This window comes from Pelagibius sp. Alg239-R121, from assembly GCF_947331435.1.
GTDB lineage: Bacteria > Pseudomonadota > Alphaproteobacteria > Kiloniellales > Kiloniellaceae > Denitrobaculum.
Window position 1 is genome coordinate 692059 of record NZ_CAMZOF010000001.1, and the last position, 461373, is coordinate 1153431.

Below are 461373 nucleotides of genomic sequence, written 5' to 3' on the forward strand. Positions count from 1 at the left end.
GCACGCCGCCACCCACGGTCAGAGGCATAAAACAGGCCTCGGCAGTGCGTGAAACCACATCAAACATCGTGTCGCGTTTTTCGTGACTGGCGGTGATATCGAGGAAACAAAGCTCATCAGCGCCGGCAGTGTCATACACACGAGCCTGTTCGACCGGATCGCCGGCATCCCGCAGTCCTACGAAGTTGACTCCTTTGACAACACGGCCGTCCTTTACATCCAGGCAGGGAATAACGCGCGCTTTCAGCATAGCTGTGTCCCTTAAGCCTTTGTAGAAGCAGAGGTAAGTGCAAGGGCGGCCGCCGGATCGATACGGCCGTCATAGAGCGCGCGTCCGCAGATCACACCCTCGATTCCGCTCTCTTCCACCGCCTGCAGGGCTGCAATGTCGTCGAGCGACGCAACCCCGCCCGAAGCGATGACGGGGATCGAAATTGACTGCGCCAAAGCCGCCGTCGCCGGTACGTTTGCGCCCTGTAGAAGGCCGTCCCGGTCGATATCGGTATAAACGATCGCTGCGACGCCGGCGTCCTCGAAGCTGCGGGCAAGGTCCGTCGCCTGCATTTCGCTGACCTCGGCCCAGCCCTCTACAGCGACCTGACCACCCCTGGCGTCGATCCCAACCACGACCCGGCCAGGAAAATTCCGGCAGGCTTCCTTGACCAAATCCGGATCCTTGACGGCAACAGTCCCCAGAATCACCCGCGTAATTCCGGCGGAAAGCCAGGTTTCGATCGTTTTCAGGTCGCGTATGCCGCCGCCAAGCTGAATCCGGAGATCAACCGCCTCGACAATGGCTGCCACCGTATCGCGATTAACCGGATGGCCTTCGAACGCCCCATTCAGATCGACAACATGGAGCCATTCAAACCCGGCGCCATGAAACTGACGGGCCTGGTCTGCAGGATCCGCGTTAAATACGGTCGCAGAATTCATCTCGCCCTGACGCAGGCGGACGGCGGCTCCATCTTTCAGATCGATAGCCGGAAATACGATCATACTTTCTGAGCTTTCTCTGGTTTCAGCGGCATATGGTCGGCGTCGGGATTGGCCAAACGCTGAAATTCCTGGGATTGAGGTTTTTGAAGGCTAGCGCGTGCTTTCAAGGTCTTTGGTGTAAAAATAGCCAGTGATCCATTTTCCATCGACCCGGGCATACTGCGGATGCTCGCCCCAGCGACTGAAACTGAGTTGGTCGTATATCTGTATCGCCCGCTCCTGGGTTTCGCGCACATCCAGGTTCAAGGTCTTTAGTCCGGTTTCCCGTGCTGCCGCCTCGATCCGTTCGACCATCATGCGTGCCAAACCATGACCTCGTGCCCAGGGAGCCAGGAAAAAGGTGGTCAACTGGCCGCCATGACCCTGCGCCTCATTGTTGCGCGGTGGGCGGACAAGTTGAGCTGAGCCCGCAATGGTCCCGTCAAGGCGGGCAACGAACAGCTGACGCTCAGGCACCAACAGGACGCCCCGCCAGTAGGTCTCCATCACATGCCGAGGTGGGGGCGTCAGCCAACCGAACCCACCACCATCAAGGATTGCGGCTTCGGCTGCATCGCAAAGATCATGCATATCAGGCCCTTCGAAGGCCTCGAGACGATCGACCACAACACTTGGTGGCCGATTTTTTGTCTCCTGGGAATTTGCACCGGACATTGACATCAAGGAGTCCATTTCAAAAAGTTTTCCAACAGCTTCAGACCGGCTGTCTGACTCTTCTCGGGATGAAACTGGGTACCGACCAGATTGTCGCGACCAACAACGGCTGTTACCGCGCCGCCATAGTCTACAGTCGCGAGCACGCGGTCGTGTTCGCTTGGCAGAAGATGATAGCTGTGAACGAAATACACATGGGGATTTTGCCCCATTCCTGCCAGCACAGGATGAGCTTGAGCTGAAATTTCGAGCTGATTCCAGCCCATATGCGGCACCTTGAGTGACGGATCATTCGGCTTCAAGGCCACGACTTCGCCGGAAATCCAGTCGAGCCCGGAACAATCTTCATGCTCGCGCCCAACGGTCGCCATCAGCTGCATACCGACGCAGATGCCCAGAAAAGGCCTGGCAGCACGGATCACGCGCTCCTCGAGCGTCTCGATCATGCCCGGAAGCGCGCCCAATCCCTGACGGCAGTCGGCAAAGGCACCGACACCCGGCAAAACGATCCGGTCTGCCAGACGCACGACCTGCGGGTCGGACGTTACCATGACCCGAGTCGATAGACCGGCATCGTAAGCCGCGCGCTCCAGCGACTTTGCCGCTGAACGGAGATTGCCCGAGCCATAATCGATAAGGGCAACGGTCATGATCGGAAGTCACTCCCAAAGAAAACGCCGTCCGCTCAATTCCTTGAAAAAGACGGCCTGCTATTCAAAATCGTGCAGCCCTGTCGGTGCCCGGGCGCTACCTCGCGCTCGAAAGGCATAAAGGCTAGAGGCTGCCCTTTGTCGACGGAACCGCATCGGCTTTGCGTGGATCGATGGCGATGGCTTCTCGAAGAGCACGCGCCAGTGCCTTGTAGCTCGATTCGACAATATGATGGTTGTTCGTGCCGTAGAGGTTCTCGACATGGAGAGTCAGACCGGCATGTTGAGCAAAGGCCTGGAACCACTCCTTGAAGAGTTCCGTATCCATTTCACCCAGTTTGTCGCGGCTGAAATCAACTTTCCAGATCAGATAGGGGCGATTGGAGGCGTCCAGCGCGACCCGGGTCAGCGTCTCGTCCATGGGAATGAGCGCAGATCCGTAACGCCATATGCCTTTGCGGTCACCCAGGGCCTGCGAGAAAGCCTGGCCCAATGCGATCCCGGTATCCTCAGTCGTGTGATGGAAGTCGATATGCAGATCGCCTTTCGCACGCAGCGTGATATCGATCAGGCTGTGGCGTGAAAGCTGCTCAAGCATATGATCGAGAAATCCGATCCCGGTTTCGACATCATAGATGCCGCTGCCGTCTAGATTGACGGTTGCGGAAATCTGGGTTTCCTGAGTGTTGCGCTCGACGCTCGCTTGGCGCATCGGCCGGTCCTTCCATCGGGTGCTATTGTGACGCGCCACAAGGCGCCGCCTGCGCGCCCGGCCCATTTCAGGGCCATTCAGGAGCAATGTCAGGCGTGAAGCCGCGCTCTTTTATCAGGAAGCCGCCGCCGCCGCCAATAAAGAACGGCCTCAAAAGCTGACAAAAAGCCCTATAAATGCAACGGCAGGCGTTTCGGACCCCTCATGGAACGCCCAATTGACGTATGCAAGAGGGGTTTTCCCGCTTTCAGTCAGTCAGACACGCAATTCTTGCAGCTTCTTCTTGAACGGGCGGCGAAGTTGGACCATTTCTGTTGCCATGTCACAGAGTCAAATTCCTCAATGGCGAGGCACCACTATCCTGTCCGTACGCAAGGGCGACAAAGTGGTCATCGCGGGTGATGGTCAGGTCAGCCTTGGCAACACCGTCATCAAATCCAATGCCCGCAAGCTGCGGCGCCTCGGCAAGGATCAGGTCTTGGCCGGTTTCGCCGGCGCGACCGCGGATGCCTTTACCCTCTTCGAGCGTCTGGAAGCAAAACTGGAGAGCTATCCGGGGCAGCTTACACGGGCCTGCGTCGAATTGGCGAAGGATTGGCGCACCGACCGTTATCTGAGACGGTTGGAAGCCATGATGGCGGTCGCCGATTCCGAAACCTCACTGGTCCTTACCGGTACGGGCGATGTACTGGAACCGGAAGACGGTTTGATCGGCATTGGATCAGGCGGTAATTTCGCCCTCTCCGCGGCGCGCGCACTTATCGACATTGATGGATTGGATGCCGAAACCATCGCGCGGAAATCCATGGCCGTCGCAGCCGACATCTGCATCTATACCAACAACAACATCCTGGTCGAGAGTCTCCCTTCGAAGTGACGCCAGTGTCTAAACGGCACTAACCCTCGAATCCAACCGACGACACTACCTAAATCTAAGGCCCAGCCATAATGAGTAGTTCCACCTCTTCGCACTCCCAAGCCAGCGCCTTCTCTCCGCGCGAGATCGTCTCCGAACTCGACCGTTACATCGTGGGGCAGAACGACGCAAAGCGTGCGGTGGCGATCGCTCTGCGCAATCGCTGGCGGCGCCAGCAGCTGCCCGACGAATTGCGCGAGGAGGTACTTCCCAAGAACATCCTGATGATCGGCCCGACCGGTGTCGGCAAGACCGAAATCGCGCGCCGACTGGCCAAACTGGCCCAGGCGCCGTTTTTGAAGGTGGAGGCTACAAAGTTCACTGAAGTCGGCTATGTGGGCCGCGATGTCGAGCAAATCATCCGCGATCTGGTCGAGGTTTCAATCCATACGACCCGGGAAAAGCTGCGTGCCGAAGTCAAGGCCCAGGCGGAACTGCACGCCGAGGAACGGGTCTTGAATGCCCTGGTTGGTGATAACGCAAGCGCAGACACCCGGGCAAAATTCCGCAAGATGTTGCGTGAAGGCGATCTTGACGACCGAGATATTGAAATCGACGTTGCCGATACCGGCGGCATGCAGCTCCCAACCATGGATATTCCGGGCATGCCGGGTGCAAGCATGGGTATGCTCAACCTCAATGACATCTTCGGCAAGGCCATGGGTGGACGCACCAAAAAACGCCGTATGAAGGTCGCCGAAAGCTACGACGTTTTGATTGCCGAAGAGAGCGACAAGCTGCTGGACGAAGAATCGGTTGTCATGGACGCCGTTACCAATGTTGAGCAGCACGGCATCGTCTTTCTGGACGAGATCGACAAGATCACAGCACGTTCCGAGCGGGCCGGCGCCGATGTCAGCCGGGAGGGCGTACAACGTGATCTACTGCCGCTGATCGAAGGCACCACCGTCGCCACCAAGCACGGCGCGGTAAAAACAGACCACATCCTTTTCGTGGCATCAGGCGCGTTTCATCTTTCGAAGCCCTCGGACATGTTGCCAGAGCTTCAGGGCCGCCTGCCGATCCGTGTCGAGCTGAACCCGCTGACGCGCGATGATTTTAAGCTGATCCTTACGGAGCCCGAAAATAGCCTGATCATCCAGTACAAGGCCTTGATCGGGACCGAGGATGTGACGCTCGAATTCGAAGATAACGCCATCGACGAACTGGCCGATCTGGCAGCCGAGATCAACAGCACGGTCGAAAACATCGGCGCGCGGCGTTTGCACACGGTATTGGAAAAACTACTCGACGAGATTTCCTTTACAGCAACCGACCGGGGCGGTGAAACCATCGTCATCACCGCGGATTATGTCCGCGAGAAGGTCTCGGAGCTGGCCAAAAACGCCGATCTGTCCAAGTTCATTCTTTAAGGTCAGCTGGCTTTTCGCTGAACCGGTGAAAAAACGCGAAGCAGCCTCTACTGATATGCTTGAAGGGCTATTCGGGTCCTAGAGTGTTTGATTACAGAGAGATTGCACTCTAGTCCGTCTCGTTGATAACCGCGAGCAAACGTTCGATTGTATCGATGTCGAAACTGCCGATGTCTTCGGAGAGCCGGTTTGCCAGTTCGGTCGCGCGCGGCGAGAGGCCGGCCGTATCGACTGTCACTCGCGGATGAGAGAGATCTGCGAGGCTTTGGAGCTCCTCCGCATCGTCCCAAATGATGTTCAGATACTGGCAGACCCTGTGCACAAAGCGCCGGTTAGGACGGCTGCGATGGCCATGCTCCACAGCCGAAAGATAGGCTGACGACACGCCAAGCCCGGCAGCCATATCCTTGAGCGTAACGCCGCGTTCAGCGCGCAACGCGCGCAGCTTTTCACCAAACGGCGTCACAAAAAACCTCGATGAAGATTAACCTGATAGCGGTTTATAGGAGATTTTGTTCTCCACGATCAACAGAGTCATCTCCGTTTGGCATCCCTGCGGCGTTTGAGCAACACGTAGAGAGCCCCCGTGCCGCCATGACCCTGCTGGGCATAGTTGAAAGCGACAATGCGCTCACGGTTACCCGCATCATTTAGCCAGTTCGGGACCTGATTCCGCAGAACCCCGCCTGATTCCTTTGCAAGTCCTTTGCCGGTAATCACCAAAACACACCGTAAACCACCTGCCTCTGAACGCTGAATAAAGCGGCCGAGTGCGCTCTGAGCCTGAACCTGGCTCATACCGTGAAGGTCGAGCGTTGCCTCTATCACCATCTTGCCACGCTTAAGACGCTCTGCATTGCGTCGGTCCAGGCCTGCAGAAGATCCATGGGACAGAAGTTCTTCACGCGCATTCGGCTGAGTCGTCGTTTTGCGCGAACGCAAGGGAAGCCGCTGTGCTGTCGGTAGCTGGGGCCGAGGGCGTGGGGAAACCGGTTTTTCCGGCCGTTCAGAGGGCAGGCCCTCTTGTTCACGGCGCATCATCTCAGCGAAAGCGCCAGCGCCATAGTCGCGTCCTTTGAGCGGAACCGTCTCCCGATTAACCTGGCGCCAGAGCTCACGCTCCTCAGGCGAAAGGCCGCCGGACCGCTTCGCTTTTGGTTTCCGCCGATCGTTCATAGTGTTTGATCGTCTCTGGGTTGGGAACTCATATTCCTTGACGGTCTTGACGACAAAATTATGTTTTATGGCAAGAAGTTAGGGGCTGAGCGATGCCATAGCATCGTGCATCAGCCAGAATTGGACCGACAACGCGACGCTGCTCCAGAATTCATAATCTTGTCGCCCGAACATGTCGTATTTTGGGAGGTTTTAGGGGCGTCGACCACTCTCTCCGGGCCTGCAGGCCCGCATTCGAGATTCTCCTACCTAAAATCTCCCAAAACACGATCAAGGCCATCAAGGAATATGAGTCCTCAACCTCGAGTGCAATCTTTCTCGACTGAAACGGCCAAGAAGGTGAATCACCCTCTATCCATCAGACTGTACGCTGCCGCCGAAAGCCTTCACATAACGACTTCAAGCCGCGCTGTCACCATCCTCGATGACGATCACATGCAGTCGGCGCGGGCCATGCGCACCCAATTCGATCTTCTGTTCGATGTCACCGGTCCGCGAGGGTCCGGAAATCATGTTGACCGTCCGCGGCATAACACCGTTACCAAAGACTTTGCGCAGTCTGGCCCAACCTTCTTCATAGGCGCCGACGACCTGCGACGTACGCAAGACCACGATATGGTTTTCCGGCAGAAAATTCAGCGTTGTCGGCCCTTCGGGACCGGAATGCAGCATCAAGGTGCCGGTTTCTGCCACACCGGCGAACGCCCCGGTCACCGAGACCTGGTCCGGCTCGCGCGCCGGACCGCTGGAGGTCTTAAGCAGGCTGTGTCCGTCCCAGGGCAAGTCCAAAAGATCCATTGAAGGGGCAAGGCGGATTTCCTGCGGCAGATTACGCGTCTTCAGGTAGTCCACGACAGCATCCGGTACCTGATTGTCGCTCGAGACACGCTGTACGGTAGCGGAGAGCTCAATCAGCATGGCTTCCATGAGGTCTATTTGGGCTGGATGGGGCAGGCGGGACCGTTCCGGGATCAGACCTGCCTCCGGATCAGACAGTCGCTGTTCACAGGTTTCCAGGTTGGTAGCGTTGGGGCCATTTCGCTTAAGCGATTGTTTCACGGCACCCAGGATCTGTTCGCGCGCCGAGGTCATTTCGTTGTGCTCCTCGTTTTTTGCTGTTTCGCCCAGAGCTGCTGGAAGGTTTTACCTTGAGGGGCCGGCAAATCACGGTATTTGGTCCACCCCCCCGCGAATGGCAGGGATTTGAAACGCCCCCGACGACGACCCAAAATCCCGAGCACACCGATCCCAAGACCCGTCAAGCGCTGGTAAAGTGCTGGCCTGCGGGCCAAAAAAGCCCAGATCCCGAGGCCGCCCCGCACGGATTTCGGTGTCAGATGGCGCTCGAACTCGCGCTCACGCCAATGGCGCATCATCTTGGGAAGAGGAATACGGACCGGGCAGACACTTTCGCAGCGACCACAGAAAGTCGAGGCATTGGGCAGATGTCCGGCCTCCTCCACACCAATCAGATTGGGTGTCAGAACAGAGCCCATTGGACCCGGATAGACCCAGCCATAAGAATGGCCGCCAACGGCATGATACACAGGGCAATGGTTCATGCAGGCGCCACAGCGGATGCAGCGCAACATATCCTGAAACTCGCTGCCCAGCATGGAGGATCGGCCGTTGTCCAGCAGAATGACGTGGTATTCTTCGGGTCCGTCAGGGTCCTCGGGCCGACGAGGGCCGGTTGATAGGGTGGTGTAGGCGGAAAACTCCTGACCTGTCGCCGAGCGGGCGAGCACCCTTAAGATCGTAGAGGCGTCTTCGAGATTTGGAACCACCTTTTCAATGCTTGCGATCACAATGTGAACCCGGGGCAGGGATTGAGTCAGATCACCATTGCCCTCATTGGTGACGATGATAGAGGTTCCGGTTTCGGCAATCAGAAAATTCGCACCCGTAATCCCCACATCCGCATCCAGATACCGCTGCCTCAGAATCTGACGGGCCTCATTGACCAGATCGGTCGGTTCGCTGAGTGAGCGGCCGGCAGGAAGATGCTGATGCTGGGCCCGAAAGTCTGCTTCGACCTGTTCTTTGCTGACATGGACGGCCGGCGCGATGATATGGCTGGGTGGCTCCTTACGCAGCTGGATGATGTACTCACCGAGGTCCGTCTCGACGACCTTTATACCGGCCTGTTCCAGATGATCGTTCAGCGCGATCTCTTCCGAGATCATGGATTTGCCCTTGGTCACCGTCTTGGCGTCCACTCGGCGGCAGATGTCCAGAATCGCTTTGCGGGCATCTTCCGCTGTCGGCGCCCAATGCACGTGACCGCCGGTCTCCTTGACCTTATCCTCGTAGCGTTCGAGGTAGAAATCCAGGTTGGCGAGACTGTGGTTCTTGATATCTCGCGCAGCATCGCGCAGCGCCTCGAACTCCGGCAGGCGGGCGGCGGCGGCGAGACGCTTGCCGGTAAAACCGACCTTCATTTTCGCCATTGCAGCCTGGATGTTCGGGTCGGCGATCGCGCGCCGGGCATTGTCTTTGAAATTGTGCGATGTCGACTGCATTGCGCTCAGTTCCCCCCATCACGCACATCATGATCCGGCGTTATGGAGCCCCCAATCGCAGGCTCGTCCGTCATCCCGGCGAGAACCTCCGCCACGTGGCGAACCTGAATTCCAGAACCATTGCGCTGCAATTTGCCTGCCATATTCATCAGACAGCCCAAGTCGCCCGCTAAAAGCGTCGTTGCACCAGTCGCTTCGATGTTGCCGGTCTTGCTGCTGACCATTGTGTTGGAGATATCAGGGTACTTGACGCAGAAAGTGCCCCCGAAGCCGCAACAGATGTCGGCATCGGAAAGTTCCTCGAGAGAGAGGTCATTGATGCTTGAGAGCAGCTTTCGCGGCTGGTCGCGGACGCCCAGCTCACGCAGACCAGAGCAGGAATCGTGATAGGTCACGGTCTGCGGAAAGGTCGCTTCGACATTGGACAGCTGCATCACGTCCGTCAGGAAGGACACGAGTTCGTAGGTGCGGGAGGACAGGTCTTCAGCCCGTGCCAGCAAGCCCGGCTGCGTTTCGAACAAAGTTGGATAGTGCTTCTTAAGCATCGCAGCGCAGGAGCCGGAGGGTGCCACCACATAATCGAACCCCTTGAATGCTTCGATCACTTGCAGCGCGATGGCCCTGGTATCCGCGCGGTCTCCTGAATTATACGCAGGTTGCCCGCAACAGGTTTGTTGGGCGGGAACTTCTACCCGGCATCCTGCGGCTTCCAGCAACTTAACTGCAGCAAAACCAACGCTCGGCCGGAAGAGATCCACCAGACAGGTTACGAACAGACCGACGCGCGGTTCGGATTTCGACATGCTGTTCAATTCCTTCGAAGCAACTGACGTCTTTCGCAAACGAATCCCAGAGGAATCCGAACGGTGATGATCCCATCCTCGCCCTGAGTTTACGAGGCAAAATCACAAAACTTTAAAGTGGTAATACCACTTTGATTTTGACGATGTCACGGAGTTTTCAGAGGTCGGCAGCATGATGGCATTGAGCAACGATGGGTCCGTGGCAAAATTTCCGATCCGAGACAAACCGGCGGCAGGTGCCGATATTGCTTAATTAGCTTCCCTCGGATCGACGTGCTGCCACGGCCTTTGGCAGCAACAGATAGTAGCTGCCGCGCTGCTTCATGCGTCCTGCTTCCGCCAGGGCCGGCTCACCGGCGCCCCAGAAGAAATCTCCCCTGATAGCGCCTTTAATGGCACTGCCGGTATCCTGGGCTACCATCAAACGCTGCAAGAGCTTTGGATTGGCCCCTGCAGTGCCCGGCCAGGTCGTGTCCAGATAGATCGGCGCGCCAAGAGGCATGAAGGCCGGATCGACTGCAAGACTCCGCCGGGGCGTCAAGGCAACACCCTGCGCACCGATGGGACCATCACCCTCGATCTTCCGAAAGAAGATGTAGCGGGGGTTGCGCTGCATCAGTTCCGTCGCTTTCTCAGGATTGCTGCGCAACCAGTCACGGATCGATTGCATCGAGGCGTTGTCACGGGAAACATGCCCTTCGTCGATCAGCAAGCGGCCGATGGCGACGAAAGGCAGGCCATTCGATCCACTGAACCCAACGCGGACAGAAGAACCGTCAGGCAACTGCACCTTGCCGGATCCTTGAATATGCAGGAAAAAAACGTCGATTGGGTCCTTCGCCCAAAGAAGTTCCAGGTTTGTGCTGTCGATCGCACCGGCGTCGATTTCTGCCCGGGCGTGGTAAGGCACCAAGCGGCCATCGACGACCCGTCCTGCAATCCTCCGGCCCGTCATGTCTTCGTCAAACTTTCGAAGATCAACGGTCACCAAGTCGTCGGGCCGCTTATAAAGCGGTGTGTCGTAGCCGCCGCCCGGGAAAAGCGCCCCCTGAAGCTCCGCTTCGTAGTAGCCGGTGAATAAACCCTGATTTTTGTCGCCAAAGGTCACCTTGAAGGGGACAAAATTGTTCTCGATCAGCGTGCGGAGCGCCGCATCGTCCAGCACCCCATCCGCCCCCGACGCTGAGAGACCGGCAATCTCGCTGCAAGGCAGGCGCCAGTCGGCAATGGTGCCGCCGACGGCGTGACGTCCTACCTTGCGTTCGTCCGGGCTGCGTAGCAAACGCGTGCAGGAACGCCGCAAAGCAGGTAGCGCCTCGGCCATTTTGTCATCGCGCCAGCCCGGCAACTGGTCGTACCCGGTTTTTTCCAGCAGCATTTGAGGCGGTGGCGGCTCAACCGGCGCAGGTTTCTCGGCTTCGCGCGGTTCGCAAGCGTTCAACAGCAGCGCGGCCGCAACCGGGATAAGACAATTAACGGTTGAACGCGATGTCAATGCATTGAAGATTTTGAAACTCGGCACGCAATGGAGACCCGGTTCTTGTCGGGAAAAACGTGGCTGCAAAGAACACACTCCCGGTTCGGAGCCTGATTTGTCTTCGTGATCAGTTCGGGCTGCGTGTTGCCACAAGTGCCCAGTTGGGATCACGGCTGGCGGTATTGCGTGCAAAGGTCCAGATGTCGGTGATCTTAGTAACGTGGTTCGGGTCACCCTCAACGGTTTCGCCATTTTCATCCCGGGTCACATTCACCTGTTCCGAGACAAACTTGATTGTAACGAACGCAGTTCGGCCCTGTAATTCGGCCTCGATGATTTCCGAGCTTTCTATCCCGATCAGAGTGGTTTCAAGACTCTGATTCTGCTCTTCACGGTTTGCGATAGCACCGCTGAAGTCGTTGTAGACATCATTGGCCAGAAGTGGCCGAAGCGCCTCTGTATCGCCCTGAGCGAACGCGCCGATAATCATCTCGAAGGCTGAAGCGGCGCCGCCTGCAAACTGCTTGGGGTCAAAATCCCGATCAGCTTGCTTGATGGCACGGAGTCCGGGTTCAATCGAGCCGGGTTCATCGGATATCTGCTCATCGGATCGATCCCAGGTCTGATCGGTCGCTTCGATATCCGGAACGACGTCTTCGATATCATCTGTCCGGGAACGATCGCCCTGAGACCGATTGGGCAGGTGAACGACCTTATCGTCACCCTGGTCCTGTTTGAAGGGGTCGTATTTCGGTGGTTCCTCGTGTCCGGTTCGTTTTCCCAATGCATTGCGCAGCCGCAACACACAGAATACCGCTATGGCAGCAAGCAGAAGAACGTCGTAAGGGAATCCGTTGCCCATATAATCCAACTACAAGTTCGGCTCTGCGCCTCAAACACGACAAGGCACATCGGAACAAATCACAAGAGGAGTAAACCTTACTAAAAAACCATTTAGCGGTCAGTGGCTATCCACGCCGAACGACGACTGACGCCTCTTGAAAGTCTGAGATTCTTCAGCAAATTCAAAACAGGCGGTCGACGGCGAACTCCAATGCATTGTAAATAGGGAATAGTTAAGGAAAGAGCAAGCATGGCTATCCTATTGCTCGCCGCATTTATCGGCGTACCGCTTCTGGAAATTGCTGTTTTCATCGAAGTTGGTGACCGCCTCGGCCTGTGGAATACACTCGCCGTCGTCATTCTGACGGCTTTTATCGGGACCTGGCTGCTCAGAATTCAGGGACTGGCAACTCTTGCACGGGTGCGTGGACAGATCGATCAAGGTGTCCTGCCCACCAGCGAACTGTTTGACGGACTTTGTCTTTTGTTTGCCGGCGCCTTATTGCTGACGCCTGGATTTGTGACCGATTCAATCGGATTTGCGCTTTTTGTACCTCAGGTGCGCAGCCTTTTACGTCAGTGGCTCGGCAGCCGCCTTGAGTTGTCCATGACTGGTTCCGCCAAGGGCGGCAACATGGGCAGGGAGCGTGCGCAGGGTCCAGGCCCCCACGGCCCACAAAGAAGTGAATGGGGCAGCAGGGAACCAGGCGATGGCGTCATCGATGGAGAATTCACAGATATGACCGATGAAGAACATCCAAAGGACAGCGATTCCGACAAGAACGGTCCGACGCCGCCGACAGGGCATCTGCCACGATGATCCTCGTTCGCCACGGCCAGTCGGAATTCAACGTCATCTTCGGTGCCACCCGGAAAGATCCGGGTATCGTCGATCCCAAACTAACGGAGGAGGGTCATCGCCAAGCCGAGGCCGCCGGCGAAGCTCTTCTAGACAAGGGACTGACCCGAATAATCGTCAGTCCTTACACACGTACACTTCAGACTGCCGATATCATTGCCCGGGTCTTGAACCTGCCCGTTACAATCAACAGCCTCATCCGCGAGCATGCTTTTTTTACATGTGACGTCGGGACGCCGCGTTCGGTGTTGTCGCAGAACTGGCCACATCTTGATTTCACCCACCTGTCGGAATCCTGGTGGCCGGCGGATCCGGAAACCGAGGACGACGTCCGGCTTCGCTGCCGTGAGTTCCATCAGACAATGGCGGAGACTGACGATTGGTCGGAGGTTCTAGTGGTCAGCCACTGGGGCTTTATCCGAGGTTTGACGGGTCACGAAGCCAAGAACGGCGAGGTTTTGAGGTTTGATCCAACAGCGCCAGGTGCCTTGCCACAGGGTCTTTGAGCGGCGTTTCCACGACCGGCTTGCGTTTCCGTTCACCGTCCAGTGAGCACCTTGTTTGCGCTCCAGATACATGCTAGCGAAGCGCCGTCATTTTACAGCGCAATTGTTTTTGCCGGATGCCGGCACGAACTTAAGGTGCCACCAACTATAGGAAGCAGAGGCTGATTCGCGTTTTCACTGATTCAGTGAAAATTCTTGAGCTTCTAGGAGATTGCGGCATGGCCGAACAAGAAAACGAACAACACCCCCTTATTATCAACATGCAATATACGAAGGATCTCTCCTTCGAGAATCCAAATGCACCCGCGGTGTACGGGGAGATTGCCAAGGGCGCACCGGATCTGACCATCGACATCGACGTGCAGCCCTCCCGATTGCAGGATCGGACCTTTGAAGTTGTGCTGAATTTGCAGGCCCGGGCAATGACCGGCGACAAGACCGCATTTCTGGTCGAACTTGACTACGCAGGTATTATTTCTATCGGCGAACACATCACCGCCGCAGAAGACATTCAGTTTCTGGTGATGGTTGACGCCCCGCGTCATCTCTTTCCGTTCGCGCGGCAAATACTCGCCGAAGCGACCCGTAATGGTGGATTTCCACCGCTTGTGATCAATCCAGTGGACTTTGTCAGTCTTTATAAGCAGCGAATGGCCGCTTTTGCAGAAGCTGCCGAACAGTCCGAAGACGCCGGTGAAACCGAGAACGGTGAGACTGATAGCGGTGAGACCAAGTCCGCTGAAGCCTGAACAGGCCTCCGATATCCGGTTTCATTCTGAAGATTCTAGAAGTGACAATCGGTCCTTGAGCCCGAATGCATCGGTCTCTTAATCACGTAGTGACAGGGCCGATCAAGTTTCTGATCATTTTCGTATAGAACGATGATGCTCTAGTGGTGCCAAATAGGTTCTTTCAGTTTTTCCAGCATGGCGTCGTGTGCTTTCAACTCTTCATCGCTTGCACCATGTGTCCGTGCCGGACGCAGGGTCCGCTCCGCTGAAACATGCTCAGACGGTTGCTGCTTGATAGCAGCGTTAAGATCAAATCCGGGTTGTCGACCGCCACTCAGCTCCAAATAAACATCCGCCAGAAGTTCGCAGTCGAGCAACGCCCCATGGAAGGTGCGCGACGAGTTGTCGATTTCGAATCGACGGCAAAGAGCATCCAGATTGACCTGAGCACCGGGAAATCGTTGACGCGCAATGGCAACCGTGTCGATTCCGCGGGAAACATCTATCTTTGGAAGTCCACAGGCATCCAGTTCGGCATTCAGAAACTTCAGATCGAACTGGGCATTATGGATCACGAGCGGATCGTCCCCAATGAAGTCCAGAAAAGCTTGGGCGACTTCGGAAAAAACCGGATGCTCCGCGAGAAACTCGACAGACAGGCCGTGGACTCTTTCGGCTTCTTCAGGCATATCGCGCTCGGGGTTGATGTACACTCTGAAGGTCTCGCCGGTGGGGACGTGGCTATGAAGCTCCAGACATGCGATTTCGACGATGCGGTGGCCGGCAAACGGATCAAGGCCGGTCGTTTCGGTATCGAGGACAATTTCACGCATCGCTATTCCTGTTTTCTCAAACTCGCTTTTTAAAGTTCCCAAGCATAGACCGAACCTGACGCAAAGTGTCGGCTTTTCCAAGTCCCGTACGAATCACGAAATCCGCACGACGGCACTTCTCCCGGTCGGGCATCTGCTGCGCGCGAATCTTCGACAGGCGCTCCAAAGTCATACCGGGCCGGGACATTACGCGGGTGGTTTGAATGAACCGCGGCGCGCTGACAACGGCAATGGCATCGCAAAGATCCTGACCACCGGTTTCAAACAGCAGGGGAATATCCAAAATCACCAGGTCTGTTCTGCGCCGAGCGTGGCACTGCAGAAAATGCAACGTTGCCTGCCGAACTTTAGGGTGAATGATCGCCTCGAGCTGACGCAATGCGGGCGGGTCCGAAAAAACTCGGGCACCGAGTTTTACACGATCTACGGCGCCATCGACGACAACCCCCGGAAAGGCTGCCTCGATCTCAGTCACAGCACCGCCTTTATATCCCAAAAGCCGATGGACCGCGGCATCGGCATCATGCAGCGGCAAACCAAGCCGGCTGAGCATCCGCCCTGCCGTGGTTTTGCCCATCCCGACCGACCCTGTCAGTCCAATAATGGTCATTTTCGGAAATCGACGGGAACGGACCAGTCTGGCTCTCGATCCCCGGATTAGCCTTTTTACGCTCTGTTTCACGGCTCGAGCATAGTTGCGCGCAGGTCCTCGGTCACTTCCGGATTGATACCAAACCAGGCGGAAAAACCCGGCCTGGCCTGATGGAGCAACATACCCAGACCATCAACCGTTTGGTTGCCGCGTTGGCGGGCAGCGGCGAGAAGGGGCGTCTCGAGCGGTGTATAGACAATATCGTTCACTAGTGCCCCAGCTGGAAGACCGTCAAGCTTGAGGTCCAGCGCCGGTTGGCCATGCATTCCCTGGCTGGTGGTGTTGACCAAAAGCGTAACATCCTCGAGCGCATCGACCCTTCGATCCCAGGAAACTACCTCTATCTTGCCGTCAAATCGCCTCGACAACTCTTCAGCTACCTGTTCAGCCCGGTTTTCAGTGCGATTGGTGATCCTGACATCGGCAACACCATCATTTAACAATGCCGCCACAATACCGCGGCCAGCGCCACCAGCGCCCACGACCAGTACCGGACCTGCATCCGGTCGGTAACCTGCGGCGCTGTTCCGCAGGTTTTCCAGAAATCCAAATGCATCGGTGTTTGAACCAGAAATACCATCGTCGCCGAATACCAGCGTGTTTACCGCCCCGACTTTCGCTGCAAAAGGATCGACTTTATCACAGATTCGGAGCGCCGCTTCCTTGTGGGGAACAGTGACATTGACCCCGCGAAATCCAGCAGCTGCCAAACCCTTCACAGCGATTTCAAAGTCCTCCGGGTCAACCGGTAAAGGAAGATAGGCCCCATCAATAGCGTAGCGTTCCAGCCAGAAACCATGCAGCCGTGGTGAACGGCTGTGTCCGACTGGCCAACCAATAACGCCGGCGAGACGTGCTTTTCCTGTGAGACTCATTTCGGAATGACCCCGTGAACGCGCAGAAAATCCAAAAGCGGCAGCAGGGGAAGACCAAGTATCGAAAAATAGTCTCCCCGAATCGAGGCAAAAAGCTGGGCACCGCGTCCTTCGAGCTGATAGGCACCGACGGAGGTCAACACATTGTCTCCGACGGCAGCCAGATAATGTGTGATGAAGTCGTCGCTCAGACTGCGCATGGTCAACCTGGCCACCTCGTTATGATGCCAGATGCGTTCCCCGTCACGCACCACGCAAACCGCGCTTAAAAGCTCGTGCGCTTTGCCGCTGAGCGCTGTCAGGTGCGCCGTCGCATGGGCCAAGTCCTCAGGTTTATCGAACCAGACACCATTGCATTCAAGCATCTGATCGGCACCAATGACCAGAACGCCAGGATGCCGCCGGGAAACCCGTTGAGCCTTAAGTTCTGCCAAGGTTTCTGCAGTTTGAGCCGCGGTGGCACCTTCAGACCGCAGTGCCAGTTTGATCTCATCTTCGTCGACGTTCGCCACTTCGACATCGAACGTCACAGCGGCGTTGGACAAAAGATGACGGCGCGAACGGCTTCCTGAAGCGAGAATCAATTCCGGAACGGTTCCAGGCGAAATGTCTTCCGCCTGTTCCCCGCTGTCATGATGTGAGGCCGTCGTCATAGTTGTAACCGGATTGTAGCTATCGAACGAAGGCTTTGCGTTAACCAGCCAGTTCACAGTGCCGGGCGTAGTGGCTCATGATCTGGGCAGCCGTTTCCTCTATCGAACGGCGCGTAACGTCGATCACCGGCCAGCCGTGACGGCTGCACAGCCTCCGCGCTTCGGTCACCTCGGCACGAACCGATTCAATATCCACATAATCGGTCTCATCTTCACCTTCAGCAATCATGCGTAAGCGATTTCGGCGGACCTGAACCAGACTTTCAGGATCCTTGGTCAAACCAACCACGAGCGGTTTTTTGGTACTAAGCAATTCACTCGGCATTGCACAACCAGGCACGACGGGAACGTTTGCTGCCTTGATACCCCGGTTGGCCAGATAGATGCAGGTTGGTGTTTTGGATGTCCGCGATACCCCGACCAACACGATATCCGCGCCTTCAAGATCAGCGTAAAGCTGACCATCATCATGGGCCAAAGCGTAATCCATGGCCGCAATCCGATCGAAATACTCGGCGTCGAGCGCATGCTGCAAGCCGGGTTGTCCGGACATCTCGACACCGAAATAAGCCGCGAGCGAATGAATGACGGGATCCAATACAGGAATGCAGGGAACACCGATCCGCCGGGCCGCATCAACCAAAGGCTGCCGCAGCTTACCGTTGACCATGGTAAAGAGAACCGGACCGGGATTGGCTTCGATCCCCTGGATGACTCGGTCCATCTGTCCCTGGGTTCGAATTAGGCTCCAGACATGCTCGATGGGTTCGGCGACATCGAACTGTACAAGACAGGCACGGGCAACGGAGTTGATGGTTTCGCCGGTTGCATCGGATACCAGATGCAGATGAATAATCGTCATAAAGCCTTCGATCCCTCGTTCAGGGTAGCGCGCTCCTCTCAATACAGTAGCTTTCGCCCTGCCGCCAGTTTTGACGATCAACCGCGCTCAAGAAGGCAATTGGAAAGCATTTGCCGGGAAACAGGAGAGTGGATCAATTCACTCTAAAATGTGGATAACTCGAGTGAAATCCAATGTGTGAAGAATCCATTATCGCAGGCACGAGAATCCTCCCAATAGCTATCCAAAAGCTTCTTCAAATTTCCACAAGCGGGATAAGCAGGACATCACAGGTGCGTGTGAGAAAGTTATCCACCTAATTCACGTTCTTCCTGCTCTTACCGCTATCCTGGAAAGCCAACGAGTCGCAAAAGTTACGAGTGAAAACAGTCACATCGATAGCGAAAATTTGTCATCTTTAAAGTGGCCGGTGGACAGCTTTTGGATAACCCAACAATCCCCAGGTTTCACCCCACCAACAAACAACTACAATATTTTATTTAAATAAGATTCTTTGTAAGTAGGGTGGGGAAACCCAAAGCCAACCGAAATGGCATACAGCGTGAAATCTGACAAAAAGCTCCTACTTCGTGCCCTCCAGGGCGAGATCCTACCACAGCCCCCAATCTGGCTGATGCGCCAAGCAGGACGCTATCTGCCCGAGTATATGAAGACCCGGGCTCAGGCGAACGGCTTCCTCGATCTATGCTATGCGCCGGATCTTGCTGTTGAAGTTACGTTGCAGCCGATCCGCCGGTATGGTTTTGATGCTTCGATCCTGTTCTCCGACATTTTGGTGGTGCCTCATGCCCTTGGCCAGAAGGTCTGGTTTGAAGAGGGCGTTGGTCCAAAGCTGGAGCCTCTGAAATCAGCTGACGATATCGACCGGTTGGCGCTCGAGCACTTTCACGATCATCTGGCACCGGTTTACGAAACCGTTGGGCGTCTACGCGAAGAATTACCAGCCGAAACCGCGCTTATCGGCTTTGCGGGCGCTCCCTGGACAGTTGCCAGTTATATGCTGGAAGGCGGGTCCAGCAAGGACTTCGCTGCGGCAAAAACCTGGGCTTATGCCAAACCTGAGCTCTTCGCGCGTGTCATTGATCTTTTGGTCGAAGCGACGGCTAGCTACCTAATCCGCCAGGCTGAAGCCGGCGCTGAAGTTCTGCAGATTTTTGATTCCTGGGCCGGTGTTTGGCCCGAGGAAGATCTTCGTCGCTGGTGCCTGGAGCCCTGTAAAAAGATCATTGCGAAGGTAAATGCCGCTCATCCGGACATTCCCATTATTTTGTTCCCAAGGGGTGTTGGATTGGCCTACCGGAATTTTGCTGTCGAAAGTGGTGCCAAGGGCCTTGGGCTGGATACGACGGTTCCCCTGAAGTGGGCACGCGATGAATTGCAGTCAAAGGTGACCGTTCAAGGTAATCTGGATCCAATCATGCTGGTCGCCGGCGGTGATGTGCTTGATCGCGGTGTGGCGCAAATCCTGGAAAATCTCTCAAACGGACCGTTTGTGTTTAACCTTGGCCACGGGATCGTTCCTCAAACGCCACCCAAGCATGTTGAGCGTTTGATGCGGCTGGTACGAGGATAAGGCCAGGTGTCCAGCTGTTGCTGCAAAATGTCGCGATAACTGCAAAGGCCGGGAAAGCACAGGGCGGGGGATGGACAAACCTGAATTGAATGGCCAGCTTACTCGTCATGACAAAAACCGCGATCGTTCTATTCAATCTTGGAGGGCCTGATACCCCAGCAGCGGTTCAGCCCTTTTTGTTCAATCTTTTCAATGATCCAGCGATTATTCGGCTGCCGAATCCCTTTCGCTGGGGTCTGGCAAAGGTGATATCGAAGCGCCGGGCGCCGATCGCGCGCGAAATCTACGAAAATCTCGGCGGTGGTTCTCCTTTGCTACCCAACACCAAAGTTCAGGCGAAGGCACTGGAAGCCGCGCTGATGACAGAGGAACCGGAAAGTGGCGGCGACAAATTCAAGACATTTATCGCCATGCGCTATTGGCATCCCTTCAGCGATGAAGCTGCGCGCGAGGTCAAGGCCTACGATCCGGACCAGATTCTGTTGCTGCCGCTGTATCCGCAGTTCTCCACAACGACAACAGGATCGTCCGTGACGGACTGGAACCGGTCTGCTTCCAAGGCCGGCTTGACCGCCCCGACAAAGACCGTCTGCTGTTATCCGTCGGATCCGGGTTTCGTTTCCGAAGTTATTGCCAGATTGCGTCCGGCCCTGAATAAAGCAAGCGAGGCTGGTAAACCGCGCGTCTTGTTTTCAGCCCACGGCCTGCCGAAAAAGATCGTGGAAGCTGGTGACCCCTATCAGGAACAGGTTGAAGAATCGGCTGCCGCAGTCGTCGACGCCTTAAATGAACCTGAATTGGACTGGGTGATCTGCTATCAAAGCCGGGTTGGTCCTCTGGAATGGATCGGACCTTCGACTGATAGCGAAATCGAGCGAGCAGGTCAGGATAAGGTGCCGCTGGTCGTGGTGCCGATTGCGTTCGTGTCGGAACACTCCGAAACTCTGGTCGAGTTGGACATAGAATACCGTGAACTGGCCGAAAAGCAGGGCGTTCCGGCCTATATACGGGTTCCAACCGTCAATGATGGATCTGCTTTCATCGAAGGTCTGGCGCGCCGGGTCCGTGGGGCGCTCGATGGTACTGCGTCGCTTTGTCCCGGCCGCGAACAGGACCCTTGCCCGACCAGTTGGAACCGGGTTTAACAAAACAGTTTGCTGTTCCGGGGCAGGGGGAAATTTAATGGCAGGTTTTCTGGGCGAAGCCTATGAGTGGGTGAAAGCACTGCACATCATCAGTGTTATCGCCTGGATGGCAGGTATGCTCTATCTGCCAAGGCTTTATGTCTATCACTGTGGTTCCGAAGCGGGCTCCACTCAATCGGAAACCTTCAAGGTAATGGAGCGCCGCCTACTGCGGGCAATTACCAACCCCGCGATGATCTCAAGCTGGCTATTCGGTCTGCTTTTAATGCTGCACCTCGAGGCCTGGCAGGAACCCTGGTTTCACGCGAAACTCACCCTGTTGATTGCCATGCAGATCATTCATGCGGCCTTTGCCCGCTGGCGGCGCCAGTTCGAGAAGGATGAAAACCACCACAGCGAGACTTACTATCGTTGGATGAATGAAATTCCGACGGTCCTTATGATCGGAATCGTGATTTTCGTCGTGGTCAAACCTTTCTAAGTGGCAACCGCGCCCCTTCTCATTCGCTGGAGTCTGCCGCTTAAGGCGTTGTTTCTCATTGGGAGAATAAAAAATGGATAAGGCACGCTGGGGCGTTGTCAGTACCGCCAATATAGGCCTCGAAAAAGTGATTCCGGGTATACAGCGCTCTCGGCTCGGCCGGGTTTCCGCCATTGCCTCCCGCAATCTCGAAAAAGCCAAGGCTGCGGCAGCGGATCTAGGAATCGAGCGGGCCTACGGCTCTTATGAGGAACTGCTGAACGATCCTGAGATCGAATTTATCTATAATCCGCTGCCCAACGACCAGCATGTTGATGTGACCCTTGCCGCCGCGCGTGCAGGCAAACATGTGCTCTGCGAGAAGCCGATCGGTCTGAACGCTGACGACGCAGCGCGTTTGTCGGCACTACCAGACGATATTCGGATGATGGAAGCCTTCATGGTCCGGTTTCATCCACAGTGGCTTCGCTGTCGTGAAATTCTACAATCCGGAAAAATTGGCAAACCAACTGCAATTCAGGTCGCGTTCTCCTATTTTAACAATGATTCGAACAACATACGGAATCATCCTGAAAAAGGGGGTGGGGCGCTCTTGGACATCGGCTGCTATGCCATTGTGGCCGGCCGATTCTTTTTCGAAGCAGAGCCCAAGCGGGTCATCGCGCTCATCGACAGGGATCCCGATTTCGAGACCGACAGGCTTACCTCTGGATTGCTCGATTTCGGAAAGGGGCGTCAACTGGCCTTCACGGTTTCGACCCAGGCGGCGCTGTATCAGCGAGTCCAGATTTTAGGGACCGATGGACGTCTGGAGATCGAAATACCCTTCAACGCCTCTCAGGGAGCCGTGAGCAGGTTATTCCTTTACGATGGATCCGTTTTGGATGGCAGTGATGCGAAGACAGAGGTTGTTCCGGAAGCGGATCAATATGCCGAGCAAGCTGATGCTTTTGTTGAGGCGGTCAAAAAGGGACAGGCTTCGCCCTATGGGCTCGATGACGCCATGACGAACATGCGCATTATTGATGCGCTGTTTCGCTCTGCCGAAAGGGATAGCTGGCAGGAACCCTGAATAGTGCGTGGTGCTTACAGCACTTAACTTTGGTGTTTTTCAGTGATTGCCCGTTATCTCGGAAAATTTATTGTCCATCGGCTTGACTTCACTGGGACCTTCCAGTATCGAAGGCGGAAGTTAGGCCCTGGACATTCGTTCGGGTCGTCCCCAATTCATGAATTAGTAATCGCCCCGCATTAGGCTGACTCTGTTCACGACGACGAACTGCAGCGGCAAGGAGAGACGATCTAAAGTCCCCTCCGGCCGCGCATCGCGCGTATCCCTCCTCATCATTACCGCATATCAGGCTCCACGCCCATGAACCTCCAAGATTTGAAAGCCAAAAGTCCGGCAGACCTGTTGGCTTTTGCCGAAGAACTCGAAATCGAAAACGCGAGCAACCTGCGTAAGCAGGACATGATGTTCGCGATCCTCAAGCAAATGGCCGAAAACGACGTGCCGATCTACGGATCTGGCGTGCTTGAGGTCCTGCAGGACGGTTTCGGGTTTTTACGTGCACCGGAATCCAATTATTTGCCGGGACCTGACGATATTTACGTCAGCCCCAGCCAGGTGCGCCGTTTTGGTCTGCGCACCGGCGATACGGTCGAAGGACAGATCCGTTCACCGAAAGAGGGCGAACGTTATTTCGCACTGCTGAAGGTCAATCAGATCAATTTCGATCCGCCGGAAAATTCCCGTCACCGGATTAACTTCGACAACCTGACGCCACTTTATCCGGATGAAAAGCTGACGCTTGAGCTTGCAGATCCGACCAAAAAGGATATGACGACCCGGATCATCGATCTGGTGACACCACTCGGTAAGGGACAGCGCGCGTTGATTGTTGCGCCGCCTCGGACCGGTAAGACGATGATTCTGCAGAACATCGCGCATGCGATTGCCTCAAATCATCCCGAAGTTTATCTGATCGTTCTCCTCATCGACGAACGTCCCGAGGAAGTCACCGATATGGCGCGTTCGGTGAACGGCGAAGTGGTGAGTTCCACCTTCGACGAACCGGCCAATCGCCATGTTCAAGTCACCGAAATGGTGATTGAAAAGGCCAAACGCCTCGTTGAACATAAAAAAGACGTCGTCATCCTGCTGGATTCCATTACACGCCTTGCCCGGGCCTATAACACCGTTGTTCCCAGTTCAGGCAAGGTCTTGACCGGTGGTGTCGATGCCAATGCTCTGCAGCGGCCCAAACGTTTCTTCGGTGCAGCCCGCAATATCGAGGAGGGCGGCAGCCTGACCATCATCTCTACGGCGCTGATTGATACCGGCAGTCGCATGGACGAGGTCATTTTCGAAGAGTTCAAGGGCACAGGTAACTCGGAAATCGTGCTGGATCGTAAGCTGGCCGATAAGCGGACATTCCCGGCCATCGATATCGGCAAGTCAGGCACCCGTAAGGAAGAATTGCTGGTTGATAAGGGCACGCTCTCCAAAATGTGGGTTCTGCGCCGTATCCTGATGCCGATGGGTGTTACCGACTCAATTGAGTTCCTGGTTGATAAACTGAAGCAGACAAAATCCAACTCGGACTTCTTCGACTCTATGAACCAGTAGGCCGCGGGTTTTTGCCGTTTGCAGAAATGTTTCGGTCCCGGAACGTCATGATGCCAGACTGCCCAAACCTGACCATTGTACGTCTGTACGTATCTCGGTCTGAATTAAAGATTTGGTTAGCAAGACGTTAAAATACCTGCTTAAAATCGAATCTATAGACCAATCGAAATTAGCCGTACGTTGACTTGCGATGTTGAGCGTACGCGAGATCAGAAAAAAGGGACGCTGATAAAAATCTTCAGCGTCCCTTTCTCGTTTGTGAAGCGAAGCCTTTACGGCAGCAAGATGGTCGAACCGGTTGTTTTACGTGCCTCGAGATCCCGATGAGCCTGCGCTGCCTCGGCAAGAGGATAGCGTTGGTTGATCGCAACCTTGACGGCCCCTGACTGCACCACTTCGAATAGCGATTCCGCAGATGCCACCATGTCCTCACGCTTGGCCGTATAGGTCATCAGGTTAGGACGGGTCATGAAGAGAGATCCCTTTTGACTAAGGAGTCCCGGATCTACCGGCGGTACGGGCCCGGAGGCATTCCCAAAGGTCACGAATAGGCCGAGCGGACTGAGCGATGAAATCGAAGCGTCAAAGGTATCCTTGCCCACGGAATCATAGACTACGGGGACGCCGGCACCATCCGTGATTTCGCGCACTCGGGCAGCGATATCTTCTTTGTTGTACAAGATGGTGTGGTGACAGCCGTTTGCTTTAGCCAGGTCTGCTTTTTCCTCTGAACCGACCGTGCCGATCACCGTTGCACCGAGATGATTCAACCACTGACAGGCCATGAGTCCGACCCCGCCCGCGGCGGCGTGGAATAGAACCGTATCGCCAGCTTTAACGTTATAGGTTCTGCGAATCAGATACTCGACGGTCATGCCTTGCAGCATGATGGCTGCCGCCTGTTCGTCGGAGATTCCGTCTGGAACTTTCACCAGGCGATCGACCGGCATGTTCCGTTCATCGGCATAAGCACCCAGCGGCGGGTTTGCATAGGCAACACGATCACCAGGTGCCAACTCGGTGATGCCGGCTCCCAGCGCCTCGACGACCCCGGCTCCCTCCAGTCCAATAACGGAGGGAAGGTTGGGAATAGGGTAAAGGCCTGTCCGATGATAGACGTCTATGTAATTCAAACCAATTGCTGTCTGACGCAGCCGGACTTCGCCTTCTCCCGGTGCAGGGAGTTCAATATCGTCGTAGGACAGTGCTTCGGGTCCACCAGGGGCGTGAATGCGGATTGCCTTTGTCATCTGTCGAGATTCTCCTTGAGGAAACGGATTGAGCGGTCGTTGGCTAAGGTGGCTGCAGCTTCGTCATAGTGTTCACCACCTTGCCGCGCAAAGGCGTGATCCTGACCTTCGTAAACATGAAGTTCGATCTGCGGATGGTCGCTGAGACCGGATCTGATCTTTTCCTGCGCTTCAGGTGGGACGAATTTATCGAGAGATGCCATATGCATGAGCAGTGGTCGGGTTATCGCGCCGGCTTCATCAAGCAGTTCGTCCAGGCCAACGCCATAATAGCTGACGTTGCAGTCGCTATCTGTCCTGCAGGCCATCATATACGCCAGCTTTCCACCGAGACAGTAGCCGATGGAGCCGACTTTGCCGTTGCAATCGGAATGTGCACGCAGATGATTGATGGCTGCGTTTAAGTCCTCGATCCCTTTGTTGGGGTCGAAAAGGCCAAATAGTTCAAAGGCCCGCTTCCATTCGGCCTCGGTCTTGTCCGTGATCTGGATTCCGGGCTCGATGCGCCAGAAAATATCGGGACAGCAGGCCAGGTACCCTAGTCCAGCAAGCCAGTCGCAGACATCACGCATGACCTGATTGACTCCGAAGATCTCTTGCGCGACGACGATTGCAGGAGCGGGTAAAGCGGCAGGTACCGCTAAATATGCTCCAAAACTACCATCTGTACCTTCTATGTTGATATCAGGCATGACTTGTTTGTCCTCCCCATTTCTCGGAAAATTACACTTGGGCGCGTATGCGCCTTACTGGATTCAATATTTTGCAAAGTGATTGATCTCGCCACTGAGGGCGTTGGAACTGGTGGCAAGGATACTTAGAACCCTAATCCAGGGGTCAAGACACCTTCATGCTCAAGCAATGACCGTTTACTGTCGGGGCCCAATCCACCTGAAAAACCGCCCAGTTTACCGCCTCCGCCCAGGACGCGATGGCAGGGAATGATGATGGGGATTGGATTTGACCCACAGGCGCCGCCGACAGCTCGAGCCACTGTATCTGACTTATGTGCCAACTGTCCGTAGGTCATGGTCTGTCCATAGGGAATCTTAGCCATTTCAAACCAGACCCGTTGTTGAAACTTCGTACCTGCCGGCGCCAGCGGCAGCGTGAAATCACGAAGCTGGCCGTCGAAGTATGCCTGGAGCTGCCTGACTGCTTCCTCTAGAAGCCGACGGTTTGGACTATTTGCACCGCTTGGCTGTATGGGAATGGATGTAGGGTCTGATCGGCGCAGCTGGTCATTATCCATCAACCACGTCAAACGGGTGATCGCCTCATCACTCACTCTTAGAAAAAGGTCACCGAAGGGCGAGGCAAGCGTCGTCTCCACTGTGTCCATGGCCGGAGAATCTTGGTCCTGAAGGGTCATATGCCGGTCACTCCTAAAGCGGTGAGAAGCCCTTCTGCGTTGGTAACGGGAAGAGAGCAGCTCTGACCCTGGCAAAGATATACTGCCGGACCACCATCAACCAAGCCTTTGCCATATGCCGGGTGTTTTTCCGGCAATCTGCCGTCGCTTTCAATCACCTGGACAATCGCATTTGGGAGTGACCTGCCACGAAGGCAATCGAGGAAGGTAGTTTCGTCGTCACTTTCCTTGCGTTTGACAATGACGATCTGTTGGGCGGATTGTAAAAATTCGGCGCCGTTCAGGAGCGTTGAAAGCGGGAAAAAATTTCGGCTGAGCTCGCCGGTAAAAGCCATAACCAGCGTTTCTGCACGTTTCCGGTAATGATCGTTACCCGTCAGGTGATAAAGTTGGGTGAGGACGGAAACCATGGTGCCATTGCCTGAGGGTACCGCATTATCATGCGCCGACTTGCTTCGAACGATGAGGTCGCGGGCGTCGTCGGCGGTGAAAAAATAACCACTTTCAGCCTGATCCCAATAGTGCCGGTCGAGGGTCTCACACCAACTCTCGGCCTGTTTCAGGTAGCCGACGCCACCTGTCGCTTGATAGAGGGCAAGGGCGGCCTCGTTGAGGTTGGCATAGTCGTCTAGCGTGGCGGCATGTTTGAGATGGCCGCGACGCCAACTATGATGCAATCGGCCGTCGGGCATCATCCGTTCGCAGATAAAAGAGAAGGCACGTTCGGCTGCTTCGATCCAGTCGTCCTCGTCAAATACTGTGCCCGAACGTGCAAGAGCAGCAATCATTAGGCCGTTCCAGTCAGCCAGCACTTTGTCGTCCCACCCCGGATGAATGCGCTCCTTGCGGCGCTGAAACAAGAGATCGCGTGATTGTTTCAGCGCGGCTTCTTCCATATCGGATAACGGCACCGGGTCGTGGAGGCGGTTTAAGATCGTTTTGCCTTCCCAATTTCCACCCGCCGTGACTTCATAGGCGGCCTTGAATGCAGCTGACTTGCTTTGCAGAACCTCGTCGACCTCGCTTTCGCTCCAGATATAGAACTTTCCTTCTTCGCCTTCGCTGTCGGCATCCAGGGTTGCGGCAAAGGCGTCCACCTTTGTATCGTCATCAGAAGTTTCCTGTGCGAGCATTTCCCGCAGCAGCCAGTCGATCGTCTCCCGAATTCTTTGTTCAAACAATGGGTTACGCGAATCCTGCCAAGCCCAGGTCAGGACATCGAGCATCTGTGCATTATCGTAGAGCATCTTCTCGAAATGTGGGATCAGCCACCGTTCGTCGACGGTGTAGCGGGCAAAACCACCCCCGAGATGATCGTAGATACCGCCTTGCGACATCCTGGTAAGAGCGAGTTCAACGGCCTGTCGAAACTGGTCTTGCCCGGTCCGCTTCCAAGCACGCCAAAAAAGCTTGAGAATTGAGGGCTGCGGGAACTTGGGGGCTTGTCCGATGCCGCCATTCACCGGATCACATTCCCTCACCAATCGTTCGGCCACTTCGGTTATCTGGCCGAGCGATAGGGCATCGCCCTTCAGATTGTCCGAGAGTTTTTGGAGTGCGTTGCCCAGTCCCGCGACGTTTTTCTCAACCTTTTCGGGTTCTTTCGCATAGACCTCGGAAATTCCTCCGAGAATCTGCGGAAAACCTGGTCGGCCATACCGGGGTTCGGGCGGGAAATAGGTACCGCCCCAAAAGGGTTCGCCCTTGGGGGTCAGAAACATGGTGAGTGGCCAGCCGCCATGTTCGCCCAGAAGGGCAAGGGCAGACTGATAGATACTATCCAGATCGGGCCGTTCTTCCCGGTCAACTTTGATGTTGACGAAATGACGGTTCATCAGCGCCGCAATCTCGGGATTTTCGAACGATTCGTGTGCCATGACATGACACCAGTGACAGGCGGCGTAACCGATCGAAAGAAGGATCGGTTTATTGTGCGCCTGCGCCTTTGCCAGAGATTGTTCGTCCCAAGGCTGCCAGTGAACCGGATTGTCGCTGTGCTGCAACAGGTAGGGGCTGGTTTCGTTCGCTAGCCGGTTCGTGGTCATTCGCGTCTCAATCTGTTGGGTTTTCAGGGCGCGGGAATCCGAGTGGATGGCATTCGAGGTGAGGCTTCTGCCGTCCTAGCAATGAACCTGAAGACGACTGTGACTTAACGCTCACCAGCACCTTTCTTCGGGAAAGCACTAACACTATGTCAAGATGGTCATGGAACGGCGCAAAAGCCACAGTAGATTGGTGGAAAGGACCCTATAAATCTATCCTTTGGCGCATATGCCGTCACAACGCCAAGGATATCGGCGAAGTCAGGACAGTTCAGACATAGAGAGTGTGTCAGTGCCTGCTTTTCTTTGACGCCCGGTTCGCTAAGATGCAGCTGAGCGGCAACCCACGTTTGACAGGGAACGCGATACTGTTCCCAGGGCGAATTCATTAGAGGTAAAGCAGGATGAAAATCACGGTTGATGTCGATTGCACGCCTGAAGAAGCGCGGGCATTTCTCGGGTTGCCGGATGTTGCACCCCTGCAGCAGGCAGTGATGGACGATGTTCAGAAACGCATCATGGATAATCTATCGGCCATGGATCCAGAAACCCTTGTTTCGACCTGGATACCGGCGGGAATGCAGGGATTTGAGCAGATGCAGAAAATGTTCTGGTCGCAAATGACCGCCGGCTCAAAGAACAAAGAATAGCGGCGATGTTTGCCAGCAGTGTGGAAATTGACCGTCACGCTAGCCTAGTTGGAACCGATTAATCCGCGGCTGCCTTAAATACTGGGACACTTATTACTGCTTGAGGCGACAGGACATACGATCGGTCAGTCACAACGTCCGTCGCCCGGCTCGCGTGAATTTAGAGCAGCTGCAACGCACAAGTGGGCTGATCTTCACGCTTCCTGGATCACTTGATTATGACAGATACGATCTTCGCACTTTCGTCGGCCGCCGGTGTCGCAGGTGTTGCGGTGTTCAGGATATCTGGTCCTAGCGCAGGCAATGCCCTGGACGCCCTATCCGGCCGGCGGCCACCGCCGCGCCAGGCGAGCTTGATGTCCTTACGGAATCCAAGGGATGACGTTGAGATCGACCGGTCTCTCGTTCTCTGGTTTCCTGAACCCCGCAGCTTTACCGGTGAGGATGTCGTTGAACTCCACGTTCATGGCGGAAGGTCTGTTTTAAGCGGCGTTGTGAAGGCGTTGTCGTCTCTGGATGGATTTCGTGCTGCCGAGGCAGGCGAATTTACGCGCCGTGCGTTTGACAACGATAAACTGGATCTTTCTGAAGTTGAAGGGCTCGCGGATCTGATTGCGTCGGAGACAGAGGCACAGCGAAGCCAAGCTCTGCGTCAGATGGATGGTTCGCTTTCCAATCTAAGTGAGGATTGGAAAGTTCAACTGGTCCGCATTCTTGCGCATATCGAAGCGGTCATTGATTTTCCTGACGAAGATTTACCTGACGCGGTTGTCGTCGAAATTGGCCGGAACCTGGCCGCACTTACGGACGAAATCGGGCGTTATTTGGATGATGCGGGGGTTGGAGAACGCCTTAGAGACGGCTTGACCGCTGTGATTGTTGGGGCGCCCAACGCAGGAAAATCCAGCCTTTTAAATGCTTTGGCTAAGCGAGACGCCGTGATCGTCTCGGAGACGGCTGGGACTACGCGCGATGTGGTGGAGGTGCATCTGGATTTGGAGGGCTACCCCATGACACTGGCGGATACGGCTGGAATTCGTGAATTGGATAATTCTTCCGAGATGGCAGTAGAAGCCGAGGGAATTCGGCGGGCAAAGGCACGGGCAGGTACGGCTGATTTGAAGATCGCGGTTTTTGACCTCACTCGTTGGCCACATCTTGATCCGACCACAATTGGTATGATCGACGCTTCTACCATCGTGGTTCTTAATAAGATCGACGCCTGCGACACATTCGATCTGGAGAGTGGAGGTCTGGCACATACCTTCAACACTTCGAATGTGGTGATCTTGTCTGCGCGCGAAACTTCGGGCATTGCTGGTTTGATTGAACACCTCAAAGAAAAAGCGGCCGAGCTTTTAGAGGGGGCCGGAGAAGCTGCCGTGATTACCCGAAGCCGGCATCGTAGTGCCTTTCAAGACTGTCATGCAGCATTGAAGAGGGCAGGTACGACCGATCTGCAAGACGCAGAACTGGTTGCGGAGGACCTACGCCTGGCCATTCGCGCAATCGGTCGAATTGCCGGCCGAGTCGATGTTGAAGAACTGCTCGATGTCGTCTTTCGGGATTTCTGCATCGGGAAGTAAATATACTTCAAACGTCAGAGAGGTTAAAAACGTTACTTATCAATATGTTAGCGGCGTTTCTCTGATCGCAACTAAGGCGCTCGCCTTCATGTATGTCCACCCAGTTGTTCGCTTTGTCGGTCGTCGCCAGCCATTGAACCAACATCGAAGAAGCTGATTCCCGTCGCTGCTGGTTCTGCGAATATCGATCAGCCTCTAACCCGTTGCGAAGAATTCTCGGCTCAAGAGCATGAGTGCTAGAGCGTTTTGATCGTGTGGTTTCCGCGGGATCGGAAATTGCGATTGGTCTATATGATCCACTAGGAAACCGGGCCAGTCGATTGGTGCCGGATCAGATTGGGTTTGATCATCATGATCCCCGACGGCGTGTGTTTGCTCGGCTTGCGAGGGCAGGGATGCAAGGAACCCGTCTGTCAGCTGAGGCAGTAGAGGTTTCGAATCGTCTTCGGCTTCTGTATCGGTATCGACGTCTTTGGCATCAATGTTAAGGTCGCCGCTTTGCCCCACGTGGCGCCGCACAATCTGAGGTTCGGAAGGTGCTGATCTGATCGCATCCGAAACGATTTCGTCCGACCTGCTTGTTGATTCGAGCAAAACACTGCTGGCAGTACTGAGTGCCCAAGCGTCGACGAGGTCGCTAATTTGGTCGTTCGCCGTAGAGGCGGGTGCTTTTGCAACAAACAACTGCGGTTCACCCCGTGAAGGCGAGTCTTTCAACGATTGTCTTGAATGATGGCCTTTAGGAGGATTGAGCTGGATGACGCCGTCTGCTGGACTTCTATCGACTCCCGGCTCCTCGTCCGGAAGGTGCGTGATATCAGATAAAGTGACTGTCCGCGACTCTTTGTAGGCGGGGGTCTGTGTCGCCAGATCTGCGAAATCAAGCTCAATGTCGACAACTGGAACCGGCTTCCGACGTGGGGTTATCTGGGCAAGATCAACCAGATCCTTCAGTGCTTGGGGCTTAATAACTGTGATTCGGACTGCAGCGGCTGCCGATTTTGGAGCTGGCGCAGTAACCGCGCGCAGGTTTTCAACAGTGTTTGATGGAGTTCCGGCGACATCAGTGGCCTCCGGCAACTGATTCTTCTTGTCGGAACGCGCAGTAAAGGTGCGCTCGGTGTCCGGCAGGTCCGCAATAGCCTGCTCAACTGGGAGAGTGGGAAGTGTCTGAAAGTCGACAACAACAATAGGAGCAGGAGACACCTCCGGTGCCAGGTCTTCAGCCGCTACCACACTGGAATTACCTACGGAATCCAGGATCGGTTGAATTGTGACGGAGGTCGATTTTGGTGCAGGTGTAATTTGTGGGCTCGATATCTCGATTTTCGGTGCTTTTGCGGACTTAGGCTTGAGTTGCGTTAAGCGTGGAGCCGTTTTGACGCTTGATGTAACCAGATGCTGTTTGGCATCCTGGTCTGCGACAGGCAACAAGGCGGTCGTAGGTGTGTCGTTCACGCCGTCAGCATCTGGAATTTGAATAACCGACGCCGTCGAATTCACAATGTGTGATGCAGAGGCAACCGCCTGAGCGGTTTCCAAGTTACTGCGCCGTATCAGGTTCGGTCTGCTGTTGGGCTGAAGGTTTCCGAGGACGCTGACACCTTCATCAAGGCGTTCACTGAGGAGGAGCGAGACGCCAAGGTTGTTAGCAAGCGCCGTATTCTCAGGCTGAATATCTAATCCCGTGTAATACAGTTGTTGTGCTTCGGCGTGCTGACCGAGTTGGTCGAGCAGAATTCCCATGGCGTTGAAGATTGCGGGATCTTCCTTGCCGCTCGAGAGCGCAGCTTCGAGATGGGGCTTCGCTTCTTCAAGTTTCGATTCCCTCAAGTAGAGCTTACCAAGACCGAAATGAGCGTCACCGTTTGCGCTGTCAATCAACAGCGCGAAGCGATAAGCCTCTGAAGCTTCTTTGTGTCGCTTTGCATCCACGTAGGCTTCCGCGAGGATCAGCACGGGTTCAGGGTTTTCCGGCGCGGCTTCTAATGCGCGCTGACAAACCCCAATAGCGATCCGAAGGTTATTGGTCTCTGCCATACGTCGGCAATAGCGCACAAGGCGATCCGGACCTGGTTCAGCTTGAACCAATGCGGCCGTCTTCGATGTGGTGTCCGAAGTGTGAGATACTGTTGAACAGCCCGACACAAAGATTGCCGGAACCAAGATCAGTAGGAATTTTGCCGCAGTGTTGAATTTGCGCAAAGTAATCATCGTCAAACGTCCTGTCCGCCGTTGATTTGCACCGCTTTGCTGGGACTAGTGCGTCCACATGGGCATCGCGATACGAAAGGTCACCTAGAGAATAGGCCTCAGCGCTTAAGAAGTGATTGATATAAAGGGCGAAAACACCTCTTATTTCGGCGAGACCATAACGGAGTAACGAGAGTTTAGCCCTTTCCGACCAGGTGGATGTTCGATCCTTGGTGATATTGGTTCCAAAAAGTGGCTGTTGTTTCACGTGAAACATGCTCAATACCATGGTGAAATTTGAATGCCCGTATCCGAAATGCTCATCGATCTGCACCTTAAAGACACCGCTGAGTGTTTTTTAACTTGTTGAATTTAAGTGTGAAATCCCGACAACAGATTGATTTTTGTGATGTGGTTCAGGGAGGATTGCAGTTGAGCCGATAGATGTTGTCGATTTTCACAGGCCCGGTGCCTTAAATCGAGAAAGAGGGTGTGACTTCGGTCTGGTGATCGTAGCCTTGCTCCCAGGCTTCGCTTTGTGTATGTCCCGAGATGGCGACGCTCCTCAAGTGATGTGCTATTGATGTGATAGCCTTTCGCCTCTCGTATTAACGCAGGAACGCTTGCTGCCGGGGTTTCTTGAACAGCGGTTTTATGGTTCGCTGTGACGTGACACTGGTTCCTATTTGCACTGCAGGTAAGTGCCGGGGTTGCTCGGCAAGCCGTCCATACTGTGTGTTCGCCTCTTAAGTGCGATGCTTATGGGGTCCCTTTAAGGATTGATTCGATGACCAAGTATGATGTCATTGTGGTTGGCGGTGGACACGCCGGTTGTGAAGCCGCGGCCGCGGCTGCGCGAATGGGCGCGCAGACATTGCTTGTCACCCATAAGCTTGAAACGATTGGCGTCATGTCGTGCAACCCAGCTATCGGTGGACTGGGAAAGGGGCACCTTGTCCGCGAAATTGACGCGCTAGATGGCATCATGGGGCGTGCGATTGATCGATCTGGCATACAATTTCGCGTTCTAAACCGCAGTAAGGGGCCTGCAGTTCGGGGGCCTCGGGCGCAGGCCGATCGTCGGCTCTATAGAGAAAATATTCGCTCACTGTTGGAGGCTCAGCAAAATCTCGAACTCAAAGCAGCCGCTGTCGAAGACTTACTGATCAATGACAAAGGTCGGTGTGTTGGTGTCATAACGGCTAAAGGCGAGGAAATTCCATGCACTGCTGTCATATTGACAACCGGCACCTTTCTTCGTGGCTTGATACACCGGGGCGAGACAAAAATTCCTGCCGGCCGGGTAGGGGACGGGCCGGCTGTGGGATTGTCCAAAACGCTGGATCGTGCCGGATTTGCCTTGGGGCGTTTGAAAACCGGTACACCGCCTCGGCTTGATGGTCGAACAATCGACTATACTGGTCTACAGGAGCAGCCAGGCGACAATCCTCCCGAGGCCTTTTCCACGCTGACGACAAATATTGAGCAACAGCAGGTAAACTGCCACATCACCTATACTTCGCCTGCTGGCCACGACCTGATCCGTGCCAATCTTCATCGAGCGCCAATCTATTCCGGCCAGATTGAATCTACAGGCCCACGCTATTGTCCGTCAATCGAAGACAAAGTGGTTCGCTTTGCCGACCGCGAACGGCATCAGATATTTTTGGAACCTGAAGGCCTTGACGATCCCAGCGTTTATCCGAATGGAATTTCGACGTCTTTGCCGACGGAAGTCCAGCTGGACCTCCTAAAGACAATACCAGGTCTCGAGCGTGCAGAAATGTTGCAGCCTGGCTACGCCATAGAATACGACTACATTGATCCGCGAGAATTGCATCGTTCCCTCGAAACGCGGCGCATGCCGGGTCTCTACCTTGCAGGTCAAATCAACGGGACAACAGGTTACGAGGAAGCAGCAGCTCAGGGATTGGTGGCCGGATTGAACGCGGCAAAGCGGGCGGGTGATGGTGCCGGTCTTTCGGTGAGCAGTACGGACTCCAACTCCGAGCATGAAATCAATTTTGATCGGGCCGAGGCTTATATTGGGGTCTTGATTGACGATTTGGTGACAAGAGGTGTGACCGAACCCTACCGGATGTTTACGTCTCGCGCAGAATATCGATTGCGGCTGCGAGCGGACAACGCCGATCAGCGATTGACGGCAATCGGTCAGAACATTGGTTGTGTCGGTGAGGAAAGAGCAGCGGCTTTTGCGGACAAAATGATTCGTTTGGACCTGGCTCGGCGACTGTTGTCTGAGCGAACCGCGACACCAAACCTATTAGGAAAAGAAGGCATCAAGGTGAATAGTGACGGAGTTCGACGCTCGGCGTACGATCTTCTTCGGTACCCTGAGATAAACCTTCAGACTCTTTCCAAGCTTTGGCCTGAGCTTTTAAACGAAATAGATCCAGCAAGTGCGACACAGGTTGAGATCGAAGCCCGATATGCAGGCTACATAGAAAGGCAGGACGCTGACATTCACGCCTTTCGCAGAGATGAGGCCCTGAAGCTTCCTGAAAACCTAGAATATGAGGCTGTGCCGAGCCTTTCTAATGAGGTCATACAGATTCTAATGAAAAGCCGGCCGGCGACATTGGGTGCTGCTGGTCGTTTGCCCGGTGTTACGCCTGCCGCTCTGGTCGCGCTGTTGCGTTACGTTAAGAAAGACCGTGGATCGGGGAGCGCGACGAAGCGACCTTCAATTGATTCTACGGAGAGCAAGATAGATTCCGGAACTTCCGAAGATGCAGCTTGAGCATAACTATGACGGCGAGTCACTGAAGCGCGATATCGACGGTGTTTCACGTGAAACATTAAGTCGGCTTGAATGCTACGCAGAGCTTCTCATCAAGTGGAACAAGTCAATCAATCTGGTAAGTCGCGATAGTCTCCGTGACCTATGGCGTCGGCATTTTCTAGATTCCGCACAACTCTTAGAGTTGCTGCCAAACCAAAAGGGCGGAGATGGTCCAGTCTTGGTTGATTTGGGCAGCGGCGCGGGATTTCCAGGCTTGGTGTTAGCGATCCTCGGCGTAGAGAATGTTCATCTTATTGAATCGGATCAGAGAAAGTCAGTGTTTTTAAGGGAAGTTGCGCGCGCCACTAAATGCCAAGTTGTCGTCCACAATGCAAGAATTGAGGAGGTCGAACCTTTCCCTGCCGATGTGGTCACAGCGCGCGCATTCGCCCCCATGAGTGACCTCCTAAATTACGCTTGGCCTTTCTTATCTCGCCCATCTCCACATGGAGGCAATGGTGGTGATCAAGACTTAGATCACAATGGCCAACTCCTTTTACTAAAGGGGAAAAACGTGGATCAAGAATTGACCGAAGCCGGCAAAAGGTGGAGTATGCGGGTCGAGAGGTTCTCCAGCCGCTCAAGCGTCGATGGTCAAGTCTTGCGGTTGGATGCCCTACCAATAGGGGATTAGACAGGTGCAACCACAACATTTTGATAGCTCGCGTGATGAAACTTCCAGTGATTCCCTGTCTCACGGGCCCAAAGTTTTAGCAATTGCGAACCAGAAGGGCGGAGTTGGAAAAACCACGACTGCCGTCAATCTGGCAACCGCGCTTGCCGCCTGTAAGAAGCGTGTTCTCATTATCGATATGGACCCTCAGGGCAATGCCAGCACCGGTTTGGGCGTTGCACCGGATCGTCGCGCACTGAGTATTTATCATGTCCTTATGGACGGCACACCGATGAAGGACGTGATCATCGATACTGCGGTTCCGGGTATGGCCGTTGTCGCCTCAGGCGTTGATCTTTCTGGTGCCGAACTTGAACTGGTAAATTCGGATCGTCGTGAATACCGCTTGCGTGATGGCTTGGAAGCATTGTTCGGCGCGTATGATTACGTGTTGATCGATTGTCCGCCTGCGCTTGGTCTTTTAACCTTGAACGCCTTTGTCGCCTCGGACGCCGTACTGGTGCCTTTGCAGGCCGAATTCTACGCACTTGAAGGATTGTCTCATCTCCTTCGGACCGTGGAACGTGTGAAGCGCGGCTTGAACCCGAAGTTGGAAATTCAAGGTATTGTGCTGACCATGTTCGATCGCCGCAATAATTTGTGTGACATGGTGGCAGCGGATGTACGAAAACACCTTGGCGATGTTGTGTACGAGACCATGATTCCGCGGAATGTACGTGTGTCAGAGGCGCCATCCCACGGTAAACCTGTGTTGCTCTACGATATGAACTGCGCCGGATCTCAATCCTATATTCGACTGGCCGGTGAAATCCTGCGTCGCGAAAAGACAGCAGGAAGTCCAGGTTCAGAAGTTCCCCATTCTTCCACAATTTCCCGCCCGCAGACGGTTTCTCAGGCGGGCGCGCCTACTTCAGGCGCTGTGACCGCGCCTAAGGTCACTAAAACGCGGCCTGCGCTTCCTGTCGGTAAAGAACTTAAGGAAGATCCTGTGGCTGCGGCTATTGCAGGGAGCAAGAGGTTCGGATCAGCCCTTGCCTCGGGTATGGGCTCGGTGCCGACACAGTCTGTTCCTCGACGTTAGTGTCCGAGGAACCATTGGTTCTACGGTGGCGTTGATGCGAACCGCAGATAAAGTGATAAGTGGACAAGCGTCAAACGCTGTGTGCCGTGAAGAAGAGGGGCGTGCTGTGGGCTGCGGGGAATGAAGTTAGAGGCCCATTGCGAGCGACGAAAGAGGACACTCAGTTGTATAAGCTGGTGTAGTAATCTCTAAGTCGTTGGTTTAGATAAGAAAGAAAAGGCGGAGTTCGTCTCCGGCAACAGGATATGCAAGTTGCGGCGGTGCGCCGCTGTTGACACTTCAACTCATAGGTCGGCCTGTCATGAGCAATCAAGATCCCTCTGAAATGGAAACGCCGGAGGAAAACCAAGAGGAGAGCGAAAAGCGAACGAATCTGGGACGTGGACTGGCGGCCCTTTTCGGCGATGAAAACGAAGACTATGCGTCGCTTGACAAGGTACGTTCGAATAAGGAGGTGCCGATCGAGCACCTGCATCCCAATCGCTTTCAGCCAAGACAGTATTTCGATGATGAGGCGCTTGCCTCGTTGGCGGATTCCATCCGGGAAAACGGTGTGCTGCAGCCTATTGTGGTTCGCCGGCATCCCGAGCGCAGCAGCGAGTATGAAATTATCGCCGGTGAACGGCGTTGGAGGGCGTCGCAGAAGGCCCTGCTGCATGAGGTTCCCGTTGTTATTCGGGAATTTACAGACTCTCAGGCCCTTGAAGTTGCCATCGTCGAGAATGTGCAACGTCAGGATCTTTCACCACTGGAAGAGGCCGAGGGTTACCGCAGACTGATGGATGAATTCAGCCATACTCAAGAAGATCTTGGCCGGGTTGTCGGGAAAAGCCGGAGCCACATCGCCAATACCCTGCGCCTTTTGACTTTACCGGATGCGGTTAAGTCTTATCTCGAACAGGGCGATCTCAGTGCGGGACATGCGCGCGCGCTGATAGGTGCGGACAATCCGGAATCTCTGGCTAAGCGTATCGTTGCCGATGGTTTGAGCGTTCGCGAGACCGAACGTGTGGCGAAACGTGCGAAAACCGGCGAGCAGGAAGAGCCGGCAAGGGTTGCATCCAAAGCACCGGGTCAAGCCAGCGGCATGGGAAGCGGCGAAGCACGTCCCGTTCCTTTCGAAAAAGATGCCGATACCATCGCTCTTGAGCGTGATTTGTCCAATATGTTGGGTCTGGAGGTCGCTATCGAGTTCTACGGTAAAGGCGGATCACTCATGATCCGTTACGAGACCCTTGAACAGCTGGACGACGTTCTTCATCGCTTAAATCAGGTCCCTCCGAACTAAGTCGGTGGGGTCGACAGGCATAAATTCGGAAGTTTAAAGGCCTTAGAGACAAAATTTGAGCGTGATTGAAGCAATTCGGCTCTCATCACGCTCTCTGGCTTCGCCAGATTCTAGCGACGCTGGCGTCGCCTTAGAGGTGAGGCGGCGGAGATCTCAAAAAGAGCCCTCGAACACAGGATTTCTGCCGGCGCGCCGGTCTTTTTGCATTCTCGTTCGGTTTCCAGCAGTCGCGCTGTTGCGCGGGCAAGCTTGTTCTGTGGCCAGGCATTGGCTTGCGCCTTGAACTGCGCTGCTGTTTTCCAGAACAAAGGTGGCCTGAGTTTCTTAGCGGCGTCGTCCATACTGAGGCCTTGCGCCATCAATCCGGAGACAAACTGCAGCTTATGAAAATGGCGTGCCAAAGCGCGCAGTATCGTGACTGCATGGCTGCCTTCCTGGAAACTTCGATTCAGCATCCGTTCAACCATCGCCAGATTGCCCGATGCGACGCTGAAGGCGAGGTCATCCAGGGTCAGGTCTGCAGTATCGCCTACGCACGCCGTTACGTCGTCGAGGTCGATCGTTCCCGCCGTCTGGCCTTTGTAGAGCGCGAGTTTGTCGACTTCCCGGCGCGTAACCTGCCTATCACCGCCCAGGTTTTCGCTAAGGTAGGCGAGGGCGTCGGGCGTGATGCTGTGCCCATAATTGCTCAGACTTGCCTGAATTATACCTGGCAAGGAGCGCCGGTCGTCCCGGTAGCAGGCAATTGCCGCGCCCGCTTTTTCACCTTCAAACAGTTTGCGCAAGCTCGACCTTGCGGGAAGGTCTCCGGCTTCAAGTACGACAAAAGCGTCGCCGGGCAGATTTGCGAAGAAATCTTTTACAACGGCAGTTATGCCGTCTGAGGTTTCGCGGATTCGCACGACTCTGCGCCCGCCCATCATCGAAATCGCCGCAGCCTCGTCATTTAGTCTCGCTGGATCGTCTTTGAGATCGCCTGCGGAGAGATCCGTGACGCGAAAGGGATCTTTCAGGTCATCTACGACTGTTTTTGCCAGGGTTTCAGATCTTTCCCGTACCATACCGTTGTCCTGCCCAAATACGAGGACAGCACGGATTGAGGGCTCTGGCTTAGAGACGAATCTCTCAATTTGTGCGGGGGCTATCTTTACCAAGGGTCAGAATCCACCGTTTTGCTGGCGACGTACGGAAATTGATCACTTGCTGGTTAGGAAAGTCCCAAAGAAGTCAGCCTGTTAAGAGCCCGATGCCTTCACGGAGGCACGGGCAGAAGTGAAATGCGCAGCTAAGCGAATTCTTATATCGTCGGCAATATCCCGAAGCGTGCGACTCCTAGCGTCGGCTTCAGAAATCGTCGAGGCGAATTGTTTCTCGAGAATGTTGTAGCTGCTAACCGACCGGGACCGCCCGGTCGAAACCATCTTCTGATTATCGGAGCGGCGGAGCTGATAGATCGCGACGATAGACAGATCAGCGCGCGTTGCGGTTTCGTCGCTTTCGAAGGCGACTTCCCTGATCGATTCCGTCAGGCGGACCTGCAACTCGTACTTTGGCGCGGTCGGCTGTCCGGCGGGATTCAGGCGATCTCTCAGAAGATTATGCATCTCCTGGCCGGCCCGGTCTGATAAAGGGGCAATCCGGATCGCCGCAAGTTCGTTCAATGTCGAACCGTTTCCGGCCGCATTGACGCTGCCTGACGCAGCAGCGCTGTCCTGGCTGTTGAGCGGTTGAAAGCCACAGCCGGTCAGGGCAAGAGATGCAATCAGCGTCGCCGTCAAGAGGCCGTATTTGCGTTGGTGAAACCGGCCGGATTGCTGAGCGGCAGCTTTTGAAAACCGGGCAGATACGACTGGTAACCCCATATTATACAACAATATTGACCACCCGGTTTTTTACAATAATCAGCTTGCGTACCTGCTTTTCGCCGATCGCCCGCTGCACGCCTGGTTGCTGCAGCGCCGCTTCACGCACCGAGTCGTCCGCTTCGTCGACGACGATATCGATAGTTGCTCTCAGCTTGCCGTTCACCTGGATCGGCAAAGTCACGGTCTCTTCGGCGGTAAGCGTATCATCCGCAAGCGGCCAAGCCTCGTCAACCAACAGGCCCTTATGACCAAGACGCTGCCACAGCTCCTCTGCCAGATGGGGCATCATCGGCCCGAACAGACGAACCAAGACTTCAAACGCTTCCCGCTTTGCCCACAGAGCGTCCGGTTCTTCGCTGCGGGCAGATGTCAGGCTGTTGGTGAGCTCGTAAAGCTTTGCGACGGCCCGGTTAAAACGGAATTGTTCGATCGCATCGGTCACATCGGCAATGGTCTTGTGTGTGGTCCGACGCAAATCACTTGCTTTGTCACCGAAAGCAGTCGGCACCGGACCCCCGATGGCCGGCAGCTTTTCCGTATCTTCACTGATCAGGCGCCACAAACGCTGAACAAAACGCCAGGCTCCCTCTACGCCAGCCTCAGTCCACTCCATATCTCGCTCGGGCGGGCTGTCCGACAGCATGAACCAGCGTGCCGTGTCCGCACCATACGTGCCGATGATTTCAGCCGGATCAATCGTGTTCTTCTTCGACTTACTCATCTTGATAGAGCGGCCGACGGTCACCGGTTTGCCTGACGATGTGATTGGGTTTCCGCCGCCATCGCGCTGCAGATCGGCTGGCGGGAGCCATTCTCCGGATTCGTCCTGATAGGTTTCGTGGCAGACCATGCCCTGTGTGAACAGGCCCGAGAAGGGCTCGTCGAGATTCAGGTAGCCACAACGTTTCAGAGCGCGGGTAAAGAAACGCGAATACAGCAGATGCAGGACGGCATGCTCAACGCCTCCGATGTACTGATCGACAGGCAGCCAGTAATCGACCGCGTCCTTATCCATCGCGTTTTCCGCGCGGGGCGAGCAAAAGCGGGCGAAGTACCAGGAGGATTCCGTAAAGGTATCGAACGTATCGGTTTCGCGCTGGGCTTCCTTGCCACAGGCCGGGCAGGTCGTGTGTTTCCAGGTCGCATGGTGGTCCAATGGATTGCCTGGTTTATCGAAGGACACGTCATCCGGCAGCTGAACCGGTAAATCTGATTCCGGCACCGGAACGATACCACAATCACCGCAGTGAATAACGGGAATAGGGCAGCCCCAATAGCGCTGACGCGATACCCCCCAATCGCGCAGACGGTATTGAATCGTGCCGGTCCCGGCTTGCAGAGATTCCAGTTCCTCGATCACCCGCCGTTTGGCATCGTCGACGGTTAAGTCATTCAGAAAACGAGAGTTTATGATTCTGCCGTCGCCGACGTAGGCCTCATTGCCGATCTCGAAGTCTGCGGCGTCGGCCTGTGGCGGCAGTACGACCGGAACAACTGTCAGGCCGTATTTTCTGGCGAAATCCAGGTCACGCTGATCGTGTCCAGGACAGCCAAAAATCGCACCTGTGCCATATTCCATCAAGACGAAGTTGGCGATAAAAACCGGCAGCTCAATGTCCGGGTCCAATGGGTGACGTACCCTCAAGCCGGTGTCATAGCCGAGCTTTTCCGCTTTTTCTATAGCCTCTTCACTGGTGCCCATGCGGTTGCATTCGGCAACAAAGGCGGCAGCTTGTTCGTCATTCTCACACAGACCGGTGGTCAGGGGATGGTTGGGCGAAAGCGCGCAAAAAGAGGCACCAAACAAGGTGTCGGGGCGCGTTGTGAAAACCTCAATCTCTGCAGTATCGCTGTAGCCGGGCGCGTTGACGAAGGGAAAGCGGACGTGTGCACCTTCGGACCGGCCGATCCAGTTGTGCTGCATGACCCGTACCTTTTCGGGCCAGCGGTCCAGGGTAGACAGGTCATCCAACAGTTCGTCAGCAAATTCCGTGATCTTGAAGACCCACTGCGGCAGCTTTCGTTTTTCCACCAGAGCGTTAGAGCGCCAGCCACGACCATCGATGACCTGCTCATTCGCCAGGACCGTATGGTCGACGGGGTCCCAGTTGACCCAGGATTCCTTGCGATAGACCAGTCCCGCCTTAAGGAAGTCCAAAAACATCTTCTGTTCGTGGCGGTAATAGCCAGGATGACAGGTGGCGATCTCTCTCGACCAATCGAGTGACAGGCCCATGGTCTTGAGCTGATCGCGCATAATGGCGATGTTTTCGTATGTCCAGTCGCCTGGCGGGACCTTTTTCTCGATCGCCGCATTTTCCGCAGGAAGACCAAAAGCGTCCCAGCCCATGGGGTGCAGCACGTTAAAGCCGCGGGCTCGTTTATAGCGGGCGATGACGTCGCCAATGGTGTAGTTGCGGACGTGGCCCATGTGGATGCGCCCAGAGGGATAGGGGAACATCTCGAGGACGTAATATTTGGGTTTTGAACGATCTTCGGTAACGGCAAAACATGCGGCGTCGTTCCAGACGCCTTGCCATTTCGTCTCGGTTTCCTTGGCGTTATAGCGGCTCATCGGTCAATCTGCTGGTTTATCTTAAGTATTCGAAAGGCGGCCGGTGTCGTGGAAAGTATCGGTCTCCGACGAGTAAGTTGTTGTCTCACTGATCCTGTCGGACCAGTTGAGCGAGCAATGGGAGCATATACGCGGATTGTCCCCTCGGACCGAGACTAACCGACAACTTGTCGAGAGACCGGAACCTCCACCGTCGCTACTGGATGGATGCGATACGTAGCTGGCGTGCCCGGGTAAGAATGGCGTTTTCGAGATCGGCTGAGGTTTCGGTGCGCACATCTGCGTCAATCCAGGCGCCGCTGCCATTCTGGACCTGGCGAAACACCGAAGCGCGAATACCATCGGCGCGCAGGTCTCTACCCAGAATGTAGACGTTTACCTTCACGCGCTCAGCCCTGGTTTCGGGCGGCGAATACCAGTCGGTGATGATGACTCCGCCGAATGGATCGGCAGACGATAAGGGCATGAAAGATATGGTGTCCAACGACGCGCGCCAAAGAAAGCTGTTTACGCCGATGCCGCTGCCACCGCCTTGAGCCGGGTTCTGGTCGGAATTGCCGAACAGCTGCAGCCCGTCTCCGCCGAAAACGCTTTCGCGCGACTCATAGGTTCCGCCACCACCACCGGGTTTGCGGCGGGGATAGGTCGTATCCGGATCGGCATATTGGCAAGCTGCGGTGGACAACAGAAAAAGACCTGCCGCAACTGCTGCAAGTATCCGAAAGCCGGAGGACGCTTGAGTTGCCTTGGGCATTGCTTTTCCTTGAGTCCTTCTATGTTTTCGAGCTGGTGAGCGTTAAGAATCGTTTAAACCACGGTGGTCGGGCAAGGTCAAGAAAACCTCGTTCGCATAAAAGCGACGCAAGTCCTGATTATTCGCTCATTCGAGAACACGGCCAGGAGACTTGTGATGAACAGAATTACCCGTGGACAGGCGCAATGTGTCTTAGAAATATCACGGTTAAGTGACTGACTTCACACCAAGTTGATTGATCCTTGAGGCAGCGAGAGATTAACGTGACCGTGAGGGCGGTGACCACTGAAAGTGGTGGCCGAAGATTCGGGTTGCGCCGTGCGGACCAATCCGCATTCACAGTGTTTTCGTGTCGCGGGATGCGATGTCGGCCAACGAGAATTTCAGACCATAGAGTGCGAATTCGCAATATTGCGGTAACTCGATCTAGGGGTAATCTTTTATGAGAAACAGGCTTCTTGGCGGTACTGCGCTCGTCGCGGCCGGCATGCTGGCTGCGCCTGCAGTACAGGCTGAAGATCCCATTCAACTGGGTGTCGGCGGCTTCATGGAGCAGTATTTCGGATACGCTTCATCGGACATCGACGATAGGGATCATTTCGATCAAAAGTCTGATTCGGAAATCATCTTTTCCGGCTCGACGACTTTGGATAACGGAATCCAGTTCGGTGTGAATGTACAGCTCGAAGGCAACACTTCCGGTGATACCATCGACGAATCTTATGCTTTTATCGAAGGTGACTTTGGTCGTGTTCTGTTGGGTTCGGAGAACACAGCAGGCTATCTGATGTCCGTTGCGGCACCGAACGTCGGTATCGGCATCAACACCGGTGACCAGATCGACTGGGTGCCGATTGTAAACGAAGCGAGCTATTTTCGCGGGACCCTGGGTTCAACCTTCGTTGAAAACAACGCGGTCAACGACGTTAACCGGCTGACCTACTTCACGCCGCGCTTCTCCGGTTTGCAGGGCGGTATTTCCTATACGCCTGATGCGGCTGAAGACGACAATACGCAGCCGAGTGAAAATGCAGCGTTCCACGATGGTATCGACGTTGGTTTGAACTTCACTGAGAACTTCGGCGGTTTTGACGTCGCAGCCTATGGCCGTTACGGCATTGCGTCAAATGACGCAACGGGTGGTGACGATCCCACGATCTTCAGCACCGGCCTTGAGTTGGGCTTCGCTGGATTTACAGTGGGCGGTTCCTACGCACAGCAGGAAGATGCCGGCCGGAACGAAGGACAGGCCTTCGACATCGGTGCAGCCTATGGCACCGGGCCGTGGGCTGTGTCGGTCACCTATTTCCAGGGTGAAGCTGATGGCGATACGGCTTCCAACGGTGACGAGGAAATCTCGACCGTGGAAGTGGCTGCAAGCTATGCCTTGGGGCCGGGAATCAAGGTCATCGGTTCAGTAGGGTACAACGAATTCGATGACGATAGCGATGGGACCGACGACAGCAACGACGGTTACTGGGTGGTTTCGGGCATCCAGCTTTCGTTCTAAAGCCTTTGAATCTGGCTTTGCTTTGAACTGGCAAAAACGGTCAACCTCGAAGCAGGGCGTTCAACTTAGGTTTTGTGAATTGGAGGGGCAACTTCGGTTGCCCCTTCCTTTTTTTGTGCAAATTGAACCTGACGACCTGCTTCGGCTCCTTGCCACGCACAGATGGGGGTTTCTTTGCCACACCGCTTGAAGGTTGGATCAAGCGCACCACTATTTGAGGCGTATCCTCGACTTTTCGCCAGCCGCCAGCCGTTAGCTGCAGACCTGGCCGCAAACATTCTGTTGCAATTTCGTCACAGCATTGCGAAAATGTCACTCCACCTTGCGGGTTGGCGTTGACCAATTAACCGTTTCGATTAATCTGCGCTCGTCTTCCGCAGTTGGTGGAGGTCGTTGTTGTGGTTTTGACCCTTAGATTCATTGACTTGTCGTTCAAACTTCAAGTCGGGCCTAGAGATAGGGATCACAACCTCAGCAAGATCAAAAAAACACGTACGTGTACCAAATTGGTAACTCAAATTAGGGGTTAACTTTAATGAAAAAGATCCTTCTTGGAAGCACAGCGCTTGTCGCCGCCGGTATGTTGGCTGCGCCTGCTGTGCAGGCCGAAGATCCCATTCAGTTGGGTGTCGGCGGCTACATGGAGCAGTACTTCGGTTACGGCTCTTCCGACATCGACGATCGCGATCACTTCGACCAGAAGTCCGACTCGGAAATCATCTTCTCCGGTTCGACCACTCTGGACAACGGCATTCAGTTCGGTGTGAACGTTCAGCTCGAAGGTAACACTTCCGGCGACACCATCGATGAATCCTATGCCTTCATCGAAGGCGACTTCGGTCGCGTTCTGCTGGGTTCTGAGAACTCCGCCGGTTACATCATGGGTGTTGCTGCTCCGAACGTAGGTCTCGGCATCAACTCTGGTGACCAGGGCGACTGGGTACCTGCTGATTCCGACGCTGGTCAGTTCCGTGCTGCACTTGGTGCAACCTCGCTTGAAAACGCTGCTGTCAACGACGCAAACCGCGTGACTTACTTCACGCCGCGTTTCTCCGGCCTGCAGGGTGGTATCTCCTACACCCCTGACTCTGGCGAAGACAGCAACGCTCAGCCGAGCGAAAATGCTGCTTACCACAACGGCATCGACCTTGGTGTGAACTTCACCGAGAGCTTTGGCGGCTTTGACGTTGCGGCTTATGGCCGTTACGGCGTAGCAACCAACGACGCTCCTGGTGGTGATGATCCCGAAGTCTTCGGCGCAGGCATCAACGTCGGCTTCGCTGGCTTCACGGTCGGTGGTTCGTACTCGCAGCAGGAAGAAGGCGGCGTGAACGAAGGTCAGTCTTGGGACATTGGCGCGTCTTACGGCACCGGTCCTTGGGGCGTTTCGCTCACCTACTTCAACGGTGAAGCCGAAGGTTCCGCCGCAAGCGGTGACGAAGAACTGCAGACCATTGAAGCCGCTGCCAGCTACGCGCTTGGCCCGGGGATCAAGGTCATCGGTTCCGTTGGCTACAACGACTTTGACGACGACGAGTCCGGCGTTGGCGACGACAGCAACGACGGTTACTGGATCGTTACCGGTATCAAGCTCTCCTTCTAAGAGCTTTTACCGAACAGGTTTAAGGGGAGCGGCTTGCCGCTCCCCTTTTTCTATGGCTTGCCTCAATGATTTTGATGGCGGCCTTTTTTGTGCCGCCATAACCATCCTTGCCGACACAGACTCACCGCGCGGGGGCGTTGCAAACTAGGCCGTTTTCGGCTTGTTTCTGCCTTAAAAGCACCACTTAATGACATCACTCAGGCGGGCGCCTAATTCTCAGTGCGCATGCTTGTTGAAGAGGGTTTGGTTGCTTCTTGCGGATCAGGTCATGGCTTTAAACCTCACTCTTTCAGCTATCGAATAGAAGCTTTGTTTGAGATTGTCGAAAGTGAAGACCATGGGAAATCTTGTCTGGCTGGCGTCGTTCCCCAAATCGGGCAACACTTGGCTTAGACTGTTCGTTGCGAACTACCTGATGAACCCCAAGGAGCCCTTTCCTATCAATAAGGCCCATTTGGTGACCTTCGGCGATATGATGGGCGCGCCTTACGAAAAACTGGCAGGCAAGGCGCTTTCTGAATTGGACGACGCCGCAGTTGATGCCCTTCGGCCGCGGGTACACCGCGCCATGGCGGGACAAAAGGTCGACATTATGCTGGTCAAGACCCACCAGGCGGTAATTCAGCGCGGCGGTGCCTGGACGGTGACACACGACGTCACCAAAGCGTCGATCTACGTCATTCGAAACCCACTCGATGTCGCGGTCTCCTACGCCCATCATTACGGTCGCGAACCCTCTGAGATTATTGAGGCATTGGATAGTCCTTGGCACAAGCTGCCTGGCGACAAGACGGCGCTGGTGACCCAGTACCTTGGCCGCTGGAGCGATCACGTGCAGAGCTGGGTCGACGACCGCGTTTTGTCACCTCTGGTGCTTCGTTACGAAGATATGAAACGGGAACCTCACCGGGAATTCGCCAAGGCTATCCGGCATCTCGGGATGGATGTCGATGAAGAACGGCTCGAGCGTGCGATCCGCTTTAGCTCGTTCGACGAACTTTCGCAGCAGGAAAATGATGTTGGATTTATCGAGCGCTCGAAGAGCGCAGACCGTTTCTTTCGGGGCGGCCGCATTGGCGACGGCTTGACCTGTTTTACTGAGGCTGAAGTTGCACGGGTGGTCGAGAGCCACCGTGACGTTCTGGCGCGTTTCGATTATCTGGATGAGACTGGTCAGATAAAACTATAGTAAAACCAACAGCATAAACCTTGTGAAAAACGGGCAATGTCGCAGGATATTCAGCAAAACCTCTCTGATGTAAGACAACAAATCGCAGCCGCTGCCGATAAGGCAGGACGCCGGGAAGAAGAGATATCTCTTGTGGCTGTCAGTAAAACCCACGCCGCTGAACAGATAGAGGCAGCGTTGGAAGCGGGTCAACGCGTATTCGGGGAAAACCGGGTTCAGGAAGCGCAATCCAAGTTTCCGGCATTAAAAACCAGCTGGCCGGGTCTGGAACTGCACCTTATCGGGCCGCTGCAGACCAACAAAGTCAAGGAGGCGGTTGGACTGTTTGATGTCATTCAGACTCTTGACCGGCCCAAACTCGCTCAGGCTTTGGCTCGTGAAATGCAGCGCAGCGGCAGTCGGCCGGATTGCTTCATCCAGGTTAACACTGGCGAAGAAACGCAGAAGTCGGGTATTGCGCCAGCTGACATCGAGGCTTTCCTCAATCTGACGCGTGACGACCTCGGACTTCCCGTCGTCGGCCTCATGTGTATCCCACCAATCGATGAAAATCCGGCGCTTCATTTCGCGTTCCTCAACGAGCTTGCCCGGAGATCCCGGTTGGCACAGCTTTCGATGGGTATGAGTGCGGACTATGAACAGGCTGTTCGGCTGGGTGCGACTGCAGTGCGTGTCGGTTCGGCGATCTTCGGCAGTCGTCCGGCAGTGTCCCCGTCTTAGGAGCAGAAAACGCCTGAAATTAAGGCGGAGTAACAAGTTATCTCTTCGTAAGATGGCCGTTCACGATCGAATCCCTTGAGCGAAAATTCAATAGCTGATGAGAGGCTCCCAGTCCATATAGATAGAGTGCAATCAGACGGTACCGCCCCTCGGTGCGACGACCACAGCAGCTTCCGAATCTGCCTCTCTCAAAACCTCCAGTAAATCCTGCCTTGCAAGAGCCACACAGCCTTCCGTCGGCTTATAGCCGTCTCGGGCGACATGGAGAAAGATGGCGCTCCCACGACCTGGTTCTATGGGCTCGCTGTTATGCGCCAACACGACAATGACGTCGTAGAGCTGATCATCTCGCCACAATACTTCGTGGTTAGAGCTGTAAGGCAGCACAATTTGTTGATTATAGAGCGGGTCTTCGGGGGCATCGCACCATCCGTCTTTTGGGGTGACTTCGGCTAACGGCAGGCGGGTTTCCACCTTGTCGACCCGATCGGGGCGATACAGCACACGGCACATGCGCCAACGGCCGATTGGTGTGGCGCCATCGCCCTCACGCTTTTGATCTGCCGGGATAAAGTTTGTCCGTCCGACGGCACAGCGGAATGTCCGGTCTCCGAAGCGGGCTTGCAGGCCGAGTTTCGACTCTTCAACGATCAGGTCCATTTAAAAGTTATATCCGACGCTAATGAAAGGTATCAACGCCGTGTTTTAGTGAAGGACGGCTGAGCATCGCTAATCAAATAGCACCGGGTGTCCTGCCCCGCGGTTCTCTTGCCAGATCGTTCGGTGATTGCCCTCCAGCCGATGCCACGTCGGGCAGCGAACCCCGGTTCTTGCTCATTGCCTGATAACGGTCGAGCGCTTGGAGCATTCGGTCAGCAAAACTCGCCTGCAGAGGGGTAACCGGATTAGTAGAACCGCGCGTAGATTTCACTGCTGTGGCAGAGAGTTCGCCGGTAAGTGTCTGGGAATTTGTGGCGCTCAATGCTGCTTCGTTCTCCACGGCGGCCTCTGAGAGATTGGCCGTTGTTGCAACAGAGGCTGTGCCGCGCGCGTTTAAGTAACGGCTAGGATCGATCGGGAAGCTTTTTCGCCGCTCCGTTGCTTCAGTCCGGTTATCCGGACGGGATTGTACATTGGCAACTTCGGTGCGGGATTTCGGCTCGACGGGGCGGGTGGCGGCAGCGATATCAGGTGTGGCGTCATCCACTGCAGCGGGATCTGACATGCCGTTCACATGCGTGGAGGCTGTCGCTGTCTTTATCCGCTCTGCGCTGCTTGTCGCTCCCACCGGACTGGTATTTGGCGCTGCGGCCTGAGTAAGTCCCATATCCTTGAGGAGGGCTTGCAGCGCAGTATTGCTGGCCACCATCTGTGAAACCGCTGCCGGTCCGGCATTTTCCTGTGGGTCAGCCACCGTTTCCTCGGGCAGAGCCTCGGCCGCCGCACTCTGTGTCTGATTGGCAGCTGATTGAATGGCGACAGCCTGTTGCGTTCCTTCGACAGACGGCACCGCCTCGGCAATCGCCGTATCACTGCCGGCTGTGTCCTCCTCGAGAACCATGGCCAGCGCCATTTCTCCCGCGTCCTTACCGGTGGCTTCTTCCAGGACGGCATTGCCGATCGAGGCGGCAAAGCCTAGAGGGCCACCATAAAGGGCGCCGCCCATGATTCTTGCCGGCGCGGAGATTTCATCCCCAGTTAACTCACGATACAGGGTTGAGACGACCGGAATGTGCTGCAGAGGATTGATGATGTCGATGAAATCCCAGAACCCAAAGTCCTCATTGTTTGGATCACGCGCTGCCGGGCCCGACCCTGTGGCAGCAGCTGTGGTACGCCAGCTCGTATCGTAAGCGCGCTCACGATCGTTGGCATACAAGGCAGTCTGAAAGCCATTTCCTGACCGTTGCTCCGGCTTGGGTATTGGTGCTTCTTGGGGGCTTGCCAGGGCAACAGTCGGTGTCTTGCCCGAAGTAGAGGGTTGATTCGTGCGGAATTTCGAAACAATCCGCTTGTCCCAGGCAGTGTATGAAGGATCGGCGCGCTCTACATTCATATCGGTCTCGGTAAAAGGACTCCAGGTCTTCCTGAAGGCGTAATCTGCAAGAACGGGACCAACACCAAACGTTTGATATTACGCCGTCATTTTTGTTAATGCGCGGTCCGCGGCAGAAGCGGCCGGGTAGATTTTGCCGTCTATGGTGCGATTCTCGCCATAGTGTTTGCAGTGCGTCAAATCGGTACGTGATTTGTTTCAAATGAAACTTTCGGCTTCACGAAAGGATGGGCTGGCCGTTCGATGGCGGGTTCGTTCAGGGGAATCTTGTTGCGCCTTGGTTTTTTGCAGTAACGATCAGGCCTATAGTCTCAGCTGGTCTTCGAACATTGGAGGTGTGGTTGGCAGAGCATAACCATGAAGACATCAGCGCCTGGATTCTCGATCAAGGCCTGCGCGGCGCGCCACTCGATGTCATTGTCGCTGGTTTCTGTCAGCGTTTGCGTGCGGCGGGCCACCCCTTGCGCCGCGCCAGCGTCAGTTTGCGGACGCTCCATCCGCAATATGGCGCCCATACCCTGGTATGGAACGCAAAGGACGGTTCGCTTTCGAGGGAAGTCCATGTGCACAGAGAGACAGAGTCGGACGAATTTCTGCGCAGCCCCATCTACCACCTTGTCCATGGGCCGAAAACAGCGATCCGTTGCCGACTGGACGGGCGCCCCCTGGAGGTTGACTTTCCTTTCGTTGCGGATCTCCGGGCGCAGGGATACACCGATTATGCCGCGACCATTGTCCGCTTTGCGGAACAGCAGGATTTCCAATCTATCGAAGGTATTTTCTTCTCCTGCGCAACGGACTTTAAGGACGGGTTCAGCGATGAAGACCTAACCTGGAGCGGGGAACTCTTACCGCTCCTAGCTCTCGCGCTTAAATCAGCGTCGCTGCAGGAGGTGGCCGTCAACATTGCCGAGGCTTATCTGGGTAAGGATGCGGGCCACCAGGTTCTGCGAGGTAAGGTGAACCGCGGGTCGGTCGAGAGCATTGATGCCGTTATTCTTTTTGCGGATCTTCGAGGTTTTACCGCGGCTACGGACGCGCTCCCAAGAGAGATCGTCGTGGAGCGGTTGAACAGATATTTTGATTGTATCGTGCTGCCGGTCGAACAGTATGGCGGGCAGGTTCTAAAATTTCTGGGTGACGGGCTGCTTGCAACCTTTGCATTGGAAGCCGGTCACTCGGTGAAAGACGTCTGCGCTGCGGCGCTGAATGCGGCAGGCATCGCGAGCTCGCAGGTCGCAGCCTTCAATCGTGAGCTCGAGTTGCAGGGTGAGGGGACGATGGCCCTCGACGTTGCACTCCATCTTGGCGATGTCATGTACGGCAACGTGGGTGCGGCTGACCGGCTCGATTTTACAGTGATCGGACCGGCGGTCAATGAGGCAAGCCGGATCGAGGCGCTCTGTGGGCCACTTGATCGGAACCTGCTGATATCGGGAAATTTTGTTGAGGCTATCGGAGATGACGGCGGCAGGTTTGTATCGCTTGGTTTTCATCTGTTGCGCGGTGTCTCGGGGCAGCGCGAAATCTTTGGCGTTTCGGACGGGGCGCGTTCAATGGCTTGATTCGGTTAGGACACTCTAATCTGTTTCACATCCGAAATGATTAGCGAATGGGTCAGACCGTCTTCGAGATCAGAGATAGTGGCCGAAACGGGCGGCTTTGGTTTCCAGGTAGAACTGGTTGTGACCATTGGAGGGGAAGTGATGGGCCACGCGCTCCTCGATGGAAATGCCGCAGCGGGCCAGCGCTGTCACTTTCTGTGGATTGTTAGTCAGCAGCTTGATCCGTTTGAAGCCTAACTGGCGCAGCATTTCTGCCGCAGGAAGGTAGATCCGCTCGTCGGCGTCGAAGCCCAGCTGTTCATTGGCTTCGGCAGTATCTGCGCCCCGGTCCTGGAGCTCATAGGCGCGCAGCTTGTTGATCAGGCCGATCCCTCGGCCTTCCTGCGACAAATAAAGCAGAATACCGGATCCGGCTTCTCCCATGGTCCTGATGGCGCCGCGCAGCTGGTCGCCGCAGTCGCAACGCAGGCTGCCCAGTAGATCACCGGTAAAGCATTCTGAATGCATGCGGGCCAACACAGGTGTGGCAGGGTCGGGATCGCCGATGATCAGGGCGAGGTGTTCAATGCCGCCGTCGTTCGGCCGAAAGGCGACGACCTTTGTATTCTCGGCATGATCCAAAGGGATCTTTGCCGCAGCGACCTTGGTCAAGGCCTGTGCCGCACCGAGGCGGTAATCGGCAATATCCTGGCCTGCTACGGTCAGCAAGTCGCGTTGCGCCGCCCAGTCATTGATAACCTGAACCGGCACCGTCTGGCTGTTCGCTGCCACTGCCGTGGCTGGAGTGCTGGTTCCAATGGCTACCTGCGCAATGACGGCGGCAGGCAAGAGGCGCGCGAGTTTCGCCAGGTCGATGGCGCTTTCGCTCAAGGCAGCGGGCGCCATGGTGACCCGAGGCCGAAGCACTTCAACGTCATATCCCGGCTCGTCGGTCGGGTCGGCAAGCGATTGGATGGCACTGGCTTCGATGGCATCGTTGTCGAGCGACAATGCGAAGACGCCGCCGACGGGGATCAGGGCGCGGGCTTCTTCGAAGCCAATGGCCGCAGCACGGCGGGCGGTTAACAGCAGGCGTGGAGAGGTATCCGTGCCGCTGGCTGATTCGGATGTCAGGGATCGTAGTTGCGCCAGCGACGCATCACAAAGGGTCTCGGCCGATTGGACAAGCGCCGCGAAACCATCACTTGTATAGACAAGCACGCAGGCACCGCGACGCAAATCAGCGACGGCGCGCTCCACGGACTGCAGCGCGTTGGCGGCAAGGATGGTCTTGGTGGCAACCAATTCAGACATCTTCATTCGCTACTCTACGAAGTACACCGACACTTTACGGAGTCACCGGCGTCATGTCACCGTCCGCTGTCCAGGTCAAGAGACAGTTGTTTTTTCGTAATCGATTGTCGATCCACAACTTACGCCTTTAACATGGGTTGAACCCGGTCTTCAGACAAGCGGCGGAACGCTGCGGACTGCGGGATTTAGGCTAACGAACGGCGCGTGACGGGGGGTGTTTGAGATGGGTGAGGGGCAATGACGGCAAAAGTCTTCCTGGATTACGACCAGGCCGGGTTGGATCGGGAAATGAACCTGCGAGGCCGCTGGCCGGAGCATCAGGACTATTTTGATCGTTGGGGACGGGACTCACTGGAAGTTAGAAAGGCCTGCAGATGTCACATTGATCTGTCCTACGGCGAGAGTGAGGGCCAGAAACTTGATCTGTTTCTTCCGGCCGAAGACGAGGAGGGGGCGCGTGGCGATGGCTTTCCTTTGCTTGCCTTCATTCACGGCGGCTATTGGAAGTCACTCGACAAAGGCGATTTCAGCTACTTGGCCCCGGCTTATCTCGAACGTGGGATTGCCTTTGCGTCCTTGAATTACGATCTTTCCCCGACCGTTGATATCGCCGAAATGGTGGGGCAGGTGCAGCGCGGGCTGGCCTGGTTGGTTCAGCATTCCGGCGACTATGGTCTCGATCCCAGCGGACTTTACGTCGCCGGCCATTCCGCAGGCGGTCATTTGGCGGCAATGGCGATGAACCCGGTCTGGACGGCGTCTTTCGGCCTGCCGACGACAATCATCAAGGGCGGTTGCTCGGTTTCCGGTGTCTACGACTTAGCTGCGGTGGCCGCCAGCCTGCAGCAGGACGAGCTTCAGATTTCACCCGAGATCGTGGAAAGTGAGAGCCCGATCCGAACTGTACCTGAACAGGCAGCGCCCCTAATCTGTGCCGTCGGTGCCGAAGAGACCCGGGAATTCATCCGTCAGCAAGGGGTTTACGTCGAGGCCTGGGCGCAAAAAGGATTGTCCTGCAGAGGCCTTAACCTGCCGGGAGATAACCATTTTTCGGCGGCTGACCGGCTCGCTCAAAGAGACCACCCCTTGTATCTGGCGGTCCTCGACATGATTTCTTGAGGTAATACCACTTGAGCCGGTAAGCGGACGACATCAATTAACCCAAATGTGAGAGCGCTAAACAGGCTATACTCACGTTCTTGGTAGCAATTCGATTCTGTAATCCTATGCATTAAATTTCCTGTCTGAATACCGAGAGCTGGTTCACGGGGCACGCAATACGTCGCCTGCTTGAATAGGGCCTCGTGCAATGGTATTTCAGGAAAAAGAACACAGAGGGGCGTCATCAATGGTGGCTGCGGTCGGTAAAAAGATTCTCCTGGTGGATGACGATGATCCACTCCGCCAGTCGTTGGGCGAACAGCTGCGCCTGCACGAAGAGTTCGAGACCATTGAGGTCGATAACGGTGCCGCCGCAATCGACATCACGAAAAACGATCATTTCGATGCAATTCTGCTGGACGTCGGTCTGCCGGACATGGATGGCAGAGAGGTCTGCCGTTTACTACGCCGCAATGGCGTCAAGTCGCCGGTGATCATGCTGACGGCCGCCGAGTCCGATGCGGACACGATCCTTGGATTGGATGCGGGGGCGAACGACTACGTCACCAAGCCGTTCCGCCTTGGTGTCTTGCTGGCACGCCTGCGGGCGCAGCTGCGCCAGCACGAACAAAGCGAAGATGCGGTCTTTACTATCGGTCCCTACACCTTCCGCCCAAGTGCCAAGGTCCTGATCCATGGCGAGACCCAGCGAAAGGTCCGCCTGACCGAGAAGGAAACATCAATCCTGAAGTACCTCTATCGCAACGGCAGCAAAGTCGTTGGACGCGATATCCTGCTAAATGAGGTTTGGGGTTACAACGCGGGCGTGACCACCCATACCCTGGAAACGCATGTTTATCGCCTGCGCCAGAAGATTGAAGCCGATCCGTCGAACGCCGAGATTCTGGTCACCGAGCCTGGCGGTTACCGGCTGGTACCGTGAAGCCATCCATGATCGCCGGTCTTATCTTGTGACCACCGTGAAGACCTCGCGATCGGGGCCGGATTAAGATCCGCCGGTTCCCGTTCACGACACTGTGACTCTCAAGCCAAATTTACCGCGCGAGTCGGCTTTCGCCATAATTTTGCCAGATTTGTCTTGGGATGCGTCTTCCGTTCGCCTAAATAAGATTGAGGGTTGAAAGGAAGACTGTCGAATTGGCCGAAAACTCCGAGTTTTATGTCCGCTTCTGGGGTGTTAGGGGCTCGATCGCCTGTCCCGGCGATAGCCACCGGCGTTACGGCGGCAATACGTCCTGTCTGGAGGTGCGCTGCGGCGATCACGTGCTGATCTTCGATGCCGGCACGGGCTTGCGGCCGTTTGGAGAGAACCTCTGTACCCTGGCACAGCTCGAAGCCGATATCTTTCTGACCCATACGCACCACGACCACATCATCGGCCTGCCGTTTTTCAAACCCAATTTCAACAAGCAGAACCGCATCCGCTACTGGGCGGGCCATCTTCAGCCCGAACATAGCCTGCATGATGTTCTCTGCACCTTCATGACCGCGCCGCTGTTTCCGGTGCCGCCCAAGATTTTCGCGGCAAATGTGACTTTTCACGATTTTTATGCCGGTGACGTTCTGGAGCCTCGCCCCGGTGTGCACATCAAGACCGCACCCTTGAACCATCCGAACGGCGCGACGGGTTATCGGGTGGAATTCGGCGGCAAGTCGATCTGTTATGTCACCGATACGGAACACGTCGATGGCCAGCCCGACCGCAACATCCTGGAGCTGATCGAGGGGGCGGATATCATGATCTATGACTGCACCTACACGGATGAAGAGTTCCCCCGTTTTAAAAACTGGGGCCACTCCACCTGGCAGGAGGGCGCCCGCCTCTGTGATCGCGCCGGTGTGGGCCAGCTGGTTGTCTTTCACCATGACCCGGCTCATAACGATGAATTCATGGATCAGGTCGCGAAAGACGCAGATGAAAGTCGGCCCGGGACCGTCGTGGCTCAGGAAGGCATGGTTCTCCATCCGTGACGTTACAATCGGATTCGGGAAAAGCCTCGGCCCCTTCGGGCGCGATTGGGACGGCCCAGGACGCATCGGCGCGTAAGCCGCTTCCTGGGCGCGTACGCCGCCGGCGCCTCTGGTTCGGGCTGCTGACCCTGTTCAACTTCGCACGACGCGGTTTTTTCATTCCCTATCGCTATGCCGCCAGCCTGCCTGACGCCGGCGAAAGACATACTTATTCGGCGCTTGAGACGCTTTTTGAGAAGCACAGGCCGGCATTTACCGCGTTTCTTGCCTCGATGGCTCCTTTCAAAGCGGATTTCGAGCGGATTGGGCCCGATGCGCCGCCCCAACCGCGCTGGCGGCAATCCTGGTTTCCGCGCCTGGACGCCGCAACCGCCTACAGCCTCGTGCGGAACCTGGCGCCCAAAAGGATCATCGAGGTTGGTTCGGGGCACTCGACGCGCTTTGTCGCCCGGGCGATTGCCGATGCCGGGCTGGATACCCGCGTCACGGCGATCGATCCCGCACCACGCGCGGATCTCGGCAGCTTACCGGTCCACTTGATCAAGAAAACCCTGCACGAAGCGGGTACCGAAGTTTTTGCCGAACTTGAGGACGGCGACTTCCTGATGATCGATTCCAGTCATATTCTGATGCCCGGCAGCGATGTCGACGTGCTGTTTGGGCGCGTCCTGCCGGCGTTGCCTGCGGGTGTGCTGGTACAGATCCACGATGTCTTTCTGCCTGATGACTATCCGGCATCCTGGGATTGGCGCGGATACAACGAACAGCTCGGGGTTATTCCGCTGCTGGGATCGGGCGGCTGGGAGTTGATATTTGCCAGCCATTTCGCAGTGAGCCGGATGGCCCAAGAGGTTGCGTCCTCGGCTGTCGGGGCGCTGGAGCTGCCGAATGAGGCAATCGAGTCCGCCGTTTGGCTGCGCAAAACCTGTCCGGCTATCGACTAAAATCACACTCATCCTCATGACCAAGGACCTACCTTGGTCAAATTCTTACGGTCACGGAAGGTCACGACAAACTGACGCCAAGTGATCAAGTAGTCGTTTATACTTCAATGGTAAGAGTTCAGTTGGCGGCCGCGTGCAGGTACTGGCGGTTATGGAAAAGGCCTTGGCTCAGATATTCTAACTTGGCGCCTTCAGCTAAGGCCACTTCCGGTGACGATATCTCTAGAGTGCGATCGTTCTGAATTGAAACAATCTGGGACGTGAGTCGGCCGCTAACACTATGAAGAAGAGGCTGATTTACGTCTTCACGAATGCAGCGAAAAACGGTCAGACTCTCAACACAATAACAAGCGCGATTGCGGCGAAACGGGCAAGACATTTGGGCATTTTAGATTGGTTACGCAAATCCAGTGAACCGGTGCTGCCGGAACGCGTTAGCCAGGCGATCCGCGATCAGGAAGACGCGACCGAACGTCTGATCGGCTGGGTTCAGCTGACAGTCGTCGTGACCTTCGGCGGGCTCTACTTCGCGGCCCCCAAGGTTTTTTCCGAAGATGTTGATTTCGCACCGGTGCCCTGGGCGCTGGCGATTTACCTTGTTCTGACTGTGATCCGCATCGTCTGGGCGCATAAGACCCGACTGCCGTCCTGGTCGCTGGCCGTTTCAGTCTTTTTCGACATGACCTTGCTGATGGTGCTGATATGGAGCTTCCATCTGCAATACGAGCAGCCCGCGTCTTTTTATCTCAAGGCACCAACGCTGCTGTACGTCTTTATCTTCATTGCTTTGCGCGCGCTGCGTTTTGAGGCACGCTTCGTCCTCCTGGCGGGCATCGCCGCGGCTGCGGGCTGGGGGATTCTTATCCTCTATGTAATCAAGGTTGATCCGGTCGATACCATGATCACTCGGGATTACGTGCAATACATGACCTCCAACTCGATCCTGCTGGGGGCCGAGTTCGATAAGATCATCTCGATCCTGGTGGTCGCCGTGATTCTGGCGGTGGCACTGCGGCGGGGTCGGGCGCTTCTGGTGCGTTCAGTGAGCGAAGGCCTGGCAGCCAAGGAGCTATCCCGCTTTTTTGCCCCTGAAATCGCCGCCAAGATCACGGCTGCCGATCAAGGTGTTGCGGCCGGTACCGGTGAGATGCGGCAGGCGGCTATCGTCAATCTCGACATGCGCGGTTTTACCCGCATGGCCAGCCAGGAAGAACCGTCTGTTGTGATGGGCGTGCTTGCTGAGTACCAGCAACGCATGGTGCCGTTGATCCAGAGACACGGCGGCAGCATCGACAAGTTCATGGGTGACGGCATCATGGCGACCTTTGGTGCCTCAGCACCGTCCGAGACCTTCGCTGCCGATGCAATGCGCGCGTTGGACGACGTTGCGGCTGCCTCGATCCGCTGGCATTCCGAGCGCGAAGCTGCCGGCGAGTATTGCCCGGAAATCAATGGCTCGGTTGCCACCGGACAGATTCTGTTCGGCGCAGTCGGCGACGAGACCCGGCTCGAGTATACGGTGATCGGCGACGCGGTAAATCTCTCTGCAAAGCTGGAGAAATTCAACAAGAAGGCCGGTACACGCCTGATCGCCGATGCCGAAACTTATCATCTGGCATTGGAGCAGGGTTACGTTCCGACGAACGGCGACAAGCGCAGCTTGCCCGCCGCCGAGGTCGACGGTATCTCCCAGCCGCTCGATCTGGTTGTGGTTTCAGACTGAAGGTCTCTGACTGAAAGCCTAGTGCCGAACGCATGGATTTGAGAGCTTCGGACTGCTGCGGCTCAATTTCTACCAGATGGAGAATTCTCAAATAGCAACCAGGGCACTTTTGTGCACCGTTCGAGTCTTGGGCAAAGTTTGTCATTCCGAGCGTCTGATTGCTTATCTCCGAGTAAGAAAAGAGTGAGAATCAACCTAAAGATCATATAGTTGAAATGTAAAATACGTTCTAAGGGAATTCCGTCGAGAACGACCGTGCGCCACAGGTTTGCGGACGAAACAGGTCAAAGATCGTTGCGTCACTCGATAAAACAGGCGCCTATTCAAGCAGCATTATTTGACATGGAAATTAAACTTTAAATTGCTCATAAAGTGTGCTTTTTGCTTAATCTGCGCTGGCCTGAAAACAGATGTTTTTGTTTGTAAGGAATTGATAAACCCGAAGGTTTGGCGACGACAACGATGAGACACGGCGGTCGATGTGCATTTGAGGATTAAAAGACTATGCCCAATGATGACGTGATCAGCGCAGTGATCGAAGACCTGGTTGTCACCGCAGAAGTCGATGACGACGACGACGATGATGACGACCAATCGGAACGAAGAGGGAGCTGGCACCAGATCCAACAGGTTCAGCCCACGGCCAAGCCCAAGGCAAGCTCGACCCTCGGCACCAACCCGCGCAGAAGAGCCGCGATGCAAGTGGCGAAGGGCACGGCGAGGGTTGGCTTGACAGGAGCATCCATCGGCACGGGGGTCGCCACTGGCGCTACTATGGGATGGATGGCTGTCGCCACTGGCGCCACGCTCGCGGCAGGCCCGATTGGCATACTCGTCGCCAGCACGGCACTGACACTGACCTCTTCGGCCATTAATATCCGATCAGCTTACAAGACCCAACAGCATATCCGGGGGCTGGAGAGGATCCAGGCGAACTCGGGTTCGTTTGCCTGTTTTGGGGCCGCAGGTCCGAAACATACGGCCATCGCACACACGATCCTGCCCTATGTCATTGCGAAGAAGAAGAAGAAGGTGGTGCGCAAAAGCGCCAAAGCGATACCGATCATCGGGAGCACGATTGAAGGCGCTCGCTCCGGTATTAAGAGCCTGCACAAGAGAAGAATGGGAACCCGGGGGGTGGACCGGGAGCTTCATGCGGAAACACTGGCCAACCATCACTGCAACTCAGACTGCGGGATGACCGCGGCAATCATCGCGGAGCTCTTTTCTGTGGACATCGCGGACGCCGAAGCCGCCCGCCAATGCTCAATCCCTCAGCTCGCCGCGTTAATCGCAATCAAGTTCAAGTCTGTGTAGTTCCTATTCGAATTCCTGCGGTAATCCTGATGGTATCGATGTTTCTGAGGAGAGTGGCCGTTCTAAATCGAAGCGATCAGGACCGATTGCTCCTTTGATCAATTCTCGTTTGCTGCCGGTCCGTTTCCAGCAAGTTCGGCAGGGATCAAGCCCGGTGGTGAATTGGTTCCAAAGGCCGGAAGAAGGCAGCTCCGCATAGGAGTGCGGCCAGATAGATGACAGCAATGATCATATAGAATCCCTCTGCACCGACGCTATCGATCGTTTGCCCGGCCAGGACCGGCGATATGATTGAAGCGACCGCGTAGACGGCAGCGAAGGCGGCGGTTGCGGCGGTCAGCGCTGCGCCGGAAAAACGATCACCGATCAGCGCGAGCCCCCCGGTATAAAGCCCGAAATTCGCGCCACCCCAAAAGAACATAAGGAGGGCGGTCGGCCAGAAGCCGAAGCGATTACCGAAGAACAGTAGGGCTGTGCTGCCAAGGGACACCAGGCAACATCCCAGAACCGTCTGCCGCCGGCCAAAGTGGTCCAGGGCTATTCCCACTGCGGGCTGACCGACCAGAAGTCCGATATGGAAAATTGTTACGAACATTACGCCTGTTTCGATCGGATAGGACTGATCCAGCGCTATGACGGGGAGCAGGCTGATGACCACGGCATCGATGGCTGACGCCACAAACAGAAAACCAAAGGCAAAGGGAAAGGCAATGACCGCAGGTAGTATTCGCGTGACAGAGGTTGGACGGATGGCGCAGTCGACCGCTGTACGCACGAACCCGAGCGGCAGGATCGCGCAGAGTGTTGCGAAGGCGCAGATCAGCAACAGCAGGAGGGGCGTATCGGGCGTGACCGCCACGACCGCGGGTCCGATGACGAACCCGAACGCGACTGCCGCCGAATAAACACCCATGATGCGTCCGCGCCGGGCCGGCTCCGCAAAGACGTTCAGCGCGGTTTCCGCAACGACAAACAGCATATTCGCGCCGCAACCAAGTAGAAATCGTGCGGCGAAGAGGGCCCAGAAATCGCGGACAATTGCCAGAATCACGAGCGAGCCCGCCATCAAAATCACGCCGGAAAGCGCAGTGAACCCGGCCCCGAACTGCCTGCCTAAAATCGGCACCACGACAACGCCGGACAAAAGCCCGAGACCGGTGGCCGCTGCATTGATACCGTTCCAGACCGCAGGCACGTCCGCGGAAAGCAGGACTCCAAGCAGCGGATAGGTTGTCCCCATTGCCAAGCCATAGATCAGCACGCCCGAGATCAGGGCCGCAATTATCCGTCCGTTCGTCTGAATCTCTTGCATCTTCGCTCGCACGCGGTTTGTGATCACCAGGGTCGAAATTCGGTGAGAGCATCTATAAAAGACAATCCAACTTGTGCTCAAACGACATTCTTTGGTTCAAGCGAAGCTTTTTGTTATACTCAACACATGCGTAAGCTCCCGAATTTGAACGCGATTCGAGCCTTCGACGCTGCCGCCCGGCATGGCAGCTTCGCGCAGGCGGCGGACGAGCTTGGTGTCAGTCATGCCGCCGTCAGCCGTCACGTGCGCAACCTGGAGGCTGAACTGGGCGTCGCCCTGTTCGAGCGGTATGCCCGCCATATTGTTCTGACGGGCGAAGGCAGTTTGTTTGCCCGCACGGCTGCAGATTCGTTGAATGGTCTCGAGATCGGCACCGGGCGGCTTAGACGCGGTGGCGGCCGCGGGACTGTTGTCCTCGATATCGAGTCCGATCTCGCGACCCGATGGCTGATGCCTCTTTTAACCGATGAGACGCTGACCGCGCTTAACATCAATCTCGATGTGCGAATCCGGCCCGATCCGCCACGCAGCGTGCTGGGCGATGCGGATCTCGCCATCACCTGGGGCGCGGCCTCCTGTACCGGTTTTAAGGCGACGCCGTTCCTGGACTTCGAAGCCTTTCCGATTGCGGCGCCCTCGCTGCTGGCCGCTGGTCCCGATCCTGGGGACCGCGCGTTTTTCACATCGCACCGCTTGATCCACGAACGCGGCATCTACTGGTGGCGCCGCTATTTCGACGCCATGGAGTTAAACTTTGATGACGCCGCCGCACATGTGTTTGTCAATCGTGCGCATCTCAGCATCGATGCCGCCGTGCGTGGTTTGGGATTGGCGATTGGGGACAATGTGATTTGCCGCGATCATCTCGCCTCTGGTGCGCTTATCCGGCTTCCCGGCCCCGTTTTGGCGAGCCGCGAGCACTATCATCTCCTGCTTCCCAGCACGGCCGCCCTTTCCGGGCCGGTCCGAAAAGTTGCCGACTGGCTTCTGGAACAGGCACGTTCCTGATTGAGCCGAACAGGAAAGCGAATTACCCTCTAACCAGTTGATCGGAATATGCTCTAAGCAAACGATCGGACCCTTTCTTCATGCCCCGCATTCTTCACCTCACCGATCTGCATCTGCGCCATCACCAGCCGGGCTCGGCGGAACCTGCAATTCGGCTCTCTCGTGCGATGCCTGAGATGCTCGAGCGTCTGGCGCTCAAGCTCCCGGACTTGGACATCGATGTGGTGGTGATCTCTGGCGACTTGCTGGATGTTCCGGACGAGGTGATCGTCAGCGGAAGCCCTGATGGTCGGGCTCACGAAGACTGGCTGGCCGAAGTCGAGCGGGATTTTGGCCTGATTCGGGGGTGGCTCAGCGATACCGGCATAGACTACGTCGTCTGCCCGGGAAATCATGACCATGAACCCCTGTTCCGCCGGATTTTTCCGGAGGCGGCGGATTTCGTCGATGCAGCAGGTATTCGGTTCTTCTGCTTTTGGGATGAACTCGGTTCAGACCGGCAACCGCGCCGGACTGCCGCAAGACGGGTCCTCTTTGAAGACGCGCTTACCTTACCGCAACATAATGTGCCGCAGATCCATGTGCAGCACTATACAATCGATCCACCGACGCTCTCGAACGGCGCGCACTACGAATACCTGGACGCGGCGGAGTTCAAGCGGCGAATAGATGCGTCGGGGCGTGTCAGGGCTGTTCTTTCAGGTCACTATCATCCCGGCATCCTGATACAGGACGGCGCGGTGCTTTACTCGGGCCCGCCCGCCTTCTGTGAGGCGCCGCATAGATTTCGGGTTTACGACCTTGCCGGCGATGGCGGTTTTCTGGTCGAAAATCATAGCGTGACCGATCCAATGAAAGAGAGCGGGAAGACATGATCGAGATATCCTGGATGTTCTTTATTGGCGCATCCCTGGCGGTGATCCTCGCACCCGGGCAGGACATGGTCCTGGTGATGTCTCGGGGGATGAGCCAGGGCGCAGCGGCAGGTATCGCCACGGGCGCAGGTGTTTCCGTCGGTCTGCTTTGCCATACGCTGCTGGCGGCGCTTGGTTTGGGAGCTCTCGTGGCCGCCTCCGAGTTGGCCTACAGCCTGCTCAAGTATGTTGGCGCCGCGTATCTGGTTTACTTGGGACTGCGGATGATTCTCTCGGGCGTGACCCGTCTCAATACACAAAGATCAAGCCAGGCATCGCTCGCCAGACTCTTTTACCAAGGGGCCTTCTCCAATCTTTCCAACCCCAAGATCGCTTTGTTCTATTTCGCTTTTCTTCCTCAGTTTGTGCCGGAGTCGGCGCAAAACCCAACACAGGTGATCTTTCTGCTAGGTGTTACCTTTGCAGTGCTGACTTTCATCATCAAGGTGCCGGTGGGTTACTTCTCGGGAACGCTTTCGAACTGGTTTCGCCGTCACCCAAAGGCCTTGGCCTGGGTCTACCGTTCAAGCGGAGCCGTATTGATCGGTCTCGGTGCACGCCTCGCAATCGAAGAACGCTGACGTTTGGTTCAAACCTGTAACCGTCAGTTGTGTCTTAACAAGGTGTGTTCTTCTCGACTTGAATCAATAGTTCTCGCGGAATTGAGAATCTGGCCCGCGTCACTGTGCGGCATTTGCTCCAAGAAAACGATATTGATCAGTTAAGTCGTTCCAGACGATTTAGGACCGTCTCCTCTCGACGGAACCGCCTGCGACGATCAAAAGTCGAGCCCACCGAAGAAATCTTCTTCGTCATCGCTTTCTACCTCCGGGCGATTCTTCCTATTCAGTATTGCTTGCTGTTTCAGGACAATCAGGTTTGAAAATCTTTTGATGAGCCATGCAGGCCAGGAATCGCCAGGTTTCTCGTCCCCTTTGGCACTATCGCGCGTATGAATGTAGAGCATGAATACATCATTAGGACTCAACCAAAAACAGTTGTCGTCCAACCTCTGTATTCCAAAAGTATCTGCGATCCTGTACCACTCGACAACGACATGGGGACCTTCGATGTGCCCGTGCCAAAGTACATTATCGCGTGGCGTTGTGATGTCGATGTGACAGGCTACTTCGCAATCTCTGCCGTCCGGCAGTTTGAATCCGATCGTACCGTGCTTCTCCGACGAATAAGCGTTGCGGCCCCAGTACTCGATAATCGATTTGCAGATATGAACATTGTAGCGCACGTCGTAGTGCTGCTTGCCAAGACCACCACACATGACTGAACCGAGGGGATTGCTTCGCGTCCCTTTCTCATTTGTTGCCTTGTTGGGACCTGGATTATTTAAAAACATAGCCGCCTGCTCGGCTTGTCGTGCTTTTAACGCAGTGGCCTGAACTTCGGCTTTTGTTACTGTTGGAAAGCGCCCACCTCTACCCATGGTTTACCCTCCTTCCAATTCTCGACGCGTCACGAGGGGCTTTCTGAAATAGTATCCGCTTGTTGGCAGCAATCCAACCTGACAATCTTCAATTTAAGGTAGCGTGACCGGAGCTCCATTGCTTTGCGATTAGCTTTTCCACGGGGTCAGAACGAGGTTAACGCCATTCTTTCCCCGCCGCGTGCGGGATGGTCGCCAAGTGACGTCAGGCCGTCATGGGCTGGCTTCACTTAGTCGACAGAAACGCCAGTCACTTATAGGGATCCGCTGCGTCGCGCAGTCCGTCGCCGAGGAAGTTGAAGGCCAGGATGACGAAAATCACGGGTTGGACCGGCAGCATCAGCCAGGGATAGAGCGCAACGACGTTGATGTTCTGCGCTTCGTTGAGCAGGACGCCCCAGGAGGTGATGGGCGGCCGCAGGCCGAGCCCCAGGAAGGAGAGGGCGGTTTCGCCCAGGATCATGGTTGGGATGGCGAGGGTGGCCGAGGCGATCAGGTGGCTGGCGAAACTGGGCAGCAGATGCCGTCCGATGACCCGTGAGGGGGACGCGCCCATCAGTTGGGCCGCGGTGCAGAAATCCTCCTCTCGCAGGCTGAGCAGCTTGGAGCGCACGGCACGGGCCAATCCGGGCCAGTCCAGCAGGCCGAGGATGACCGAAATCCCGAAAAACACGCCGATCGGGCTCCAACTGACCGGCAGCAAGGCCGAGAGTGTCATGAACAATGGGAGTTCCGGGAAGGACTTGAAAATTTCAATGGCACGCTGGATTACGTTATCCACCCAGCCACCATAATAACCCGCGATTCCGCCTATTATGGTGCCGAGAACAAAACTGATCGCTACACCGATCAGGCCGATGGTCAGAGAGATTCGCGAACCGTAAAAAATCCGGCTGAGCAGATCCCGCCCCAGGCGGTCGGTGCCCCAGAAAAAGGCGGTGCCGTCTTCGGCCGCGCAGACCAGGTGGAAATTGCCCTCGATCAGGCCCCAGAAGCGATAGCTTTCTCCGCCACAGAAGAATCTCAGCTTGTCGACTTTCTCCGGGTTCGGCGTGTATTCGCGCCGCAGGTTCTCCATGTTGAGATTGTAATCGTAGCCGTAGACGAAGGGTCCGACGAACTCGCCTTCATGGAACAGATGGACGGATTGCGGCGGGGCGTGGATGTAGTCGATGTGACGGCTGTTCAGGCTGTAAGGGGCGACGACTTCGCAGATCGCGGCCACAAAATACATCAGAAGCAGCACAATGCCTGAATAGACGGCCAGCCGGTGCCGTTTGAACTTCCACCACATGATTTGCCACTGGGAGGCCAGATAGTAGCGTTCCTGTTCCGGCGTGAGGGCTGAAACGGAGAGAGGGTCAAAGGGCGCGGGATTGACGAAGTGGCCAGAGCTTTCTTGTGGTGAAGCAGCGTCCTGGGTCGAACCGGGGCCTTGAGGAGGCAGGGTCTGATCGGTCATTTCGTGGCACCTCCGCCGAGCCGGATTCGGGGGTCGAGAACCGCGAGTGCGAGATCCGAGAGAAACACGCCGACGACAACGAGGCCGGCCTCAAACATCAGAAAGGATCCTGCGAGGAACATGTCCTGACTCTGCAGTGCGCGGACCAGCATCGGACCCGTGGTCTCCAGACTGAGCACCACCGAGACAAGAACGGCGCCGGAGATAAGTTGCGGCAGGACGTTGCCGATGTCCGCGATAAAGGGGTTGATGGCCATGCGCAGCGGATACTTCAGCAGCACCTTCAGGGGTGAAAGGCCTTTGGCGCGGGCCGTTACCACATACTGCTTCTGCAACTCGTCGAGCAGATTGGCCCGCAAGCGCCGGATCATGGCGGCCGTGCCAGAGGTGCCGATAACGATGACCGGGATCCAAAGATGCTCCAGTACCGACTTCACTTTGTCCCAGGTCCAGGGGTGATCGATGTACTGCGGGTCCATCAGGCCGCCAATCGAAGTTCCGAACCAGAGATTGGCGAAGTAGAGCAATACTAGTGCCAGCAGGAAGTTGGGGGTTGCCAAGCCCAGAAAGCCGACGAAGGTCAGGACATAATCGCCCACACTGTACTGCCGTACCGCCGAATAGATGCCGATTGGAAAGGCGACGGCGTAGGTAAAGAGGATGGTCGAAAGCGCAACGATGAAGGTCAGCCACAGGCGGTCGCCGATCACTTCGTTGACCGGCAGCTGATGCTCGAAGGAAAAACCCAGGTCTCCCTGCAGCAAGCCAAACACCCAAACTGCGTACTGCTCCAGGAACGGCTTGTCCAAGCCGTACTCCCGGCGCAGATACTCGATCTTCTCCTGATCGACGGCTTCGCCCTGGGCCTGCATCTCGGCGATTTCCGTCTCCAGGAAGTCGCCGGGCGGCAGCTGAATGATGACGAAGATGATGAAACTGATCGCCAGCAGTGTCGGGATCATGGTGAGGATGCGTCGGACGGTATAACCCAGCATGATTATGCCCCCCCCGCCGCACTGCGCAGTTCATTGTCGGCCGCCGGCTGGGCCCGAACGAAGTGGCCGCCGCCCAGATCGACCATGTCCATCTCGGTATGGCCGTCGATGGTAAAGGGATAGGGCCAGGTCTCGGGGTTTGACGCCCGGCCTTCCATGAGCGCACTCAGATCGAGCCGGTGCGCCGGATCGGGCTCGGGAACCGCGGAGAGCAAAGCCTGGGTATAGGGATGGGTCGGATTGCGGAACAGCAGCTCTCTGGGCGCCAGCTCGACCAGCCGGCCCCGGCACATGACGGCAATCCGGTCGGCGATGTAATCCACCACGGCGAGGTTGTGGCTGATGAAGATGTAGGTCAGGCCGAGAGAGGCCTGCAGATCCTTCAGCAGGTTTAGAACCTGGGCCTGGATGGAAACGTCGAGCGCCGATACCGGCTCATCGCAGATCAAAAGGTCGGGTTTCAGGGCGAGCGCGCGGGCGATGCCGATGCGCTGGCGCTGGCCGCCCGAAAAGCTGTGGGGGTACCGTTGCAGGTAGCGTACATCGAGGCCGACGACGCGCATCAATTCCTTGACCAGTTCGGCGCGCTCGGACGGATTGGTCATACCGTGGATGATCAGGGGCTCGCTGATCAGCTCGAATACGGTCATGCGCGGGTTCAGGGAGGAAAAGGGGTCCTGAAACACGAACTGGATCCGGGTGCGGAAATCGATCAGGTCCTTTCCCTGGAGGCCGAGCACGTCGGTGCGTTTTCCCCGGTCGTTGAAAGTGATCGCGCCATTGTCCGGCGAGGCCGCCCGCATGATGATCTTGGAGAGCGTGGTCTTGCCGCAACCGCTTTCGCCCACCAGACCCAGGCATTCGCCGCGTTTGACCTCAAAGCTGACATCGTCGACGGCCAGGACTTTGGCTTCTTCGCTGGACGTGAAAAAACCGCCTTTGCGCGTGTTGTAGGTCTTGGTGATGTGGTCGACCTTCAACAACGGCGGTTCGTTGGCGTCTTCCGGCCAGGGCTTCATGCCTTCGCCCAGATTGATGCCGCTGTCATGCGAGATTTCGCGGATCGGCTGGAGGCGCTCGCCCGGCTTCATGTCGAAGCGCGGAACGGCATGCAGCAAGGCCTTGAGATAGGGATGACGCGGATCGCCGTAAATGTCGGCTAGATCGCCACGCTCCATGACCTCGCCGTGATACATCACCACGACCTCGTCTGCGACATTGGCAACCACGCCCAGGTCGTGGGTGATCATCAACACCGACATGTCGAGTTCGCTCTGCAGATCCTTGATCAACTTGAGAATCTGGGCCTGGATTGTGACGTCAAGGGCGGTTGTGGGCTCATCGGCGATCAAGAGTGCCGGACGGCAGACGAGAGCCATCGCGATGACGGCACGCTGCCGCAGGCCGCCGGACAGCTCGAACGGATAGGTATCGTAGGCGCGGACAGGGTTTGGAAAGCCGACCAGCCGCAGGATATCGATGACCATCTCGCGCCCCTGCGTGCCGCTGACCTTCTGGTGAAGGTGCAGGGCCTCGCCGATTTGGTTGCCAACCGTGTGGACGGCTGACAGCGACGTCATGGGTTCCTGGAAAACAATGGAGATCCGGCTGCCGCGGATGTCGCGCATGGCGGCTGAGTTGGGGGCCAGCGCCGCAATATCTGTGACCGCGCCGCCCTGTGCGGGATCGGCGAAGAGAATCTGACCGCCTTCGATATTTGCGGATTTGGGGAGAATTCCCATGATTGCCTGGCTGACGACGGATTTTCCCGAACCTGACTCACCGACGAGTGCGACTGTCGACCCACGGGCAATACGGAAGGAAACCCCGCGCACGGCTTCCAGCTTGCCTTCGGGCAAAGTGAAGGCAATTCTCAGGTTTTCGACACGCAGAAGATCGTCTTGCGATGCCTGGTCTCGGTCACTCAACGCTAAATTCCCCCATTTCCGCTAAAGCGCGATCACTCCTGATTGAGACGATCGAACTCCCGTTCTCCCAGACCGAAATACCCCAAAACCAAATCTGCTGGCGCAGACTATCCGAACTCAACCCTGCCGTCACTTCATGCCCTTGTTATTTCGCGTGAGCCCCTGGCGTTATGCCTCGAATTCTTCTCTGGATTCCGCATCGATATCGATGCCCATCGTTAGTAAGTTACCGGCCGTTGCCGGGTCGATCCCAAGATTTACGGCGCGGGCAGCCTGTGCAGCCTTTGTCGTGATTGCCGTGAAGCCCTCGAGCGAGGATTCGAAAGACATCGAAGTTTTCCGTTCTGCAACGCTGGAAAGTGTGAGTTGCATGAAGCCCCCGCCACCCGTGCCGACACCTTCCTTATGATGATTACGCCGCGTGCCGAAGTAGCGTAGCTTGACCTCGGTCAGCTCCGGCCAAGCCAGATAACGCGAGAAATGGCCGTTGGGAGACTGACTGCTGGCGGGTCTTATCTGCGTCGCGATTCCCTGGTTATCAAGCGATACCTCCAGATACTGACGCTTCAGTGTGCGTAGGGCGAACACGGCAAAGAGGATCGTCAGGGCCCAGAATATCAGAGTCACGAACCAAGGGAGAGGACCTGAGAGAAGCACACCCAGAGTCACAATCAATCCTGCCGCGGCTCTCAAGTAGTCACCGATGACCGATTTAACGGGGTAACGATAGACGGTCACGCCTTGCCTTTCCTCGCCGGCTTCTGCTTTTTCACCCCGTCGGCGACCGGAAGGTTCCGTTCCGGCGCGTCAGCTGCACTGTTCCTTGCGGGGTCTGGCGCCCCATCGTTGTTATCAGCATGTGAAAATGCTTCGGAAGGTGCAAGTAACTTAGTTGCGGGATGCAGACTCAAGAACTCCAGAAGTTTGTCCAAAAAGTCCCAGCTGGCACTATCGTGGACCAAGTGATGGGTCAGGATCCCGGTGGCTTCCAGGCTGCAGTGAGCGCTATCCGTTCGCGCGAAAGCCGCGCGTCGTGCGTGAAGATGATCGCACAGCAGTGCCAGGGCTTCGGTTTCGCCCAGAAAACCGCGCTCGGGCTTCCAGCGTAGCAGATCCGCATGGGTATTGACCTGCAGAAGCCCCGGAGCCGGGAACGTCTGTTTGCGGGCTTTGTAGGTCGAGAGCCCGGTAAAGCCGCCGTCCCGCAGGCGCGGGACCAGTTCCGGCGTAATCCGGTTCCAGGGCGGCACCAAAACCGGCAACATCCTTTCACCGAAGAGAGTCTGTAGGCGATGACGTCCCGCAGTTAGTTGCTCGATGGTTTCTTCGATCGACGCTGCAGCGCTCAATTCAGTCTTCTTTTCGCCTTCAGGCGCGGTGTTTCGATGGGCAATGCCGTGCTGCAAAACGGAGATTTCGGCGGTTTCGGCCCCCGTCCAATCCGCCAGATACTTGGCCAGCGCCGTTTCGCATTGTTCCGGGATGACGGCCAGCGCCAGTCCTGCGGAATGCTTCAGCGAAAGCGCCAGCAGGCGCTCCAGAGCAGCGCTTGGCGCCACGGCGTCATCGTCGCGCCACCAGAAGGTCGCATTCAGGCCGGCCTGCTGCCAGGCCCCCAGTTCCTGCCTGAGACCGTCCCATCCGGTCATAGTGGGCTCCCAGCGGACTGCTTCTGCGCCGCTGCACGGACAAGCGCCGCGCTCCGTTCAGCACCGGAGGTATCGAGGTGATGGAGAAGATCTGCGGGATCACTCGCCAACAAAGCGTCCTCGATGCCGGCGGCCAGGCTCTCGGCGTTCAGGCGGTCTTCCCTAATCACGGTGGCGACGCCGCGCTCGGCCAGCAGTTGAGCCCTGAGCGCCTGTTCGGTCTGTTGCGTGGCTGCAAAGGGAACCAGGACGGCAGGGACGGAGGTCGCCAATATATCCATCACCGTATTGTAGCCGGCCTGGCTGATGGAAAGCCGCGCGTGTGACAGCAGTTCCGTGAAGTCGGGACGGGCGCGTTCGAGAACTACACCCTCGCTACAGTGGCTCTGGAGTCTGTTAAAGGTCTCTTCGGCTAAATTCGGGCCCGCCAGCAGGCGCCAAGGCACGCCCGAGAGCGACGTCATGGGACGTGCCGCCAGTGCGGCTTCGATGAGAGGCGCGGCAACGGCCCCGCCGCCTGCAGAGACAATGACCTCGCCATCATGACGCTGTCGGCTGGGGAGGGCGTTGGGTGCGGCCTCAAGCACGTAACCGGTGTAGCGAATCTTGTCCCGAAAGCTTTCGATGGCGGGGAAAGAGCGTTCGAGCGGCACGAATTCAGGATCGCCGTGCACCAGAACCTGATCGAAGTAGTCTTCGACAGCCTTGATGATCCACTCGGTCTTGCCCGGTTTCTTGTGGGTGGTCAGCACGTCACGTAAGGAACAGATGATCTGCGGTCGTCTGGCTGACGCTTTGGCGGCATCGAGCAGCGGCATCAGTTCGAAGCGCATCTGGCGTCGGCCGAAAGGGAACATTTCAAAGAGCAGAACCCGTGGTTTGTGTTTCGCCAGGAGTTCGAGCAGGATGTCCCGCCGTGCCGCTTTGCCCCGATCGTCAAGTTCGCGTCCCGTCTCGTCCACCAATGTGCTGAAACTCTCATCCAGCGTGCGCAACGGCGGCAGCTGTACGAATTCACAGCCACCGACATCGGTTTCGGGCACCGGAAGTCCGCCAGAGACAAAGACTACCCGCAGTCCGGCCCGGTCCATGGCGCGGGCCAGGATGCAGGCCCGACGCAGGTGCCCGATGCCCAGCAGGTGCTGGACGTAGAACAGGACATCGGCGGCTTCGGTCGGCATGGAGTTACCTGGTTGTCAGCGGGATGTTGAGGCTTTCCACCACTGCCGTACCGTCAGGCGACAGGCGGAAGGCATGGCAGCAGTCGTTCAGAAGCTTGGTTGGCGGCTTTCCGGTCATATCCCAGCCGCTCGCGAGCGAATAGAGTGCGCGGATGATGCCCTTGTGGCTGATGGCGGTGGTCGGCTCCCCTTTCTCGCCCAATTCGCTGAGCAGGGGCTTGAGCCGGATTTGCAGATCGCGCGGACTTTCACCTCCGGGCGGCTGCAGGTCCAGTCCCTTGGCCTCGTTCTGAACCATTTTGTCGCCCAGTTCCCGGCGGAGGTCGGTGAGGCGCCAGCCTTCCCATTGCCCCCAATGCATCTCCCGCAGGCGCTCGTCGATCTGAGCATCCGGATGCTCCAGCAGGGCGGCGGTCTCGCGGGCCCGCAGCAGGGGACTGGTCAGCCAGCGGCTGGCGCGCGCTTCATCTGGCAGGCGCCAACCTGGTATATCCACGCGTGCCGTCTCTGAAAGACCGATGTCGCTTTGCCCCTGAATCCGGCCTTCCGCGTTCCAAGAGGTCACGCCGTGGCGAAGGATGAAGAGCAGGGTCATGGCGCCCTGCCTTCGGTTTGACCGTTTTCATGATCTGAAAGCAGGCTTTCGATCCGCTTTGCGGTGTTTCGGGCGCCGTCGGTGTCCAGCTTGAGGCGGCTTGTGCCGCTCCGGCCGAATTCCGCCGCGATGGCCTGGAGCAGGCTGTCGGCGGTCAGATCCTGTTCTTCGACGAGCGTGAGGGCGTCACGACCGGCAAATAACCTTGCACGCAGGGTCTGCTCGGTCTCAAGGCCGCCTGAATAGGGCACGATGACCCTTGGGCACCCGGCGCGCAGCACCTCCATGACGGTGTTGTAGCCGCCCTGACTGATCGAAAGGCGACAGTTGGGCAGCAGTGACGTGAAATCGGGGCGGGAGCGCTGGACCATCACGTTGTCGCGGGCTTGCGCCTTGAAGGCCTGAAAATCAACTTCCGGCAGGCTATGACCGATGAGGATCCGCCAGCGGCAGTCTTTCAGGTGTGCCAGCGCCGGCGGCAGTCTCTGGCTTGCGGCCAGGGCGGCGGTGACCAGGGCCTCGCTAACCGCGCCGCCGCCGGTCGAGACCAGGATTTCGTCGATCCCGTCGCTGGGATGCGGCGGTTTATCGACCGATTCATCAACAACGTAACCTGTATATACAACCTGGTCGGCAATTTCGTGTAAGGGCGGAAAAGTCTCGTCGAAGGGAATGAGATCGGGGTCGCCGTGGACCAGGGCGAAATCAAACACGCGCTGTATCCAGTCGATCATCTCAGCGATGCGCTCTCGTTTGGGCGGCTCCACCAGGATATCGCGCACCGACGACAGGATCAGGGGTCGGTGTGCCGCGGCGTGGGCGGATTCCAGCAGGGGCCGAAGTTCAAAGCGCATCTGACGGCGTCCGAAGGGGAACATCTCAATCAGCAGCGCCCGCGGCCGCTCCTGCTCAAAGACCGACAGGAGTTGGGCACGGCGTTCGGCTTTGAAGCCATCGTCGGCTTCCTGGCCCTGTTCATCGACCAGGCGGCGAAAATGAATGTCTTCGGCACGCAGAGGCGGCAGCTGGACGAACTTCGCGGAACCGGTGTTCAGCCCAGGCACTGACATGCCGCCGGAAACGAAGGTCACTTTCAGGCCTTGCCGCTCCATGGCCCGGGCAAGGGTTGCGGCGCGTTTTTGATGGCCAATCCCAAGCAGATGCTGGACATAGAAGAGCACATCGGTCCGCTGGGAATCATTCGTCAAACTGTTCTGCACCTGGCTCACAGCCTGATCTCCCCATGAGGCTTTGCCGCAAGTGCACGCTGCAGAATAGCGTCGAGGTCTTGGGAGGCGGCCGTAAGATCGTGCTCCATAGCGGCTTTCTGTGCTGCCGCTGACGCCATGCTTATTCGCCGTTCCGGCTGGTCGAGCAGGATTGCAACTGCCGACGCAATGGCATTCCCGTCTTCAGGTTGGGTCAAGAGACCCGTCACCCCATCCTCGACGATGGCGGGGACGCCGCCTGTTCTGGCCGCAACTACGGGAAGGCCGCTGGCCTGCGCTTCCAGCAATGCCATGCCATAAGCCTCATTGACGGCAGGCCAGACCAGAAGATCACTGGCAGCGTAGATTTCCCGCAGGGCCTCAGGGGGCTGTTCACCCAAGAACCGCAAACGCGCCGGATCGATCGAACCGAATGCCTGCTCGACGTCCTGTTTGGCCGGTCCGTCGCCCACGATTAAGATTTGCCAGGGGTGGTCCTGCAGCCCCGTCAGGGCCTTGCTCAGCAGCCGGTAGGAGGCCAGTTTGTCGCCCCGCCTCATCATTGCGACACTCAGCAGCCAGGGCTGATCCGGGTCCAGCTTGAATGTTGACGACAGCTTCCTTTTGGCCTCTTGGACTTCAGGCGCCTGTAAGCGAAGGCGGCTGATGTCCAGAAAAGGTTTAATGGGTTCCAGTGTTATGCCATCCGGCAGGCAGGCCGCATCGTGGGGATTGACGGTGATGACAGCGGCGCTTTGGGCCAGGGCATCCAGCGTGGCCTGATGTCCCAAGTCCCAGGGGCCGCCTGCACGCTTGTAGGCGACCGAGGCCTCGGCCACAAGATATGGGATATCGAGGCATTTGCAGACTTTGGGGCCGACCCAGTCCGGAGCCTTGTAGTAGAGATGATAGGTGAACCAGGCTTGCGGGCGCTGGCCCTCGGGCCTGGCGTCATAGCGCCGCAGAAGACGCTCGGCGAGGCCTTCGCCCAGCCGTTTCAGGCGGTTTTGGCGTGCGGGGTCGCCCTTGGCATCCCGGCTGCGCAGACGGGAAGCAAGCTCGACCCTATGTCCTGCCTGCTTGAAAGCTTCGAGAAACAGCTGGGCCATATGGCGATCGCCGGACGGCACCGGATGGTCGGGCGGCTTCATGGGTGCGTAGAAGGCGATACGCATTACTTTTGCTCAAAGCGCGATAGTAGGGCGTCGACGCCGCTTTGCATTGCGAATTCGCTTCTGACCCGCTGACAGCCTGCGGTCGCCAGCCTGTGCCTCCTGGCGGGATCAACGATCAAATTCCGAAGCGCCGCCGCCAGATCATCGGGGCTTTCGGGCGGGACCAGCAACCCGGTTTCACCGTCGCGGATCAATTCAGGAATGGCTGACACGGCCGTGGAAACGCAGGCGACCGCCTGGCTTTGAGCTTCCATCAGCACATTTGGCAGGCCGTCGCGGTCACCGTCGCTTCCGATCCGGCTGGCAAGCACGAAAAGATCCGCCTTGCGATAGTTTTCCAGCACGACTTCCTGCGGCTGGGCGCCGAGCCAGTCGATGCGCGTGTCGATACCGAGTTTCCGGCCGAGGGCACGCAGTTTGTCCGTCAGTTTTCCGCCGCCGATATGTACAAGGCGCCACTGCAGTTCCTTGGGCAGCTGTGCCAGGGCCGTCAGAAGGTCATTATAGCCCTTCTTTTCTACCGCCCGCCCCACCGAGAGCAGGATAACCGGATTTTCGGGATCGCTGCCGTCACCTTGCTTTGCGTTGCTGTCGTCATTGTCATTGCCCGCAGAGTCTGGTGTTGACGGATCAGGGGCGTGCGCAGCGTTAGGACCAAAGCGGGTCAGGTCCAGGCCATGATAAACAAGTCCGACCTTGTCGGGATCGGGGGCAAGTTCGGCGAGATGGTCCCGGCCGACCTCGGTGCAAGTCACCAGCCACTCCAAATCCGCCAGTTTCTCGCGCTTTTCCCACTCCGGCGTGGTCCAGATGTCCTTTGCATGAGCGGAAGCCGACCACGGCAAACCAGTCATGACAGCGGCATAGCGGGTGACCGAGGCGGGGGTATGCAGGAAATGGGCGTAAAGCTGCTTGATGCCTGCCGGCAATTCTGCGGCCAGCACGCAGGCCTGACCGAACCGGCGAATCCGATTTGGAGTGCGGTCCCGCAACAGATCGCGCAGGAAAATGCTGCGTGCCTTCCGGTAGCCCGGCAACTTGGCGGCTTTGCGCCAGGCCCGCCAGACGCGTGCGGGCTCGTCGTGCAGATATTCCGGCAGATAGGTGACTTCAGCCGTGATCTCGCGGTGGACCGGGTGAATCGACGTATCCGTCGGATGACGCAGCGAGAAGAAATGCAGGTGAAGGCCGCGTTGCTCCAGAGCCAATAGCTCCTGCGCGATGAACGTTTCCGACAGGCGCGGATAGCCTTTCAGAATGACGGCAATGCTGGGTGTCATGACTCGTGCTTTTGAACCGCGGTCAAGATCTGCCGGGCATGGCGGTCTCTTCGCCGCCGTCTTGAAGCGCTGTAAGGCCGGTCCGGCGCCGGGAGATCCATTGTTTGGTCAGCTTGACCACGTTGCGGCGACCGTCCAGCAGCCCTGGAACGACGGTTTCCGACGGCAGGCGCTGTTGAGGTAAATTGCGCAGGGCCGTCGCCATGGTCGTGGCATCTCTCTCGCCATCATCGCTCAGCATGGTGAGCAGGCCGAGGTCCTGTGCCCGGGACGCGCGGATGAACTGCTCCAGGCGCGGCTCGGTCCTTGGGACGATCAAAGCCCGTTTGTCGAAAGACAGAATTTCGCAAAATGTGTTGTAGCCACCCATGCCGACCACGGCCAAAGCCCGCTTTACGAAGGCTTCCAGTTGGGCATCGAAGGTGATGGCCTCCACATTGTCGAGCCGGTTTACCCGTTCAATGAACTCACTCTGCAGTTCCGACCCCATAAAGGGGCCCAGCACGATCAGGGCAGGATGCGGCAGATCGGGGTCGCTCTCGTAGGCGCGCAGAACCCAGTCGATGATGGCCTCGCCGTCACCGCCGCCGCCGACGGTGACCAGCAGAAAGGGCTCTTTGATCTTTTCCAGTTTGGGCTGTGGCGCGTCCTCCGTGGTGCTGCGCCGGAGATAGCCCGTATAGGTTACCTTGCGGTGAACCGATGGCGGCAGGTCGATGCCTTCCAGCGGGTCGCAGATCTGAGGCAGGCCGTAGATCCAGATATCGTCGTAGTAGTTGCGCAGAGCCGGCTCTACGCCTTTGCGCTCCCATTCCGGCGCCAGAAGATAGGGCTCGTCCATCACGTCGCGCAGGCCCAGCACGCAGGGCGTGCCGCGGGCTTTCAGCATCTCGAGGGTTGCTTTGACCTCGCCGCGCAGGCCCAGTGGCTCCTTGTCGACGATGAAGATGTCCGGATCGTAAACCTTGGCGGTATGTTCGATGATCGAGGACCGGATGGCCAGGGTGTCGCTGATGTCGATGCGCAGGCTCAGGGAGGTGTAATCCCCGTCGCGCAGTTTGATCACGCCCGGAATTCGCACGAAGTCGACACGCGAAGCGAAACCGTAATTCCCGATAATGGGTGAACCGGACAGAATCAGGACCGACAGATGGTCCTCGGCCTTGGCCAGCGTATGGGCGATTTCACGGCACCGCCTCAGATGTCCGAGCCCAAAGCTGTCGTGGCTATAGATTAAAACGCGCGTGTCGCGCTGGCTTTGGGCCATTAAGTGTTCTCTTCATTCCCTTCCGGCCTGGTTTTGCGGCCGGCCCGTCTCACCCGGGCGCGGATGATTGCACAGTATCGCTGTCTCAACCAGTGTGCAGAAGCAAATTTCAGCAATTAGCCGGTTACTGTCTCCAGCAAACCCGGGGCGTAACGTTTGTTCCCGCGGTGTTTACCGTCATTGGGTCATCGTTTATGGTCCAAAATTCTGGAAACCTGAGTCAGAACCGAAAGCAGTCGATCCGGCTTTATGGAACGTAATCTTTTCAAATACGTATGGCGTCATAGCCGCCGTGAGCAGCTTGGCATCCTGCTGTTGGTGTCGATTTCCCTGCCGTTCTATTTTCTGTCGCTCAATCTTCCCAAACAGATCGTCAACGAAGGCATTATCGATGGCTTCGACCTGATCGGAAAATCTGAAACAGAACAGCAAAGAGCGCTGTTCTCGCTCGAATCCCTCGTCGGAAATGAAATCGGGCCTCTGTTCGAAGGCCTGGTGCTTGGGCCCTATGGCTACCTACTGGCCCTTTGCATCGCCTTTCTGGCGCTGGTGATGGTCAATGGCGGCTTTAAGTTTTTCATCAACACTTTCAAGGGTCAGCTCGGCGAACGCATGCTGCGGCGTCTGCGCTTTGAGCTCACCGACCGGGTTTTGCGTTTCCCCATTCCCTTCGTCAAGCGGGTCAAGCAGGCCGAAGTGGCCACCATGATCAAGGATGAAGTGGAGCCGCTGGGCGGTTTCATCGGTGATGCTTTCGTGACGCCCGCGTTTCTGGGCGGCCAGGCGATTACCGCCATGCTGTTCATCATGGTTCAGAATATCTGGCTGGGACTCGTTGCTGCCGGAATCGTGGTGTTTCAGGCGCTCCTGATCCCCAAGCTGCGCAAGCGGATTTTGGATCTGGGGCGGCAGCGGCAGCTGACCGCGCGGAAACTTGCTGGACGAGTCGCGGAAATTGTCGACGGGGCAATAGAGATTCAGGCGCACGACACGACGAATTACGAACGTGCCGACATGACCAAGCGGCTGGGCGAGATTTATCGTATTCGCTTTGAGATCTTTCAGCGCAAGTTCTTCGTCAAGTTCCTGAACAACCTGCTCTCGCAGTTTACGCCCTTCATCTTCTATTCGGCAGGCGGTGTGCTGGTGATCAGCGGCCGTCTCGACGTCGGTGCTCTGGTCGCGGTCATCGCGGCCTATAAGGACCTGCCCGGACCGATTAAGGAGCTGATCGATTGGGATCAGCGCCGGAACGACGTCCAGATCAAGTATGACCAGGTTATCGAGCAATTCCAGCCGCCCATGATTATCGATCCGGAGCTACAGGATCCGGGAGAGGACAGCGGGCCTTCGCTGACCGGTTTGATCGAGGCAAACTCCCTGACTCTGGAAGACGACAACGATACCAAACTGGTCGAGGGCGCCAGCTTCAATTTCGATCTTTCTCACCACATCGCCATTGTCGGACCGAGCGGTAGCGGCAAGGACCATCTGAGCATGATGCTGTCCGGAATGCTGTCGCCCAGTTCGGGCACCATCAAGGTGGGCGGACGGAACCTCCAGGAACTGCCATCGGCGGTGACCGGGCGGCGCCTGTCATATGTCGGTCCCAACACTTACTTTTTCCCGGTTTCGGTACGCGACAACCTGCTTTACGGCCTGAAACACCGCCCCCTGCGCGAACCTGAGTACGACAGCGAGGGACAGGCGAAACAAGCTGCTGATACGGCCGAAGCGTTGCGATCGGGCAACTCGCCGCTGAACTTCGACGCGGATTGGGTGGAATATGCGGCGGCAGGCGCATCGGGACCAGGCGAGATCAGCCGGCACATGATCCAAATCCTGACCGATGTCGGTCTTGAGGAAGACGTTTATCGGCTTGGCCTCAGCGGAACCATTGATGCCGACGCGCATCCCGAAGTCGCGGAAGGAATCTTGACCGCCCGTTCTGCGCTGTCTGATCGTCTGGCGTCGGAAGACGCGGAGGATCTGGTCGTACGCTTCGATCCCGAGGCTTACAACCGGAACGCCACATTGGCGGAAAACCTTCTGTTCGGCACGCCGACAAACCCGATCTACGCTACCGATGTGTTGGCGCAGAGCCCTCTGATGCTGCAGGTCCTGAAGGAGAAGGACCTGACCGGACTTCTTCTCGACATCGGTTACAGCATTGCCAAGACCATGGTCGAAATCTTCGCGGACCTGCCCTCCGGTCATCCCTTCTTCGAGCAGTTCAGCTTTATCGAAGCCGATGATCTACCGGAGTTTACGGCACTGATCGCCCGCGCGGAGAAGACCGGCCGTGGCGAGCTCGGGGAGACGGAAGAGGGCTTGTTGCTGAATCTGCCGTTCAAGTACGTCGAGGAGCGGCATCGCCTTGGGTTGATCGATGGTGATGCGGAGAAGAAACTGATCGCGGGACGTCAGCGTTTTTCCGAACTTCTGATGGAAAAGGATCCGGGTGCGGTTGCCTTTTACCGGCCGGAGTCCTACAACGCGGCCGCTTCGCTGCAGGACAACATTCTATTCGGCAGATTGGCTTACGGACAGGCACAGGCGGCCGAGACCATCGGGCGGGTCATGTCTGAGCTGCTCGATGAACTGGGTCTGCGCGAACGGGTGGTCGAGGCAGGACTGGACTACAACGTCGGTGTTGGGGGCTCTCGTCTTTCTATCGTGCAAAGGCAAAAACTGGGATTTGCCCGCTGCTTGCTGAAGCAGCCGGACATTCTGATCGTCAATGAGGCCGCAGCGGGTATGGACAGTTCGACCCAGACAAAGCTGTTGGAAACCGTGCTGCAGCAGCGCCGGGGCAAGGGCATCGTTTGGACCTTGCAGCATCCCAGGGCCGCGGAGCATTTCGACCATGTGCTGGTCATGCGCGCGGGGCGGATTGCGGAACAGGGAAGCTTTGCTGAACTGACACAGCCCGGTTCAGCGCTCAGCGAGCTGCTCGCGGCGGAGTAAGAGGCACCAATCTGGTCTGGCCCATTGCTTTGGGGCAGGCCTCTGTTTGGCGTAGCAGATGAGTTAAAACCAGGGCGCGAAGTCGTGATTGGTGCAGGGGAACGACAATAACCACCTTAACTGAGGTGGGTGACTCTAGAGCGCGATCGCTCTTGATTGACCATCAAGAGCGTGAATCGCCCTCTAACCTTTTGATGAAGAGGCTGATTCACGTTTGACTTTATACGAAAGTAAAACGATCAGACTCCGGAGCGTGATCGCTCTTGATTGACCGTCAAGAGAGTGTGAAAGCCGCTTAACGATAGGGACAGGAAAATGAGCATCGAGCAGGAAGTCGAAATTCTTCGAAACATTCCGCTTTTCGCAAACGTCGAACCGGCGAAGCTGAAACTCATGGCTTTTGCCAGCGAAAGGATGATGTTCAAACCAGGCCAAGTGCTTTGCAGTCAGGGCGATCCAGGCGACGCGGCCTTTATCCTGATCGATGGACAAGCGAACGTCGAGGTCAATACGCCGGATGGGCCGCTGACGGTCGCAACCATGCAACGTAATGATATTATTGGTGAAATCGCAATTCTCTGCGACGTTCCCCGAACCGCGACCGTCGTCGCCGAGAGTGAATTGGTGACCTTGAAAGTGACCAAGGACCTGTTCTTTCGCATGGTCACCGATTTTCCTGAAATGGGTGTTGAGGTCATGCGGGTATTGGCTCACCGTCTCGAAGCCATGAACGCGCAATTGCTGGCAGCCCGTGCCGGCAACGCTTGAGCAAGAGTAAGAATGAGCCGTTTAGATAGCGTCATCCGCCGGTTGCAGGCGCAGCGTGCCTGCCTCCAATATGGTGTCGAACTTGTACGTGAGCTGTCCGGTCCGGTTTTCGAACTGGGCCTAGGGAATGGACGTACGTACGATCACCTCAGGGAAATTTGTTCCGGATGCGAAATATTCGTGTTTGAACGTAGTGTTGCTGCCCATCCCGATTGTATTCCCGACGATGCCCACCTCTTTCTCGGTGACTTGTCGGAAACCTTGCCGGCGGCGGTTGAACGTTTCCGTGGTCAGGTCCGTCTGATCCATTCGGACATCGGCACGGGAGACCAGGCAAGGAACGCGGAGATTGCCCGTTACATTGCCGGCTTTTTGCCGGATCTCCTCTGTCCTGGCGGCATCATCATCTCGGATCAGGACACGGTTTTTGCCGGTGCGGAGCCCGTTGCACTTCCGGACGACGTCCGCAGCGGCCGCTACTTCATGTACCGGGCAGGACCGACAGGTTAGACGGCAATCCTCGTTCGGGACTGCATCAATCAAGAATTACCACATGTGAACGCGGCCAAAACGCAAGGTTTTGCCGTACGTACGGCTCCGTACGTTTATGGTTAATCGATATCCACCATAATCGGTACGTGATCCGAAGGCTTCTCCCAGGAGCGGCTGTCACGCAGAACAGTCATTGAGGAAATCGAGTCCTCAAGGGGCGGAGTGGCCAATGCATGGTCCAATCGCCACCCGTAGTCCCGCGCGAAGGCTTCTTTGAAACGGTATCCCCACCAGGTGTATAAAGGTTCCGGTAGCGGAACGAAGTGCCGCCCCACATCGATGAAGCTTCCCGCCTTGTGCAGGCGAAGCATATGTTCCGACTCGATAGGAGTATGGCCGACCGATTTTAGTAAGCGCTTGTGATTCCAGACATCCTGCTCAAACGGGGCGACATTCATGTCGCCGACGAGGATTGCCCTGCGCTTAGCCAAACTGTCCTTTTTGGCCCATTTTGCCATCTCGGTTAGAAACTGAAGCTTGTGGGCGAATTTGTCATTTTGTTCTGGATCCGGAACGTTTCCACCCGAGGGAACATAGAAGTTGTGAATCTCGAGGCCGCCGTCGACCGTTACGCTGATATGACGGCAGTCGTCCTTCTTGCACCACACCCGCCTGTCTTCGGCTTCAAAGGGCAGGCGGGACAGGATTGCGACTCCATTGTAGCTCTTTTGTCCATGGACAGAGAGATGCTCGTAACCCATTGACTTTATGGCATCGTACGGGAAGTCGTCGTTCTGAACCTTGGTCTCCTGCAGGCAAACGACCTGAGGCGACTGCTCTTCGGTAATGCGCGCAAGATGGTCCAATCTCTGGCGTAGGGAATTGACGTTCCAGGTGATCAATCGGACGGACATGCTCGCTCCCAGAGTGTTGAGTGACGGGGATTTTGTTACGCTATCGAAACGACCAGCAATATCACGAAGAGACGCTGCTGGATTTAATTCCGGTACCGTAATGATACAACTTGACGTGAGGATCCTTTCCGGAAGGCTAGATCAAACGCCGCTCAATTGGAATCAATTGATTGCGGAACGCCTGTCGAGCCGTTTGCGCCTCCGTATCGCGTACCGGCGCAAAGAAAGGTTTCGTTGTAAGTATCGCGGCAGCGACGCCAAGCAAGACCGGTCCCGGACATCCGGTGTCATAAGTAATCAGCGGGTTAAGGCATTGACAAAATAAAGGAACGCCCGGTCGGGGGGAGAGCCGGGCGTTCCAGTTCTTCGCAGAGATTGGAAAGACGATAGGGGGGAGCTATGTCTTTCCATTCTGGCCGCGTGCCGTACTGGCTGCGGTCTTAGACTAATAGATAGGTCGGATTTCGGAACTTACAATCGGGTTCCGTTATGCATCTTGTGCAAAACCGCCCCGCAAGGGATGCAAGGCAGGAATCCCAAGCCGTTAGTGTCACGAAAAGGATGTCTTTTCCGTCAGTGGCCGCCGAATTCCACGCCAGAGATCACAATTCCGGCAACGTCTCGATCATTGTCTATGCCGACAGAGCCTGCAATGAACCGGCCGCCCGCTTAACGGCGCGTGCCTGAGCGGCCTCGCCGAAAGCTTGGAACAGCTTCACAGAATCCTCATTTTCCATGACCTTGTACTCAGGATGCCATTGGACACCCAGCGCAAAATCGCGTGCGCCGTCTACCTTGATGGATTCCACCGTGTCGTCGTGGGCTCGGGCCTCGATGCTCAGGCCGTCACCCAGGCGGTCGACCGCCTGCCAATGCAGCGAGTTGATCGTGATTTCCCGGGTACCAAGCAGGCTTTCCAGCAGTCCGCCCTCAAGCAGGTGGGCTGGGTGCCGCGGACCATACTGAACATCGGGATCATCGTGCCTGGGTTGGCGATGATCGAACTTCTGGGGCAGCTCGTGGACACGCGCATGCAGCGTGCCGCCGAAGGCCACATTCAGTTCCTGCATGCCGCGGCAGATAGCGAAAAGCGGCAGGCCCTGGCGGATGGCTTCACGGATCATCGGAAGGGTGGTCGCATCGCGCTCAAGATCATGCGGTTCCGCTTCGGGAGTCGCTACGGCACCGTAACGATCCGGATGAACGTTAGAGGGACTGCCGGTCACCAGCAGTCCGTCGAGCCGGGCGACGGCTTGGGGAATATCGATCAGATTGCCCAGCGAAGGCAGCATGACGGGCAGGCCACCGGTTGCCAGAGATATCGCCCGGACATATTTGTCGCCGACGGTGTGAAAGCCTTTACCGTCGTACTCGCGTACACAGGCGGGAACGCCGATCAGAGGAGCATAGGATGATTGAGTCATGTCGGTCAGCTTAGCTGTTCACGCAATGAAGGCAAGGGTTAGGGGAGGGATCAAACAAGCGTGAAGGAGAATTCCTCGACGTCCTCTTGCGAGGTCCGGGCCAGAGGGATACCTAAGAGTTATGGAAGATCTGCAAGCATCCATTCTGACATGGAAAGGTGGCGTCGTCCTGGTGTGGTTCGCCGCCTTTTTCATTGCTGAGCGCTGGAAGCCGGCAGCACGTGAGCAGCCTGAACCGCTGGCGCATGAGGATGCGCGCCCGCTTGGTGCCTGGTCGAGGGTCGGGCGCAACCTGGGCCTCTGGGTCGCCAATGTCGGCTTGTCGCCTCTGGTCGTGGTGCCGCTTACGCTCTGGGCGTCGGAACAGGCCCTGGACTGGCGCCCCCTGTGGTGGTCAGGGCCCGCCGGGTTGCTGCTCGACCTTATGATACTTGATTTTCTGATCTACTGGTGGCATCGCGCCAATCACGAAATCCGGTTTCTTTGGCGGTTTCACGAAATTCACCATCTCGACCGCTTCCTGGATACCTCTTCAGCCTTGCGGTTTCACTTCGGCGAGGTGCTGCTGTCGGCCTGCGCGCGGGCCGCCGTTATTATTCTGCTTGGAATCCCGTTTTTCTCGGTCATTATCTTTGAGATTCTGGTGCTCTTGAGCGCGCTGTTTCACCATTCGAACCTGCGGATCGGCGCAGATACGGAACGCTTGTTGTCACGATTGATCATCACCCCGTCGATCCACTGGGTGCACCATCATGCGGTTCGGCGGGACACGGATTCGAACTACGGCACGATCTTCAGCTTTTGGGATCGTTTGTTCGGTTCCAGCTCCAAGACAGAACGCTGGTCCGACATGCCGATCGGTGTCGAGCGGACCGAAGAGCGTAGGTTCCTTGGACTGTTAATTCGGCCATTTTCAGTCCGGCAAGCTCCGCCTGCTGCGGAAAACCAACTCTAAACTGGCGCGATTTAGCGCCCGCGATTGTCGTTGGCGCCGGGGGTCTCGATCTCCAGATCATCGTATTCGAACACCGAGCTTTCGATCGGAAGATCGTATTCGGCGTTGAAGAGGGAAACCTGTGTTGCGATTCCCTGTGCATCGATCACTTCCCACTTGTGCAGCCGCAAGGGTTTGTCGCTGAAGGTGAGTGTGATGCGGCCGACATCTCCGTTGGAGCTGTCCTGGAGGACCATCGACAGGGTGCCGGCTTCCCGGACGATATCGACGATTTCGATGTCATCCGCCAGTTCGACCTTCTCGCGGATCAGGAACCAAAGCGGGGTTTCCCACAGCGGCAGGAATGTTGCCTGTTTCAGTTCCCGGTCATAGTACAGCAGGGTCAGGCCATTCGCGATCAACAGGGCGGGATGCGGATCGTCGTATTGAAACCGCATTTTTCCAGGCCTCTGGATGTGTACTTCGCCCTCGGCGAAGGATCCGTTTGTTGAGACCTGGATGAAACGGGCGTGGACCGAGGTCAGGCTGTTGAGGTAGCGCTCGATCCGGGCGACGGCGGCGCTGTCGTCCGGTGACAGGGCCGCGACCTGCGCTGGTTCTCCATCGGCCTTGAATTTCCTTGGCCCGGTCCAGTTGATCGCGGGTTTCAGGCCCGGCGGCTGCGCCAAATCGTCCGCTGCTTGGGCGGCCGGTTTTTGCGCCGAATTTAAGGTTGAATTTGATGTCGAATCTTGCGCGGACGCAGTCACCGCAAACGCGGTGCTGCCTGCGGCGGCTGCGATCGCCGAAACCACTGCAGCTCTGATCCAAGTCTTCATTCTTTAATCATCGTGTCCGCCGGCAGTGAGAACTTCACGTTTCCCAACGTGATTAGCCTGGCTTACGACGCCTTCCGCTTCCATCTTTTCAATTATCCGCGCCGCCCGGTTATAGCCGATCTGCAGCTGGCGTTGGATAAAGCTTGTCGAGGCCTTGCGATGTTGGCAGACGATCGCCACTGCCTGATCATAAAGCTCGTCTCCGCTGTTGCCGCCGCCTGGGCCGTCCATGCCGTCGAACGCGGGTTCTTCGTCTTCGGTCACAGACTCGATGTAGGAAGGCTGCCCCTGTCGTTTCAAGCAGGCAACAACATCTTCGACTTCCTGGTCGGTCACCAAAGGCCCGTGAACACGGGCAATCCGGCCGCCCTGGCCCATGTAGAGCATGTCGCCCTGACCCAGCAGCTGTTCGGCGCCCTGCTCACCCAAAATAGTCCGGCTGTCGATCTTGGAGGTCACGTGGAAGCTGATTCGGGTCGGGAAGTTGGCCTTGATGGTACCCGTGATGACGTCGACAGACGGCCGTTGCGTGGCCATGATCAGATGAATACCTGCGGCGCGCGCCATCTGGGCCAGGCGTTGAACGGCGCCTTCGATATCCTTGCCGGCGACCAGCATGAGGTCGGCCATCTCGTCGACCACAACGACGATAAAGGGCAGGGGTTCCGTTTCGAAGGGCTGTTCTTCGTGGATCGGCTGACCTGTGTCGGGGTCGAAACCGGTCTGAACCTTGCGCGTCAGGATCTCGCCTTTTTTCTTCGCCTCTTCCATCTGGGCGTTGTAGCCGTCGATGTTCCGGACGCCGAGGCGCGACATGTTGCGGTAGCGCTCCTCCATCTCCCGGACCGTCCATTTCAGGGCCACAACAGCCTTTTTGGGCTCAGTCACCACAGGGGCAAGGAGGTGCGGAATCCCGTCATAGACGGAAAGCTCAAGCATCTTGGGGTCGATCATGATGAATTTGCACTGATCCGGTGAAAATCGGAACAACAGCGAAAGAATCATCGAATTAACGGCGACCGATTTACCGGAGCCGGTGGTACCCGCGACCAGCAGATGCGGCATGCGTCCGAGATCGGCTATGGTCGGATGCCCGCCGATGTCCTTACCAAGAATCATGGGAAGCTTGCCGCCGGCGCGGTCGAATACATCGGACCCAAGCAGCTCGCGCAAATAGACGGTTTCGCGCAGGGCGTTCGGCAATTCGATGCCGATGACGCTGGACCCGGGTACGACGGCGACGCGCACGGAAATCGCACTCATGGAACGGGCAATATCGTCGGCCAGACCCACGACGCGGCTGGTTTTGGTGCCAGGTGCGGGTTCCAGCTCGTAACGGGTGACCACCGGTCCGGGCCTGACCTTGACGATTTCCCCGCGCACGCCAAAGTCCTGCAGAACCGTCTCCAACATGGCGGCGTTTTTCTTCAGGGCGTCGCGGGTTTGCACGGCGTCCTGAACCGACGGTGGTGTCGACGCGAGCAGTGTAAGCGGCGGAAGCTCGTAATCTCCGTCGGCACCGAAGAGCTTGGGCTGCTGCGCGTCCTGGGCGCGTTTACCCGGTTTGGGGCGCGCTTTGCGCGGTGCGACGAAGTTGAGATCGTCCTCGGTCTCAACCTTAACCTTGGACAAGGGCCTGGTGTCTTCGTCCAGGCTGGGCTCGATCCGCTCTTTACGCTGTGCTTTCCGGCGCGGGGTTTTCGGTCGGCTGACCGCGGTTTCCACTGAATCGTGCGGTTCGTCGGCGCCGTCGCGCCGTCCAAAGTTTTCGGCAAAGCCCGACAGGCTGCGTCGCGCGGCGGCCCATTCATGGCGTTTGAGCCCCAGGGCGTAGAGCAGGGCCGAGGCCCCAAGCAACAGCGCAGGAACGGCCACAATCCAGGCGGCAACGCCGATCAATTGGGAAAGCGTGTCGAGGATGATACTGCCAAGCACACCGCCTAAACCGGCATTTTCAACCAGCCAGCCCTCAGGTTGAGGCAAAACCGCCAGTCCCACTGCGAAGACAATGAGTCCGGCCACCAGCGCGCCGAGGCGCAGCCACCAGTGCGCCAGCGTGTGATCGCGGAACAGACGCCAGGACCAGCCGCCCAAGACGGGCGTCACCATAAAACAGCTCAAACCCAGGATCGGTAACAGGGTTCCCACGAGACTGGCGCCGGGCCAGCCCAGTAAATTGGTGACGGGGCCATCGGTCGCGTGATTGGGCGAGGGATCCATCGGATTAAAGGTCAGCAATGCAGCCAGAGCCGCTAAGGCGATGGCGAGCAGGATCAGGCCCAGCGCTTCAATCAGGCGCCGGCGCATGAAGTCTCCACTGCCTTCAGGCAGAAAGTGTGACCGCTCGTCACGTCCCGACCGGCTGATTGCGCTCTCCCGTGCCGCCATCTTCGACCCTGTCTCCTTTCCTGGGATTTACCGTTCTCGGTTGCTACGTCTTGGCTGAAAGGCTCAAGATCCTAAAGATCTTTCACGAACAGCGATGTGAAGATTCTGTCAATCCGAAGGGTTTACAAGATCTCGACTATCCGGCCAAGGGCGGCTTTTGTGACCTCGGCGTCGAATACCAGTGCGATTCTAATATACTTTTCGCCTGGATTATAACCCTCACTGTCCGCAACAGACATATAGGCGCCAGGAAGCACTTTAATCCCGGCTTCCCGCCACAATTTCTGAGCCGCAGCTTCGCCGTCGCCGACATCCAGCCAGAGAAAGAAGCCGCCGTCCGGGACGCTGAATCCAAAACGATTGCCCAGAACCTGCCGCGCAATTTCAAAATTCCCGCGATAAAAGCTCCGCACCGCCTCGACATGCTCTTCGTCATTCCAGAGCCGGGTTCCCGCCGCCATAACAGGCAGCGGCACGCCCGCACCGCCGACCCGCAGGATTGCATCCAGGCCGTCGATCACCTTCGCATCTCCCGCAGCAAATCCGCAGCGCAGGCCTGCAGCGTTGGAGCGCTTTGAAAGAGAATGAAAAATCAGAAGGTTATCCAAAGATCCGCCGAGCTCTCCAACAATGTCGAGCGCGCCTGGCGGCGGTGAATGTGTATAGATCTCGGCATAGCACTCGTCGAAGGCAACTACGAAGTCGTGCTTGCGGGCCAGCACGAGCAGGTCCTTGAGCTGCCGCCGGCTGGCGGCGGCCCCTTGCGGATTGGAGGGCGAGCAGAGAATACAAAGCGATGTGCGCGCTAAAACCTCTTCCGGCACGGCATGATAATCCGGCAGGAAACCGGTTTCACTCGTGGTGGGCAGGAAAACGGGTTCCGCGCCCGCCGCCACCGCTGCGCCCGCATAGACATGGTAGAAGGGATTGGGGATCAGGACCACGGGCGGGGCTGCGTCCCCGTCTCTCGGAGATTGAGGCACCGTTGCCAGGGTTGCAAAAAACAAACCCTCGCGGGAGCCGGGCAGCGGCAGAATGTGGCGCTGCGGATCGATGAGGCCCGGCGCGACGTCATAGCGCCGTTCGAGCCAGGCGCTGCAGGCCTCCAGGAAGGCCCGGGTGCCGCGCGCCGGCGGATAACGGGACCAGTCGCCGGCGTTGGCGGCGATTTCCTCGGCGACGAAGGCCGGTGGCTGGCCTTTCGGCTCTCCCACGGATAGCGCAAGTGGTATCGAAGCACCAAGCGGTGCAGGCCCTGCCGGGATTCCCTCCAGCAAACGGGTCAAACGGGAGAAGGGATGAAAAGCCTGCAGGTTTTGTCGATCGATCACGCGTGTCGTTCCAGTCTCTCGGGCGAATTTGGATTGCTGACTTTAGAGCGGATGAAGCTTAGTCAGAACCGCCTTGTGGTTACGATCTATCATGACTTTCCTCTCTAAACCTCTCCGTTAGAGCTGATGCTCCGGGTCACTGGACCGTCTGAGGCTGTTCCATGCGACCAGAAGCTGCTCTAAGGATCGCGAGTCTAGCGGCGGAGGAATCCGCCTGGCAAGGAAAGGCTGGCGTATCGCGCCTGTTTCACGCTTGATTTTCCGGTGTTTCCCCCTTTGATTCCCTCTTTGATTCTGGGCGCAGCGTTCAATAGGCCGGTTTTAGGCCGCTTCAAACAGCTCGATCGGATTTCCAGAGGGATCTTCGCAAAGGATCTGGCGTCCCCCCGGTCCGGTGAGGATGTCGTTGCGGAAGGCCACACCCTTGTCACGCAATTCAGAGGTGACCTTATCCAGATTCTCGACCTGAACAACGATCCGAGCCCAGCCGCCGGGTTGCGGCTGTGCGCCGTCGGGCATAGGTTTGCTCGCGGAGGCCTGCGGACCTGCGAGCCAAAGCCGGAGGTCATCCTGCCGCAGAATTGCCATGGCAGGCCCAAACTGCTGGAGAAGCTCAAAACCGAGATGCTCTGTGTAGAACGCGATGGCCTGATCGACGTCGGCGACGATGTAACGAACCTGAGCCATGATTCCCTCCGTGTTGATTGGTGCTGGAGCAGACCCGGGTTAGATGGAACCGCAACTGTCGGCCCGCCGGCCCGGCGAATCTATCCTGATCATACGACAGAGAACGGGTCATCTTTAAGGGGATTGCTGGCCAAAGGGAGGGGGCTGTTAAGCGTGGCGTCAGCAGCCCGCCGTTTTTCACCAAAAGAACCAGCGGAGCGTGGTTACGATGCCGACAAGCATCATGATCGAAAGAAACATCACCACCCCGACAACACAAAAGAACTCAAAGCCAGCCATCGCAGGGTAGCCTTTATCCCGGTCCAGGCGGTGGGCTGGGTCAGACCAACTTTCCTCTGCGCGGGAACGATTGCCTGCCGTCGGACCACTGGCGACATTTGCCGGGTCAGGTTTACCGCCGGTTTCAAAGGATACCAACGCGGATTTTATCATTGTAAGCCCGAACTTTAGGTAGCCTTGTTCCGTCGTCGTGTCGTTCGACCCTACAGGGTGACCGCCGTATTGCGCCTGTAATGCCCCGGCTTTGTCATTTGAGACCAAGCCTTCGAGCTCCTCGACGAGTTCCTTGATGCGCTCTCGATCCATTGGGGAATCATCCGCCTGCTGTCGCTTTGCGACGACCGTGAATTGAAGAAGACCGCACGATAGCTTCATCCCAGGAGGTTGGATCGAGTCAAAAAAAAGGCCCGGCATTCAGCGGCCGGGCCAGGGTGTTGACGGGGGAATCACCGCCAACGCACAATTGCATGCTCACCGCTGTCGGTGAGCGCTTTTTCAGAACGCCTGGGATCCCTGACCGAATTCCGGATAGGCCTCCAGACCAAGTTCGGCTTTATCAAGACCGATTTCCTCTTCCTCGTCGGTCACCCGGATACCCATGGCCGTCTTCAGGGCGAACCAGACGATCAGGCTGGTGAGAAAGACGAAGGCGCCGATTGCGACAATGCCGGTGATCTGCGTGCCGATGTTCGCACTCCCGAAAATGCCAACACAGAGCGTACCCCAGATACCGGCACAGAGATGGACCGGAATGGCGCCGACCACATCGTCGATTTTCAGTCTATCGAGCATGGGAACCGCGATGACCACAATGGCACCACCGACGCCACCGATAATCAGGGCATAGACGTGGTTCTGCAGGTCGGGGCCGGCGGTGATGGAGACGAGACCGGCGAGCGCCCCGTTCAGGGTCATGGTCAGATCCATCTTCTTGTACAGGATCTGGGTCAGGAGCATTGCGGCGACCACGCCTGCGGCGGCGGCCATGGTCGTGTTGACGTAGACAATTGCAATGGCTGCAGCGTCCAGAGCCGAGCCCAGGGCCAGCTGCGAACCGCCGTTAAATCCAAACCAGCCGAGCCACAGGATAAAGGTGCCCAGGGTCGCAAGCGGCAGGTTCGCGCCAGGCAGGGGATTAACCCGTCCGTCCGGGCCGTATTTGCCCCGGCGCGCACCCAGAACCAGCACACCCGCAAGGGCGGCCCAGCCACCAACGGAGTGGACAATGGTGGAACCGGCAAAATCGGAAAAGCCCATTGTCGTCAGCCAGCCCTGGCCCCAGGTCCAGGAAGCCTGGATCGGGTAGATAAAGGCCGCGAGGATGATGGTGAAGATCATGAAGGGCCAGACCTTGATGCGCTCGGCGAGCGTTCCAGACACGATTGAAGCTGTTGTAGCGACGAAGACCATCTGGAAGAACCAGTCGGACATGACCGAATAACCGTTGCTCGTCACCGCGCCGACCAGAGCCTCGGTCGCTTCTTCGGCACCCAGGAGATCCAATTCAGCCTGGCTGGAGTTATAGAGGAAGCCGAAAGAGCCGATAAAGCCATCCGACGGCACATCGACATACATCAGATTGTAGCCGATCAGATAGTAGGCGATGCCCGCGAAGGAATAGAGCGCGATGTTCTTCAGGCAGATTGCAGCGGTGTTTTTAGTGCGGACCAGGCCAGATTCCAGCATGGCGAATCCGGCGGCCATCCACATGACCAGCGCGCCGTGGATCAGGAAGGAAAAGGTGTTGAAGATAAATGCGGTTTCTTCCGAGACGGCAGCCTGCGCCGCGTTGCTCAGGACGAGCGTTGTAGCGGCGGCAAGGCCGGTCAAAACCAGAAATTTGCGCCCTGGAGTTGGGAGTGTGAAGAGTTTCATCGAATAGGCCTCCTAAAGCGCCTCTGCATTGGTTTCGCCGGTTCTGATCCGGACTGTTTGAAGGACATCGAGGACAAAGATCTTGCCGTCGCCGATGCGCCCGGTATTTGCCGACTGTTGAACCGTCTCGACGACCTGTTCGACCCTCTCGTCGTTGACGGCGATATCGACCTTGACCTTGGGCAAAAAATTGATCGCGTATTCCGCGCCTCGGTAGATCTCGGTTTGCCCTTTCTGGCGGCCGTAGCCCTTCACTTCGCTGACCGTAAGCCCCTCGACGCCAATGGCGGTGAGTGCTTGTCGGACGTCGTCGAGTTTGAAGGGTTTGATGATGGCTGAGACCATCTTCATATCAGTGTTCTCCCCGTCGTTTTGCCTGTCTCCCGCGTGGCCCGGAGGCAACGCACAACCCCTGTTATCTCAAGAAGCGTGCCAACTAGAGTGCACTGCACAAAAAGCCTGTGAATCCGGTCGCTTCAGGCCTGTGAGGCCGGACCCCTCTTTGCAGACTCTCTGAATATAAATGCCTAATAATTAGGCATGAATAGGGTAATGATCAATAATTAGGCATTAACGACTCTCGGCCGGCTGACTTTCGGCCCAGAGCCTCGTAGGAGCTACCATTGCGCCGAAGGAGGTTCCTGCGGCCTTTCGTCCATCGCCGCCGCGTTAACGTCCTGCTAAAGTGGGTTCCGCTGCATCCCAAGATGTTACGAGCGCTTCAAGTCATGAAAGAATCTGCAGCCGGATCCGTTTTGGTCTTCGCGTCTCTTGGCCATGCCCTGTTTCATGGGCTTGTGGCGCTGTTCCTGACGCTTGTTCTGGTCCTGGAAGCGATTTGGCAAGGCCCCTCCGACGAATTGCTCGGTCCTTGGACACGCGGTGCCTTCGCCTCGCTGATCGCGCAGCTTGTTTTAACCCGGCGGCGGGTTCTGTCTCTTGTTCTACATTCCGGCGGCCCTGGTGACCCTGGTGTTCTCGGTTGCGCTATTTCTGCCGTCGGGAGCCTGCTCGAGCGTTGCAGCAGCGGGTGTCTGACAGAGAAGCTTTCGTAAGGAGGCTGGCCGAAGGGCGGCGAATATGGGAAAGAAGATTGCAGAGATGACGGAGACAGGTGTGGTGACAGTAAAATCCAGTGACTCCGGGAGGGCTGCTTCCGAGGTCGGTGCCTCCGATGGGACAACACAGCACTTTGAAATTCTGGTCGTTGGCGGCGGCCTGGCCGGGCTTTCCATGAGCGCTGCGCTGGCGAGTGCGGGTATCGCCGTTGCCGTGGTCGATCGTGACGATCCGGAGAACATGATCTCGGTGCCCTACGACGGCCGGTCCTCTGCCCTTGCCCGCGGATCCCAGCAGATGCTGGCTGCGATCGGCGTCTGGCCGCATATGGCCGCAGCCGCCCAGCCGATCCTGGATATCAGGGTGTCGGACGGAAAAATCGGCAGGGCCACATCCAGGCTGTTTCTGCATTATGATCATCAGGATGTCTCCGGCGAACCGCTTGGGTACATTGTCGAGAACCGTGCGACGCGCCTGGCATTTCAGGCTCATCTGCCGACGCTGCCGACGCTCACGCGATTCGCCCCAAACGAACTGTCGGAACTGCAACGCGGCGCAGACGGCATGCCGGGGGCAAACCGGGTTCGGGCTGTTCTCAAGGACGGCCAGGTGCTCACGGCGGAACTGGTGATCGCCGCGGACGGCCGCAATTCGACGCTGCGGCGAGAGGCTGGTATTCGCTCTACCAATTGGGACTATCCCCAATGCGGCATCGTGGGCACGGTACATCACGAACGGCCTCACGAAGGGGTCGCACATGAACATTTTCTGCCGGCCGGGCCCTTTGCGTTGTTGCCCATGACCGACGGCGAAAAGGGCGAATACCGCTCGTCGCTGGTCTGGACCGAATCCCGAGCCTTGACGCCGCACATGCTCGCGCTGGATGAAGCGGCGTTCTGCGCGGAGATGCAACGCCGTTTCGGCGACAGCCTGGGCAGGCTGCGGATGCCGGGCAAGCGCTGGTCCTATCCTCTGTCCCTGATGCATGCGGAACGCTACAGCGACCATCGATTGGCGCTGATCGGCGATGCGGCCCACGCCATTCATCCGATTTCGGGTCAGGGCTTCAATCTCGGCCTCAAGGATGTCGCCGCTCTTTCGGAGTGCATTGTCGACGCCCGCCGGCTGGGACTTGATATCGGCTCGCCGCAGGTGCTGGAACGCTATGAGCGTTGGCGCCGGTTCGACAACATGGCCCTGATCGCCACCACAGATGGGTTGAACCGCCTGTTTTCCAACGACCTGCCGCCGGTCCGGCTGGCGCGTGACCTCGGTCTGGCGGCGGTCAACCGCATGCCGGGCCTAAAACGCTTTTTCATGAGCCATGCCATGGGGCTGGTCGGTGACCTCCCGCGCCTGATCCAGGGGCGGCCCTTGTGATTCCGGCTTTCGGCGAAGACTCGGTGAGGCTGTCCGTTGCAGCGAGATTTTGCCGTTTCCTGACTGTCCTATTGCTTGCTGGCACTGCTTCAGCTGCGAGTGCGATGGCCCAGGAGCAGGGCGATTCGGTGGTTCTGCAGGGCGGCGGGGGCGAGGTCTATATCGGCGGACTGCCGCCTGGATGGGCTGCCGCTGCCCGGGTCGAGGGCATGCCGGTCGATTTCGCCGCCTGGACACCGCGGGGGCAGACCAGCAGCGACTGGAAGGAGATGATTGCCGCGCAGCTCTTTTCAGGACTGGGCGGCCGTGAGCCCGCCGCGTTTCTCGATCGTGTCACGGCCGGTTACGATCAGGCCTGCGATTCCATCTCGACCACGTCGATCAAGCCGGTTCCCGTAAACGGCTTGCCCTCTGCCTTCCGCGCAATCGCCTGCAGCCACAATTCGGCCAGCGGCTTTGGCGAGGTCGTGTTGCTGCGGGTCGTCACCGGCCGCAACGCGCTTTATCTGATGGAGCGGATTTACCGCACCGAACCCTTCGCCCCGGGCACGATCCCCTTCGACAACGGTTTCCTGGCTCAGGGCAAAACGAGCCTTGAGTTGGGGCTTGCCTGTCAGCGAGCGGTCGGCGTTGAACAAACGGCGACCGCCTCGCCCTGCCCGGAAGGCTGGAAACCCGCACTCGATGGCTTGGTTGAAGGGCAGGCAGTCACGGTCTTTCCGGCTGGGGAATAGGGCGTTTCAGCTTCGGCGCGAGAATCCTGGCGTTTTCATTCTGAATTCCGATTGGCCGGTAGTTAGCCACTGATCACGTAAATATCCGGACTTCTTGCAGTCTAGGTTGCGAAGTCATACCGCTGGTTGCTGAGCGCCTACTTCTTGTCGCTCTGGTGTCAATATTCAAAAAATCTATGGTTAATCAGTTGCGTAATCGGAAATTTCCGTTCTATGTTTTTACAAGCATGCGAGGAATGGGGATTTAAATGACAACTTTTGGTATTCGTGCCGCAGGCAGCGGCGGCGCTTCTTCTGTGTTTTCGATTGGCCGTCTCTTCGCCGTTCTGATGGCGGCGTTGTTTATCTCAGGCTGTGCGCAGACCAGGAGCCAGCTTACAACAGAGGGCGCACCAGTTGTTGGATCCGCGCCAAAGGTTTTGATGATGAAAGCAGACGTCGAGATCTCGGTCCTGACGGCTGCGGGCTTGGAAGAACCCAACGCGGAATGGACGGAACAGGCAAAATCTCATCTAGATGGCTCGCTATCGGAAGTTCTCGGAGGAAAGTCGGTCACGATGATTCCCTACGAACCGGTCGGCGGCGTTGGGCCTGAAAGCCTCAATGAAGCGCAAATACTTAAGCTACACGAAGCGGTCGGAGCGTCGGTTCTTCTGCATAAATATGTTCCTGGGTTGGCATTGCCCACAAAGCAGAACAGGTTCGACTGGACGATGGGCGAGGCAATCGCTCCTTTGAGGGCAAAGTATGACGCTGATTACGTCATGTTCCTGTTCCTGCGTGACAGTTTCTCGAGCGCTGGCCGTGTGGCTGCAAATGTTGTTTTTGTGCTCTTGGGCGCTGGCGCTCACGGTGGTCAACAAGTCGGATATGCGTCTCTCGTCGATATGAAGACTGGCAACGTTGTGTGGTTTAACTTCCTGCATAGTACGACAGGAGATCTCCGAAAAGAGGAGGGCTCGCGGCTCGCAATCAGAAACCTGCTCGACGAAGCGCCTCTCTAAGAGATGTTTAGTGTTAGACACTATGTTCTTTTGATGGCTGTTGCCTTCGGGCTTTCGGCCTGCGGTACAACGAAGGGATCGACAGGCCCTGTCACACCCATAGCGCCGGGTGAGCGGCCTGAACTACATACCGACGAGGCTGGCCTGTGGATGCAAGTGGAACAGGCTGAGGCGGAGCTGAAAACATCAGGCCGGGTTGTCTACGATCCCGAATTGAACAAATACGTTGGGGAAATGGTGTGCCGGCTCGCAGCCGAATACTGCCAGGATGTCCGGGTCTATGTGGTCAATGCTGCCGGCTTTAACGCGAGCATGTCGCCGAATGGCGCCATGCATGTCTGGACCGGCCTTCTGTTGAGAGTCGAAAACGAAGCACAGCTCGCAAACGTCTTAGCGCACGAGTTGGCGCACTACCGCCAGCGTCATTCGCTTCAACGGTGGCGTGATATTCGGGCTAAGACTGACGGTCTTGTGTTCTTTCAAATTGCAACGGCGATGGTTGGAGCTGCGCCCATCGGCGCGCTTGCGTCGCTGGCTGCTCTTGACAGCATTTACGGATTTTCGCGAGATCAAGAGCGAGAAGCCGATGATCTGGGGTTCGATAGCCTGACGGCAGCGGGCTACGACCCCAGAGAGGCGCCGCGGGTTTGGGAGTTTATGATTGAGGAGAAAGAAGCTTCTGACGCTCCTAAAAGGACTTTCTTCTTCTCGACACATCCGCAAAGTGAGGAACGGCAAGAAACGCTGGCAAAAAAGGTTGATGAACTCGGGGATTTGACTGACAGCCTCATCCTCGGTGAAGAAAGGTTTCGCGCTCAAACGCTTCGCTTCAGGTCTGCGTGGCTCGCACAAGAGATCAAGGTCGGCGACTTCGGTCGAGGCATTGCGATGGTCGAACGCTTATTGAAGCGTGATCCAGATGCTGGCGAACTCCACTTTGCAAAGGGAGAGCTTCTCCGTCGTCGAGGTGGCGACGGAGATTATGATGATGCCGTGTCGGCCTACGAGCAGGCAATGAAAGCCATCGACTATCCCGCTAGCGTGCATAGATCGCTTGCTCTTGTTCAGTGGTCGCAGGGAAAAGATGCACAAGCCGCGGCAGCATTCCATGATTATCTTGAGAAAAAACCGGACGCCGATGATCGCCTGATTATCGAAAGTTATATAAGCCAGTTGAAATGAGGTTCGACGAGCGATGAAACGCCTTTTTATTCTAATTCCGCTTTTGATGTTTGTAGCAAGCTGCACGCACATCAAGATGATCGATCCCAAGCCTCAGGAAATCGGGAAGGCCTATCAGGTGAACCCGACAAAACAATGGAATGGACTCAATAAATCGAGCTTCCAGACCGTCGCTGAGCAATGGACAAAAGACGGTCCACTTTTGAACGGTATGAACTTTTGGCACGATATTTCAAAGGATGATGCTCTGTATGAAGAGCGCGGGGTCGAATATCCAAAGTTTCGAGAAGACATGCGGGCTACGGAAGTCATGGAGTTCTTTGTCAGTTCTGGAACCAAATCCGGTGCTGTAAACATTGAAGCGTCCAACCTCAGGCCTGCCAAATTTGGCAATGCCGAGGGCTTTCGGTTCGAATATACCTATGCAACCGGCGATGGTCTGAAGATGCGCGGTATGGTGCTTGCTGCAGTCATCGATCAGAAACTTCAGATGATCTCTTACTGGGCGACGGACGCTCATTACTACGAAAAAAATGCCAAAGAGGCTGAAAAGATCTTTGAGACGATTGAGCTGACTTCATCCTGAACCATCAGTTCAAAGTTCTGTGTAGCCTTTAACCTTCTGAGTTTTCTGATTCTTTGAGTGCATTGGTGGCGAGGAGAATAATATTGTCTGTAAAGGCGAATGGTGGATTGGGCAGTTTGAATTACGTGCCCTCTGTTGGCCGGATTATTGCCGTGATGACGGCTGCTTTGTTTATCTCCGGCTGTGTATCGCAACGTGCGCTGGAGGAACCTGAAGCAAAGCTCCATATCCAGAATACGCCGAAGTACGAGAAGAGCGCGGACGGCGGTACTCAGCTGGCTCGTCAGAAAAAGAACGAGGCGATTGATCTTTCGACGAAGGCCATCGTTGTGATGCGGGGTGAATTGCTGGCGCCAAGCGACTTTGAGTACAAGGCCATCAGCATAAACTTCTCCACGCAGGATATAGATTCGCTTAACAGCGGTAGAGACTCGTCGACCGACAGGATTGCATATCTGTCTGCGACCAACAGTTTCTATGCTGTTCTGGTCGAGCCTGGCACCTACCGCTATGCGTGGAATGAGCTGGGCAATCCTGCCTGGATTATTTCGCGCTATTCACCGACAAAACTCATAGAATTCACGGTCGAAGCGGGCGAAGCGCTCTATGTCGGTGACCTAAAAGTCATTCTCCCCGAGGTCAGTGTTTACCGGCAAGATACGCTCTTGGGCGGGAAGGGCGCAAAGATCGCGCCGGGATTCACGGACTACCGTTTCAAAGTCAAGCAAGACGAAAATGCTGCAAGACAGTTCTATGAAGGGCTGGCAATTGACGATAAACCGCCCCTTCAAGTTCGGCCTATGAGCAACAATCCCATGCCCAGGATCCGTCGATACTCAAATCCTAAGTGCAATGGCCTTTGGTACATCGCCTACACAAGCCGTGGCATCTGCTGATAGAGCCGACGTCATCGGCCGCTTTTCATGCAAACCAAATCAATAGTCAGAGAGGAGTGAAATGTGAGGGCTGTTGTTCTTCTCTCGCTCATGGTCCTGGTGCTCGCGAGCTGTACGGCCGATCAGGTCAACAGCACCTATACGCCGCTGGGAAGCGAACCACATTCGATTGGTTCCGCTTACCAGGTCACGCCGGTCGATAGCTGGCAAAAATACTCCTCGACCGCCGATGTCGATTTCCTCGTTCACTGGACGAGCGGAAGGTCCCACAGTGCGAACTTTGCTCTCTTCCATGACTTAAGCGAAGGGGATGCGCTCTTCAGATACACCGATCCGGACTTCCCTCTGTTTCGCGCGGATATGACGCCGGAGGAGGTTGCGACGCTGTTGCGAGAAACTATGAAGCTCCGAGGAATGCTGTCCATTGAAACCGAGAATGTCAGGCCCGCGAAATTTGGAAGCCTTCCGGGTTTTAAGTTTGACACCAACTACGTTCGATCGAACAGCACCCTCGGTCGCGGCAGCGTGCTCGGGACGATCATCAACGGCCGGCTTCAACTCATTTACTTTACGAGCGGTGTAGAGAGCTTCGACGAATATGTCGATGACGCTGAATTCATGATGGAGAGCGTCGTGCTGCAGTGAAGATCTGCAGGAACAGCGACGCGCAAGCATTTCATAGACCCTGCCGAACGTTGGTGTGTTGCCATTAACTTCGTAGTTCCAGGGTTTGCGAGTCTAGGGGAGTTTAGAATGCGAAGATCCATCCTTGTTGTCTTGCTGGCTGTGGCCTTAGGCGGTTGCGGCGTTGATCTTGCCAACTACAAATACGCCGCTCTTGAGACCACGCCTCAAGCCATTGGCTCAACGTTCACGGCAACTCCGGCACCCGGTTGGAAGCGCGTTACGTCAGATCTTGATCAAGACAGTCAGATCAATTGGTCGGCCGGTGAACAAGACAACCGTGTTGGCATAAGATTCTGGTACGACCTCAACGAAGATGACGCATTGTTCAGGCACGTCGATCCGGATTTTCCGCTGTTCCGGCCGGACATGTCGCCAGCTGGCGTTATGGCAATGTTCAAGGAATCTCTGGAATTCAGAAATCTCCGAGAGGTCGAAACCACCAATCTCCGAGCTGCTGCGTTCGGTAATGCAGATGGTTTTCGCTTCGATACCTCCTTTCGTTTGCCAAACGACATTTCGGTCCGCGGCACGGTGCTGGCCGCAATTCTTGGCGATAAGCTCCAGCTGATCTCCTACTCAGCAAGCCCGGAGCTCTTTGAAGAATACCTGGGCGACGCGGATGCCATCATGAACAGCGTCGAACTGCAGTGAAGATGTGCAAGAACAGCATTTGGCTGTAGTAAAAAATTATCGCTGCAGATCAAAGGGATCATGGAGATTGGAAGTCCAATGGTACGTTTAAGTGCCCACACTCGGGAAGATTGTCTCTATCGCACCTGCTGTTTGTTCGGCCGCTTTCTGTTTACTGCACTTGCTGTTGCATTTGTTGCTGGCTGTACGCCGCCAGCGCAGCGCCCCTTGGAGGAGCCACAGGTAAAACTGACTATCCAGAAAGATGCACCAGCCTATAAGAAAAGCAGCGACGGTGGCGCAGAGCAAGTGCGGGCGCAGGAGGATGAGGCTGTCGATCTCTCGAAAAAGACAGTTGTTGTTATGCGCGGGGAACTGCGCGCACCAAGCCGATTCGAGTACAAGGCGATTGGGATCAATTTTACCACTCAGGACGTTAACGCCCTTCGTTGGGACGGGCTTTCCTCGACCAATCTTATCGAATACCGGTCTGAAGCTAACAGCTTTTATGCCTTCGTGGTGGAGCCGGGTACCTATCGTTATGCATGGAACGTTGTCGGCAATCCTGAACGTTGGGGGTCGCGCTACTCCCCAACACAGTTGATCGAGTTTACGGCGAATGCCGGTGAAGCAATCTATGTCGGGGATCTGAAAGTGATCCTGACAGACAAGGATTTCTATCGCGGCGAGGATGGCACGGGCTTTGCGATCCGGTGGTGGGGCATTGTCGATTATCAGTTCGATGTGGAACGGGATGAGAAGGCTGCAGAGGCGTTTTATGCGTCCCTGTCTCTGGAGAATGCACCGCCGCTTCAGTCCAGGATTATGACGATCAACCCCATGCCAAACGTCAAACGCTATACCAGACGGCAGTGTGATGGTTTGTTGGGTTTCGGTGCGTATGGACGCCCGCCATGCATCGTTGCACAAGACGAAGACGACTGGGGAATTAAACCTCCCGGTTGATCAGCTTGTCTTCGAAGGGGAAAACCGAGAGGAGTTCGGCGCCGGCTTCGCCGATCAGGACCTGCTGTTCGAGTTTGACGCCGATGCTGCCGCCTTCCTCGCCCATGTAGCTCTCGACGCAGACGGTCATTCCGGTTTCGAAATGGCCGTCGTAGCCGCCGGTCTCGAAGTCTTCCAGGTAGACGCAGCTGGGGTATTCGTCGCAGAGGCCGACGCCGTGGACCACCACCGAGTAGCGGTTGGGGAGGCAGCTTGCCGGCATTTTCCAGGAGATCTCGGCGAGCTCGCGGAAAGACAGGCCGGGTTTCAGCAGATCCATGTTGTACTGGATCTGTTCCAGTGCCAGGCGATAGAGGCGGCGTTGTTCGTCGTTGGCTTTGCCGCAGATGAAAGAGCGTGAGATATCGGTGCAGTAGCCGAAGGGGCCGACCAGATCCGTATCGAAGGAGACCAGATCGCCGGTCTCGATCACCCTGTCGCTGGATTCCTGGAACCAGGGATTGCAGCGGGTGCCGGTGGCCAGCAGCCGCGTCTCGATCCATTCTCCGTCCATCGCCGCATTGACCTGGTTCATAATGGACCAGAGTTCGTTTTCGGTCATGCCGGGCTTCAGTTCTTCGTACATCCTGGCCATGGCTGCCTCGGTGGTGGCGATCGACGCCCGCATGCAGGAAAGCTCTTCCGCTGACTTGATGCAGCGCGCCAGCTCCAGGATCTCCTGCGCATCGGTCACTTCGATGCCGTGGCTGTTCAACGCCAAAAATCCTTCAGGGTTGCAGATGTCAATGGCCAGACGCTTGTTGCCGCCGCCGTGGCTGGCAACCAGATCGGCGATCTCTGCGGCCCAGGTCTTGGCACGCGCCTGTTTTTGCGGCCCGGCACCGAAGTAGGACCAGCCGATCGCCGGGCGAGTCTCGTCCACCAGTTCCAGGTGGTCTGACAGATGCTCGCAGTTATGGAAATCGAACATCACGACCGGCCCTTCGGTCGCGATGTAGACGTACCGCACCGCATTGTGCATGGTCCAGACGGCCATGTTGCGGCTGTCGGTGGCATAGCGGACGTTCAGCGGATCGAAGAGCACACAGCCGCCGTAATCACGCCGGCGCAACAGCTCTCTCACCCGTTCCAGGCGATAGCTCCGAAGCGCGCCGAAATCCACCGTTCGGCGTGTATTGTCGATCATCTGCCGCGCTCTGGCCTGCGCGTCGACCGACGATGTCCAGGACGTCAGCACACCGCACCTCCCCTATCACTGCCATTACCTTCAGGTGGCCAGTTTGTCGTATTGGCGGCCAACGACTTTTCCGCGATCGTCCGGGGTTTGTATTGCAGCGGCGTGGAAGAGAATTTGTATAGACAACTACGGATGCACCGCCGCGCCAATTAGGGGGCGATGGACTCAGTTGGGTCCTTTTTGGGGATAGATTGACCGCGCGCGGGAAGCCGCATTCAGGCAGCCGCGCCTGTCATGGGTCCCGGGACAGGCCTTGTTTCTCAAGCGCGTCTAGATACGCGGCCCAGATCTCCTCCTGCTCCTCGCCCAGTTTGTAGAGGTATTGCCAGGAGAAGATGCCGGTATCATGCAGGTCGTCGAACTTGATCTTGACGGCATAATTGCCGACTGGTTCGATATTCATGATGCCCACATGCCGGCGGCCGGGCAGGGTCTGTTTTTGCCCCGGGCCGTGCCCCTGCACTTCCGCCGAGGGGCTTTCGACCCTCAGGAGTTCGGCGGAGTATGAGAAGGCGGTGCCGTTGTCAAAATCGATCTCAAGTCGTTTTTCTTCCGAGATATAGCGAATCTCGCTGGGCCAGTGCTTGGTTTCGAGGTCTTGAGAGGACTGTTCGTCGACCATGTTTGTCGAATCGCTTTCGCTTGGATCGGGCTGAAGGAAGCCTGGCTGAAAGGCCTGAAGACTAATCGTCGAGCGCACGTGCCTCGTCGGCCAGCATGATCGGGATGCCGTCTCTAATCGGGTAGGCGAGCTGCGCTTGCCGGCTGATCAGTTCCTGGGCCTCGGCGTTGTATTCCAGTGGGCTTTTGGTTACCGGGCAAACCAGGATCTCCAAAAGTTTTGGATCCAGCTTCGCGGTGGATTCGGTCATTTTCTTTGCCTCAAATTAACGCTCAGCTGCAATTCAGAATCTGGCTGTCTTCGGCATGGAGTTTACGCGACGTCGCCTGGTGACGCCAAGTTCCGAAAGTGTTTTCCACTCTCGCTATAGGAAATAGAACGAATTCACATGCTTTGCCGGAACCACATCGTGGTTCCGAGAGAACATGACCCGATTTAGTGGGTGGAAAATCCGCTGCTCGATTTGTCGGCGCCCGGCTGGTGGATGGCCATTTCCATGATTTTGGTCATGGTTTCCGCACGCTCCTTCAGGGTCATGGCCTCCAGCAACAGCTGTTTTTCCGAGGCTGCGAAGGGGCAGATCATGGCGAGCGACGTTACCAGGTGTTCGTTCTCGGTCTGCCCAATGGCTTCCCAGTCGCCGCGAATTCCCTGGGACGAAAAATAACCACGCACGGTTTCGAGAAGATGATCCCGATCGATGGCGACATCGTTTGAGGTTAGGTCCCCCTGAAAGCGCTGGTAATCCGCTGTGACCCGGCGAAATCCGTTTTCCAGTTCCAGCTCCGCCGCGATCTCGAATCGGATGAGGCCGGCCAGCGTAATGAGATAGCGACCGTCGTCGGTTTCGCTGAAGGCATTGATACGTCCGGCACAGCCGGTCTCGTATATTGGCGGGCAATCCGGAAGGCCGGATTGCCGGGGATCCGGCTGAAGCGGGCTGTTGGAGTTGTCCTCTTCACTGGGCTGTACCATGCCGATGATCCGATCACCGGCAAGCGCCGCATCGATCATGGCAAGATACCGGGGTTCGAAGATGTTCAGTGGCAGGTGTCCGCCAGGCAACAGCAAGACGCCGGAGAGAGGGAAAACCGGTATCTCATCGGGGAGGTCGTTAAAGGAGGGATCAAAGATGCAGCGGGTCATCCTGACGCCCTTATCCGGAAAACTGCGTCAAGGTTGAGAAACATCACGCGTTTGGCGGCGGCCAGGCGTGAAAGCTTTGGCAAATTCTTTCTCATCTTTTTTTCCGGCACCTCCTTCACGCAGTCACTTCCGAACAGGCGGAGCCTCATCCCTGACAGTCATGCAGGCAACCGATGCGATCAGGGATTCCTGCGTCACGAAAACAGGATCGACGACAAACGCCCGCGCACATCCTGGGTCAGAGGATCCGTTTGGCCCCAGGCATCAAAGAACTTGACCAATTGCTTCCGCGCCGCTTCGTCATTCCAGGCACGGTTTCTGCGGACAATCTCCAAAAGAGCGTCTGCGGCGTCTTCGGACTTGCCGGCGCCCTGAAGGGCGAGCGCCAGATCGTAACGGCTCTGATGGTCGTTTTCGTCCTGTTCGACCTTGCGCGCCAGTTCGGTGATCTCTCCCACTTCCATGGATTGTTCGGCAAGCTCGACCGCGGCGGCCGCAGACGCGATCTCCGGACTTGCTGCAAGTTCGGGCGTCAGCGCGTCCAACAGCTCTCGTGCGCCCTCGACGTCGTCAGCGCCCAAGCGGCAGCGGATCGAGCCTGACAGCGCCCGTGCATTATCAGGCTCATGTTGCAAAATCTGGCCGAAAATCGCGGAGGCAGGGCCATGCTGGCCGTCTTCGAGTGCTGCTTCGGCCTGGGCCAGGGCCTGCTCGATCGGGCTGTCGCCCTGATCGCCGCCGGCTTCCTGTGCCAGCCGTTCCACGAAAGACTTGATCTGACTTTCCTGCTGGGCGCCGACAAAGCCGTCGATGGGCTGACCCTGGAAAAAGGCGTAGACCGCTGGAATGGACTGCACGCGCAGCTGCTGGGCGATCGCCTGATTTTCGTCGACGTTGACTTTCACCATACGCACGGCGCCGCGGGTATCGCGCACCGCCTTTTCCAGCACAGGACCCAACTGTTTGCAGGGGCCGCACCATGGAGCCCAGAAATCGACGATAACCGGGGTCTTCATCGAGGCTTCGATGACATCCTTGGCAAAGGTCTCCTGCGTACCGTCCTTGACGGCATCGGCTGCTGCAGCGCTTCCCTCCGGGCCGCCGGCTCCGATGATGGTTTCCATAGATTGCATTCCCGTCTTTTCGTTCTAAAGCCTGATTCAATAGACTAGAGGGCAGTTTCCATTCTCTATCGTTTTGATCGAGAACGGCGCACTCCGGTTTCCGGTTTTAACGATCCGTCCAATGTCATTTGCGGACGGATCGACAACGGCAGCGTGCCGCGCAATCGCAATTTACATGGCTGTTCCGGCCAAGGAAAGCAAGCCGTGGTCAGCGGCATTGCCGGCGTCAAGGTCAGGCAGCATCACATAGTGCGACTTTTAGTGTGTGGATTTAAGCCTGTTTGGCTACCGGAGCGAGCAGGTTACAGATCGATAAAGTCCGGCACGTGATTCTCGGCTTCTAGAAACCGGATCAGATCCTGAGGTCCGATGGCGGTCGTCATGCTGTTGACCAGGGGATGAAAGTTAAGCGGGTTTTCTTCCAGCATACCGCGGTCCAGTACGAATTTCACCTTGCCCTCCAGGTCGTTGATGACCGCGAAAGGCGTGACGGCGCCCGGCTCCACACCGAGGTACTGTCGCAGCCGGTCGGGTGAACCGAAAGAGATCCGCCCGGCACCCAGTGTCGCCCCCAGGGCCTTAAGATCGATCTTGCGATCCTCGAAACAGGTCACCAGCCACATCTCACCCTTCTTGTTGCGCAAAAAGAGATTCTTGCTGTGACCACCCGGCAGATCGTCGCGGACCGTTTTGGCTTCCTCTACGGTAAAGACCGGCGCATGCTCGACGGTGCGGGTCTCGATCCCCAATCGCTCGAAACAGTCGAACAGTTGCTGCGGTGTGGCAGCCTTACTTGCATCTTCGGAATCGGTTTCGGACATGACATTTCGTTCCGGTGTTTCTTCTGGATCAGTGCCTCTGAGCGGCCGGCCTTAGCCTGATAACGTTCAAGACAGGCACACCGCAAGCGAGAATTGCAGTGTAGCTGCGGCGATTACGGTGCATTCCAGATCGGGGGGCGGTGCATCGGCCCAAGAAAAATCAATAAATCAGAGAGGAGGGGCTTGCAATGACTGCAGAAAGGCGGTATCTCCGCCGCCGAACATGATGATGCGGGCGTAGCTCAGGGGTAGAGCATAACCTTGCCAAGGTTAGGGTCGTGAGTTCGAATCTCATCGCCCGCTCCATGTTTCCTTCCATTTATATTGATGAACCGGCACTTGGGTCCGGTTCTTTTGAAGCGCCGGATTTTCTGTCTCGCAGGGCCTTTGTGCCTGCGTTGCAGTCCGATCTTTCGCGCTTTTTCCGCGCCTAACGCGGAACCGTCGTGGTCGCAGCAATGTAGCCTGCGCCGGGGTCTGCTTTATGTAGTAGGACTGGAATTCACGCCCTTGGCCGCCTCCGTCAGGGACCTACGGGCGACAAATTCTCCCGGAAAAGCCGGCCGCGATCGGGCAAGGCATCAGAGACGCCGGCCAGCCGCAGCATATGCCACGCCAGAGCGAGGTTGCTGGAGATCACCGGTTTTCCCAGCTCAGCTTCGGTTTCCTCGATAACACTGGCCACCCGCAGGTTGGTGCAGGACACGAAGACCGCGTCGCAGTCCGCCGCGCGTCCAACCCGTAGAATGGCGTCCCGGATTGAGGCCGGCGTGATCCGGGCGACAATATCTTCCTCGCTCTGATTGAAGGAGGCGACGAACGGGATCTCGAAATTCTGCTGTTCCAGATGATCGCGCATCGCGCCGGTGACCTCTGGCAGATAAGGGGTGACGAAACTGATTTTCGTCGCTTTTACGGCACGGAATGCGGCTTTTACTGCGGTTAGGGGGTTGGTGACGGCTATTGCCGCACGGCTTTCCTCTCCGCTCTCTTCCAGGCCTGCTCTGACGGCCTTGGCGACATTCTCCTCACCGATGATGGTCGAGCCCGACGTGCAGCCATAGCCGATCACATCGAGCCCCACGGCTACCGGCAGCAATTTGGCCGCTGCCGGCAAATTTGCCTCCATCCGGGCCAAGGTCTCACTGGTGACTTCAGGTTCGCTTGGGACGCGGCTGTGGTAGAGCGCCAGGCCGTCGACGCCCAGCAGGTCACGCAGTTCGACTTCAATGGTCTGGTCGGTCTCCAGGACGATCAAACCCAGTTTGGCGCGGCTTCCGATGCCTGCGTCGGTCTCGAAAGAGAGTGAGGCCGCGGGGTCGTTCGAAATGGCGGCACCGGCAAGGGACGCTGTCATGTCACAGTACCTCCGGAAGTTCGGCGGCAGCCCGGCGGGTGAGCCATTCAGCGCCACCGTCTCGAATCACGATGTTTTCTTCGTGTACCATGAGCTTGCCCGGCGCAAAGGCCATGCCTGGCTCCAGGGTCAGGACCATGTTGGGCACGAGAAGCGTGCCGTCGGTGGCTGTGTTCGACGGCCATTCGGTCAATTGCATACCCAGGCCGTGTCCTACGCGCCCAACGTCATTGCCCAAGGCACCGCCATCTTCCAGGACCCGCCACATGGCATGGAACAAATCCGACGTGGTCGCGCCCGGCCGGGCGGCCTGAAAACCAGCCTGTGTTGCGGCAAAGACCGTGTCGTAGGCCCGTCGAACCTGGTCCGTAGCTTTGCCGAACGAAAAGTTTCGGTCAAAGTCGCAAAAATAGCCGTCAAACGTCGAGCCCGTATCGAGAATCAGCAAATCGCCCTGCTGGAGACGCCGGTCGGAGGGCGGGGAGATGATGTCGTCGTAACCACCCTGACCGGCACCGCCAACCAGATAGGGGACATCGTCCGCGCCCCGATTGAGCAGCTCGGTCTTGAATGTCCGAAAGGCCTCAATCTCGGTCTGCTCGTCGGACAGCAGGCTGGGCAAGGTCTCAAAGGCGCTTGAGGCGACGCCGCAGATGTGGCGGATTTTGTCGATCTCGGCGTCGGATTTCACCATGCGCAGGCTGCGCACGATCCCCGTCGCATCCACGAAATCGTTGCCATGCAAAGACTTTCGAACCTTGTCGAAATCACCGAATGGCATGCGGACGTGGGTTTCGGGCCCCATCGGAACGCCGATCCTGCCGGTTGTTCCCGCAGCGTCGCGCAGGGCGGCGGTCAACAGCGTCACGCCGTCGTCCGACGGGCGGGGGGACGACCAGGTGCGAATATCTTCGATCCAGGTTCGTGCCATGACGTCGGCACCGATGGCCGGAATCACGGCGATGGGCTTGCCCTTTGCTGGGACGACAAGAAACCAGGGCCGCGTCGGACTTTGCCAGAACTGGGTCAGGAATCCCGAGAAATACCGGACTTCGGGTTCGGTCGAGAGTAGCAGAGCTCCCACCCGCTGCGCGGACATCAGTCTCTGCGCCGCCTGCAGCCTTGCCTCGAATTCTGATTCTGGAAAGCCCCGTTCCGGCGCCGGGCGCAGTTCATACAAAACGTTCGATCCGCTCATAAGCCAAAGACCAATGCAGTGAGTCACTCGTGCCGCTGCTATTTGTCGGGTAATTGCTTTTTGATTGCAACCCGTTAGTGGTGCATTGCTACGCGCCTGCAATGATGGAGGCGTAGATATCGGAATCGGTGGCACATTCCTAGCCCGGCAGCCGTCAATCAAGCCCACGACGGTCGAATTTCCGACTTCAGCCGGACCGGCGCCCGCAGCGCCCGAGACAGGAGATGCGTGATCAGAACCAAGACCGGCACGCGTGAGGTGTCGATCGCGACTTACAGCTTGAATGGAATGTAGAGCACCAGATCCGGAATCAGATAGCAGAGCAGCACCGTCAGGAGCATCAGCAGGAGGAACGGCCAGACTCCGGCGGCAACCTCGCCGATCTGTGCCTTACCTACGGCTTGTATGACGTAAAGGTTGAGACCGACCGGAGGCGTGATGAGTGCGATTTCGATCAGGATTACGAAGAAGATGCCGAACCAAATCGGATCGATGCCCAATGGAAGCAGGGAGGGTGCCAGCACGGGAACCATGATCAGCATCATGGAAAGGGCTTCCAGAAAGAAGCCCATAATGACCAGCAGCACCGACACCGCCAGGATAAAGAGCCAGGCTTCGTTGAAGTTGCTTGCGATGAACATCGAGATGTCTTGTGGAATCCGATAGAGCGTTATCGCCTTGCCGAAGATTTTTGCTCCGGCAACGATTAAAAGAATGGTGACGCTTGTGACCATGCTGTCGATCACGGCGGCTTTGAATCCGGCCCAATCAATCGAGCGCAGAATGAACGCCGTTATGAATAGTGAAAAGGCGAAGCCGACGGCGGCAGCCTCGGTCGGCGTGAAGACGCCCCAATAGATGCCCCACACAATTAAAGCGGCCAACGCCATGGAGGGCAGTGCGCGCTTGGTGGCGGCAGCGCGTGTCTGCCAGGAAGCCTTTTCGGTCTTCTGGTACTCCGAGGAATAGGCGGCGTAGGCCATGGAGAAGAGAATAAACAGTCCAACCAGGATCAGGCCTGGTCCGATGCCTGCCAGGAAAAGCTTGATAACCGATTCCTCGGTGATGAACCCGAAGACGATCAGGGGGATTGAGGGCGGAATCAGGATACCCAGAGTCCCACCGGCGGCCAGGAGGCCCAGCACGAACTTCCGTGGATAACCGCGGGATTCCATTTCCGGGATGGCGACTGTCGCAATGGTGGCCGCCGTTGCGACGGAGCTGCCGGAAATCGCCGCAAAGAGACCGCAGGACAAAACGGTCGCGACCGCCAGTCCACCGGGCCAATGGCCGACCCAGGCCTGCACGGCGGCAAAAAGGTCGCGCCCAACCCCGCCCTTCAGCAGGACGTTGGACATCAGCAGGAACAGCGGCACGGAAAGCAGGATAAAGTTGTCGAGGCCGCCCAGGAGAGACTGCGGCACCATCAATGGTGAGAAGCCGCCGATTGCCAGTAAGATGAAGCCGAGACCACCGAGCACGAAGGCGACCGGCACACCAGCGAGCAACAAGGAAAAGAGGGCAACGAGAATCAGGATGGTTGTCACGCCAAATCCTCATTGCCGCTTTCTGCGTGCCCCTTTGTGCCTTGCCAGCCGCTTCCGGACCAGACACGCACGAGTTCGGCAAGACATTGCAGAAACAGGACTGCAAGACCGAAAGGTACCAAGGCTTCCGCCCACCAGTTGGGAATGTTGAGCATGGTGCCGCTCGAACGGCTTTTTAAATAAGAATCCAGCGCGATGTCGAAACCCCAGTAGCAGACGATGGCGGCGAAGGCTCCAACGAAAATCAGCGTCAGGCTATCGGCGAGCTTTTTACCCAGCGGGCTGAAACGGGCATAGAGTGCTTCAATCGCGATGTGCTGACGTCGGTGCAGTGTGGCACCCAGGGCAAAGAAAACCCCAGCAATCATAAGGATCTGCGACAGCTCAGCGGCCCAGATGGTTGGGGCGTTAAGAGCATAGCGGGCAACGACCTCGTAGGTCAGCATCAGCCCGGTTGCAACAAACAGCCAGGCGGCAACGGTCCCCAGAAAAATGCTGATCGAATCGATCGCGCGCAAAACCGCCCCCTGTTTCCGCTGTCTTTATGAGAAGAGAGACTCCGTTTCTCAGGAACGGAAGCTCGAAAGGATAAAAGGTAGGAAGCGGGGACGGTCCAGGAACCGCCCCCGATCTCTCATTTGAAAGGACTACTTCTGGAGCTTCGTGGCGGCATCCATGACCTGCTTGCCCAGATCGCCGGCATCGGTGGCGTACTGGTCATAGACCGGCTTGGAGCAGCCCCGCCAGGCGGCAATCTGCTCGGCGGAAGGCTCAACGATCTTCATGCCGTTCTCGACAGATGCCGCATAGGCGGCGTTCTCGATCTCGGAGATCTTGTCGCGGACCGCAGCATCGGCCATGGCGGCAGCGTCGCTGATGATTTTCTGGTGCGCCTCGGGCAGTTCTGACCAGAACTTATCGTTTACCACCACGATGAACTCGATGTCGGCATGCTGAGTCTTGGTGATGGTGTCCATCACGTCCCAGAGTTTACGGGACTTTACGCCCGAAACACCGGTCATGCCGACGTCAACGGTGCCGCGCTGGTAGGCGAGATATTGTTCCGAGCCGGAAATCAGGGTCGGCGCGCCGCCACAGGATTTGATGAACTCGCCAAGGGTCTTGCCGAAGACCCTGACTTTTTTCTCGTTGACCGCGTCGGGCGTGGAAACGGCTTCGCCCTTGGAGAGCATGATGGCACTGCCATAGGCCTGCCACCAGAGCACGCGCGCGCCGGTCTGATTCAGGATCGCGTCGTCAAGCGGATCGCGCACCGGGCTACCTTTTGCGGTCGCCTTACGGATCAGATCGTCGGAATTGAACATGAAGGGCTGATAAAAAATGTCGACTGCGGGAACATCGCCGACGAAGCGTGTGAGAGAGGCAACGCCCATTTCGATGGCACCGGAACCCACGGCCTGCGGGACCTGCTTATCTTTATAGAGCTGGGCCGAATCGTAGATTTGGACTTCGATGTCGCCGCCGGATTTCTTCTCAACCTCGTCCTTGAAGAGCACCAGGTTTTGACCGAGATGGCTCTTGAGTGGCAGCTGCAGGGTGATGCGCAGCGTCGTGTCGGCTGCCTGTGCCAATGACACGCTGCCACTCAGCAAGGCCGCCGCTGCGGCCACGGTTAGCAATTTTCGCATTTGTTTCTCCCTTTAAGCCGGCGGTCCGGCTCTTGTTCTTGGTTTTTGGAAAAGAGACAGTCTGACTGACCTTAGCTTGCCAAGCCTAGGCTGGGCTGTCATCAAAAGAAAAGGATCGCATCACGCAGACTGGCGTGTGGCAAGTGATTTGCCAAAGCCTTTGTGACTGCGTTTCGGTTTTGAACCAAAGACATGAAACCAGCCAAGGACGAGACCATGCAAGCATCCCCGGCCGCCCGGCTCCGCGAACTTCTGGCCAAACCGGAGCTGCAGGTTATGCCCTGTTGCTTTGATGCCCTGAGCGCCCGACTGATCGAAGAAGCAGGGTTTCCGCTCAGCTTCATGTCGGGTTTTGCGGTGTCCGCCGCAAAGATCGGCGCACCTGACACCGGCCTGATTTCCTATGGCGAGATGGTCGATCAGGGCCGCGATATCTGCAGCGCCGTTTCAATTCCCGTGATTGGTGATGGCGATACAGGTTATGGCAATGCTCTGAACGTCAAGCGGACAGTCCAAGGTTACGCCCAGGCTGGGTTCGCGGCGGTCATGATAGAAGATCAGCTCGCGCCGAAACGCTGCGGTCATACAAAAGGCAAGATGGTGGTCGACCGGGACACGGCCTACAGCCGCATCGAGGCGGCCGTGGATGCGCGCAATGAAGGCGTGGATATTCTCATTCTGGCGCGCACCGACGCCCGCCATACGAAGGGCCTGGACGAAGCCTTGGACCGGGCCCGGCAGTTCAGTCAGATCGGCGCGGACATTCTGTTTGTCGAGGCGCCACGGACGGAAGAGGAAATGCGCAGGGTTTGCGGTGAGGTTCCAGGGGTCCATATGGCGAATCTGGTCGAAGGCGGCGCGACGCCACTCCTTCCCCCGGAACTGCTTCAGGATATCGGTTATCGCGTCGCCGCTTACCCGCTGACGCTTCTCTCGGCGGCCATGAAAGCCATGACCGACGCCCTGGCCGAGATGAAGACCGGCCGGCATCCTGATGCGCAGCTTCTGGAGTTTGGCGACCTGCGCAGACTGGTGGGTTTCGACGCCTACTACGATGCCGAATCCCGCTATGCCGGTGCCCGCGAGGACTAACTGCATCGTCCCGACCTCTGGACGCGCTGAAGCAAAAAGGCGGCGGCATTGACCGTGTCAGCAGAGCGGCGCGAGGAATAGCATGCCTGCACTTTAATCCGGAGGCCGCAATTTATGGAGTTCGTCGCACCGCCAGCGCCTGATGAAAATGCGCTCCGCCTCGGGCGTCTCGCACGTCTGCGTGCCAGCCTGCGGGAATTCGATGTTCCCGCTGTGGTGTTGCACGACCCGCACAATGTGCGCTATGCGACGGGTGCGCGAAACATGATCCCCTTCCTACTGCGCAATCCAGCGCGCTATGTCTTCGTACCCCAGGAGGGGCCCGTCGTCCTTTTTGAATTCGAGGGCTGCGAGCACCTGGAAAAAGACAACCCGGCCATCGACGAAATCCGCATTTCCAAAACCGTGTCCTATGTCGCACGCGGGCCGTTAATGGCAGAGACGGCAAAGGCCTGGGCCGACGACATTGCCGGGCTGATGCGCAGCCATTGCCCCGGCGAACAACGGATCGGACTGGAGCGTATCGATTCGGGGGCTGTTGCCTGCCTGCGCGATGCCGGATTCGAAATCCTTGATGCTCAGCACCCAGTCGAGCGGGCGCGCTCAATCAAGACACCCGAGGAGATCATCTGTTCGAAGCGATCAGTGGCCTGCGTGATGACCGGCGAATGGAAACTACGCGACGCCATCCGGCCCGGGATCAGCGAGAACGAACTCTGGTCGGTGCTCCACAGCCATGTCATTGCCAATAACGCCGATTACATCGAAACCAGGCTGTTGACATCGGGGGAGCGGACGAACCCCTGGTTCCAGGAGACCGGGACCAGGCTCCTCAATGCCGGCGAAATCGTGGCGCACGACACGGACGTTGTCGGCCCCCATGGTTACTATGCAGACTTTTCACGCTCTTTCCTTTGCGGAGACGGTTTGCCGAGCGTGGCGCAGAAGACATTGTACCGTTTGGCTTTTGAGCAGATTCATCACAACATGGAGCTGATCAAGCCAGGCCGCAGCTTTCGCGAGATCACCGAGGCCGCCTGGGTTATTCCGGAAGCTTTCTATGCCCGGCGCTATTACCTGCTCATGCACGGAACCGGCCTGACCGGTGAATACCCCTATATTGTTCAGGATGCGGACTATGATGCCGGTGTGAACTATGACGGCGTTATCGAGACGAACATGATTCTCTCCGTCGAGAGCTATATTGGACACGAAGAGGGTGGAGAGGGCGTCAAGCTGGAACAACAGGTGCTGGTGACCGAAAACGGGATCGAACTGATGAGTGATTTTCCGTTTGAAGATGGGTTTTTATCAGCCGAGATCTGAAGCCGGCCCGGCGAACTTGCGAACCGGTGAAACAGACTCTTGGGTCAGATTTCGGGATTACCGTCTTCGTCGAAGAAGACCGCAAAACCGAGTAAATGGTCGACGAAGGTATCGTAAGCACCAAGCGGTAACAGAACCCTCTGAAAGCGTGTGGCAACACCTGAAGGGCGCCAGGTTGCGCGGCCATCGCGGAACACGGGCTGGTGGTGTTTGCAGCACAGTTCGACGTCGAGGTGAAAGTCCCGGCCGGAGTCATAAGGGATGAACTCGCTGACTTTCTGACCGGTGACTTCACGCCCATAGACCTCGCGAAAGCGGGTTCCGGCGACCCGCACGATGAAATCGTGATTCGGCTCTCGTTCCAACAGATAAGTGGTTGGGAGCAGTCGCGGAAAGTCCATCGGATCCACATCGCCGCGCGCCGGCAAAGCCCTCCGGCCGCGATGTTCATCCCAGTACTGGAGTGCCCAACACAGTGATTCATTCGCTTGTTCCGGAAGTTTATCCGAAACCAGATTATCCGCCGTATCACTTGTGACAGTGACGGAATACATCGCTTGTTTCCTTATTTTTCTCTTCTCGACGCTTTCCGATCACATCGTCATGCCAGTTCGACGCAAACAGTTTTTCGCGATCTCCTCCCGCTGACACGGGGTCGATAACCAGCACTTGTATACCGAGTTCTTCTTGGCTAAGTACCGGTTGTAAAATAGTTATTCTGCCTTTCATTTAAGTTGGTGCCAGCGTCAGCCTAATTCCATGGCCAATCCAAAGCTAGGCCCAATCCGTTGTATAGTTTCACAAACTTTCATCGAGTTGGGAAAATAGTCCCTTGGAGCTGCCATGGTGAACTTTCGATCGCGCAGGTTCGGCCGGGCATTCCTGACGCCAGAATTGCACTGAAAGACTTTTGCTCGAGCGATCCCGAAGTCCCTGCCGTCCCACTGCTGTTTCGGATACCTCATTGAGTGCTCACTTTTCGAAATGCATTACGCCGGCGATGGATTGAACCTCCACACCGTTGTCTGACAGCGGAAGGATCAGGCGCTGATATTGCTTCATGTCATCTGTATCGATCGTGTGGATTGTGTTGCGTGTGTAGACAGCTGCGTGGCTGTCAATACAGAGCACATGCTCTTCCAAGGTTTCCGCCAGAATTTGTCCATCGAGCAGTTCTGCCAGACTTTGGCCCTTTATCTGCCCGCCGTAGCGGCGATTGACGGCCTCGCCCACGAGCCGGAAACGAAAGTCGTTTTTTTCCACATCGAGCAGCAGGATGTAGGGAAGAAGCTGCGGAATCGAAAGAGGGTCGATTGCATTCCGGCCCGGAATCCGGCTGTCCTCGCAAAGTGAACGCCAGTAGTCGAGCATCCGCGTCAGTTTCTTATCGGCGGTTTCGGGCAAAGACTCTCCAGTGCCAATGACCTGCAGTGTCCTTTTCTGGCTAAGACGTCGTCCGGAAAAGCGCAGACCTGTCCGATCCTGTCGTGTGTTTTCCACCCCGTCAGACTACCACATTTTTTAGAACACGCATCATTTTAACACCTATGAGCTGTGTTTACGCGCCTACATCAGGGACTGCGTGACCTTCTTCCGATTTGGTCAGTGTGGTGCCGAAACCAGGAAGTAGAGAACACCCAAGCCAACAGCCACCGTCCCGGTGGCAAAGGTCACAATAAAGGTAGCGACCGACTGCCAGGACTGCCTGGAGTGATGGCCGGTCTTGCCGGTGGCGCGAATGGAGAGCCCCGTGCTGTGTTCTACTTCGCTCATAGCCTGTTCGACCAATTGCTGCCCTATGGATGGCATGTCTCATCGGAGGACAAGCCAATAGAGCTCGTTGCTGCAGGGTTTCTGCCAAGGCCCTGGATATTGCTCACAGCCGACTGTGCAGAGCTGGATCAGGACCTCTGTTCCGATGCCATTAAAGCGGAATAGACTTAAAATCTGGTTTAGCGTCGAAGGCGGGGAAGGACCGGCTTTTGATCTGAGTAGTCACTGATCGCTGTCGGCCTCACAAAAATTTGTCAAACAACCGGGCTCTGCCGACGAAGTATCCCGCAAAATTCATTTATTTCCGATAGCTACTCCCCATTAACCAAAGAATACTATAGCCTCAAACGAGGTGACACGAACAATCGGCCGCAATTGAGTAAAGCAGCCAGAATTCCGGGGGGGATCGCGAAAATGGCAAGTCATGCCGAAGAGCACAAATCGGAACTTATTGAGACGCTCTGTGAACGCGCACGTAAACGTCTCGATGCCAAGCGGTCGGAAGACGCGGTACGCTTTCTCAAACAGTTTTATGCCCATGTCGCGCCGGACGACATTCTTGGCGAGTCGGTAGACAACCTTTATGGCGCCGCCCTGTCGTTGTGGGGGCAGGCATCCCAACGCAAACAAGGTGAGGCGAAGGTCAGGGTCTATAATCCTAGGCCCGAGGAATACGGCTGGAAGTCGTCCCATACGGTTGTTGAAATCATCAATGACGACATGCCGTTTTTGGTGGATTCGATCACCGCCGCCATCGGTCTGCTCGAAGCCGAAGTGTTTCTCGTCATCCATCCTATCATCCGTGTCGAACGTGACGCCAAGGGCAAGCTGAAGAAGCTCTTTGACGATATCGAAGGTGACAACCGCGAATCAGTCATGCAGCTGCAGATCAGCGAACAGCCCTCAGAGCAGCAAAGCGAGTTTCGGGAGCGTCTGGAACAGGTGCTCGCCGACGTGAGAGTTGCGGTTGACGACTGGCAGCCCATGCGCGGACAGATGGAAGACATTATTTCCGATCTGGAGAAAAATCCGCCCTCAATTCCCAAAGCCGAGATCGAGGAAGGGATCTCCTTTCTGAAATGGCTGAACGACGACCACTTTACCTATCTCGGGTACCGCGAGTACCGCTTTGAGGGCCGAGGTAAAAAGGCCGTGTCAAAGGTTTTGGACGAAGTCGGTCTCGGGGTTCTACGCGACAATTCGGTTCAGGTATTCGATGGCCTCCGTAATCTCGGTAGCTTGCCCGCGGAAATACAAGACTTCGTGAAAAAGTCCGATCTGCTGCGGGTAACCAAGGCCAACAGCCGCTCCAGCGTTCACCGGGCCGTGCATATGGACACTGCCGCGATCAAGGTGTTCGACGCGAAGGGCAAGGTAGTCGGCGAACGTCTGTTCATCGGCCTCTTCACATCCGTCGCCTATTCCCGGTCACCGCGTGATATTCCGCTGCTGCGCACCAAGGTCGATACCCTGATCGAGCGTTCCGGGTTTTCGCCCGGCAGTCATGACGGCAAGGCCCTGACTCATATCCTGGAGAGCTATCCGCGCGACGAATTGTTCCAGATCACGGAAGACGAGCTTCTGGGTACCGCGATGGGCGTGCTTCATCTGCAGGAGCGGCAGCGCATTGCACTTTTCCTGAGGCGTGATCCCTTTGAACGCTTTGTCTCTTGTCTGGTTTACGTGCCGCGCGACCGCTACGACAGTGCTTTGCGGCTTCGGATGCAGAACATCGTTTCCGAGGCTTTCAGTGGCTCTATCACCGCCTTCTACACGCACTTGACCGATGAGGCTCTGGCGCGGCTGCACATCATCGTGAAAACCACGCGCGGTGAGATCCCCGACGTCGATCATGGAACGTTGGAACGCAAGCTCGCAGAAGCTGGCCGCTCCTGGGTCGACCGCCTCGAAGAGGCCTTGATCGAAGATCGGGGCGAAGAGCGCGGTATCCGGAGCCTGCGCCGCTTCTCCAAAGCCTTTCCGGCCAGCTACCAGGATCATTTCAACGAACACGATGCGGCTTTCGACGTAAAGCGCATCGACGAGGCGCAAGACAGCGGCGGTCTCGCTATGAATGTTTACCGGCCGCTGGAGGCCGAAGCGCACCGGCTGCATTTTAAGCTCTATATTGCGGACCAGCCGGTTCCGCTGTCCGACGTTCTGCCGATGCTGGAGAACATGGGGCTGAAGGTAATCAGCGAGAATCCCTATAAGATTCACCCCGCCAAGTCCGACAATCCGGTCTGGATGCATGACTTTCAGATGGTCACGCAGGATGGCGATGAAATCGACATTCCTTCGGTTAAACGTGCCTTCCACGAAGCCTTTGCCAAGGTCTGGCGCGGCGATATGGAAAACGACGGTTTCAACAGGCTCGTACTGAAGGCAGAGTTGACGGCAAGAGAGCTGACGATCCTGCGCGCCTACTGTAAATATCTGCGGCAGGCACAGATCCCTTTCAGCCAGAGCTATATGGAAGAGACTCTCGCCGGGAATCCAAAAATAACCCGGCTGCTTGTCGATCTGTTCCAGACCCGGTTCGGACAAGAAGGTGGCGCCGCCCAGAGTGACGAAACCCGGGATGCCGAGGCCGACTCAATAGTCGAGCGCATACACGGACTGTTGGATCAGGTCAGCAACCTGGACGAAGACCGGATCATCCGTCGCTTCCTTAACTGCATCGAATGCACGCTGCGGACAAATTTTGCCCAAACGGCAGAGGACGACGAGCCCAAAAGTTATCTCTCCTTCAAGTTCGACTCGCGCAACATAGATGAATTGCCGTTGCCCCGGCCGTTCCGGGAGATCTTCGTCTACAGCCCGCGCATTGAGGGCGTGCACCTGCGTTTCGGCATGGTGGCACGCGGCGGCCTGCGTTGGTCCGACCGGCGCGAGGACTTCCGGACCGAGATCCTAGGCCTGGTCAAGGCGCAGCAGGTCAAGAATGCTGTGATCGTGCCGGTTGGCTCAAAGGGTGGTTTCGTCGTCAAACAACCGCCGGCAGCCGATGCGGGCCGGGAAGCTTTCCTGGCTGAAGGCATTGAATGCTACAAGACCTTCATTCGCGGACTGCTGGACATTACTGACAATCTGCAGACCGGCGAGCTGGTGCCACCCGAGGCGGTGGTCAGGCGCGATGCTGACGACCCATACCTCGTGGTGGCGGCAGACAAGGGAACCGCGACCTTCTCGGATATCGCGAACGGCGTGTCGATCGATTACGGATTCTGGCTCGACGATGCTTTCGCATCGGGCGGATCTGTCGGCTATGACCATAAAAAAATGGGCATCACGGCACGTGGAGCATGGGAATCGGTCAAGCGGCATTTCCGTGAGCTCGGCAAGGACACTCAGAGCGAAACCTTTACCTGCATCGGCGTCGGCGACATGTCCGGCGATGTCTTCGGCAACGGCATGTTGTTGTCCGAACAGATCAAGATGGTTGCCGCGTTCAACCATATGCACATCTTCGTTGACCCTGATCCGAACCCGGCAAAGTCGTTTGCTGAGCGCAAACGCCTGTTTGAGCTGCCGCGCTCGGCCTGGACCGACTATAACGAGAAGCTGATCTCGAAAGGCGGCGGCATCTTCGACCGATCAGCGAAGTCACTGCCGATCTCGCGCGAGATGAAGGCATTGTTCGAAATCGACGAGGACAGCCTGACGCCAATCGAACTGCTACGCGCTATCTTGAAATCTGAGGCGGAGCTCCTCTGGTTTGGCGGTATCGGTACGTACGTGAAGTCGAGTATGGAAACCAACGCCGATGCCGGCGACCGTGCGAACGACGCCCTGCGCATCAATGCAAAGGAACTGCGCTGCAAGGTGATCGGTGAGGGTGCCAACCTCGGCATGACCCAGCGGGCGCGGATCGAATACGCCCAGCATGGCGGGCGCAGCAATACCGACTCCATCGACAACTCGGCCGGTGTCGATTGTTCCGACCATGAGGTGAACATCAAGATCCTGCTGGGCGATATCGAGCAGTCCGGCGATATGACTCGCAAGCAACGAGACAAGCTTCTGGAGAAGATGACCGATGAGGTCGCGGAGCTGGTGCTTCGGGACAACTATCTGCAGACTCAGGCGATTACGGTGACGGCAGGCCTGGGCGCGCATCTGCTGGACCGCTTCGCCCGTTATATGCGGGTGTTGGAAAAGCAGGGCGATCTCAATCGCGCGATCGAATACCTGCCGGACGACGAAACGATCGGCGAACGCCTCAAACAGGGCGCGGGCCTGACCCGGCCGGAGCTTTCGGTCCTGCTGTCTTATGCCAAGATCACGCTCTACGAGGAAATCCTGGCATCCGACCTGCCGGATGATGCCTACATGGCCGGCGCCCTGATCGAGTACTTCCCCAAGATTTTGGGTAAGGAGTATGCCGAAGCTATCTCGCGGCATCGCCTGCGCCGGGAAATCATCGCGACCGTGGTGACCAACGACATGGTCAACCGGGTCGGCATCACCTTTGTTCACGAGGTGAAAGAAAAGACGGGGATGCCGGCAGCCGACATCGCCCGGGCCTACAACATCGCCTGCGAAGTCTTCGGCCTGCGCGATCTGTTCCAACAGATCGAGGTGCTGGACAATCAGGTGCCTGCTGAACTTCAGGCGGAAATGCTGGTCGAAGTCGGCCGTCTGATCGAGCAGGGTACGGTGTGGTTCCTGCGCAACGGCGAGCACCCGCTCGACATCGAAAAGAACATCAAGGTCTACGGCAAGTCGCTCGGACAGCTGATTTCCGATCTGAAGGTCATGTTGTCACTGGAGGCCCGGCGTCAGCTCAGTGTGCGGACTAAGGACTATCGCAGTAAGGGCGTTCCGGAGGAACTCGCAGGCCGGGTTGCAAGCCTGGCACTGCTGGTGCCGGCTGGCGATATCGTTTCGGCGGCACAGCGCACGAAGCTGCCGGTCGAACAGGCCGGGATGACCTACTTCGCGATCGGAGACCGCTTCGGCTTCGACTGGCTGCGCCGCGCTGCACGCCGCCTGCCCAGCGATTCCGCCTGGGACAAGTTGGCGGTCACGGCGATCGTCGATGATCTCTATGGGCATCAGAGTGCCTTGACGACCAGCGTCCTCGATGCGGACAAAAAATCCGCCGAGGCTGCAGAGGTCATCAACACCTGGGCTGCCGCCCGCCGGCCCATCGTTGCACGGACGGAACAGTTGCTGGCGGAGTTGAACGCCGCCGGTAATCCGGATCTGGCGATGCTTGCCGTGGCAAACCGGCAGCTTAAGTCGCTGGTGTCGGGCTGAAGGTGTTATAGGGGAGTGTGCCGGTCCGGGTTTCAACCCGGATCGGCGTTACCACGAGCGACGCTATTCAATGCGGACAGCGGTGCCGTTGGCGCTGACCATCAGCATCGAATCGCCCACGGTTTCGTAGTCCAGGTCGACGCCGATAACAGCATTTGCGCCTAATTCCTGAGCCTGTTCCACCATGTCTTCCATCGCGTGTTCCTTGGCGCCGCGCAGAGCTTTTTCGTATCCGCCCGCGCGACCACCGACCACGTCGCGAATTCTGGCGAAAAAATCCCGGAAGAAGTTGGCGCCGACAATGGCGTCGCCGCTGACGATACCCATGTAAGCGACGACGCGTTTGCCTTCGATTGAATCCGTGGTGACGATCTGCATGGCGTGGTTCCTTTTGAACGTACTGGGTAACGATAAGTCTAATTTTATCTGAGGCGGCGGTTAAAGCGTTTCGACGTGCTGCCCTGTGCCGTCTCCTGCGCGAATCCATTTCCGCGCCCGGTTGACGGCCATCTTTCGCGCAACGGATTCGTTAAGATCATAACCCAGATCCTCGGCCAACCGGTAAAGCAGGATCATGACATCCGCGGTTTCCATCGCGGCTTCCGGCGGCTGGCCTGCGCTCACCGCCTCTGCGAGCTCAGCGAGTTCTTGTTGCGCGCGGGTTACCAAGTCGATCGGATTTTTCGCAAGTCCGAAAGTTGCCTGACCCCAGGCGGCAATACTCGCTTGATTTTCCGAAGTGATCGGAGACTGGTCTCGAGAGGCTGACATATTGATCCTTGTCGTTTTTGCCGGCATTTGCGATCTAATGACTGCCGGTTGTGCAAAAGCGAATCCTTTACCCACGCCGTCAGGCCGATTCGAAAATACAATATAGATCGCACCCCATCAGTTGATCCAGCAAAGGGAAATCGATGGCCGAAGATAGACTGCAGGACGGGCAGGCCGCTACCGACGCAGAAGACTCCCGCTGGAAGGCGAGCTCCACGGCTCTGGTGGCCTGGTGTTTTTTCGATTGGGCCAACTCAGCATTTCCGACCGTGATCGTGACCTTCGTCTTCGCCAACTACTATGCCTCGGCGCTCGCGGCTTCGCCCGAGGAGGCGACGAAAGAGTGGGGCATGGCCATTAGCCTGTCCGGTCTGGCGATTGCGATTCTGGCTCCGATTTTCGGTGCACTGGCCGATCAGGGCGGCCCACGCAAACCCTGGCTCTTTGTCTTTACGGTGATCTGCATCGCCTGCGGTTTCTCGCTCTGGACGGTCGCACCCGAGCTTTCCTTTGCGGCACGCGCCTTGATCCTCGTGGGCATTGCCAATGCAGCCTTTGAGCTTGGGCAGGTGTTCTATAACGCCATGCTGCCCGAATTGGCGCCGGTACAAAAGCTGGGGCGTCTGTCGGGTTGGGCCTGGGGTCTGGGATATGGAGGCGGGTTGGTCTGCCTGGTTCTGTGCCTTGTCCTGCTGATTCGTCCGGAACAGCCGCTGTTCGGACTGGACAAATCGGCTGCAGAACATGTGCGCGCGACGGGCCCGCTGGTTGCGATCTGGTTTGCGGTTTTCGCCCTACCGCTGTTTCTTTTGACACCCGACCGGAAATCCAGCGGCCTGTCCTCGGGTGAGGCAATCCGGCGCGGGCTGCGCCTGCTGGTAAAAACCCTGCGCGAATTGCCAAGCCATGGACAGATCGGCCGGTTTCTGCTGGCGCGTATGATCTACATCGACGGCCTGAATACGCTGTTTGTGTTTGGCGGGATCTATGCAGCCAGCAAGTTCGGAATGGACACGGGCGAAATCCTGATTTTTGCAATCCTTCTGAACATCACCGCCGGCATCGGGGCGGCGGGCTTCGGCTGGATCGACGACTGGATCGGGGCAAAGCGCACCATCATGATCTCGGTTGTCTGTCTAACTCTTCTCTGTGGTTGGATTCTGGTGGTCGACAGCAAGGTTTGGTTCTATGCCCTGGGCTGTGCGATCGGCGTCTTTATGGGGCCGACCCAGTCGGCGAGCCGCTCAATGATGGCCCGCCTGGCGCCGGCGCACCTTAGAACCGAAATGTTTGGTCTCTTCGCTTTTTCGGGAAAGGCGACGGCTTTTGTCGGGCCGGCACTGGTGGGCTGGATCACGGTTTGGACAAACAGCCAGCAAGCGGGTATGGCGGTGATCCTGGTGTTCTTTGTGCTGGGACTCCTGATCCTCGCGCCGCTTAAGGAATCGCTGTCCAGCTATAAGACGTAAAGGCCGTGGCAGGCTTTTCATAGAATCAGCGAAAAGCGCTCACGGTCTAAAAGCAGGTTGGGTGGAGCGTAAACAGCCCTACAAAGCAGGTTACAGACGGATCCTCCTGAAGATCCGCCCATTGTCTTGGTGTCAGGATTTGCGTCCACCACTGAAGAGTGGTGTGAAGAGCCAAGTGTGAATTGCATCTCCGATCGCCGTAGCTAAACGAGGTAGGCGTGCCGTCAGTTGTATCAGATGGCGGACGCCTTTAAAGAGCGCAGCACTGCGGGCTTCGTGGGCACGGCGCACATACCGCACCATATCCCGGTCAATGTTATTCAGCGTGGCGTGAAATGCAGGATCGTTCGGCCCTAAGGCAGGCTGACGGTTTCTGTGCGCGTGGAACGTCGAATTCATGGCTCGAAACTCCTTAATGTGCTCCTTAGTGAGACGGAAGCTGGGGGTGTTGTTCAGTGATAAGAAGATAGATGCGATCCATTCTGTTGATAATACATTCGTTTTGAATATAATCTGTGCCTTGTATTCATAAATACAAAGCGAATGCTATGGACAACGTTAGTGAGATGGATGTCTTTGTCAGGGTCGTGCAGTCCGGCAGTTTCTCGGCGGCAGCCCGGTCCCTGGATCTGACCCCTTCGGCGATCAGCAAGCAGATCGGCCGTCTCGAAGACCGGCTCGGTGCGCGCTTATTCAACAGGACGACGCGGCGTCTGAACCTGACTGAGGCGGGAACAGGCTTTCACGAACGGTGCCGGCAGATACTTTCTGACATCGAAGAGGCTGAGCAGGCCGTCGCCGATTTGCTCTCCACCCCACGCGGAACCTTGAAGCTGGCTTTACCTGCGGCCTTTGGAAAGTTGCATGTTGCACCTGTTCTTGCCGGTTATTTGCAGCGTTATCCTGACATGCGGATCGATCTGAATCTGAACGACCGCCTGATCGACATTTTGGCAGAGGGAATGGACCTGGCGATCCGGATCGGAGATCTGTCGGACTCAAGCCTGATCGCCCGCCGGCTGGCACCCAACCGGCGCGTGGTTTGTGGCGCGCCGGCGTACTTTTCGGGTAGCCGGCCACCCGAAAAACCCCAGGACCTGATTGCCCATAACTGTCTGGTTTACACTTACCGGGCCTCGCGCAACGACTGGCATTTTGACGGTCCAGAGGGTCATGAAACGGTGCAGGTTTCCGGAAACCTGGAGGCCAACTCAGCAGAGGCGCTGCAATCGGCTGTTCTGTCGGGAGTGGGAATCGGTTTGCTGCCGATGTGGTTGATTGGCGCTGATCTCAAGGCCGGGCGCATGATCGAAGTGTTGTCCGAGTACCATGTACCGGACAGTGCGGTTTATGCAGTCTACCCGCCGGGCCGCCATCTGTCGCCGAAGGTACGCAGTTTCGTTGACTACTTGGCGGAACACTTCGCGCACGGTCTGGACTGGCTCGACGACACGCCGAGGGAATAGATTGAGATGCCTCGATAGGGGGCGACGACCAAGGCCATCAAGGAATAGGAGTTCCCAACCTAGTGACGGAAGTGACGCATCCCGGTAAAGACCATCGCAAGTCCCGCTTCATCGGCGGCGGCGATGACTTCGTCGTCGCGCATTGAGCCGCCCGGCTGAATGACCGCCTTGGCGCCGGCGTCGACCGCTGCCATTAACCCGTCGGCGAAAGGGAAGAAGGCGTCAGAGGCCACCACCGCGCCGATGGTCGCAGGCTCGGACAGGCCGGCCGCTTCGGCGGCTTCCCGGGCTTTCCAGGCTGCGATGCGCGAGGAATCGACCCGGCTCATCTGGCCTGCGCCAATGCCTACCGTCGCACCTTCTCGTGCGTAGACGATCGCGTTGGATTTCACATGTTTTGCCACACGGAAGGCGAAGACCATGTCTGCAAGCTCCTTCGCGTCGGGGGCGCGCTTGGTGACGACCTTCAAATCCTGCTCGGTGATACGGCCGTTGTCGCGGCTTTGCAGCAGGAAACCTCCAGCCAAAGTTTTGAGAGTCATGCCGGGTGCGGCCGGATCGGGTAAAGCGGAGGTGGTTAGAACGCGGAGATTTTTTTTACCTGCCAGGACTGCGCGCGCGTCGGGATCGACTTCCGGCGCGATCACGACCTCGGCAAAGAGTTCGGCGATCTTCTCAGCTGTGGCCGCGTCGAGCGGCCGGTTCAGGGCGATAATACCGCCGAAGGCACTGACCGGATCGCAACTCAGGGCTTTGACATAAGCCGCATTCAGGTCTTCGCCCATGGCGACGCCGCAGGGATTGGCATGCTTGATGATTGCGACAGCCGGTTGCTCGAATTCGGCGACGAGCTCGAAGGCAGCGTCGGTGTCATTCAGATTGTTATAACTGAGCTCCTTGCCCTGGAGCTGTTGTGCCGTGGCGATGCCCGGGCGCGGCACACCGTCACCTTCGGCACCGCCTACATATAGTGCGGCCATTTGGTGCGGGTTTTCGCCATACCTCAGAACCTGGTTCAAACGACCCGCCTGGGTGCGCTGCAGAGGAAAGGTCTCGCCGCGTTCACCGTCCAGCCACCCGGCGATCATGGCATCGTAGGCAGCGGTGTGCCCAAATGCCTTGGCTGCAAGATCCCGCCGCAATCCATCCGAGGTCACGCCGTTGTTGGCCGAGATATCATCCATGACGGCTTGATAATCCGACGGGTCGGTAACGATCGTCACCGAAGAATGGTTTTTGGCTGAAGCCCGGACCATCGCAGGGCCGCCGATATCGATGTTCTCGATGCAGGTCTCGAAATTTGCGCCCGACGCCAGCGTCGCCTCAAATGGATAGAGATTCACAACGACCAGATCGATCGGGCCGATCGACTGCTCTTCCAGTGCCTGGCGGTGGCTTTCCAGATCCCGCCGCGCAAGAATCCCGCCATGAATTTTCGGGTGCAGCGTTTTCACCCGTCCATCCATGATCTCCGGAAACCCGGTGTGGCTGGAAACATCAGTAACTTTGACGCCGGCATTGCGCAGGGCGCCCGCCGAGCCACCGGTGGAGAGGATTTCGATACCCAGTGCGTCTAGAAAAGCACCCAGCTCGGCGAGACCGGATTTATCGGAAACCGAGAGAAGGGCACGAGTGATCTTGTTGGGCATAGAACGGCTCCAGCGGGTAGATTCCGGGTACCGGCAGCGCATCACGCAAGAGGGCGGCCATCACGGCTTTCTTGAACGGGCCTCGCCAAATAATCGATCGGGGTGTCCATAACCGCGGAGGCCGGGCAGAAGCCGCTGGCCGGTTGCTTGGGTGGGGTTTAGGTGGCTGCCGCCATTACGTCAAGACGCGATATTGCGCTGCAGTATCCCAGCGCCATCCGGACCGCTGATCAGGCTGGTTAAAGCGCAACGACGACCGGGTCCTGGGTTTCCTGGCTGTTCCTGCGGTACTCGGGAACCAGCCTCTGCAGGTGCTGCGAAACGCTGCTCTGGTCGCGCGCCACGGCTATTGTCTCAAGCTCTTCCAGACTGCGTGACAGGAGTTCGAGATTGGTTGTGCGGGGAGAAGCCAGGTGGAGTGACGGGTGGCTGGTTTCGACCAGGGGCTCCTGTTCGTGAAAGAGCTCTTCGTACAGCTTTTCACCCGGACGCAAACCGGTATAGACGATCTTGACGTCCTTGTCGGGACGCAGACCACCGAGGCGGATCATCTGACGCGCCAGGTCGGCGATCTTGATCGGGTTACCCATATCGAGAACATAGATCTTGCCGGCCTCTTCGCTGGGCGCGTTGGCACCCAGGGCCGAGGCTTGAAGCACCAGTTCCACCGCCTCGCGGATGGTCATGAAATAGCGCGTCATCTCGGGATGGGTAACGGTCAAAGGCCCCCCATTTTCAAGCTGGCGCGTGAACAGCGGTACGACCGAGCCAGTCGAGCCCAATACGTTTCCGAAGCGCACCGTTATGAAGCGGGTACCGGTTCCTCCGCCTGCCGAACCGCCATCTGCGCGCCGGTCGGCAATATCGAGCGCCTGACAGTAATTCTCCGCAAGGCGTTTTGTAGCCCCCATGACGTTCGGCGGATTGATGGCCTTGTCCGTTGAGATCAGGACCATGGCATCGACCCCGTTCCTGCGACAGGCATCCGCGGTATTACGCGTTCCCAGAACGTTGGTCAGGACCCCCTCGACGGGATTGGCCTCGACCATCGGTACATGCTTGAGGGCCGCAGCGTGGAACAGCAATTCAGGCCGTTCCTCGGCCATGATATGGTTTAAGCGGGCAGCATCGCGGACATCGCCCAGCACCGGTCTCTGGCTCATCTCCGGATACTTTTCATGGATCTCCATGTCGATGCCGTAGAGCAGGTACTCCGCATTGTCGAAAAGAATCAGGCGGCTGGGACCGAAAGCAGCGATCTGCCGTACCAGCTCGGAGCCGATCGATCCGCCGGCACCCGTGATCATGATGCGGCGGCCGGCGATCAGCTGACGCATTGCAGCCCGGTCCAGCTTTGCCTGACTTCTGCCGAGGAGATCCTCGATCGCGATCGGCCGGACCTCTATCCCGCTTGAAATGACGCCGTCGGCGTCGGCCACTCGGGTCTTGAAGTCCGTCAGGCGTGGCATCCTGTCAATGTGAAGATCGAACCGCTCGGCGAAACCCAGCAAATCCTGCATGGCTTCCCGGTCCAGCGACTTGGCCAAGACCAGCCGCCTGGGGCGTTGGCCCGTGCGTGCGCTCGCCAGTTCCATGATCTTGTCGAGATCGTTCAGGTGGCCAAGAACCGGTATGTCGTGGATGCTGCGTCCAACCCGTGTGCCGCGGTCGTCGACGACAGCCAGAACCTCGTAGGCACCGTCACGATCGCGCGCCATTTCGCGGATAAAGACTTCGGCGGCATCGCCCGTGCCCACCATCAGGACCGGTACCCGCAAATGTCTGCTGCGCTCCATCAGGTGCCGCATACCCCGGTCCTTGAAGACCCGGTACGCCATGCGCGGGGCGCCAAGCAGGAAAATGAGCACGAACCAGTTGATGATCATTGAAGACCGCGGGATGTCCGCGACGCGCGTCGTCAAAAAGGCGATCGGCAGATAGATCAGCAGCGCCATGGTGACGGCCTTTACGATGGCCGACAGATCGTTCATGGAAGCGTAGCGCCAGATGCCCCGGTAAAGTCCGGTCATCCAGAACACGATTCCGCAGACGGCGATAAAGAGAATCCAGGCCGAAATCAGACGTTCCGAGAGATGTGTCAGGGCTTGATCACCGAGGCGCAAACCCAGGGCGAGCACAAAGGACAACGCCGCCATTGAGACGTCGTGAACGAGTGCCGCCAAAGCACGCGGAAGCCGGTGGGATTTCACTTTCATACGGATGTCATCTACTTGTAGCCAAAAGCTTCGCCTTCACAGTCTGGAACGGCGCGGGAAGCCGGAAATCACTGCCAGATTAACACGAAGAGGACGCCGTAACGCAAGGTTAGGCTGCACGTCTCAAATCTGATCGTTTAGTCAGAATCATTGTGGAACGGGGATTACCCTCTCGTTCTTCGAATGCTGAGGGCATTTACTCGGTTGCCGGTGACCCGCGCTGTGCCGTCAGCGAATAATGGGCGAAGCGATACAGCAACACCGCGACGACCACAACGCCCCCGATAACGGAAAGCCACACGGCCAGGGAGGCCGATGCTACGGAAGCCAGAGCCAGCAACACCAAGGCGGTATTATGAAGCAGGAGGTTGCCGGAAACCCAGCCATGCCCCGCGCCACGCAACAGGGCTTTTTGGTAAAAATGTTCCCTGTGGCCCCGCCAGAGCTTTTCACCTCGGACAGCGCGGCGTCCCAAAGTGATGGTCGCGTCGACGAGATAGTAGAGTGGAAGCAGCAGGGCGGCGGCCCATTGGCCCTCGGCGGCCGCCACCAGAAGCAGCCAGCCGATCAGATAACCGAGTGTTACGCTGCCGACGTCGCCCAGAAAAATCTTCGACGGCGCCCAGTTCCAGATCAGAAAGCCGGCAGCGCAGCCAGCCAGAATCAGGGGATAGGCTGCGTTTGTCAGGTGGTCCTGTATGAGTACGGCCAGCATCGCCAGTCCGAGCCCGATGGAAAGCGTTTCAACACCGGTGATGCCGTCTGCGCCATCCATGAAATTAAAGAGATTGATGAACCAGACCCATGCCAGGCCCTTGAGCAGGTGGTCCGCCCAAGCGGGCAGCAGGCCCTGGAATACTAAAAATGTCTCCGTATCGAAGGCCGTGGCTGCGATTCCGAGACACACCGCGGCAAACTGTACGACGAGCCTGAGAAACACCGGTTGGCTTTTGACATCGTCGAGCCAGGAAACGCCGGCCAGGACCAGGGTCGCCACGATAACGATGAAAAACCCGGGAGGTGCCGTGCCCTCAAGTGTGAAAATCAGAATCCAGGACAGTAGAAGCACTGCCAGGACCGCAAGACCGCCGCCGCGGGGTTTCGGTTGGTCGTGGCTGCTGCGCTCGTTAGGGCGGTCGAAAATACCGTGCTTGACCAGTCCTTTCAGCACCAGCCAAGTTGCCGCCCAGGTTGCAATGGCGGCGAAGGCTGTGGCAAGGATCAGGTCGAAGAGCGTCATCGTGGCGTTATAGACCTTCTACCCGCCTTTGAGCCAGAACCGCTTGCATGCGAATCCGATTACATTTTAACCGGCTTTGTTGACCGCGACGCGTTTGATCGCCCACTTCACAACGAGCATTGGCTCGTCAGCTTCTGTTTCCTGTTCGGCTGCAGCGTCATCTGAGGCACCGATTGCCGCAGCGGGACAACTGACGACGATCTGCTCGCACCGGCGCACCTCGCCGCAGCGGCCGAGATATACGCTTTGTTCAAGCGCGATATCGCCGCCGCGTGCCCGGAATTGCCAGCCGGCGCCCTTGGAAGGCCGCAAAAGAACGTTATCGCCGCTGGCGGCCAGGCTTGCGTTCACGTCTGGGTGCAGGTGAAAGCGCAAGATAACCGGAGAAGAAACCGTGCCTTCAAATCGGTCCTCGCCGCGCAGGTCATCGCCGGAGGCGGACAGGAAAAGCCGCCGGTGATGAACAATCCCGAATGCAGCCGCGTAGCCGTCATGGCTCATGTCGAGCCAGGTGTTTCCATCCACCTCTTCGCGCCGGCAGGCAACGTTCCGCGGTGTTCTGAAGAGGCCCGACTGCGGGCCGAGCTCAGAGGAATTGGTATCGCCCAGCACGGCGGTTGAATGCGCCGCGGTGGAACGCTGGACCCACTGCCAGTTGGGATGGTTGGTCTGGGCGCCACAGTTGACGATCAGGCGCTCGCGCCCGGCGCTCAGTTCAAACGCCAGGGTGCCGGCGTGGGCATGCCGGTCGTAGCCCGGACGCGGCGGACTTCCGGTATCGACGATGACAACACTGCGGCCGGCCTGGAGGCGTTGAAAACCGCTATCCGGAGCGTTTAAAAGGCTTCGCGCTGCGCCGTCCGCGCGCTGCAGCATCATGTCAATCTGCCAGCCGGTATCCTCGTTGCTGCCGTTGAACAGAGCCAGACCGCCGTCGCCATGGCGCAGGAGCCGCAGGATCGGCGCCATATTTTCGATTGCCGTCGCCAGGCTGGCCGGTACGGGCTTTCCGGAGGCGTGCAAGAGCGCCCGAATGTCGATCAGAGCCCGCAAGACTTTCAAATGCCGCGAGGGGCTGCGTTCGATGTGCCCGCCATCTGCCAGAATCTGTTTGCCCAGCTCACGTTCGAGAAGGGCCAGACCGCGATCAAGCCATGCTTCACAGCCGGGAATGCAGGCACCGACACAGATCAGTCCCTGGAGTGCCATGATCAGATCGCAGCCGGCTAATCCACCGGGCAGAACCCGCGAAAGGTGGCGCGCCTGCTGCACCAGACCTTCCAGCAGGCGGTGACGAAATGCGACATCAGCACTTGCGGCGAAGAATTCGTATTGGCCGAGCCAGTTGGTCAGGCGCTGTCCAAGGACGACTGGCTCCCAGGCAGGTGTGCTCCAGCGGTCGTTGGCCGCCAGCCAGGATCCCACCAGATCGCGTGCCCGCCGACGGGCCGCATCGCCGCCGACCGCGCGCAGGTCGCGAAGCCAGAAAAAGCTGTGGAGATCCGAAACCCAGCCTTGCGGTGCACCCGGCGGCCGCCAAAGAGGTGCCGGGTTGCGCAGGGTGCTACCTGCGAAGTGAAAGCTGCCGGCAAGGATCTCGGCGCCTTCGTCGGCGTTACCCGGCCAGGGGTCGGTCGGGCTGAGCCGAACCGCCGTCGGGTTGGGGCCGAACCAGGAAAAACCGAAAGGTGCCAGGCTGAAGAACGGACGCTTGAATTGATACCAGAGCGCAGCAGCGACCTGATCAGCAGGGCGGCGGACAAAATGGCCGAATTCACCTACGCCCTCGACAAGGTTTTGCCGAAGCGAGTCGAAGGTCGAACGGTCACTCTCGCCGTCAGGAGACGCTACTGCGAGACGGCCAACCTGTCCTTTGGTCATCATCCTCCAGTGCCGCGTATTCGGCCGATGTTGGCCGCATAATTGCCGGATCCACCGGCGAAGGTTGCGGTGCCTGCCACCAAAACATCGGCGCCTGCCGAGATAGCGGCCGGCGCCGTGTCGAAGTTGATCCCGCCGTCAACTTCCAGATCTATATCCCGGCCGCTTGCGTCGATCTTACGGCGCAGTGCTTCGATCTTTTTCAGCGCGCCAGGTATGAAGGCCTGACCGCCGAAGCCCGGATTGACGCTCATCACAAGAATCAGATCGAGCTGATCGAGCAAATGATCCACCACATCCACGGGTGTCGCCGGATTCAATGAGACACCCGCTTTTTTGCCAAGTGATTTAATCAGCTGAATTGTCCGATGCGTATGCGGTCCTGCCTCGGGATGTACCGTGATGATATCGGCGCCGGCGTCCGCGAACGCGGGTACAAAGGCGTCGACCGGCGAAATCATCAGATGAACATCGAAAGTTTTACGACTGTGCGGCCGCAGAGCCTTGACCACGTCGGGGCCGATCGTGAGGTTCGGCACGAAGTGGCCGTCCATGACATCGATATGGATATAATCGGCGCCGGCTTCGTCGACGGCGCGTACTTCCTCACCCAATCTGGCAAAATCTGCGGACAGGATCGATGGAGCTATTCGGGTGCCTTGTTGCATGGACTCTTGGTATCAGCATGACTCCGTGCCCGCAAGCACAGCGGTGTGTAAAAGATGGCTCTTTTCGGCGCTTTACACGTGAACGGTGCGCGACCTGCGACATCGCGACGACTCGTGGTGAATCTCTCTTTCAAATGTGGCGGTTCGAAGGCGAGTCCTCCGCCTGGGGCGCTTCCGTAAAAAGGCTCATTCGGGTTCCGATTCAGAGACGCCGAAGCCGGCAGGCGTAGAACCCGTCCATGCCGCCGAGATCGGAAAGAAGACAGGGCAGAGTGCGCAGGTCGCCGTCGGGCGTGATGGCGTTTGCGAGCGCGTCATCCAGTTCGTCGGCGGCCAGAGGAACGCGCTCCAAATCCTTGCGGCTTTCCAGCAAGGCTGCAATGCGCTGCGGTCCTTCCTCGGGTTGGAGCGAGCAGGTTGCGTAGACGATGAGCCCTCCGGGTTTGACCATCTCGACGGAGGCATTCAAAAGGCTGTCCTGAAGTTGCGTCACCGAGGCGATGTCTTCTTCCTGGCGCAACCAGGCGATATCCGGATGCCGCCGCAGGGTGCCCGTGGCGCTGCAAGGCGCATCCAGCAAGACCGCATCGGCGGGCAGTTTGGGGCGCCAATTGATGGCGTTCGCCGCAACGACCTCGGCCGATAGATTCAGGCGGTCCAGGTTTTCGGACAGCCGGCGCAGACGGCTTGCGGAACGATCGACCGCGGTAACTTTGGCGCCGGCCGCTGCGAGCTGTGCGGTTTTCCCCCCGGGGGCCGCACAGAGGTCGACGACTTTCAGGCTCTCGACCTTGCCCAGTAAGCGGGCGGGCAGGGTGGCCGCGGTATCCTGGACCCACCAGTGGCCCCGGTCGTAACCGGGCAAACGCCGGACATCTCCAGCATGTCCCAAACGCACAGAACCACCCGGCAGGAGCTGTGATTCCACGCCGGCGTTGGCCATGCGCGTCACCCAATCACCACTTGCAGTCTTAATGGTCAGATCGAGGGGTGGCTCGGTCAAGGCGGCAGATGCAATCTCGCGCGCTTTGGCTTCGCCGTAGGCATTGCTCCAGGAGAGCCAGAGCCAGTCGGGTGTGTTCAAGCGTGCGGCATCCTGTGCGACAACCAGCTCGCGGCCTTCCCGGTCAAGCCGCCTCAGGATCGCATTGATCAGGCCTTTCTGTCCGGCTGTCCGCGGCGTGGTCGCCAGGGCCAGTGTCGTGCTCAGGGCAGCATGCGGCGGCGTGTCGAGAAAGAGCAGTTGTGCCGTTCCCAGCCGCAGCAGATCTTCGGCCTCAGCGAACTTTGCTTTCAGAGGCCGCTCCAAGCAATGGGCGATAAGAGCATCGATTTGGCCCAGACGGCGCAGGACGGTGGTCGTCAGCAGGCGGACGAAAGCCCGGTCTCTGCCTTCCAGGCGCGGCAGATCCTTGTGGGCATTCAGTGCATCGTCCAGCGGCGTTTCCTGGCGCAGAACCGCGTTCAGGATGGTGGCAGCGATTCGGCGTGGATTGGGTCCACGGCCGGCCTTTGGACCATCAGAGTGCGGTCTTTCCTTGCCGGGCTCGGTGTCGGACCTGCCGTTACGCGTGCTTTTAAAATTTGTTCGTTTGCTTCGCATTGCCGGGGTTTAACATTTCGTCGGCGCAATGAAAGCGGAATCTGCAGGCCAGGCACGGATTAGGCCTGTTTCTTGCCTTCAAGCGCCCAAGAGCCATGCCGGCGAAGGGATCGGTGCCACTTCAGGCCGCGGCCATCGCCCGCAATCGCGCAACACGGTTTGCCGTGCTGGGGTGGGTCGAAAAGAGGTTGTCGATCTTATGTGCATGCAGCGGATTGATGATGAACATATGCGCCGTTGCCGGGTTCCGTTCAGCCTGGACGTTGTCGATGTTCTGAGCCGAGCGGTCGATCTTCTCCAGCGCGGAAGCAAGCCAAAGCGGATTGCCACAGAGTTCTGCGCCAAGACGGTCGGCTTCATATTCCCGCGAGCGGGAAATCGCCATCTGAACCAGGCCGGCAGCCATCGGCGCCAGAAACATCATCGCCAAGCTGCCGACAATGCCGAGCGGGTTGTTCCGATTTCCGCCGAAAAAGAGTGCGAAGTTGGCCAGCATGGAAATCGCGCCGGCAAGTGTCGCTGTGATGGTCATCGTCAGCGTATCGCGGTTTTGGACATGCGCCAGTTCGTGGGCCATGACGCCCGCAACTTCCTGTCCGTTCAGACGCCGCAGCAGGCCGGAAGTGGCGGCAACGGCGGCATTCTCGGGATTGCGGCCTGTGGCGAAGGCATTCGGCTGATCGTTGTCGATCAGATAGACCTTCGGCATCGGCATCTTCGCGTTCTGTGCCAGGCTTTTGATCATGGCGTAAAAGTTGGGCGAGTCCTTGGGGCCGATTTCGCGCGCGCCATACATCCGCAAGACCATCTTGTCCGAATTCCAGTACGCGAAGGCGTTCATGGCGACAGCAATCGCCAAGGCAATCGCCATTCCGGCTTCGCCACCGAGCATAAAGCCGATGCCGAGAAATAGAGCCGTCATGGCGGCCAGTAGCACAGCGGTCTTGGCATAGTTCATTTTGAGGCCGGGCCCTTTCATCTGTTCGTGTACTCCCGACGCTTCTCAGGTAAGGACCGTTCCTGCGCCCTTCAAGGCTTGGCGTTGCTTCCTTTCAATGCCATATAAAGGGCATGACCAAGCTGTTTACCTCCCACAAACCGGCGCCCGCCAAGACGGCGTCGGCTGCTGCGCCGACTTCGACACCGAAGCCACAGGGTCAAAAGGTTACGCCCGAAAAGATGGAGAAAGCAGCAGCCATGCGCGCCCGCTCCGGACAGCTCAATCTGCCAAAGGAGATTGGCGGACCTGAGGGCCCGGAGCCCACCCGCTACGGGGATTGGGAACGCAACGGTATCTGCTCGGACTTTTAGTCGCATCTCTTTATCGACGGATTGATCCTAATCTGGCCTCCGGCGACCGATAATTCATGTTGGATGACAAATCATGCAGGTGTTGCAGGCCCACAGGCAGCAGATAGACCGGCTCGACGATGAGATCGTACGACTGCTCGCTGAACGCTATGGAATCGTATCTCAGGTTGCGGCGATCAAGGCCGAACACGGCATTCCGAGTGTTCTGCAGGACCGGGTAACGGAAGTGATCGAGCGGAATGCCGAAACGGCGGCCGGACTAGGGTTCGATCCGGATCTGGTGCGCCGACTTTATGCCGTGATTATCGAGGAAGCCTGCGCATTGGAAGACCGGCTTTGCAGCCGGGTTCCTGCGCACTAGCGACCAGACCTAAAACATGCGTATGAGAAGCTGATTCACGTTTTCACTGATTTCGTGAAAACGACCGGACTCTTGTGATCAGGTGCTCTTGGGGCGGAGGTTGACCAGCGCCACTCCAATCATGGCCAGCGCCATGCCGGCCAGTGCAGCGATCTCCAGGGTCTCGTCGAACAGAAACCAGGCAATGACGGCTGTGCTGGGGGGAACCAGAAAGAACAGGCTGGAAACCCGGGCCGCCTCGCCGCGTTTGATCAGAATGTAAAGCAGCGTGATGGCGCCGAATGACAAAACGAAGATCAGCCAGCCGAGAGCGAAAACGAAATCGCCGTGCCAGATGATCTCGCCGGTTTCCAGAAACAGAGCCAGTGCGCTCACCGCGAGGGTGGAGGCCGCGAATTGGATCACGCTTCCGGAGCGTAAATCCATATTGCCGCAATAGCGTTTCTGATAAATCGTCCCGGCAGACATTCCGACCAAGGCGAAGACCGAGAGCGCCATGCCAAATGGGGTGCCGATTCCCAGGGTCAGCTTGTTCCAGACAACCACGACAACGCCTAGCAGACCCAGCAGCAGTCCGGTCCATTGTCGGCGCGTGACGCGATCGCCCAGGAAAGGACCCGCGGCTATCGCTACCAGGATCGGCTGCACCCCGACGATCAGGGCCGATACCCCGGCCTCGACTCCGTGATGGATTGAGGCAAAGACGCCCCCAAGATAGACCCCATGTAACAGAAATCCGGCGAACGCGATGTGCGCCGCTTCCTTCCAGCTTTTGGGCCAGGGTGCGCGCAGCAGCAGGGCGACGGGCAACATCAGGGCCACTACGATCCCAAAGCGCAGGGCCAGGAAGGTCATGGGTTCGGCATAGGGCAAGCCAAGCTTGGCGCCGATGAAACCGGTGCTCCATAGAAACACGAATATCGCCGGCATGACGATTGGCATCAGGTTACCTGAGGCAGTGGTGGGTGAGGTCGCGGACATGGCGGTACCGCTTCTAGCAGGTCCGGCCGGCCTTGGCCCGGTCAAAATTGTCGGGAGACAAGTCGGGTCGTCGCGCCGGTGTTCGCGCCGTTTCAGGGGCGGTCCTGGCCATTGTGCTGGATACTAAATGGCTAGGCATGATGGAGGAAATTCTGGTAATTAAAGGAACCAATTTCCAGGAGATCATGATTCATGGCGGACCGCCGCCTCTCAACGCCTTTGCTGGCACTGGATCTGGACCGAAAGTCCAAGATGCCGCTGCATCGGCAGCTTTACGACCAGATTCGCGAAGCGGTCCTGACAGGCCGTCTGGCACCTGGCGCCCGCCTGCCGTCGTCGCGGACCCTGGCGAGTGAGCTGGGCTGTTCGCGTAACACAGCCGTGACGGCTTTCGATCAGTTGCTGTCCGAAGGTTATCTGGCGGGGCAGGTTGGATCGGGCACCTACATCTCGCATGTACTGCCTGAAGACCTGCTGTCGCTGTCAGGCGCGCACCGGCGCGGGCGGCAGCAGGATGTGCCTGAGCAGAAGGTGGCACGGCGCCGGGGTTTGTCCAAACGCGGTGAAGTTCTGGCGGCTTTTCCCCGCGGACGGCGCATCTCAACCCGCGCCTTTGCGCCCGGTGTGCCGGAGCTGGATCTCTTTCCCTTCGATGTTTGGGCACGGCTGCTCGGCCGGGTCTGGCGCCGGCCTTCGGAAGCCTTAAAGCGTCATGGGGATCATGCCGGCTACGAGCCGCTGCGGCGGGCCATCGCAGATTATTTGCGAACGGCGCGGGGGCTGGCCTGCGATTGGCGGCAGATATTGATTACTTCGGGTGCGCAGCAGGGTTTGGACCTGGTTGCGCGAACACTGCTCGATCCGGGCGATCCGGTCTGGTTCGAAAACCCCGGCTACACGGGTTTGCGCGGTCCGCTTTTTGCGGCCGGTGCCGAGGCTGTGCCGCTTCCCGTGGATGAGGAAGGGATCTCGGTTGCGGCGGGGCGTGCCCGTTCTCCCCAGGCGCGCATGGCGATCGTCGCCCCTTCGCACCAATACCCGCTCGGGATCACAATGAGCCTGGCCCGGCGTCTGGAGTTGCTGGCCTGGGCACGCGAAGCGGACGCCTGGATCGTCGAGGACGACTATGACAGCGAGTACCGCTATGAGGGGCGGCCGCTTTCCGCTTTGCAAAGCCTGGATGACGCCGACAATGGGCGTGTGGTCTATCTCGGCAGCTTTTCCAAGGTCATGTTTCCCAGCCTGCGGTTGGGGTATATCGTGGTGCCGGAAGATCTGATTGAGCCGATGGGCTGTGCGCGCGGGACATTGGATGATCATCCCACTGCCATTACCCAGCCCGCCCTGGCAGCGTTCATTTCGGAAGGCCATTTCGCGGCGCATGTGCGTCGTATGCGCGTGCTCTATGCGGCGCGCCAGGCAGTGTTGCTGGAAGCTATTCGTACCGACCTTGAAGGCTTGCTGGATGCCCAGCCGGATGAAGCCGGCCTGCACATCGTGGCCTATCTTTCCAAGGATTTGGCGCGGCGCATGTCGGATCAGGAAGCCGCTGATCGTGCGGCAGCAGCTGGCCTGGCCGTCTCACCACTCTCGCGATACTACGATGGTAAACCGGATCGCTGTGGCTTGATGCTGGGCTACGCGGCAGTACCGGAAGACGAAATTCGATTGGCGGTCAAGAAACTGGCGCGCGTCTTGTCGGATTGACGACATCGGGCTGGGTTTTGCCAAGCGCCAGGTATGATAACAAGATTTGGACTTATTCGCGGCTTCAATGCTGCTTGTCTTGGCTTGACTGTCGGATTTCTTTGCACTTTTCGGCAGGTTCGACTCGTTTCCAACGCCTTAAGTTATTGAAACAGTACCAGTTTTAATAAAATACAATCTATAGATGTTGTCGATAGATCTTACAAACGCGTAGATTGTATGTGTGCATGCTATTTTAAGTAGATGAAAATGTTAATTTTTCAATTCAGGCATGATTTTTGCTAACAAGTCAATAAACCCGAAAACAAATCAACCTTAAAGGGCGAATAGGAAAACCATGATCTCTTTCGAACAAATCCTGTATGCCACCAGGATGGTGGCCCCAAGACTCCTTGGCATGCTAATGCTGGCTGCGGCGATAACTCCAAATTCTGCCAAGGCCGGTCTAGTTCAAGTCGACCTTTCATTTACAGCAAGCGGATTTGTCGCAGACTTCCCGAACGTGACACCTCCAACGGATCCGGTGTCCGGATCGTTCTCATTTCAGTTCGACGACAGCGGCATTCCAGCGATCGGATTTGGGCAGGTGGATGATATTTCACTATCGGCCATCTCTTTGTCGTTTGCTGGCTTCGATTTTCCGCTGAACGATGTAAATGCCAGAGTCAATTATTTCGATGGTGATGCGTTTTCGCTTAGCGTGTTTGGCTTGTTCCTTGGATCATCCGTTTCGTCGCTGAGCGATAGGCATGATTTCAGCTTTATCACAAACATTCCGTTCGGCCCGAACTCTATTCGCTATGCCATTCCTGGCACAAACGCCACTTATGGTGATGCAACGGTGGTCATAAATGAATTCCGTTTCGAAGAGCTACCTGTTTCGGTAGCTGTGCCCGAACCTGCGACGTTTGCGCTGCTGTCGCTGGGCCTGGTCGGCCTCGGTGCGATGAAGCGCCGTTCGAAGGTTGCGTCGCAAAGCTAAGCGCGCGCCACTCCAAAGAAGAAGGCCCGCGCTTCGTATGACGCGGGCCTTTAGTTTTTGGCTGATTGTTTTGACTTCCTAACTCGCCTTATTCATCCGGTTATCGATGAGGTCGGTGACCACGCCTGGATCTGCGAGGGTTGAGGTGTCGCCGAGGTTGGAGAAGTCGTCTTCAGCGATCTTGCGCAGGATGCGGCGCATGATCTTGCCTGAGCGGGTCTTGGGCAGGCCGGGAGCCCACTGGATCAGGTCGGGTGAAGCAATGGGGCCGATCTCTTTGCGTACCCAGCCGACCAGTTCCTTGCGTAGCTCCTCGCTGGGCTCTTCTCCCGCGATCAGGGTGACATAGGCATAGATGCCCTGACCCTTGATATCGTGGGGATAGCCGACGACCGCGGATTCCGCGACCTTTGCATGCGCGACCAGAGCGGATTCCACTTCCGCCGTGCCCATGCGGTGGCCCGACACGTTGATCACGTCGTCCACCCGTCCGGTAATCCAGTAGTAGCCATCGCCATCGCGGCGGCAACCGTCGCCGGTAAAGTACTTGCCCGGGTAGTTTGAGAAGTAGGTCTGGATGAAACGCTCATGGTCGCCGTAGACGGTGCGCATTTGGCCGGGCCAGGAATCCGCGATGCAAAGGTTGCCTTCCGCCGCACCCTCCAGCAGACCACCCTCTGCGTCCACCAGTACCGGCTTGATGCCAAAGAAGGGCCGCGTGGCGGAGCCGGGTTTGAGCGGTGTCGCGCCGGGCAGGGGCGTGATCAGAATGCCCCCTGTTTCCGTTTGCCACCAGGTATCCACAATCGGACAGCGTTCGTCGCCGACCACCTTGTGGTACCACTCCCAAGCTTCCGGGTTGATTGGCTCGCCGACCGAGCCCAGCAGACGCAGACTTGAACGGTCGGTGGACTTAACCGGTCCTTCGCCCTCGCGCATCAAGGCGCGGATCGCGGTTGGCGCAGTGTAGAAGATATCGACCTTATGCTTGTCGCAGACCTGCCAGAAGCGCGAGGCATCCGGATAGTTCGGCACACCCTCGAACATCAGAGTGGTCGCGCCGTTTGCCAGGGGCCCGTAGACGATGTAGCTGTGCCCGGTCACCCAGCCTACATCAGCAGTGCACCAGTAAACCTCGCCCGGATGGTAGTCGAAGACATAGTGGTGCGTCATGGAGGCGTAAACCAGATAGCCGCCGGTGGTGTGGAGCACACCCTTGGGCTTACCGGTCGACCCTGACGTATAGAGGATAAAGAGCGGATCCTCGGCGTTCATGACCTCCGCCGGGCAATCGGCGGAAACTTCGGCACAGGCCTCGTGATACCAGACGTCCCGGCCGTCCTTCCAATCGATGTCGCCGCCGGTGCGCTTGACCACCACGACCGTTTCCACATCCGGGCAGCTTTCCAGCGCCTTGTCGGTGTTGGCTTTCAGCGGAATTGGCCGGCCACCGCGGACCCCCTCGTCGGATGTGATGACACAGGTGCTGGTGCAATCCTGGATCCGTCCAGCGAGGGCGTCGGGGGAGAAGCCGCCGAAGACCACGGAGTGAATCGCGCCGATGCGTGCACAGGCCAGCATGGCGTAGGCGGCCTCGGGGATCATCGGCATGTAGATGGTCACCCGGTCGCCCTTCTTGACACCGCGGGCTTTGAGGGCATTGCTCAGGCGGCAAACCTGCTCGTGCAGCTCGCCGTAGGTGATGTGCTTACTGTCTGCCGGGTCGTCGCCTTCCCAGATAATCGCAGTGGTGTCGCGCTTATCAGCCAGATGTCGATCGATGCAGTTGTGCGCCACGTTGGTGGTGCCATCGCCATACCATCGGATGTGGACGTCACCCGGGCCGTAGGACACATCCTTCACCTGGCTGTAGGGCGTAAACCACTCGATCCGCTTGCCCTGGTCGCCCCAGAAGGCCTCCGGGTCCGAAACCGACGCCTCGTACAAAGAAAAATATCCCGATTCGTCAATCCAGGCACCAGACGAGGTGCTCTCCGAAACCTGATAGACCGCGCCTTCAGACATAACCTGCGCTCCCTCTATTGCACCGGCCTCAAAACCGGTTTGTTCTTAACGTTGCTGGACGACCCGCAAAAGCCACACAGGTTCGGCCAGTTTGGTTGAAATTATTATCGTATTCCTGCGCTGTCACAAGCACTTGGCAGGATCCAACCGCATTTACTCCTTAAGGGTCCGTATCGCCCATCCCACAGATCACTTTCCACTCGGCTGGATTGACCGGCAGGACGGAGAGGCGCGATTGCCGGACCAGCGCGAGCTCGGACAGTTTCGGCTCAGCCTTGATGTCGCCCAGGGTCACGGGCTTGACCATCGGCCGGATTGCCTTGATATCGACCATGCCGAAGCGGCCCGAAGCATCGGTCGGATCAGGGTAGTATTCCTTGACCACCTCGGCGATGCCCACCACCTGCTTTTCGTTGACCGAATGATAAAAGAAGACCAGATCGCCGATCTCCATCGCTTTCATGTTGTTGGCGGCTTGGTAATTCCGTACGCCGTCCCACTCCGCACTGCCGGCTTTAACCTGATCGTCCCAGGACCAAGCGCCGGGTTCGGATTTCATCAGCCAATAGGCCATTTTCGTCCTCTCATCGCAGTCTCGAGCCTGATCGTTTTTCTTTTGACCGAAGAAAAGCGTGAATCCGACTCTATCTAAAAAATCGAGGGCGATTCACGTTCTTGACTGAAACCATCAAGAACAATCGCGCTCTGAGCTTGCATGTTAGGGATTAAGGCTACCTGCTTTGACGTGTGTTTGGAACTGAATCTGACGCCTACTTTTGTCGCTCTCCCGATCAACACAAGACCGCGAGCGGTGTGCGCACAGCTTGACCTTCGCGCTTTTGACGTGGTCCCTTGAATCAACACGCGTTTCCTTTTCGGGTCGGGAGCCCTTCCAGAATTGTCGTCTTCCAAGTGGGCGTCGCTCACGCTGCTGTCGTTGTGCGAAGTGGCTGCCATGTCCTTGTGGTTCTCCGCCTCGGCAATCGTACCTTCGCTCAGCGCCGACTATGAGTTGAGCAGTTTTACGCAGTCGCTTTTTACCAGTGCCGTACAGGTAGGTTTCGTGGCCGGCAGCTTGATCTCCGCCATGCTTGGGCTGGCCGACCGCATCGATTCCCGCCGCTTCTTCATGGTTACCGGATTGGTCGCGGCGATCGCCAACGCCGGGATTCTTGTCGTCGAGATCGATGGATTTGCGGTGCCGCTGCTGCGTTTTGTAACCGGGGTCTGCATGGCAGGGCTCTATCCGGTCGGCATGCGCCTGGCATCGACCTGGGCGAAGGGTGACATGGGACTGGTGGTCGGGCTATTTGTCGGTGCCCTGACCCTGGGCTCCGCGTCGCCCCATCTCTTTAATGCGCTGGGTGGCGTCGACTGGAGGGTGACCATCATAGCCTCTTCGGCGGCGGCTTTGCTGTCTGCTGTCGCCGTCAACTTTGTGGGCGTCGGGCCCAATAGCCGGCCGGCCCCCAAGTTTCACCCGGGCGATATTCTCTGGGCCTGGAAGGACAAGCCCCTGCGTTTCGCCAATCTGGGTTATCTGGGCCATATGTGGGAGCTTTATGCCATGTGGGCCTGGGTCGGTGTTTTTCTGGCCGCCAGTTTTGCGGAACGCATGGCGCCGGATGTGGCCGTGCCGGCGGCGAAGTTTGCGACCTTCGCAACGGTTGGTGTCGGCGCTCTGGGTTGTCTGGCCGGTGGCTATTTTGCCGACCGACTCGGACGCACGACCCTTACCATGCTCGCCATGGGGGTGTCGGGAAGCTGCGCTGCGATCGTCGGCCTGTTCTTCGGGGCCGATCCCTGGCTCCTTACCCTCATCTGCATGATCTGGGGGTTGTCGGTGATCGCGGATTCGGCGCAGTTTTCCGCGTCGGTCGCTGAGCTTAGCGATCCTGGACGGGTGGGGACCATGCTGACCCTGCAGACTTCGCTGGGTTTCACGCTGACCCTGATTACCATCCACCTCATGCCCTACGCGGTTGAGGCGTTGGGTTGGCGGTACGCTTTTATGCCGCTGGCGATCGGACCCTTCCTGGGCGTTTGGGCCATGGCGCGTCTTCGTGCCCATCCCGCGTCGCAAAAACTTGCGGGCGGGAATGGCTGAGGGTGCGAGCCGATGCCGCTAGCGGGAGACGCCTAACGGCGTTTATGCCGGCAGCACTTTCTTCCAGGGCCGTATGGTGACGCTCTCAAAGAGGTTTGCCGCCTTGTAGGGGTCGCCGTCGGCGAAGGCCTGCGCGTCCGCCAGGGAATCGTATTCCATGATCAGAACCGAACCTGTCATGGCTTCACCGTCTTCGCTGGTGGTCGGACCGGCCATGACAATATGATCGATGTTGGTTTTCAGGTAATCGACGTGGGCCGGGCGGTTTTCGGCACGGACATGGGCATGGTCTGCTTTGTCGACACAGCTGATGACGTAATACATGTAGGATTCCTGTGTTTTCTAGGATGGGGTGTTCGCGGATTAGTGCGTATGACGATTGTGGGAGTTTTATGTGTTTGACGGGATGCGGTGAAATCACTCTGTGGTGAAAGGCCGGGCCAGGAGGCTACCGATCACGGCATCAATGTCCGCCCCCTGATGCAGGATCGCGTTGACTGCCCGACTGATCGGCATTTCGATGTTTAGGCTTTTTGCCAGAATCGTGACGGCGGCAGCGGATTCGACGCCTTCGGCAACGGTCAGGCGCACAGACATCAGATCTTCGAAGTTGGCGCCTTCGCCAAGCGCTAGTCCCAGGGCGTAGTTGCGCGACTGAACCGCAGTACAGGTGAGCGTGAGGTCTCCGAAGCCAGACAGGCCCATCAAGGTTTCCGCGCGTCCGCCTTTGGCCAGACCTAGGCGAACAATTTCCGCAAGGCCGCGGGTGATCAGCGCAGCGCGCGCGTTCTCGCCCAGCGCGCGCCCCTGAACGATTCCACAGGCAATGGCGATGACGTTTTTGACTGCTCCGCCCACTTCGGCACCGATCAGATCCTGCGAGATGTAAGGCCGGAAGGTCCTGTTACCCAAGGCTTCGGCAAGTGCCGTGGCCAGAGCTGCGTCGTCGCTTGCCAGGGTCACGGCTGTCGGCAGGCCGGCAGCGACCTCTGCGGCGAAGGTCGGGCCGGAAAGCACCGCCTGCGGACGTCCCGGCAGAACTTCGGCCGCCACTTCGGTCATCAGCTTTCCGCTGCCTCGCTCGATCCCCTTGCAGCAGAGTACCAGCGGCAGATCTTTGGGAAGAATTGCGTTCAGGCCGCTTGCAATCCCGCGCAGATGTTGCGCCGGCACCACGAGCAGCAGAGCGTCGATCCCGGCCAGGTCTCCGGCGTCGGAGGTTGCGCGGATGGAGGGATCCAGCGCGATGTGCGGAAGATAGACGCTGTTGCCGTTTTGATTATTGATTTCCTGCGCCAGCGCCGGGTTACGTGCCCAGAGCAGTGCCTGACGACCCGCAGCGGTCACGGCGGCAGCCAGGGCGGTGCCCCAGGCACCCGAACCCAGAATGCCAATCCGTTGAATGCCGGTCCGTTCGTTCACAGAGGCGGATCCTTCGCTCAGAGTCGCAGGTTGAAGGCGATCGAGATGCGTTCCCGGTCGCCCTTGTAGGGCCGGACACCATGTTGCAGCCAGCTGGGAAAGAGTATCAGCAGACCGGCCCGTGGCGAGAGTGTCTCGGCAGCGCCCATGGAGGCACCTGCCGGGCCTCCCATGCTCAGTTCCGGCGCATACATAATCGGCGCGGCACCGCGCGGATCCTGGATCTCGAATTCACCACCGAGACTGGGGTCTGCGCCAATCCCGCCGTCTTCGACATAGTAACTACCCGACCAAAAGGCGCCCGGGTGGGTGTGGAATTCGTTGCCTTGTCCCGAGCGGTTGACGTTGGCCCAACAGGTCACATTCCAGTCGATTTTGACGGCCTTGCCGTCACGCCGGGCGGTGGCCCGGTCCGCAAGCCTTTTGGCCGAATCCAGCATATAGTCGAAGGCATCGCCGCCCCATTCAGGAAGATTCCACGTTGACTGCCAACCGCCCAGATTGCTGTGCTGAGTCGAAGCGCTGGTACGTTCTTTTTCCAGAATGATCCGTTTGAGTTCGCGGTTGACCTCTTCGGCGCCTGGCAGCAGGCCGGTCAGGATCGGCGTCGGGAACAGGCCATTCAGTTCGGCTTTGATGTCGGCGACCGCCGGTTTGGCGAAGGCTTGTTGGGACATTATGCGACGCCCTTCAACTGATCGAGCGGCCATCGCGGGCGAGGCGCAAAGGTCAAGGGATCCGTGAGTCCAAGCTGCAAGCGCTCCATACCGGCCCAGGCGATCATGGCGGCATTGTCTGTGCAGAGCGCAATGGGCGGGGCCAACAGCTCGGTGCCCTGTGCTTGCGCCAATTCGCTCAGGCGATCGCGCAGGGCTTGATTGGCGGCGACTCCTCCGGCCACGACCAGCGGTCCAGGACGGCCATAGGTCTGTGCAAAACGCTCCATGGCGTGGGTGCAGCGATCGGCAAGCACGTCGCCCACCGCCCGCTGGAAACTGGCGGCCAGATCGGCGACCTGACTTTCTTCCAAGTCATCGCGTCCTTCGAGCATGGCTTCGATGCGATGGCGCACGGCGGTCTTCAAGCCAGAGAAAGAAAAGTCGCACCCGGGACGGCCGCGCATGGGGCGGGGCAGCTCAACGGATTTGGCGTCGCCTGCACGTGCCGCCTGCTCCAAGGCCGGACCGCCAGGGTAGGGTAAGCCCAGCATCTTAGCCGTTTTATCGAAGGCCTCGCCGACCGCGTCGTCAATAGTGCCGCCCAGTCTAATGTAGCGCCCAACGCCCTCGACCGCGAGAAGCTGACAATGACCGCCGGACACCAATAGCAGCAGATAAGGAAAAGCTGCTGCGTCGCCCTCGCTCAGGCGAGCAGTCAAGGCGTGGCCTTCCAGATGGTTCACCGCGAGGAACGGGATTTTGTGGGCGGCCGCGATGGCCTTGGCGGTCATGACACCAACGAAAACGCCGCCGATCAAGCCGGGTCCGCCAGTCGCGGCGACCCCGTCAAGCTGGGCAAATTCCAGACCGGCTTCAGACATGGCCTGTTCCACCAGATCACCGATGTGGTCGAGATGGCTGCGTGCGGCGATTTCCGGCACCACACCGCCGAAGGGCCGGTGCTCATCGAGTTGCGAGAGCACCTTGTTGGCCAAAATACGCCGGTCTTCGGTGACCACGGCGGCTGCGGTTTCGTCGCAGCTGGTTTCAAGTCCAAGTACAAACATGATTGCGGAGTTTAGACTTTCGTCGTTGCGCGTGCCTCGATCTTGCAGTCTTCCTGACTCAAATTGGCCGGCTTTTCCAGCTTTCAATAACGAATTCGGGAAGCCTTTCGGAAGAATCTGGCGCCCTGGGGTTCGGGAGGTTAGTTTCTGGCCATAATCATGCAGTGTCAGGCACCCAACTCGTCGCAAGGAATTCATGACTCAACCCGCCATACTTCGCCTCGGTACCCGTGGCAGTCCCCTCGCTCTGGCCCAGGCCAATGAAGTCAAACGCCGCTTGGCCGAAGCACACAGCGATCTTGCCGACGAGGCCGCCGTTGAAATCGTTGTGATCAAGACCACGGGCGACAAAATTCAGGATCGAGCGTTGTCGGAAATTGGGGGAAAAGGCCTCTTTACCAAGGAGATCGAGGAAGCCTTGCTGGATGGTTCGATCGATGCGGCGGTGCATTCCATGAAAGATGTTCCGACTTGGTTGCCGGATGGACTGGAAATTTCGACCATTCTACCCCGCGAAGATCCACGCGATGCCTTTTTTTCTTTAAAAAGCACCAAGATTTCTGATCTTCCGCAAGGATCGGTGGTCGGATCAGCAAGTCTGCGGCGTCAGGCGCAGGTGATGCTGGCTCGTCCGGATCTGAAAGTCGTGACCCTGCGTGGCAACGTGCAGACGCGGCTGCGCAAACTGGCCGAGGGTGAGGTCGACGCAACCTTATTGGCGGTTGCCGGACTGCGCCGATTAGGCGAAGCGGAACGAATCACCTCAATTCTGGAGCCGGAAGAGATGCTGCCTGCCGTTGCACAAGGCGCCGTGGGCTTGGAAGTCCGTTCGGACGACAGCGTCACGCGCGGTTATCTTTCGGCCATTGACGACGCGGTTTCCGCGGTGCGGGTAGCGGCAGAACGCGCTTGTCTGGAGGTGCTGGACGGATCCTGCCGGACGCCGATTGCGGCCCTGGCAGAACTCGACACGACCCCCGGCTCGCTTAACCTGAGGGCTTTGGTGGCCATGCCGGACGGGAGTCAGGTATGGCGCGGTGCGCGACAGGGTTCGGCGGGAGATGCGGCGGAACTTGGACGAGATCTTGGTGAGGAACTGCGCACCGAAATGGGGCCGGACGTAATTCGGTCGCTGACGTCGCACTAGAGTACGGTCGCTCTGAATTGATCGGCAAAGAGCGTGAATCGGCCTCAAATCCATAAAATCTACCGATCTGCTGGAGAGCGCTCGTGCGTGTGCTGGTGACAAGACCAAGGCCTGACGCCGAACGCTTTGCCGAGGAATTGTCGGCGCTTGGCCACAATGCGCAGGTTGAGCCGCTGTTCGAGGTGGTTTTTCACGCGGATGCCAAAGTCGATCTTACGGGCGTGCAGGCGCTTCTCTTTACCAGTGCCAATGGTGTGCGTGCTTTTTGTTCCGCTTTGGCCGGACACAGGCCGGAAGATCTCTCACTTCAGGTTTTTGCCGTTGGCGACGCCTCGGCCCGAACAGCCGCAGAATATGGCTTTACCTCGATCGAAAGTGCCGGCGGAGACGTAACCGATCTTACCGCACTGGTAACGCGGCGATTGGAACCGGCGGCCGGCGGGCTGTTTCATGCGGCCGGCAGCAAGGTGGCCGGCGATTTGAAAGGTGGACTGGAGGCTGCGGGTTTCCGGTTTCACCGCAGTGTCCTCTACGAAACCCGTGAAGCGGCCGGCTTGTCAGCCGGTCTCCAGGCGCAGTTGCGCCACGGCGAAATTGACGCAGTGACGTTTTTCTCTCCACGAACGGCGGGCAGCTTTGTTAGGCTGATTTCTGCGGCGGGCCTGGAAGAAACTTTAAGAACATCTCTCGCCGTCTGTTTGTCCGCGGCGGTGAAGGAAAGGCTGGAACCGTTGCATTGGAAGTCAGTTTTGGTGGCGAGAGAACCAACGCAAGCGGCGATGCTGGCGGTTCTTGATAGATAAAGATGTGTACACATGAAAAACTTCGCCTCATGTTACTAGAGACCGGTTCACCTTCTTGAAGGCTTCAATCAAGAACGATCGGGCTTCAGGAGTCGTCTTCGGGAAAAAGAATGGCAGATAAGAAAGAACCGACCGACCGCAGTTCAGCGGAGCCGGGCAAGATCACAGGGACAGACGCGACCGCTGCCCAACCTCGTGGGCCCCAACCTGGCGGGGTCCAACCCGGTGAGGTCCAACCCGGTGGGGTCCAACCCGTTGCCGCGATCATTGAGGCATTCGGTGGTTTGCGCCCGATGGCGGGCAAACTCAAGGTGGCGGTCAGCACGGTTCAGGGCTGGAAAGAGCGGGATTCGATCCCGACGGCACGGCACGGCGATATCCAAGCAGCCGCAAAAAGCCATAATATCGCACTCGATCCGGCTGTTTTATCTGCGAGCGATCATATGGCGCGCGATCACTCAGCCGTGACCTCAGGGCCAACTTCAGCGCAAGTCACCAACGGATCCAAGGATCAGGATGTGAAAAAAGAAGAGACTGCACCTGCTGCCAAGGATAAGGCGGAAACAGCGAAAGAACCGGCTGCCAAGAGCGCAATCCCGGCGGCCGGCGCGGCAAAGACTGCAAGCGGGGACAAACCGGCAGCGGCAACCAAGCCGGAAGGCGCCAGCGAAAAATCCTCCGCATCGAAACAACAGGAAATAAAAAAGCCCGAGCCGAATCAGCCCGAGCCGAATCAGGCCGCTTCAAGACCTGCTCCGAAACCCAAGTCCAGTGGATGGCTTGGAGGGTTCGTTATGGGGGTTGTCGTACTGGCCCTGGTGTTGGCCGGTGTGGTGTACACGCGCAGTTTTTGGCTGCCACTCGTCGAAGGCCTTCCGGTTATGGCGGGCGGCGCGGCCACCGGGGCGGATGCCGGCGACGAAGAAACCGCTGCACGTATTGCCGAGCTCGAAGGTAAACTCGCTGCACTCGAATCGCAGGTGCAGGCGGCACCCGCAGTGCCCGACGTCGATTTGACGCCTCTTGACGAGGCCATCGCGGCGGCGAACCAGCGGATCGACGCCTTGGATGGAACCCTGGAGCAGTTGCTGGCAGGCGGCGTGGTGATTGCCCCTAACGCTGACGCTGGCGGCTCTGCTGATGCCGGTTCTGATGGTAATGGACCTGCAGCCGGACAAGCGGAACTGGCAGCACTTAAGGCGCGCCTCGATGAGCTTGCAGGGCAGATTGCAGCAGGTTCAAGCTCTTCTGGTTCAACGTCTGAAGGAACAACTCAGACCGCAACACCGGAAGCTGCCGCGGCCGTTTCTGCACTGACTGACCGCTTGGCTGAAATGGAGCGCACGATCGCCGCCTTACCCGATCCTGAGGCCCGGTTGGGGGAATTGGATTCGCGTCTGGCGGAAACCGAAAAGGGCGTTGCAGCCCTGCCGGCACTTGAATCCCGACTGACCACGGAACTGGCGGCCTTGAACGAGGCTCTGCCGAAGGGCCCGTCCCAGGAAGCCGGCGATGCGGCCATGTTCCTGGCTTTGCTGCAGCTCCGCGAAGCGTTGAGCGGCTCAGGATCCTTTGAGACGGAGTTATCGCTGGTCGATGGTTTGGCGGCGGAGGACGCCGAGTTGAAGACGGCTTTAGCGCCTCTTGCCGAGCATGCTGCATCGGGCATTGCCGGTCTTCAGGGACTTCAGGCTTCCTTTAAGACCATGGCCAGAAAGGCCGTGGCAGCGTCGCGTGGCGGGGAAAGTGACGACTGGGCTTCCAAGACACTGCGCAAGATATCGGAAGTCGTAAGTGTCCGCCCGGTCGGTCTAGTCGAGGGTGAGGACGCCGGCGCCGTGCTCGCGCGTGCCGAGGTTAAATTGGATGCCGGTGATCTGGCAGGCGCTGTCATGGAGCTCGATACTCTGACCGGGGCTGCGGCCGAGAATGCGGCCGGTTGGCGCAGCAATGCGGAAGCAAGGCTGCAAACCCAGAAAGCACTCAGTCTGCTGGCCGCGCGCGCGGCAAATCTCATCGGGCTGGGTGGCTGACGACATGATCAAAGCACTTCTTCTGTTTGCCAAGATCGCGATTGCCGTCGCCATCGTCGTCTGGTTCGTAAATCACCCTGGAGAGGTCTTTCTTCAGTGGATGGGTTACGAAATTTCTGCCGAGAACGTGGGTTTCCTGGTTGCCCTTGTTTTGCTGATTACCTTTGTCGGGATCGTGGCGTACCTGATCTGGCGCTTTATTTTGAATGCGCCCGGCGGATTTGGTGCTGCGCGCCGTGAACGCCGCCGGCGCAAGGGGTATCAGGCCCTGACCCAGGGAATGGTTGCGGTTGCCGCCGGCGAAAGCGAACTGGCGAATAAGCTGTCGCGCAAAGCGGATGCTTTGCTGGAGGAACCGCCCCTGACTATGCTGCTGTCGGCCCAGGCGGCACAGCTGAATGGTGATGATACGGCAGCGCGGCGCTATTTCGAGGCGATGCTGGAAAACCAGGAGACCCGGTTTTTCGGGTTGCGCGGTCTGCTGATGCAGGCGCAGCGCAGCGGCGACGATGTGGCTGCGCTGGAATACACCCGCAAGGCCCATGCATTGAAGCCAAAGTCCGACTGGGTGTTAACCAACCTTTTTGAGCTCAGTGAACGTAGTGGCGATCTCGAGGGCGCGGAACAGGCATTGCGCCAGGCAGCAAAATACAAGGTGATTCCGGAAGCCGAGGCAACGCGTAAGCGCGCCGTTGTGCAGCTCTCCCGCGCCATCGCTGCGCAAAATGCCGGCGAGCTTCAGAACGCCCTGACCTGGTCGCGGGAAGCACATAACCTGGCGCCGGACCTTGTGCCCGCGACTCTGGTTCTCAGTAAGGCCGCTTTGGAGGCGAACCGACGCCGCGAAGCGCTCAAAGTGCTCGAAAAGGCGTGGCCGGTTGCGCCGCATCCCGATTTGGCACGCGCTTATCTGGAGCTCTGGCCCCAGGACAGCGAAGTTGAGCGGGTTTCGCGCCTGGAAAAGTTTGTGGCTTCGCGCGCCGACCATATCGAAAGCCGCTTGATCGTTGCCGAGGTTGCCCTCGACGCCCGACTCTGGGGTGAGGCCCGCAGCAAACTGAATCAAGCCGTTGAGACTGCATCTGCGACGCCGGATCAATCCGAGACCAAGGTCGCAGCCGACATTCCGGGCCGACGGCTTTGCCGCCTTATGGCACGCCTTGAACAGGAAGAGCATGACGACGGCGATGCTGCTCGTCAGTGGCTGCAGCGTGCGAGCGAAGCCGATCCGGATATGGCCTGGGTCTGTGGTTCCTGTGGTGCCGCCGCCCGGCATTGGGACGCACATTGCGGTGCCTGTAACAGCTTCGACAGCCTGCGCTGGCAAAACCCGCCACGCGTAACGCCGGCGCTCGCAATGCTGCCGAGCGAAGTGCCCGAACCGGTTGAGACCATGGCGGACGCCGTATTGCTTCCACCCACGCAGCCATCGGCCGCTGCTGATGCTGGACAAAGCAATAGCGGAACGCAGGCCGACGGTGGCGGGCAGGCGGGCAAGGCGCCAGTTATCTCCGGAGCGCCAGAAAACGCTGAGGCCGAGCGGGAGACAGCAGCGCGCTGAAAACTGTCACGCAAGGGATCAAGCAGCCGCTTGCGCGGGGCAGCAAACTTTGCTATGCCCGCCTCCACAGCGCGTGTGCCCCAATAGCTCAGCTGGTAGAGCACCTCATTCGTAATGAGGGGGTCGGCAGTTCAAGTCTGTCTTGGGGCACCATTTTCTTTTCTTTGCGCTTTAAGAACCTGCTGCCTTTTTCATCTCCGCCAATTCGACCCGCAGGGCCTTGACCTCTGCCAGGATCATTTCGGTTTCACTCATCATGGCGTCGCGTTCGGCGCGGGCTTCGGCTTCGTGTTCGGACTGCATGGCATCGACGATGACGCCGATGAAGAGGTTGAGCACCGTAAAGGCGGTGGCGACGATGAAGGGAACGAAGAGGGCCCAGGCGTAGGGGTGTTTTTCCATTACGGGGCGCACGATGCCCATGGACCAGCTTTCCAGTGTCATGACCTGAAAGAGGGTGTAGGCGGATTCGCCGATCGTGCCGAACCATTGGGGAAAATCTGCTGCAAACAGCTTGGTCGAAATAACCGCGAAGACGTAGAAAATCAGTACCAGCAGCAGCATGATCGAACCGATGCCCGAGAGTGCCGTCAGCAAACCTGTGACCACACGGCGCATGGCCTTGACCGAGGATACCAGACGCAGAACCCGTAGGATCCGAAAGGCGCGCAGGACCGAAAAGGTGCCGGCGGCGGGCACCAGCGCGATTGCCACCACAACGAAATCGAACACCCGCCAAGGGTCGCGCCAAAAGCCGCGAAAATCGACGATCAGCCGTCCGGCGATCTCGACAACGAATATGGCGAGCACGCTCCGGTCGATGATCGTCAGCAGGGTTCCGAATTCAGCCATAACCGACGGACTGGTTTCGAGACCGAGCGTTACAGCATTGACGGCGATCAAGATAAGTATGGTGCGCTCGAACGCCGGGGCGTTCAGCAGGCGCTGTAACGGTTCGCGGATCATGTAGGGGAGTTCCATGTTGGCGGCGGTTTGGTCGAAGCTGTTATCTGGCCCCGCGTGCCGGGCACGTCAACACTGGTTACAGAAGGTGATCCATCGACCCGGTGGAAAGCTGCTCTGACTGAACATCATCCGCTCCAGGCGCCGGCTTGCTGAATATCTCGCGAATCAGGCGAGTATGTTTCCTTTGCATTGAACCGGCAGTGGGCGCGCGCTGGCTGCTGTGGGTGGCTCTTGCTAGCCTTAGCGCGATCTTTACCCGTCGTCTGCCAGTCTTTCCCGGCAATTTGCGGTAAGAACGGAAGCAATGAATTCGACTACTAACCCGGTGTTGACGGAAGAGAACCTTAGGCTGCTGGTTGAGTATTGGCGTTCGATTGCGCGCGGCGCGGCGGTGCCCCTGCGCCGGGATTTCGAACCCATGGCGATCCCGTTGCTGTTGCCGGACGTTTATCTGGTCGAGCTCATGCGGCCCGAACGCCGTTTCCGTTATCGGCTGGTTGGAACCAGAGTGGCGGAAAAGGCCGGATTCGACGCGACCGGCTGCATTTTGGACGAGTTGAGCTGCGGTACCACGATGGCGTTCGTCATCCGGCTTCTGGAGCGCTGCGTCGATCTACACTGTCCGGTAGCGTCACTCAGCAGCTTTGGGCGTGCGGGCAAGGCAAATCTCATCGTGCGGCGCGTTTTTCTGCCCCTGACGCTGGGACGAGGACCGGTAGATCAGATCCTCTGTGGCCAAACCTTCGACCATACCCTGCAGCCCATGCCATCGGGCCGGGAAATCGACAGAAGCAGCCCCATGTACCGTGACCTTGCGGCTTCGACACCGGATGCAGAGCACGAATACTTCGATATTTAAACTGGGTGCAACCAAGGGCAAATCAGGATGAGTTGGGTTCGCCACTGGCGATCTGGCGTTCCGCTGACTCAGTGCCAACGACAGACCGGTTCTAAATGCTTCGAAAACTGAAAAGACTACGGCCACCACGGCTGCGGTGCTATCCTCGATTCAAGCAGGGCAAAGGCCCCGCATCTGAAGGGGGACAGCATGAATCTCGAAAAAGTCATTTTCGGATTTTTCATCGTTCTGGCTTTGACGCTGAACTTCGGCTTTTTCCTGGGTGAGATCGACAATCCGGACCATCATGGAATCGTAGAGCTGTTCCTTGTCGTGGTCGTCAATTTGATCGCCACCGGCCTGAAGCTCGGGGACCGGTCGCAGATGGGCGCCGTTTTGCTGGCGACGAGCCTCTGTGCCGACCTGCAGCTGATCGGGGCGGCGGTGATCTGGGCGATCGCGGCTCATGTATCTGACGACGGCATGACTCCGCAGGTCATGGCGAGTATCGTTTCCCTGTCCGGCGGGGCACTGATTGCGAACGTTATTTCCGTGACCATGCTGGTTGGCGAGACCCTGATGCTGCGCCGCTAGAGTCGTATTGTGAACGGGGAGTTCATGGCGAAGGCGCCCAAATCGAGCCGGGTCAACTTCATCATCCTGCGCTACATGCGCCGGCCGATCCTGGTGCTCATCACCGTTTATGCCACTTCGATGGTCGGTTGGATCCTGATTCCAGGGATCGATGAGAACGGTAACGCCGTTCACCAAAGCTTTTTTCACGCCTTCTATTTTCTGACTTACACGGTAACCACAACCGGTTTCGGCGAGCTGCCATACCCCTTTACGGAGGCGCAGCGCATGTGGGGCATCGTTTCGCTCTACATTGGTGTCATAGCCTGGTTCTACGCATTGGGTTCGATCGTCGGTCTGGTTCAAAACGCGGATTTCAAACGCTCACTTGCCGAACGGCAATTTGCCAAGCGGGTTACCCGTATCTCGGACCCCTTCTGTATCGTCTGCGGTTTCGGCAATACGGGCGCGCTTCTGGTACGCGGCCTCAGCGATGCCGGTATGACCGTTACGGTCGTTGACTGGAAAGACGAACGAATTAAGACCGTCTCATTGCGTGATTACCGGTCCGATGTCTCCGGCCTTTGTGCCGATGCAAGGGTGCCCGAGCACTTGATCGAGGCTGGGTTACTCAAACCCAACTGCAAGGCCGTGGTGGCTCTGACCCAGAACGAGGAAATCAATCTTAAAATCTCAGTGACCGCGCGCCTGCTCAATCCCGAGGTCTGGGTCGCAACCCAATCGACCTCCAGCATTCATGAAGATACGTTGGCGACCCTGGGCGACAAGGTGCACATCATTGATCCTTTCCAGACCTACGCAAAGTATTTGGGCGCAGTCATTGCTAATCCTGCGATACACAGCTTGAACCAATGGCTTGCCGGCACTCCCGACGCGACCCTGGATAAGGTTTTACGCCCGCCGAAGGGAAACTGGGTTCTATGCGGTTTCGGGCGTATGGGCCATTGGCTACGCGAGGCACTGGAGGCGCAGGGTATCACCACCTCGGTCGTCGAACCCAACCCTCTTCCGGACGACGAGGATCTGCCTAATCTGATCGTCGGGCGGGCCAGTCAGGACAATCTGGTCAAGGCGGGGGTGCGCAATGCTGCCGGCATCGTTGCAGGAACCAACAATGATTCCGACAATCTCAGTATCCTGTTGAATGCACGGGCGCTGAATCCGGATATCTTTTTCGTGGTGCGCGAGAACCGCTACCGTAATCTCGTCGTTTTCGAGGCTGCGAAGGTTGATTTGATCATGATGCCCGGGCTGGTCAGCGCCCGCAGGATCCTGTTTCTGCTGATCGCACCCATGATGAAGACTTTTTTCGAAACCCTGCGTCAACGCGATACCGAGCAGGATGGCCGCTTTATCGATGAAGTCGTTGATCACCTCGGGTCCGTCGTCGGCGGCACGCAACCCCGGATCTGGACGCTGGATACCTTGGATGCCGATATACACGACCACGACAGGACCGGATTTCAGGTCGGCGGGAAGCGCGGCAATGCGCTGCAGCGCCTGACAGATGCGGGCCGGAAGGTCACGCTGGAACATCTTATGGGCGACCCGGGCGATCGAAGCCGCCGGCTCGCATGCGTGCCACTGGTGATCGAATCGGAGTGCGGCGCACAGGTCCTGCCTGATCTCTCGACCGCGGTACTTCCCGGCGACCGTCTGCTTCTTTGCGGTGACGCGCGTGCGTACAACCTGATCGATGCGACCATGCACAACGAATACACCCTGGCCTATCTCATGACAGGCAAAGATCTGCCGCGCGGCTGGTTCATGCGATGGCTTTTTACCAAGCGTATTTTCACAAACGCTTCCGAGATTAAGACAACTGAGGCTTAGTCAGGCGCGATCAAGTGTCGATAATGTTGCTCTATTTTATCGAATTCGAGTTTCTCGATTGCCGCGGAGGGCTCGTCAGCAGCTTTAGAAAGTTCTGAGAATACTGCCCCAGTTTGCATAGTCGGTTTTGCGGTAATCAAAGCTGTAACATTCCCTCGAGTCCCGATTTTTTACTGGAGAAAGCCGGTCGTCGCCGATCACGTTTCGCAAAATTTCGACGTCGCTGTGATTGACGATGCGAATCTCCCAGACGGTTTTTTCCAGGGTCGCGCTGCGTTGCCGAATGCACCAGTCGCCCTGCAGCGTGGCACCGCACAGCCGTACAAGCAGTTCTTTCGGGCTCGGCCAGGTCTTACCGCTGCGTCTGTTCACAAGGCCGGTGGGATGCCAGCCTTTTTTCGCCTCCGCATAAACCGTTACGAATGTGGAATGAATCTTGTCAAATGACGGGTTGGAACAGGGTTTCATCTGCAATCGGGTGAATTCGGAAAGGGTCCGGTTGTTGCGCACAGCCTGCCGATTCGGATTTTAGCTGGGGAGAAAAGATAACCGACTGCTATCCTTTTGGCATCGGGTAATAGCGGCGGATGGAGCGATTGGAGGAAAAGAAAACGAAAGGCCCCGCCATTGCTGACGGGGCCTAACGAAGCGGTATCACGTACCCGAGATCCGGGGGAGAACCCGGGCACGAGAAAGAGCCTGAACTGAAAAGATTACCAAGAGCTTAAGCCCTGATTTTGCTAGGTTTTTGTCTAAAATGCCGGAGAACCCTGTGATCCGCTGTCGCAGTGTTGATTGCAGTTTCAGGACGCCTTTTCGGTGTCACCGCGGTTCTCTTGTCCGGTCTTGGAGGTTTGTTCCTCAGACTTGGTTTCTTTCCGGATCCGGCTGAGGAATTTCTTGGTGATGCGGCCGTCGGCAGGCAGGCCGAGTTTCTTCTGGAAAGACTGTACGGCCTTTTCCGTATTCGGGCCCCACAGACCGTCTGCACGGCCCAGCTTGTAGCCCCTGTCGATCAGAAAGGTTTGTACCTCCTTGATGACTTCCGGTGGCGCGGTGACTTTGGCCAGATAACTCGCGACTCGCCGGTGCTCGAACTGCTCAGCCATGTAGAGTGCTGTCTCGCCCGCATTGTCTTCCACGTCCATGTCTGCGCCTGCGCCCATCAATCGCTTCACGACGGAAAGCCACCCGGAACTGGCCGCAGCCATAAGTGCGGTGGTGCCGTTAATGTCCTGGGCTTCGATGTCTGCTCCTTCATCGAGCAGGAGTGCGACGATTTTGTCATGGCCCTGCAGCGCTGACAGCATCAATGGCGTCCATTGATCTCGGTCGCGGACGTCGACGGGAAGGCCCTTTTCCAAAAGCGCTGTCACCTGCGCGAGATTACCGCTGTCTGACGCAGCGAGCATGCGCGCGCGATCGGTGTTGGCTGGTTTCGCGGCGGTCTGCTGTGCCAGTTCCTCGTCGGTTACCGGTGACCAGTTGGCGGCACGTTCGCGTGCCTCGGCCCGATCGGCTTTGGAGAGGTCTTCGTTCAATCGCTCCACTGCAGCTTCGGCTTCCTTATGATCCAGCTCGGCCGCAAGGATGTAGTATTGCAGTGCAGTGATGGGATCGGCCTGGACCTTTTCACCCAGTTCATAGCGCTGCGCGACTAGAAAGAAGGAGTCCGGTTCGCCCTGTCCGGACAGAGAACGCCAGACCTTAAAGGCCGGATCGAGAGTCGGGTCATAGGCTTCTTCCTCACCCTTGGGTGTCGGCTGAGCAGCTAGGGAGGGTTGGCTGAACAGGATCGTCGCCGCAGTGAGGATCGCTATGAATTTAAGGGCTGTCATCGCGGCGCGATCCTAGAGCAAGATCTTTCCAATTGAAAACATGTGACCTGAATGGTTCCGCGCGGGATCTGGAATAGCGCTTGTGAAGCTAGATTCCTTATACTTAAAATTACGTAAAGACCGCTGCCCTTCGCTGACTTTTCAAGCCTTTGCGGACCGGCACCGTCATACCGCCCTCGCCAAACAGCCTGTTCATTCCCATATGGCACAGGCAACAAAAGAAGAGCCTGAATCCAGATGTCACCGACCAACGAACCATCCTCCGGCACGAAGGTCTTTCGCGACCATGATCAGGCCGCATTGGACCGGCAGTACAACAACCGCGCTGCAGTACCCGACTTCGCCGATGTGGTTGCCGCCTGGCAGCAGGACTCGGAGGCAGCCCGGTCACAGCTTACATGTCATCTCGATCTGGCTTATGGGGAGGGTGCACGGGCGAAGCTGGATATTTTTTCTGCGGGCAGTGAACCAGCGGGCAGCGAACCAGCAGGCACCAATGCGGCGGACAACGAACCCGGTCCAGTTCTAGTATTTATCCATGGTGGCTACTGGCAGGCACTGGACAAGAGTGTCTTCTCCTGTGTCGCGCCGCTTTACGCCGACGCAGGCATTACCGTTGTCAACATCGGCTACCCACTCTGCCCCGACGTCACCATGGGTGAGATCGTATCGCACTGTCGCATGGCTCTGCTCTGGCTCTCACGCAACATCGGCGATTACGGCGGCGATCCGGCAAGGATTTTTCTCTCTGGTCATTCCGCCGGCGGACACCTTTCAGCCCTTTTGGCCGGCACCGACTGGACAGCCGAGGGTGGATCCGACGGCCTTCTAAAGGGCGTGATCCCTCTCAGCGGCCTTTACGAGCTGGAGCCGATCAGGCTGAGCTATCTGAACGAGGCGCTTCATCTGACTCCCGGGGATGTTGAGAACTATTCGCCCGCCGCGCAGACAACTACGCCAGCCTGTCCGCTGCTGCTTGCGGTCGGTGGCGTAGAGACCGACGAATTCCGGCGCCAGCAGCGTGATTATGCCGCACTGCTGGTGGGGCAGGGCGCGACTTTGCAGAGTTTGGAGCTCGAAGGCCTCAACCACTTCACTATTGTCGAGGCGCTTCGTTCTCCCGGCACAGCGCTCTCCGACGCCGTTCTGAGCTTCATCAAACAGCCGTAACCTACAGCAGGACATCGAATTATGGACGCCGCCGCTCCCCAGGCCATTCATCTTGAGGCTTACCGTGCGCCAGACTACAGGATCGCCAAGGTGGCGCTGGAGTTCGATCTGGAGCCCGAAGCCACGCGGGTCAGAAGCTGGTTAAACGTCGAATACGCCGCACTGGCGCCGGGTGGCGGAGATGTCGGCTGGCCGATGCTGCGGCTCGATGGTGACGATCTCAAGCTGATCTCTATCGCACTGGACGGTGTGCCGCTGGCACCTGAGCGCTACAGCCTGGACGACAAGGCGCTGACCATCGAAGTGACCGATCCGAACTTTGAGCTGGAGATTGAGACCGAGATCAATCCCAAGGCCAATACACGCTTGGAAGGTCTCTACATTTCCAGCGGTACCTTCTGCACTCAATGCGAGGCCGAGGGCTTCCGGCGGATCACTTTTTTCCCGGACCGGCCCGATGTGATGTCGGTGTTCGAAGTGACGCTCAAGGCGGATAAGGCGCTCTATCCGGTGCTGCTCTCCAACGGCAATCTGGTCGAAAGCGGCGACTTACCTGATGGCCGCCATTGGACCCGCTGGGAAGACCCTTTTCCCAAACCTGCCTATCTCTTCGCTGTGGTGGCTGGCGACTTGGCCTGCGTCGAGGACAGCTTCACCACCGCGTCAGGACGCGAAGTCAGCCTGCGCATCTTCGTCGAGCACGGTAACGAGAGCCGTTGCAGTTACGGCATGGATTCACTGAAGCGGGCCATGCGTTGGGACGAGGAGCGTTTCGGCCTCGAGTACGATCTCGATCTCTTCAATATCGTTGCGGTCAGCGACTTCAACATGGGCGCGATGGAAAATAAGAGCCTCAACGTCTTTAACTCCAAATGTGTCCTGGCCGATCCCGACACCGCGACCGATGCCGACTACGCTTCTATCGAAGGTATCGTCGCTCACGAGTATTTCCATAACTGGACCGGCAATCGTGTGACCTGCAGAGATTGGTTCCAACTCAGTCTCAAAGAGGGGTTGACGGTTTTCCGGGATCAGGAATTTTCGGCGGATATGCGCTCCGCCCCGGTTAAGCGAATTCAGGATGTGCGCATCCTGCGTGCCCGGCAGTTCCCGGAAGACGGCGGCCCGACCGCACATCCCGTGCGCCCGGCTTCCTATATAGAGATCAACAACTTCTACACGGCGACCGTCTACGACAAGGGCGCCGAAGTTATCCGAATGATGCAGGGCCTGCTGGGCCGCGAAGGCTTCCGCAAGGGCATGGATCTCTACTTCGAGCGTCATGATGGCCAAGCGGTAACCTGTGACGACTTCGCTGCCGCCATGTCCGATGCAACCGGCGTCGATCTCAGTCAGTTCAAGCTCTGGTATTCCCAGGCCGGCACGCCCAAGGTCTCGGTCGAGAGTAACTACAACGCTGCTGACAGCAGCTTTGAACTGACCCTGTCCCAGGAGGTCCCAGAGACGCCGGGCCAAAGCGGCAAAAAACCCATGCACATTCCTCTGGAGCTGGCATTGCTGGATTCGGCGGGCCAGCCCTTACCTCTCCAGGTCGCCGGCGAAAGAGGTGCACCGGAAAGCCGCGTTTTGGAGCTTCGCGAAGGCAGCCAGACCTTCCGCTTCGAGAACCTCAAGACGGCGCCGGCAGTTTCGATCAACCGAAGTTTCTCAGCGCCGGTCAATCTTTCGATCGAACACAGCCCGGAAGCCCGTGCGGTTCTCATGGCGCACGACAGTGACAGCTTCAACCGCTGGGAAACCGGACAACAGTACGCCACCAGGCTGTTACTCGACGCGGTTGCTCAACGTCAGAAAGGGCTGGAAGTGCCGCCAGCACCGGACGGATTCATCGCGGCTCTGAAGACGACTTTGAAGGATGAGACTCAGGACGCTGCATTTCGGGCGCTTGCCTTGACCCTGCCGACCGAGGCCTTCCTCGCTGACCAGATGGCCGTGGTCGATGTCGAGGGGATCCACACAGTGCGGGAGGCGATGCGCCGGAACATTGCGAAGGAACTTGGCGAAGATCTCTTGGCGACCTACAGATCGATGCAAACCAACACACCTTTCGAACCCACCGCCGAAGCAGCCGGGAGGCGCGCTCTCAAGAATGTAGCGCTCGCTTATCTTACGGCGTCACATGAGCCGAAAATGCTCGAGTTGGCGGTCGCGCAAAGCCGCAACACCGACAATATGACTGATCGCATGGCGGCGCTGAGCCTGCTGACAGACACGGATGCTCCCGCACGAGAAGTCTGCCTCGAGGCCTTTTATCAGCGCTACAAAGACGATGCTCTTGTCGTCGATAAGTGGTTGTCTCTCGAAGCTATGTCGGTATTACCAGGCACGTTAAAGCGGGTCGAAGATCTGCTGCAACATGAGGCCTTCAGCCTGACAAATCCGAACAAAGTGCGCGCCTTGATCGGTGTCTTTGCGGCAGGCAATCCCCTGTGCTTTCATCAGGCCGACGGCAGTGGCTACCGCTTTCTGGCCGAGCGAATCGTCGAGCTCGACCGTATCAATCCGCAGGCTGCCGCCCGCCTGGTCGCCCCCTTGGGACGCTGGTCCCGCTATGACGCCGGGCGTCAGAACTTGATGCGTGCTGCGCTGGAGAGCATCCTTGCTGCTGGTGAACTCTCACCGGATGTCTACGAATTGACCTCCAAATCCTTGACATGATGCGGACTGCGGGTGTCATTTACCTCTTTGGTGATCAAGCCCGAACAGTTGGCGCTGTGTGAGCGAAATCCGCGCACGCGCGGGCTATTGCACTCCGAAGGCGGCATCGCCAGATCAAAGAGTGTTCGATTTGAGGGCAGCGTCCCGACACGGGCGCGATAGGCAGAGCGGACAGAATAGACTGTGAAGAAGTATAATTTGATCATTGAGCCCTGGCGGGACCTTCCAGGCAGTGTGCGTCGCGGCCAGAATGGTTTCCGCTGGCGTGTGTCCTGGGAATTGGAGGGTCTCTACTACGCAGAGGGATTCGCAGACACTCACGCCGAGGCCCGTGAAGCAGCCGAAGCCTATCTCGTCGACAAGGGTGTCAAGCTGGGGTGGGACCTGCCCGACCGACCCGCTTCTTAGTCGGCGCAAGCACATTCGTGTCTCAGAGCTTTGACCAGTTCATCGAGTGCGGATCAGTTACCCGTTAATGCAGACGACACATTGAAGGCACGCGTCTTCAGCGAGACCGAAGCACCCGTGAGGATCATGTGTCAGATCTGGCGCAAAAAAATGCTTGAGCCCCTTACGAGGCCATGCGGACGATTTCGAGGCCCTGTTCGGCGAAATGGCCGACCATGTCCTCAAACTTGCGGGTGTAGCGGTTACGGAATTTCGCGAAATCGGCAGCGATCAAGGCGTCGGGATTGGCCGACTTTTCGAACTCGCTGATTCTGTACGACATTTCGGAGCGGTACAGCGCAAAGGCGCCATTGGTTACCAATTCGTCGCGTTTCATCACAGTCTCCCTGACATTCGGGTCGCGAAGCCGAATCTTGGCTACAGACTCCAACCCAGGCGGCGGCGACTATAACAAGTCATATCGTGAAGCGAAACAAATTTGTTGCGCTGCAATAAAAACTAATATCCGAACATCGTAGTTTCAGTGAATAGCGAATTTTTCTTCTATTTTATAATACCATATTAATAACTGACCTCGTTGTCACAGAGTCGTAGTTTTGCGTGCAGTGCAACAAACTATAACATCTCTCCTTAGGCTACCCGTATTCTCTCAATGAATTTACTCACTTCGACCGCCAGTGTTTCTGAGCGGTCAGACAGATCCTGAGTCGCGTCAAGCATTTCGCGGGCGGACTGCCCCGAGTTTTGCGCAACCTGAGTCACGCTGCTGATGGTCTCCGAAACTTCTTCCGTACCGCCGGCTGCGTGTTGGGCACCTCGGGAGATCTCTTGCGTCGCGGCGCCTTGCTGTTCGACCGCCTCTGAAATGCTGGCGGCAATGGCGCTGATTTCCGAAATCGTGCTGCTGATGTCTTTAATCGACGAAACTGCATTTATCGTTGCGGACTGGATTCCACCAATCTGCGAGGCAATCTCTTCCGTTGCCTTTGCGGTCTGACTGGCCAGGCTCTTGACCTCGCCGGCGACCACGGCAAAGCCCTTACCGGCTTCTCCTGCACGCGCCGCCTCGATGGTTGCGTTGAGTGCGAGGAGATTGGTCTGTTCGGCGATATCGGAAATCAATTGAACCACTTCGCCGACTTTCTGCGCCGCCAGCGAAAGACTCTCGACTTCCTGATTGGTCTGGGAGGCTTTCGCGACAGCACTCTGGGCAATGGCGTTGGACTGCCCGACCCGGTTTGTGATGTCGACGATCGATGCAGAGAGCTGCTCGGCGGCGCTGGCCACGCTTTGAACATTGCCTGATGTCTGTGTTGCGGCTGCGGCAACAGCGCTGGTCTGGCTGCTGGTGCCGTCCGCCATTTCGACCATGGTCTGCGACGCCGAACGCATCCGCACAGTCGCGCCTGTCACCTCGTCGACGACGGACTTGACCGTTTCTTCAAAGGAATCGGCGACATTCTTCATGGCCCTTTGCTTTTCCTGTTCGGCCCGCGCGCTGGCAGCTTCCTGTTGGTCGCGCAGGCGCTGCACCTCCAAGCCGTGTTCGCGGAAGATTTCAACAGTACGGGCCATCTCACCGATTTCATCGTTGCCGCTCTGGGGGATTTCGACTGAAAGATCGCCTTCGGCGACGATCCGCATGGTTCCCGCCAGCCGGGTCAGACGCGCCACGATATTGCGGCCCACATAGAGCCAGACAATCAGTGTGGAGACGACGACACTGCTAAGGGCGACCAGCAGCACCCAGGTGCGGTCGCGATCGAGGGTCTGTTCCGCTGCTACGGTTGCGCTGTCAGTTGAGGCTTGAGCACGGCTGACCAGGTCTTCCACCGAATCAGCTATCTCGCCGGTCAGCTCGCGGTTCATCGCCAACAGGGCGGTGCTGCCGGACGTCGCCGTCAGCTCATTGAGCCGGACGTCGAACAGGTTGCTTTCGTTGATACCGAAAGCGAGGAAATGAGACATCAGGCCAGCCAACTGGTCCTTATCTTCGCCCTCAGGTAATTCCGCGACAAGGGCAGTCAACTGACCGGCGACGGTTGTGCTGCGCATACGTACTGCGTCGAGCTGCGCCATGTTTTCTGCTGCCATGCCTTCATTCAGGATGCTGCTGAAGATGTCGGCGGTTGCCGAGATCTTCAGCAGGCGTTGCAGCCGGGCGATGCCTTCGTCGAACAGAACTGTCAAATTAGTCTCGACCTCGTTGCGGAGCACCGAACCGCCTGAAATCAACTTGGCGCGTTCCGCGCGGCCGCGCTCGCCCAAAATCCCCTTCAGTGTCTGTAGAAGCTGAAGCAATTCGTCAGCAATCGACTGAAGCTTGGCCTCTTCCGCGGTAACGTTCTGTCCGGCAGCGGCACGATCGATGATTTCTTTGCGTCGCGCGAAGAGATTGTTTTCCTCGCCGCTCAGATTGATGATGCGCTTCAGGGCTTCATAGAGTTCGACCGCACCTTCGTCGGACTGCAATTGCAGCAGTTGGCCCTGTAGTGCGAGGTTGGCGAAGAGCGCCTCGGTTTCCAACTGTTCGAGTCTTGCGAGGTTGTTGGTGGCGCTGCCCGCGAGCAGGCTCATGAGACTTAGATTGACGTTGTTCTGGAACTGAAGCTCCTTGACCAGCGTTTCCGTCGCGCCTGCGGTGATCTGAGACGCGGTGATTTCGATGCCGTCGGCGATCTCGGTGCTTCTGGCACGCAGCGCAGTATCGGCTCTTCGAATGATCGGTGCGAGAGCCTCTGACAGGGCCTTTAACGCCTGGTTTTTTTCCTCGACCGCTTTGCTGCGCTGACGGCGTGTGTCGATGCGGCTCTCAATCAATTCGTTCTGCTTCGAGACATTGGCGTCCAGGGTTTCGACGGTCTCGCGCAACTGCTCCGCAAGCTGTTGCTCGGCGTTCCGCGCTTCCAGTTCTACGATCCCGGATAGAATTTCTTCCAATCGGCTGTGGATGGCCTTATTGGCCGACTGACGATCGACGTGATCCTGTGCAGCGTCCAGTGCCGCGGCATCGGCCGTCAATCTGGTGCTTTGCTCCGATAGCTCGCGGGAGAGGACCATGGTGGGCACACTGACACCGGTGATGTCGGTCAATCCTTTCTCGATCGAGTTCAGCGAGAACCAGCTATTGATGCTCGCAAGAACCGTAATGCCGGTGACGGCCGCGAACGCAATGATAAGCTTGGTTTTTACGCTTGTTGCCGGCCCTAAACCCTGCCCCTGATGCGCTGCTGATTTCTCAGTTTCCTTAACCCTGCGAAAAGGGTTGGATGGCCCAAGTTTGAACCCGGTAATTTTCATAACGAAGCCCCGATACTCGCTTGATATTTTGCTTTGCGTTTTCGGCCGTGAAATGAAAATACCAACGACCTAAATACTATCAGCGCGAGAGTTGATCGGACCTCGTTAAAAATGCGTTATGACGTTTAACATGAGTTGAATTTAGTCGATCTTAGCTTGCTCCTTCTCGACAGAGCTTGATGCATCCTGGGATTAGTGTTCTGCCCACATGCGCATCAGATTGGCGCGTGTCTTGAACATCAACCGGGCTTCTTCGGAATCCGGATTTTCTTTCATGACGCGCTCCATGGCCGTCTGAACGTCGAGGATGATCTGACGCTTGGCGTCGTCGCGAATGACGCTTTGAATCCAACTGACCGCGGCAATGCGAACGCCTCTCTCAACAGTCGCTACCCGATGTGGCGCCGATGTGGTGTAGATGACCGCGTCACCTGCCGGCAGCTTGACCATTTGTTCGCCAAAGGGGGTGGAAAGCACCAGTTCGCCGCCGTCGTAACTTCCAGGATCCGCAAGAAATATCGTCAGTGAGAGATCGGCTCGAACCGGGTTCTGCGACCCCACGATATCCGAATCGACATGCTGGCCGTAAGCCATACCGGTTTCGTAGCGACTGATGATTGGCGAGAGGATCCGTTTTGCCAGCGTTGCATTGCTGAACTCCCGGTTGCGCGCCAGCTTACCCAGTATAATGCGGTCGATTTCCTGGGCAGCGCTACCACTCTTGTCGAGTTGAAGATTGTTTTTCAGATGACGGATCGGACCGCCGGCGGTCTTCTTGCCATCTTGGAATGCACCCTGTGCCGCGAGGGCCAAGACCTGTTCGACCTCATGGCGTGACAGAACTCCGGATAGAATTATGAACATTTGGCGCCTATTCCGCTGACAAAGGGATCGTGCGCCAATACTGCACGCCGGAATCCAAAGACAAAAGCCAAGATTGCCTCTTGTGACGCCATTGAACTGGACCACCGGTTGCCGCTATAAGCGAGGATGAGCAGTCAAGATCTTCCACCCCGGGCGCCCGACTTCGTCGAGATTTACAACGATGTGATCGACGGTGCGACCTGTCGGAACATCATCGAGCGTTTCGAGAACGACGACCGCAAGCAGCCGAGCTGGTCTCAGAAGAGCAAAGCGCCCAAGGATCGGACCGGCATGATGCTCTGCCTTCCGGATCACGATGACTGGCAGGATGTGGTCGACCAGGTCGGTCGGGCCGTGATGCTGCGTGTGCATGACTATGCGAAACGCTATCCTGCCTTTGGGATGGTGCTCAACAGCGGGCAGTGTAAACTGACCCATCCGTTGCTTGAGCGTATTGAACCCGGGCAGGGGTTCGATTGGCACATCGACGGCAACAAGCCGGGAACCGAGAACCGGGTGCTTTCCACCATTCTTTATCTGGCCACCATCGACCAAGGTGGCGAGACGCAGTTTGCCTATCAGGGTAAGGCAGTTCGCCCGGCCGCAGGCATGCTGGTGATTTTCCCACCTTTCTGGACCCACCTTCACCGCGGTGCCACGCCTGCGGAGGGACAAAAATACAATCTGACAAGCTTTGTGATTTTGCCGGCTTAAGGTGACCTAATCAGGCGATTCATTCCGAGCGTTCGAACGTCCGATCATTATTCGGTAGCGCCGCTGAAAAATCTGCTGCATAAGCGGTTTCAATTGAACCTGCTTTGGCGGAGGGGTCTGTGTTTGCGGCGATATCCACGGCCTGGCCGTTACTGCTAGGAATCGGCCTTCTTATGATCGGGAACGGTCTACAGGGCACGTTGCTCGGCGTCCGGGCCACGCTTGAAGGTTTTCCGACTGCGGTCACCGGCATCATCATGTCCTGTTACTACGCCGGTTTTCTGTCCGGTTCGGTGATCACGCCGCGCGTTGTCAGTCAGGTCGGGCATGTCCGGGTTTTTGCCGCTTTGGCGTCACTCGCTTCCGCGTCCGCGATCGTGTATTCGATTTTCCTGGATCCCTATAGTTGGGGCGCCATGCGCCTGGTTACCGGGTTCTGCTTCGCCGGTCTCTACGTCGTGGCGGAAAGCTGGCTCAACGACATAGCGACCAACGAAACCCGTGGCCAGCTGCTCTCGGTCTATATGGTCATCACCCTTGGTGGGTTGGCGGGCGGCCAATTGCTCTTGAATTTCGCCGACCCGGAGAGCTTTAAGCTTTTCGCCATGATTTCGGTGCTGATCTCGGTGGCGTTAGTTCCCACCTGTCTCACGGCCTCCCGAACCCCGAGCTTCGACGCGCCGACACCCGTCGGGCTGCGAAAGCTCTACCGGCTGTCGCCATTGGGTGTTGTCGGCTCTTTGATCACCGGTACGGCAAACGGCGCCTTTTTCGGCATGGGCGCGGTTTACGCCGGCAACGCCGGTCTTTCGGTTGGCCAGATTTCGCTTTTCATGGGAGCAGGCGCAATCGGCGGCATGTTGTTTCAGTGGCCGATCGGACGTATTTCGGACCGCTTTGACCGACGGACCGTTCTCACGGTAGTCACCTTTCTCGCCGCGCTTGTCGCCGCGGTCATGATCTGGCTGCCGGTTCAGGACTTTTCCCTGCTGTTGATCATGATTGCGATTTTCGGCGGGCTTAACTATCCGCTCTATTCCCTGTTCATCGCGCACACCAACGACTTTCTTGAGCCGGATCAGCGTGTTGCAGCTGCCAGCGGTCTGATGTTGGTGATCGGGATCGGCGCAATCGTCGGTCCTTTTGCAGCAGCAACCTCGATGGATATCTTCGGCATATCGGGTTATTTCATCTGTCTTTGTGCAATCCACGTGGTGATCGGTGTCTTCGCGATCTACCGCATGACCCGACGGACGGCCGTCCCGCTGGAAGAACAGGGGAGTTACGTTGCAATGCCTCTGCGGGCAACACCTGCGGTCGCGGCTCTTAGTCCCGAAGCAGAGTGGGTTGAGGACGATGAGCCAGCAGATGGCCAGGGTGAAGAGAAAGAGCCCTCAAGTTCAGCTTAGGTCTGATGCGGCGGTCGTGAGTGATGCTTCTGCTTTGAGGTCTTGCCGATTCCGGGATTGAATGAATTTGTCGGATCCAGCCGGGCGTAAAAGGCAGCCAGTTCCGGCTTGGCCTCGTAGAGATGACCGACATTGTGTTCCGCCGGATACTCTGCGCCGCGTTTGTCCAGCAGAGCGAGCATCTTCTGCTTGATCAGCTTGGGGTCCACGCCCTTGCGCAGAATGTAATCCTGGTGGAAGACGTGGCAGAAGAAGTGCCCGTAGTAGAGCTTCGCCACCAGATCCTTCTCGATTTCTTCCGGCAGGGCCTCCAGCCAGTCCCGGTCGTTGCGCCGCAACGCGATGTCGAGGGCCAAAATGTCTTCGACCTCGTCGGCATGAACCGCCTGATAGCGCACGGCCGCCCCGGCGGCGGCGAAACGGTGCAGCATCGCCTTACTGGCTTCCTCCGCATCACAAAGAAACCAGTTCTCGGCGCCCAGAACCTCGGTCAGGATGGCTTCGGTTCGCTGTGCGATGCCGGCACCGACCTTCAGGATCAAGTGGTGTTCGAAGTCTTCGCGAAACACCAGGATTCGTTTTGGCAGGGCTTCCGGCAGCAGGCCGGCGAAAAACTGCAGAACCCGGTCGAGAAGGTTTTCCGGCAGGAAACTTGCCTTGTTCAGCCAGGCGTCGATCCGTCCTTTAAGCGTGAAGAACAGTGGCAGGAACGAGGTGCCGAGCCAGTTGATCATCAACAGCGTGTCCTTGCCGTAGACCCGGGCAATGTCGAAGATATCGCGGTGCAGATACTCGCCGCTGACGGGCAACTCCGGCAGCTCCGAGAGCATCCGGCGGCGCAGGGTCGTGAACCGGGCGGGGATGTCGGTGCCCAGGTAATAAACCTTCTCGCCCGTCGCAGCTGGATAGGTATCGAGCCGTACGGCGAAGACGGCGAGTTTGCCTGCGCAGCCTGAGGCTTCATGCAGGCGTGTGGGGTCGGCGTTGAAGCGCGCGGGGCTATCGACGTTCACGTCCCGCACCCGCGCCTCGTAGGTCCGGTCGGAGGCTTGACCGGCTGTGTCGTTTACGTCGGTTTCATCGAAATTTCCGCGCTCGAGCCGTTCGAGAATGTCTTCGGGCGTATCACCCAAATAGATACCGAGATGGTTGACGAGCTCCAGTCTTCCGTCTGAGTGAAGTTGGGCGTAGAGGGCGAGTTCGGTGTAGGCGGGGCCTCGTTGAACCAACGCGCCGCCGGAGTTGTTGCACACGCCCCCGACCACAGATGCGCCGATGCAGGAGGACCCGATCACCGAATGAGGTTGCCGGTCGAACGGCTTCAGAAGTTTCTCGAGTTTGTAGAGGGTACCACCCGGATGGCTGACGATCTGGTGACCATTCCGGATCACGTGGATCCGGTCGAGCCGCAGGGTGTTGATGATCACGACTTTCCGGTCGTAGCTGCCGTTCGGTGTGGAGCCCTCCGTCAGACCGGTATTGGCAGCCTGCATAATCACGATACGGTTGGCGGCCACACAGGCCTGCAGAACTCGCCAGAGCTCCAACAAATTGGAGGGAAAGACAACCGCTTCCGCCTCGCCGCTCCCGGAACGAAAGCCCTTGCGGTAACGCTCCGATTTATTCGGGTCGCTGTAGACATCGCGCCGGCCGACGATGGCGGAAAGCTCGTCCAGGAAAGCGTCAGTCATGGTTCCGGCCTCAGTTGAAAGCGACAGAGGGCAACCAGGTCGCTAGCTCCGGGAACCCGAAGACCAGCGCCAGACCGGTCAGCTGCAACAGAACGAAGGGCACGACCCCCTTGTAGATGTCGGTGAGTTTGACCTCTGGTGGACAGACGCCCTTCAGATAGAACAGCGCGAAGCCGACGGGCGGTGTCAGAAACGAGGTCTGCAGCGTGACTGCCACCAGGATCACGAACCATACCAGCGCGGGTTCGTCGATAGCGTCGAAGCCGGGAATGTCCAGACCGAGCGCGTTGACGATCGGCCGCATCAGCGGCAGGACGATCAGCGTGATCTCGATCCAGTCGAGCACGAAACCGAGCAGGAACACGATGAAGAGAATGAAGAGCACCGTGCCTTCCGGGCCGAAGCCGGTCGACTGAATCATGCTCTCGATCAGTTCGTCGCCGCCGAGCTCGCGCAGCACGTAGGAAAAGACCGTGGCGCCGATGAAGATGGCAAAGATATAGGCGGTGGTGTTGAAGGTGGAGATGCAAACGCTCGCCAGCTTCTTCAGGGTCAGCTTTCGGTAGGCGACCGCGAGCAGAGTGGCGCCGATCGCGCCCACGCCCGAGGCTTCGGTCGGTGTCGTGATGCCGGCGAAGATGGAGCCTAATACAGCGAGGATCAGGAGTACAGGCGGCAGCACCGCGACCATGACTTCCTTAAAGGCCTGCCAGTCGGGTGCTTTGGCGTCCGCGGGCACCGGTGCAGAGGAGGGGCTCACGAAACCGATCAACAGGATGTAGAGCAGGTAGAGTCCGCCGATCACCAGACCCGGGAAGAGCGCGGCCATGAAGAGGTCGCCGACCGACAGTGCCATTTGGTCCGCCATGATGACCAGCATGATGGAGGGCGGAATCAGAATGCCCAGTGTGCCCGAGGCTGCGATGGTCCCGGTGGCCAGCGGCTTGGAGTAACCTTGATTGACCATGGCCGGCAGGGACAGGACGCCGAGCAGCACGACCGACGCGCCGATGATGCCGGTCGAGGCAGCCAGGATGATGCCGATTGCGGTGACCGTGATGGCAAGCCCGCCACGCACGGTCCCGAAGAGCCGCTGCATGGAAGTCATCAGGCGTTCGGCGACGCCGCTTTCGTCCAGCATCAACCCCATGAAAATGAACATCGGCAGTGCGACCAGCACGGCGTTCGACATGGTGGCATAGACCCGATTGACCGTGGCACCCAGCGTCAGGTAGTCGAGGCCGGTGAGTGTTTCCTCCAGTCCTGTCCAGTTCATCAGGCCGTTGTCGAAGAGAAAGGCGACGCCGCAGTAGAGTACACCGACGCCCGCCAGGACCCAGGCCACCGGGAAGCCGGTGAAGAGTAACCCGATGAAGGTCATGAACATCGCGACGACCAGCTTTTCCTCAGTCGTCTCGACCAGTAGGCCCAGCATGAAGGCGGTAGCGGCGAAGCTCACGATGACGAAAAGGATCCGGCCCCAGCCGGCCCCAGTCTGCGGCCCCTTGGCCGTCAGCAGCGCATGGCCGGCATGGATCAGGCGGGCGGCCGCGGCGAGAGCCAGCAGCACGAAGCTGATCGGGATAACCGCCTTGAAGGCCCAGCGTCCGGGCAGTCCGGTCGGGCTGTCGGAGCGTTCGTTGACCCGGAAGGATTCGTAGAAGTAGTCGTAACCCTGATCGATCATCAGGTAGATGAAAGGCGCCAGCAGCAGGATGATACCCAGGATTTCGATGAGGCGCTTGACGTTGTCGCGCAGGCCCATGTGTAAAATGTCGACGCGCACGTGGCTGTCCTTCACCATGGCGTAGCTCAAGCCGACCATGGTGCCCAGGCCGTAGAAGTGCCACTGGATCTCGTCCAGCTTCGGATAGTTCTCGTTGAACAGATAGCGCAAGGAAACCTGGGCGATGATGGCGAGGATCAGAGCAACGTTGGCCCACATCACCACATGGCCGACCGTGGTTACAAAGCGGTCGAGCATGACCGCTATCGTCTGACGGTCTTGATCTTCATGCTCCAGGATCCGCTCGAAGACCTCGACCGGATCGGGCTGGTTCTGCTCGCTGTTGATGGTCATGTCAGGCGCCTCTTCCCTGGTGCGGCTTGCGTTGTCTCGAAATGGACTGCCTCAAGATTTGCGTTCGAAACCAGCAGCAGGCTGATCGAGAGGCAGTCCATTTCGAGCCGAGCGAAACGCAAACTGCTCCGTAAAACGCCCATTCAATCGCTCGGGGGCGTTTTCTTGCAGTGACAGCACCTTGTGGTGCGTTTCGTGATCCACCGTTGGTCGGTGGTTTTGCCGGCAGGTTTGCCGGGCAGGCGGTCCGAAGACCACCTGCTTGTTTCGGCGTGGTTTTAGCTGCGCGGTAGGAAGGCGTTCTTCTTCCAGAGTGCGTAGCCTTCGCGGAAGCCGTTCATGTCATCGAGCACCTTCTTGAAAAAGGCGTTGTTGGCGGCCTCTTCGGCGGCAACCTCGTTCCAGGTCTTGCGGTAGAGAGCGAGCATCTCGTCCGACCATTGCTTCATCTCGACGCCGTGCTTTTCGACATTCTCGATCAGGGCGGCGTGCTGGATAGCCTCGCCCTCGGCGAAGCTGTCGGCCATGGAGGCCTTGCAGGCGTTCTCCGTAATCGCCTTGTGCTGGTCGGACATCCCGTTCCAGACGTCTTTGTTCAGCAGCAGTTCGAACACCGTCGCCTGCTGATGCCAGCCGGGGAAGTAATTAAACTTTACCAGTTTGTGAAAGCCGAGCCGGGAGTCGATGGCGGGCATGGAAAATTCGGTCGCATCGATCGCGCCCTTTTCCAATGCCGGGAAGATCTCGCCGCCGGGAAGCAGCGAAGTGGCGACGCCCAGCTTCTGCATCACCTTGCCGCCGAGGCCGAAGAAACGCATCTTAAGGCCGTCCAGATCCTCCGCGGATGAGATCTCCTTGGCAAACCAGCCTGAGGTCTCGGGTGCGATGATGGCACAAGGCAGGACCTTCACGTTGAAGCCGGTCTGGTCATACATTTCCTGATAAAGCGTCAGGCCGTTCCCGTAGTACATCCAGGCCATGTATTCACCGGCTTCCGGTCCGAAAGGAACTGCGGAAAACAGCGGTGATGCTGGGATTTTGCCTGCCCAGTAGCCTGCTGTAGCATAACCGGAATTGATTTTCCCAGACGATACGGATTCGAGAATCTCGAAGGGCGGCACCAGTTTGTGCGGCTCGTAGACCTTCATCTTCAGACTGCCGCCGGACATCAGTTTGAGCTGTTCGGCCACGCGCGGAATCGGCGAACCGAGTCCGGGCAGCGAAGTCGAGAAGGCAATCGGGGTTTTGAGCAGCAGCTTGTCGGCGGAGTGTGCCGCGGGTGCGGCGGTGGTTACCGCGGCAGCGACCGCAAGGCTGATGAGAGCTTTTTTCACGTGTTCCTCCACAATGATTTGGGCTGGTCTCGGCCGGTGGCGATCGCAGCCGGGCAAAGCAATTTTTCTAAATCACTTGGTGTGGTAAATATAATTGACCAATTTAGAAGTCAATAAATTTCTTTACCAATTGAGAGGATGAATCCGGAGGAATCGATAGATTCTTGCGTAACTTCTGCAAAACCAAGTCGAAATCAGACTTGTTTTAGACGCAGGAACATAACTTGATAACAGTAGGTTAAGCTTATCTGCTCAGAACCTTCTGAATTGAGATGCTTGATGCGTGAGATTGGATAAAATAAATTACCTCTTATGATTCTAATCTTGAGAAGGCAGGCGTGATTCCATGCAGGATGCAGCGAAATATCTGTTCGAGCCCATTGATCACGGCTCGGTCGCGGATGCCGTGGTCGAACAGATCGAAACGCTGATCGTGGCGGGGGTTTTGAAGGAGGGGAGCAGGCTTCCTTCCGAGCGGGAGATGGCCGAGTTGTTCGACGTGTCCCGGCCCAAGCTGCGCGAGGCCTTAAAACGTCTGGAGGACCAGGATCTTCTGCAGGTCCGCCACGGTGAAGGTTCGGTGATCGCACCGCTGATCGGGAAGGCTCTTAGTCCGGCGCTGATGGATCTCTATGCCCGCCATCCCGTAGCCTTCTTCGACTATCTCGAATATCGCCGGGAACAGGAAAGCTTTGCTGCACGGCTGGCTGCGGAGCGTGCGACACCGGCCGACAAGGAAATACTCTCGCGCATCATGGCCGATATGGTTGCGGCGCATGAAGCCGACGACAGCAAGGCAGCTCAGCGGGCCGACATCAACCTGCACTCCGCCATCGTGGACGCCAGTCACAATTCGACGCTGATCCATATGATGGGATCGGTCTATGATCTGACAAAGCGCGGCGTGTTCTACAACAGGGATTTCCTGCGTGCCGTCGACAGTACCGGCGAAGCGCTCCTTTCCCAACACCTGGCGATCGGTGAGGCGATCCTCAAGGGCGATCCCCAGGCGGCCGACACCGCCGCGCGCGCGCACATCGATTTCGTCGAGCAGTCGTTCCGGGTCGGCCAGGAGAAAAGTAAGCGCGAGATAATCGCGAAAAAGCGCCGGATCCTGTCCGAGCCGAAAAGCAGTCGCTGAAGCAAGAGCCGGTTCCCGAAACTGAAAAACCCGTTCACGTCCTCGAGGTGATCACCTCGAGAAAGGCATCGCCGTAGCGTTCCAGCTTCGCCTGGCCCACGCCGGAAAGTCCTGCGAAGTCCGACAGGTTTGCCGGCTGCTGAAGGACCATGGCGACCAGTTGTTTGTCCTGGAAGATCACGTAGGGCGGCACGCCCTGCGCCTTGGCAAGCTCCATGCGCTTGGCACGCAATGCCTGGAATAACGCATCTTGTTCCGGATCGCCGAAATCGATCGGACCTTTGCTTTTGCCGCCTCGTCGGCCGCCGCCTGCGCCGCGCTTGCCTGTGGGGTCGCGGCGCAGTTCGATGCGCCGGTCGCCACGTAATACATCGCGGCAGTCGCTACCCAGGCGCAGCCCACCGTAGCCTTCCATGTCGACAACCAGCAGGCCGAGCGAGACAAGCTGTCGAATCACCGAGCGCCATTCGTCGCGCGATACATCCTTGCCGATGCCGTAGGTACTCAGGTCATCGTGGCGGAACTTGCGGATTCTTTCGGTATCGCCGCCGAGCAGGACGTCGATGATGTGCGCAGCCCCGAACATCTGTCCCGTGCGATAAACACAAGATAGTGCTTTTTGGGTAATTTCCGTGCCATCGAAGCTGCTGACCGGTTCCAGACAGGTATCGCAGTTTCCGCAAGCCGGGATGTCGCTTTCGCCAAAGTACTCCAGCAACACCTGGCGACGGCAGCGCGTGGTCTCACAAAAGCCAAGTAAGGCATCCAGCTTGCGGCTTTCGATGCGTTTTTGTGCTTCTGAAGCTTCGGAGGTTTCCGCCATTTGACGCAGTTTGGCGACATCCTGAAGGCCGTAGACCATCCAGGCTTCCGAGGGCAAACCGTCCCGTCCGGCGCGGCCGGTTTCCTGATAATAGGCCTCCAGGCTTTTCGGCAGATCCAAGTGGACCACGAAGCGGACATCAGGTTTGTCGATCCCCATTCCAAACGCGATGGTCGCCACCATGATGATGTCTTCTTCCTTGATGAAGCGGTCCTGGTTGGCGGCACGAACACTTGAATCCAAACCGGCGTGATAGGGGAGTGCGCGAAAGCCTTCGTCTGAGAGTTTAGCTGCGGTTTCGTTCACCTTGTTGCGCGAAAGACAATAGACAATACCTGCCTGGCCCTTGCGGTCCGCGAGAAAGCGCAGCAGTTGGTTGCGCGGGGCGGTCTTTGGCTGAACCGAATAGCGGATGTTCGGGCGATCGAAGCCGGCAACGAAGGCACGGCCCTGTCCCAGCTCCAAGCGTTCCAGGATGTCGCGTCGGGTTGGCCCGTCTGCCGTTGCCGTTAATGCAATCCGTGGAACCCAGGGATAGCGATTGTGAAGGACAGTCAGCTGTAAGTATTCGGGCCGGAAATCATGTCCCCATTGCGAGACGCAGTGGGCTTCGTCGATAGCGAACAGCGCGATGTCACAGTCATCAAGCAGTTCGAGAAAACTGTCCGTCAGCAGGCGCTCGGGCGCGACATATACCAGATCAAGCTCGCCTGTGCGCAACTGGCGTTCGATCGCCACGGAATCGCGGAACGAAAGAGAGGAGTTCAACGCTGCGGCTTTAACCCCAAGCTGTTTGAGGCTTTCGACCTGATCCTGCATCAGTGCGATCAGCGGCGATACCACGATCGCAACACCTGGCCGCACGATTGCCGGGATCTGGTAGCATAGAGACTTGCCGCCACCGGTCGGCATCAGAACGAGAGCGTCACCGCCTTCGACGACATGCCGGATGATTTCTGCCTGTTCGCCTCGGTAACTCTCGAAACCAAAAATGGTTTTAAGAATTTCACGATCCTGGCTATTCGCTGACTGATCCGTGGGCGCCAGATCAACCGGCAGGTTTCCAAGGAGGTCGAGTGCATTGGGATCTACGGCCGCGCTGCGGGGTTTTGGTTCGATCGTAGGGGCGTCGGGGTGATCCATTAGACCTGATGTTAACTCGAACTGAAAGAAACGGAGACGGTGCGGTGCCTGACTGACGGGAAAGGCCGAGGTGGCGTCAGATTAATCCGGCTAACCGACCTCAATCAACCGAACCTTTTGCTTTCTCACCCTTGCTGGAGCCTGTTCTCTGGCGACAACCGGGCCCGGAACGGCTGTGCGCAGCAGGGTTGTTCGATACAGGTCGACTCATCTCGATATATATTTGTTAACAATCTTATGATAAATATTGCTATTGCAGTATTGGACTTTGAACCAGACCACTCATAAGAAAATATCCCACCGAATTTTTTGAGCCTTCCCAGCGCGGCGGGATTAAACGGACAACTGCAGATGACGGGCATCGACGTTAACGCCATTCCTACGACCGAAGAATTGCAGGCGATGTTCATCGAGGGCGCGCTTGAGGGTATTGCGGTCTTGGAGCGGAAATATGCTGCTGCCTGTGCAGGGGACCTGGCGTGGCCTGAGGTCATCCTAGAAATGCGCGGTATCGCGCACGACATCAAAGGCCAAGGCGGCAGTTTCGGATATCCTCTCATAACCGAAGTCGGGGACTCCCTCTCAACCCTCCTCAAGCATGAACGCATGCAGAGCGAGGCTGGATTGAAACTGCTTGCCGCCCACATCACGGCGCTTGCGACTATTCTGGACAAAGCCATCCAGGGTGACGGCGGCAATCTTGGCGGCAGCTACACGCAACGCCTCAGCGCCCTGGTTGGCGAACTCTAAGCTCCCAACCCCAAACATCCGAATTCTCCCGAAATAGTTTCACTGGTTCAATACATCAGGCAGGCCTTATGTCTGCACGTTGAGCAGGATTTACCGCTTGGCTGCATTGGCTATTCGGGCAAAAGCCGGTACCGTCGGTGCAAAGAGGCTTCGCTTGCCGTAAAGCCTGAACGTTGATCGTTGAATTAATCACGAATGATGACGCTTTAGAGGTGGCCTGGCCGTTGATCCGACGTAGGGAAGGAATATTGATGCGTCTTGAGAATAAGGTCGCGATTGTCACGGGTGGCGGATCCGGTTTCGGCCAGGGAATTTCGGAACTCTTCGCCGCAGAAGGCGCGGCCGTGGTGGTTGCGGATATCAATGGCCCGGCGGCGGTGGCCGTTGCCGAAGCAATTGGCGAAGCTGGTGGTCGAGCGGTCGGCGTTCAGGCCGACGTCACCAAGCGCAGCGATGTCGCAGCCATGGTGGCTGCGGCGTCCGAAAATTTCGGCCGTCTCGATATTTTAGTGAACAACGCCGGTGCCGCACATCGCAATAAGTCGATGCTGGAGGTCAGCGAGGAAGAATTCGATCTGATCTACAATGTGAATGTAAAGGCGATCTATCTGGCTGCGCTGGAGGCGGTACCCCTGTTCCGCAAGCAAGGCGGCGGCTGCATCATCAACACCAGCTCGACAGCGGCGCTTCGCCCGCGCCCAGGTTTGACGGTCTACAATGGCTCGAAGGGGGCGGCCAACATCATGACCAAATCCATGGCTGTTGAACTGGCGCCAGAGAAGATCAGGGTTAACGCAATCTGTCCGGTGATCGGCGAAACCGGTCTGCTGGAGACTTTTATGGGTGTGCCAGATACGCCCGAGAACCGGAAAAAGTTCGAAGCCACTATTCCGCTTGGCCGCTTTTCTACCCCGGCCGATATCGCCCAGGCAGCGTTGTATTTCGCCGCCGACGAGGCGAGCTTCATCACCGGCGTTTGCATGGAGGTCGACGGCGGGCGCTGCATCTGATTTGGATAGCCGCCGCCGAAACGAAAAAATGGCCCGGAGAGACCCGGGCCATTTTTTTGCGGGATCTAAGAAGAACCGCTGTTTGCTTATTCGCGGTTGCCAAAGAGATGCAGCAGGAACAGGAACATATTCAGGAAATCAAGATAGAGCCGCAGAGCGCCCATGATCGACTTCTTTTCCGAGATCTCGCCGCTGTCGGATTCGAGGTACATGTTCTTGATCTGCTGGGTGTCGTAGGCGGTGAGGCCTGCGAAGATCAAAACGCCCGCGACCGAAATCACGAACTGGATCATGGCGGAACCCAGGAAAATGTTCACGACCATCGCGATGATGATGCCGATCAAACCCATCATCAGGAACGAACCCATGCCCGACAGACTTTTCTTCGTGGTGTAGCCGTATAGGCTCAAACCTGCGAAAGCACTCGCTGTGATAAAGAACACCCGCGTGACTGATGCACCGGTGTAGGCCAGGAAGATGTAGGACAGCGACAGCCCCATCAAGCCGGAGTAGACCCAGAAGAGAGTCTGAGCCGTCATGGCTTTCATGGCATGAATACGAGCTGAAAGGAAGAACACCAGGCCGAGGGGCGCTAGCATCACAACCCATTTAAGCGGCGTTGTGTGAATTGCCTGCATCAAGGGCAGGCTCTGCGAAGCCCCGTAGGCCACGACGCCGGTCACCAGCATCGCAACAGCCATGTAGTTATACACGTGGAGCATGTAGCTCCGCAGGCCGACGTCAATCTGGGACGCTTCTGCCTGACTTGAACTCATATAGCGGCGGTCTGGGCCGTTAACCATAGCTGTATTCCTCAATGATCCTCTGTGAATCTGAGCCTAATATTGGAGGTTCTGAGACATGAATCAACATATTTCCGCATAAACTGTGCGACAATTTATATCGTCGCGGGTTAATCGCCTATTCGTTGCGTAAAAGCGGTGCTGCTTTCTGCCCCAAAGCCCGCCAGGTGCCGGCGAAGCCGAACAGTAGGGTTATGGCTGTGGCAATGATTGCGGTCGAAACAACGGCCCAGGGCTGAAAGATGAAATCAAGGCGCATGATCTCGGTGATGACCAGGAAGGCTGCCAAGCTGCCCAGAACGGCAGCAATTGCGGCAGTCAGGCAGCCTAAAAGGCCATATTCCAGGAGAAAGGCCCGCCCGATTGTCGCGCGCGTCGCACCCAGCACCTTCAGGATCACTGCATCGTAGACACGCCTGTGATGTCCGGCGGCCACGGCACCGGCGAGGACCAGGACTCCCGCGAAAAGCGCGATGGAGGCGGTTGCCCGCACGGACGTCGCGACCTGTTCCAGCAGTTCGGACACCGCGTTCAGGGCTTCTTTCACCCGGATCGAGGATATATTGACGAAGCGGTCGGTCACCGCACGCTCAATCCGGTCTTCAACCTCTGGTTCTGCACGCACAGTCGCGATTTGGGTTTGCGGCGCGGAGGAAAGCAGGCCCGGCGAGAACACCATCACGAAGTTAATCGATAGCTGCGACCAGTTGATAGCACGCAGATTGGCGATCTCGACCTCAACGTCCCGACCCAGGATATTGATAGTGAGGCGGTCACCGATACCCAGGTTCAGACCCTTGGCAACCTGCTCGTCTAGAGAGACCAGTGGTTTGCCGTCATAATCCGCCGGCCACCAGGTGCCTGTCGTCAGGTTGGTGTTGGGGGGCGGTTGCCGAGACCAGGTCAGGCCACGGTCGCCCCGAAATATCCATTTGATCTCCGAGGGCACAGTCAACTGGTCGGGCGTTACCCCGTTTACCGCTGAGATGCGGCCCCGCAGCATCGGGACCCGTTGAAGGTCCGAGGTGCCTGGAATGCTTTTGACCAACGCGTCGAACGCATCGATCTGATCCGGCTGAATATCGATGAAGTAGAAGCCGGGTGCTTCCTCCGGCAAATTCTGTTCGACCTGTTGTGTCAGATTGCCCTCGATCTGCGCAATGGTGACCAGGACGGTCAGTCCGAGGCCCAGGGAGAGTACCACGCTCGGGGTAGGTGCGCCCGGTCGGTACAGATTGGCGACGGCCAGCCGGAGGCTCGGGATCTTAAACCGAGGCGCCTTTCGGGCCAGCGCCATGATTCCGAGGGCAGTCACGTAGAAGACCGAAAAGGCGATCAGGGCGCCGATTACGAAGTAGATGGCGATCTTCTGGTTCACGGCGGTGAGGATCACCAAAGCTGCAAGCAGTATACCGGCGGTCAGAACGCTCAAGGTCGTCTTAAGTCCCAGATGGCCTTTGGCCGGTGTGATGACGCTGCGGAACAGACTGGCGGGCGCCACATCCCGGGCGCGGCCGAGCGCCCACAGGGAGAAGGTCAGGGCCGTGAGCAGCCCGAAGACCGCGGCGGTGATCAGCGGAATGGGGTAGAGGCCGACCACTGCATTCCACCCGAGGGAATCACCTATCAGGGTCGCAACGATCATGGGGGCGATTGCACCGATCGTCAGGCCAATAACGGTGCCCAGCGCGGCGAGCAGCAGAATCTGGATCAAATAGACCTTGAAGATCAATTTGCCGGGGGCGCCCAAGCACTTCAGGGTCGCGATTGTCGCGGTCCGGCTTTCCAGGTAGCTGCGCGTCGCATTGCCGACGCCCACGCCACCGACCAGCAGCGCCGTCAGCCCGACAAGTGTCAGGAACAGTGTCAGCCGGTCGATGAACTGACTTACCCTGGGAGCCGCAGCCGTCGCGTCGCGGATCCGCCAGCCTGCGTGGGGAAAGGTCTCCTTCAGCGCGTTCTGGAAATCAAGCACGTTCAGCTCGGCGGGCAGCGCAATCCGATAGTCGTAGCGGGTCATGCTGCCGGGTTGGATCAAACCGGTCGAATCCAGACTGTCTGCAGCGATCATGAAAGTGGGGCCGAGGGTAAAGGCGCGCGTCGTGTGATCCGGTTCCTTCAACAGAGTGGCCCGAATGACAAAGGTGGCGTCGCCCACCGTCACCCGATCGCCGATCTCAAGTTGCAGCCGGCGCAGAGCGCGTGGATCAATTGCGGCACCCCAAGCGCCGTCAGTAAAGCTCAAGGCGTCTTCTAGGGAGATCTTTTCCAGTGAATCCAGGCTGTTATCCGTGGAAGTCGTGCCGCCGAGTTCGACTTCGCCATAGAGCGGATAGAGATTATCGACGGCACGCAGCTCAATCAGTACACGTTTGGACTCGGTGCTTTGTCCACGCGCCATGGCACGCATTTCGACGACTCTGGATACGGTCGCGCGTTCGGAAAGCCAGGCCTGCTGGTTTTCATCCGCCTCGCGGTGGATCAGGTTCAGCGCCATATCGCCGCCAAGCAGAGCCCGGCCATCGTTGCGCAATCCTTCGACCATGGACTGGGAAACCGATCCAACCCCGGCGATCGCCGCCACCCCCAATATCAGGCAGGCAAGAAAGATTCGAAACCCCTGCAGGCCTGCCCTCAGTTCACGACGGGCGAAGCCAAAAGCCACCTTGGTAGAACCGCTCACCCGGTCGCTTGCGCGGTCATCCTGAGAGGTCACGCGCCTGCGCTCCCGTTGACGCCGTGCGTTGGACTGTCATCGACAATCAGGCCATCCAGCAATTTGACCGTCCGGCTGCAGCGGGCGGCCAGCTGCGGGTCATGGGTGATCAGGACCAGCGTGGTGCCGTGTCCTTTCTGAAGATCGAACAGCAGTTCGATCACCGCTTCGCCGGTCGCCCCGTCGAGGTTCCCTGTTGGTTCGTCCGCCAGCAACAGGTCCGGTTCGGGCGCAAAGGCGCGGGCAAGGGCGGTGCGCTGTTGCTCCCCGCCCGAAAGTTGTCCCGGGTAGTGGCTGAGACGGTGGCCGAGACCGACCGATTCCAGGCAAGCCGCCGAGCGTTCGAATGCATCGGCGCGGCCCGCGAGTTCCAGTGGGATGGCAACGTTTTCCAGTGCGGTCATGGTTGGGACCAGATGGAAATCCTGAAAGACGATTCCCACTGAGTCTCTGCGGAAGCGGGCCAGACCGTCTTCATCAAGGGCCGTGAAATCCGTACCGCCGATGGCAACGCGCCCGCTGCTGGCTCGCTCCAGCCCTGCCATGATCATCATCATCGAGGATTTCCCCGACCCGGAAGGTCCGACCACGCTGACAGTTTCGCCGCGTTCAATATTAAGCGACAGGCCGCGCAGGATATGGACTGGTCCTGCGCTTGACGGCAGGGTCAGTTCAATCGATTCGAGGTCGATGATCGAACCGCGTGGTGCGGTTTGATTGACGGTCTCTGTGCGTTCCAGCGATGTGTGCAAGCCTGGAGCCTCCGGCGAATTCAAATGGGTATCAGAGCGGGATTGAAGCATCTTGTCAGCGTCGGGCAAGGTTCAAGATTCCTGATAAAAGCCGCAGGTTATTGCAAAATAAGCCCTTCCGATATGGTCTGAAACCGCTTGATTTCAACGCTTCGTCCGGGATCTATCGGCGTTGGCGAGTTGATCGTCTCCTGCGCTCGCCCTATATTTTTCCCGAATTGCACAGAAGTCTCAGCCGTGATTGCCATACCTAGTTCCTGTTTTGCTTCAATAACGATAACTCAAGTCTTCCGGCAACTGGTCGATTTTCGCCGCCGGCTCCCTTTCTTGCTGGCCGCAGGGATCGCTTTGATAAGCAGTATCGCAGCTGCGCCGACGATGGCGTCTGCGGAAGGGCCGCTTCGGCTTATGGCTTTTGGCGACAGCCTGACCCACGGTTATGGTCTGGTCGACGGGGAGACCTTTCCTGAGCAGCTGGAACTCGCCCTGCAAGCGCGGAATCAACAGGTTACAGTCATTAACAGCGGAAATTCCGGCGACACCACGGCGTCTGGACGGGCGCGTTTGGATTGGGCGTTGGCTGACAAACCCGATGCCGTCATCGTCGAGCTGGGGGCAAACGACGGCTTGAGAGGATTGGATCCCGCGCAGACCTTTGAGAATCTTGATGCCATCCTGAGCAAGCTTACAGAGGCGTCGATTCCGGTGTTACTTGCCGGGATGTTGGCGCCACGCAATCTCGGACAGGACTATGCCGCGGAATTCGACTCGGTTTATCCGCGCCTGGCGGAAAAGCATGGCGTCGCGCTCTATGGGTTTTTTCTGGATGGTGTCGCGCTCAACGCGGATTTGAATCAGCGTGATGGGATTCATCCCAATAAGGCGGGGGTTGCCGTGATCGTTTCGAAGATTCTGCCTCAGGTAGAGGAACTGCTTGCACAGGCCCGTGAAAGGGAGGTCCATCGTGGGGAGTGATGACCTGAGCCAGAACACCACGCGTACAGAAACCGATTCACTGGCGTCCGGCAACTTTAAATCGGCATGGGCCAGAGGTCCGGACTGGGCCACAGCGGTCAAGGCCTGTGCAGATCAGCTAAAGGAACTACCGGAAGGTGCCAACCTTGGATTCCTCTACCTGACCGATGCGTTCACTAAGGACGCATCCAGCCTGCTGACATTCCTGCGCGAAAAGACAGGAATTCAGAATTGGGTTGGAACGGTCGGCCTCGGAGTGCTGAGCAATGGTATAGAGATCCATGACCGCGGCGCGATATCCGTAATGGTTATGGCACTGCCTGCCGACAGTTTTCGGATCTTTTCTTCGATTGTCGATGAAACACCAGACAAAGGGCTGGCGGAACTGCTTGCCGTTCAACAGCAATGGCTTGGTGATCAACGGCCAGGAATAGCGCTCGTACACGGCGACCCGCGAAACGTCAGACTGACTGAGATTATCGAGGCCCTGGCCGATGCAACGGCGCCGTTTCTAGTCGGCGGCCTTGCGGCAAGCCGGATCGGCGAGTTTCCCCAAATTGCCGATAAGGTGTTGGACGGTGGCGTGTCAGGGGTTCTGCTTCGGCCTGAAGTGGAAGTTGTGACAGGCCTGACCCAAGGCTGTTCTCCTATCGGCCCCTTGCGTGAAATCACCCAGGCTGAAGGCAATGTTATTCGAGAGATCGACGGCCGTCCTGCTTTCGAAGTCTTCGAGGAAGATATCGGCGAACTGCTGGCACGGGATCTACGCCGCATTGCGGGCTATATCTTTGCTGCATTTCCGATGAGCAACAGTGATACCAGCGACTATCTGGTACGCAACCTCATGTCACTCGACGCTGAAAGCGGGCAGGTGACCGTGGGGGAAGCCGTAGAGCCCGGTCGCAAGCTGCTTTTCTGCAGACGTGATCATGCGGCCGCCGAACAGGATATGCGCAGGATGTTGAAGGACATAAAAGCGCGCGGCGGTGCGGAAGCGCAGGCTGGCCTTTACTACAGCTGCGTTGGCCGCGGGCAGAATCTCTTCGGATCGGAGTCCGAAGAGATGAAAATGATTCAGGAAGAACTCGGCGACATCCCCATCGCGGGCTTTTTCGCCAATGGTGAGATATCGCGAGATCGGGTATATGGTTATACCGGTGTATTGACGTTGTTTCGCTGAGCACTCTCGGGTCAAAAACTAGGGCGCGATCGTTATTGACTACTTCAGTTAAGAGCGTGAATTGTCCTCTAACTAAATGATAATGAGGCTAAATTACGATTTTTACTAATTCAGTGAAAATCGATCAGACTCTAAGGAAGTTGAATGGATTATCGCCGCCTTGGGCGCAGCGGCATTGATGTCAGTGCCATCTGCCTGGGAACCATGACCTGGGGATCTCAGAACAGTCAGGATGAGGCTTTCGCGCAGATGGATTATGCCGTCGGTGAAGGTGTGAACTTTTTCGATACGGCTGAGATGTATCCCGCGCCACCTCGTGCGGAAACCTATACGCGGACTGAGGAGATCATCGGAAACTGGTTGGCCACTCGTGGCAGCCGAGACAAGATAGTTCTCGCGACCAAGGTCGTTGGACCCGGGACCCGTTTCCCCTACATCCGCGATGGCATGCCGCGTCTGACACGAAATCATATTGTGGAAGCCCTGGACGCCAGCCTGCAGCGTTTGGGCTGCGACTTTATCGATCTCTATCAGCTTCATTGGCCGGAACGCGCAACCAACTTTTTCGGCAAACTCGGTTTTACCTACGATGACGAAGAAGATGCGATCCCGATCGAGGAGACACTTGAAGTCCTGGACGAATTGGTGCGCGCCGGAAAGATCCGGGAAATAGGCCTGTCGAACGAGACCCCATGGGGCACGATGTCGTTTTTGCGGCTGGCGGAATTGGGACGCGGCCCCCGCGTCGCGTCGATTCAAAACCCCTATAGCCTGCTCAACCGCAGTTTCGAAGCCGGGCTCGCAGAAGTGGCCATTCGCGAAGACTGTGGTCTGTTGGCCTATGCACCGCTTGGCGCTGGTACGCTGACCGGCAAATACCTCGACGGTCAGAGCCCGAAGGGCGCACGCTTTACTCTTTTCCCCGAAAACAGGCGATATCGCGGCAAGCGCGCCGATGCTGCGGTCCGCGCCTATGTGGATCTTGCGCGTGCGCACGATTTGGAGCCGGCGCAGATGGCACTGGCCTACGTCCTGTCTCGTCAATTCGTGACGGCTGCCATCATGGGTTCGACGTCGTTGGCGCAGATGAAACTGGATATCGCGGCGAGCCGGGTTACCTTGTCCGAAGAGGTTCTGGACGCGATCGAAGAGGTACACAAGATTTACACCTACCCCTGTCCGTGACAGGGAGGTTTTAAGGCAGAAAGAACGGAGCGAATTGTCTGGGGAGGGAAACCGGAAAAACTGTTCGGACAGATCATTTGGGTAAGTAAGTTATTTTAGGGGCGTCACGATATGCGACTGTTTGTTGCATTGGCATTACCGAACGACTTGGTAGAACGGCTTGAGCGAATGTGCTCGGGGCTGCCGGGTGCAGTTTGGGTTCGTCCCGAGAACTTTCATGTCACCATGCGCTTTCTCGGCGATGTAGATGCTGTTCAGGCAAGGGATATTGATGCTGCATTGTCAGCAATTTCCGCACCGTGCTTCGAATTGTCGCTGACCGGCCTGGGCCAGTTCGGCGATGGCCGTAAAACCCGCGCAGTCTGGGTCGGTGTTCAGGCATCGCCAGAACTTTCCGCTTTGCAAAGCCGGATCGAACGCGCGGTTCAGACCTCGGGTCTTGCCGCGGAATCGCGGAAGTTCCATCCGCATGTCACGCTTGCTCGGTTTTCTGCGAGCCCTGGCAGCAAATTACGGACCTTCTTTGCCCAGCATGCCCTGTTTCGGACAATGCCTTTCCAAGTCACACAATTCGATCTCTATTCCAGCGAATTGGGCAAGGGCGGGCCGGTCTACAGACGCGAGGCCAATTATCCGCTCACGTGAGCGGATTGCCCTCGCACGGGTAGGTGTCCAGCCTGAATTGCAGTTTTCAGTGACTCAGTGAAACGATCAAACACGAGGGCTCCAATCGTATTGATCACTGCTGCGCAATTTGACTTAGACGCGTTTCGCGGCGGACGATATAGATACCGCTGGCGATGACGATGGCGGCACCGGCCCAAACGAAGCGGTCCGGAAGTTCCTGCCAGAGAATCCAACCGAAGAGAACGCCCCAAATCAGGATCGAGTAGTCGAAAGGTGCGATTACGGCGGCGGGTGCGTAGCGGTAGCCCTGTCCGATCATGAACATCCCGGCACTGCCGATCAGGCCCATCAGGGCAAGCAGGGTGAAATCGAGCGGTGAGGGTGTCACCCATTCGAAGGGTGCAATCGCACCTGAAATCAGCAGAGAAATCGTTGCGGTCCAGACCATCATCGACAAGGTCGTGTTCTGCGGCGCAAGCCGCCGCGTGAGGATCATAACCATGGCGTAGCAAAGGGCGGCGCCGATCACCAGGAAGGCGGCGGGATCAAAGCTTTGGCCGGCCGGACGCAGGATCACCAGAGTTCCGATGAAACCGAGAATAACCGCGGACCAGCGATGGATGCCGACCTGTTCGCGCAGCAGGGGAACCGACAGCGCGGTGATGAATAACGGGCCGGTAAAGGCGAGCGCAAAGGCGTCCGCCAGGGGAATGGTCCGTAATGCCGCAAAGAACATGAAACCGGCCCCCAGCGCGAAGAAGGCACGCAGTACCTGCAGAACCGGCTGCGGGCTGCGCAGACTTTTCGGTCCGCCGGTCATCGCGAGCGCCACCAGCAGGGGAAGGAGACCGAAGACATTTCGGAACAGGACGATCTCGCTGACCGGATAGCCCGTACTGAGCCATTTTACGATGGTGTCCATGATGGACATCATCAGCATTCCGGCTACGGCATAGGCAATCCCCAGTCCGACCCGGTCGTTCTTTGTCTGGGCGAGAGTCACAACCTGCTGCGCAGATGGTCGAGTAATCCGGTCATGCCTTCCTCGATGAGATCAAGCATAGCTTCATAATCTTCCGGCCCCCCGTAATAGGGGTCCGGCACGTCCTGACCTTGCAGCGGCGGTTCGGCGTGGTCCAGGAAGAGCTTCAGGCGGTGCTCTTCGCCGGACGGACACCTGCTCTTCAGGATCTCCATATGTCCTCGATCCATGACCGAAATCACATCGAAGTTTTCAAAATCTTCCCGGGTTAGCCGCCGGGCACGCAGGCCGGTCAGATCATAACCGCGCTTCGCACAGCATCGCACCGCACGGGGGTTTGGCGGTTCGCCGGTATGGTAATCGTGGGTGGCAGCGGAATCGATCGTTATTCTGTCTGCCAGTCCTGCTTCGGCGAGGCGGTGGCGCAAAACGCCTTCCGCGGAAGGCGAGCGACAGATATTTCCTGTGCAGATGAAGAGAACCTGGAGCGGGGTCACACGAAACCTCATACTTGATGCCGGTAGGGAAATCTCCTTCGATGGCCAGGAAGCCGCCGAAGCATTACCCCGTGCTGCCAACACCCATCCTGGATGCCTTTTTGAGTAGGTCGTCGTCTGGGACGGCACGGACGTCGGGCGCAACTCTGTAGGAAAACTGTAATATGAGCAAGTCAGTGGTCATCCTCACCGGCGCCGGAATCTCGAAAGAATCCGGGCTGGACACCTTTCGCGACGCCGACGGCATCTGGGCAAAGGTTCGGCTTGAGGACGTGGCCACGCCCGAGGCCTTTCAGCGTGACCCCAACCGGGTGCACGCCTTCTACAATCATCGCCGTGACGGTCTTATGCACTCCAATGTACAGCCCAACGCGGCGCACCGGGCCTTGGCTCGCTTGGAGGCCGAATGGCCCGGCGATGTTCTTCTGGTAACCCAGAATATCGACGATCTGCACGAACGTTCCGGCTCATCAAAGCTGCTTCACATGCACGGCGAGTTGCTGAAGGCCAGGTGCCTTGCCTGCGATGCCGTCATGGAGTGGCGTTCGGACATGAGCGGGCAAAGCGAATGCCTGCACTGCGGTGCGCCGGGCGGCTTGCGGGTCGACGTCGTTTGGTTTGGGGAGATGCCCTATCATATGGAGCGGATTTATCATGCTTTGGCAAACTGCGATCTCTTCATCTCGATTGGAACCTCAGGCAGCGTTTATCCTGCCGCTGGTTTCGTCGAGGAGGTTCGCCGCTATGGCCGTCCGTCCGCACAGACCGTTGAGCTTAATCTAGAGCCGTCCGACGGCGCCAGTCTGTTTCACGACTGTATCCATGGTCCGGCGAGCGAGGTGGTCCCTGCCTACGTCGAAGAATTGCTCGAGACCCGGTAGGCGCAGCGCCGCGCGCCACTCAACAGATGTTCGACGCGTTCGAGTTCAACGCTGGGGCCAAGCGCAGCCTGAAATACCGAGAGCTCGGCTGTACAGATTCCCGTACAATTCTTTGCGGCTGCGCAGATCGGGCAGTGGTTCTCCACAAAGAGAAGGTCGCCGTTCTCCTCTATCAAAACCTCGGCCATGTAACCCTCATCGCTGCGCGCTTTGGCCAGGGCAGTAAGTTTGTCTTTCAGGCTGCCGAAATCTTTGATTACCGTCCGATAGTTGGCGATCTGGCTTTCCGAGCGTCCGGCAATCAGCTGCTCCATTGCGCCCTCACCGAAAGTGGTGCGGATGGATGCAATAAGTTCTACGGCCAGATCCGCATGACGGTCGGGGAAGAGGCTGTTGGCCTCCGGGGTGAGTTGCCAGCATTTGACCGGCCTGCCCGCTGTGGGCTTGTTGCTGGCCTCGCCGGCTCCTTCGCCGATTGTTTCGCGGGCCATGTTCTCCTGGAACACCAGTTTCTGGTCGAAGAGATCGTATAGATGCTGTCGCACCGCCATGGGCGTGATCGAAAGCTCGATAGCCAGCGCCTGAGCGCTTTGTGGTCCCTGCCGTTTGAGCAGATCCAGGATTGCCTGCCGAGTCTTGATTGTCTTCGTCGATTTGTCCGCCATAGACTTCAGGTATAGGTTTTCGGGGCATATTTCTAAAGAAAAATCTTGCAAAAAAGAGGCAATGATCTCAATTTAAGTTTATAAAGAAAAATCTTTTGTAAATAAGCAGGAGGACGGATCCATGACGTTTGTGCGGGCGGGCAGCTACAGCGAACTCTCGGAAAAAGGATCTGCACTCGTGCGGCTGGAGGGCAAGCAAATCGTCCTCTTTGACGGGCCAAAGGGTGTTTTCGCCTGCAATAATCGTTGTCCTCATGAAGGTTTTCCCCTCAAGGAAGGTAAGCTGACCGACGGCTGTATCCTGACCTGCAACTGGCACAACTGGAAATTCGATCTGGAGTCTGGCGACACACTGGTGGGCGGCGACAAGTTGCGGCGCTACCCGGTACAGATCGACGGAGATGAAATCTGGCTCGATCTTACCGAACCACCTCAGCAGGAAAAGGTCGCATCGGCCGAAGCCAATCTGCGTGAGGCTGTCGATAAACATGAGTATGACCGGATTGCCCGAGAGCTCTCGCGCCTCCGGCTGGCTGGTGCCGATCCCTTGGAGGCCCTGCGCAAGGTGATTGCCTGGCAGCATGATCGTTTCGAGTTTGGTACGACCCACGCCATTGCCGCAGCGCCGGATTGGCTGACGATCCGCGCACGCTTCGCCGTGGAAGACAAGGATGAAGCCAGCGACGCCGCGACTCTGGTTCCGTTGGTCGAAAGCATCGGTCACTTGGCTTGGGACGCTTTGCGTGAACCTCGATTTCTTTTTGGGGAAGGTGTGGCGCCCTACGACGCCGAAGCATTCGTTGCTGCGATCGAGGCAGAGGATGAAGATCTCGCCGTAAGTCAGCTACGTGGCGCCCTGGCAGACGGAATGACCTTCGCCGACCTGGAACCGGCCTTCGCGCAGGCCGCGCTGGCGCATTACGCCGACTTTGGCCATTCAGCCATCTATGTCCTGAAAACCGGCCAGTTGATCGAAGCACTAGGCCCTGCGGTCACCGAACCTTTGCTTCTCGCGCTTACACGCTCGATCATCTATTCCAGCCGAGAGGATCTGCTCCCCGAATTTCGCCATTACGCAGTCGTGCTTTCGCGCTGGGCAGAAGCGGGGGTGCATAAGGTCGAACCCATGGATTTCGTCGGCTTAAGCGTGGAGCAAGCACTTGAGCGGACCTTGCAGTCCGGAGGCGCACCCGCGCAGACCTATCAGGCTTTGCTCGGTGCTAATGCCCATAACCTTCTGACTTTCGATCTCTCTCTCCAAGGCCGGACTGAAGGGGCGATTTCGAACAACGTTTCCTGGCTGGATTTCACTCATGGTGTGACCTTCTCAAACGCGGTTCGCCATCTCTGCGGTAAATACCCGGAACTTTGGCCTCAGGGGCTTCTTCAGATGGCCTGTTTTGTCGGACGCAATACACGTTTCATCGACCGCAATGCCGATACCGGATCATGGCGGGTGAACGATGCTGAAGCATTTACACGCCAGAATGTCGAAAACCTGCTCGATCACGGCCAGTTCGAATATATCGTCGCCTGCCATCAGGTGAAGCTGATCATGGCGATTGAGGACGAACTCGCAGCGGCGCCTGATCCCAAAGTCGGCGAGACTTTGCTGGCCGGGCTGAATCGTTTTCTCAATTCACCGCTGAAACGGCGTCACAGCCTACGCACCGCAAAACAGGCCATGTCTTTCGTTGCCAGCGAGTAAGCCCTTGCAATCGGAATTCTACGCGAGGGCTCGACGCATCGCGATCCTCGGTCCATAGACTTCCGGTGGAAGGCGTATTCGTTCCCGCGCAAGGCATTGGGCCAGTTCCGGTCCGAGCGTTTCCGGGGAAACGGCCTTAAAACCCAAGCGGCGATAGTAGGGGGCGTTCCAGGGAACATCGCGAAATGTCGTTAAGGTGAGCCAGCTGCCTTGCCTCTTCTGGATAGCGACTTTCGCAACGGCGTCGATCAAGCTTGCACCGATCCGCTGTCCTGCATAACCAGGTATTACATCGAGTTCCAGTAGGTGCGGGTGTCCATCCAGTGTGCCGAAGGCCGCAAATCCCACCGCTTCTTCAAGCACTTGATCTTTAACCATGATATCGGCAACCAAGAGACGCTGGTGCTGGGCGGCGGCGGTGAATACAGAGGGTTGGCTTGGGCTTCTTTCGCTGATCTTCGCCATGCCGATGCTGCGAAAACGCGCACCTGCCAAAAACTCCACTTCGCAGAGGTGCTCGGCTTCGTCGGCACGGGCGGCACGAATTCTGACACCTTTCCGCCGCCTATATTCCTGACTGGGGACCATGTTGGTCAGCCTATCACGTTCGCGCGAAAAGCCATGTGTAGCCTGTTTCGCTCAATCGCCTTTGAGTTAAGCTGTTTGAGTAAACAGCCGGAGACCTTGCCTCGTGAGCGAAAACCCACCCCTATCATCCAGCCCATCACCCGAACTCGCGGAGGTTCTGAAGGGTGCCCGGGCTTGCCATCTCTGTGAAGAGCATCTGCCGCTTGGGCCCAGGCCTGTGCTCCGCGCACAGAGTTCCGCCAGAGTGATGATCGTAGGTCAGGCTCCGGGAACGAAGGTCCATGAGAGCGGTATTCCTTGGAACGACGCATCAGGCGATCGTTTGCGCGAGTGGCTTGATCTGGATTCTGACAGTTTTTATGACGATGGCCGCATCGCCATCGTTCCTATGGGATTTTGTTATCCCGGCAGGAACCCCAAGGGCGGCGATAATCCGCCGCGTCCGGAATGTGCTCCGCTCTGGCATCCGCCCCTACGGGCTGCACTGCCCAATGTGGAGCTGATTCTCTTGGTGGGACAATACGCGCAAGGTTTCTATCTGGGGAAGAGCAAGAAAAAGACACTGACGGAAACGGTCAGGAACTGGCGGGAATACCAGCCAGATTTTCTCCCGACGCCTCACCCCAGCTGGCGTTCAACCATGTGGTTGAAGAAAAATCCGTGGTTCGAGAAAGAGGTTCTGCCTGAGCTGCGGCTGCGTGTTAAGGCGCTCATCTAACATCAATTGTGTGGGTGTTTCCGGCTGAAGTAATCAAGCACGTGAACCTTCCCCGATAACCGTGATGTTGAATCTGAAATACGTTTTTGCTGGCGCAGTGAAAAGCGATCAGAGTCCGGAGCGTGATGAAGACGCCCGGGAAACCACCTTAAAACCTGATTTTGAAGCCCGTAACGACCCAAAAATCATCATTTTTCGCGTCGTCCGCGCCGCTGTTTTCCTCGGCACTGTTGGTTCGCCCGGCGGCGCCGAGAATACCCGTAAAGCTGATCCCGGGTCCTAGGGAGTAACCAGCGGAAAGCGCCAGAGATTCGATTTCTTCGTTCTCGTTTTCACCTTCGCCGGAGCCATAGGTCAGTTGCAGTTCCCAAGGACCTTGAGCGTAGCCGGCACCGATGTCGAACCCACCGCTTTTGAGGCCGTAACTGCTGGCTGCGGTGATCCGGCTGTCGGGCGAAAGATCGACTATCCAGTTTGCCCCGACTTCGGTTGCTTCATCGGTTCCAAGGGATTCTGGGCGATAACCAAGGCCGCCTTGAAGTCCTGCAAAACGAGGCGTAAAGACGGCGATGCCCGCACTGGCATCGGCGCCATAGGGCGAGATGCTGTAGCGCTGGCTGTCCAAGGCCTGGCGGTTTGAACGAAGATCGAGTGGCTGTTCGTCCAAGCGGTTAATGAATGGGGCGCTTTGCGGCGACCAGGGCTCCGCACGTGAGTGTGCGCCTGCCGCTCCCAAGGCGGCGCTTTCGGTGAAGTAGCCTCCAGGAACCAGCTGTTCGAAGTCCATCGCCCAGGCGACGTTCGGCAGCAATGCAAAAGCACCAGCCAAAACAATCATTCCTGGAATCCGTAAAGTCATCGCTAGGTTCACCTCGATGGAGAACAGTCGAGCTTAAACACTATAGCAAGGATTCTTTAATAAAAGCTTTAATCGTGATTCAATTAACGTCCGAATTCAACGAGCAGTTGCTTAGAAATTCAGGGATAAGCCTCATTCTGTTCAATTCGTTCCATGTCATCATCGGAAAGGCCAAAGTGATGGCCAATTTCATGGATGAGAACATGTCGGACAATATGCACGAGATCTTCGCCCGTCTCGCACCAATAATCCAGAATCGGGCGGCGATACAGAAAGATCATGTCCAGGTCGTCAGGGCTGTCCAGCACGCTCTTTTGAGACAGGTCGATGCCCCGATAAAGCCCAAGGAGATCAAACGGCGACTCACATTCCATGAGTTCAAGCGTTTCATCGTCTGGAAAATCGGTCACCTGAATGACGACATTGCCGACATAGTTTCGCAATTCAGTTGGGATCGTTGCATAGGCTTCACGGGCCTGCGCCTCAAGATCGGACAATTCAGGCGGTGTGGTATAGCGTCCAATGTTGTGTAGGTGTGCCATGCTTTCCTCGACCCTAACGCAGCACACACTGCGCGCCAAGCCTGCTTTCACGAAGTGCACAACGGTCTCCGCGTGTACACACTCGATTTCGTTGTCTGGACAATGCCACTCAAAAGTCTTGCCGCTTGGACGTTGTCGCAGACGGCGCCTCCAGATAACCTAAGTTCCGCTGCCGCTAAAGAGGAAATGCCATGACAGACAAGCTAACGGCGACCGCGCGCGCCACAGCCCTTTCAGAGTTAGATAGCTGGCAGGAAGTCGAAGGTCGTGATGCGATCCAGAAATCTTTTAAATTCAAGAGCTTCAATGAAGCCTGGGGATTTATGAACCGGGTCGCTCTGGTCGCGGAAAAAATGAACCATCACCCGGAATGGTTCAATGTCTACAATCGCGTCGACGTTGTTTTGACCACACATGACTGCGATGGGTTGTCCGAGTTGGACGTTACACTGGCGAAACGAATGGATGCGTTTTCGGCCTGAGCAATCCGACTGAGAAAACTGGCGATCACAACCCAGTGTGCAACCTGCGCTGATACTCACGTGGGCTGGCGTTGAATTCACGTCGAAAAGCGCGGCTGAAGGCAACGTCGGAGCCATAGCCAACACGTTCCGCGATCTCCACGAGCGGCAGGGCTGCTGCTCCTAAAAGCTCACCTGCCTTCAGCATTCGCCATTTCGTGAGGTAATCGATCGGCGCCATGCCGACGACAGCCTTGAATTGCGCCGCAAAGGCCGAGCGTGACATGCCCGCCGTTTGTGCCAGGTTTTCCAGACTGAGATCGGCCTCGGGACGCCGGTGTATCTCGGCGACAGCGCGGGCCAGCCGCGGATCTGCGAGGCCGGCAAGAAACCCATGCGGCCGGTCGGTTTGCGTGAGGTAGGCGCGGAGCGTCTGGATTAAGAGCACCTCCGCCAATCGCTCGATCACCGAAGTGACACCGGGGCCTCTGTCCGTCATCTCCTGTGTCAGCACCGACAAAACCGCCCCCAAACTATGGGAGGCCTTACCATTTCCGCTGGCAGTCAGGTCTGGCGACAGGCGTTGCGAGCGCACGTGTACCACCTCCGGCAACTGATCAAGCAATGGATGCCTCAGTTCACCTCGATAAGCGTAATGACCACAAATCAGCTTAGTTGCCCGCTCTCCTGACGCAAAATAGGGGGCATCACCTGCAAATGACTGCATGACCGTTGATCCGGGCAGCGCGGTTCGGCCATTTTGATCTGCAAGTACATGTGGTTCGCTGCGCGGGAATAAAAGCACATCCCCTGCCAATGCGCGATGCGCGACCCCATCAACCTCAAATACGCAGTCGCCCTGGGTCACTGCGTGAAACTGAGCGAACCCAGTCGCGCCGATTTCCATTGCCCAGGGCGACCAGAAGTCGCGATGAAAGTAGACGCAGCCTTCCAACTGCAACAGGCGCAGGACTTCGCTGAGGGTGTCTTCGTTTGATGCCATGGTGTTCGACTTTAATCAAAAGTCCTTCGCGAGTCGCACAAATTGGATGATGGATCAGTAATATCGGATTTCTGATCATTAATCGTCCGAAAGATTGGTGTTATCGATCTTCTACGCCTTGATAACCTTCAGCTCAAAAGGAATTTGCGAAGATGGATGCGACCTTTCAAAACTCAGCCCGGCGCCTTATCGGTTGTGCCGTGATGGTGCTCGGTTTCTTCTCCCTGACAGCCTGTAGCGCACAGGCGGATTCGGCGTTCGATGCCAAGAAGGAGGTTGCCCTTCCTGGTTGGCAACTTGCCTATGAAAATATTAATCCCATGATCAAGATGGCTGTGGCCTATGGGAACCGGGCCGAAGGTGCGCACGGGTCTTTTGGCAAATTTCCACCCAATTTTACGACGCCCTTTCACACCCATAGTGGCGCGTATCACGGGGTCGTGCTGAAGGGTGTGATGACGAACCCCTTTGCAGGTGAAGAGGCGCCAGCAAAGATGTCATCAGGGTCTTACTGGTATGTTCCCGCGAATTCAAAGCATGCTACCGCCTGCATCTCCGACGAACCCTGCGAGTTCTATTTTTATGCGGATTCGGCGTTTGATTTCCACGTGGTGGAATGACGGTAAGAAGTTTGATCAGGCAAATTAGGTGCTCTGTAAGACGAAAGGGACCGGCAAATCCGGTCCCTTTTTCATCGGCGCAGCCGTTCCAGGCTTCACTGCATGCGCATGGCGCCGTCCAGACGAAAGGAAGCGGCATTAAGCATCACGTTTTCGCAGATGTGGAGAACGAGACGGGCGTACTCGTCCGGACGGCCGAAACGATGGGGGAAGGGGATTTGGCCCGCCAGATTGTCCTGGACTTCCTGCGGCATGTTAAGCAGCAAGGGCGTGCCGATCAGGCCTGGCGCTATGGTCAGGACGCGGATGCCATTCTTGGCGAATTCACGCGCCGCCGGCAGCATCATGCCGGTGATGCCAGCCTTAGACGCGGCGTAGGCGACCTGGCCAAGCTGGCCTTCCTCTCCGGCGATCGAGGAGGTGGAAATGATGACACCGCGTTCGCCGTCGTCCAATGGCTCTTCGGCCAGCATCTCCGCCGCAGCCAGACGCATCAGATTGAAGCTTCCGATCAGATTGACGTTGATAACCTTTTCGAAGTCCGCCAGCGGCATGGCTCCGCCGCGTCCGACGATCCTTTTGGCAGGGGCAATGCCGGCGCAGTTTACGGCGATGCGGCAGGGACCGTGGGCTTCTCGCGCTTTGGCGACGCCAGCCTCGAGCGCTTCGGCCGAACTTACATCACAGACAATGCCGAGCCCGCCGGTCTCCGCTGCGACCGCTTCGACGGTCTCAGGATTCAAATCAAGAACCGTGACCTTGGCACCCGCTTTGGCGAGATGACGCGCCGTTTCGGCGCCGAGACCCGATCCGCCACCTGTGACGATCGCTGCTAACCCCTTTACATCCATTCCTCTTGCTCCTTCTTCGACATTTCAGCCGGATTTCGTTTGTGTTCTGGGGCGGGTCTATAGCAGAAGCCGACCTTCAAGGCGATAGCTGGAAACCCAGCTCAGGCCGAAGGGACAATTCAGCTTCTCCAGCGGAGCGTCTTGGCCTTGATCGGGTTTTCAAAGGGGCGTTTTTCTTCTGCTGCACGCAGCCACTCACGCTTCAGGCGATAATACCATTTGGCCTGAGTATCGGCGTCATCGATCAGCATGAGGGTCGGATTGTAGGCCAGGCCTTCCTGCTGCTTGACCACCACATCACGGTCCTGCCCCAAAAAGACCCTGGATAAACGCCGAGCGAGAGGTTTCAAGGGCGCCAGCCAATCTATTGTCCAGTAAAGGCACTGATGTACCTCGGTCTCGTTTTCATTCACGGGCGTAATGGCGGTCAGGCCCACCGCACTGTGCTTGTCGCCTTGGATATGCTCGATGCGCAATCCCGGCAGGGCGTAAGCGATCTCGGTGGTGACGTTGTTCCCGAGCATCTTGTATACCCGATGCTCGGCCGGCAGCTTGTGACGTACCATGCGCCAGCCAAGCGGGGACGGCTCAAAGTGCTTTTCCTTGGGGCGCAGTTTTGACGCCTGTTTCTTCCACCACCAGGAGGTATGAACAAAAGCTGCATGCGTTGGATCCATGAGCCCGAAAGCCGCCTGGTCTGCGTCGCAGGGAAAGTCCATTGAGATGGCGACCTGGGGTGGACGGTCGCCCATGTCGGGCATGCGCGGCACTTCCGGCAGGTCGTCAGGATCTGCCGTTCCCTTGGCAAAATAGACCCAGATGTTGCCCTGCACCTCGCGGCAGGGATAGGTCTTGGCCTTGATCCGGTCACAGGAAAAGTCCTGCCCGGGTGCAATCGATGGAATCTCAGTGCAGCGGCCGTCCGGCGCGAACTTCCAGCCGTGATAGCAGCAGGCGACCTGCTGGCCGTCGAAGGAGCCGTGCCGCAAGGGAATTCCGCGGTGCGGGCAGATATCGCGCATGGCAAAGACTTCGCCGTCGCTGGTACGTCCCAGCAGAACCGGCTCACCCATCAACTGCTTCGCAAGAGTCTTGCCGCGCGCCAACTGTTCACCAGGGACGGCGAGATACCAAAAATTCCTCATCAGGACCGAGCCCGTTTCGAGCATTTTACGAACCTTCTTTTTCTGCGCCGGCGCTAATTGCCGCACATAGCATATCGATCCAGTCATTGCACCTTTCGGGCAAACCCCTATATCTGCGTTATGTCGTCGCATAAGCCAGCAACCGAAACCGATCGGGACACCGCCTCCCTTTACGATGATGTTCTTAAAGGCCGGGCGCTCGTGCCGGTTTCGCCCGAACGCCAGGAACGTGATCAGAACAAGGTTCGCAGCGGTTTCTGGCCCAAGGTTCGCACAACCATCGGCAAAGTCCCCTTTGTGGAGGACGCCGTTGCCGCCTATTTCTGTGCCATGGACCGCAATACACCGGTCTGGGTGCGGGCGACACTTATGGGCGCGCTGGCCTATTTCGTTGTACCAGCCGACATGATTCCCGATTTTGTGGCGGGCCTGGGCTTTACGGATGATGCCACTGTCATCCTTGCCGCCCTCAGGACCATTTCCGGCCATATGAGCGATGAGCATCGGGCACGTGCGCAGGATGCACTCTCTGATTCTAGTGACGCCGAGCTCGACGGTCCTGCAAACTCAGACGCTTCAGACGAATAGGCGCGGTTCCAATTTCTGTCGCTCCAGACAGGCGGAGCCAGGCGGAATGGCACTAGGCAAGATGAAACTAGGCAAGATGAAACTAGGTCTGCGCCCGCGCAGCCTCCGCGGCGGTGCGTTCGCGTGCAAGCTTGGCTTCGCGCTGAGCGATATAGATGGCTGAGGCGGCTATGATACCCGCACCGACCCATGTCCAGAGGTCGGGCAACTCCCCGAAGGCGAAGTAGGCAAGGACTGCGACAAACGGCAGGCGGGCGTAGTCGAAAGGAATGACGGCGGAAGCATCGGCCAGCGTATAGGATTTGGTCAGCGCGAGATGAGCGATGGTCGCGACCAGTCCGATCAGCAGCAAATAGCCGAGTACGGGCCAGCTCGGCCACTCCCAGACAAAGAGTGCGGGCACGAGCGAGAGTGGCGTCATGATCAGGTTCATGATCAACACCATCGCAACCGTATCTTCCGTACGTGACAGGGTTTTGACCAACAGGACCGACCCGGCCATGAAGACTGCGGCAATCACAGGCATGGCCATGGCCGGCGTGATTTCGACGAAGCCGGGCCGCATAATGACGACGACGCCGATGAATCCAGCGATCGTTGCCGACCAGCGGCGCACGCCGACTGCTTCGTGCAGGATCAGAAAGGCGCCGGCCGTGGCAAAGAGGGGCACGGTGAAATTCAGCGCGACAGCTTCGGCCAGCGGTAGGATGGTGATCGAGGTGAACCAGCAAAACATTGCCGAAAGCCCGACGACGGAGCGCCAGATGTGCAGGCCCGGGCGCTTGGTCTTCAGTCCCGCAAAGCCATGACGAAACAGCCAGGGCAACACAAACAGAAGCGCGAAGAAATTCCGGAAGAAGGCGATCTGGATCGGATGCAACTCGACCGCCGCATAGCGGATCAGGATGTTCATGATCGAAAACCCGAGCGCGGCCAGGGTCATCAATAGAGCGCCCTGCACCGGTGCGGAGATCGCGCCAATGCGGCCAAAAGACAAGCTAGGTGGAGACATATGGCCGCAAAACTACAGCTTTACTGCCGCGTCGACTAGCCCAGGCGGACGCAGCCCTGCCCTGCACGAGGCGGGCGGCTGCACACAGGACCGGCTCACTGCAATGTCAAATGGCTCACGTCCAGTTAAAGAAATGGGATTGGAGACGCCCCGAGGTTAGGCGAGTCCGGCGGCGACCTCGAAGTTTGCGGCCGTGCGCTCCTTAACTTCGGTAACCGTTACGTCCGGTGCCAGTTCGATCAGCGTGACGCCACCGTTTTTCTTGTCGATGTCAAAGACGCCAAGATCGGTGATCAGCAGGTCGACCACGTGGGTGCCGGTCAGCGGCAGGTCGCAGGCTGTCAGAAACTTCGCGTCTCCGGCCTTGGAGTTATGATCCATAACGACGACTACGCGCTGGACGCCGGCGACCAGATCCATGGCGCCCCCCATGCCCTTGACCAGTTTGCCGGGGATCATCCAGTTGGCGAGGTCGCCATTCTCGGCGACTTGCATCGCGCCGAGGATCGCCAGGTTGATGTGCCCGCCACGGATCATGCCAAAGCTCGCCGCGCTGTCGAAATAAGAGCTTTGCGGCAGTTCGGTCACGGTCTGCTTGCCGGCATTGATCAGGTCCGGATCTTCTTCACCTTCGTAGGGGAAGGGACCGATCCCCAGCATCCCATTCTCACTGTGCAGGGTTACCTGCATACCGTCGGGGATGTAGTTGGCGACCAGGGTCGGGATACCGATACCCAGATTCACATAAAAGCCGTCGCTGAGCTCTTTTGCGGCGCGTGCCGCCATCTCATCTCGCGTCCAAGCCATCGTCGTCGTTTCCTATCTGATAAGGCGTGTCGTGTTGTCCGAAGTGCCGTCGCCGGCCTGAGGCGCCGGTTAAGGCCTTGGGCGCGTGGTGCGCTTTTCAATGACCTTGCGGTAGTTGCCGCCGTCGACGATCCGCTGCACGAAGATACCGGGACAGTGAATCTCGTCCGCCGCCAGTGTCCCGGGTTCGACCAGCTCTTCGACCTCGGCCACTGTGACCTTACCGGCGGTGGCCATGGGGGCGTTGAAATTGCGGGCGGTCTTGCGGAAGATCAAATTGCCCTCCGTATCGCCCTTCCAGGCCTTGATGATCGAGACATCTGCGCGCAGCCAGCTTTCCATGACATAGTCGTCGCCGTCGAAGTCACGAATTTCTTTGCCCTCGGCGACCAGAGTGCCGACACCCGTTTTTGTGAAGAAGGCGGGGATACCCGCGCCGCCGGCACGAATGCGCTCCGCCAACGTACCCTGCGGATTGAATTCCAGTTCCAGGTCGCCGTCCAGATACTGCTTCTCAAACAGTTTGTTCTCGCCCACATACGACGAGACCATCTTTGCGATCTGGCGTGTTTCCAGAAGAACGCCCAGGCCATCGCCGTCGACCCCGGCATTGTTCGAGATGATCGTGAGATCCTTTGTTCCCGAAGCTTTCAACGCAGTGATCAGGTGCTCGGGAACGCCGCAGAGTCCGAAGCCGCCCGCCATCAGTGTCATGCCGTCGAACAGCAGGCCATCAAGGGCGCTGGTCGCGTCGGTAAATACCTTGTTCATGCCTTGTCTTACCTTGTCGCCATGGTTTTGCCGCGGCGCGTCGCGGCCGCTCTAAGGGATACCTTTATTCCGGATTGCATCGCCGCGCCATGCTTATCGCCGCAGTGCAAAAAACGCGGCATCATACTCAAGCGCCAGCCGGGGCTCAAGATGGTCTCTGCCGCGGCGTTCGGACGGCGCTTGCCAAGCGCCCGTTGTCATGTCACCTGTTGAACAAGTTCAACTTCTTAGGGCGCCTTCGTTCTTGATTGGATCGATCAAGAACGTAAACCGTCCTCTAACACTCTATTGGTTTCCCCATGCCTATTACTGAACTGAACACCTCCTTTTACAATGGCCCTCTCTACTCGGCCGATGGCGGCGCCGGCTCCGCGCGCCCGGCACCGACGGGTTTCCCGGCAACGATCCGGCCGGAGGTTGCGGAACTGGAAAGCTCCAAGATCGTCGAGCTCTGGAAGATGGGTTTCGGCGTCGACAATCTGATCCCCCTCTGGGTTGGGGAAGGCAACGAAACCACACCGGATTTCATTACCGATGCCGCCCACACCGCGTTGAAAAGCGGGGTCTGCTTTTACAGTCAGAAACGCGGTCTGCCGGAACTGCGTCAGGAACTCGCAGCCTATATGCAGCGGACGTTCGAGACCCCGGTCGATGTTGAGCGGATGACTGTGACCTCGGCGGGGATGAACGGCATCATGCTGGTGGTTCAGGCGGTGGCGGGGCTCGGTGATAATGTCGTTTGTGTTACACCGGGTTGGCCCAATGTGGTCGGTGCGATAGAGATTATGGGCGCAGAGGCGCGCAAAGTAAGTCTGGATCAAAGTGACGAAGGGGGGTTCATTCTGGACCTCGAGCGGCTCTTTGCCAGTTGCGACGAACGCACGCGCGCGATCTTCGTGGTTTCGCCTAGCAACCCGACCGGTTGGATGATCACACCGGAAGAACAAAGAGCGGTTTTGGAATTCTGCCGCGCCCGTGGGATTTGGCTCGTGGCTGACGAAGTCTACCATCGCTTTGTCTACGAGCAGGAGGTGGCGAACTCGTTTCTGCAAATCGCCGAGCCCGAGGATGCCCTTATCGTGGTCAATAGCTTCTCCAAGTCTTGGGCTATGACAGGATGGCGCCTGGGCTGGCTCACTCACCCTGCAAGCCTGGGACCGGTACTGGACAACCTGATCGAATTCAATACTTCGGGTGCGCAAGGTTTTCTGCAGCACGGCTGTATTGCCGCCCTGAGGGAGGGCGAAGATTTTGTGAAACAGACTGTCGATCGCTGCCGCCAGGGCCGCGACCTCGTCTTTCAACGTTTGTCTGCTTTACCGACAGTGCGGGCCACCTGTCCGAAGGGTGCGTTCTATTTCTTTTTTGCGGTCGAAGGCTTGACCGACAGTCTGAATGCAGCCAAGAAAATTTTACATGAGACAGGAGTCGGATTGGCCCCAGGTTCTGCCTTTGGGCCGGGTGGGGAAGGTAACTTCCGGCTGTGTTATGCGGGCACATTGGACCGACTGTCGGAGGCTATGGACCGCCTTGAGCCCGTGCTGCGGAAACCACTTTAACAATCGTGGGTTAACGGGCTGAAAAACCGCCGATTTTTGGTTAAGATTTCGTCGAGATACGCTATGCAAAAACAACATGGCGAACCTGTCGATTCGGCATTGGTGCGTTGGTCAAAGCAGACTTAATTGGGGGGCAACAACAGTTTCAATTTACGTTTCAACCTGGCCCCAGATGTTCACCGATCGTGCGGTGCAGGCCACTCAGAAGGACCAGTACCATGGCGGAGTACAACTTCGTTGTCGACAGCACCATGCCCGGCTTGTGCGCAAGCGATCTGACTCGGCGCAGCGGTCAAGCTTTGGAAGCGTCATATTCCAGCACTGCTCCGGCAGCGCGGAAATCACGCTGGTCCAGGATTTCCGACCTTCGTATCCTTAAGGATCTTGGGCTGGACCGTAGCGCCTGCTAACTGCAAAACATCATCCTATCGAAAAGGGGTGGCCTTAACAGGCTGCCCCTTTTTCATTTAGCACGCGAAGCCGAGAAGAATTCTAACAGTGCTTTTGCACAGTCTTCCGGCTGTTCTTCCGCCAGGAAGTGACCGCAGTCGAGTGCTACTTCTGTGACCGCCTCTGTCCAAGTTCGCCAGGTATCGGCCGGTGTGCTGTCTTGCGTGGTAAAGTAGCCGCGGCCCCAGATAACAAGCGTGCGACAGGCGATACGCCGGCCTGCGATCCGGTCTGCGCGGTCGTGCTCGAGGTCCTGACTTGCGCCTGCGCGATAGTCGGCGCAGGTGGCCGCAATGACCGAGGCTTTGTGGAACTGGCTGAGATACTGATCAACAGCCATGGGGTCGAGACTGTTGCCGTCTTGTTTCCAGCGATCCAGCAAATGTTTGATGTAAAAGTCAGGATCACTGCCGATCATACGTTCGGGGAGTGGCGCTGGCTGGGCGAGAAAAGGCCAGTGATAGGCTTCGATTGCCTGTTTCCAATCCATGGCCTCCCAAACCTCAAGCGTTGGCACGATGTCGAGAGCCGCCAGGCGTTCGACGCGCTGCGGGTGGTCCAGTGCCAGGCGGTAAGCCACACGCCCGCCCCGGTCGTGGCCGGCAAGCTGAAAGCGCTCGTGACCCAATTCCACCATCAATTCGACCATGATCTTTGCAGTTGTCCGTTTGGCGTAATTCTGATGCTCGGGGTCGGGTTCCGGACCGATGCTGTCGCCATAGCCGGGCAGGTCGGGAACGATCAGCTGGAAGTGCTTGGCGAGAATCGGAGCAACTGCATGCCAGGCGGCATGGGTTTGCGGATATCCATGCAACAGCAGCAGAGGTGGACCTTCCCCCCCAATTCTGAGGTTGATGATGCAATCGCCGATCGGGATTTGCCGCGTTTTGAAGCCGTCAAACATTCCGGGATCTCCAGTGTTATGCAATGGAACCATCTATACTGGTTCCATTGCATAACACTGCGGAACCGGTTAAACAAGTTCTATGGCTACGAACACCACTCCTGCGGACACCAATCCTGTTGATCTGACGTTTCGTTTCGATTCCGGCCGTCTTTGTCTGAACGTCGTGGCAAGCGTTGGCGGCAGATCGAAGGAACGGCTTGAGCGCTGGCCTGAACCAGAAGACCTTGGGCGCTGGTGCGTCGAATCCGGCCTACTGGAGGAAGCACCAAGCGTCACTTCCAGTGAACTTGTGGCCGCGCGGGCGCTCAGAGAAGCGATCTATCGTCTGGTTCAGGCCGCACGTGAAGAGCGACAGGCCGCCCACGAAGATATCAGCCTGCTGAACGAATGGGCGGCACGAGCATCGTTGGTGCCTGAACTGGCACCGAATGGCCGCCACCTGTTCTGGCGGGCTGAAGCGCCACTCCAAGCGGTTCTGGCGTCCGTTGCACGAGACGCAGTGGACCTGATGGCGGGTGAACTCATCGGACGGATCCGAGAATGTGCGGAAGACAGCTGCTCAGTCCTCTTTATCGACGCTTCAAGGCCTGGAAAGCGCCGATGGTGTTCCATGAACCGCTGTGGCAATCGCGTAAAAAAGCAGGCTTTCAGAAAACGGCAGAGGGCAGCAGAAGCCAGCACTTAAAAGGGCTGGTTTCGATCAGACCGTGTCTTGGGTGTTAATGAAGCGGCTCATTCGTTCGAGAAAGCCCGGCATGCCGTCATGAATGTAGTCAATGACGGAGCAGCCGTATTGTGCTGCCGCCTCTTCGTTGCGGCGCCAGTCAGGCACCACTTCCCAGACATCGCGCAAGGCTTCTTCGGTGCCATAGGCCACTTCGCTGAAGAGCGGCAGGCGCCGTCCGAAGTTGCGCTCGATCAACTCCCGATGCTCCATACCCATGGCCACAGGAAGTTCCGCTGCATCCAGTAATGCCGGTGTTAGTTGGGTTGGCCGATGTGCCGAAATGTCGATGCCTTTGCTGCGCAGGTGGTCCCGGACGAAGCCGATAATCTCGTGCGTTGCTTCGTTGAGTCCCGCAGAAGCGACGGCAATGGTGGTGTCCTCGGCGATATGTGCCTTGAGAGCATATTCCGCGCTCATACTGCGAAAGATATTGCCGCTGCAGATGAAGAGAACGCTTTGGCGCGCGTACATTTGATCCTCCAGATATTCAGTCTGGTTCAAATCGCAGCAATAGGTGATTGAAACCGTTCAGGACCTCATAGACCTGAGCGAATTGCTGATTGAAAGATGAGCGTTCGAGTCGGGCGTCCAAATTCGAGAGGCGTTCGAAAATCTTCGCGACTGAGGTCTTGCCGTCAATGCGTTCGACGATAGCGGCTGTCAACCGTGGGAGCTTAAAGCGCATCGGCAGACCATCGAGAGTGATGGTCAATACCGGATTTTTGCGTAGAGACCGTGTAAGTTCCGCGCTGTCGAGGCTAGAGAGAAACGGTATGGCGGCACCATCGGGATCGGGCGTAGCCATACAGTCATTTTGACGGCTGGCGTAGAAGACGTGAGTTTTAATATTGCCAGCCAGCTTCTCCGCGAAACTGGCCTGTTCCAGGCCGCTTTTGCCATCCAGCGCAGCGAGCAGCTTTGGATCTTTCAAATAGCTTTCCGGGCGGTAGCGAGCGGGTTCGATAAAGCTTACGAGATTCAGACCCGATGGTGAAACCAGCGCGGCCACCTCGTCCACACTATAGGCTCTGTCCTGGCTGTGTAATAGCAGATCGACCAGTTCGGCGGCGCTGCGTTTGTGGTCGCCCAGGAAGGGGTTCCGGCGCAGCCAATTGGTCGGCGGCAATGCTTCAAGCAGTCGCTCCGCCTGTTGAACGCGCGCCGTCAGAGGCAAATCACCACCAAGTGTCTTCAACATATCCTGGGCGGGATAGAGGCCACTGCGGCCGTAGGTGGCGTAGACCATCAAACCCATGCCGCCATCGTCTTTGAGGGCCTGCGTCAAAGCCGCTAAACCCCGTTCAGGTTGCTTCAGGTGATGCAGTACGCCGCAGCAGTCGATGTAGTCGAAAGGTTCCAAACCCAGTGTTGGCAGATCGAGCAGCGAACCATTGAGAAAGGTGATGTTGGTCAAACCGCGTACGGTCGCACGGGATTCAGCAATGGCACGAGACGCGCTGGAGAGGTCCAGGTAGACAACCTGGCCGCCTTGACCGCGGTCCATGAGTTGCTGGCCCAACATGATCGCGGCATCGCCGGTTCCGCCACCTGCGACCAATGCTCGAAATGGCTTGGAGAAGTTACGCCGCCCGGCAAAGAGATAGTGGTTGAGTTCGTCCAGATTACTTGGCGAGCCGGTAATGAGGCGCTTTTTCTCGTCCTGAGGATCCCTGCTTGGATAGGGGTAGGTTTCGTATTGATCCTGTACGCTGTCGGACATCTCGCCCATCCGGCTGAATGTTCAGGACCGGCCGGTCGTAAGGACAACCTTGCCGGTGGATTTTCTGGTTGTCAGCAACTCCATTGCTGCGGCCGTATCGGTCAGATCGTACTGATGTGATACCAATGGCGAGAGCTTGCCTGCCTCGAACCACTGCAGCAGTTCGACAAACTCCTCGCGCACCATATCAGGCGCATGTTTGCGGTAGGATCCCCAATAAAATCCGAGGGCTGCAATGTTTTTGACCAGCAAGTGGTTGGCAGGGATCTGCGGGACCCGTCCGCCTGCAAAGCCAATGACGACAATACGCCCGGACCAAGCCGTGCAGCGGAGCGTCGCGTCGAACACGTCGCCGCCCACCGGATCGAAAACCACATCGGCACCGCGTCCATTGGTCAGTTCCTTGACGCGGGCACGAATGTCTTCGCTGCGGTAATCGATGAGATAATCGGCACCGTGCTTGCGCGCCACCTCGAGCTTTTCCGCGCCTCCCGCAGTTGCGATGACTGTTGCGCCGAGCGCCTTTCCGACCTCTACGGCTGCCAGTCCGACGCCACCCGCCGCACCGTGTACCAGCAGCGTTTCACCGGCCTGCATTCGTGCCTGCCATGTCAAGGCACCGTGAGCGGTGCCATAAGTGATGGGAAAACCCGCCGCAGTGGCGTAATCCATTGAATCCGGGATCGGGTGGACGTCGCTTGCTTTCGCAATCGCCGTATCCGCAAAGGCGCCGTGATCGGTAAGACAGAGCACGCGCTGACCTACTGCAATGCCACCAGCTTTGGTGCTGGTAATGTCAGCGCCAACCGCCTCGACCACACCGGCGCCTTCCAATCCGGGACTGAAGGGGAAGGGTGGCTTCTCCTGATATTTCCCTGCGATCATCAGGGTATCAGCAAAATTTACGCCGGCGGCATGGAGGGCGATCCGGACCTCATCCGGTGCGAGTTCCGGGAGAGCAGGCTCGCCAACGACCAACTCGTCCGCGGGGCCGAAACGATTGCAGAGGACTGCGCGCATTGCGTTGAAATCTCCGAAAGCCAGATATTTGTGTGAGCTGCCCGTCTTTAGAAAATCAAAAGGGCATTTTCTCTGCGGCGCGGACCTGGCCAATGGTCTTGCCGACCCTATTGAATAATGGCGGTTCAATCAGTTCGGCAAAACTCTTGGCCTGCGCGTCGCTCAGGATGCCGAGTTTGCGTAAGATCTGCCCGGTGACCACTTCCGCCGCGCGCGTTGCGCCGTCGTCAACCTTCAGGGCGAAGCCAAGTCCCAGTTCTGGAATGGCGCCGCAATAGACGCCTTCGGCACCGGTTTTTACGAGGGCGCGGCCACTTGTCGATTCCATGATGCGCGTACAGAAACGCGTGCTGCCGGCGACCATGACAGGTTCGGCGGCCATGGCACCGAGGATCTTCTTACAGGCGGCTTGCCGTGCTTCGGACTGTCCGGAGGGGTCCGCCATGCGGGCCATACCCAGGGCAATGTTTCCCAACGGAATGCCAATCACCGGGATGCCGCAGCCATCAATGCCGCGTGGGGCGTCACCCAACTCAAGGCCGCACATGCTCTCCAGAACACCGAGAATACGCTGCTGAACCGGGTGTTCGTATTTGATGTAACCCTTGGTATCGACATCCAGGTGTTTGGCCAGGGTCAGAAAGCCCGTGTGCTTGCCGGAACAGTTATTGTGGGCTGCCGTTGGTTCTCCGCCGCTGCGCAACAGCGCGATCATGGAGGCCTCGTGATACGGCAGGTGGGCGCCGCATTCCAGGTCGGAAACACTGCAGCCTATGCGTGGAAGCCAGGCCCTAACAGTTTCGAGATGCCGGTCTTCGCCGTCGTGACTGGCGCAGGCAATCGAGATTTCGGCGTCGCTGAGGTTGAAGGCTTCAGCCGCGCCGGATTCGACCAGAGGAATGGCTTGCAGGGGTTTGACCGCCGAACGGCCATAAACCACCCGCTCAAAAGCACCCGATGAGAAAACCACACCGCCTTCTGAGTCGACCACGGCCAACGAAGCGCGATGCCGGCTCTCAACCATCGAACCGCGCGTTACCTCGACCAGAATTGGGCTATCGGCATCTGCTTTGCCGTCAATTATGGAGCCGTCTGCCTGATTGCCATTCGCCGCAATGGAGTTCAATTTCGAAAGAGCTGTCATCGGATTGGTCTTAAATCGCTTTATGTTGTTCACAGAAAAGACCCTGGTCCCCTGAGCGGGTCTTTTGCCCGGTTTCCGTGCAGGTGCGTGCTTAGGGAAAGCAACTTGCCTTGCAGCCGCCGGGCATGCAAGTTTTCGCATCATGCGTGGATATTTTGGAATTGGGGTTGAGGGAATCAGCAAACCGATGAATCTCGGTAATCTGATTCGATCAACTCATTCGTTTGGCGGCAGCTTCTTTTTTACCATCGCGCCGGTGTTTAACGCGCGGCAGGTAAAGAATGCCGACACCTCGGACGCGGCCAAGACCATGCCGCTTTACACTTATGATTCGGTCGATGAACTGATGTTGCCGCGCGGCTGTTCGCTGGTCGGCGTCGAGTTGACCGATGATGCGATTGCTTTGCCGTCATTCCGGCATCCGGCGGCCGCAGCCTATGTTCTTGGGCCCGAGAGGGGGAGTCTTTCGCCAGAGCTCCAGGCAGCTTGCGATCACATCGTAAAGATACCGATGAAGTTTTGCGTCAACGTAGGTACTGCCGGCGCTATCTTGATGTATGACCGGATGATCAGCTATGGGCGTTTTCCTGCACGTCCTGTCCATTCGCGCGCCGCGCCCGAACCTCTGCCGGAGCATGTTCAGGGCGGCCAGGTGCTGAGGAAAAAGAGGCGGGCGGAAGCTGAGGCGCAGCAAGATGAGAGGCTGCGGGAAGCGGCTGATCGGGATTCGGACTAATCAGCGGGCGCTCTGCCGATCCATCGACAATAAGCTGAAAATATCCTGTGATTCGACCCTAGCTCATTTGGCTAGACCGGTTCTGCCAGGAAGACGGATCACCTATGGTGATTCCGTCCAACCAGGCTCTACCCTAGTATCGGATGAAGGGATTGAGCAGCCGTCCCAGCCGCCCGGTCAATTTGATCGGTGCGTCTGTGATAATCAGGCAAACACAGGCTTCGTCTGGCTCCGCCGTCGGCTGATGATCGACATCACCATCTGCAATCTGGACGTCACCCCGCGCAAACCGGCCTGAGCCATCCTGATAGGCGCCGGTCAGCACGAGCGTCAGCTCTTCGCCCTGGTGGCTGTGTTGAGGCATGGCCGCGCCAGCCGCGACCTTGATCAGCCGGACGTTAAATTCGGGTCCCGAGACCTTCAGTTCCGCCTCTTCGAGTCCGCGGATGACCGGGCGCCAAGTGACGTCCCGCAAATCACTGCCAACGTAGCCACGTAAAGGTTGCGGCAGCAAAACTTCTCCGATCTGCCTGTCCGGGGCAGAATAGGAACTTGGGTGCTGAACTACGTTGTTGGCGGGCATTTCTTCCTGATCGAGCCGGGCTAGAACTGAATCCAGTGATCCAGCGCGCATGGATTCCGGCGCGATTTCTTCGAGAAACGACGCGCCGACTGCTTCGAATTCAGCAATTGCAGCGCGGCATTCAGGACAAAGCGCGGAATGGGTTGCGACCAGTAATGATTGTGCTTCCGACAGGTTTCCGGCCGCATAAGCCGCAAGCAGTTCATCGGTCACATGATTCGTGGGTAAGGTATCGTTCGAACCGTCACGTCCGTGGATTGAAGGCGATGTCATGGTGCGCCCTCCTTTAACTCTTTACGAAGATGACCCAATGCCAATCGCAGTCGCGATTTCACCGTTCCGAGCGGTAGGCCGGTCTCCTCAGCTATGGCGCCGTGCGCCTTGTCTCCAAAATATGCCATCTTAATCAAAGTTGCCTGCTCGGAGGAAAGGCGGCTGATCGCAGCTTTCAAGCGCCTCGCATCCTGTTGTTCTTCTATAATGTCGTCGGCCAAACTTTCCGACTGCGGAACCAGGGCCGGATCTTCAAGGTCAATCTCTGGGCGCTTCTCGCGCCGTATTGCATCAATCCGCTTGTTCCGTGCGATCGTGAAGATCCACGTACTGACCGCCGCTTGACTCGCATCAAAACTGGCAGCTTTCCGCCAGACCATGATCATCGCCTCTTGAACCAGTTCTTCGGCTTGATCCGCATCTGACCCAAGCCGCATGAGGTAGGCTTTCAACCTGGGCGCAAAGTAGCCGAAAAGGGCCTGGAACGACGTTTTGCAGCGCTGCTCGGCTATTTTGCTGACAAATGTCACCAATTCAGGTGCCGTCAAAGGCTCTGAAGGCCGTGTTTCTTTTGCCGTCGGTTCCTGCGTCATTGCCCCATCAGACGCGATAATCGCAAAGGCGGCAAGCGATCTCACGGAACCAAACAGGGCGACTGGACGTGTGATGGCGGTTTTCACACTATTTTCAACGAGTGTATGCATTACAGAAGGGTGTACGAGCCGTGGATCGACTTGGATCAGCTTCATCGATGAACGCAGGTGTTTTTCTCGAGAGATTTTTGCGTTAAAGCGTTGGGCGTACGAAAATTCCTGAGATCAAGGGGTAGCGAACGGCTAAACGCCGTCTATAATAAAGCTATGACTTTACACGCAACGCTGCGAGCGACAATGGCTGGATTGCTGGCATTGCCGCTCTTTTTTACACTGGGTGTCACAGCATCGGCCCAGGGAATCGAGCGCCTTGGTGATTTCCAGGATTGGAGCGCCTACCGCTTTGTCGAGGATGGCAAGCCTGCCTGTTACATGGCTTCTGTGCCGAGTAAGTCGGAGGGCGAGTATTCAAAACGTGGTGACATTTACGCACTTGTGACGCACCGGCCTGCCGAATCCCGCCGTGATGAGATCAGCTTCGTTGCGGGCTATCAGTACAAAAAGGGCAGCCCGGCGACAGTGATTATTGGCGATACTACGGAAGAGTTCTTTACTCAGAACGACGGCGCCTGGGCGCCAGACCATAATTTGGATAAAGCGATGGTTCAGGCCATGATTCGCGGCAGTTCCATGCAGGTCAAAGGTACGTCTTCCCGTGGCACGCTGACAACCGACACCTATTCGCTTAAAGGCTTTACGGCAGCGTATCGGGCGATTTCGAAGAGTTGCGGCGTCAACTGATCACTGCGCGTCGGATCGATCATGAAATGACGGGATACTTGCGTTTGAGCAGGTGCGCGCGTATCTAACGCCTATGTCTGGAACTGCACATGCTGAGCTGTTTGCGCCGCCGAGCGAATCGGCTGGCCTGAAGAACCTTGTGGGCCTGTCCCGCGAGGCCCTTGAGGCTGAAATCACTGCATGCGGGGAGCCGGCATTTCGCGCCCGTCAGCTGTGGCAATGGATTTACAGCAAGGGCGTCACCGAATTTGGGGCGATGACTTCGCTGAGCAAAGCTTTTCGTGCGCGTCTGGAAGAGCATTTCGTCGTGCGCCGGCCCGAGGTGGTTCAAGACCTGACGTCCAGTGACGGTACGCGCAAATGGCTTTTGCGTTTTTCCGATGGGCAGGAGGTCGAGACGGTCTATATCCCCGAGGATGACCGCGGTACTCTCTGTGTTTCCAGTCAGGTCGGCTGTACTCTGACCTGCAAGTTCTGTCATACCGGCACACAACGCCTGGTCCGCAACCTGTCTCCCGCGGAAATTATCAGTCAGATCATGTTGGCACGCGACGCCCTCGGTGAATGGCCGAGTACCCGTCTGGACCGTAAGATCACCAACGTCGTCATGATGGGGATGGGGGAGCCGCTCTATAACTACGATAACGTCGCCACGGCCTTGAAGATTGCGATGGACGGCGAGGGAGTCGCCATTTCCAAGCGCAAGATCACCCTCTCGACGTCCGGCGTTGTACCTGAGATGGAGCGTTGCGGCCGTGAACTCGGGGTCAATCTGGCAGTGTCCCTCCACGCGGTCGACGACGACACGCGTGATAAGATCATGCCGATCAACAAAAAATACCCTCTGAAGCAACTGCTGCAGACCTGCCGGGATTATCCCGGAACCAGTAACGCGCGGCGGATCACCTTCGAATACGTCATGCTCAAGGGCGTCAACGATTCGCCCGAGGATGCACGGGCTCTGATTAAGCTGCTCAAGGATATTCCGGCGAAAGTGAACCTGATCCCGTTTAATCCCTGGCCGGGTTCATTTTTCGAATGTTCCTCGAACAACGCGATCCACCGCTTTGCTCAGATCCTTAACGACGGTCAGCTTTCCGCACCCGTCCGGGCGACACGGGGCGAGGACATTCTGGCCGCTTGCGGTCAGCTCAAATCCGAATCCGAACGCAAGCGTAAGAGTGAGCGGACCTAAGCAGCTTTGCCAGACCTGCTGCCGGTATAGGGTGCGATCACTCTGTCGGTATCCATTAAGTTAAAAAACATCGACCAGGAACGGAACGCGGAATGTCACGAGGACATCGGGGGCATCAGCGGTTACGCCCAGTTCCAGATTCAGGTTTGCCGCGACGTTTTCGTCGTATTGAAAGCTGTAGCCCAGCAGCATGGAACCTACATCCAAAGAATTGGTCGAGAGGGTTACACCGTTGATCTCGGTTTCCGTCTCTCCGATAAAATCGTGTTTGTAACCCAATGTGAAAGAAGACCGTTCGTTGATTGAATAGGCCATCCCGAAGCTGATTCGGTAGGCGTCGCCGGGATCGACATCACCGATGGTTTGATCGTTGAACGTCTCGCCGACATCGTCAGGGATCGTATAGAGATAACCCAAGTTGGCGAAGAAGACCGCCGGATCGGACGGGTAGAGCACGGTGACGCTTGGTTCTACCGAATGAAAGCCGGAGCCGGTCGGCAATTCCGTTTCCAGGCCGTTGGCGTCCCTGCCCACGTCGAAGGGGCCGGTTCCGGTTGTAGATTTGTAGCGCAAATTACCGATGAAGATCGGCCAGTCATTCAGGCCGCTATTGAGCTGATAGTGAGCGGCGAGCTCGATGTCGCCCAGACCATTGCCGTCAATCTCTTGGGTAATAGTCTGATTGGGATCAACCTGGGGAATCACAAAGCTGACGCGATCGTTACGGACCACGTAGGGAACCTTGAGTTCAAGTTCGAGCCTGTCGGTAACCCCGAGCCGACCGGTGAGTGCCGGTGTAAAGAGATCCCGGTCGGTGTCTTCGGCTTCAAGCAATCCGATCAAAAAGGTGTCCAGGATCTCGATGCCCAGGAAGGTGAAGCGATTGACCTGTGAGTGCGAGTACTGAATTGAGGGTTCGACCACCAAGGTGCCAGCCGGCGTCAGAACACCACCTAGTTCGGGAATCGCCTGAACCTCTGGAATTTTTCTTTCCGGCTTCGCTGGCGGCTTACCGACCGGTTGCTGTTCATTTTGTTGGGCACTCTGAATGTTTGGCTGCCTGTCTCGCGCCCCGGGCGCTGGTTGAAAAGCATCGTCGGAGAGGCCGGTCGCACTATAATTGAGCCGCAAATTGGGATCTGGTGAGCGCCCGCCACGGCTCTGTGAGAGGAGCTGTTCCTTCAAGTAGTTGATTTCCTGACGCTGTTGTTCAAGCGCCCGCTCGAGCCTTGCGAGCTTGGCCTCAAGAGAAAGGCCTGCCGACTCCGTCGCCGGACGTGTTTCGTCGACGCCTTGAAGCGTATCTGCCGTCGCCGTAGGCAGTGTTTGGGCCGATAGCTGCCCCGTTGGAATTGAGAGCACTGAAACTGTAATTGCAGCGGCGGATTGCCATTTCATCTGCTACCCCCTCTTCATCAATAGTCTAAATTTCGATATTCCCCGCCGATTTTTTGTGAAAAACAAAACAGTATTATCAATGGATTATACCCTCGTAAGAGGAATTTTCCATCGTTTTAATTTTACTTTAGAGATGCTTGCTCCAGCTATAAAAAAGCGCAGGAGTGTAATATTTTTGGTCATAAAAATTAGATGTCTGTGTGTTTCATCAAGAGCTGATTTAAATCTCAAGATCGAAGATGTCGAAAAAATTTACAATCTGGAATCGTTAACCTCTTATACCATAAGTGGTTCAAAAGAATGTCTATCTACCTTCGGACTACGTGTATCGTCTGCTGATAACATGATTTGTATTTGTAAAATTTCTTTACAAATATGGTTAACAAGCATCGATATTAAATATTAAATCGTTGTTTTGTAAAGATTTAAATTTTTGGCACAATATTTGCTATTATATATCCATAAAAATAGCAAACAGTCGATTGCTACGTAAAAATTCCTAATTTGCGAGTCTTTTAGGAATTCTAGTAAAAAGCGCAGTATCGACCGTGCAAAGAGGTCACAGCTATGTATCTGCTTTGACAGATAGGCTTGATGTGCCTCGGCGTGCACAGAATTGCCGTTTGCTCCAACCTCACTGCGCGAAGGCGTCGGTGCGCTTGGCCGTTGAACCGATGGGGTTCTCGGCAGTGCGGCCCGTTGCCCGGTTTGCCCAACCTAACTGCGTGTCACATATGTGATGGCGCTCCGATAGGATCGTGTCCTGCCGTGATCTGCGCGAATTCCATCAAAAGGAGAATTCAGCATCACTGGAGGGAACGGCAAAGAAATTAAAACACGCTTCGAAAAAAGATAAGAAAGCGAAACGACTCAGGGGTGGAAAGGAGAAACGTTCGGGGCAGAGAAAATGTTGGAACCCAGATACTACCAAAGTGCCGACGGCGAGTTGGCGGCGCTCTTGGCTAGCTTTTACGAAGCGGCCGCTGCGCCCGTGACCTGGTCGCAGGCTGTGCGGTCGGTCATGGAGTCATCGCGTGCGACCGTCGGGCTTATCGTATCGCATGATTACGAAACCGGGCGCGGTCGCATTGAGCACGCAGAAAACATCACTGACGAACTGGTGACCGCCTACGCTGAAAACAGTGCGCCTGCCAATGTTTGGTTGCGTCAGGAAAGCTTGTTTCGCAGCGCCGATGCGGTGGTTGCAGGCGAAGAAGTTGTTACGGCCGACGAATTGGTGGCGACTCCGTTTTACAAAAATTGGCTGGTCCCGGCAGGCATTCATCATTCTGTTTGGGGCGTGTTGGCGCGGAAGGACAAGCGCCTTATCTGCGCTGGCTTCGGCCGGCCAAACAGCGCTGTTGCCTTTGAACGAAATGATATTGCCTTGATTTCCCAGGTCATGCCGCATTTTCGAAGGATCATGCAGTTGCGAGAGCTGGTCGGAACTTCGAATGTTTCGCAGCGCATTCTCATGGAGATGCTCGGCGCCCTGTCGGTCGGCGTTGCGCTTTTGGATAAAGACTTCAGGGTCATGGAAGCCAATGCGATGGCAGCCGGATGGCTGGCGAACGAGCATGATATTGTTCTAAACGGCAAGGATCCTGGCGTCACCCACAACGGACTGAGGACAAACCTGCAATCCTTGTTGAAATCTGCGAATGCGCATTCGACGGCAACGAGCTCAGGTTCTTCTGAGGCGGGCATCTTTTCTGCCGACGCCCCTATCAATGGTGCAGCAGCACTTGGGGCTCGAAAAATGTCGGTGATAAGGGCAGATGGGGCTGAGCCGGTCACATTGATTTTGGTTCCGCTCCGAAACGCTGTCGACGTTTTCGATCAGGGACAATCCGGTTCGATCCTGGTCATCAGCGACCCGGAGTATCGCTGCCGGATCCGCGAGGACCAATTGGTCAAATTCTATGACTTCACGCCCACCGAAGCGAAGCTGGCCAGACTGTTGTCAAACGGTTATCGCCTTGATCAGGCTGCAAGTTCAATGGGCATCAGATATCAAACCGCACGGACACATTTGAAACGGGTTTTCTCAAAAACCGGCATTGATCGTCAGTCCGAGCTTGTGCGCCTGATACTGACCGGTCCAGCGTCATTCAGATTACCGGATTCTGCTGCGGAAGGATGGCTTCGGGCACAACATGCCGATCTCAGGCATGAGCGCAGCCGAACACCTGAGGAGCCCTTCGACCGCTAAATGTGACGCGCGGATCCAAAACAGCAATCCGATTGCAGAGAGGATTGCCGCTCGTGTTGCAAGCTGCTGGCGGACGCGATTTGACATGCGGTCAGGTCGTTAAATTCATGAAAGTTCGACGAAAAGCCGTTTTGATCGCCGAATCTCACCCAAATGGGGCACGACAACCACAGATACTCCTTCCATTGTTAGTGTTCAAATCTTCTGGAGCGCCAGGAACTTGAATCACTGCTGGGCAATTACACCAGAAATGATTCGGCGTCCCGATGCCGTCAGGTAGTGCAGTAGGCATCATCTGAACCTTAGGAGGGACCTTATGTTTAAGAGATTGTTGGTAGGGAGTTCGGCGCTTGCTTTGGTTTTAACCCTTGCGGTCGAAGCATCCGCGAACCCAAAGAACAAGTTTGGTGACGGAAACACCGCAAACGCCGACGCCTTGGCAAACGCCAATGCCAACGGTGGTAACGGCGGCAATGGCGGCAATGCCAATGCAAACGGGACCGAGGAGTTCCCCGGTGGCACGGCAGGAACCGGCGGGGCCGGTGGGGCTGGCGGTGCTGGCGGGACAGCTACGGCCTATGCTGAATCCTTCAACGAAGATGTCGAAGTGATTTCCTATCAGTACATGACAGCGACCGTAACTGGTGCACCGATCAGGATTATGGGTGGTGACGGCGGACGCGGTGGCAACGGTGCTGCTGGCGGCGATGGTGACTTCGGCGTCGGTGCTTCAGTTGCGATCGGTGGTGCCGGTGGTGATGGTGCCGACGGTGGTAACGGCGGCGACGGCGACTTCGGTCTCGGCGTCTCGGCCGGCTTGGCCGGCAGTGCTGCAAATGGCGGCGATGGCGGCGACGGCAATTATGGCGGCGACGGCGGCAACGGCAATGGTAACTCGAACGCAACTGCTGGCGACACCAATTCCGGTCAGAACTTCGGCACAGGCGGCGGCGCAAACGCCAATGGTGGCGACAGTGGTAACGGTGGTGCTGGTGGTGTAGGTGGTGCTGGAACCTCCGGTGGGAATTCTGCAACCGGTGCGACCGCTTCAGCCGGACCTGCCAACGGAACCGGTGGTGCCGGTGGTGCCGGCGGCAATGGCGGTAATGCCGGAGCCGGTGGTACTGGTGGCGGTGCGACTTCCGGTGCGGCAAGCGGCACGGGTGGTGCCGGTGGCGCTGGCGGCGGTGGCGGTAACGGCGGTAACGGTGGTGTGGCCACTGCAGGTGCCGCGACCGGCACGGGCGGTGCAGGTGGAGCCGGCGGCGCCGGTGGAGCCGGTGGTGCAGGTGCAGGTGGTGCTTTGAATACCGGAGCGGTCACGATTGCGGCGGGTGCCGGAACCTTTGGCGGTATTGCCAATATCAATGTCTCGTCCGGGTTCTACAACGCGACCCTCGGCGGTGTGTCGGTCGCAGCCCACTCGGGTGTGAACATCGGCAACGTGGCAGCCGCTGGCGGCCAGTAAACGAATAGTGATGGAGAAAACGTCATGTTAAAAAGACTTTTGGCGGGAACGTCGGCTATCGCTCTCGTTCTGGCATTCGCGTCGAATGCCTCCGCAAACCCGAAAAACAAGTTCGGTGACGAAAATGTTGCCACGGCCACCGCGACCGCCAATGCCAATGCCAATGGCGGCGAGGGTGGCAATGGTGGCAATGCCAATGCCAATACTAACGGTGGTACAGCCGGGACAGCCGGTGCCGGTGGCGCCGGTGGCGCTGGCGGAACCGCTACGGCTTATTCGGAATCCTTCAACTCTGACATCGATGTCATTTCCTATCAGGATATGACCGCGACTGTGACCGGTGCCGCGATCCGCGTTATGGGCGGAAATGGTGGCAATGGCGGCGATGGTGCACTAGGTGGTGACGGCGACTTTGGCGTCGGTGCATCTGTGGCTATCGGCGGTGCCGGAGGTGACGGGGCCAATGGCGGTGATGGCGGTGATGGTGATGTAGGTGCCGGTGTATCGCTTGCCGTGGCCGGTAGTGCCGCCAATGGCGGTGTTGGCGGCGATGGCGAATTCGGCGGCAACGGCGGTGACGGCGATGCCAATTCCGATGCTGCCACTGGCAACACCAATGCTGGCAATAACGAAGCTATCGGTGGTAGCGCCGATGCCAACGGTGCTGGCGAAGGCGATGGCGGCACCGGAGGAACCGGCGGCAATGGCGATGCCGGAACCAATATCGCAAACGGTGGATCGGCGACTAGTGGTGATGCCACGGCGACCGGTGGTGCCGGTGGCACAGGCGGTTCGGGCGGTACAGGTGGTAACGGCGGTGCCGGTGGCACGGCGACGGCTGGTGATGCGACCGGAACCGGTGGTGACGGCGGCCCAGGCGGCACGGGTGGCAATGGTGGCACCGGTGGAGACGCCGTGGCCAGTACTGCGTCCGGAGTCGGTGGCGCAGGTGGCGCAGGTGGTGCCGGTGGTGCCGGTGGCGCGGGTCAGGGCGGTGTCCTGACGACAGGACCGGTGAGCATCGACGTTGGTGCCGGGACTTTCGGCGGTATCGCTAACATCAACGTATCGTCAGGGTTCTATAACGCGACCCTCGGCGGTGTGTCGGTTGCGGCCCATTCGGGTGTGAATATCGGCAATTAATGTCGTGTGAGGTTAAGCTGGCGGGATATAGATCCCGTCAGCCTCCTCAAGTTTTTTCACCTCTGTCAAAGACGCGGCATCACCCTGACCAAGAAGGGGTGAACTGCGATTGCCGGGAGTTGTGTCATGAGACGGACCATTATCTTACTGCTGGCTGCGGGCACGCTGTTCGTGGGTAGCAAGAGCTTTGCGGGAGACGTTCTGGAAGCGGAACGGCTCGCCAGCCCGATGGTCGGCGCGGGAGAGTTTGATACCGAGAAGTTCGGTGTTGAAGAGAACGCGTTCGGCGAAGCAGGCGTGGTCAACCTTGAGCAACTGAGCGATCTGCGTGGTCGTGAGGGTGGCATGTCGGTGACTGTCGCCACGGACCAGGATCTGAATGCGGCCGTAGTTGGTGGCGCCATTACCGCCGACAACTTCACGACGGGCGGCGTCAGTTTCGGAGAAAATGCCTTCGACAACTTCGGCGGTGTGGGTCTGGTCAACGTGGTGACCGGAAACAACAATGCGGTCGAGGCGGCCATCGGCGTGACCTTCAACCTTTTAGATTGATCGCCTTTCTAATGTTCCCGCCGGAAACTTTTTCGCTGGCGGGCTGCGGTTCCGATATGTGGCCGACGCCTTTGAACGGGGACGCACCGATTTATTAAAGGGATTTTTCATGCTCTGGACTCGGTCGCAGAAATGCGAAGGCAATGCCCGGCGTATGGTGCCGGGGCTGCTCCTTCTCCTTCTCTTCCTGCCGCCCGTTACACTGGGGACCACGGGCGGGCTGCAGGCGGGTGAGACCCGCATGTGGGGAGCCGGTGGCGCCTTCTCGGTCAAGCTTACGAGTCTGAAGGAGTTACGCTGGAAAACGGTCATTCGCCAGCAGTACGATTTCAGCTGCGGCTCGGCTGCGGTCGCGACTCTTCTGTCCTACCATTACGATACCGCAGTCAGCGAGGCCGAGGTCTTCGAGGAGATGTTCCTGACAGGAGACCGGGCCAAGATTCAATCAGATGGATTTTCCATGCTCGACATGAAGCGGTTTCTGGATAACCGCGGCTTGCAGTCGGACGGCTTTCGCATGACGTTGGACAAGCTCGCGCGGATCGGCGTTCCGGGCATTGTTCTGATCAACACCCGTGGTTACCGCCATTTTGTCGTGGTGAAGGGTATTGAACGCGACCGGGTCGTGGTCGCGGATCCGGCCTTGGGAACGACCGTGTGGTCGCGGGAAAACTTTGAATCGGTCTGGGGCGGGGGCATTGTCCTGGCCGCGCGCAATGAAATTGAAACAGCCCGCCTGAACTTCAATGATGCCGAGGATTGGCGTGTCAGGCCCAAATCGCCGATCGGCGAAGGCGTGGATCGGGCCGGAATCAGTTCCTTCACGCTGCATCTGCCCGGCCGGAACGAGTTCGGGAGATAGTGCGATGGCTGGAAAAGGCCTCTGTTCCCATCGATCGGCGCCGGTGCGTATTTCCGGATCGCGCAACTCTGGTTCGATTCGACAGGCCGCGCTGGCATTCGGTTGCGGCTTGGCGGTTGCAGGGTTTGTCACGGCTTTGATACTTCCTGCCCCAACTGCGCAGGCGGATGCGGCTGGACGCGCGTCTCTCAGGGCGGCTCATTTTGGTGCCGGCGCCTCAACCCAAGATGATTTCCACGGCCTCGATACAGTCAGTCTCGCCGAGATGTCCGATTTACGTGGCGGCTTCAATGTCGGCGGTCTGGAAATGGCGATCGGGGCGAACATCCGCACCTTCGTTGACGGTGCTCTTGTGCTCGAATCTGTTGCGCAGGTAAGTCCGTCCGGCCTGATCTCAGAGCTGGTATCTTCAACAGCCTCGCCGCCTGGCGGCGGTGTCACTTTCAACTTCGGCCGTGACACGGACGTATCGCTACAGGACGTCGCGCCGTCGAACGTTGATCTCGGAGCGCTGGCTGGCGACAACGGAGTTGCGATCAACGACAGCAATGGCTTTAGTGCAGCACTGCATCGCATTACCCAGAGCCAAATTTTGGGAGTCATAGTCAATACTGCCGATGGCCGCAGTCTGCGTCAGGAACTGAACATCAACGTGACCGTTCAGAATTTTGGCAGCTTCCAGAAATCGATCCGCAACGCCATCACGAGCGGCCGGCTGATCAACGGGATCAACCGCGCCAACTGAGCAGAGCTGGACGCCTTTTCCCGGCGACAAAAACACTTTGCAATCCGCCTTGGGGCTGTCTGTTGGCAAGCCTTGCTCCGCGCCTGCTTTTGCCTATACTCCGCGCGGTTTTATACCTTTTCTCTACTCGAACGACGCGTGGATCCCATGAGCGACATCAAGAAAGTCGTGCTTGCCTATTCTGGCGGCCTCGACACCTCGGTTATTCTTAAATGGCTGCAAGAGACCTACAATTGCGAGGTCGTGACCTTTACGGCCGATCTTGGCCAAGGAGAAGAGCTCGAGCCGGCGCGCAAAAAGGCCGAGATGCTTGGTGTCAAAGAGATCTACATCGAGGATCTGCGTGAGACCTTCGTGCGCGACTATGTCTTCCCGATGTTCCGGGCAAATGCGCTTTATGAAGGTGTCTATCTGCTTGGCACCTCGATCGCGCGGCCTCTGATCGCCAAACGTCAGATCGAAATCGCTCGGGAAACCGGTGCCGATGCCGTCTGCCACGGTGCGACCGGCAAGGGGAACGACCAGGTCCGCTTCGAGTTGGGCTATTATGCGCTGCAGCCGGACATCCATGTGATATCTCCCTGGCGGGAATGGGATCTCACGTCCCGCACACGGCTCATCGAATTTGCCGAGAACCATCAGATTCCGATCGCCAAGGACAAGCGCGGCGAAGCGCCCTTTTCCGTCGACGCAAATCTGCTGCACATCTCCGCCGAAGGTAAGGAGATGGAAGACCCCTGGGTATCGCCGGGCGAGCATGTCTTTTCGCGCAGCGTATCTCCCGAGGCGGCACCGGACGAACCGACCTTCATCGAGGTCGAGTTCGAGCAGGGTGACGCCGTTGCGATCGACGGCGAGCGTCTGAGTCCGGCGACCCTTCTGACACGCTTGAACGAGCTGGGTGGCGCCAATGGCATCGGACGCCTGGATCTGGTCGAGAACCGCTTTGTTGGTATGAAGAGCCGTGGCATTTATGAAACGCCCGGCGGTACCGTTCTGATCGCCGCACATCGGGCGATGGAATCGATCACTCTGGATCGGGGCGCTGCGCACCTCAAGGATGAGATTATGCCGCGCTACGCTGAGCTGCTCTACAACGGTTTCTGGTTTAGCCCCGAACGCGAGATGCTGCAGGCGCTGATCGATAAGAGTCAGGAAAAAGTCAACGGTACGGTCCGCCTCAAGCTTTATAAGGGCAATGTGATTGTTTGTGGGCGCAAGTCGCCTGATTCGCTCTACAGCATGGAGCATGTCACCTTCGAAGAAGATTCGGTTTATGATCAGCGTGACGCAGAGGGCTTTATCAAGCTCAATGCCTTGCGTCTGCGGCTTCTGAACCGGCAGCGGGGCTGAGCGGTCTGGGCGGTTCGGGCGTCAGCCGGGGAAGGGGCTGACCCCGATGATATGAGGATGAAGCGCCATTGCCGCGAGATGAATGCCAAGGGCCAGGGCCGGCCGCCACCAACCGATGCCGTGCCAGTCCAGCTCAGTGCGCTGTGTGGCAATGGCAGCAAAGGGCACTAGGCTGGTGGTCAGTGCGAATGGTCCCCATGCTGCCCCCAGTTCAGCCTCCCGGCGCAAATCGATGTGGTGCATCCCGCCGAGGCTGAGAGTGGCGATACCGGTCATGAGAGCGATCGACGCCGCATCGCCATTGGTAAGCAAGTGGCTGAAGGCCCAAAGCGATGTTCCCCAAAGGAAGGGGTGGCGTGTGATGGTGAAAATGCCGCATGCCGCGCGCTGAGGCGAGTCGGAGAGAAATTTTTGGCCGCCGACAATGGTTGGATTGGGTGTCGTGAGACCTGCAACGATGCCGAAAAAGGCGATTGGCATCAGCACCTGAGGCATCCACGAGAGTGCGGGGGCGGGATACCATAGATTTATGATGGGTGCTTTACCGTAAGCGAAAATCATCCAGAGGAAGGCGCCCAGGACCGAGGCGGCGTACAGGCCTTGAAAGCCAGCACTGCCAAGTTTTTGCGTCAGAGGGTTGCGCAAGGACGAACTGGAGAGCAGAAAATGCCCGCCAACAAAAAGTATTGTTGCTGCCAAAAGTTCATTCACTGAAGGCGCGGCCTCGTCTTGGGAAACGGGTAAGGGCAATATGGGAAGGACATTGCCGGCTGTCTAGACCGCAGTTTCACCGAGTCCTTTTCAATTTAACCAATTGAGTGGAAATCGCACTCAGCAAGATTCTGTATTTGAAAGTCAGAAAACGATGACCGAAGACACAAACAAGACCTCGGAAACACCGAAAGATGATCCGATCGCCGCATTGATTTTTGATTTGCTGGCGCAACGAGACGCATCGCAGTCTCTCGATCCCAATGAAGTCGCCCGAACCTTTGCGACTGCTCGCGCCAAGCGCAATGATCCACCTGACCTCTGGCGAAAGTACATGCCTGCGGTCCGCCAGCAGGCGCTGCATCTTGCGCGCCAGGGGCGCCTGACCATCCTGCGCAAAGGCAAGATTGCCGACCCCCAGGCACCGATTAAAGGTTTGATCCGACTGGCCTTACCGGTCGCGACTCCTGACGTAGAAAACAGCTAAGATACCAGTTTTCTTTAGAAATCGGGCGCTTCGATGCCGGCCTGACGGCAAGCGGCCGTTACGGTGTTTGCGAGCAGGCAGGCGATAGTCATCGGGCCGACGCCTCCCGGAACCGGCGTGATTGCTCCTGCGACTTTGCGGGCTTCGGCAGTCGCGACGTCTCCGACCAGACGTGCTTTTCCACCAGCTTCGCCTTCGATGCGGTTGATGCCGACGTCGATGACCGTCGCACCCGGTTTGATCCAATCGCCGCGGATCATTTCAGGGCGGCCAACAGCAGCAACCAGAATATCTGCTTCACGGCAAACTGCAGGAAGGTCCTTGGTCCGGCTGTGGGCCGTGGTCACCGTGCAGCTCTCTTGCAGCAATAGCTGGCCCATCGGTTTGCCGACGATGTTCGACCGACCGACCACGACGGCGGTTAGCCCTGAGAGACTGCCAAGGTGGTCGCGCAGCAATAACAGGCAGCCCAGGGGCGTACAGGGCACCATGGGGGCCGCAGCGCCCTTACCACCGGTCATCAGCCGGCCAGCATTGATGGCGTGAAATCCATCGACGTCCTTTGCCGGGTCGATCGCATCGATAACGGCAAGATCGTCCATGTGAGACGGCAGGGGAAGCTGGACGAGAATGCCATGCACAGCAGGGTCGGCGTTGAGTTCCTCGACTTTGGCTAGCAGCTCTTCCTGACTGACACTGGCGTCCATCTTGTGCTCAAAGGAATTCATACCGGTTTCGACGGTTTGTTTTCCTTTGCTGCGTACATAAACCTGACTTGCCGGATCTTCACCCACAAGAACGACGGCAAGACCAGGGGTCAAACCTTGCTCTGCTTTCAATTTCGTGACTTCCTTCGCCACCCGTTCGCGAAGGCCTGCCGCAAAAGCTTTTCCGTCAATCGTTACCGCGCTCGCCATTCCTAGGTCTCTCCGCTATTCGTTCGTAAGTCGATGTTTCGGTCAGTTTGATCTGGTTGGGACATGTCTCCACCGGCATTCCTATCCGGTCAGCGATTGTTGCAACGACGTCAGCAAATCTTTGTCTCCGCCCCTGAGCAGCAGTGTCTTGCGACGTTCGTTATGTCCCGACTGGATTTCGATGGAAGATTTTGGCAGGCGCCAAGCCTTCGCCAGCAGCTTGATCAGCGCAGCGTTGGCCTTGCTTTTTTCCGGCGGTTCCGCGACCCGGGCTTTCAGCAGCGTTTTGCCGTCATCGAGCTGAGCCGGCCCATCGATCTGATTCCGGCTCGCACCAGGCTGAAGACGCACCACTACCGTCACACCTTTTTCCGTCAATCCAAAGGGGCTGTTATCACAAACCACCGGCGCGCAGGGAAATGCGGATATTCAAGATAAGTTGCTGCAAGAAGAAGATACCGAGCAACAGGACGATCGGCGAGATGTCTAGGCCGCCCAGATTTGGTATAAACCGGCGGATCGGCCGTAGCGCCGGTTCAGTGGCTCGCCACGTGAATTCGCCAATCATACTGACGAACTGATTGTGCGTGTTTATGACATTGAACTGGACGAGCCATGAGAGGATCACCGACGCAATCACCACGTACATATAAAGATTGAGCGCTACAGAAAGAACGGCGAGCACAGGATCCAGAACAACCATCAACCTCTCCATCAAGGTCATCAAAGCTTATATCAGGAAGCCGGTACCCTAATGATGGCGAGTTGTCCAGACAAGTCGATCCGACAGCCTTCTCGAGATGCGGGAAAATAGCAGACAATTTGGGTCACATTTGCTCGGATTATCTCTTCTCGACCGTGCTTTTTAAGCGCCGGTGATCGTCATCTTGACACCTGCCTTTCCAGTTCCCATTATCCGCTGTAGTCGGCTCGTTGCAAAGGTGGCAAGCAGAGTCACGCCGCGATGGGCGTAGATGTTGTGGGGCCGTAGCTCAGCTGGGAGAGCGTCGCGTTCGCAATGCGAAGGTCGGGAGTTCGATCCTCCTCGGCTCCACCATTCTTTTCAAAAATCAATTGCAGGTACTTCGGTTTGATAATTTCCGTGGGCACGTCCCCGGAATTTCCGCGCCAGCCGAATTTGGCATGTGAGTCTCGGACTCACTGGGTTTTTTGCTGTGCCAAAGCAATTCATAGAGTCTGAATGTTTTCTCTAGCAGGCGAATTCAGGCTTAGAGGTCGAATTTAATCGATCGGCGGAAAATCTTCACCGTCGAAACGACCTGCCTATTTTGCGTCGGGGTCGTCCGGCCTTCAAATTTCGTTAACCAAAAACCTTGAGTGGATACAAGTGCAGATAGGTTTTTGGAAAGCCGTGTCACAATCAACAGCGGAATATTTCATTTGTCGATTTTGTTACCAGGAGTTGATGTTTGATTTGTACACACCTATCCCGTTAATCGATGATTAGTACAAGCTACATAGGATGCCAGCCACTTACAAAAACCTCGATTAACTCATAGGTGGTGTCATGAAATTTAAAGCATCTTTGGTAGCGGCCACTGGTTTGGCCGGAATGTTGGTTGCCTCGTCCGCTATGGCTTCCGAACCGCATGTTGCGCCCATGCAGGACTATGCGAACTCGACCGTTAAGAATTGGGTTGCCAATGCAGATCTGGTTGCCGCGATCAAGGCGCAGAACGAAAAGCACGCGGGCCTTGCCCAGGCTGATATCGATGCCATGGACAAGAAGTGGCGTGCCGAGACCGGCGCTTCCAGCCATCCGATGATTGATGAAGTTATGGGGCGTGCCGTCTCCAGCTTTCTTGCTCAGGTCAAAGACGAATCCGAAGGTCTGGTCACCGAAGTATTCGTTATGGATGCCAGAGGCCTCAACGTTGCACAGAGCGACGTCACGTCCGACTACTGGCAGGGCGACGAAGCCAAGTGGAAGAAGACCTACCTTGTCGGCCCGGATGCCGTCTTTGTCGATGAAGTCGAAGAAGACGAGTCGACCCAGACCTTCCAGTCACAGCTGAGCATGTCGATTGTCGACCCCGCGAGCGGCGAGGTGATCGGTGCGATCACCGTTGGCATGAACGTCGACGCCTTCTTGTAATCGCTGTCTAACTATATGACCTAGAGGCTGAATTACGCTTTTCGTTGGCTAAAATGAAAAGCGATCGGACTCTCGTACGAAGCTTAAATCACTAAACGTGGCATGATCGGGGATATCAATGACTGAGCAACAAATGAATGTTAAACCGGGCTCCAATAGCGGGTCATCTATTCGTGGCTTAACGGTTGCTCGAAAGGTATCCCTGGTCGCTGCGTTGGTGATTGCTGCCTGCTTCGCCGCAATGGTGACGACCAATGTCCTGAATGAGCGTAAGGCCCTAACGACGCAGGGTGAGCGTTCTTTCAAGACGATCACGAGCCTGCTGGCAACCAATGTTGCCGGAGGTTTGAAATGGAACAAGGCCGAATCAGTCGAAAAGGCCTATATCGAATTTGCCCAGGCTGAAGGCTCGGCAATTTCAAACATCATGACATTCAATCGTGATGGTGAGGAGGTAACCCGTTTTTCCTCGGACACGCTCGCGTCGTTCGATCTGTCCGAAGCTCCCCAGTGGGTTTCCGCGTCGGAAGGAGATCTCACGCCATACGTTGCGTCCATTAATGATCACATTGTGATCGTCGTGCCGCCGATTGGAAAAAAGGGTGAACCCGTTGGTCTTCTGGCTGTGGCCTGGAGTCTGGATAGCTTGAATGCATCGGTGTTCTCGGCCCTCATGGAGCAGATCATTGGTGCCGTTGTTGCTATGTTAGCACTCGTTGGTGTCTTGGCCTTTGCAACCACACGTATGGTTGGCCGCCCTCTTGCAGATATGACAGCAGCGATGCGTCTTCTGGCCGGCGGCGATTTAGACACGGATGTTCCGGCGCGCGACAAACGCGATGACATCGGTGCTATGGCGAATGCTGTGGAGGTTTTTAAACAGAACGCAATTGAAATGCGGCGACTGGAAGAAGACCAGGCAGCCGGCAAGGCAAAGGCTGAAGCCGACAAGCAGGCAGCAATGAACGCCATGGCCGATGCCTTCGAAGCTTCTGTTATGGCTGTGGTCGATCAAGTGGCCAATGGCGCGGAAAATATGCAAAACACAGCCCAGGACATGTCGTCGTCGGCACAGTCCACCAGTGAACAGGCAAACAGTGTTTCCTCTGCCTCGGAGGTCACGACCAACAATGTGCAGGCTGTGGCGGCAGCTGCCGAACAGCTCTCCGGTTCAATTACGGAAATCAGCCGCCGGGTCGCCGAATCTTCTCAGATCTCGGGTGATGCGGTGACCCAGGTCGACCAAACCAATGGCGATGTCGAAGGGTTGTCCTCGGCGGCGAGAAAGATCGGTGACGTGATCAGCTTGATCTCGGACATCGCCGAGCAGACCAATTTGCTTGCCCTTAACGCAACGATCGAAGCAGCGCGTGCCGGCGAAGCGGGTAAAGGCTTTGCAGTGGTTGCCGGCGAGGTCAAGAACCTCGCATCGCAAACCGCTAAAGCCACCGATGAAATCGGCATCCAGATTGCGGCCATGCAGGCCGCAACGACCAGCGCTGTAGACTCCATCAAGAACATCGGCGGAACGATTTCCAAGGTTGACGAGGTGGCCGGCTCCATAGCCGCCGCCGTCGAGGAACAAGGTGCTGCAACCCAGGAAATCTCGCGAAACGTTCAAGAGGCAGCGACCGGGACCAGCGAGGTTTCGGCGACCATCGCGCAGGTCACCAAATCTGCGGATTCGACCGGACAATCCTCCAACGGTGTTCTGGCGGCCGCTGGCGAACTTGCCAGTCACTCAGACACCTTGCGGCGTGAAGTCATTGATTTCCTGAAGCAAGTGCGTGCCGCCTAGAGCGGATCAGGTTTGGTCGGAGCTTTTCTGGAACAAGACCGCTTTTCACTAACTCAGCAATAAGGTGAAGCAGGTTCTCAGATCCAGAGCCACTGCCATAATCCCTGATTCGAAAAGGGTCGCTGGTGTAGCGGCGTGACCAAAGAGAAGCGTATTGCCGCTTACACGCCTTCCTTCTTTTCCAGCATCCGCATGCTCAGTCTCGGGTCGCTCGGCTTGATCACGCGGTCGGCGGGGAAACTGATGGTGACAGTAGTTCCGGCTCCCGGTGCGCTTTCAATGTCCAGGTGTCCGCCATGCAGCTTGGAGAAGGAGTTGGAAAGGGGCAAACCCAGTCCAGTACCTTCGTAGCGCCGGCTGAGTGAGCTGTCGACCTGCCCGAAGGGCGTGAGCGCGGCCTCCAGATCTTCATCGGTCATACCAATACCGTTATCCGAAATGGCGATCTCGTGACCGCCGTGCGCCCCGAGCCGTGTAACCACCGTCACCCTGCCGCCGCCGCCGGTGAACTTGCGGGCATTGGAGCCGAGGTTCAGAAGAATTTGCCGGATCAGGCGCTCGTCGCCCCAGAGGTTGGGAATGTCGGGCGCGAGCTGGAGGTCGAGCTTGATTTGCTTGTCTTCCTGTTTGGCAACGATCAACTGGAAGCAATAGCTGACGACCTCTTCCAGATTTATCTCTTCTTCGTAGAGGTCGAGTTTTCCGGCTTCGATTTTCGACAGATCGAGAATGGAATTAATAATGCCGAGCAGGTGCAGCCCGCTGTTTTTCATATAACCGACGTACTCCCGGTAACGCCGGTCTCCCAGGGCACCGAAGAGTTCGTGTTCCATGACTTCTGAGAATCCGATTACCGCGTTCAATGGCGTGCGGAGCTCATGGCTCATGTTGGCCAGGAATTCGGACTTGCCGCGATTGGCTCGTTCGGCGGCTTCCTTGGCTGCAATGAATTCCTCCTGTGCGCGGACCTCCGCAGAGATATCGGTGCCGATTCCCCGATAGCCGATAAAGTTTCCGGCGTCGTCGAACAGCGGTTTGCCGCTGATGACATAACAGTGCACTTTGCCGTCCGAATGCACCCATTGAGTCCGAAGGTTGTTGAAGGGCTGCCGATCCTTGAGCAATTCCCAGTGCTGATCCCATTCGAGCTTCAGTTGCAGCGAAGGTGGAGGAAGGCGTTCCCATAGCTCTTTGCGGGTTTTTCCAAGAGATGTTTTCGGCGAAATTCCGGTGACAGCCTCATAGCGGTCGGAGAAATAGGTAAAGCGGAGATCGGCATCCATCTCCCAAAACCAGTCCGAGGCGATCTCGGCGATGTCCTGAAAACGCTGCTGACTTTGCCACAGAGCTTGTTCCGTGCGCATGCCCTCGGCATCGTCGCCCTGCAATTCGCGCACGCGATCCTGTAGCCGCACGAGCTGCTCAAGAAGCTCGTCGTGGGTTAATCCGGAATATTCAGTCCGAACGTCGGACATACAGCCTCCCATATCCAGGGCAGCGTGTTCTAGAACCTGATCAATTTCACTGTATCAGCGAAAATCGCGAATCAACCTCTATTTTAATAGGTTAGAGGGCGAATCATGTTCTTGATTCTTTCCATCAAGATTGTCCGCACTCTAGAAACTCTATGACAATAGTGCAAAGTTAACGATTGGTGCGAGGATTAAACCTTCACCCGGTTTCTGTCTAGAGTCGGATCGGCAGCCACGGAGCGGTTCACGCTTTAGTTTGATTCCCTCGGCTTGAGGTGGGCATGCCAGCGCTTCTCAAGCTGTCTGAAGCCCCAGACGATCAGGAATGTGAGTGCCATATAGAAGATGGCAGCCGTGATGAAGGCTTCGTAGGGACTGTAGTATCGTGAATTGATGATGCGGGCGGCACCGGTTATGTCGACGAGTGTAATCAGGCTGGCCACGGCGCTGCCGTGCAGCATGAAGATCACTTCATTTGCATAAGCCGGCAGGGCGCGCCTGAAGGCACTTGGCAGGACAATCCGGCGTAGAACACGGCCGCGAGACATTCCGCACGCGCGGGCAGCTTCTATCTCACCGAAGGGAGTTGCGACGATTGCGCCGCGGATGATCTCCGTGGTGTAGGCGGCCGTATTAAGCGTAAAGGCCAGCAGGGCGTACCAGTAGGCATCCTGCAGGAATGTCCAGGATTTACTGAGTTCCTTTACAAACTCCAACTGGCCGAGCCCGTAGTAGAACAGGAACATTTGGACGAGTAGAGGGGTTCCACGGAAGCAGTACGTAAAGAGCCAGACCGGGCCCGAGATAAACAGGCGTTCGGTCGAACGCATGACGGCGAAGGGTATGGAAAGCACCAAACCGACGAGCAATGACAGAGAGACCAGCTGCACGGTCAGCCAAAGACCGTTCACATACTCTGAAATATTTTCAGTGATGATGGAAAAATCCATGGTCAATTCGCCATCTAAACGCGCCGGACGCCAGCGCTATAATGGTTCTCTGCCCAGCGTAGCGCTAGAACAGATACCGTCGTAAAGGCTAGGAACAGGAAAGCCACTGATAAGTAAAAGGGAAAGGGGTCTCGAGTCGCCCCGGCCGCAAGACCGGCTTTTCGGACCATATCCTCCAGTCCGATGACCGACACGAGCGCCGTGGTTTTCATTAGAACCAGCCAGTTGTTGCCGAAACCCGGCAGGGCATGCCGCATCATTTGCGGAATCAGTATTCGTATCAACACTTGGCGTCGGGACATGCCGTAGGCTGCACCCGCTTCCAGCAATCCGACGGGAACCGCAAGGATAGCGCCCCGAAAGGTTTCGCCCATGTAGGCGCCGAAGATGAAACCAATCGTAATCGTTCCCGCGATAAAGGGATTGATGTCGACGTAGTCTTCGTAGCCCAGCATCGGTGCGATGTCGTTCACTAGGATTTGGCCGCCGAAAAAGATCAGGAGCATCAGCACCAGATCCGGAACGCCGCGGATGATTGTCGTATAGATGGTTGCGGTGATCACGGCAGGACGTACGCCCGAAAGCTTGGCCAGTGCTGTCATCAGTCCGAGTGCCATAGCGATCACGAGCGAGACCAGCGCGACCGCGACGGTCAGACTTGCTCCGTCGAGAATAGATGCACCGTAACCGTGGAGGTCAAACATGAAACCGTCGTAGCGCTGCTAGGGGCACTCGAAGCCGTGCTTTTCCGGTCGAGTAAAAAGTTCGCCGAGGCCCCCCGCCGCAGGCCATCGGGCGCTGCAGCGGGAATACGGGCCTCATTGATCGAAGAACGTCAGGCTTATTCGCCGTAGATATTGAAGTCGAAGTACTTGTCCTGGATCGCTTTGTAGGTGCCATTTGCACGGATTGCGGCGATGGCGTCATTCAATTTGACCTGCAGATCGTCATCGTTTTTGCGGATGGCGATTCCCGCACCGTCGCCGAAGTATTTCGGATCGGAAAAATCGGGGCCGACGAATTCATAACCGTTACCGGCGTCGGTTTGTAAAAAGCCGTCGTTCAGAGCGACCGAGTCCGCAAGCAGCAGATCGACACGGCCGGCGGTCATATCCAGATAAGCCTCGTCTTGAGTTCCATAGCGCTTGATTTCCAGGGTATCGCCGAACTCTTCGGTTAGGAAGTTGTCATGGATGGTCGCACGCTGAACACCGACGCTCTTGCCCTTCAGAGAATCCTTGGAAATTTCGATGCCGGAGCCAGCTTTGCGGACAAACTTTGCTGGAGTCTGATAGTACTTGTTGGTGAAAGAGACTTTCTTTTTGCGCTCTTCGGTGATCGACATGGACGCGACAATCGCATCGTATTTTTTCGCCAGGAGAGCTGGAATGATGCCGTCCCAATCTTGCGCGACCATGGTGCATTCGGCCTTCATTTCGGCGCAGAGGGCATTGGCGATATCGATATCGAAGCCTTTCAGTTCGCCGCTGGGTGTTGTTTCGCTGAAGGGCGGGTAGGCGCCTTCGACACCGATGCGCAGTTTCTTCCAGTCTTTGGCACCCACATCCGAGGCGGCGAACTGACCGGCGCCAAAGGTGAAGGCAGCGGCAACCGCGACTGCAAAGAGCTTTTTCATAATGATTCTCCCATACTCAATTTTACAATCTTAAAGTCTTCTGTTTCAGAAGCCTTGTTTTAGATCCTCTACTTGAGGTTCCCGGCCAAAAATTGCTGGAATCGCTCAGATTTCGGATGCTCGAAAACTTCCTGCGGTGGGCCGGCTTCTTCGATCCGGCCTTCGTGCAGAAAGATCGTCTCGCTCGAGACTTCCCTGGCAAAGCCCATTTCATGTGTGACCACGATCATCGTCCGGCCCTCTTCGGCGAGATCCTTCATAACGCGCAGGACCTCGTTTACCAGTTCGGGATCAAGGGCCGATGTAGGCTCATCGAACAGCATGACGTCAGGATCCATCGCCAATGCCCTTGCAATGGCAACGCGTTGCTGCTGACCGCCGGAAAGATGCGCCGGATAGTCGTTTTTGCGGGCATGGATGCCGACCTTCTCAAGCAAGGCTTCAGCTTGTTCGATCGCTTCGCGCTTTGGACGTTTCAAGACGTGAACCGGGGCCTCGATAACGTTCTGCAGTACGGTCATATGAGACCAGAGATTGAAGCTTTGAAATACCATGGCCAGACGTGTGCGCAGCCGCTCGACCTGTGCTCGGTCGGAAGGAGCCGGCTCTCCGCGTTTGTTTGTCTCCATGCGGATGAGTTCGTCGCCAACGTAGACCTGACCGGAATTCGGTGTCTCCAGAAGGTTGATACAGCGCAAAAAGGTGCTTTTGCCCGATCCACTGGATCCGAGCATGGCGATCACGTCGCCTTTTTTTGCGGAAAGCGAAACGCCCTTTAAGACCTCAAGAGTCCCAAAACTCTTGTGGATATCCTCGCAAACCAATGCGTGGTGCTCGGCGGCCCTCGCCGTAGCCGGCTCCGGCATAATATGATCCCTGCAATCAATGCCGTTTTTTACGGCTTTGATTGAACGTTAGATAGGTTTCTCCACGAGTCAAAGGAAAAACGCGGCCTGTCACAGCCCGGCAATGCGCACTGTAGTCCGGATATTGTTTTCAGGTGCGCTCGGAATATTGGGCTGCGGCCACACATTAAGCGGCAACTCGAACTATTAGAGTCTGGCGCAAATTTTCTCTTGTTCAGTGAATAAGATCTGACTCTGTTTCAATGTCTTAGAGGGCGGTTCTCGTTTTTTGACTGCCGCCGTCAAAAAAACGATCACATTCTAAAGACCGAGTTCCGACCGAGCTCGGGCAATGGCCGCCTCAGCCTGCGGCTCCTGGGGTTGACCGGCAAAGGCCTCTGACGCCCGGGCGAGCGCTTGCCGTGCCTTGGCCGGTTCCTGAAGAACGCTATAGGCGCGTGCGAGGCGGAGCCATCCTTCCAGGTCGGCAGGTTGGCTATCCAGGCGTTCCGCGAGGCGATCGACCATGGAGCGGATAAAGGCCATCTGTTCCTCACCCGACATCCTGCTGGCAGCTTCCACGTCATCTGCACTGGGCTGCGGCATGGCCGAACCCTCTGCTGCGTCGCTTGCTTCCGACTCTCCGGAAGAGGTTTGCCGTGCCGCGATCGCAGTTTCGAGCTGGGCTATACGCTGTTGCAAGAGGGGATGCCAGGGTGTGCCCGGACTTGACCGCTCCAGGACGTTGGTCCAAATGCGCAACGCCGCCGGCAGGCGGCCATCTTGAGCCAAAGCCAAGCCACTGTAGTACAGGGACTTCATATTACCCGAATCCAAGGTGATGGCCTCCGCAAAGGCACGGCGCGCTTCGGTGTTCACCTCACCACCGGATGCTGCCACCAGGGCTTCGCCCAGCGATGCATAGAGTTGGGGTTCCTTTGCGCCAAGATCGATTGCTCGGCGGTAGGCATTGGCAGAGTCGAGAAAGCGGTTTAGATCGCCATAGGCGCCGGCAAGCAGAAGCCAGGCATGGGCATCCAAGCCCTGGGCCTGAACTCGTTGTTCCAGCTGGGTGATTTCACTCTGCAGGTCGCCAGTCATGGCTTTCTGGAATTCGTTCTCCAAGGCGCGCCGGTCTGCGTAGGGGACTGCAGGAAGATTCGGAGATCCAAGATTTAGATAAAGCCCAAGTGCCAGTCCGGGAAGGGCTGCGGCCAGGAACCAAGCCATCCAACGGCTTGCTCCGCCTCGCCCGTCAGGATGCGCGTCGCCAGCGCTTGCTTCGTTGGTCTCGGCAACCGCCAACATCCGGCGCTCGATTTCGAGGCGTGCAGAGCTTGCCTGCACTTCATTCAGCAGACCCCGATCCAGGTCGCGATCGATCTCGGTAAGCTGATCCTTGTAGACGGTCAGATCAAAGGCACTTCTCGGGCCATGATCCGCACGGGATCTTAACAAAGTGTTCATTAGGACCGCGACACAGATGGCGGTGAGAACCGCGGCAATAATCCAAATCATCATGAGTCGAGTCTTCCCGAAGGAGCCGTCCGGGTTGCGGTTTGCGGAGCGTCGACAGCCGTTTCCTCCTGCGGCGTGTCGGCCAGGATTTGTCCGAGGCGCAGTTTCTCCTGCGCCGACAGCGGTGTCTGCACATCGTTGTCGGCCCGCCGCTTGAGGCGCACGAAATAGGATGCAACCGCCAGCGCGCCCAACACGAACACGACGGCCGGGCCGAACCACAGGATGTAGGTTGCCGGTTTGACCGGTGGACGCAGCAAGACGAAATCGCCGTAGCGGGCGACCAGATAGTCCAGCACCTGCTGATCACTGTCGCCCCCGACCAAGCGTTCACGCACGAGGAGGCGCAGATCCTTGGCCAACTGGGCATTGGAAGAATCGATAGACTCGTTCTGACAGACCAGGCAGCGAATCTCTTTCGACAGTTCTCGGGCCCGGGCTTCGAGGAGCGGGTCCGACAGAACCTCGTCCGGTTCGACTGCAAGGGTTGGGAAAGCGAAAATAATCAGGCAAAGGAACAAGACACCTGATCCTACCCGACGCCATCCAGCCGAAAAACATTTCTCCGGGTTTGCGGAAAGCCGTTTTCTATGGGACCGGGTCACTTGTTCAACTCGTTGATGAGCGGCAGGATGATTTCTTCGACGGCAGCTGTATCGATTGGACCGATATGGCGGTAGCGAATGCGTCCTTCGCCGTCCACGATATAGGTTTCGGGCACACCATACACGCCCCAATCAATTGATACCCGTCCGCTCGAATCGGCTCCGATCCGGGCATAGGGGTTCCCGTGTTCTCGCAACCAGGCCGCGGCATCATCGGGTTTATCTTTGTAGTTGATACCGTATAGCCGAATGCCGTTACGCTTTGCCAGCTCGGTGAGGATCGGGTGCTCGGCAAGGCAGGGCAGACACCATGATGCGAAAGCATTGACCAGGGTTACCGTACCCTGCTTCAGATCTTCGTTGTCGAAGCCGACGACACCGGAACCGTTCAGCCTCGGCAGGTCGAAGACCGGCACATCCTTGTCAATCATGACCGACGGAATGTCCGACGGATTTCGTTCAGGATCCAGCCCCCAAAAGAAATATCCGCCTATGATCACGAAAACGGCGATCGGCAGAAAGAAGATCAGTTTACGGGCCATCTATGCCTGAGCTCCCAGCCCGCCGGTCCCGGATTTCGCTTGCCAGCGTTTGCTGCGTACCGGCGCGCCCACGCGCAGGCGGCGATCGCTCAGCGAGACGGTGCCGCCGAGCACCATGATCAGGCAACCTGCCCAGATCCAAGGCACCAACGGCTCGTGATAGATACGTGTGGTCCAGCCACCCCTTCCATCAGGGTCTCCGACGACGACATAGAGATCTTCCAGGCCAGTCGTATGGATCCCAGCCTCGGTGGTTGGCATGTTTTGAACGTTGTAGAGCCGCCTCTGCGGCGTGAGTTTGGCAATGAACTCTCCATCTTTGGTGATGATGAAGGTGCCTTCCTCGGCACGGTAGTTGGGGCCCTCGACGGGTTTCAATCCTTCGAAAAGATAACTGTAGCCAGCAACCTCGATCGTTTCTCCTGGCCGGGTGATACGAATATCTTCGGTTTTCCAGGCGGCGGATCCGGTCATGCCCGCAATTGCCACCGCCATACCTGCGTGGGCGAGGGTCATACCGTGGGCTGCGCGCGGCAGCTTGATTGCCCGGTTTAAACTGTCGGCGAGGGGAAGACGGAAGAGCTTGACCCGTTCTGCCCACTCCACCAGTGCACCAACAAAGAGCCAGGCGGCAAAGCCGATGGCTGCAATTGCCAGAACCGGACCTCCATCCTGAAGATAGGCGGTGACCAGGACTGCGACCACAGTCATGAACCCGGCAAACTTCAAGCGCGATAAGACAGCACCCAGCTCGGCGCGTTTCCAGGGCATCATGGGGCCGACCGCCATGACTGCGACCAGCGGGACCATCAAGGGCACGAAAACGGCGTTGTAGTAAGGCGTGCCCACAGAGATCTTTGTGCCCGTGGCTTCCAGCAACAAGGGCCCCAGTGTGCCGACAAACACTACGAAGGTTGCGACGGTCAGAAGAAGGTTGTTCAGAACCAGGCCACCCTCGCGGCTGATCGGACTGAACAATCCACCGGATGTAAGCGCAGGTGCGCGCAAGGCGAAAAGCAATAGCGATCCACCAATCGCGATGGCCAACAGAACGAGGATAAAAAGACCACGTTCCGGATCAGTCGCAAAGGCATGGACCGAGGTCAGCAGACCTGACCGAACGATGAAGGTGCCGATCAGCGACAGGGAAAAGGTCAGGATCGCCAGCAGGATGGTCCAGACCTTCAGAGAGTCGCGTTTTTCGACCACAATTGCCGAATGCAGCAGGGCGGTTCCCATGAGCCAGGGCATGAAGGAGACGTTCTCGACCGGATCCCAAAACCACCAGCCACCCCAGCCCAGCTCGTAATAGGCCCACCAGCTTCCCAGGGCGATACCCGCGGTCAGCGTGATCCAGGCGGCTAGGGTCCAGGGCCGGACCCAGCGTGCCCAGGCAGCGTCGACTTTACCCTCAATCAGAGCGGCGACGGCAAAGGAGAAGGCGATCGAAAAGCCGACGTAGCCGGCGTAGAGCATAGGGGGATGAAATGCGAGGCCCGGATCCTGCAGCAACGGGTTGAGATCGCGCCCGTCCAGTGGTGCCGGAAACATCCGCTCAAAGGGGTTTGACGTGAAGATAAGGAAAGCCAGAAAACCAAGAGTGATCATGGCCTGGACCGATAGAACGCGCGCTTGAAGCGTTGGTGGCAGATTTTTGCCGAAGCCTGCGACTGCCGCACCGAAGCCGGTCAGAATCAAGACCCACAGCAACATCGAACCTTCGTGGTTTCCCCAAACGCCGCTGATTTTGTACAGCATCGGTTTGGCGGAATGCGAATTTCGGAAGACTGTGGCGACAGAAAAGTCAGAAGTGACAAAGGCCTGCGTCAATGCGGCAAAGGCCAGCACGATCAATGCAAACAAGAGGATAGCGGACGGCCGGGACAAGGCGATCCAGGTGCTGTTGCCCTTCGCGGCACCGATCATTGGGAGACTCGACTGCACCATCGATACCAGCAGGGCTAGAATCAGAGCAAACTGCCCAATTTCTGCGCTCATTTGCCTCTCACCCCGTGATTATTCGGTGCTGTTGCTGTCATTTCGGCCTCTCCCGTTTGGGAACTTTCCTGTTGGGTATTCCCAGTTTGGACTCTTCGGGATTATTGAGCTTCCGTTTCATCGCGCCATTGACCTGATTGTTTCAGAGCGTCGGCGACTTCCTTCGGCATGTAGGTTTCGTCGTGTTTGGCAAGCACTTCGCGTGCGACGAAAATGCCCTGGGCGTTTACCGTACCCTCGGTGACAACGCCCTGTCCCTCACGAAAAAGGTCGGGCAGGATGCCCTTGTAGGTGACCGGAACGCTGTTACTCAGATCTGTAACACGGAAGCTTATGGTGATGCCGTCGGCGTCCCGGGTCACGGATTCTTCCTCAACCAGACCGCCCAGGCGAATGTCCCGCTTGGCGCAACTCGCCTTGCTTTGAATGTCGCTTGGACTGCAAAAAAGAACGATGTTGTCCTGAAACGCTGTAAGTATTAAGGCGGCTGCGACGCCGAGCGTCGCCATGCCGGCAAGGACCATGTAAAGGCGTCTTCGTTTTCGTGTCATGAGTCGGAAGCGCCTCCTGAGCCATTGGAGTCTTCGGAGACAGCGGTCTTCACGCGGTCGCTGCGGCGCGCCGGATATTCTCCCTGGCGTTGGGCCAGTTCCTGTTCACGGGCACGCAAACGACGCAGTGTGACGATCACAAGACCGGCCATGATCACCGCCGACAGGCCGTACGAGGGCCATACATAACCGCCGTAGCTGCCCATTTCTAAAAAACTCTGGAAAGAGTCCATCCGTCACATCTGCCGCTGCTGGTTACCGAATGCGCATCCCACCAAGAACTCGCCTCACTGAAAAGGATTTGACTGCGCTTTGATAGTACCCGTTATCTGGGGCGGCCCTTTCACTCAGGGAATGTAGGCATTCCGTCGTTGGAAGTCAGGATGCTATCCCATCTGTTCACTTAATGTTTACGCGGCATCTTGACGCAAGCTGTCGAGCGCGCGTAAGCGCGCGCCAATCAATTCGCTTTTGATGCGCAGTAAGAGCAGAACGACATAAAACAGGGTATAGCCAAGACCCATTGCAAGCAGTGGCCACAGCATATCCGGATGAATGCTCGGCCCACCCATGCGAAAGACGCTTGCAGGTTGGTGCAGCGTATTCCACCAATCTACCGAAAACTTGATGATCGGCACGTTTACAAATCCGACTAAAGCAAGAACCGCCGCCGCCTTTGCGCCCCGGGCGGGATTGTCGAAAGCCGAAGTGATTGCCATGTGGCCGAGATACAGGAAGAACAGGATCAGCACTGATGTCAGTCGCGCGTCCCAGACCCACCAGGTACCCCACATGGGTTTGCCCCAGAGTGAGCCGGTCACCAGAGCCAAAAATGTAAACGCAGCCCCGATCGGTGCAGAAGCGTTGGCGGCCAGATCGGCCAGCGGGTGACGCCAGATCAGAGAGACGGCGCTGGCGATCGCAATGTTTGTATAGACGAACATGGCCATCCAGGCTGCCGGTACGTGGACATACATGATGCGTACGCTGTCGCCCTGCTGGTAATCGGGCGGGGCTACGAAGAGGCCGAGATAGAGGCCGGCGGCGAGCATGATGGTGGTTGCACCGACACACCAGGGCAAGATCGCATTTGCGAGCCGCAAAAACCGCGCCGGATTGGCGAAGCGGTCAAGTATCATAGTCTACCAGTTCCCCTAAACCTCGATTGCTTCAACCAAGGTCAAATTCAAGCGCGACGCAGTCTCTATCAATATGGTTATCGGGCCATTAACGCTTTCACTGCTTTGACCCCGGAAACAACCGCAATCCATATGATTTCGCGCTGCACAGACACTATCGCCGACCTGCCGTGAGATAAACCTAGTCACTCGTTAGCCTGTCGCAAGGCCGCGGCGCCCGCAAGCGGCGAAACTACCAGTGAAATCAGCAGAATCGCCATCAACAAAAGTAAGTGAGGGCGCACTGGGAAGCCGCCCAATGCTGCATCAACCGCAGAAACACCGAAAATCAAGGTAGGAATATAAAGCGGCAGCACCAATAAGGGAATGAGGATACCGCCGCGCCGGGCCCCAAGGGTGAGGGCGGCGCCGACAGCGCCGATCAAGCTGAGGGTTGGTGTGCCCAAAAGCATGGCGGTGGCCAATGTCGGCAAGGCTTCAAGCGGCATGTTAAAGAGCACGGCGATCAGGGGGGCCGCAACGATCAGCGGAAGACCTGTGGTCAGCCAGTGCGCCAGGACCTTGGCAAGCAGAGTGAGTTCCAGCGGGACCGGAGAAAGCGCCATCAACTCGAGGCTGCCATCCTCGTAATCGGCCAGAAACAACCTCTCGAGTGAGAGCAGTACAGAGAGCAACGCAGTCACCCAAATGACACCCGGTGCAATTGCTGCCAACTGATTTGCTTCAGGGCCGACACCGAAAGGAAAGAGAGCGGCCGTCAGCACGAAGAAAAGGACGATCATGGCGGCGTCGGAGCGCTGCCTCAACGCCAGCCGCAAATCCCTGCTGATGATCCCGGTAAAGCGCATTACCAGCTATTCTCCATATGCTCTGGCTCAAGCAGGGGGGCTGCAAAGTCTTCCAGAAGAAGAGTCTCGGCCTCGGGAATATCCAGCGGTGTGTGAGTTGCCGTCACGACCAATCCACCTGCGGAACGATGTTCGGCGATGGCGGATTCGAGATGCTTCAGCGAAACATCGTCCAGGCCGACCGACGGTTCATCCAACAACCATATTGGGGCCGGACTGGTCATCAGCCTTGCCAGCGCCAGCCGGCGCGATTGGCCCGAAGACAATTGCCGTCCAGGCGCGTCACGCAGGGATGTCAGGGAAAAGGTCTCAAGTGCTCTTGCCAGCAAGGCTTCGTGCGCATCGGCTTTCTTGTCTGTTGAGGGGCGCACATCGGGGTCATCGCCCGGCGATTTCGGCGGATAGAGTTTGGCCCAGAAGGAGAGGTTCTCATATACGGTGAGCACCGCCTTGATCGCATTGCCGTGACCGATATAGCAGATGTTATCGCGAAAAGCTTCGGGGTCGTCCTCAACGGCGGTTTCGTTCCAGTGCAGTTCACCCGCGGCGGGCGCCAGCAGACCCGCAAGTACTCTTAACAGGCTCGATTTACCACTGCCATTTGCGCCGCGCAGAATCAACGCACCGCCGGCCGGCAAACTAAAGTCCAGCGCGGCAAAAACGCGTCTTCCTGCGCGATTGCAGGCGAGATTTCGTCCTTTGAATGAGGGCATATCTGCGGTGTGGACTCGACTGGAGACTGGAGATTTCAAGTGTGGCTTCGGATCGATATAACAGATCGTTGCAGACGCGCCAAACCCTATGCTCCAGAGTAGATCCCGGTTGGATGCAATCGCTCTAGGACCTGAAAAGATGAACGGCTGCCGGGGTCGGGGGCCGGCAGCCGTTCGGTATCCAGCGTTAAAAGGGTAACTCAGGAGACAAGCTGGCTGTCTCAGTCAGAGAGGGGAAGTTCTCCGTGATTATTAAGCTAAGGTTCGAATACGTTCGCACTTAGTCGCAATTGTGGCGAAAAGATGATTTCTGCGGCTGAACCGGTTTGCGCAGCGACGAAACCTGCCGGATGCACAGAATCTATTGATGTTCGACGGAGAACGTTTTCAAAAAACGTTTAATACCAATAGCTTAATACGCATTCTCGAAATCTCTTTGATCGTCGATGACCTTGCCGTCGTTGGGGAGTTCACCGGGCTGCTGCAGGATAATTTCGCCGCGCATTTTGCAAAAACTCTGAACCGATTGCGCTATGGCGTCGGCCAGTCCTTCATCGCGACTGGCTGTTTCGCAAAGTACGGTCATGACGTCACTTTCGCCTTCCCGGGTCACGACAATGCGCGCCTTTGAGATTTCGGGATGCGTCTTGACCGCGCGATCCAACTGTTCCGGATGAACGAACATACCCTTGATTTTAGTGGTTTGATCGGCACGCCCCATCCAGCCCTTGATCCGCTTGTTGGTCCGGCCACAGGGGCTGTCACCGGGCAGGATCGCCGAAAGGTCGCCGGTCGCAAAACGGATAAGCGGATAATCTGGGTTGAGTGTGGTTACGATGACTTCACCAACCTCGCCCTCTGGCACCGGATCGCCGGTTCCCGGACGCACGATCTCAAGCAATGCGCTTTCGTTGACCAGCATGCCCTCGGTCAATTCACCGTTCTCGAGGCGGCTTTCATATGAAATAACGCCGAGGTCCGCCGTTGCGTAACACTGTTGAACGGCAACGCCACGATCGGTGTATTCCTGTCGCAGGGAGGGAAAGAGAGCGCCACCCGAGACAAGTGCCCGTTTGATGGAGCTGCAGTCGACGTCCATCTCCTGTGCCTTATCCAGAATGACTTTAAGGTAGTCGGGCGTCCCGCCATAGCCGGTGGGGCGCAGGTGGGCGATGGTTTCGACTTGCAGCTCGGTGTTGCCGATACCGGCGGGGATGACGGTGCAACCCAGCGCCCGTGCTCCGCCGTCGAAGATCCATCCGCCTGGTGTCAGATGATAGGACAGGGAATTGTGGAGCAGGTCGCCAGGCCGAAACCCGGCGGCGAAGAAGGCTCGTGCAGCACCCCAAAAATCGTGCCTTGCCGTTTCGAATTCATAGATCGGACCTGGCGATGCGAAGACATGAGTCATGGACTCTATTGCGACTGCCGGGAAACCCCCAAGCGGCGGCTTTTGTTTCTGCAGCGCGATCAGCTCGGATTTACGGGTAACCGGCAGGCGCGCAAGGGCATCCATGTCTGCAATTTTTTGCGGGTCGACGTCTGCTAACAGGTCGGCGTAGGCGGGCGAACGATCTCTTGCGAGGCCGATCTGGACGGGGAGGGCTGCGGCGAGTGCAGATCCTCTGGCATCGGCGCTCCGGGTTTCCAGTTCGTCGAAGAAGCTGTTTGAAGCGGTCATGCGCCTCGTCCTTGTTTGAGCTTTCTAGAGTTCGATCGTCTGTAACTGGATCAAAAAACAACGATCAGGCTCTAATCGAAATAAATAGAGTGCGGCCGCACTCTTGGGAAACACCTTCTCCATGGATGTCGGAGGGGCGGGACTTGTGGTCAGGCCAGCCAGCGTTTGCGGCGTTTGTAATGCTTCACATCTCTGAAGGATTTGCGCTCGGAGCCGGACACGCCGAGATAAAATTCTTTGACGTCCTCGTTATCGCGCAATGCTGCCGCTTCGCCGTCAAGCACAACCCGGCCGTTCTCCAGGATGTAGCCGTAGTCGGCATACCGCAGCGCGACGTTGGTGTTCTGTTCGGCCAGCAGAAAGGAAACGCCCTCAGTTTCATTCAGTTTCTTGACGATCTCGAAGATTTCTTCGACCAGCTGCGGTGCAAGGCCCATCGAAGGTTCATCAAGCAGGATCATGGTCGGACGGCTCATGAGAGCGCGGCCGATGGCACACATCTGCTGTTCACCACCCGAAGTGTAGCCTGCCTGACTGGTCCGGCGTTCCCGCAAGCGGGGGAAGTAATTGTAGACCATCTCCAGATCCTGCTGAATTGCGGCCCGCCCGTCCTTACGGGTGTAGGCGCCGGTCAAAAGGTTATCTTCGATGGTCAGGTGTTCGAAGCAGTGGCGGCCTTCCATAACCTGGACGACGCCTTGTTTGACAAGATCATTGGCAGTCAGACGGTCAACCTGACCGCCTTCAAACAGGATCGAACCTTTGGTCACTTCACCGCGTTCGGCCCGCAAGAGGTTGGAGATTGCCTTGAGGGTTGTGGTTTTGCCGGCACCGTTGGCACCGAGGAGGGCGATGATGCCCCCCTCGGGTACTTCCAAAGACACGCCCTTCAACACCAGGATAACGTGATCGTAAATCACTTCGATGTTGTTCACCGATAGCAAAATTTTCTTTGCGTCGGCCTGGGTTGCAGCGGCGTTAGCTTCCATCGGAAATTGCCTCGATCCTACTAAGAGCCTGACCGGTTTTCACTCAATCAGTGAAGAACGCGAATCAGTCTCCCTTTTATAAAGTTAGAGGGCGGTTCACGCCCTTGATCGCTTCAATCAAGGACGATCGCGCTCTAAGGGTTACTGGTTTATGAGCTGCAGTTGTTGGTCGCGAGACCACGCTCAGCTGCGATTTTTGCTGCTTCTTCTTCGATCAGCGGGCGGACCACGTCTTGCATGGGTTCGATCCACTCAGTGGATTTTTCCCACTTCGCGCCGTCCCACTTCTTCAGATAGACCGGATGGCTACCCTCGTGGTCCTGACAGGTCACGTTGATCGGGTTGGTGAAGCCAGCGAGGCCAAGCGCATCAAGGCGCGCATTGTCGAGAACGATGTTCTCCAGGCCCCAACGCATTTCCTCGCCCGTGATCGCGCGGTTGCCGAACTTGCCTTGGGCAGTCCGGATCGCTTCACTGACGACCACCGCGTTGAAGACGCCGCGGTTGTAGAGCGTTTCGCCGACCATAGAGTCGGGAGTCTGAGACCCATCCTTACCGACAACCTGATCACGGAGATCCTTGAACAGTGGCCAGCCATCGCCCACGCCGTGGAAGTCGCCAGCCAGATAACCAGCGGCTTTTTCCCCGGCATCGCGGACGTCGGACTCGTTTCCGGACCACCAGACACCAATGAAGCGTTCCATCGGGAAGTCGACGTCGACGGCGCCCTTCATGGCGGTCGGGTTCATTGCGCCCCAGCCCCACATGAACAGCCAGTCAGGCTCATCCGAATCGATCTTTTCCCAGGTGGACCGCTGATCCTGCATGGTCTTTGGCGGTACCGGATAAGTCACGAAATCGAAACCGTGGGTCGCCGACAGAGCTTCCAGCGTCGGAATGGGTTCCTTGCCGTAAGGATGGTCAAGATGGATCAGACCGATGGTCTTGCCTTTCAACTTATCCATTCCACCTTCCTGGTCCGCCACGTACTTGACGAAGACGGAAGCCTGGCTCCAATAGGTGGTCGGCAGATTGAACACCCACGGGAAGACACGTCCGTCAGCCGCCGGCGTCAGGCCGTAACCCATCGAGAGTACGGGAATTTTATCGCCATTGGTCTTTGGGATAATGGCGTTGGTGATGCCGGTGCTGTAGGGGTTGTAGACGACCGCGCCTTTGGTTTTCGTCCGCTCGTAGCACTCGACCCCGACGTCGGTCTTGTAGCCGGTTTCGCATTCCTCGACGACCAATTTGACGCCATTGATGCCGCCATCTCGCGCGTTGAGCAGCGCGAAGTAATCAGACATTCCGTTGGCGATTGGCGTACCACTATCGGCAAAGGCGCCGGTGCGGTATGTCAGCAGCGGAATGTAGATGCCGTCTTCAGCTTGGGCCGTGGTCAGCGCGCCGCTCACAGCGCCCGACGCGGCCACTGCCGCGACCGCCGCGGCTAGGGTTAAACGTTTCATCGTCATCTTTGATCCTCCCAGGTCAATTTTATCTAGATGATTATATTACGTTATTTGTATTTTCCGAACAGTGTTGGTCTTTCCTCATCTGTCGAACGTCCCCACTCGGCTGGCAATCCCATGATTAGTAAGGGAACGGCCAGAGGCGGAGTTTTTCCTTCGCGATCTGCCACAATCGGGCCAGCCCGTTTGGCTCAACGATCAGGAAGAACACGATCAACGCGCCGAAAATCATGAATTCCAGGTGCTTGGCCAGATCGGACGAGATTGGCAAACCAAGCAAATCGGGGGCATTGGTCAAAATAATCGGAATCATCACGATGAAGGCTGCCCCCATGAATGAGCCGGCAATACTTCCCAGACCGCCGATGATGACCATGAAGAGAACCTTGAACGACAGATTGATGTCAAAAAGGTCCGGTTCGGCGCTATCGTAAAACAGAAATAGCATCAGACTTCCGGCAACGCCGCTGTAAAAGGCGCTGATCGCGAAGGCGAGGAGCTTGGTCGGCAAAGGCCGGATACCGATAATCTCGGCGGCGATGTCCATATCGCGTATTGCCATCCACGCCCGTCCAATAGCAGAGCGTACAAGGTTCTTTGCGAGTAGAGCAAAAACCGACACAAAGGCCAGGGCGACATAGTACTTGGCGAAAGGCTCGGCGTTGGGACCCGTGACCAGATACCCGAAGACCGTCTTAGGCACGCCTTCGATTGCGGTACTTGAGTTGGTAAACCAGTCGACCCGCAGGAACAGCCAGTCGAGAAAGAACTGCGCAGCCAGGGTCGCGACCGCCAGATAAAAGCCCTTGATGCGCAAACTGGGAAGGCCGAAAACAATACCCACTGCCGCTGCAATCAAGCCGGAAATCAGGAAGACAAGGATGATGCTCAGGTCGGGGAAAATCACGGCCAATTTGTAACTGGCAACCGCTCCCACGGCCATGAACCCACCGGTTCCCAGAGAGATCAGTCCGGTATATCCGGTCAGGATATTCAAGCCTATGGCGGCCAGCGAGAAAAACAGGAAGTTGATCATGATGATCTCGAGGAAGTAATCACTTCCGAACGCTGGGATGATCACCCACGCAAAGAGCAACACGATCGCCATGCCGATTCTGTCCTGGCGGATCGGGAAGATCGCCTGATCGGCAACGTAATTGGTTTTAAACTGGCCAGCTTCGCGATAAAGCATCGTTCACTACACCCTTTCGATGATTTTTTCGCCAAAGAGGCCTTGGGGTCGGAACAGCAGGATGATCAATGCGATCACATAGCCGATCCACTGCTCGACGCCGTCGCCCAGGACACCGCGCCAATAGAACTCCGCCAGTTTCTCGGTAACGCCGATAATCATGCCGCCTAGAATTGCGCCCGGCACCGACGTAAAGCCGCCCAGGATCAAAACGGGAAGTGCCTTGAGCGCGATAACCGCCAGTGAGAACCCGGCCTGACTCTGTGCGCCCCACATGACGCCGGCGAAGATGGCAACCAGCCCAGACAGCGTCCAGACCACGACCCAGATGAAGGGAAGAGGAATGCCGACCGAGAGCGCAGCCTGATTGTCGTCTGCGACTGCCCGTAGGGCGCGGCCAATCTTGGTGCGGTTCAAGAATACGATAATTCCGGCCACCATGAGGCCGCCCGCAATCAGAGCGGTCAGATCAAGCTGATAAATCCGTACGGGCTTTCTGAAGACATCTCCCAGAATCTTAAACTTGCCGTCCGGGATTGCCAACGCGTCGATGGGCACTGGTTTTGGGTCTGCGCCAAAGATTGTCTGGCCGAAACCTTCCAAAAAGAACGCCAGCCCAATGGTCGCCATAAATAGAATGATACCGGGTTGATTGACAAGAGGCCGCAGCACCATGCGCTCGATCGCGAATGCCATGGCCCCCATCACCACGATGGCAAGCAGGACAGCAGCAATGGCTGGCACTCCGATTTCAATCAGGCTGACCACGGTCAATCCGGCGAACACCACCATGATGCCCTGCGCAAAGTTGAAGACACCCGAGGCTTTGAAGATTACGACAAATCCGAGCGCGACCAGCGAATACATCACGCCGGCACTCAGACCCTGAGATACGATTTGGATGAGTTTGTCCGGGCGATCGTAAAAGGCAATGAAGGGATCAACGAAAAGGCCACCGATGAAAGTCGAGGCGACCGTGATCAGATCGAATGACGTGCCATCCATAACTTAAAGCACCCAACAAAAAGACAGGGACAAGGAAGTTCTCAATGAAAACGGAGTCCGATCAGTCATGGCTGACCCCCAGATAGGCGTCGATGACCTGCTTGTTGGCCCTTACTTCGGAAGGTGTGCCGTCGGCAAGCAGGCGGCCGTAGTCCAGAACCACAACCCGATCCGAAATGTCCATGACGACGCCCATGTCGTGCTCGATCAGGGCGATTGTCGTGCCGAACTCGTCATTTACGTCGAGGATGAAGCGGCACATGTCCTCTTTTTCTTCGACGTTCATGCCCGCCATGGGTTCGTCGAGAAGCAAAAGCTCTGGCTCCATGGCCAGAGCACGGCCGAGCTCGACGCGCTTTTGCAGACCGTAAGGAAGTCGGCCCACCGGTGTTTTTCGGATCGCCTGGATTTCCAGGAAGTCGATGATGGCCTCGACCTTTTCGCGATGCTCCAGCTCTTCCTTCAGAGCCGGTCCCCAGTACAGCGCCTGCCAAAGGAAATTGCGGCGCATTCTGAGCAGACGCCCGGTCATGATGTTGTCGAGCGTCGACATGCCTTTGAAGAGAGCAATGTTCTGAAAGGTCCTTGCGATCCCGGTCTTTGCCGCCTCGTGGGGTCGCATCTGATGACGTGCGTTGCCCTTGTAGGTGATCGTGCCTTCTTGTGGATGATAGAAGCCGTTGATCACGTTGAGCATCGAGCTTTTGCCGGCGCCGTTCGGGCCAATGATCGCCCGAATTTCATGCTTCCGGATATCGAAGGATATGTTTGAGAGCGCTTTAACGCCGCCAAAGGACAGACTGATGTCTTCGACCTTCAACAGTTCTTCACTGAAGTTGCGGCGCGCAGCGGGTGCGGGACCTTCGCTCTGCACCGGTGGCACTGGGCGTTCGAGAGTTGCAGCGGTCATCTGGCCAGAAATTCCTCAGCTTGCCTGCTTCAATGGTTCGGTCGTGGCGTAAGTCTCGGCATCGATGATCTGCAGATTTGCTTTGATCATACCCTTGCGTCCATCCTCGAAGGTGACTTCGGTCTCGATGTCGACCGTTTTGGAGCCGCCGTATAGCCCTTCGACCAGCGGGGCGTACCGATCAGCAATAAAGCTGCGCCGGACTTTTTGCGTCCGGGTCAGTTCACCGTCGTCGGCGTCCAGTTCCTTATGCAGAATGAGGAATCGCTTGATCTGGGCGCCCGAGAGATTGGGGTCGGACGCCAAGTCTCGGTTCACCTGCTCGACATGGGCGGTGATTGTTTTGCTGACGTCCGGATTTTCGGCCAACTCCTGATAACTGGCGTAGGCGATGTTGTTGCGCTCCGCCCAGTTGCCAACGGCCACCAGGTCGATATTGATAAATGCCGCGCAGAAATCCTGGTCGTGTCCAAAGGCTACTGCTTCCTTGATGTCGGGAAAGAACTTCAGCTTGTTCTCGACATACTTGGGCGCCATAAGCGCGCCGCTGTTCAGCCGGCCGACATCCTTGGCGCGATCGATGATTTTCAGGTGGCCATCATCGGCGAAAAAGCCTGCGTCGCCTGTGTGAACCCAGCCATCATCTGTCTTGGTTTCCGCAGTGGCTTCGGGATTTTTATAGTACTCGACGAAAACGCCCGGGCCGCGAAACAGAACCTCGCCGGAATCGGCAATCTTGATATCGACACCCGGCGCCGGTTTGCCGACTGTGTCCGCCTTGATTTCACCGTCAGGTTGGATGGTGATGAAAACAGAAGCTTCCGTGCTGCCGTAAAGTTGCTTCAGATTGATGCCCAGCGAACGATAGAAGTCGAAGATATCGGGGCCGATGGCTTCACCGGCGGTGTAGGCTAGCCGGATGCGGCTGAAACCCAGGACGTTCTTCAGCGGACCGTAGATCAGAACATTCCCCAGAGCGTAGAGGATTCGATCGCTGAAGGAGACCGGTTCGCCGTTCAGGATGGCAATTCCACAACGTTTCGCCACATCCATGAAATACCTGAACATTTTGCGCTTCAGGCTGCTGGCGTCTTCCATGCGGATCAGCACGCTGGTCAAAATGTTCTCGAAAATCCTAGGTGGTGCGAAGAAGTAACTCGGTCCGAGTTCGCGCAGATCGTGCATAACAGTGTCGCCGGATTCGGGGCAGCTGACGCAGAACCCGGCGGCATAGCTTTGACCAAAGGAGAAGATGTTGTCGCCGACCCAGGCCATCGGGAGATAGGCCAGGACTTCTTCGTCGGCCGTCAGGCCTTCGAAAGTCACGCTGTTTTTTGCCGTCTGAAGGACATTGTCGAAGCTGAGGACCACACCTTTCGGACGCCCCGTTGTACCCGAAGTGTAAAGCATGATGGCGGTATCGCTGCCGACGCTTTTGGCAACCTCTGCGTCATAGAAGTCCGGATGCTCATCTGCAAAGGCGCGGCCTCTTTCCTGAACCGCTTCGAAGTTGCTAAGAGAATCTTCGCTGTAGTCGCGCAGACCACGCGCGTCGTCGTAGATGATCTGTTCGAGCCTAGGGCAGCTTTCGCGGATTTCCGTCAACTTGTCGACCTGCTCCTGGTCTTCGACCATGGCGAAGCGTACTTCGGCGTGCTCGATGACGTAGGACATCTCTTCAGCCACCGAATCCTGATAGACGGGGACTGGGATCGCGCCGATAGCTTGTGCAGCGGTCATGGTCCAATAGAGCCGTGGCCGATTATCGCCGACAATCGCGATCTTATCACCACGCGTCAGTCCCATCGCGGCGAGCCCGCAGGCGAGAGCCTTGATCTCTTCGGCTACCTCGAGCCAGGTCCAGGCCTGCCAGATGCCAAACTGCTTTTCACGGATCGACGGTTTGTCACCGCGTGTTCGCGCATGATCGATCAAGAGTTTGGGAAAGGTGTCCAGATTCGAGCCAGCTACGTTCATCCAAGCCATCCTGTTGGGAGACCGGAACGGCATAGTCGCCGCACGCCGGATGAGGTCGAGGCATTTTCCCCGAAAAGGCGTAGTGAATTTTGCGCCGCTACGCCGGCCTCCCGCAATTTGTTTGTAGTCACATGTTTGGTTAGTGACTTTGTGTCAACGCGGAACAGGTAAGTTGATTCTCGGGCACAGGTCAAGAGCTAGTCGCATGTCGTGAATTTCTTTGGACATGCATACTCGTTTATAGGGTTTTTGCTTCTGATCGTGCAATCGTAGCAGCAAGAAAACCTAAATTCGATTCGCGATACAGGATTGATATTCCATAATAAGATATAGTTTCATCGGTAACTAACTGATCGCAATATCTTTCTATCGAATTGTAGTTGTGTGCAGCGCAGTGAGGTCGACGGGGTGACAGGTGGGTGCACTTGAGGGCCCTAAAATGCGCAGTTTCCCGAAATTCAGGGATATCGCGGAATTGTGATGTAGCGGTCTGGCCGCGGTGCCTCGCATATGATCTTGAAATTTGTCTTTTTGGTTCAAATGGGCCGGGGTCATGGTGCAGTGCACATGCATATGGCCCACAGCGTTAAATCCATACCTTTCCGGTATTTCTCGCACTGCGGTATTGGTTTCTTCACGACGTGAGACTATGTTGTGCGCGCATTTCGATGGCGGTTGTGCGGGAGGTCGGAGGTGGATCTTGCCCGGGCAGCTTTTCGCCGTTTCGAAGAAGACCAAACCAGCGAATTTGAATGGAGGCTGTCCATGGCCCTTGGCAATGACTCCCTGAACACCCGCCGCACTCTCTCTGTCAGTGGAAAAACCTACGATTATTTCAGCCTGGAGGCTGCGTCCGAGGCGATCGGCGATATCTCGCGGCTGCCCTTTTCGCTGAAGGTTCTGTTGGAGAACTTGCTGCGCTTTGAGGACGGCCGGACCGTGTCGGTGGACGATATCAAAGCCTTGCCCGCGTGGCTGGCTGACAAACGTTCGGACAGGGAAATCGCCTATCGCCCGGCACGGGTTCTGATGCAGGATTTTACGGGTGTCCCTGCGGTCGTCGATCTGGCTGCCATGCGCGCCGCGATGACCAAGCTGGGTGGCGATCCGAAGAAGATCAATCCGCTTTCGCCTGTCGATCTGGTGATCGACCACTCGGTGATGGTTGATTCCTATGGCGGACCGGATGCCTTTAAGAAGAACGTGGAACTGGAGTTCGAGCGTAACGGAGAGCGCTATTCCTTCCTGCGCTGGGGGCAGACCGCCTTCGATAACTTCAGAGTCGTGCCGCCGGGAACCGGTATTTGCCATCAGGTGAACCTGGAAAACCTGGCGCAGGTTGTTTGGACTAAGGACGAGGGCGGCAGCACCGTTGCCTATCCCGACACACTGGTTGGAACGGACAGCCACACGACCATGGTCAATGGCCTGTCGGTCCTCGGCTGGGGAGTCGGCGGCATCGAAGCCGAAGCTGCCATGCTCGGCCAACCGGTCTCCATGCTGATCCCTGAAGTGATCGGTATGAAGTTGACCGGGAAGCTCAAGGAAGGCACGACAGCGACTGACCTGGTGCTCACGGTCACTCAGATGCTGCGCGCCAAAGGTGTTGTCGGCAAGTTCGTTGAATTCTACGGCGCCGGTCTGGATCACCTGACGCTTGCCGATCAGGCGACCATCGGCAACATGGCGCCGGAATACGGCGCGACCTGCGGCTTCTTTCCGATTGATGAAGAAACCATCCGTTACCTCCGCTTCACCGGGCGTGACGAAGATCGTGTGAAATTGGTGGAAGCCTATGCCAAGGCACAGGGTATGTGGCGCGACAGCACTACGCCGGACCCGGTCTTCACCGATAGCCTGGAACTGGATCTCAGCACGGTCGAGCCCAGCCTGGCAGGACCGAAGCGTCCGCAGGACCGTGTGGCCCTGAGCGCATTGGGCGCCGAATCTACCAAAATCGTTCAGGCTTCGGTCGGTGCGGACATCTCTAAAGGGACGCCTGTCGAAGGCAGGGACTACAGCCTGAACCACGGCGACGTGATGATCGCCGCGATCACCAGCTGTACCAACACTTCGAACCCCAGTGTCCTGATTGCCGCTGGTTTGGTAGCCAAGAAGGCACGCGAAAAGGGACTTTCCGTGAAACCCTGGGTCAAGACCTCCCTGGCGCCGGGCTCCCAGGTCGTGACCGACTACCTGAAGGCCGCAGGCCTGCAGAGCGAACTTGACGCTCTGGGCTTCGATCTGGTCGGTTACGGCTGCACGACCTGCATTGGTAACTCTGGCCCCTTGGCCGACGAGCATGTCGCTGCGATCGATGACGGCGACCTCCATGTTGCCGCCGTGCTGTCGGGCAACCGCAACTTCGAAGGCCGTGTCAGCCCGCAGACGCGCTTGAATTATCTTGCGTCCCCGCCCCTGGTGGTCGCATACGCCTTGGTTGGTAATGTTACCGCGGACCTGCTGAATGATCCGTTGGGAACCGGCAGCGACGGCGAACCCGTCTACCTGAAGGACGTCTGGCCGAGCAATCACGAGGTCGAGGCGCTGATGGGCACCTCGCTGACACCGGAAATGTTCCGGGCCCGGTACGACAATGTCTTCGAAGGTCCAGAAGAGTGGCAGGGCATTCAGACTGCCGCCAGCATGACCTACAGCTGGCAGTCAGGCAGCACTTACGTACAGTATCCACCGTTCTTCGAGGATATGGAGGCAGAACCGGGTGCGCTGAGCGATTTCGTCGGTGCCCGCTCACTTGCGATGCTGGCAGACTCTGTGACGACCGATCACATTTCACCGGCCGGTGCGATCAAGAAAGAAAGCCCGGCAGGCTCCTACCTGCTAGAGCATCAGGTCCGTCCGATCGACTTCAACTCCTACGGCTCGCGCCGCGGCAATCACGAGATCATGATGCGCGGAACCTTTGCCAACATCCGCATCAAGAATGAATTGGCGCCGGGCACCGAAGGCGGCGTGACCAAGCATCAGCCGAGCGGCGAAGTGATGCCGATTTACGACGCGGCCATGAAGTATCAGGCTGACGGTGTGCCGCTGATCGTTGTGGGCGGCAAGGAATACGGCACCGGCTCATCTCGTGACTGGGCTGCAAAGGGCACGCGCCTTCTGGGTGTCAAAGCGGTCATCGTGGAAAGCTTCGAGCGCATTCACCGATCGAATCTGGTTGGAATGGGTGTCCTGCCCCTGCAGTTCAAGGACGGCATGAATCGCCAGACGCTCGGACTGAACGGCAGCGAAACATTCGACATTGTCGGGGTTGCCGGCGGCATTACGCCACGCATGGATGTGACCTGCCATATTCACCGGGCGGACGGCAGCAGCGAAGAGATTCAGTTGCTGTGTCGGATCGATACCGCGGACGAGGTCGAGTATTACCGTAATGGCGGCATCCTGCATTACGTTCTGCGGAACCTGATGAAGGCGGCTTAACCGTCTTACATGACTGTTAGTAATAAGGGGCGCTTCAGGGCGCCCCTTTGCTTCGTGTGCGTTGCATTTTGCCCGTTGTGCTGTGCAGCAGCGGCCGGTTCGCGTAGACTACTCCGTCTTTCGACAACGCCATGGCTCCTCCGTCGAGGCTCGACAAAGCGCTGGATCGCACGATCATGCCCAAGCTCATCGTGAATCATAACACCGTCTATCGCTATCGGCAGCCGGTCGGCTTCGGCGATCATCGCCTGATGGTCCGGCCACGCGACAGCCATGATATGCGGGTTATCGATACGGCGTTGACCATTTCGCCAACTGCCGAAATTCGTTGGATGCACGACGTTTTTTCCAACTCGATCGCGGTTGCCCACTTCGAAGACCAGGCGGATGAACTTCGTTTCGAGAGCCGGATCGTGATCGAGCACTTCGGTCTGGATACGCCAGTCTTCACGCTTGACGAATATGCGCAGACTTTCCCTTTTTGTTATGACGCGGACGAAGCCGCCGATCTGGGTCGATGCGACGAACGTCACTATCCTGATCCTCAGCGCCGGATCGACACCTGGGCCAGGGGTTTTCTCGAACGCGGGCTGAACAGCAGAACCCAGGAGGTTCTGTTTCAGATCAATCTGGCGATAAACCGGCAATTCAGCTATCAGCGCCGTTATAGCGTTGGCGTTCAGACGCCGGTCGAAACCTTGAATCTCGGCAGCGGCACCTGCCGGGATCTTGCCGTATTCATGATGGAAGCCGTGAGATCTCTGGGCTTCGCGGCCCGTTTTGTCTCCGGGTACCTCTATGATCCCACGCTCGACCCAAATGCCGGCGAGACCGAAGTAAACGAGCCAGTGCGCGGCGCCAGTGCAACCCATGCTTGGGTTCAAGTGTACCTGCCTGGTGCCGGTTGGGTCGAATACGACCCAACCAATGGGCTGGTGGGCGGCGCAAACCTCATCCGGGTTGCCGTGGCGCGGGATCCGGCACAGGCCGTCCCCCTGCAAGGGACCTTCATTGGGCCAAGCGATGCATTTGCGGAAATGGAGGTCGAGGTCGAGGTTTTGTCCGACGATACATCTTCATAGAAATTAACGATGTTCCGCTGATTCGGGGGTTGGGTATTCACCCTAACGTGATTCGCCTGTGACCTTCCGCGGCCCCTAATCTGAAGCTATGAAAACAATACCTGCATGGCTGGTTGCCGGGGCTTTTGCCGTTGTTGTCGCGGGCGTGAGTTGGCATGCCGCCACGCTTCAGGCTGGGCCTTCGAAAGCAACCGCAGAGACCAAAGGGAGCACAGTTCCGCTCCAGTTGGCCGCCGACGAATCCGGTGTGAAGCGCCCGGTTGTTGTTGAACTTTTCACATCACAGGGCTGCAGTTCCTGTCCGCCTGCCGATAAGCTTCTGGGTGAATTGGCTGATCAGCCTGGTGTTATCGCACTTGCTCATCACGTGGACTACTGGGACTACATCGGCTGGAAAGATCCCTTCGCCCGTCCAGAGGCCACCGAGCGTCAACGCCGCTATTCGCAGCATCTGGGCACTCGCTTCATCTATACGCCTCAGATGGTGATCAACGGTCAGATCGATGTGGTCGGCTCGCGCCGCGCCCAAGTCATCAGCTCAGTGACAGCCGCGCAAACGAGCGGCGAGGCTTTGGCGATTGAAGTTGATGACAGTTCTGTCATGGCAAAGGTGACCATCCCAGCCGGGGAGGCACCCGAGCAGGGCGCAACGATATGGCTGGCTGTCTTCGACGATGAGCAAAAGACCGATGTGCAACGTGGCGAGAATTCTGGACGAGAGCTGGTTGATGCCAACGTGGTTCGCGAGTTTGTCTCGCTGGGCACTTGGAAAGGTCAAGCGATGGAGCTTTCAGTCGATCTGGCCGGTGCCATTGCCGACGGCCGGGGTGGCTGCGCGATTATCGTCCAGGAAGGCCGGGCCGGAAAGATCTTGGGCGCAGCACTGATGAACCTCGGCGGCGCTCCTTCTTAAGTAACGCAGCTTAATCAGGCGGGGCTGGTTTGAAAAAAAACCGGGATGCAGCGAAAAAGCGCATCCCGGTATTTCTTTGACGTGAAGCAAATAGACGTTGCTCTAGGCCAAACCCTTTTCCACCAGCGTTGAGAGACGGCGTGCGAAGGCGACTGGATCCGGCAGGCTTTCACCCTCTAAAATGCGCGCCTGATCCAACAGCAGGCCGGCCGCATCTTCCAACTCATCGCCGACACCGTCCTTGCCGATGCGCTTGGCAAGTGCCACGACCAGACTATGCTTGGGATTAATCTCCAACACGCGCTTGGCGCTCGTGTCGAGTTGCTTATGCTGTTTTAGGATCCGTTCGAGGTTGATGTCGATGTCGCCTTCGTCCGCAACCAGGCAAACAGCGCTTTCAGTCAGACGCTCGGAAGCCCGGACGTCCTTGACCTCGTCCTTAAGAGCCAGCTTCACGAAAGCTATGAGTGAGTCGACGTTGGTATCGCCATTGTCACTCTCGTCCTTTTCGTCCTTTTCGCTTTTGTCTTCAGCCCCGATCTTACCGAGGTCCGCGCCACCACGGGTCACTGACTTGAAACTTTTGCCTTCAAAGTTCGGCACCGAAGTAATCCAGAATTCGTCGACTGGATCGCTGAACAGAAGAACTTCTACGCCCTTTGCCGCAAAGCCCTCAAGCTGTGGACTGCGCTTGATGTTGTCGGCGTCTTCGCCGCTGATGTAGTAGATCGACTCCTGGCCTTCTTTCATGCGGCCGATGTAGTCGGCGAGGGTTGTGGTGCCCTCGGCAACGGTAGAGCGGAAGCGTGCGAGCTTCAGCAGGGCATCGCGCTGTCCGTCATCCTCGTAGATGCCTTCCTTTAAGACGGCGCCGAAATCGGTCCAGAAGGTTTCGAAGGCCTCTGGGTCCTTGTTCGCTTTCTTGGTCAGCTCCGAGACCACGCGCTTGGCGACACCGTTACGGATCTTGGTCAGCAAAGGATTGTGCTGCAGCATTTCACGGCTGATGTTAAGTGGCAGGTCCTCCGTGTCGATCACGCCGCGCAGGAACCGCAGGTAAGGCGGAATGAGTTCGGCGCAGTCGTCAGTAATGAAGACGCGCCGCACGTAAAGCTTCACGCCGTGCTTGCGGTCCGGATGGAACAGATCGAAGGGCTTGCTGGCCGGAATGAACAGCAGGCCGGTGTATTCGATCATGCCTTCAGCCTTGAAGTGCATGCGCTCCCAGGGTTCGTCGAAGGCGTGGGCAACGTGGTGATAAAATTCGGTGTACTGCTCGTCGGTGATCTCGGATTTGGATCGGGTCCAGATGGCCGATGCCGTGTTCAGCGCTTCTGCTTCCTTGTCATCTTCGGAAAGCGAGATGGGAATTGGAATGTGATCTGAGTAGGTCTTGACGATGCCGCGCAGGCGCATGGGATCGGAGAATTCTTCCTGATCGTCGCGCAGGTGAAGGGTGATCCGGGTACCGCGCGCGGGTGCGTCGTCGGTTTCGCCGATGGTGAACTCGCCCCGGCCGTCCGAAATCCAAGCCCAGCCCTGGTCTTCACCTGCCTTGCGGCTTGCCACCGACACCTGGTCTGAGACCATGTACGCGGAATAGAAGCCAACACCGAACTGGCCGATCAGATTGGTTCCGTCCTGCTTGCCGTCGAGCTGGTCCATAAAAGCGGCCGTGCCGGAACGGGCAATGGTGCCCAGGTTTTCCACCAAGTCCTCGCGGTTCATCCCGATACCGTTGTCCGAGATGGTCAGGATCTTGGCATCTTTGCTGAGGCTCAGCTCGATTTTAAAGTCCGGATCGTCGGCGATAAGTTCGGGTTGCGTCAACGCGGCATAACGCAAGCGGTCGCAAGCGTCCGATGCATTCGAAATCAACTCCCTCAGAAAGATCTCTTTGTTCGAGTAGAGGGAGTGGGCGACGATATCCAAAAGCCGCGAAACTTCAGCCTGAAAGCTTAACTTTTCTTCCGACATAAACCTTGTTCCAGTGGTGTTTTAGAGTTGTTGGGTCACGACCGACTGTTGTGACTAAGGGTTTCATATGTCGTAATGGCACCGCGGTTGCAAGTCCTGCGAACAGCGTTGGAGGGCCGAGACTTGGAAGCGACCGACAAAGGTCGGGTCGAGGAACGCGTGGCCATGGTACGTGTCGTTGCGGCCGACGCGGTCGAAACGTCGGCATGGCTCGGCAAAGCCGCTCTGGCTCCGGAAGTCGTAGCGGCAATGAAAATGGTCCCGCGTCACCGCTTTGTACCTGAGGAATGCCAGGTGTTGGCTTACGCCAATCGCCCACAGCGCATCGGTTACGGACAAACAATTTCCCAACCGTTTATCGTCGCATTGATGAGCGATATGGCAGCGGTGAGAAAAGGCGATAGAGTGCTGGAGATCGGCACCGGCTGCGGTTACCAGTCGGCAATGCTGGCGGAGCTGGGAGCAGAGGTTTATTCGGTCGAGCGTATTCCCCAGTTGGCTGCATCGGCTCGAGACCGCTTGGATGGCTTGGGTTACGGCGAAGCGATCCATATCCTCGCGGGCGACGGCGCCAAGGGCTGGCCTGAACATGCGCCCTACGACAGCATCGTGGTGACGGCGACCACCAACCCTGCGGTGGTTGCAGAGTTGCTCAAACAGCTGGCGCCGGGCGGCCGCATGGTAGTGCCCGAGATTCAAGAGGCCGGGACTGGAGACAACAAAGGCGCGGGCATTTTGGGCCTGGCCCGTTGGCTGGCGGTCGAACCTGAAACCGATCTCTGCCTGATCACCAAGGATGAAAAAGGTGTCTGTACTCACATGCGTTTACTGCCTGTTGCCTTTGTTCCCCTGGTGGAAGGAGATCCGGCCGATTAACACCGCTGAGTGAAATCTCCATGAGATTCGTTATCTCACTTGCATAGCGGGCACGCGCGAACGATCTTTTGTCCATGTTTCATCAGTCAAATAACCGGTCAGATAGCCGGATCGTCGCCGTTTTGGGCTCGACCAATACCGGCAAGACCTATCTCGCCATTGAACGCATGCTTGGCCATCACTCCGGGATGATAGGCTTTCCCTTGCGTTTGCTCGCGCGTGAGAACTACGACCGCGTCGTGAAAATAAAGGGTGCCGCCAAGGTTGCGCTGGTTACCGGCGAGGAGAAAATCGTTCCGCCGGGCGCCGTCTATTTCATGTGTACGGTTGAATCCATGCCGGTCGACCGGGCCGTCGACTTTCTGGCGATCGACGAGATTCAGCTTTGCGCGGATTCCGAACGCGGACACATTTTCACCGACCGGCTGTTGCATGCCCGCGGCCGGAACGAGACGATGTTCCTCGGCGCCGAGAGCATGCGACCGTTAGTAAAAAAGCTGGTACCGGATGCAGAGTTTGAACAGCGACCGCGCTTTTCGAAACTGAGCTATGCCGGTGAGAAAAAGATCACCCGTCTACCGCCACGCTCGGCCGTCGTCGCCTTTTCGGCAACCGAGGTTTACGGTATGGCCGAATTGTTGCGTCGTCAGCGCGGTGGAACTGCGGTGGTTTTGGGTGCTCTGAGCCCGCGAACCCGAAATGCACAGGTCGGCATGTTTGAGGCCGGCGAAGTTGATTATCTGGTTGCGACAGATGCCATTGGAATGGGCCTGAATCTCAACCTCGACCATGTTGCCTTTGCAAAGTTGCGCAAGTTCGACGGCCGCAATCCGCGCCGTCTGACGGCTGCGGAGATCGGACAGATCGCGGGCCGGGCCGGGCGGCATATGAATGACGGCACGTTCGGGACGACCGCGGATGCCGGGCCTCTGCCGGCTGAAGTGGTCGAAGTAGTTGAGAGTCATAATTTTGATATGTTGCGCCATGTCTTCTGGCGCAGCCGCGATCTAGACATGAGTAATCCGTCGGCGCTGCAAAAGAGCCTGCAGCAACGTCCACCCCTGTCCGAAATGTTACGTGTTCGGGATTCGGAAGATCTGGCGGCATTGATCAGTTTGAGCCAGGACAAGGAAGTGCTGGAGCGTGCGAACAATCCCGCGGCAATGCGGCTCCTCTGGGATGTCTGTCAGGTGCCCGATTTTCGCAAGATCCTATCTGACCATCACAGCCGTTTGTTGGGCCGGCTCTTCAAGTACCTTGCCTCTGACGAGGCACGCCTGCCCGATGACTGGGTCGCCGGTCAGATCTCACGGATCGACCGGATCGACGGAGATATCGATTCGTTGGTTTCCAGAATTGCCGACATCCGAACCTGGACCTATATTTCGCATCGCGGCGACTGGTTGGAAGACGCCGCAAGCTGGCAGCAGAAGGCGCGTGCTATCGAAGACCGCTTGTCCGATGCTCTTCACGAACGGCTTACACAGCGTTTCGTGGACAAAAAGGCAATGGTATTGGCGCGCCGTAAAGAGGGAGAAAGACCATTGGCAGCTATAGTAGCCAGCGGTGAGGTTATGGTCGAGGGTGAGTCGCTCGGCCGGTTACGCGGGTTTCGTTTCGATCTCGACGAGGCGGTGTCGCCTGATCATGCACGCGCGTCGCTTGCTGCCGTGCGCGATGTTCTGGCGACTGAGATCCCACAGCGCATCCTGAAGTTCGAACAGGACAACGACGGCAGCTTTCTGCTGGACCGTGATGGCAATCTGACCTGGCGCGGCGCCGGCGTTGGCCGCATTGCCGCCGGTGAGACGATTTTGACCCCCAATGTTGAGGTTGCACCGAGTGAATATCTGGATGGGCCGGGGCGTGAGCGCTTGCGTCAACGCCTTGTCGCTTGGCTGACCCGGCATCTGCGGGCTCAATTAAAACCGCTCTTCGGCCTCGACGGGTCCGAGTTGAGCGGCTCTGCCCGTGGGGTCGCCTATCAGATGATCGAGGCTCTTGGTCTGATTCCCCGCCATGCGGTTGCCCGCCAGATCGCCGACCTCTCAAAAGCCGACCGCAAGGCTCTGTCGGATCTGGGCGTGCGGATCGGGCGGGAGAGCATCTTCATGCCGGCCCTACTCAATCCCAAGACGGCGGGGCTGCGGGCGGTTCTTTGGGGAACCTTTGCCGGCGTTGCCATGGCCGATCTTAAGGGATTGCCCTTGTTAAAAACGCCTGCGGAGCCTGAAGTGGTTGCGGCGAAAGAGTCGGTAACCGAAGAGCCTGCCTCTGAAAAACCCAACGAGGAATATTTAGCGGCAGCTGTTACGGAGAGTACCGCAGCCGAATCTTCAGAAGGCGCGCCGGAAGAACCTGTCGCGGAACTGTCCGTCAGTGGCGGAGATTTGGCCAAGCCTGAGACGGAGTCGGCGCCTGCGCCGAGCAAGGAAGCGGAGTTCAATCTGCCGGAGGACGGTTTGCTGGCGCGGGGCGATCGGCGTTCGGCACGTTTCTTTCAGGCGATTGGTTTTCGCCGTTTCGCCAACCGCTCCGGCGATGCGGTGCTTATGAAAGCCGATGCGCTGGAACGGGTCTCAAACGAAGCTCACAAGCTGGCCAAAGAAGGTGCGTTTGCCATCACCGATGGCCTGAAGTCACGCGGGAAATGTGGGAATGCGCTGCTCGAGATTCTGCTACCCGCGATCCGCTTCCAGAGCAGGCGGGTGGAAGACGGGACCGTGACCTTCGTCAGGAGGAGCAGAAAGCCCGAGATTGGCAAAGAAGGCGAAACTGAAGGCAGGCCCGGAAGGCGTAGCACAGGAACGCCTCAATCAAAGGCTCTCTCCGGAGCTGTTGCGGTGCAGACCACCGAGGGTGAAAACGCCAACAGCAGACGTGCTCACAAGAGTAAGTCCGAGGGTGCGGGTGCAAAGCCGCCGGGGAGGAACCGGGGCGCGAAGTCTCAGTCAGGCAGCCGGAAACCGGGCGCCAACAAGTCGACTCACACCAAGTCGGGCAACAGCAATGCGGGAAATAAACGAAGTTCGAAGCCCGCGGCGCGCATGGATCCTGACTCTCCCTTTGCTGTCCTGCGTAACATGTCCTTCAGTAAGTAGGCCGCGATGGTCCGATCGCAGAACGACAGGGGTGGAACGGCGTCGGACGAGACCGAGGCCTTGAGGATCGACAAGTGGCTGTGGTTCGCGCGTTTCTTTAAGTCGCGAAGTCTTGCGTCGCAGTTTTGTGGTGCCGGGCGGGTGCGTATTGCCGGGAATATCGTCGGCAAGGCAAGCCACATGGTTCGGGTCGAGGACATCTTGACCTTTCCTCTGAGGGACCGGGTTCGCGTGATCAAGATTGTCGCCTTAGGGAGCCGACGCGGCCCGGCCCGTGAGGCTGTACTGCTCTACGAGGATCTTTCACCTGAGACAGTGAAACCAACTGGTGACAGTGATTCCACGGCCGGGGTTGCAGAACGCGAGCCGGGTAGTGGCCGTCCGACCAAGCGAGAGCGCCGGCATCTGGACCGACTGCGCGAGAACTGATCTGGGTAGAGAAGTCATAATCTGCGATGGCTTTGAACGTGTTTTGCCAGGGCGGCTAAATTATGAGCCCTCGACCAATGCGCCGTACTCGAAAACGAGTGTCAGGTTGTTGCTCGGCATCTCGATAATTTCGGGAGTTTGGAAGCCGTGTTTGAGCGCTTCCTCGGTCACCACTTCAAGTTCACGGACACCCCAATCTGAATTCTGGCTGCGCAGAGAGTGATCGAAGGCTTCGTTCGATGGTGCGGTATGCGCGCCTCCGCGTTTGAAGGGACCGTAAAGGCAGAGTTTTCCGCCGGGCTTTAGATGACGGGCCGCCCCGCTAAGCAGTCCGAGAGTTGCCGCCCAAGGGGCGATGTGAATCATGTTCGCGCAAAATACGGCATCGACGGGCTCAGGAGACTCATCGGGACTCATCCATCGGGAAGCCGTAACGTCGATGTCCATTGGTAGCGGCAGGGTCAATTTGGCGTGCGCAGCATGAGATGCGATAGATTGTCGCAGGTCAGGGTTCGGGTCACTGGTTTGCCAAGTAAGTCCGGGCATATGTTGAGCCAACCAAACTGCATGCTCGCCGGTTCCGCTAGCAATTTCCAGTACCTTGCCCCGCGCCGGCAGCAGATCAGACAGTACTTTGAACAAGGGTTCTCGGTTTCGCTGCGTCGCTGGGGCAAAGCGTCTGAAGTCGGGCGCTTGCTCGCTTTGGATCACGATCTACAAATCCTTACTTTACCAAGGGTTGCTACGATCAGGTCGCGCATGATAGGCACAGCGCTCAGTTTGGATTATCTACGCGACATTGGCCGTGATTGAAAGATTGAAGGCCCTTTTGATGGGCAAGGGCGACGGCGGTCTGACCACCAGCCAAGATCAGGATACGCTCCAGGTTGCGGCGGCGGCCCTGCTGGTTGAGGCTGCCTTGATGGACGAGACCTTTGACGATCGTGAGCGGGCAACGATTGAGCAACTTCTGACTGAGCGTTTCGAGCTTTCGGCGGGTGAAGTGACTGCGCTGTTGGACGAAGCGAAATCCGAGGTCGAGCAATCGAGCCAACTCTTCGGTTTTACTCGCATTGTGGCTGACAGCTTTGACAATGATCAGCGTGTCGAACTGGTGGGAATGCTTTGGCAGGTGGCCTATGCGGATGGCGAACTGCATGACTTTGAGGCAAGTTTGCTGCGTCGGCTCGCCGGATTGCTGCACGTCTCGGATTATGACAGCGGCCGCGCCAGACAGGCCGCGAGAGCAAAGCTTGTTCAACAGGACGAGTAAAAACGATAACTGAGGTAAATGAGCGGCGCATTCCATGCAATGAGTGAGGCGCTGTTTGAACTAGAACTTACGCGGAAAGAGACGCGGCGCCGGGGCGGGTAAAAATCCAGGTGTTGTCGGCGAGGAGACCAGAAATGACCTACATCGTGACCGAGGCCTGCATCAGGTGCAAATACATGGACTGCGTGGAAGTTTGTCCGGTGGATTGCTTCTACGAAGGCGAAAATATGTTGGTCATTCATCCTGACGAGTGCATTGATTGCGGCGTCTGCGAACCTGAATGCCCGCCCGAAGCAATTTTGCCCGACAGCGATACCGAGGCCGAGAAGTGGCTCGAACTGAACCGTGAGTACAGTGAAACCTGGCCGAATATTACGCGTAAAGGCGATGCGCCGGCCGATGCAGATGAATTTCGCGAGCAGACTGGCAAATTCGAGAAGTTTTTCAGTACGGCTCCAGGTAATACGGACGGCTGATTATTGAATTTCTGCGTGCAGACTATTGCGGCTCTTTCGCATTGCCGCGGTGCATAAAGCAGGCGCAATGCCGCCCGGCAGGGCTGGATTGCAGAAAATTCAGAGCTATGCTGCGGCGCAACAGTTGTTTTGACGGCCTAAATATAGTATAAAGTATTTGCAACACATTGGCGCTTGACCGATGTGTTGCAAACCAACCTCGACACTCGGCGTGTTTCAGCGCCTGAGTTGTTCGGGGTTGAATTTTGCATGTTAAGACCGAACGGCAGTGATCGATGATTATGGATCCTTCCGTTCCGCGCCGCGCCTCCGCACGCGCTGCTCTGAAATGCAGGCTTGCTTCAGGGCGCAGTTGCCCAGGTAGTGCTTTGGCGGAAACCAGACGGAGCAAGAGAAGACCAAATGGCGAAATCGAGTGAATTCGGGACCGGCGATTATGTGGTTTACCCGACCCATGGCGTTGGCCGGGTCATGGGCGTCGAAACCCAGGAAATTTCCGACGTTACCCTCGAACTGATCATCATCAAATTCGAAAAAGACCGGATGACCCTTCGTGTTCCGGTAAATAAGGCGCATGAGTCGGGTCTGCGGAAGCTATCGAGCCGCAAGATGATGGATTCTGCGCTGACTACGCTAAAGGGCCGCAGCCGTGCAAAACGCACCATGTGGAGCCGGCGTGCGCAGGAATACGAGGCGAAGATCAATTCCGGTGATCCGGTATCGATTGCCGAAGTCGTGCGCGACCTGCACCGCAGTGCTGACCAGCCGGATCAATCCTACAGTGAACGCCAGATGTATCAGGCGGCGCTTGACCGTCTGGCACGTGAATTGGCGGCCGTCGAGAAAATCGACGAAGAGGCTGCCGCACAGAAGCTGGAAGAGTTGCTCACAGCGGCCTGACGCTGTACGAGTATTAGCCGCCTGACAGGGAACCGAATCGAGGTGATCGAAGTCGGTTCCTGACAGGTGTGCTTGTCTGGCTTATTGGTGCGGCTCCGTCCTCGTGCGGGTGGGCGCTCCCTATATAATGGTTGAGGAGGCCATCTGCCGCGACTATGCGCGATCGGCAGAAATTTGCGGTTTTACGCGCAGCGCGGAGAATCTGGACGATCTCTGCGGTTCATGGCGATGCGGATCGTCTCGACCGTCTCCACGCGCAGCTGGAAGGCCGCCTTCGGCGCGGCGATCGGGTGGTTTATCTCGGCAATTTGCTCGGCCGTGGTGACACAATCCGCCAGACTCTGGATCATGTGATCGAGTTTCGACGCGGGTTCCTCGCGCTTCATCAAAATTTTCCTGAAGATATTGCCTTCCTGCGCGGCGGCCAGGAAGAGATGTGGCAGAAACTGCTGCAGCTCCAGTTCGCCAGCGATCCGCGCGGGGTCCTGTCATGGATGCTGGACCAAGGGGTCGGCGCAACCCTCGAGGCCTATGGCTCCAGCGCCCGGGAAGGCTTGCGGGAGGCGGCCTCCGGCCCGCTGCAGCTCACACGCTGGACTGGCCGCCTGCGAAGCGCAATCCAGGACAACCCCGGCCACTATCAGATCATGAACGAAATCCGGCGGGCTGCATACACCTCGGATCGCCGTGTGTTGTTCGTGCATACCGGGTTGGATCCAACCCGACCGCTGGAAACGCAAAAAGACAGTTTCTGGTGGAGTTCCTCCGCCTTCGCGCGCTTGAACGAGCCCTACGGTGATTTTCAGCGGATCGTGCGTGGCTATGATCCCAGCCATCCGGGATTGGAAACCACCGAGTATACCGTAACGCTGGATGGTGGTTGCGGTTTCGGCGGCCCATTGATGGCGGCCTGCCTGGGGCCAGAAGGCGATGTGATTGAAATGCTCGAGGCTTAAGGGCGCTGACTCGAGCCTAACACCAAGTACCCCTAATTTTGTCCTCGTTTTTAGACTCTGCGTTATTTGATTAGAGAGCGATTCACGTTCTTGACTGTAACGGTCAAGAACGATCGCACTCTATACCGCGTTAACACAAAAAAGTTCGCACTCATGCGAGTTGTGTGTTTTTATACTATCATAAGTAGAGATCAGCAGTAGAAACCGACACTGCATTCTGTTTTGGTGATCTATCGGCGGCCAACCTGCGTACAGAAATCGTGGTGTTCGCAAAAACCGAGAGGTACCGCTGTTATGGCGCGATTCGAAAACTCGGAAACCCATCGCGCTCAGACACGCTTTATCCGACGATCGATGTCGGAGCCGCTTCTTACGCGCGATCACGAGTTCGACCTTGCCAAAGCCTGGCGGGACAATAAGGACGAAGCGGCGTTGCACGAGCTCATCCGCTCCTACACCCGCCTTGTGGTCTCGACCGCGACGCGCTACCGCCATTACGGCCTGCCGATCAGCGATCTGGTACAGGAGGGTTCGGTCGGTCTAATGCAGGCGGCCGCGCGCTTTGACCCGGATCGCGAAATTCGCTTTTCGACCTACGCCAGTTGGTGGATCCGCTCCGCGATACAGGATTTTGTGTTGCGTAACTGGTCGATTGTCCGCACCGGGACCACTGCGGCGCAGAAGACGCTCTTTTTCAATTTCCGCCGCCTGCGCGCAAGAATCGAAGACGAAACCGGTAACAAGTTTGACGATGACGCGCGGGCGCAGGTTGCCACCGAGCTGTCGGTCGGACTGCATGAAGTGGAATCGATGGAGCAACGCCTCGCTGGAATGGATCATTCCCTCAATCACGTTATCGGCGAGGATGGCGAGAGCGAATGGCAGGACTTCCTGGTGGACGAACGTCCCAATCCGGAAGACCTCATTATTTCCTACAAAGACGGTGAGACCCGTAGCCGCTGGATTACCGAAGCGCTCACTGAACTGCCTCTGCGTGAACAACGTATCGTAAAAGCGCGGCGCCTGACCGAAGAAAGCGCCACTCTGGAAGAACTTGGGCGCGAACTCGGGGTTAGCAAGGAACGGGTCCGGCAGTTGGAGGGCCGGGCGCTGTCCAAGCTGAAAAGTGCAATGCTGCGCAGAGTGGAAACCAGCGGCGACCTCATTGGCGAGGCCTAGTTTGGATGGAAACGCTCCGGACGATGAATCGATCCGGTAAGTCCTCTCCAGAGGACGATTGCCCTACTGGGTAATAATCTTGACCGTCTGGCCCGACTTCAATTTCTGTTTAGCGCCTAGTCCGTTGAGGGCCTGAAAGCGCTCCAACTGATAGTCCTCGTAAGGAAAACGGCCGGCAAGTTTGGCCGCAGTGTCGCCGGCACGCACCTTGTGCAGTCTTATGCGCTTCGGTTTGATCTTCCCGGCCTCGCCGGCGCTTAGTTTCCGAAAACTATAGGTCGTGCGCCGCAGCCCCTCGGCCTGCTGTCCCGTTGCCTTGGCCGGAGTCGAAAACAGAAAGCGGTAGACCGTGTTCTGGTCGTAACCCATGGCAATCAGACGCACATCGCGTGGTCCTTGCTTTCTGTTCACCCGTGCTTGACCGGTGAGACTCTCCATGCCGTTGATTGTGATTCGCTCAACGTTTTCCAGCCGGACCTTTCCGGTGACTTCTGTCAGCGCGGCCTGAAGATTGCCGTTTGCCTTTTTGGACGCCCGGTCGAAAATGATGACCGAGCCATCCTTGTGTTGCGCGCCCACAGCATTGGCAGTGTTGACCAAGCGGAAGCCCTTTGGCACCTCAAAGGCTAGGCGAAGTTCAGGATGGAGGAACTTTCGCCCCTGAATGATGCCCTGCTTGGGGTCGTCGCCATAGAGCAGGCCGTCGATTTTCGAGAGATAGACCTGACGGCCGACGACGGGATCCTTGACCCGTTTTTCTCCGGCTTGATCGATGGCTCGCTTGATGCGATCGGTGGTGCGCGGGTGGGTCTGCATGATGTCAAAGCTATCCGCCGCCTCGGGATTTCCTGCGATTGTCGCATTCAGCCGGCTGTCGGCCTGCAGCTTGGTCAGGAAATCCGCCATGCCCTCCGGCTCGAAACCGGCACGCGACAAATAACGGACACCCAGCAGATCGGCCTGAAACTCTTGATCGCGCGAATAGCTCTGCAGCGCCAGAGCGCCGACCTGACCGGCGGCCGACGCGGCTTCCTGGCTACCCAGAAGAATCCCGACCCCGGCCGCCAGGATCGAGGTTGCAGTGGCGCGGCCATAGCGTTGCGAAGCGTGACGCGCGGTGACGTGACCGATTTCGTGCGCCATCACCCCTGCAAGCTCGGCCTCGTCGTCTGCCAGGGCCATCAGACCGCGGGTTATGTAGACATATCCGCCCGGCAGCGCGAAGGCATTGACGACGGGTGAATCCAATACCGTAAAGGTGAATTTCTGATCCGGTGTTTCCGAGGTCTTGGCAAGCAGGTTGCCCAGGCTTGTCACGTACTGAGAAATCTCCGGGTCGGCATAGGCACCGCCGAATTGCTGCAGGATCTTCTTGTGTTCCTGCGCGCCGAGGGACGCTTCCTTATCCTTGGTCAAACCGCCGGTGAAAAAGGACTCGCCGGTCGCCGGCGAGGTTTCGCAGCCGCCAAGAAAGGTCATCGAAGCCAGCAGTGCAGATGCCGCCAGAATGCGCCTAAACAAAGTACCTGCCGATAGGCCGGATGGACCAAAGAAGATCATTTATCGAGTACCTCTATCTGTTCCGGATGCGTGACGTTGATCGTCGCACCGTTTCTATAACCCAGCCAGCCGCGCGCCCGTACCCGGCGCCCCTCGTAAAAGAGCGGGTCCAGGCCTTCGGCTTTGAAGAGCCGGCGGTTAACGGGATCTATCACCAGGGTGAAGTCGCTACGCCAATCCTCTCCGAAGTTAAGATAAGCACGTCCACCTACAATCGCCACCTTCAAGATACGGCCTTCGATCAGCTGGAACTGTCCGACCTCTTTTTCCGCCGCGTCGTGGGGCCGCACTGCGTAATAGGGGTGGGACCAGATCCCACGCCGCGCGGTTCTCGCAATCCGCTCCAACGTCAGCATTTCAGCCACCGCAGTCCGGTTATCGGCGAAACTGTAAACTCTGGCCAGGCCACGATGCAGCAGTTCTCCCTGGAGCCAGAGCCCTTGTGCGTTGGTTACATGCGCCTGAACCCTGCCGTGTCGGTCAATGCGGTTTCCGCTATAGGAAAGAGAAACCGGTTTATCTCCAAGCAATTCGGCAAGGGCCGCTGCCGCGTCGGCCGCGAGCGGCCAGACACCGGTGCTTCCAGTTTTGGTGTTGCTTGCCTCAGGGTTTCTCCGAACCGAGGGCATTGCGGGCGCTTGAATGCCGACCAGATGGACGACCCGGTCGTCCTCGAGCAGCAGAGTGTCGCCGTCGACGACCGTCTTCACGGAAATGGTTTCTCCGGCTTTGAGACCGGCGGGTAGACCGGTTGAGCCGGACTGGTCGGCCGCACCAAGGTTTCCGGCCCTGATTGTGCCTAAAAGAGTGATTGCGAGCACAGCCAGGACCCACGCTTGCGTCGCCCGCAATCCAGGCATGCCACAGCAATAGGACTTTTTCGAACCGGAAAAGAACATCGTCAAACTCTAAAAGCTGTTTCACCTTCGATAAAGCGGCAGGACGATAGGACCACGATATGGCCGCGGGCAGGGGTTAAAAATACCACTTACGGGTGACTCGAAAACCGTCTCTTTCTTTTACCCTTGGCGACAACAGGCTAGGCTGCGGTATCATTGCCTGAACAACAGCGTGATTTCATTGCGTATCGTTATCTTACTAAGGACTTGAACAGACGTATGGTGTCCACAGCCGACAGCCCGGGCCAGATGGCCGGACTCTTTCCGTCGATCGAACCGAACGACAGCGGCCACCTTGCCGTAGACAATCTGCATAAGATCTATTGGGAAACCTGCGGCAATCCGAATGGCACGCCTGTGGTGTTCCTGCATGGCGGACCGGGTGCCGGGGCCGCACCGGATCACCGGCGTTTTTTCGATCCCACAGCGTATCGCATCGTCGTCTTTGATCAGCGTGGCGCCGGCCGCTCAAGGCCGCAAGGCGAACTGACCGACAACACGACGCAGCATCTGATTGCGGACATCGAAGCCCTGCGCAAGTCGCTGGGGATCGAACGCTGGGTGGTATTTGGCGGATCCTGGGGCAGCACTCTTGCTCTTGCTTATGCCCAGGCCCATCCGGAGCGTGTGCGCGGTCTGATCCTGCGCGGCATCTTTCTCTGCCGTCCGTCGGAGATCGAGTGGTTCCTGAACGGCATGCGCATGATCTTTCCCGAGGAATGGGCGCGTTTTTCGTCGTACTTGCCAGTCGAGGAACGCGATGATCTGCTCAACAATTATTATCGGCGCCTGACCGATCAGGATCCCGCTGTCCATCTGCCGGCGGCGCGGGTCTGGAGCACTTTCGAGGGCTGTTGCTCCACATTGCTGCCCAGCCCCAGCACAGTCGCTGCCTTTGGTGAGGACGCCATGGCGCTGAACCTGGCGCGGATCGAGGCGCACTATTTCGTCAACTCGATCTTCCTTTCTGAAAACGAGCTGATCGATAAAGTCGACCGTATTCGAAACATTCCTTCGGTGATCGTCCAGGGCCGGTATGACGTCGTCTGTCCGATCGTCACAGCTTACGATCTGCACCAGGCCTGGCCGGAAGCGGACTATATTGTCGTACCGGATGCAGGGCACTCAGCCATGGAGCCGGGTATCCGCAAGGCTTTGATCGCGGCGACGGAGCGCTTCAAGACTCTCGACTAATTGGTATTTGGCCTGATCAGTAAATTGGTCCTACCGAGTTTTGGGCTGACGGCAAACAGGAGACAGTTGTCATGACTTTGCGGCTGGAGCGGATCGTGATTTTCGTTTCCGACCTGGACAAGGAAGCCGCCTTCTATCGCGACAAGCTTGGATTGCCGGTTTGTGAGGAACGCGAGGGTTGGGTCGCGTTCGATGCGGGGAGCTGTGAAATTGCGCTGCATCGGGGTAAGCGGAAACCGCGGCTCGACTTTGCAACGGGTGAGGCGTTGGAGAACACCTACGAGCAGTTGCGCGGCCGCGGTGTGCGCCTCGGCGAGATCAAAGCGCATCCGGTACGCGACAACTCCATCACGCGTGGCAGGGACCCGGAAGGCAATCCTTTCCAAATCGCCGGGCAGAAGTCGTGAAAAACCGGTTAAAGCTGGGAACTCGCGGGTGTGCCGGCTCGAATCAAGGATCCAATCTGTTGTCCTGCTTCATCGCCTTTCAGGCCGATACTTCGGTTGTTCAAAACTATTCGGCAGACGACAAGCAGTTGCACACACCCGTAAGTTTCGTATTATGCAATCTGATTGCTGGCAGGTAATGCGGTCACGGGTTGAGGGGTCCGAACCATCATCACCTGCGGTTGGGTAGTGATTCGGGGGGTCTACTGTGTCAATTCGGCGCTGTTTCGTTTCGTCTGTGGCTTTTCTGGCTGCTGCTTTTTTTATCTCCACCAGTACCGGTTTCGCCACGAAAGCCTTCGCGGATGAAGACGATGCAGCACTCCTGTCGGTAGGTGTCGGTTACTTTGATGCCTTGCGTGCCATAAAGGATGATGACGCGGACGATGCGGCCGACTTTCGCCTGGAATACCGGCACGACGAGAAGCTCTGGATCTTCAAGCCATGGGCCGGAATTGAAGCCACCAGCGAAGGCGGCATCTGGGGCGGTGTCGGTGTTCTGGTTGACATCTATTTCGGTAAGCGTGTTGTCCTGACCCCCAACTTTGGCGTCGGCGCCTTTACCGAGGGCAGTGGTTTGGATCTGGACAGCGTGATTGAATTCCGTTCCCAGATCGAATTGGCCTACCGCTTCAACGACCGTTCCCGCCTGGGCATTGCGATCAGCCATATCTCAAACGCCAGCATTGGCGACACCAACCCTGGTGTCGAGATCGCAACGATCTACTACCATCTGCCGTTAGAGAAACTGTTTTAGGCGGAGAGACGACTTCCGTCCTCGTGGCGAGCCTCCGATCAGGCGACGTGTCTAAGCTTTGAAACCTGGTAGGCAAAACCACGCGCCCTGTGTATAACGGGCGCCGTTACTCTTTGTTTTGCATCAATGGAGCCTGATTCACGCTTTTCGCTGACTTAGCGAAAAACGATCAGACTCACAGCGCCCGTAGCTCAGTTGGATAGAGCACAGGATTCCTAATCCTGGGGTCGCAGGTTCGAATCCTGCCGGGCGCACCATTTCCTTCGAAATGGACGCCCTTTGGTTTAAATGAGGGTTCGAACTTTGTTCGAACAGGCGCACCACTTCTTCTGAAATGGACGTCCTGCTATTTGTATGAGGGTTCGAACTTTGTTCGAACAGGCGCAACATTCATTGGATATTCGAAAAGCAAAAAGCCGGGCGGCGGCCTCTGCCACTGCCCGGCTTTGAATTGAGTAGGTAACCTGCGGCGCCGCTTTAACGTGGCGCCGCTTTATAGAGGCGGTGTCGGATTGAGGATCCGGCGGTTAGGCTGCCGCCTCTTCTGATGCAGCTTCTTCCGCCGAAGATTCTTCCGGTTGCTTCGCTTCTTCTTCCACACGCTCGCCCACCAGGTGCCTGTTCAAGGCTTCCTGAGTCTCTTCGTCCAGGTTGAAGGTGATGCTGCGGGATTTTGGCGTGATGCGGATGATGCGGCCGTCGACATCTTCGAAGCCCGTGACCTTCAGCTTGATAGCATCGCCCTGGCCGACGCCTTCCAGGGCGGCAATTTCAGCGCCGCCGGCGGAGATGTCCTGGATGGTGCAGTCGCGCCACTGGCCGTTGACCTGGATCTGCGAAGGCTGCTGCTGCTTCACACGCTCGAATTCACGGCGGTTGCCCGCTTTTGATTCGCGCAGGATCTCGGTGATCTGGGTCTGTAATTCGTTGACCGAGGCGACCACTTCCTTGGCGTCACGGCTAACCTCGCTCGCAACCTGCTCGGATTGTTTCGAGGCGGCCGAGGCTTCCTGCATGCTGCTGGACACCTCCTGCGTGCCCGTAGCGGCTTCCTGAACGCTGCGGGCGATTTCCATGGTGGCCGCCGACTGTTCTTTCATGGAATCCGAGATGCCGTTGGTGATCTCGCTGATCTCGTTGACCGTTTCGCCGATCCGGTCGATGGCCGTGGCGGCTTCGCCAGTGGCCCCCTGGATTGCGCCGATCTGCTGCTGGATCTGGTCGGTGGCCTTCGCCGTCTGATTGGCCAGGTTCTTGACCTCAGAAGCCACGACGGCGAAGCCCTTGCCGGCATCGCCGGCGCGCGCTGCCTCGATGGTGGCGTTGAGGGCCAGCAGGTTGGTCTGGTCGGCGATTTCGTTGATCAGGGTCACGATTTCCTCGATCTGTTTCGCCGCTTCTGTCAGGCTCTGGACCTTTTCCGTGGTCGTGTTGGCTACGTCGACCGCCTGCGCCGTGATGGTTGTGGAACGGTCGATCTGCCGGCTGATCTCATTGATGTTGCCGGACATTTCTTCCGCGGCGGACGCGACCGTTTGGACGTTTCCGGTGGCACTTTCAGCCGAGGCCGTGACCGAGGTACTTTGGGTGCTGACCTGCTGAGCGGCCTGGCTCATCTGATCGATCAGGCCATCCATGTTATTGGCTTTGTCCCGAATGGCGCCGACCGCAACCTGAACATGCTGGTCCAGGGCATCGGACATGGTCAGCATCTCCTTCTTGATCTGGGCCTTGGACTCCAGTTCGCGCCTGGACTCCGCAGCCTGCATCTCGTTCAGCTTCATCAGGGCCTGGCGCAGAGCTTCCACCGAGGTGGCCAGACGGCCGAGCTCGTCCTTAGAATCCAGAGTCAATTCGATCGTGGTATCACCATCGGCAAGGGCGTCGACTGCATCGACCGAGCGCAGCAACGGCCGCAGGACCTGCTCAACCATGGCCAGGCCACCGCTTACAAGGATCACGATTCCCAGTCCCAGAGCGATCCAAAGGTTGCGCTCGGCGACGTGTTCGTGCGCCTCGGCCAACTTCGCCGACTTTTCGGTAAAGGCGACGATATCCAGCAGCAGGGCCTCGAGCTCGTGATTGAACTTATCTTCCTCGGCCTCGATCGCAAGCGCCTTAGTCCGGGCCGTGTCGACATCGCCGGCTTTCAGCAGCTCGATGACTTCGTCGGCGTGAAGGTCGTAGCTATGGTGCTCCTTCTCCAGCTTCTTGAGGGAAGCCAGGACACTCACAAACTTTTGCTTCGCCGTCTCGTCTGTCAGATGGCTGATCGATTCCTCAGCGAGTTCCTCGGCCTTGAGGATCTCTTCGTCGACCTGTTTGGCCAACTCGTGGAAGCGTTCATTTGCATGCACGAAGTGGTCCTTGGCTTCGGGATGACTCACCATCTCCTCGCCGAAGCGCAGTGTGCGCTCGAACTGGATCGCCTGCTCAAGCTGGTGAACGGTGATCTTCGTGACAATGCTGGTTAGCGGCAGGTCGTCTTCGGCGATTGCTTCCAGTTCGGTGCCGATCGCGGCGATCTGGAAGTTTGCATAGAGGTTGACCGACGCCAGGATGATCACACTGAGCGCCACAAGAAGCATCATCTTCCAGCGTATGGACAGGTTCTTATACATCTCATCACCCACTTCGTTCATGTTGCCGGGTCGATCCCGGACTCGTTTACTCGATCTGAGTCCTGCAATTGGCAGGCGCATTCTGTAAAAGAATTTCGCTGCAACATTAGATTGTGGAAACTAAAAGACTATTAAGGATGTGTCATTCTGGGAAGATATGCCGTTTTTCACTTGAACAGATGTCGGTTTGACGGGGAAATTCCAGCTTTAATCGACATTTAACTAGCAGATAGTGTGGTTTTAGTTGAACCACAATGACCATGTGGGAGGTCGATAGTATTTCGCTCAACTGACAAGTTGATTTTTTTACAAAAGCAAAAATTGTAATAAATATCAATATTTTATGTAATTTTCGAAAATGATAACGCAAATCGCCAGGGTTCGCCTTTTACGAGTGTGCGCCCAACTCGAATATGGAAAGGCACGAAAAGGCCGCGAGACAATCGTCGTCGCAAAAAAGGCCTAAGCTACCATCTCGAATGTGGGCCAGCAGTCTTTGGCGAATGTCCAAATACGGCGCGTTTATTAGGTGAATCAAGCATATGGCAGTGACGTGGAGGCCGTCTGGTTTTCTGGTGATCCGTTCTCTTTCCGGATAGCCGACATCGAAGACGCTGTTGCCGATTTCAATCGAAATCCGTGGCCAAAGCCGGATTGCGATGATGCTCGAACATCCTGCTGATCTGTGCTTCCAGGACCCTGCCGCGCGACAATTCCGGCAGGTCGGTGGCTTCGAAAAATCCAACCTCACTGGTTTCGACGCTGGGCCGGGCATCGCCGCCAAGCAGCTCGCAGATGAAGAACATCTTGTAGATATGAAATGGATGCGGCGGCTCGTGGGGGTGCTTGAGCCGGTCGTAAACGGCCGCCAGCTTGGTGACCCTGGCCCGATAGCCCGACTCTTCGAATATCTCCCGCTCGACATTTTCGCTGGGCGAGGCATTGACGTCAGCCCAGCCGCCGGGCAACGCCCACTTGCCGTCGGTGATTTCTTTGACCAGCAAGATGCGCTCGTCACGGATCACAACACCTCGCACGTCGACCTTGGGTGTGGCGTAACCGGTTTCGCCGTCGAAGAGGGCGGTCACGGCGTGCGCATCGGCTTCACCGATGGCCGCCAGCATTTCGACGGCAAGGGCGCGGGCCGCCTGATAGCGCTCGATGTCATAGGGATCACTTGCGAAGGTCAGTCCGGTCTGTGCCAGGGCCTGCAGCTGGCGCGCCCAAGTCAGGCGCCTGGATTCCGTATATTTCAGTGCCATCTTGGATCCGGACTCCTGTGGTGTTGATGCTATGAGCATCTTTCTTGAATCGTCGACAGGTGATGCTTCCAAAGGCTAGGTTTACGCCATGCAGCAATCGCAAACCACCGTCATGATCCCAACCACCAGGCAGGGTCTGATCGATATAACGGCTGAGGTTTTGAACTGGTTAGAGGGAACCGGTATCCAGGATGGTTTGCTGACCCTCTTCTGCCGCCATACTTCAGCTTCGCTCACCATCCAGGAGAATGCCGACCCGGACGTGCAGCGGGACCTGGAGACTTTCTTCAGCCGGATGGTTGCCGAAGATCCCGCGCTCTATCGTCATACCGCAGAGGGACCGGATGACATGCCGGCGCATATCCGCGCTGCCCTGACACAAACGCAGCTCTGTATTCCAGTGCAGGGGGCGCGTCTTCTGTTGGGCACCTGGCAGGGGATCTATCTCTTCGAGCACCGGCGCGCGCCGCATCGGCGTCAAGTGGCATTGCATCTGATTGGATCGTAGTAACCTTGGGGACAGCGGCGACGCGTGCATGTTATAGCTGTTTTCTGGTTTTCCAGTTTTTAGTAACGAAGCAACAGGAACAGAATTCATGGCCTTGAAGATCGGTGTGGCGCAGATGGTTGCCGAAGCGGAAAAGGAGATCGAAACGCTTTCGATCGATCAGGCGCTGGCCGCGAAAAACGATCCCAATGTTCTGTTCGTCGACCTGCGGGATGTGCGCGAGCTGCGCCGCGAAGGCAAGGTTCCCGGCGCTAAGCATTGCCCGCGTGGCCTTCTCGAATTCTGGGTCGATCCGGACAGCCAGTATTACGATGCCGAATTCGGATCCGGAAAGAAGCTGGTGTTTTTCTGTGCCATGGGCTGGCGTTCGGCGCTCGCGACCCAGACCGTTCAGCGAATGGGTCTGGAGCCGGTGTCTCATATCGAAGGTGGTTTCACCGCCTGGAAGGCAGCCGGCGGCGCTGTCGAGGAACCTGCGCCACGCTCGTAAGCTGCGCCATGTTCGTAACCCGCATCACATAACAAAAGCAGAAACCCATTCCAGTTTCGGAGGACAGAAACCATGAGCGTTACAGCAAAAAACATCGCTCTGGTGGCGCATGACCAGATGAAGCGAACGCTGGTTGAATGGGTCGCTACAAATGCCAACGCATTGGAACCGCACCGTCTTTGGGCGACCGGTACGACGGGGACGAACGTTGCCGCGCGCTGTCCCTCGCTTCAGATTTCCTTGCTCAAGAGCGGCCCGCTCGGAGGCGATCAGCAGCTTGGCGCCATGATCGCCGAGGGAAAACTGGACGTCCTGTTCTTCTTTATGGATCCGATGACGTCCCTGCCGCATGACGTCGATGTGAAAGCTCTGACCCGGTTGTCGACACTCTATAACGTGATCTTTGCCTGCAATAGCGCCAGCGCGGACTTCATTATTTCGAGTCCATTGTTCGAGACCGATTATCAGCGCCGTCAGCGGGACTATAACGACTATGTTCAGCGCAATATCTAAGGGCTTGGACAAGCGAGATAATTCCAAGTGCCGGAGAGAGAGCGACCGTTCTTTACGGGAACGGCCGAGAACATAGGTCGCCCAATATCAATATGACGCAGAGACCGTCTTGAGTTTTTCACCGATTTAGAGAAATCGATCCGATCTAGCTGTTGATCGAACCTAAAGGATTCCAAATAGATTCATCTTGGACTAACCTTTACGCCGGCTTAGCGATCGGGTTTTCCAATATGACGCAAAGCAGTTCGGAAATGAGACAGCGAGCCAGGATAGGGCTTCTCTCTGTGTGTCTGATGGCCATGGGAATTGTCGTGACATGGACGCCGCAAGCGGCGATCGCGCAGGACAAGCCCTCCGCTACTCTCGATCCATACGAGGTTCGTCTGTTCGACGAAACCAATTTTTCCGGACGCATGCGCAGCCTCAAATTGGGCGTTGGAAAGGCCTACGCCTATTTCGAGCAGCTTGGTGACGAACAAGCCGAGAAAGTACGTTCACTACAGGTTGGCGCGTCCATCGGCGTCGTTCTCTTTCGGCGTCCCTTCTTTGCGTCACAGGATAAAAGTTGCGCGGCGACTTTGGGCAGCGATGAACGGCCTGATTTGATCTGGACCGGAGTGACGGCGGAGTTTTTACCAGCGCCGCCGGAGAATGCATCAGGGAAGACCCGGTTAAGAGCCGGTGTTAACGAGCAGGCTGATGCGGGTGAAGGCGGCTATGCTTCGGTGATCCTTTACCGGCGGGAATTTGGTCCACCGCCGGGTGCACTCTTGATGAAACGCCGTCGGTCCTATGGCAGGGGCTGTGGAAACATTCTGCGGTCGCTCAATTTCGATCGGCGTTTCGTGCCTCTCAACTTTCAGACCGGGCTCGCGAACAAGGCTTCCGCATCTGCGCAACCGCGCGGGTGTGTGAACCTGAAGAGCGACGATGCAGCAGGGCTTTTAGGTATGCTCCGGAGCGACAGGATCGCATTGATGCAGCCGTCCGATCTCGACGCGCGTTATGCTCCCAGGGATCAACGCTTTCGGGTGGTGCTGTTCGACGGCGATGATTGTTTGGGTGATTCCGTAACGCTCAATGCAAACGCGAAGCAAAAAGAGGCCGTGGCTCCATCGCGCCTCGATCGACGCGATATTCTTCTTTCCAGCCTGCTGTTCAGGGATCGTGCGCGTTCCTTGCGGGTCGATCTTCCCGGCGCTGCCAGGAAAATCATCGCAAGGGCTGCGCCCGCCGCTGCTCCGACTGCTGCAGCGGGATCTGAGTCACTTGCCAAATCCAACGTCCAGGCCGCGCCCGAGGCACTTCCTAAGACAACGCATTCTGCCAAAGTGGAGCCAGCTACCAAGGTCGGTAAACTTGCGGCTGGCCAAAAGGCCGCACCGGTTGTCAAACCTGCCGCACCGCCAAAGACCGTTTCGGCCCAGCTGTCCGAACCCAAGCTCGTGACGCCCAAAGTCACGGCGCCAGCAGTTGCCAAGCCTAAGACGTCTGCGCCCGAGCTCGCGCCAGCAAGCGCCGGCTCCAAGCTCACGGCAGCGGAGCCAAAGGCTGTGCCGCAGACTGCGGCGGTTGTCGCGGCTCCGGAAAAAAAGGCTGTTCTGCCGACGGCGCGCCTGGACCCAATGAAAGATCTCTCGGGCACGCCCCAGGTCGCGGCAGCACCTACGACAGGCAACATCACTGCACAGCCGGCGGCTCCGATAGCTTCCGCCTCGAATCAGGCGCTGAGAACGGAGTCTCCGAGCTCTCCTGCCAAGACTCAGCTTTCTCAACCCAAACCAGCCAATCCCGAGCCGGTTCGAACGCAATCAACGCCAACCCAATCAACTCTAACGCAGTCATCCCAGGCTCAGGCTGCATCGCAACCAGCCACACCTGGCACCGCGGCTCCGTCCGATGCCGGAAATGAGGTTTTCACTTTCCCGGTTTACGATGTCTATCGCTTGAATTTCTGTATGAACAGCAAGGGGGAGTGCGGTGAGCCGGTTGCCGCCAAGTGGTGTAAGATGAAGGGCTACGAACGCGCTGTGGCTTGGCAGAAAGATAATAATATCGGCGGCCTCTTTCCGACTTTCCTCATCGGTGAAGAGAGGATATGCGCGCAGTACAAATGCGATGGTTTCACGGAGATTACCTGCGGCCGCTGACCTGAATTTTGAAAGCGGCCTACAAAAAAGAAAAAGGGGCAGCCTGTTGGCTGCCCCTTGTCATTTCAAGTCAGTGGACTGTATCAGCTGTGCTTGAACTTCCGAATTTCCCCTGATGAAAGCCGAGCGGTGTATTGCTCAAGTTCGGCTTTTACGAACGGCATCAGGACATAGAGACCGATCACATTCGGGATCGCCATGGCAAAGATCATGGAGTCGGAGAAATCGATCACCGGTCCGAGAGTCATGCTCGAGCCAAGAACTACGAAGAGACAGAAGACGATCTTGAAGATCATCTCCATGCGCTTGTCTTCGCCGACCAGATAGGTCCAGGCTTTCAGGCCGTAATAGGACCAGGAAATCATGGTCGAAAAGGCAAAGAGGATCACGGCTACCGCCAGAAGAAGCGGGAACCAGGAGAACGCGCTTTCAAAGGCGCTGGAGGTCAGCGCCACGCCGGTCAGGCCACTGCCGAGTTGTCCCGTGATAATAATAACCAACGCAGTCATGGTGCAGATGACGACCGTGTCGATGAACGGCTCGAGCAAGGACACGAAACCTTCAGTGATCGGTTCCTTGGTCCGCACCGCGGAGTGGGCGATGGAGGCTGAACCGATGCCGGCTTCATTGGAGAAGGCAGCCCGCTTGAAGCCCTGGATCAGTGCGCCGACCACGCCACCGGCAACACCGGCTCCGGTGAAGGCACCGGCAAAGATTTCGCCGAAAGCCCAGCCAACCATGTCGTAGTTCATCAGGATGATGACCAGCGCGGCACCGACATAGATAACGGCCATGAAAGGAACGACCTTTTCCGTGACCCGTGCGATGGACTTGATGCCGCCGATGATGACTACGCCGACAATCACCGCCATGACGATGCCGAAGAGCCAGCCTTTGTCAGCGAAGAAGCTTGCTTCGCCTCCTGTGACATTGACGAACTGCTGGAAGGATTGGTTGGCCTGGAACATATTGCCGCCGCCAAAGGCACCGCCGATACAGCAGATCGCGAAGAAGATGCCCAGCCCCTTGCCCAGCCCCGGCATGTTTTTAAGGCCAAAGCCCTTTTCCAGGTAATACATCGGGCCGCCAGAGACGGTTCCATCGCCGTACTCGTTCCGGAATTTGACACCCAGTGTGCACTCCGTGAACTTGGAGGCCATGCCCAGCAAACCCGCGAGGATCATCCAGAAGGTTGCACCGGCGCCGCCGATGGAAACCGCGACCGCAACACCCGCGATGTTGCCGAGGCCCACCGTACCCGAGAGCGCGGTCGCAAGCGCCTGGAAGTGGCTGACCTCGCCCGCGTCATCCGGATTGGCATAATCCCCTTTGACCAGCGAGATCGCGTGTCCGAAATATCTGAACTGGATAAAGCCGAAGTAGAGGGTAAAGATTGTTGCTGCGACAACCAGCCAGCCGACAATGAGCGGGAAGGCCGTATCGCCGACAGGTACGGAGTAGAAAATGACGCTGACGATCGCGTTTGAAACCGGTGAAATCGCTGCGTTGATCTTTTCGTCGATTCCCATCGCTGCGTCCTGTGCCTGCGCGATGGACGGCAGGAGCGCGAGAAACGCGGCCACTGCCAGGACTGGCGCCTGAAACAAGCGCCGGAAGTTACAAATTTCCCCCATGATGGTCTCCTAGAGAATTCTTCAAGTGTTGGAAGAGGTGCCGATTTTTTGTTTATGGCACGACAGTGATGGGAACAGGTGCGATCTGCACCAGCGTGCCCGGTACCGACCCGAAAAACCGCGCGGCCATATCTGATCCACCATGGCGGCCGACGATGATTTGCGTTGCGCCGACTTCCTTGGCGACGTCGCAGATGACATCGGGGATTTTTCCGTAACGAATGACACCGTGGGTCGAGAGACCCGAGCCTTCCAACTCTTTGAGCAGTGGCGCCATGATTTGGCTCGAGGCGAGTTCCACCTCTTCTTTGCGCCGCGCGTGACGCTTTTCCAATTCCTCTGGTGTCAGGAAGCTGTAGGGCGACCATTCCAGCACATAGACGATATGGACTTCCGCGTTGTCCGACTTTGCGCGCTCAAGTGCGAAGTCGAGGGCCCGCTTGCCGTCCTTTGTTCCGTCGAATCCGACGATGAACACATTCGACATGATACCTCCTTGTTGATTGTATTCCGACCTATAGGCGCATCCGCTGGCCGATTTCGCTCTTTGGTTGTTCATCTGGCCAGCTATAACCAGAAGGGTCAACTTTACCTGGAGCATAAGATAACTAAGTATCAGCAAATTCAATGTGTTAAAATAGGGTTAAAGTACTATTTACTAGAGAAAAAAACTACTTTTATGGTAAAAATAGATAATATCACGGTTATGGATAAATCTGTCGCCAAAATCTCAAGGAAAAACGGCAAGATTGGTGAATTTCGCTAGAGCGTGCTCGATCGTGATGGGAAGAGTGAAGACGATGGAAGACCCTCTAATCCTATGAAACAGCACGATCCAATCTCGAGCCGTCAGTTAATGGAGAAAGAAAAGATCATGGACCAGTTCGACCGGCACATACTCAGCATTCTGCAAAAGGAGGGGCGTATTACGAATCTGGATCTAGCTGACCGGGTTGGGCTTTCACCCACGGCTACCGGTGAGCGGGTTAAGCGGCTCACCCGTGACGGTTTCATCACGGGATATTCTGCTAAAGTCGACCCCGCTAAGGTTTCACGCGGTTTGCTTGTTTTTGTAGAGGTTGCGCTGGAGCGAACAACTGCGGATATCTTCGATGCCTTCGAAAGTGCCGTTTGCCGTGCCCCAGAGGTAATGGAATGCCATATGATTGCCGGGCGTTCGGACTATCTATTAAAGGCGCGCGTTCAGCACATGTCTGCTTATCGGCGCTTCTTGTCCGAGGTTCTCCTGTCATTGCCCGGTATCCGAGAAACCCATACCTATGCGGTTATGCAAGAGGTTAAGTCGGATAACCTGCTGCCGATCTGAATTGTTACCTGCTTTTCTTCCAGGAGCTTCACCAATGTTCACAGATGCGTTGTCTGCACTGCTGGTTATTGACGTTCAAAACGCCATCGATGCACCTGTCTGGGGACGCCGGGGCCAGCGATCCATGGAGGACAACATTGCACGGCTGCTGACGGTCTGGCGCCGCAATGGACGTCCCATCTTTCACATAAGGCACGATTCCACGGAGTCTGACTCGCCCTATCGGCCGGGCCAGCCAGGCCACGACTTCAAAGCCCAGGTCATGCCGCATGAAGGCGAGGCCGTTGTTGCCAAGCGGACAAATTCTGCCTTTATCGCGACGAACCTGGAATCTCAGCTCCGGTATTCGGGGATCAGACAGTTGGTCGTGACCGGCGTATTGCTGGAAAATTCGGTCGATGCGACGGTTCGCATGGCCGGCAATCTCGGGTTCGAAGTTCTTCTTCCCGCCGAAACAACGGCGTCGATTGACCGGATCGATCATAATGGAAGGGCCTGGCGCGCGGAAGACGTCCATGCCTTGACCCTGTCTATTCTCGATGGCGAGTATGCTTCGGTGGTCTCGTTTGAGGCATTATTGGCATAGTTGGATCAGGTTGTTCGAGACCGGTCGAAATGAGACTGGTGTCGATGAGGAGGAAAGTGGAGAGGCGATGGAGATCGTAGTTTACAGCGATCAGTATTTCAGTGGGGTCAAAACGCTTTGGCAGGAGGCCTTCCCAGGCGACAGCCCCTGGAACGCTGCAGACTTTGCGGTTCCGGCCAAGGTCAAGGCACAACCGGATCTGTTTCTGCTCGCGGTTGAGGGTGCGACCGTTGCGGGCTCGGTCATGGCAGGTTACGACGGACACCGGGGCTGGCTTTACGCGGTCTCTGTTCTCGAGCGCCATCGGGGTTCGGGTATTGGTTCGATGCTGATCAAGGAAGCAGAAAAGAGACTGGAAGCGCTGGGTTGCGTGAAGATCAATCTGCAGGTCCGTTCGACCAATGCGGCCGTTATCGCCTTCTACCAGGGTCTGGGTTATGACGTCGAAGAGCGGGTCAGTATGGGGAAGCGCGTGGGACGGTTCGATGGTTAACCTTAGCGTTCGACTAACCTTGGCGTTCGACGTTATTTCTGGTCGTCGCGATCCGGCAATGCTTCCCCCCAGTATTGCAGCGCTGCTTTCAACTCCCGGCCAAAGACCTCTTCCGCCTGCGGGCCGCGGTCAGGGCCGTTGTACCGGCCCAATTCGGCAAGAAGATGAAAGAAGCCCTGGCCTGGCAGACCGGCGTTTGCACGGCTGACTGCAAATGCAGCGAGCAGCGGCCGGCCGGCGGCATGGTCTTCGCGAACAAGGTTTTCCAGCGCGAGCGTGGTCTTGTGAATCCCGTGCGGCGGCGGGACATCGGCACGGGCGACCAGATCCCGATAACTTATGGTGTTTCCCGTCCGGGCACAGGCGATTAGAACGTGCCGAACGCTTGTTTGAATTTCCTGTTCCATGAGCTCTTCGCAAGAGAATATTTTTTCCAAGACGATGTGTTTTTGCCCCTTTCACCTTCGGCGAAACTTTAGTTTACTCTGCGGGAAATTAACCAGCCCGTTCTTGTGCAGGATAAATGTGCGCAGGAGTTCCACAAAGAAGCCAGGGCGCAGAATTCCAGCGAGGGAGTCATGTCGGATATCGTCAACCACTACATCAACGGGCGCGTCGTCGAGAGCACAAGCGGCCGGACAGGAAATGTGTTCAATCCAGCGACAGGCGAGGTCGTGCGTCAGGTTGCTTTTGCCAATGCGGCGGAAGTCGACAGCTGCGTTCAGGCGGCACGGGATGCCTTCACGACCTGGGCCACCACGCCGCCGCTGCGCCGTGCGCGCGTGATGTTCCGCCTGAAGTCTCTGTTGGAAGACAACATGGACGAGCTGGCCAAGATTGTCACAGAAGAGCACGGGAAGACTCACGTCGACGCCAAAGGCTCGATTACGCGCGGTATCGAGGTGATCGAATTCGCCTGTGGCATGCCTCAACTCCTGAAGGGTGAAGTAACCGAGGATGTTGGTGCGGGTGTTGACGCCTACACGATTCGCCAGCCTTTAGGTGTTTGTGTCGGTATTACGCCGTTTAATTTCCCGGCCATGGTGCCGCTCTGGATGGCGCCGGTTGCGATTGCGGCGGGCAACACCTTCATCCTGAAACCTTCCGAGAAGGATCCGTCGTTCTCGCTGAAGCTGGCGGAACTCTTTACGGAAGCTGGCCTGCCCGATGGTGTCTTCAACGTTCTGCAAGGTGACAAGGACGCGGTCAACGGCTTGCTTGAGCATCCAGGCGTTGCTGCCGTCAGCTTTGTTGGGGCGACCCCTACTGCCGAATACATCTACCGCACGGGCTGTGCCTACAACAAACGCGTCCAGGCGCTTGGTGGGGCCAAGAACCACATGGTCATCATGCCCGATGCAGACATGGATCAGGCGAGCGATGCCATCATGGGGGCTGCCTATGGTTCGGCCGGGGAACGCTGCATGGCAATCTCGGTGGCCGTGGCTGTTGGCGATACGGTGGCTGATCAGCTGATCGAACGTCTTGCACCGCGGGTCCGCAGCTTGAAGGTTGGCCCGGGCACCGATCCAGAAGTCGAGATGGGTCCGCTGGTCAGCAAGGACCATTATGATAAGGTGATGGGTTACATTGATGCCGGCGTTCGCGAAGGGGCGACCCTGGCTGTCGATGGCCGGGACCTGACCTTGCAGGGCTATGAGAACGGCTACTTCATGGGGGGCTCGATTTTCGATAACGTCACCACCGATATGTCGATCTACCGGGAAGAAATCTTCGGCCCAGTGTTGTCGGTTGTCCGCGCGCCGGACTATCAGGCGGCGACCAAAATGGTCAACGAGCACGAGTTCGGAAACGGCACGGCGATCTTTACGCGTGACGGCGATGCCGCGCGTCACTTCGCCAACTCGGTCCAGATCGGCATGGTTGGCGTCAACGTGCCGATCCCGGTTCCGATGGCCTTCCACAGTTTCGGCGGCTGGAAACGCTCCCTGTTCGGTGATCATCACATGCACGGCATGGAAGGTGTGCGTTTCTACACCAAGATGAAGGCGGTCACCTCGCGCTGGCCGACGGGCATCCGTTCCGGTGCGGAGTTCTCGATCCCAACCCTGGGATAGGCGGACACTGGGAACAGACCAGATCCTTTCCGCATAAGGTATGCGGAAAGACTTGCGAAAAAGGACAGGCCCTGTGTATCACGGGGCCTGTTTTTTTGTCTTCTTCGGGGCTGCCGTGTTCGGCGATGCTCCCAAATTCGAAAGTGCGATGATGGCCCGTTTCAAGACTCTGGATGATCTCGAAGTTGCCGGTAAAACGGTCCTCGTCCGCGTGGATTTCAATGTCCCCATGCGGGACGGGAAGGTGACGGACGATACCCGGATCCGGCGCGCATTGCCGACCATCAAGGAGTTGAGCGCGGCCGGCGCGAAGGTTTTGCTGCTGTCTCATTTCGGCCGTCCAAAGGGCAAAGCCGTGCCCGAGATGTCACTGCAACCGGTGGTCGGACCGCTTGCCGCAGTTCTGGGGTCCCAGGTTACTTTTGCCTCGGATTGCATTGGCCCGGAGGCTGAAGCTGTCGTTTCAGGCCTTGGCGACGGAGAGGTCGCCTTACTTGAGAACCTGCGTTTCCATGCGGGGGAAGAGGCTAACGATCCGGATTTTGTTGCCGCGCTTGCCAAGCTGGGAGATGTCTATCTCGGTGATGCCTTCTCGGCCGCTCATCGTGCCCATGCCTCTGTCGATGGTTTGGCGCGCGCACTGCCTGCAGGTGCTGGCCGCCTGATGCAGGCGGAGCTAGAGCACCTTGGGTCGGCGTTGGGTAATCCCGAGCGCCCGGTTGCGGCGGTTGTTGGCGGCGCCAAGATTTCGAGCAAACTCGATCTGCTGGGGAATCTGGTGGAGAAGGTCGACCTGTTGGTGATCGGGGGCGGCATGGCCAACACCTTCCTGAACGCACAGGGTATCGGGGTTGGCGCATCCTTGTGCGAATACGACATGGCTGAAACAGCACGTCAGATTCTCGATCGTGCCGAGGAGGACGGTTGCGATGTGATCCTGCCGTCCGACGCCGTGGTTGCCAAGAAACTTGCAGCCGGCGCCGAGTGTCAGATTGTTCCTGTGCGGGAGGTTCCCGCCGACACCATGATCCTGGATGCGGGACCTGATACCGCCGCGGATCTGGCACGCCGGCTTGCGGCTTGCAAAACGCTGGTTTGGAACGGACCCCTGGGTTGTTTTGAGTTCCCGCCTTTCGATGCAGCGACCAATCAGGTTGCTCAGGCGGCAGCGGCGCTGACGAAATCCGGCTCGCTACTGTCCGTTGCCGGTGGTGGGGACACCGTTGCGGCGCTCGCACATGCCGGTGTGGCTGAGAGCTTTTCCTACATCTCGACAGCGGGCGGTGCATTCCTGGAATGGCTCGAAGGCAAGACGCTGCCGGGCGTGAAAGCGCTTGAGGATGCTGCCTGAATTGTTGGAAGCAGGCCCGGATTTCAGAAGATCGTGCGGCCCCAGGTAAGCGCGACGAGCGCCGCAGTGCCGACAGATACACCTGCGAGCAGATTGTTGCGGGTCAGGAAAAAGATCGCCAGGGCACCGACAGCGGCGCCGAGCCGGTCCGCCAGATAGGTTTCCGCGAGAGGCCCAATCGGAAATATGATCATCCGTGCGATTAATGCCGCGAGCAGAGCATAGGCTACGCAGGCGATCCATTCGAAGGCCCGGCTGTCAGGATTGACCCGGCCTGAAAGAGCGACGCCCAGCGCACGCCAGACATAGGTGGCGCCAGCCCCTACCATCATGGCGGCGAAGGGCAACCAGAATTCGCTCATGATCTGGCCTTGTATTTGGATGAAAGCACGAAGGCCAGGGTGCCGGCCGTCAACCCTGCGACGACCAGGCTCCAGTCCGGCGACCAAAGATAAAGCGGGGGTCCGGCGACGGCGCCAAAGACCAAGGCCAGCATCCGGCTGCGCTGGCGAAGATCGGATGCGAAGACAAGCATGAAATAGATCGGGTTCAGGAAAACCAGGCCCAGTGTCACGTAGGCAGGGACTGCATCCGCGAGCGCAAAACCTATAGCGGTCGCAATCATGGTGCCGCACCAGAGCGTGCCGGAGAAGCCGGCGAAATAGGCGAGCCGTTGCTCCGAGGGAAGCGTCGGGCAGACACGCATGGCTGCGGCCCATCCGGTTACGGCGATGACGTGGGCCGTGACGTAATAGACCCAGCGCGGTGCATTGGCCCCCCGGATTGTCGGCATGAGGGTCATGGCCATGGGCAGCAGCCGGGCGTTGGTCAAAGCAACTGCGCTGGCGATAACCAGTAAGGGAGCGCCAACCGAGTAGAGCTCAACCAAAGCGACCTGACCGGGCAGGGCCCAGGCGGTCAGAGTGGAAAACAGCCCGTGCCAAACAGCGAGGTCGGATTCACGCACCAGTGCGCCAAAGCCCAGATAACTGCCGCAGAGCACCATCATGGGAACGCCGAAGGATTCACGTGCGCCACCGCGCAAGGCAGCCGGCGCTGTTCCAAAATCTCGCTGGTTCATGTCTTTCGTCATGAAGCTCTCAAAGGGACGCCTATCGATCTGCGATTGACCCGACCAGGAGATAACAGGGATCGGTCAGCGGGAAAGAAGCCGATTTTACCCTGCCGGGGCAGGGAGGTGCCAAGCGCTAGGTTAGCGTGGCACCCATGCTTGCTCTGCATGAGGGCGGGGAATACCGCTACGAGGGAGGGGGCCCGTCAGTTTGGGATTACGCGCCTTGCCGGCAGATGTATCGTGACTTGAGTGCCTTTGCCCGGCTCGCTTACGAGTTTCAGTTCGCCGTCGTGCAGCTCAGTGAAGCCCTTCGCGAGCGGGAGGCCGAGCCCGGTACCTTCGAACTGCCGGCTGAGTTGGCTGTCGATCTGAGTGAAAGGTGCCAGCGCCTTATCGACATCCTCCTTGGCGATCCCGATTCCGGTGTCGGTTACGGCAAAAACGAAATCACCGCGCTGATCGATGTAGGCGCTGATGTCGATACGCCCACCGCCCGGGGTGAATTTCACCGAATTGGCCATCAGGTTGATCAGGATCTGTTTGAGCTTGCGGGCGTCGGCCCAGACATGAGGCAGATCCGGCTGAGTCTCCAGTTTGAGATTGATTCCGACGCGCTCCGCCCGCTCGGACATCAAGCGTTTGACCGTGCCGAGAACTTCATGCGGATTGACGTCTTCCTCGGTCAGGTGAAGCTTGCCTGCCTCAATCTTGGCAACGTCGAGAATGTCGTTGATAACACCGAGAAGATGCTGGGCGCTTACCAAGATATCGTGAGAATAGCCCTGGTACTGTTCGTTCCCCAGCGGCCCCAGCAGTTCCGAGGACATCATTTCCGAGAAACCGATAATCGCGTTCAGCGGCGTGCGCAGTTCATGGCTCATATTGGCAAGGAATTCGGACTTGACCCGATTGGCCAACTCCGCGGCTTCCTTGGCTTCGAACAATGCCAGCTGCCTGATACGGGTTTCGGTGATGTCGGTGGCGCTGCCTCGAAAGCCCGCGAAATTGCCGTTTTGATGATCGTAGACGGGAAGTCCGTTCAAGAGGAAGCTGTGGCTGGTTCCGGCACGATCCTTGATCTCGACATTGAGGTCCCGGAACGGCCGTCTGTGATCCTGAGCGGTCCTGGCCTCAAGTTCGTCGCTGGACGCCGCAAGCAGGGCTGTGAGGGACCGCCCGACAAGTTCACTTGGATGAAAGCCCAGAGTTTTTTGAACCTGAGGCGAAACGTAAGTGATCTGCAGATTGCGATCGGTTTCCCAGATCCAGTCGGAAACGAGGCGCGTGGTGTCGTCGAGGCGTTCGTTGGCCAAGGAAAGTGCGGCATTCAGCGCCTTCACTTCGCTGAGGGAAGTCAGAAGCAGCGCGCTGCCGATGAACTCGCCATTGTCATTGTTGATAGCGCGGTGTTTTGCCCGGTAATATTCTATCCTGCCGTTGATACGAACGGCATATTCATTGATGACACTTCCTGCCAGTGCTTTGAGTGCGCTTAATTCGTCGTTCGAATTGAGTTTTTTATCGTCACTGAAACCATTGAGCGGCGCATTCGCGGAGAAGGCATCTGCGATACGATCGAAGGCCGGGTTGGTGTAGATGACCTGGCCGTGCCGGTCATAGAGCGCGACCGGATCGCCGTTTTCAAAGAGCTCGCGCTGAAGAATGCCGATGTTGTTATCTGAATCGCCAGATTGTTCCTCTGGCGTCAGCTTTTCGGTATGCCCCGACGTATGTGTTTCAAGAAGCTTCTTCAGTGGCAGGTTCACTGGACGCTTCCTTGCTGTTGAGCGGAAGTGTTTGAAGCGCTGCTGATCTGCTCAATTGCGGCGCGGTAATCAGGGTTGCGGCGCCAGGTGTTAGCCACCAGGGTCGCGTTTTCGCGAGATACCTTGTCAAAAATCAAAACGGCTCGCGATAGCTCGCGCGGGTCGGTCGTTTCGGACCCGGGCCGGCCACGCCGGCTGAGCAGGAAAATAGTCGCAAAAGCCTGTTTGGGATAACCTAGAGAACGGCAGAGAATGGCAAGGCCCTCTCCACCTTGATGATATAAGACGCGTTGCAGCCCTGGCGGCCTGAAACCCGACACCTCGCCGAACAGGGCTTCAAACAAAGGAATTTCGCCGCGACGTAGGACGGAAATTAGAAACTCCGGAGTAACCTCGCGGTTTTCGACCAGCTGTTTTGCCAGTGTCACAGCCGAGGAGTCCTTCTCTTCGGCCTTTTTGTCTTCATCCATCATCGAAAGGACGGTTTTTTCCAAGCTGTCGTCGAGTAGGCTTGGCTGGATGTCGAAGCTCTTCAGGATCTGCTCGCGCAGCGCCGCCGAAACCCACCAATACATACGCTCGGCCAAATCGGGAGTCAGGTCGCCCCGATTTAGGAGCGGCTCGTGAAAGGAATCCACCCGCTGTGACTGGTCGGTTAAGTATGACAGGGTTGCTTCGGAGATCTTGGCGCTGTGGTTCTCAAGCAAAAGCTTGATGACGTCGTTTTGGCCGGTTTCAACCAAAGCGTCCGACACGATCTCATCGATCGAGGTGCGCATTGCGATGGCCAATTGATGCTGATGTCCGCGATGCCGGATGATGGTGATCAGCTCTTTGTCACGCAGAACTTCGCTCTTGATCAGAATTGGCCGTGCGACCTCAATCTGATCATTGGCGAGCGTCACGACCAGATCATGGGGGGCAAGAGGTGATTCCGCCAATCGTTCCGCCAGGGACTGGCGAACCGACATCTCTATGTCGCTTACTAGTTTACCGAGAATATCTGCGAGTAACGCCGTTTCCTGCTCTGTCAGGGTTTCTTCGCGTTCCGTAAACAATTCGCCAATGCGCTGCGCTAGGGATTCTCGGCCTTCGACCGACTTATCGAGCGCGAGCTCAAGCAAAAATTGCAAATTGCGATCTTGGCTGTTCATCGGAAAGTGTTCCCCATCCACTTACCTTGTGAAGTCGAACGACTTCCCGAGATACAATAATATACGTCCAGAGACATCCCTCTAATCTGTAATAAATTATGGGGCGAGGATAGTAAAGATAAACCAGGAGGCGTTATATCTTGCTGTTTCATGACTCTTTTAAGTGAGTAGAAGCGCATCAAAGAGATTCCTTCATGCAAAACATCTGCTCAAGTCCAGTTCATTGTATCCGCCGTGTCTGTCAATCCAGATAGCACAGAGTTTTTAAGCCTTTGCCGAGCGGGCGGACGGGTCGCACTATAGTTCCCAATTATGAACTATTAGGTGGGTCACACTAATTTATGCTTAATTTTTATACGATTAAGTACGAAATTACGCCGAATTAGCGCTCATAACGATATAACTTACCCTAGATGGTACAATCATGGACCTGACAACCGGGGCGCCAGCGTCCAATTTACGGTACTAAGATGCCATGATACAGGACTGGTACTTTGGTGACTTTTTGCAGCCGAAATAAAAGTTAATCGCTACTTAACCGCTTGGCGGCAAACTGCATTTATGAAGATTTCCAACGGTTCGAAAAGATTGATGCCTTTGATTGCCGGAAAGCTCCGTGGCTTAACGGAACCTGTTGTACGCGAACTCGAGGGAGCAAAGCCGCCGTCTGCAGCGGGCGCTGCTCAGCCTGCGAAAGCTAAGGCTTCCTCTGGAAAATCTCAACAAAGAGCGACTGCGTCTCAAACTCTGACTGGATGGTCGACGGAAGACCTGATGGCAGCAGTGCGGGAGATCATCAAGAGCGGTCGTGCTGTGGCAAGAGGCCGTTTTCTGAATCTTCGCATTTGAACGGCTGTCTATGCGCGCCTTTCTTTCGTCATTCCCCCGCCCGTCGGTTATCGACACGCGCGGAATGCTTAGGCCATAGGCTACTGACGGCTTGCCGATGTTCGCCGACTAGGCCACATTGTTGTCATGGAAACGCCCGGCCAACCTAAGGAACAGAGCTTCGAGCAACGCATTCCCGATGGCGACGATCGGCTTCGCCGGGTTTGTAGCGACTGCGGATTTGTCGACTACGAAAACCCGAAGGTTGTCGTTGGAGCCGTCGCTACTTGGGGCGATAAAATCCTGCTCTGCCGTCGCGCGATAGAGCCACGTGTCGGCTATTGGACCTTGCCCGCCGGTTATCTTGAGGTACAAGAATCCGCCATCGACGGTGCGTGTCGGGAAGCTTGGGAAGAAGCCCGGGCAAAGTTGGACATCGATCAATTGCTGGCAGTCTACGCGATCCCCAGAATTAGCCAGATACAGCTCATTTACCGGGCGCGGCTGGTGTCGCCGGATGTCTCGGCTGGCCCGGAAACTCAGGAACTGGACCTGTTCGCCTGGGATGACATTCCCTGGAATGACATTGCCTTCCCTTCGGTTCACTGGGCATTGAACGACTTTTATGCTGTGCGGGATCTGACGAGCTTTGCGCCACGAAGTAACCCGATCGGTGAAACCGGCGACATGTAATAGCCTAAGCTCTGTCTCTGCAGAGATCGCTGCAACAGGCGCTTGTGCCTTCGTTCACGTTTAAGAAATTCAGCCCGCGATGCGAAGCAGGCCGGCGCCACAGGCAACCAGGATGGCCGCCGTGATGCGACGGGAACCAAAGGATTCGCCCAGCAACAGGGTTCCGATGACGGTCGCAGCGATGACACTGGTTTCGCGCAAAGCCACGACATGCGCGAGTGGGGCGAGGGTCATCGCCCAAATGGCGATACCGTAAGAGACGCCGGCACAAAGGCCACCTATCAACCCCTTTTTCCAGACTGGGGCGAGGGCCGTGCGGATGCGGCCACGCCGCCGCCAAAGCGCGAACCAAATCACGACCTGCGCTTCCAGAACAAAGAGCCAGGCGACGTAGGACCAGACATTTTCCGTGCTGCGTCCCCCAAGTCCGTCCGCAATCGTGTAAGCGGCGATGGTGATCCCCGTTGCCATTGCCCACCAAATCGCACGCTTTCCATCGGCGCCGTGCGGTCGTGCCAGGCTGATAATTCCAATGGAAAGCAAAGCGATGCCGGCACCCTCCAACAGCGTGAGGCTTTCGCCGGCCAGTATCCAAGCAACCACGGCCACCATGGCCGGAGAGGATCCACGCGCGATGGGATAGACCTGGCTGAGATCTCCGTGCTCGTACGCGTACGTCAGTGTGCAGTAGTAGACGGCGTGGATGGTGACAGACGCTGCTAAAAAAGGCCAAGACGTCGGATCGGGCAATGGCAGGAAGGGAACGGCGAACATGGCCGGCAGGCTGGAGCCGAAGATGATCAGGGCTTGCATGACCAGCTTGTCGTTCCCGGCTTTGACCAGCGCGTTCCAGCCGGCATGCAGGACGGCCGCAAAAAGAACGAGGAGGAGGACATGCAGATCCACGGAGAGTTTCTGCTCCAAAGGGTATCAAGACGTTTACCGAAAACCGGAAATTGACCCGGTTCTAAAAGACGTAAGGCACGCTTTAAGAGTCTAGGCCCATCAGGGACCGCGCGAAATCCCGCGCTTTGAAGGGACGCATGTCTTCGGCACCCTCGCCGACGCCGATGGCGTGGACGGGCAGTTCGAACTTTTCGGCCAGCGCTAGGAGCACACCGCCGCGCGCCGACCCGTCGAGCTTGGTCACGACAAGACCGGTCACCGCGACAAGTTCCTTGAAGGTCCCGAGCTGGGAGATGGCGTTTTGCCCGGTGGTGGCATCCAGCACCAGGAGCACATCGTGCGGCGCATCAGGATCGAGCTTCTTGATCACGCGCAGGATCTTCTGCAGTTCGGCCATTAGGTCGGATTTATTATGCAGGCGTCCCGCGGTATCGATCAGGACGAGATCGTTGTTCTGGGCGCGGGCTGTCTCAATCGCTTCGAACGCCAAACCCGCAGAGTCTGCGCCGGGCGCCTTGGCAATCACCTCGCAACCCGTGCGTTCGCCCCATATCTTAAGTTGATCGATGGCCGCGGCGCGGAAAGTGTCGCCGGCTGCCAGAAGCACGGAATAGCCCTGGCGGGTCAGATTAGTGGCAAGTTTGCCGATAGTCGTGGTCTTGCCGCTGCCGTTTACGCCGACCACCAGCACGATGTGCGGTTTGCGGGCGGGGTCTATGGTGAGCGGCTTGGCGACAGGCTCCAAAAGCCCGGCGAGGTCATCGGCCAGAGCTTCGCGCACTTCGGTTGGATCGACGTCCTTGTTGAACCGGGTCTTGGCCAAGTTGGCGGTGAGTCTGGCCGCTGTCGTGACGCCAAGATCGGAAGTGATCAGCAGATCTTCCAGCTCCTCCAGCGCCGCATCGTCCAGTTTTCGCTTGGTGAAAATCCCGGTAATACCGTCGCTGAGCTTGGACGACGAGCGGGTAAGGCCAGCCTTTAGGCGCGAGAACCAGCCGCCGCGTTTCTCTTCAGCTTCACTCACGCCGCCAGCGCTCCAATCAGATGTGCATCCCGCAACCCAGCAATTTCGACAGGCAGCACTTCGCCAATGCGTCCCTTTGGAAGCACGACAGGCGCAAAGTGCTCGCTTCGGCCGAAGCCGTCTTTTTCCACCAAAACCTGGGCGGTTTTGCCGATCCTGCTTTGCAGAAAATGCTCTTCCCGCTGCGCGCCGAGACTACGCAATCTGGCAGCCCGTTCCTTGCGTAGATTGCCAGGTATTTGGGGCATGCGGGCCGCAGGTGTACCGGGACGCGGCGAATAGGGAAAGACGTGCAAATAGGTCAGGCCGCAGTCGTCGACGGCACGCAGGGAATTTTCAAACATCGCGTCGGTTTCGGTCGGGAAGCCAGCGATGATATCGGCCCCGAACACCACATCAGGCCGGAGGTCCCGGACCCGAGCACAAAAGGATACGGCGTCGGCCCGCAGGTGCCGGCGCTTCATGCGCTTCAAGATCATATCGTCGCCGGCCTGCAGCGAGACATGCAGGTGTGGCATCAAGCGCTCTTCCTCTGCTAACAGTCGAAGGATATCGCTGTCGACCTCAACGGGATCGACTGAACTTAAACGCAGGCGCTTGAGTTCGGGTACCAGCGTGAGCAGCCTGCGGGCCATCTGCCCCAGGCTCGGTTGGCCGGGAAGATCTTTGCCATAGTCGGTGATATCCACGCCGGTGAAGACGACCTCCGCTACCCCGTTCTCGACCAGGACCCGCACCTGTTTGACGATCTCGCCAATCGGGACTGACCGGTTGTTGCCTCGTCCGAAAGGGATGATGCAAAAGGTGCAGCGATGATTACAGCCTTGCTGAACCTGGACAAAGGCGCGAGTTCGTTCCTCGTAACCATGGATCAGGTGAGCTGCCGTTTCAGTGACCGACATGATGTCGTTGACGACCATACGTTCCGTCTGGTCCAGACCGAAACTTTCCGCCTTCAGCTTTTCTTCGTTGCCGAGCACACGGTCGACCTCGGACATGGCCGCATAGCTGTCGGGTGAAATCTGGGCGGCACAGCCGGTGACGATAACCTGAGCCCCCGGGTTTTCCCGCCGGGCGCGCCGGATTGTCTGCCTGGCCTGTCGTTCGGCTTCCGCCGTTACGGCGCAGGTGTTGATGATTACCGCATCTTTCAGGCCAGCCGCCTTGGCGTGGCCGCGCATGACTTCGGACTCATAGCTGTTCAGGCGGCAGCCGAAGGTGATGATCTTCGGTTCGGTCATGACAATAATGTCCTGTCCACCTGACCACGAAAACTGGTTGCGACGGGGCCGGTCATAAGAACATGTCCATCGTCGCGCCATTCGAGCCGCAACACGCCGCCATCCATAGTGATCTCGACTTTACGTCCCGTGATACCGCGCCGGGCGGCGGCTACTGCGCCGGCGCAGGCGCCCGATCCGCAGGCCAGGGTAATCCCGGCGCCGCGTTCCCAAACGCGCTGGCGCAAACGGTCAGTGCCGGTTACCGAAACAACCGAAATGTTGGCGCGCTCGGGCAGCAGGGGATCGTGTTCCAGCTGTGGGCCTAGAGTAGCCAGTTCCACAGCATCGGCGTCATTAACAAAGAAGACGGCATGGGGGTTACCCATATTGACCCCGACCGGGTCCTGCAGTGGGCCTGCACCGATGCCGAGATGTAGCGTGTCACGTTCCTCTGCCAGGGGAATCTCGTGCCACTCCAGGTTCGCCGGACCCATATCGACGGTGATTTCATTGGAAGGCGCCGCTGTTGCGGGCAGATGTCCAGCCCGGGTCTCTATCACGACCCTGTCTTGCCCGGTCTCACCCATTACCAGGGATGCAATGCAGCGTGTCGCATTCCCGCAGGCCTCGGCTTCGCCACCGTCCGGATTACGGATGCGCATAAAGAGATCGGCGCCATTGCTGGCGGACGGCTCCAGGACAATCAACTGGTCACATCCAATGCCGAAGCGACGGTCAGCCAGCACGCGCGCTTCTTCCACGCTGAGCGCGATCGGCGTATTCCGGCCGTCGAGCACAACGAAGTCATTGCCCAAACCGTGCATCTTTATAAAGGCAAGTTGATCCATGACCGGGGTTATATGGCCAGAGACCGGGTTAAGTCCATGGGGAAGGTATGTTCTGCGGGCATCCCAGTAATCCCACATATGCAGGTAGCCAGACAGTGGACGCGGAAAAACCAGGGGAGCAAGTTGATTAATGCCCGGATTCCCCGGGCTTGACGCACGGGATTTCGCCGCCTATGTTCCGCGCCATCACAGCTTAGGCTATCTGCCGGCTTCGAGAAGCCCCGCCAGTCCGCGAGTGTCGCGCACTGGCGCGAATTGCGTTTGGCCTATGGTGCCTGTTGATGCCGCAGTGATTTCGTGGCCCCGAGGGGCCGAATGTTATTGCTTGATGATTGATGATCGGATCTGACCGGGATGTTTGAGAGCCTTCAAGAACGCCTTGGCGATGTCTTTGACAAGCTTCGCCGGCGCGGTGCCCTTAGCGAAGAGGACGTTTCAGCGGCCTTGCGCGAGGTTCGCGTGGCGTTGCTTGAGGCCGACGTTGCTCTGCCCGTGGTCAAGGATTTCGTCGAAGGCGTTCGCGAAAAGGCACTCGGACAGGAAATTCTGCGCTCCGTTACACCGGGCCAGATGGTGGTCAAGGTTGTCAACGACCATCTGATCGAGACCCTTGGTTCGGAACACTCTGCGCTTAATCTTACTACGACCCCGCCGACGGTCATTATGCTGGTCGGCCTGCAGGGCTCCGGTAAGACGACAAGCTGCGCGAAGATTGCGCTGCGGCTGAGCGGTAAAGAGAAGCAAAAAGTCCTGATGGCCTCGTTGGACGTACGGCGTCCGGCCGCTCAGGAACAGCTGCGGGTTCTCGGTGAGCAGGCCCTCGTCAAGACCTTGAATATTGTTCCCGGCGAAAAGCCGGTGGCGATTGCCAAGCGCGCGCTTCAAAGCGGCGCGCTGGAAGGCTACGACGTGGTGATGCTCGACACCGCGGGCCGTCTCGCTATCGATGAGGAACTGATGGCCGAAGTCGCCGCGGTACGCGATGCGACAAAGCCGCACGAGACTCTGCTGGTTGCGGACGCCATGACCGGGCAGGATGCGGTCAACGTCGCTTCCGCCTTTAAGGAAAAAGTCGGCCTGACAGGTATCATGCTGACACGTGTCGATGGCGACGCGCGCGGTGGAGCGGCCTTGTCAATGCGGGCCGTGACCGGTTGCCCCATCAAGCTATTGGGTTCTGGCGAAAAGCTTGATGCGCTGGAAGATTTTCACCCGGACCGTATTGCTTCGCGGATCCTGGGCATGGGCGATGTGGTTTCGCTGGTCGAGAAAGCCGCGGAAACCATCGAGGCGGAAGATGCCGAAAAACTTGCCAAGAAGATGCAGAAGGGCAAGTTCGATCTGGACGACTTGGCCTCTCAGCTCAAGCAAATGCAAAAAATGGGTGGGCTCTCCAGCCTGATGAACATGCTGCCCGGCATGAACAAGGCCCAAATGGCCAAGATGCAGAATGCGAAGCTCGACGACTCTATGGTTAAGCGCCAGCTTGCGATGCTGTCCTCCATGACGCCGGGTGAGCGAGCGAAGCCGGAATTGATCAAGGCAAGTCGAAAGATCCGTATTGCGGGCGGTTCCGGCACCACGGTGCAGGAAATCAACAAACTCCTGAAGCAGTATCAGGAAGCCAACCGCATGATGAAAAAAGTCAAGAAGATGGGAAAGAAAGGCATGATGCGACAAGGCCTTTCGGGATTAATGCCACCAGGTGGCGGCTTCCCCCAGTGATCTGAGTTTCCCGGAATCTGATTTAGATTTGAGTAAACGAGAAAATATTGCTTAACGATGGTCAGGGCTGAAGGGCCGGACCGAGAGAATAAGAGTAGAAGGAAGTCCGATGTCCGTAAAAATCCGTTTGGCCCGTGGTGGCGCCAAGAAACGCCCATACTATCGCGTTGTTGTTGCCGATACGCGCAGCCCGCGCGATGGCCGCTTCATCGAGAAGGTCGGAGCCTACAATCCGATGGTCCCGAAAGATCACCCCGATCGGGTGAAGCTGAACGATGAGCGTATCAAGCATTGGCTGTCGGTTGGCGCCCTGCCGACGGACCGTGTTGCGCGTATCCTGGCCGCCAATGACCTTTATGCGGCGCCTGCCGTTCCGAACCAAACCAAGAAAAACCAGCCCAAGGCAAAGGCCCAGGAGCGTCTTGCAATGGAAGCCGAAGCCAAGCGCGAAGCCGAAGAGGCTTCTAAGGCTGCTGCTGAAGCTCCTGCTGAAGAGGCGCCTGCCGCTGAAGAAGCCCCGGCTGAGGAAGCTGCCGAAGCTTAGGCCGATTGGCTGCGGGTTTGATCCATGGTTGAGTCTCGCGCACCATCAATGCCGAAGGCTGACACTGCCGATGACAGAGTCTGTCTCGGCGTCGTAGCCGGCGCGCATGGTGTGCGGGGATTGGTCAGGATCAAAAGTTTTACTGCTGAGCCCCTGGACATTGGGTCCTATGGTCCGCTGAGCGATGTCAGAGGCCGGCGAACCTTCGATCTGACCATTAAGGGACAGGTGAAAGGCGCTGTGCTGGTTGCGATCGCCGGGATTGCGGACCGCGACAAAGCGCAGGCGCTACATGGCACAAACCTCTACGTTTCGCGTTCTGTTCTGCCGGAACCGGAGGACGAGGAAGAGTTCTACAACGCCGATTTGATCGGGTTGCGGGTCGAGGACGATAGCGGCGCTGTGCTTGGCAGTGTGAAGGCCATGCATAACTTCGGCGGTGGTGATTTGCTCGAGGTTCTGCCTGACGTGGGAAAGTCCTGGTTGCTGCCTTTCACCAAGCAGGTGGTGCCGGTCGTGGATCTTGCGGGAAACCGGGTCGTCGTGGAGTTGCCGGAAGAGGTGGAGACAGGTGAATCTGCCTCTTAAAGCTATGTTAGAGGACGATTGAAAAGAGAGGCGGCAAGGTGACCGACACTGCGTCGCAAGATAAGTTTTGTTGGGAAGCGACGGTTCTGACCCTCTACCCGGAGATGTTCCCCGGGTCGCTGGGGCAATCGCTGGCGGGACGGGCGCTGAAATCGGGCCTTTGGTCGCTGGAAACGGTGGACATTCGCAGTTTCGCAAGCGATAAACACCGCTCCGTCGACGATACACCCTCTGGTGGCGGCGCAGGCATGGTCATGCGTCCAGATGTGGTGGGTGCCGCCCTGGCATCGGTTGCGGAACAACCGGGGCCGCTATTGTACTTGTCGCCCCGTGGGCGGCTGATCGATCAGGACTTTGTCCGAGGTCTTGCTGCAGAGCCGGGTGTAACGTTGCTTTGCGGCCGATACGAGGGGGTGGACCAGCGGGTGCTGGACGCCCACAACATCGTCGAAGTCAGTGTCGGCGATTATGTTTTGTCCGGCGGTGAGCCGGCGGCTCTGGTGCTGATGGACGCCGTTGTACGGCTGCTGCCAGGGGTTATGGGGAATAACGAATCTTCGCACGAAGAGTCGTTCGAGGAGGGATTGCTTGAGTATCCCCTCTACACGCGTCCGGCCAATTGGCAGGGGCGCGAGGTGCCTGAGGTCTTGACGTCGGGGCATCATGACAATATACGCCTGTGGCGCTTAGCTCAGGCGGAAGAAATTACCAAGGCGCGGCGGCCCGATCTCTGGGCGCGGTACCTGAAGCGAAGAAACGAAGCGCGCGGTATGAACCGTGCAGACGAAGAGTAAGGAATAGAGCGATGAATACGATCCAGCAGATCGAACAAGAGCAGGTCGCTGCGCTGAGCGCCAAGGGTTCTGCACCGGAATTCGCCCCAGGCGATACCGTTCGCGTCAACGTGAAGGTCATCGAAGGCACGCGCGAGCGTATCCAGGCTTTCGAAGGCGTGTGCATCGCCCGCAAAAACCGCGGACTGCACTCCTCCTTCACCGTCCGTAAGATCTCTTACGGCGAAGGCGTCGAGCGTGTATTCCCTCTCTACAGCCCGCGTCTGGCCTCAGTTGAGTTGGTTCGCCGCGGTGATGTCCGTCGTGCGAAACTCTACTACCTGCGCGGCCGTCGCGGTAAGTCGGCGCGTATTGCCGAGAAGACCACGGGTGCAGCCGGTAAGGCCGCTGCTGCCGAGCGTCAGGTCGCAGCAGATGCCAAGGCTGCGCAGAAGGCTGCCGTCCGAGCCGCCAAGGGTTAATTCCCGCTGACCACCGAGGTTGCTGAGTCTTGCGGCTTTCCGCCGCATGACACTCTGTCTTAACTGCAGGTTAGGCAGGCAGCGATTTGCGGAACGACAACCCGCCTCTCACGCTGGAGAGCGCGGGTTTTGTTGTTTTAGCCGGCTGGCCTTATTGTTTGCAGATGTCTTGGAGGGCTTTCCAGTCCGTATCAGAAAGAGCAACACGGCCGACATCCTCAAGGCCGTTTGTCAGTTGCGCCCGTTTCTCGCTGGAGGGATGGGTTGAGAGCAGCTGTAGCGCCGAGGGCAGGTCGCCATCTTCCTGTGCGAGCCTCTTAAAGAAGCTCGACAGACCACCGACGTGCAGGCCGGACTTCTGCAACAGGTCGATTGCTGAGTCGTCGGCCTCGGATTCAGCGTCCCGGCTGTAGGACATACGCAGCAGGATTTCACCTGCAGCGGCGATCACTCCGCCACCCATGTCACCCAAGAGCACCGAGAATACGAAGCTGACTCCCAGGCCTTGAACGATGGCTCTGGTGCCATGTTGGTGCGTGATGTGACCCATTTCATGCGCAAGAACCGCGGATACTTCATCCGGGTTTTCGGCAAATTCCAACAGTCCGCGGAAGATGAACACGCGGCCGCCAGGCAAGGCGAAGGCGTTGTTCAACTTGCCGTCGATAACTTTTACGTCGAACTCATAAGGGCTTCCGTCGGCCTCGGCGAGTTGCGTCACCAGCCTGTCGAGTGCGAGCGCCCCTTCTTCATTGTTACAGACCCTCGGGGAATCGCCGGTCATGGAGGCAAATTGTTCCACGATCTCATCCGCAAACTGGTCGGATAGAGCAACTTCCCAGGAAATCGGGATCATGGAGGCGACGAAACGCGATGCGAGTGGCAGCCCGAACCAGATTGAAGCGCCGAGAAGACCAGCCCCGGCTATTGCCGCGACGGCATTGCGCAGCCGTTTGGAGACAGGTGGTCCGAAAAGTTGAGGCGCATGTACACGAAAATCGGCGAGCAGCCGTTGGTCTTCGAGTGTGAGACGGGCGTCCGGCCAGGAGGCACAGCCAATTCGGAAAGGCGCCTGAGATGCGATGTTGTCAACCGCAACCAGTTCGTTGTAGGGCCAAAAAACCGGTTCTGTCAGGCCTGCGCCCGTGATCGACAGGCCGTCGGTGCCAAGGCTGACCGAAACCTCCTGTCTTCCTGCCGATCGACCATCATTGAAGCTGCCCTGGTAGTCGATCAACGTCAGATTGCCCCGACATCCAGGACGTCCGCGAAGCCTTCCCCGCGTGAACCGCGTTCCGCGTCACTCTGCTTGATGTCATCCACATCGATCGATCCCGTCACCATCAGGGTCTCGCTGACGGCCCGGATCATCGGGTGCAGATAGAGCGTAAAGCGCAGGACATTCATGAGCGAAACGAAGATCAGAGCCATGACCACAATCCCCAACACCAATTCCGGCGAAATGTCCGGAGCCTGACCTGCTTCCATCGTTACCGAGAGACTACCGAAGTCGACGACGCTTTCCGCAGCTGTGGAGAGTGCGATCCAGAGGACACCGACTGCGATGCCGTAGACCAGCAATATCAGAAAGACGTTCATCGTGGACAGTGAACTTGAGAAGCTCAAGCTACTGAAGCGGGTGCGGGAGGTGAAATAGCGGAACTCGTTGACGTTGTACCAAAGGATCGAGATGCCCAGGGTCGGAATATAGAGAACAAGGGCGAGCACCCATTTCCAGAAGAGATCGTAGGCAAGGCCGTCAAAGACCAGGTTGCGGTTGCCGAACCAGGTGTTGTTGGTTCGGTACTCCTGCAGGCGGGTCTGCATATAGGGGTAACAAAGGCCGAGGGTGATACCGGTTAACAGCAAAAGGCCCATCGCCCGAAAAGCATAACCACGTCCGGTACCCGTCTGGGAAAAGCGGACTCCGCGCCACTGGGTCCGCGTCAGCCGATAGCGGCGCGCCCGAAAGATCGCGAAGAAGGTCAGGAAATAGAGGCCGATTACGTACAAAATCGTAACAACCACCTGGCCCTCGACGGAAGGTATCAGGATATTAATGACGTACAGCCCAATTGATATCAGGCCCATAATGACCGCAGCGAACAGGAACCCGAGTAACAGCTCTTTCGGTGTGCCGGTGTATTCCAGGCGGTCGCCCAGAATGGTGATGCGGCTCCATAGGTGTTGCCGCATGCGCGTCTTACCCCAAAACCGGTAGATACCAAGGGTAAAGAGCCCCAGAATTGCGTTGACGGCGGCAATCTTTGTAATCGGGCCGGCCTGTCCGTCATAGACTGCAAACTGACCGGAGCTCTGATCGACACTGTTTCCCTGACCGTCTTGGGCGCTCAGGACAGGAGCCTGGATGGAATCATCTTTAAAGGGCAATGGACTAAGTCTCTTCGTTAAATTAAAACTTATAAGTTTGCAGCAAGCATAACGGTTCAATCTTAGTGATGCTAGTCATCCTGCATAGATTCCCCCGGCAACGGGCACACTATGGGTTGTAGCCTTGTTAAGATTCCGTTTCCCTGCGTTCGATTTGGGCCCGGTTCACGCTCTCATTCGTCCTCGGATTCATGAACCAAGGCGCTTCTTCAGGACCGGCAGCGGCCGGGCGGAGCCGAATACATCTGAAGGCTCGGTTCCCGCGTCTTCCATTCCCATTCTGCGGTAGAAGCCAGCCGCGTTGGGGTCCGAAAGGACCGTCAGCTGCGTCGCGCCCTGAGACAGGGCAAAGGCCTCCAGGTCTTTCCAGAGCCTCCCACCGATCCCCTTGCCGATGGCCGCCGGGCTGACAAAGCAGTGCGCGACTTCGGCTTCGTTCCGATCCTGGGAGAGCGCATAATAGCCAAGGGGCTCACCTGCGCCCTCATCAGATACAGCGTCGGCCTTGCACTGCGCTGCCGCCCCGCTTTGCGCCAAGATAACACGATGTTCAGCCAACAGCGCGGGCGTTACAGTCAGGCTTTCTTCACAGGCTTTGAGGAAGGTATCGTCATAGCCCCAGTGCGCCTTGGACGTTATCGCCAGTCGGGATAGGGCCGCACAGTCTGCATCCGTTGCGGGACGGAGGGTTATCTGACTGGGTGTTTTGTCTTTGTTGCTGTTGTTCAAAAGCCGGGGTCTCAATCAGATGCTCGGGAAGGCCATGTACTTGGGGAGGGCAATTGCTCGGTGAGGTCATGTGTCCTGTGAAGCGGTACATCGCACGCGGAAAGCGAATTGAACGACACACAAAGACCCGCGCTGGTTCGTCTTGTTTCTCTTGGTAGCGGTTGGATGAAAAAGCACTGGGTGCAGCGCGGAGAATAGCCGTGCTTTTTCAATCTGTCTCCACCTTTGCGTGCTGTCTGCCCTCTCTTTACACAAAACAGACCATACTATATGGTATGTTATTAATAGATGATCGTCCTGCGATGCTTGCCCCGCCTGTCCAGGTGATGGACGACGAGGAAAGCGTCATTTGATTTCGGTCCCAAACCCGGCCTCTAACTTTGAACTTCAGTACCTAAGGAGCGTGTAATGAACACCTGGCTTGCAGCTGCCGCTGTGGCGTCTCTGGCGACGGCGCTGATCCATATCCTGGCCGGTGGTCGGCATATCGCGCGGCCTTTGATGGAAGCCGGGGATCTGACCACAGTGCCCAAGCATACCCAGTATTACTGCTGGCACATTGTCAGCATTGTGTTGCTTGCTATGGCCGGGGGCTATGCTTACGGCAGCACTGCTCCGGAAGCGATGGCGCTGAACGTGATGCTGACGGGGCTGGCGGCCAGCTTCGCACTCTGGAACATTGCGCTGATTTTGTGGAAGCGGCTCGATCCGAAACATATGATCCAGTGGGCGCTCTTCCTACCCATCACCCTGCTCGGCCTTGCAGGTTTAATCTAAATCGCGGGTCTTCCATGAGCCACAGCGATCATTTTTCGCCGGCCGAAAAAGCCAAACGCCTCGGGCGGCAGGATTGGCTGGAAATCGGCCTGCGTCAGCTTGCTACTGCGGGGCCGGGAGCTCTCCGCATTGACCGGCTGTGCGGCGCAGCCAACAAGACACGGGGTTCGTTCTATCATCACTTCGAGGATCGGGCGGTCTTTGTAACTGCCATGCTGGACCATTGGAGTCAGCACCACACCGAAGCGGTCATCAGGGAGGTCGAGCGCCACGACGACCCGCGCGCAAAGCGGGCGGCGCTGAACCAACTGGCGGCGGCCCTGGATCAGGGCGTAGAGACCGCGATCCGGCGTATGGCCGCCACTGACCAGGCGGCTCGCAATGCCGTTGAGCGGGTCGACGGTCGCCGTATCGGCTATCTCGCCGAGATCAATGCGCAGGAATTTGACCTGCCTGACAGCGATGCGGCCCTGCTGGCCGAAGTCGAATACGCGACCTTCGTAGGCTATCAGAATCTCTTCCCGGCCGCGGGCCAGGAACGTTACGAACGGGTCGGCCGTTTGCTCGACGTGATGGTCCGTGCCGGCGCGGCGGCAGGCCGGGACAATGAGGGATGATTCTTCCGCGACTTTGCGCCGGAAGGCCGTGGCTACGAGCTCTGGAGTAGATACCAAAACCCAAATGGGCGTTGTCCTTACTCCGCGAAGAAATTGGCGAGGGCGTCCAGGGTCTCGAGGGGACGTTCCTCAGGAATGAAGTGGCCGCAGTCGATGCCCTTGGCGGTGACGTCGCCGGCGCGATCGCGCCAGGTGGCCGGCACGTCGTAGTTCTGGTGCATCAGGCCACGCAGGCCCCAGAGCACCAGCAGTGGGCAGTCGATCTTCTTGTCCATGTCCGCTTGGTCGTGTTCCAGGTCGATGGAGGCGGCGGCGCGGTAGTCCTCGCAGGTCGCGTGGATACAGGCCGGGTCGCGGAATGCACGCAAGTAGGCCTCGACCGCTTCCGGCGCGAAGTTCTCCTTCAGCGCCGACCAGCGGCCAAGTTTTTCCTTTAGGTAGAAATCCGGATCCTGGCCGATCATGCGCTCGGGCAGACCGTTGGGTTGAATCAGGAAAAACCAGTGGTAATAGCCGGTTGCAACCGCCTGATTGGTGGTGGCGAATAGCTTATGGGTCGGCACGATATCCAGCACCGCCGCGCGCTCCACATGATAGGGCCAGTCCAGACACAGCCGGTGGGTTACCCGCCCGCCGCGGTCATGTCCGGCGACCCGGAAGCGCGTATAGCCCAGATGCTCCATGACCCGTACCATGTCCGTCGCCATAGCGCGCTTGGAATAGGTGGAGTGATCCGCCTCACCCGCGGGCTTGGCGCTCTGCCCGTAACCCCGCAGGTCCGCGCAGATCACCGTGAAGTTCTGCGCAAGCAAGGGTGCCACCCCGTGCCACATGACATGGGTCTGCGGATAGCCGTGCAGCAGCAGTAACGGCGGCCCACTGCCACCCCGGCGCAGGTTGATCTCGACCTCGCCGGTGTCAATACGTTCCTGCTTAAAGCTCTCGAACATGATGGTTGCCGTGTGGGTCTGGTTTCGCTTCCGGGGAGAATGTCACAGGGAGGGGGCGGGCGGCAAATAGTGGAGCGGAAAGGTGTTCGTCAGAAGCGACTTAACCTCTTGAAGGTCATGCCACTTCATCTTTGCGTCGGGCAGTTTCGATGGCGTCTATGATGTGATAACCTTCACCAGAGTCGACACCATTGCCGAGGGAAATCGTCTTTGCCCCGTAGTCAAAGTGCAACGCACCGTAATTGGCGCTTGAAAAGAAACCTGGGAAGTTAGTGTACAAGGAAATCGCCGCATTTTGCTCAGACCACCTGAGGCGCGTGATATCCGAAAGTCGGTAACTTTTGGTTCGGGCAAAGAGCGGCGACTTGAGCGTGTGAGATATTCCTTCAGCCTCAATCGCAATAATTTCATGACCAAAAATCTTCCAAGACAAAATCGCAAAAACATAACACCACACTGCCAGCCAGAAGCACGAGAATAGTCCCAAGACTAACCCTTCGGCTGAAGCATTCAGGACACCCACGATGGCAACCAAGCCAATTGTGACGCCCCCAATCGTCCACATGCAGAACCAAATACCGAGAAAAGCGATGATGAACCAATTCCGGCGTGGGGGTATCTTTATGCAGCGCGCCTCACCGTCAATGTAGAAGGAAATACGGGACGTTTCGGGTGATTCATACTTCAAAATTGCTCCTGTGCTATCCAATGGATTCAATCCATTTTCCAGCTGCAACTATGCGTTTCAGATCTGAAATCCGCAAGGTGACGATATCCTCGGTCAAATTCTTGCTACTGAGGACTGCTAAGAGATGGCGAATGGGGTCGTAACCCACCTCTGGACCGAAATATCGCCACCACTCAACCTCGGAGACATCAATTCCAAAGCGCTTGCCGATGGCTTCAAGCAGCTCGGCGCCGTCCAATCCTGCGACGCCTAGTTCTCGGCACAGGGTGGTTTCATCTCTAAGCCGATCGCGCTTTATCGCCAGTTCTTCAGAAATCAGCTCTAGCAGGGCTTCTTCATCGGATATCCTGTTCAAAACTTCTCCATATCACTCTTCATACCCCCACGAATGCCTGCTATGCGCCAATCCTTTACAGTAAGACTTTTCCCGCGCGGGCGAAGTGGTTATTCTCCGGCGCCTCAATGAGAATTGCGTGAGACCTTTGCGTGCCCCGACCTGAGGTGGGTTGCCCTCTTGAGGGCTTCGGGTGCCGGGTTTCCGAGGGAGAATGGCTGGGCAACGCCTAGTCGAAGAAGGAAGAAGCACGATGTCCGCACCACGCACCTTGTTCGATAAGATCTGGGACAGTCACCTGGTCGATCGTCAGGACGACGGCACCTGTCTGATCTATATCGACCGCCACTTGGTTCATGAAGTCACCAGCCCGCAGGCCTTCGAGGGTCTGCGCATGACCGGCCGGACCGTCCGACGCCCCGAGGCAACCCTTGCGGTGCCCGATCATAACGTCCCGACCTCGGGCCGGGCGCAGGGTATCGACGATGAGGAAAGTCGGATTCAGGTCGAACAACTCAGCAAGAACTGCGACGAGTTCGGCGTACCATTGTTCGGCATGGACGACGTGCGTCAGGGTGTCGTCCATATTATCGGGCCGGAGCAGGGTTTTACCCTGCCGGGCATGACCATTGTCTGCGGCGACAGCCATACCGCCACTCATGGCGCCTTCGGTTCGCTGGCCTTCGGGATCGGGACCTCCGAGGTTGAGCACGTGCTGGCGACCCAGACCCTGATCCAGAAACCCGCCAAGAACATGCGCATCACGGTCGAAGGCAAGCTCCCGGTCGGCGTGACCGCCAAGGACATGGTGCTGGCGATTATCGGTAAGATAGGGACTGCGGGTGGCACAGGCTATGTCATCGAATATGCGGGTGAGGCGATCCGCGATCTCTCCATGGAAGGCCGCATGACGGTCTGCAACATGTCGATCGAGGGCGGTGCGCGCGCCGGGCTGATTGCACCGGACGAAAAGACCTTCGAATACATCATGGGACGGCCTATGTCGCCCAAGGGCGCGGCCTGGGAACAGGCGCTGGCCTATTGGAAGACACTGCCGTCCGATGAAGGTGCGAGCTACGACAAGGAGCTCGTGCTTAAGGCTGCCGATATCGAGCCGCAGGTCACCTGGGGCACCAGCCCGGAAGACGTCATCCCGGTCTCTGCATCCATTCCCGGTCCTGATGCAGCACCCGATGACAACAAGCGCAGCGCCATTGAACGCTCCCTGGACTACATGGGCCTGACCGCCGGTACGCCGATCAGCGAAGTCGCGGTGGATACCGTCTTTATCGGTTCCTGCACCAACGGCCGGATCGAGGATCTGCGTGAAGTTGCCGCCGTGGCCAAGGGCCGCAAGGTGGCCGAGAACGTGCGGGCTATGATAGTCCCCGGTTCGGGGCTGGTGAAGGAACAGGCCGAGGAAGAGGGTTTGGATCAGATCTTCATCGAAGCTGGTTTCGACTGGCGTGAACCGGGTTGCTCCATGTGTCTTGCCATGAACGCTGACAAGTTGGCACCGGGCGAACGTTGCGCCTCGACCTCGAACCGGAATTTCGAGGGCCGTCAGGGTCGCGGCGGACGCACGCACCTGGTCAGCCCGGGTATGGCCGCGGCTGCAGCGGTGACCGGTCACATCACCGACGTGCGTGAACTGGGCTAACGCGGCTAGCTGGGTAAGGAAGAAAGACGGAACCATGGATAAATTCGACAAGCTGACCGGTACGGCGGCACCGCTTCCCCTGGTCAATATCGACACCGATATGATCATCCCGAAACAGTTCCTGAAGACCATCAAGCGCACCGGTCTGCGCGAGGGTCTCTTCTATGAGCTGCGCACGGACGAGGATGGCAATGCGAAGGACTTCATACTGGACCAGCCGGCCTATAAAGATGCGCAGATCCTGGTCGCGGGCGACAACTTCGGCTGCGGTTCGTCGCGCGAGCATGCACCCTGGGCGCTCTTGGATGCGGGTATTCGCTGCATCATTGCACCGAGCTTCGCGGACATCTTCTACAACAACTGTTTCAAGAACGGCATTCTGCCTATCGCCCTGCCGCAGGAGCAGGTCGATCTCTTGATGGATGACGCAGGCCGTGGCGCTAATGCGGTCATTTCGGTCGACCTGGAAGCGCAGGAGATCAAGGGACCTGACGGTGGAACGATTTCCTTTGAAATCGACGCCTTCCGTAAGCATTGCCTGATGAACGGCCTGGACGACATCGGTTTGACCATGGCAAAGGGCGAAAAGATCGACAGCTTCGAGGAGCGCCGTAAGCTCTCCCAGCCCTGGGCGTAAATTTCCGGACATTAAAGAACTGACGCGGTGCCGGCCCCCCTGGTCAGGCAGCGCGCGCGTATTAAGATTCTAGCGGGGAACTTCTGAGACATGGCATCCAATAAAAAACTTCTGGTTCTTCCGGGCGACGGTATCGGTCCCGAGGTGATGCGCGAAGTGCGCCGCGTTGTGGATTGGTTTGATAAGCGTCAGGCTGTCGGCTTCGATCTTGAGGAAGATCTGGTCGGCGGTGCCGCGCTCGATGCCCATAACGTTCCCCTGACCGACGACACTATGGAAAAGGCCATGAATGCGGACGCCGTGCTGCTGGGCGCGGTCGGCGGGCCGAAGTGGGATGATCTGGATTTCAGCATCAAGCCGGAACGCGGCCTGCTACGCCTGCGAAAGGAAATGCAGCTCTTTGCCAATCTGCGGCCGGCCCTTTGTTTCGATGCGCTGGTCGACGCCTCAACCCTGAAGTCCGAGATCGTGTCCGGCCTGGATATCATGATCGTCCGGGAACTGACCGGTGGCGTATATTTCGGTGAGCCACGCGGTATTGAGGATCTGCCTAATGGCGAGCGCCGGGGCATCAACACTCAGGTCTACACCACTTCGGAAATCAAGCGGGTCGCGGCCGTAGCCTTCGACCTTGCCCGCAAGCGCGACAACCGGGTTTGCTCGGTCGAAAAGGCCAATGTCATGGAATCCGGCGTGCTCTGGCGCGACGAAGTAACCAAGCTGCATGCCGCCGGCTATGACGATGTGGAACTGTCTCATATGTACGCGGATAACTGCTCGATGCAGCTGGTTCGTGCGCCGAAGCAGTTCGACGTCATCGTCACGGACAATCTCTTCGGCGATATGCTGTCAGATACGGCGGCCATGCTGACCGGATCGCTCGGCATGCTGCCCTCCGCGTCTCTGGGCGACGTAGACGAGAGCGGCCGCCGCAAAGCCATGTACGAACCAGTGCATGGTTCCGCCCCTGATATCGCAGGTGAGGATAAGGCAAATCCGCTGGCCACCCTGCTGAGTTTTGCCATGATGTTACGCTATTCCTTCGATCTGGGGGCCGATGCAGATCTGATCGAAAATGCGGTTAAGCAGGTCCTGAATGATGGTCAGCGGACTGGCGATATCGTGGCTCCGGGTTCGAACCTGGTCTCAACTACGGGGATGGGCGACGCCGTGTTGGCAGCACTCGACAGCCTGGCGGCATAATGCCGGTTTGACGCCGAAGCTGTTCACGCGTAGTCTTGCTGCAGTTGCGAAGCTTGAAAGGAAACGAAGAAATGAGAAAGTCAGTTGCAGTGACTGCGGCCGCATTGACTCTTGTCGCGTTCCTGCTAGCACCTGCGGCGGTCTATGCCTGTAGCGGAATGAAATCCGCGCAGAACGATACCCAGACCGCACAAACCCTGATTCCGACTACCACCACCAGCACTGGCTCGGCGCCGATGACTCTGAAACCGGAGACTACGGCGAACTGACGCATGCGCTTCAAGGAATGGTAACGGGCCGCCCTTGAGGCGGCCTTTTTTTTGGCCCGTTGATTGAAACCGATTTGGACGGATCCAGTGGGATGAGGAATAAATACGATGACCTAATCGAGATTGTAACGCGTGCGTTCGCGGCCCAGGCGGCCGGTGATGAACAGCGCGAACATGCGGAAATCGCTAATGAACGACCACCAGGGATGGGTAAAGGTCGTCGGCGTATTCCGCTCAACCATGGCATGAGCGATCCAGGCGAAAGCATAGCCGGTTACCAGGGCAAACGGCAGGAGCCACCAATGCGTCGTGACAATGGCGATTACCAGCAGCACCAGACCCAGGCCCGTGCCGATGGCATGAAGCAACTGGGTGGTCGGTTTGCTGTGTTCGGCCAGATAGCGTGGCCAGAATGCGCGATAGTCGGGACTGCGTTCCGCCATGGTTTTCTTCACTTTCCAGAGAGTTTTCGGGCCACGTGGCCGGTTTGTCTCTCTGGTTATCTTGCATATTTGCTCGATCCCGCTTAATTCAACGCCGGAAATCGAGATTGATCAAGTTGGTAGATATTAGACATGGCTTATAAAGTAGCGGTAGTGGGTGCAACGGGCGCCGTTGGACGGGAACTTATGACGACGCTGTCGGAGCGCAAGTTTCCCGCCTCCGAAGTGGTCGCGCTGGCTTCCGAGCGTTCCGCCGGATCCGAAGTTTCCTATGGTGAAGATCACGTTTTGAAAGTTCAGAACCTGGCCACCTTCGATTTCGCTGGTATCGATATCGTGCTGTCCTCTCCGGGTGCGAAGGTCTCCGCCGAGTATTCCCCCAAGGCCGCGCAGGCCGGTGCCGTCGTGATCGACAACACCTCGCACTTCCGTATGGATCCGGATGTTCCGCTGATCGTGCCGGAGGTGAACCCCGAGGCGCTGGCCGGCTACACCAAGCGTAACATCATCGCCAATCCCAACTGTTCGACCATTCAGCTCGCCGTGGCTCTTAAGCCACTGCACGAACTGGCTAAGATTAAGCGGGTCGTGGTTGCGACCTATCAGGCGGTCAGTGGTGCCGGTAAGGACGGTATGGACGAACTCTTCAACCAGACCCGGGCGATCTTTGTGAACGACGCCATCAAAAAGGAACAGTTCACCAAGCAGATCGCGTTCAACGCAATTCCACATATCGATAGCTTCATGGACGACGGCTATACGAAGGAAGAGTGGAAGATGATGGTTGAGATCAAGAAGATCCTTGATCCGGCAATCAAACTGACCTCAACCTGTGTCCGTATTCCGGTTTTCATTGGTCACAGTGAAGCCGTGAACATGGAGTTCGAGCAACCGATTACCGTTGAACAGGCACGTCTCGCGCTCCGGGAGCAGGACGGAATCACGGTCATCGATCATCGCCAGGATGAAGGATACGTAACGCCTGCCGAATGTGCCGGCGAGGACTCGACTTATGTCAGCCGGATTCGGACCGATCCGACCGTGGACAACGGCCTTTCCATGTGGGTCGTTTCCGACAATCTGCGCAAGGGTGCAGCGCTGAACACTGTTCAGATTGCGGAATTGCTGGTACGGGAGCACTTGAGTTAAATCGGTTTCGCCTTCACTGAGATTAGGCACGACCATGGCGGGCTGGCGGCGGCGTTACCTCATTTCCCAATTTATCTGTGACGCCGCCGGATTCGATTGTCTTTAAGAGTGGAGACTCTATGGCGAGTGACATTGCGGATCAGGTAACGCCTGACCAGCTGTTTCAACGCGCGGCAGCGCTGCATCGGCAGGGTAAGATCGATCTCGCCATTATTGCCTACCGCAAGATTCTTCAGATGGCGCCCGAACACGCCGGAGTCTGGGGCAACCTGGGTGTGGCACTCCGCACCAAGGGAGACTTTCCAGCGGCTGTGATTGCTTACAAGCGTGCGCTTGAGATTGTTCCCGGCGATCCGGGGATTACCGGGAACCTGGGCAACGCACTCAAGGACATGGATCGCCTGGAAGAAGCGCTCGATGCTCATTGCAGAGCGGCTGCGGCACAAGCGGACGACTTCAACATCCGATACAACTACGGCATCGCACTGCGTGAGTCGGCGCTCTACGAGCAATCACTGGTCGAGTTGGAGGCGGCGATCGCGCTGAAGCCCGGCGACCCACATCCTCGGTGGGACCGGGCTATTGCACTTTTGCACCTGGGCCGGTTTCGCGAAGGCTGGGCCGCCTACGAGACTCGTTGGCAGACTGGCGAGCTTCCCAAGCGGCCTGTCGCTGTGCCCCGCTGGCAGGGTGAAGGCTTCGAAGGCAAAACACTGTTGGTTTTTGCCGAGCAGGGTTTCGGCGACTCCATCCTAACCAGCCGTTTTATTCCTTTGATAAAGGAGCGTGCCGGAGAAGGCGCCGCGGCCGGCAGAGTTATCCTGGAATGCAAGGCACCGTTGCAGGACCTCTTTTCAGATATCGAGGGCATTGACCGAATGGTCGAGCCGGGCGAATCAGACGACGATTACGACCTCGAGGTGCCGATCATGTCCCTGCCGGGGATTTTCGGGGCGTCGGATGAAAATCTGCCGCCACCACCCAATCTCCATATTCCGGACTATGCGCGGCAGAAGGCGCAGGTGCTGCTGCGCCAGGACGCGCGTTTCAAGGTCGGGATCGTCTGGTCCGGCAGTGTAACCTTTAAAGGCAATCGCAAGCGTGCGGTCGGTGTCGAGAATTTCCTGCCCTTTGCCGAGGTATCGGGTGTGGATCTTTACGCATTGCAAAAAGGCCCAAGATCCGGGGATTTGGAAATTGCAGGCGGCGGTGCAGTCGTGACGGCAATCGGCGAGCAGCTCGACAGCTTCGCCGAAACGGCTGCTGTGCTCAATGAATTGGATCTGGTGATCATGACGGACAGTTCGGTCGCGCATCTCGCCGGGTCCCTGGGGCGTCCGGTCTGGAACCTGCTTAATAAGGCGACCTACTGGCTCTATCGGGGCGAAGATGAGACGACGCCCTGGTATCCTTCGATGAAGCTGTTCCGGCAAGACGCCGCCGGCGAGTGGGAGCCTGTGTTCGAACATGTTCGCCAGGCGTTAACTACCGCAGTCGCTGCGAAACGCGCCGGCCGCTGGCCGGAATAATCTCTCGCCGCTTTAAGCCTGCGCCAGATAGCCATCCAGACGCGCCATCAGCTTCGCCTTACGACCTTCAGAGATGAAGGAAGCCTCGAAGGAATTGCGGGCGAGAAGTGCGAGTTCGTCCCGCGTCAAATTTAACGCGCTCTGCATCGCCTTATAATTTTGGTTCACGTAGCCACCAAAATAAGCGGGATCGTCCGAGTTCAGGGTTGCCATCAAGCCGGCGTCCAGCATGCGGCGTAACGGGTGGTCTGCGAGGTCTTTGACCACTGCCAGACTTAAGTTGGAGAGCGGACAGACTGTCAGCGGCATGGCTTCGTGCGCCAAACGTTCGATCAGCGCGGCATCTTCCAACGCACGGTTTCCATGGTCGATTCGATCGACCTTCAGAAGATCCAAAGCTTCGAAAACATAATCCGGCGGTCCCTCCTCACCCGCATGGGCGACGATGCGGAAGCCTTCGTCCTTGGCCAAACTGAAAACCTGCTGGAATTTGGCCGGCGGATGCCCTTTCTCAGAAGAATCCAGGCCGAAACCGATTATCTTTTCGCGATGCCGCAATGCTATGGAAAAAGTTTCCAGGGCTTCTTCTTCGCTCAAATGACGCAAGAAACAAAGAATGAGTTCGGAGGAGATCCCCAGATCGCGCTCTGCGTCGTCCATGGCCCTTGCAATACCGTTGACCACGGTATCGAAATTAATGCCACGCACCGTGTGGGCCTGCGGGTCGAAAAAGATTTCTGTGTGGATGACGTTGTCCGCACGGGCGCGTTTCAGATAAGCCACGGTGAGGTCATAAAAGTCCTGTTCGGTGATCAGAACTTGCGCCCCCTGATAATAGAGATTGAGGAATTCCTGCAGATTGCTGAAGCTGTAGGCGGCTTGCACTTCTTCGACAGAGGCATAGGGCAAGACAACTCTATTGCGTTCTGCCAGAGCAAACATCATATCGGGCTCAAGAGTGCCTTCGATGTGCAGATGCAGTTCGGCCTTGGGCAGGCCGTCGATGAAGTTGTGCAGTTCCGTCATGTCTGTTCTCTCTGTTCGCGCGCCTCAATCGTGTTTTGATCTAAGGGGAGCGGAAGGTCAATCCAGGATACGAGTAACTTCGATATGCTTTCGGCTGGGCGAGGCAATTTTGTCTTGCGCTGCGACGAGGCAGAGTTCAGCCGAACCATTGCGTTGAGTCGTTGCTATGACCGCGTAAAGTGCCGCCGTGGCATTCTGTAGTGCCAACTCTGCGTCACCTTTACTCCGCAGGAAGCCGGCGAGGAACAGGGCAGCGAAAAGATCGCCCGTACCCTTTACGGGAGGTTCTAAGTCCAGTTTGGATGTGATGGCCAGATGGACTTCCTCGCGGGTCACGGACAGGATACCGATGCGGTCGTTTGCGCCCGGAATGTCTGAGTTGACGGCGACCGACGTGACCACCACAGCCTTGAGCCGGTTCTGAGGATCGTTGAGTAGGCGCCGTGAGGCCGTTATCGCCGTAGCTTGGTCGCGAACATCCGATTGTGCAAGAAGACCGAGTTCGAAAAGGTTCGGTGTGATGATGTCTGCGAATTTCAATGCCTTTTCGCGCATGAAGCCGGGAATCTCCGGCTGAACATAGACCCCTGTGTCCGCATCACCCATCACCGGATCGCAGAGAAACATCGCATCAGGGTTGGCTGCTCTGACCGCCGCAACCGTATCCAACAGAGCTTCGCCTAGTCCTGCTGTGCCCAGATAACCGGAGAGGATCGCTTCGCAGTTGCAAAGAACACCACGCCGTTCGATGCCTTTGAGCAGGTCGGCAACCTGACAGGCGGCATAAACCTCTCCTTCCCAGTCTCCATAGCCCGGATGATTGGAGTACTGCAGGCAATGCACCGGCCAGACTTCAAAGCCCATGCGCTGCAGAGGAAAGACAGCTGCTGCATTGCCGACATGGCCGTAACAGACGTGGGATTGGACAGATAGAATTGCCATCTGAGTTCCGTGATATCGCCAAAGCTAAAGAGGCCTAGGTACTGTTTTAAACAGTTTGAACAAAATAGATTAAATTTCAACTTCTTAGACGCGTAGGAGCGCGCAAACCCGATCGATCTCGGAATTGGACAGGAACTATCAGAGGATATTGGATCTTACTGTGCCAGGCTTGGAATTGACTCTTGAGGTCGATTGACTGTAAAGTAAGTTTATTCAGTAAATTCTGTCATGAAAGAAATAACAGAAGAAATGAAACTAACACCAGTTATGGAAAAATATATTCTGCATTGGGGGGAGATGGGCACGCGCTGGGGCGTCAATCGCTCGGTGTCGCAGGTTCATGCTCTGCTGTATCTCCATGGCAAACCGATGTCCGCAGAAGAAATTGCCGACACCTTGAACATGGCACGTTCTAACGTCAGTAACAGCTTAAAGGAATTACTCACCTGGGGTCTGGCCGCCCGGACTCATGTGATGGGGGATCGGCGCGATCAGTTCCTGGTTAAGGGTGAAACATGGGACATGCTGATCACTATTGTAGAGGGGCGCAAAGCACGGGAAATCGACCCAACCTTGACCATGCTCAGACAGTGTGTGGAAGAGGTGCAGAACGACCGTGAAACGCCCGAAGATGTCAAAGCCCGTATCGCCGGCATCCTGGCGTTTATGGAAACCTTGACGAGTTGGTATGAGCAGGTCAGTCGACTGCCGAAACCCGTACTCATTAAATTGTTAAAAATGGGGCGCAAGGTCTCAAAGTTCGTGATCAAAAAGTAAAAAATTTTATCTGATATTTCTGTCTATACAGAATTTTCTGATAATACAGGTAATAAAGAGAGGAGAGCGAGATGAATGCAGGTAGCTTCACTCAACGGGTTTTGAGGACAAGATTGCCTGGGTCGCGACGCTCTGCCGCTGAGAAACGAATTGCGAAACGCCAAGGACCGCACTCGGATCCGAGAGAAGGGGCTCACGAAAAGCATGATTTTGATGCTCTGGTTGGCAAAAGCGGCTGGAGACGCCTCCCAGCCTCGATCCAGATGCGCTTTGCCAGCAGCTCAGCCGCCGACGATGTTACCTACCAAGGCACGATGCAAAGTGTGCGCCGATCCTGGGCGGGATATTTCATTGCACAGTTCTGCCGTCTTTTTGGGACACCCTTGACTCCATTTGACGGGGTCGATGTTCCCATTGAGGTCCGCGTTCATAGCAACCCGGCAAAGGGCGGAATGGTCTGGGACCGGATCTATTTCTTTCCCGGCCAAGTGCCGATAGCGGTCACCTCGACCAAGATTTTCACAAGCGACAATATGCTTCTGGAGTGCGTTGGCGGCGGTTTTGGCATGCGCCTGAAGGTTTTTGAACGCGACTGCAAGCTGCACTTTCTGAGCCGGGAGTATTTTTGGAGGTTTGGCAGGTTTTCGATCCACTTGCCTCATTGGATAACGCCCGGTGTCGCGCACGTGATTCACAGCGATCTCGGCGATGGCTGGTTCAGGTTCCAAATGACGATCCGGCACCGCTACCTGGGTGTGACCTTCACTCAAGACGGTACCTTTAAGGAGAAGGAGTGACGCGATGAATACGGCCCTTATTCTCTTCGCTGTCCAGGGTTTGGTCGGCTTCTTCGACAATCTATGGCATCACGAGATCACCGAGAAACTGTCTTCTAAGCCAGACGCCCGTGCCGAACTGAAGTTGCACACCATCCGCGAGTTTCTCTATGCCGTGATCTTCATTGGGATCGCCTGGTTTGCATGGCAGGGTGCCTGGGCTTTTGTTCTGTTGGTCCTGTTGGCGATTGAAGTCCTGGTCACGCTTTGGGATTTCGTGATTGAAGATCAGACGCGAAAACTTCCGAAATTCGAACGGATCATCCATACGGTGCTCGCTGTCAATTTCGGTGCAATTCTAGCCTTTTTTCTGCCAGTTGTCTGGCAATGGAGCGGCGCGGAGAGTGGATTTACCGCCGTGAACTACGGGGCGCTGTCCTGGATCATGACAGCCTACGGCCTGGGTGTGTTTGCTTGGGCACTCTATGACCTTTGGGTTGTCGTGCGGTTGTCGCTGCCGGAATGGAAAAGAAGCCCAATCCTTCCCGGTCGTAAGCAGGAACCGTTGAGTATCCTGGTGACCGGAGCGACCGGGTTCATCGGCCGAGTGTTGGTGCGTGCGCTGGTCGAACGCGGCGATAAAATTATTGTTCTGGCTCGAAACACAGCGAAGACTGATTATCTCTTCGGGCCGCATGCCGAAAGTATCTGCATGCTTGATGATATTCCGGCGAACAGGAACATTGATGCGGTGATTAATCTGGCCGGGGAGCCTCTTCTGGGCGGTTTGTGGAGCAAACACCGAAAAGAAAAGATGATTTCGAGCCGGGTCGACACCACACAAGCACTGATGTCGTTGATGCGCCGCCTAAATCGGCGGCCTCAAGTTTTGATCAATGGTTCGGCCGTGGGCTATTACGGCCGGCGTAACGATGAGCTCGTACGCGAGAACGGACGGCCGCAGGACATCTTCATGTCCAGACTCTGCTGTGAATGGGAACAGGCGGCCGGGAAAGCGGATGGTCTTGGCATTCGGGTATGCCTGCTGCGGATCGGATTGGTTTTCGGGCGTGGCGGCGGCGCCTTTCCCCAACTCGCACGACCGATCAAGCTGGGTCTCGGTGCGGTGATGGGAAGTGGCCGCCAGTGGATGTCCTGGATTCATTTGGAGGATCTGGTGCGCCTGATCCTTTTCGTCCTGGACCGCGATGATGTTTCCGGGCCGCTTAACGCAACCGCTCCGATGCCGGTTACGAACGAAGGCTTTTCCCAAAAGCTTGCCGTGCAAGCAAAAAGACCGCTTCTGTTTCGTCTGCCGGCCTTCGTCCTCCGCGGTCTGTTGGGGGAATTGGCGGACCTCTTTGTTGCTGGTCAAAGGGTGGTACCCCAGAAGGCCGAAGGTTACGGTTTTAAGTTCAATTGGCCCAGCCTCGAGGATGCTCTGGGCAACTTGATGCGCAGTGATGCCACTGCGCAATTGGCAGTCCTGTCCAAGCAGGATGATATTTGCTGGGTGTACTACGACGATGCCTGTGAGATCTGTGCGGGCGAGATTGGACACTATCAAAAGGAAGCTCGACGCAACGATCTGGCCATTGCATTTCATGGTATTAGTGGCGATCAAAATGCCCTGGCGGCCTATGGACTGAGCCAAACCGATGTCTTACGTCGCCTCTATGTCTTTAATGTCGACGGGCGACTTGTCAGCGGCGTCGATGCCATGGCCGCCATCTGGGCAGTTATTCCAAAATATCGCTGGGCAGCGCGACTGGTTTACCTGCCGATCATTCATGAGGCCTGTGAAGTGTTGTACGACGCCGTTGCCGTACAAGTCCTTGTCCTCTGGAATGCCTGCAAAGGACGGGGACGGGACAGACGAAACGGGAGTAGGAATGCGGCCCATGGTTGACGGCCAATGCATGCTGGTTGGCGATGAAGGGGTTCAATGAGCAATACCTTCTCTGTAGCGTGAGCGTCTCGGCCCTGCACTCTAGTTGGGTTTGCCGCTTCCTGGCGCGTTTCACCCCTTCACGAAGCAAGGGAGAGGTCGAGTGGCGGGTGTCACCACTACTTTGTTCGGATTGAGCTGCGCTGGCCGGGCAAGTTGATCCAGTATGAAGGCCAGTGACAAATTTCGAAGAGTGGTCCCTTGAGCAGCTGACATTCATATACGCAGCAAGGCATATACGCAGTCAGGAGCGGGTGCCGCATTATGCTGCATAGCAGCAATTTGCCGCTTTATGTCGTCTTGTGTTTTTTATATGGTCTTGGCTTTCCTGGAGAAGGGACCTTCTTCGGGCAGTTAATTTGAGCCATCAGGAAGATCTAATGACTTCATCCGCCAGACCGCGCCGCTCGGTCCTTTACATGCCAGGATCCAACGCCCGTGCTTTGGAAAAGGGCCGGGGGCTTCCCGCGGACGCCCTGATTCTGGACCTTGAAGACGCGGTGGCACCCGACACCAAGGAACTTGCGCGAAATCAGATCGTGGCGGCGGTCTTGGCCGGTGGCTACGGGGCGCGCGAAATTATCGTGCGGGTCAATGGGTTGGATACACCCTGGGGCCAGGAGGATGTCGCGGCGATTGCAGGCTGTGGCGCGGATGCCATCCTACTGCCAAAGGTCGAGTCCGCGGCCATGGTTCAGAAGCTTGAAGCGTTGATGGTGTCATCGGGTGCGGCCGAAGACATGGCGATCATGTGCATGATGGAAACACCCTTGGGAGTTTTACGCGCCGACGAGATTTCGGGCGCCAGTGGTCGTTTGTCCTGTCTCGTCATGGGCACCTCGGATCTTGTGAAGGATCTGCAGGCGGCTCATACGCCTGATCGTGCGCCGGTTCTGACGTCGCTTAGCCTCTGTGTTCTGGCGGCGCGGGCGTATGGTCTGGCGATTGTAGACGGCGTCCACTTGGACCTGCAGGACGATAGCGGGTTTGCCGCGTCTTGCCGCCAGGGGCGCGAACTCGGGTTTGACGGTAAAACACTGATCCATCCTAAGACAGTTGCCGCTGCAAACGCGGCCTTTGCACCAAGCGTGGACGAGATCGCCTGGTCGCAAAAGATTATTGCGGCCCACAGCGAAGCTGCGGCAGAGGGCAAAGGTGTTGTCGTGGTCGATGGCAAGCTGATCGAAAATCTGCATGTGGAAAGCGCTCAGCGTTTGGTGGCCCTGGCCGGCAAGATCGAAGAGCTTGCCTCTGGGGCTGCCCACTGAATTTGCCGGTTTGGATGCGAGCGCAGAAACGATCCCTTTACAAGTATGACGATGAAACGGGTGTCCGATATATGAGTAAGACCAATCCGGGAAATTATTTTGAGGACTTCGCCCTGGGGCAAAAGCTGCCGCACGCTACTCCCCGTACGGTGAGTGAAGGTGATCAGGCGCTCTACACCGCGCTCTACGGTTCTCGCTTCGCTTTGCAGTCTTCAGACGAATTCGCACGGAGTTTGGGCCTGGCGCGAGCACCCCTGGACGATCTGCTGGCTTTTCATGTTGTCTTTGGCAAGACCGTGCCCGACATCTCGCTCAACGCGATCGCCAATCTGGGGTATGCGAACTGTGTCTTTGGGGCACCCGTTTATCCAGGTGATACCCTGTCAACCGTAAGCGAAGTCATTGGATTGAAAGAGAATTCCAACGGCAAAACCGGCGTGGTCTACGTGAACTCCCGTGGCGTCAACCAGCGCGGTGACATGGTCCTCGACTATGTGCGCTGGGTGATGGTGCGCAAAAAGGATGCGTTGTCGGACGCGCCCGCACCAAGCGTTCCAGAGCTTCCTGGATCGGTCGCTGCGGATGCCTTGGTCGTGCCCGAGGGGCTGAACTTCAATGCTTTTGACACGACACTGGCCGGCGCCCCGCATCGTTGGGGTGATTATAAGGTTGGCGAGAAGATCGACCACGTCGATGCCATGACCATCGAAGAGGCCGAGCATCAGATGGCGACACGCCTATATCAAAACACGGCGAAGGTGCATTTCAACAACCACGTGGAAAAGGAAGGCCGCTTCGGGCGCCGCATTGTTTACGGCGGTCACGTTATCTCCTTGGCTCGTGCTTTAACGTTCAATGGCTTGGGGAATGCGGTCAAGATTGCGGCGATTAACGGCGGTGCCCACACAGCGCCAAGTTTTGCAGGCGATACGATCTACGTTTGGTCTGAAGTGCTGGACAGATTTGAGGTGCCCGGACGTAGCGACATCGGTGCCCTTCGTTTGCGAAGCGTCGCCGCCAAGGATCGCGCTTGTGCGGATTTTCCTGGCAAGGCCGAGGGCGGCGGCTACGACCCGGCTGTGGTGCTGGATCTTGACTACACGGTTCTTCTGCCACGATAGGCAGGTCTTCGGGCGTCTGTTGCGCCTTCTTTAACTGTTATGAAGAAGTCGAGAGTGGAGCGCGGGTAGAGTTTATTCATGAGAATAAAGAATCACCCACGGTGAGTCCGTCTGATCAGGGCCCGCTCCAACACCAAAAAGAATGAAGCGCCGGGTGCAGAGGGGGCGAGCCCACTGCGTTGTGTCCGGTGAGGGACACAGCCCGACGCTTCGAGAGCCTTGCGGCCCAGCACTTGAAAGCAGCTGGGCGTTTACGTATCCGAACCCTGGATATCAGACCTGGCGAAGCCGACACCGACATTGTCCTGACACTCGGACCCGAAGGCCCTCCATCACCCTACCGAGGGTACAAGCTTCACTCTCCGACCAACCGGCATTTCGGTCTGCGCGCGAACCAGAGGCCCGCAGCCGCGTTCCAAAACTATTCCAGACCAGCGCCGTCCCGAAGGCCGGCAATTCCAGAGCCCCGCCAAAACAAAGACCCGAGAGCCTCCGTTCAGTCAGTCCCGCAAGATACGAGACCTTGCGAAACCTGGACCCCTTCTACTTCTCCGAAGAGAAGCCAAGTCCGTAAACGGTGCCACCCCATCGCAGGGCGAAGACGTGGACCCGACCGGAAGGACGAGGCGCGAGCCGTTCGTACCTCCGATATCGAAGAGTCGTTCCCGAAGGAATTTCACTCCGACCGCCGGACAAGAAATCCCCGAAGGAACCTTTGTCCTTAAAACCGCTTCAGATGCCCTTCTAACGGAGAACCGCAAGAATGGGCGTTTCTGGAACTGTTTCAACGCTTTCGCGTGCAAGAAAAGAGTCGCTTTTTTAACCAAGATTTACAAGAAAACTGTCGTAGTTATTTTAAAATATCTGTGCACAAAATAGCTTTTATTTCACAGGGTGTCCCCAATTTATGCACAGTATTATCCACAGGGTGGGCGGTGCAACATCAGTAAAATTGCCCTTCACCACAACATTTTGTGGTATAAATACGGAAATCAACGCAAGTGATAATCATTCCTACCGCATTGCAGCAGATATGACGATCACTTGACAGGCCCCAAGTTGACTAATGCTGTGCCGCGGTCTAAATCAGTTCGGGCATTGAGACTTCAGTAAAGTATTGAACTTATAAGCTGGAGCTTACGGGTCCTCGAGTCGGGAAGAGCAATCCATGGCAACCACGAATCGGCCTCTATCGCCACATCTGCAGGTCTACAAGCCGCAGTTGACGTCGGTCCTATCCATTCTGCACCGGGGAACCGGGGTCGCGCTGGCGGTGGGGACACTGCTTTTGATCTACTGGTTGGCTGCGGCGGCGAATGGCCCCGAGAGCTTTGCGCAGGCGCAGGGTTTGATTGGTTCATGGATCGGCCGCCTGTTGCTATTCGGCTGGACTTTTGCGCTGTTCTATCACCTCTGCAACGGCATCCGTCACCTCTTTTGGGATGGTGGCTACGGTCTGGAGTTGCCCGATGTCTACCGTTCGGGCTGGATGGTTGTGATCGGCAGCTTTGCATTGACGATCGTTTCCTGGCTGTTTGGTTATTTCGGAGGAGGTCTCTAATGTCTCTTCGCTCTCCTATCGGCCTTGTTCGTGGTCTTGGGTCCGCCAAGGAAGGTGTGTCGCACTGGTGGTCGCAGCGTTTGACGGCCATTGCACTGGTTCCTTTGACACTTTGGTTCGCGGCTGCGATTGCCGGCCACGTCGACGCTGATCACGCGGCGATGACCGCCTGGATGAGTTCGCCGATTACGGCGGCACTCTTTATTCTGCTGATCGTTGCGACTTTCTATCACGCCTATCTCGGGCTTCAGGTCGTGATTGAGGACTACGTGCATAGCGAAGGCCTAAAGATCGCCAGCGTGATCCTGATCAAAGGCGCCTGCATTGTTCTGGCGCTGATCGGCGTTCTGTCCGTTTTAACACTGCTTTTCGAGGGCTAAGCGATGAGTTCCGCAGGAAACGATTCCTCAAACGGCGCTTCTGCTGCCCCCGCTTATGATATTGTCGATCATACCTACGACGTTGTTGTGATCGGCGCCGGCGGTGCTGGCTTGCGCGCTACCTTGGGTCTGGCGGAAGCTGGCCTGAAGACGGCCTGTATCACCAAGGTGTTCCCAACCCGAAGCCACACGGTTGCGGCTCAGGGCGGTGTTTCGGCATCGCTGGGCAATATGGGCGAGGACGATTGGCGCTGGCACATGTACGACACCGTTAAGGGGTCGGACTGGCTGGGCGACCAGGACGCGATCGAGTACATGGTGCGTGAAGCGGTTCCGGCTATCATCGAGCTGGAACACTATGGCATGCCGTTCAGCCGGACCGAAGACGGCAAGATCTATCAGCGCCCCTTCGGCGGCATGACGACACGCTTCGGTGAGGGCATTGCCCAGCGGACCTGCGCAGCAGCCGACCGGACCGGTCACGCGATGCTGCACACGCTCTATCAACAGAGCCTGCGCCGGAACGCGGAGTTCTTTATCGAGTACTTCGCTATCGACCTGATCATGGAAGAAGGTTCCTGCCGCGGCGTGATCGCCTGGAACCTGGATGACGGTAAGATCCATCGTTTCCGCGCTCATAAGGTTATTCTGGCGACCGGCGGTTATGGCCGGGCTTACTTCTCCTGTACCGGCGCACATACCTGCACCGGCGACGGCAGCGGTATGGCACTGCGGGCCGGTCTCTACTGTCAGGATATGGAGTTCGTTCAGTTCCATCCGACCGGTATCTACGGGGCGGGCACTCTTATAACTGAAGGTGCGCGTGGCGAGGGTGGTTACCTTACCAACTCCGAAGGCGAACGCTTCATGGAGCGCTACGCACCTTCGGCCAAGGATCTGGCCAGCCGTGATGTGGTCAGCCGGGCCATGACTATGGAGATCCGCGACGGCCGTGGCGTCGGTGCCAACAAGGACCACATCCACCTGCATCTCGAACATCTTGAGCCTGCCCTGCTGCACGAGCGGCTGCCCGGCATTTCGGAATCGGCGCGCATCTTTGCCGGCGTCGATGTGACAAAGGAACCGATTCCGGTGTTGCCGACCTGTCATTACAACATGGGTGGCGTTCCGGCCTTATTGACCGGAGAGGTCGTGACCGAAAAGGACGGTGATGCCAATACGGTTGTCCCGGGTCTGATGGCGATCGGTGAAGCGGCTTGCGTCTCGGTCCATGGTGCAAATCGCCTTGGTTCAAATTCGCTACTCGATCTGGTTGTCTTCGGACGCTCAGCAGCCAAGCGCTGTGCCGAGGTTATGACGCCCGGAGAAACCCACCGGCCGCTGCCAGCGGACTCAGCTGACTTATCCCTTTCACGGCTCGACAAAATGCGTCACGCCAAGGGCGAACTGCCAACGGCGGCGTTGCGTCTCGATATGCAAAAGGCCATGCAGAGTCACGCGGCGGTCTTCCGGACCGGCGAGGTCCTCCGCGAAGGCGTCGAGAGTCTGGCAACGGTTTGGGGTAAGCGTGATTCCATCGGTATCCAGGATCGCTCAATGATCTGGAACTCGGATCTGGTCGAAGCGCTGGAGTTGGACAACCTGATGTATCAGGCGTCGGTTACCATGTCTTCTGCTGCAAATCGCGAGGAAAGCCGCGGCGCCCATGCGCGCGAGGATTTTCCAGACCGGGATGATGTGGACTGGATGAAGCATACCCTTGCAGCCTGCGACGAACAGGGCAACGTAAGCTTTGCCTATCGTCCGGTGACCCTGAGTACCATGACCAACGAAGTTCAGACCTTCCCGCCGAAAGCACGGGTTTATTAGCAGCTGTCGAGTTTCAGAGAGCTAGAAAAGACGAAGGCGTAAGGAGAGATCGATGGCTGAATTTGCCCTGCCGGCCAACTCGAAGCCCAAAGGCGGCCAGACACATCCGGCGACCGGATCCGGTGGCAACATGAAGACCTTCAAGGTCTATCGCTGGAATCCGGACGATGAGGCCAATCCCAGCGTTGATACCTATCAGGTCGATATGGACGACTGTGGTCCGATGGTTCTCGACGCCTTGATCAAGATCAAGAATGAGACGGATTCGACTCTGACCTTCCGGCGCTCTTGCCGTGAAGGTGTCTGTGGTTCCTGCGCCATGAACATCGACGGCACCAACACCCTTGCCTGTACCAAATACATCAGCGACGTTGATGACGAGGTTAAGGTTTATCCCTTGCCGCACATGCCTGTGGTGAAGGACCTGGTTCCCGATCTGACGCATGTTTACGCCCAGTACACCTCAATCGAGCCTTGGCTGAAATCCTCGTCGACTGCGCCCGAACGCGAACGTCTGCAGAGCCCGGAAGAACGCGAAAAGCTTGATGGCCTCTGGGAGTGCATCCTCTGTTTCTGTTGTTCGACATCCTGCCCCAGCTACTGGTGGAACGGTGATCGTTATCTGGGTCCGGCAATTCTGCTGCAGGCCTATCGCTGGATTGCCGATAGCCGCGACGAAGACGCCGGCAACCGGCTGGACGATTTGGAAGATCCCTTCCGTCTGTACCGCTGCCACACCATCATGAACTGTACCCGCACCTGTCCTAAGAGCCTCAATCCGGCTAAGGCGATCGCGGAAATCAAGAAGCTGATGGTCGAGCGTAAAGGTTAGTCTGTGCACCGACTGCAGTAAGTTGGAACAATCTTTAACCGGAGGCGCCTGTGACCATACGTACGCCCGGTGATACGGACTCTTTTGAGCGCTATTACCTGAAGAATGTCGCGCAGAGCGAAGGCTGCGGCTGCGCCGAAGGTGTCCTGCGCAAGACCCGGCCGATCAAATTCGGTGACTCCTTATCTGAAATCGCCGTGGCCTTGAAGAAGCGTTTTGGAAGATCGAAGGTCTCGGATTAGAGACTGGATTTTATCACCTGCTATACCCGATTCAGCAGGCGCGCACGGATCGTACCCGTCAATGAACGAATCTCGGTCAGGATGTCAAAGGCGTCGTCAACCTGGCCTTCGGCATCCAGGACGACATAACCGATCTCGCCATTGGTCTGATAGTGCTGTGCGACGATATTGATTTTGCGGCTGGCGAAAACCTTGTTGAGCTTGCCCAGTTCGCCTGGTGCATTTCGCTGCACCTGGATGAAGCGGGTGGCAGAACCGCCGCTCGACAATTGGACTTCCGGAAAATTCACCGCACCGACCGTGGAGCCTACGTCGGAATACTCAACAAACTTGCGCGCAACTTCTTCACCGATGCGTTCCTGCGCTTCCTCGGTGGAGCCGCCGACGTGTGGCGTTAGGATAACATTGTCGAGCCCCCGCAACGGATTGACAAACTCTTCACTGTTGGATTTGGGCTCACTGGGGAAGACATCAACAGCAGCGCCGGCGAGGTGTCCATCGCCAAGCGCAGCGGCCAGCGCCGCAATATCCACCAGCGTCCCGCGCGCGTTGTTGATCAGGAAGCTGCCCGGCTTCATGGCACGGATTTCTTTCTGCCCGAACATGTTCCTTGTGTCCGGAGTCTCGGGGAGATGTAGAGACACCACATCTGCCCGTGCCAACAGGGCCTGCAGATTGCCGGTCGGCATAGTGTTGCCGTGACGCAGTTTATCCGCCCGGTCGAAATAGATGACCGCCATGCCCATGGCTTCGGCCAGGACGGCGAGCTGTGAGCCGATGTTGCCGTATCCTACGATGCCCAGGGTCTTGCCGCGAATTTCGCGACTACCGGCTGCCGATTTGGACCAACGCCCTCCATGGGCCGCGCTTGATTTATGGAAGGTGCCGCGCATCAGCATGACGATCTCGGCGATTGTCAGTTCGGCGACGCTGCGGGTGTTGGAGAAGGGGGCGTTAAATACCGGGATGCCGCGGGTCGACGCGGCACCCAGGTCGACCTGGTTCGTGCCGACGGAAAAGCAGCCAACCGCAACCAGAGTGTCCGCCGCCGCCAACACGTCTTCGGTCAACTGCGAGCGTGAACGGATACCCAGTATGTGAACGCCCTTTAACGCCTCGATCAGCGCAGATTTGTCCAGGGCTGTCGCCATATGCTCGATATTACTGTAGCCGGCGCCCTCCAGAACATCGCGTGCCGTTGGCGAAATCCCTTCCAGCAGCAGACAGCGGATCTGGTTCTTGGGTCGCGATAACCCCTTGTTCATGGCCGTCCCTTGGATCTCGGTCAAATGGAGGCGTGCAGGTCATCCGGTCTGGCACGCGCTTGATGGCAGTGGCGCTTTGGCAGCGGTGTTGAGGCTTGTCTTATAGTCATTCTCCGGGTGAGATCAACGTCTCTTAGGATCCTTGTTCGGTTAAGATCTGGGAGGACGAGTTTGGTGCGATTCTCGTCGGTTGCTTCCTCGGCGGGGGCGTGGAGAAAGTGACCCTCTCCAGCGCCCCGTCAGCCTTAAGATCGCAATTTCACAACTCCACAGGCGACGCGGCTTCCGGCGCCGGCCGAGTTGCCGTAGCTATCGGCATTGGCATGAATGACTATGGCCGAGCCATCCTTGTCAAACAGTGCCCCGTGCGCATTTCTTTCCAGCGATACCTCACGGGTCAGGAATTCGGCTGCCGCACTGCCGTCTCCATGGGCGACGAGATTTGGCAAATCACCGGAATGTGCGCCCTGTCCTGTGTAGCCGTGCCCCTGCCCATCGGCATCGAAATGACCTCCAGCGGCCTCGAAGTCAGGGTCGCAGGCGCCGGTCTCATGGATGTGGAAACCATGTGCTCCGGGTGTCAGGCCAGAGATCTCGACACGCAGGAGCAGGGCATCGGACATCTGTGTAAGGATCACGGTTCCCATCTCAGTACCCTCGGGGCTTTTCATCCGGGCGATAGCCTGCACCTGTCCGGCGTCGGAAGCGGCGGGTGAAAGGAATATGCCGGAAAGGCCAAGGACGAGAGTGGTCGCGGAAACAATCGATTTCATCTGGAAAACTCCAATCTGGGTCATGAGTGAAGTAAACAAGTGAAGAGGGTTGGTTATTCGACGGTTTGCTGGCGATATTAGCTCGCTAAATCAATATCTTGACCGTTCTGCGACAAATTGACCGGCCTCTACCGCAGTTGAGCGGTGGGCGATTAAGTGATTTTTCAAGCCGAAATGGCCCTGTCATTTTGATAAAGATGGATCTTTTAAGATAGCCATTATGGCGATACATCTCGACCTTGCACACGAGCTGACTGCCATTCTGCCGATAGCGGCAGGCACCCTTTTCTCAACGGCCTGAAAGCGCATCTGATGTATGTCCCGGACTCCTTTGCCCTCACCGATCCCGATGAGGTCCGCGAGGTCATCCGCAGTTATGACTTCGGACTTCTGGTGACGGCACCAGATGGCGTACCGAACGCCACCCATCTGCCGTTTGTGCTGGATGAATCTCTTGGACTGCAGGGTACGCTCCTTGGTCACATGGCCCGGCCGAACAGCCATTGGCGAGATTTCGATAGCGAAGCGCAAGGCAAGGAAGCTTTGGTCGTGTTTCAAGGGCCGCATAGTTACATTTCGCCTAGTTTGTACGGACCTGAAGCGAAGGCTGTGCCGACATGGAACTATGTCGCCATTCACATTTACGGCCACCCACGCATAGTTCGTGCGCAGGATCGGGTCATGGCTTTGCTCGACCGCATGGTCAAAAAGCATGAAGCGGAATTCGAACGGCCATGGTCTCTCGAGCGCTTGGATAGCGGTTTCGTTCAGGCTCTGACGCGGGGCATAGTTTGTTTCGAGATACCGATTGAGCGGATCGAGGCGAAGGCGAAGCTGTCTCAAAACAAAGAAATCGAGATGCAGCGCAACGCCGCTTCGGTGCTTTCCGAAGGCACCGCGGACGCCCGAAAGCTGTCCGCATTGATGATGAAGGGTTTGGCCGGTTAAGTCGCCCACCGTTGTTCACAACACATCGTCCATCGGATTATTGCATCTGTAACTTGTACTCCAGGTCCGATTCCGCCTAGCTTAGATCGAATTATGGTTTGCCGGAGCCACCTTATGGTTTCGCCGAAACATGTGAATCCGCTCTTCCTCGATTGGTTAGAGTCGATTCACCGGGGTGACAGATTGCCAATGGCGAACCCGTTCAACCCGGATCTACTCTAGGCTGCGAGGATTGGATGGGAGATAAAATGTTGCGGATTGTTTTGGGCGCTTGGACCCTGATTTGCGCGCTGTCTTTTTGGGTCGTGTTACCTGCGGCGGCAGACGAGGATGCAACGAAGATCAAGGATGGTATCGAGTGGTACCTGGATTCGGCGTTGGCTGGATATCCCGGTGTTGAGCTGCGCCGAAGCGTAGAGGTGACACCTATCGAAGGCGAGTATGAAGTTGCCATCAAGGCATTGACCATCGCGGAGCGCGATATTCCCGAAGGCGAAACAGCCGACAATTTTCTGCTTGGAGATGTATTCGTCCGCGTGAAGCCGCTGGAAAATGGGGACTATCGCTTTCACTCGGTGCGCATTCCAGAAGAAATCCGCGTCGAGAATCCTGAAGACAGCGCTGATTCGCTTGTTTTGCGTATCGGACTTGAAAAGTTCGAAGGCGTGATGGCACGAAGCGTTGGATATCTTTGGGATTATGACTTTCTTGCCAGCAATTTTTCTATGACGCTTAACTCTGCCATGCCGGGGGCAGCGTCCGGCAGCGTAGAGAGTGTCGCAGTACGGATTGCCGAAGTTACAAGCACTTCGGATTTCCAGCAGCCCAAGGAAAATGCCGTCGATCAGCAAATGGTCTTCAATCTGAGCGAATTTTCCGCGGATTTTGGCGGCGGGTCCGTCTTACGGATCGGTAAGGGCACGACCGAATTCGATCTTTCAGCCAATGATGTGGCTGCGATGACCCAGGCTCAGGAGTCTCTGAACAGCTATGGCCAGGGTTTCGCCGAAAGCGCTGAGCAGGATCTCATGCCTTTCATGCGCACCGGCCTCGAGTTTTTCGAAGCTATAACCAAGTTTGTTGAACGTGCGAATTTTGAGAATCTGACATACGACAGTCCAGATGCAAAAGGCGGCGTCGAAGAGGCCAGATTCGGATGGGAGATCCAGGATCTGGATAAAGATCTCTCGGTGCAAGAGCTTCTGATCTCGACTCGAGGTTTCTTTGTTTCGCTGCCCACCGACCCAGCAATGGACGCGGCACTTAAGATGTTGCCACGGCGTTGGACATTACCTGTGAGGCTCGAACGTTTTCCCGCCAAGGCAATCATGGAAGATACACGCGCGTTGCTGGATGACATTTCCTCTCCGAAAGAGCTCGATCAGGGCGGTCCGCGGGTTGATGGCTACCATGAGAAAATCAAACAGCGAATCAATGAGGCGGGCACCATTCTGTTACTTAATGGCCAGTCCATCGAATCCGACATCGTCACGGCGACCATGGATGGGACACTCAGGATCAATCCGGACAATCCAATCGGCGTCGAAGGGACTCTGACTGCTCAGGCACTGGGTTTGATGCAGCTTTTCGAGCAGGCGCAGACGATACCGGATCCCCAAGCAGCACAGCAGGTGATGCAGGGTGCCATGGTGCTGCTGTCGACCGGCGAGACCGAACCCGGCACTCAGGTGCCATCAGTCACAAACTATCTCATCGAGTTTACGCCGGATGGCGCCATAATCTTGAACGGCAATCAGATGCATCCACCGCCTGCCCCTGCGCAGTAAGGCTGTGCGTATTGCTTAGACTTACCTTTAACTTGTTCGAAACCATGGAAAGCAAATGAAAAGATTGATGTCCTGTCGATTTTCGGAGATTTTGGATTTGTGCTCGATGGCTTTGCATCGTTCCGTATTGAGTGTGCTGCTGGCAGCTTTAATGTTTCCGACGATTGGCGGATCCGCGGTTGCTGCCGATAAGATGGTTTTCGATCTGCCAGCATTCGATGCCCAAGGGCATCGTGGCGCCCGGGGATTGCGTCCAGAGAACAGTTTGCCGGCCTTCGATGTGGCACTTTCGATCGGCGTGACGACGCTGGAGCTCGATACAGTGGTCACTAAGGATTCAGTGGTCGTGGTGCATCATGACCGGCGCCTCTATGCGGACAGGACAAGGGACGAGTCCGGTAAATGGCTCGAGGAGCCTACGCCGGCCTTCAACAGCCTGAACTTCGATGAACTGGCGGGTTACGACATTGGAACGGCGAAACCCGGCGGCAAGGTTGCGAAACGCTTCCCCGATCAAGAAAGTCAGGAGGCTGTGCGGATTCCAGCTCTGGCGGAGGTGTTGAAACTCGGCGAAGAACGCTCCGGCGGTAAGATTCGTTACAACATCGAAACCAAGATCTCTCCTCTTGCGCCTGGCGAGACACCGGATCCGGCGATCTTTGCCCGGTTGTTGGTCGAGACGATCCAGGCGGCGGGCATCGATGGCGGACGTGCCGCTGTGCAGTCCTTCGACTGGCGGACGCTTGTCGAGGTCCAGAAGATCGCACCTGAGATTCCAACCGTCTACCTGACCGCCGAGCAGCGCTGGCTGGATAACGTTGCGCGCAGCGGCGGCGCGCCCTCTCCCTGGACGGCAGGAACGAAGATCGGTGACGCAGACGACGCGGTTCCGGCCGCAGTGGCGGCCCTGGGTGGCGCTGTCTGGTCGCCCTATCACAAGGATCTCAGTGATACGGCCCTAAAGGCGGCGCAGTCTGCCGGTCTCAAGGTTGTCGTATGGACCGTGAACAATCCTGCGGATATGGCAGCGCTGATAGACCGCGGAGTGGATGGGATTATCACCGACTACCCTGACCGGCTGCGCAAGGTCGCAGCCGATAAGGGATTGGATCTGCCGCCCAGTTTTTGAGGCTGTGGACCTGTCTGCAATCAGGACAGGTTGATTTCTCCGTCGATGTCCTCTGATAGGCCGATCGCTTCGATCTTCAGAGTCACCTTTGCCTGAACGGCCGTCTTTCCGTTGAGGCTGCCGCTATCGATAGCGGCGCGGACGGCCTGCTCGATTTCCCGTTGTGATGTCACGCCAACCTTCTTCAGGAACTTGCGCAGAGACATATTGAAGATGTCTTCGTCCATTCGAACTCTCCATTTTGCAATTGTCGAAGCCACCGTACGGCGGCGCCATTCGGTCAGAAAAAACATGCCATGCAAGCTTCGGCAATGTCTTTTTGACCGCCCGGAGGCGATAGGACCACTCGACACTGCCGCTTTTGGATGATCTGCCATTGCATCGATACACTTCAACTCTTGCCCGGAAACAGCCAAGGCGTAATCTGTGGTCGGCAACGTTTTATTCTTGAGCGAAATCGTTCTTGATTGAAGCGATCAGGAACGTGAAGCGCCCTATAACCATTTGATGAAGAGTCTGAGTCACGTTTTCACTGAATCTCGGACAAACGATCAGACTCTAGAGGATGAAATGTCAAAAGTTGCGATCGTTACCGGCGGGGCTCGGGGAATTGGGGCCGCGATCTCAAAACTTGCTGCGGCGCGGGGTTATGCTGTCTGCGTGAACTTTCAGTCCAATTCAGGCTCGGCAGAAAACGTCGTTGCCGAGATCGTCGCAGAAGGTGGCCGGGCGATTGCTATTCAGGCTGATGTATCCGATGCGGATGACGTTGCGCGGCTGTTCGATGAAAGTGAGCAGGCCCTGGGTAAAGTAACAGCATTAGTCAACAACGCGGGCATCACCGGGAAAATCAGCCGACTGGATGAGGCAGATGTCGCCACGCTTCAGCGGACGATGGACATCAATGCCATGGGAGTGATGCTGTGTTCCAGGGAAGCGGTGTTGCGTATGTCGCGCAAGCACGAAGGTTCAGGTGGCGCGATCGTATCAATTTCCTCCGGCGCAGCAACACTCGGCAGCCCTGGTGAGTTCGTCTGGTATGCCGCGTCGAAAGGGGCGGTTGACAGCTTCACCCTTGGCCTTTCCAAGGAGGTCACAGGCGAAGGTATCCGTGTCAACGCCGTGTCTCCCGGCTTGACCGAGACGGAGTTGCACGCCTCAGGCGGAGAGCCCGGTCGGGCCGACCGCCTTGCACCGGTGATACCGATCGGACGGGCTGCGTCACCTGAGGAAGTAGCGAACGCGGCTATCTGGCTCTTGTCTGATGAAGCCTCTTACATCAGTGGCGCCATTCTCCGTTGTGCCGGGGGGCGCTGACGGAAAACGCGATAACTCGGGCCGGAAGAAGCAATTCTTGTCAGCGATGGCGGGCTGTGCTTTTTCCTGCTGCCTATGCGCATTCTATTTATCACGTCGAATCGGATTGGTGACGCCATTCAGTCGACCGGCATTCTGTCTGCCTTGATTGAGCGGCATCCAGGCGCCCAGGTGACGGTTGCGGCCGGCGCGGTTTCCGCGCCGCTGTTTAAGGCCTTACCGGAACTGGACCGTCTATTTGTGATGAAGAAACGGCCCTACGCCGGACACTGGCGTGAGCTTTGGCGGGCAGCTATTGGAACGCATTGGGACCTGGTGGTCGATTTGCGGGCCTCAAAATTCTCCTGGGCGGTACGCTGCCGGCGCAGTCTGACGGTGGCCTCCAAACTCGATGATGAGCCGCGCGTGCTTGAACTGGCTCGTCTCATTGGCCAGGAAATCGATCCGCCTGCGCCTAGAGTGTGGTTGAGCGAAGAGCATGAACGGGAGGCCGCAACTGTCCTGCCTGATGGGGTTCCGGTCCTGGCCGTCGGGCCCACCGCAAACTGGATCGGTAAGACCTGGATGCCTGAACGCTTCGGCGAATTGATTCAGCGTCTAACTGCGCCGGATGGAGCAATTCCGGGTGCCCGGATTGCCGTGTTCGGTGCGCCGGGCGAGGAAGCGCAGGCAGCACCGCTACTGGAGGCCTTGCCGGGTAACAAGACCATCGACCTGATTGGAAAGCTGGATTTGTTGTCATCCGCGGCTTGCCTTCAACGCTGCGCTTTCTTTGTGGGGAACGACAGCGGTTTGATGCACCTTTCGGCGGCGGTCGGTACCCCGACATTGGGCCTGTTCGGACCCAGTTCCGAACGGCGTTACGGCCCCTGGGGCAAACACTGCGGATACATCCGTACCCCCGAGACCTTGGATGAGATCGTTAATCAGCCAGGGTATCACCACACCCTGCCGAAAAGCTGGATGAGCAACCTCCTGGTTGAGGATGTTGAAGCGGCTGCCGTTGCCCTATTGAGTAAACTGGCGCTTGCTTCAGGAACGAGTCGGCAGTAGCCGCTGGCAGGTGGCGATGACATCGTCAAGTGATAGCTCCTCAAGGGACGCGCGTCGCAGGATCTCGATTTTGTTGCCGCGCGGGCTGACTTTCGTTGGATCTGATTCATGAGAAAAAAGAGAAACCATCGGACAACCAGCCGGGGCGATCAGGTGCATCGGCCCGGTGTCGTTGCCGACAGCGAGGACCGCGCCTTTCGCAAGCGTCGCGATCTGCAGCAAATTTGTCCGGCCGCAAAGATTAATAGCGTCGGAGCAAGTTGCGTTTATGAGATCGAGGGATTCCTGTTCCGCCGCCGTACCAAGCAGGACGGGTATGTAGTTCTGGTCGACCAACCACTGGGCAAGCTCCGCGTAGCGTTCCATGGGCCAACGTTTGGCCGGGCGATGGGGAGCTCCACCGGGAACGAGAAGTACGTAGCGGGGGGGTAAAGCGAATTCACGCAGATCAGCATCGGCAAAGGTGAGGTCGGACGCGGGGACATTCGAAATCCCGGCCAGTGCAAGCTGTTGGGCTTCGCGCGTTGAGATGTGCAAGATCTGATCGTTTGGCTGCAGGTAACGATGGGAACAGCCGGAGACTTTGCCGACCCATTGAGGTTTTGGTGTGCCGATTAAACGAAAATAGGAGGCCGAACGATCGTTGCGCTGTAAATCGTAGACTCGCTTGAAGCGACCGTCGCGTATCTTGCCGCGTAGCGCAAATAGTGCTGGCAGCTGCCAGAAGCGTGGACGGCTATCGAGCCAGACTTCGTCGAACAGGCCGCTTGCCTTTGCAAGAGACTCATAAGGTTTAGTGGTCAGGAGCGTGATCTTGGCATCTGGATGGTGTTTACGGATGGCCTGACAGGCACCGAGCGATAGAATGAAATCACCCAAGGCGCTCAGCTTGATGATCAGGATGCGTTCGGCGTGCGGCATGGCGCCCTCTTAACACCGATGTTGCGGCAATCGCAAATCTGCTTGTATCGGTATCCGTATTTTATTTGCGACGCGTGATGGGTGACGAGAAGGCAAGAATGTCTTAGTAACGGGAGGCTAGGATAATCTTTCAAGTGATCCTGGCGGCATGTGAATACAACGGTACTGAAAACAACGGCCGGAAAACGATTTCAGACGGCACTTATGGCAGACGGACCTCTCTTTACCTACCGGGGCATGCGCCGTGATGGCGCACTCAATCATGATTCGGGGCAGGAACTGGCCGCTGAAAAGCTTCAAAGCCTGCACAACGCTCTGAAGAATTATCAAGCTTCCACCGGCCGGGTTGGTTGGAAGGAGCGGCTAGGTCTGGGACAGCGCCGCATCGAACCGCCTCAGGGATTATACATTTTTGGCGGCGTCGGCACCGGTAAGTCCATGCTGATGGATATATTCTTCGAAACGGCGCCTTGCGCAGCGAAACGCCGGGTGCATTTTCACGCTTTCATGCAGGAGGTTCAGGACCGGCTGCACAACTGGCGAAAAGAGACCAAAGGCGAAAAGGCCGACCCTCTGCCGGATCTGGCCGTAGAAATAGCGACGCAGGCGACGCTGTTGTGTTTCGATGAGTTTCACGTGGTCAACATCGCGGACGCAATGATCCTGAGACGTCTGTTCGAAACCTTGTTCGAACGAGGCGTCGTGGTGGTCACAACATCGAACTGGCCACCGGATCGCCTTTACGAAGGTGGACTTCAACGCGAACGTTTTCTGCCTTTTGTCGATCTGATGAAACAGCGACTGGATGTGCTTGAATTGGACTCGGGCGTCGACTACCGACGTCACCGTATGCGCAATCTGCCGGTTTACCACGCGCCATTGGGGCCTCGCGCCACGGCCGCTCTGGACGATGCTTTCAGTCAACTGACCGAGGGCGCACAAGCCGCGCCGACTTCTCTGCACTTCAAGGGGCGCAGTCTGCCAGTCTCGCTTGCAGCGCGCGGCGTGGCGCGTTTCGGCTTCGAGGAACTCTGCGCCAAACCTCTTGGCGCCGGTGATTATCTGGCGATTGCCGTTCAATTCCACACGATCATCCTCGCCGGAGTGCCTACCCTGGGTCCTGAAAACCGCAATGAAGCCCGGCGCTTCATGACACTGGTCGATGCCCTGTATGAGCATCGGGTGAATCTCGTGGTTTCGGCCGAAGCGCCGCCTGAGCGACTTTATCCGACTGGTGACGGCGCGTTTGAGTTCGAGCGCACGGTCAGCCGACTGCAGGAAATGCGTTCCAGTGAGTACATCGCGCTCGACCATTTGACGTGACTGCGGAACAGGTTCCATGTCTTGAGTAGGCGGATTTAGCTCCCCGCTGTCCCAATGCGCTTTGCAATGAGGGACCTTGGATCAGCAAGCGGTATTTGCTTACCTTTTGTTATACTTCACTCGTTAAAAGATAAAATCCGTTCAATCTTTTGTGGCAAGTATTCGAAACCACCCCAGTTCCCTTGCCCTTGAAAGGGATTCGCGTTAGTTAACCTTAAAATATCAGGGCGTGGAGATCGCCATGCCCTCATCGCTCCGTCCTAGTAATCCGTTCAAGGAAAATTCTATGTCTCGCAAGAAGATCGCGCTCGTAGGTGCCGGTAACATCGGTGGTACGCTGGCTTTGCTCGCCGGACTGAAAGATCTGGGGGATATCGTGCTGTTCGACGTGGTCGACGGCGTGCCTCAAGGTAAGGCTCTCGATATTGCTCAGCTGTCGACCGTTGCTGGATTTGATTCCAAACTTGCCGGCAGTAGCAAGTATTCGGCGATCAAAGGCGCCGACGTAGTCATCGTGACTGCGGGTGTAGCACGCAAGCCAGGCATGAGCCGCGACGATCTTCTGGGTATCAACATTAAGGTCATGCAGGCTGTTGGCGAAGGCATCAAGAAAAACTGCCCCAAAGCTTTTGTGATCTGCATTACCAATCCGCTTGATGCCATGGTCTGGGTACTGCAGCAGGCTTCCGGTTTGCCGGCGAATAAAGTCGTCGGCATGGCCGGCGTGTTGGACTCGGCACGTTTCCGGTTGTTCCTCGCTGAAGAGTTCAATGTCTCGGTCGAAGACGTCAGTGCCTTCGTGCTTGGGGGTCATGGAGACACCATGGTGCCCATGGTACGCTACTCGACGGTTGCCGGCATTCCGCTGACGGATCTGATCAAGATGGGGTGGATCACGCGCAAACGTTTAAATGAAATTGTTGTCCGGACCCGCAACGGTGGCGCGGAAATTGTTGGTTTGCTGAAAACGGGATCGGCATTTTATGCGCCGGCGGCTTCTGCAATCGATATGGCCGAAAGTTATCTGAAGGATAAAAAGCGTGTTCTTCCCTGTGCTGTGCACATGAACGGTCAGTACGGCGTCAAGGGTATGTACGTCGGTGCGCCGGTTGTCATCGGCGCCGGTGGTGCTGAGCGGGTGGTGGAATTGCAATTGAACGCCGGTGAAAAGGCGATGCTCAATAAGTCGGTCACTGCAGTGAAGGGATTGGTCGACGCCTGCAAGGGTATCATGAAGGGCGCGTCCGCTCCTGCGAAATCGGCTGCAAAAGCAAAAGCAAAGGCAACTGCCAAGGCCCCGGCAAAGCCGGCTGCTAAGAAAGCCCCTGCGAAGAAAAAAGCTACCGCATCAGCCGCAACCTCAAAGCGCGCCGCAGCGAAGTCCGCAGCTGCGATAGCTCCAGCGGCCAAGGCAGTTGCCAAAAAGCCTGCAGCCAAAAAGCCTGTCGTAAAGAAGGCAGCGGCCAAGAAACCTGCCGCCAAGAAGCCAGCTGCCAAATCGGCAGCGGTGAAGGCTGCGAAGAAATCCGCGTCAAAAAAACCAGTAGCTAAAAAACCGGCAAGTCCTAAAGCTGCTGCGAAGAAACCAGCCGCCAAGAAGCCTGCAGCTAAGAAGCCGATTGCCAAAGCGACTACGGCCCCGAACCCGGCTGCAGCGAGTGCCGATCCAAAAAAAGCTTAGTCTAATGCAAAAAATCTTCTGTAAGTCGACGAACGAAGCCGGTTGCACAGTACAGGCAGGGTGTTAAGGTACCTTATGTCAGCGTACGCGTTTCAGTTTGATCTGCTTCAAAAGAGGAAGCAGCTGTGCCTGAAACAAACACGAAGCATCGCTTCGTCGACAAACAGCGCAGGGGATTTTCTTACGGCTCCGCACCGCCCATTCTCTTCACAAACTTCATTTGACGGTCAATGAACATTCATGAATATCAGGCCAAGAGCCTGCTCGCAAAATACGGTGTCGCGGTTCCCCGCGGCGGCGTAGCCTATACACCCGAAGAGGCTGAGAACGCCGCGCGCGAACTCGGTGGTCCGATCTGGGTGGTAAAAACCCAGATCCATGCAGGTGGCCGTGGGGCCGGACGCTTTAAGGACGATCCCGATGGGGACGGGGGCGTGCGGCTTTGCAAGTCGCTCGATGACGTCAAGGAAAACGCTCGCAAGATGCTTGGCCATGTTCTGGTGACAAAACAGACGGGCGAGGCAGGCAAACAAGTCAAGCGCCTCTATATCGAAGAAGGCTGCGACATCGCCCGAGAGCTTTATCTCGGCATGCTGATCGACCGGGCCACGAGCCGCGTAACGGTGATGGCCTCGACGGAAGGCGGCATGGAAATCGAAGAAGTCGCCGCGGCAACGCCTGAAAAGATCCTGAAGATCGCCATTGATCCTGCGCAGGGCTTCATGCCGTATCACGGCCGGCAGATTGCCTTTGGCCTTGGGCTGGAAGGCAAGCAGATCAGTGCTGCAGTCAAGTTCATGATGGCCATGTACAAGTCCTTTATGGAACTCGACGCGAGTATCGTGGAGATTAACCCACTAGTCGTCACTGGTGACGGTCAGGTGATCGCTCTCGATGCCAAGATGAACTTCGACGACAACGCGCTTTTCCGTCACAAGGACGTGGCTGACATGCGCGATGAAGACGAAGAGGATCCGATGGAGCTGGAAGCCGCGCGTCACGAGCTCAATTACGTCAAGCTCGACGGCAGCATCGGCTGTATGGTGAACGGCGCCGGTCTTGCCATGGCAACCATGGACATCATCAAGCTCTACGGCAGTGAGCCAGCCAACTTCTTGGACGTCGGTGGCGGCGCCACCAAGGAGCGTGTGACGGCTGCCTTCAAGATCATTCTTTCAGATCCGAACGTCGAGGGCATTCTCGTCAACATCTTTGGCGGCATCATGCGCTGTGACGTCATTGCCGAGGGTGTGGTCGCGGCAGCGCGCGAAGTTGAGTTGCATGTTCCCCTTGTGGTGCGCCTGGAAGGCACCAACGTGGAGCTGGGTAAAAAAATTCTCGCTGAGTCGGGTCTGCCGATTTTGTCAGGCGATAATTTGGCGGATGCGGCCGAGAAAGTGGTCGCCGCCGTGAAGGAGGCAAAGTAAATGGCAGTCCTGGTCAACAAAGATACGAAAGTCATCTGCCAAGGCTTTACCGGGGCACAGGGTACTTTCCACTCCGAACAGGCTATTGCCTATGGCACTCAGATGGTCGGCGGTGTCACACCCGGTAAGGGTGGCAGTTCCCATCTCGATCTGCCGGTATTCGACACGGTTGCCGAAGCGGTCGAGACCGCCGGTGCCAATGCTTCCGTTATCTACGTTCCGCCGCCCTTTGCCGGCGACGCTATTCTGGAAGCGGTGGATGCGGGAATTGAGCTGATTGTCTGCATCACCGAGGGTATTCCGGTGCTCGACATGGTCAAGGTGAAGCGTGCCCTGGCCGGATCGAAGTCCCGTCTGGTCGGCCCGAACTGTCCAGGCGTTATCACCCCTGACGAATGCAAGATCGGCATTATGCCGGGCCATATCCATCAGCGCGGTAAGATCGGCGTGGTTTCGCGTTCGGGTACGCTGACCTATGAAGCCGTTGCGCAAACCACGGCGGCCAATCTCGGTCAGTCGACCTGTATTGGCATCGGAGGCGATCCCGTGAACGGGACCAACTTTATCGACTGTTTGGACATGTTCCTGAAGGATCCGGAAACCGAAGGTATCATCATGATTGGTGAAATCGGCGGTAGTGCCGAGGAGGAGGCCGCTGAGTTCTACAAGGCTTCCGGCACGCAGAAACCGATCTGCGGGTTCATTGCCGGCGTCACGGCTCCTCCGGGCCGTCGTATGGGCCATGCAGGTGCAATTATCGACGGTGGACGCGGTGGTGCGGGCGACAAGATCGAGGCGATGAAGTCCGCTGGCTTCCTGGTCGCCGATTCCCCTGCAAGCTTGGGCAGCACGATGCTGCGCGCCATGCAAGGTTAACAGGAAAGAAAAGAGGAGGTGGCTTGGCCGGGGCCACCCGGACCGGGCTGAGACGGAAAGATGTCAAACCCGCATCACGATATGGATCCAGTCTATTACGGTCCAAATGCCGCGGTCATCGCGGACCTTTATTCGAAGTTTCTGGCCAACCCCGGGTCTGTAGATGAAGGCTGGAAATCCTTCTTCGGCGATCTCGAAGACGATGCGCGTAACCTCCTGACGGGTATGAACGGTGGGGCGGCTCCCGCCGCCGCACCGGTCCCGGCCGGTGTCACCAACGGTGTCATGCCCGCGGGTGGGATTACGCCGGCGGACGTTCGTGCTGCGACACTCGATTCGATCCGGGCTCTGATGTTGATCCGTGCTTATCGTGTGCGAGGACATCTTGAAGCCAAGTTGGATCCGCTCGGCCTGAAACCGGTTGAGCCGCATCCCGAACTGGATCCCAAAACCTACGGCTTTACGGATAGCGATCTCGATCGGCCGATCTTTATTGATCGTGTGCTGGGATTGGAAACGGCGACGCTTCGTCAGATTGTCGAGGCGGTGCGCAAGACCTATTGCGGAACCATCGGCGTGGAGTTCATGCATATTCAGGATCCGGCGCAGAAGGCCTGGATTCAGGAACGTGTGGAATCGATCCACAATCAGACTGAATTTACCTACAATGGCAAGAAGGCGATTCTTGAGCGCCTGATTGCAGCGGAAGGCTTCGAGCAGTTTCTCGATAAGAAGTACACCGGCACCAAGCGGTTTGGCCTGGATGGCGGCGAGTCTATGATTCCAGCGTTGGAGCAGATCCTTAAACGCGGCAGTCAGCTCGGGCTGGAAGAGGTTGTTGTCGGTATGCCGCACCGTGGCCGCCTCAATGTTCTTGCGAACTTCATGGGCAAGCCTTTCACAGCGATCTTCTCTGAGTTTCAGGGCGGTGCAGCTCATCCGGAAGACATCGGTGGGTCCGGCGATGTGAAGTACCATCTGGGAACCTCTTCGGACCGCGAGTTCGATGGCACAACGATTCATCTCTCGTTGACCGCCAATCCCTCGCATCTCGAGGCAGTGAATCCTGTGGTGGTCGGCAAGGTACGCGCGAAACAGAATCAGCGTGAAGTGCGTGACAACAAAAAGGTCATGGCGTTGCTGATGCACGGCGACGCGGCCTTCGCCGGACAAGGCCTGGTTCCCGAGACACTCGATCTTTCAGAGCTCAAGGGTTACCGGATCGGTGGAACCATTCACTTCGTGGTCAATAACCAGATCGGCTTTACCACCAACCCAGTGAACTCCCGTTCCGGCCCCTATTGTTCCGATGTCGCCAAAATCATCCAGGCGCCAATCCTGCACGTCAATGGTGACGATCCGGAAGCGGTCGTGCACGTCGCCCGTATCGCGACGGAGTTCCGACAGACTTTCGAAAAAGATGTTGTCATCGACATGTTCTGTTATCGCCGCTTTGGCCATAACGAAGGCGATGAGCCCGCGTTCACGCAGCCGCTCATGTACCGGAAGATCAAGAAGCACCCGACCACGCGGCAAATTTATGCGGACTATCTTATTTCTCAGGGTACTTTCACCCGGCAGGAAACCGATTCCATGGTTCAGGAATGGGTGCAGCGATTGGAGCAAGATTTCGAGTCGTCAAAATCCTTCAAGCCCAACAAGGCGGATTGGTTGGAAGGGGCATGGAGCGGTCTCGATATCGCCCGCGGATATGACGCGCGGCGTGGCAAGACGGCGGTTCCGATCAAGACATTGAAAGAAATCGGATCCGCGTTGACGCGTGTTCCCGACGATTTCAACCTCAATCGCAAGATCGCGCGCCAGCTCAAGACCAAAGAAGACATGTTCAAATCCGGCGAAGGGATCGACTGGGCGACAGCGGAAGCACTTGCCTTCGGCTCGCTTTTGATCGAGGGATCGCCGATCCGCCTCTCGGGACAGGATTGTAATCGCGGCACCTTCTCGCACCGCCATGCCGCATTGATCGATCAGGAAGACGAAACCCGCTACAAGCCGCTCAAGTACATTCGGGAAAATCAGGCCCAGATCGAGATTTTCGACAGTCCGCTAAGCGAATTGGCGGTACTTGGCTTTGAGTACGGCTATTCCTTGGCAGAACCGCGGGCGTTGGTTCTTTGGGAGGCGCAGTTCGGTGACTTCGTCAATGGAGCGCAGATCATCATCGATCAGTTCATTGCCTCCGGTGAGTCCAAATGGCTGCGCATGTCCGGTCTTGTGATGCTTCTGCCGCACGGTTACGAAGGGCAGGGGCCGGAGCATTCCTCGGGACGCGTCGAACGCTTCCTGCAGCTTTGCGCCGAGGACAACATTCAAGTCGTCAATTGCACAACACCGGCCAACTATTTCCACGTGCTGCGGCGTCAGCTCAAGCGGGACTTCCGCAAGCCACTGATTATTATGACGCCCAAATCGCTGCTTCGGCACAAGCGTGCCGTTTCCAAACTCAGCGATATGGGACCGGGCAGCGGTTTCCACCGGGTCATGTATTGCGATGATGTCCCAAGTAAACCGAAAGACGCCAAGCAGGTCGTGATCTGCACCGGCAAGGTGTACTACGACTTGGTTGAGGAGCGTGAAAAACGTGGCGTCAAGGACGTGCATTTCCTGAGGATGGAGCAGCTCTATCCTTTCCCGGCCGACGCGCTCGCCATGGAATTGGAGCCCTACCGCAACTGCGATGTTGTCTGGTGCCAGGAAGAGCCGCGGAACATGGGCGCCTGGAATCACGTCTCGGAGTTTATTGAAGAAGTTGCTGCGGAGATGGGATTCAAGAATCCCCGGCCACGTTACGCAGGGCGGTCGTCAGCGGCCTCTCCCGCGACCGGCCAGAATAAACGCCATCTTGCGGAACAGGCTGCTTTGATTAATGAGGCCTTGACGCTTGGTCTCAAACCGCTTGGCCGTATCGCTTCGCGCAAAGCTGCGGCGGAAGGTAAAGGCGGGAAAAAAGCCGCGAAGAAATAGTCGTTGGGGGACTGAAACGGCAAGGTTCTTAAATACCGTTTCTTCCACCGCTGTAAGATAGAGTGACTACGGGTAGCCGAGAGGTGCCCGCCAACATGGGGTGAGTAACAGACGATGGCGACGGATATTGTTGTTCCGACTCTCGGGGAGTCGGTAAGCGAGGCGACGGTCGCGCAGTGGCTCAAAAAACCGGGTGAAGCGGTTGCGAGGGACGAAGCCGTTGTCGAACTTGAGACCGACAAGGTGACCCTTGAAGTAAATGCAGCCGAAGCCGGTGTTCTCACCGAGGTCGTCGTGGCCGAGGGAGAAAACGTTGGAGTTGGTGCGCTTCTCGGCCGGATTGGTGAAGGTAGCGGGGCTGCTGCAACTCCGGTTGCCAAAGCCGAGCCTGCTGCTCCAGCCGCGCCAACAGCAGATTCGACGCCTCAGGCGCCGGTACTGTCGCAAAGTGCAGCCGTAAACGATGGCGAGCCCGTCGAAGTTGTGGTTCCCACTCTGGGTGAATCTGTCTCCGAAGCGACGATCGCTCAGTGGATGAAAAAAATTGGCGACCCGGTGGCCGCTGACGAGGCGCTGCTCGAACTTGAAACCGATAAGGTGACGCTGGAAGTCAATTCGCCGACCAATGGCACTTTGACCTCCATTGTTGCGGAAGAAGGCGCTACGGTTGGTGTCGCTGCGGTGCTTGGCGTCGTCACTTCCGGAGCAGCGGTTCCGGCTGCCGCAGCCAGCCCCACACCCAGCCCTGCTGCTGCGCCGGCAGAGGCTCCGGCTGCTGCAACGCCTGCGGCAACCGCATCGCTGGATCCTGCTTCCGCACCCCGGAGTGGCGCCAACGGCGGTATCAGTAAGGCGGACATGGTGGCTTTCCTGTCCGCTAATACGCCACCTGCGGCCATGACTCTGTCTCCGGCCGTGCGCAAACTGATAGACGAAAAAAACCTGAACCCGGCACTGATTAAAGGGTCCGGTAAAGACGGCCGGATCACCAAGGATGATGTCCTTGCCTTTATCGAAAATCCGCCACCGCCACCTGCCGCACCTGCGGCGGTAACGGCAGCAGCGCCGGAACCTGCTGCGGCTCTTGCATCTGCGCCACGCGAAGAGCGTGTGAAGATGACCAAGCTGCGCAAGACAATCGCGCGGCGCCTTAAGGAAGCGCAAAACACAGCGGCCATGCTCACCACCTTCAACGAGGTTGATATGGGCGCGGTCATGGCTCTGCGGGCGCAGTACAAGGAAGGCTTCGAGAAAAAACACGGCGTAAAGCTCGGTTTTTCCTCCTTCTTCACCAAGGCTGTCGTGGCTGCTTTGCAATCCTTGCCGGCTGTAAATGCGAAGATCGATGGCGAGGAACTTGTCTACAATCATTTCTACGATGTCGGCATGGCGGTCTCGACCCCGAGCGGATTGATGGTTCCGGTGATGCGGGATTGCGACCAGAAGTCATTTGCGGAAATCGAAAAAAGCCTGGGCGAGTTGGCCAAGAAAGGCCGCGATGGCAAGTTGTCGATGGACGAGATGACTGGCGGCACCTTTACCATCACCAACGGTGGTGTGTTCGGCTCGATGATGTCGACTCCGATTTTGAATATGCCGCAGTCGGCGATCCTTGGCTTGCACAAGATTCAGGACCGCCCCATGGCGGTCAATGGTCAGGTAGAAATTCGGCCGATGATGTATCTCGCGCTTAGCTATGATCATCGCATCATCGATGGCCGAGAGGCTGTCACCTTCCTGGTTCGTGTGAAGGAAGCCATCGAAGACCCACAACGCCTGCTGTTGGACATGTAAGTTCATTGGTATCGCGTTGTTGAGATGGCGGTTTATCAGGAAACAGGCTGACGGCGATGGATTTGAGGAAGCTGACACGCTTTTTGGATGTCGATGGAGAGGCGGAATACGAACTCGACTTGCGTGGTTTGGATCTGCCCCACAGTCTGGCGTCTATTGACCGGATGGTGGAGCGTCAGCGGTTCCGCGACGAAGCCAGAACCGTCCGGATCGGGTTGGAAGCTGCCAGCGCCGACAGTGGCGCAACGTTGTTCGGCCCAGTCGGGCGCTATCTTGTCGAACTGATGAAAAAGGGACTTATCGCCAAGACACGGCCTTTAGCCAACGTCGACGGCGGCGGGTTCCTGGTCGAATTGCCTGCCGGCAAAGCGCCGAAGGAAACTGAAACGTCCGACTCGGACGCGGGAGTCCCAGGCACGGACGATTAAAAGAGTTACGAAGAGGAAGTCGAGAGTCATGAGTGATCAGGAATACGATCTTGTCGTTATCGGCGGTGGTCCGGGCGGCTACGTTGCGTCGATCCGTGCGGCCCAGCTCGGCATGAAGACGGCATGCGTTGAAAAACGCGGCGCGCTCGGCGGCACTTGTCTGAACGTCGGGTGCATTCCTTCCAAGGCTTTGCTTCAGTCGTCGGAGAAGTTTGCCGAGGCGAACAAACACTTTGCCGCTCATGGCGTAAAGCTCGGGAAGGTCGAGCTGGATCTCAAGACCATGATGGCCCGCAAGGACAAGGTGGTCGTTGATCTTACAACCGGTATCGAGTTTCTGTTCAAAAAGAACAAGATCACTTACGTCAAAGGTGAGGGTTCAATTCCCAAGGCTGGTGAAGTCGCGGTCAAATTGGCGGATGGCGGCAGCGAAACGCTGAAAACCAAGAAAATCCTGATTGCGACCGGCTCGGAGAGCACGCCTCTGCCAGGTCTTGATATCGATGAAAAACAGGTCGTGACTTCAACCGGCGCCCTGGGGCTTAGTAAGGTGCCGAAATCCATGGTCGTGGTTGGTGCAGGCGTTATCGGTCTGGAATTGGGATCTGTTTGGTCGCGCCTGGGTGCCGAAGTGACAGTGGTCGAGTTTCTCGATCGAATTTTACCCGGGATGGACGGTGATATTGCCAAACAGACTCAGCGTGTGCTGAGCAAACAGGGCTTGAAATTCAAGCTTGGCAAAAAAGTTACTGGAGCAAAGAAAACCAAAGCCTCGGTTGCTCTGAGTGTCGAGCCGGCAAAGGGCGGCGATGCGGAAGAAATCAAAGCCGATGTGGTGTTGGTTTCAATCGGCCGCCGGCCCTACACCAATGGCCTGGGACTGGAAGAGTTGGGCGTCGCCAAGGACAACCGGGGTGTGATCCAGGTGAACGCCTCTTTCGAGACCAGCGTGCCGGGTGTCTACGCCATCGGCGACTGCATTCCTGGTCCTATGCTTGCCCACAAAGCAGAAGACGAAGGGGTTGTCTGTGTTGAGATGATGGCCGGCCAAAGCGGTCACATCGATTACAATCTGGTGCCCGGTGTGGTTTATACTTGGCCTGAGGTTGCGAGCGTCGGCAAGACCGAGGAGCAGCTCAAGGAAGACGGTGTCGCTTATCGTGTCGGCAAGTTCCCCTTTACCGCTAACAGCCGGGCGCGCGCCAATGCTGATACGGATGGTTTGGTGAAAATCCTGGCAGATAAGGCAACCGACAAGGTTCTCGGCGTACATATTCTCGGACCTCTCGCGGGTGACCTGCTCGGGGAGGCGGTGATCGCCATGGAGTTTGGAGCTTCCGCAGAGGATATCGCACGGACCTGCCATTCCCATCCGGGTATGGGAGAGGCCGTAAAGGAAGCCGCGCTGGCGGTGGACGGCCGGCCCATCCACATTTGAGGCGCTCCGTTCGTCCCGTGGTTTTCATGGGCACCCGAAAGAGGCCGTCTGATCCGGCATGAATCCAATTGGACTGATTGTGGTCTTTGTGACCGCACTTGTGCTGGTCATGCTGGGCAACGCAACTTTTCCGGCGTTGATCCCTACGTTCCAGATGGAATGGAGTTTAACCAATACTGAAGCCGGTTGGATTAGCGGCGTTTATTACGCAGGCTATGCGGCTGCTGTACCCATTCTGGTCAGCCTGACCGATCGGGAAGACGCCCGCAGGATTTATCTTTTTTCAACGGCTTTAGGCGCGGTGTCAGCCCTGGCCTTCGCTCTCTGGGCGGAGGGGTTCTGGACGGCGATGGCGTTTCGCGCACTGGGCGGCGTGAGTCTGGCCGGCACCTATATGGTCGGTCTGAAAATCCTGACAGACCGGATTTCCGGCACGATTCAGAGCCGGGCGATTTCAATCTATACGGCAAACTTTGCCATCGGGAACAGCTTGTCCGTTCTGGTGGCTGGCGAGGTGACTTTGTTTGCCGGTTGGTCTTGGGCTTTCGGTGTTGCTGCAGGTGGAAGTCTTGCTGCTTTTCTCCTGGTGTTGGTGTCAGTGAAATCGGTGGCCCATCCCCACGGTCGTCAGCGGATAAAAGATGTCCTGGACGTACGCCCTGTCGTACGGAACCGACCAGCTTTCGGATACATCCTGGGCTACGTCGGACACATCTGGGAACTCTTCGGGTTTCGCAACTGGATCGTGGTTTTCTTGGCCTTCTCGATTTCTTTGCAGCCGGATCAGGCCTGGGGATTAAACGCAACCCAGGTGGCGACCGTGATCCTGCTGCTCGGATTGCCTGCAAGTATCATCGGAAATGAGTTTTCGCTTCGCTTCGGACGGCGCCGGGTAATTACCATCATTATGCTGTCCTCTGCAGCACTCGCCTTCACCATCGGCTTCACGGCGGCGCTGCCCTTTGCGGTCGTTGCTGTTTTGAGCGGATTGTATGGAATGACGATCACCGGCGAATCGGCTTCGCTAACGACCGGTGTGGTGCAGCATGCCGAGTCCTCACGAAAAGGCGCCACCATGGCGTTACAGTCGCTCCTGGGCTTCGGTGCCGGTGCCGTTTCACCTTTGGCTTTCGGTGTTGTACTTGATCTTGCCGGCGGGCAGGGAGAGATCCTCGCCTGGGGGCTGGCCTTTGGACTCCTCGGGTTGGGCGCCTTGTTGGGGCCTTTGGTTTTACTACGCCTGACAAGGCCCGCTGCGATCTGAAGACTATGCTGGTTTTTTGCGAGCCCGAGGATGCGCCTGATCGTAGGTCGCCAGAAGGCTTTCCACATCGACGTCAGTGTAGCGTTGCGTTGTCGAAAGCGACGCGTGCCCCAATAGCTCTTGGATTGCGCGTAAGTCACCGCCTCCGGCCAGCAGGTGGGTCGCAAAGCTATGACGCAGAGCGTGCGGTGTGGCGGTGTTCGGCAGGCCAAGCAGGCTGCGCAGTGATTGGATACGCTTTTGAATGATGCGGGCACTCATCGGGCCGCCTCGTAAGCCCCGGAACAGAGCATCTTCCTGTGCCAATTCGAAGGGGCAGGAACGAACATATTCCGAGATTGCTTCGGTCACGACCGGCAGCAGCGGCACCATGCGTTGTTTATTGCCTTTACCGGTGATGACCATCGTGTCCTGGCCGGCAGTTGGCGCTGAGTCGCGGGTTAAGCTTAGGGCTTCGCCAATGCGCAAACCACAACCGTAAAGCAGCAACAGCAACGCTGTGTCGCGGCGTTCAATCCAGGGTTCGTCGGAGAGCTCCCCGATGGTGTCCAATGTGTCCTGTGCTTCGCTGGCGCTAAGGGCCTTGGGGATGGATTTTGGTACCTTCGGACGGCGCAGCAGCGTGGCCGCTGTGTTTTCTGCGAGGTCCTCCTTCGTCAGCCAGCGGAAGAATCCGCGGACCACTGAGACGGCGCGGGCGTTAGAAGACTGTTTGATACCGACGCCTGCTCGCTGGGCCAACCAGGCGCGAAAGTCGGCAGTGGTCAAGGCACTCATGTGGCGCAGAGCGGGAAGTTCGCCCAGATGGCCAGCCTGGAAATTAAGAAAATGCGCAAGGTCGGTGGCGTAAGCAGCAACGGTGTGGGCAGAGAACCGCTTTTCTTCGCTAAGCCACCCAAGCCAGGAGTCGTAGGCGGCCCGCAGGTCAGGGGCGGCATCCAGGAGAATTGCCTGCGCGCGCGACAACGCCTGACGATCCGGCGATATCCCGGCGCCTCTTGCGTTGCGGGCGGTTACTCCGGCAGGCTCAGCCATGCCCGGAAGGTGTGCTCGATCACCTGGGCCAGAAAACGCAGCAGCTCGGTGCCTTGGCCCGGATCAAATTGATCCGATTGTCGGGATCCTAATGCAAGCAATGCCGGTGGTGCTTCGGAGCTAATATCGAGCCGGATGAGGGCATCAGAGCGGACCAGGCCGGCGCCGGCCCCGAAAATCAACGGATCGCCGTCGATGTCACTGCGGAGCAGGATGTTCTGAGTGGGACCGAGGGCTTCGTTCACGGTGCCTGGTTGAAGACAGCGTACGCCTGCCGGCGGCTGGCCGGGGCCGTCCTGGTCAGATTGCTCAACCGCCAGGGCAACGACATCCAGATCAAGGATGATTGCAAGGTCGGTGGTGACGGTTTCGACGAAGTGCTCAAAACTGCGTGCAGCGAGAAGGGCGATAATCGCTTCGTGGGTGCGACTCTGGGTTGCCATATTGTTTCGAACATTGACTACCAGGTCGTCCCGCGTGGCGGTCAGCTCCGAGAGATCGCTGCGCAGGCGTTCGACCATAAAGCGCTGCAGGTCGACGACACCATCGCCTTGATCGCGGCCGGGAACCTCAATGGTTTCCAGCAAAGCCGGATTTCGAGCTAGAAAATCGGGATGCCGGCGAAGGTATTCCGCGACACGGGCTGCGGAGATTGGCGCCTGTCCAGCGCTTTTTTCGGATGCGCTGTTCCCGGAGGCGGCTTTTTCCTGGCCACCCTTGTCGGGCGCGGCGTCGCTTGTGTTTCCGGTCATCTCGCTCCGCTTCGTCCTTTTTGTATTTGCCATCCTCCCGAATCACGCTGCACTGGGAGGTTATCGTCATGTCAACTGAGAGCCGGATTTACCGACTCCCAGCGTTATCCTATCACAGAATCGACTGTCCGGTCTTGGCCCAGTCCGCCAGAAAAGCGTTCAGGCCTTTATCGGTCAGCGGATGATTGAACATGGCCTTCAACACGCCGGGAGGGATCGTTGCGACATGCGCGCCCATTTTTGCGGCTTCGATCACGTGCAGCGGGCCGCGCACTGAGGCGACCAAGACCTGAGTATCGATCGACGCGTAAGCATCGTAAATCTCGACAATTTCTGAGATCAGCTCCAGGCCATCGATACCGATGTCGTCCAGACGGCCGACGAAGGGGGAGATGTAGGTTGCGCCGGCTTTGGCAGCCAGCAAAGCCTGCGCTGCGGAGAAGCAGAGGGTCACGTTGACCTCGGTCCCGGCGTCGGAAAGAACTTTGCAGGTTTTGAGGCCGTCCGGGGTCAGGGGTACCTTAACCGCGACATTCGAAGCGATGGCAGCCAGTTTCCGGCCCTCGGTCAGCATGGTCTCGTGATCTGTTGCGGTCACTTCGGCGCTTACCGGTCCCGGCACGATATCGCAGATTTCCGCCACGACTTCGAGGAAATCGCGGCCGGTTTTCGCGACCAGAGAAGGGTTGGTCGTGATCCCGTCAACCAGGCCGGTTGCTGCCAGTTCGCGGATTTCCGCCACGTCGGCCGTGTCTATGAAGAACTTCATGCGCCCAAGCACACCTTTCTGTATAGATACGCGGCGAACGGGCTTGTGAAAGCTTCGTCGACGCGCATAGTTGATGTCTCCAATCGCGTGATAACCGCTTACAGGCGGTACGTCCAGAGTGTAGCCGATGCCCGACCGCCATGCCAGTTCCGCCCGGCCTTCGTCAAAGGGCCAGAACGGTGTGTTGCCTGGAATGCAGGAGCCCTCGGCCTCTGTCGCGGTTCTTCTACCGCTGCCACTGAGTCACCCCTACGACTATAAGGTTCCAGCCGGCATGGATGTGCAACCAGGCGATATCGTGCTGGTGCCCCTGGGAAAGCGCGAAGTGACCGGCGTCGTATGGGATCCTCCAGCGGTCGAAGCTGAAGCGCACTCGACAGACGAGAAGCCGGAGATGGTCCAGGAGCGCTTGCGCCCTATCTTACGCCGCTGTGCCGTGCCGCCGATGACTCCAATTCTACGGCGTTTCGTCGAATGGATTGCAGACTACACAATGGCCCCTCAGGGTGCCGTGCTGCGCATGGCTTTGTCGGTGCCTGACGCCCTTCAGGCGCCGAGACCGGTCCTCGGTGTCCGGCTTGCCGAAGGCGATCCGTCAAGCGGGTTCAAGTGGACCGATGCGCGGAAGCGGGTGATATCAACGGCGGCTGATGGGATAGCGTGGTCAGTGGCGGATTTGGCGTTGGCTAGCGGAGTTGGATCTTCCGTCGTGCGTGGATTAGTCAAGGCAGGTGTGCTGGAACAGGTTGAAGTGTCGTCGCCGCGCCGTTTCGATTTACCTGACCACAAGCTGGACCCACCGGAATTCTGGGGTGATCAAGCCGATGCAGTCGCCAGATTGAAGGCATTGGTCGAGTCCAATGCCTTTTCGGTTCATCTGCTGGATGGGGTAACTGGGTCAGGGAAGACGGAGGTTTACTTGGAGGCGGTTGCGGAGTGTCTCGCGGCGGGGCGGCAAGCCTTGGTGCTTTTGCCTGAAATTGCGTTGTCAGGTCAGTGGCTCGAGCGCTTTCGACACCGTTTTGGTGTTGCGCCGGCACAGTGGCATTCGGATCTAACGCCCGGGCAGCGCCGTACCACTTGGCGTGCCGTGGCCGAAGGGGAGGCCCGGGTCGTGGTTGGGGCGCGTTCCGCCTTGTTTCTGCCTTACGGTGAATTGGGTCTGATTGTAGTCGACGAGGAGCATGAATCTGCCTTCAAACAAGAAGATGGAGTCTGTTACCATGCCCGAGATATGGCGGTGGTGCGGGCGCGACTCGGCGAGTTTCCCATTGTACTGGCCTCTGCCACGCCGTCGCTGGAGACACTCACCAACGTCAAGAACGCGCGCTACGGCTGCTTAAAACTGCACCGGCGGCATGGCGGCGCAGAGTTGCCGTCCATCGAATTGCTCGATCTGCGCCGCGATAAGCCCACGCGAATCGACGGACTCGGACAAAGCTGGCTCGCACCGTCGCTTCGCGCCGCAATCGAAGAAACCCTGGCAGCCGGTCAGCAGGCCATGCTGTTTCTCAACCGAAGAGGCTATGCGCCCTTAACACTTTGCAGAACCTGCGGTCATCGCCTGCGTTGTCCACATTGCACGGCGTGGCTTGTCGAACACAGAGGGCGAAACGTCCCTTCTCAGGATAGCGAAGGGTTGAGCGGAGACCTGCAATGCCATCACTGCGGATACCGCTGTCGGCGACCCGAATGCTGTACCGAGTGCGGCGACAGTGATTCCTTTGCCGCTTGTGGTCCGGGGGTTGAACGGATCGCGGAGGAGGCAGCCGTCCTGTTTCCCGACGCGCGGCGGGGCGTAATGGCGAGCGATACTCTCACCGGCCCAAATGCTGCGGCAAAAATGGTGCAGGCCGTGCAGGATGGCGAAATCAACCTCTTGATCGGCACCCAGGTCGTCGCCAAAGGGCATCATTTTCCCGATCTGACGTTGGTTGGCGTAGTGGATGCTGATTTGGGGCTTTTCGGTGGCGATCTCCGTGCTTCCGAGCGCAGCTATCAGCTTTTGCATCAGGTTGCCGGTCGAGCCGGTCGCGCGGAACAACCAGGAAAGGTGGTTTTGCAAACGGCCGATCCCGATCATCCGGTCATGCAAGCCTTGCAATCGGGGGATCGGGATAGTTTTTTTGAAATGGAATCGCAGATGCGGCAACGCTCTTACCTGCCGCCCTTTGGGCGTTTGGCGGCTCTGATCATTTCCAGTCCGGTGGAAGCGGACGCCGATGGATTCTGCAGAGATCTGGCGAAGCGGGCACCCGGCTACAAGGGGATCGAAATTCTCGGACCCGCCCCGGCACCTATGGCTCTTCTGCGTGGCCGCCATCGACGCCGTTTCCTGTTGAAAACCCGGCGCGACCTATCGCCCCAGACCGTTATACACGAATGGATTGCAGGGATCAGACTGCCGAGCCGCCTTAGGCTTCAGATCGATATCGACCCCTACAGTTTCTTCTGATTTTCTCCCGATTTGATGATTTCGTGCTGCGTGAGGCATTTTGCGTGGAATCGCGGGCATAGGCCTAGGATTTCAGTTCGGATTTTGGGACTTGGTGCAGGGCATTGCGGCTTTGGTCCGACTCGTCTTGCAACGCTCCGATGACTATGATACCAAACGCGCGCTCGGGGCGGGGTAACCTGCTCTTAACGGATCTTGTACGTCAGGAATGACCCAACGGGCAGGGTCAATTTTTCCGGTTTTCTTTGGGGGCATCTGGCTTGGCTAGCGAAGACACGAGCTTGAGCGGCTTGGCAGGGCGTTATGCATTAGCGCTTCTGGAACTTGCCGACGATAAAAAAGAGCTCGACACGGTGGCCGGTGATCTGCGTGGTTTGAAGCAGATCCTGGTGGAAAGCGAAGATTTGCGTCGGCTGGTTGGCAGCCCGCTCTACTCGCGTGAGCAGCAGAGTAAGGCGATTTTGGCGGTTCTTGAAAAGGCCGAGGTCAATGAATTGACCCGTCGTTTCGTCCTGGTTGTCGCCGATAATCGCCGCCTGTTCGTTCTTTCTCAAATGATTGATGCTTATCTTGCCGAATTGTCGCGGCGCCGGGGTGAAGTGACCGCCAAGGTGACCAGTGCGCAAGATCTCTCAGATTCACAACAGCAAGCTCTCACCGAGGCCTTGAAAAAGTCCATGGGAGACAAAGTGCAGGTCGATGTGACTGTCGATCCTGCGCTGATTGGTGGCATGATCGTTAAGGTCGGAAGTCGCATGATCGACAGCTCGCTGCGCAGCAAACTACAAAGATTACAACTCGCCATGAAAGGGGTTGGATGATGGACATCCGCGCCGCCGAAATTTCCGCCATCCTGAAAGACCAGATTGAGAATTTTGGAACCGAGGCGGATGTCGCCGAAGTCGGTCAGGTTCTCTCTGTGGGTGATGGCGTCGCCCGTGCTTACGGGCTCGACAACGTCCAGGCCGGTGAGCTGGTCGAATTCCCTGGCGGTATTAAGGGAATGGTGCTGAACCTCGAAGTCGACAACGTCGGTATCGTGCTGTTCGGCGATGACCGCGGCATTAAGGAAGGCGACACGGTCAAGCGGACCGGTGCCATTGTCGACGTGCCGGTCGGTAAAGGCCTGCTGGGCCGCGTTGTCGATGCGCTCGGTAATCCCATCGATGGTAAAGGTCCTCTCCAGGACGTCGTTCGCAGCCGTGTCGAAGTGAAGGCCCCCGGCATTATCCCACGGAAATCGGTTCATGAACCGATGCAGACCGGCTTGAAGTCGGTTGACAGCCTGATCCCCATCGGACGTGGCCAGCGAGAGCTGATTATTGGTGACCGCCAAACCGGTAAGACCGCGATTGCGCTGGACACCATCATCAACCAGAAGCCAAGCAACCAGGGCGACGACGATACCAAGAAGCTCTTTTGTATTTACGTCGCTATCGGTCAGAAGCGTTCGAGTGTCGCGAAATTTGTGAAAACTCTCGAAGATGCCGGTGCGCTGGAATACTCTATCGTTGTGGCTGCGACAGCATCCGAGCCTGCACCGCTGCAGTTCCTGGCGCCTTACGCCGGTTGCGCGATGGGTGAGTTCTTCCGTGACAACGGTATGCACGCCGTCATCACTTATGACGATCTTTCCAAACAGGCCGTTGCTTATCGTCAGATGTCGCTGCTGCTTCGCCGTCCTCCTGGTCGTGAAGCTTTCCCAGGTGACGTTTTCTATCTTCACTCACGCCTTCTCGAGCGTGCGGCAAAGATGGGCGATGACGCAGGTAATGGTTCCCTGACGGCGCTGCCGATCATCGAAACTCAGGCCGGTGACGTTTCGGCGTATATTCCGACCAACGTGATCTCGATCACCGACGGTCAGATCTTCCTCGAGACCAACCTTTTCAACAAGGGTATCCGCCCGGCCGTCAACGTCGGTCTGTCGGTCTCTCGCGTGGGCTCTTCGGCGCAGATCAAGGCGATGAAGCAGGTTGCGGGATCGATCAAACTGGAGTTGGCTCAGTATCGTGAGATGGAAGCCTTCTCGCAGTTCGCTTCGGACCTCGATGCCTCGACCCAGCGTCTGCTGGCCCGTGGCGCGCGTCTGACCGAACTTTTGAAACAGCCGCAGTATAAGCCGCTGACGGTTGAAGAGCAGGTCGTTGTCATCTACGCAGGTGTACGCGGTTATCTCGACAACATCGAAGTGAAGCAGATCGGTGATTTCGAGCAGAAGCTGCTGTCGGAAATCCGTGGTAAGGGTGCGGATCTTCTGGAGACCATCCGTACGGAAAAAGCGCTGTCGGGAGAGACCGAAGAGAAGCTCAAGTCCTTCATGGACAGTTTCTCCAAGACGTACGTCTGACAGCAATCGTAATCAGCGGACCCGCGAACCAGGAAGCGTAACGGCGATATGGCGAGCCTTAAGGACCTAAGAAACCGGATCTCGAGCGTCAAGTCGACGCAGAAGATCACCTCGGCCATGAAGATGGTGGCCGCGGCGAAGCTGCGCCGTGCGCAGGAGCAGGCCGAAGCTTCGCGCCCTTATGCGGAGCGGATGGACAGGATGCTGGGCTCTCTGGCCGATTCGGTTGCCGGTAAGGCCGGTGCACCCGCTTTGTTGGCCGGCAGCGGCAAGGATGATGTTCATCTGATCATTGTCGGCACTGCTGATCGCGGTCTGTGCGGCGGTTTCAACAGCTCGATTGCCCGGGAAAGCCGGCGTCAGATCACTGCGCTCAAGGCCGCTGGCAAGACTGTTAAAGTCTTGTGTGTCGGCCGTAAGGGGCGGGATCAGTTGCGTCGCGATTTTTCGGATCTGATCATCGACACCATCGAAGATATTGCCAAGCCGGCGTTGAAATTCGATAGCGCCCAGGCGATTTCGGATCGCGTGATCGCGATGTTCGATGCTGGTGAAATTGATGTCTGCACGATCGTTTATGCCGAGTTCAAGTCCGTGATCAGTCAGATCGTTACGAGCCAGCAGCTGATTCCCTTCGTTGCATCAGCGAAGGAAGAGGATGAGGCTAAGGCCGGCGCGGAAAACGACAAGCTGGTCTACGACTACGAGCCTGAAGAAGAGAAAATTCTTGCCGACCTGCTGCCACGCAATCTGGCAGTGCAGATCTATAAGGCTCTTCTTGAAAACAACGCCAGCGAGCAGGGTGCGCGGATGTCGGCTATGGACAGCGCCACACGCAACGCCGGTGATATGATCAACAACCTGAACCGGGTCTACAACCGGACTCGTCAGGCGGTCATTACCAACGAACTTATTGAGATTATTTCCGCCAAGGAAGCAATGTAACGGCCTTAAACTGGCCGTTACCCTGGTGGTGCGAGAGGCATTGAGGAGCGATAACCCATGGCAAAAAACATTGTCGGCAAGGTCACCCAGGTGATGGGTCCGGTTGTTGACGTTCAGTTCGACAGCGATCTGCCGCCGATCCTGAACGCGCTGGAGACCACAAACGACGACAAGCGTCTGGTTCTTGAGGTTGCACAGCATCTGGGCGAGAACACGGTCCGGACCATTGCGATGGACGCGACCGAAGGACTGGTCCGCGGTCAGGACGTTGCAGACAGCGGCGCCCCTATTTCGGTGCCTGTTGGGCCCGGCACACTGGGCCGCATCATGAATGTCATCGGTGAGCCGATTGATGAGCGTGGTCCGCTGGAAACCACCATGACCTCGCAGATCCACAAGCCTGCGCCTGAGTACGTCGATCAGTCGACGGAAGCTGAAATTCTGGTCACCGGCATTAAGGTTGTTGACCTGCTAGCACCGTACGCAAAGGGCGGTAAGATCGGACTCTTCGGCGGTGCCGGTGTTGGCAAGACGGTTTTGATCATGGAGCTGATCAACAACATCGCAAAAACCCACGGCGGTTATTCGGTTTTCGCCGGTGTTGGTGAGCGGACCCGTGAAGGTAATGACCTCTACCACGAGATGATCGAAGGCGGCGTTATTAAGACCGATGGCGATGGCTCCAAAGCCGCGCTGGTCTACGGTCAGATGAATGAGCCACCCGGAGCCCGTGCCCGCGTTGCACTCTCCGGTCTGACCCAGGCAGAGTACTTCCGTGACGAAGAAGGCCAGGACGTTCTCTTCTTCGTGGATAACATCTTCCGTTTCACCCAGGCCGGTTCCGAGATCTCGGCGCTTCTGGGACGTATCCCTTCCGCCGTTGGTTATCAGCCGACGCTGGCCACCGATATGGGCGGAATGCAGGAGCGGATCACGACGACCACCAAGGGTTCGATCACCTCGGTACAGGCCATTTACGTTCCTGCCGATGACTTGACCGACCCGGCGCCTGCGACCTCTTTTGCTCACTTGGATGCTACGACCGTGCTGTCGCGCGCGATCTCTGAGCTGGGCATTTACCCGGCCGTTGATCCGCTCGACTCCACAAGCCGTATCCTGGAGCCGTCGGTCGTTGGTGAAGAGCACTACAACATCGCGCGTGAAGTTCAGCGTGTGCTTCAGTCCTACAAGGACCTGCAGGATATCATCGCGATCCTGGGCATGGACGAGCTGTCGGAAGAAGATAAGCTGACTGTTGCCCGTGCCCGTAAGATGCAGCGCTTCCTGTCACAACCCTTTGACGTTGCCGAAGTCTTCACCGGCAGCCCGGGCATCCAGGTGCCGCTCGACGAGACGATCCGTGGCTTCAAGGGCATCCTGGCCGGCGAATACGATCACCTGCCTGAGGCTGCCTTCTATATGGTCGGTGGCATCGACGATGCCGTCGAGAAGGCCCGCAAGATGGCTGCGGAAGCAGCCTAGGGCGACGATCGCACATAGAATAGCGAAATTGGAACTGGCTGATGCCTGAAAACAAGGTTGAATTCGAGCTGGTCTCGCCCGAGAAACTCCTCGTTTCTAAGGACACCGACATGGTCGTGGTTCCCGGCGAAGAGGGCGATTTCGGTGTCTTGCCGCGCCATGCGCCGATGATTTCGACCGTTCGGCCGGGTGTGATCTCGATTTACGAGGGAAAGACTGTTTCCGAACAGATCTTTGTTGCGGGCGGTGTTGCCGAGGTGACGCCGACGCGCTGCACGGTTCTTGCGGAGCAGGCGCAGCCGATTTCGGAAATCGATCCTGCGGTCGCTCGGCAGTCTCTTCAGGATGCCAAAGAGGATCTTGCCGACGCTAAGAGCGACGCCGAGCGCAAATCAGCTGAACGACAGATTGCCGTCAGCACCGCGATGATCCGGGCCATAGCCTGAGGTCATTCCTCGCGGCTGCTGCCTGCCTCTGATGCGAATCGGAAAACAGTATTTTAGTTAGCTGTGAATTATGGGGGCGTTTCGCCCCCATTTTTCTTTTGTTACGGTCCGGTGACAGTTATCCGCCAGTGTGATATTTAGCGGTTCGACGATTGTTGCCACCAAGTCGGATTGCAAAAGATGGCCTACGAACACTGGTCCCTGGACGACATTGATTGGGCGGCTTTCGAGCCGGCGAAGGTCGATCCGGAAATCCTGAAGATCATCAAAGCCGCAAGCATGGTTGAGTACAACGGTGCTGACTATGCGATCTATCTCTGCAATGTTTTCCCCGATGATCCTGAGTTTCAGGACGCCGTAAACCTGTGGGCGGAAGAGGAAATCCAGCATGGCGCCGCTCTGGCGCGTTGGGCGGAGCTCGCTGACCCGAGTTTCGACTTTAAAAGCAGCTTTAAGCGCTTCACAGACGGCTATAGCCTACCTTTGGATGCTTCGACCTCCGTACGTGGAACCCGCTCTGGCGAGCTGGTTGCGCGCTGTATCGTGGAGGTCGGCACGTCGTCCTATTACACGGCATTGGGCGATGCCTCTGAGGAACCGGTCCTAACCAAGATCTGCCGCCTGATCGCAGCCGATGAGCTGCGGCATTACAAACTCTTCTATACTCATCTGAAGCGCTATCTGGAATCCGAAAAAATCGGCAAGGTGAAGCGAGCGCTCATTGCTCTTGGCCGTATCACTGAAACCGAAGACGATGAACTCGCCTATGCATATTTTGCGGCGAACGGCGAGGGTGAGGTCTATAACCGCAAGCGTTGGTCAAAGGCGTATATCCAGCGTGCCGCCGGTTACTATCGGCCGAAACACCTGAATCTCGGTGTTGCAATGACTTTCAAGGCGGCCGGCCTGAACCCGCAGGGCCGTTTGGCCAGTTGGGCGTGCCGTGCCGGCTATTGGGCCGTACAGCGGAAGGCAAAAGGCTTAAAAGAAGCCGCGTGAGATTTTCGAAGCTGTCGGATTATGCAGCCAGATGTCTGAACTCTTCGATAATCTTACGATAGAGGTCACGTTTGAACGGTACAGCAAATTCCGCGACTTCACCAATGCCGACCCATTTCCAGGCCGAGAATTCAGGATGCTCGGTTTCGATGTTTATGGTCTCATCGCCGCCACGCAGACGTAATGCAAACCACTTCTGGGTTTGCCCTCTATAACGCCCTTTCCAGAGCCTGCCGACAAGTTCCCGTGGCAGGTCGTAGCTATGCCAGTCTGCACTTTCCGCCAGGATCTCAGCGTCGGCAGTACCAATCTCTTCTTCAAGTTCCCGGAGCGCGGCGTCTCTGGGAGCCTCACCTTTGTCGATACCGCCCTGAGGCATCTGCCAGGCCTCGCTACGCATATCATTACGCTGGGCTACGAAAACCTCGCCTTTGGTGTTTAGAACGAGGAGGCCCACGCATGGCCGATAGGGCAGCTTATTGATCGCGGTTTCACTCAGGACTGCTGTCGTCTTATTTTTCGACATTTGATTCTTACTCTAGAGTGTCGATGACCGTCAGTGGTCAGTCTTTTTGGGATCTTGCCCAGGTGTTTTGGCCTTCGGGACAGATTTCTTTTCGGGTGTCTTCTGCGCAAGGCGCTGCTGTTTGGCGGATTCCTCAGCCAGTATCGTAATTGGTACCAGCACGATACCTCGCTTTTCGACCTCCGCACTCCATTCTGCAAGACGTTCGACGGTTACGGGGAACGGCCGCCCCATAGCCACTGCGCTGCCAAACTGCAGGGCAATCCGCTCGACCTGTGCCAGACGGGCGTCGATCGCATCGCGGCTTGCGAGCGGCACATCGACGTAGCGGTGACTGCTGACCGCAGGAACGCCCAGCTCGTCGGCCAGGCCAGGGCCCAGGCTATCCTCATGCTCAGCGTTGTCCAGATAGATCAGTCCACGATCCTGGAGTGCCTCCATCAGTGGTCGCATCTGGCGAGGTGAACCCACAAAACGGGAACCCATCCAGACCGCAACGCCGACATAACCTGTGCTGCGATTGAGAGACCAGTCGAGGCGGTTCAGATTTTCCTTTGGTTCCAGAGCGGTCAAAAGTGCCTTGGGACCCGGGTCGCGTTGCGGAAAGTCGACCGGCTCCAACGGCAGGTCCAACATAACCTCGTGGCCGTTGGACCGGGCCAGCGCACTCAGGTATTCCAGGGATCGCGGTTTAGCATAAGGACTAAAGGAAAGGGTGATGGCCGGCGGTAGCTTTTTGATGATTTCTTCCGCTGCGGTTCGGGCGTGGCCCAACTCCGAGAGAATAAAGGCGATCCGTGGTTTTGGGTTGCCTTTGCTATCCTTCAACCAGCGTCGGTCGACGTTTTGGCGATGGCGCTGCCAGAGCGGCAGGCTGTTGTGGTCAGGGGCCACGACCCTAGGCAAGGCGGCTTCCTGGACGGTTTCTGGTTCGCCAGAGGCTTGAGAAGCCAGCGTCGGCGCAGGTTCTTCGGTCGTTGCGGCTTCATGAGACTCATCAGTTCCCTCGTGACCGCTGGGCGTGTCGACCGATTCAACCTCTCCACTGCCATGCGTTTCGTCTGGCACAGTGGTGTTTTCGGGGGCGTGCGCTGCAGCGTCATCTTCACCGTGAGAAGCGCTGGACTCAGAGGATTCTGCCTCGTGGCCCTCGCTGTCACGGGCCGACGCTTCGGTGGCCGTTTCTACTCCGGCGGCCTGTTTCGCCGGTGTACCATGACTCTCTTCTTCGTTGCTGGCGTGTTCGACCGGTTCCGCCGAAGTGTTGTTCGAATTACCGTCTTCGAGAGATTCGGCAACATGCCCGTCGTCTTCGCCGTGTTGGCCGTTTCCGCCGTGTTCACCGTCCCCGCCGTGTTCACCGTCCCCACTGGCTTCTTCGGTTGTTGCAGCTTCTCTGTCATTCTTCCGGGCAGCGTCATCTTCTCCCTGATTCTTGGATTCAGACACGTGGGATTGTTCGCTGGATTGTCCGGGAGTTTCCTTGGCTGCGACCTGCTCCGTTGGGGGGTCGGATAGGTACACGTATGCGATCCCGCCGGCGATAACGCCGATGAGGCTCAACCAAGCAACGACCAGTGCTAATCGGTTGCGAGACAGAGTCTTACGTCCTTTCAAGGCTCTCGTTTGCAGACCGTTGGCTTGCAGATTGCCTGAACATCCTTGAGCCTGCAGTCTGCGAAGTGTCTAAAATGCAAACTATATGGCAAAACAGTTACTTAATTCTGCTTCTTCGCGCAGGTTTGCAAAAAAATTGGAACAATGCAGGAATCTGGCTTCAGGTGATTTAAGAAATTAATTTAAAATCAATTTCTTACGCCAGTTTTCGGACTGACCTTGAGTCGGAAACCGGTCAAACTGAAAAAGCTAAACCACCCGGCAATCACTGATCTCTGCGATTGCCGGGTGATCGGAAGCTGTGCAACCTGTTGGTTGCTTTGTCAGACAGTTCTCCGGAGACTGAGTCCTTGAAGTAACGGCCTCCGGATTAGACTTAGTTTGTCGCACGCTCACTGAAAAGCGACAGACCGCGTAGCAGATCGATGGCCCGGGCGAGTTGATAGTCCGCAGGAGCTTCTTCCGTGTTAGCGTTCGCTTCGCCGTCGGCAGCTGGTTGGCTGTCTTCGCCGCCACCGGTCGTACCCGGATTTGCCAATGCCCCACGGAGATCAGCTTCGCTCCGCTGTGGGCCTGAAGTAAGCGCTTCGATGCGGGCCTGTTCAACCTCGATGTCGGGGACGATGCCTTTGGCCTGTATCGAACCACCAGACGGTGTGAAGTAACGTGCCGTGGTCAGTCGCATTGCGCCATGCCCCGCGAGCGGGATGATGGTCTGGACCGAGCCTTTTCCGAAGGACTTCGTGCCCAAGATAATTGCCCGGCGATGATCCTGCAGAGCACCGGCCACGATTTCGGACGCCGAGGCAGACCCACCATTGATGAGTACGACAATGGGCAGACCGTCTACCAGATCACCCGCGCGGGCGTTGTAGCGCTGAGTGTCTTCTGATTCGCGGCCACGGGTTGAAACGATTTCGCCCTGCTCCAGAAAAGCGTCGGAGATGGAAATGGCCTCCGTCAACAGGCCGCCAGGATTGTTGCGCAGATCAAGCACCAGCCCGGACAGATTGCTGCCGAGTTCCTTCTTGATGTCTGTGATTGCGGCTTCGACACCTGGAGTGCTCTGCTCATTGAAGGAGGTTACGCGCACGTAGCCGATATTTCCTTCCACCCGGCTGCGGACTGAGCGAACCTTGATGACATCACGGGTAATGACCAGATCGAAGGGATCAACGCCTTCACGGCGAATGGTAACCTTCAAGTCTGTATTGACCAGGCCACGCATACGCTCGACCGCTTCGGCCAGGGTCAGACCGAGGACGGCCTCGCCATCCAGATGGGTAATGAAGTCACCTGCCTGAACACCCGCCCGGAAGGCCGGTGTATCGTCGATCGGTGAAACGACTTTTACGAAGCCATTCTCCATTGTCACTTCGATCCCAAGACCGCCAAATTCGCCGCGGGTCTGAACTCTCATGTCCTTGAAGGACTTTTCGTTCAGGTAGCTCGAGTGTGGATCCAGTGAGGAGAGCATGCCCTGGATCGCGGACTCGATTAGCTCCTCATCCGTGGCCTGCTCGACATAGTCGGATCTGACTCTTTCAAAGACATCGCCGAAGAGCTTGAGCTGCCTGTAGGTTTCGGAGTGTTGTTCGTTGTCCTGCGCGACTGCACTGCCGAGCGGGAATAAAAGTACCACTGCAGCCAGAGCGGCCGCCTTCTGCAATTTTAGCATTAACCTCGTACCTTATCGCCAGTTGCCGCCAACCAAGGCAGCGGATTGATCGCCTGTCCGTTTCTTCGGAGTTCCAAGTAGAGTTCTGGTTTGTGAACCCCGTCGCCGGTCATTACGCCGATCGGCTCTCCCGCTAGTATCCATTGGCCGACAACCGCGTCTACGCGTTCAACACCGGCCAGTAGTGTATGATATCGTTTGCCGTGCTCTATGATCAAGATGAGGCCGTAACCTCGAAACTCGCCAGCATAGACCACTTTACCATCAAACGGAGCGATCACCTGAGCGCCCTCGCGCGTTGCAATGGTTATACCTTTCGAGGCTGGCCTGCCGCTTTTGCCCTGTTGGCCATAGCGCTTCAGTAGCCGCCCGTGAGCCGGCATCAAAAGTTCGTTACGGGCCGCAACCGGGAAGGTTCTGATGTTTGCTGGCCGTTCAAGGGCTGTGGCATCCGGCTGCTGTGTCCCGGCAGAAGCAACCTGTTGTCCGCTAGCTGCAGATGCGGTGTCGGTTGATTCTACGGTCGTGGGAGGCGTGCCGGGCGCAAGCAACCGACTTTGTAATTCGGCCTGGTCGTTGCTTTGCGTAAGGGCGGCCAAGCGCTGTTGTTCTTCAGTGACTTTGCGCTGACGTTCACGCTCAAGCTGTTGCTTTTGCTCTAATTGAAGAGCCAGCCTGCGCTCCTGTTCCCGCTGTGCAGCTTCATGTGCGATGCGTTCCCGTTCGGCCGCCTCGCGTTCAATCTTTTGGATGAGGTCTCTGAGATCCTGAGCGTCGCGTGCCAATCGCGCCATCCGGCGCCCCGAATTCGTCTGTTGTTCCGCCGTCCGGGACTGTAGGCGGCGCTTTTTGTTGATCAAGGCGGTCAGCGTTTTCCGCTCTTCGCTGAGCTGCTTGCCGGCGGCGTTGACATCCACGCGCTCTCGTTCAATTCGGACCCGAAGGTGATCAAGTTCGTCGAGATCCTGCTTTAACCGATCAGCCTTAAACTCCAATGCCGGCACCGCGACTTTCAACAGTGTTGCCGACCGGACTGCGTCGAGGGGCGAACCAGGAGCGGCGACCAAAGCCTCTGGCGGCAAGAGGGCGATCCTTTGCAGCGCGCCCAGAGTTCTGCCAAGCTGTCGCCGCTGACGCTTCAATGCTGCAGATTTGGCACGCTCCTCGTCTTCGAGGCTGACGATTGTCTCTTCAATGTCGGAAAGCTCAGATTCGAGATCCAGAGTCTTGCGTGCGACGTTGATCATACGGCCTTTCAACAGCCGCAGTTCGAGCTTTACCTCTTCGGATTTCCGGGCCAGGTTTTCGGAATTAGCCTTGCTGCGCTCGAGGTCGCGTTCGATGTTCTCCAAGTCTGACGATTGTGCGATAACCAAAGGTGTTGCTGCGACAAGAACAGCAACACCTGCAACGATCGCAAAGATCGCCGTCGTTCGCTTGGTCGCGAACGATCCAGCCATTACTCGGCGGCCGCGTCCGAAGCCGCCTCCGCTGAAGCAATCAGCGAGTGGCCGGTCATTTCGGATGGAAGCTGAAGCTTCATCAGTGTGAGGATGCTTGGTGCGAGATCCGCTAAACGGCCGTCGCGGAGTGCGGTGATCTCTGCGGGCGGGTTGACCAGAATCAATGGTACCTTGTTCATAGTGTGGGCGGTATGAGGTTGCCCTGTGGCAGGGTCAGACATCTGCTCGGCGTTACCGTGGTCGGCGGTGACCAGCATCGTGCCGCCGACCCGTTCGATGCTTTGTTCCAGCCGTCCGATACAGGCATCGATAGTTTCGACGGCTTTCACCGCAGCTTCAAGATCGCCGGTGTGTCCGACCATGTCGCCATTGGCGTAATTGCAGACGATAAGGCTAAATTCACCTGAATCGATCGCCGCGCACAACTTGTCTGTCACCTCGGGTGCTGACATCTCCGGTTGCAGATCGTAGGTCGCAACGTCCGGAGATGGCACGAGGACGCGTTCTTCACCTTCGAAGATCTCTTCACGTCCGCCGTTGAAAAAGAAGGTCACGTGCGCGTACTTCTCGGTTTCGGCGATACGGAGCTGCTTCAATCCGGCGGCCGATACGACTTCGCCGAGCGTCGCGGTTAGATCGGCTGGCGGGAAGATCGTAGTCATGAAGGCGTTGAGCTGGCTGGCGTACTCGACCATACCCGCAGCTGCGGAGAAGGAAGTTGTCCGCTTACGGGCGAAGCCGTCAAATCCCGTATCCAAGAGCGCGGACAGAATTTCGCGCGCCCGGTCGGCGCGGAAATTAGCCATCAGCAGGCCATCACCGTCGGTCATGCCGCTATAGTCGCCGATGACTGTCGGCAACACGAACTCGTCGTTTTCGTCGCGTGCGTAGCCTAACTCCACGGCTTTCAGAGCATCGTCCGCGCGTTTGCTGTCGCTATCCTGGGTACCCTCGACCATGGCATGATAGGCTTTGGTGACGCGGTTCCAGCGTTTGTCCCGGTCCATGGCGTAGTAGCGGCCGGAGACACTGCCAATAACCGCATGCGGCGCGTTCTGCAGGAAATTCTCGAGAAAGCCAAGGGCCGAGCGCGGGGGCGTATCTCGGCCATCCAGGAACGCATGGACGATTACCTCGACACCCAGACCGTGGAGGGTTTCAACCAACTCGGCGATGTGCTTTTGATGGGAGTGAACGCCACCGGGTGACAGCAGTCCCATGACATGGGCTTTACCGCCCGTGGCTTTTAGCGCATCAGCGAATTCAATCAGGCGAGGGGAGCGGGCAAAGGATCCGTCTGCAATCGCACTGTCGATTCTTGGCAGGTCCTGCAGGACCACACGCCCAGCGCCAAGATTCATGTGACCGACTTCCGAATTACCCATCTGGCCGACTGGCAGGCCGACTTCCAATTCAGAAGCATCGACCAGGGCATTGGGACAGGAACTCGTCAAGCGGTCTAGAACCGGTGTCTTGCCGATGCAAATTGCGTTGTGTTCGCAAATCTCTCTGTGTCCCCAGCCGTCAAGGATGCAAAGGACGACGGGGCGAGGCGGATTCAGGCTGTTCATGCGGGAGTTATAGGCTCATTTTCGTTGGATCTACAGTGTTTTTGCCCGAGTAAATTATGTGGTTTCCGCTGTCATGAACAACATCATTGCGGCTTTCACCAAACTAGTATGACTCGTTGGCTTTGCAATATGGTTAATAAATCTTGCTTCGGTGAATTTTCTTCGCGAAGAAAGGCCAAGTTTATTCCCGATGATAGGGGTGTCCGGCGAGGATGGACTGTGCCCGGTAAAGCTGTTCGGCCAGTAAGGCTCTGACCATCATATGTGGCCAGGTCATACGGCCAAATGAGATACTGCGTGTTGCTGTGTCGCGCAGACTTTCATGCAAACCATCCGCCCCGCCAATCACAAAGGCCAGGTCCTGTACACCGTTATCGCGCCAATGACCGATCATTTGAGCAAACTCCTGGCTTGATAGGTTCTTACCGCGTTCATCAAGAGTAACGAGGGTCGCTCCTTTCGGAAGGGCGTCGCGCAACAGGTTCGACTCCCGAAGTTTCAGCGCTGTGGCGGGTAAAGGTTTGCGTTCCTCCACCTCGCGTAACGTGAACGACCAGCTCAAACGTTTTACGTAATGCTGATAGAGGTCGCGCGTCGGTCCGGACTTATCTCTGCCCACCGCAGCCAAAGTTATGCGCATTGCTTTGCTCGTGCCAGTAATATCGCTGAAAGCGTTTGCTGGGGTGTGCCTCAGGGAAGGAGGCTTGGCGAAGATTACACACCTGTGCCGGTATCATTCCCATCGCGATTAAGGTTGTACCCAGATCATACTTAACGCTCTTCGCTCGCGTTAGCGTGCGAATGATGCAGGCTTTTCCGGCCGCGGCGCGCTATCTGCGCCGTAGCGTCTTAGGCCGTGCCAGCGCTCGCGACCGTTTCCGGCAGATCGACACCCCACATCTTCTCAAGATTGTAGAAGGCGCGTACTTCCGGACGGAAGAGGTGAACAATCACGTCACCACCGTCGATCAGAACCCAGTCACAACGTTCAGCACCTTCTACCTTGGTGCCAGTCACACCGGCCGACTTCAGCGCCCGGCTCAAATGATCCGCCATGGCGCTCACCTGTCTTTGTGAACGACCGCTGGCGATGACCATGTAGTCGGCGATGCTGGATTTGTCGGCTAGCTCGATAACGACAAGATCTTCCGCTTTGTCGTCTTCGAGGGATGACTGGACCACTTGGAGCAGATGCTTGCTGGACGCCAAAGCGTCCTGCTTACCGGCCTTGGAGGCCTTGGTTTCTCTTAGTATGGTCTTATGTCTCCGTTTCTCAGTCCTTGCCTTCGTCCGAAGCGCATATCGCGCTGCGAACACTCGTGGTTGCCCGTTCCTGCGCCGCCCTCATCGCTGTGGATGATTGGGCATTCAGCCGGTTATGGAGGAATACCCAGGCGGGTGGCCGCCGGTCCGCTAGGTGTTTCGACTCGCTTTCACGCTTGCGGTACCGGGCAAAACGCCGGGCTGCAATGGCAGCCAACGCTCTTAAAGAATAGGTCGGACGGTCAAAAATCGCAATGGGCATGGTGTTAAAGATTTTGTGCCAATCCTGCCAGCGATCGATTTGAACCAGATTATCAGCTCCCATTAACCATACGAAATGCACCCTTGGAAAGCGTTTGACAAGAAGTCTCAGGCTTTGGGCCGTGTAGGCCGTGCCAAGTTCCCGTTCCAGCATTGTGGCCCTGATTCGCGGATGCCGGATTAAGGCGGCCGCACGTATTGCGCGAGCTTCCTGTGGCGCCATGCCGCTTGCTGATTTTAGAGGGTTTTGCGGCGAAACCAGCCACCAGATTTCATCGAGATCAAGGCGGCGCAGCGCCTCTTCACTAATTGCCAAATGGCCTTCGTGTGCCGGATTAAATGAACCACCAAGAAGACCGATTCGCTGTCCAGGCGCCGGCAAATGCCCGCCGAGCATGCGACCCATGAGCGCGAGACTGGGCTGGCATAAGGTACGTTTACTCCGGGGCGCAGTGATTTTGCTTGCTCCGGCTTTTGCAGTATCCCCCCGCTGCCTTCTAATCCGCGGCGCTGTGTCGTCCCTGGGCATTCCAAAGCTCACTGGTCAACCTTTAATCGCACCGCCGAGCCCAAACTATGGACGAACCTGACCTTGTCCGCGCACCACATATTTGTAGCTGGTCAACTGATCCGCCCCAACGGGCCCGCGGGCATGGAGTTTACCCGTTGATATGCCTATTTCGGCGCCCATACCGAACTCGCCGCCGTCCGCATACTGGGTCGAGGCATTGTGCATGACGATGGCGGCGTCGACCCTGTCCAGGAATTTCTGAGCCGCAGTCTGATCTTCAGTGATGATCGCCTCGGTGTGATGAGAACCATGGTGATTGATGTGCGCAACCGCATCCTCCAGGCCGTCGACGACTTTTACGGAGATAATCGAATCCAGATATTCAGTATCCCAATCTTTCGACACAGCTTCCTTGACCGGCGTCCCGATCTGCATCGCTTGCACGGTTTCGTCGCCGCGAATTTCACAACCGGCTGATATCAGACCCTTAAGGACATCTGGCAGGTGGCTCTCGACAGCGGAACGATCGACCAGCAAGGTCTCGGTTGCACCGCAGATGCCGGTACGCCGCATTTTCGCATTCACGGCAATGTCCCGGGCCATCTGAGGATCGGCGTCATTGTGGATGTAGGTGTGGCAGAGTCCGTCCAGGTGTGCCATGACCGGAATGCGACTCTCGCGCTGAACACGTTCGATCAGGCCACGCCCACCGCGCGGCACGATCAGGTCGATGTGCTCGTTCATGGTCAGCATAATTCCGACGGCGGCGCGGTCCGTGGTGGGCAAGCGTTGAACCGCCGCTTCGGGCAGGCCCGCCTGCCGCAGGCCTGCTTGCAGGCAATCCAGGATCGCGCTCGAGGAGTTGGCGGATTCCGATCCGCCACGCAGAATGGCCGCGTTACCTGATTTCAGGCAAAGCCCGCCGGCATCTGCCGTCACGTTAGGACGGCTTTCATAGATGATTCCGATGACGCCCAAAGGGACCGCAATCTTGGTAATGCGCAGGCCGTTCGGCCGATCGCGCTCGTCGAGTACCCGCCCGAGGGGGTCAGGGAAGGCTGCAATGGCTTCGAGGCCCTGCGCCATGGCGTCGATGCGTTCGGGAGTCAGAAGCAGCCGGTCCAACATGGCTGAAGACAGGCCTTTGGCTTCGGCAGCGTGCATATCAGCTGCATTGGCGGCTAAAATGACGTCGGATTGATCGCGAAGGGCATCAGCCGCTGCTCTCAAAGCATCGTCCTTCTGCGCCGGCCCGGCGAGTGCCAGTTCAGACGTTGCGGCACGGGCGGCACGGCCCAACTCAGTCATTTCGTTGACGAGATCGTCACGCAATACGGCGGTTTCGACGGTCATCTTCCGATCCTCGTTCATCATTAAACCTATTTTGACGACCCAATTGACCTTACATCAAGACAAGATCGTCACGGTGTATCAATTCTTCCCGTCCCCGGTAGCCCAGGCGCGCCTCGATATCGCCGCTCTGGAAACCGATGATGCGGCTGGCGTCGGAGGCCGAATAGGCTGCCAGGCCGCGAGCAATTTCTTCACCCGCAGGCGCGAGCAGGGTAACCGAGTCTCCCCTTTGAAAATTTCCTTCGACGGCCGTCACGCCCGCCGGAAGCAGGCTTTTGCCGCTTTTAAGCGCCTTTACGGCACCGTCGTCGAGGCGAAGCCGGCCCTGCGGCTGTAGCGCACCGGCGATATAGCGTTTTCGCGCTGTCCGCGGTTCGACATCCGAGAGGAACCAGGAGGCACGTTGGCCATTGGAGAGACCATCAAGCGGGTTCATCCGGCGCCCATCGGTGATCACCATCTTGCAGCCTGCGCCGACAGCGATTTTGGCTGCAGCCAGCTTGGTCACCATGCCGCCGGAGCTGTAGCCGGGCAGGGCATCGCCGCCCATGGCTTCTATTTCGGGCGTAATCGCCGTGATTTCCGGCAGGAACTCCGCACTCGGATCACGTTTGGGATCGGCGGTGTAGAGGCCGTCGATATCGGAAAGAAGCACCAGCACGTCCGCGTTCATCATGGCGGCAACGCGGGCGCCAAGCCGATCGTTGTCGCCAAAGCGGATTTCGCTGGTGGCTACCGTGTCATTTTCGTTGATCACCGGAACGGCGCCTAGGCGCAACAGTGTCATCAAGGTGTTGCGGGCGTTCAGATGCCGCCGACGTTGTTCGGTGTCGCCAAGGGTCAGCAAAATCTGAGCGACGGTCACGCTATGGCGCGCCAGGGCTTCCTGGTAAGCATGCGCCAACAGGATCTGGCCGCTGGCAGCGGCCGCCTGTTTCTCTTCGAGTCTGAGATTACCGGATCTTAGGCCGAGGTGTCGACGGCCGACGGCGATGGCGCCGGAGGAGACCAGAATGACTTCGGTGCCGGCTTTTACCAAAGCAGCGACGTCGTCGGTCAAAGCATCCAGCCAGGTTCGGCGCACCTGACCGCTGGCATCATCGACAAGCAGCGCTGAACCGATCTTTACGACAACGCATTTGCAGCCAACGAGGCCGTGGGGGCCGGCCGCCATAGTTTTCTGAGTTTGGCTCACGGTTCGGAGGTCTCCGAATCGGGCTCCATTTCAGGTGCTAGTTGGTCTTCAGGCGCCTCAGGGGCGTCCCAGTTTAGATCCCAGGCATTTTGCCGGGGCTGGTCGTCTTCGGCGCGTTCCTCGCGGTCTTTTGCGATATGTTCGAACAGTCCAGCCAATACTTCCTGGACCCCTTCGCCGGAAACACCCGATAGCAAGCGAACTTCACCGACTGCAATGTCCTCGAGCGCGTCTTTGCGCTCTTCGCGCATTTCTTCGGTCAGAGCGTCGACCTTATTGAGGCCCACGATTTCCGGTTTGTGGTGCAACTCCCGGCCATAGGCGGCCAGTTCAGTGCGGACGGTCTTATAGGCTTCCAGAAAATCATCCTGGCTCGCATCCACCAGATGCAGCAGCACGCCACAGCGTTCCACATGACCCAGGAACCGATCGCCCAGACCGTGGCCTTCATGCGCACCCTCGATCAATCCAGGGATATCGGCGATGACGAATTCTTCGCCGCCGAAATAAACCACACCCAGATTCGGATGCAGCGTGGTGAAGGGATAATCGCCTATCTTTGGTCTGGCACGTGAGACCGCTGAGAGGAAGGTCGACTTACCTGCGTTAGGCAGGCCGACCAGACCTGCGTCCGCGATCAGCTTCAGGCGCAGCCAGAACCAGTGTTCTTCGCCGGGCCAGCCGGGGTCGCAGCGACGTGGTGCCCGGTTGGTCGAGGTCTTGAAGCGGGCATTGCCGAATCCGCCGTCGCCGCCCTTGGCCATGGTCACCTGCTGGCCCTCTTCGGTGAGATCGGCGATGACTTCCTGGCGGTCCTCCGAGAGGACTTCGGTACCGACCGGCACCTTGATGATCAGATCGGTGCCGCCGGCGCCGGTCATATCGCGGCCTTTGCCGTTTTCTCCCCGCTTGGCTTTGAAATGCTGCCGGTAACGGAAGTCGATCAGCGTATTCAGGCCGTTCACCGCCTCGAACACGACATCGCCGCCACGACCGCCGTCGCCGCCGTTGGGCCCGCCGAACTCGACGTACTTCTCTCGCCGGAAACTGACGCAGCCATTGCCGCCGTCACCGCTCTTGATGAAGATTTTGGCCTCGTCGAGGAACTTCATCGCTTAGTTGGACCTTTCGCCCAGTAGTGATCCGGAACAAGCCGGCGATACTTTAGATCAAACACGAAAAAGGGGGAATGGCATGCCATTCCCCCTGAAACTCTATCACCCTCGGACTTAAACCGAGAGGCGGGGCCTTAAGAGGCCTTCGGCTGCACCGACACGTAGGTGCGGCCACCGGCTTTCTGCCGGAAGCTCACGTGACCTTCGATCTTCGCGAAGATCGTGTGGTCCTTGCCCATGCCAACGTTGTCGCCGGGATGGAACTGCGTGCCGCGCTGACGAATGACGATATTGCCGGGAATCACCAGCTCGCCACCGTATTTTTTGACGCCAAGTCGCCGACCGGCCGAGTCGCGACCGTTGCGGGAGCTACCGCCTGCTTTTTTATGTGCCATGGAGTCCTACTCCTCTTCTTTAGCCTTGGGGGCCGGTTTTTCCTCGGCTTCAGCCTTGGGCTCTTCGACTTTAGCTTTGGGAGCGGCCTTTTTCTTCGGCGCTGCTTTTGCGGCCTTCTTGCCGTCGGTCAGAATGTCAGTGACCTTAAGAACGGTCAGATCCTGACGGTGACCGTTCTTGCGGCGGTAATTCTGCCGGCGCTGCTTCTTGAAGACGATGACCTTGTCGCCTCGGGTCTGCTCGACCACTTCGGCGGAAACGGATGCGCCTTCGACGAAGGGAGCTCCCGTGGTCACATTGTTCTCGTCTCCGAGCATGAGGACCGAATCGAGGGCAACGGAGGCACCAGCCTCACCTTCGAGCTTTTCGACGACAACGATATCGTCTTTGGCGACCTTGTATTGCTTGCCGCCTGTTTTGATGACTGCGAACATGTCGGTGTTTACCGGCTTTTTTTGCGTGAACGAATGGGCGGCAACCGCAGATGCGGCCCCGCCGGACCCGCGGAATATAGCTATGGCGAACGCCCTGTCAACGCTTTTCCCGCAAGGATTTTAGGAGTCCCTTCAGGGCATTCCGTAGAAGCGCTTTTCTCCTGATCCCCAGGACTTACAGCAAGTCTGGAGTCTGATCGTTTTTCACTGAATCAGCAAGAAACGTGAAACAGCCTTTAAGTCGCGTGGTCCGAGTGATGTTTACGCTCTTTTGCCGTTCCGTTAAGAGCGATCGCACTCTAAATGTAGTATTTCCGTGACCCCTTCGGCCCCACCCATGCCCGATCCTGTCCCGGTGCTGTGTCTGGACTTTTCAAAGCCTTGCACCAACAAGTCGCCCTTGGAGGCGTTGGCGACCATAACAAGGCGTGTTGTGTCATTTAGAATAGGCGGCTTCAGCCAGTCAAAGGCCGATTCGACCCCTTCACGCATGTCATTGGATTTTTGCCGTGCCAGCATGGCAGCGCTGCGAGAATCGCTGTTATCACCCCGCGCGCTGGCCCTGGCCTGCCTGGATTGCCAGTGATTTCCGGCTGAAGCGGGCGATTCACGCACAAAAGCCTTGGTCTCGCTGCGTTCGATTACGCACCCCTCATGGTCTTCGATGCCGCTCAGTAGAAAAATAGATGGAAGAGCGAGCTCAGTTTCCATTAGGCGGTGTTTAGCCTCTGCATAGTTCGTGCAGCTTTCAAAGACCTGCCGCAGCAGATGAGCCGGCGGGATGGCCTTGTTGTTCCAGACCCGCCTGCGGTTGATGAGCCAATCTAAAGGCATGATCGGCGTTCTGCGAGGCATCGGAGCTTGATGGATTGCAGCGGCGAAGCGTCCGGGCGCCATACCTTGGATTGAGCCGGTAAAGCCGGGCCAGGTCACATTGACCCAACGTCCCGCAGACGAATTACAACGGGCGGCAACCACATCAGCGCCCAATCTGTCGAGCGGCCAGTCCAGTACCCGGCGCAAAAGATTTCCGCCCTCCGGAGTCTCGGTCACGCCAGAGGTGCAGCCCCATTCGTAGTTGACGTTAAGAAAATAGATGCCTGGTGCGTCCAGCTTGGCATTCATTGCATCGATTTCGTCCAGGTAGGGATTACCTGAGCGCCGAAGCCAGCTCCGCGACAGCCGGTCGGCCTGTTTGACCACAAAATCCGGAAAATGTCCGCTGCCGGCGGCAAGCAGGGACTTGGCTCGTTCGATTTCGCGTTGGAACAGCTTCTCGGGCCACTGCGCGTCCAGATCGTGAACCGGGATCGCAGGCAGTCTTGTCACGTTCATTCCGCGCGCACTGGGTTTCAGAAGATCTGCGGCATCAGGCATGTTGGAAACGGCTTGTCCTTGTCATGATTCTCGGGGTGTTGAGTCTTCTATATATAGACCTCGTGGATTTGCTGCCAGAAGGTGATTTGCCCGCTTGCAGGCGCGCAAGCGTTGGGCTAATGTCCCGCCGCTTCGCGGATCGGCCGTTTCGACCCAGGTTCCGCGGATCGGAGGGGTGCCGGAGTGGTCGAACGGGACGGTCTCGAAAACCGTTGTGCCTTTGCGGGTACCGTGGGTTCGAATCCCACCCCCTCCGCCATATTCTTAGGCACGCGAGGCAAGCAGTCGGCTCATCGCACAGGCATCGATTTTGAACATCGTTCGAGCCTATCCGCCAAGTAATTCCGTTCAATTGTGTCCGTTGGATTTTGCCCGAGCCCGGTATTCCCGCGGTGAGAGACTGAAGCGGTCTTTAAAAATCCGCGAAAAGTGCTGAAAATTGTTAATACCCCAGCGCATCGCGATGTCGCTGATGGAGAGTGACAATAGGCGTGGATCACCCAGATCTTGGGCGATTTTCTCCAATCGCGATCTGCGGATATAAGCTGCGATTGATGCGTCTTCCTTGGAAAAAATCTCGCTCAGACGCCGGATTGACATGCCCATTGCCGCCGCAACCATTCTTCTATCCAGATCCGGATTGCTGAGATTTTTGTGAACAAAAGCCTTTGCGCGAGCTATGAGCTGCTGTTCGGGCAGGCTCATTTCGTATTTTACGTTGTCGACGGATGCCAGACCTGCGGCGATGAGGTCGATGATCGCGTCCTGCATGTGACCTTGAACGCTTCGGTCGGGCTGATTGATTGCTGCGGCGATTTGAGCGATGCCTTTGCCGACAAGCTGGCCGATCGCAGATTTACCGCTGACCGGCCGACCCGTTAGCAGGTCCGCTGAAGGCAGGCGCATCAAGAGCTCTGATCGTGGAACCTGAACCACCAGCTGTTCGAATCTGTCGGTCAGTTTTAGCGCGTAAGGCTCCAGGCTGCTGTAGAGCGCGAAGTCTCCGGGTTTTAGATCGGCTGCCCGCTCGAACTGCGAGACGGACGCCTCACTTTTCGTCTGCAGACTTAACAGAAAGAAGGCGTCACAGGATCGGGCGATATCCCTTCTGCGGCGATAGACTCGATGGGAATCACCTGAAACGCGGGAAATGGAGAGCTTAGAAAGCCTTTCGAGCTTGATTTCACCGCGGAAACCCTCGCGCCGGTCATACTCGCAGCCGAGTTGGACGTAGGCGTCACAGACCGCGTCGCGCCAATAGGAAAAACGCTCGCCTTCTCTGACATCGCTGGTGCTGAACCGCATCGGCACTGCCTTTCCCCGGGGAAGCCTGAACTTCACCCTCGCTTTCGGCCCGAAGGCAAAAGACTAAGATCGAGAGCTCAAAAACACAAATTTTTCCGCCCGATTGCCTAAGCAGGCGGCGTGAAATCTGGAGAAACTGTCTATCGAACCAGTTTCCTCAGAGTGCGACCGGTCTTGACGGACGTAATCGAGAACGTGAACCGCCCTTCATTGGATGAACCAAAGGAAGAACTACTGGGAGCTAATCATGCCTGAAGCCATCAAAGTTGCCGCCGTGCAGGCGGCGCCCAAATTCCTCGACCTCGACAAAACTGTAGAGAAAGCGATTGCCCTGATCGATGAAGCCGGGACTCAGGACGTCAAATTGATCGCCTTCCCGGAAACCTGGATACCTGGCTATCCCTGGTGGATCTGGCTCGGTGCACCCGCCTGGGGCATGCAATTTGTCGGCCGCTATTTCGAAAATGCGATCGAAGCCGGCAGCGCGCAGGACGATGCCTTGAAAGAGGCGGCGAAGCGCAACGGCATGCATGTTGTTATGGGAGTTTCGGAAAGAGCCGGCGGCAGTCTTTACATGGGACAGTGGCACTATGGTCCGGCGGGGGAGGTCGTGTCTCGCCGCCGTAAACTGAAGCCGACCCATGTGGAGCGGACCGTGTTCGGCGAAGGCGACGGCAGCGACATGCGGGTCAACGATACGGACATTGGCCGGATTGGCGCACTCTGCTGCTGGGAGCACCTGCAGCCCCTGACCAAATATGCCATGTTTAGCCAGAACGAGCAGATCCACATCGCTTCCTGGCCCAGCTTCAGCCTTTATAAAGGCGCGGCCTATGCACTCGGTCCGGAGCTGAACACTTCGGCCAGCCAGATGTATGCAGCGGAAGGCCAGTGTTTTGTTCTGGCTTCCTGCGCGACCGTCTCCCAGGAAATGTACGAACAGCTCTGCGATACGCCCGACAAGCAACAGTTTTTGCAGCCGGGGGGAGGGTTTGCCCGCATTTTCGGACCCGACGGAGCTCCATTGGGAGAGCCACTTGGCGAAAGCGACGAGGGGTTGGTGATCGCGGAAATCAATCTCGGCATGATCGCCTATGCCAAGGCGGCCGCCGATCCCGTCGGCCACTATTCACGACCCGACGTTTTTCGCTTGATGTTCAATCAACGTCCCAATCCCGTTGTGATGTCTTTCGAAGAGGGAATTGCGCTTTCAACGGAGGCTGAAGAGATCACCACGGACAGTGGTGCCCAGGAGAGCAGCGATGCCACCGGATAGTCACGACGACAGCCTTGACGAACGGCGCCATCCGCTGCGAATGCCGCCGGATTGGGTGCCGCCCTATCCTTCCTTCATGTCGGAACTGGGGGAGAATGCCTCTGCGGCCTCCATGGCGGTTATGGGTTGTCAGTTCGATGCGAAGGATCTGCTTCTTGCCGTTGAATTTGCATCTGGCCTTGCGGCCTTGATGCGGGAAACCGGTGTGGCAAACCACGTCGACCTCTCCGCTTGCGAATGCGACAGCGCGGGGCGCAGCCAGCTGGTCGCAACCGGCTATTGGCTGAAGTCTGGAGCATTGACGTCTTTCTTCGACCATCCGACCTTCAAAGCCTATTGGGCGCGGCACTCGCTTGATGGCTTGGGATATGGCGTTTTCCGAGAAGTCTTCGACATTCCAGTGGAACGTTTCGAGACTCTGCATTCCGATCCGACCCACCTTGTCGGCGTGGCTCATGCGCGTGAAGGGGTGAGCGATCCTATCGATCGGCATGCCTATTGGGGCAGTATGCGTGATCGGCTCCCTGCTTCGGCAGGAGATGCCTTAGATCCTTCAGGCAGTGTCGAAATCCTTGAGCAGGTCTCGAACCGGATTGTCGTGCGACCGAATGAGAATGTCGCGGTGATTCGTTCCGGACAGGATCTTGGCGGTGTCGATGGGATCGAACGCCGTGAATACTACGCCGATGTTGAACCGGTCCTTCGCAAAGGAATGGCCTTTTTGCGCGATGAGGGCGAGGAGGTGAACTGCCTGGATTGCCGCTATATGGCCTTCGTCGACGATACCGGCAGCGCGACGGATCACACCTTCGGTCTGGCCTATTTTCGTTCTTTGGCCGATCTGGAACGCTGGTCGGAGCATCATCCGACGCACCTTGCCATCTTCAACGCGTTCCTGGAGTTTGCGCCGCGCTATGGCCCTGCAATGAAGTCGCGTTACTGGCACGAAGTCTCAGTCCTGCCAGCGCACAGCCTGTTCGCCGAATATGTGAACTGCGCGCCGGGAACGGGCTTTCTGTCTGGTCTCGCAGATTAATTCTGATCGAGTTCGCAGATCTCCAGGATCGCGATCAGATAGAGCCGCACCGCATCCAGGTAGTCACGGAGCTCCACACGCTCGTCGGGCATGGTATTATACTTACCGCCAGGGCCGCAGACGATACCTTCCATGCCGAGCATACGGTAAAAATGCGCTGCATCGGTGCCGTAGAATGCCGGTGGACGTACGGCCCCCGTCGGTTGTTCTTCACCTCGCAGGTTGCGGTACGCACTGTTCAAGGTCTTCACGATGCGAGCGTCAGGCGCCACTTCGAAAGGCGACATGCTCGGCCGTTTGGTCTTGGCTTCCTGAGCGTAAGCCTTGGTTTTGAGACCTGGGTATTCGGCTTCCAGTCTGTCCAGTTCGACCCGGAAGTCAGCGAGCACCGACTCCCGGCTTTGCGAGGGAGCGTAGCGGGCGGTGCCGCTCAGCAGCGCAAAGTCGGCGATCTGCGGCGGTCGCCATTCATGGAATTCCCGGGACAGGGCGCCGCGGAAGACGCCAACATTGGCGCGATTGACTGAAAGATGCAGATCATTGGCTGCGCCGGAAAAGGTCATGGCATTGATCCGTGGCACCAGCGCAGCAGCAGCGGCGACCGCATCGACGGCCTCTTCGCGCTTTGAAATATGGCGGGTGATACCTTCAAGTTCGATAATAAAATTAAAGGCGCCGGCATGCAGGGTGAGGGCCGCCAGGTCGGTGGGTTCGCAGTTGATGAAATAGTCGGCTTTAACCCCCTGTTCAATAGCACGAACCGTGCCCACGCCGCCTTGAAGCTCACCCACCACGAAGGTAAGCACGACATCGCCCTTCAGTTTGACCCCTGATTGCACCAGTGTGCGCACTGCGCAGAAAAAAGCCGCATCACCGGCTTTCATGTTGGAAACACCGATGCCGTAAATACAGTCGTTCTCCACCAGCCCGCCCCAGGGATCGACAGTCCAGCCTTCGGTGACTGGATTGGTGTCCAGGTGCCCGTTGAACAGCAGGCTTTTACCGTTGCCAGTACCGCGATAGGTGCCGATGGCGTTCACCCGCTGATCGACAACCGGCTGCAATTCAGCCTCTAAGCCCAGCGTCTGCATCTGATCGCGCATAAAGGCGGCAAGGGCGCGTTCGCCTTCGGTCTCAGTGTAGCTTTTGTGACGCACCATCTGCGCCAGAAAATCGACACAGGCGGACTCGTCGATTGTTTCCAGTATCTCCTGGTACTTCATCGCGGCGTCTCCTTGGGTGTTTTCATTTCCGTTGTTTGGTGTGCCGTCCAGATTGGCGGTTCGGCCTGTAGGATGTCTTGTGCGAGATGACAACGCAGCCAGTGGCTATCGCCGAATTCCTGGATGGGTGGTGTTTGCGAATCACAGCAGCCTGCAATCCGTTTTGGACAGCGACTCTCAAAGGGGCAACCGATGGTTTCTTCGGTACGCGTGGGCATGACGCCACCAAGCCGCACACGCCGCACGTCGATCTCCGGGTCCAAGGTGGGCGCAGAACTGAGTAAGGCCTGAGTGTAGGGATGATAAGGCGGTGCGGTGAGATGACCTGCGGCGGAAAGCTCGACGATTTGTCCCAGATACATGGTGGCGACGCGGTCGGCGATGTAGCGCAGCAGATTGAGATCATGGGTAATGAAGAGATAGGCAATGCCGAGGCGCGCCTGAATTTCCTTTAGAAGATTGACGATCGAGGCCTGGACGGAGGCATCGAGACCGGAAGTGATTTCGTCGCAGATGATCACTGCAGGCTCGGCCGCGACCGCCCGGGCGATCGCAACGCGCTGCTTCTCGCCGCCGGAAAGTTCGTGGGGATAGCGCTTCGCGTAGTGTGATGGCAGCCGCACCTGGGTCAGAAGCTCCTCGATCCGCGTATCGAGTCCGCTGCCTGTGAGGTTCTTATAGAGTTTCAGGGGGCGACCCAGAATTGCGCCGACCTTTTGACGGGGATTAAGTGAAGAGTCCGGGTTCTGAAAGATCATCTGTACGCGGCTGCGATACTGCTTATCCATTGCGCCCGGACCCGTGATCTCACAGCCATCGAAGCGGATCGATCCTTCGAAGTCACGCAGGCCGCTCAACGCGCGAGCCAAGGTCGATTTTCCGCAACCCGATTCGCCAACCAGGCCCAAAGTTTCGCCGAATTGTAGCGCCAGATCCACGCTGCTGACGGCATGGACAATCCGGGCCTTGCCGCCAGTGAGGCGACTTAGAAGGCTCCAACGTCCGATCCGCACAGATAGGTTTTCAACTGTCAGTACAGGCGTGTTGGAACTCTGTGCTTTTTTCGAAGAACCGGAGACCACTTCATTGGTCTGAGAGCTCATGTCCAATGGGAGGACGTCGTGCCATCTTAGGCAGGCTGTCCAATGACCGCTGTCTTCCGTCAGGGTAACCGCGTGCTCACGGCAGGCGTCAGTTGCAAAGGGGCAGCGTGCTTCGAAAACACACGGCGGCTTTGGACCCTGCCTGTCTGGCAGCGGGCCTGGAAAGGTCAGGAGTGTCCCGCCTCGTTCGTTTTGCGACGGTCGCGGCAGGCTGGCCAGCAAGGCACGCGTGTAGGGATGGCGCGGTTCCCGAAACAGAGTATCAACAGGGCTGTCTTCGACGATACGCCCGGCGTAGATCACGGCGACCCGATGCGCAATCTCTGCTACGGTCCCCAAATCGTGGGAGATGAAGAGGGCGGAAACGCCGGTTTCTTCCTGCAGCCGCCGGAACAGATCGAGGATATTGACGGCGGTTGTGGCGTCGAGCGCGGTGGTGGGTTCGTCGAAGAGAATCAGATCCGGACTGCAGGCGAAGGCAATTGCAATGACGATCCGCTGTTTTTCTCCGCCGGAAACTTCGTGGGGATACTTTTCCAACATTAGATCCGGATCCGGGAGACCAACCATTTCCAAAAGCCGGTGGGCTTCCCTGATTGCCTCTTCGCCGGTTAATCCGCGATGACACGCCAAAACCTCAGCAATGTGCGCGCCAAGCGTCAGAGTGGGATTGAGCGATCCGCCAGGGTCCTGGAACACCATGGCCACTGTTTTGCCACGGATGTTTTCCAGCGACTGCTGTGCCATGCCGATCAAATCATTGCCTGACAGCAGAATGTTACCGCTCTCCAGGGCCCGGCTTTGCAGGCTGCGCATGATAGCGTAGGCAAGTGAGCTTTTGCCCGAACCTGACTCGCCGACCAAACCCAAAATCTCACCTTCACCGATGGTCAGGTCGATTTGTTCCAGAACCCGAAATGGCTCGCCTGCAGTTTCGTAGGACAGGCTGTAGTTGCCGACCTGCAAGACGGGATTTTGCGCCGGATCCGTCATCGTGTCCTCGGGTTCAGTACGTCGCGGAGTCCGTCGCCCAGCAGGTTGAAGGCGATGGCGACCGTGGCGATCGCGAGCCCCGGCCAGACGATGGTCCAGGCGTTACGGAACATGAAACCGCGGGCTTCGGCGATCATCAGCCCCCATTCCGGCGCCGGCGGCTGGGCACCAAGTCCCAAAAAACTGAGAGTGGCCAAAAGCATGATCGCGAAGGCGACGCGAATGGTGCCCTCGACGATCACTGGTGCCACCATGTTGGGCAGGATTTCGCGCGCCATGATATAAGCGGCGCTCTCGCCGCGCGCGACGGCGGCTGACACATAATCATGGTTCCGCGTAGCCAGGGTGACGCTTCTGGCGATCCGTGCCATGCCAGGTGCGAAGGCGATGCCGATCGCGATGACTGCGTTTAGTCCGCTCGGACCTAAAACCGTCACAATCAACAGGGCGAAAAGCAGATTGGGGATCGCCATTGTGGCGTCGACGACCCGCATGATCGCATCGTCAATCCATCCACCTAGAAATCCTGAGAGGATACCGACGGCTGCGCCCAATGAAGTGCCGATCAGCGTGGCGGTGAATCCAAGCAGGACGGTTGAGCGGGCACCCCAGAGCAGGCGGCTCAGAATGTCCCTTCCAAACTGGTCGGTTCCCATCCAATGATTGGCCGTTGGGCCGACCAGTCTCGCAGAATAGTCGAAGGATTCTGGATCATAAGGTGCGACCAGAGGTCCAAAGGCCATCGCGAGGATGAGGATGGCGCCGAGGCCAAGCCCGATTGCACCCTGCGGGTGGCTCAGCAGACGTTTCAGCACCTCAATCATATTGAATCCTACGGTCGAGATAAGCATAGGCGAAGTCGGCAAGAAGATTGGAGAACGCGTAGGTCATGGCCATGATTAGCGCACCGGCCTGGATCAGCGGCAGGTCGCGCTGTTGTACCGCTACAATCAGCAGTCGACCAACACCTGGGAAGGCGAAGATTTCCTCAACCACGATAATGCCGCCGATCAGATAGCCGACATCCAGTGCCAGCACAGTGATCGTCGGCAGAAGGGAATTGCGCAGGGCGTGCCTGAAGAGCACAGAGTGCCGGGGAAGGCCCCGCAGGTCTGCCGCGCGCACGTAATCGCTGTGCAGTACATCGACCATTTCCGAACGCACCATACGCATCACATGCGCGGTCAGGACGATGGTCAGCGTAAGAACCGGCAGCGCCAAGTGCCAAAGTGCTTTCAAAGGATCGTCCGCGAAAGGCACGTAACCGCTGGCGGGAAACCAGCCGAGTTCAGGCCGGGTCAGCCAGACCAGCAGCAGGGTCGCGAGCACGAACTCGGGCAGAGAAACACCGATATAGGACGTCAGGCTGACTCCGAGGTCGATCTTGCGGCCCTGATACACGGCGGCGAGCACGCCGAGGGGAATAGCGACGATCGTCACCATAAGCAGGGACAGACCCGCGAGCGTAAGGGACCGGCTCATGGCGTCGACGACAGTCGGGCCGACAGGCAGGCCGGTGCGCAGTGATGTGCCGAAGTCACCCACCAGAACGCCGCCGATCCAATCCAGATACTGCCGATAGGCCGGCTGGTCGAGACCGAGACGGGCCTCGATCGCGGCCAGGGCTTCGGGCGTGGCGAATTCACCGAGCAGCATCTGGGCTGCATTGGCGGGTAGAATCTGGGTGATGCCGAAGACGATGATCGATACCACAAGGGCAGTGATCAACAGATAGACAAGCCGCTTCACCAAGTAGGCAAGAGACATTTAGATTTCCACGATTACAAGCGGAGGGCAGGGGGGACCAATAACTGGAAGTCCCCCTCAACGATAGCCCAGAGCGAACTACTCTAAGGGTCAGCCGCGTTGCGGCGCGCCTGCACCCAGTGAGACCTTTTCGAGGCTGAAGGTCGCGCCTCTGGGGTGCAGTTGATAGTTCTCCACGTAGTCACGATGGGCGGCCAGGAGATCGAAGAAGACCGGAACCAGCGCGGGGATGTCTGCCCGCATTTTCTCCTGAGCCGAGGCATAGAGTTTTGCCCGTTCCGCGATATCCACTGTGGTGCGGGCCTTTTCGACCAACTGGTCGAAGTCGCCGTTGTTCCAGCGGGTTTCGTTCCAGGCAGCATCCGAAGTGAACAGCAGTTTAAAGACGGCGTCTTCGGTTGGCTGCATGTTGTAGAAGCCAACATAGAAATCACCCTTCTTCCAGACCTGATCCAGATAGGTGCTGTGAGCCATGGTTTTGACTTCGATGTCGAAGCCGGCTTCCTTAGCCATTTCACGCACCACGACGGCCAGAGTCTTGCGGTAGCCTGGCTTAACCGAAGCGACGAGTGTCGTCTTCAGGCCGTCCGGATAGCCGGCCTCGGCCAACAGCTGCTTGGCCCTTGCGATGTCGCGTTTTTTGACGGGCGCATCGCCGTAGTAGCGATAGGCGGCGTTGATTGGCGTATCGTTGCCGGGGCTGCCGAAACCTTCGGCCACCAGGTCGATCATGGCCTGCCGGTCAAGACTCAATGAGAGAGCTTCGCGAACCCGCAGATCGTTGAATGGCGGCTTGTCGTTCGCCATGACGATGTCGATGAAGCGTCCCGAGGGAGTCCGCAAACCGACCACACCTGTGGCAGCACCGACGCGGGTGAAGTCGGCGGGCGGCACCTCGAGAGAGAGATCGACTTCACCGGCGATCAAGGCCGCCATCTCAGCAGTTGCGTCTGGAAAGACCATCAGATTGATTTTATCCAGATAGGGTAGGCCCTCGATGAAATAATCCGGGTTGGCCTCTACCACCGTCAGGCGGTCCGGCTCGTAGCTGACCAGTTTGAAGGGGCCAGTGCCGATAGCCTGTTGATCCAAAGGCGCAAGGTCGCCCGACGCGATCTCGGCTGGCACGATTTTGGCCGTTGAATAGGCGAGAGCGACGGGTAAGTCACCGTAGGGCAGGCTGGTCTTGATCACGACCGTACCGTCGGAACCCTCGGAAACGGATTCGATCGGACCGAGATTGCGCCGTCCCGGTGATCCGGTCGCTTTATCCAGAACCCGGTTCAGGGATGCGACCGCGTCTGCGGCAACGACGGCTTTACCGTTATGGAATGTGGCGCCGGCACGCAGGGTAAAGGTCCATTCGGTCAGGTCTGCGCTCGGTGTCCAGGATTCAGCGAGATCCGGCTGTGGGGACATGTCTTGCCCCAGCCTGGTCAAACCGCTGTAGAGCAATTCTCCGAGTAGATATTCCGAATTTAGACGGTGCAGGAAAGGGTTCAGTTTGCCGGGCGCACGATTGACACTGACGTTCAGTGTGCCGCCCTTGGACGCTGCAAACGCCTTGCTTGACGACAAGCCTACAGATGCGCTCAGAAACGGCAGCGCTGCCGAGGTTTTCAAGAACAGGCGTCTATTCAAAGGGAGTGATTTCGTTTTCATAAGAGCCTCCTTCTGTATGTTCGGTTATGACGATTATTCTTTATTGATCTGGTCGCTTTCAAATCCCGCGCTCAGATAGAACAGGATGGCTCTTGCCAATCCCATGAGATCCGAAAGCGTCGTATGTTCGTCGGCGGCATGAACGTTTCGGTCAGGGCGGGAGAGACCGCCGAGCAGAATTTCTTTCTGTCCCGTCTTTTGGACCCATCCTAAATCGGAACTGGTCGAGGATCCGTAGGTTCGAAAATCGGTCATGGCCCAACCGAAGCCTTCTGACAACGCTTGCTGCCAGCGCAATCCATGGGGGCCGGTTGGATCTGAAACCGGAGCGAGGTGACCAGTGAGAGTAATGTCGTGCCCGAGGAGGCGGGTTCCGGCAACGGCTTGCGCGACGGTGTTCCGGATTTCCTCCTCGACCTTCTCCGCATTTTCTTCAGGTGTGTAACGGCGATTGACGATGAGGTGGAATTGACCGGGCAGTGCCGAACCTTTCGAGCCCGCCGATGCCGCCGTCAGGGTCAGGCGTGCATGGAGCGGCCGATCTTCGAGGTGAGGCGGTGATGGTATCTGGGACTTGCGTGTTTCGACGCTGCTTTTCAGTTTGGTCAGGGCGGTGAGGACGGCCAAAGCCTCCTCCAAAGCATTGATCCCGCCAACCGGATCGCCGGAATGTGCACTTCGTCCAAAAAAACTGAGTCGAAAATCCATACTGCCGAAACTGCCACCATAGATCCGTGGTACAGCGCCGCCGTTCAGACACAGCAAATGACCCGATAACTTTCCTTGTTCCGCGATGTAGCGAACACCCGGGTAAAGACCGCCTTCTTCGTCGGTGCAGAACAAGAGAACAGGGTCGTAGGCCAATTCCTCACCGGCTGCGTCCAAGGCTCGCAACGCGGCAAGAACGGCTGCGATGGTGCCCTTCATGTCTGCCGTGCCCCGGCCGAAAAGTCTGTCGCCGATCCGTGTCAGTTCAAGGGGCGGATGCGTCCAGCCATCGCCCGGTGGAACGGTATCGACGTGAAAGTAAATCGCCAGTTTTGGTTTTCCGCTGTCTCGTACTGCGATGACATTCGTTCTTTCTCCAAAAGCCCCCGGGGCGCTCCAGAGCTCAGGCGGAACGTTTATGCGTTCGCAGGTGAAGCCCAGTGGAGAGACCAGGTTTTCGGCTAGCTGGGCAAAGGCCGGGTAGCCATTACCCGGTGGGAAACTTGTCTCCGTCGCGATCAAACGACTGAGATCGTCGAGCATCTCTGGCTGCAGTTCGCTCAGGCGTTCAAGAGCCGGCACAAAGGCGCCTGCGCAACCTGCATTGGGATTAATCGCTTTTTCGGCCATACCTGTGGCCTCCCAGGGTCGATTGGCTTCGTGCGCCAATTCCGTTTTCTATAAACTATATAGAAAAGTATCGGATTGTGGAGTAGAGTCAAGTCCGATAGAGCGTGGTGGAATCAGATGCCGGTTGAGTCTTGGTGTGACTCTGACCCGGCTGGAGCGTTGTATGGAAGGTTGTTCAAAGCGGTGAAAAGGTCGATGTCTAAGCCGAGTAGAGGGGAGATCCCGGGTCTCGCTGCTGTGCCTCTGTACGAGCAGGTCAAACGTCATATATCCGAATTGATCCTGCTGGGTGAATGGCTGCCCGGAACGGTGCTGCCAAGCGAAACCGAGCTGGCGCGGCGTTTTGGCGTCGCCGTTGGGACGGCCCGGCGGGCACTAGCGGACCTGACTGCCGAGGGGCTTTTAATGCGGCGCCGAAAGACCGGCACCGTCGTAACCGGCCGCTCACCGCATCATTCTCTGCGGTTTTTCTTCCAGTACTTTCGGCTGCATGGACTTGATGGATCCTTGATGAACTCTTCGGTCGAGATCAAGAAGGCCGAGCGCCGCCTGGCAGATGCAAGTGAAGCCGAGCGCCTGGCTCTCAATCCGCAGGATCCCATCATCAGGGTCGAACGCGTGAGAACTGTCGGCGGTCGGGCGGTCATGCACGATGTCATGGTGCTACCTGCCGAACAGGTGCCTGATTTGAAGATCGATGACATCCCAGACCGGCTCTATCTCTATCTGCTGGAGGAATACGGTATTCGGGTGTCTGCGGTGCGCGAATCTCTGGGGGCGGAGTTGGCGACGGTAGAGGATTGCCGCTTGATCGACGTGGCCATGCCGGGCGCAATTCTGGTCATCGACGAAGTGGCGTTCGAGCAGACCGGCGCGCCGGTTATCTGGGCAATTCATCGTGCCGTGACGGATAAGTATCGTTACTTGAATGAAGTGAGCTGACCTCCGTGTTCCGCATGGGCTTGTCAAAGCCCGATGTCCCTTTACCATATCGTAAAATGCAAAACGACGCTGTAGGCGGTGTGAAGAGGGGTTAGACGATGGTGAATTTCGATGCGGTCTTTGTCGGGCTGACCATTCTGGATATTGCGGGCCGGCCGGTAGAGTCCATTCCCGAGGGTGGCGGGGTCGCCTTCATCGATGAGATACGGATGAACCCTGCGGGTACGGCGTCGGGCGCTGTGATGAATGCCTCAAAGCTGGGGATTTCCTGTACCACTTCTGCCTGCGTCGGCACAGACGAAAAGGGCGATTTCATCGTCGATTTTTACGAGCGTATGGGGATCGACTGTTCACTGATACAGCGTAGCGACGAGGCTCTGACGTCCGCTACCATCCTTACCATCCGTCTAAACGGCGACCGGCCCGCGCTGCACTGCCGCGGCGCGTCGGACAAGCTTTTTATTGCCGAAGATCAGTTCGATAACGTCTGTGATGCCAGGTTTATGCACCACGGCGGCACTGGGCTGCTTGATGCCATGGACCAGGGGCAGAGCGCGAAGCTTCTTGCACATGCCAAAGCACGAGGTCTGACCACCACCTTCGATCTCATCGCGCCTAACGAACAAACCGTGGGACTCTTGAAAGACCTGCTGCCGCACGTCGATTACTTTATGCCGTCGTTCGAGGAAGCGGTCTTCCTCTCGGGCTTTGATACGCCTCCTGAAGCTGCGCGCTTTTTCAAAGGCATGGGCGCTGCCGCTTGCATCTTTAAATGGGGCGAAAAGGGTTCCTATATCAGCACTGCGGATGGTGAATTCGTGGTTCCGGCGTTTCAGGTCGAGGTCTCGGACACAACTGGATGTGGCGACAGTTACTGCGGCGGTTTCATCGCGGGTCTTGCCATGGGTTATAATCTGGAAGAGGCCTGCCGTTTGGGCACAGCGACCTCCGGATTGGTCGCGACGGGTTTAGGGTCGGACGCAGGTGTTGTTGACCTTGAGCACACGTTGGAGTTCATGAGGACGGCGAAAATTTTGAGCTGATCAGATGTTTGATGTGAAGCCGCTCACCGGGGCGATCGGCGCCGAGATCACCGGGGTCGATTTGAACCTGCCGATTTCAGACAGGGTTGCCAAAGCCCTGCGCGTGGCACTTTGGCGTCATCTGATTATCGTATTTAGGGACCAGTTTCTCGACATCTCTGCTCAGAAACGGCTGACCGAAGTTTTCGGCGAAGTTATGCGCCTGCCGTACGTAGAGCCAACCAACGACGATCCGGACGTGATCGCCGTGCTCAAGGAGGCGAGCGAACACAATGTCGGTGTTTTTGGCGGTGAATGGCATTCTGATTTCAGCTTTCTGGAACGGCCGCCCTCCGGCTCGGTGCTGAACGCGGTCGAGGTGCCGGATTACGGCGGCGACACGCTCTGGGCAAACCAAGCTTCCGCCTACGAGGCGTTGCCCGCCGACTTGCGAAAGATCGTCGAGGGACGCGACGCCATTCACGTGGGCAAGCCCTATGGGGTCAAGTACGCGCCGCCCAAAGAAAGCCGGGCAGCCAGCTCAATCAGGATGACTCGGGGAGATCCCGATGCAGACCGGGAGATACACCATCCTGCGGTGATCGAACATCCTCACAGCGGACGCAAAGCGCTGTTCCTCAATCCGATTTACACGACCCGCTTCGACGGCATGAGTGATGCGGAAAGCGCGCCCTTGCTTGAGGCAATTTACAAGCATTGCATCCGCCCGGAGTTTTGCTGTCGCCTGCGCTGGTCTCCCGGCGCTGTTGCCGTGTGGGACAATCGCATGACCCTCCATTACGCCGTGAATGACTATGACGGGGTACGCCGATTACTCTACCGGACGACCTTTGTCGATGTACGGCACTGAGAGCCGCCGCCCTTGGCAGAAAGAAAGGGAGTGATGAACCCGGCACGTGAACGGCTCCTGACCGACGGTTACTGTACATTCGAGTCTCTCCTGGATCAGTGCCAGCTCGAGCAGGTGCGCCGTGTTTCGGACGCGGCACTGCAGCGCGTCTCAAGTGCGCATCGCAAAGAAAATAAATCCCAGGGCAGTCTGATCAATATCTCCGACCATCCCGGTTATGCCGACTTGATCGGCAACGCCTCGGCCCGAGAAGTATTCAGAAGCCTGGGATTCGCTAATCCCTGTTTCAGCTCAGGCTATCTGATCAGTAAGCCGCCAGGCGGTCCAGCGCTGTTCTGGCATCAAGACTGGTGGGGTTGGGATGACCCTCTGTCCTATAGCGATCAGATCGCCCAGGTCTTTTTCATGTATTATCTGACGGATACGACGCCGCAAAACGGCTGTCTTCGGATTCTTCCCGGCAGTCACCGCCGGCGGCACAGTCTGCACGAGGCGATCTAGGCGCATGATCCAGCCCTCTCGCGGGTTGAGGATCCGGATCATCCGCTGTACGGGTCACAAGCTGGCGAGGTTGCTGTGCCGGTTCGTGCTGGTGATCTTGTTGTCGGCGACGCCCGGCTGCTGCATTCCGCCCACGCCAATCAATCTGTCAATGAACGCAGCCTGATCACGCTTTGGTATCACCCGGATGTTGGCGCGCTTCCTGCGGGCATGCGCGCGCGCATTCGCGAGATTTTCGATCGGCGCGGCGTCGACACCGATTTGACCGAGGGAAACGCCCTGACTCTCGATGCCTGGCCCAGAGATAAGCGGATATTGACCGAGGACCTCTTCCCGCCTGCGGAAGTCGGCGTCGAACCACATCGTTGGAATCGTGTCCCTCATTGGCCATCTGGCAAGTAGCTGATTTTGCGTCTCAAAGCTGATCGGAGAAACCCGTTGTGCGGATTCCCGCAAGGAAAAAGGGGAAATCACGGCAAAAAACTGCTAAGATTAATGTATACATTGTTGTGACTCCAGAACCGGGTCCTGCCCGAACACCGGGTGTGCGCCGACAGGGGGGTGAAAATGAGGTGGCCCAAAGTGCTCTAGAGCGCTTTGGAGTTCGCCCGTGCAACTGGGAGGAGATATCTTGGGTACGACGCTTTTCAGCAACGTCCAGGTCATTGATGGATCCGGCGCTGCGCCCTTTCCCGCCGAAGTCCTGATTGAAGGAAACCGAATTAAAAAGATCGCCCGGGGCGATGCATCACTGTCTCACGAAGGGGCGAGTGTGGTTAACGGTGGTGGAAAGACCCTGATGCCTGGTCTGATCGAGTCTCATGGCCACATCAGCTTCTGCGATACGCCGAATTTGGAAGGCCTCGGAGATATTCCGCCCGAGGAACACACACTCCTGACCATGAAGTACGCCAAGAAGATGCTTGATCAGGGCTTCACGGCCATCTTCAGCGCCGCCGCCGCCAAGGCGCGGCTGGATGTAGTCATTCGCAATGCCATTGACGATGGCGACATTCCGGGACCGCGCCTGCGGGCGGCGAGCCCCGAGTTGACCGTCACCGGTGGTCTAGGCGACGTCCGCCGGGCTCATATGTACCGCGAAACGTTCGCAATTTGCTGTGACGGTGCAGACGAGTTCCTACGTACGGCGCGCGAAATGTGTCGTGAAGGCGTAGACACCTTAAAGATCAACCCTTCGGGCGATGAATTCATTCCCTTTGCCCGCGCCCATCAGACCGTTATGAACGAAGCTGAGGTCGCCGCCGTCTGCGAAGTTGGCCGCTCCCGCGGCAAGATGGTTGCCGGGCACGCCCGTTCCGCGGAGTCTGTTAAAATGTGTGCACGCAATGGGGTGGACGTGATCTATCACGCGACCCTCGCCGACGAAGAAGCTTTGGACATGCTCGAGGCCCGCAAGGACGACGTCTTCGTCGGCCCGGCGGTTGGTATCATGTACGCGACATCCATGGGCGAGGGGGCGGCTTGGGGAGTCACGAAGGACACACCGGTCGCGATCTATTTTGCGCGCGAGCTCGAAAGCTGTGTCGAAAACATGAAGAAGCTGAAAAAACGCGGCCTTCGGATATTGCCTGGCGGCGACTACGGCTTTGCCTGGAACCCGATCGGCACCAACGCCCGTGACCTGGAACACTTCGTCAATCTGCTCGACTTCACACCGCTGGAGGCGATCACTGCAGCAACCAAGCTGGGCGGTGAGCTGGTTGATTGGGACGTGGGACTGGTCAAGGAAGGTTATTTTGCGGACTTGCTGCTGGTTGACGGCGATCCCTCAAAGGACGTCACCATCTTGCAGAACGCTGAAAATCTGACCGGAATCATGAAGGACGGCGCCTTTCACAAGGATCCGGCATCGTCTGCACATGTCGGCCAGGTTGCTGCGGAATGATCTCTGTCCACGGATTGATGAAGAGGTTCGGGGCATGACGGCGGAGTCAGGCGACATCGCCGTCCGCCTCGATTCGATTACCAAGCGGTTTGGAAGTGTTGTCGCGTTGGACCAGATGTCTTTCGAGGTTCAGCGCGGGCGTCTGTTCGTGGTGTTCGGGCCGAGTTCCGTCGGCAAGACGACCACATTGCGGACCATTGCCGGTCTCGAGCGACCCCAGGAAGGGAAGCTTGAGATCAATGGCCGTGACTTCACCCAGGCGCCAATTGCAGGACGGAACGTCTCCATGGTGTTCCAGTCTTTCGCACTCTATCCGCATCTGACGGTGCGGGAGAATTTTGCCTATCCTTTGAAGGAGGCCGGAACGAGTGCGGCTGACATCGCCAAGCGGATCGATGAGATCGCGCAGATTCTGAGCCTCGGCCATCGGCTCGACAATAAGCCGGAAACTCTTTCCGGTGGCGAACAGCAACGGGTGGCGCTCGGGCGATCCTTGATCCGGCGACCCGATATCCTGCTGCTTGACGAGCCTTTGACCAATTTGGACGCCAAGCTGCGTGATGATATGCGCACGGAGATAAAGCGCCTACATCGCCAGTTTGGGATTACTATTGTCTATGCGACACCCGACGAGCTGGAAGCTCTCTCCATGGGAGAAGAGATCGCGGTGATGCGAGAAGGACACGTGGTGCAGACCGGCACGCCCGATGAACTCTACCTGACTCCGAAAGATCTCTACGTCGCGCAGAAAATAGGCTCGCCGACTATGAATGTGATCGGTGCCAGAGCGGGGTCCGATGGGGTTTCCATCAATGCGCCTTTCGGCAATTTTCCTTTGTCAGGAGTCGCTCTTCCGTCTGGGACAGACGAATTGAAAATCGGCATCCGGCCTGCCGATATCAGAATCAATTCTGCGCAGCAGGAGGGCATTGCAGGTCGGGTGCGCCTACTGGAACCGCTTGGAGACATCACGATTGTGGATGTGGATGCGGCGGACCAACGCCTCAAGATCGTTGTCCGTGAGGCGGAGGCCTTGTCTCTGCAACCGGGGTCTGAGCTGTCGTTCGCCTTCGATCCGGCAAGACTTCATGTTTTCGATGCTGAGAGTGGTCTGCATATGACGTGAGAAACCTCGCAGATCCATTGCGAGAGGCTGTTTAAACGATAATAAATTGAGGGAGGAAAAGTGATGAAACACGGGAACACCCTAAGGGCTGCAGTATGTGGGAGTGCCGCAGCAGCCATTTTGTCTGCCGGTCTCTTTACGGCTGCACCGGTTCTTGCCGAAGATATAGTCTTGCGCATGGCAGTGCCGGACTGGCCGCCGACCCGCATCATGAAAGACCTTTTCGATAAGGGTTACAAAGCCAAGAGCGGCAATAACGTCACCTTGGAACCCGACTTCATTCCCTGGCCCGACTACTACACCCGGCTTTCCGGTTCGCTGACCTCGGGCGAGAAGCGTTACAACATGGCAGTATCCGATAGCCAGTGGCTCGGAGCTTTCATCGAGGGCGGCTACTATCAAAAGCTAAATGACGCCATTGAGGCGGACCCCGAGTTGCAAACGATCATGGACGGCCTGAACCCGGCGCTCGTGGACGCTTATTCGACCTACCCGCACAAATCAAAGAACTACTACGGTTTCCCACAGATGCCGGACGTGCTGGTGGCCTACTACCGCAGCGACATCTTTTGTGACGCAGGTGAGGCGGCGGCCTTCAAGGCCAAGTACAATGCTGATCTGCCTTGCACACCGGAAGAAATGAATAATGCCGATTGGGATATGGTCCAGAAGTTCGGCGAGTTCTTCGGCCGTAAGAAAGGCGAAAACCTCTCTGGTGCCGCGCTGGATGACGACTTCTACGGTATCGCTTACCAGGCCGGGAAAGGCTATGACTTCTCCACCATGCAGATCGCCAGCATGATCTGGCAGCACGGCGGCGACATCTGGGATGAGACCAAGGCCCCGACAGGCAAAGCCGAGGGTGTGGTCAATTCGCCGGAAGCCGTCAAAGGCTTCGAGCACTATCTCTCGCTGCTGCAGTACATGCCGCCGGTGGTCAAGACCGGGACCATGGACATCTTCAAGCAGGATGAACTCTTCCGCGAGGGCAAAGTCGCCTACATGATCAACTGGATCGGCTTTGCGGAAAGCTCCATCGATGCCAAGACTTCTAAAGTCTCCGACAAGGTGAACTTTGCGATGGCCGCCGGCCTGAAGAAGTCGGACGGCAGCATCGACCGGACCTATAATATTGGCGGACAGCCTTTCGTCCTGATGACCTGGAACGATGAAAACACCAACACCGAAGCGCTTGAGTTCGTGAAGTGGTGGCTTTCGCCCGAGACCCAAGTGGCTTTCGCCAAGGCAGGAGGACAGAGTGGCCTGAAGTCAGTTTATGGCGATGCGTCCTACAATACTTTCCGCCCTTGGAACCATGCCTTTGGTGCATCCATCAGTAATCAGCAGGATATCTGGCATATTCCCGAGTTCTTTGAGCTACTCGTTCAGCAGCAAGAAGAATTCGACAAGGCTATCACCGGTCAGCAGGACGCCAAGACGGCACTCGATGCCATCGCGAAGTTCCAGGAAGAGCTTCTGCTGGAAGCCGGACACATCGAATAGGGTTCATTGGGAGGGCGTGGCTGGACAGTCCGGCTGTCCAGCCACGCTTCTCGATCTCCACCCTTCGGCGGACTGGGGTTCAGGGATCAGAGTGTCCGGTTCGTCGAAACAAGCCAACCTTCCGCTTGACGCTTCTGCGCAGCACGGGGCAGTGACCGCATTATGATGAAAGTCTGGGTAGTCTATCCCCTCCGGGTAGCATTTGCTTCGGTCCCTGCCGCGCTGATTGTTTCTGCTCTTGCGATCACCTTTCTGCCGCCGTCTGTATCTTTCTGGGTGTCCGGAGCGGTTTCAGCCTTTTCGGCTTTTCTCTTTGTGGCGTACGCCTGGGGAAGGCATGCCGGCGGACTGCTGGTGGCGCCGGCCATCGCCCTGCTGTTCTGCATGAACATTTTTCCGCTGCTCTGGTCGTTTGGGTTAAGTTTTTTTCACTATCGCGCAAATCGTCTGGCACCGCCGCGTTTCGCAGGACTGCATTACTACGAAAAAGTTCTGAGCGATCCGGTGGTCTGGGACCGGCTGCAGGTCACTGCAAAGATGGTCGTCCTGACTGTGAGCCTGCAGATGGTCATCGGGTTCTTACTGGCCATGCTCTTTGCCAAGCAGTTTCCCCTGCGGCGGGTTTTGCTGATCCTGGTACTGACTCCGATGATGCTGTCGTTCGTCGCTGTGGGTGCCTTCTTCCGTTACTATTATGAACCCACGTTCGGTCTTGTGTCGCAAGCCGTGCGGGTCTTTACCGGTGAACCCTACGTGTTGCTGCAGTCGGCTGCCGGGGCCACCGCCGGCATTGTCTTTGCCGATGCCTGGATGTGGTCGCCCTTCGTGATGTTGTTGGTGTTGGCCGGTCTGGTGAGCGTGCCGAAGTATCTCTACGAAGCCGCTTCCATTGACCGCATCTCTCACTGGCGGCGTTTCTGGAGCATTACATTTCCCTACGTACGCAGCCTGCTCATGCTGGCGCTGCTGTTTCGCACCATCGAGGCCTTCAAGCTGTTCGACGTCGTCTTTCTGCTGACCGAGGGCGGGCCTGGCACGTCGACTGAGACGATTGCTGTCTATGTCTACAGAGTCTCCTTCCAGTATTTCAAAACCAGCGAGTCGGCGGCACTGGCCTACATCCTGCTCTTCACGGTGATCGTTCTGACCAACCTCTATCTCTACTTCGCCAACAAACGAAACCGGACTTAAGGAAGACACGGCTATGGCGGACACAGAAAAAAAATCCTTGGCAGACCGGCTCGGACTGAAAGTCCATTCGGGTGTCGGTAACGCCGGCTGGGGCCGAACCCTCTTCGCCGGTGTCATCAGCTTTGTGTACTTTTTCCCCGTCCTCTGGATCATCCTCACCGCTTTCAAGACTCATAATGATGCGCTTGCGATCCCGCCAAAATTTATCTTTACCCCTACCCTCGAGAATTTCGTTTCAGTCTTCAGCCGGGCTTATTCGGCAGGAGCAGTGGCTCAGGATACCGGTTTCGCGCTCTATTTTTTCAACTCTGTCTTCATCGCCGGAACCAGCGTGTTTCTGGCACTGGCTATCGGAACCCTCGCGGCCTTCGGTTTTTCGCGTTATCCGCTGCGTGGTAACGACACATACCTCTTTATTATTCTTACCACCCGCATGCTGCCTGCCATTGTAGTGATCATCCCCATATTCCTGATGTTTCGCGTCGCGGGGCTATCCGGCACCTACATTGGCGTCATCCTGCTTTATACCGCCTTCAACCTGCCCTTCACGGTCTGGATGATGAAGAGTTTTTTCGATGAGCTCTCGCCAGATGTTGAAGATGCGGCAAGGATCGACGGATCTTCTGACCGGCGGGTGTTTTTCAAGATCTGTCTGCCGCAAGTGAAAGCCGGTCTTGCCGCTACAGCCGTCTTCGGCCTCATACTGACTTGGAACGAGTTCCTATTCGCGCTGCTGCTGACCGGTGTCGACACCAGAACCGTACCGGTTGCCATGGCACAGACGATCGGCGGGGATATCGGCGTGCGCTGGGGACTCTTGGCTGCAATCGAAACTCTCTTTCTCATCCCTGTCATTGTCGTGACCTTCATCCTGCAAAACCATCTTCTGCGCGGTGTTACCTTCGGCACGGTCAAGAGGTAGCGCCATGTCGACCATCGAAGCCACCAGCCTCACAAAAAACTTCGGCAGCTTTACGGCTGTTCGCGACGTAGACCTGAGCGTAGGGCAAGGCGAAGTCGTCTGCCTGCTCGGACCCTCGGGCTGCGGCAAAACCACGACGTTGCGCATGATCGCCGGCCTTGAGTCCGTGACCGAGGGCGAAGTGCGGATCGGCGGTAAACTCATGAATAAAATCTCGCCGGAAAAACGCGATATTGCGATGGTGTTCCAGTTTTACGCGCTCTATCCCTCTGTCTCAATCGGTGGCAACATCGAGATGCCGCTGTTTCGTGCGGGCTTGTCCGCCGCCGAACGGCGCCGGGAGGTGGCACGCGTGGCGGGAATTCTGCAGCTCGACGACGTGCTCGACAGATTACCCGGGCAGGTATCCGAAGGGGAAAAACAGCGCGCCGCCGTGGCGCGGGCCATCGTGCGCGATCCGAATTGCTTCCTTTTCGATGAACCTCTATCGCGCCTGGATGTGGAGTTGCGCCATTCCATGCGCGGTCAGATAAAGGAGGTTTTGTCGGGTCTGTCAAAAGCGACGGTGATCGTCACACACGACCAGCTTGAGGCGCTCACCATGGCGAACCGTATCGCGATTATGCGTGACGGCATGATCGAACAGATCGGCACGCCGCACGAGGTTTTCTCCAAGCCGCGTAATATCTTTGTCGCCGGGTTTATCGGCAGCCCCAAGATGAATCTCTTCGAGGGCCGCTTTTCTTCTTTGTCCGGTGATATGGCAACCATTGAACTCAGTGCTGAACGCGTGACTATCCCGGTGCCCTCTGCTGTTTCGAATATGCAGGGGGAAACTCTAACTCTAGGGGTGCGACCACGCGCACTGGAGCCGGTCGACAGCCCGAACCAACACAGTTTGACGGGTCAGGTGGAATTGATTGAACCCATGGGGGCGGAGACCCTTGTCCACGTCCGTGACGAGAGCGACCAAGACCTTCGCGTTGTTGTGCCACGCCATATAAAAGTGATCATTGGCGAGGTGCTTCATCTGGCTTGCGATCTGTCGCAAACGCATATTTTCGATGGCAAGGGACTGGCAGTGCGATGATGAACAATCAGCCGAAACTCATGGGATCGGCAAATGCGCGTCTGGTCGAGAACAGCATTATCGCGCTGGGCCTCGTTGCGTTGATTATGATCTTCCAACCTTTCAGCCTGACCCTCTTTAGTGTCGGTTGTGTTTTGGTGGTGATTGCCGGTCTTGCCAACAATCTGTTGCCGCTCTGCAATCCGGATGGGACCTGGCGCGCTTTTTTTAAGGTCGTGCTGATCATTCTCACGGTCTTTGTGACAGTCATCGCCATTGCGATGGGCTCCGCCGTTCTCTACGGCGTTTATCTGCGCGCGCAATAGGCATTCAATTTCCCGGATCCGGTGGCCGGGCGATCTAAACGCAAGTGTAAGGGAGAAAAGCATGTCGACCACCATTAAGGGACCCGCACTATTTCTGGCGCAGTTTGCCGGAGACGAGGCACCGTTCAACTCCTGGGATGCCATCACGAAATGGGCGGCGGACTGCGGTTATATCGGCGTGCAGATACCCTCTTGGGATGGCCGCATTTTCGATCTGGAAAAGGCCGCCAGCTCGCAAGATTACTGCGAAGAGGTGAAGGGGATCGCCGAGGGTAACGGTGTGAATGTGACCGAACTTTCCACCCATCTGCAGGGCCAGCTCGTTGCCGTCCATCCGGCCTATGATGAAGCCTTTGACGGCTTTGCTGCACCCGAAGTGCGTGGCAATCCCAAGGCGCGGCAGGAATGGGCGAGCAATCAGGTCAAGCTGGCGCTGCAGGCCTCGAAGAATATGGGTCTTACGGCGCATGCCAGCTTTTCGGGTGCCTTGGCCTGGCCCTACATCTATCCCTGGCCCCAACGGCCCGCCGGTCTAATTGAAACGGCATTTGCCGAGCTGGCAAAACGTTGGAAGCCTCTCCTCGATGAGGCGGAAAACTGCGGTGTCGACGTCTGCTATGAGATCCATCCAGGCGAAGACCTCCACGACGGCATCACCTTTGAGATGTTCTTGGAGCAAACCGGCAATCACCCGCGCTGCAACATTCTTTATGACCCCTCGCACTTTGCCTTGCAGTGTCTCGACTATCTGGACTTCATCGATATCTACAAAGACCGGATCCGGATGTTCCACGTCAAGGATGCGGAGTTCAATCCGACCGGCCGTCAAGGGGTTTATTCGGGTTACCAAAGCTGGACCGATCGGGCGGGACGCTTTCGTTCACTCGGCGATGGGCAGATCGATTTCACTGGGATTTTTGCCAAGATGGCCGCGAACAACTTTGACGGCTGGGCCGTGGTGGAGTGGGAATGTTGCCTGAAGCATCCGGAAGACGGTGCACGTGAAGGTGCCGCTTTCGTGCGCGATCATATCATCCGTGTGACGGAAAAGGCCTTTGATGACTTCGCCGGTGCTGGGACTGACGAAGCAGCCAACCGGCGCATGCTGGGTATCGAATAGGGAGACCGGATCATGGCGGCAGCAAACAAAGAACCTATCCGGCTTGGCATGGTCGGCGGCGGGCGCGATGCCTTCATCGGTGCCGTGCATCGGATCGCGGCGCGCCTGGACGGGCATTACGAGCTCCTGGCTGGCGCGCTCTCGGTCGACCCCGAAAAGGCTCATGCCTCCGGACTCGATCTTGGTCTGGCCCCCACACGCGCTTACGGCTCTTACCTAGAGATGGCGAAAGCCGAGGCGGCCCGTGCTGATGGCATTGAGGCTGTTGCGATCGTCACGCCCAATCATATGCACTACCCTCCGGCCAAGGCCTTCTTGGAGGCTGGCATTCATGTCATCTGCGATAAGCCGTTGACCTCATCTTTGGCCGACGCCAAGAAACTCGCGGCGCTGGTCAAAAAAACCGGCAAGCTCTTCGTGCTCACTCACAACTACACCGGTTATCCAATGATCCGGCAGGCGAGGGAGATGGTGCGAAAGGGCGAGCTTGGGACGCTTCGTGTGGTCCAGGCTGAATATCCGCAGGACTGGTTGACTGAAAAGATCGAGGCCAGCGGGCAGAAGCAGGCAGCTTGGCGCACCGACCCGAAACAGACCGGTGCTGGAGGCTGCATCGGCGATATCGGCACTCATGCATGGAACCTTGCTACTTTTGTCAGTGGTCTTGAAACCGAAAGTCTTTGTGCGGACCTGGATTCCTTCGTGAAGGGGCGTCAGGTCGACGACAATGCGAACGTCATGCTGCGTTTTAAGGGCGGCGCTAAAGGTATGATCTGGTCGAGCCAGGTGGCGCCCGGCAATGAGAATGCCCTTAAACTGCGGATCTACGGCACCAAGGGTGGCCTGGAATGGGAGCAGGAGCATCCCAACCAGCTTTGGTTCACACCCTTCGGCCAAACCAAGCGGCTGATCACCCGTGGCGGCGCCGGGTCTATCGATGCTGCCGGACGGGTCACGCGGGTTCCACCCGGTCATCCGGAAGGTTACCTGGAAGGCTTCGCCAATATCTACACTGAAGCCGCTGCCGCCATCCGCGCCCACCGTAAGAAGAACGGTAAAACTCCAAAAGGTGTGCTTTTCCCCACGGTCACCGACGGCTTGGACGGTATGCGTTTCATCGACGCCTGTGTGCGTTCGTCAAAGCGAAATAGCGCATGGATCAAGCCGTAGGTCATTTTGCTATTGGCATGCGGAAGGACCTGCTTCGCGCAGAGCGAAACAGGTCCAAAACCAACCGGTTTCGGAACAGCCATCCTAGCTGAGTGTTTTTATCTGTCTGCGGCGACCTACGTTACGAGATTGGCGTCATGCGGGCCTTTTTTCTGCGTGCGAAGGCCAGGCCTCCAAGACCCAGCAACAACAAAGACGCCGTCGCAGGCTCGGGCACCTGCGCCCTTGCCTGCGGTTCGCTGTAGATCAGATCATCGAGAACAACCACATCCTGTCCGTTACCGTCGTCGGCTCCAAGGATCGCATTGCCCAGGGTCAACCTCACGAAGGAGAAGGTTTCCTCGCCGAAGTCTGCTCCCAGGAAGCTGAGATCACCCGATGCTACGTCGACGAACTCGCTCAGTAGAACCTCGCCGTCGGCGTCAAGGAATTCCATCTGGGTCAAGTTCGGCAGGTCGACATCGGTGAAGACCGCACCGAACGCGTTGACTTCAGCTAAAATTTCCGTTCCAGAAACGAAAAAACCAACGGTCACCGTATTGCTGTTCACCGGCGTGAAAAGGCGTGGCGCGCTGAAGGTTGCGAACTGGTTCACGTAATCGGGATTGAAGCTGTTGAACTTGTCGTCGATCCCATCATTGCTTACCGCGAATTGATCGGCGCCGTTATCGATTGAAAAGCCCGCACCTCGTGTGACCACTTCATTGAAGAACAGACCTGGCATGTTGAAGGGAACGATACCGGCGTCCCAGTTTATCTGGCGCCGGCCGTCGTCGATGGGACCCAGTGCATTGCCGTTGTTCGGATCACCTGCGGCAGTTTGAAAGTCCGCAAAAGTCTGAGCGACGCCGCCACCGGTTGCCCGAAAAACGAATGGGGCAGCACTCGCTGTGGCGCCGGCCGTCGCTATCATCAGGGCGCCGGCCAATCCGATCGCTTTGAAAGTTTTAAGTGTCATTCTGAAATCCTTTGCTTTATATCGCTGGTTCGCTCTGCCTGAGCGGCCCCGTAGCTTTGAAAGAATCCGGCCGGCTTGATCGCCGCGTTTGAACAACACCTGCGATGGAAAAAAAATTCCTGGAAGATCGAAATAGTTTTTGGATTTTTTAAAAAAACGACATGGCGCAGAAATGCGCTGATCAAACGTTCGAAGCTTACATGGATGCTGCGGTGCGTCGATCTTGCCGCATGAAGGTCTTAACTTGCTAGACGGTTGGACAAAAGCCTGGTCAATTCAGTACGGCATTGCGTGACTGTCTTCGTGCTGGTGTTGTAGCTGGCCTCGGCATTTGCGTAGAGTTGTTGCCGGCTTTCCAGGATCGAACGCAAGTCGTTCATTGCTGCAGGATTTCCGGCCATGGGGCGTCGGTCACCTTGGGCGCGTACCCGGTTCATGTGCTCCTCCGGGCTGGCCTGCAGCCAGACCGTATGGAACGACCTGAGAAGCATGTCATAGGTGTTGGCTTCGGCCACGATACCACCTGCGACGGCGAGCACGACCTTGTTGTGACGGTCAATGACCGATCGCAGGCAACGCTGCTCCAACCGCCGGTAACCGTCTTGACCGTAGAGGGCGAAGATTTCCGGAATCGCCAGGCCGCTGTCATGCTCGATTTCGTGGTTGAGTTCGATAAATGGAATCTTGAGATCTTCGGCGACCAGACGGCCCAAGGTCGATTTGCCCGCTCCGCGCAACCCGATCAGGGCGATGCGAGATGCCTTGAGGTTGGCGCCCGACTGATCCAGCAATTCAGTCAGACTGCTGATGATCTCCTCTCTTTGCGCAGGGCTTGCTCTGCGCGCCAACTCGAGGATCGACATGAGTTCCGGTGCGTCTTGATCGGCTTCCGCAACCAGATCCTGCAGCTTCAGGCCGGTTGCGTCGGCCACCTGGCGTAACAAAAGGATCGAAATATTACCGCTGCCGGTTTCCAACTGTGCGAGGTAGCGTTCGGAAACACCGGATTCACGTGCGAGTACTTTGCGCGACATGCCGTGACGTGTCCGTGCATTGCGGACCCTGGCGCCGACTTCCTGCAGGAAACGCTGGGCGCTGTTCTCCAGTCCCTCTGTTGTATCGCCGGTCGGAGTACTGGGCGGTTGATCGTTACGCTCTGTCACGCCCTTGCCTCCAGCGGCCGTTCCTGTCGCTCCGCGTAGTGTTTGATCGATTCCCGCATGTTTGGCGGAATTGACACCGGCTGCATCCTGCTGGCAGCGACGAAGGCTGCAACCGTTTGACCGGTGAAGCACAATCGTTCGCCCTGAAAACACTCCACGCGGTGCGCAAGGGACGAGCGTCCGATACGGCGCACATAAACCCTACAGGCAAGAACAGAACGCGGCGTTACCGGAGAAACCATGTCGAAGTCGAGATGGACGAAGGGCGTGCCGATACCGTTGTCGAGATTGATGGCGTACCAGTCCACACCCAGACAGGCTTTGTACCAGGCTTCGATCGCCTGCAGAGACCAGGCCGGGATGTTTGCGGTATATGCGATCTGAGCCGGATCGCAGTCACCCCATCCAACGGTGATGTCATGAACGAAAGGACCCGACGGAAGCTCGCGAATGGCGTCGATATCGTGTGTTTCAGTCGGCGCCTTTATGCCGCGTGCGTCAGTAAGTTTCGACATGATAGCGTCCCGTCGTGCGCAGCGTCGGTTTGAGATCGGCCCAGTCCAGGCCGTCGGCGCGGCAGATGTCCGCCAGCGCTTCGTCGACGCCGGTTTCCATGCCCTTCAGGCCGCAGATGTAAATATGCGTCCGCTCGTCTTTGAGCAACCCGGAAACCTCATCCGGGCAGTTCCGGATCCGGTCTTGAACGTATTCCTTGGGCTGACCGGGAAGCCTGGAATAAACAAGGTGCTGCGTTAGAAGTTCTTTGGGGACCTTAGACAGAGGCCCGAAGTAGGGTAACTCGTCCGGTTGCCGCGCCCCGAAGAACAGCAGCATGCTACCGGGAGCCTCCGGCATGGCGCGGCGGCGGCGTTCCGTGAACCCGCGGAAGGGTGCCGATCCCGTCCCGGTGCAGATCATGATAATGTTCGCCATGGGATCGTTCGGCATTAGGAAGGTCGAACCAAAGGGGCCGGTGACCTCGACCCGGTCACCCTTTTTCAAATCACAAAGATAGTTTGAGCAGAGCCCGCCGGGCTCGCGCTTGACCGTCAAGGCAATGTTGTTGGTATTCGGGCGTTCTCCGTCGCGTGGACTGGCAATCGAATAGAGCCGGGAGTCGTGCGCCTTGCCGTCGCCATCGGTGCCCGGCGGCGTAATCGCGATCGACTGACCTTCCAGGACGGGAAAGACCGTATCGCCGAAATCAAGGATGATATGCCGGACGTCGTTTTCAACATTGTCCTTGGTCAGTCTGAAGTTGCCTTGGACTGTTGCAATGGCGGCGTGTTCGCGGCGGAAGAGATTGACGGTCGGTTTCGAGGCTGAGGCGGGCACGACCGCCTTTCCGCCAGTGCCTTCATGAGCCTTGGCGAGGAGGGCGTCGATCTCGTCTTCCAGGGCTTCCAGACTGGCAGCACTTTCGTCGTCGTTGGCCAACTCTTCCTGATCAGGCAATTCGTCCCACTCGAACTGCTCATCCAACGAATAGGCCGTGGTGACGATCCGCCAGTTGTCGATCGAGCCCGTGGGGCAGGGTGCGATGCAATCCATGCAGTAATTGCAGATCTCAGCGTCCACAACGTAGTTGTCGTCATTGTGGGTGACTGCATCAATCGGGCAGGTCTCTTCGCAGGTTCCACAGCGGATGCAGATCTCTGGATCGATCAGATGCTGTTTGAGGGGCGCGTTCATGCCGCGATCTGAACGTACTCAAAGTCGCCGGGGCGGTTGTCGATCCCCATCCGAGGCGGCGCGATCCAGCCGGCGTAGGTTCCGGGGTCCGTAGCTGGAACCATCAGAGACTGGATGAAGTCGCCGTCGTCGACCGAAGGCAGCCATTCGCCCTTGCGTTGGTTCCATTCGCCTTCTGGCAGGATAATGCCCGAGGACGTTACGGATACATTGGCGAACTCGCCGATCTGCCGGTGAAAGGCTGCATGCGGCAGGGTCAGTGCGAAGTCGACCCCGGTCTTCTCAATAATCTTGTTCCACCGCTTGATGCCCTTCGCACAGTCGGTCACGTAGTCGTCGCGCAACCGCATGTTCAACGCCGAAAGTGCCGGCTCGTCGACCAGCTTGAATTCGCCGTCCACATGCTTCAGCACCGGGTAGGTTGAATCAAGCAGGCGGTGGTCGTCGTCGATCTTTGTTTCGTGGAAACGACCCTTGATTCCGGAATTGAAGGCATTGGCTGCGTTGGTCGAAACCTCGGAGCCGAAGAGGTCCAGGGACAGGGAATAGTGCAGGTTCGCTTTCTTTTGCAAGGTCGGGAGGTCGATGACGCCGAGGGCGCGGATCTTCGCGACGTCGTTGGGATCCTCGATCCCGGCTGCCTTCATGGCTTCGCAGGTTCGCTGAATGACCCGGCCGATGCCCGACTCGCCGACGAACATGTGGTGTGCTTCCTCTGTGAGCATGAAGCGGCAAGTGCGAGACAGCGGGTCAAAGCCGGACTGCGCCAGACTTTCCAGCTGCATCTTCCCATCGCGGTCGGTAAAGAAGGTGAACATGAAGAAGGACAACCAGTCACCGGTCCGTTCGTTGAAGGCACCCAGCATGCGCGGTGCGTCGCCGTCGCCGGAACGGCGTCGCAGCAGCTCATTGGCTTCCTCGCGGCCGTCGGCGCCGAAGTACTTCTGCAACAGATAGACCATCGCCCAGAGGTGTCGGCCTTCCTCGACGTTCACCTGAAACAGATTGCGCATGTCATAAAGCGAAGGCGCTGTCTTGCCCAGGTGGCGCTGCTGTTCGACTGAGGCGGGCTCGGTATCGCCCTGGATCACGACAAGCCGGCGTAGGAGGGCGCGATATTCGCCGGGGATCTCCTGCCAGGCCGGTTCGCCCAGATGTTCACCGAAGGGAATCTTGCGGTCTTCCTCCTGTGGCGCCAGCAGGACACCCCAGCGGTATTCCGGCATCTTCACATAGTCGAATTTGGCCCAACCCTTGGGGTCCACGCCGATCGCGGTACGCAGGTAAACCATGGAATCCTGAAAACCGTCGGGACCCATGTCCTTCCACCAGTCGATGTAACCCGGGTGCCAGCGTTCCAGGGCTTTGAGGACGCGGCGATCTTCCGACAGGCCGACGTTGTTCGGAATTATAGTATCGTAGTTGACGGAATTTGCATCGATCATCGGTCGTTCCTTCGAATCCTACCCTGCGGCCTGTATTTCTTTTGAGGTGATAAGCTAAACCCGCTCCATGTTGTAGTCGGCCTTTTGTCCGCTCCCGTAACGGCGTAGCGCACCGTCTTCGCCGACAGCATTAGGCCGCTGGAAGATCCAGTTTTGCCAAGCAGTAAGGCGTCCAAAAATTCTGGTTTCCATGGTCTCCGGACCCGCGAAGCGAAGGTTGGCCTCCATGCCAGTCATGGCGTCCGGCGAGAAGCTCGCGCGCTCTTCCAGGAAGATCCGCACTTCATCCTCCCAGTCGATGTCATCATAGGCGAAGGTTACAAGGCCAAGTTCGTCCGCTTCTTCGCCGGAGAGTGTATCGCCCAACCGCTCCTGGATCTGAGTGACTTTTCCCGGTTCGCCGAGAAAACGTGTTTCCAGGCGGCTCAGCCCGTTCGACATTGGATGCCGGCCGAAGTTGGCGGCCGAGAGTTGCAGCGATGCCTCTGGGCGATTGTCGCCTTCGAATGCACCGATCGCCATGTAGGAGCGGTCACAGGCCCAGGCAAGTTCCGCCAAGGTGCCAGCGAAGCAGCTGCCAGGCTCGATCAGTGCCACCAGGGAACGCGATGTCATGTCGACCCGCTTCAGGACCCTGCGCCAATAAAGCAGGATCTCGCGGGCAAGCCAGTGACTGCTCTCGGATTCGAGAAAGTCGTCGTAGGCGACAACCTTGGTGCCCTCGCCGACAGTTTTGAACTGGATAACGCCCAGCTCCATCTCGTTCAGGCGCAGATGAAGGATCGCATCATCAAGTTCGCGCGCGGCCCGCAGTGGCCAAAAGGTATCGCCCTGCGAGGTCATTTCTTCGGCAGAAGCCGGTGGACTGTCTTCGGGCCCCTTGATGGTCACTGTGGCCAGTCCGGCGGTCCGGTCCAACTCAATCTGTACGGTCGAATAGGTGACGGCGTCGTCGGACAGCGTGCGTGACAGCGGACCGAGTTCGATGCCGCTTGCACCATCTGGGCGATCGGATGTTTTTGCGAGCGCCCCGGTTTTGGCCGCGACAGTTTCCTCGAAACGGGAATTTGGTACCGTCTCGTCCACCAAACGCCAGTCGACGGCTTTTCTGCCTTTGATGCCTTCTTCGATCGAGCAAAAGACATCGGCCAGATCTCGGCGAACCTTGCGCTTGTCGGTCACCCGCGTTAGGCCTCCCGTACCGGGCAACACTGCCAGCAGGGGAACCTCTGGCAGAGCCACGGAAGAAGAGCCATCGTCGGTCAGAATAATATACTCGGTGGACAGGGCAAGTTCGTACCCGCCGCCGGCACAGGCGCCGTTGACGGCGCTGATGTAGAACTGGCCGGAGTGGTTGCTGGCGTCTTCCATCGAGTTGCGGGTCTCGTTTGTGAATTTACAGAAGTTCACCTTGTGGGAATGTGCCGCGCCCGCAAGCATGCGGATGTTCGCGCCGGCACAGAAGACCTTTTCCTTGCCGGAACGTAGCACGACGACCTTAACTTCAGGGTGTTCAAACCGCAGCCGCTGAATGGCATCGGCGAGTTCGATGTCTACACTCAGATCATAGGAATTGAGCTTAAGTTCATAACCTTCGAAGAGGCCGCCCTTTTCATCGACATCCATGATCAGGTTGGCGACTGCACCGTCGGTTTCAATGCGCCAGTGCCGGTACCGCGACGGGTCCGTTTGAAAATCGATCATCTCTCTTTTTCGTCCCTTTATCCCGCTCGCCTGCCCAGAGTCTGATTGTTTTCTTTCGATCAAAGAAAACGTAACCAGTCTTTCCTCAGAACGTATCAGAGGGCGATTTGCGCTTTTGACCGTTTCCGTCAAGGACGACCGCAGTCTGGTGGCGCGCACTGGTGTCGAGTTGGCCTTCCACGGCTCTTGGTGAGAAGTGTAGTGCAGGTCGGGCTTCGGTCAAGCAGAAAAATGCATTATGTATCGTATAAATCCACATTAAGAGCAATATAATGCATAAATCTACTTACTGTTCAAAAAACTTCAAGTCGACGCCCATGTAACTTCTCTCACCTCCGCCAAGCACAGCTTTCAGTTCTTCCAACAGTCGGCTGATCTCAAGGGTGAGCCTCCGGGTGGCCTTATCCTTACCCATCGCGCGTTTTAGGCAAGCGTTCGACATTTGAATTGCCATTTTGAGAAAAAGCCTCTCGACGCTATTGGGGCGGCTGGCCCGCCACACACTTTCCCAAACTTCGTGCGCTTCCCAATAAAAGCCGGCCTCGAAGAGAGACCAGCCGTATCGATACGGAATGTTATCCGGCCAATCTTCCGCTCTGATGACGTCTGGGCTGGCTGCTTTGGCTTTCCCCAGCACTGCTGCCTCCGGGGTGGTCCCGGTTCCCGGACGATGCGGGCATTTGGGCAAAGCAAGGCACTCCAGTGGAAGACTGGTGCTGCCGAGAGTGCCGAGCGTAAGCGCCATCGAAGTTCCCATGTCTCCTTTACCTCTGTTGCCGAATGTTGGCTGCTTCGTCTCCATCAAACAGCGTTGCAGTGAATCGGCTGATCGCTGCAAGGGTCTGTTCCGGTTGTTCGCGAAAGGGCGTATGGGCACAGTTCGATAGAAAGAGGCTCTCGAACTCACCGCCGCAGAGTTCTTCGATAGAACAAACTTGCGCCGCGGTTCCGTACTGATCTTCCAGACCTTGCAGCACGATCACCGGCACTGTGATCGTCGGCAGGAAGTCACGCAGATCCCAATTGCGGAACTCGGGATCGAGCCAGGCGCCAATCCAGCCCCAGAAGGCGCAATCCACATTGTCGCCGTGATACTTTTGCAGGCGTGTGCGGAGGTCCGTCGTTTCGAAAGTCACCTTGGTTTCGGCGATCGCGGCAATGCCCATGTCTTCGGTAAAGAAGTGCGGTGCCATCAGGACCAACCCTAGGATCCGCGGGTCGGCGATTGCGCCGGCATGGATCGCGGCAATAGACGCGCCGTCGGAATGCCCGACCAGCAGACCGCTCGTAAAGCCGATGGCATCCAGCAGCTTCGGCAAAACCTGGATTGCTTCATCATGCATGTAAGCCAGCGATCGCGGCACCTCGCAGGGAGAGGAACCACCGTACCCCTGGCGGGAATAGACGAAGACGCCAAGGCCGGTCGCTCTGGCCAACTGCTCTGGAAAATTACGCCACATGGCCGTGCAGCCCAGGCCTTCGTGCAGCAGCACGATCGTTGGTGCCTCGTCAGGACGCGGACCGATCATCCGGTATTCGAGATCGGCATCATCGATGATCAGGGATCCGGCATCCTCGAGGGTCATAGTGTGTCAGTCTCTCAGTTTGAAGCGTTGGATTTTGCCGGTCGCGGTCTTGGGCAGCGACTCGACGAAAACGATGTCGCGGGGATATTTCCATTTTCCGATACTGGTCTGCACGTGGTCTTTCAAGGTTTCGAACATGCCCTCTGGCGCGACACCATTCTGAAGGATGACGAAGGCTCTGGGTTTGGTCAGGCCTTCCGGGTCGTCGAAGGGCACGACCGCCGCCTCCAGAACTCTTTCATGTGAAATAAGGGCGGACTCGACTTCGAATGGCGAGACCCAGATACCGCTGACCTTAAACATGTCGTCGGTGCGGCCGCAGTAATGATAGCGGCCGTCAGCATCGCGAGTGTACTTGTCGCCGGTGCGGGTCCATTCGCCCTCGAACGTCAGGCGACTTTTTTCCCGTTGATTCCAATAACCACTGGCTGCTGATGCACCGCGTACCAGCAACTCGCCGACTTCGTCGTCCGCGACCTCTTGACCCTGTTCATCGATAAGGCGCAAGTCGTAGCCGGGCACCGCCAGTCCCGAGGTGCCATAGACGACGTCGTCAGGCCGGTTGGAAAGGAAGATGTGCAGCATCTCGGTCGAGCCTACGCCGTCCAGGATGTCCACTTCCATTGCCTTCATCCAAGACTTTCCAACCTCTTCAGGCAGTGCTTCGCCAGCCGAAAGGCAGCGTCGCAAGCGCATAGAGGCTTGTTCCCGGCTGCAGTTCGGGTGCGCCAGAAGCGCAGCATAGAGGGTCGGGACACCGCAATAGATCGTAGGCTGATGCTGTTTCAGGAGTTCCAGAACGGCGTCAGGTGTCGGGCGGCCAGGGAAGAGAATCGTCGTGGCGCCGACTGACATAGGAAAACTCATGCCGTTGCCCAGGCCATAGGCAAAGAACAGCTTCGCAGCGGAATAGATAACGTCGTCTTCCTGGATTCCCAGTACGTCCTGCCCATAGAGTCGTGCGGTTTCCATCAGGCTGGTGTGCACGTGCGGCACGCCTTTGGGCATGCCGGTGGAGCCGGATGAGTAAAGCCAGAAAGCAGTTTCGTCCGCGCAGGTTTCAACCGTCTCAAAGCTATCGGGTTGTTGTTCCAAACTCGCCGTAAAATCGGCATGTATGCCGCTCTCGCCGCCGACGACGTAAATAGATTTGAGCTGCGGCAGTTTTCCCAACACCGGCCCAACCGTTTCCAGCAACGCCGCAGAAACGAACAGAACCTTGGCACGGGAGTCATCGAGAATGTAGTGATATTGATCCGTAGACAGTAAGGTATTCAGTGCGACCGGGATAACGCCGGCCTTGATTGCACCCCAGAAGATGATCGGAAAGTCGGTCGTATCGAGGACCAACATGGCCACCCGGTCTTCGCGCTCAATGCCCTGGGCGGTCAAAAGATTGGCGGCGCGACTGCTCTCGCTCTCGAGATCGCCGTAGGTCAGGCTTCGCTCCGGATCGATAAATGCGGCCTTATCGCTTCGTCCGGCGGTGATGTTTCTGTCGATGAAATCCGAAGCGGCGTTGTAGGTTCTTGGATAGTCCATAGCGTTTCCTCCCGCTTTCTATTTCCCGGTAAATTCGATCGCGCCGTCGGGCAGTAGATAGAGGATGTAAGCGTCGCCACCAGTAACTGTCGGCCAGTGGTCGCTGCCGGCGGGATAGACGTACCAGCCGCGCTCGATGTCGTCGAATTTGGCGTCGCCCTCAACCGGCATGATCATGCCGATCTCACCCTGAGTATGAATGTGGTGTGGTCCTTTGACGTCAGTCATGCGGACCACGTCGACGGAGAAGCGGCCAGCTTGAGCACCGGGTTTGATCGCCCGTCCGAAGCGTATGCCACCCATCTCACGCGCACACAGCCAGCCTTCCGCTTCTCCGTCCCGGCACAGGGCCTCGACCTGCTGAAAGACGTCGCCTTCGGCCGGAATTTGCGTGTTGAGAAAGACGGCCAGATCGTCATCGAGTGCACGTTCGCCGATTGTCGCTGCGACGTCGCTCATGACCCGTTCGAAGTCCGCTTGTGCCATGTCTCTTTCCTCTCTCACCTTTGGTGGAACGGTTACACGCCCAGCCAGGTTTTTTGAACGGCTTGGTCGGCCAGGATCTCCGCTGTCGAGCCCGACCATTGAATGGCGCCCTTGCCGAGCACGTAAACCCGGTCGGCCAGGTTGGTCGCGAAGCGGAAGTTCTGTTCGACCAGCAGGATGGTCATGCCCTCGTGCTTGATCGCCTCTAGGCGTTCCTCGATGTCCTGTACAATGATCGGGGCAAGACCTTCGGTCGGTTCGTCGAGCAGCAGCAAATCGGGGTTGAGCAAAAGTGCGCGGGCGATCGCGAGCATCTGTTGTTCACCACCGGAGAGTTGAGCCCCTCCGTTGGACCGTCGGGCTTCCAGGCGTGGAAAAATCTCGAATACCCTTGGGATGGTCCAGGGGCCGGGCCGACGCCCCTCCGCCAACGTCAGGTTCTCATAGACCGAAAGCGACGGAAAGATCCCACGGGTCTCGGGCATGTAAGAAACGCCGCGGCGCGCCATCGCATGCGGTTTCTGGCCGCTTGTTTCCTCACCCTTGAGGAGAATGCTGCCTTGTTTCGGTGGGGTCAGTCCAATGATGGAGCGCAGTGTTGTGGTTTTACCTGCACCATTGCGCCCGAGCAGAGAGACGACTTCACCCTCGCCGACGTCCAGCGAAACCCCATGCAGGATATGGCTGGCGCCATAGTAACTGTGGATACCCTCGACCTTCAGCATTGTTCCTGCGCCGTCTTTCCGCCCAGGTAGGTTTCCTGAACAATGTCCGAACCGCGCACCTCCTGCGGCGTTCCTTCCATCAGGATCTCGCCATAGTTGAGCACCGTGATGCGATCAGCGTGGGAGAACACCAGATCCATGTCATGCTCGATCAGCAGCACCGCCAAATCCCGCGGCAGGTCGTCGATGAGCTGCAGCATGCGGCCGGTTTCTTCCGGGCTCATTCCCGAGGTCGGCTCGTCCAGCAACAGCACCTTGGGGGCGGCCATCAGAGCCAGGCCGACTTCGAGTTGGCGCTGCGCGCCGTACGACAGTTCCGAAACGCCGTGATCAAGCAACTCGGCCAGACCGATTTGTTCGGCAATCGCTGCCGTCTTTTCCTGGGCACTACGGTTGTCCGACAAACGACGCCAGAAGTGAAAGCCGTAGCCTTGAGCGACAATATCCGCCAGCACCAGGTTGTCGCGCACTGTCCCGCTGAGGAAGAGATTATTCTTCTGGAAGCTGCGCGATAGGCCGCGGCGCGCACGCCGGTCTGGTGCGAAGCGGGTGACGTCTTGCTCGCCGATCAGAATGCGGCCTTCGTCGGGTAAGAGCTCGCCTGCCAGCAAATTGAAGAGCGTCGTTTTACCGGCACCATTCGGCCCGATGATGGCATGACGCCTGCCGGTGGGAACTTCCAGAGATACGTCCTTCGTGACCTGCAGCGCCCCAAAAGATTTGAAAATCCGTTCAGCCCGCAGCATCGTTCGACCTCCGGGCTGTCGACTTGGATTGGGCGCCACGGCGCGCGACAAAACGCCAACCGGCTTCCAACCAGCCGACGACACCGTTCTTTCCCCCCATGACGACCAGGATCAGGAACAGGCCAAGCCAGAGTCCCCAATAATCGGTCAGATCACTCAGTTCATGACGGAGCAGGGTGATTAATGCCGCGCCGATGATCGGGCCCACCAACGTGCCCAGGCCGCCGAGAATAGCGATGACCAGCACCTCGCCGGATGTCGTCCAGTGCAGCAGTTGCGGTGCGATAAACATGGTGTGCTGGGCACTTAGAGTTCCAGCGAAACCGGCGAGTGCGCCCGAAAAAGCGAAGATACTGGTTTGGTAGAGCTGCACCGGCAACCCCAGCGCGCGCATCCGTCCCGCATTGTCGTGCAGACCGGTCAGCACAGCACCATAGGGTGATCCAAGCAACCGTAAGAGCAACAGATAGACAACGGCAACAAGCAGAATCAGTGTCAGCGCAAAGATGCCGGGGTCGTTCAAATCCACGCCTATGGCAGAAAGGTCCAACCTGGGAATGCCCGCCAAGCCGTCATCGCCACCCAGCGCGCGAGTCTTGAAGACAAGTTCGTAACCCATCTCGCCGATCGCCAGGGTAATCATAATAAAAAAGATGCCCTGCACCCGCGTCACAACAGCGCCAACCACCAACGACACCAGCCCGGTCAAGAGTGTGGCCGCCGCCATGGAAAGGGATGCCGGCCAACCCCAAATCGCGGTAAAGACAGCGAAGCTGTAGGCTCCGCATCCGAACAAGGCTGCATGCCCCAAACTCACCAGGCCGGTGTATCCAGCCAGGAGGTCCAGGCTCATGGCAAGCAAGGCGAGGACAGCGATCTCTGCAAGAATTTCCATGCCAAAGTACTCGGCATTGGTCCAGGAGATCAGTAACGTAATCAGAGTCAGGGCGGCAAGCGCTGGCCGGAAGCTTATCAAACTTCGCATCAGCCTAACCTCGCGCCGGGAACAAGCCCGACGGCCGGATCAGCAACACCGCAACCAGCAAGGCATACATCAGCATGCTGGCGAAGCTCGGAATAATCACCTGCCCAAAGGTCAGTGTCGTGCCGATCAACAGCGACCCCGCGAAGGCGCCTTTCAGACTGCCGAGTCCGCCGACTACGACCACCACGAGGGTTGGTACCAGAATCGAAACTCCCATGCCGGCTTCGGCAGAAAACGCGGGCATGGCGACGACGCCTGCGAGCCCAGCCAGTGCGCTGCCAATCAAAAAAACCACAAAAAAAGTGCGCTCCACATTCACGCCGAGACAGCTTGCAGTCTCAGGATCGTCGACACCGGCTCGGACTTCAGCACCCAATCGGGTGTGTTCGAGCAGGAGAAACAGTGCAGCGAAAACCACCAGGCCGACACAGATGATAAAGAGCCGGTAACTGGGGTAGATCTCACCGAAGATCTCGAAGCTGCCCGAGAAGGGGATGCCGCTAGTGACCCCGAGCTGGTCGGTGCCCCAGAGATAGCGCTGAATGTCGAGGAGAACGAAAATCAAACCGAAGGTAACCAGAACCTGCTTCATGGGTCCGGCCTTACGCATACGGTCGATGATCAGAATGTAGAGAATGGCGCCGACCAGCATTACGCAGAGGGGTGCCAGAAGGTAGGCAAGCCACATACCTCCGGTCGCTTGCGCGATGGAATAGCCGAACAGTGCTCCTAGGGCATAGAGCGATCCATGGGCGAGGTTCACGAAGTTCATCAAGCCGAAAATGACCGTTAGCCCTACTGACAGCAGGAACAGCAACATTGAGAGCTGTAGGCTGTTCAGTACCTGAACGAACCAAAATCCGCTATCTGTCAGCACGTCACTCTCTCAAAATTCCAACGGACGATTCTGTTCGGCTTCGTATCTTGAGTCTTTGTCGAAGATTGAACTGGATTTAACCAGCCGCAAACATGCCGGCCCGGTATTGCGTGCTTCATATCTTATCACAGTGGGGTGCGTAAAAACGCATCCGGCCGGAGACCTGCGCCCCCGGCCGGAAGAAAAAGGCGGTCGATTACATCGAGCAGCCGTTTGGCGCGTCCTGTACATCCGGGATGGTGTCCAGGATCGTCTGAACCACCTTGCCGTCTTTGAACTCGTTCTTGAAGAGGTAGATGTTCTGGACAACGTTGTTGGTGGCGGGATCGATGCGCAGTGGACCGCGCGGCCCGTTGAATTCGGCCTTTGACAAAGCAGCTTTGAAAGCGTCCTTGTCGCCGCCCGATTTCTTGATCGCCTGGACGATCAGATGGGCCGCGTCATAGCCGGCAACCGCAAACTCAGACCCAACCTTCTGATGGGCGGCCTGATAGGCATCCTGGAATTTTTTGTTCTCAGGTGTATCGATGGCGGGGACATAGTGCAGTGCCGCTACGGTGCCGTCCGCGGCTTCGCCTTGAACATGCACGTAGGCAGCCGAAGTGAGGAAGCCCGCACCGTAGAGGGGGATGTCTTTTTTGACACCGAAATCATGGTACTGCTTGACGAAGGTGATTGCTGCACCACCTGCGAAGAACGTGTAGATCGCATCGGGCTTGGCCGCTTTGGCTGCCGTGATGTAGGGGCCGTAGTCTTTGGTGCCCTGCAATGGTGGATAGGCCTCGCCGACGATCGTGCCGCCCGCTTCGGTAAAGGTCTTCTTGAAGGCCTCCATCATCTGATGACCCGCAGCGTAGTCGGGTGCCATCAGATAGGCAGTCTTGACACCCTGCTTGGCGAGCCAGCCGCCGACCGGACGATTGATCTGACTGTTGGAAAAGGAGACCCGGACGATATTCGGGCTGCATTTCTCACCAGTCATGTGATCGTTGCCGGCGTTTGCTACCACCAGGGGAGTGCCGGAATTATGCACGAAGTCCCGCATACCGCCTAATACGGCCGAGGAGACGACGCCGACCAGCACGTCGACTTTGTCCTGCAAGACCATTTTCTTGGTTTTTGCGAGACTGGCGGCCGGCTTGGCTTCGGTATCGGAGCGCACCATGGTGATGGTGTCGCTGCCTAGATCTGCACCATAGTGCTCCAGGCCCAGTTTGAAGCCGTTTTCGATATGTGCGCCGAGACCGGCGTAAACGCCTGAGAACGGCAGCAGGACACCGACCTTGTATTCCTTGGACATTGCCTGTCCGCCCGCGAGCATAAGGCTGGCAGCGACAGCGACCCCGAGTTTGACCCGAGTCTTCATCTCTCTCTCCTCCCTGTTAGAGCCTGATCGCTTCACTTTGAATCAAAGCAAGGCGTGAATCAGCCTCTATTTAATCTATCAGAGGGCGATTTGCGCTTGCGATTGAAGCAATCAAGAGCAGTCGCACTCTGAGCCTGAGCATTTTATTGTTCTTATAGTCTACACGTTACATGCATTTTGATACATGTCAAATTCAATATTTTGTGTTTTATGTAATATAATGCATGTTTTATGCTTTCAAACCATACAGTGTCTGTATCTGTACGAAGATACGCTGACGACGAGCGCGGTCTGGTCGTCACCTCACGATTTGAGTGTGAGTTCGAGGCTCAAGGTGAATGCGTTTTGTTTGTGGAATGCGGTGTCTAATGCCGTTTTGCTGCGCGCGAAATCAGTCGAATTCATCCAGGCGCACCGGTCGGTTTTCTGAAACCGAGCGGACAACGGCCTCGGCAATCTTCTGTGCGGCGAGTCCGTCTTCGAGTGTCGGCAGGAATGATGTGCCGGTTTTGATGGCTTCAATAAAAGCGGCTAATTCAATCGAGTAGCTCTCCCGAAACCTCTCGAGCCAGCTTTGGTGAAGGCCGTTTTCAACGATTTGAGGTCCGGAAGTAAAGCGCAGGTTGCCAGCCTGGGGATGGCGGGACTCGAGCATGCCGCCGGAGCCAAAAGCTTCTATCCGTTCGTCGCAACCGTAGTTGGTTTGTCTGCTGAAATCGAAATGGCAAAAGGCACCACCGGCAAAACGCAATATTATCATTGCGGTGTCGAGGTCGCCGTGATCGGCAAGTTTTTTCTCGATCCGGCAGGCACCCGTAGCGAAGACCTCAACCGCTTCGTCATCGGCGATCCAACGGGCCAAATCATAGTGGTGTGTGCCTTTTTCTCTTAGCATGCCGCCTGATCCCGGCACATTCTCCAGCTTAGGCAATTTTTCGCTGCGCGAAGTGAGATGCAGCATATCCATGCGACCAATGCGTCCTTCGCGGACTTGGTTCCACAGCGCCCGGTGATTGCGATCGAAGCGGCGATTGAACCCTGTAACTGCGAGGACGCCAGCATTGCGGGCAACTTCGATGCAACGCCGAGCATTCGCCAAGTCCTCGGCGATGGGTTTTTCACAAAGAATCGCTTTGCCCGACCGCGCCGCAGCGATCACAAATTCGGCGTGGGTTTGGGTATTGGAACCGATGATGACCGCGTCTACCGATGGATCATCGAAGACTTGCGCGGGGTCTGTACAAGGTTTCCCACCGCAGGTCTGCGCCAAGGCCTCGGCCGTTTCGGCGTGAATGTCAACGATGTGGGTCAATTGGGCGTTGTCGGACTGTGCGATGTTTGCGGCATGAACCCTGCCGATCACACCCGCGCCGAAAAGACCGATATTGATCATGGCCGGACTCCTGAAAACAGAAATTCTATGGTAGCCCGTCGGTGAAAGACGTTCCGTCAGCCCGCCATGGCGGCACGAACTTCCTCGTCATCCATTTCACGGCCCAGATAAGCCTCAATGACAGCGTGGTCGTCGCGCACATGCGCTGGACTGCCTTCTGCGATTTTCTCTCCGTGATCCAGAACGGTCACCCGTTCGCAGGTGTCCATGACCACCTTCAGGATGTGTTCAACCACGATCACCGTCAGGCCATAACGCTTTTTCAGCTGCACCATGATACTCATCAGATTGTCAACGTTCACGGGCGAGAGGCCTGCGGCGGGTTCGTCGAGCATCAGCAATTTTGGTTTCATGGCAATGCCACGGCCCAGGGCCAGGAGCCTTCTCTGTCCGATCGACATTTCCGACGCGGGCACTTCGGCGAAATCGGCCAAGCCGATGAAGGACAACAGCTCCATCATCTCGTCGCGCAGGCGCTTTTCTTCGGCGGCAACGCGGCCGATGCCGAACACCGCTGCAAAGGGGCCGTACTGCACGTGGCAATGCTGACCGATCATGAGGTTTTCCAGCACGGTCATTTCAGTGAACATACGTAGCAGCTGAAAGGTGCGCGCAACGCCCTTGGCGGCGATATCGTGCGGCTCCCAATTGGTGACGTCGGCGCCGTCGAACCTGACCGAACCGCTGTCGCATTTGTAGACACCGGAAATGAGGTTGAAGAGCGTGCTCTTGCCGGATCCGTTGGGGCCGATCAAACCGCGGATCTCTCCGTCCTCCACCTCCAGGCTGACGTTCTTGATCGCTTGCAGACCGCCGAAGCTCTTGCAGAGGGAGTCGACTTGTAGAAGCGTGGTCATGGTTCAGGACTCCCCGCTCTTTGCGGCTGCGGCTTCGGCGCGTTTCTGCTCCGCGGTCTTTTCGCGCGCCGCCACGAAACGCTTGCTCACGAAGTAGCGGTCGATGATGCCGCCGATGCCTTTCGGCATGAAGAGCACTGTGCCGACGATCACTAGGCCGAACATCAGCAGCTGATAGAAGTAAAAGTCGCGGGTCAGGTCGGCGATGATCGTGACCAGGATCGCACCGATGATGCCGCCCCAGATGTTACCGATGCCGCCGAGCACGACCATCAGCAACAGAGTGACCATCTCGATGACGGTGAAGTTGTTGGGATGCACATAGCCTGGCACCATGTGCGCGAAAAGGCTTCCGGCCAGCCCGGCGTAAACCGCACTCAGCATGAAGGCGATCAGCTTGTAGCGCCGCACGTTCACGCCGGTGGCGGCAGCGGAGAGCGCATCTTCGCGCACCGCCATGAAGGCGCGCCCGGTCGCCGAGCGCAGGATCGCGAAAGAAGCGTAGACTGCGATCAGCATGAAAGGCATGACCAGATAATAGTAGCGGAAATAGTCGTAGAAAACGAAGTTGCCGATGGATGGCGGGGCGATCCCGCCCAGGCCCGAGGCGGAGCCCAGATAGTTTGTGACCCGGATATAGATCTCGACCGATTGCGCAAAGCCCAAAGTGGCGAGCGCGAGATAAGCGCCTTCGAGCCGGAACGAAGGAATGCCGACCAGGGCCCCGGCCAGCATCGTGACGGCGATCGCGGCCGGCAGGCAGAACCAGAAAGGCACTCCGAACTTGACCGAGAGAACACCCGAGGTATAGGCGCCGATCGCATAAAGTGCGACGTGGCCTACCGTGACCTGTCCGCAAAAGCCTTTAACGATATTCAGGCCGGTCGCCAGGATGATCATGATGCAGATCACATTGAGCAGATAGATCTGATAGTCGTTCAACGCCAGCAGCGGTAGCGGCAACAAAAGAACAAAGGAAGCAAACCAGGGCATCAGGGGATGGATGCGCTTCAAGGCGTCCAACGATGCGGTACTCTTTTGGACCAGTGCGTTCATGAACCTGTTCGCTGCCTTTGCGTTCGAAGCTTATTTTTGGATGAGGATTGTTGAAGAGGCAGAGGAGGCCGCTCTGACTGAACGGCCTCGCCCTGATTTCCCGCTTACTTCTCGAGCCCGAACTCAACCGGCATGGTGACGCGGTCGAGAATGCCCAGTTCAAAGTCCTCGCCGCCCTTCTTGTAGCCGATCAGGACCACCGTCCGGTTGCCGTCCCGGCACTCCGGCGTCGGGTCGGCGCAGAAGGAGATCGGGCCGGAGGCCAAACCCTGGTAGTCCTTCACGCCAGCGATGGCATCGCGGATCGCAGTCCGGTCGGCCTTTAGGTTGTCGTCGTCCAGCTTCAGATCGGCATTGCGCAGGGCGATCTCGACGATGCGCACCAGATCGTAGGCCTGGCTGAAGTCATGATCGACCTTGGAGATGCCGTAGCGCTGCTTGACCATGGAGTTGAACAGCTTGGCGATCGGTCGGTCGTCCGAGTCCGAATAGGCCGCGGTATAGAACACGCCCTTGATGGCGTCGCCCGCCATGGCCGGAACCGGCGCGTTGGAAGCCACCGAGTTGGCCAGACGCTTGACCGATGCGGGAAGCCCTACTTCGTAGGACTGCACCAGCGCACGCGCCATCGGCTCCTGCAGGGCCGCGATGAAGATGGCATCGGGGCTTAGCGCCTTGATCTTCAGCAGATGCGAACGGAAGTCGATTTCCTTTTCCTGCACCTGCGCGGAATAGACCGGATCGACGCCGTAAAGCTCTTTCATCTGAGACTGCAGACCCTCGGCATCGGAAACCGCCGCGGCATCGGATGCATAGAGATAGGCAATCTTCTTGCCGACCTTGTCACCGACGTACTTGGCGACGACGCCTTTGTAGTAGCGCGCCGAAATTGGCACCCGGAAAACCCAGGCGGAGCCCTTTTGCGTGATTTGATGGTTGGTCGAGTGCGGGATGATCTGCGGAACTTCCGCCTGCGCCGTCACGTCGACGATCGGCAGGGACACGGAGGAACAGGTCGATCCGATCAGGAGGTGAACTTTCTCCTGGTGGATGAACTTGTTGGCGTTGGCGACGCCTTTATCCGATTTGCACTCGTCGTTGAGCAGCGAAAGCTTGATGGTATGGCCGTTGATGCCGCCTGCGGCGTTGATGGCGTCGAATTCGTCCTGCACCATCTCACCGTACTTCTGGCCGTTCTCCGAGATCATGCGCATCGTGGCGCCGACCCGGATCTCAGCCGCGGACAGGCTGTTCAATGCGACCGAGGACGCCAGTGCGGCGGCGGTCAATCCCAGGATGTGTCTTTTCATTTTCTCTTTCCTCCCTTGATTATGGCCCTTGAAATTGGATCTCCCTATCGTCTCTATGCCTTTACCTTCGCGGCAACGCCGAGCAGTCCTGTCGGCCTGACCATCAAGACGAAGATCAGAAGCAAAAAGGCATAGATGTCTTTGTGACTGCCCGAAATGTATGCGGCGCCAAGGGTCTCGAAGACACCGACCATGAGGCCGCCGAGAATGGCGCCGGGCAATGATCCGAAACCGCCGACCACGGCGGCTGCGAAGGCCTTGATGAGCATCAGGTATCCCATCTCGACCTGCACATAGTTGATCGGTGCGATCAGGACGCCGCCCGCGGCGGCAAGCGCGCAGGCCACCCCGAAGATCAGAGAAATCATCAGCGGCACGTTAACGCCCATCAGATAGGCGATGTCCTTGTTGGCCGCGACGGCGCGGATCGCGAGTCCCAGTTTGGTGTGCTTGAGAAAGAGGTGCAGGACCGCCATCAGGGCGACCGAGACCACCAGGATCCAGACATAGCTTTGCGGCAGGGTGATGGTGCCCAGCTCGACCGGCATGCCGAAATTAACGTGCATAGGCCGGCCGTTTGCGCCCCAGATCAGAAAGGCGATGTTCTGCAGGATAATCGCCATGCCGAAACCGCAGATAATCATGCCCATGCCGGCGACGGTGTAGCCGCCACCCTGCGAGGTGAGTCGCCGATAGAACACGCGTTCGATTATCACGCCCATGATGCCGGCCAGGATCATCGCGACAAAAAGGGTGATGGGATAATTGAAACCGGCCTCATCGTACAGCACCAAACCGAAGAAGGCGCCGAACATGAAGATTTCGCCATGGGCGAAATGCACGATGTCGAGGCCGGAATAGATCAGGGAAATGCCGAGCGCCACCAGGCCGTAGAGAATGCCTATCGATAAGCCGACGATCAGAAAATCATATAACATTCGTTGCGCCGTTCCTGCTGGCCTCTTATTGCAGAGACCTCTTTCGTTCCATGTACCGTTGCCCGGTTTGCCGCTGCGTCTGTCTTAAGAGCGGCTTGCCGGATAACTCTCTTAGCGATGTAGAGCCGGACTTTCGACTTCCGCCACCGTCCCGCCCAGATAGGCGAGGCGAACCGCGTCGTCGTCGATCATGTCCTTTGCGTCGCCTTCCAGGTGAATTTTGCCGTCGTGAATCACGTAACCGTAACTCGCGAGAAGCAAAGCCATCCGCACGTTCTGCTCGACCACTAGAATGGTCATGCCCAGGTCACGGCTGATGCGGTTGATCTGCTTGAAGATGTCCAGGACGACTTTCGGCGCGAGTGCGGCTGAGGGTTCGTCCAGCATAATCATTTTGGGCTTTGCCATCAGGCCCCGGCCGACCACCAGCATCTGCACCTGACCGCCTGACAACAGGCCCGAGAGCTGTTTGCGCCGCTCCTTCAGGATTGGGAAGAAGCCGTAGACCTTTTCCAGATCCGCGCGTACGCCGGCCCGGTCCGATCGCGAAAAGGCGCCGAGCATCAGGTTCTCTTCGACCGTCATACCGGGATAGGAATCCTTGCCCTGGGTGACCTGCACCAGTCCTGCACGCACGATTTCATGGGGCCGTTTATTGTGGATGGGTTCGCCATCAAACAGGATTTCGCCGCTCCAGACAGGAAGCAGTCCGGAGATCGCCTTCAATAGTGTCGATTTGCCGGTGCCGTTGCCGCCAAGCAGCGCAATGATCGCGCCGTCGGGGACGGTCATATCAATACCGCGCAGAATTTTCAGTTTACCGTATCCGGCTTCGACGCCTTTAAGGGCGAGCATCCAATTCCTCCCGAGAGTCCGATCGTTTTCTCTGAACCAGGCGAAAACGCGACCCAGATCCTTCACCATAATTCTCTACAGGGTGATTCGAGCCTCCGGACGCCTTGATCCGGAAGAGCCACGCTCAATGCCTGCTTAGTGCAGATCGTTCCAATGATCTTCGGGAGGCACAAAATTGGAGTCAACGCCAAAGCAGGTCGCGGTGGCTGACCAAAAGCCGAAACAACGCAGTTAGGGCCTTTGGTGGGATAATGATGCGTCAAATGGCTCAAAAACTAGGTGAATTGCATCATTCCTACACCAGTTGATGCATTTCACTCTGTTTTGAGGTTGGCATTTGCCGATTGAGGCGTTCACATTTAAGGGCGTGTCACTCACTGGAGTTTGCCATTATGTCGGCCCGCGAAACCTTCCAAGATCAGGGTTATTTTCTGGCTGAAAACCTGCTCGACCCAGGTGCTGATCTGACGCCAGTGATGTCAGACTATGCGAGGATACTTGAGACACTGTTGCTCGAGTTACAAAAGGTCGGGCGAGTGGACGAGGGCTGGCATCGGATGGACTTCGATGCACGAGTCAAGTTCCTTTACCACGAAGCCGGCGGGCTGTATGCGCAGAACTTCGATATCTGCGTGCCGCCTCAGGCCGGCTTGCCCAGCGACATTCCCATTTGCCTGAGCGACGCGATTTTCGGGCTCTTGACCCATAACCGGCTGCTCGATTTCGTCGAGGATCTGATCGGACCTGAGATCCGTGTTAATCCGGTTCAGCACGTCCGGATCAAGCCGCCGGAAAACCTTCTGGAAAATGCGTCGGACGACGGTGACTTTCATGCTGCGTTGCGGGTCACCAATAAGAACGGCCTGATGGCGCAGACGCCCTGGCATCAGGACAATGCAGTTCTGACAGAAGATGCCGACGAGACCGAGATGATTACGGTCTGGTTTCCCTTGACGCCAGCACCGGAAAACATGGGGTGCCTGACGGTTGTTCCCGGCAGCCACAAAGAAGGCTTGCGCACCCACTGTCCGGGGGAAACAACCGATCTGAGCGTTCCAGCTTCGCTGGTTCCAGTGGAGCGGGCGGTATCGCTGCCGATGGAACGGGGCGATGTCCTATTCCTGCACCGGCGGATGCTGCATGCCTCGCTCACCAACAGTTCCGACCGGGTGCGCTTCAGTTTCGACTTGCGCTACCAGCCCGATGGCAAACCTACTGGTCGCGCGCTTCTGCCGAGTTTTCTGGCGCGCTCTCACACTCAGCCGTCGGAAGTAGTGCGCGATCCAGAGGTTTGGCGCTCCTGCTGGTACGCCGCTATTCAAGCGCTGTCACAGGCGCCGGAAGTCCCGGCTTCCAATCGTTGGTCGGCGGAGGCGAGCCTTTGCGCCTGAGCGAAAGTGCGATCGATTTACCAGTGTTCAGGTTGAGCCGAGTTCTGGGTTTTCGATTGACGAAATTCGACCCAGTAGAGTCGTTACAAAAACAGAAATGGCGTTTGCAGTCGCATTGGTTGTATCTATGCGTCATGCCCAATCTTCTCCAAAACCTGCAAATAGCCAAAGCTACTATCGTCGAAAAACCGGCGGTCGCTCGCATGCTACAGCTTTACCTGCACGACTTCTCCGAATTTGCCAAAGTTGGAGAGCCATACGGGGAAATCGGAAACGATGGAACCTTTCAATACGAACACTTCGATAGCTATTGGAATGAAGCTGAACGTGAAGCGTTGTTACTACGAGTGAACGGTCATATCGCTGGCTTCGTCTTAGTCAACCAATGGTCCGCGTCGAGTCTTGGCACGGATAATTCGATGGCAGAATTCTTTGTGTTGCGGAAGTACAGACGAAGCGGGATAGGAAAACTTGTGGCTTCGAAAATCATTCGGCAGCGATCAGGAAAGTGGGAAATACCGGTTGCTGATTACAATCAGCCAGCCCTTGCATTTTGGCGTTCCGTTGTCTCATCGTTGGAACATTATTCGCATGAGGAAATCCCCGGCGATGGCCGGCGGTAGTATGGAACGATTTGGCGGTTGGTCCCAAACTCTGTTGAACATAACCAACGTATCGGGCAGCGCTGTTAACTCGCTAAACAATCATCTTAGAATGCATCTTGACCGAATACATTGGGTTTGCGCCATAAATCAGAAAGGTCATCGCTGATGACATCGGGAAGACATATCGATCACTGGCGGGATAAGTTGGATCAAAACCTTACACCCCCTAAGGAGTTCAAAGTTTCCAGATCGCGGATCATGTATATCGAGAACAAATCTGAGGGGCTGGAAGGGCCTGCGCGCAAAGGGCGGGTCTATTTTTCGAAATCAGGCAAGTCACTCTATTATTGTGGATTGATGTTTCAAAGCCTCAGTGGTGCAGGGATCAAGGCCAACTATTTTGAGGTTGAGTCCGGAGAGCACTATTGGATTTCCGGTCCACGCAAAGATCAAAACGACCGTTTGTATGGCGGCAACAAAGGTGTAGTCGTCGACTCTGACGTCCTCGATGAATATGACGCTTTGATCCGATCTGCCTAATATCCCCATTGTGTGGGAATGATGAGGGCGAAATTTAAATTGTGTGACCAAGTGAGAGTTAACCGTTACCGACTCTCCTAGATGTGGACGCAAGGCTTTCCGCTTCACGTCTCGGCAGTGAAACTCCTGATATTGCGGCCTTAGATGTTTCTACGCGCCAAGTGGCGCGGGTTTTGCTGTCCATGGCCTTTTCGGGGCTATCATATCGCGCGGATTCTTATGCGACTCACCTTCAAAAGACTAACCGCCGCCGGTAAGATTTACGGTAATGGCGCGGAACTCTTGTCTTTGTTGGAAGGGCGCGTTGAGGTTTAGGCCAAACTGCCTTTAAGTCGAAAAGACCTTCCGCAACGCCGATAGCCAGCCCGGCGGAAGGTCTGCAATTGAACGGTTAGCTCGCAGCCTCGAGCTTATCCTGCGTTTTGGTGTCGAAGTCGCCGGCGTCGTGGCGTTCGTGGAGCTGCTCTTCCGGAGGGCCGGAAATACGATTGACCATGCGGCCGCGCTGGACCGCTGGACGCTCGGCGATTTCCTGGGTCCATCGTTGGACGTGCTTGTAGGATTTCACATCGAGGAATTCACCGGCATCGTCGTAAATCCGATTCAATGCCAGCGCGCCGTACCAGGGCCAGATGGCGATGTCGGCAATGGAGTACTCGTCGCCAGCAAAGTATCGATAGTCCGCCAGGTGGCGGTCGAGCACGTCCATCTGGCGCTTGGTTTCCATGGCGAAGCGGTCGATCGGATATTGGAATTTTTCCGGCGCGTAGGCGTAGAAATGGCCGAAGCCGCCACCCAAATAGGGCGCGCTGCCCATCTGCCAGAACAGCCAGTTCAGGGCTTCCGTCCGTTTTGCCGGATCGGTCGGCAGCAAGGCGCCGAACTTTTCCGCCAAATACAGCAGGATCGCACCTGACTCGAAAACCCGCGTCGGTGTTGGGGTGCTGTGGTCCAGCAGCGCAGGAATCTTAGAGTTGGGATTGATATCGACGAAGCCGCTACCGAATTGTTCGCCGTCACCGATCTTGATTACATAGGCGTCGTACTCGGCACCGCTGTGTCCGAGCGCCAACAGTTCCTCCAGCATTACCGTGACCTTTACCCCATTTGGTGTGGCCAGGGAGTAGAGCTGCAGGGGATGCTTTCCGACGGGAAGCTCTTTGTCATGTGTGGAGCCTGCGTTCGGGCGATTGGTCTTTGCAAAGGTGCCCCCGTTTTCGGTTTCCCATTTCCAGACTTTCGGCGGTTCATAGGGAGAAGCATCATTCATGTGTCGAATTCCAATTTTTTGCAGTGATGTGTTTGAGAGATGTTCAGAAGTTTTCGACCCAGGGCCGGAGTTCGATTTCCCAGGCCCAGCTGGAGCGGGGCTGATCGAGAAAGTGCAGATAACTCTCGGCAATTGCGTCTGGATCCAGCATGGAGTCCGGATTGTCTGCGGCGTCAATGCGTTCCGGGCGACTGGCATTACGGATCCCACCGTCGATGACGAAGTGGCCGATATGGATGCCCTGCGGATGGAGTTCGCGTGCCAGACTTTGGGCCAGCCCGCGCAACGCAAACTTACCCATCGCAAAGGTGGAGGACTTGGGATAACCCTTCACGCCGGCCGACGCGCCGGTGAAGAGGATGTTGCCATTACCATTCGGAATCATGCGTTTCGCGGCTTGCTGTGCCATTAAAAAGGCACCGTAACTCGTGGTCAGGACGGCTGACTTCACGGTTTCGGGATCGAGCTCTGTGATGGCACCCCGTACTCGGGCGGAGGGATTGTAGATCGCAATTTCCAACGGCTCTTCTATACCATCGGCTGCGGCAAAGACGTTTTCCATGTCTGCGGCGTCGGCGGCATCGCAGGATACCAGCGTGGCACCGATGTCTTTTTGCAGGCCAGCGAGTTTGTCGATATTGCGGGCCGCCAGCAGCAGCTTGTGCCCGCGCGTATGCAGCTTGCGCGCGAGGGACGCCGACAATCCTTCGCCCGCGCCGATGATGATGGCCGTTCCCATTCTTTAACATCCTCTTGTGTTGGCGACTCAAGCTTGACGCAAAAGGCCTGTGCGAACCAGATGAGTCAGATCAAATCTTCGATAGTAAATTGGCTATTGGCTGCGTATTTCGCTCTTAAGCTTTTCTCCTCGCCGAATTCAGGGGCGAGGGGGAAGTGCGGGTAAATCAAACCGGCAACATTTCGCCAACCTGCTTCTCGACAGCTTTGGGGTCGCCGAGCAGGCCTGTGTGCATTTCCTTTGCTGCGGAGTCCGGATAGACGTCTTCGTCACCCGATTCGATTGCGGCTAAAATGATCTGAACAACAGTATTGGGTGATGCCTTATCCATAGGAAGGTTGGCGGCCATGTCTGTATCCACGGGGCCAGGATAGACTCCGACCACAAGCGTTCCCTGTGCGGCCAACTCAGCCCTTACACCTTGAGTCAAGGAATGCACCGCTGCCTTTGAGGCGCTGTAGGAACCAATCATCGGAAAGTTCACCTGCCCCGCAATGGAACTCATGTTAACGATAGCGCCGCCGTCGTTTTGGGCGAGGATGGGTGCGAATGCGCGTGTCATGTTGAGGACGCCGAAATAGTTGATTTCCATCTCATTTCGTGCCGGATCGGTGTTGTCCGCGGAAATCAGGCCTTCGAAGGCGGCGACACCCGCATTGTTGACCAAAATTGCAACGTCTTGATGGGCGGTTGCGGCTGCCTTGATGGTGTCCGCTTTGGTTACATCAAGCGCGACCGGCACGACGCGCCCATCCGATTTCTCTATCAGGTCGGCAAGAGAGTCCGGATTGCGGGCGCCGGCATAGACCTTTACTGCTCCAGCCGCCAAAAGCTCTTCGACAAAGGCTCGGCCGATGCCGCGGTTGGCGCCTGTGACGAGCGCGGCTTTTCCATCGATTCTGCTCATTCGGGGTCTCCTGAAGACTGACTGACGCTCGCCTGTCGGCAGCGTGGGTTGTTTTAAATAACGAATGGTACTAAATGAGAGCTTGCACAAAGATGTCAAGGTATTAAAATACCAATCGGTATATTAACGTCGAAAGTCTTGGTAAAAACCTGACTGGGTCATTATCTCAGCGACTTGAATTTGATTCTTGGAAGCGCGCAGGAGTACAGGAAAATGGCACGCGGCCGACCTCGCAAAACGGATCCGGATGCTGTTCTGGATAAAGCCGCCAAATTGTTCTGGCAGCAGGGTTTCGAGGGAACCTCCATGAACGATCTCGCATCTGCTACGGATATGGCCAAGCCCGGGCTTTATGCGACTTTCGGAGACAAGGAAGCGCTCTACGCGAAGGCGTTGGTACGCTATTTCGAAACTACTTTGCCTGTCTTCGACGAAGTCTTTGATTATCCTGGATCGCTTGAGAGCTTTGTGCGTCGCTATTTAGAAACCGTCGCTGAAGCGCTCACAGACAAGACCACTCCGCGGGGCTGTTTTATCGTCAACTCCATGGTGGACTGTGCGAACCAACCCTCTTTGTTGGAGACCCTTGGCCGTGACTTGCACAAGAAGAGGCGCGCCGCCATTGCCAGGCGATTCCGTGGCGCCCAGAAACTGGGTGAACTGCCACCAGATGCGGATCCTAAGGCTTTGGCCGAATTTTTCTCTGGGCAAGCCTTGGCTTTAGCCGTCATGGCCCGCAGCGGTGCAGGCCGGAAAACGCTGCGCCAATTCATCGATGTTGCCATGACGGCGCTTCCGAATGCCAGTTAAAGTCCGATCTACGACAGACCTTATCCAGCCTTAAGGCAGGTTCTTCTGTCCAGGTATTCTTTCAATGGGTTTGGCGGATAGAGACTGCAGTAGCGCTTGATCATTAAGTTCGCTCGACAGTGGATGATCATCACCGCTCTAATGCTGCCACCGGAGAACAACTCATTGAGGTAGTCGTTGCACTCAGCGTTTAAGTAGGTTTCCCAGGCGTTTTGTGAACGCTGCAGAGCGAGCCAGACGGGATCTTCCGGCCGGACGACGTAGGAGAGGGCAATGGCAGCCCAAACTCGATCCAGTTTTACCTTTGCTTTTTCTTCGCTCTCCTGCGCACAGGCAATCATAGCGTAGGTATTCCCGTTGCCTTCGTCGCATGCTTGCGTGTCGACCGGGAAACTCAGCGACAAAAAAAGTGCAACGAACATTTCTTTGCTGCACGACAGCGGCATACCCAACTCCATCTTGGCTATCTGTTCCTCAACTATTTTCGCGATATCTGGGCATTCGCGGAAATAGCGATAAGCAGAGAGAGGCTATCGTCTGGCCATGAAAACGACCGCTTCGTGGTTATTCTGCGGCAGTTGATTTTTCGCGAAGTTAGAATCTGATCGATTAGCACTGATTCAGTAAAAAGTGAAAATCAGTCTAAATTTTACATAACGTGAGTAAGGTCGTCGCTTGAGAGCGATACCGGTTAACTGCGCTCTCAGGCAATCTGTGGCCGCAACGCGATGACGCCTTCCGTCCGCGCGCGCACTTCGGGCGAAGCCAGGCAGCTGGCAACAGCTTCAAAGCCGGGCGCGCCCGGATAGGGGGCTACAAGGGTTGGAGGGCTGTGGTTCGCGGGGCAGTGGATGATCGATTCGGCCGGGCCGACCGCGGTCAAGTCCAGGATCGCGCTGGATCGCGTAAGTATGAAGAGTGACCGGGCATCGGATCCGCGATGACGCAGGTACGCGGCGACGGCTTCTTGAGAGTCCTGATCCAACCCCGCCTCAACCATATCGATAACCAGAGCTACTGATTTTGAGGACTCCAGTGTGACGATGAGCGCGAGTAACGCGGGGGACGTGGTTGCTCCTTCTTCGGTGAACCACCGAACAGTCTCCGCCACGCGTGATTTGAGTGACGAATCCCTATCCATCCGCCCTAGCGCCACCGCGCCTTCATCGTTCAATCGGTCCAGGCCTACAAAGCTGGTGTCCGGAAGGGTTTCAGCGATGGTTTGAGCCAAGCGTGTCTTGCCGCTCCCCAAAGGCCCGATAATGTAGTTAAGAGGTCGAACATTTTGCAGCTCGAACCTTTCGCCACCCCAGGGCCAAGGTAGATCAAAGGCGACGCTGACTTCGGTGGCCGGTTGCACCAGACGTGCAAGCTCGCTGATGGCCGGTGGTCGGCCTTGAGTGAGATCTGCCCGAACTGTGCGAAGCGTTTTGAGAGAATCGGTCAACTGGCGAATCCGGCCTTCAAGTGTTGCCTCATGTGCGGCCAGAGCCGGTTCAAGGAACTTCGGATCTCCCTTTAACACTTTAGCTACCTGGGTAAGGCTGAGGCCAAGTGCGCGCAAGGCCGCAACTTCGCCGGCTTGGGACATTTCAGCCGGACCATAGGCGCGCCAACCTGCTTCGGTGCGGAGCGGAGCGACCAAACCACGCTGTTCATAAAGACGCAGAGCCTTTGTCGAAACACCGAGCTGCGCGGCGGCTTCGGATGGACTCAGGTATCGTTCTGGATAGCTCATGAAGCACCTCGATGTTTCTTAACTGCCATCTTTATCGGGGCAGCCCCAAGGGCTGGGTCAATAGTAAAATTGAAGGATTCGCGCGTTTCTTAACAGTCGATTTGGGGTCTCCGAATGGCGTGATCCGATTCTAGGCCAAATGAGCCTCCCGTGCCCATCAAACTGATCTCCTGCGATCGGAATATGCACTAATTTCATCAAAGAACTTGCTCGAATTAAGCCGATCCCCTAGTGCCTGTATATGGCTGCGGCATCAAAACCCTTAGGTATCCCCGAATTTGTAAGCATGCTCGCTTTGATGGTGTCACTTTTGGCACTTTCGATCGATGGCATGTTGCCGGCGCTTGGCGAAATTGCCCAGGACCTTAGGCTTAGCGATCCTAACGATGCGCAACTGGTCGTAACGGCAATGTTTTTTGGATTTGCTGCCGGTCAGATAGTGGCAGGCCCGCTATCGGATAACCTTGGACGCAAACCCGTGATCTATGGTGGGTACGTCATCTTCATCGCCGGATGCTTGTTGTCTATTGCCGCCGACAGTTTTGCGATGATGCTGGCGGGACGGGTTTTGCAAGGCCTCGGTGCCGCTGCGCCCCGCATTGTCAGCATTGCGTTGGTGCGCGACGGCTACGAGGGCCGGGCGATGGCACGGATCATGTCGATCGTTATGGCCATTTTCATTCTCGTGCCCGCGATTGCACCGGCGATTGGACAGGTTGTGATGCTGATCTTGGATTGGCGCGCGATCTTCTGGTTGTTTCTTGCGATTGCTATAATCGCCTTTGCTTGGTTTGCCATTCGTCAGCCGGAAACTTTGGCGTCGGCAGCAAGACGACGCTTCTCGTTCAATCAAATCGCGGTTGGCATTAAAGAGGCCCTCGGGTATCGCGCGATGACCGGCTATACTCTGGCAGCAGGCATCATTTTCGGCGCGTTTGTAGGATACCTCAGCTCTGCACAGCAGTTGTTTCAATCTGCGTACCAGACCGGTGACTGGTTTTCAGTTTATTTCGGTTGTGCAGCTCTCTCCATCGGCGCGGCCAGCATCGTCAATTCAAAGCTCGTCATTGGATTGGGGATGCGATATTTGACCTGGCGGGCGTTGATCGGTTTGACCGCTCTCTCCTGCCTGTTCGTGCCTGCTGTGTTGGCTGGCGATGGATTACCGCCCCTATGGGCATTCATGGTCTGGCTATTGCTGGCATTCTTTTGCACCGGAATATTGTTTGGCAACTTCAACGCATTGGCCATGGAGCCTGTCGGTCATATGGCGGGACTGGGTGCTGCTGTTATTGGCTCGGTTTCCACCTTGGTCTCCTTGCCGCTGGGATGGGCGATCGGTGCGGCATTCGACGGAACGGTTGTGCCGCTTGTCGTCGGTTTTGCCGTGCTGGGAGGAGCATCGCTAATTGTGATGTGGTGGACTGAACGTGGCGCGATCCCGGCATAATCACAGACATTGAAACGGCGCGTACCAGAGCATGATCGTTCTGGACTGAGGCGAACGAGACCGTGGTTCAGAATCTAACACATACAGATAGAGCGTAAGTCACTGTCAGGATGTAACCATCCCCCGTGCCGGGCGGTCGTTCTGAATAGTGAAGATCATCCCGTCCAGCAGCTCTGCCAAATCGGGACGCGCGGCGGGACCATTAGAGATGGCGACAATCTGATTGGTGCCGTCCGGGCGGACGCAAAAGATTCCTGGTTCGGCAAATCTGCGGTCTGTTTCCGCGGCAGACAACGGATCCGAGATATAGACACCTAGTTCATTCATCTGGGCTTCGGTCAGGCCGTGCCCGATATCAAAGGACCATCCGAATTCAGTGATGTCCGCGCGCGCTTTCTCTTCGCTGTCGGCCGACACGACAACAATATCGAAACCCGCATTCTCCCACCCGCTTTTCATCCCTTCCAGCGCGTTGAGATATTTCTTGCAGCGCCCGCAGTGCTTACCACGATAGACGATGAACAAAGTCCAACGATCACGTTGACCGCCAACGGTCAGCGAGCCGCCACCAACCTTCGGAAACGACAAAACGGGGAGGGCGCCGCCAGCGGCGGGTTTCGTAGATGCCATGTCTCTTTGCAGCCTTTCTGGGTTGGAATAGTTAGGCAGGCATTAGCCGGCAAGAGGCCGGCGAAGTCAATCTCACGCGCGAAGTTAGCTCTTGGTGTCCATGCCGTTCGGTAAATCTTAGAAGCGCTCACTCTTTTGCCTGTTTGTTTTATGACCAAGCGTTAGCTCGAACAAAACGGCAGAAATTGACTAACGGCAGTCATCGATTCTATTGGAGGCACAGGGCAGCCATATTGAGAGGCGCTATGGCTGGAGCGTTCGTCACGCAGGGCTGCAAACTCAGATTGACTGGTGTCTTGCCCGCAAAGTTAAGTATAAAAAACGGACCAAGTTTTCCTGCCCTCCAACTTCTCCTGTTTCTTTGGGCAAAGCTCCAGGTTCCACAGCCACATTCAAGGACTAATACAGCTTGTCAGGTACGCACGCCCTTGGCACTCAACAGATACTGGACGCACCCGTTGCAAAGGTGCTTTGGCGTCTGGCGACGCCAAACGTCGTCGCAGTTGCAATGTGGACAGCAGTGACTTTTGCCGATGCCTGGTATGTGGGGCAACTGGGAACCGCTGCCTTGGCAAGTCTGGCATTGGCCTTTCCCTTTTTAAGCTTAATGCAAATGATGGCTGGCGGTGCCATCGGTGGCGGCATAACGTCGGCAGTGGCGCGCGCCCTTGGCGCAGGGGACGCCGAAACAGCCGAAAGCACAGCCTGGCACGCGGTGCTGATCGCCATCAGCATGTCTTTGGGATTCATGATCTTGCTGGGCTTGTTTGCACGGCCGATATTCGAACTTTTGGGAGGTGAAGGGAACGCACTTGACGGCGCTGTTGCCTACGCCCGGGTCGCATTTGGTGGGGCGGCGGCCATATGGTTTATCTTTGTTTTGTCTGCGATCCATAGGGGGACCGGCGATACCGCAACGCCGGCCCGCGCTATCGCCACCGCCAGCATCCTACAGGTTCTTTTATCCGGCGCCCTGACGCTGGGCTGGTTCGGCTTTCCAGCCTTGGGGGTACCGGGTACCGCAACCGCGCTGATCATCTGCCAAGGGTGTGCGGCGGCCTATCTCGCCATACACTTGTTTCGCGGCAAAGGACGTTTGCGGTTACGCCCGCATGTCCTGCAATGGGCACCTATTCAAGACATCATGCGTGTTGGTGGTCTTGGCCTCGTCAATAGTGCCTGTATGGCTATGACCGTAGTGGCGGTCACCGGGTATGTTGGCCGCTACGGTACCGAGGCGCTGGCCGGTTACGGCCTGGGGGCGAGACTGGAATTGATGCTGGTGCCGATTGCTTTTGGGGTAGGCGCTGCTTTGACAGCGGCGGTCGGCATCAATGTGGGCGCCGGCCAGTATGCCCGCGCGCGCCGCTTCGCATTTGCCGGTGCCGGTGTAACCCTGGCCCTGACCGGCACACTGGGAATCTGTGTTGCTATGATGCCTAGCCTATGGCTCGACCTGTTTACCACGGACCCCGATGCTTATGCCTATGGTGTCTCCTACCTCTCTATCGCGGCACCTTTTTACGGCCTGTTTGGCGCAGGTCAGGCGTTTTATTTTGCCAGTCAGGGAACTGGCCGGATGATTCTGCCGGTTGGCGTAACAGTCGCCCGGTTCCTGACGGTCGCAAGCATCGGAGCATTGGCCATTTCATTTACCTGGAATATTACCGTGCTCTTCATCGCCGTTGCAGTCGGCTTGACAATCATGGGAGTCGGGCAGGCGCTTTGCGTTCTGGGGCCGGGTTGGCGCGCGGCGTAGGTCCACCAAGACTGTGGAAGTTTTCATTCCTGCGTTATATGTCGGCAGATGAACCTAGTGCCGGTGTTCCAGGCGAAACAAAAAACGATCCTTCCCGCCGACGACAGGGGTCTTAGTCGAAACTTTCCATGCGGCCTGCCGAAGGATCCGGGAGTTGCCCTGTGCAAACCTCCCGAATGCAACCACGTAGCCAGCGATGCACAGGATCTGCATCCAGTCGCGGGTGCCAAAACAGGGATATGGTGAAGCCCGGCGGCCGGACTGGAAGGGAAAAGCTGTGCAGCCCGGCGCGCAGATTTCCGGTATAGCGTTCGGGAACTGTGGCAATCAGATCAGAGGCTCGGGCAAGTGCAAGCGCGGTTGAAAAGCCACCGACGATCGTGATGATCTGTCGTTCCAGTCCCAGGGGCTCCAGGGATTGATCAACCAGATCTTTCTTGAGGCCCAGCCGCGAGACGCTGATGTGTTCGCCGGCCGCATATTTGGCAGGCGTGACCTTGCTCTGGCTCAGGGTGTGCCCCGGCCGCACGACGCCAATGAAGCGGTCTTGAAACAAGGCCTGCATACGCACTTCCGGGCCGGTCGTGGTTCCCAGGACGCCGGTTTCCAGATCAACGCTCCCATCGCGGAGAGGTGTGCTGTCCTTATTTGTCTTCTGCACAAAGCAGAGTCGCACACCCGGCGCTTCCTCCCTGATTCGGGCAATGAGACCCAGTCCGAAGTTTTCCACAAAGCCCTCGCGAGTCCGCAGCGTGAAGCTTCGGACCAACTGTTTGAAGTTCGGTCTCTCCGCGGGACGTAAAACCGCATTGGCATCTTGGACGAGTTGGCCGACCTGTTCGCGAAGTTCGAGCGCACGTGGCGTGGGAACAAGTCCGCGCCCAGCTCTGACCAGCAGTGGATCGCCCGTCGTATCGCGCAAGCGCGCCAGCGCCCGACTCATCGCCGATGGACTCAGTCGTAAGCGTTTTGCCGCCCGCGCTACGCTGCCTTCCGCGAGCAGTACGTCGAGGGTGACAAGCAGATTGAGATCAGGTGTTGGCATGGGCTGAACATACCACAGGGTTTCAGATTAGATATAGCGTTACATGCATCAATTAAGTGCAATTACTGCATGTTCCGCCATACGAGGGGAGATACTAAGTTCCTGACAGCTCCAGTTCCAGAGCCGACAGAAGACGGAGTTCACGTTGAAGCCACAAACTCATGAAGAAGGCGAGGCGACAGAGGAAAAGCTGGGCACGACACCTTCGGTTCGCTGGGCGCTCTGCAGCCTTGCGCTTTCGATGCTGCTGTCGTCACTCGGCATCAGCATCGCCAATGTTGCCTTGCCGACTTTGGCTCGAGCCTTCACAGCCTCTTTCCAGGAGGTCCAATGGGTCGTTCTCGCCTACCTTCTGACCATCACAGTTGTAATTGTCAGCGTTGGACGACTTGGCGATGTCGTAGGGCGACGGCGGGTGTTGTTGGCTGCAATCCTGTTGTTCACCTTGGCCTCGATCTTCTGTGCTGCTGCCCCGACTCTCTGGATGCTTATCCTCGCCCGGGCACTTCAGGGCCTCGGAGCAGCCATCATGATGGCTCTCACGGTGGCGTTCGTCCGCGAGGTCGTTCCGAAGGAAAAAACCGGTAGCGCCATGGGGCTGCTTGGAACGATGTCTGCAGTTGGCACCGCGCTCGGGCCCTCGCTCGGCGGGGTTTTGATCGCCGGGTCTGGCTGGCGGGCAATCTTTCTCATCATGATCCCAATGGGGATTCTGAATTTCATTCTGGCACAGCGCACCCTGCCACCTGATGGAAGGGCAGCGAAGATGGGCTGGAAGGACTTCGACTCTTTAGGCACTCTTCTGCTCGGCCTGACGCTCGCAGTCTATACGCTTGCAGTGACGTTGGGAGGAGGTCGTTTCGATCGACTCAACATGGCCTTGTTGTTGGCTGCTGCCCTAGGAACCGGTCTCTTCCTGTTTGTGCAGGCCAGTGTCGTATCACCGTTGATCCGATTGACGGCGTTTCGCGATGTGCTGTTCAGTGCCGGCCTCGTCATGAATACACTTGTTTCCACGGTGATGATGGCGACGTTGGTGGTCGGGCCATTCTTCCTTTCTCACGCGCTTGGGCTAAAAGAAGCTCTTGTTGGGTTCGTTATGTCCATAGGCCCGATTATCTCCGCCCTGAGCGGTGTTCCCTCGGGGCGCATTGTCGACCGATTGGGCGCGCCACCCATTATCGTGGTTGGATTGATGGCTATGGCGGTTGGTTCCTTTGCGCTTTCTCTACTTCCGTCGATGTTTGGTGTTGCGGGCTACATTGCCGCTGTTGCCATTTTGACTCCCGGCTATCAACTCTTTCAGGCCGCCAATAACACAGCGGTCATGATGGAAGTGCCCCCGAATCAGCGGGGCGTATTTTCGGGCATGCTCAGCTTGTCGCGTAATCTTGGGCTCATCACCGGCGCGTCCGTCATGGGGGCTGTGTTTGCCTTCGCGTCGGGGGTGAGCGTTACCACCGCATCCGCTCCCGACGCAGTTGCCAACGGGATGCGGATCACCTTTTCTGTTGCCGGGAGTCTGATTGTCCTTGCGTTCATTATTGCGGTTGGATGTCGCGTATTCACAACGCGCCGCCGCACAGCGTTCGCTGACGACTCCTAACACCTAGTCTGACCCAATCACGTCATACTGGTATTTTTGACTGATGCCTTTTTCGAAGATGGTGCTGCGACGAGTAGTCCGGCCAACGTAATCAAGAGCATTCCGCTAATTGTTAACGTGCCAGGCTTCTCGGAGAAGAATACAAAGCCCCATAAGGCCGCGGAGACTAAATAGACATAGTCAAAGGTGGCGACGATCTGTGGAGCGGCGATTTGATAGGCGCGTGCGACGCCAACGAAGAATGCGGCCGAAAGAGCACCAAGCAGTGCCATCAAACCCCATTCCCGTACTCCCATCGCGGCCCAATCGCCTATCAGGAACGGGAAGGTCGCCTTGGTATCGCTGCCAAGACCAATGACAGAGAGCAGGACTGTGGCGGTCAGGCCCGCAACAAGAAACGAGCTGTGAAGGGCGAGTGCCAAGGTCAAAGGCGCCTCTTTCTGACATTTTGCCCGGGTGAGAACCATCGCCAGTGAATAGAAGGCAGCTGCCAGGAGCGGCAAAACCGTGAACCATGAAAAGGCATCGGTGCCGGGCCTAAGGATCGCGACCACACCTAGAAAACCCAACAGGACTCCGGCCCATTGACGCCCGGTAACACGTTCACCAATCAATGCAGCGGACAGCAATGCAGTCATGATAGGGTTGGTGTAGACGGCGACCGCCGCCACAGACAGGCTGAGTATGGGAAGCGCAGCGTAAAATGCTAGCCACGTGAGGACTAAGAGCAAGCTCCGAACGATTGTTCACCTCGGTACTTGCAGTTTCATGCCGACGCCGGTTGCCCGTGACAGTCCGATCAAAATGGGGATTGCAAAAAGCGAGCGGGCGAAGAAGATTTGCCACACTGTCAGGTCCGCACTTACGAGCTTCACAACGGCATCTGCGAAGGCCATCGTTAGAACCGACATCAAGATGATGCCAATACCCAGAGCCGTCTGATCGGTCCTTTCCGCGTCCCCCTGCGTCATTATCTGTCCCTTTGCGACCGTCCTGCCGATTGCACTGTCAAACCGCTGCGTTGTCAGGACAGCAGTTCCAATACGCCGCTATCTTAATCGGGGTTTGCAACGTAACTCGGAGGATGGTTTCCAAGTCTGCATTTGGCCGTCTGGTCTTCCAACTCCACAAAATCCTCGGTTGAATGCGGCCGATATACCAAACGAAAGTCCGACGATCTATATAGCCGTCGCACAGCGCTCCTTGATCACTTTCAGCACTTCATTCGGATCACGTAGCCACCAATTGCGCTCTGAAAAGATCTCCACCTCAACTGGACCATTGTAGCCTTGCGCTTCGATCCATTGCCGAATCCGCAGATTGTCGATCCCACCATCGCCCGGCATACCGCGGTCGAGGCGCAGATCGCAGGTGTCGGGCAACCAGTCGCTGACGTGGAAATTGATAATGCGTTGACCCGCCCGTTCGATCTGTGCTTCCAGATCGGCCTCCCACCAGAGCGCGTAGCTGTCGAGCGCGATGCCCAGGACTTCGCGCGCCATTGCTGAGTCAGACTCCAACTGGTCGAGCCAGTCGTTGGCTTCGCGCAGGCTGGACAGGACCGAGCGGAAACCGCAGACCATTGGGTGCAGGGGCTCCAGAGCCAGGCGGATTCCCGCTGCGCGGGCTTCTGGGATCAACTGAGAGAAACCTTCGAGAGCCCGTTTTCGCGCGCCCGCCAGATCCCGGTCGCCTTCGTCCAGACCGCCAGTGATGACCACTAACGAGGCGGCGCCGATCGCGGCAGCCTGTTCGATCCAGCGGCGGTTATCGTCGAGCGAAGACTGAAAGTTTGCCGGATCGCGGGAAGTCAGGAAACCGCCTGCGCAGAGTGACACCGCGTCGACGCCGCTATCCTTCAACAATCTCGAGCCTTCCTGAGTGCCGATCGCGTCAAGCTTCTCCCGCCAGACGGCAGTCTTGAAGATACCGTTGCGGACGAAGGCGTCGAGCGACTGCGCGAAGTCGCATTGCTTCATCAAGGTGACCTGATGAACGCAGAGGCGGTCCGGATCGAGTGTCATCGACGGCATGTTGGACGAGTTCGGCCGGGAAACGACGACGGCAATAGCTGACAATTTTTATTGAAACAGATTATTAGCCGCAACAGTCAACACCGTAAACAATTCGCAACAATGGGCTCCAGGCTCAGGATATCATGGATTTTTGTTTTGAAGACCCGGTTGTTAAAAATGATACATCGGACTTTGCGGTACCTTCTTGGATGAGTTGTTGCATATCGCCGCATCTCGGGAGGCCGAACGGCTCGAGAGTGCTCATGACGAGTTCTTCTCGTTGCGCACGGACTTGAAACGCCGCAGATAGCGCCGATTGTGTCGGCTCTGCGGCCCCCTTTTGATGTTCTTTGGTGCAGAAATGTGTTTCGACTCTCCCTGCTGGCGAGATCTTCCTGGTCATGGGCTTCGTCGGTGCGGGCGAGTCGACTTGCGTGCGATGCCAGTCTTGTCTTATTGAAGCGGCGGCGTAGAAATTTTGGGTTCGGTGACGAAAACGCAACTGCTTTGGTTGATTACCGTTCCGACTGTTAGGCGGTCTATCTTGCGACCGGTACGATGGAGGCTCCATAGATATGAACGCTGATTTCGTGATCATCGGATCGGGCTCGGCTGGCTCCGCCATGGCCTACCGTTTGTCGCAGGACGGAAAGTACTCGGTTCTGGTTCTGGAGTTTGGCGGATCGGATATCGGCCCTTTCATCCAGATGCCCGCGGCCCTCAGCTATCCGATGAATATGCCGACCTACGACTGGGGGTTTCAATCGGAACCCGAACCTCATTTGGGCGGGCGCCGTCTCGCGACGCCGCGGGGCAAGGTCATCGGCGGTTCGTCCTCGATCAACGGCATGGTTTATGTCCGAGGCCATCCGATGGACTTCGACCATTGGGAAGACAGCGGTGCTGTCGGTTGGGGTTACAAGAACGTCTTGCCTTACTTCAAGCGCATGGAGAACTGGCACAGTGGCGGACACGGGGGCGATCCGGCCTGGCGTGGGTCCGGCGGCCCGCTCCACGTAACAAGAGGGCCGCGCGAAAACCCGCTCTTTCAGGCATTCGTCGATGCGGGCCGCCAGGCGGGCTTTGAGGTCACCGACGACTACAATGGCGAGAAGCAGGAGGGCTTCGGCCCCATGGAGCAGACGGTCTGGAAGGGCCGCCGCTGGTCCACCGCGAATGCATATCTCAAGCCCGCATTAAAGCGGCCGAATTGCGACCTGCTACGCTGCTACGTGCGCCGTGTCATCATCGAGAACGGCCGGGCCACGGGTGTTGAAATCAGCCGTGGTGAGCGGATCGAAACCGTAAAGGCCAATCGCGAGGTGGTCATCGCCGCCTCGTCCATCAATTCGCCCAAGATTCTGATGCTCTCCGGGATCGGGCCTGCCGCCCATTTGAAGGACACGGGCATCGAACCCGTGGCGGACCGGCCGGGCGTCGGTAAGAATCTGCAGGACCACCTTGAACTCTACATTCAGCAGCAATGTATCCAGCCCATCACGCTCTACAAGTACTGGAACCTGATCGGCAAAGGCCTGATCGGTGCCCAGTGGCTCTTCACCAAGACGGGACTCGGCGCCTCGAACCAATTCGAATCCGCTGCCTTTCTGCGCTCGAAACCCGGCGTGAAGTACCCCGATATTCAGTATCATTTCCTGCCAATTGCCGTGCGCTACGACGGCAAGGCCGCCAGCGAAGGACATGGCTTTCAGGCGCATGTCGGTCCGATGCGCTCTCCGTCGCGGGGAGAAGTTACGCTGGCCTCCCCCGATCCCGCTGTTCCGCCGCGAATCCTGTTCAACTATATGTCCCATCCCCAGGACTGGGAGGATTTCCGCCGCTGCATCCGGCTGACCCGGGAAGTCTTCGCGCAACAGGCCTTCGATGCCTATCGCGGCCGGGAAATTCAGCCGGGAGAGGCGCTCCAGAGCGACGATGAACTCGACGCCTTCATCCGCGAACATGCCGAGAGCGCCTATCACCCTTGCGGCACCTGCCGAATGGGCGACCCCGACGATCCCATGTCCGTGGTGGACCCCGAATGCCGTGTGATCGGTGTGGATGGCCTGCGCCTCGCCGACAGCTCGATCTTTCCACGGATTCCCAACGGCAATCTGAATGCACCCTCGATCATGACGGGTGAGAAGGCGTCCGATCATATACTGGGTGGCGGGATGCTGCCGGCCTCGAATCAGCAGCCCTGGCAAAACCCCGATTGGCAAACATCCATACACGCAGCCGGGCGTTAGGCACTTGTTAGGGCATTCCCATGACCGAAACACGTGGGCCGAGTAAAGAGGCCAGCCTCGTCGCTGATTAAATGTCAAGCTTAGGTCCTAACGATGGCAACGCATCTGATATCCAGGGAATCTGTGCGGTCTGGATCTTGAGTTCGCGCCACGCTCGCAAACACCAGTCTGCCGTATCCCGTACGTGTTCGGTGACGGATACATCTCGGACTCTCCGGAAATCGATCTGCCGTTCACTGCTCCAATCGCCGATTTTTGGCCTGCGGAGATCCTTGCACCCCGATTCTACATCGCGCCCGAAGTACGCTACCCAACAGTGCTAGACAAGATCATTCAAGTCCACGACCCACTCTCGTGCCAGGGCCGCTTGCCCTGGCTGGGAGTTCGGCTATGCCGACTTTGCCTTCACGATCGTCCTGTGCATCATTTGGAATAGTATGATGAGGTGCCCGAAGCGCAAAGTTCACTGAAGGGGCATGTGACTTCGTTCGAAGGCAGTGTCACGGATCAATTGAAGAAGGGTATCGGATTGACCGTTTATTTCGCATGGCCCTCAACAAACAATACATGCCTGGCGCCGAACCTGATATCCCCGACAATGGCTATGAGTACCGGTACCAGAATGAGCATCAGCAGAGTTGCAAAAACCTCTCCATAGGCAAGAGAGATTGCGGCGGGGATGAGATATTGAGCCTGTTCAGAGGTTTCCATCAACAAGGGCGCCAGACCGATAACCGTCGTTGCTGTTGTGAGGAAAATCGCCCGAAACCTGCCAACGCCAGCTTTTTTAAGTGCCTGGTCAATTGGCATGCCCGCCTTGAGGGCATCATTGTACCGCGTCATCATCACCAGACTGTCGTTGACCACGACGCCTGCCAGCGCAAGCATTCCGAAGAATGATAGGATCGACAGGGGAACGTCCATGATCAGATGGCCAATGGCGGCTCCAACGAACCCAAAAGGAATAATTGCGAGAATGATAAAGGGTTGCCAGTAGGATTTCAGCGGAACAGCCATCAGTACGTAAATAGCCACAGCTGCGAGGATCAAAGCGCGTAAGAGTCCTCCTTTGATCTCGCCGATTTCTTCTATCTCGCCACCCAGCTCCACGAAAACACTGGGATACTGCTCCCACAAAATCGGCATCAGCTCTTCCTGCACTGCCTGCCCGACTTCTTCGGGTGCGACAATCGATCGATCTATTGATGCAGCCACGCTGTTCGCCTGATTTCCGTCCAGGCGCAGCACGGAACCGGAGACATATCCGCCCTCTATCTTCGCCACGGTCGGCAAGGGCACCCAGGCGCCCGTGCTGCTGCGCAGCCGGGTGCGCAGCAGATCGGCAATTGTATCCCGCGCCTGACGGCTGTTCAGGACAATAACTTTTGCCTCGCTGCTACCGCGCCGGATTTTCTGAATTTCGGATCCGCCGAATGACAGGCCAATCTGACTGGCCAGGCTTTCCGCCGTAAACCCAAGGTTTCGGGCCTCAGGGCGCAGGCGCAGTCTCAGCTCCGGCTGGCCGCCTTTCAAGGAATCCCGGACATTGCTGACTCCTTCGATCTGCGCCAGGAAATCCCGAACTTCCTTGCTGGCAAGTCGCAGGAGTTCTGTGTCTTTCGACATAAGTTCGACGACAAAACCACCCGCGAAGGATTCGGATCCGGTGAACTGAAGCTGGCTCGAGCCTTCAACCTGGCCGGTACGCGCGCGCCACTGACGAATGACATCCAGTATCTCGATACCTGACCTGTCCTTGACCGGGGTAAGTTCCGCATAGATCTGGCCGCCTTCACCGCCATCCACCTGAACAAAAACCGTGCGGATCGGTGGCTTATCAAGCCCAGCGTTTTGCTGCAGTTCCAGATTGAGGTCTTCGCCGATTTTCTGAATGTTCAGGATGTTCTTTCGGGTCAGGCGAAACGGCGCGCGGGCGTCCATTTCAAGTGTCACCGTGATCACCTGTCCGGGCACATCCGGGAAAAACACAGTTTTAATTTTACCCAACCCGATCTGACCGATGCCCATGGAACCAGCGGCCAGAAACAGAACTAAAACGGTATAGCGGTGATGGATCGACCACACCAGGATCGGCAAATAAACCCGGTCCCGGAACCACATCAATCCTCCCGTTGCACCCTGCTGAACACGCCCCCACAGGCGGCCAGGCAAACTGCGCGGAGGCTGACCAATGGAAAGGTGCGCCAGATGCGCGGGCAAGATGAATTTGCTTTCGAGCAGAGAAAACAGGAGGGCAAAGATAACAATTCCGGAAAATCCGGCCAAAACTTTACCAAGGGGATTGTCCAGTACGAACATCGGGAAAAGGGCTGCAATCGTGGTCAGCACGCCGAACACCGTCGCAATGGCCACTTTGTTAACGCCCTCTTCGGTCCCCCTGATGGAATCTTTATTGTTCTGGCGTTCCTCAAACACGCTTTCGCCGACGACCACGGCATCATCGACAAGGATTCCGAGTGCGATTATGAGGCCGAAGGTCGTGACATCGTTAAGCGAATAATCCACCCAACGGGAACCTGCAACCGCGACCGCACCCAGAACCGAAACCGGGATGCCCATGGCAACCCAAAAGGCCAAGCGCACATTCAAAAACAACGACAGCATCAAGATGACGAGCAACAGACCCTGAACGCCGTTCGAGCGTAAGAGCTGAAGGCGATCTGAAATGAACCCGGCTGAATCTCCCCAGACCGTGACCGAAATTCCGGGCGGCAAGAGATACTCGTAATCCGCAACTGCGGCATTCACCACCCGCGAAATTTCCAGCAGGTTTTCTTTTTGCCCGACCAGAACCACCATCCCAACGGTTGGTTTTCCGTTCAGCCGAAACAGATAATCACCCTCTGCAAAGGTGTCCCGCACGCTGGTGATGTCACCCAGCTTAACAACGGAGCCGTCGGGTCTTTCCACAACAGGGACGGCAGCAAAATCAGCGGCAAATCGCGCCCGGTTGTCGGCCCGCAACGATATGCTGCCTCCAGCGGTGTTCAGTTTCCCGCTTTGGAAATCGATTGAGTTCTTTCGAATGGCGTCGGATAGGTCAGAGATCGTCAAGTTGAGCTGGCGCAGGCGCTCGGGATCGACCTCAATGCGCATCTCCTGCGGAACGATGCCCCAGATCTTCAGGCGGGACAGTTCCGGCTTTGACAACAGATCTTCTTTGAGCCTTCGAGCAAGAGTCTGTAGCGTCGCCGGGTCTGTTTCTCCCACGACATTCACGTAGAGGGCGGGAATATCAAAACCGTTGGTCTCGATGACCGGACGTTTGGCCGCTTCGGGGAAATCAATGATCCCATCGATTTTCAGACGAACTTTATCGAGGAGCCTTTGCAGATCCTGCCCACCCCTACGCCGGACTGACACCGTGGAAGATTCATTTGAAGACTCGGACGTAATACTGCGCACGCCCGGCAAACCCTCAAGCGCCTGTTCGATTTTTTGGGTGACCAGCTCGTCGACTTGCTGTGCTGTGGCGCCTTCAAAGATTGTCGTTATTTCAACACTTTCCGGCGGAACACGCGGAAACCCCTCGATCCGGATGGACACAAGTGTCAGCACTCCTAGAAGGAGGATGAACCCCATCAGCAGATTGGCGCCAACTGGGTTCCGGATAAACCAGGCTGTCAGAGAATGCATGATTTACTCCCCGGCTTCCAAAGGCTGGACCCATTGTTTCGGCAAAAACGAAGCCAATGGCGTGATCGCAACCCGATAAACTGGCTCGCCTTTTGGTGCGGCGATGACAATGCGGTTTTCGTTCCGGAACAAGATATTTGGAATGTGACGCCGCAATTGTTCTTCGCTATCAACAAACCAGATATAGCCTTCGCGGGTCAGAGCGGTTTCCGGGATACTGATCGTCGCGTCCAGTTTCCGCCCCGGTAAAACAACCCGTACAAAGTCGCCGGACAGTACGGATCCATTTTCAGCAGCCGTCAGATCCAAAAACACCCGAAACTGGCGCGTCCTCTGATCAAGAAATCCGCCGCCCTGGCGTGCTGTGGCAACGGCGATAGGCTTTCCTTTTTGATCGAAAATTTCTGCGGTCTGTCCCGAAACCGGTTGCTGCATCAGATCCCAATTTTCTCGACTCACCTCGACGGCAAGTTCGAATCTCCTGTCGTCCACGAGTCTCGCCAGCCGGTCACCGGCCGTAACGGACTGACCCAGGCTGACGAACCGTTCCGTGACAATCCCCGAAAAGGGTGCTGTCACAACCGTGTTCGAATAGTGCTTTTGCGCTGCTGTCAGCTTCCTTTCAGCAGAGGCAACTGAGAACTCGGCAACACGAAGCTGTGGCAGACGCAAAGCAAAGTGATGGGGCGGGTCGGTGCCGTCTCGTCGAAATTGACGCCGGGCCAGTTCCGTTTTGAGCTGAGCCTGCAAAAGAGCGAGCTTTGCCTGCTCCAATTCCAACTCGGCGGTGGCAACGTCGGCTTCGTATTGTGTTTTCTCGATTTCAAAAAGGGCCTGGCCCGCTGACACCCGCCCGCCGGCCAGCGCCCTGTTCTTCACCTCTGTCACACGGCCTGAAACCGCAGCCCGGATCTCTGCGGACCAACGGGGCTTAACTTCTCCGAATACCTCGATCCGCGCGGTTTCCGGTTTTACAAAAACCTGCGCCACAGAGACGAGCGGAGCGGGCGCAGGCTCGGCGTTTTGTGAAACGTCAACCGTGTCATCCGCGGTCCAGAGAAAACCGGCCACCGCCCCCAAGACCGTGAGTGAGATCAAGAACCAAACCCACCGTCTTGGAGACAGATTGACCGCGGCCTCGGTGTTTCCATCAACCTGGTTCATCCCGGTAACTCTCATTCTGCCCGATCGGCCAATCCAAATCGGGATGACTCCCCAGGGGGTGTTTAGTTGCGCCCCGCGCGCGCGGGCAGATTTTGGCTTATGCAGTGAAAGTTGCCGCCATGGAGCAGAATCTCCCGGCCTTCCACCCCGAACACCTCGCGGTCCGGAAAGGCGCGCTCCAAAGTCTCTCTGGCGCCAGGATCGGTTTCGGGATCCAGGAGAGGAAAAACGACACGCCGGTTCGTGATGATGTAGTTCACGTACGAGCCTGCCAGCCGGTCTTCGATTTCGTCAATGCGCGAGTCCGGCATAGAGTCGGCCTCTTCGTCCGTAATGAAGAGCGGACCCGGTTGATGCAGCTTGTGAACCTTGAACTTATTGCCATCCGCGTCAGTGCTGGTCTCCAGGACTTCCAACGCCAGTTGCGAACGTTCGTATTGCGCGTCGCTTAGGTCGTCTGTCCAGGTCAGGATCACTTCGGAGGGGCGCGCAAAACAGCACATGTTATCGACGTGACCACTCGTGCTGTCTTCGAAGACCCCAAAAGGAAGCCAGATGACTTTTCGAGCGCCCAGATAAATCTTCAGGTACTCCTCGATCTCTTCTCTGCTCAAGTCCGGATTGCGGTTCGGGTTAAGCAGGCATTCCTCGGTTGTAATAATGGTTCCGCGACCGTCGGAATGGATCGATCCTCCCTCCAGCACGAGCGGAGCACGGTAGCGGTGGGCCTCTTCATGTTTAAGCAACTTCCGTGCGGTCTTGTTGGTATCCCAGAAGTCCTCCGGATATCCCCAGCCGTTGAAAACCCAATCAACGCCGCGGCGGCCATTTTTGTCATCGATCAGAAAAGTCGGACCATCGTCGCGAACCCAATTCGTACCGGCGTTCATTTCCACGACTTCGACGGCTTCCGGGACGAGCGACCGCACTCTCGCGGCCTGGCGCGAAGTCGCCGCCAGACGGACCGGAATATCGCTGGCAATCGCTGCTGCAAGCTTCGCGATGACGCCCTCGGCAAGTTCGCCCTTTAATCTCCATTCGGGTGCTTCAGGCCAAACCAGCCAAATGGCTTCATGATTCTCAAACTCGCCTGGCATCCGAAATCCGTCGGCAAGCGGCGTGGATTTTAGGCGGGATGAAGATTTCTGGCTTTGGGCCAACCCCATGCCAGCAAAGCCAGTTATGCCAAAGGCAGCGGCAGAGGCGCCCAACAGTGTTCGACGATTAATGTTCATTTAGATTTCTCCGCTTCTCATCCTGTCGTTGCGTTCGTGTTTCGATGAGACGGATATGCAGAGCAATTGTCGCAAAAGAATATCGGCGGCAGGGCGAGTTTGTCGCAAACTGTCGCAAAACCCGGCCCTTGCGAATGGTGGCGACAACTTTCTGGCTGCAGATGGGCGACGACTTCGCATTCATTCTGTAAAACATGGTTTACGAGAAAACAGGGATAAGCAGATGCTTCAGGAACCCAACATCGCTGAGCCGCATATTCTGGTCGTAGATGATCGCCGCGACATCCGTGACCCTTTGCGCCAGTTTCTGCAGAAACAGGGAATGCGGGTCAGCCTGGCCGCCAGTGCCTCGGAAGCACGCAAACTGCTGCCCGATGCCGCGATCGACCTGATTGTGCTTGATATCATGATGCCTGGTGAAGACGGCCTTTCGCTTTGCCGGCACATCCGCACAAAGTCGGCGTTGCCGATCATCTTGCTCACGGCCCTGGCCGATGACACCGACCGTATCGTCGGCCTGGAACTAGGGGCTGATGATTATCTGGTGAAGCCTTTCAATCCCCGTGAGCTTCTGGCCCGCATCAGGGCGGTTCTGCGACGCAGTCAGATTGAGCAGCCTGCTATTGTTGACTCTACGGCGAACTGGCAGATCGGGCCTTGGCAGTTTGATGCCGGCGCACAGCTTTTGCGTCATGAAAACGGCGCAGATGTTTCCCTGAGCAATGGCGAGTCAAAATTGCTGGAGGTCATGGTGGCCCGCGCCGGCCGTGTCTTATCACGCGCGCAGTTGCTCGACCTCACACAGGGACGCGAGGGCGGCCCCTTCGACCGGGCCATCGACAATCACATCAGCCGGCTTCGCAAGAAAATTGAGTCACCCGACAACCCGGATCGCGTTTTTCAGACTGTCTGGGGCGGCGGGTACAAGCTCGTAGCAGAGGTCAAGAAGCGGTGATACATCTTTGGCCCGACCGCATGGCGGGGCGTATCATCCTGCCTGTAATTATTATCGTGATCGGCGCGCAGTTCGCGCTGAGCTGGTTCTTTTTTTCCGCTTTCGAAGAAGATTACTGGCCAGAGGAGCAGGCTCTGTATGCTGAACAGCAGCGCGACCGGCTGCGTAGCCTGATCGTGACCCTGCGCAATAGCCCGAAAAATCAGACAGGCGATATTCTTAAGGTTGCTAACGGAAAGGATTTCCATGCCTGGCTCGCATCCGACACGGCAGCCTTCGAAGATAAACAATCTCTTCAGGCCGTGGAGGCGAAGCATGCATGGGCCGCAGAACTTCAGTCCGCAGATGCCGTTAAAATCATTGTCTCCTCCTTTGACTTTGATGATCTTGAAACGCTTCATAGCGCGCTCGCTCTGCCTGATGCTTTGATCGTTAACTATGGTGGGCATCCGCCGGATTTGCTGATCGAGGCGGAAATCCGACCGCGGGTCTGGCTGCGCGTTCTTTCTGTCTCGTCTGAATTTGATAGCGAAATCGCGGACTGGTTCGACATATACGACCTGATTTATCTGTGCCTGATTATCGTCAGTGTGGTGCCGATACTCATTTTCGTCGTGCGCCGCGCGGCTCAACCCATTCATGCCCTGGCCGGTTTTGCCGAACGGATCGGTCACGGAGGCTGGCGTCATGAGGAAATCCCAGAAACGGGCCCGCTGGAAACCCGTCAAGCCGCACGCGCCCTGAACGTAATGGCCCAGCGCATTCACGATTTTGTCGAAGACAGAACCCGGATGCTGGCCGCCATCTCACATGATATCGCCAGCCCGCTGACGGGTATGCGGCTGCAGGCGGAAATGGTAGAGGACGCTGAAATTCGGGAATCCCTGATCCGGGGGATCGAAGAAATCAGCGATATGAGCCGGTCAACGCTGGCCTTTGCCCGTCTTGATACGTCTGATGAAAAATCGCAGCCAATGCATTTTGCAGAATTTGTCGCCGATCTTCTGAAGGATTACGAGCACGAAACCATCGCATTCGACGCTTCAACAGCGGCCGGTTCGCTGGTTGTTCCGATTCGACGGACTCTTATGCGACGGGCCCTCCGCAATATCGTGGATAATGCTCTGAAACACGGTGGCTCTGCGACCTTCCATCTTGCAAGCCACGATGGTGAAATCCGGCTTGATATAAGCGACACAGGCCCTGGCCTTCCTGAATCCCTTCTTGAAAAGGTATTTGAACCCTTTTACCGGTTCGATTATTCCCGCAATCCTGACTCCGGCGGCACCGGCCTTGGCCTCTCAATTGCGCGTAATCTCATCCGGCTCCACGGAGGCGATATCCAGCTCTGCAATCGGGCCGGCGGCGGCCTCACAGCCCGGATAACTCTGCCAACCGGCTAGCTGAGGAGCTGGAAAAATTGGATTGAGGCGTACGCGGTACTGACATTTTTAAGCAGGGTCAGGCGAAGGAAATCAGCCAAACCATGCCATTTTCAGGTTGCCGTTCCTGTTAAGTCTTGGACACCTCGTTTAACCAGCTTACGACCTGATAGGCTGCGCATTTAGTATGTCGCGCGGCCCCCGGTGACGTCGAAGACCTGGCCGGTGGTGAAGGAACAGCGCGGGCTGGCGGCCCAGGCGACCATGTCGGCTATTTCTTCTTGCGAACAAAAGCGGCCCATGGGGATACGCGACTTCTTGTCGGCGATGTAGGCCTCATCCATTTCCTGGAAGAGGTCTGTTTCGGTGATCGCGGGCGCGACGCAATTCACCGTCACGTTGGAGGGTTGCAGCTCGCGCGCCAGCCCCTTGGCGTAGCCAATGACTCCGGCCTTGGCGGCGCCGTAGGCACAGGCGCTTGGATTGCCTTCCTTGCCGGCCACTGAAGCCACGATCACCAGCCGACCATAGTCTCTCTCGCGCATATGTCCGACCGCGGCGCGGGTCGAAAGAAAGACACCGGTCAGATCCACTGCGAGCACCTGGTTCCATTCTGCCAGAGTGTAATCCCATGCGGCTTTTGTCGGGCCATTAATACCGGCGTTGGCGACCATGACGGTCACCGAACCTAGAGCCTTAAGGCTCTCGTTGAAGGCCTGCTCCACCGAAGTCTCGTTGGTCACGTCGACGGAGGTGCAATGGGCAAATGCAGGATCCGCAACGATCGGCGCGCAGTCCAGATCCCAGCCCGACACCTGTGCGCCGAGAGCCGTAAAACGACGGGCGATGGTCAGCCCGATGCCTCTTGCGGCGCCGGTGACGATAATCCGGTGATTTTCCAGATCGAAACTCATGGTTCAGCGGTCTTTCTCGTTGACCCCAATCGCCCGGTCTCTAGGCTTTTCGAGGAAAGAGTTTTCTATCAAGAGGGAAGCATGCCGGGGTTTCACGTTGAAGTTGGTCACAGCGTTGCTTTTACCAAAACCGTGTCTGAAAGCGATGTCTATATGTTTGCCGGAATCACCGGCGATTTCTCGCCGAACCACGTCAACAAAGCCTACATGGAAAAGTCCAAGTACGGGAAACTGATGGCCCATGGCGCGCTGATGGTGGGCTTTATGTCGACCGCTTCGACCATGGCAATCGCGCACACGCGCGAGGCTTCCGAGACGCCGGTCTCGTTGGGTTACGACCGCATTCGGTTTCTCAAACCTGTATTCCTCGGCGATACCATCACCGTGACTTATGAATTCGTTGAGACCAACGCTGAAACCAAGCGTTCGACTGCCGACATCAAGCTGACCAACCAGGACGGCGAGCTCGTCACCGTCGGCCAGCATATCCTGAAATGGGTGCCGAACGAGAGCTAGCATCTTATTTGCCCAGCCATTGCGGCTTTCGCTTCTCGGAGAAAGCGCGCGGACCTTCTTTCGCATCGATGCTCTTCAGCATGGCTTCGTATTCGGGATAACGCGTAGTGAACGCAGCCGCCACGGTTGGCGCGTCCAATCCTTTCAGCATCATCTGCTTTGTCGCCCTCAGTGACAGTGGCGCGTTCTCAAGCAACCGATTCGTCCAGAGTTTCGTTTCAGCTGCCAGCTTGCTGCGTGGTACGACGGAGTTGATTAGCCCATAGGTAATGGCCTCTTCCGAAGAGAACAGACGACCGGTCAACGCAATCTCCATCGCCTGTTTCAGCGGAATCTGACGGGCTAGTCTATGCAGCCCGCCGCTGGCCGCCAATCCGACCTTGGGCTCGGGAAGTCCAAACTTTGCATCCTCCACCGCGATCACTAGATCGCACGCCAGCAGGACTTCCAGACCGCCACCGATGGCATGACCATTGACTGCTGCGATGACTGGCTTGGTCAGATCGAAACGTTCCGTCAAACCCGCGAACCCGGACGTCGGCATATCGTCGGCACCCGTCTCCGCGCGAACTTTCAAGTCGGAGCCGGTGCAAAATGCTCGATCACCCGAACCGGTGATCACCGCGAGGCGAAGGTCATCGTCCCTGGCAAAGTCGTCGAAGATCGATGCCAGCTCGGCATGGGCCTCCGGGTGAAGCGCATTCATCACTTCCGGTCGATTAAGGATCACCGTCAGGACGGCTCCCCTTTTCTCGATCAGACTGTGGCGAATGTCTGTCATAACGTAATGCGTTGACCGCTTTCCGCCGCGTCGAATACCGCAAGAGTTGCTTGTAAGCTGCGGGTCGCATCCTCCGCTGTGATACGTGGCGCCTCCTCACCTTGTATTACCCGGCAAAAATGCTTGCACTGATTGATATAAGCATCCTCCGGGGTGCAGGATTTATCTTCTGATCGTAGCGGCGTGTTCCAGCCCCGCGCGGTATCATCGTGGCGCCAGAGTTTCAGATTAGGAAACTCCAGTGAGGCGGAGTCTCCGACAAAACGGGAAGCGTTTTGGTGGGCCGGGGGAAACTCCGGATTTTCATGGAAACCGAACTCCCAGGCCCAAGGTGAAGCCGCCGAATCGGAAAGTAGAAAGGTACCCAGTGCGCCATTTTCGAAGCGCAGGATGATCGCGGCAGTCTCTTCCTTTTCATGCCCTCGCACGGTGCTCGCCAGCTCCGCGCTCAAGCTGGTGATTTCTCCGCAGACATAACGCAGACAATCGAACTCATGAATGAGGTTGATGAGAATTGGGCCTGCTTCGCGTTTTTGCCGCCAGACCTGGTCGAAATAGCTGTCCGCCTTGCGCAGCGTCCATTGCCCGTTGACCGCCACCAGTTGCCCAAGCCCACCGCTTCTCACGATTTCCCGTGCTTTGTGCACAAAGGGATAGTAACGCCGGTGGTGCCCAACCAATACCTCACGCTGAGTGGCGCGCGATTTTTCGATGAGAATTTGGGCTTCGCCGAGGGTTCCCGTAATCGGCTTTTCGATCAAGACATGTGCGCCGTTCTCTAGCGCCGCCAAAGCGGGTGCCAGGTGCAGTTCGGTCGGGGTCGCAACAATTACACCGTCCGGTTTGACTTCTGCCAGCATGGCTTTGTAGTTGTCGTAGAAGGTCACGCCATAACGCTCGGCAATACCTTTGACTGTCGGCGAGGCATCGGCGACCGCCACCAGATCTGCTTCCTCGACCTGAGCGATAGTCTCAAGGTGGCGCACCCCGATACGCCCGGCCCCGATTAAGGCAAGCCGAACTGAAGTCATTGAGCTGTATCCATAAAGTAAGTCTGATTTATTGGTTCAGGGGGCGTGTCCATGAGCGGTATAAAACTCATCTTGTCCAGGATGTCGCGCTGCAGGTCCACACCCGGCGCAATCTCAATTAGTTTGACGCCGTCCTTGGCCAGGCGGAAGACGGCGCGTTCGGTGACATAAATCACCTCCTGCGCCTGAAGGTTCGCCTGCCGGCCCGAGAAAGTGATTTGATCGACTTTATCGACCAGCTTCCGCACTTCACCGTGGCGGTGAATGGTGAGCACGCCGTTCCCCGACTCGATCGAGGCGCCTTTGGCGTCGAAAGTTCCGCAGAAGACGACTTTGCGTGCGTTCTGTGCGATATCGATGAACCCGCCGGGCCCGACCGTCAGGCCGCCGAGCCTCGAGACGTTGACATTGCCTTCTATATCCAACTCGCCAAAGCCCAGGAACGCAATATCCAGTCCGCCACCGGAATAGAAGTCGAACTGGGAGGGGCCGTCGATCATGCAGCTTGGATTGCGTGCATAACCGAATAGTGTCCCGGTAAGAAGTGTGCCGCCGTAGGTGCCGTGTTCGATGGTCTGGTAATAGCGATGCTGTTCGCCCTTCGCAGCGACGATGCTCGCCACTTCGTCGGGAACGCCGAAGCCGTAGTTGATGACCGCACCTTCGCGCAGCTCTTCGTGAGCGCGGCGTGCTACGACCTGGCGGATCGAGAAGGGCGGCATGGGCGGGATCGGATCGTCGGCCTGTTTCTCGCCGGAGATGGCTGGATCATAGATCAAATCGTAGCCTTGCCGTTGCGCCGGGTCGACCACGATGGCATCGACCAGCGCGCCCGGAATGCGGACCGCACGGGCAGGAAGAATGCCGTTCCGAACCCGCTCGCGCACCTGCACGATGACCTTGCCGCCAGAATTATGCGCGGCCGCCGCCATGGCGTATATGTCCACGTTGGCCGGCTCCTGATCGAGGCTGATGTTACCGTCGTCGTCGGCGAAAGAGCCTTTGAGCAGGGCAATGTCGACCGGGAAGGGGCGGTAGCGCAGGAACTCGCGACCGTCGATCTCCATCACATCTACCAGGTCTTGCTGCGCAGCCTCGTTCATCTTTCCGCCGCCGAATCGCGGGTCGACGAAGGTGCCGAGACCGACGTGAGTCATCAGGCCTGGGCGCTTGGCTGCGACCTCGCGCATCAACTGCATTACGACGCCGCCGGGCAAGACATAGGCCTCGATCTTGTTTTCCCGGGCGAGCGCCTGCATCCGTGGCGACCAGACCCAATGACCGCCGATCACCCGCTTAACCATGCCTTCGTGAGCGAAGCGGTTCATGCCGTGCGTCTTGCGGTCGCCGATGCCTAATGCGTGTACGCAGGTCAGATTCTTCGGATGGCCTTCATTAAGGAAACGCTGCTCGACGGATTTATGCAGCAGCGTGGCTTCGACCAGGCCGCCGCCACCTCCGATCAGACCGATTGTGTCGCCATCGCGAATGAGAGCTGCTGCGTCTTCGGCGTCTACGAATTTGTTGCGGTTCATGTCACGTCGTCATTTGGTAGAGGCTAGTGTCACCCTTCATGAGCGCGCGGGCAATCACCGAGCGGTGAATTTCGGAGGTTCCGTCATAGATGCGGTAAATGCGGGCATCACGATAATAACGTTCGATCGGCAGGTCCTTGCAGTAGCCCATTCCGCCGAAGATCTGCACTGCCCGGTCTGCGACGCGGTTCAGGGTTTCCGACGCTTGCACTTTGACCACTGAGATTTGGTTGCGGGCGTCGAGACCCTGGTCGATTTCCCAGGCTGTCCGGTGCAGAGCAAGACGGGCCGCGTTGATCTCGACCGCGCTGTCAGCGAGCATCTGCTGGATCATCTGGAAGTCGCCGATAGATTTGCCAAACTGCTTCCGCTCGCCCGCATGCGCCAGGGAGAGGTCCAGAATTCGTGTTGCCTTACCTATCGAGCGGGCACCGATCTGGGCCAGGCGGATGCGACCCAGGGTCTCCAGAGCCAGCTTCAAGCCTTTTCCTTCGGCGCCTAGGAGATGTTCCTGCTTCAGGTGAACTTGATCGAAGAACAGCTCGACATGTGACGTACCGCGCAGACCCATCATTGGCTGATCCCGGCCAATCGAAACACCCTCCATCGCCTTGTCGACGATGAAGGTGGAGATGCCGTGCTTGCCGGCGTCAGGATTCGTCACTGCAGTCACGACGAAAAAATCGGAAAAGAGGCCGTCAGAGATGAAGTGCTTATAACCGTTTAGCAGCCAACCATCGTTCGTGCGGATCGCTCGTGTGCGGATTCCGGCAGCATCCGATCCGGCCTCAGGTTCGGTAAAGGCTACTGAGAAGGTTCGTTCGCCGCGCACGGAAGGCAGCAGCCAGCGTTCCCTTTGTGCCTCGTCACCTGCAAGCAGAATTTCGTAGATATTGCCGAAGGCACGGCGCACCAGGATGTCCGTGGTATGGCCGAACTGTTCCTCGGCAAGCATCCAGTCCAGAGTTGAGAGGCCACCGCCACCGAAGTCTTCAGCGATGTTCATGGCATATAGGCCAAGGGTCTTCGACTTTTCGAGAATGTCCCGTGCCTTTTCCGGCGCCAGAGCTCCGTCCAGTTCGACCTCTTCTTCAAGCGGGCGCAGTTCAGATGTGATAAAACGGCGCACCGTATCGATCAGCATCCTCTGTTCGCTGGAAAGGCCAAAATCCATCAATAGTAACCCTTTGCTCCACCGCCATCGATCGGAATGCCTGCACCATGAATATGTCGCGCTGCCGGTGAGCAGAGAAAGGCGACCAGGTTCGACACATCGTCCGGCTGTCCCAAACGGCGCAGGCCTTCTGCAGCAACCGACTCGCGTTCTATTTGATCGCGGGTCTTGTCCTGCTGTTTGGCGCGGTCGGCGAAGATGGTCTCCAGCCGTTCGGTGACGGTCAGGCCTGGATGGATCCAGTTTACATTAACGTCGTCGCGCAGGCCTTGCGCAGCCAGTGCTTTGGAAAAGTTGGCGAGAGCGGCGTTGACGGCACCACCGACCATAAAATCTGCCGCAGGAGTTCGTGCGAAGCCGCCGACGATATTAATGACGCAGCCGCTTGCCTCCTTCAGCTGAGGCCAGAACAGTCGACTCAGCCTGACAGCGCCGTGAAACTTCAAGGCAAAGCCGTCGAGCATCTCTTCGTCAGGCTGCTCGGGGAATGTTCCACCCTTGGTGGCGCCAGCGGCATTGATGAGTATATCGCAGCAGCCGAAGCGATCGGCAGCGGCTTGATAGCTCTCTCTACAGCCTTCAAGGGTACGAAGATCGGCGGCGTGAAAAGCCGCGCTTTGGCCCGTTGCCGCTTCAATGGTTTCCCGGGCAGCTTTAAGACGTCCGGCGTTGGAGGCCGCGAGAAAGATATCTGCACCATCTTCAGCCAGGCGTTTGGCGACGGCCAGCCCAATTCCTTTCGAACCGCCGCTGACGATGGCGACTTTACCGGAAAGAATTTTCTTCGTCATGGCGGTGCCTCCTGCTAGTTCACGAGAGTCTGCTCGTTGGGTTAGAGCGCGCGTGAGCCGCAATAGCGGCTTTCCAGGCCTTTCACGATTGCGGCAAGCGCATTCAGCGTTGGTGTCGGCACTCCTGTCTGGACGCCCTTCGAAATAACGCTGCCGTAGATGAAGTCAACTTCGGTTGGACGGCCGTTGAGAATATCGACGCAGAGTGATGACTTGTTGTCGCCTGTTCCACCCGGCGCCGAAATCAATTCCATACCCTGTAGAACAGCCTCACGGTCCAGTGCAATCCCCAGCGCGCCGGCAACGGCGAACGCTTCATCGATGGCCTGCAGGCTGACCGTCTTAAGAGCCGGTATGCGCAGGATCTCGGCAGAGGTGAGATCGGTCGCGCCGGAAATCGCACTAAGCGAGATATTGCCAAGCAGCTTTTTCCAGATCTCCTGGACGATGTCTCCACTGACATGGGTTTCTAAACCTGCTGCGGACAAGGCGCCGGCGATCCGCTCGGCACGCTTGCTTTTCCCGCCATCCATTTCACCAATGTACGAGGGAACACGGGAAAAATCGACGATGGAGCCCGGGCCCAGCATACAGCCTGCCATGGCGGTCAAACCTCCCAAGACGGAGGCTTTTCCAAGCTCTTCGGCAATGAGCTCTTCGTTGCCAAGGCCGTTCTGGAAACTCACCGCAATGGCGCCCAGATCGACCAGGTGCCTGACGGCGCGTGCCGCGTCGCGCGTGCCGTGGGCTTTGCATTGAAACAGAATGACATCAGCATGGTCGATGTCGCTCGCATCTGTAGTCGCTGTAATCTCGACGGTCCGATCTCCGCCAAAACCACTGATTTTCAATCCATCATTCCGAATGGCCGAAACATGATCGCTGTTCGTATCGACCAGCGTGACGTCGAGCCCGCCATCTTGCAGGATTGCGCCGAACAGTGCACCCATACCTCCAGCACCTGCGACAACGATTTTCGGTTTCCAGTCGGACATTTCTGTTACTCGATTTTATAAATTCCGATTCACGCGAACTGAAGTTCAATCTTACCTATGGACCCGAAGTCCGCGACGACATGGCTGCCGGCCTTGACGGGTTGAGGGACTGTGGCGGCGCCTGTCGATACAAAATCACCGGCCTTCAGGCCGATACCCCGCGACGCCAGATGATTGATTAGGGCGGCGAGGGCGTCGATGGGAATACATCGCATATCGCCGAGGAAATTTTCCGCCTCCGCGCTATCATCCACTTTCAAGGATATGACATGGTTCTGAAAGTCGATTGCCTGCCACTCGGTGACCGGATTGCCGAACACGAAACCAATCCCGCCACCGTTGTCCGCGATAGTCAGCAGCGTGCCAACTTTGGGGGCGCGCTCACCCGTGGGATAGCGATGTCCGATGATCTCGATAGCAGGATGCAATGTGGCGAGAGGAGCTATTTCTTCCGCACTCCAAGGCTTGCCGCGCAATGGCAGGTCGGCGCTTAGCCGAAAGGCGAATTCGGTCTCAGCTCGTGCGTTCGGGAAGCGCGAAATCGGCAGGCTGTGACTATTACCGACAAACGTGGTCGGGTCGAGAATCCTACCTGGGATCACATCGTCGTGGCCATCCAGCTCGCGCATCTTGATGCTGGTGGCGCCGACTTTCCAACCGGTAATACCGTGACCAAGCTCTTCAGCCATGCGGTTCTGAACAAAGTAGGCTTCGGTCCGGTCTTGCGGCTGTTCGGCAACCTGTACTCTATCGATGGCCTCGGCCAGATCCCAGGCCGCCGCAAGCTTTGCGGCAAGGCCTGAGAGAGGAGCAACCCTTTCCTGCGATATGTTCATGCTGAGCGCGTTCGGCATAGCCTAGCCGTAGATTTCCATGAAGGTTTTGATGCATTGGCGGAACCCGGCTTCAAAGTCGCCGTTACCCGGGTGATAGACGCTCTCGTAGGAGATTACGCCGTCATAACCATCGGCACGCATGGCATCCGCCATGGGTTGGAACTGATCAGCAAGCTGACCCTCGAGCATCGGCCGCACCTCTAACGTTGCTTTAGGCGTGTCGGCGAAGACGTCTTTGATGTGCACATGGCCCAGGTAGCCGCCCTTCATGGTTTCATAGCCATCTGGCCAGGCGGTTTCGTGTGCCCAGCAGTTGTTGGCTGGATCCCACAGAATCTTCAGCGTGTTCTTGGCGTCCAGGTCGTCAATCAGCTTGCGGCCGGTCCAGCAAGAATTGATCATGGTGCCGTTGCCGGTCTCGACGACCAAAGTCACACCCTCAGCCTTCGCCAGTTCGACCGCAGGCGCGATCAAAGGCGGTAAGGCATCCCATGCGCCTTTCGCTACATTCCATTGCTCTGCACCGTTCAGGCCCCAGAGGATCATTTCCTTCTTGCCCGACATGATGCGCACGGTCTTGCAATCAAATTCATGCGCCATATCGATGCAGCGCTTCAGGCCATCCATATGTTTGGTATGCAGCGCGTCGCCGGCTTTGGTGGTCATGGGCATGCCGGCAAAAACGTGGCGCGAAATACAAGACACGGTTTTGTTGTGCTTCTTAACGAGTTCCAGAGCCTTTCTGCGTTCGTCGGTGTTAAGGCCGCCGACCTCTTTATCCCAAAGGAACTGCAGCTCAGCGTATTCAAGGCCGTATTCGTCCATCACAGATAACGCGTGAGCAAAATCGCGGCTGATTCCGTCGGTGATGACTCCAAGTTTCATGTACCGGTCTCCGGTTTTGAGGTTCAGTTTATCGGTTGAGTTCAGCGCCGACGATGTCTTCCATGACCCGCGTCACCACCCAATTATCGCCCGAGGGATGCTTGGTTTTTCCGGCCTGGAACAGCTGCATTGCGGTTCCGGCGGTAAAGAGCGGTACGCCCAGCTCCCGCGCCATATCCATGGCGATGGTCAGGTCCTTGTACATCGTATTAATGTGGCTGCCCGTCCCCTCAAACTTGCGGTCGATGATGTTCTCCAGAGCGGTGTTTGTGATCCCGCATCCCGCGCCGGAAGTGCTGAAAACTTTGAAGAGGGTCTCTCCCGTCACGCCGGCTTTCGC

424 protein-coding genes, 5 tRNA genes and 4 pseudogenes (2 of these 433 cut by a window edge) are annotated in these 461373 nt (G+C 57.2%); 194 read left to right on the forward strand and 239 right to left on the reverse strand.

The window, feature by feature from the left end; all coding sequences use genetic code 11:
- The 5 genes from hisF to hisB form a co-directional block, all read right to left on the reverse strand.
- On the reverse strand, window positions 1-250 hold the start of the coding sequence (gene hisF / locus QMZ18_RS02965) for an imidazole glycerol phosphate synthase subunit HisF (protein ID WP_282604735.1). Its footprint begins 515 nt before the window's first position; the window shows 250 of its 765 coding nt (coding positions 1-250); it begins with the start codon at window positions 248-250; the stop codon falls past the left edge of the window.
- 11 nt (window positions 251-261) lie between these two features.
- Entirely contained in the window at window positions 262-999 is a 738-nt protein-coding gene (hisA, locus tag QMZ18_RS02970) for a 1-(5-phosphoribosyl)-5-[(5-phosphoribosylamino)methylideneamino]imidazole-4-carboxamide isomerase (protein WP_282604736.1), read from the reverse strand.
- 90 nt (window positions 1000-1089) lie between these two features.
- Complete coding sequence (locus QMZ18_RS02975) at window positions 1090-1671, reverse strand: GNAT family N-acetyltransferase (RefSeq protein WP_282604737.1); 582 nt, start codon at window positions 1669-1671, stop codon at window positions 1090-1092.
- Complete coding sequence (gene hisH / locus QMZ18_RS02980; RefSeq protein ID WP_282604738.1) at window positions 1659-2303, reverse strand: imidazole glycerol phosphate synthase subunit HisH; 645 nt, start codon at window positions 2301-2303, stop codon at window positions 1659-1661. Before hisH ends, QMZ18_RS02975 begins: the two co-directional genes overlap by 13 nt.
- Before the next feature lie 124 nt (window positions 2304-2427).
- Entirely contained in the window at window positions 2428-3015 is a 588-nt protein-coding gene (hisB, locus tag QMZ18_RS02985; protein ID WP_282604739.1) for an imidazoleglycerol-phosphate dehydratase HisB, read from the reverse strand.
- A gap of 319 nt (window positions 3016-3334) precedes the next feature.
- Between hisB and hslV the strand changes: the two genes are divergently transcribed.
- Together hslV and hslU are read left to right on the forward strand one after the other, a co-directional pair.
- Window positions 3335-3892 carry an ATP-dependent protease subunit HslV gene (hslV, locus tag QMZ18_RS02990; protein ID WP_282604740.1) on the forward strand — a complete coding sequence of 186 codons (558 nt, stop codon included), beginning with the start codon at window positions 3335-3337 and terminating at the stop codon, window positions 3890-3892.
- Window positions 3893-3963: 71 nt separating this feature from the next.
- Window positions 3964-5304, forward strand: a complete 1341-nt coding sequence (gene hslU, locus QMZ18_RS02995; protein WP_282604741.1) for an ATP-dependent protease ATPase subunit HslU — start codon at window positions 3964-3966, stop codon at window positions 5302-5304.
- A 109-nt stretch (window positions 5305-5413) separates the two neighbouring features.
- Here hslU and QMZ18_RS03000 read toward each other — a convergent pair whose 3' ends face one another.
- From QMZ18_RS03000 to QMZ18_RS03030, 7 genes are all read right to left on the reverse strand, one after another.
- Window positions 5414-5770 (reverse strand): helix-turn-helix domain-containing protein, encoded by a 357-nt coding sequence (locus QMZ18_RS03000; protein WP_282604742.1) that lies wholly within the window; start codon window positions 5768-5770, stop codon window positions 5414-5416.
- Window positions 5771-5838: 68 nt separating this feature from the next.
- Window positions 5839-6480, reverse strand: a complete 642-nt coding sequence (locus QMZ18_RS03005) for a Smr/MutS family protein (protein WP_282604743.1) — start codon at window positions 6478-6480, stop codon at window positions 5839-5841.
- Between the two features lie 399 nt (window positions 6481-6879).
- Complete coding sequence (locus tag QMZ18_RS03010) at window positions 6880-7572, reverse strand: lactate utilization protein (RefSeq protein ID WP_282604744.1); 693 nt, start codon at window positions 7570-7572, stop codon at window positions 6880-6882.
- Entirely contained in the window at window positions 7569-9002 is a 1434-nt protein-coding gene (locus QMZ18_RS03015) for a LutB/LldF family L-lactate oxidation iron-sulfur protein (protein WP_282604745.1), read from the reverse strand. Before QMZ18_RS03015 ends, QMZ18_RS03010 begins: the two co-directional genes overlap by 4 nt.
- A 5-nt stretch (window positions 9003-9007) precedes the next feature.
- Entirely contained in the window at window positions 9008-9805 is a 798-nt protein-coding gene (locus QMZ18_RS03020) for a (Fe-S)-binding protein (protein WP_282604746.1), read from the reverse strand.
- A gap of 253 nt (window positions 9806-10058) precedes the next feature.
- The gene (locus QMZ18_RS03025) at window positions 10059-11327 is read right to left on the reverse strand and encodes a murein transglycosylase A (protein WP_282604747.1); all 1269 of its coding nucleotides are present in this window, start codon (window positions 11325-11327) and stop codon (window positions 10059-10061) included.
- 82 nt (window positions 11328-11409) lie between these two features.
- Entirely contained in the window at window positions 11410-12144 is a 735-nt protein-coding gene (locus QMZ18_RS03030; protein WP_282604748.1) for a Tim44/TimA family putative adaptor protein, read from the reverse strand.
- A 231-nt stretch (window positions 12145-12375) separates the two neighbouring features.
- Here QMZ18_RS03030 and QMZ18_RS03035 point away from each other — a divergent pair, with 231 nt between their 5' ends.
- From QMZ18_RS03035 to secB, 3 genes are all read left to right on the forward strand, one after another.
- On the forward strand, window positions 12376-12945 hold the full coding sequence (locus QMZ18_RS03035) for an FxsA family protein (RefSeq protein WP_282604749.1): 570 nt from the start codon (window positions 12376-12378) through the stop codon (window positions 12943-12945).
- Complete coding sequence (locus tag QMZ18_RS03040; RefSeq protein WP_282604750.1) at window positions 12942-13490, forward strand: histidine phosphatase family protein; 549 nt, start codon at window positions 12942-12944, stop codon at window positions 13488-13490. The genes QMZ18_RS03035 and QMZ18_RS03040 overlap by 4 nt, the downstream gene beginning before the upstream one ends.
- Before the next feature lie 218 nt (window positions 13491-13708).
- On the forward strand, window positions 13709-14239 hold the full coding sequence (gene secB, locus QMZ18_RS03045; protein WP_282604751.1) for a protein-export chaperone SecB: 531 nt from the start codon (window positions 13709-13711) through the stop codon (window positions 14237-14239).
- 140 nt (window positions 14240-14379) lie between these two features.
- Here secB and dnaQ read toward each other — a convergent pair whose 3' ends face one another.
- The 5 genes from dnaQ to QMZ18_RS03070 form a co-directional block, all read right to left on the reverse strand.
- The gene (gene dnaQ, locus QMZ18_RS03050) at window positions 14380-15054 is read right to left on the reverse strand and encodes a DNA polymerase III subunit epsilon (protein WP_282604752.1); all 675 of its coding nucleotides are present in this window, start codon (window positions 15052-15054) and stop codon (window positions 14380-14382) included.
- Between the two features lie 16 nt (window positions 15055-15070).
- Window positions 15071-15664, reverse strand: coding sequence for a dephospho-CoA kinase (coaE, locus tag QMZ18_RS03055; RefSeq protein ID WP_282604753.1), 594 nt, complete (start codon window positions 15662-15664; stop codon window positions 15071-15073).
- Between the two features lie 68 nt (window positions 15665-15732).
- Complete coding sequence (locus QMZ18_RS03060; protein WP_282604754.1) at window positions 15733-16581, reverse strand: shikimate dehydrogenase; 849 nt, start codon at window positions 16579-16581, stop codon at window positions 15733-15735.
- Window positions 16578-17234, reverse strand: coding sequence for a nucleoside triphosphate pyrophosphatase (locus tag QMZ18_RS03065; protein WP_282604755.1), 657 nt, complete (start codon window positions 17232-17234; stop codon window positions 16578-16580). Before QMZ18_RS03065 ends, QMZ18_RS03060 begins: the two co-directional genes overlap by 4 nt.
- A gap of 40 nt (window positions 17235-17274) precedes the next feature.
- Window positions 17275-18096, reverse strand: coding sequence for a pyruvate, water dikinase regulatory protein (locus QMZ18_RS03070; protein WP_282604756.1), 822 nt, complete (start codon window positions 18094-18096; stop codon window positions 17275-17277).
- A 529-nt stretch (window positions 18097-18625) separates the two neighbouring features.
- On the opposite strand from QMZ18_RS03070, the gene hemE reads away from it, so the two are divergent.
- The 5 genes from hemE to rho all read left to right on the forward strand — a co-directional run bounded on the left by hemE (window position 18626) and on the right by rho (window position 23924).
- Window positions 18626-19669 (forward strand): uroporphyrinogen decarboxylase, encoded by a 1044-nt coding sequence (gene hemE, locus QMZ18_RS03075; RefSeq protein WP_282604757.1) that lies wholly within the window; start codon window positions 18626-18628, stop codon window positions 19667-19669.
- Between the two features lie 107 nt (window positions 19670-19776).
- On the forward strand, window positions 19777-20814 hold the full coding sequence (hemH, locus tag QMZ18_RS03080) for a ferrochelatase (protein WP_322097165.1): 1038 nt from the start codon (window positions 19777-19779) through the stop codon (window positions 20812-20814).
- Between the two features lie 37 nt (window positions 20815-20851).
- Window positions 20852-21295, forward strand: coding sequence for a protoporphyrinogen oxidase HemJ (gene hemJ / locus QMZ18_RS03085; protein ID WP_282604759.1), 444 nt, complete (start codon window positions 20852-20854; stop codon window positions 21293-21295).
- Between the two features lie 73 nt (window positions 21296-21368).
- The gene (locus QMZ18_RS03090; RefSeq protein WP_282604760.1) at window positions 21369-22367 is read left to right on the forward strand and encodes a Gfo/Idh/MocA family protein; all 999 of its coding nucleotides are present in this window, start codon (window positions 21369-21371) and stop codon (window positions 22365-22367) included.
- A gap of 300 nt (window positions 22368-22667) precedes the next feature.
- Window positions 22668-23924, forward strand: a complete 1257-nt coding sequence (gene rho, locus QMZ18_RS03095) for a transcription termination factor Rho (RefSeq protein ID WP_142897011.1) — start codon at window positions 22668-22670, stop codon at window positions 23922-23924.
- Between the two features lie 272 nt (window positions 23925-24196).
- Here the strand turns inward: rho and QMZ18_RS03100 are convergent, their stop codons facing one another.
- The 4 genes from QMZ18_RS03100 to QMZ18_RS03115 form a co-directional block, all read right to left on the reverse strand.
- Complete coding sequence (locus QMZ18_RS03100) at window positions 24197-25174, reverse strand: quinone oxidoreductase (protein WP_282604761.1); 978 nt, start codon at window positions 25172-25174, stop codon at window positions 24197-24199.
- Window positions 25171-25866 carry a dienelactone hydrolase family protein gene (locus QMZ18_RS03105; RefSeq protein WP_282604762.1) on the reverse strand — a complete coding sequence of 232 codons (696 nt, stop codon included), beginning with the start codon at window positions 25864-25866 and terminating at the stop codon, window positions 25171-25173. The genes QMZ18_RS03100 and QMZ18_RS03105 overlap by 4 nt, the downstream gene beginning before the upstream one ends.
- A gap of 125 nt (window positions 25867-25991) precedes the next feature.
- On the reverse strand, window positions 25992-26546 hold the full coding sequence (locus tag QMZ18_RS03110) for a methylated-DNA--[protein]-cysteine S-methyltransferase (RefSeq protein WP_282604763.1): 555 nt from the start codon (window positions 26544-26546) through the stop codon (window positions 25992-25994).
- Window positions 26543-28591 carry a thioredoxin domain-containing protein gene (locus tag QMZ18_RS03115; RefSeq protein ID WP_282604764.1) on the reverse strand — a complete coding sequence of 683 codons (2049 nt, stop codon included), beginning with the start codon at window positions 28589-28591 and terminating at the stop codon, window positions 26543-26545. The genes QMZ18_RS03110 and QMZ18_RS03115 overlap by 4 nt, the downstream gene beginning before the upstream one ends.
- A 401-nt stretch (window positions 28592-28992) precedes the next feature.
- Between QMZ18_RS03115 and QMZ18_RS03120 the strand changes: the two genes are divergently transcribed.
- Both QMZ18_RS03120 and mnmE read left to right on the forward strand, forming a co-directional pair.
- Window positions 28993-29238, forward strand: a complete 246-nt coding sequence (locus QMZ18_RS03120) for a DUF6489 family protein (RefSeq protein ID WP_282604765.1) — start codon at window positions 28993-28995, stop codon at window positions 29236-29238.
- Window positions 29239-29456: 218 nt separating this feature from the next.
- A complete protein-coding gene (gene mnmE / locus QMZ18_RS03125; protein ID WP_282604766.1) occupies window positions 29457-30824 on the forward strand; it encodes a tRNA uridine-5-carboxymethylaminomethyl(34) synthesis GTPase MnmE in 1368 nt (455 codons plus the stop codon).
- Window positions 30825-31019: 195 nt separating this feature from the next.
- On the opposite strand, the gene QMZ18_RS03130 is transcribed toward mnmE, so the two are convergent.
- Window positions 31020-32783, reverse strand: coding sequence for a tetratricopeptide repeat protein (locus tag QMZ18_RS03130; RefSeq protein ID WP_282604767.1), 1764 nt, complete (start codon window positions 32781-32783; stop codon window positions 31020-31022).
- Between the two features lie 118 nt (window positions 32784-32901).
- The gene (locus tag QMZ18_RS03135; protein WP_282604768.1) at window positions 32902-33351 is read right to left on the reverse strand and encodes a hypothetical protein; all 450 of its coding nucleotides are present in this window, start codon (window positions 33349-33351) and stop codon (window positions 32902-32904) included.
- 453 nt (window positions 33352-33804) lie between these two features.
- Here QMZ18_RS03135 and mnmG point away from each other — a divergent pair, with 453 nt between their 5' ends.
- The 4 genes and pseudogenes from mnmG to QMZ18_RS03155 all read left to right on the forward strand — a co-directional run bounded on the left by mnmG (window position 33805) and on the right by QMZ18_RS03155 (window position 38823).
- The gene (gene mnmG, locus QMZ18_RS03140) at window positions 33805-35778 is read left to right on the forward strand and encodes a tRNA uridine-5-carboxymethylaminomethyl(34) synthesis enzyme MnmG (RefSeq protein ID WP_282604769.1); all 1974 of its coding nucleotides are present in this window, start codon (window positions 33805-33807) and stop codon (window positions 35776-35778) included.
- Window positions 35768-36454 (forward strand): 16S rRNA (guanine(527)-N(7))-methyltransferase RsmG, encoded by a 687-nt coding sequence (gene rsmG / locus QMZ18_RS03145; protein ID WP_282604770.1) that lies wholly within the window; start codon window positions 35768-35770, stop codon window positions 36452-36454. Before mnmG ends, rsmG begins: the two co-directional genes overlap by 11 nt.
- Before the next feature lie 55 nt (window positions 36455-36509).
- Window positions 36510-37292 (forward strand): annotated as a pseudogene (locus QMZ18_RS03150) (ParA family protein); the annotation flags it as partial.
- A gap of 544 nt (window positions 37293-37836) precedes the next feature.
- The gene (locus tag QMZ18_RS03155; protein ID WP_282604771.1) at window positions 37837-38823 is read left to right on the forward strand and encodes a ParB/RepB/Spo0J family partition protein; all 987 of its coding nucleotides are present in this window, start codon (window positions 37837-37839) and stop codon (window positions 38821-38823) included.
- A 110-nt stretch (window positions 38824-38933) separates the two neighbouring features.
- Here QMZ18_RS03155 and holA read toward each other — a convergent pair whose 3' ends face one another.
- The 4 genes from holA to QMZ18_RS03175 form a co-directional block, all read right to left on the reverse strand.
- Window positions 38934-39977, reverse strand: coding sequence for a DNA polymerase III subunit delta (holA, locus tag QMZ18_RS03160; protein WP_282604772.1), 1044 nt, complete (start codon window positions 39975-39977; stop codon window positions 38934-38936).
- A gap of 81 nt (window positions 39978-40058) precedes the next feature.
- The gene (gene lptE / locus QMZ18_RS03165) at window positions 40059-40685 is read right to left on the reverse strand and encodes an LPS assembly lipoprotein LptE (RefSeq protein WP_282604773.1); all 627 of its coding nucleotides are present in this window, start codon (window positions 40683-40685) and stop codon (window positions 40059-40061) included.
- Between the two features lies 1 nt (window position 40686).
- Window positions 40687-43263, reverse strand: a complete 2577-nt coding sequence (leuS, locus tag QMZ18_RS03170) for a leucine--tRNA ligase (protein ID WP_282604774.1) — start codon at window positions 43261-43263, stop codon at window positions 40687-40689.
- A gap of 196 nt (window positions 43264-43459) precedes the next feature.
- Window positions 43460-44017 carry a DUF3576 domain-containing protein gene (locus QMZ18_RS03175; protein ID WP_282604775.1) on the reverse strand — a complete coding sequence of 186 codons (558 nt, stop codon included), beginning with the start codon at window positions 44015-44017 and terminating at the stop codon, window positions 43460-43462.
- A gap of 442 nt (window positions 44018-44459) precedes the next feature.
- Here QMZ18_RS03175 and QMZ18_RS03180 point away from each other — a divergent pair, with 442 nt between their 5' ends.
- The 4 genes from QMZ18_RS03180 (at window position 44460) to QMZ18_RS03195 (ending at window position 49039) form a co-directional block, all read left to right on the forward strand.
- On the forward strand, window positions 44460-45527 hold the full coding sequence (locus QMZ18_RS03180) for a porin (protein WP_282604776.1): 1068 nt from the start codon (window positions 44460-44462) through the stop codon (window positions 45525-45527).
- Between the two features lie 535 nt (window positions 45528-46062).
- A complete protein-coding gene (locus QMZ18_RS03185; RefSeq protein WP_282604777.1) occupies window positions 46063-47130 on the forward strand; it encodes a porin in 1068 nt (355 codons plus the stop codon).
- A 337-nt stretch (window positions 47131-47467) separates the two neighbouring features.
- Window positions 47468-48319, forward strand: coding sequence for a sulfotransferase domain-containing protein (locus QMZ18_RS03190; protein ID WP_282604778.1), 852 nt, complete (start codon window positions 47468-47470; stop codon window positions 48317-48319).
- 36 nt (window positions 48320-48355) lie between these two features.
- Window positions 48356-49039: a YggS family pyridoxal phosphate-dependent enzyme gene (locus QMZ18_RS03195; protein WP_282604779.1), complete on the forward strand. Its 684-nt coding sequence runs from the start codon at window positions 48356-48358 to the stop codon at window positions 49037-49039.
- 132 nt (window positions 49040-49171) lie between these two features.
- Here QMZ18_RS03195 and QMZ18_RS03200 read toward each other — a convergent pair whose 3' ends face one another.
- Entirely contained in the window at window positions 49172-49699 is a 528-nt protein-coding gene (locus tag QMZ18_RS03200) for a L,D-transpeptidase (protein ID WP_282604780.1), read from the reverse strand.
- A gap of 73 nt (window positions 49700-49772) precedes the next feature.
- Window positions 49773-51095, reverse strand: a complete 1323-nt coding sequence (locus tag QMZ18_RS03205) for a hypothetical protein (RefSeq protein WP_282604781.1) — start codon at window positions 51093-51095, stop codon at window positions 49773-49775.
- A gap of 341 nt (window positions 51096-51436) precedes the next feature.
- On the opposite strand from QMZ18_RS03205, the gene QMZ18_RS03210 reads away from it, so the two are divergent.
- Window positions 51437-52660 carry an adenylate/guanylate cyclase domain-containing protein gene (locus tag QMZ18_RS03210; RefSeq protein ID WP_282604782.1) on the forward strand — a complete coding sequence of 408 codons (1224 nt, stop codon included), beginning with the start codon at window positions 51437-51439 and terminating at the stop codon, window positions 52658-52660.
- Between the two features lie 69 nt (window positions 52661-52729).
- On the opposite strand, the gene ribA is transcribed toward QMZ18_RS03210, so the two are convergent.
- Window positions 52730-53959, reverse strand: coding sequence for a GTP cyclohydrolase II (ribA, locus tag QMZ18_RS03215; protein WP_282604783.1), 1230 nt, complete (start codon window positions 53957-53959; stop codon window positions 52730-52732).
- A gap of 231 nt (window positions 53960-54190) precedes the next feature.
- On the opposite strand from ribA, the gene QMZ18_RS03220 reads away from it, so the two are divergent.
- The 6 genes from QMZ18_RS03220 to QMZ18_RS03245 all read left to right on the forward strand — a co-directional run bounded on the left by QMZ18_RS03220 (window position 54191) and on the right by QMZ18_RS03245 (window position 61030).
- Entirely contained in the window at window positions 54191-55072 is an 882-nt protein-coding gene (locus QMZ18_RS03220) for an alpha/beta hydrolase (RefSeq protein ID WP_282604784.1), read from the forward strand.
- Between the two features lie 229 nt (window positions 55073-55301).
- Entirely contained in the window at window positions 55302-55997 is a 696-nt protein-coding gene (locus QMZ18_RS03225) for a response regulator transcription factor (RefSeq protein WP_282604785.1), read from the forward strand.
- A gap of 215 nt (window positions 55998-56212) precedes the next feature.
- Window positions 56213-57046 carry an MBL fold metallo-hydrolase gene (locus QMZ18_RS03230; protein WP_282604786.1) on the forward strand — a complete coding sequence of 278 codons (834 nt, stop codon included), beginning with the start codon at window positions 56213-56215 and terminating at the stop codon, window positions 57044-57046.
- Window positions 57043-57990 carry a class I SAM-dependent methyltransferase gene (locus tag QMZ18_RS03235; protein WP_282604787.1) on the forward strand — a complete coding sequence of 316 codons (948 nt, stop codon included), beginning with the start codon at window positions 57043-57045 and terminating at the stop codon, window positions 57988-57990. Before QMZ18_RS03230 ends, QMZ18_RS03235 begins: the two co-directional genes overlap by 4 nt.
- 379 nt (window positions 57991-58369) lie before the next feature.
- The gene (locus QMZ18_RS03240; RefSeq protein ID WP_282604788.1) at window positions 58370-59713 is read left to right on the forward strand and encodes an adenylate/guanylate cyclase domain-containing protein; all 1344 of its coding nucleotides are present in this window, start codon (window positions 58370-58372) and stop codon (window positions 59711-59713) included.
- A 504-nt stretch (window positions 59714-60217) separates the two neighbouring features.
- On the forward strand, window positions 60218-61030 hold the full coding sequence (locus QMZ18_RS03245) for a hypothetical protein (RefSeq protein WP_282604789.1): 813 nt from the start codon (window positions 60218-60220) through the stop codon (window positions 61028-61030).
- Between the two features lie 145 nt (window positions 61031-61175).
- Here QMZ18_RS03245 and QMZ18_RS03250 read toward each other — a convergent pair whose 3' ends face one another.
- Complete coding sequence (locus QMZ18_RS03250; protein ID WP_282604790.1) at window positions 61176-62342, reverse strand: MFS transporter; 1167 nt, start codon at window positions 62340-62342, stop codon at window positions 61176-61178.
- 144 nt (window positions 62343-62486) lie between these two features.
- Between QMZ18_RS03250 and QMZ18_RS03255 the strand changes: the two genes are divergently transcribed.
- The 3 genes from QMZ18_RS03255 (at window position 62487) to QMZ18_RS03265 (ending at window position 64845) form a co-directional block, all read left to right on the forward strand.
- A complete protein-coding gene (locus QMZ18_RS03255; protein ID WP_282604791.1) occupies window positions 62487-63350 on the forward strand; it encodes a LysR family transcriptional regulator in 864 nt (287 codons plus the stop codon).
- Between the two features lie 80 nt (window positions 63351-63430).
- On the forward strand, window positions 63431-64225 hold the full coding sequence (locus QMZ18_RS03260; RefSeq protein WP_282604792.1) for a metallophosphoesterase: 795 nt from the start codon (window positions 63431-63433) through the stop codon (window positions 64223-64225).
- Window positions 64222-64845 (forward strand): LysE family translocator, encoded by a 624-nt coding sequence (locus QMZ18_RS03265; protein WP_282604793.1) that lies wholly within the window; start codon window positions 64222-64224, stop codon window positions 64843-64845. Before QMZ18_RS03260 ends, QMZ18_RS03265 begins: the two co-directional genes overlap by 4 nt.
- A gap of 197 nt (window positions 64846-65042) precedes the next feature.
- Here the strand turns inward: QMZ18_RS03265 and QMZ18_RS03270 are convergent, their stop codons facing one another.
- From QMZ18_RS03270 to QMZ18_RS03325, 12 genes are all read right to left on the reverse strand, one after another.
- A complete protein-coding gene (locus tag QMZ18_RS03270; protein WP_282604794.1) occupies window positions 65043-65705 on the reverse strand; it encodes a hypothetical protein in 663 nt (220 codons plus the stop codon).
- A gap of 250 nt (window positions 65706-65955) precedes the next feature.
- The gene (locus tag QMZ18_RS03275; protein WP_282604795.1) at window positions 65956-67167 is read right to left on the reverse strand and encodes an ABC transporter permease; all 1212 of its coding nucleotides are present in this window, start codon (window positions 67165-67167) and stop codon (window positions 65956-65958) included.
- Window positions 67164-68162 (reverse strand): ABC transporter permease, encoded by a 999-nt coding sequence (locus tag QMZ18_RS03280; protein ID WP_282604796.1) that lies wholly within the window; start codon window positions 68160-68162, stop codon window positions 67164-67166. The genes QMZ18_RS03275 and QMZ18_RS03280 overlap by 4 nt, the downstream gene beginning before the upstream one ends.
- 2 nt (window positions 68163-68164) lie before the next feature.
- Entirely contained in the window at window positions 68165-70090 is a 1926-nt protein-coding gene (locus tag QMZ18_RS03285; RefSeq protein WP_282604797.1) for an ABC transporter ATP-binding protein, read from the reverse strand.
- Between the two features lie 168 nt (window positions 70091-70258).
- Complete coding sequence (locus QMZ18_RS03290) at window positions 70259-70828, reverse strand: hypothetical protein (RefSeq protein ID WP_282604798.1); 570 nt, start codon at window positions 70826-70828, stop codon at window positions 70259-70261.
- The gene (locus QMZ18_RS03295; protein ID WP_282604799.1) at window positions 70825-71739 is read right to left on the reverse strand and encodes a polysaccharide deacetylase family protein; all 915 of its coding nucleotides are present in this window, start codon (window positions 71737-71739) and stop codon (window positions 70825-70827) included. Before QMZ18_RS03295 ends, QMZ18_RS03290 begins: the two co-directional genes overlap by 4 nt.
- Window positions 71736-72920, reverse strand: coding sequence for a glycosyltransferase family protein (locus tag QMZ18_RS03300; protein ID WP_282604800.1), 1185 nt, complete (start codon window positions 72918-72920; stop codon window positions 71736-71738). The genes QMZ18_RS03295 and QMZ18_RS03300 overlap by 4 nt, the downstream gene beginning before the upstream one ends.
- 4 nt (window positions 72921-72924) lie before the next feature.
- Complete coding sequence (locus QMZ18_RS03305; protein ID WP_282604801.1) at window positions 72925-73515, reverse strand: histidine phosphatase family protein; 591 nt, start codon at window positions 73513-73515, stop codon at window positions 72925-72927.
- Complete coding sequence (locus QMZ18_RS03310) at window positions 73512-74744, reverse strand: glycosyltransferase family protein (RefSeq protein ID WP_282604802.1); 1233 nt, start codon at window positions 74742-74744, stop codon at window positions 73512-73514. The genes QMZ18_RS03305 and QMZ18_RS03310 overlap by 4 nt, the downstream gene beginning before the upstream one ends.
- The gene (locus QMZ18_RS03315) at window positions 74741-75898 is read right to left on the reverse strand and encodes a glycosyltransferase family 4 protein (protein WP_282604803.1); all 1158 of its coding nucleotides are present in this window, start codon (window positions 75896-75898) and stop codon (window positions 74741-74743) included. Before QMZ18_RS03315 ends, QMZ18_RS03310 begins: the two co-directional genes overlap by 4 nt.
- Entirely contained in the window at window positions 75898-77178 is a 1281-nt protein-coding gene (locus tag QMZ18_RS03320) for a glycosyltransferase family 4 protein (protein WP_282604804.1), read from the reverse strand. The genes QMZ18_RS03315 and QMZ18_RS03320 overlap by 1 nt, the downstream gene beginning before the upstream one ends.
- Window positions 77179-77200: 22 nt before the next feature.
- Window positions 77201-78445, reverse strand: a complete 1245-nt coding sequence (locus QMZ18_RS03325) for a glycosyltransferase family protein (protein ID WP_282604805.1) — start codon at window positions 78443-78445, stop codon at window positions 77201-77203.
- A gap of 249 nt (window positions 78446-78694) precedes the next feature.
- Between QMZ18_RS03325 and QMZ18_RS03330 the strand changes: the two genes are divergently transcribed.
- From QMZ18_RS03330 to QMZ18_RS03340, 3 genes are all read left to right on the forward strand, one after another.
- Window positions 78695-81412: an ABC transporter ATP-binding protein gene (locus QMZ18_RS03330; protein ID WP_282604806.1), complete on the forward strand. Its 2718-nt coding sequence runs from the start codon at window positions 78695-78697 to the stop codon at window positions 81410-81412.
- A 315-nt stretch (window positions 81413-81727) separates the two neighbouring features.
- Window positions 81728-82180: a cyclic nucleotide-binding domain-containing protein gene (locus QMZ18_RS03335; protein WP_282604807.1), complete on the forward strand. Its 453-nt coding sequence runs from the start codon at window positions 81728-81730 to the stop codon at window positions 82178-82180.
- A 12-nt stretch (window positions 82181-82192) separates the two neighbouring features.
- Window positions 82193-82690, forward strand: coding sequence for a class I SAM-dependent methyltransferase (locus tag QMZ18_RS03340; RefSeq protein ID WP_282604808.1), 498 nt, complete (start codon window positions 82193-82195; stop codon window positions 82688-82690).
- Window positions 82691-82791: 101 nt separating this feature from the next.
- On the opposite strand, the gene xth is transcribed toward QMZ18_RS03340, so the two are convergent.
- Window positions 82792-83586 carry an exodeoxyribonuclease III gene (gene xth / locus QMZ18_RS03345; RefSeq protein ID WP_282604809.1) on the reverse strand — a complete coding sequence of 265 codons (795 nt, stop codon included), beginning with the start codon at window positions 83584-83586 and terminating at the stop codon, window positions 82792-82794.
- Window positions 83587-84218: 632 nt separating this feature from the next.
- Window positions 84219-85010: a gamma-glutamyl-gamma-aminobutyrate hydrolase family protein gene (locus QMZ18_RS03350; protein WP_282604810.1), complete on the reverse strand. Its 792-nt coding sequence runs from the start codon at window positions 85008-85010 to the stop codon at window positions 84219-84221.
- Between the two features lie 121 nt (window positions 85011-85131).
- On the opposite strand from QMZ18_RS03350, the gene QMZ18_RS03355 reads away from it, so the two are divergent.
- Window positions 85132-85965, forward strand: a complete 834-nt coding sequence (locus tag QMZ18_RS03355) for a sterol desaturase family protein (protein WP_282604811.1) — start codon at window positions 85132-85134, stop codon at window positions 85963-85965.
- 11 nt (window positions 85966-85976) lie between these two features.
- Here QMZ18_RS03355 and QMZ18_RS03360 read toward each other — a convergent pair whose 3' ends face one another.
- From QMZ18_RS03360 to QMZ18_RS03390, 7 genes are all read right to left on the reverse strand, one after another.
- The gene (locus tag QMZ18_RS03360) at window positions 85977-86783 is read right to left on the reverse strand and encodes an outer membrane lipoprotein carrier protein LolA (RefSeq protein ID WP_282604812.1); all 807 of its coding nucleotides are present in this window, start codon (window positions 86781-86783) and stop codon (window positions 85977-85979) included.
- A 3-nt stretch (window positions 86784-86786) separates the two neighbouring features.
- Window positions 86787-89171, reverse strand: coding sequence for a DNA translocase FtsK (locus tag QMZ18_RS03365; RefSeq protein ID WP_282604813.1), 2385 nt, complete (start codon window positions 89169-89171; stop codon window positions 86787-86789).
- Window positions 89172-89293: 122 nt separating this feature from the next.
- On the reverse strand, window positions 89294-90502 hold the full coding sequence (locus QMZ18_RS03370; RefSeq protein ID WP_282604814.1) for an aminotransferase class I/II-fold pyridoxal phosphate-dependent enzyme: 1209 nt from the start codon (window positions 90500-90502) through the stop codon (window positions 89294-89296).
- Window positions 90503-90823: 321 nt separating this feature from the next.
- Complete coding sequence (locus tag QMZ18_RS03375) at window positions 90824-91189, reverse strand: VOC family protein (RefSeq protein ID WP_282604815.1); 366 nt, start codon at window positions 91187-91189, stop codon at window positions 90824-90826.
- Window positions 91190-91366: 177 nt separating this feature from the next.
- On the reverse strand, window positions 91367-91774 hold the full coding sequence (locus QMZ18_RS03380) for a hypothetical protein (RefSeq protein ID WP_282604816.1): 408 nt from the start codon (window positions 91772-91774) through the stop codon (window positions 91367-91369).
- 189 nt (window positions 91775-91963) lie between these two features.
- Window positions 91964-93343, reverse strand: a complete 1380-nt coding sequence (gene amt, locus QMZ18_RS03385) for an ammonium transporter (RefSeq protein ID WP_282604817.1) — start codon at window positions 93341-93343, stop codon at window positions 91964-91966.
- 12 nt (window positions 93344-93355) lie between these two features.
- Window positions 93356-93694 carry a P-II family nitrogen regulator gene (locus tag QMZ18_RS03390; protein ID WP_282604818.1) on the reverse strand — a complete coding sequence of 113 codons (339 nt, stop codon included), beginning with the start codon at window positions 93692-93694 and terminating at the stop codon, window positions 93356-93358.
- Window positions 93695-94071: 377 nt separating this feature from the next.
- On the opposite strand from QMZ18_RS03390, the gene QMZ18_RS03395 reads away from it, so the two are divergent.
- The 10 genes from QMZ18_RS03395 to QMZ18_RS03440 all read left to right on the forward strand — a co-directional run bounded on the left by QMZ18_RS03395 (window position 94072) and on the right by QMZ18_RS03440 (window position 102467).
- A complete protein-coding gene (locus tag QMZ18_RS03395) occupies window positions 94072-94398 on the forward strand; it encodes a hypothetical protein (RefSeq protein ID WP_282604819.1) in 327 nt (108 codons plus the stop codon).
- 25 nt (window positions 94399-94423) lie between these two features.
- Window positions 94424-95782 (forward strand): UbiH/UbiF/VisC/COQ6 family ubiquinone biosynthesis hydroxylase, encoded by a 1359-nt coding sequence (locus QMZ18_RS03400; protein WP_282604820.1) that lies wholly within the window; start codon window positions 94424-94426, stop codon window positions 95780-95782.
- Window positions 95783-95886: 104 nt separating this feature from the next.
- A complete protein-coding gene (locus QMZ18_RS03405) occupies window positions 95887-96516 on the forward strand; it encodes a hypothetical protein (RefSeq protein WP_282604821.1) in 630 nt (209 codons plus the stop codon).
- A 248-nt stretch (window positions 96517-96764) separates the two neighbouring features.
- Window positions 96765-97520: a hypothetical protein gene (locus QMZ18_RS03410; RefSeq protein WP_282604822.1), complete on the forward strand. Its 756-nt coding sequence runs from the start codon at window positions 96765-96767 to the stop codon at window positions 97518-97520.
- A gap of 150 nt (window positions 97521-97670) precedes the next feature.
- Window positions 97671-98702 (forward strand): M48 family metallopeptidase, encoded by a 1032-nt coding sequence (locus QMZ18_RS03415; protein ID WP_282605590.1) that lies wholly within the window; start codon window positions 97671-97673, stop codon window positions 98700-98702.
- A 76-nt stretch (window positions 98703-98778) separates the two neighbouring features.
- Window positions 98779-99288 (forward strand): hypothetical protein, encoded by a 510-nt coding sequence (locus tag QMZ18_RS03420; protein ID WP_282604823.1) that lies wholly within the window; start codon window positions 98779-98781, stop codon window positions 99286-99288.
- Window positions 99289-99371: 83 nt separating this feature from the next.
- Window positions 99372-100184 carry a hypothetical protein gene (locus QMZ18_RS03425; protein ID WP_282604824.1) on the forward strand — a complete coding sequence of 271 codons (813 nt, stop codon included), beginning with the start codon at window positions 99372-99374 and terminating at the stop codon, window positions 100182-100184.
- Window positions 100185-100247: 63 nt separating this feature from the next.
- The gene (locus tag QMZ18_RS03430; RefSeq protein ID WP_282604825.1) at window positions 100248-100829 is read left to right on the forward strand and encodes a hypothetical protein; all 582 of its coding nucleotides are present in this window, start codon (window positions 100248-100250) and stop codon (window positions 100827-100829) included.
- A gap of 108 nt (window positions 100830-100937) precedes the next feature.
- Window positions 100938-101522 (forward strand): hypothetical protein, encoded by a 585-nt coding sequence (locus QMZ18_RS03435; protein ID WP_282604826.1) that lies wholly within the window; start codon window positions 100938-100940, stop codon window positions 101520-101522.
- Between the two features lie 78 nt (window positions 101523-101600).
- Window positions 101601-102467 (forward strand): hypothetical protein, encoded by an 867-nt coding sequence (locus QMZ18_RS03440; RefSeq protein ID WP_282604827.1) that lies wholly within the window; start codon window positions 101601-101603, stop codon window positions 102465-102467.
- On the opposite strand, the gene QMZ18_RS03445 is transcribed toward QMZ18_RS03440, so the two are convergent.
- The 6 genes from QMZ18_RS03445 to QMZ18_RS03470 form a co-directional block, all read right to left on the reverse strand.
- Entirely contained in the window at window positions 102451-103704 is a 1254-nt protein-coding gene (locus QMZ18_RS03445) for a Xaa-Pro peptidase family protein (protein WP_282604828.1), read from the reverse strand. The two genes, QMZ18_RS03440 and QMZ18_RS03445, sit on opposite strands and share 17 nt — an antisense overlap.
- Before the next feature lie 232 nt (window positions 103705-103936).
- Window positions 103937-104326 carry a DUF971 domain-containing protein gene (locus QMZ18_RS03450; RefSeq protein ID WP_282605591.1) on the reverse strand — a complete coding sequence of 130 codons (390 nt, stop codon included), beginning with the start codon at window positions 104324-104326 and terminating at the stop codon, window positions 103937-103939.
- A gap of 61 nt (window positions 104327-104387) precedes the next feature.
- Window positions 104388-104576, reverse strand: coding sequence for a Trm112 family protein (locus tag QMZ18_RS03455; protein WP_282604829.1), 189 nt, complete (start codon window positions 104574-104576; stop codon window positions 104388-104390).
- 185 nt (window positions 104577-104761) lie between these two features.
- Window positions 104762-105472: an LON peptidase substrate-binding domain-containing protein gene (locus tag QMZ18_RS03460; RefSeq protein ID WP_282604830.1), complete on the reverse strand. Its 711-nt coding sequence runs from the start codon at window positions 105470-105472 to the stop codon at window positions 104762-104764.
- A 194-nt stretch (window positions 105473-105666) separates the two neighbouring features.
- On the reverse strand, window positions 105667-106596 hold the full coding sequence (gene trxA, locus QMZ18_RS03465) for a thioredoxin (RefSeq protein ID WP_282604831.1): 930 nt from the start codon (window positions 106594-106596) through the stop codon (window positions 105667-105669).
- Between the two features lie 302 nt (window positions 106597-106898).
- On the reverse strand, window positions 106899-107417 hold the full coding sequence (locus QMZ18_RS03470; protein WP_282604832.1) for a prolyl-tRNA synthetase associated domain-containing protein: 519 nt from the start codon (window positions 107415-107417) through the stop codon (window positions 106899-106901).
- 231 nt (window positions 107418-107648) lie between these two features.
- On the opposite strand from QMZ18_RS03470, the gene QMZ18_RS03475 reads away from it, so the two are divergent.
- Window positions 107649-107723, forward strand: a tRNA-Gly gene (locus QMZ18_RS03475).
- Between the two features lie 217 nt (window positions 107724-107940).
- Here QMZ18_RS03475 and QMZ18_RS03480 read toward each other — a convergent pair.
- The 5 genes from QMZ18_RS03480 to dctP form a co-directional block, all read right to left on the reverse strand.
- Window positions 107941-108774 (reverse strand): Asp/Glu racemase, encoded by an 834-nt coding sequence (locus QMZ18_RS03480; RefSeq protein WP_282604833.1) that lies wholly within the window; start codon window positions 108772-108774, stop codon window positions 107941-107943.
- A 1-nt stretch (window position 108775) separates the two neighbouring features.
- A complete protein-coding gene (locus tag QMZ18_RS03485; RefSeq protein ID WP_282604834.1) occupies window positions 108776-109972 on the reverse strand; it encodes a Xaa-Pro peptidase family protein in 1197 nt (398 codons plus the stop codon).
- A 272-nt stretch (window positions 109973-110244) separates the two neighbouring features.
- Window positions 110245-111519, reverse strand: coding sequence for a TRAP transporter large permease (locus QMZ18_RS03490; protein ID WP_282604835.1), 1275 nt, complete (start codon window positions 111517-111519; stop codon window positions 110245-110247).
- Window positions 111516-112037: a TRAP transporter small permease subunit gene (locus tag QMZ18_RS03495; protein WP_282604836.1), complete on the reverse strand. Its 522-nt coding sequence runs from the start codon at window positions 112035-112037 to the stop codon at window positions 111516-111518. The genes QMZ18_RS03490 and QMZ18_RS03495 overlap by 4 nt, the downstream gene beginning before the upstream one ends.
- 129 nt (window positions 112038-112166) lie before the next feature.
- Window positions 112167-113168: a TRAP transporter substrate-binding protein DctP gene (dctP, locus tag QMZ18_RS03500; RefSeq protein WP_282604837.1), complete on the reverse strand. Its 1002-nt coding sequence runs from the start codon at window positions 113166-113168 to the stop codon at window positions 112167-112169.
- A gap of 216 nt (window positions 113169-113384) precedes the next feature.
- Between dctP and QMZ18_RS03505 the strand changes: the two genes are divergently transcribed.
- Window positions 113385-114260 carry an oxaloacetate decarboxylase gene (locus QMZ18_RS03505; protein WP_282604838.1) on the forward strand — a complete coding sequence of 292 codons (876 nt, stop codon included), beginning with the start codon at window positions 113385-113387 and terminating at the stop codon, window positions 114258-114260.
- Window positions 114261-114374: 114 nt separating this feature from the next.
- Window positions 114375-115586: a Xaa-Pro peptidase family protein gene (locus QMZ18_RS03510; RefSeq protein WP_282604839.1), complete on the forward strand. Its 1212-nt coding sequence runs from the start codon at window positions 114375-114377 to the stop codon at window positions 115584-115586.
- Window positions 115587-115630: 44 nt separating this feature from the next.
- Here the strand turns inward: QMZ18_RS03510 and QMZ18_RS03515 are convergent, their stop codons facing one another.
- From QMZ18_RS03515 to QMZ18_RS03525, 3 genes are all read right to left on the reverse strand, one after another.
- On the reverse strand, window positions 115631-116140 hold the full coding sequence (locus QMZ18_RS03515; protein ID WP_282604840.1) for a PAS domain-containing protein: 510 nt from the start codon (window positions 116138-116140) through the stop codon (window positions 115631-115633).
- Window positions 116141-116558: 418 nt separating this feature from the next.
- Window positions 116559-116990, reverse strand: coding sequence for a PAS domain-containing protein (locus QMZ18_RS03520; protein ID WP_282604841.1), 432 nt, complete (start codon window positions 116988-116990; stop codon window positions 116559-116561).
- A 198-nt stretch (window positions 116991-117188) separates the two neighbouring features.
- The gene (locus tag QMZ18_RS03525) at window positions 117189-117359 is read right to left on the reverse strand and encodes a hypothetical protein (protein ID WP_282604842.1); all 171 of its coding nucleotides are present in this window, start codon (window positions 117357-117359) and stop codon (window positions 117189-117191) included.
- Window positions 117360-117773: 414 nt separating this feature from the next.
- On the opposite strand from QMZ18_RS03525, the gene QMZ18_RS03530 reads away from it, so the two are divergent.
- Window positions 117774-122621 (forward strand): NAD-glutamate dehydrogenase, encoded by a 4848-nt coding sequence (locus QMZ18_RS03530; RefSeq protein WP_282604843.1) that lies wholly within the window; start codon window positions 117774-117776, stop codon window positions 122619-122621.
- A gap of 63 nt (window positions 122622-122684) precedes the next feature.
- Here QMZ18_RS03530 and QMZ18_RS03535 read toward each other — a convergent pair whose 3' ends face one another.
- A complete protein-coding gene (locus tag QMZ18_RS03535) occupies window positions 122685-122999 on the reverse strand; it encodes a YbjQ family protein (RefSeq protein WP_282604844.1) in 315 nt (104 codons plus the stop codon).
- Window positions 123000-123059: 60 nt separating this feature from the next.
- A complete protein-coding gene (locus QMZ18_RS03540; protein WP_282604845.1) occupies window positions 123060-123392 on the reverse strand; it encodes a dATP/dGTP pyrophosphohydrolase domain-containing protein in 333 nt (110 codons plus the stop codon).
- A gap of 143 nt (window positions 123393-123535) precedes the next feature.
- Between QMZ18_RS03540 and QMZ18_RS03545 the strand changes: the two genes are divergently transcribed.
- Window positions 123536-124861, forward strand: a complete 1326-nt coding sequence (locus QMZ18_RS03545; RefSeq protein ID WP_282604846.1) for an MFS transporter — start codon at window positions 123536-123538, stop codon at window positions 124859-124861.
- Between the two features lie 132 nt (window positions 124862-124993).
- On the opposite strand, the gene QMZ18_RS03550 is transcribed toward QMZ18_RS03545, so the two are convergent.
- On the reverse strand, window positions 124994-125260 hold the full coding sequence (locus QMZ18_RS03550; protein WP_282604847.1) for a hypothetical protein: 267 nt from the start codon (window positions 125258-125260) through the stop codon (window positions 124994-124996).
- Between the two features lie 149 nt (window positions 125261-125409).
- On the opposite strand from QMZ18_RS03550, the gene QMZ18_RS03555 reads away from it, so the two are divergent.
- Window positions 125410-126327 (forward strand): LysR family transcriptional regulator, encoded by a 918-nt coding sequence (locus tag QMZ18_RS03555; RefSeq protein ID WP_282604848.1) that lies wholly within the window; start codon window positions 125410-125412, stop codon window positions 126325-126327.
- Window positions 126328-126386: 59 nt separating this feature from the next.
- On the opposite strand, the gene purH is transcribed toward QMZ18_RS03555, so the two are convergent.
- The 7 genes from purH to htpX all read right to left on the reverse strand — a co-directional run bounded on the left by purH (window position 126387) and on the right by htpX (window position 136542).
- Window positions 126387-127976: a bifunctional phosphoribosylaminoimidazolecarboxamide formyltransferase/IMP cyclohydrolase gene (gene purH / locus QMZ18_RS03560; protein ID WP_282604849.1), complete on the reverse strand. Its 1590-nt coding sequence runs from the start codon at window positions 127974-127976 to the stop codon at window positions 126387-126389.
- A 239-nt stretch (window positions 127977-128215) separates the two neighbouring features.
- Window positions 128216-130192 (reverse strand): nucleoside-diphosphate sugar epimerase/dehydratase, encoded by a 1977-nt coding sequence (locus tag QMZ18_RS03565; RefSeq protein WP_282604850.1) that lies wholly within the window; start codon window positions 130190-130192, stop codon window positions 128216-128218.
- Window positions 130193-130388: 196 nt separating this feature from the next.
- Window positions 130389-131432: a glycosyltransferase family 4 protein gene (locus QMZ18_RS03570; RefSeq protein ID WP_282604851.1), complete on the reverse strand. Its 1044-nt coding sequence runs from the start codon at window positions 131430-131432 to the stop codon at window positions 130389-130391.
- Window positions 131433-131498: 66 nt separating this feature from the next.
- Window positions 131499-133313, reverse strand: coding sequence for a heparinase II/III family protein (locus QMZ18_RS03575; RefSeq protein ID WP_282604852.1), 1815 nt, complete (start codon window positions 133311-133313; stop codon window positions 131499-131501).
- Complete coding sequence (gene rpe, locus QMZ18_RS03580; protein ID WP_282604853.1) at window positions 133313-133981, reverse strand: ribulose-phosphate 3-epimerase; 669 nt, start codon at window positions 133979-133981, stop codon at window positions 133313-133315. The genes QMZ18_RS03575 and rpe overlap by 1 nt, the downstream gene beginning before the upstream one ends.
- A gap of 202 nt (window positions 133982-134183) precedes the next feature.
- Window positions 134184-135584, reverse strand: a complete 1401-nt coding sequence (rsmB, locus tag QMZ18_RS03585) for a 16S rRNA (cytosine(967)-C(5))-methyltransferase RsmB (protein WP_282604854.1) — start codon at window positions 135582-135584, stop codon at window positions 134184-134186.
- Between the two features lie 121 nt (window positions 135585-135705).
- Entirely contained in the window at window positions 135706-136542 is an 837-nt protein-coding gene (gene htpX, locus QMZ18_RS03590; RefSeq protein ID WP_282605592.1) for a zinc metalloprotease HtpX, read from the reverse strand.
- 113 nt (window positions 136543-136655) lie between these two features.
- Here htpX and QMZ18_RS03595 point away from each other — a divergent pair, with 113 nt between their 5' ends.
- Both QMZ18_RS03595 and QMZ18_RS03600 read left to right on the forward strand, forming a co-directional pair.
- On the forward strand, window positions 136656-136895 hold the full coding sequence (locus QMZ18_RS03595; protein WP_282604855.1) for a DUF1674 domain-containing protein: 240 nt from the start codon (window positions 136656-136658) through the stop codon (window positions 136893-136895).
- Between the two features lie 73 nt (window positions 136896-136968).
- A complete protein-coding gene (locus QMZ18_RS03600; RefSeq protein ID WP_282604856.1) occupies window positions 136969-137256 on the forward strand; it encodes a chorismate mutase in 288 nt (95 codons plus the stop codon).
- Between the two features lie 78 nt (window positions 137257-137334).
- Here the strand turns inward: QMZ18_RS03600 and QMZ18_RS03605 are convergent, their stop codons facing one another.
- Window positions 137335-138237, reverse strand: coding sequence for a DMT family transporter (locus tag QMZ18_RS03605; RefSeq protein WP_282604857.1), 903 nt, complete (start codon window positions 138235-138237; stop codon window positions 137335-137337).
- Window positions 138238-138429: 192 nt separating this feature from the next.
- On the opposite strand from QMZ18_RS03605, the gene QMZ18_RS03610 reads away from it, so the two are divergent.
- Together QMZ18_RS03610 and QMZ18_RS03615 are read left to right on the forward strand one after the other, a co-directional pair.
- A complete protein-coding gene (locus tag QMZ18_RS03610) occupies window positions 138430-139944 on the forward strand; it encodes a PLP-dependent aminotransferase family protein (RefSeq protein WP_282604858.1) in 1515 nt (504 codons plus the stop codon).
- Window positions 139945-140281: 337 nt separating this feature from the next.
- Entirely contained in the window at window positions 140282-140926 is a 645-nt protein-coding gene (locus QMZ18_RS03615; protein WP_282604859.1) for a PEP-CTERM sorting domain-containing protein, read from the forward strand.
- A gap of 78 nt (window positions 140927-141004) precedes the next feature.
- On the opposite strand, the gene acs is transcribed toward QMZ18_RS03615, so the two are convergent.
- Together acs and QMZ18_RS03625 are read right to left on the reverse strand one after the other, a co-directional pair.
- A complete protein-coding gene (gene acs, locus QMZ18_RS03620) occupies window positions 141005-142951 on the reverse strand; it encodes an acetate--CoA ligase (protein ID WP_282604860.1) in 1947 nt (648 codons plus the stop codon).
- Between the two features lie 160 nt (window positions 142952-143111).
- Entirely contained in the window at window positions 143112-143525 is a 414-nt protein-coding gene (locus QMZ18_RS03625) for an EVE domain-containing protein (RefSeq protein ID WP_282604861.1), read from the reverse strand.
- 324 nt (window positions 143526-143849) lie between these two features.
- Here QMZ18_RS03625 and QMZ18_RS03630 point away from each other — a divergent pair, with 324 nt between their 5' ends.
- Entirely contained in the window at window positions 143850-145058 is a 1209-nt protein-coding gene (locus QMZ18_RS03630; protein WP_282604862.1) for an MFS transporter, read from the forward strand.
- 42 nt (window positions 145059-145100) lie between these two features.
- Here the strand turns inward: QMZ18_RS03630 and QMZ18_RS03635 are convergent, their stop codons facing one another.
- The 4 genes from QMZ18_RS03635 to tsaD form a co-directional block, all read right to left on the reverse strand.
- Window positions 145101-145382 carry a YciI family protein gene (locus QMZ18_RS03635; RefSeq protein ID WP_282604863.1) on the reverse strand — a complete coding sequence of 94 codons (282 nt, stop codon included), beginning with the start codon at window positions 145380-145382 and terminating at the stop codon, window positions 145101-145103.
- Window positions 145383-145475: 93 nt separating this feature from the next.
- Complete coding sequence (locus tag QMZ18_RS03640; protein WP_282604864.1) at window positions 145476-146480, reverse strand: NAD(P)H-dependent glycerol-3-phosphate dehydrogenase; 1005 nt, start codon at window positions 146478-146480, stop codon at window positions 145476-145478.
- 17 nt (window positions 146481-146497) lie between these two features.
- Window positions 146498-147157 carry a 2OG-Fe(II) oxygenase family protein gene (locus tag QMZ18_RS03645; protein ID WP_282604865.1) on the reverse strand — a complete coding sequence of 220 codons (660 nt, stop codon included), beginning with the start codon at window positions 147155-147157 and terminating at the stop codon, window positions 146498-146500.
- Window positions 147157-148206 (reverse strand): tRNA (adenosine(37)-N6)-threonylcarbamoyltransferase complex transferase subunit TsaD, encoded by a 1050-nt coding sequence (gene tsaD / locus QMZ18_RS03650; RefSeq protein ID WP_282604866.1) that lies wholly within the window; start codon window positions 148204-148206, stop codon window positions 147157-147159. Before tsaD ends, QMZ18_RS03645 begins: the two co-directional genes overlap by 1 nt.
- Window positions 148207-148402: 196 nt before the next feature.
- Between tsaD and hemC the strand changes: the two genes are divergently transcribed.
- From hemC to QMZ18_RS03675, 5 genes are all read left to right on the forward strand, one after another.
- Window positions 148403-149353: a hydroxymethylbilane synthase gene (hemC, locus tag QMZ18_RS03655; protein ID WP_282604867.1), complete on the forward strand. Its 951-nt coding sequence runs from the start codon at window positions 148403-148405 to the stop codon at window positions 149351-149353.
- Window positions 149354-149436: 83 nt separating this feature from the next.
- Window positions 149437-150156, forward strand: a complete 720-nt coding sequence (locus QMZ18_RS03660; RefSeq protein WP_282604868.1) for a uroporphyrinogen-III synthase — start codon at window positions 149437-149439, stop codon at window positions 150154-150156.
- Between the two features lie 110 nt (window positions 150157-150266).
- Window positions 150267-152189 (forward strand): COG4223 family protein, encoded by a 1923-nt coding sequence (locus tag QMZ18_RS03665; RefSeq protein ID WP_282604869.1) that lies wholly within the window; start codon window positions 150267-150269, stop codon window positions 152187-152189.
- 4 nt (window positions 152190-152193) lie between these two features.
- Window positions 152194-153750: a heme biosynthesis protein HemY gene (locus QMZ18_RS03670; RefSeq protein ID WP_282604870.1), complete on the forward strand. Its 1557-nt coding sequence runs from the start codon at window positions 152194-152196 to the stop codon at window positions 153748-153750.
- A 77-nt stretch (window positions 153751-153827) separates the two neighbouring features.
- A tRNA-Thr gene (locus tag QMZ18_RS03675) sits at window positions 153828-153903 on the forward strand.
- A gap of 18 nt (window positions 153904-153921) precedes the next feature.
- Here the strand turns inward: QMZ18_RS03675 and QMZ18_RS03680 are convergent.
- Window positions 153922-154716 carry an ion transporter gene (locus QMZ18_RS03680; protein WP_282604871.1) on the reverse strand — a complete coding sequence of 265 codons (795 nt, stop codon included), beginning with the start codon at window positions 154714-154716 and terminating at the stop codon, window positions 153922-153924.
- A gap of 304 nt (window positions 154717-155020) precedes the next feature.
- Here QMZ18_RS03680 and QMZ18_RS03685 point away from each other — a divergent pair, with 304 nt between their 5' ends.
- The 3 genes from QMZ18_RS03685 (at window position 155021) to QMZ18_RS03695 (ending at window position 157981) form a co-directional block, all read left to right on the forward strand.
- Window positions 155021-155575: a PAS domain-containing protein gene (locus tag QMZ18_RS03685; protein WP_282604872.1), complete on the forward strand. Its 555-nt coding sequence runs from the start codon at window positions 155021-155023 to the stop codon at window positions 155573-155575.
- 189 nt (window positions 155576-155764) lie between these two features.
- Entirely contained in the window at window positions 155765-156148 is a 384-nt protein-coding gene (locus tag QMZ18_RS03690; RefSeq protein ID WP_282604873.1) for a DUF6394 family protein, read from the forward strand.
- A 24-nt stretch (window positions 156149-156172) separates the two neighbouring features.
- Entirely contained in the window at window positions 156173-157981 is a 1809-nt protein-coding gene (locus tag QMZ18_RS03695) for a TrkA family potassium uptake protein (protein ID WP_282604874.1), read from the forward strand.
- Window positions 157982-158065: 84 nt separating this feature from the next.
- Here QMZ18_RS03695 and QMZ18_RS03700 read toward each other — a convergent pair whose 3' ends face one another.
- Together QMZ18_RS03700 and QMZ18_RS03705 are read right to left on the reverse strand one after the other, a co-directional pair.
- The gene (locus QMZ18_RS03700; protein WP_282604875.1) at window positions 158066-158449 is read right to left on the reverse strand and encodes a hypothetical protein; all 384 of its coding nucleotides are present in this window, start codon (window positions 158447-158449) and stop codon (window positions 158066-158068) included.
- A gap of 335 nt (window positions 158450-158784) precedes the next feature.
- Entirely contained in the window at window positions 158785-159819 is a 1035-nt protein-coding gene (locus QMZ18_RS03705) for an ankyrin repeat domain-containing protein (RefSeq protein WP_282604876.1), read from the reverse strand.
- A 237-nt stretch (window positions 159820-160056) separates the two neighbouring features.
- Between QMZ18_RS03705 and QMZ18_RS03710 the strand changes: the two genes are divergently transcribed.
- The 3 genes from QMZ18_RS03710 (at window position 160057) to QMZ18_RS03720 (ending at window position 164076) form a co-directional block, all read left to right on the forward strand.
- On the forward strand, window positions 160057-160989 hold the full coding sequence (locus QMZ18_RS03710) for an alpha/beta hydrolase (RefSeq protein ID WP_282604877.1): 933 nt from the start codon (window positions 160057-160059) through the stop codon (window positions 160987-160989).
- Window positions 160990-161010: 21 nt separating this feature from the next.
- A complete protein-coding gene (gene pepN, locus QMZ18_RS03715) occupies window positions 161011-163668 on the forward strand; it encodes an aminopeptidase N (RefSeq protein ID WP_282604878.1) in 2658 nt (885 codons plus the stop codon).
- Between the two features lie 183 nt (window positions 163669-163851).
- Window positions 163852-164076, forward strand: a complete 225-nt coding sequence (locus tag QMZ18_RS03720) for a hypothetical protein (protein ID WP_282604879.1) — start codon at window positions 163852-163854, stop codon at window positions 164074-164076.
- A gap of 163 nt (window positions 164077-164239) precedes the next feature.
- Here the strand turns inward: QMZ18_RS03720 and QMZ18_RS03725 are convergent, their stop codons facing one another.
- The 3 genes from QMZ18_RS03725 to QMZ18_RS03735 all read right to left on the reverse strand — a co-directional run bounded on the left by QMZ18_RS03725 (window position 164240) and on the right by QMZ18_RS03735 (window position 168240).
- Window positions 164240-164452, reverse strand: coding sequence for a hypothetical protein (locus QMZ18_RS03725; RefSeq protein WP_282604880.1), 213 nt, complete (start codon window positions 164450-164452; stop codon window positions 164240-164242).
- Between the two features lie 254 nt (window positions 164453-164706).
- Entirely contained in the window at window positions 164707-167376 is a 2670-nt protein-coding gene (locus tag QMZ18_RS03730) for a methyl-accepting chemotaxis protein (protein ID WP_282604881.1), read from the reverse strand.
- Between the two features lie 192 nt (window positions 167377-167568).
- Window positions 167569-168240 (reverse strand): Fe2+-dependent dioxygenase, encoded by a 672-nt coding sequence (locus tag QMZ18_RS03735; protein ID WP_282604882.1) that lies wholly within the window; start codon window positions 168238-168240, stop codon window positions 167569-167571.
- A 126-nt stretch (window positions 168241-168366) separates the two neighbouring features.
- On the opposite strand from QMZ18_RS03735, the gene QMZ18_RS03740 reads away from it, so the two are divergent.
- On the forward strand, window positions 168367-168954 hold the full coding sequence (locus QMZ18_RS03740) for a 2OG-Fe(II) oxygenase (RefSeq protein ID WP_282604883.1): 588 nt from the start codon (window positions 168367-168369) through the stop codon (window positions 168952-168954).
- 119 nt (window positions 168955-169073) lie between these two features.
- Window positions 169074-170363, forward strand: coding sequence for an MFS transporter (locus QMZ18_RS03745; RefSeq protein WP_367575938.1), 1290 nt, complete (start codon window positions 169074-169076; stop codon window positions 170361-170363).
- Here QMZ18_RS03745 and dld read toward each other — a convergent pair.
- The 3 genes from dld to QMZ18_RS03765 all read right to left on the reverse strand — a co-directional run bounded on the left by dld (window position 170360) and on the right by QMZ18_RS03765 (window position 175468).
- Entirely contained in the window at window positions 170360-172054 is a 1695-nt protein-coding gene (dld, locus tag QMZ18_RS03750) for a D-lactate dehydrogenase (protein WP_282604885.1), read from the reverse strand. The two genes, QMZ18_RS03745 and dld, sit on opposite strands and share 4 nt — an antisense overlap.
- A gap of 10 nt (window positions 172055-172064) precedes the next feature.
- Window positions 172065-174134, reverse strand: a complete 2070-nt coding sequence (locus tag QMZ18_RS03755) for a TRAP transporter large permease subunit (protein WP_322097124.1) — start codon at window positions 174132-174134, stop codon at window positions 172065-172067.
- Window positions 174135-174412: 278 nt separating this feature from the next.
- Window positions 174413-175468 (reverse strand): TRAP transporter substrate-binding protein, encoded by a 1056-nt coding sequence (locus QMZ18_RS03765; protein WP_282604886.1) that lies wholly within the window; start codon window positions 175466-175468, stop codon window positions 174413-174415.
- 346 nt (window positions 175469-175814) lie between these two features.
- On the opposite strand from QMZ18_RS03765, the gene QMZ18_RS03770 reads away from it, so the two are divergent.
- Window positions 175815-176609: a FadR/GntR family transcriptional regulator gene (locus QMZ18_RS03770; RefSeq protein WP_282604887.1), complete on the forward strand. Its 795-nt coding sequence runs from the start codon at window positions 175815-175817 to the stop codon at window positions 176607-176609.
- Window positions 176610-176643: 34 nt separating this feature from the next.
- Here the strand turns inward: QMZ18_RS03770 and recQ are convergent, their stop codons facing one another.
- A complete protein-coding gene (gene recQ, locus QMZ18_RS03775) occupies window positions 176644-178575 on the reverse strand; it encodes a DNA helicase RecQ (protein WP_282604888.1) in 1932 nt (643 codons plus the stop codon).
- A 351-nt stretch (window positions 178576-178926) separates the two neighbouring features.
- Between recQ and QMZ18_RS03780 the strand changes: the two genes are divergently transcribed.
- Window positions 178927-179325, forward strand: a complete 399-nt coding sequence (locus QMZ18_RS03780; protein ID WP_282604889.1) for an Hpt domain-containing protein — start codon at window positions 178927-178929, stop codon at window positions 179323-179325.
- Window positions 179326-179576: 251 nt separating this feature from the next.
- Window positions 179577-180335, forward strand: a complete 759-nt coding sequence (locus QMZ18_RS03785; protein WP_282604890.1) for a glucose 1-dehydrogenase — start codon at window positions 179577-179579, stop codon at window positions 180333-180335.
- Between the two features lie 86 nt (window positions 180336-180421).
- Here the strand turns inward: QMZ18_RS03785 and QMZ18_RS03790 are convergent, their stop codons facing one another.
- The 3 genes from QMZ18_RS03790 to QMZ18_RS03800 all read right to left on the reverse strand — a co-directional run bounded on the left by QMZ18_RS03790 (window position 180422) and on the right by QMZ18_RS03800 (window position 184675).
- The gene (locus tag QMZ18_RS03790) at window positions 180422-181138 is read right to left on the reverse strand and encodes a Bax inhibitor-1/YccA family protein (RefSeq protein WP_282604891.1); all 717 of its coding nucleotides are present in this window, start codon (window positions 181136-181138) and stop codon (window positions 180422-180424) included.
- A 118-nt stretch (window positions 181139-181256) separates the two neighbouring features.
- Window positions 181257-183854, reverse strand: a complete 2598-nt coding sequence (locus tag QMZ18_RS03795) for an ABC transporter permease (protein ID WP_282604892.1) — start codon at window positions 183852-183854, stop codon at window positions 181257-181259.
- Window positions 183851-184675 (reverse strand): ABC transporter ATP-binding protein, encoded by an 825-nt coding sequence (locus QMZ18_RS03800; RefSeq protein ID WP_282604893.1) that lies wholly within the window; start codon window positions 184673-184675, stop codon window positions 183851-183853. Before QMZ18_RS03800 ends, QMZ18_RS03795 begins: the two co-directional genes overlap by 4 nt.
- Before the next feature lie 279 nt (window positions 184676-184954).
- Between QMZ18_RS03800 and QMZ18_RS03805 the strand changes: the two genes are divergently transcribed.
- The 4 genes from QMZ18_RS03805 (at window position 184955) to thpR (ending at window position 188591) form a co-directional block, all read left to right on the forward strand.
- Window positions 184955-185581, forward strand: coding sequence for an arylesterase (locus QMZ18_RS03805; protein ID WP_282604894.1), 627 nt, complete (start codon window positions 184955-184957; stop codon window positions 185579-185581).
- Window positions 185571-186761: an FIST N-terminal domain-containing protein gene (locus QMZ18_RS03810; RefSeq protein ID WP_282604895.1), complete on the forward strand. Its 1191-nt coding sequence runs from the start codon at window positions 185571-185573 to the stop codon at window positions 186759-186761. Before QMZ18_RS03805 ends, QMZ18_RS03810 begins: the two co-directional genes overlap by 11 nt.
- Before the next feature lie 144 nt (window positions 186762-186905).
- Complete coding sequence (locus tag QMZ18_RS03815; RefSeq protein ID WP_282604896.1) at window positions 186906-187946, forward strand: NADP(H)-dependent aldo-keto reductase; 1041 nt, start codon at window positions 186906-186908, stop codon at window positions 187944-187946.
- A gap of 111 nt (window positions 187947-188057) precedes the next feature.
- Entirely contained in the window at window positions 188058-188591 is a 534-nt protein-coding gene (gene thpR, locus QMZ18_RS03820; protein ID WP_282604897.1) for an RNA 2',3'-cyclic phosphodiesterase, read from the forward strand.
- Between the two features lie 94 nt (window positions 188592-188685).
- On the opposite strand, the gene QMZ18_RS03825 is transcribed toward thpR, so the two are convergent.
- Complete coding sequence (locus QMZ18_RS03825; protein ID WP_282604898.1) at window positions 188686-189576, reverse strand: DMT family transporter; 891 nt, start codon at window positions 189574-189576, stop codon at window positions 188686-188688.
- Complete coding sequence (locus tag QMZ18_RS03830; protein WP_282604899.1) at window positions 189573-190052, reverse strand: low molecular weight protein-tyrosine-phosphatase; 480 nt, start codon at window positions 190050-190052, stop codon at window positions 189573-189575. Before QMZ18_RS03830 ends, QMZ18_RS03825 begins: the two co-directional genes overlap by 4 nt.
- 164 nt (window positions 190053-190216) lie before the next feature.
- Between QMZ18_RS03830 and cobB the strand changes: the two genes are divergently transcribed.
- On the forward strand, window positions 190217-190933 hold the full coding sequence (gene cobB / locus QMZ18_RS03835; protein ID WP_282604900.1) for a Sir2 family NAD+-dependent deacetylase: 717 nt from the start codon (window positions 190217-190219) through the stop codon (window positions 190931-190933).
- Here the strand turns inward: cobB and QMZ18_RS03840 are convergent.
- Window positions 190903-191598 (reverse strand): metalloregulator ArsR/SmtB family transcription factor, encoded by a 696-nt coding sequence (locus QMZ18_RS03840; RefSeq protein ID WP_282604901.1) that lies wholly within the window; start codon window positions 191596-191598, stop codon window positions 190903-190905. The genes cobB and QMZ18_RS03840 overlap by 31 nt on opposite strands.
- A 121-nt stretch (window positions 191599-191719) precedes the next feature.
- Between QMZ18_RS03840 and QMZ18_RS03845 the strand changes: the two genes are divergently transcribed.
- Window positions 191720-193306, forward strand: coding sequence for a Rieske (2Fe-2S) protein (locus tag QMZ18_RS03845; protein WP_282604902.1), 1587 nt, complete (start codon window positions 191720-191722; stop codon window positions 193304-193306).
- A gap of 18 nt (window positions 193307-193324) precedes the next feature.
- Here QMZ18_RS03845 and QMZ18_RS03850 read toward each other — a convergent pair whose 3' ends face one another.
- The gene (locus QMZ18_RS03850; protein WP_282604903.1) at window positions 193325-193894 is read right to left on the reverse strand and encodes a GNAT family N-acetyltransferase; all 570 of its coding nucleotides are present in this window, start codon (window positions 193892-193894) and stop codon (window positions 193325-193327) included.
- A 103-nt stretch (window positions 193895-193997) separates the two neighbouring features.
- Between QMZ18_RS03850 and QMZ18_RS03855 the strand changes: the two genes are divergently transcribed.
- The gene (locus QMZ18_RS03855; protein ID WP_282604904.1) at window positions 193998-194612 is read left to right on the forward strand and encodes a uracil-DNA glycosylase family protein; all 615 of its coding nucleotides are present in this window, start codon (window positions 193998-194000) and stop codon (window positions 194610-194612) included.
- Between the two features lie 148 nt (window positions 194613-194760).
- Here the strand turns inward: QMZ18_RS03855 and QMZ18_RS03860 are convergent, their stop codons facing one another.
- Window positions 194761-195471: a porin gene (locus QMZ18_RS03860; RefSeq protein WP_282604905.1), complete on the reverse strand. Its 711-nt coding sequence runs from the start codon at window positions 195469-195471 to the stop codon at window positions 194761-194763.
- A gap of 119 nt (window positions 195472-195590) precedes the next feature.
- Complete coding sequence (locus QMZ18_RS03865; protein ID WP_282604906.1) at window positions 195591-196013, reverse strand: metallopeptidase family protein; 423 nt, start codon at window positions 196011-196013, stop codon at window positions 195591-195593.
- Between the two features lie 191 nt (window positions 196014-196204).
- Between QMZ18_RS03865 and QMZ18_RS03870 the strand changes: the two genes are divergently transcribed.
- A complete protein-coding gene (locus QMZ18_RS03870) occupies window positions 196205-196495 on the forward strand; it encodes a 4a-hydroxytetrahydrobiopterin dehydratase (protein ID WP_282604907.1) in 291 nt (96 codons plus the stop codon).
- A 25-nt stretch (window positions 196496-196520) separates the two neighbouring features.
- On the opposite strand, the gene QMZ18_RS03875 is transcribed toward QMZ18_RS03870, so the two are convergent.
- Window positions 196521-197477, reverse strand: a complete 957-nt coding sequence (locus tag QMZ18_RS03875; RefSeq protein ID WP_282604908.1) for an AraC family transcriptional regulator — start codon at window positions 197475-197477, stop codon at window positions 196521-196523.
- Window positions 197478-197629: 152 nt separating this feature from the next.
- On the opposite strand from QMZ18_RS03875, the gene QMZ18_RS03880 reads away from it, so the two are divergent.
- On the forward strand, window positions 197630-198097 hold the full coding sequence (locus QMZ18_RS03880) for a cupin domain-containing protein (protein WP_282604909.1): 468 nt from the start codon (window positions 197630-197632) through the stop codon (window positions 198095-198097).
- A gap of 95 nt (window positions 198098-198192) precedes the next feature.
- Here the strand turns inward: QMZ18_RS03880 and QMZ18_RS03885 are convergent, their stop codons facing one another.
- Both QMZ18_RS03885 and QMZ18_RS03890 read right to left on the reverse strand, forming a co-directional pair.
- Window positions 198193-198948 carry an SDR family NAD(P)-dependent oxidoreductase gene (locus tag QMZ18_RS03885; protein WP_282604910.1) on the reverse strand — a complete coding sequence of 252 codons (756 nt, stop codon included), beginning with the start codon at window positions 198946-198948 and terminating at the stop codon, window positions 198193-198195.
- Window positions 198949-199067: 119 nt separating this feature from the next.
- Entirely contained in the window at window positions 199068-200117 is a 1050-nt protein-coding gene (locus QMZ18_RS03890; RefSeq protein ID WP_282604911.1) for an aromatic ring-hydroxylating dioxygenase subunit alpha, read from the reverse strand.
- Between the two features lie 96 nt (window positions 200118-200213).
- Here QMZ18_RS03890 and QMZ18_RS03895 point away from each other — a divergent pair, with 96 nt between their 5' ends.
- Entirely contained in the window at window positions 200214-200681 is a 468-nt protein-coding gene (locus tag QMZ18_RS03895; protein WP_282604912.1) for a YkvA family protein, read from the forward strand.
- Window positions 200682-200763: 82 nt separating this feature from the next.
- Here the strand turns inward: QMZ18_RS03895 and QMZ18_RS03900 are convergent, their stop codons facing one another.
- From QMZ18_RS03900 to QMZ18_RS03910, 3 genes are all read right to left on the reverse strand, one after another.
- A complete protein-coding gene (locus QMZ18_RS03900) occupies window positions 200764-201693 on the reverse strand; it encodes a DMT family transporter (RefSeq protein ID WP_282604913.1) in 930 nt (309 codons plus the stop codon).
- Window positions 201694-201849: 156 nt separating this feature from the next.
- The gene (locus QMZ18_RS03905; protein ID WP_282604914.1) at window positions 201850-202500 is read right to left on the reverse strand and encodes a 3-oxoacid CoA-transferase subunit B; all 651 of its coding nucleotides are present in this window, start codon (window positions 202498-202500) and stop codon (window positions 201850-201852) included.
- A 69-nt stretch (window positions 202501-202569) separates the two neighbouring features.
- On the reverse strand, window positions 202570-203271 hold the full coding sequence (locus QMZ18_RS03910) for a CoA transferase subunit A (RefSeq protein ID WP_282604915.1): 702 nt from the start codon (window positions 203269-203271) through the stop codon (window positions 202570-202572).
- A 299-nt stretch (window positions 203272-203570) separates the two neighbouring features.
- Here QMZ18_RS03910 and QMZ18_RS03915 point away from each other — a divergent pair, with 299 nt between their 5' ends.
- Both QMZ18_RS03915 and QMZ18_RS03920 read left to right on the forward strand, forming a co-directional pair.
- Window positions 203571-204830, forward strand: coding sequence for a pyridoxal phosphate-dependent aminotransferase (locus QMZ18_RS03915; RefSeq protein ID WP_282604916.1), 1260 nt, complete (start codon window positions 203571-203573; stop codon window positions 204828-204830).
- A gap of 218 nt (window positions 204831-205048) precedes the next feature.
- Entirely contained in the window at window positions 205049-205240 is a 192-nt protein-coding gene (locus QMZ18_RS03920) for a hypothetical protein (RefSeq protein ID WP_282604917.1), read from the forward strand.
- Window positions 205241-205293: 53 nt separating this feature from the next.
- On the opposite strand, the gene QMZ18_RS03925 is transcribed toward QMZ18_RS03920, so the two are convergent.
- Window positions 205294-206184 carry an alpha/beta fold hydrolase gene (locus QMZ18_RS03925; RefSeq protein WP_282604918.1) on the reverse strand — a complete coding sequence of 297 codons (891 nt, stop codon included), beginning with the start codon at window positions 206182-206184 and terminating at the stop codon, window positions 205294-205296.
- 82 nt (window positions 206185-206266) lie between these two features.
- On the opposite strand from QMZ18_RS03925, the gene QMZ18_RS03930 reads away from it, so the two are divergent.
- On the forward strand, window positions 206267-206872 hold the full coding sequence (locus tag QMZ18_RS03930; protein WP_282604919.1) for an ABATE domain-containing protein: 606 nt from the start codon (window positions 206267-206269) through the stop codon (window positions 206870-206872).
- Window positions 206873-206887: 15 nt separating this feature from the next.
- Here QMZ18_RS03930 and QMZ18_RS03935 read toward each other — a convergent pair whose 3' ends face one another.
- From QMZ18_RS03935 to QMZ18_RS03950, 4 genes are read right to left on the reverse strand one after another with little or no spacing between them, the layout of a single operon-like run.
- Window positions 206888-207385, reverse strand: coding sequence for a low molecular weight phosphatase family protein (locus QMZ18_RS03935; RefSeq protein ID WP_282604920.1), 498 nt, complete (start codon window positions 207383-207385; stop codon window positions 206888-206890).
- Window positions 207386-207401: 16 nt separating this feature from the next.
- Entirely contained in the window at window positions 207402-208634 is a 1233-nt protein-coding gene (locus QMZ18_RS03940) for a bifunctional 2-polyprenyl-6-hydroxyphenol methylase/3-demethylubiquinol 3-O-methyltransferase UbiG (protein ID WP_282604922.1), read from the reverse strand.
- A gap of 21 nt (window positions 208635-208655) precedes the next feature.
- Window positions 208656-209654, reverse strand: a complete 999-nt coding sequence (locus QMZ18_RS03945) for an NADPH:quinone oxidoreductase family protein (protein ID WP_282604923.1) — start codon at window positions 209652-209654, stop codon at window positions 208656-208658.
- 55 nt (window positions 209655-209709) lie between these two features.
- The gene (locus QMZ18_RS03950; RefSeq protein WP_282604924.1) at window positions 209710-210798 is read right to left on the reverse strand and encodes an asparaginase; all 1089 of its coding nucleotides are present in this window, start codon (window positions 210796-210798) and stop codon (window positions 209710-209712) included.
- 142 nt (window positions 210799-210940) lie between these two features.
- On the opposite strand from QMZ18_RS03950, the gene QMZ18_RS03955 reads away from it, so the two are divergent.
- Window positions 210941-211534, forward strand: a complete 594-nt coding sequence (locus tag QMZ18_RS03955) for an RNA methyltransferase (protein ID WP_322097125.1) — start codon at window positions 210941-210943, stop codon at window positions 211532-211534.
- Window positions 211535-211667: 133 nt separating this feature from the next.
- On the opposite strand, the gene QMZ18_RS03960 is transcribed toward QMZ18_RS03955, so the two are convergent.
- Together QMZ18_RS03960 and QMZ18_RS03965 are read right to left on the reverse strand one after the other, a co-directional pair.
- Entirely contained in the window at window positions 211668-212390 is a 723-nt protein-coding gene (locus tag QMZ18_RS03960; RefSeq protein ID WP_282604926.1) for a ChrR family anti-sigma-E factor, read from the reverse strand.
- Window positions 212387-213070 carry a sigma-70 family RNA polymerase sigma factor gene (locus QMZ18_RS03965; RefSeq protein WP_282604927.1) on the reverse strand — a complete coding sequence of 228 codons (684 nt, stop codon included), beginning with the start codon at window positions 213068-213070 and terminating at the stop codon, window positions 212387-212389. The genes QMZ18_RS03960 and QMZ18_RS03965 overlap by 4 nt, the downstream gene beginning before the upstream one ends.
- 210 nt (window positions 213071-213280) lie before the next feature.
- Here QMZ18_RS03965 and QMZ18_RS03970 point away from each other — a divergent pair, with 210 nt between their 5' ends.
- Together QMZ18_RS03970 and rlmN are read left to right on the forward strand one after the other, a co-directional pair.
- Window positions 213281-213784, forward strand: a complete 504-nt coding sequence (locus QMZ18_RS03970) for an invasion associated locus B family protein (RefSeq protein ID WP_282604928.1) — start codon at window positions 213281-213283, stop codon at window positions 213782-213784.
- A gap of 73 nt (window positions 213785-213857) precedes the next feature.
- The gene (gene rlmN / locus QMZ18_RS03975) at window positions 213858-214979 is read left to right on the forward strand and encodes a 23S rRNA (adenine(2503)-C(2))-methyltransferase RlmN (protein WP_282604929.1); all 1122 of its coding nucleotides are present in this window, start codon (window positions 213858-213860) and stop codon (window positions 214977-214979) included.
- Window positions 214980-215039: 60 nt separating this feature from the next.
- Here the strand turns inward: rlmN and QMZ18_RS03980 are convergent, their stop codons facing one another.
- A complete protein-coding gene (locus tag QMZ18_RS03980; protein ID WP_282604930.1) occupies window positions 215040-216377 on the reverse strand; it encodes a hypothetical protein in 1338 nt (445 codons plus the stop codon).
- Window positions 216378-217284: 907 nt separating this feature from the next.
- Here QMZ18_RS03980 and QMZ18_RS03985 point away from each other — a divergent pair.
- From QMZ18_RS03985 to QMZ18_RS04015, 7 genes are all read left to right on the forward strand, one after another.
- On the forward strand, window positions 217285-218589 hold the full coding sequence (locus tag QMZ18_RS03985) for a helix-turn-helix transcriptional regulator (RefSeq protein WP_282604931.1): 1305 nt from the start codon (window positions 217285-217287) through the stop codon (window positions 218587-218589).
- Window positions 218590-218905: 316 nt separating this feature from the next.
- Entirely contained in the window at window positions 218906-220057 is a 1152-nt protein-coding gene (locus QMZ18_RS03990) for a hypothetical protein (RefSeq protein ID WP_282604932.1), read from the forward strand.
- Window positions 220058-220081: 24 nt separating this feature from the next.
- Window positions 220082-221200, forward strand: a complete 1119-nt coding sequence (locus QMZ18_RS03995) for a hypothetical protein (protein WP_282604933.1) — start codon at window positions 220082-220084, stop codon at window positions 221198-221200.
- 126 nt (window positions 221201-221326) lie between these two features.
- Window positions 221327-221752 carry a hypothetical protein gene (locus QMZ18_RS04000; RefSeq protein ID WP_282604934.1) on the forward strand — a complete coding sequence of 142 codons (426 nt, stop codon included), beginning with the start codon at window positions 221327-221329 and terminating at the stop codon, window positions 221750-221752.
- A 109-nt stretch (window positions 221753-221861) separates the two neighbouring features.
- Window positions 221862-222614, forward strand: a complete 753-nt coding sequence (locus QMZ18_RS04005) for a C39 family peptidase (RefSeq protein ID WP_282604935.1) — start codon at window positions 221862-221864, stop codon at window positions 222612-222614.
- A gap of 4 nt (window positions 222615-222618) precedes the next feature.
- Window positions 222619-223359 (forward strand): hypothetical protein, encoded by a 741-nt coding sequence (locus tag QMZ18_RS04010; protein ID WP_282604936.1) that lies wholly within the window; start codon window positions 222619-222621, stop codon window positions 223357-223359.
- 147 nt (window positions 223360-223506) lie between these two features.
- Window positions 223507-224712, forward strand: coding sequence for an argininosuccinate synthase (locus QMZ18_RS04015; protein WP_282604937.1), 1206 nt, complete (start codon window positions 223507-223509; stop codon window positions 224710-224712).
- A gap of 21 nt (window positions 224713-224733) precedes the next feature.
- On the opposite strand, the gene QMZ18_RS04020 is transcribed toward QMZ18_RS04015, so the two are convergent.
- Window positions 224734-225423 carry an NnrU family protein gene (locus tag QMZ18_RS04020; RefSeq protein ID WP_282604938.1) on the reverse strand — a complete coding sequence of 230 codons (690 nt, stop codon included), beginning with the start codon at window positions 225421-225423 and terminating at the stop codon, window positions 224734-224736.
- A gap of 154 nt (window positions 225424-225577) precedes the next feature.
- On the opposite strand from QMZ18_RS04020, the gene QMZ18_RS04025 reads away from it, so the two are divergent.
- Window positions 225578-225910, forward strand: coding sequence for a DUF3253 domain-containing protein (locus QMZ18_RS04025; protein ID WP_282604939.1), 333 nt, complete (start codon window positions 225578-225580; stop codon window positions 225908-225910).
- Between the two features lie 14 nt (window positions 225911-225924).
- On the opposite strand, the gene folD is transcribed toward QMZ18_RS04025, so the two are convergent.
- From folD to QMZ18_RS04040, 3 genes are all read right to left on the reverse strand, one after another.
- A complete protein-coding gene (gene folD, locus QMZ18_RS04030) occupies window positions 225925-226827 on the reverse strand; it encodes a bifunctional methylenetetrahydrofolate dehydrogenase/methenyltetrahydrofolate cyclohydrolase FolD (RefSeq protein ID WP_282604940.1) in 903 nt (300 codons plus the stop codon).
- An 81-nt stretch (window positions 226828-226908) separates the two neighbouring features.
- Window positions 226909-227190 (reverse strand): DUF167 domain-containing protein, encoded by a 282-nt coding sequence (locus QMZ18_RS04035; protein WP_282604941.1) that lies wholly within the window; start codon window positions 227188-227190, stop codon window positions 226909-226911.
- A gap of 31 nt (window positions 227191-227221) precedes the next feature.
- Window positions 227222-227530 carry a YggT family protein gene (locus QMZ18_RS04040; protein WP_282604942.1) on the reverse strand — a complete coding sequence of 103 codons (309 nt, stop codon included), beginning with the start codon at window positions 227528-227530 and terminating at the stop codon, window positions 227222-227224.
- Window positions 227531-227808: 278 nt separating this feature from the next.
- On the opposite strand from QMZ18_RS04040, the gene QMZ18_RS04045 reads away from it, so the two are divergent.
- The 3 genes from QMZ18_RS04045 to QMZ18_RS04055 all read left to right on the forward strand — a co-directional run bounded on the left by QMZ18_RS04045 (window position 227809) and on the right by QMZ18_RS04055 (window position 230741).
- Window positions 227809-227884, forward strand: a tRNA-Ala gene (locus QMZ18_RS04045).
- Window positions 227885-228355: 471 nt separating this feature from the next.
- Complete coding sequence (locus QMZ18_RS04050) at window positions 228356-228943, forward strand: hypothetical protein (protein ID WP_282604943.1); 588 nt, start codon at window positions 228356-228358, stop codon at window positions 228941-228943.
- Window positions 228944-229061: 118 nt separating this feature from the next.
- Complete coding sequence (locus QMZ18_RS04055; RefSeq protein ID WP_282604944.1) at window positions 229062-230741, forward strand: methyl-accepting chemotaxis protein; 1680 nt, start codon at window positions 229062-229064, stop codon at window positions 230739-230741.
- A gap of 161 nt (window positions 230742-230902) precedes the next feature.
- Here QMZ18_RS04055 and QMZ18_RS04060 read toward each other — a convergent pair whose 3' ends face one another.
- The 21 genes from QMZ18_RS04060 to QMZ18_RS04160 form a co-directional block, all read right to left on the reverse strand.
- Entirely contained in the window at window positions 230903-232216 is a 1314-nt protein-coding gene (locus QMZ18_RS04060) for a PAS domain-containing sensor histidine kinase (RefSeq protein ID WP_282604945.1), read from the reverse strand.
- Between the two features lie 248 nt (window positions 232217-232464).
- Entirely contained in the window at window positions 232465-233163 is a 699-nt protein-coding gene (locus QMZ18_RS04065; RefSeq protein ID WP_282604946.1) for an ABC transporter permease, read from the reverse strand.
- Window positions 233164-233177: 14 nt separating this feature from the next.
- The gene (locus tag QMZ18_RS04070; RefSeq protein ID WP_282604947.1) at window positions 233178-233867 is read right to left on the reverse strand and encodes an ABC transporter permease; all 690 of its coding nucleotides are present in this window, start codon (window positions 233865-233867) and stop codon (window positions 233178-233180) included.
- A 137-nt stretch (window positions 233868-234004) separates the two neighbouring features.
- Entirely contained in the window at window positions 234005-234799 is a 795-nt protein-coding gene (locus QMZ18_RS04075) for an ABC transporter substrate-binding protein (protein ID WP_282604948.1), read from the reverse strand.
- Between the two features lie 68 nt (window positions 234800-234867).
- Window positions 234868-235665, reverse strand: a complete 798-nt coding sequence (locus QMZ18_RS04080) for an ABC transporter ATP-binding protein (protein WP_282604949.1) — start codon at window positions 235663-235665, stop codon at window positions 234868-234870.
- 300 nt (window positions 235666-235965) lie between these two features.
- On the reverse strand, window positions 235966-237165 hold the full coding sequence (gene ccmI, locus QMZ18_RS04085; RefSeq protein ID WP_282604950.1) for a c-type cytochrome biogenesis protein CcmI: 1200 nt from the start codon (window positions 237163-237165) through the stop codon (window positions 235966-235968).
- Complete coding sequence (locus QMZ18_RS04090) at window positions 237162-237683, reverse strand: cytochrome c-type biogenesis protein (protein WP_282604951.1); 522 nt, start codon at window positions 237681-237683, stop codon at window positions 237162-237164. The genes ccmI and QMZ18_RS04090 overlap by 4 nt, the downstream gene beginning before the upstream one ends.
- 80 nt (window positions 237684-237763) lie before the next feature.
- Window positions 237764-238309 carry a DsbE family thiol:disulfide interchange protein gene (locus tag QMZ18_RS04095; RefSeq protein WP_282604952.1) on the reverse strand — a complete coding sequence of 182 codons (546 nt, stop codon included), beginning with the start codon at window positions 238307-238309 and terminating at the stop codon, window positions 237764-237766.
- Complete coding sequence (locus QMZ18_RS04100; RefSeq protein WP_282604953.1) at window positions 238310-240307, reverse strand: heme lyase CcmF/NrfE family subunit; 1998 nt, start codon at window positions 240305-240307, stop codon at window positions 238310-238312.
- A 101-nt stretch (window positions 240308-240408) separates the two neighbouring features.
- The gene (gene ccmE, locus QMZ18_RS04105; protein WP_282604954.1) at window positions 240409-240858 is read right to left on the reverse strand and encodes a cytochrome c maturation protein CcmE; all 450 of its coding nucleotides are present in this window, start codon (window positions 240856-240858) and stop codon (window positions 240409-240411) included.
- A complete protein-coding gene (ccmD, locus tag QMZ18_RS04110) occupies window positions 240855-241091 on the reverse strand; it encodes a heme exporter protein CcmD (protein WP_282604955.1) in 237 nt (78 codons plus the stop codon). Before ccmD ends, ccmE begins: the two co-directional genes overlap by 4 nt.
- A gap of 177 nt (window positions 241092-241268) precedes the next feature.
- Window positions 241269-241997 (reverse strand): heme ABC transporter permease, encoded by a 729-nt coding sequence (locus tag QMZ18_RS04115; protein WP_282604956.1) that lies wholly within the window; start codon window positions 241995-241997, stop codon window positions 241269-241271.
- Between the two features lie 185 nt (window positions 241998-242182).
- Complete coding sequence (ccmB, locus tag QMZ18_RS04120) at window positions 242183-242845, reverse strand: heme exporter protein CcmB (RefSeq protein ID WP_282604957.1); 663 nt, start codon at window positions 242843-242845, stop codon at window positions 242183-242185.
- Window positions 242845-243558, reverse strand: coding sequence for a heme ABC exporter ATP-binding protein CcmA (gene ccmA, locus QMZ18_RS04125; RefSeq protein ID WP_282604958.1), 714 nt, complete (start codon window positions 243556-243558; stop codon window positions 242845-242847). Before ccmA ends, ccmB begins: the two co-directional genes overlap by 1 nt.
- A 412-nt stretch (window positions 243559-243970) precedes the next feature.
- On the reverse strand, window positions 243971-245239 hold the full coding sequence (locus QMZ18_RS04130; protein ID WP_282604959.1) for a phenylacetate--CoA ligase family protein: 1269 nt from the start codon (window positions 245237-245239) through the stop codon (window positions 243971-243973).
- Between the two features lie 149 nt (window positions 245240-245388).
- On the reverse strand, window positions 245389-246228 hold the full coding sequence (locus QMZ18_RS04135; RefSeq protein ID WP_282604960.1) for an ABC transporter ATP-binding protein: 840 nt from the start codon (window positions 246226-246228) through the stop codon (window positions 245389-245391).
- Window positions 246229-246377: 149 nt separating this feature from the next.
- Window positions 246378-247703 (reverse strand): ABC transporter substrate-binding protein, encoded by a 1326-nt coding sequence (locus tag QMZ18_RS04140; protein ID WP_282604961.1) that lies wholly within the window; start codon window positions 247701-247703, stop codon window positions 246378-246380.
- A gap of 118 nt (window positions 247704-247821) precedes the next feature.
- Window positions 247822-248892, reverse strand: coding sequence for a branched-chain amino acid ABC transporter permease (locus QMZ18_RS04145; RefSeq protein ID WP_282604962.1), 1071 nt, complete (start codon window positions 248890-248892; stop codon window positions 247822-247824).
- A gap of 6 nt (window positions 248893-248898) precedes the next feature.
- A complete protein-coding gene (locus tag QMZ18_RS04150) occupies window positions 248899-249897 on the reverse strand; it encodes a branched-chain amino acid ABC transporter permease (RefSeq protein ID WP_282604963.1) in 999 nt (332 codons plus the stop codon).
- 61 nt (window positions 249898-249958) lie between these two features.
- Entirely contained in the window at window positions 249959-250807 is an 849-nt protein-coding gene (locus QMZ18_RS04155; protein WP_282604964.1) for an ABC transporter ATP-binding protein, read from the reverse strand.
- 15 nt (window positions 250808-250822) lie between these two features.
- On the reverse strand, window positions 250823-252784 hold the full coding sequence (locus QMZ18_RS04160; protein WP_282604965.1) for an AMP-binding protein: 1962 nt from the start codon (window positions 252782-252784) through the stop codon (window positions 250823-250825).
- 765 nt (window positions 252785-253549) lie between these two features.
- Here QMZ18_RS04160 and acnA point away from each other — a divergent pair.
- The 3 genes from acnA (at window position 253550) to QMZ18_RS04175 (ending at window position 258226) form a co-directional block, all read left to right on the forward strand.
- Entirely contained in the window at window positions 253550-256231 is a 2682-nt protein-coding gene (gene acnA / locus QMZ18_RS04165; protein ID WP_282605594.1) for an aconitate hydratase AcnA, read from the forward strand.
- Between the two features lie 131 nt (window positions 256232-256362).
- Window positions 256363-257313 carry a transglutaminase family protein gene (locus tag QMZ18_RS04170; protein WP_282604966.1) on the forward strand — a complete coding sequence of 317 codons (951 nt, stop codon included), beginning with the start codon at window positions 256363-256365 and terminating at the stop codon, window positions 257311-257313.
- 88 nt (window positions 257314-257401) lie between these two features.
- Window positions 257402-258226, forward strand: a complete 825-nt coding sequence (locus tag QMZ18_RS04175; RefSeq protein ID WP_282604967.1) for a thioredoxin family protein — start codon at window positions 257402-257404, stop codon at window positions 258224-258226.
- A gap of 102 nt (window positions 258227-258328) precedes the next feature.
- Here QMZ18_RS04175 and htpG read toward each other — a convergent pair whose 3' ends face one another.
- The gene (htpG, locus tag QMZ18_RS04180; protein WP_282604968.1) at window positions 258329-260203 is read right to left on the reverse strand and encodes a molecular chaperone HtpG; all 1875 of its coding nucleotides are present in this window, start codon (window positions 260201-260203) and stop codon (window positions 258329-258331) included.
- Between the two features lie 123 nt (window positions 260204-260326).
- Here htpG and pcm point away from each other — a divergent pair, with 123 nt between their 5' ends.
- The 3 genes from pcm to QMZ18_RS04195 all read left to right on the forward strand — a co-directional run bounded on the left by pcm (window position 260327) and on the right by QMZ18_RS04195 (window position 264609).
- Window positions 260327-261079, forward strand: a complete 753-nt coding sequence (gene pcm / locus QMZ18_RS04185) for a protein-L-isoaspartate O-methyltransferase (protein ID WP_282604969.1) — start codon at window positions 260327-260329, stop codon at window positions 261077-261079.
- 74 nt (window positions 261080-261153) lie between these two features.
- Window positions 261154-264180 carry a helicase-related protein gene (locus QMZ18_RS04190; protein ID WP_282604970.1) on the forward strand — a complete coding sequence of 1009 codons (3027 nt, stop codon included), beginning with the start codon at window positions 261154-261156 and terminating at the stop codon, window positions 264178-264180.
- 6 nt (window positions 264181-264186) lie between these two features.
- Window positions 264187-264609 carry an RNA-binding S4 domain-containing protein gene (locus QMZ18_RS04195; protein ID WP_282604971.1) on the forward strand — a complete coding sequence of 141 codons (423 nt, stop codon included), beginning with the start codon at window positions 264187-264189 and terminating at the stop codon, window positions 264607-264609.
- A gap of 60 nt (window positions 264610-264669) precedes the next feature.
- Here the strand turns inward: QMZ18_RS04195 and QMZ18_RS04200 are convergent, their stop codons facing one another.
- Window positions 264670-265320: a DUF938 domain-containing protein gene (locus QMZ18_RS04200; RefSeq protein ID WP_322097126.1), complete on the reverse strand. Its 651-nt coding sequence runs from the start codon at window positions 265318-265320 to the stop codon at window positions 264670-264672.
- A gap of 94 nt (window positions 265321-265414) precedes the next feature.
- Between QMZ18_RS04200 and QMZ18_RS04205 the strand changes: the two genes are divergently transcribed.
- The 5 genes from QMZ18_RS04205 to QMZ18_RS04225 all read left to right on the forward strand — a co-directional run bounded on the left by QMZ18_RS04205 (window position 265415) and on the right by QMZ18_RS04225 (window position 269393).
- Window positions 265415-265882 (forward strand): TerB family tellurite resistance protein, encoded by a 468-nt coding sequence (locus QMZ18_RS04205; RefSeq protein ID WP_282604972.1) that lies wholly within the window; start codon window positions 265415-265417, stop codon window positions 265880-265882.
- 134 nt (window positions 265883-266016) lie between these two features.
- Window positions 266017-266358, forward strand: a complete 342-nt coding sequence (gene fdxA / locus QMZ18_RS04210) for a ferredoxin FdxA (protein WP_282604973.1) — start codon at window positions 266017-266019, stop codon at window positions 266356-266358.
- 402 nt (window positions 266359-266760) lie between these two features.
- Window positions 266761-267258: a CarD family transcriptional regulator gene (locus QMZ18_RS04215; protein ID WP_282604974.1), complete on the forward strand. Its 498-nt coding sequence runs from the start codon at window positions 266761-266763 to the stop codon at window positions 267256-267258.
- Window positions 267259-267413: 155 nt separating this feature from the next.
- Entirely contained in the window at window positions 267414-268214 is an 801-nt protein-coding gene (locus tag QMZ18_RS04220; RefSeq protein WP_282604975.1) for a hypothetical protein, read from the forward strand.
- Window positions 268215-268508: 294 nt separating this feature from the next.
- Window positions 268509-269393 carry an RNA polymerase factor sigma-32 gene (locus QMZ18_RS04225; protein WP_282604976.1) on the forward strand — a complete coding sequence of 295 codons (885 nt, stop codon included), beginning with the start codon at window positions 268509-268511 and terminating at the stop codon, window positions 269391-269393.
- Between the two features lie 63 nt (window positions 269394-269456).
- On the opposite strand, the gene QMZ18_RS04230 is transcribed toward QMZ18_RS04225, so the two are convergent.
- The gene (locus QMZ18_RS04230) at window positions 269457-270953 is read right to left on the reverse strand and encodes a M48 family metalloprotease (RefSeq protein ID WP_282604977.1); all 1497 of its coding nucleotides are present in this window, start codon (window positions 270951-270953) and stop codon (window positions 269457-269459) included.
- Window positions 270950-271852, reverse strand: a complete 903-nt coding sequence (locus QMZ18_RS04235; protein ID WP_282604979.1) for a thermonuclease family protein — start codon at window positions 271850-271852, stop codon at window positions 270950-270952. Before QMZ18_RS04235 ends, QMZ18_RS04230 begins: the two co-directional genes overlap by 4 nt.
- 219 nt (window positions 271853-272071) lie before the next feature.
- Here QMZ18_RS04235 and pip point away from each other — a divergent pair, with 219 nt between their 5' ends.
- From pip to QMZ18_RS04255, 4 genes are all read left to right on the forward strand, one after another.
- Complete coding sequence (pip, locus tag QMZ18_RS04240) at window positions 272072-273046, forward strand: prolyl aminopeptidase (RefSeq protein WP_282604980.1); 975 nt, start codon at window positions 272072-272074, stop codon at window positions 273044-273046.
- Window positions 273047-273117: 71 nt separating this feature from the next.
- Window positions 273118-273453, forward strand: coding sequence for a VOC family protein (locus QMZ18_RS04245; protein ID WP_282604981.1), 336 nt, complete (start codon window positions 273118-273120; stop codon window positions 273451-273453).
- Between the two features lie 247 nt (window positions 273454-273700).
- Window positions 273701-274249 carry an acyloxyacyl hydrolase gene (locus QMZ18_RS04250; protein ID WP_282604982.1) on the forward strand — a complete coding sequence of 183 codons (549 nt, stop codon included), beginning with the start codon at window positions 273701-273703 and terminating at the stop codon, window positions 274247-274249.
- Between the two features lie 180 nt (window positions 274250-274429).
- A tRNA-Arg gene (locus QMZ18_RS04255) sits at window positions 274430-274506 on the forward strand.
- Between the two features lie 270 nt (window positions 274507-274776).
- Here the strand turns inward: QMZ18_RS04255 and QMZ18_RS04260 are convergent.
- Together QMZ18_RS04260 and QMZ18_RS04265 are read right to left on the reverse strand one after the other, a co-directional pair.
- Window positions 274777-276891: a methyl-accepting chemotaxis protein gene (locus tag QMZ18_RS04260; protein WP_282604983.1), complete on the reverse strand. Its 2115-nt coding sequence runs from the start codon at window positions 276889-276891 to the stop codon at window positions 274777-274779.
- 605 nt (window positions 276892-277496) lie between these two features.
- Window positions 277497-278132, reverse strand: coding sequence for an NUDIX hydrolase (locus QMZ18_RS04265; protein ID WP_282604984.1), 636 nt, complete (start codon window positions 278130-278132; stop codon window positions 277497-277499).
- An 88-nt stretch (window positions 278133-278220) separates the two neighbouring features.
- Here QMZ18_RS04265 and QMZ18_RS04270 point away from each other — a divergent pair, with 88 nt between their 5' ends.
- The 4 genes from QMZ18_RS04270 (at window position 278221) to QMZ18_RS04285 (ending at window position 281793) form a co-directional block, all read left to right on the forward strand.
- Window positions 278221-278640, forward strand: a complete 420-nt coding sequence (locus QMZ18_RS04270) for a secondary thiamine-phosphate synthase enzyme YjbQ (RefSeq protein WP_282604985.1) — start codon at window positions 278221-278223, stop codon at window positions 278638-278640.
- An 88-nt stretch (window positions 278641-278728) separates the two neighbouring features.
- A complete protein-coding gene (locus tag QMZ18_RS04275) occupies window positions 278729-279130 on the forward strand; it encodes a rhodanese-like domain-containing protein (protein WP_282604986.1) in 402 nt (133 codons plus the stop codon).
- Between the two features lie 72 nt (window positions 279131-279202).
- Window positions 279203-279643, forward strand: coding sequence for a methylglyoxal synthase (locus QMZ18_RS04280; RefSeq protein ID WP_282604987.1), 441 nt, complete (start codon window positions 279203-279205; stop codon window positions 279641-279643).
- 251 nt (window positions 279644-279894) lie between these two features.
- Window positions 279895-281793 carry a hypothetical protein gene (locus QMZ18_RS04285; protein WP_282604988.1) on the forward strand — a complete coding sequence of 633 codons (1899 nt, stop codon included), beginning with the start codon at window positions 279895-279897 and terminating at the stop codon, window positions 281791-281793.
- Between the two features lie 83 nt (window positions 281794-281876).
- Here the strand turns inward: QMZ18_RS04285 and QMZ18_RS04290 are convergent, their stop codons facing one another.
- Both QMZ18_RS04290 and QMZ18_RS04295 read right to left on the reverse strand, forming a co-directional pair.
- Entirely contained in the window at window positions 281877-283427 is a 1551-nt protein-coding gene (locus tag QMZ18_RS04290) for an alanine/glycine:cation symporter family protein (protein WP_322097127.1), read from the reverse strand.
- 52 nt (window positions 283428-283479) lie between these two features.
- The gene (locus tag QMZ18_RS04295; protein ID WP_282604989.1) at window positions 283480-283914 is read right to left on the reverse strand and encodes a universal stress protein; all 435 of its coding nucleotides are present in this window, start codon (window positions 283912-283914) and stop codon (window positions 283480-283482) included.
- 387 nt (window positions 283915-284301) lie between these two features.
- Here QMZ18_RS04295 and QMZ18_RS04300 point away from each other — a divergent pair, with 387 nt between their 5' ends.
- The 3 genes from QMZ18_RS04300 to QMZ18_RS04310 all read left to right on the forward strand — a co-directional run bounded on the left by QMZ18_RS04300 (window position 284302) and on the right by QMZ18_RS04310 (window position 285833).
- Window positions 284302-284754, forward strand: a complete 453-nt coding sequence (locus QMZ18_RS04300) for an Lrp/AsnC ligand binding domain-containing protein (protein WP_322097166.1) — start codon at window positions 284302-284304, stop codon at window positions 284752-284754.
- A gap of 34 nt (window positions 284755-284788) precedes the next feature.
- Window positions 284789-285340: a cysteine hydrolase family protein gene (locus QMZ18_RS04305; RefSeq protein ID WP_282604991.1), complete on the forward strand. Its 552-nt coding sequence runs from the start codon at window positions 284789-284791 to the stop codon at window positions 285338-285340.
- Window positions 285341-285407: 67 nt separating this feature from the next.
- Complete coding sequence (locus QMZ18_RS04310; protein ID WP_282604992.1) at window positions 285408-285833, forward strand: GNAT family acetyltransferase; 426 nt, start codon at window positions 285408-285410, stop codon at window positions 285831-285833.
- Window positions 285834-285865: 32 nt separating this feature from the next.
- On the opposite strand, the gene QMZ18_RS04315 is transcribed toward QMZ18_RS04310, so the two are convergent.
- Entirely contained in the window at window positions 285866-286240 is a 375-nt protein-coding gene (locus QMZ18_RS04315; RefSeq protein WP_282604993.1) for a hypothetical protein, read from the reverse strand.
- 171 nt (window positions 286241-286411) lie between these two features.
- On the opposite strand from QMZ18_RS04315, the gene QMZ18_RS04320 reads away from it, so the two are divergent.
- A complete protein-coding gene (locus tag QMZ18_RS04320; RefSeq protein WP_282604994.1) occupies window positions 286412-287911 on the forward strand; it encodes a CoA-acylating methylmalonate-semialdehyde dehydrogenase in 1500 nt (499 codons plus the stop codon).
- Between the two features lie 151 nt (window positions 287912-288062).
- Window positions 288063-289262, forward strand: coding sequence for a phosphoglycerate kinase (gene pgk, locus QMZ18_RS04325; RefSeq protein ID WP_282605597.1), 1200 nt, complete (start codon window positions 288063-288065; stop codon window positions 289260-289262).
- 23 nt (window positions 289263-289285) lie between these two features.
- Here the strand turns inward: pgk and QMZ18_RS04330 are convergent, their stop codons facing one another.
- From QMZ18_RS04330 to QMZ18_RS04345, 4 genes are all read right to left on the reverse strand, one after another.
- The gene (locus QMZ18_RS04330) at window positions 289286-289624 is read right to left on the reverse strand and encodes an AzlD domain-containing protein (RefSeq protein WP_282604995.1); all 339 of its coding nucleotides are present in this window, start codon (window positions 289622-289624) and stop codon (window positions 289286-289288) included.
- Complete coding sequence (locus tag QMZ18_RS04335) at window positions 289621-290355, reverse strand: AzlC family ABC transporter permease (RefSeq protein WP_282604996.1); 735 nt, start codon at window positions 290353-290355, stop codon at window positions 289621-289623. The genes QMZ18_RS04330 and QMZ18_RS04335 overlap by 4 nt, the downstream gene beginning before the upstream one ends.
- 185 nt (window positions 290356-290540) lie before the next feature.
- On the reverse strand, window positions 290541-292103 hold the full coding sequence (locus QMZ18_RS04340; RefSeq protein ID WP_282604997.1) for a PAS domain-containing sensor histidine kinase: 1563 nt from the start codon (window positions 292101-292103) through the stop codon (window positions 290541-290543).
- Window positions 292100-293257 carry a DUF2336 domain-containing protein gene (locus QMZ18_RS04345; RefSeq protein WP_282604998.1) on the reverse strand — a complete coding sequence of 386 codons (1158 nt, stop codon included), beginning with the start codon at window positions 293255-293257 and terminating at the stop codon, window positions 292100-292102. Before QMZ18_RS04345 ends, QMZ18_RS04340 begins: the two co-directional genes overlap by 4 nt.
- A 975-nt stretch (window positions 293258-294232) precedes the next feature.
- Here QMZ18_RS04345 and QMZ18_RS04350 point away from each other — a divergent pair.
- Complete coding sequence (locus tag QMZ18_RS04350; protein WP_282604999.1) at window positions 294233-294778, forward strand: NUDIX hydrolase; 546 nt, start codon at window positions 294233-294235, stop codon at window positions 294776-294778.
- 69 nt (window positions 294779-294847) lie between these two features.
- On the opposite strand, the gene QMZ18_RS04355 is transcribed toward QMZ18_RS04350, so the two are convergent.
- The 4 genes from QMZ18_RS04355 to dapF form a co-directional block, all read right to left on the reverse strand.
- Window positions 294848-295684 carry an EamA family transporter gene (locus QMZ18_RS04355; protein WP_282605000.1) on the reverse strand — a complete coding sequence of 279 codons (837 nt, stop codon included), beginning with the start codon at window positions 295682-295684 and terminating at the stop codon, window positions 294848-294850.
- An 82-nt stretch (window positions 295685-295766) separates the two neighbouring features.
- The gene (gene ftsY / locus QMZ18_RS04360) at window positions 295767-296708 is read right to left on the reverse strand and encodes a signal recognition particle-docking protein FtsY (protein WP_322097128.1); all 942 of its coding nucleotides are present in this window, start codon (window positions 296706-296708) and stop codon (window positions 295767-295769) included.
- Window positions 296705-297949 carry a tRNA (N(6)-L-threonylcarbamoyladenosine(37)-C(2))-methylthiotransferase MtaB gene (gene mtaB / locus QMZ18_RS04365; RefSeq protein ID WP_282605001.1) on the reverse strand — a complete coding sequence of 415 codons (1245 nt, stop codon included), beginning with the start codon at window positions 297947-297949 and terminating at the stop codon, window positions 296705-296707. Before mtaB ends, ftsY begins: the two co-directional genes overlap by 4 nt.
- The gene (dapF, locus tag QMZ18_RS04370; RefSeq protein WP_282605002.1) at window positions 297946-298779 is read right to left on the reverse strand and encodes a diaminopimelate epimerase; all 834 of its coding nucleotides are present in this window, start codon (window positions 298777-298779) and stop codon (window positions 297946-297948) included. Before dapF ends, mtaB begins: the two co-directional genes overlap by 4 nt.
- A gap of 354 nt (window positions 298780-299133) precedes the next feature.
- On the opposite strand from dapF, the gene ffh reads away from it, so the two are divergent.
- The 5 genes from ffh (at window position 299134) to rplS (ending at window position 302891) form a co-directional block, all read left to right on the forward strand.
- Window positions 299134-300504 (forward strand): signal recognition particle protein, encoded by a 1371-nt coding sequence (gene ffh, locus QMZ18_RS04375; RefSeq protein ID WP_282605003.1) that lies wholly within the window; start codon window positions 299134-299136, stop codon window positions 300502-300504.
- A gap of 109 nt (window positions 300505-300613) precedes the next feature.
- Window positions 300614-301048, forward strand: coding sequence for a 30S ribosomal protein S16 (gene rpsP / locus QMZ18_RS04380; RefSeq protein ID WP_282605004.1), 435 nt, complete (start codon window positions 300614-300616; stop codon window positions 301046-301048).
- 24 nt (window positions 301049-301072) lie between these two features.
- On the forward strand, window positions 301073-301636 hold the full coding sequence (rimM, locus tag QMZ18_RS04385) for a ribosome maturation factor RimM (protein WP_282605005.1): 564 nt from the start codon (window positions 301073-301075) through the stop codon (window positions 301634-301636).
- Window positions 301637-301674: 38 nt separating this feature from the next.
- Window positions 301675-302430 (forward strand): tRNA (guanosine(37)-N1)-methyltransferase TrmD, encoded by a 756-nt coding sequence (gene trmD / locus QMZ18_RS04390; protein ID WP_282605006.1) that lies wholly within the window; start codon window positions 301675-301677, stop codon window positions 302428-302430.
- Between the two features lie 11 nt (window positions 302431-302441).
- A complete protein-coding gene (rplS, locus tag QMZ18_RS04395; RefSeq protein ID WP_282605007.1) occupies window positions 302442-302891 on the forward strand; it encodes a 50S ribosomal protein L19 in 450 nt (149 codons plus the stop codon).
- 151 nt (window positions 302892-303042) lie between these two features.
- Here rplS and QMZ18_RS04400 read toward each other — a convergent pair whose 3' ends face one another.
- The 3 genes from QMZ18_RS04400 to QMZ18_RS04410 form a co-directional block, all read right to left on the reverse strand.
- On the reverse strand, window positions 303043-304128 hold the full coding sequence (locus tag QMZ18_RS04400) for a M48 family metallopeptidase (protein ID WP_282605008.1): 1086 nt from the start codon (window positions 304126-304128) through the stop codon (window positions 303043-303045).
- Window positions 304129-304130: 2 nt separating this feature from the next.
- The gene (locus QMZ18_RS04405; protein WP_282605009.1) at window positions 304131-305282 is read right to left on the reverse strand and encodes a YjgN family protein; all 1152 of its coding nucleotides are present in this window, start codon (window positions 305280-305282) and stop codon (window positions 304131-304133) included.
- 189 nt (window positions 305283-305471) lie between these two features.
- Entirely contained in the window at window positions 305472-306011 is a 540-nt protein-coding gene (locus QMZ18_RS04410) for a GNAT family N-acetyltransferase (RefSeq protein ID WP_282605010.1), read from the reverse strand.
- Window positions 306012-306419: 408 nt separating this feature from the next.
- On the opposite strand from QMZ18_RS04410, the gene QMZ18_RS04415 reads away from it, so the two are divergent.
- Both QMZ18_RS04415 and QMZ18_RS04420 read left to right on the forward strand, forming a co-directional pair.
- A complete protein-coding gene (locus tag QMZ18_RS04415; protein WP_282605012.1) occupies window positions 306420-306788 on the forward strand; it encodes a hypothetical protein in 369 nt (122 codons plus the stop codon).
- Between the two features lie 14 nt (window positions 306789-306802).
- Complete coding sequence (locus QMZ18_RS04420) at window positions 306803-307405, forward strand: TetR/AcrR family transcriptional regulator (protein ID WP_282605013.1); 603 nt, start codon at window positions 306803-306805, stop codon at window positions 307403-307405.
- A 77-nt stretch (window positions 307406-307482) separates the two neighbouring features.
- On the opposite strand, the gene QMZ18_RS04425 is transcribed toward QMZ18_RS04420, so the two are convergent.
- The 3 genes from QMZ18_RS04425 to QMZ18_RS04435 all read right to left on the reverse strand — a co-directional run bounded on the left by QMZ18_RS04425 (window position 307483) and on the right by QMZ18_RS04435 (window position 309398).
- Window positions 307483-308355 carry an alpha/beta fold hydrolase gene (locus QMZ18_RS04425; RefSeq protein ID WP_282605014.1) on the reverse strand — a complete coding sequence of 291 codons (873 nt, stop codon included), beginning with the start codon at window positions 308353-308355 and terminating at the stop codon, window positions 307483-307485.
- Between the two features lie 115 nt (window positions 308356-308470).
- The gene (locus QMZ18_RS04430) at window positions 308471-309073 is read right to left on the reverse strand and encodes a hypothetical protein (RefSeq protein WP_282605015.1); all 603 of its coding nucleotides are present in this window, start codon (window positions 309071-309073) and stop codon (window positions 308471-308473) included.
- Window positions 309057-309398: a DUF1493 family protein gene (locus QMZ18_RS04435; RefSeq protein WP_282605016.1), complete on the reverse strand. Its 342-nt coding sequence runs from the start codon at window positions 309396-309398 to the stop codon at window positions 309057-309059. The genes QMZ18_RS04430 and QMZ18_RS04435 overlap by 17 nt, the downstream gene beginning before the upstream one ends.
- Window positions 309399-309630: 232 nt before the next feature.
- Here QMZ18_RS04435 and leuC point away from each other — a divergent pair, with 232 nt between their 5' ends.
- The 4 genes from leuC to QMZ18_RS04455 all read left to right on the forward strand — a co-directional run bounded on the left by leuC (window position 309631) and on the right by QMZ18_RS04455 (window position 313146).
- Entirely contained in the window at window positions 309631-311037 is a 1407-nt protein-coding gene (gene leuC / locus QMZ18_RS04440) for a 3-isopropylmalate dehydratase large subunit (RefSeq protein WP_282605017.1), read from the forward strand.
- Window positions 311038-311071: 34 nt separating this feature from the next.
- Window positions 311072-311674, forward strand: a complete 603-nt coding sequence (gene leuD / locus QMZ18_RS04445; protein WP_282605018.1) for a 3-isopropylmalate dehydratase small subunit — start codon at window positions 311072-311074, stop codon at window positions 311672-311674.
- 90 nt (window positions 311675-311764) lie between these two features.
- Complete coding sequence (gene leuB / locus QMZ18_RS04450) at window positions 311765-312877, forward strand: 3-isopropylmalate dehydrogenase (protein WP_282605019.1); 1113 nt, start codon at window positions 311765-311767, stop codon at window positions 312875-312877.
- Between the two features lie 71 nt (window positions 312878-312948).
- Window positions 312949-313146 (forward strand): hypothetical protein, encoded by a 198-nt coding sequence (locus tag QMZ18_RS04455; protein WP_282605020.1) that lies wholly within the window; start codon window positions 312949-312951, stop codon window positions 313144-313146.
- Between the two features lie 113 nt (window positions 313147-313259).
- On the opposite strand, the gene QMZ18_RS04460 is transcribed toward QMZ18_RS04455, so the two are convergent.
- Window positions 313260-313589, reverse strand: a complete 330-nt coding sequence (locus QMZ18_RS04460; RefSeq protein ID WP_282605021.1) for a DUF962 domain-containing protein — start codon at window positions 313587-313589, stop codon at window positions 313260-313262.
- Window positions 313590-313721: 132 nt separating this feature from the next.
- On the opposite strand from QMZ18_RS04460, the gene QMZ18_RS04465 reads away from it, so the two are divergent.
- The gene (locus tag QMZ18_RS04465) at window positions 313722-314738 is read left to right on the forward strand and encodes an aspartate-semialdehyde dehydrogenase (protein WP_282605022.1); all 1017 of its coding nucleotides are present in this window, start codon (window positions 313722-313724) and stop codon (window positions 314736-314738) included.
- 119 nt (window positions 314739-314857) lie between these two features.
- Window positions 314858-316267: a tetratricopeptide repeat protein gene (locus QMZ18_RS04470; RefSeq protein ID WP_282605023.1), complete on the forward strand. Its 1410-nt coding sequence runs from the start codon at window positions 314858-314860 to the stop codon at window positions 316265-316267.
- A 12-nt stretch (window positions 316268-316279) separates the two neighbouring features.
- Here the strand turns inward: QMZ18_RS04470 and QMZ18_RS04475 are convergent, their stop codons facing one another.
- Window positions 316280-317293 carry an adenosine deaminase gene (locus QMZ18_RS04475; protein ID WP_282605024.1) on the reverse strand — a complete coding sequence of 338 codons (1014 nt, stop codon included), beginning with the start codon at window positions 317291-317293 and terminating at the stop codon, window positions 316280-316282.
- Window positions 317294-317350: 57 nt separating this feature from the next.
- Entirely contained in the window at window positions 317351-318235 is an 885-nt protein-coding gene (gene pdxY / locus QMZ18_RS04480; RefSeq protein ID WP_282605025.1) for a pyridoxal kinase PdxY, read from the reverse strand.
- A gap of 228 nt (window positions 318236-318463) precedes the next feature.
- On the opposite strand from pdxY, the gene QMZ18_RS04485 reads away from it, so the two are divergent.
- The 10 genes from QMZ18_RS04485 (at window position 318464) to QMZ18_RS04530 (ending at window position 328970) form a co-directional block, all read left to right on the forward strand.
- On the forward strand, window positions 318464-319012 hold the full coding sequence (locus QMZ18_RS04485; RefSeq protein WP_282605026.1) for a GbsR/MarR family transcriptional regulator: 549 nt from the start codon (window positions 318464-318466) through the stop codon (window positions 319010-319012).
- Between the two features lie 71 nt (window positions 319013-319083).
- Window positions 319084-319809 (forward strand): DUF4166 domain-containing protein, encoded by a 726-nt coding sequence (locus QMZ18_RS04490; protein ID WP_282605027.1) that lies wholly within the window; start codon window positions 319084-319086, stop codon window positions 319807-319809.
- A gap of 4 nt (window positions 319810-319813) precedes the next feature.
- Window positions 319814-321697: a TIGR01777 family oxidoreductase gene (locus QMZ18_RS04495; protein ID WP_282605028.1), complete on the forward strand. Its 1884-nt coding sequence runs from the start codon at window positions 319814-319816 to the stop codon at window positions 321695-321697.
- 419 nt (window positions 321698-322116) lie between these two features.
- Window positions 322117-323004: a CoA ester lyase gene (locus QMZ18_RS04500; protein WP_282605029.1), complete on the forward strand. Its 888-nt coding sequence runs from the start codon at window positions 322117-322119 to the stop codon at window positions 323002-323004.
- A gap of 71 nt (window positions 323005-323075) precedes the next feature.
- Window positions 323076-324125, forward strand: coding sequence for a MaoC family dehydratase (locus QMZ18_RS04505; protein WP_282605030.1), 1050 nt, complete (start codon window positions 323076-323078; stop codon window positions 324123-324125).
- Between the two features lie 1168 nt (window positions 324126-325293).
- Window positions 325294-325686: a succinate dehydrogenase, cytochrome b556 subunit gene (sdhC, locus tag QMZ18_RS04510; RefSeq protein WP_282605031.1), complete on the forward strand. Its 393-nt coding sequence runs from the start codon at window positions 325294-325296 to the stop codon at window positions 325684-325686.
- On the forward strand, window positions 325686-326066 hold the full coding sequence (sdhD, locus tag QMZ18_RS04515; protein WP_282605032.1) for a succinate dehydrogenase, hydrophobic membrane anchor protein: 381 nt from the start codon (window positions 325686-325688) through the stop codon (window positions 326064-326066). Before sdhC ends, sdhD begins: the two co-directional genes overlap by 1 nt.
- Window positions 326067-326069: 3 nt before the next feature.
- Window positions 326070-327896, forward strand: a complete 1827-nt coding sequence (sdhA, locus tag QMZ18_RS04520) for a succinate dehydrogenase flavoprotein subunit (RefSeq protein WP_282605033.1) — start codon at window positions 326070-326072, stop codon at window positions 327894-327896.
- A gap of 52 nt (window positions 327897-327948) precedes the next feature.
- A complete protein-coding gene (locus tag QMZ18_RS04525; protein ID WP_282605034.1) occupies window positions 327949-328728 on the forward strand; it encodes a succinate dehydrogenase iron-sulfur subunit in 780 nt (259 codons plus the stop codon).
- A 50-nt stretch (window positions 328729-328778) separates the two neighbouring features.
- Window positions 328779-328970: a hypothetical protein gene (locus QMZ18_RS04530; RefSeq protein WP_282605035.1), complete on the forward strand. Its 192-nt coding sequence runs from the start codon at window positions 328779-328781 to the stop codon at window positions 328968-328970.
- Window positions 328971-328990: 20 nt separating this feature from the next.
- Here QMZ18_RS04530 and serA read toward each other — a convergent pair whose 3' ends face one another.
- Together serA and QMZ18_RS04540 are read right to left on the reverse strand one after the other, a co-directional pair.
- Window positions 328991-330235 (reverse strand): phosphoglycerate dehydrogenase, encoded by a 1245-nt coding sequence (gene serA, locus QMZ18_RS04535; RefSeq protein ID WP_282605036.1) that lies wholly within the window; start codon window positions 330233-330235, stop codon window positions 328991-328993.
- A 245-nt stretch (window positions 330236-330480) separates the two neighbouring features.
- Window positions 330481-331008: a superoxide dismutase family protein gene (locus QMZ18_RS04540; RefSeq protein WP_282605037.1), complete on the reverse strand. Its 528-nt coding sequence runs from the start codon at window positions 331006-331008 to the stop codon at window positions 330481-330483.
- A gap of 312 nt (window positions 331009-331320) precedes the next feature.
- Here QMZ18_RS04540 and QMZ18_RS04545 point away from each other — a divergent pair, with 312 nt between their 5' ends.
- From QMZ18_RS04545 to QMZ18_RS04555, 3 genes are all read left to right on the forward strand, one after another.
- Window positions 331321-331956 (forward strand): FMN-binding negative transcriptional regulator, encoded by a 636-nt coding sequence (locus tag QMZ18_RS04545; protein WP_282605038.1) that lies wholly within the window; start codon window positions 331321-331323, stop codon window positions 331954-331956.
- 248 nt (window positions 331957-332204) lie between these two features.
- Entirely contained in the window at window positions 332205-333743 is a 1539-nt protein-coding gene (locus QMZ18_RS04550; protein WP_282605039.1) for a hypothetical protein, read from the forward strand.
- 106 nt (window positions 333744-333849) lie between these two features.
- A complete protein-coding gene (locus QMZ18_RS04555; protein ID WP_282605040.1) occupies window positions 333850-334872 on the forward strand; it encodes a glycerophosphodiester phosphodiesterase family protein in 1023 nt (340 codons plus the stop codon).
- Between the two features lie 20 nt (window positions 334873-334892).
- Here QMZ18_RS04555 and QMZ18_RS04560 read toward each other — a convergent pair whose 3' ends face one another.
- A complete protein-coding gene (locus QMZ18_RS04560) occupies window positions 334893-335099 on the reverse strand; it encodes a DUF6494 family protein (protein WP_282605041.1) in 207 nt (68 codons plus the stop codon).
- Between the two features lie 343 nt (window positions 335100-335442).
- On the opposite strand from QMZ18_RS04560, the gene QMZ18_RS04565 reads away from it, so the two are divergent.
- Together QMZ18_RS04565 and QMZ18_RS04570 are read left to right on the forward strand one after the other, a co-directional pair.
- A complete protein-coding gene (locus QMZ18_RS04565) occupies window positions 335443-336189 on the forward strand; it encodes an SDR family oxidoreductase (protein WP_282605042.1) in 747 nt (248 codons plus the stop codon).
- Window positions 336190-336264: 75 nt separating this feature from the next.
- A complete protein-coding gene (locus tag QMZ18_RS04570) occupies window positions 336265-337242 on the forward strand; it encodes a glycosyltransferase family 9 protein (RefSeq protein WP_282605043.1) in 978 nt (325 codons plus the stop codon).
- Here QMZ18_RS04570 and QMZ18_RS04575 read toward each other — a convergent pair.
- Window positions 337222-338163, reverse strand: a complete 942-nt coding sequence (locus QMZ18_RS04575; protein ID WP_282605044.1) for a glycosyltransferase family 9 protein — start codon at window positions 338161-338163, stop codon at window positions 337222-337224. The two genes, QMZ18_RS04570 and QMZ18_RS04575, sit on opposite strands and share 21 nt — an antisense overlap.
- A gap of 204 nt (window positions 338164-338367) precedes the next feature.
- On the opposite strand from QMZ18_RS04575, the gene zapE reads away from it, so the two are divergent.
- From zapE to QMZ18_RS04620, 9 genes and pseudogenes are all read left to right on the forward strand, one after another.
- Window positions 338368-339486 carry a cell division protein ZapE gene (zapE, locus tag QMZ18_RS04580; RefSeq protein WP_282605045.1) on the forward strand — a complete coding sequence of 373 codons (1119 nt, stop codon included), beginning with the start codon at window positions 338368-338370 and terminating at the stop codon, window positions 339484-339486.
- A 286-nt stretch (window positions 339487-339772) separates the two neighbouring features.
- Window positions 339773-340720: pseudogene (gene mdh, locus QMZ18_RS04585) on the forward strand (malate dehydrogenase); the annotation flags it as partial.
- A 677-nt stretch (window positions 340721-341397) separates the two neighbouring features.
- A complete protein-coding gene (gene sucC / locus QMZ18_RS04590) occupies window positions 341398-342594 on the forward strand; it encodes an ADP-forming succinate--CoA ligase subunit beta (RefSeq protein WP_282605046.1) in 1197 nt (398 codons plus the stop codon).
- Window positions 342595-343470 (forward strand): succinate--CoA ligase subunit alpha, encoded by an 876-nt coding sequence (gene sucD, locus QMZ18_RS04595; RefSeq protein ID WP_282605047.1) that lies wholly within the window; start codon window positions 342595-342597, stop codon window positions 343468-343470.
- 60 nt (window positions 343471-343530) lie between these two features.
- Window positions 343531-346455, forward strand: coding sequence for a 2-oxoglutarate dehydrogenase E1 component (locus QMZ18_RS04600; protein ID WP_282605048.1), 2925 nt, complete (start codon window positions 343531-343533; stop codon window positions 346453-346455).
- A 114-nt stretch (window positions 346456-346569) separates the two neighbouring features.
- The gene (odhB, locus tag QMZ18_RS04605) at window positions 346570-348249 is read left to right on the forward strand and encodes a 2-oxoglutarate dehydrogenase complex dihydrolipoyllysine-residue succinyltransferase (RefSeq protein WP_282605049.1); all 1680 of its coding nucleotides are present in this window, start codon (window positions 346570-346572) and stop codon (window positions 348247-348249) included.
- A 56-nt stretch (window positions 348250-348305) separates the two neighbouring features.
- On the forward strand, window positions 348306-348677 hold the full coding sequence (locus QMZ18_RS04610) for a hypothetical protein (RefSeq protein ID WP_282605050.1): 372 nt from the start codon (window positions 348306-348308) through the stop codon (window positions 348675-348677).
- Between the two features lie 28 nt (window positions 348678-348705).
- On the forward strand, window positions 348706-350115 hold the full coding sequence (gene lpdA / locus QMZ18_RS04615) for a dihydrolipoyl dehydrogenase (RefSeq protein WP_282605051.1): 1410 nt from the start codon (window positions 348706-348708) through the stop codon (window positions 350113-350115).
- A 58-nt stretch (window positions 350116-350173) separates the two neighbouring features.
- A complete protein-coding gene (locus tag QMZ18_RS04620; RefSeq protein WP_282605052.1) occupies window positions 350174-351379 on the forward strand; it encodes an MFS transporter in 1206 nt (401 codons plus the stop codon).
- Window positions 351380-351382: 3 nt separating this feature from the next.
- Here the strand turns inward: QMZ18_RS04620 and QMZ18_RS04625 are convergent, their stop codons facing one another.
- The 3 genes from QMZ18_RS04625 to fsa form a co-directional block, all read right to left on the reverse strand.
- Window positions 351383-352414 carry a tyrosine recombinase XerC gene (locus tag QMZ18_RS04625; protein WP_282605053.1) on the reverse strand — a complete coding sequence of 344 codons (1032 nt, stop codon included), beginning with the start codon at window positions 352412-352414 and terminating at the stop codon, window positions 351383-351385.
- Window positions 352393-353166: a DUF484 family protein gene (locus tag QMZ18_RS04630; RefSeq protein ID WP_282605054.1), complete on the reverse strand. Its 774-nt coding sequence runs from the start codon at window positions 353164-353166 to the stop codon at window positions 352393-352395. The genes QMZ18_RS04625 and QMZ18_RS04630 overlap by 22 nt, the downstream gene beginning before the upstream one ends.
- A 112-nt stretch (window positions 353167-353278) precedes the next feature.
- A complete protein-coding gene (gene fsa, locus QMZ18_RS04635) occupies window positions 353279-353935 on the reverse strand; it encodes a fructose-6-phosphate aldolase (protein WP_282605055.1) in 657 nt (218 codons plus the stop codon).
- 127 nt (window positions 353936-354062) lie between these two features.
- Between fsa and QMZ18_RS04640 the strand changes: the two genes are divergently transcribed.
- The 7 genes from QMZ18_RS04640 to QMZ18_RS04670 all read left to right on the forward strand — a co-directional run bounded on the left by QMZ18_RS04640 (window position 354063) and on the right by QMZ18_RS04670 (window position 362612).
- Window positions 354063-356390 (forward strand): primosomal protein N', encoded by a 2328-nt coding sequence (locus tag QMZ18_RS04640; protein WP_282605056.1) that lies wholly within the window; start codon window positions 354063-354065, stop codon window positions 356388-356390.
- 260 nt (window positions 356391-356650) lie between these two features.
- A complete protein-coding gene (locus tag QMZ18_RS04645) occupies window positions 356651-357211 on the forward strand; it encodes a F0F1 ATP synthase subunit delta (RefSeq protein WP_282605057.1) in 561 nt (186 codons plus the stop codon).
- Window positions 357211-358740: a F0F1 ATP synthase subunit alpha gene (gene atpA, locus QMZ18_RS04650; protein ID WP_282605598.1), complete on the forward strand. Its 1530-nt coding sequence runs from the start codon at window positions 357211-357213 to the stop codon at window positions 358738-358740. The genes QMZ18_RS04645 and atpA overlap by 1 nt, the downstream gene beginning before the upstream one ends.
- Before the next feature lie 48 nt (window positions 358741-358788).
- Window positions 358789-359685 (forward strand): F0F1 ATP synthase subunit gamma, encoded by an 897-nt coding sequence (locus tag QMZ18_RS04655; RefSeq protein WP_282605058.1) that lies wholly within the window; start codon window positions 358789-358791, stop codon window positions 359683-359685.
- A gap of 57 nt (window positions 359686-359742) precedes the next feature.
- Entirely contained in the window at window positions 359743-361167 is a 1425-nt protein-coding gene (atpD, locus tag QMZ18_RS04660) for a F0F1 ATP synthase subunit beta (RefSeq protein ID WP_282605059.1), read from the forward strand.
- Window positions 361168-361208: 41 nt separating this feature from the next.
- Complete coding sequence (locus QMZ18_RS04665; protein ID WP_282605061.1) at window positions 361209-361613, forward strand: F0F1 ATP synthase subunit epsilon; 405 nt, start codon at window positions 361209-361211, stop codon at window positions 361611-361613.
- A gap of 180 nt (window positions 361614-361793) precedes the next feature.
- Window positions 361794-362612, forward strand: coding sequence for a ferritin-like domain-containing protein (locus tag QMZ18_RS04670; protein ID WP_282605062.1), 819 nt, complete (start codon window positions 361794-361796; stop codon window positions 362610-362612).
- 19 nt (window positions 362613-362631) lie between these two features.
- Here the strand turns inward: QMZ18_RS04670 and QMZ18_RS04675 are convergent, their stop codons facing one another.
- The 14 genes and pseudogenes from QMZ18_RS04675 to QMZ18_RS04740 form a co-directional block, all read right to left on the reverse strand.
- Entirely contained in the window at window positions 362632-363138 is a 507-nt protein-coding gene (locus QMZ18_RS04675; RefSeq protein ID WP_282605063.1) for an RNA pyrophosphohydrolase, read from the reverse strand.
- A 30-nt stretch (window positions 363139-363168) separates the two neighbouring features.
- Window positions 363169-364662, reverse strand: a complete 1494-nt coding sequence (locus QMZ18_RS04680; protein ID WP_282605064.1) for a divergent polysaccharide deacetylase family protein — start codon at window positions 364660-364662, stop codon at window positions 363169-363171.
- A 469-nt stretch (window positions 364663-365131) separates the two neighbouring features.
- Complete coding sequence (locus QMZ18_RS04685) at window positions 365132-366433, reverse strand: S41 family peptidase (protein ID WP_282605065.1); 1302 nt, start codon at window positions 366431-366433, stop codon at window positions 365132-365134.
- Window positions 366433-367893 carry a murein hydrolase activator EnvC gene (locus QMZ18_RS04690; protein ID WP_282605066.1) on the reverse strand — a complete coding sequence of 487 codons (1461 nt, stop codon included), beginning with the start codon at window positions 367891-367893 and terminating at the stop codon, window positions 366433-366435. Before QMZ18_RS04690 ends, QMZ18_RS04685 begins: the two co-directional genes overlap by 1 nt.
- The gene (gpmI, locus tag QMZ18_RS04695) at window positions 367893-369467 is read right to left on the reverse strand and encodes a 2,3-bisphosphoglycerate-independent phosphoglycerate mutase (RefSeq protein WP_322097129.1); all 1575 of its coding nucleotides are present in this window, start codon (window positions 369465-369467) and stop codon (window positions 367893-367895) included. Before gpmI ends, QMZ18_RS04690 begins: the two co-directional genes overlap by 1 nt.
- 181 nt (window positions 369468-369648) lie before the next feature.
- A complete protein-coding gene (gene rlmH / locus QMZ18_RS04700; RefSeq protein ID WP_282605067.1) occupies window positions 369649-370107 on the reverse strand; it encodes a 23S rRNA (pseudouridine(1915)-N(3))-methyltransferase RlmH in 459 nt (152 codons plus the stop codon).
- A 209-nt stretch (window positions 370108-370316) separates the two neighbouring features.
- Window positions 370317-370676, reverse strand: coding sequence for a ribosome silencing factor (gene rsfS, locus QMZ18_RS04705; RefSeq protein WP_282605068.1), 360 nt, complete (start codon window positions 370674-370676; stop codon window positions 370317-370319).
- 64 nt (window positions 370677-370740) lie between these two features.
- Complete coding sequence (locus QMZ18_RS04710; RefSeq protein ID WP_322097130.1) at window positions 370741-371397, reverse strand: nicotinate-nucleotide adenylyltransferase; 657 nt, start codon at window positions 371395-371397, stop codon at window positions 370741-370743.
- Window positions 371398-371565: 168 nt separating this feature from the next.
- On the reverse strand, window positions 371566-372873 hold the full coding sequence (locus QMZ18_RS04715; protein WP_322097167.1) for a glutamate-5-semialdehyde dehydrogenase: 1308 nt from the start codon (window positions 372871-372873) through the stop codon (window positions 371566-371568).
- A 31-nt stretch (window positions 372874-372904) separates the two neighbouring features.
- The gene (gene proB / locus QMZ18_RS04720; RefSeq protein WP_282605601.1) at window positions 372905-374029 is read right to left on the reverse strand and encodes a glutamate 5-kinase; all 1125 of its coding nucleotides are present in this window, start codon (window positions 374027-374029) and stop codon (window positions 372905-372907) included.
- 17 nt (window positions 374030-374046) lie between these two features.
- Entirely contained in the window at window positions 374047-375162 is a 1116-nt protein-coding gene (gene obgE, locus QMZ18_RS04725) for a GTPase ObgE (protein WP_282605070.1), read from the reverse strand.
- A gap of 137 nt (window positions 375163-375299) precedes the next feature.
- Window positions 375300-375560 carry a 50S ribosomal protein L27 gene (gene rpmA / locus QMZ18_RS04730; protein ID WP_282605071.1) on the reverse strand — a complete coding sequence of 87 codons (261 nt, stop codon included), beginning with the start codon at window positions 375558-375560 and terminating at the stop codon, window positions 375300-375302.
- A 132-nt stretch (window positions 375561-375692) separates the two neighbouring features.
- Window positions 375693-375995: pseudogene (gene rplU, locus QMZ18_RS04735) on the reverse strand (50S ribosomal protein L21); the annotation flags it as partial.
- Window positions 375996-376277: 282 nt separating this feature from the next.
- A complete protein-coding gene (locus tag QMZ18_RS04740; protein WP_282605073.1) occupies window positions 376278-377372 on the reverse strand; it encodes a hypothetical protein in 1095 nt (364 codons plus the stop codon).
- 169 nt (window positions 377373-377541) lie between these two features.
- On the opposite strand from QMZ18_RS04740, the gene QMZ18_RS04745 reads away from it, so the two are divergent.
- A tRNA-Ser gene (locus QMZ18_RS04745) sits at window positions 377542-377631 on the forward strand.
- A gap of 89 nt (window positions 377632-377720) precedes the next feature.
- Here QMZ18_RS04745 and QMZ18_RS04750 read toward each other — a convergent pair.
- The gene (locus tag QMZ18_RS04750) at window positions 377721-378677 is read right to left on the reverse strand and encodes a helix-turn-helix domain-containing protein (RefSeq protein WP_282605074.1); all 957 of its coding nucleotides are present in this window, start codon (window positions 378675-378677) and stop codon (window positions 377721-377723) included.
- A 247-nt stretch (window positions 378678-378924) separates the two neighbouring features.
- Here QMZ18_RS04750 and QMZ18_RS04755 point away from each other — a divergent pair, with 247 nt between their 5' ends.
- Complete coding sequence (locus QMZ18_RS04755; protein WP_282605075.1) at window positions 378925-379953, forward strand: carbon-nitrogen hydrolase family protein; 1029 nt, start codon at window positions 378925-378927, stop codon at window positions 379951-379953.
- Complete coding sequence (locus QMZ18_RS04760; RefSeq protein ID WP_282605076.1) at window positions 379940-380989, forward strand: phenylacetaldoxime dehydratase family protein; 1050 nt, start codon at window positions 379940-379942, stop codon at window positions 380987-380989. Before QMZ18_RS04755 ends, QMZ18_RS04760 begins: the two co-directional genes overlap by 14 nt.
- Here the strand turns inward: QMZ18_RS04760 and QMZ18_RS04765 are convergent.
- The 6 genes from QMZ18_RS04765 to QMZ18_RS04790 form a co-directional block, all read right to left on the reverse strand.
- Complete coding sequence (locus tag QMZ18_RS04765; RefSeq protein ID WP_282605077.1) at window positions 380986-382212, reverse strand: M20 family metallopeptidase; 1227 nt, start codon at window positions 382210-382212, stop codon at window positions 380986-380988. The genes QMZ18_RS04760 and QMZ18_RS04765 overlap by 4 nt on opposite strands.
- Window positions 382209-384308 (reverse strand): ABC transporter ATP-binding protein, encoded by a 2100-nt coding sequence (locus QMZ18_RS04770; protein ID WP_282605078.1) that lies wholly within the window; start codon window positions 384306-384308, stop codon window positions 382209-382211. Before QMZ18_RS04770 ends, QMZ18_RS04765 begins: the two co-directional genes overlap by 4 nt.
- The gene (locus tag QMZ18_RS04775; RefSeq protein ID WP_282605079.1) at window positions 384305-385132 is read right to left on the reverse strand and encodes an ABC transporter permease; all 828 of its coding nucleotides are present in this window, start codon (window positions 385130-385132) and stop codon (window positions 384305-384307) included. The genes QMZ18_RS04770 and QMZ18_RS04775 overlap by 4 nt, the downstream gene beginning before the upstream one ends.
- Entirely contained in the window at window positions 385125-386075 is a 951-nt protein-coding gene (locus QMZ18_RS04780; RefSeq protein ID WP_282605080.1) for an ABC transporter permease, read from the reverse strand. The genes QMZ18_RS04775 and QMZ18_RS04780 overlap by 8 nt, the downstream gene beginning before the upstream one ends.
- A gap of 90 nt (window positions 386076-386165) precedes the next feature.
- Window positions 386166-387737 carry an ABC transporter substrate-binding protein gene (locus QMZ18_RS04785; RefSeq protein WP_282605081.1) on the reverse strand — a complete coding sequence of 524 codons (1572 nt, stop codon included), beginning with the start codon at window positions 387735-387737 and terminating at the stop codon, window positions 386166-386168.
- A gap of 33 nt (window positions 387738-387770) precedes the next feature.
- Window positions 387771-389075 (reverse strand): M20 family metallopeptidase, encoded by a 1305-nt coding sequence (locus tag QMZ18_RS04790; protein ID WP_282605082.1) that lies wholly within the window; start codon window positions 389073-389075, stop codon window positions 387771-387773.
- Between the two features lie 195 nt (window positions 389076-389270).
- On the opposite strand from QMZ18_RS04790, the gene QMZ18_RS04795 reads away from it, so the two are divergent.
- The 13 genes and pseudogenes from QMZ18_RS04795 (at window position 389271) to QMZ18_RS04855 (ending at window position 402744) form a co-directional block, all read left to right on the forward strand.
- Window positions 389271-390017 (forward strand): GntR family transcriptional regulator, encoded by a 747-nt coding sequence (locus tag QMZ18_RS04795; RefSeq protein ID WP_282605083.1) that lies wholly within the window; start codon window positions 389271-389273, stop codon window positions 390015-390017.
- 98 nt (window positions 390018-390115) lie between these two features.
- Window positions 390116-391060 (forward strand): carbohydrate kinase family protein, encoded by a 945-nt coding sequence (locus tag QMZ18_RS04800; protein ID WP_282605084.1) that lies wholly within the window; start codon window positions 390116-390118, stop codon window positions 391058-391060.
- A gap of 4 nt (window positions 391061-391064) precedes the next feature.
- Window positions 391065-391910: a TauD/TfdA family dioxygenase gene (locus QMZ18_RS04805; protein WP_282605085.1), complete on the forward strand. Its 846-nt coding sequence runs from the start codon at window positions 391065-391067 to the stop codon at window positions 391908-391910.
- Between the two features lie 33 nt (window positions 391911-391943).
- Window positions 391944-392813 (forward strand): annotated as a pseudogene (locus QMZ18_RS04810) (phytanoyl-CoA dioxygenase family protein).
- Between the two features lie 229 nt (window positions 392814-393042).
- Entirely contained in the window at window positions 393043-394317 is a 1275-nt protein-coding gene (locus QMZ18_RS04815; RefSeq protein ID WP_282605086.1) for an amidohydrolase family protein, read from the forward strand.
- A 34-nt stretch (window positions 394318-394351) separates the two neighbouring features.
- Complete coding sequence (locus tag QMZ18_RS04820) at window positions 394352-395443, forward strand: ABC transporter ATP-binding protein (protein WP_282605087.1); 1092 nt, start codon at window positions 394352-394354, stop codon at window positions 395441-395443.
- Between the two features lie 63 nt (window positions 395444-395506).
- Entirely contained in the window at window positions 395507-396946 is a 1440-nt protein-coding gene (locus QMZ18_RS04825; protein WP_282605088.1) for an extracellular solute-binding protein, read from the forward strand.
- Between the two features lie 162 nt (window positions 396947-397108).
- Window positions 397109-398137 carry a carbohydrate ABC transporter permease gene (locus tag QMZ18_RS04830; RefSeq protein ID WP_282605089.1) on the forward strand — a complete coding sequence of 343 codons (1029 nt, stop codon included), beginning with the start codon at window positions 397109-397111 and terminating at the stop codon, window positions 398135-398137.
- Window positions 398138-398150: 13 nt separating this feature from the next.
- Complete coding sequence (locus QMZ18_RS04835) at window positions 398151-399059, forward strand: carbohydrate ABC transporter permease (protein ID WP_282605090.1); 909 nt, start codon at window positions 398151-398153, stop codon at window positions 399057-399059.
- Window positions 399060-399063: 4 nt separating this feature from the next.
- Entirely contained in the window at window positions 399064-400149 is a 1086-nt protein-coding gene (locus QMZ18_RS04840; protein ID WP_282605091.1) for an ABC transporter ATP-binding protein, read from the forward strand.
- Window positions 400146-400454 carry a hypothetical protein gene (locus QMZ18_RS04845; protein ID WP_282605092.1) on the forward strand — a complete coding sequence of 103 codons (309 nt, stop codon included), beginning with the start codon at window positions 400146-400148 and terminating at the stop codon, window positions 400452-400454. Before QMZ18_RS04840 ends, QMZ18_RS04845 begins: the two co-directional genes overlap by 4 nt.
- Before the next feature lie 61 nt (window positions 400455-400515).
- Window positions 400516-401574 carry a sugar phosphate isomerase/epimerase gene (locus tag QMZ18_RS04850; RefSeq protein WP_282605093.1) on the forward strand — a complete coding sequence of 353 codons (1059 nt, stop codon included), beginning with the start codon at window positions 400516-400518 and terminating at the stop codon, window positions 401572-401574.
- Between the two features lie 12 nt (window positions 401575-401586).
- Window positions 401587-402744 (forward strand): Gfo/Idh/MocA family protein, encoded by a 1158-nt coding sequence (locus tag QMZ18_RS04855; protein ID WP_282605094.1) that lies wholly within the window; start codon window positions 401587-401589, stop codon window positions 402742-402744.
- A gap of 121 nt (window positions 402745-402865) precedes the next feature.
- Here QMZ18_RS04855 and QMZ18_RS04860 read toward each other — a convergent pair whose 3' ends face one another.
- The 21 genes from QMZ18_RS04860 to QMZ18_RS04960 form a co-directional block, all read right to left on the reverse strand.
- Window positions 402866-403702 (reverse strand): PEP-CTERM sorting domain-containing protein, encoded by an 837-nt coding sequence (locus QMZ18_RS04860; RefSeq protein WP_282605095.1) that lies wholly within the window; start codon window positions 403700-403702, stop codon window positions 402866-402868.
- 239 nt (window positions 403703-403941) lie between these two features.
- Window positions 403942-404865, reverse strand: coding sequence for a helix-turn-helix transcriptional regulator (locus tag QMZ18_RS04865; RefSeq protein ID WP_282605096.1), 924 nt, complete (start codon window positions 404863-404865; stop codon window positions 403942-403944).
- Complete coding sequence (locus QMZ18_RS04870) at window positions 404862-405380, reverse strand: thioesterase family protein (protein ID WP_282605097.1); 519 nt, start codon at window positions 405378-405380, stop codon at window positions 404862-404864. The genes QMZ18_RS04865 and QMZ18_RS04870 overlap by 4 nt, the downstream gene beginning before the upstream one ends.
- A complete protein-coding gene (boxA, locus tag QMZ18_RS04875; protein WP_282605098.1) occupies window positions 405364-406557 on the reverse strand; it encodes a benzoyl-CoA 2,3-epoxidase subunit BoxA in 1194 nt (397 codons plus the stop codon). Before boxA ends, QMZ18_RS04870 begins: the two co-directional genes overlap by 17 nt.
- Window positions 406554-408002 (reverse strand): benzoyl-CoA 2,3-epoxidase subunit BoxB, encoded by a 1449-nt coding sequence (gene boxB / locus QMZ18_RS04880; protein WP_282605099.1) that lies wholly within the window; start codon window positions 408000-408002, stop codon window positions 406554-406556. Before boxB ends, boxA begins: the two co-directional genes overlap by 4 nt.
- 54 nt (window positions 408003-408056) lie before the next feature.
- On the reverse strand, window positions 408057-409706 hold the full coding sequence (gene boxC, locus QMZ18_RS04885) for a 2,3-epoxybenzoyl-CoA dihydrolase (protein WP_282605100.1): 1650 nt from the start codon (window positions 409704-409706) through the stop codon (window positions 408057-408059).
- A gap of 286 nt (window positions 409707-409992) precedes the next feature.
- Entirely contained in the window at window positions 409993-410451 is a 459-nt protein-coding gene (locus tag QMZ18_RS04890; protein WP_282605101.1) for a DUF309 domain-containing protein, read from the reverse strand.
- A gap of 19 nt (window positions 410452-410470) precedes the next feature.
- Window positions 410471-411292 (reverse strand): alpha/beta fold hydrolase, encoded by an 822-nt coding sequence (locus tag QMZ18_RS04895; RefSeq protein WP_282605102.1) that lies wholly within the window; start codon window positions 411290-411292, stop codon window positions 410471-410473.
- A gap of 6 nt (window positions 411293-411298) precedes the next feature.
- The gene (locus tag QMZ18_RS04900) at window positions 411299-412834 is read right to left on the reverse strand and encodes a benzoate-CoA ligase family protein (protein ID WP_282605104.1); all 1536 of its coding nucleotides are present in this window, start codon (window positions 412832-412834) and stop codon (window positions 411299-411301) included.
- An 18-nt stretch (window positions 412835-412852) separates the two neighbouring features.
- Window positions 412853-413320, reverse strand: coding sequence for a DUF4863 family protein (locus QMZ18_RS04905; protein WP_282605105.1), 468 nt, complete (start codon window positions 413318-413320; stop codon window positions 412853-412855).
- A gap of 32 nt (window positions 413321-413352) precedes the next feature.
- Entirely contained in the window at window positions 413353-414045 is a 693-nt protein-coding gene (locus QMZ18_RS04910) for an ABC transporter ATP-binding protein (RefSeq protein WP_282605106.1), read from the reverse strand.
- Window positions 414039-414791, reverse strand: a complete 753-nt coding sequence (locus tag QMZ18_RS04915; protein WP_282605107.1) for an ABC transporter ATP-binding protein — start codon at window positions 414789-414791, stop codon at window positions 414039-414041. Before QMZ18_RS04915 ends, QMZ18_RS04910 begins: the two co-directional genes overlap by 7 nt.
- Window positions 414778-415776 (reverse strand): branched-chain amino acid ABC transporter permease, encoded by a 999-nt coding sequence (locus tag QMZ18_RS04920; RefSeq protein WP_282605108.1) that lies wholly within the window; start codon window positions 415774-415776, stop codon window positions 414778-414780. The genes QMZ18_RS04915 and QMZ18_RS04920 overlap by 14 nt, the downstream gene beginning before the upstream one ends.
- 4 nt (window positions 415777-415780) lie before the next feature.
- Window positions 415781-416653, reverse strand: a complete 873-nt coding sequence (locus QMZ18_RS04925) for a branched-chain amino acid ABC transporter permease (protein ID WP_282605109.1) — start codon at window positions 416651-416653, stop codon at window positions 415781-415783.
- A gap of 196 nt (window positions 416654-416849) precedes the next feature.
- Window positions 416850-418019 carry an ABC transporter substrate-binding protein gene (locus tag QMZ18_RS04930; protein ID WP_282605110.1) on the reverse strand — a complete coding sequence of 390 codons (1170 nt, stop codon included), beginning with the start codon at window positions 418017-418019 and terminating at the stop codon, window positions 416850-416852.
- 391 nt (window positions 418020-418410) lie between these two features.
- Entirely contained in the window at window positions 418411-419412 is a 1002-nt protein-coding gene (locus QMZ18_RS04935; RefSeq protein WP_282605111.1) for a Gfo/Idh/MocA family oxidoreductase, read from the reverse strand.
- A gap of 56 nt (window positions 419413-419468) precedes the next feature.
- On the reverse strand, window positions 419469-420269 hold the full coding sequence (locus QMZ18_RS04940; RefSeq protein ID WP_282605112.1) for an ABC transporter ATP-binding protein: 801 nt from the start codon (window positions 420267-420269) through the stop codon (window positions 419469-419471).
- 3 nt (window positions 420270-420272) lie between these two features.
- Complete coding sequence (locus tag QMZ18_RS04945; RefSeq protein WP_282605113.1) at window positions 420273-421325, reverse strand: branched-chain amino acid ABC transporter permease; 1053 nt, start codon at window positions 421323-421325, stop codon at window positions 420273-420275.
- 104 nt (window positions 421326-421429) lie between these two features.
- Entirely contained in the window at window positions 421430-422635 is a 1206-nt protein-coding gene (locus QMZ18_RS04950; protein ID WP_282605114.1) for an ABC transporter substrate-binding protein, read from the reverse strand.
- A 53-nt stretch (window positions 422636-422688) separates the two neighbouring features.
- Window positions 422689-423573: a branched-chain amino acid ABC transporter permease gene (locus tag QMZ18_RS04955; protein ID WP_282605115.1), complete on the reverse strand. Its 885-nt coding sequence runs from the start codon at window positions 423571-423573 to the stop codon at window positions 422689-422691.
- 111 nt (window positions 423574-423684) lie between these two features.
- Window positions 423685-424428, reverse strand: coding sequence for an ABC transporter ATP-binding protein (locus tag QMZ18_RS04960; RefSeq protein ID WP_282605116.1), 744 nt, complete (start codon window positions 424426-424428; stop codon window positions 423685-423687).
- Between the two features lie 392 nt (window positions 424429-424820).
- Here QMZ18_RS04960 and QMZ18_RS04965 point away from each other — a divergent pair, with 392 nt between their 5' ends.
- From QMZ18_RS04965 to QMZ18_RS04975, 3 genes are all read left to right on the forward strand, one after another.
- On the forward strand, window positions 424821-425819 hold the full coding sequence (locus QMZ18_RS04965) for a phytanoyl-CoA dioxygenase family protein (protein ID WP_282605117.1): 999 nt from the start codon (window positions 424821-424823) through the stop codon (window positions 425817-425819).
- Window positions 425810-426442 carry a GNAT family N-acetyltransferase gene (locus QMZ18_RS04970; RefSeq protein WP_282605118.1) on the forward strand — a complete coding sequence of 211 codons (633 nt, stop codon included), beginning with the start codon at window positions 425810-425812 and terminating at the stop codon, window positions 426440-426442. The genes QMZ18_RS04965 and QMZ18_RS04970 overlap by 10 nt, the downstream gene beginning before the upstream one ends.
- A 147-nt stretch (window positions 426443-426589) precedes the next feature.
- Window positions 426590-426964: a 1-deoxy-D-xylulose-5-phosphate synthase gene (locus QMZ18_RS04975; protein WP_282605119.1), complete on the forward strand. Its 375-nt coding sequence runs from the start codon at window positions 426590-426592 to the stop codon at window positions 426962-426964.
- 391 nt (window positions 426965-427355) lie between these two features.
- On the opposite strand, the gene yghU is transcribed toward QMZ18_RS04975, so the two are convergent.
- The 3 genes from yghU to QMZ18_RS04990 form a co-directional block, all read right to left on the reverse strand.
- Window positions 427356-428234: a glutathione-dependent disulfide-bond oxidoreductase gene (yghU, locus tag QMZ18_RS04980; protein WP_282605120.1), complete on the reverse strand. Its 879-nt coding sequence runs from the start codon at window positions 428232-428234 to the stop codon at window positions 427356-427358.
- 43 nt (window positions 428235-428277) lie between these two features.
- Window positions 428278-428973: an SDR family NAD(P)-dependent oxidoreductase gene (locus tag QMZ18_RS04985; RefSeq protein ID WP_282605121.1), complete on the reverse strand. Its 696-nt coding sequence runs from the start codon at window positions 428971-428973 to the stop codon at window positions 428278-428280.
- Window positions 428974-429139: 166 nt separating this feature from the next.
- Window positions 429140-429880: an SDR family oxidoreductase gene (locus QMZ18_RS04990; RefSeq protein WP_282605122.1), complete on the reverse strand. Its 741-nt coding sequence runs from the start codon at window positions 429878-429880 to the stop codon at window positions 429140-429142.
- Window positions 429881-430093: 213 nt separating this feature from the next.
- Between QMZ18_RS04990 and QMZ18_RS04995 the strand changes: the two genes are divergently transcribed.
- A complete protein-coding gene (locus QMZ18_RS04995; RefSeq protein WP_282605123.1) occupies window positions 430094-430690 on the forward strand; it encodes a TetR/AcrR family transcriptional regulator in 597 nt (198 codons plus the stop codon).
- Window positions 430691-430710: 20 nt separating this feature from the next.
- Here the strand turns inward: QMZ18_RS04995 and QMZ18_RS05000 are convergent, their stop codons facing one another.
- Both QMZ18_RS05000 and QMZ18_RS05005 read right to left on the reverse strand, forming a co-directional pair.
- Window positions 430711-431148, reverse strand: a complete 438-nt coding sequence (locus tag QMZ18_RS05000; protein WP_282605124.1) for a lysozyme inhibitor LprI family protein — start codon at window positions 431146-431148, stop codon at window positions 430711-430713.
- Window positions 431149-431393: 245 nt separating this feature from the next.
- Window positions 431394-432428, reverse strand: coding sequence for a MerR family transcriptional regulator (locus QMZ18_RS05005; RefSeq protein ID WP_282605125.1), 1035 nt, complete (start codon window positions 432426-432428; stop codon window positions 431394-431396).
- Between the two features lie 241 nt (window positions 432429-432669).
- Here QMZ18_RS05005 and QMZ18_RS05010 point away from each other — a divergent pair, with 241 nt between their 5' ends.
- Window positions 432670-433878, forward strand: a complete 1209-nt coding sequence (locus QMZ18_RS05010; protein WP_282605126.1) for a multidrug effflux MFS transporter — start codon at window positions 432670-432672, stop codon at window positions 433876-433878.
- A gap of 105 nt (window positions 433879-433983) precedes the next feature.
- Here the strand turns inward: QMZ18_RS05010 and QMZ18_RS05015 are convergent, their stop codons facing one another.
- Window positions 433984-434508, reverse strand: a complete 525-nt coding sequence (locus tag QMZ18_RS05015) for a redoxin domain-containing protein (protein ID WP_282605127.1) — start codon at window positions 434506-434508, stop codon at window positions 433984-433986.
- 409 nt (window positions 434509-434917) lie between these two features.
- On the opposite strand from QMZ18_RS05015, the gene QMZ18_RS05020 reads away from it, so the two are divergent.
- A complete protein-coding gene (locus QMZ18_RS05020) occupies window positions 434918-436267 on the forward strand; it encodes an MATE family efflux transporter (protein ID WP_282605128.1) in 1350 nt (449 codons plus the stop codon).
- Window positions 436268-436379: 112 nt separating this feature from the next.
- Here the strand turns inward: QMZ18_RS05020 and QMZ18_RS05025 are convergent, their stop codons facing one another.
- Complete coding sequence (locus tag QMZ18_RS05025) at window positions 436380-437312, reverse strand: LysR family transcriptional regulator (RefSeq protein ID WP_282605129.1); 933 nt, start codon at window positions 437310-437312, stop codon at window positions 436380-436382.
- Between the two features lie 145 nt (window positions 437313-437457).
- Here QMZ18_RS05025 and QMZ18_RS05030 point away from each other — a divergent pair, with 145 nt between their 5' ends.
- Window positions 437458-438918 carry an MFS transporter gene (locus tag QMZ18_RS05030; RefSeq protein WP_322097131.1) on the forward strand — a complete coding sequence of 487 codons (1461 nt, stop codon included), beginning with the start codon at window positions 437458-437460 and terminating at the stop codon, window positions 438916-438918.
- Window positions 438919-438935: 17 nt separating this feature from the next.
- Here QMZ18_RS05030 and QMZ18_RS05035 read toward each other — a convergent pair whose 3' ends face one another.
- From QMZ18_RS05035 to QMZ18_RS05045, 3 genes are all read right to left on the reverse strand, one after another.
- On the reverse strand, window positions 438936-439649 hold the full coding sequence (locus QMZ18_RS05035; RefSeq protein ID WP_282605130.1) for a DMT family transporter: 714 nt from the start codon (window positions 439647-439649) through the stop codon (window positions 438936-438938).
- A gap of 15 nt (window positions 439650-439664) precedes the next feature.
- A complete protein-coding gene (locus tag QMZ18_RS05040) occupies window positions 439665-439889 on the reverse strand; it encodes a hypothetical protein (protein WP_282605131.1) in 225 nt (74 codons plus the stop codon).
- Between the two features lie 207 nt (window positions 439890-440096).
- Entirely contained in the window at window positions 440097-440951 is an 855-nt protein-coding gene (locus tag QMZ18_RS05045; protein ID WP_282605132.1) for a sugar phosphate isomerase/epimerase, read from the reverse strand.
- Between the two features lie 557 nt (window positions 440952-441508).
- Here QMZ18_RS05045 and betA point away from each other — a divergent pair.
- A complete protein-coding gene (gene betA / locus QMZ18_RS05050) occupies window positions 441509-443182 on the forward strand; it encodes a choline dehydrogenase (RefSeq protein WP_282605133.1) in 1674 nt (557 codons plus the stop codon).
- 537 nt (window positions 443183-443719) lie between these two features.
- Here betA and QMZ18_RS05055 read toward each other — a convergent pair.
- The 3 genes from QMZ18_RS05055 to aguA all read right to left on the reverse strand — a co-directional run bounded on the left by QMZ18_RS05055 (window position 443720) and on the right by aguA (window position 449238).
- Window positions 443720-446839 carry an efflux RND transporter permease subunit gene (locus QMZ18_RS05055; protein ID WP_282605134.1) on the reverse strand — a complete coding sequence of 1040 codons (3120 nt, stop codon included), beginning with the start codon at window positions 446837-446839 and terminating at the stop codon, window positions 443720-443722.
- Between the two features lie 3 nt (window positions 446840-446842).
- Entirely contained in the window at window positions 446843-448003 is a 1161-nt protein-coding gene (locus QMZ18_RS05060; protein WP_282605135.1) for an efflux RND transporter periplasmic adaptor subunit, read from the reverse strand.
- Window positions 448004-448065: 62 nt separating this feature from the next.
- Window positions 448066-449238: an agmatine deiminase gene (gene aguA, locus QMZ18_RS05065; protein ID WP_282605136.1), complete on the reverse strand. Its 1173-nt coding sequence runs from the start codon at window positions 449236-449238 to the stop codon at window positions 448066-448068.
- 223 nt (window positions 449239-449461) lie between these two features.
- Between aguA and QMZ18_RS05070 the strand changes: the two genes are divergently transcribed.
- Entirely contained in the window at window positions 449462-450193 is a 732-nt protein-coding gene (locus QMZ18_RS05070; RefSeq protein ID WP_282605137.1) for a response regulator, read from the forward strand.
- On the forward strand, window positions 450190-451596 hold the full coding sequence (locus tag QMZ18_RS05075) for a HAMP domain-containing sensor histidine kinase (RefSeq protein ID WP_282605138.1): 1407 nt from the start codon (window positions 450190-450192) through the stop codon (window positions 451594-451596). Before QMZ18_RS05070 ends, QMZ18_RS05075 begins: the two co-directional genes overlap by 4 nt.
- A 161-nt stretch (window positions 451597-451757) precedes the next feature.
- Here the strand turns inward: QMZ18_RS05075 and QMZ18_RS05080 are convergent, their stop codons facing one another.
- Window positions 451758-452489 carry an SDR family NAD(P)-dependent oxidoreductase gene (locus QMZ18_RS05080; RefSeq protein WP_282605139.1) on the reverse strand — a complete coding sequence of 244 codons (732 nt, stop codon included), beginning with the start codon at window positions 452487-452489 and terminating at the stop codon, window positions 451758-451760.
- A gap of 81 nt (window positions 452490-452570) precedes the next feature.
- Here QMZ18_RS05080 and QMZ18_RS05085 point away from each other — a divergent pair, with 81 nt between their 5' ends.
- The gene (locus QMZ18_RS05085; protein WP_282605140.1) at window positions 452571-453005 is read left to right on the forward strand and encodes a MaoC/PaaZ C-terminal domain-containing protein; all 435 of its coding nucleotides are present in this window, start codon (window positions 452571-452573) and stop codon (window positions 453003-453005) included.
- Between the two features lie 4 nt (window positions 453006-453009).
- Here the strand turns inward: QMZ18_RS05085 and QMZ18_RS05090 are convergent, their stop codons facing one another.
- The 9 genes in view from QMZ18_RS05090 to QMZ18_RS05130 are tightly spaced (at most 41 nt apart) and all read right to left on the reverse strand, a layout consistent with a single transcriptional unit that may run on beyond the window.
- Window positions 453010-453786, reverse strand: coding sequence for an enoyl-CoA hydratase-related protein (locus QMZ18_RS05090; protein WP_282605141.1), 777 nt, complete (start codon window positions 453784-453786; stop codon window positions 453010-453012).
- Window positions 453783-454817 (reverse strand): Gfo/Idh/MocA family protein, encoded by a 1035-nt coding sequence (locus QMZ18_RS05095; protein WP_282605142.1) that lies wholly within the window; start codon window positions 454815-454817, stop codon window positions 453783-453785. Before QMZ18_RS05095 ends, QMZ18_RS05090 begins: the two co-directional genes overlap by 4 nt.
- Entirely contained in the window at window positions 454814-456352 is a 1539-nt protein-coding gene (locus QMZ18_RS05100; RefSeq protein ID WP_282605143.1) for an acyl CoA:acetate/3-ketoacid CoA transferase, read from the reverse strand. The genes QMZ18_RS05095 and QMZ18_RS05100 overlap by 4 nt, the downstream gene beginning before the upstream one ends.
- Window position 456353: 1 nt before the next feature.
- A complete protein-coding gene (locus QMZ18_RS05105) occupies window positions 456354-457526 on the reverse strand; it encodes an acyl-CoA dehydrogenase family protein (RefSeq protein WP_282605144.1) in 1173 nt (390 codons plus the stop codon).
- Window positions 457526-458317 carry an SDR family oxidoreductase gene (locus QMZ18_RS05110; RefSeq protein WP_282605145.1) on the reverse strand — a complete coding sequence of 264 codons (792 nt, stop codon included), beginning with the start codon at window positions 458315-458317 and terminating at the stop codon, window positions 457526-457528. Before QMZ18_RS05110 ends, QMZ18_RS05105 begins: the two co-directional genes overlap by 1 nt.
- Window positions 458318-458358: 41 nt before the next feature.
- Window positions 458359-459312 (reverse strand): ketopantoate reductase family protein, encoded by a 954-nt coding sequence (locus QMZ18_RS05115; RefSeq protein ID WP_282605146.1) that lies wholly within the window; start codon window positions 459310-459312, stop codon window positions 458359-458361.
- Between the two features lie 29 nt (window positions 459313-459341).
- Entirely contained in the window at window positions 459342-460148 is an 807-nt protein-coding gene (locus tag QMZ18_RS05120) for a 2-keto-4-pentenoate hydratase (RefSeq protein WP_282605147.1), read from the reverse strand.
- Between the two features lie 21 nt (window positions 460149-460169).
- Entirely contained in the window at window positions 460170-461033 is an 864-nt protein-coding gene (locus QMZ18_RS05125; RefSeq protein WP_282605148.1) for a sugar phosphate isomerase/epimerase, read from the reverse strand.
- A 28-nt stretch (window positions 461034-461061) separates the two neighbouring features.
- Window positions 461062-461373, reverse strand: the end of a protein-coding gene (locus tag QMZ18_RS05130; protein WP_282605149.1) for an NAD(P)-dependent oxidoreductase. The gene runs 576 nt beyond the window's last position; 312 of the gene's 888 nt are visible here — the last part of the coding sequence; the start codon falls outside the window, past its right edge; its stop codon occupies window positions 461062-461064.

Coding starts and splice junctions, on each gene's coding strand:
- QMZ18_RS03755 (WP_322097124.1), bottom strand. CDS start 174,134: ATGACCATCAACAGCGAGCAGAACCAGCCCGATCCGGTCGAGGTCTTC.
- QMZ18_RS04000 (WP_282604934.1), top strand. CDS start 221,327: ATGAGACGGACCATTATCTTACTGCTGGCTGCGGGCACGCTGTTCGTG.
- QMZ18_RS04335 (WP_282604996.1), bottom strand. CDS start 290,355: ATGACGAAAGACATGAACCAGCGAGATTTTGGAACAGCGCCGGCTGCC.
- QMZ18_RS03860 (WP_282604905.1), bottom strand. CDS start 195,471: ATGACTTTACGGATTCCAGGAATGATTGTTTTGGCTGGTGCTTTTGCA.
- obgE (WP_282605070.1), bottom strand. CDS start 375,162: ATGAAGTTCCTCGACGAGGCCAAAATCTTCATCAAGAGCGGTGACGGC.
- QMZ18_RS04095 (WP_282604952.1), bottom strand. CDS start 238,309: ATGGCCCGTAAACTGATCTTCTTTCTGCCGATCGCCGTTTTCGTGATC.
- QMZ18_RS03225 (WP_282604785.1), top strand. CDS start 55,302: ATGGTGGCTGCGGTCGGTAAAAAGATTCTCCTGGTGGATGACGATGAT.
- QMZ18_RS03420 (WP_282604823.1), top strand. CDS start 98,779: ATGATCGATCCCAAGCCTCAGGAAATCGGGAAGGCCTATCAGGTGAAC.
- QMZ18_RS04830 (WP_282605089.1), top strand. CDS start 397,109: ATGATGAAAGTCTGGGTAGTCTATCCCCTCCGGGTAGCATTTGCTTCG.
- QMZ18_RS03625 (WP_282604861.1), bottom strand. CDS start 143,525: ATGGCCTATTGGCTGATGAAATCCGAACCCGGCGCTTGGTCCTGGGAC.
- dnaQ (WP_282604752.1), bottom strand. CDS start 15,054: ATGCGTGAAATTGTCCTCGATACCGAAACGACCGGCCTTGATCCGTTT.
- QMZ18_RS04760 (WP_282605076.1), top strand. CDS start 379,940: ATGCCACCGGATAGTCACGACGACAGCCTTGACGAACGGCGCCATCCG.
- QMZ18_RS04540 (WP_282605037.1), bottom strand. CDS start 331,008: ATGAAATCGATTGTTTCCGCGACCACTCTCGTCCTTGGCCTTTCCGGC.
- QMZ18_RS05115 (WP_282605146.1), bottom strand. CDS start 459,312: ATGTCCGACTGGAAACCGAAAATCGTTGTCGCAGGTGCTGGAGGTATG.
- QMZ18_RS03010 (WP_282604744.1), bottom strand. CDS start 7,572: ATGACCTCGGCGCGCGAACAGATCCTGGGTGCCGTGAAACAATCGCTT.
- QMZ18_RS04310 (WP_282604992.1), top strand. CDS start 285,408: ATGGAGATCGTAGTTTACAGCGATCAGTATTTCAGTGGGGTCAAAACG.
- QMZ18_RS03925 (WP_282604918.1), bottom strand. CDS start 206,184: ATGTTTGACGGCTTCAAAACGCGGCAAATCCCGATCGGCGATTGCATC.
- QMZ18_RS03900 (WP_282604913.1), bottom strand. CDS start 201,693: ATGTCTCCACCTAGCTTGTCTTTTGGCCGCATTGGCGCGATCTCCGCA.
- coaE (WP_282604753.1), bottom strand. CDS start 15,664: ATGACCATTATTGGACTGACAGGGTCGGTCGGGATGGGCAAAACCACG.
- QMZ18_RS04225 (WP_282604976.1), top strand. CDS start 268,509: ATGGCGCGATTCGAAAACTCGGAAACCCATCGCGCTCAGACACGCTTT.
- pgk (WP_282605597.1), top strand. CDS start 288,063: ATGGCCCGTTTCAAGACTCTGGATGATCTCGAAGTTGCCGGTAAAACG.
- QMZ18_RS04195 (WP_282604971.1), top strand. CDS start 264,187: ATGGTCCGATCGCAGAACGACAGGGGTGGAACGGCGTCGGACGAGACC.
- serA (WP_282605036.1), bottom strand. CDS start 330,235: ATGAACAAGGGGTTATCGCGACCCAAGAACCAGATCCGCTGTCTGCTG.
- QMZ18_RS05045 (WP_282605132.1), bottom strand. CDS start 440,951: ATGCCGTCGATGACACTCGATCCGGACCGCCTCTGCGTTCATCAGGTC.
- QMZ18_RS04140 (WP_282604961.1), bottom strand. CDS start 247,703: ATGACGATGAAACGTTTAACCCTAGCCGCGGCGGTCGCGGCAGTGGCC.
- QMZ18_RS04955 (WP_282605115.1), bottom strand. CDS start 423,573: ATGTTATATGATTTTCTGATCGTCGGCTTATCGATAGGCATTCTCTAC.
- QMZ18_RS03575 (WP_282604852.1), bottom strand. CDS start 133,313: ATGACCAAAGGACAGGTTGGCCGTCTCGCAGTAGCGTCTCCTGACGGC.
- QMZ18_RS03960 (WP_282604926.1), bottom strand. CDS start 212,390: ATGACATCGCCTTCAATCCACGGACGTGACGGTTCGAACGATACCTTA.
- atpA (WP_282605598.1), top strand. CDS start 357,211: ATGGACATCCGCGCCGCCGAAATTTCCGCCATCCTGAAAGACCAGATT.
- dctP (WP_282604837.1), bottom strand. CDS start 113,168: ATGCGAAAATTGCTAACCGTGGCCGCAGCGGCGGCCTTGCTGAGTGGC.
- QMZ18_RS04740 (WP_282605073.1), bottom strand. CDS start 377,372: ATGCCTGATGCCGCAGATCTTCTGAAACCCAGTGCGCGCGGAATGAAC.
- dld (WP_282604885.1), bottom strand. CDS start 172,054: ATGACTGACGCTTTCCTGGACGAGCTTTCCGCCATCGTCGGCCGGCGC.
- secB (WP_282604751.1), top strand. CDS start 13,709: ATGGCCGAACAAGAAAACGAACAACACCCCCTTATTATCAACATGCAA.
- QMZ18_RS03700 (WP_282604875.1), bottom strand. CDS start 158,449: ATGAAACCCTGTTCCAACCCGTCATTTGACAAGATTCATTCCACATTC.
- QMZ18_RS04890 (WP_282605101.1), bottom strand. CDS start 410,451: ATGGCGCTTACGCTCGGCACTCTCGGCAGCACCAGTCTTCCACTGGAG.
- sdhD (WP_282605032.1), top strand. CDS start 325,686: ATGTCTCTTCGCTCTCCTATCGGCCTTGTTCGTGGTCTTGGGTCCGCC.
- QMZ18_RS03300 (WP_282604800.1), bottom strand. CDS start 72,920: ATGCCGACCGAAGCCGCCGATGTCCTGTTCTACGTCCAGCACCTGCTG.
- QMZ18_RS04710 (WP_322097130.1), bottom strand. CDS start 371,397: ATGGGTCGCATGCTCGGCGGGCATTTGCCGGCGCCTGGACAGCGAATC.
- ccmA (WP_282604958.1), bottom strand. CDS start 243,558: ATGCCCTCATTCAAAGGACGAAATCTCGCCTGCAATCGCGCAGGAAGA.
- QMZ18_RS03735 (WP_282604882.1), bottom strand. CDS start 168,240: ATGTTCATAATTCTATCCGGAGTTCTGTCACGCCATGAGGTCGAACAG.
- hemH (WP_322097165.1), top strand. CDS start 19,777: ATGACAAAAACCGCGATCGTTCTATTCAATCTTGGAGGGCCTGATACC.
- QMZ18_RS04050 (WP_282604943.1), top strand. CDS start 228,356: ATGAAATTTAAAGCATCTTTGGTAGCGGCCACTGGTTTGGCCGGAATG.
- QMZ18_RS04100 (WP_282604953.1), bottom strand. CDS start 240,307: ATGAGCGCAGAAATTGGGCAGTTTGCTCTGATTCTAGCCCTGCTGGTA.
- QMZ18_RS05100 (WP_282605143.1), bottom strand. CDS start 456,352: ATGAACCGCAACAAATTCGTAGACGCCGAAGACGCAGCAGCTCTCATT.
- QMZ18_RS04160 (WP_282604965.1), bottom strand. CDS start 252,784: ATGAACGTAGCTGGCTCGAATCTGGACACCTTTCCCAAACTCTTGATC.
- QMZ18_RS03360 (WP_282604812.1), bottom strand. CDS start 86,783: ATGAAGACTTGGATCAGAGCTGCAGTGGTTTCGGCGATCGCAGCCGCC.
- QMZ18_RS03470 (WP_282604832.1), bottom strand. CDS start 107,417: ATGTCCGAAACCGATTCCGAAGATGCAAGTAAGGCTGCCACACCGCAG.
- QMZ18_RS03320 (WP_282604804.1), bottom strand. CDS start 77,178: ATGACACCCAGCATTGCCGTCATTCTGAAAGGCTATCCGCGCCTGTCG.
- QMZ18_RS04115 (WP_282604956.1), bottom strand. CDS start 241,997: ATGATACTTGACCGCTTCGCCAATCCGGCGCGGTTTTTGCGGCTCGCA.
- QMZ18_RS03515 (WP_282604840.1), bottom strand. CDS start 116,140: ATGTATTCCGTCACTGTCACAAGTGATACGGCGGATAATCTGGTTTCG.
- QMZ18_RS04550 (WP_282605039.1), top strand. CDS start 332,205: ATGTTGCGGATTGTTTTGGGCGCTTGGACCCTGATTTGCGCGCTGTCT.
- QMZ18_RS03840 (WP_282604901.1), bottom strand. CDS start 191,598: ATGGCGGACAAATCGACGAAGACAATCAAGACTCGGCAGGCAATCCTG.
- QMZ18_RS03865 (WP_282604906.1), bottom strand. CDS start 196,013: ATGGCACACCTACACAACATTGGACGCTATACCACACCGCCTGAATTG.
- QMZ18_RS04010 (WP_282604936.1), top strand. CDS start 222,619: ATGGCTGGAAAAGGCCTCTGTTCCCATCGATCGGCGCCGGTGCGTATT.
- QMZ18_RS04475 (WP_282605024.1), bottom strand. CDS start 317,293: ATGACGGAACTGCACAACTTCATCGACGGCCTGCCCAAGGCCGAACTG.
- QMZ18_RS04995 (WP_282605123.1), top strand. CDS start 430,094: ATGGCACGCGGCCGACCTCGCAAAACGGATCCGGATGCTGTTCTGGAT.
- lpdA (WP_282605051.1), top strand. CDS start 348,706: ATGAGTGATCAGGAATACGATCTTGTCGTTATCGGCGGTGGTCCGGGC.
- QMZ18_RS04215 (WP_282604974.1), top strand. CDS start 266,761: ATGGCGAAATCGAGTGAATTCGGGACCGGCGATTATGTGGTTTACCCG.
- QMZ18_RS04170 (WP_282604966.1), top strand. CDS start 256,363: ATGGCTCCTCCGTCGAGGCTCGACAAAGCGCTGGATCGCACGATCATG.
- QMZ18_RS03550 (WP_282604847.1), bottom strand. CDS start 125,260: ATGAATTCGACGTTCCACGCGCACAGAAACCGTCAGCCTGCCTTAGGG.
- QMZ18_RS03390 (WP_282604818.1), bottom strand. CDS start 93,694: ATGAAGATGGTCTCAGCCATCATCAAACCCTTCAAACTCGACGACGTC.
- QMZ18_RS03185 (WP_282604777.1), top strand. CDS start 46,063: ATGAAAAAGATCCTTCTTGGAAGCACAGCGCTTGTCGCCGCCGGTATG.
- QMZ18_RS04910 (WP_282605106.1), bottom strand. CDS start 414,045: ATGCTGAAGGTCGAGGGTATCCACAGTTACTATGGCGCCAGCCATATC.
- QMZ18_RS04975 (WP_282605119.1), top strand. CDS start 426,590: ATGACATCGGGAAGACATATCGATCACTGGCGGGATAAGTTGGATCAA.
- QMZ18_RS03440 (WP_282604827.1), top strand. CDS start 101,601: ATGGTACGTTTAAGTGCCCACACTCGGGAAGATTGTCTCTATCGCACC.
- QMZ18_RS05090 (WP_282605141.1), bottom strand. CDS start 453,786: ATGACAGACATTCGCCACAGTCTGATCGAGAAAAGGGGAGCCGTCCTG.
- QMZ18_RS03570 (WP_282604851.1), bottom strand. CDS start 131,432: ATGACGCTCTTCGACCTGATCCTTGCCACAGCCTTCGCCGCCATTGCA.
- QMZ18_RS04845 (WP_282605092.1), top strand. CDS start 400,146: ATGATGAACAATCAGCCGAAACTCATGGGATCGGCAAATGCGCGTCTG.
- QMZ18_RS03070 (WP_282604756.1), bottom strand. CDS start 18,096: ATGACGATTATTCATCTGCATCTGGTATCCGATGCAACCGGCGAAACC.
- QMZ18_RS04625 (WP_282605053.1), bottom strand. CDS start 352,414: ATGGCTGAGCCTGCCGGAGTAACCGCCCGCAACGCAAGAGGCGCCGGG.
- QMZ18_RS03335 (WP_282604807.1), top strand. CDS start 81,728: ATGAGCATCGAGCAGGAAGTCGAAATTCTTCGAAACATTCCGCTTTTC.
- QMZ18_RS04665 (WP_282605061.1), top strand. CDS start 361,209: ATGCCTGAAAACAAGGTTGAATTCGAGCTGGTCTCGCCCGAGAAACTC.
- QMZ18_RS04765 (WP_282605077.1), bottom strand. CDS start 382,212: ATGAAGTACCAGGAGATACTGGAAACAATCGACGAGTCCGCCTGTGTC.
- QMZ18_RS03950 (WP_282604924.1), bottom strand. CDS start 210,798: ATGACAGCTCTTTCGAAATTGAACTCCATTGCGGCGAATGGCAATCAG.
- hslV (WP_282604740.1), top strand. CDS start 3,335: ATGTCACAGAGTCAAATTCCTCAATGGCGAGGCACCACTATCCTGTCC.
- QMZ18_RS05040 (WP_282605131.1), bottom strand. CDS start 439,889: ATGACGCAGGGGGACGCGGAAAGGACCGATCAGACGGCTCTGGGTATT.
- QMZ18_RS03790 (WP_282604891.1), bottom strand. CDS start 181,138: ATGGTTAACGGCCCAGACCGCCGCTATATGAGTTCAAGTCAGGCAGAA.
- QMZ18_RS04960 (WP_282605116.1), bottom strand. CDS start 424,428: ATGCTCGCCCTTAAAGGCGTCGAAGCCGGATACGGTAAACTGAAAATT.
- QMZ18_RS03015 (WP_282604745.1), bottom strand. CDS start 9,002: ATGCAGTCGACATCGCACAATTTCAAAGACAATGCCCGGCGCGCGATC.
- QMZ18_RS03555 (WP_282604848.1), top strand. CDS start 125,410: ATGGACAACGTTAGTGAGATGGATGTCTTTGTCAGGGTCGTGCAGTCC.
- purH (WP_282604849.1), bottom strand. CDS start 127,976: ATGCCCAACAAGATCACTCGTGCCCTTCTCTCGGTTTCCGATAAATCC.
- QMZ18_RS03910 (WP_282604915.1), bottom strand. CDS start 203,271: ATGAACAAGGTATTTACCGACGCGACCAGCGCCCTTGATGGCCTGCTG.
- QMZ18_RS03315 (WP_282604803.1), bottom strand. CDS start 75,898: ATGCGTATCGCCTTCTACGCACCCATGAAGCCGCCCGACCATCCGGTG.
- QMZ18_RS04320 (WP_282604994.1), top strand. CDS start 286,412: ATGTCGGATATCGTCAACCACTACATCAACGGGCGCGTCGTCGAGAGC.
- QMZ18_RS04835 (WP_282605090.1), top strand. CDS start 398,151: ATGGCGGACACAGAAAAAAAATCCTTGGCAGACCGGCTCGGACTGAAA.
- QMZ18_RS03710 (WP_282604877.1), top strand. CDS start 160,057: ATGTCACCGACCAACGAACCATCCTCCGGCACGAAGGTCTTTCGCGAC.
- hisH (WP_282604738.1), bottom strand. CDS start 2,303: ATGACCGTTGCCCTTATCGATTATGGCTCGGGCAATCTCCGTTCAGCG.
- cobB (WP_282604900.1), top strand. CDS start 190,217: ATGAGCAAGTCAGTGGTCATCCTCACCGGCGCCGGAATCTCGAAAGAA.
- QMZ18_RS04070 (WP_282604947.1), bottom strand. CDS start 233,867: ATGTTTGACCTCCACGGTTACGGTGCATCTATTCTCGACGGAGCAAGT.
- QMZ18_RS03120 (WP_282604765.1), top strand. CDS start 28,993: ATGAAAATCACGGTTGATGTCGATTGCACGCCTGAAGAAGCGCGGGCA.
- QMZ18_RS03450 (WP_282605591.1), bottom strand. CDS start 104,326: ATGGTCGACGAACAGTCCTCTCAAGACCTCGAAACCAAGCACTGGCCC.
- proB (WP_282605601.1), bottom strand. CDS start 374,029: ATGGCGGCCGGCCCCCACGGCCTCGTTGGCTGCAAATGCGTTGTCGTA.
- QMZ18_RS03915 (WP_282604916.1), top strand. CDS start 203,571: ATGCCTATTACTGAACTGAACACCTCCTTTTACAATGGCCCTCTCTAC.
- sucC (WP_282605046.1), top strand. CDS start 341,398: ATGAACATTCATGAATATCAGGCCAAGAGCCTGCTCGCAAAATACGGT.
- QMZ18_RS04460 (WP_282605021.1), bottom strand. CDS start 313,589: ATGGCGGAACGCAGTCCCGACTATCGCGCATTCTGGCCACGCTATCTG.
- QMZ18_RS03250 (WP_282604790.1), bottom strand. CDS start 62,342: ATGCAAGAGATTCAGACGAACGGACGGATAATTGCGGCCCTGATCTCG.
- rimM (WP_282605005.1), top strand. CDS start 301,073: ATGGTTGAGTCTCGCGCACCATCAATGCCGAAGGCTGACACTGCCGAT.
- QMZ18_RS04560 (WP_282605041.1), bottom strand. CDS start 335,099: ATGGACGAAGACATCTTCAATATGTCTCTGCGCAAGTTCCTGAAGAAG.
- QMZ18_RS03740 (WP_282604883.1), top strand. CDS start 168,367: ATGAGCAGTCAAGATCTTCCACCCCGGGCGCCCGACTTCGTCGAGATT.
- QMZ18_RS03295 (WP_282604799.1), bottom strand. CDS start 71,739: ATGACCGGATGGGACGGTCTCAGGCAGGAACTGGGGGCCTGGCAGCAG.
- QMZ18_RS04455 (WP_282605020.1), top strand. CDS start 312,949: ATGAGAAAGTCAGTTGCAGTGACTGCGGCCGCATTGACTCTTGTCGCG.
- rsmB (WP_282604854.1), bottom strand. CDS start 135,584: ATGCGAAGCAAACGAACAAATTTTAAAAGCACGCGTAACGGCAGGTCC.
- QMZ18_RS03435 (WP_282604826.1), top strand. CDS start 100,938: ATGCGAAGATCCATCCTTGTTGTCTTGCTGGCTGTGGCCTTAGGCGGT.
- QMZ18_RS03685 (WP_282604872.1), top strand. CDS start 155,021: ATGAATTCGACTACTAACCCGGTGTTGACGGAAGAGAACCTTAGGCTG.
- QMZ18_RS04420 (WP_282605013.1), top strand. CDS start 306,803: ATGAGCCACAGCGATCATTTTTCGCCGGCCGAAAAAGCCAAACGCCTC.
- QMZ18_RS04425 (WP_282605014.1), bottom strand. CDS start 308,355: ATGTTCGAGAGCTTTAAGCAGGAACGTATTGACACCGGCGAGGTCGAG.
- QMZ18_RS03875 (WP_282604908.1), bottom strand. CDS start 197,477: ATGGCATCAAACGAAGACACCCTCAGCGAAGTCCTGCGCCTGTTGCAG.
- QMZ18_RS04675 (WP_282605063.1), bottom strand. CDS start 363,138: ATGTCGAAAAATAAGACGACAGCAGTCCTGAGTGAAACCGCGATCAAT.
- odhB (WP_282605049.1), top strand. CDS start 346,570: ATGGCGACGGATATTGTTGTTCCGACTCTCGGGGAGTCGGTAAGCGAG.
- QMZ18_RS04790 (WP_282605082.1), bottom strand. CDS start 389,075: ATGGCCGAAAAAGCGATTAATCCCAATGCAGGTTGCGCAGGCGCCTTT.
- QMZ18_RS04820 (WP_282605087.1), top strand. CDS start 394,352: ATGACGGCGGAGTCAGGCGACATCGCCGTCCGCCTCGATTCGATTACC.
- QMZ18_RS03265 (WP_282604793.1), top strand. CDS start 64,222: ATGATCGAGATATCCTGGATGTTCTTTATTGGCGCATCCCTGGCGGTG.
- hisA (WP_282604736.1), bottom strand. CDS start 999: ATGATCGTATTTCCGGCTATCGATCTGAAAGATGGAGCCGCCGTCCGC.
- QMZ18_RS03275 (WP_282604795.1), bottom strand. CDS start 67,167: ATGACCGATCAGACCCTGCCTCCTCAAGGCCCCGGTTCGACCCAGGAC.
- acnA (WP_282605594.1), top strand. CDS start 253,550: ATGGCCCTTGGCAATGACTCCCTGAACACCCGCCGCACTCTCTCTGTC.
- QMZ18_RS02975 (WP_282604737.1), bottom strand. CDS start 1,671: ATGGACTCCTTGATGTCAATGTCCGGTGCAAATTCCCAGGAGACAAAA.
- rpe (WP_282604853.1), bottom strand. CDS start 133,981: ATGCAACAAGGCACCCGAATAGCTCCATCGATCCTGTCCGCAGATTTT.
- leuD (WP_282605018.1), top strand. CDS start 311,072: ATGGATAAATTCGACAAGCTGACCGGTACGGCGGCACCGCTTCCCCTG.
- QMZ18_RS03480 (WP_282604833.1), bottom strand. CDS start 108,774: ATGACAGCGTCCCTTGCCGGTGCCGCCATTTCGAACGACCCCGCGGCC.
- QMZ18_RS04945 (WP_282605113.1), bottom strand. CDS start 421,325: ATGAACGCACTGGTCCAAAAGAGTACCGCATCGTTGGACGCCTTGAAG.
- QMZ18_RS03680 (WP_282604871.1), bottom strand. CDS start 154,716: ATGATCCGCGAACCGTTACAGCGCCTGCTGAACGCCCCGGCGTTCGAG.
- QMZ18_RS04150 (WP_282604963.1), bottom strand. CDS start 249,897: ATGGATGGCACGTCATTCGATCTGATCACGGTCGCCTCGACTTTCATC.
- QMZ18_RS04750 (WP_282605074.1), bottom strand. CDS start 378,677: ATGCGGTTCAGCACCAGCGATGTCAGAGAAGGCGAGCGTTTTTCCTAT.
- hemE (WP_282604757.1), top strand. CDS start 18,626: ATGGCATACAGCGTGAAATCTGACAAAAAGCTCCTACTTCGTGCCCTC.
- QMZ18_RS03770 (WP_282604887.1), top strand. CDS start 175,815: ATGCAGGATGCAGCGAAATATCTGTTCGAGCCCATTGATCACGGCTCG.
- QMZ18_RS03005 (WP_282604743.1), bottom strand. CDS start 6,480: ATGAACGATCGGCGGAAACCAAAAGCGAAGCGGTCCGGCGGCCTTTCG.
- QMZ18_RS04485 (WP_282605026.1), top strand. CDS start 318,464: ATGAAAGAAATAACAGAAGAAATGAAACTAACACCAGTTATGGAAAAA.
- hslU (WP_282604741.1), top strand. CDS start 3,964: ATGAGTAGTTCCACCTCTTCGCACTCCCAAGCCAGCGCCTTCTCTCCG.
- QMZ18_RS04895 (WP_282605102.1), bottom strand. CDS start 411,292: ATGACCCTCGAGGATGCCGGATCCCTGATCATCGATGATGCCGATCTC.
- QMZ18_RS03870 (WP_282604907.1), top strand. CDS start 196,205: ATGACAGACAAGCTAACGGCGACCGCGCGCGCCACAGCCCTTTCAGAG.
- QMZ18_RS04905 (WP_282605105.1), bottom strand. CDS start 413,320: ATGGCACAAGCGGACTTCGAACGGGTCATGAGCGACGTCGCAGCGACA.
- atpD (WP_282605059.1), top strand. CDS start 359,743: ATGGCAAAAAACATTGTCGGCAAGGTCACCCAGGTGATGGGTCCGGTT.
- QMZ18_RS03205 (WP_282604781.1), bottom strand. CDS start 51,095: ATGAATGTAGAGCGCGCCGATCCTTCATACACTGCCTGGGACAAGCGG.
- htpG (WP_282604968.1), bottom strand. CDS start 260,203: ATGTCGGAAGAAAAGTTAAGCTTTCAGGCTGAAGTTTCGCGGCTTTTG.
- QMZ18_RS05120 (WP_282605147.1), bottom strand. CDS start 460,148: ATGAACATATCGCAGGAAAGGGTTGCTCCTCTCTCAGGCCTTGCCGCA.
- QMZ18_RS03105 (WP_282604762.1), bottom strand. CDS start 25,866: ATGCCTGATATCAACATAGAAGGTACAGATGGTAGTTTTGGAGCATAT.
- leuS (WP_282604774.1), bottom strand. CDS start 43,263: ATGAGCCGCTATAACGCCAAGGAAACCGAGACGAAATGGCAAGGCGTC.
- QMZ18_RS04135 (WP_282604960.1), bottom strand. CDS start 246,228: ATGGAAGCTAACGCCGCTGCAACCCAGGCCGACGCAAAGAAAATTTTG.
- ccmI (WP_282604950.1), bottom strand. CDS start 237,165: ATGATGATTTGGATTATTGCCGCGGTTCTCACCGCCATCTGTGTCGCG.
- ffh (WP_282605003.1), top strand. CDS start 299,134: ATGTTTGAGAGCCTTCAAGAACGCCTTGGCGATGTCTTTGACAAGCTT.
- QMZ18_RS03190 (WP_282604778.1), top strand. CDS start 47,468: ATGGGAAATCTTGTCTGGCTGGCGTCGTTCCCCAAATCGGGCAACACT.
- QMZ18_RS04500 (WP_282605029.1), top strand. CDS start 322,117: ATGACTTCATCCGCCAGACCGCGCCGCTCGGTCCTTTACATGCCAGGA.
- QMZ18_RS05125 (WP_282605148.1), bottom strand. CDS start 461,033: ATGAAACTTGGAGTCATCACCGACGGAATCAGCCGCGATTTTGCTCAC.
- gpmI (WP_322097129.1), bottom strand. CDS start 369,467: ATGAACAGCCTGAATCCGCCTCGCCCCGTCGTCCTTTGCATCCTTGAC.
- folD (WP_282604940.1), bottom strand. CDS start 226,827: ATGGCGAGCGCGGTAACGATTGACGGAAAAGCTTTTGCGGCAGGCCTT.
- QMZ18_RS03970 (WP_282604928.1), top strand. CDS start 213,281: ATGGCTGGATTGCTGGCATTGCCGCTCTTTTTTACACTGGGTGTCACA.
- QMZ18_RS04690 (WP_282605066.1), bottom strand. CDS start 367,893: ATGGCTGGATCGTTCGCGACCAAGCGAACGACGGCGATCTTTGCGATC.
- recQ (WP_282604888.1), bottom strand. CDS start 178,575: ATGGATCACCCCGACGCCCCTACGATCGAACCAAAACCCCGCAGCGCG.
- QMZ18_RS04630 (WP_282605054.1), bottom strand. CDS start 353,166: ATGACCGGAAACACAAGCGACGCCGCGCCCGACAAGGGTGGCCAGGAA.
- QMZ18_RS04130 (WP_282604959.1), bottom strand. CDS start 245,239: ATGACCGCTTCAAACAGCTTCTTCGACGAACTGGAAACCCGGAGCGCC.
- QMZ18_RS03030 (WP_282604748.1), bottom strand. CDS start 12,144: ATGGGCAACGGATTCCCTTACGACGTTCTTCTGCTTGCTGCCATAGCG.
- QMZ18_RS03355 (WP_282604811.1), top strand. CDS start 85,132: ATGGAAGATCTGCAAGCATCCATTCTGACATGGAAAGGTGGCGTCGTC.
- sucD (WP_282605047.1), top strand. CDS start 342,595: ATGGCAGTCCTGGTCAACAAAGATACGAAAGTCATCTGCCAAGGCTTT.
- QMZ18_RS04565 (WP_282605042.1), top strand. CDS start 335,443: ATGTCAAAAGTTGCGATCGTTACCGGCGGGGCTCGGGGAATTGGGGCC.
- QMZ18_RS03565 (WP_282604850.1), bottom strand. CDS start 130,192: ATGAAAGTGAAATCCCACCGGCTTCCGCGTGCTTTGGCGGCACTCGTT.
- QMZ18_RS03985 (WP_282604931.1), top strand. CDS start 217,285: ATGTTGGAACCCAGATACTACCAAAGTGCCGACGGCGAGTTGGCGGCG.
- QMZ18_RS04840 (WP_282605091.1), top strand. CDS start 399,064: ATGTCGACCATCGAAGCCACCAGCCTCACAAAAAACTTCGGCAGCTTT.
- QMZ18_RS03530 (WP_282604843.1), top strand. CDS start 117,774: ATGGCAAGTCATGCCGAAGAGCACAAATCGGAACTTATTGAGACGCTC.
- QMZ18_RS05000 (WP_282605124.1), bottom strand. CDS start 431,148: ATGGAGTTGGGTATGCCGCTGTCGTGCAGCAAAGAAATGTTCGTTGCA.
- QMZ18_RS03815 (WP_282604896.1), top strand. CDS start 186,906: ATGGATTATCGCCGCCTTGGGCGCAGCGGCATTGATGTCAGTGCCATC.
- QMZ18_RS03615 (WP_282604859.1), top strand. CDS start 140,282: ATGATCTCTTTCGAACAAATCCTGTATGCCACCAGGATGGTGGCCCCA.
- QMZ18_RS04265 (WP_282604984.1), bottom strand. CDS start 278,132: ATGGCACTGAAATATACGGAATCCAGGCGCCTGACTTGGGCGCGCCAG.
- QMZ18_RS04155 (WP_282604964.1), bottom strand. CDS start 250,807: ATGACCGCTGCAACTCTCGAACGCCCAGTGCCACCGGTGCAGAGCGAA.
- QMZ18_RS03730 (WP_282604881.1), bottom strand. CDS start 167,376: ATGAAAATTACCGGGTTCAAACTTGGGCCATCCAACCCTTTTCGCAGG.
- QMZ18_RS05070 (WP_282605137.1), top strand. CDS start 449,462: ATGCTTCAGGAACCCAACATCGCTGAGCCGCATATTCTGGTCGTAGAT.
- QMZ18_RS04190 (WP_282604970.1), top strand. CDS start 261,154: ATGTTTCATCAGTCAAATAACCGGTCAGATAGCCGGATCGTCGCCGTT.
- QMZ18_RS04775 (WP_282605079.1), bottom strand. CDS start 385,132: ATGATTGAGGTGCTGAAACGTCTGCTGAGCCACCCGCAGGGTGCAATC.
- QMZ18_RS05085 (WP_282605140.1), top strand. CDS start 452,571: ATGCCGGGGTTTCACGTTGAAGTTGGTCACAGCGTTGCTTTTACCAAA.
- QMZ18_RS03945 (WP_282604923.1), bottom strand. CDS start 209,654: ATGCGCGCAGTCCTCTGCAATCGTTTCGGCCCCGCGGACGAGTTGGTC.
- QMZ18_RS03705 (WP_282604876.1), bottom strand. CDS start 159,819: ATGACAGCCCTTAAATTCATAGCGATCCTCACTGCGGCGACGATCCTG.
- QMZ18_RS04495 (WP_282605028.1), top strand. CDS start 319,814: ATGAATACGGCCCTTATTCTCTTCGCTGTCCAGGGTTTGGTCGGCTTC.
- QMZ18_RS04950 (WP_282605114.1), bottom strand. CDS start 422,635: ATGAAAAGACACATCCTGGGATTGACCGCCGCCGCACTGGCGTCCTCG.
- QMZ18_RS04825 (WP_282605088.1), top strand. CDS start 395,507: ATGAAACACGGGAACACCCTAAGGGCTGCAGTATGTGGGAGTGCCGCA.
- QMZ18_RS04545 (WP_282605038.1), top strand. CDS start 331,321: ATGTATGTCCCGGACTCCTTTGCCCTCACCGATCCCGATGAGGTCCGC.
- QMZ18_RS04280 (WP_282604987.1), top strand. CDS start 279,203: ATGAGCGTTACAGCAAAAAACATCGCTCTGGTGGCGCATGACCAGATG.
- QMZ18_RS03545 (WP_282604846.1), top strand. CDS start 123,536: ATGGCCGAAGATAGACTGCAGGACGGGCAGGCCGCTACCGACGCAGAA.
- boxA (WP_282605098.1), bottom strand. CDS start 406,557: ATGAACGCGCCCCTCAAACAGCATCTGATCGATCCAGAGATCTGCATC.
- QMZ18_RS04060 (WP_282604945.1), bottom strand. CDS start 232,216: ATGTCCGACGTTCGGACTGAATATTCCGGATTAACCCACGACGAGCTT.
- QMZ18_RS04065 (WP_282604946.1), bottom strand. CDS start 233,163: ATGGATTTTTCCATCATCACTGAAAATATTTCAGAGTATGTGAACGGT.
- QMZ18_RS04985 (WP_282605121.1), bottom strand. CDS start 428,973: ATGGGAACGGCCATCATCATCGGCGCGGGCGAAGGATTGTCGGCGTCC.
- QMZ18_RS03535 (WP_282604844.1), bottom strand. CDS start 122,999: ATGCAGATCGTCACCACGGATTCAATCGAAGGCAAACGCGTCGTCGCT.
- hemJ (WP_282604759.1), top strand. CDS start 20,852: ATGGCAGGTTTTCTGGGCGAAGCCTATGAGTGGGTGAAAGCACTGCAC.
- QMZ18_RS04900 (WP_282605104.1), bottom strand. CDS start 412,834: ATGGACTATCCAAGAACCTACAACGCCGCTTCGGATTTCATCGACAGA.
- QMZ18_RS03270 (WP_282604794.1), bottom strand. CDS start 65,705: ATGGGTAGAGGTGGGCGCTTTCCAACAGTAACAAAAGCCGAAGTTCAG.
- QMZ18_RS03905 (WP_282604914.1), bottom strand. CDS start 202,500: ATGGCTTGGACGCGAGATGAGATGGCGGCACGCGCCGCAAAAGAGCTC.
- QMZ18_RS04795 (WP_282605083.1), top strand. CDS start 389,271: ATGTCTAAGCCGAGTAGAGGGGAGATCCCGGGTCTCGCTGCTGTGCCT.
- fsa (WP_282605055.1), bottom strand. CDS start 353,935: ATGAAGTTCTTCATAGACACGGCCGACGTGGCGGAAATCCGCGAACTG.
- QMZ18_RS03505 (WP_282604838.1), top strand. CDS start 113,385: ATGCAAGCATCCCCGGCCGCCCGGCTCCGCGAACTTCTGGCCAAACCG.
- QMZ18_RS04415 (WP_282605012.1), top strand. CDS start 306,420: ATGAACACCTGGCTTGCAGCTGCCGCTGTGGCGTCTCTGGCGACGGCG.
- QMZ18_RS04640 (WP_282605056.1), top strand. CDS start 354,063: ATGCCCGACCGCCATGCCAGTTCCGCCCGGCCTTCGTCAAAGGGCCAG.
- leuB (WP_282605019.1), top strand. CDS start 311,765: ATGGCATCCAATAAAAAACTTCTGGTTCTTCCGGGCGACGGTATCGGT.
- QMZ18_RS03280 (WP_282604796.1), bottom strand. CDS start 68,162: ATGCTGGGTTATACCGTCCGACGCATCCTCACCATGATCCCGACACTG.
- QMZ18_RS04040 (WP_282604942.1), bottom strand. CDS start 227,530: ATGGTTGTTCTGGATCCTGTGCTCGCCGTTCTTTCTGTAGCGCTCAAT.
- QMZ18_RS03690 (WP_282604873.1), top strand. CDS start 155,765: ATGAATCTCGAAAAAGTCATTTTCGGATTTTTCATCGTTCTGGCTTTG.
- QMZ18_RS04620 (WP_282605052.1), top strand. CDS start 350,174: ATGAATCCAATTGGACTGATTGTGGTCTTTGTGACCGCACTTGTGCTG.
- QMZ18_RS03725 (WP_282604880.1), bottom strand. CDS start 164,452: ATGAAACGCGACGAATTGGTAACCAATGGCGCCTTTGCGCTGTACCGC.
- QMZ18_RS03670 (WP_282604870.1), top strand. CDS start 152,194: ATGATCAAAGCACTTCTTCTGTTTGCCAAGATCGCGATTGCCGTCGCC.
- QMZ18_RS03410 (WP_282604822.1), top strand. CDS start 96,765: ATGACAACTTTTGGTATTCGTGCCGCAGGCAGCGGCGGCGCTTCTTCT.
- rplS (WP_282605007.1), top strand. CDS start 302,442: ATGAATACGATCCAGCAGATCGAACAAGAGCAGGTCGCTGCGCTGAGC.
- QMZ18_RS03405 (WP_282604821.1), top strand. CDS start 95,887: ATGGCCCAGGAGCAGGGCGATTCGGTGGTTCTGCAGGGCGGCGGGGGC.
- QMZ18_RS04305 (WP_282604991.1), top strand. CDS start 284,789: ATGTTCACAGATGCGTTGTCTGCACTGCTGGTTATTGACGTTCAAAAC.
- lptE (WP_282604773.1), bottom strand. CDS start 40,685: ATGGGGTTACCAGTCGTATCTGCCCGGTTTTCAAAAGCTGCCGCTCAG.
- QMZ18_RS03955 (WP_322097125.1), top strand. CDS start 210,941: ATGCGTGGATATTTTGGAATTGGGGTTGAGGGAATCAGCAAACCGATG.
- QMZ18_RS03340 (WP_282604808.1), top strand. CDS start 82,193: ATGAGCCGTTTAGATAGCGTCATCCGCCGGTTGCAGGCGCAGCGTGCC.
- rpmA (WP_282605071.1), bottom strand. CDS start 375,560: ATGGCACATAAAAAAGCAGGCGGTAGCTCCCGCAACGGTCGCGACTCG.
- QMZ18_RS04860 (WP_282605095.1), bottom strand. CDS start 403,702: ATGACACTTAAAACTTTCAAAGCGATCGGATTGGCCGGCGCCCTGATG.
- QMZ18_RS03415 (WP_282605590.1), top strand. CDS start 97,671: ATGCAAGTGGAACAGGCTGAGGCGGAGCTGAAAACATCAGGCCGGGTT.
- QMZ18_RS04145 (WP_282604962.1), bottom strand. CDS start 248,892: ATGCTTTATCGCGAAGCTGGCCAGTTTAAAACCAATTACGTTGCCGAT.
- mnmE (WP_282604766.1), top strand. CDS start 29,457: ATGACAGATACGATCTTCGCACTTTCGTCGGCCGCCGGTGTCGCAGGT.
- QMZ18_RS05095 (WP_282605142.1), bottom strand. CDS start 454,817: ATGACTTCAGTTCGGCTTGCCTTAATCGGGGCCGGGCGTATCGGGGTG.
- QMZ18_RS04555 (WP_282605040.1), top strand. CDS start 333,850: ATGGCTTTGCATCGTTCCGTATTGAGTGTGCTGCTGGCAGCTTTAATG.
- QMZ18_RS03645 (WP_282604865.1), bottom strand. CDS start 147,157: ATGTCCCAACAAGCCTTCGCCAAACCGGCGGTCGCCGACATCAAAGCC.
- QMZ18_RS03485 (WP_282604834.1), bottom strand. CDS start 109,972: ATGAGCGGATCGAACGTTTTGTATGAACTGCGCCCGGCGCCGGAACGG.
- QMZ18_RS03665 (WP_282604869.1), top strand. CDS start 150,267: ATGGCAGATAAGAAAGAACCGACCGACCGCAGTTCAGCGGAGCCGGGC.
- QMZ18_RS04350 (WP_282604999.1), top strand. CDS start 294,233: ATGGAAACGCCCGGCCAACCTAAGGAACAGAGCTTCGAGCAACGCATT.
- QMZ18_RS04220 (WP_282604975.1), top strand. CDS start 267,414: ATGCGCGATCGGCAGAAATTTGCGGTTTTACGCGCAGCGCGGAGAATC.
- rlmH (WP_282605067.1), bottom strand. CDS start 370,107: ATGCGCATAACTTTGGCTGCGGTGGGCAGAGATAAGTCCGGACCGACG.
- QMZ18_RS03100 (WP_282604761.1), bottom strand. CDS start 25,174: ATGACAAAGGCAATCCGCATTCACGCCCCTGGTGGACCCGAAGCACTG.
- ccmB (WP_282604957.1), bottom strand. CDS start 242,845: ATGCGCTTTACCGGGATCATCAGCAGGGATTTGCGGCTGGCGTTGAGG.
- QMZ18_RS04770 (WP_282605078.1), bottom strand. CDS start 384,308: ATGACGGATCCGGCGCAAAATCCCGTCTTGCAGGTCGGCAACTACAGC.
- rlmN (WP_282604929.1), top strand. CDS start 213,858: ATGTCTGGAACTGCACATGCTGAGCTGTTTGCGCCGCCGAGCGAATCG.
- betA (WP_282605133.1), top strand. CDS start 441,509: ATGAACGCTGATTTCGTGATCATCGGATCGGGCTCGGCTGGCTCCGCC.
- QMZ18_RS03635 (WP_282604863.1), bottom strand. CDS start 145,382: ATGTATTACGTCATCAGCTGTGTCGACAAAGCAGACCATGCCCATGTC.
- QMZ18_RS03175 (WP_282604775.1), bottom strand. CDS start 44,017: ATGCCCAAGGCAACTCAAGCGTCCTCCGGCTTTCGGATACTTGCAGCA.
- QMZ18_RS03110 (WP_282604763.1), bottom strand. CDS start 26,546: ATGACCCTTCAGGACCAAGATTCTCCGGCCATGGACACAGTGGAGACG.
- QMZ18_RS04270 (WP_282604985.1), top strand. CDS start 278,221: ATGCAGCAATCGCAAACCACCGTCATGATCCCAACCACCAGGCAGGGT.
- rpsP (WP_282605004.1), top strand. CDS start 300,614: ATGTCCGTAAAAATCCGTTTGGCCCGTGGTGGCGCCAAGAAACGCCCA.
- QMZ18_RS03330 (WP_282604806.1), top strand. CDS start 78,695: ATGGAACGTAATCTTTTCAAATACGTATGGCGTCATAGCCGCCGTGAG.
- QMZ18_RS05025 (WP_282605129.1), bottom strand. CDS start 437,312: ATGCCAACACCTGATCTCAATCTGCTTGTCACCCTCGACGTACTGCTC.
- QMZ18_RS03610 (WP_282604858.1), top strand. CDS start 138,430: ATGGCGGACCGCCGCCTCTCAACGCCTTTGCTGGCACTGGATCTGGAC.
- QMZ18_RS03935 (WP_282604920.1), bottom strand. CDS start 207,385: ATGTACGCGCGCCAAAGCGTTCTCTTCATCTGCAGCGGCAATATCTTT.
- pepN (WP_282604878.1), top strand. CDS start 161,011: ATGGACGCCGCCGCTCCCCAGGCCATTCATCTTGAGGCTTACCGTGCG.
- QMZ18_RS03510 (WP_282604839.1), top strand. CDS start 114,375: ATGGAGTTCGTCGCACCGCCAGCGCCTGATGAAAATGCGCTCCGCCTC.
- QMZ18_RS05055 (WP_282605134.1), bottom strand. CDS start 446,839: ATGCATTCTCTGACAGCCTGGTTTATCCGGAACCCAGTTGGCGCCAAT.
- aguA (WP_282605136.1), bottom strand. CDS start 449,238: ATGAACATTAATCGTCGAACACTGTTGGGCGCCTCTGCCGCTGCCTTT.
- QMZ18_RS04285 (WP_282604988.1), top strand. CDS start 279,895: ATGAGACAGCGAGCCAGGATAGGGCTTCTCTCTGTGTGTCTGATGGCC.
- QMZ18_RS03035 (WP_282604749.1), top strand. CDS start 12,376: ATGGCTATCCTATTGCTCGCCGCATTTATCGGCGTACCGCTTCTGGAA.
- QMZ18_RS04345 (WP_282604998.1), bottom strand. CDS start 293,257: ATGAACAGCCAAGATCGCAATTTGCAATTTTTGCTTGAGCTCGCGCTC.
- QMZ18_RS04235 (WP_282604979.1), bottom strand. CDS start 271,852: ATGTTCTTTTCCGGTTCGAAAAAGTCCTATTGCTGTGGCATGCCTGGA.
- QMZ18_RS05060 (WP_282605135.1), bottom strand. CDS start 448,003: ATGAACCAGGTTGATGGAAACACCGAGGCCGCGGTCAATCTGTCTCCA.
- boxC (WP_282605100.1), bottom strand. CDS start 409,706: ATGATCGATTTTCAAACGGACCCGTCGCGGTACCGGCACTGGCGCATT.
- QMZ18_RS03040 (WP_282604750.1), top strand. CDS start 12,942: ATGATCCTCGTTCGCCACGGCCAGTCGGAATTCAACGTCATCTTCGGT.
- QMZ18_RS03780 (WP_282604889.1), top strand. CDS start 178,927: ATGACGGGCATCGACGTTAACGCCATTCCTACGACCGAAGAATTGCAG.
- QMZ18_RS03600 (WP_282604856.1), top strand. CDS start 136,969: ATGCAGGTGTTGCAGGCCCACAGGCAGCAGATAGACCGGCTCGACGAT.
- QMZ18_RS03695 (WP_282604874.1), top strand. CDS start 156,173: ATGGCGAAGGCGCCCAAATCGAGCCGGGTCAACTTCATCATCCTGCGC.
- QMZ18_RS04025 (WP_282604939.1), top strand. CDS start 225,578: ATGACCGAAGACACAAACAAGACCTCGGAAACACCGAAAGATGATCCG.
- QMZ18_RS04275 (WP_282604986.1), top strand. CDS start 278,729: ATGGCCTTGAAGATCGGTGTGGCGCAGATGGTTGCCGAAGCGGAAAAG.
- QMZ18_RS04470 (WP_282605023.1), top strand. CDS start 314,858: ATGGCGAGTGACATTGCGGATCAGGTAACGCCTGACCAGCTGTTTCAA.
- QMZ18_RS04505 (WP_282605030.1), top strand. CDS start 323,076: ATGAGTAAGACCAATCCGGGAAATTATTTTGAGGACTTCGCCCTGGGG.
- QMZ18_RS03155 (WP_282604771.1), top strand. CDS start 37,837: ATGAGCAATCAAGATCCCTCTGAAATGGAAACGCCGGAGGAAAACCAA.
- rho (WP_142897011.1), top strand. CDS start 22,668: ATGAACCTCCAAGATTTGAAAGCCAAAAGTCCGGCAGACCTGTTGGCT.
- QMZ18_RS03305 (WP_282604801.1), bottom strand. CDS start 73,515: ATGACCCTGCTCTTCATCCTTCGCCACGGCGTGACCTCTTGGAACGCG.
- ribA (WP_282604783.1), bottom strand. CDS start 53,959: ATGAAGATGTCTGAATTGGTTGCCACCAAGACCATCCTTGCCGCCAAC.
- QMZ18_RS05105 (WP_282605144.1), bottom strand. CDS start 457,526: ATGGATTTTGGCCTTTCCAGCGAACAGAGGATGCTGATCGATACGGTG.
- QMZ18_RS03885 (WP_282604910.1), bottom strand. CDS start 198,948: ATGGATGTAAAGGGGTTAGCAGCGATCGTCACAGGTGGCGGATCGGGT.
- QMZ18_RS04525 (WP_282605034.1), top strand. CDS start 327,949: ATGGCTGAATTTGCCCTGCCGGCCAACTCGAAGCCCAAAGGCGGCCAG.
- QMZ18_RS04015 (WP_282604937.1), top strand. CDS start 223,507: ATGAGCGACATCAAGAAAGTCGTGCTTGCCTATTCTGGCGGCCTCGAC.
- QMZ18_RS04920 (WP_282605108.1), bottom strand. CDS start 415,776: ATGCGAAGTTTGATAAGCTTCCGGCCAGCGCTTGCCGCCCTGACTCTG.
- QMZ18_RS03920 (WP_282604917.1), top strand. CDS start 205,049: ATGGCGGAGTACAACTTCGTTGTCGACAGCACCATGCCCGGCTTGTGC.
- QMZ18_RS03350 (WP_282604810.1), bottom strand. CDS start 85,010: ATGACTCAATCATCCTATGCTCCTCTGATCGGCGTTCCCGCCTGTGTA.
- QMZ18_RS04245 (WP_282604981.1), top strand. CDS start 273,118: ATGACTTTGCGGCTGGAGCGGATCGTGATTTTCGTTTCCGACCTGGAC.
- QMZ18_RS03060 (WP_282604754.1), bottom strand. CDS start 16,581: ATGAGTCTCACAGGAAAAGCACGTCTCGCCGGCGTTATTGGTTGGCCA.
- rsmG (WP_282604770.1), top strand. CDS start 35,768: ATGCAGCTTGAGCATAACTATGACGGCGAGTCACTGAAGCGCGATATC.
- QMZ18_RS04780 (WP_282605080.1), bottom strand. CDS start 386,075: ATGTCTCTTGCCTACTTGGTGAAGCGGCTTGTCTATCTGTTGATCACT.
- QMZ18_RS03785 (WP_282604890.1), top strand. CDS start 179,577: ATGCGTCTTGAGAATAAGGTCGCGATTGTCACGGGTGGCGGATCCGGT.
- QMZ18_RS03115 (WP_282604764.1), bottom strand. CDS start 28,591: ATGACCACGAACCGGCTAGCGAACGAAACCAGCCCCTACCTGTTGCAG.
- QMZ18_RS03380 (WP_282604816.1), bottom strand. CDS start 91,774: ATGGATCGAGAGCGCATCAAGGAACTCGTCGAGGAGCTCGAAGGCTTG.
- dapF (WP_282605002.1), bottom strand. CDS start 298,779: ATGGATCAACTTGCCTTTATAAAGATGCACGGTTTGGGCAATGACTTC.
- QMZ18_RS05080 (WP_282605139.1), bottom strand. CDS start 452,489: ATGAGTTTCGATCTGGAAAATCACCGGATTATCGTCACCGGCGCCGCA.
- hemC (WP_282604867.1), top strand. CDS start 148,403: ATGACTCAACCCGCCATACTTCGCCTCGGTACCCGTGGCAGTCCCCTC.
- sdhA (WP_282605033.1), top strand. CDS start 326,070: ATGAGTTCCGCAGGAAACGATTCCTCAAACGGCGCTTCTGCTGCCCCC.
- QMZ18_RS03595 (WP_282604855.1), top strand. CDS start 136,656: ATGACCAAGCTGTTTACCTCCCACAAACCGGCGCCCGCCAAGACGGCG.
- QMZ18_RS03990 (WP_282604932.1), top strand. CDS start 218,906: ATGTTTAAGAGATTGTTGGTAGGGAGTTCGGCGCTTGCTTTGGTTTTA.
- QMZ18_RS05005 (WP_282605125.1), bottom strand. CDS start 432,428: ATGAGCTATCCAGAACGATACCTGAGTCCATCCGAAGCCGCCGCGCAG.
- QMZ18_RS04490 (WP_282605027.1), top strand. CDS start 319,084: ATGAATGCAGGTAGCTTCACTCAACGGGTTTTGAGGACAAGATTGCCT.
- QMZ18_RS04670 (WP_282605062.1), top strand. CDS start 361,794: ATGGCCTACGAACACTGGTCCCTGGACGACATTGATTGGGCGGCTTTC.
- QMZ18_RS04855 (WP_282605094.1), top strand. CDS start 401,587: ATGGCGGCAGCAAACAAAGAACCTATCCGGCTTGGCATGGTCGGCGGC.
- QMZ18_RS03525 (WP_282604842.1), bottom strand. CDS start 117,359: ATGAGCGAAGTAGAACACAGCACGGGGCTCTCCATTCGCGCCACCGGC.
- QMZ18_RS03605 (WP_282604857.1), bottom strand. CDS start 138,237: ATGTCCGCGACCTCACCCACCACTGCCTCAGGTAACCTGATGCCAATC.
- pip (WP_282604980.1), top strand. CDS start 272,072: ATGGTGTCCACAGCCGACAGCCCGGGCCAGATGGCCGGACTCTTTCCG.
- QMZ18_RS03850 (WP_282604903.1), bottom strand. CDS start 193,894: ATGGTCCCCAGTCAGGAATATAGGCGGCGGAAAGGTGTCAGAATTCGT.
- QMZ18_RS04655 (WP_282605058.1), top strand. CDS start 358,789: ATGGCGAGCCTTAAGGACCTAAGAAACCGGATCTCGAGCGTCAAGTCG.
- QMZ18_RS04080 (WP_282604949.1), bottom strand. CDS start 235,665: ATGCCGGAGCCGGCTACGGCGAGGGCCGCCGAGCACCACGCATTGGTT.
- QMZ18_RS05110 (WP_282605145.1), bottom strand. CDS start 458,317: ATGACGAAGAAAATTCTTTCCGGTAAAGTCGCCATCGTCAGCGGCGGT.
- QMZ18_RS04930 (WP_282605110.1), bottom strand. CDS start 418,019: ATGAAGACTCGGGTCAAACTCGGGGTCGCTGTCGCTGCCAGCCTTATG.
- QMZ18_RS03890 (WP_282604911.1), bottom strand. CDS start 200,117: ATGCTCGAAACGGGCTCGGTCCTGATGAGGAATTTTTGGTATCTCGCC.
- QMZ18_RS05010 (WP_282605126.1), top strand. CDS start 432,670: ATGGCTGCGGCATCAAAACCCTTAGGTATCCCCGAATTTGTAAGCATG.
- QMZ18_RS04600 (WP_282605048.1), top strand. CDS start 343,531: ATGTCAAACCCGCATCACGATATGGATCCAGTCTATTACGGTCCAAAT.
- QMZ18_RS03180 (WP_282604776.1), top strand. CDS start 44,460: ATGAGAAACAGGCTTCTTGGCGGTACTGCGCTCGTCGCGGCCGGCATG.
- trxA (WP_282604831.1), bottom strand. CDS start 106,596: ATGGAAACCATCATCGGAGCCGGCGGCCCGGAGGGAAGCGCTGCAGCA.
- QMZ18_RS03325 (WP_282604805.1), bottom strand. CDS start 78,445: ATGGCCCAAAGCCAGCGCGACACGCGCGTTTTAATCTATAGCCACGAC.
- QMZ18_RS03540 (WP_282604845.1), bottom strand. CDS start 123,392: ATGTCAGCCTCTCGAGACCAGTCTCCGATCACTTCGGAAAATCAAGCG.
- QMZ18_RS03245 (WP_282604789.1), top strand. CDS start 60,218: ATGCCCAATGATGACGTGATCAGCGCAGTGATCGAAGACCTGGTTGTC.
- QMZ18_RS03090 (WP_282604760.1), top strand. CDS start 21,369: ATGGATAAGGCACGCTGGGGCGTTGTCAGTACCGCCAATATAGGCCTC.
- QMZ18_RS04755 (WP_282605075.1), top strand. CDS start 378,925: ATGCCTGAAGCCATCAAAGTTGCCGCCGTGCAGGCGGCGCCCAAATTC.
- yghU (WP_282605120.1), bottom strand. CDS start 428,234: ATGAATGATGCTTCTCCCTATGAACCGCCGAAAGTCTGGAAATGGGAA.
- mnmG (WP_282604769.1), top strand. CDS start 33,805: ATGACCAAGTATGATGTCATTGTGGTTGGCGGTGGACACGCCGGTTGT.
- QMZ18_RS04850 (WP_282605093.1), top strand. CDS start 400,516: ATGTCGACCACCATTAAGGGACCCGCACTATTTCTGGCGCAGTTTGCC.
- QMZ18_RS04330 (WP_282604995.1), bottom strand. CDS start 289,624: ATGAGCGAATTCTGGTTGCCCTTCGCCGCCATGATGGTAGGGGCTGGC.
- sdhC (WP_282605031.1), top strand. CDS start 325,294: ATGGCAACCACGAATCGGCCTCTATCGCCACATCTGCAGGTCTACAAG.
- fdxA (WP_282604973.1), top strand. CDS start 266,017: ATGACCTACATCGTGACCGAGGCCTGCATCAGGTGCAAATACATGGAC.
- QMZ18_RS04295 (WP_282604989.1), bottom strand. CDS start 283,914: ATGTCGAATGTGTTCATCGTCGGATTCGACGGAACAAAGGACGGCAAG.
- QMZ18_RS04715 (WP_322097167.1), bottom strand. CDS start 372,873: ATGAACGAGGATCGGAAGATGACCGTCGAAACCGCCGTATTGCGTGAC.
- QMZ18_RS04805 (WP_282605085.1), top strand. CDS start 391,065: ATGTTTGATGTGAAGCCGCTCACCGGGGCGATCGGCGCCGAGATCACC.
- QMZ18_RS03395 (WP_282604819.1), top strand. CDS start 94,072: ATGAAAGAATCTGCAGCCGGATCCGTTTTGGTCTTCGCGTCTCTTGGC.
- QMZ18_RS03020 (WP_282604746.1), bottom strand. CDS start 9,805: ATGTCGAAATCCGAACCGCGCGTCGGTCTGTTCGTAACCTGTCTGGTG.
- QMZ18_RS03375 (WP_282604815.1), bottom strand. CDS start 91,189: ATGGCTCAGGTTCGTTACATCGTCGCCGACGTCGATCAGGCCATCGCG.
- QMZ18_RS03400 (WP_282604820.1), top strand. CDS start 94,424: ATGGGAAAGAAGATTGCAGAGATGACGGAGACAGGTGTGGTGACAGTA.
- QMZ18_RS04685 (WP_282605065.1), bottom strand. CDS start 366,433: ATGCTAAAATTGCAGAAGGCGGCCGCTCTGGCTGCAGTGGTACTTTTA.
- QMZ18_RS03195 (WP_282604779.1), top strand. CDS start 48,356: ATGTCGCAGGATATTCAGCAAAACCTCTCTGATGTAAGACAACAAATC.
- leuC (WP_282605017.1), top strand. CDS start 309,631: ATGTCCGCACCACGCACCTTGTTCGATAAGATCTGGGACAGTCACCTG.
- pdxY (WP_282605025.1), bottom strand. CDS start 318,235: ATGGCAATTCTATCTGTCCAATCCCACGTCTGTTACGGCCATGTCGGC.
- QMZ18_RS03845 (WP_282604902.1), top strand. CDS start 191,720: ATGACGTTTGTGCGGGCGGGCAGCTACAGCGAACTCTCGGAAAAAGGA.
- QMZ18_RS03995 (WP_282604933.1), top strand. CDS start 220,082: ATGTTAAAAAGACTTTTGGCGGGAACGTCGGCTATCGCTCTCGTTCTG.
- QMZ18_RS03200 (WP_282604780.1), bottom strand. CDS start 49,699: ATGGACCTGATCGTTGAAGAGTCGAAACTCGGCCTGCAAGCCCGCTTC.
- QMZ18_RS04570 (WP_282605043.1), top strand. CDS start 336,265: ATGCGCATTCTATTTATCACGTCGAATCGGATTGGTGACGCCATTCAG.
- QMZ18_RS03365 (WP_282604813.1), bottom strand. CDS start 89,171: ATGGCGGCACGGGAGAGCGCAATCAGCCGGTCGGGACGTGACGAGCGG.
- htpX (WP_282605592.1), bottom strand. CDS start 136,542: ATGAACTATGCCAAGACCGCTGTGCTACTGGCCGCCATGACGGCTCTA.
- QMZ18_RS03880 (WP_282604909.1), top strand. CDS start 197,630: ATGGATGCGACCTTTCAAAACTCAGCCCGGCGCCTTATCGGTTGTGCC.
- QMZ18_RS03065 (WP_282604755.1), bottom strand. CDS start 17,234: ATGACGACGGCCTCACATCATGACAGCGGGGAACAGGCGGAAGACATT.
- QMZ18_RS04055 (WP_282604944.1), top strand. CDS start 229,062: ATGACTGAGCAACAAATGAATGTTAAACCGGGCTCCAATAGCGGGTCA.
- acs (WP_282604860.1), bottom strand. CDS start 142,951: ATGTCTGAAGGCGCGGTCTATCAGGTTTCGGAGAGCACCTCGTCTGGT.
- amt (WP_282604817.1), bottom strand. CDS start 93,343: ATGAAACTCTTCACACTCCCAACTCCAGGGCGCAAATTTCTGGTTTTG.
- QMZ18_RS04300 (WP_322097166.1), top strand. CDS start 284,302: ATGGACCAGTTCGACCGGCACATACTCAGCATTCTGCAAAAGGAGGGG.
- QMZ18_RS03930 (WP_282604919.1), top strand. CDS start 206,267: ATGGCTACGAACACCACTCCTGCGGACACCAATCCTGTTGATCTGACG.
- QMZ18_RS04800 (WP_282605084.1), top strand. CDS start 390,116: ATGGTGAATTTCGATGCGGTCTTTGTCGGGCTGACCATTCTGGATATT.
- QMZ18_RS04610 (WP_282605050.1), top strand. CDS start 348,306: ATGGATTTGAGGAAGCTGACACGCTTTTTGGATGTCGATGGAGAGGCG.
- QMZ18_RS04940 (WP_282605112.1), bottom strand. CDS start 420,269: ATGACCACGCTTCTACAAGTCGACTCCCTCTGCAAGAGCTTCGGCGGT.
- QMZ18_RS03220 (WP_282604784.1), top strand. CDS start 54,191: ATGACGGCAAAAGTCTTCCTGGATTACGACCAGGCCGGGTTGGATCGG.
- QMZ18_RS03460 (WP_282604830.1), bottom strand. CDS start 105,472: ATGACCCGCTGCATCTTTGATCCCTCCTTTAACGACCTCCCCGATGAG.
- QMZ18_RS04465 (WP_282605022.1), top strand. CDS start 313,722: ATGGCTTATAAAGTAGCGGTAGTGGGTGCAACGGGCGCCGTTGGACGG.
- zapE (WP_282605045.1), top strand. CDS start 338,368: ATGGCAGACGGACCTCTCTTTACCTACCGGGGCATGCGCCGTGATGGC.
- QMZ18_RS04915 (WP_282605107.1), bottom strand. CDS start 414,791: ATGCTGCGGGCTGAACGGATTTTCAAATCTTTTGGGGCGCTGCAGGTC.
- ccmD (WP_282604955.1), bottom strand. CDS start 241,091: ATGGACTCTTTCCAGAGTTTTTTAGAAATGGGCAGCTACGGCGGTTAT.
- QMZ18_RS03980 (WP_282604930.1), bottom strand. CDS start 216,377: ATGAAATGGCAATCCGCCGCTGCAATTACAGTTTCAGTGCTCTCAATT.
- QMZ18_RS04260 (WP_282604983.1), bottom strand. CDS start 276,891: ATGAACGAAGTGGGTGATGAGATGTATAAGAACCTGTCCATACGCTGG.
- QMZ18_RS04935 (WP_282605111.1), bottom strand. CDS start 419,412: ATGATCAATATCGGTCTTTTCGGCGCGGGTGTGATCGGCAGGGTTCAT.
- QMZ18_RS04990 (WP_282605122.1), bottom strand. CDS start 429,880: ATGAGCAGAATCGATGGAAAAGCCGCGCTCGTCACAGGCGCCAACCGC.
- boxB (WP_282605099.1), bottom strand. CDS start 408,002: ATGATCGATGCAAATTCCGTCAACTACGATACTATAATTCCGAACAAC.
- QMZ18_RS04075 (WP_282604948.1), bottom strand. CDS start 234,799: ATGAAAAAGCTCTTTGCAGTCGCGGTTGCCGCTGCCTTCACCTTTGGC.
- ccmE (WP_282604954.1), bottom strand. CDS start 240,858: ATGACACGAAAACGAAGACGCCTTTACATGGTCCTTGCCGGCATGGCG.
- QMZ18_RS04315 (WP_282604993.1), bottom strand. CDS start 286,240: ATGGAACAGGAAATTCAAACAAGCGTTCGGCACGTTCTAATCGCCTGT.
- QMZ18_RS05015 (WP_282605127.1), bottom strand. CDS start 434,508: ATGGCATCTACGAAACCCGCCGCTGGCGGCGCCCTCCCCGTTTTGTCG.
- thpR (WP_282604897.1), top strand. CDS start 188,058: ATGCGACTGTTTGTTGCATTGGCATTACCGAACGACTTGGTAGAACGG.
- QMZ18_RS04230 (WP_282604977.1), bottom strand. CDS start 270,953: ATGATCTTCTTTGGTCCATCCGGCCTATCGGCAGGTACTTTGTTTAGG.
- tsaD (WP_282604866.1), bottom strand. CDS start 148,206: ATGTTTGTACTTGGACTTGAAACCAGCTGCGACGAAACCGCAGCCGCC.
- QMZ18_RS03940 (WP_282604922.1), bottom strand. CDS start 208,634: ATGTCCGACAGCGTACAGGATCAATACGAAACCTACCCCTATCCAAGC.
- QMZ18_RS03260 (WP_282604792.1), top strand. CDS start 63,431: ATGCCCCGCATTCTTCACCTCACCGATCTGCATCTGCGCCATCACCAG.
- QMZ18_RS04575 (WP_282605044.1), bottom strand. CDS start 338,163: ATGCCGCACGCCGAACGCATCCTGATCATCAAGCTGAGCGCCTTGGGT.
- QMZ18_RS03455 (WP_282604829.1), bottom strand. CDS start 104,576: ATGACCGAATCCACCGCGAAGCTGGATCCAAAACTTTTGGAGATCCTG.
- QMZ18_RS04870 (WP_282605097.1), bottom strand. CDS start 405,380: ATGTCGAAACTTACTGACGCACGCGGCATAAAGGCGCCGACTGAAACA.
- QMZ18_RS04785 (WP_282605081.1), bottom strand. CDS start 387,737: ATGAAAACGAAATCACTCCCTTTGAATAGACGCCTGTTCTTGAAAACC.
- hisB (WP_282604739.1), bottom strand. CDS start 3,015: ATGCGCCAAGCGAGCGTCGAGCGCAACACTCAGGAAACCCAGATTTCC.
- QMZ18_RS04175 (WP_282604967.1), top strand. CDS start 257,402: ATGAAAACAATACCTGCATGGCTGGTTGCCGGGGCTTTTGCCGTTGTT.
- QMZ18_RS04965 (WP_282605117.1), top strand. CDS start 424,821: ATGTCGGCCCGCGAAACCTTCCAAGATCAGGGTTATTTTCTGGCTGAA.
- QMZ18_RS03895 (WP_282604912.1), top strand. CDS start 200,214: ATGTCGTCGCATAAGCCAGCAACCGAAACCGATCGGGACACCGCCTCC.
- QMZ18_RS04005 (WP_282604935.1), top strand. CDS start 221,862: ATGCTCTGGACTCGGTCGCAGAAATGCGAAGGCAATGCCCGGCGTATG.
- QMZ18_RS04290 (WP_322097127.1), bottom strand. CDS start 283,427: ATGGGGGAAATTTGTAACTTCCGGCGCTTGTTTCAGGCGCCAGTCCTG.
- mtaB (WP_282605001.1), bottom strand. CDS start 297,949: ATGACCGAACCGAAGATCATCACCTTCGGCTGCCGCCTGAACAGCTAT.
- xth (WP_282604809.1), bottom strand. CDS start 83,586: ATGTCCGTCCGATTGATCACCTGGAACGTCAATTCCCTACGCCAGAGA.